The sequence below is a fragment of the Commensalibacter nepenthis genome, from assembly GCF_029953305.1.
GTDB lineage: Bacteria > Pseudomonadota > Alphaproteobacteria > Acetobacterales > Acetobacteraceae > Commensalibacter > Commensalibacter nepenthis.
On record NZ_JASBAN010000001.1, the window covers coordinates 1,835,505 to 2,296,877 of the forward strand.

Genomic DNA, 461,373 nt, shown 5'->3' on the forward strand with positions numbered 1-461,373 from the left:
GCTTGCGAATTGCATTAGTTTATCGCTGAAATGCAAAGGTAGAAAACTGAATTTTTTCGTCAAATAATCAAAGCGACTTTTAATCTTAAAGAATAGTGGGATATAATCTGTTCCAAAGTAATTAATGAACAAGAAAGTGTCTTTTCCATAAATAGCAGCAATATCATAGGCTTTTTTATGGATATACTCCCCTGAAACAGGAATAATATGTTGAGAAAGAAGGTCGTATCGTATTTGTGTTAAATCATCGGGATTGTTTGTGCCAATATAGAATACTTGCGTTTCTTTTTCTTGCGGAAAAGTATCTAACCTTACTGCAAATACAGCAAGTTTACCTGCACAGCCTGAGGCTTCATGTAAGTGAGAGGGATCAGCATTGTAACGCGCAGGTGTAGGGGAATCAACTTGGCAAACCTGCTCTTTATAGTGATGATCTGAACAATGTTTCTCTGTCTTTTTTACGTTATGGCTATCAAATTGATTATTGTCTAAATTGGTTAAGATTTCTTCGGGTGTATTTCCCAACTCAATCTCTAAATGATTGATCAGTTCTAAATGCCCATCATGCGTATATTGGGCGTAAAGTGCCATTTCTGTATAGGCTGGACCTCGTTGTACTAGGGCACCCCCTGAATTATTACAAATTCCCCCAAGCACAGAAGCTCCAATACAAGATGAACCAATGACAGAGTGTGGCTCACGATGATAAGGTTTCAGCTTCTTTTCCAGATCGTTTAATGTTGAACCAGGCAAACAAATGACTTGTTCGGCATTATTCAGAAGAAAAATTTTCTTCATTTTCATTGTGCTGATAATAACAATATCACGGTCATAATTATTGCCATCAGGCGTTGATCCACCTGTTAGGCCCGTATTGGCAGCTTGCATAATAATAATCACATTGGCTTTGACACATGCTTTTAAAATTTGCCATTGTTCAAGTAACGTATTTGGCTGTACAACGGCAATGGCTTTGCCTGATCCATACCGAAAACCATTACAAAATAAACCCATTTTATCAGGATTAATCGTAATATTACGATGACCAACAATTGTAGTTAATGTAGAGAGAATCTGTTGTTGAGTATTTGAAACTATATGTTGTGATTTTTTTTTGAAAAACATGGCGAAATGTGCCTTTTAGTCCATGAACTTAATTTATTATAATCATTAGTTAAATTATAAATTTATAGAAATATCAATAGATAAAAAAAAGAGGGTTTGACAACCCTCTTGTGATGAAATAGCGGTTTGTTTCGTTAAGCGGACTTCATGGCTTCAGTAAGCTCACTTAAAACAGTGTTTGAATCTTTGGATTCTAGCACTGCGACTTCGCTAACAAAACGCTCTTGTGCAGCTTCGAAAAGTTTTCTTTCGCTGAAGCTGCCATCAAGACTGTCAACATTACGGCGAAGGTCACGAAGTACTTCTGCGATTTGCATCAAATCACCAGAGTTAATTTTTTCTTGGTAAATAACAGCACGTCTGGCCCACATGCCTTTATTATTTTGTGGCTTTCCTTTGATTGTTGACATCGCTTTGCTAACGATCTCTCTGGAAGCAATTTTACGTAATCCAGCTTTTTTTGCTTTTGATAATGGAATACGCAGGGTCATTTGATTATCAGGAAATGAAATTTGTATCATTTCCAGTTTAGTACCAGCAATTTCTTCAACACCGATACGATCAACACGTCCAACACCGTGTGCCGCATATACAATGGCATCACCTTCTTGGAAAGGGAAAGTATCTTTATTGTCTACTTCTTGAGCAGCTGTTTTCGCAATAGCAGCGCGTGCCATTTCATCAGTGACACCGCCTTTTGGAGGGGAACGGAATATATTCATACGATGAAGCTATCATAAATTTAATAAATTGTCACCATAATTGTTTTTTGTTCGATTTACAAGTAAGAGAATTTTATATTACCATTGTATACCATTCACAGGCGCAATCGGAGCCCCGGTTGGATCGCCGATTTGTTCAAGTAAATCAATCTCTAAACTACGTGTCATGGTTAACATTGGCACAGCATGTGGGCTTTCGTCAAAGGGATTTTGTAAATCACTACCAATTTTGTATAATGCCATAAACAGGAAACCCACAAGTGCGGAACCTAGTGGTGTGAACCATCCCAAAGTTTGTACCATTGAAAAAGGTAAAATAACACAGGTTATTTCTGTCAAGAAATATGGTAAGGTAGAAAATTGAATGGATAAAGGTGTATTTTTGATTCTTTCCAATGCACCCTGCGCATTTGCGATATCAGACAAAATTCGATCGATCTGAGAATGAATGGCGCCATCAATTTGTTTCTTTTCAACCTCTTGAGTTACCATTAACCCTATTTGGAATAAAACGCCGTTAGGTTGATTTCTTAATCCTTTGATATAATCCTGAATATGAACGGGCAATACACGTTTGACATTGCTATTTAATAAGGCATCCTTGCCACGTAAGTGATATGCTAAAACATAAGCATATCCAGCAATAGCACGGGTAAGATCAGGATGACTTTTTAAAATTGTTGAACATTGTCTGGAAAAAGAACGACAATTATTGGTGATTAATCCCCAATGTGATCTTGCTTCCCACCACCGATTATAAGCTGTATTATTGCGAAAATTCATGAATAATACAAGAACAGATCCAATCAAAGCTGTTGGCAACGCTGATTGGTCAAACCAGTCAATGTGGAAATATTTATAACAAATAACAACCAGCATATCCCAAATAAAAAGGATAGAAAGAGGTTTAACACTATCTTGAAGAATAAATCGAAGACCACGTTTTGCATTAACAATCATTAAATAATGTCTTTATCACAAAAGGTTGTATTAACTAAAAAATAAATTCCCAAAAATATGACAATAAAATATGTCATTTTTAAGTTAATTGATTTTTATGTCGAAATTTAATAAAAGAAACTACATTATTACCTTACTGTCTTCTCTTTCTGTTGCTCTGATTCGTTGACTTTCAGTGCGTAACTGTCCACAAGCTGCCAGAATATCCCTGCCTCTTGGGGTTCGAATAGGGGATGAGTATCCTGCTTGCATAATAATATCAGCGAATTTTTGAACTTGTTCTGTTTTTGATGGTTTGTAATCGCTACCAGGCCAAGGATTAAACGGAATCAAATTTACCTTGGCATGAATGCCTTTTAATAACCGCACCAGTTCCCGAGCTTCCGCTTCGCTGTCATTGATACCACGTAACATAATATATTCAAACGTAATACGCCTTGAGTTACTTGCAGCTGGATAACGGCGACAAGCGGCTAATACATCTTTGATAGGATATTTACGATTCAACGGAACGATTTCATCACGCAAATCATCTCTGACTGCATGTAAAGAAATAGCAAGATTAATAGCTAAATCACTTCCACATTGATCCATCATCGGGACAACGCCAGAAGTAGATAATGTAATTCTGCGTCTGGAAATACCGATACCCTCGTCATCCATGGCAATACGCATGGCTTTGGCGATGTTTTCGTAATTATATAAAGGTTCACCCATACCCATTAAAACAATGGTTGATAAAAGGCGAGGTCTGTCTGCGGTTGGAGTTGGCCATTCACCATAGCTGTCACGGGCAGCCATAAATTGACCAATAATTTCAGCTGCTCCCAAATTACGCACTAAATTTTGTGTGCCTGTATGGCAAAAACGACAAGAGAGTGTACATCCAACTTGTGAAGAGATACAAACAGCACCACGATCTTCACGACGATCGGGAATATAGACGGTTTCAGCTTCTTGACCATCTCTGAATTGGAATAAGAATTTACGTGTTTCGTCTTTTGATGTTTGTTCTGTGACGACTTTTGGACGACTAACAACACATCGATCGATTAGTTTCGCACGTAAAGGCTTGCCGATAGAGGTCATTTCGTTAAAATCGGTAGCACCTTTATGATATATCCAATGCCATAATTGTTTTGTACGAAAGCGTTGTTCACCCATATCAACTAATAGTTGCTCTAATTCTGCGCGTGATAGTCCGACCAGCTCTGTTCTGCCGTCAGGTAATACAGAAGAGGGAGGAGAAAATTGTGCAGATTTTGCCAATATTCTCTTTTTTTCTTCCTCACTTAAGTCAGAAGGGGCAATTTTGGATAAAGTGTCAATAGCCGTCATAAAATTGGATAATCCCAGAGTAAGAGAAAAAATAGATGTCTTAAGAACGAAGATAAGAACCGTTAATATCAATATAGCCCTTGGTGAGGTTACAGCTCCATATCGTTGCTTTACCACTTCCAAGATTTAGGTCAATTTTAATTTTGATGGTTTCTTCTTTCATATGCTGCGCAACCGTATCGCGGTCATAATCCATAAGAACACCGCCTTCATGGGCAACCCATACATCACCAATAGCAACCGATAAGCTATCTCTGTTGGCAGGTTCACCAGCTTTTCCAACTGCCATTACCACACGCCCCCAATTGGCATCCTCGCCCGTAATCGCCGTTTTAACCAAAGGAGAATTGCCAATACACATGCCGATTTTATGGGCAGAGTCATTATTAATAGCACCCGTAACGGTAATTTCAATTAGTTTACTAACCCCTTCACCATCTTTAATTACCAATAAAGCAAGCTCTTTCAGAACTTTTTCTAATGTATTAGCAAAATCAGTTAAACGAGGGTCGGTAGGGTTTGTAATCTCGGGTGTATTTGCAACGCCTGTTGCAAAGAGTAATAATGTGTCCGAAGTTGATGTATCAGAATCAACCGTAATGGCATTAAAGGTTGTTTTAACTTTTTCAGAAAGGAGGGTTTGTAAAACAGAAGCAGGTAATTTGGCATCGGTTGTTACAAAAGACAACATCGTTGCCATATCAGGAGCAATCATTCCGCTACCTTTGGCGATTCCTTGAATCGTAACGTTTTCAGTGCCGATTTTTGTTTGTAGGGAATATCCTTTGGCAAAAGTATCGGTTGTTAAAATAGCTTGTGCTGTTTCTTTCCACTGATTTTTATCGAGATTTTGGTAAAGTTTTGGCATGTTATCAACAATTTTTTGATATGGCAGTTGTTCGCCAATCACCCCCGTCGAAGCAATAAAAATTTCCTCTGCAGAGCAGCCAATGGCATTGGCAGCAGCCTCGGCAGAGCGTTGAACTGCTTCAAATCCAGCCTTGCCAGTAAAGACATTGGCAATGCCCGCATTAACTAATAATCCTCTGGCGTGACCTTTGGGTAATATCGCACGGCACCAATCAATAGGAGCACCGGGACATTTATTTTGTGTAAAAACCCCAGCGATAGTGGTGGATGGTGCAAATTCCATTAAGGTTAAATCTAGGCGCCCAGAATATCTCAACCCTGCTTCAATAGAAGCCAAGCGTACCCCAGGAACAGCAGGAAGTGATGGAAGAGGAACTGCTAGGGGAGAGGTTGGATATGTAATCATTGTTGAAATTACCTTATATTAAATCAATCATCAGAAAATGGAGCATATAATTTTATATTAGAACAAAAATATATATATCTATAATGATAATTTTCTGAAGATAATCAATAGCGATCGTCATATAAAGGATTAATATTCGATAATATGAACGTTTCCTAAACTTTCTTCGTAAATATGAGTGACTGCCTCTTTTGTAATTTGTTCTTTGATAACTGACTTTACGGATTCTAAAGAGGGGGTAGGTCGATTGCGCTTAGCAATTTTTTGAAAAATAACCCAGCCATAATTTGTTGGTATTGCTTGTGGTGTATATTCATTATTCTTTAATTGAGAGACCGCTTGAAGAATGGATTTATCTAATGCGTTCTGATTTAACCAACCCATATCCCCTTTATTTTGCTCTCGATTTTGCAAGTCGATCGAATAAATACGCACAGCCGTTTGAAAATCTTGTCCATTATGAAGTTTTTTCAAAACAATTTCTGCAATCTCAGGGGATTGAACAATAATTTGACGTAGATTGATTTCTTTGATGGGGGAATGTTGTAAATAATGTTCGTTATAATATTGTTGAATTGCTTGTGGGGTTAGTAGAGGTTTAAGCTTTTCAAAGAAATACGCTTGTGTCAGCTTTTGCTGAGTAAACTCGGTAACCGCAGCATTAATTTGGTGTTGAATGGCTGGTTGTTGTGCGATGCCATCTTTTTGAATCGCAATTTGCAAGGCGCGATCAACAATGAGTTGTTTTGTTAATTGGGGATATAATAATTCTTTTGGAAGCGTTTTTAACTCTTTAGGCAAATTGGATGCTAATTTTTTTACGTCTTCAACGGTAATAACGTCATTATTAACACGTGCTAGTATTTGCGCTGAGTTATTGGTTATTTTGTTTGTAATAGGTGGTTTGACTGGGGATTGTATTTCAAAGAAAAGAGGATTGCTATTTTCTTTTGGAATTGTAATCGACGTCCCAGCCATTCCTGTTGTGGTAAAAAGGGCTGCTTGACCAATAGCTAGTGCAAATATGTATAATCCATATTTTGTTATTCTATGGGCAGCAACCATTTATTTTTATTCAACCTTATTTTGCAGGTGTTTGTGCAGACCCAGGAGCTGAAGGGGGCTGAATGGTGTATTTTTTGATGATTGCATCATTTTTCGTAATTTTGCTTTGTTTTACAGTGTCATCAATCACAGCTTTAACATTTTGTTGAATGAGTTTTTGACGAATCATTGGTGTTACTTTGTCCAATGGGGGGACTGGAACATCTTTATAAGCTAAGACTTGGATAACGTGATATCCAAATGGGCTTTTTACAGGGGTTGTGCTGGTTGTATTTGCTTTCATTGCAAAAGCTGCCTTTGAAAAATCAGGCACAAGTTCATCTGCTTTCACCCAACCCAAATCACCACCATTTTGCCCTGCGGTTGCTTTATCAATTGAGCTTGCTTTGGCAAGATCAGCAAATTTTTTGCCAGCTTTTAATTCTTTGATGATTTTTTCAGCTTCAGCCTGTGTTTTTACAAGGATATGACGAATATGTGCTTCTTTTACAGGAGGTTTATTCGCAAAATTTTCATCATAGAATTTTTTGATTGCTTCTGGAGTAATTTTGGGTTCAACCTGAGCTTTTAAATAAGCATCTTGAATGATGCTTGCTTTGGCAAGCTTTAATTGTTGTTGAACTTCTGGATTATTTTCTAGATTAGCTTTTTCAGCCATTTGTTGAATAGCTTTTTGATCAACCATTTGATCGACCATCATTGGTAATAAAACACCTGTTGGAATTTGGCTTAGTTGAGCGGGTAATAATTTACGTGCATCTAATACATCACCAATGGTAATATTTTGACCGTTCACAGTGGCCAATACAGTGCTTTTATCTGCTTTTTCAAGAGAAGATGTGTCATTTGTTGGTACAGCTTGGGTTGCTGCGGGTGTATCGGATTTGGATGCAGGTTCTGCAGCCATCGCAGCCGCGCTGAAAAGGCTTGATGTAATCAAAAGGCTTGCAGCAAAACGAAATGTTTTTTTAGAAATAGACATGTAAAATACCTTAGAAAATTGGTTGAAGTTTGTTTTATGAAATATAAACTTTAGTTGTAATTATACCATACAAAAAAAAGATTGTCTTTAAAGAAGTCGTTATTATTTAGAGCAATATGAAAAAATCAGAAATATTTAAAAATATAAATGCAGGATTTTTTATGCTATGGTATTAAAAATTTTTTATAATAATATTGTTTGCTTAAGTTCTGCCTGAATTTTGTTAAGTTTAAATAAGATTACTGACGGACCTTGTACTAACAGGCAGAGTTACGGGGACGTTGTTTGGAAAATATTGATGTTTGCAAAATTTGCTCGTGCTGTTTTAGGTACATCTAATGAGCGTTCATTAAAAGCCTATCAACGGCGAGTGCCCAAAATTAATAGTTTAGAGCCTGAAATGCAGGCTTTGGATGATGCTGCTCTTGCAAATAAGACGGTTGAATTTCGCCAGCGTCTTGCTAATGGCGAAGAATTGGATGCATTATTGCCCGAAGCTTTTGCCGTGGTCAGAGAAGCGTCGAAACGCGTTTTGGGAATGCGCCATTTTGATGTGCAATTAATTGGTGGGATGGTTCTTCATGACGGTAAAGTTGCAGAAATGCGTACTGGTGAAGGAAAAACACTGGTTGCAACACTAGCAGTTTATTTAAACGCACTTCCTGCCAAAGGGGTGCATGTCGTCACCGTTAATGATTACCTTGCGTCACGCGACGCCGAAGAAATGGGGCGTTTATATAATTTTCTTGGCTTAACGGTTGGTACTATCATTGCTGATCTTAATGATGATGAGCGCAAGCAATCTTATCAAGCTGATATCACATATGGCACCAATAACGAATTTGGTTTCGATTATCTGCGTGATAATATGAAATATAGCTTTGATGAAATGGTTCAACGTGACTTTTTCTATGCGATTGTTGACGAAGTTGACTCTATTTTAATTGATGAGGCACGAACACCGCTGATTATTTCAGGTGTCGCAGATGACAGTTCTGATTTATATCGCTCTGTTGACGAAGTAATTAAGGAAATTGTCAAAGCTCCAGAGAATTACGAAAAAGACGAAAAATTTAAAACCGTTATTCCTACTGAAATAGGAACAGAAAATATTGAAGCTGCCTTGCGTGAAAAAGGCGTTTTGAGTGATGGTGACCTTTACGATATTCACAATGTTGCTTTAGTCCATCATATGCAACAGGCGTTAAGAGCGCATACTTTGTTCGCCAAAGATGTCGATTATATTGTTCGTAATGATAAAATCATTTTAATTGATGAATTTACAGGACGTATGATGGATGGTCGCCGTTATTCTGACGGTTTGCATCAAGCTTTGGAAGCCAAAGAACATGTTACGATTCAGCAAGAGAACCAAACATTAGCCTCAATTACCTTCCAAAATTATTTCCGTTTATATCCTAAATTATCGGGGATGACGGGAACTGCAATGACCGAAGTGGATGAATTTGCAGAGATTTATAAATTAGATGTGGTATCCATCCCAACCAATTTAAAAGTTCAGCGTAAAGATGAACATGATGAAATTTATTTAACAGCGAATGAAAAATATGAGGCTGTTAGTAAATTAATTGAAGAAATTCACGCGAAGAAACAACCTATTTTGGTTGGTACAACATCGATTGAAAAAAGTGAAATTCTTTCTGATTTGCTGACCAAGAAGAAAATTCCTCATAATGTCCTGAATGCACGTTTTCATGAAAAAGAAGCTCAAATTGTAGCGCAAGCAGGTGGTTCAGGAGCAATTACGATTGCGACGAACATGGCGGGTCGTGGTACGGATATTAAATTGGGAGGGAATGTTGAGATGCTTATTCAACAACAACTCTCTGATATTGAGGACGAAGAAGAACGCAAACAAAAAGAGCAAGAATTACGTGAATGTGCGAAAATAGATCATGACCAAGTCAAAGCAAATGGTGGTTTGTTTGTAATCGGAACAGAACGTCATGAAAGTCGCCGTATCGACAATCAGTTGCGTGGTCGTTCTGGACGGCAAGGCGATCCTGGTAATTCACGGTTCTTTTTGTCTTTAGAAGATGATTTGATGCGAATTTTTGGTTCTGAACGTATGAGCGGAATGTTGCAAAAAATGGGGTTAAAAGAAGGGGAAGCCATTGTGCATCCTTGGATTAATAAAGCCCTTGAAAAAGCACAGAAAAAAGTTGAAGAACGCAATTTCGATATGCGTAAAAACACGTTAAAATATGATGATGTGATTAACGATCAACGTAAAGAGGTTTATTCTCAGCGTCGTGAATATATGTCATCAGAAGATGTGTCTGAGACCATTGCAACCATGCGTAATGATGTGATTGCAACGCTGGTTACCAGTTATTTACCTGAAAAATCTTTTGCTGAACAATGGCAAACTGAGGAATTGACTGTCGAACTCAAACGTTTGTTAAATCTCGATTTACCTATCAAAGAATGGTCAGAAGAAACAACCATCAGCATTGATGAAATCGAAAACCGTATCAAAGAAGCTGCTGAAAACGCACATGCTGTACAAGCTGCTAATTTTGGTGCTTCTATTATGCGCTATGTTGAAAAACAAATCTTATTGACAACGTTGGATGGTGTTTGGAAAGAACATCTTTTGCGTTTGGATCAAATGCGCCAGGGGATCGGTTTGCGTGCTTACGGGCAAAAAGATCCTCTTAATGAATATAAAAAAGAAGCCTATAACTTATTTCATTATATGTTGGATGAACTCAGTGAACGCGTGATATCTACTTTATGTCGTGTAGAGGTTAATGTCAGAACAGATGATGAAGAGCCTGTGGACGAGTTTGGCGAAGGTCAATTTTTAGAAAAAAGTGATGATGAAGAGATTGATATTCCAGAAGAGTGGGTAAATATTTCTCGTAATGCACTATGTCCTTGTGGATCAGGTAAGAAATATAAGCACTGTCACGGCAAGTTAGTTTAAGTGTTGTTGGTTTTAAGAGAAAGAATTAAGAGATAATTTATGGCAGGACATTCCAAGTTTAAAAATATTATGCATCGTAAAGGTGCTCAAGATGCCCGTAGAGCAAGAGATTTTGCAAAGATTATTCGTGAGATCACCGTTGCTGCAAAAACAGGGTTGCCTGACCCTGCTTCTAATCCACGACTAAGGGCTGCTGTAGCTTCTGCTCGGGCGGTGAATATGCCTAAGGATAATGTGGATCGTGCGATAAAAAAAGCCGCGGGCAGTGGAGATGGGGATAATTTCCAAGAGGTACGTTATGAAGGATATGGCACTGCAGGGGTAGCAATTATTGTTGAAGCACTAACAGATAATCGTAACCGTACGGCGTCTGATGTCCGTGCAGCTTTTAATAAATATGGTGGCTCTTTAGGGGAAATGAACTCTGTTTCCTTTATGTTTGAACGTTTAGGCGTAATTACTTATCCTGAATCTATTGCTGAATATGATGCAATGTTCGAAGCCGCAATTGAAGCAGAAGCCGAAAATGTGGAAGTAGCAGACGGATATTATGAAATTACATGTCCAATGGAAAATTTCTTTGCAGTTCGTGATGCTTTGGAAGCAAAGTTTAAAGACCCAGAAAGTGCAAAAATTGAATGGCGTCCAAGTAATACCGTGACATTGACCGAAGATAATGCGCAAACCTTGTTAAAACTTATTGATACCTTAGAAGATCATGATGATGTGCAAAATGTTTTTGCTAATTTTGACCTTCCTGATGATGTTGCTGAACGGTTATCGGTTTAAAATTCGTGGTTAGAATCCTAGGGATTGACCCTGGCCTGCGCTTTACAGGCTGGGGTATTATAGACGCTCAGGGGAACCGTCTTTCTTATGTAGGCAGTGGGATATTGGCTACGGATAGCAAGGCATCAGTCCCAGAGCGTCTTTGTGTTTTATCGGATGGGCTTGAAAAACTGATAGATCAACTTTCTCCTGACGAAGCTGCTGTTGAAGAAACCTATGTGAATCAAAATGGAACTGCAACATTAAAGCTGGGATATGCTAGGGGGGTTGCTTTGCTGATTCCTGCTAAACGAAGTTTACTTGTTATTGAATATGGTGCGAAAACGGTTAAAAGAGCCGTTGTTGGCACAGGGGCAGCAACCAAAGATCAAGTCACCATGATGGTACAGCGTATATTACCTAGTGCGATTATTCAAAAGGCAGATGCTGCGGACGCATTGGCAATTGCGATTTGTCATGCACATCATCGTACCAGTCAAAATTGCATCTCTTTGGGAAAGGTTATGGCATGATAGGGCAATTAACAGGATTACTAATTGAACAAACCGAAGCTGATCGTTGTCTGATTGATGTAAACGGGGTTGGATATGTTGTCTTTGTTTCTAATCGCACATTATCCCGTTTGCCCAAGTCTCCAGAAGTTGCCAGAGTATTAATTGAAACGATTGTCAGAGAAGACGCGATTTTACTCTATGGATTTGCAGATAGTTATGAACGAGATTGGTTTCGTTTATTAACGACGGTGCAAGGGGTGGGCGTTCGTATGGCTTTGTCTATCTTATCGACCTTATCGCCTGATGAAATTAGTACGGCGATTATGACTGCTGATAAAGCCACGTTAACTCGCGCACCAGGTGTAGGGGCAAGGCTGGCGGTGCGTATTATAACGGAGTTGAGTGGTAAAGTTGCTTCTTTGTCTGATCAAGTTGTATCAGCAGTTGTGTCGGATGTTAAAGGACAAAATCCGATCCCTCAAGCAGCCCATATTTTATCTGATGCATTATTAGCATTAGAAGGATTAGGGTTCCGCCGTATAGAATCTCAGCCTGTTGTTGCAAGAGTGATTAAACGTTTGAATGAAGAGGATAAAGGATCAGAACTTGATCTTGTCATTCGTGAATCATTGAAAGAGCTAGCGCGATGAACTCTGTTGAAGACCGCCCATTTGATGCGACCAAACGGCCAGAAGATAATTTTGAAGTGGCCTTACGTCCTCAATCTTTATCGGAATTTACAGGGCAAAAAACATCTCGTGAAAATTTGTCCATTTTTATTCAAGCAGCGCGTAAACGTGAAGAGGCTCTCGATCATGTGTTATTACACGGTCCACCAGGTTTAGGAAAAACGACATTGGCTCAAATTGTTTCAAAGGAGCTAGGGGTTGGGTTTCGTGCAACTTCTGGTCCAGTGATTCAAAGAGCAGGGGATTTGGCTGCAATTTTGACGAATTTACAGCCAAGAGATGTATTGTTTATCGATGAAATTCATCGTTTACATCCTTCTATTGAGGAAATTTTATATCCTGCGATGGAAGATTTTCAGCTTGATTTGATTATTGGTGAAGGACCTGCTGCGCGTTCTGTCAGGATTGATTTGCCACCGTTTACATTGGTTGCAGCAACGACCCGTTCAGGCTTACTGGCGACACCATTACGAGACCGGTTCGGTATCCCATTGCGGTTGATTTTTTATACGCCAGAAGAGTTAAAATTAATTGTGGCTCGTGGTGCCAGAAAGCTCGGGTTTGAATTAACAGATGACGGTGCGCAAGAGATTGCCAGACGCTCGCGTGGTACTCCCCGTATCGCAGGGCGGTTACTAAGACGTGTTCGGGATTTTGCCTTGGTTACTCATAAAGAAGGACAAGCTGTGGACAGTCAACTGGCGGATGCATCTTTGTCTCGATTAGAAGTGGATCAAATGGGGCTGGATGCGATGGATCGGCGCTATTTGATGCGAATTGCGGAATACCATCATGGTGGACCCGTTGGTGTTGAAACGTTGGCTGCGGCACTAGCAGAATCGAGAGATACGTTGGAAGATGTAATCGAACCTTATTTAATTCAAGAAGGTTTGGTTTTAAGAACGAGTCGAGGACGCGTTTTAGGGGAAAGAGGTTGGAAGCATTTAAATTTAGTGCCTCCAGTATTTATGACTACACAATTTGATTTATTAAATGATGTCAATGAGGAAGGTGAGTAAAATGGAACATTCTGATTATGAAGAGAACGAATACAAAACCAAAACAAGATTATTATCGAAAGAAGAAGTTCAGAATTACCAGTTTAGAATCTGTTACGAAGATACAGACGCAGGCGGTGTGGTTTATCATGCAAAATATCTAGGGATTGCAGAACGTGCCAGAACGGAATGTATCCGTCGTTTAGGGGGAACACTTGCCGAGCTATACAAAGAATATGGTCAAATTCTAGTCGTCCGTCAGATGGAAATCCAATATCGCAAACCGCTTTTTTTAGATGATATGGTGAATGTGAAAACCAGTCTGATTACTGCGTTGGGTGCCAGTTGTTGGTTGTCTCAAGTGTTTTCACGTGAAGGTGAAATTGTTACAGAAATAAAGTTGCAATTAGTATGTTTAAAGAAAGGCGATTATATGCCAACGCCGTTTCCTCGTCATTGGCAAAAGATGTTTGACGCCTTAACAGAAGTCAGCGCTTAAAAGAAAAATTTCATCAAGATGAAAACATGATTGTTTTTGTTCCAAAAAATAGATAACAGTTAAGTTTGTAGAGAAATAAAATCTTAGCCTCATTAGTATCATTTTATCCGTACTAATGAGATTCATAGTGCAGGAGGCATTTTTGGATCCAACGATTAATGCAGCAAATTTAGCTGCACCAGCAGCCGACTTATCCCCTTGGGCATTGTTTATTCATGCAGCCATCGTTGTAAAGTTGGTTATGATTGGTTTGGTTATTGCCAGTATTTGGGTATGGGCAGTTATCATTGATAAAATTGTTACTATTCGTAAAGCAAGACGGCAGGCTGATGAATTTGAAGATCTGTTTTGGTCTGGTGGCAGCCTTGATGATTTATACGATCAATATGGGGTAAAACCAAATCATCCAATGGCAGCCGTGTTTAGCGCAGGTATGGGTGAGTGGCGCAGATCGGCCAGAATTACTGGTGTTGATATGAGCAGCGAAGGCGTTAAGCAACGTATTGACCGTGCAATGTCTATTACCATTACAAGAGAAATGGAACGTTTGGAACGTTGGTTGACTTTGTTAGCTACAATCGGACCCGTTGCTCCTTTTGTTGGGTTGTTTGGGACTGTTTGGGGGATTATGCATGCGTTTGCATCGATTGCTCAATCAAATAATACCAGCCTTGCGGTGGTTGCTCCTGGGATTTCCGAAGCATTATTTGCAACGGCATTGGGGCTGTTGACAGCTATTCCAGCAGTGGTTGCGTATAACTTTTTTAGTAACAAATTAAACCTGTTTGCTGAACGTTTAGAAGGTTTTGCAACTGAATTTTCTGCGATTCTTTCTCGTCAATCAGAAGCATCAGTGTCTTCTCATCACTCTGGTAATGGTAACAATCAGGAATAAATTTAATGGGCTTTTCTGTTCAAGGTGGGTCTGGCAGAGGGAGACGAGGTCGTCGTCCTCAAGCAGATATTAACGTTACCCCGATGGTTGACGTGATGCTAGTGTTGTTAATTATCTTCATGGTTGCGGCTCCGATGATGACCAGTGGTATTAATGTGGATTTGCCAAAAACTGCTGCAAAGCCTGTTAATGCGGATACGAAACCAATTACAGTTACTGTTAAAGAGGATGGATCGGTTTATTTGGGGGACAATGCGGTTGATATGAATCAGCTGGTTGAGCAACTCCGTGCTGTCTCGCAAAATGATTCAGAGCATCGTATTTTTGTCAAAGGGGATCAGCATATTAATTATGGTCGTGTGATGGAAATTATGGGGCGCATTACCGCAGGGGGATTTACCCATGTTGCACTTCTTGCCCAGATGCCATCTGGATCAGACGTGCCTAGTCCTGTTGGGCAACAGCCCGCAGCATTGCCACCAGTTGCACCTTCTCATACTCCTTAATCAAAGGATTCTTATCGATGCTGGGTATGTATCGTTCCGAGCGAAAACTTTTTGGTTGTTCTATTGCTGCGTCTATTGGATCACATCTCAGTGTTGTGGTGCTGCTGGTTTTATTGTCTTTAACGTTTCAGAGTGAGCCTCCACCTAAACCACCCGAAGAGCAACCTGTACAGGTTGAATTTGAGAGCAAAGATACAGGAGAAGAAACACCTGCAAAAGCAGAAGTGGATTCTCCTAAACCAGATGCGCCAGCTCCTGAAAAATTGGATGCACCACCAGCACCGACAAAACCGATTGATGCACCAACAGAAGAACCGCCTCCTGTGCCTCCGCCACCTCAAGCATTACCCCCACCTCCGCAAGCTGTGGCTAAGATGGATACTGTGCAACCTGTCCAAGAACAGGCAATGGAAACACCTGCTGAATCTGCGGTGACCTTACCCCCAGTTGTGGCGCCTTTAACTTCGTCTTCTCAGTCTAAATCACCAGCACCACCATCGCCTTCACCGATGCCTGATGCGTTGCCTACAGAGCATCAGACATTTTCAAAAATAACCAAGCCAGAAAAAGCAAAACAAGAAGTGCCTGATACTTCTGCTTTGGAAGCTGCAATCAGCTCTAATCGTGCTGAGCAAAAACAAACGCATCCGCCTAGAGCAGCTGCGAATCCACGTCAAGGCGGTTCACCAAACGGTGGAGGCGCAAGAAATGGTGATATTACCAAGGGGCTTTCAAAAGCACAGCAAGGAAGGATCGCTGATTCGGTGCGGGGATGTTATACCCAAGATACAGCTGCTAAGAACTATGCAAATAACATAGCGCATATGGTGGTTACGGTTGATAATACGGGGACAGCTCGAATGGTGGATTTTGACGCTGCGACAAAAGCTAAGATGAGCAGTGACCCAGCCTATCGCGCATTTGCAGAGCGTTCGAAAGATGCGGTGCTTAGTCCAAAATGTTCTAAATTACCTATTCCAAGCAATATGTTAGGGCAAAGAAATACGATCAAGTTCGTGTTTAAGCCCTAGGTATTTTTATGATTTGAAAGTTTGAGAGATAGTAAGTTTCATACTATGATTTTATATTAGGGTATTATCACCTATAACTTATTATTTCTCTCTCTGGTATCTTTGATATATCAACAGAAACGTTAAAAGTAAATTTAGATACATTTAACTGTTATGTGCATAATGCTAATATACAAAAAATACGGGATATAAAGCGCGTGTAGTCATCATTCTTGATGGTGAAGGAAAGGGAAAAGCTATTAATTTGGATAAATCAACAAAATCCAAAATAATATAGTGATCCCAAATATCTTGTTTTTGCTGAGCATTTTAAAGATTCTGTGTTAAATCCAGCTTGTTCTAAACCATAGATACCCACTAAGATACAAGGGAAGAAAAATACGATTCGATTTGTATTTCGTCCTTAATTATGTCGTAATTAAATAATAGTTTTTGGTTAACTAAAGTTAAAAAAGGATAGTAACGTTATGCGTTCGATTATTTCTGATCAAGATGCTGATATTTTACGTGATGCATTAATGCCTCGTCGTACCGTGTTATATGGGTGTGCGGTCGTTGGTGGGATTATGGTGACCCCTTTATCCTCTACTTTTGCACAATCTGCGGACAATGCGCCAGGGGCAGCTGAGATTACTGTAGATCGCGCTCGTAACGAACCTATTCCTATTGTTATTCCAAACTTTGGATCAGGAAATGGCGCAACAATTACACAAGTGATTACCGATGATTTGAATAATACGGGTCTTTTTAAAGTTATCAGCTCGACGTCATCATCAGCAACTCCTGATTTTGCATCTTATAAAGCAATGGGTGCGCGTGCTGTTGTTACAGGGAATGCTTCTGGTGGGCGTGTGGAATTTCGTTTGTGGAACACGTTAACAGGGCAACAAATCCAAGGAACCGCATATTCTTTTTCAGGTAGTGGGGATGTGCGTCGTGTTGCCCATATGATTGGCGATGTGATTTATGAACGTATGTTGGGTGAAAAAGGATATTTTAACACTCGTATGGCTTATGTTGCACAAACTGGGCGTCGTTCGAATCCAACAAAACGCCTAGCGATCATGGATTATGATGGTGCGAATAGCCGTATGTTGACGAATGGAAAATGGTTGGTATTAACTCCTCGTTTCAGTCCAGTCAGCAATCAAGTGGCGTTTATGTCTTATGTAAATAATCGTCCACGTGTTTACTTGTTTAATTTGCAAACGGGTCAACAAAGAATATTAGGCGATTTTTCTGGGATTTCTTTTGCACCCCGTTTCTCCCCTGACGGGCGTTCAGTTGTGATGTCTGTGACTCGTGGTGCTGGATCAGATATTTACGTTGTTGATCTGGCTTCTGGTTCAAAAAGACAATTAACCAGTTCTGGCGCAATTGATACCAGTCCTTGTTATAGCCCAGATGGTTCTCAAATTGTGTTCTCTTCTGATCGTGGTGGAAAACAACAACTTTATATTATGAGTGCCAGTGGTGGTGGTGCGCATCGTATTTCTTATGGTAGTGGAAGTTATGCTGGACCCGTTTGGTCTCCTCGCAAAGATGTGATTGCATTTGTGCGTATTTCTGGTGGTTTCTCCTTAGGGGTGATGGCGCCTGATGGCAGTGGCGAACGTATTTTAACCCAAGGTTATACTGTTGAAAGCCCAACTTTTTGTCCAAATGGTCGTGTCCTAGCTTTCTGTAATCAGTCAGCTGCTGGTGCTGGTGGGGCAGGGTTCTCGTCTTCTATTAAAACCATTGATGTAACTGGATTTAATGAACGTTCAATTCGTACATCGACGATGGCATCAGGACCATCTTGGTCTTCTAGCAACACTTAAAAAATAAATATCAATTCTATTTAAAAATTATAAACAAAAAACAAACTTTTTGATAAAGTAGAATCAATCTTAACCTGATTGCAGGTTCGGGTGAAAAGAACAGAGATATTCTTTGTTCTTTTAATTTTTATATTTGTTTTGCGATCATTTATCATTGGGATAATTTGAAAGCGATTTTGTAGGAATACAGATAATGAAATTAAAGCTTCTTGGTGCTTTTGGTGCTGCATTGATGCTTGCTGCTTGCGGACACAGTGATGATAAAGGTGCGTCAACAGGAAATGGTGCTGGCCAACAAACTGTTAGTGGAGTAGTTCCTGGTAGTCAAGCTGATTTGGTTGCTAATGTTGGTGATCGTATTTTTTTCCCGTTCAATTCAAATAATTTGACTAGCGATGCACGTTCAACATTAAACCGTCAATCAGAATGGTTAAAACGTTATCCAAATGTACAAGTTATGGTTGCTGGTAACTGCGATGATCGCGGAACAGAAGAATATAACATTGCGTTGGGTTCACGTCGTGCAAATGCTGCTCGTGATTACTTGGTATCTTTGGGTGTATCTCCTGATCGTATTACAACGATCTCTTATGGTAAAGATCGCCCAGTTGCAGAAGGTGATAACGAAGAATCATACGCACAAAATCGTAATGCGACAACTTCTGTACGTTAAAATATATTGATCTATCAATATTGATAAAAAACCGATAAAACGTATGATATGTTTTATCGGTTTTTTGTTATTCATAAAATAAAATTTGTTTGATGAATAAGGTATAGAGTTATTGGTAACCAGATCATCCTATAAAGATATCTCAAAGGGTAATGTAAATGCTATTTTTTGAAACTCGTGTTGTAAAACAATCAGAATATTTATCGTATAAAAAACTATTTAGAGGCGCATTATTGGGGGTGTTTTTACTTTCAGGAGGGATGACTGGGCGTGCTTTTGCGCAAGATGTGTCCAGTCGCGATGTTATTTCATTGCAAAATCAAATCGAATCCTTAAAAGCACAGGTCACTCAATTACAACAAACAAATTCCTTTTCTGGTAATTCAGATCGCCGTTCTAAGAGTAGTAACAGCAATACAAGCGACGGTAATCCCAGTGGGTTATTGCCTGAGTTATTGACAAGAGTAAATAATTTAGAAGACCAGCAACGTGTGATGCGCGGTCAACTGGATGATTTAACCAACCAATTTCAAACAAAAATTGATTTATTAAATAAGAAAATTGATGATGCGAATTTTGCTGCGGGTGGAAATAGTAGTGGATCGGCTGCGCCTGTTGCTAAGGTGTCACAGGCTGAAACTGCTGCATCTGAAACATCAAAACCAGTAGCGAGAGCAGGGGATTCTTTAAAGGATGGTCAACAAGCGTTGTTGGGTAAAAATTATTCTCAGGCAGAATCGATTGCTCGAAATATCATTGCGACTCCACAAGGTAAAAAATCTGTTCCTGCGCATTTCTTATTGGCACAATCTTTGGCTGGACAACAACGTTACAAAGATGCTTCTGTTGGGTATTTTGATATTTATAAAAAATTCCCAGACTCAACCCGTGCCCCCGAAGCATTATTGGGCGTAGGGATTACATTATTGAAAAATGGTGATAGTGCAGCTTCTTGCCAAGCACTTAATTTATTGAATAGTAAATATCCAAATGCTTCTAGCCGTATTAAAAGCGCGGCATCAAGTTTACATAAAAGGGCAAAATGCCCTTAAAATCACAGCATGGATGAGTTAGACTTTGCTCCTTTGCTGCAAGAGGAGTTTAATCAATATATTGATCCTTTGGGACCATGGGGAGAGGATACAGAAAATACTCCTCCCGTAGCGATCGCTGTTTCAGGGGGGGCAGATAGTTTGTGCCTTGCGTTGCTGGCTTCTAGATGGCGTAGAAATATCTATGCGTTTATTGTCGATCATCAATTGCGGGCATCTTCTGGGCAAGAAGCAATGATTACTCAAAGATGCCTATCCAATTTATCTATTCCATCTAAAATTTTAACGCTAAATAATTTGAATGCAGGCGCTGCTTTAGAGGAGCGTGCAAGAATAGCCAGATATGATGCGTTATTTGAAGCTTGTTCCCAAAAAGGCTGTGTTGATTTATTGCTTGGGCACCATGCTGGGGATCAAGCCGAAACAGTCTTAATGCGTATTCGTGCGGGTAGTGCTGCAGATGGCTTGGCAGGTATGGCACTGATTATGGATTTACCTAATATAAGGTTAGTCAGACCATTATTATCTGTATCCCCACAACGATTACGTGCAACCCTTAAAAAAGAAAACATGTCTTGGGTAGAGGACCCATCAAACCAGGATATGCATATTCGACGGAATCAATTACGAAAAGAACTATCTACAAGCTCGAAAAAATCTGGTGTGATCTCTACTTTGTTACGGCGTTCTCGTGAAGAAGGACGCAATCGCATGAGCAAGGATAAAGAACAAGCAGATTTATTGGTTCGGCAAGTTGAGGTAAGACCAGAAGGATTCGCACTTTTATCAGTAAAAACAATGACTCCTAGAGCCTTGGGGGCGGTTATTCGAACAATTTCAGGTTCTGTTTATGCACCAGTATCGCAGTCATTGGAGCGGTTGCGTCATTTACGTTCTATGACTGTTGGTGGTGTTAAAATACAACCTGCAGGACGGTTAGGCGATGGATGGTTAATGTTGCGTGAGGAAGCTGTCATGCAACAAAGAATAAAAATTGTTCCAGATTGTATTTGGGATCAACGTTTTCGTGTTGTGATTCCTGAGGGACAAATGAAAGACGGAATAGAGGTTGGCGCTTTGGGGGATGGATATAAACAATTTGCCAATCGTAATACATTTCCTTCGGCGTTATTAAGGGTATTACCCGCTTTTTGGAATGGTGAAACTTTAATTGCAGTACCGTATTTAGACGTATTTTTACAAGATCATGTTAAAAATTGGCGAATTATTTTTCAGCCTAAACAACCAATGACACAAAGTTATCTTTTTTTAGGTATATAACCAAGGTAATAAGTTTTAATGTAATGAATTAAAATGAGGAAAAATAATTTTTGTGACTAGGAAAAAATCAGTTTAGTCCTTATGTTAAATAAGTAATAGTAATAATAAAACAAAATAATTTTCATTTTGTTTAAGGGATTTGTAAAACAAGACGTGTTTGTTTTGAACATGGAAATATAAAAGAGTATGAACAAAAAGAATTTTGGCCGTAATTTAAGTTTATGGGTTGTTGTGATCGTGATGGTCATGCTGGCTGCTGGATTTTTCCGTCCAGATACAGCGCAAACTACTGGGGAACAAGTTAATTATTCACAGTTCATCAGTAATATCGATCAAGGAAAAGTTAAATCTGTCGTTATTCAAGATCGTAATTTAAGCGGTAAATATAAGGACGACAAGACTTTTACCACCTATTTGCCGCCCTCTACGAATGATTTGCTTGCAAAACTATCAAGTAAAGATGTCTCTATCGAAGCAAAACCATTGGATAATCAACCCAATTTATTTTGGCGTTTGATTATTAATTTGCTTCCGACTTTGTTGATTATTGGGCTGTTTATTTTACTGATGCGCAATATGCAAGGTGCTGGTGGTAAAGCCATGGGATTTGGAAAATCCAAAGCCAAAATGTTGACCGAGAAGCAAGGTCGAGTCACATTTGCAGACGTTGCGGGTATTGATGAAGCCAAAGCTGAGTTAGAGGAAATTGTTGAGTATTTAAAAGATTCTCAAAAATTCCAACGTTTGGGTGGTAAAATCCCTAAAGGGGTTTTGTTGGTTGGACCTCCTGGAACAGGTAAAACATTATTGGCACGTGCTATTGCTGGTGAAGCAAATGTTCCATTCTTTACAATTTCAGGTTCAGACTTTGTTGAGATGTTTGTAGGGGTCGGGGCTTCTCGTGTTCGTGATATGTTTGAGCAAGGGAAAAAAGCTGCACCTTGTATTATTTTTATCGATGAAATTGATGCTGTCGGTCGTCATCGTGGTGTCGGCATGGGTGGTGGAAACGATGAGCGTGAACAAACATTGAACCAAATGTTGGTAGAGATGGATGGGTTTGATAGTAGCGAAAGCGTTATTTTGATTGCTGCAACAAACCGTCCAGATGTTCTTGATCCTGCATTGTTGCGTCCTGGGCGTTTTGACCGTCAAGTGGTTGTTCCAAATCCTGATGTTGCCGGGCGTGAAAAGATTTTGCGTGTGCATATGCGTAAAGTCCCCGTCACAAGTGATGTTGATCCAAAAGTAATTGCCAGAGGTACTCCAGGTTTTTCCGGTGCAGATCTTGCAAACCTAGTCAATGAAGCGGCTTTGTTGGCAGCACGTTTAAATCGTCGCACCGTTTCGATGCTCGAGTTTGAAAATGCCAAAGATAAAGTCATGATGGGTGCAGAGCGTCGCTCGTTGGTGATGAGTGATGAAGAGAAAAGAAATACGGCTTATCATGAAGCAGGACATGCGCTTTGTGCGCTATTAATTCCTGGCTGTGATCCTGTGCATAAAGCTACCATTATTCCTCGTGGTCGTGCGTTGGGAATGGTGATGAGTTTGCCTGAAGGGGATCGCTATTCTGAAACCAAGTTAAGGTGTAAGGCTCGTCTTGTCTTGGCGATGGGCGGACGTTGTGGTGAAGAGCTGGCTTTTGGTTCTGAAAATATTACCAGTGGCGCGTCAAGTGATATTCAAATGGCAACAAACCTTGCCCATAATATGGTGACTGAATGGGGAATGAGTGAAAAGCTCGGTATGGTCAATTATGGTGATGGTGAGCAAGGTTATTGGCAAAAACCAAGCAAATCAGGGTTGACTATTCGAGAAATTGAAATTGAAGTGAAACAATTGATCGATGAAGCCTATACCCGTGCCATGAATTTGTTGACTGAACATAGGGAAAAATGGGAGCGCCTAGCCGAAGGATTGTTAGAATATGAAACATTAAACGCCGATGAAATCCAACGTGTTTTACGTGGTGAAAAAATAGAGCGTAGTTTTGTAGACGATACAACAAAAAATCTTCGGTCATCTGTTCCTGAAATTGCACCTACGGAAGAAATAGAGACTTCATCTGAAAAAAAACAGACAGAAGATGATCATAAAGAAACATCTTTGAAGCTGGATAAATCAGAAGATAAAACAGATCCAACAGCGTAGTTTGTTGAATAATTAAACAAAGTGTTAAAGTGAAAGAAGAAATTCTTTCACTTTTTTATATATAGGCTTGGCGAAATAATGATTTCTTCATAGTAGATAAGGAATGCAAGATAATTTATTTTTAGAGCCAATGGCGTTTTTATATGATGATGTTGCTGAGCAAGCGATATATAAAAAGCATGCCTATCCTTTTTTGGGTCAGCAAAACCTAGCGTTTTCAATGGTAAGGCAAATCAGTGATTGTCAAAATCATCCTGCTTTGTCGACGGATTTATTTCCAACAATATGGCAACAACAAATAAATCGGTTATCATCTCCATTACCGATGGCGGGTTTGCCTGCTGGTCCGTTAGTTATGGGAATATTAAATATTACCCCAGATAGTTTCAGTGATGGTGGTAAGTATTATCAACTTAATGATGCTGTTTGTGCAGGTCATCAAATGGTAAAAGATGGCGCTGCGATTATTGATATTGGTGGTGAAAGCACCCGACCAGGATCTATTCCAATAACACCGCAAGAGGAGTGTGAGCGCATCTTGCCAGTCATTAAGCAATTGCAAGGATGCGGTGCTTTGATCTCGGTGGATACACGGCACGCCCAAACCATGTATTATGCGTTAGAGGCTGGTGCAAATATTATTAATGATATTTCAGCCTTAGATGATCCTGAGAGCGCAAAGATTATAGCACAAGCAAAATGCCCAGTGATTTTGATGCATATGCGTGGAACGCCCCAGACAATGGGAAATCATGCAACTTATGATAACGTTGTTTATGTTGTGTTGTCAGAGCTTAGTAATAAGATTCAGAAAGCAGAGCAAGCTGGGGTTTTACGGAATCAAATTATCATTGATCCAGGTATTGGGTTTGCAAAAAATCAACAGCATAATTTGTTATTAATAAAGCATTTTTCAGTTTTCGCAAATTTAGGGTGTCGTTTATTATTGGCGGTATCAAGAAAACGATTTATTAAAGAGATTATGAGTAATATCGATTCTGACCATTATGATTGGGGAACTATGGTGGCCTCATTACCTTTTATGATGGTTGGCAATGGGATTATTCGAGTGCATAATGTACCGGCAATGGTACAGACAATGAAAATATGGCAAGCTTTACATTAAAATAACAAAGCAAAGCGGCTGTAAAAACAAACAACCTTGGAAAGACAGATGAGTAATCAAAGAGTTTTTTTTGGAACTGATGGAATTCGTGGCACTGCAAATAGTAACCCAATGACTGTAGAGGTTGCACAAAAGCTGGGGCAAGCGGTTGGTTTGTTATTTAAAAATGAAGGCGATCAAAGGCGTCATCAGGTCTTGATCGGCAAAGATACACGTTTATCAGGCTATATGATTGAAAGTGCATTGATTGCAGGATTTTTATCCGCAGGAATCGATGTAATTGTGGTTGGACCAATGCCCACACCTGCGATTGCCATGTTGACACGGTCATTGCGTGCTGATTTAGGGGTTATGATTTCAGCGTCACATAATCCTTATTATGATAATGGTATCAAGATTTTTGATCGTGACGGGTTTAAGCTCTCTGATGCGCAGGAAATTGAAATTGAACGATTAATACAATCCGACCTTTCCCATCGTTTAGCTGGTCCTGAACAGATAGGGAGAGCCGTTCGTTTGGATGATGCCGCAGGACGTTATATTGAACATGCAAAGGCTTCTTTCCCAAGACAATATCGTCTTAATGGATTGAAAATTGTCATTGATTGTGCGAATGGCGCAGCATATAAAGTTGCCCCCGCAGCATTGTGGGAATTAGGAGCAGAAGTCATTTCTTTGGGATGTAAACCAAATGGATTTAACATTAATGACAAATGTGGTTCCACGCATCCAGAGGTTTTGTGCCAAGCCGTTATAGAGCATCAAGCGGATATTGGTATTGCGCTTGATGGTGACGCTGATCGAATGTTGTTGATTGATGAGACTGGAAAAGTTCTTGATGGCGATCAAATTCTTGCGGTGATTGCCTCCTCTTGGGCTGCCAAAGGTTATTTGCCAAACAAACATGTCGTTGCTACTATCATGTCAAATATGGGCTTGGAACGCTTTTTAAAATCTCAAAATCTTGAACTGTTAAGAACGCAGGTGGGTGATCGTTATGTTGTCGAAAAAATGCGTGAGCTGGGATGTATTATTGGTGGGGAACAATCTGGACATATGATTTTGTCTAATTTTTCCACAACAGGCGATGGGCTGATTGCTGCATTACAAGTATTGGCTGTTTTAGTTGAAAGAAAACAAAAAGCCAGCGTTGTTTGTAATATGTTTTCCCCATTTCCTCAGGAATTAAGAAACATACGGTTTCAAGGGAATGATCCATTAACACATGAAAATGTTCAAAAAGCGTTGAAAGAAGCAGAAAAGGAATTGGGCAAGGACGGTCGTATTATTTTAAGGAAAAGTGGCACTGAACCTTTGATACGAGTGATGGCAGAGGCAGAGGATTATGCGAGTGTTGACCGTATCCTAACACAACTATGTGGGGTTATTCACGACGTGAAGGATTGCTAGTACCGTTTTCTTTTGCATTTTAATAATAAATACGAAATTATATTATATATCAGCTGGTTACTTTGCACAAAGAAGCTGGCTGGTGCAGATAAAAGCTGTTGAGAGGGCTGAATATAAGGATCATTTGTAAGGTCCAAGGACGCGTTATTAATCATGCTTTGTAAGTGATATGGGGTTGTTTGTGCGTGAAATTGTAACCCGATAACATGATTTTTGATTTGAAACGCTTGGTTTTTGCAAATTGGACTGGATGCAAGTAATGTTGCCTCTTCTGGAAGTTCAAACTCATCTTTGTGCCAAAATAAACTTGTAAAATGATCTGGGAAGTGGAAACAATTTCTCTTTGAGGTTGATTCAGCTTTTATAGGATACCAACCGATCGCTTTATGGGGGGCAGAGTTTACTTTTGCTCCGAAAATATCAGCAATTAATTGCGCACCAAAACATATACCTAATGTCGGAATGTTATTTTCAATTGCTTTTTTAATAAGTTCTTTTTCTTTGGTGAGCCACGGGTATTGTTCTTCATCATAAATACTCATTGGTCCACCTAGAACAATTAACAGGTTGGCAGATTCAATATTTGGAAGCGGAGAATCCGGTTTGTACAGGAAACAAATATCTGAAGCAATTCCTTGCTCATGTAACCATGATAAGATATACCCAGGGCCTTCGAAAATCGCATGCTGTAAAATAATAGCTCTCATTTTAGACCATTTCAAATACAAAGTTTACTATTGTTTGTAGTATATAGTGCAAATATTAAACAAATAAGGCCCCTATTACATAATAAGGGCTTTATGATAAGGTTTATTTATAATTTTTTATGTAAAATTATAGAGTTGCTTCACCTTTTTTCCAGCTACATGGGCATAGACCACCATCTTGTAACGCATCAAGAATGCGGATGAATTCAGCTGGATTACGACCAACTGATAAATCATTTGCGCTGACGTGGCGGATTACGCCTGTTGGGTCAACAATAAATGTTGCACGTAGGTTAACACCTGCAGCATAATGTAACACACCAAGTGCGGAAGAAAGCTCGCGTTTATTGTCTGCAAGCATTGGGATTTGAAGGTTTTTCAATTGGTCGTTGTGCAAACGCCAATTTAAATGAACGAAAGCAGAATCAATTGAGAGACCATAAACAGCGGTGTTACGTTCTGTGAATTCTTTGTGTAGATCGCTAAATGCAACGATTTCTGTTGGGCAAATAAAAGTAAAATCCATTGGCCAGAAAAAGAATAGTTTCCATTTTCCACTGTCATCTTTGTTAGAGATGGTTTGGAATTTGCCTTCTGCACCTTGATCCAAGCCTGCTTGTCCAGCAGCAACTGCATCTAAACTAAATGAAGGGAATTGATCGCCAACTGTTAACATTATTATCTCCATATAAAAATAAAAAACGGGAATAGATTACTCTATACTCTATATCTATTTATGGGTATGTATGATTAAATATTCAAATGAATTCTTTTGTAATAAATGATTGAAAAAATCGATGGACATTCTTCCTTCACCACAACAGCTGCGTTATTTGATTGCTCTTTCTGAACAAAGACACTTTGGAAAAGCTGCAAATGTCTGTTCTGTCACACAATCGACATTGTCTGCGGGGATATTAAATCTTGAACGCCAATTTGATGTTGCCATTTTGGATCGAACTGCTGGGAAACGGGTCGTTTTTACACCAATAGGCGAAGAGGTAATTATTCAAGCAAAAGTTGCTTTACAAGGACTAGAATCGGTTCGGGATGTAATCCATTTTGTACAAGAACCTTTTTCATCATCATTAAGATTAGGAATTATTCCAACAGTAGCCCCTTATATATTACCTGATGTTATTCAAAATATACGGCAGAATTATCCTAAATTAACATTAAGTCTTCACGAAGATTTGACAGAAAATCTAATGGAGAAACTTGCCATTGGCCACTTAGATTTATTGGTTATTGCAATGCCTTGTGATTGCAGCGGTGCAGAAACTTTCTTTTTATTTAAAGATGAATTTTTTATCATTATGCCAAAGGGACATCCATTGGAAAAATTTGATCGGGTGCGTTTAGATCAAATAGAAGCCAAAGAAATCATTTCTTTACAAGATGGCCATTGTTTAAAAGATCAAACGTTGGATATGTGTCGACAAGGGCAAAATTTTAAAACAGTTTCAGATTCGCAAAATGACTTTACGGCATCCTCTCTTAAAACAATTATTAATATGGTTGGTATTGGGCTAGGGGTGGCGTTTATTCCAAAAATGGCAATAGAGAGTGAAATTGGCGATCGTTCTGATATTGTGATTCGGCCTTTGGAAGGGAATCCGACATGCAGAACGATTGGTTTGGCTTGGCGAAGGAATTCTTTAAGGGCAAGCGAATTCAAACAATTCGAAAAAGTATTCCAAAATTTAAAAATATAGCCTTAGCATTTGACTTTTTCTTATTTTTCTTTATATAAGAGCTAACTTTCGAATTTATTGCCTTGGGTGGAATTGAAATTATGAAAATTAGAAACAGCTTACGTTCGGCTAAATTGCGTGACAAAGATTGCCGTATCGTTCGTCGTCATGGAAGAGTATATGTTATTAATAAGAAAAACCCGCGTATGAAAGCACGTCAAGGTTAATCTTATTTCTTTACTTATCGGATCGTCCTTTTACAAGGACGTTCTTTTATGAATATGAGTTTAAAAGGCTTCTATTATATATAATAGAAGCCTTTTTTGCGTGGTTATGCTTATAATTAAAATATGAATATTCCAGTTTAGAAGGATTGATAGATGAATATTTATATTCTGTTATTTGATGATTTTCGCACGTTGGATGTTTTTGGCCCAGTTGATGTGTTTGGAGAAGTAGAGGAGTTTACCTTACATTATTGTTCAGTCGCAGAAGGCTTAATTTACAGTTCTCATCACGTTCCAATTATGACGACTGCTATGCCATCTATTTTACCTCCAGATTCTATTATATTTATCCCAGGAGGGATGGGAACACGGTCTTTAGTCCATGATCAATTGTTTATTACTTTCCTTACACAGATTATACCACAGGCATCTTATTGCTTGACGGTGTGCACAGGATCAGCATTGGTTGCAAAAACTGGATTATTAGAAGGCAAAGTGGTTACGTCGAATAAAAATGCGTGGTCTTGGGTGACTTCTATAAATAGTCGAGTTCATTGGCAACATCATGCGCGTTGGTGTGTTGACGGTCGTTTTTATACGTCATCAGGCGTATCTGCTGGGATAGATATGGCACTTGGATTTGTTTCAGATTTATATGGTCAAGAGCGTGCAGTAAAGATCGCAAATTTGATGGAGTATGTATGGAATAGCGAGCCCGATAACGATCCTTTCTGTAAGGCATTATAAAGCATTATTCCACTATACTTAATGTTTTGCTTCTGTGTTTTTTGTTTTATTTACTAAATCTGATCGAATCATTTCTACATGATCGGGGCTGAGGTCTTTGTCTTGAGTTTCTGGTATTCCTTTGGCGAGCAAATATATGCGCGTTGAAGGGATGCCTTGATTAATTAATACTGCACGAATAGCCAACCCACGGTTTAATGCAATACGACGTGGTGTTGATAAATCGTCAGAATTGCCATGGCTGTAGGCATTTAAATAGACTGTAGCTTCAGGATGTTGTTTTAACATATTGGCATAATCCATGATTGCTTTCATCATGGATTCATTTAAATCTACGCTATTTTCACCAAAAATAAGTATTGTATGTTTTGATGTAGCACGTATTTCCCCTTTGGCATCTTTAATAACTTTTGGCATCTCAGGTGGTACAGGGGGATGCAAAGGCACAACAATATTTGCATCTTTGAATACAGGTACAGGAGGCGGTGCAGGCGGGATTGTTGGTGATACAGCAGGTTTAGAATTCGCTTGTGGCTTTGCCTCAACTGGCGCTACTGTAACTTTTTTAGAATTTTTCTCTTTTTGATGTTTTTTCTTATCAGAATGTTTATTTGTTTTTTTTGTTTCTTTGCTTTTGGCTTTATGACTTTCCCCTAAATTGCTTAAAGCTGAGTGATTAACACTGACTTGAGCAATCGTATCTGACGCTGAAAACAGAAATAAAGCAGAAAAAGCAGCAGTTAAAAAAAGTTGATTTCTTTTTTTTAAAATAGAAAAAGGAGATAAAGGAAAAATCATGATATAGCCTAACAACCAACTTTCTTTAAAATAAACTTGCTTAAGAATAATATATCAATTCGTTATTTGTTTGGAGTATTATCCGAGATTATTTCTCTGATCGTAGAAAATAACGCTGCATTGGCGGCAACGGTATCCACAGACATCCCAATATCATTCAATGGGTTCCCTTGAATATCAGAGACATGACCGCCGGCTTCTCTGACTAATATTAATCCCGCAGCAACATCCCAAGGCTTTAATCCTAGCTCCCAAAAGCCTTCATATCGACCAGCAGCCACCCATGCTAAATCCAACGCTGCTGCACCAAAACGGCGTAATCCAGCGATTTGAGGCATTAATGAGCTTACGGTTTGTACGAAACCTTTTCTTTTTTCTTCTGTAGAAATAGCAAAAGGAATTCCTGTTGCAAATACGGCTTGATACATATCTCTTCTTGCAGAAACACGCAGACGGCGCTCATTTAAAAATGCGCCAATCCCTTTTTCAGCCCAGAACATTTCGTTTGCGACTGGATTGTAAACAAGACCCGATACAATTTCAATATCACCATTGTCATTACGTTTTTGTAAAGCAATAGAGATCGCCCAATGTGGAATGCCATGTAAAAAATTGGTGGTACCATCCAAAGGATCAACAATCCAACGCCAGCTCCAATTATCACTGCCAGAATATCCACTTTCTTCCATTAAAAAAGCATATCCAGGACGGGCTTTTTCAAGCTCTGTGCGAATAGTCGATTCGGCTCTCAGATCGGCTTGAGACACGAAATCTCCTGGTCCTTTAACGCTGACTTGAAGCATTTCTACTTCGTTAAAATCTCGCAATAAACAGCGTGCAGCTTTTTGTGCAGCGTTTTGCATTACCATCATATGAGGAGAGAGTCGCATAGCCATAAGCAAAGTTCCTGAATATTATAAGAAAGGGCTTTGTAGAAAATATCAATAAAACAGCAAAAAATGTCTGTTGTATATCTAGTAAACAGACACCTTTATATATGTCAAATAAAATCAAGACCTTAAAAAAACCTAAGATTTAGCTCTTTCAACATAGCTGCCATCTTCGGTTTTAACAACGATTTTTTCTCCAGCTTCAACGAATGGAGGAACCATTGTTTTAACGCCATTAGATAACATTGCTGGTTTATAAGAAGAACTTGCTGTTTGACCTTTGACAACAGGTTCAGCTTCTACAACTTCCAAAGTCACTTGTGCAGGAAGCTCAACAGAAACTGGATCACCTTCAATTAATCTTACGATGACTTTCATATTATCTTGTAAGAAAGGTAATTGTTCACTGAAAATATCTTTATGAAGCAAAAATTGATCGTAAGTTTCTGGATCCATTAACACGATATTATCGCCATCTTCATAAGAATATGTAAATTCTTTATCTTCGGCCATCAGACGCTCGACGGTATCAGCAGTACGCCAACGTTCGTTGGTTTTATTTCCTGTTTTCAAATCGCGCATTTCCACTTGGATAAACGCGCCACCTTTGCCTGGCGTGATAATTTGTTGTTTAAGGACAGACCAGCGACGACCTTCATGTTCAATAACTTGGCCTGCACGAATTTGGTTTGCCTGTTGTTTCATTAGTTCTCTCTAAAAAATAAACGAGTAAAAGCGAGTAAAAGCAAGATGTATAATCTGCAAATTGGAAAAAGGCAAGTTATTCACATCCTTGATTCTTTAAATTTGATGTATTTTCTTATTTGGGTCAAGCACATAATTAGGGGTTTGTGGATTAAAATAATCAGGGCCAAGAGGTACTTTGCCATATCCACCTGGAATATCCAGAATATAAGTCGGCCATGCCAGCCCCGTCACACGTCCACGTAAGGCACTTAATAAGTGTCTGCCTTTGTCAATGGGAACATAAAAACGTGCTGTGCCTGGGGCTTTGTCTAATTGATGCAAATAATAAGGTTTAATACGCCATTCAACGAAATGACGTAATAAAGACTCAAGTGTTTCAACATTATCATTTATATTTTTCAATAAAACAGATTGACTTAATAAAGGAATGCCATTTTTAATTAAGTTTTTTATAGCCTGTTGTGCTGCTGGTGTGAATTCTTTGGGATGATTGGCATGTACTACAACCCATAAGGCTTTATCGGTTTCTAAACTATTAATAAATTCATGGGTCAGTTGGCTGGGAGCAGAAAAAGGAACGCGTGTGTGAAGACGGATGGTTGTAACATGTGGGATTTGATCGAGTTTTTGTATAATAAAACGCATACGACGAGGAGATAAGATCAAAGGATCGCCACCTGATAAGATGACTTCTCGTATTTGCGGATGCTTTTCGATCCATTGTAATGCATTTTCAAGTTGAGTATCGGTTAATAATCCATTTTCAGGTCCTATTTGTTCTCTGCGGAAACAAAAACGACAATAAACAGGACAAATCAGCAACGGTTTTAATAAAACGCGATCTTCATAACGATGGACAATCCCAGGAATAGGCGAAAGCGCTTCATCTCCAATAGGATCATTGAGTTCATCTGGATGGGTAATTAGCTCATCAATATGTGGAATATATTGTAATCCAATCGGATCATCAGGGGATTCAATTAAACCAGCCACTTCCGAAGAGATGGCAATTGTATAAATTTTTGATAATTCATTTAACTGTGTCAAATCTTGTTCTGAAATAAGATCATTTTGTAAAAGGTCATCAACAGTGCGAAGGGTTTTAAGGGTCATAAAAAAACAAGACTTTTGTGTGAATCAAGATACAATTTTGTAAAATTGAAAAAATCGCATATTTAATAGAAAGATGTAAAGTAAATTAAGAGAAATACAAGGACTCTTTAGTGAATAAATTAGATCGTGCCTCTCTTTTTGATCGTTTGCCATTGTTAAAACGAAGACAATTAATGATAAAGGCAATCAGAAGTTTTTTTAATTCTCGGGATTATTTAGAAGTTGAAACGCCTTATTTAGTTCCTGCACCAGGTGAAGAGGTTCATTTGGAACCTTTTGGTTCAGTATATGAAACGCCCCAAGGTGAAAAGAGAAATGTATTTTTACATACCAGTCCTGAATTTGCCATGAAAAGGATTGTTGCCGAACTACATCAACCTGTTTATCAATTGGCAAGAGTATGGCGTAATAAAGAAGGTGGGTCGACGCATTCCCCTGAATTTACCATGTTGGAATGGTATCGTCCTCATTGTTCTATGGTTGAATTGATGAATGAAACAGAGAAATTATGTAAAATTTTGTTTCCTCAACGAATAGAATATTCCAATCACGCCATTCGTTTTGATGTGCCATTTGAACGGTTGACGATACAACAGGCTTTTCAAAAATATGTTGGGATTGATATTTTGTCTTTACCCGACGATCCTCAATTATTCGCACAGGCGGCGGGATGTCAACTACGTTTGGGTGAAACATGGGAGGATTTGTTCTTTCGATTGTTGCTAGAAAAAATTGAACCGAATATTGGAAGGGATCGCCCGACTTTTTTAACCCATTGGCCTGTGAAGCAAGCGGCTTTGGCAAAAATAGATTCGAAAAATCAAAAAGTTGCTTTGCGTTTTGAGCTTTATGCTGGTGGATTGGAGTTGGCTAATGCTTTTGAAGAATTAACCGACCCCATAGAGCAACGCCAACGGTTTCTTATGGATCGGCAACAACGTGCAAGATTATATCCTAAAGCTGCAACATGGGAGATAGACGAAGATTTTTTAAATGCATTGTCCAAGATGCCGTCTTGTTCAGGGATTGCGATGGGGGTTGATCGATTGGTGATGCTTGCAACAGGGGTTAAAAATATTCGTGATATTTTATGGATATAAAATAAAATATATTACCAAATTACTAAATATCTTTAGAAAAACAGAATAGAGAGCTTGTCGAAATGTTTAAGAAAAGATAAAACCTAGAGACAAGAATGATTTAATTCATTTCAACGGTTCTGTAAGGGAATAAAAAGATTATGTCGCCATTCAAAGCACAAAAACTTGCTGTTATTGTTCACAAAAGAAAATCCATCATTGGAACGCTTTTAGGAATGGCAGGCTTGCTTGCTGTGGCTGGATGTGGTGGTGTGCCAGAACATGAACGCGAATGTCAATGGCAAGGAACACCATCTTGGTATTGTCGCCATACTGCCAAAAAAGATACTTATTTTGTCAGAGGTAATACACAGTCTTATTTCATCCCTGTTTATACAGGTGCCAAAGAATTCCCTGTGCCAGATATGCCCGTTTATACAGATGAGACAATCGATCAAACATTGCGTGCTTCGATCGTGTTAACAGATTACAAAGAGGCTTTGAGAAAAACAGAACTATTAGCTTTGGTTGAACGTCAAGGACCTTATACTGTTTTTGCTGTTCCAAATCATCCTATGGAACATCCTTCTTTTGCTATTGAAGGTTCATTGATGGATGTTCAAAATGAAAATCTGTTAAAACAATTAATGGGTTACACCATTGTTTTGGGGGATTACCCACCTGAAAAACTTAGAAAATTAGCATTAAAAAATGGTGGGTCTGTTGAGTTAACAACATTTTATAATGAAAAATTGATTGTATCTATTAATCCTGAAACAGGTGAATTCGTCACTAAAAACAAAGCAGGTCAGATAAATAAAATTTGGGTCAATGGTATTCCCCAAGCAAATGGCACTTTATATGTCAGCCAAGGTCTGTTAAATTTTGTTAAATAATTAAAAATCAGTTTATTCTGTGAATAAAGAAATATTCACAGAATAAACTGATTATTTTTCTTCTTTAGCTTCCTCGATTGCTTTTAATAGACTTTGGACACCTTTTGCTGGCCCGTCAACATGCCTCCAAACTGCACCAATAACGGACAAGAAATCAGCCCCAGCTTTGACCAATGGTTTACAATTTTCTGCCGTAATTCCACCAATCGCAACAACAGGCAGCTCCATCATTTCTGACCACCAACTTAGTAATTCAATGGGAGCCCTGACATCTGTATCTTTGGATATTGTTGGAAAGAAAGCACCAAATGCAATATAGTCTGCTCCTTTTTCTCCTGCTTTCATTGCCATATCTCGGCTGTCATAGCAGGAAACGCCTAATTGCAAATCATTTCCTAGTTGTGATCTTGCCTGTTCGATTAGGGTATCTTCCATACCAACATGTGCACCGTCGCAGCCATATTCCTTTGCCAAATCAGGACGATCATTCAAAATAAAAGCGACATTTCGATCTTGGACAATGGGTTGTAAAATATCGATTGCTTTGCGAATTTCATCATCTGAAACATCTTTTAGTCTTAATTGAACGGCTGCAACAGGACCTGCATCCAGTGCTTCGATAAGCAAGGGTTTAAATTGTAAAGGATCAAGAGAGGAAGGGGTAATTAGATAAAGTTCACAAGAATTCATTGTTTGTCTCAAATATGTTGAATTTTGTGATTAGAATAACATTAAGAGGCATAGGTTACTATAGAAGAGTATATCTAGTTGGGTCTTGTCGCAAATTTAATTATGTATTTTAGTATAATATAGAAATGGAGTGAGTATTTATATTTTAGGAACGATTTATGTCTATTGGTATCTATAGCAAGCTTATATTAAGATCTAGGGATGATTTTAAAGGTCGTCATTTTAATGGATTGATGATTATCCAAGTGGTAAACTGGTATTTACGCTATTGTCTTAGCTATCGAGACATTGAGGAATTGTTTTTAGAGCGTGGAGTAAGCGTTGATCATAGCACGTTAAATCGTTGGATATTACGCTATGCACCACTATTAGAAAAACGTTTGAGAAGCTATAGAAAACCTCATTGTGGTGAGGGTGAGGATTGATGAAACCTATATCAAAGTAAAAGGTCAGTGGAAGTATCTATATAGAGCCATTGATAAGAATGGAACTGCTATTGATTTCTTATTAACAGCTAAAAGAAATATCAAAGCAGCACAACGTTTCTTTAGAAAGGCGTTTAAAGAAGATGGTCTATTCGCACCCACTCATATTGGAACAGATAAAGCATTACCGTTTCCAAAAACCATACAGACCATGAAGAATGAGCATATCCTTGCCAATCACTGCGTTCATGAAACAAGAAAGTCCTTACAACAGGGAATAGAAAATGATCATTTTAGAGTAAAGAGAATTATCCCAAAGAATGGTTGCTTTCAGTTTTTTCATACCGCAAGGAAAACACTCAAAGGATATGAGGCCATTCTCTGGATTAAAAAAGGACTGGGTTTTAAAGGAAAATGGACAATCAACGAACAAATAAAACTCATTCAAAGCATATTCGGTCTAAATAATAATATACCCGTCTAAATTAGCTAGCTTTATGGCTAATCACAGCACCATTCAATATTTGCGACAAGACCATTTCAAGCCTTTTAGCGCTTTACGTAAATCTTGCTTTCGCTCTTGAGACGTCCGAGGGTCAGCTTTATCATTCAAAGGACAACAAACAATTGCTTTTGCTTTGATATTGGTTGCTACTTGTGCCAATTTGATGACTTGTTGCTCTCTTTCAGTATTCCATATATCAAAAGGATAAAGAGCATTAATGGTTAAAATACTGATATTATGTTTTTGGCATTTGGAAACGATGAACGAATGCTCTGATTTATCGAAAATATCTATCCCTTGCAAATCATTACGCACTTCAATCGCGTCAATATTCAATGATATACATAATTTTAAATACTCATCCAATGATAGTTTAGGTGCAACAATACGATTCAAAGCAAATTTAGGAAATGTCATAAATTCACCCTTTCAAACAAGATTGTTTCGATAGAATAAAATTTTTTTATTGTTATAAAATTCACACCAGTGTGTTGTTGTATAATTAAAATATATGATTTTTTTATCAGTCAAACCTCTTTAATTAATTATATCGCTTTCACTCTAACCTTCCCCTTATCTTTTTCTCGATAAAAAGGTAGTATATCGTCCTAGCGATTTCGTCTTTCATAAAACCATTCACAATAATCATATTCTAACAAGATTTTTTCTTATACTATTTGTATCACGTTCAACATAAATGATTTCAATTACAATGATTTTTCATCGCTCTATTTACAAACCCACAACGCTTCTTGTTTTATGTAGTTTATTAATCGCATGCAGCCAGTCTCATAAAAACTTAACAACCATAGAAAAAGTGCAAAATAGCTATAATGATGCAGTCACGCTTAATCAAGATTATGTAAAAGGGAATTATGGACAACCTGATCCAGCATCCCTGACTCGTCTGAAACGATATCGCTATGAAGCCTATCAAGCGTTAATGCAATTCAGGCAAGAATTTGATAAAAACAAACCTCTCCCCAAAGCATCTTTACAAAATGCTCAATTAAAAATTGATCAATATGTTTCTTACCTTAATACTTTGGGGGCAACATCAGCGACCAAAAATACCCTTACTGGTTTTTAGACGCATCAAGGGCAGCTTGCAATGTGTAGCTTGCTGCCATTTTATCCACCACAGCATTGCGTTTTTTACGACTTAAATCTGCTTCTTCGATTAAAAAACGATTCACCGCACTGCTGGACAATCGTTCATCCCATAAACATGCTGGCAATTGGCTCGTATTGGATACCGCTATTATCCAATCCCTCGCCGCTTGAGCGGCAGGACCAAAATCGCCATCTAAGGAAAGTGGTAACCCACAAATTAATCCTCCCACTTGCTCTTTTTGCGCCAATTCTTGTAAATATCGAGCAAAAACAGATACTTTTCCACGCTTGACCGTTGCATAAGGAGAGGCCAGCATTAATGATACATCAGATAAAGCCAATCCAATTTGTTTTGATCCTGGATCAATACCCAATATTCGATATCCTTTGGGAAGCTGGTGTATTAATTCATAAGGGCTTGCATACAGCATTTTATTTACCTACGATAAAAATCTTATTCACTTCATTCACTATTTTAAAACGCCTAAGATTTATAATATTTTCTTCAAAAGGTAAAATGACATGAACACGCAACAGATGAAAGCTATTATTGTTCAAAATCCAGGTGGTCCAGAAGAACTTACTCTCAGCACCTTACCTATTCCAACTTGTAAAGAAGGAGAAATTTTAGTTCGTGTTTTAGCAGCGGGCGTTAATCGCCCAGACATTATGCAACGCAAAGGATTATATTTACCCCCAGAAGGAGCCAGCCCGTTACTGGGGCTAGAAATTGCGGGTGAAGTGGTGTCTGCGCCATCAGCTTCGATTTTTAGTCCAGGCGATCATGTTTGTGCATTAACAAATGGGGGTGGATATGCTGAATATTGCGCCGTTCCTGAACAACAATGTCTCCCATGGCCAAAAGATTTTACAGTATATGAAGCCGCTGCCTTATCTGAGACTTTTTTTACCGTTTGGACAAATCTATTTGAAATAGGAAAATTAACCGCTGGGGAAACAGTCCTGATTCATGGTGGAAGTGGTGGTGTTGGCACAGCAGCCATTCAACTGGCCAGTAATTTTGGAGCCACCGTTTACACCACTGTTGGCAGCCAAGAAAAAGGTGAACTATGCAAAAAATTAGGCGCTACGGATTATATTGATTATACCAAAGAGGACTTTGTCCAACGTATTCATGACTTCACCAATAAACAAGGGGTTCATATCATTCTTGATATTATGGCCGCAGCTTATTTAAACCAAAATATCAATGTTTTAAGAGAAGATGGGCGTTTGATTATCATTTCTTTTCAAGGCGGTATCAAAGCCAATGATGTTAATTTGGCAAAAATTGTAACCAAGAGGCTAACTCTAAGTGGCAGTACCTTACGCCCACGTTCAAATGATTTCAAAGGACATATTGCCAAAGAACTTTATCATCATGTATGGCCTTTACTTTCCGCACGTAAAATATCCCCTTTAATCCATAAAATTTTTCCATTAACTGAAGTACGACAAGCTCATAAAATTATGGAAGCAGGACAACATAGTGGTAAAATGATTCTTGATTTATCCAATTTATAAGGTCAGTGGATTTTGCTTATTTTGTGGTTTATTCTGTTCAACGGCTCGCCATAAAAACCAAGCCCCAATAGATCGATAAGGACTCCAAGAAGAAGTTTTTTCTTTGAGTTCTTTTGGTTTGGGTTGTTCGGATAATTTTTTACAAATCCTCCATCCTTCTCGAATACCAAAATCATGAACAGGCATTACATCCAAACGCCCCAATGTGAAAATCAATAACATTTCTACAGTCCATATCCCCACCCCTGGCAGTTGAGTTAATAACTCTATTAATGCTTGATCTGTCATTGCCTGAGCTTGATCGTAAGAAGGGACATGCCCCTCTATGGTTGCTCTAGCTAATTGTTGTAAAGTTGCGACTTTACGAAAAGAAAAGCCACAAGCTCGTAATTCTGTTTCTGTATAAGTTAATAATTGTTTTGCAGTTGGAAGCTGACCATTATTTAGCAATTTTAAGCGATTTAAAATGGCTGTAACTGCCTTTGCATGAAGTTGCTGCCCAGCAATAGCTTCCAGCAATCCAAAATAAGGTTCTTGCTTGCCTTTAATCTGTAATCTGCATGTTTTTTCTTTTTGAATAACCAAAGCAAGATCTTGATCTATTGAAGATAGAAAATATGTCGCTTGTTGTATATTTTTTTGCCAATTCTCCGTAAACATATTTTTTCCTATTGCGTTTTTTAAAAGAAAATACAAATATCAAAAAAACATATTACACAATATTATCAAAAACAAACACAGGCGAAGATCAACAAACGAATGACACAAAGCAACAGCCCTTTGAATCAAAAAGAACTCATGGCATCCTCCCATGATCGTTTTGTTGGGTCTGTTGTGCCTGCACCTGTGAATAATGAAAAAATTCTTAGGGGTTTTCCCTTATTACGCAAAGAGCCTTACACAGAGACAAATTCTTTTGATAAAACCATAAAACAATCAAACCAAACACAAAAGAACGGTTTCAATCAAAATACAAGACAGAATGTTACACTATCAACCAAATTACCCATTAACTATAATAAAAACTCCGCTTTGCTTTATACAAGTAAATCGGATCAGCATTCTTTTATTTTTTACATTGCTGGATCAATTATTATTCACGGATTGCTGGTAATCAGTCTCTATCTTGCCACCTTAAAATTTCCACATCAACCTATGGGAAATAGTAGCGAAGGGCAGCCCGTTGATGTTGTTTTCACACCCACCCCAACAGGATCAAGCGGATTAACAGGTGACGGAATAAGTGGTGAAGAAGGAGAAAGCGCCCCACCACCCACGGCATTGCCAGAAGTTTCACCACCACCTGCCCCCGAACAAACCGTAACTGCACCAGAACCTCAAACGGAAGAGCTGCCCCGAGATATTGGTGAAACACCAATGCCGATCCCACAACAGCAAAAACAAACGCCAACGAAACAACCTACTAAAAATCACCAATATACTTATCGATATACACCGCCACGCCAACAACAACGCAGGCGACAACCTGTTCCTGAGCAGCCCAATAATCCTTTTGCGAATATGCAAACCCTTGATTTCAGTGAAAACCCAAATAAATCAAAACGTAAAGCAGCAACGCGCCGATTACCCCAAGGCTCTCGTTCAGGCATGGATATGTCCACTGGTCCTTTGGTTAAAAATGGCAAAATTAATGTTCCTTATGCTGCTAAAATCAATATAAAGGGGGTCAGTGATGATTATGGAGATGCCATTAATGCATGGATAAGACAACATTTATATTATCCACCCGAAGCCGCCCAAAATGGTGAAGATGGCAGTGCCTCTGTTCATGTTGCTTTAAACAGAGATGGATATGTATTATCTGTCAGCTTAACCAACTCTTCAGGATCGGAGGCATTAGATTCCGCCATAACAGGAATGTTTAGGGGCGCAAAGCTTCCCAAAATCCCTCCTGATCTTCCCGATCATTTTGAGCTTGATTTAACCATTAATTACATCTTATTACGACATTAATTCGCACATCTAATAAGGTAAGCGGATTAGTCCCATTTTGGCATAATCGGATCTAAATCGCCTTTTAAACGAATAGGGGATATTCTTTTCGCAAGCCCTGTTCTGTCATCTGTTTCCACAATTAACCCACATAATGTGGCTACCCCTGCAGCAGGGCTTAACCGCATTCCTGGCATTTTCGTGACAAACCGATAAATTGCAGCTTCTTTTTGCATTCCAATCACACTATTATAATCGCCGCACATCCCCGCATCCGTTTGAAAAGCCGTTCCCGAAGGTAAAATACGATAATCAGCTGTAGGGATATGTGTATGTGTTCCAATCACCATTGAAACACGTCCATCAAAATAATGTGCCATCCCTGCTTTTTCACTGGTTGCCTCGGCATGAATATCAATCAAAATAGCATGCACATCAATCCCAAAGCGATATTTTGAAATAAGTTCGTCAATCATCCGAAATGGGTCGTCCAAGGGTTCCATAAATAAACGACCCATGGCATTAATCACTAAGAGCTTCTTACTATTCGGCAGCATATGGATATAATGTCCAGCCCCAGGCGTTTTGGGTGGATAATTCAAAGGGCGAATTACTTTAGGATTTTCACGAATATAAGGGATAATATCTTTGCGATCCCAGCTGTGATTACCCAGCGTAATGACATCAACACCTGCTTTAAATAACTCTTCTGCAATTGCGGGGGATAAACCAAAACCATGACTGGCATTCTCTGCATTCACAACCACTGCATCAATGGATAATTTACTTTTTAATGCTGGCAATTCTTGCATGACCACTTCTCTACCACTGCGACCAACAATATCCCCTAAAAAAACAATACGCACAATAAACCCTTATGTATAAATAATTTCTAATTCTGTAATGATCGCTGATAAACCAAAGTCGAATTGCTCTGTTGGCACCATTGGGACTTCTTGATATGAAAACGCAACCCCCGCAGATTTTGCATCAGGGAAATGCTGTAACGTACGATCATAATATCCCCCACCGTAACCCAAACGGTTCCCTTTACGATCAAATCCCATTAATGGAACCAAAATAAAATCAGGCTTGATGATTTCTGTATTAGGATAGATCGTTTTATATCGCCCTTCTTGCATCAACGCCGTTGGATACCAAGAGTAAAAAGTCAACGGATTGCCTTTAATAGGCGTTTTAGGAAGTGCTACTTGGAATCCTTGTTGATATAATTGATGCATTAATGGTCTTAAATCAGCTTCATCTTCCAAAGGCCAAAAACAAGCAATGACATCTTCTTGGTTACAAACTGTAGGAATGAAACGGAGTATATTTTCAATAAGAGGCAATATATATTGATTGTGAGATTGCTTAAATTGGTTTCTTAAGCTTTTGAGCTGATGCCTTAATTGCTGTTTTTGTTGTAAAATATCACTCATTTACTTAACTAAATTATATGAAGCCGCCTTAGCCGTCGGTCTATCAACTCTTCCAGACCTGTCAATACAGGTGGGTGCCAGTATAACGAGACCACGGTCACGACAGCGCCAGCTCCCTAGGAAGTGATTATCGGCCCGGGAGTATGTTTTACCTAACAAACTAGGCAGCCCCATAAATGGACTTTATGATAAATTTAATTTCTCTGCAATAGATTCGGCTCGTTCGGCAAAATCATCAAGTTTTTTTCTTAATTCTTGGTTTTCTTTTTGCAATTGCTTCAATTTTTGCTTGTCTAATTGCTTTTCTAAACTGGCAATATATTTTTCCATTTCATAGAGCTTGTCCGCCATTAATAAACTCGACAAGGCAAGAATTCTGCCCTCGCCGCTTTGACCGCCAATTTGGCGGATAAGATCAATATGTTGCTCTACGACTTTTGCCATTGCTTGCAAATGTGGCTCTTCACCATCGTTACATCCAACAGTATATCCATATCCATTAATTGTGATTGTTACTTGCGCCATTTATTATTCTCTGAGTCCGTCTATTTGTTCTGCTGCTTCTAGTTGTTCCAGTATCTCTTGCATATGGGTGATTAAATTATCTAAATTTGCAAGAACAACTTCTTTTCTCTCTAGATCTTCTTGTACCTGTAGATTGGCACGATTGCTCTGGTCTGCAAGAAAATTTTCAAGAGATGTAAGGGCATTGTCCAAACGTTGTTCAGAAGAGGAAGGCACAATTGGTTGAGGTGATATTTGTAAATTTTCATCTTGAACATTGATATCTATCGTGTCTGATTCTACCACTTCTTTTGCCCCCTGTTTATTATAGCAAACAAATAACTTTACTATTCATCAAAGGTTCTTTATCTAAAGTTTCATTACAATACAAGCTAATCTGTGATATACAGAAAAACCCTTAAAAACTGTTTGTAATAATGATAGAAAACCCTTATATTTTTTTGCACAAAAAAACATTCACAACAGCATTAAACCAATATTTAACACAAGTTAAAACGCCTTGCTTTGTTGTCAACCATCTTGCACATATCTACTTTATTGCAGAAATTGCCAAAAAAACAAGTATAAATGCACGAAATACTTTTGAAAATGATCCTGTTTTTAGTATCATATCCCCACCAAATGCAGTAACTTATCTGGGGGTACGTTGGTGGCTTGCATTTATCAGTCAAGCGTTAATGATCTTGCCTCAACAGAAATTTATTAATATTTTAGACTGTTACGATCACGCTGGATTGGCAATGGCTGCAATCAGAGAAGGACAACAATATATTTTGTTCGAATCGACCTCTCCATATTTTATAACTTTAAATAACCGTGCTCAAAATTCAAATACGCAAATCATCAGCACCAAACCAAATCCATTTGATTTACTGAATTTACGTTTTAAAAAGCATAACTGACGAGCTTACGTAATATCTATTGCTCACTATAATATGAATAGCATTATTTAGTGATCTATACTAGATTCCTAGCTATAAAATCAACATATATAGGTAAATTAAGCATGAAACTCACTTCTGAAGTGAAGCGTATTCTTGACAATTATGAAACAGATAGCGCCGCAACGAAAGCTAACCTTGCCCGTCTTTTGATGCACGGAAAACTAGGTGGTACAGGAAAATTATTGATCCTGCCAGTCGATCAAGGCATGGAACATGGACCTGCACGTTCGTTTGCTGCTAATCCTGCTGCTTATGACCCACATTATCATTATAAAATAGCAATTGATGCGGGCTTAAGTGCTTATGCCGCTCCGCTAGGCGCGTTGGAATGTGGTGCATTTACTTATGGGGATCAAATTCCTACCATCCTCAAATTAAATAATGCCAATAGCCTAAGCGATATTAAAAACCAAGCTATTACAGGATCCGTTCAAGAAGCTGTACGACTTGGCTGTATTGGTATTGGATATACAATTTATCCCGGCAGTGATTATTGCTATGAACAAATGGATTTCTTACAAGAATTAATCAGAGAAGCCAAAGCCGCTGGATTGATTGCTGTTGTATGGAGCTATCCTCGTGGTGGTCCATTCTTGGATAAAGCCGGCGAAACAGCAGTGGATATTTGTGCATATGCCGCGCATATTGCCGCACAAATGGGCGCACATATCATTAAAGTAAAACCCCCATCAGACCATTTATGTTTGCCCGCTGCTAAAAAAGTATATGAAGATCAAAAAATTGATATTTCCACATTGACGAAACGTGCAGAACATATCATGCAATCTGCCTTTGCTGGACGTCGCTTGGTCTTATTTTCTGGCGGAGAACAAACAAGCGAAAACAGCTTATTTGAAACTTTCCAAAGCTTAAAAGACGGTGGCGCAAGCGGTGGTATCATCGGCAGGAACACTTTCCAACGCAAACGCGAAGATGCATTGGTCATGCTAGATAAACTGATTAATATCTTTAAAAATTAATACCAGAAAAATCATAATGTAGAAAAACTACATTATGATTTTTTTATTGACGTACTATGTATCGTTTATTTGTAATTTTTTGCTTTTCTTAATAAATCTGCACAATGAATGATTATACAATTATTTTTACATTTATCAGCAGATTCTAAAACTAGACTGCTATTATCAATTTGGTAACTTAATCCTTTTAATTGTTTAATTGACCGAGCAATCCCTCTTAAAGCCCATGATGTTTGTATAGATGTGTGACCAATTTCATCAAATAGATTTATTTTGGTGAACGCACTTTCTACTGGATTTGAAATATCAAATCTAATTAATCCACTATATCTTGCTGGTAATATACTCATTATCTCTTGAGTTAATGCTTGATATTCTGCTTGTTGCTGCCTAATAAAACCACTATAAATATAATGTTGAGTATAAATACCAATCATAAACAACATACAACCTAAAATAATCTTTATATTAAATTTAGGTAGGTATTGATTATAAATATTTACTAAACCAAATAAAATTATAGTTATAATTATAAAATACAACCCAACAGAAGACCTTGTTGCAATCCAACTCTCTTTTGCCAACAAGGCAGGAACCATAATTCCAATTGTTAACAATAATGTAAGTAATATTTTTAAAAATCCTTGACGTTCTTTAAAAATATAAACAAGACCACAAAAAATAAATATTATACTTATAATGGTATAAATCAAACTAGGAGTAATATTATAATTATTAACTGCTATTTTTAATGGTCCATAGAAAAACCATTTCACCTTTGATATAAAATCAGTATTTAGATTGCTTCTATCAATAACATATCCATATAATAATTTTGGCACTACTTTTATAGAAAGAAAGGCAGCTATCATAGCAATCATAAGAGCAATAGCACTTAAAACTAAATTTAATAAATTTAGTTTTCGATTATCAATACAATTATGTAAAAAAACAAAGTATAAAAATAACATAGCAGTGGGTTGATATATAAAAAAAGAACATATCAAAAAAACATTACTAATTAAAAATCGAGAAATTGTTGTATTTTTATTTTCATCAAACATATTATAATATGCTAAACCAGCAAGCAAAACTGACAATACAAAAACAAAACACGTAGCCCATGAGTTATAAACAACAATCGAAGGTAAAAAAACGAGAAATAGAGGCAAAAATAAAACAAAGTTTTTATTGGTTACTTGTACTCTACGGCTAAGAAAAAAATAGGTAAAGCTACATAATATAATAGTTGTAATGACTGAAAATAATCTTAACCAAGATAATCTTGGTACATTAACCATATGAGATTGTACTAAATATTGAAATAGACCATAAATGGAGCGCCCATTTTCAACATCCCACTCTAACAAGCTTCCTGAATGCCCAATAGCAATATCAAGCATTGCATAATCATCTGTCATGGCGTAATGCTGTGATATTACAGGAAAATAAATAAATAAATAAAACAACAGCAGTATAAAATAAATATACTCTATATTGTTTTTTTTTTAAACAATCCAAAATAAATTTAATTCTTTTTTCATTCCCAATGTCCTAATTTTATATTTGTTTTTTCATCGATAAAAAATTTAGGACGTCGCTTCGTTTCCATATATATTTTACCAATATACTCCCCAATGACACCCAGGGATAGCAGCTGAACACCGCTTAAAAAGAAAATAGAAATAATCACTGAGGACCACCCCTCAATAACTTGTCCAGTAAATTTAGCAATTAAAATATAAATAATCGCTAGAAAAGAAAAGAAACATGTCAAAAACCCTAATGCACAAATTAAACGCAAAGGAGTTACTGTCAACGAAGTAACTCCTTCTATCGCCACCCCTAACATCTTTTTCAATGGATATTTTGATTCACCTGCAACACGTTCTTCACGTGTATAAAATACTTTATCACTATTAAAACCAAGTAACGGAATTAATCCTCTGATATAAAGATTCTGTTCTTTAAATTCTAATAAAGCAGCCAAAGCTCTTTTACTTAACAACCGATAGTCAGCATGATTTTCAATCTGATTAACGCCCATTGCTGACATAGATCCATAAAATATATTTGCTGTATTTCGTTTAAAAAAACTATCACTCGAACGATTGTTTCTCACGCCGTAAACAATTTCATTACCTAGCATATATTTATCAACCATTTGTTCAATACATTTGGTATCATCTTGTAAATCAGCATCAATACTTATACAAATATCTGTTTCAACAACAGATAACCCTGCGATCAAAGCTGTTTGATGCCCACGATTGCGCGATAATTTTAATCCTTGAACATAGTGTGATTGTTTGGCTGCTTCTGTAATTTGTAACCATGTATTATCTTTACTGCCATCATCGACGAATAAAATATGACTATTCTGTTGAATTTTTTGTCTTGAAACCAAATCGGTTATAATTGCCTTTAATGCCTGAACACAATAGATAAAGGCTTCTGCCTCGTTATAACAAGGCACCACAATGGTCAAAGAAGGAATAGTCTCCCTGATTTGCAAATTCTTATCGCTTAATATCTGATTATTCATTTCATAACCCACATTTTATTCAAAACAAAGCCAGTAATTGTATAAAATCCCATACCACATAGCTGTGCAAGATATAGTCTATAGTCTGCAAGATATGTTTGATTTCGAAAAAGTAAGAAAAAAACCTTTATTGCTATCAAATTAACAAGGTAAGCAATTAAACAAGCAATCAGAAATTTTAAAAGTTTCTTAAAACTTAATACCGCAGAAAACGTAAAAAGAGAGTTGAGAATAAAACTAAAGATAATACCCACAGCATAGCCAGTTGCATTTGCGACATAAAGACCTATACCATAATAAGTCAAAGCACAAATCACAATCATAGTCAATAAAGTATTCGCAAGACCAACGATGATGTATTTACTAAAAACAACCCACATTTTATCGATTTCAAAATTATATATAAAACATTAATCATTTAAATCATATTTTAATCTAAGACAAAACATCTAATATCAAAATACCGATTTATAAAGCGATAAATACAATCGGTCTTGTCGCAAATATTGAATGGTGCTGTGATTAGCCATAAAGCTAGCTAGCTAATTTAGACGGGTATATTATTATTTAAACCGAATATGCTTTGAATGAGCTTTATTTGTTCGTTGATTGTCCATTTTCCTTTAAAACCCAGTCCTTTTTTAATCCAGAGAATGGCCTCATATCCTTTGAGTGTTTTCCTTGCGGTATGAAAAGACTGAAAGCAACCATTCTTTGGGATAATTCTCTTTACTCTAAAATGATCATTTTCTATTCCCTGTTGTAAAGATTTCTTGGTTTCATGAACGCAGTGATTGGGAAGGATATACTCATTCTTCATGGTTTGTATGGTTTTTGGAAACGGTAATGCTTTATCTGTTCCAATATGGGTTGGAGCGAATAGACCCTCTTCTTTAAACGCCTTTCTAAAGAAACGTTGTGCTGCTTTGATATTTCTTTTAGCTGTTAATAAGAAATCAATAGCAGTTCCATTCTTATCAATGGCTCTATATAGATACTTCCACTGACCTTTTACTTTGATATAGGTTTCATCAATCCTCACCTCACCACAATGGGGTTTTCTATAGCTTCTCAAACGTTTTTCTAATAGAGGAGCATAGCGTAATACCCAACGGTTTAACGTGCTATGATCTATATTTATCCCACGTTCTAAAAACAATTCCTCAATGTCTCGATAGCTAAGACAATAGCGTAAATACCAGTTTACCGCTTGGATAATCATCAACCCACTAAAGTGGCGACCTTTAAAATCATCCTTAGATCTTAATATAAGCTTGCTATAGATACCAATAGACATAAATCGTTCCTAAAATATAAATACTCACTCCATTTCTACATCATACTAAAATACATAATTAAATTTGCGACAAGATCCATGATATGCAAGACATCGAAAGTGAACTCAAAGACAGTATGAATTTTATCCGTAATAATCTTTAAAGATCATTAAATGCTTTTCTGAATTCTTGTTCAGGCAAAGCAATGCCAATAAAAACCAGCTCTGAAAAAGGTGCCTCTGATCCTGTCCACGGGGATCCAAATTCGCTATTATGAATTTGCTGTATTCCTTGCAGTAAAAGGCGTTCTGGGATGTCTTTTATATAAAGAATAGCTTTATATCGTAACAGTTGATCTTTAAAATTAATTAGTATTTTGTCAAAAAGCAAAGATAGGGTCTGTAATTCAAAAGGTTCAGATCGTCTAATAACAAATGAATTGACCTGTGTATCTAATGGATTTGAAGGTAATTCTTGGCATTTAAAATTGGGCTGAGAAGATAAAGAAAAACCATTAAGTTGATCCAAGAGTGTTAAATCTAATCGTCCATTGATAATGGAATGAATCTTTGCTCTGCTATTCATATAAGCAAGTTGTTTGATAAAATCCTGATATCGGTTTTGTATCAGGTCTGTTTTACTTACTAAAATTAAATCAGCATACCCAATTTGCGCCTGTGTGACATGAAAATGTTGGAACTGATATGGTGCATTGACGGCATCAACAAGGGTAATGACGCCCTGTAGCTGAAAATAATTTGAGATAAGATCATGTGTTAAAAATTTTTTGATAATCGAACCAGGATCCGCCATACCAGTGCATTCAATCATCAGTCGAGAAAATTCAGTTTGATGAGTTGATAACTGATTAATGAGCTCTAATAAAGTCATTTCCAGTTCAGCATGGCTGCTGCAACAGATGCAGCCATTTTGTAAAGTCTTGATATGTAAAGATTGATTTTCTTGTGATAAGACGATGCTATCTAACGCAGTATTGCCCAATTCATTTTCAATAACTGCGATTTTATGTGTCGTTTGATGATATAAGATATGATTGAGTAAGGTTGTTTTTCCTGCTCCAAGAAAACCAGTAATTATAAACACAGGAATAGGGGAAATCATGAGTGAGCTCTTTATTACAAGTCAGAAAAATATTCGCAATGTTATAAATAAAACGCGAAACATAAAATTATATTTCGCGTTTGCTTAAACTATCCAGAGATAAAAAGATTAGATAAAACTATTTTACAAGTAGTCTGTGCTAAAAGCACCTTTCCACTTTTCTTCGAATTGTGTCACTGCAATTGCAACCGCAGGATCGGCAAGGAACAAATCAAATACTTCAGGAGATAAAGTGATCCCTTTACAACCAATTAACATACATTCTAAAGCCTGTCTTGGGCTTTTAAAGCTGGCTGCAATAAGTTCACTTTCTGGTGCATGCATTGATAACAGAGATTGAAGTTCAGAGACAACTTCTGGACCGTTTCCGCCTTGCGCGTCAATGCGGCTGACATACGGAGAAACATATTTAGCACCAGCAAGAATACCCAATAAACCTTGAGCTGAACCATATACGGCAGTTGCCAAGGTTGGTATATTTTGTGCACTTAATTCTTTGATAACTTGCAGACCCTTTGGGGTTACAGGCACTTTTACAACCAGATTATCAACACGTTCATATAGCTTTTGTGCATCAGTAATCATACCTTCTACTGAAGATGAAATAACTTGCGCGAAAAGTGTGCCTTTGCCACCTAGAGCATCTCTAATCGCAGGGAGTAGGTCAAATAATTGGACCCTGCCAGTCGCAACAATTGCTGGGTTTGTGGTTACCCCCCAAACAGGGAACGTGGCGGCGATTCTTTTGATTGCTTGAACGTCAGAGGTATCTAAAAGTATTTTCATAGTCTTATAAACCTTTTATTGGAATTAAAAGAAATCAAAATAGTTATTTATATATTGAAATTAATAAAAAGAATAAATTGAAAGAAAATATATATATCTAAATAATTTAAATTATAAAAACAACGGCATAGATATCTTCTGTTGGTTGTTTTTACTTTATTTCAAAAGAGCAAAAAGAATTAAATATTTTAATTACTTTAATGAGAACCAGTTTAATCCAAAAAGGCTTTTTTGTTAAGTCATAATCAAAAAAATTAATTTTTTGTGATGATCTAACAAAAAAGCACATATTCAGTTTTTAGACAGAGTAATACATTTCAAATTCTATAGGATGAGGCATATGTTCAAAGCGATATACTTCTTCCCATTTGATTTTTGCGTAGCTTTCAATTTGATCTTTGGTAAAGACATCGCCCGCTAACAAGAAATCATGATCCGCAGCCAAAGCGTCCAATGCTTCACGTAAAGAGCCACAAACGGTTGGGATTTCTTTAAGCTCTTCTGGAGGAAGATCATATAAATCTTTGTCCATTGCATCACCAGGATGGATTTTATTTTTAATACCATCAATACCAGCCATCAACATTGCTGCAAATGCAAGATATGGATTAGCTGTTGGATCTGGGAAACGAATTTCAACGCGTTTCGCTTTTGGACTGGTTACATATGGAATACGGCAAGAAGCAGAACGATTACGAGCAGAATAAGCCAATAGTACAGGGGCTTCAAATCCAGGAATCAAGCGTTTATAAGAGTTTGTTGATGGATTTGTAAACGCATTTAATGCTTTGGCATGTTTAATGATACCACCAATATAATAAAGTGCTTGATCTGAAAGATCAGCATAGCCATTACCAGCAAAATTAGGTTTGCCATCCTTCCAAATTGATTGGTGAACATGCATTCCTGTGCCGTTATCACCATAAATCGGTTTTGGCATAAAGGTTGCTGTTTTTCCATAAGAATGGGCGACGTTATGCACACAATATTTATAGATTTGCATGTAGTCAGCAGAACGAACTAAAGTAGAGAATTCAATCCCTAGTTCATGTTGAGACTGAGCAACTTCATGATGTTGCTTTTCAATAGGAAGTCCCATTTCCCCCATTGTTGTTAACATTTCTGCACGAAGATCATTTTCGCTGTCTACTGGAGGTACAGGGAAATAACCACCTTTAACGCCTGGGCGATGTCCCATATTTCCTTCTGGATAATCTTTTAGATTAGAGCCAGGTCCTTCAATGCTGTCGAGTTGGTGAATTGCAAAGTTAGGACCTGTTCCGAATTTAACATTATCAAAAATAAAGAATTCAGCTTCTGGACCAAAGAAAGCTGTATCCCCAATCCCTGTGGATTTTAAATATTGTTCTGCCAATTTTGCAGTAGAGCGTGGATCACGGTTATAAGCGACACCCGTTGCTGGATCAATAATATCACAAATCAAGATTAATTGTGGCTTTGCCGTAAATGGATCCATAACTGCGCTGGTTGGATCTGGCATTAAAATCATATCGCTTTCGTTGATTGCTTTCCAACCTTTGATAGAAGAGCCATCAAACATAATACCATCTTCAAAGATTTCTGCTTTGATGGTGGTCACATATTGCGTTGTATGGTGCCATTTTCCACATGGGTCAGTAAAACGAAAATCCACAAATTCAATTGAATTTTCTTGGATCATATCCATGACTTTGGAAATGGATTCTTCTTTGGAGATATTAGACATTTTTAATCTTTCCTGTGCCTTTTGACTTAAAAATATGAAAACTATAATGAGTCATTATTTAGAGTTGATTTTGAATGATATGTTATAGGGCTTCTGTACCACTTTCGCCGGTGCGAATACGAATAGCATTTTCAACAGGCATGACGAAAATTTTTCCGTCCCCGATACGTCCTGTGCGTGCAGTATTCATAATGATTTCTACGGCGCGCTCTACCAAATCTTCGCTACAGACAAGTTCAATTTTAACTTTGGGCAGAAAATCAACAACATACTCAGCCCCACGATACAGCTCGGTATGTCCTTTTTGTCGCCCAAACCCCTTGACTTCGGTAACGGTAATGCCTTGTAAACCAATTTCTTGCAAAGCTTCTTTTACTTCATCAAGTTTAAAAGGTTTAATGATAGCTTCAATTTTTTTAATCATTCAATTTCTCTTAAATAAAGTTAAGCAAATAGTGTTTGCCTCGTTATTCAGATAGAATTTCATAGTTTCTATGAAGGGTATTAAAGACCATTTTATAAGTAATTGTCCAGCAAAAATTATTGCGCGTTTTGTTGTTTCCGCCTAAAAATTAAGCAGAATTTGATTAAAACAAATCCTTGTGTATAGATTTTATGCAAATTTAGATGGATATAATTGCTGGATAAAGTTGATCTGAATAAAGTGCCTTTTTCTTAGTCAAATTTTTATTGATTGAAAGAATTACATCTTGCAAAAATCTTTTTTAGCGGTATGAAAATCAATAAAGATATTTCCTTGATAAAAATAAAGCGTATAAATTTTTGTTTTGATAGAGTGTATGTTTGTATTTCCTATTGACGCTAATTCAGTCGTAAATTGGCACATTTTTTTTGTATCGCCTGAAAACGTATAAGGTAATATAGTGGACATTTTTACTGCGATAAGCCAATCGAAATTTTGCTCGCCATATAATGGTAAGAACAAGGGAATTCTGGAGGCTAGTTTCTGATTGCTTTCTGACAATGGAAAAGGATTTAATACAAATATTTGTGCAGAGGATATGTTCGGTGTATGTCCGATATCATAGCTAATATTTGTCATGGTCATATCAAAAAATTGGTTTTGATCTTTTAAAAAATTCCCATAGCTATAGCTGAATGAAAAACAAAAACAACAAAATAAAAAGTAAAATATATAATAAAGTGTTCTAGAAGCAAGGGATATAATATAAAAGGAAAATACCCATAAAAAAGAGACCGCAATCAGCAATCGTACGTCGCTGATGTCTGTTTTAAAAAGAAGGCTGGCACCTTCAGCCGTTAATAAGAAGATACTATAGATTAAGCAGACGATTGCAAAATTAATAACAATATGAATTGGTTTGATTTGTTTTTTCTTGATTTGTTGATACTGAAAGACAACAAAAGAAAGGAAGGTCACCACCGCAGTGATATAGAAAAGATAGTTACTCTTAAAAAACAGTAATTTAATGTAAGAAATGGTTTGTAGGATATTGGTTTTTACATTGGCAAGGTTGATAATAATGCGATCTGCCGAGCCACCAAATAAATATGGATATGTCTGTTTGTATATGAAACAAAAAAGAAAATAAATACCTAGGCTAATGAGTGCTTTTATATAAATCTTTTGCTCATTATTCCAATTATTTTGCAGATAATAAATAAATAATACAAATACCAAAGTATTTACATATATTCCTATGGTAGTTTGATATGAAAATATAATGATAAAAGTCAGTAACGCTGTTAATGGAATATAATATTTTGTTCTTATAATGAGTAACGCAGAGATGACCGCACAACAGGTTGCAATTGTCATGGGAAGGCTGTCGTAACCAAAACTCATATTTTGCAGATAAAAAGGGTTTAAAAAAATCAAAGAAATTAAAGAGCAAGAATAAAAATCAATTTTTTTAAAGAGCGTTTGTGCTGAATAAAGAATGGTAAACGTGATACAGGCAAGGGATAAAATCTGCGTTAAGGGTGCTGTATAAACACCATCCGAAAAAGTAAAAAAATTAATAATCCACTTGCTGATAAAACGTCCTTCGCCAACCCACCCAAGATTTAGAAATAAAACTCGGATATAATCATCTCTATATTTCATATTCAACGAGATAATCGGGTAATAATAAAAGTCAAAGAAAATAAAAATGAATAAAAAGTTAATCTTATTCTTTATAATAAATTGCTTCATTTATATTCTCTATTTCTAACCCTTAGTATATAGAATATAATCTATACACCAAGTTCCTTGCTTTTAAAATATAATTGGTTAGTGAAGAGTAATTCCTCTCACATCTTACTTACTATAATAAGTGTGATGAATTGAGTTTAATCGTTGAAAGAGGGCTAAACTTAGTCCAATAACACCCAAGGTGATGATGAAAATATATTCAGTTGCGATCATTTATTTATGCTCTTCATTGATGTTTTGAAGAATTTCTTCGGTGGCTTTTTTAAGGATATTTTCAATTCGTTCTAACTCCTCTTCGGAAGCATTTTGTTTTCCTCGTAATGCTATTTTCAGAGCGTGACGGGCTTCATAGAGTTGATAGGATTGTTTGGTTTTCTTTGGATTGTCTGAAAAAATATCGCGTACTTCGTTCATATGTTGACCAATACTGGCCAATTTATCCCATAATAAAGTCGCTTGCGCTTTTGATTCTTCCAAGGAATCTTTGCCTTCTTGAGTAATATGATATTGTTTGCGATTACCTTGTTTTTCTACGGAAACTTTATCAGTTTCATGTAAAAAGGTGAGGGCAGGATAAATGATTCCCGGGCTTGGGGTATACATGCCGTTGGAATGTTCCTCGAAAAATTTGATCAGCTCATATCCATGAGCAGGCTGCGTATTAAGTTGTTTCAGAATCAATAGTTGCAATTCTTCCGAGGTGAGCTTGCGACCTCTGGTTAATAAATGATGGTCACCACCTGATAAAAAAGCATGTTTTTTTCTGTAATGATGGTGATGTCGTTCATTCATATCATCATGATGAAAACGGTGTTGATTGTGATGATGTAAGTTGTGATGTCTTGAATGGTATTTCATATTGTAAAAATATCTTTCATTATAGAGTTGTATGTTAAAGAATATTATAAGGATTCTTTATATTCACGTAAGCGCAGCTGTTGACCAGTATAGTTCCTGAAAACATTTATTTGGATACGCTGCTTACGGTGTGTGTTTAGTAGTCGAAAGGTAGGAGGGGAACGATCATGATTATTATCATAACAACGATGATCGTTTGGATGCCTATTGGCATGTATAATTATTTTATTCATGACTCGTTTATATCTTAAGATATATTTTATGTCAAATATATTTTTTTACAGCTTGTTATTATTTTAATAATCGATTGATATGATATATATATTTTGAAACCCGAAAAGATATTTTGTGAGTTGTCCTAAGCATAAAAATCAATTCAATATAAAAGGCATCAACCCTATATTTGTAATATTGTTTATCGTGACGATGATATATCATATTTTTGATAATTCGTGCCTTTGACTGATCTTATATCGTTTACACTGTATTTAAACCATCCAAATTTACCTCATTTCATCGCATAGTTTCATATAAAAACCCTTTAAAGAAATTAAAATATTATCTAGACTACGTAACGTATATCATTAAGAGCAATAATAAATATCATGAATTCAAAGCAAGTCTCCCCCCTCACAACTTTGGTTGTCAGAGGTGCTAAAGTCCATAATCTTAAAAATATTGATGTGAATATTCCTAAACACCAATTAACAGTGATTACAGGGTTATCAGGTTCAGGAAAATCCTCTTTGGCATTTGATACGATTTATGCTGAGGGACAACGTCGTTATGTCGAAAGTCTTTCTGCGTATGCGCGTCAATTTCTGGAGTTAATGGGAAAGCCTGATGTTGAATCGATTGAAGGTTTGTCGCCTGCAATTTCAATAGAACAGAAAACAACCTCTAAAAATCCACGGTCAACAGTGGGAACCATCACAGAAATTCATGATTATATGCGTTTGCTTTGGGCGAGGGCGGGAACCCCTTACTCTCCAGCAACGGGGTTACCGATTGAGGCACAAACGGTCAGTCAAATGGTTGATCGAGTGATGGAGTTACCTGCAAAAACACGATTAATGTTGTTGGCACCTGTGGTTCGGGCTCGTAAGGGGGAATATAAAAAAGAACTGGCAGAGCTGCAACGCAAAGGCTTTACTCGTGTTAAAGTAGACGGAGATTTGTACGATATTGGCGATGTTCCCAATCTAAATCGTAAAGTTAAACACACGATTGAAGTTATTATTGATCGTGTTGTTATCAAAGAGGGCATTGAAGGGCGTTTGGCGGATAGTTTTGAAATTGCTCTTTCTTTATCTGATGGTTTGGCAAGCGTTGAAGAAGTCTTGCGCGAAGGTGATGATAAGCAACCCATTACATTGAGTTTTTCTGCTCGTTATTCTTGTCCAGAAAGTGGTTTTACACTTGAGGAAATTGAACCGCGACTTTTTTCCTTTAACGCACCGCAAGGGGCTTGTCCTGCTTGTGACGGGATTGGTACAGAAAGTTTTTTTGATCCACAATTGATTATTCCTAATGAGTCTCTATCGCTTCAAAAAGGGGCTATTTTGCCATGGAGCAATAGCTCACTCCCTTACTACAAACAGGCATTAGAAAGTATTGCTCGTCATTTTAAATTTGATATGGATACGCCTTGGGAAAAAATTCCAAAAGCAGTACAAGAAATCATCTTACATGGTTCTACTAAAGGTATTCCTATTACTTATCATGATGAAAAACAATCTTATACGTTGAATCAGCCTTTTGAAGGGGTGATCCGTAACCTTCAAAAAAGATATCATGCAACGGACAGTCTGTCTGTCAAGGAAGAGCTGAATAAATATCGTGCTGATTATCCTTGTCATACTTGTCATGGTGCGAGATTAAAGCCAGAGGCTTTATGCGTTAAAATCGATCAAAAAAATATTGCCGAGATTTCAGAGTTTGCGATTCAACAAGCGTTAGACTGGTTTTCAACGGTTGAAGGAACCTTGACACCACAAAAAGCAGAAATTGCCCATCGTATTTTACGGGAAATCATTGAACGGTTACATTTCTTGAATGATGTTGGACTGGATTATTTAACCCTTTCTCGAGGCTCGGCAACCTTGTCTGGTGGAGAAAGCCAACGTATTCGGTTAGCCAGCCAAATTGGTTCTGGATTAACAGGTGTTCTTTATGTGCTTGATGAGCCCTCAATTGGATTGCATCAGCGCGATAATGAACGTTTACTCGGCACATTAGAACGTTTAAAAGGCTTGGGAAATACCTTGATTGTTGTTGAACATGATGAGGATACGATCAAAGCCTCTGACTACTTAATTGATATGGGACCTGGCGCAGGTATTCTGGGAGGGAATGTTGTTGCCGTTGGCACCCCAGATGAGGTCGCAGCTAATCCAAAGAGCCTTACAGGGGATTATTTAAGTGGTCGAAAATATATTCCGATTCCAAAAAAACGTCGTAAGCTTAACAAGAAACAACTTTTGACGCTTGCTGGTGCGACGGGGAATAATTTGCGGGATGTTACTGTTGATTTTCCGTTGGGAAGTTTTATTGCCGTTACAGGGGTTTCTGGGGGTGGGAAATCAACCTTGATTATCGATACGTTATATAAAGCCTTATCTCGGCAATTGATGAAATCCAATATGGTTCCGTTTCCTTATAAAAATATCAAGGGGCTAGAGCATCTTGATAAAATTATCGATATTGACCAATCCCCCATCGGGCGCACGCCAAGATCAAACCCAGCAACTTATACCGATTTATTCACGCCTATTCGTGAATGGTTTGCAGAATTACCGGAAAGTCGTGCTAGAGGATATAAACCTGGACGCTTTTCTTTTAATGTCAAAGGTGGGCGATGTGAAGCATGTCAGGGTGATGGTGTTATTAAAATTGAAATGCATTTCTTACCTGATATGTTTGTGACCTGTGATGCGTGTAAAGGTGCCAGATATAATCGTGAAACGTTAGAGATCAAATTTAAAGGACATTCTATTGCTGATATTTTAAACCTGTCTGTTGATGAGGCGGTTCCTTTGTTTGAAGCTGCACCTCGGATACATGATCGTTTGAATATTCTCCAGCAAGTTGGTTTGGGATATATCCACCTTGGGCAACAAGCAACGACCCTTTCTGGAGGAGAAGCACAACGCATAAAACTCTCCAAAGAACTTGCCCGACGTGCGACAGGACGGACTTTATATATTCTCGATGAACCCACAACAGGATTACATACCGAAGATGTGCGTAAATTATTAGAAGTCTTGCACACCTTAGTAGAGCAAGGCAACACCATCATTGTGATTGAACATAATTTAGAGGTCATTAAAACCGCAGACTGGGTCATTGATCTTGGGCCAGAAGGTGGTAATGGTGGTGGACAAATTGTTGCAATCGGCACGCCAGAGGATATTGCCAAGGTTAAAGCAAGTTATACGGGGCGCTTTTTGAAGCCCATTTTACAGAAAAAACATTATCTAGAGTGAAATAGCGTGCTTTAGTTCAAAGGTGACATAAAATGATATTAATTTTTACAGAGAACGATTTCTAATGGAAAAATATAGTGAAGTTTATGTTTGCATTGAGTTAAAAGCGGTGGTTGTAAGTAAGATTGATAATATTATATGTGCAATTTGAATAAAAACCTTGAGCTTAGATGTGAAAAAATAGTAAATATTAAGTCAACGATATACGAGATTAAATATTATTTGTGATTAAGGTAAAAGATAATGGCTGGCAGTGTTAATAAAGTAATTTTGGTTGGGAATTTGGGTAAGGATCCTGATGTCAGAACCACTCAGATGGGTACCAAAGTGGTTAATTTGACATTGGCAACCAGTGACACTTGGAATGATCGTCAAACGGGCGAACGCAAAGAAAATACAGAATGGCATCGCGTTGTTATTTTTAATGAACGTTTGGCAGATGTTGCAGAAAAATATCTACGGAAAGGTCGTAAAGTTTTCATCGAAGGACAATTAAAAACACGTAAATGGACAGATCAACAAGGAATGGAACGTTATACAACCGAAGTTGTTGTGGATCGTTTCCGTGGAGAGTTGGTATTGTTAGATAGCAATCGTAGTGGCGGTGATGACATGGGATATGAATATGGTTCCTCCACCACACCGATGGCACCAGCATCACGTCCAGCGATGTCTTCGCCTTCTCAAAATAAATCTGGTGGTGGTTGGGATTCCTCTATGCCAGGAAATAATGATTTAGATGATGAAATTCCATTCTAAATTCCTGTTTTTAAAAGATTTGGAATAGTCATAACATGTTTATGGTAATTCTTTTTTTGGTATTTATTTCTATTATTTTGCTGTTAGTCAAACATAAAAGAAGTCGGCATAAAAAATTGATTACCATTGCAATCATGATGTTAATGGTTGGTATGATATGTTGGGGATACACTGATCTTATTTTCGCGCTTGCGCCTTCGCCGAAAAGTGGGAACGGTTACTTCTTTGCACTGGTAAATAAATCTTGGGTTTGGACAATTGGGATGGGGTTTTTGATGCTATCGGTTCCAATTACTCTATTTTGTTTGTTCAGCAAACCCAAAATGCTGGATGAGACTGAAAAGCTCTTAGAAGACAATAATGATTTATACGGATAATTACACATGATTTTAGGTCATATTCATCACAAAACACCTTTCCTTTTTCCAACAATTATACAAAAAGGATTGGATTTTCTGAGTAATTTAGATCCACAACAAATCAAACTAGGAAAAGTTGAAATTGATGGCGACAAGCTCTTTGCTGAGATTGTAGATACGGTGACGCATTTAAAAGAGGAATCTAAGCCAGAAAGTCATCAGAAATATATCGATATTCACTATTTAATTTCTGGTACAGAATATATTGGTGTCAGTATTGATACCAAAAATAATCCAATCTATCGACCTTTTGCATCGGGAAAAGATATTCAGTTTTATGAATCTGTAGAACATGAAAATTTTATAAAATTATTCCCTGGTAGTTTTGTGATTTTGTTCCCTCTAGACATTCACAGACCTTGTTGCTGTTTACAAGAACCTGTTTCTATTCGTAAAGTCATTGTTAAAATCGCGATGAGCGAAATATAGTTCGTCAGAGAGATAAGTAAACCTTTACCAAAGGCTTGTTGGCATACCAGACTTAAATCATTATCATGAGTAATTCGATGTTTTGCCCCTTGTATAAGGGTGATTAAATCGTATTTAACAGGCGTATTATGGGTTTCAATTACTCCAAATGATATGTTTTGATACTGTTATCGTCAATATCACGAGAGAGTATTGATATGTTAATATTCTTTACAAAATCATTTATTAAAATATTTGTGTATAAACAAAATATATAGCATCAATTTCTACATTTTAATCTTTTTACCAAGGTTAAATGGACGGCTTTGAAGGTCAAAAGCAAGTCTTGTTGAATATGTCATTTGCATTTTTTGTGATAATTAACGAAACATCTCATAGATTACAGTGCTAATCACGATAACGATGAAGTCTTACTTGTTTTTTTCTTATAAAAAACTTATAGTTAATGGCTGTAAATGATCGTTTTTATATAAAGTATTTATATAGCTTGATAGCTCGTTGTGCATATGAATAACAATGTTACAAGCAGAGCAAAATGTGAATATATAACTGCTTTACGATAATGTTATGATCTATCTTTAAAATTTTTATTTTATAATAATTGTAATTAAATACTGGATCTACCTTGACCGATTTGCCAGAAAACACCCTTACTCCGTTGACTGATATTGTTCCTGTAACCGTAGAAGAGGAAATGCAGACCTCTTATTTGGCGTATGCTATGTCAGTTATTGTTAGTCGTGCTTTGCCAGATGTGCGTGATGGGTTAAAACCTGTCCATCGTCGTATTTTATATTCTATGTTTGAAAGCGGTTTGACCGCCGATAAACCTTATCGCAAATCAGCCCGTGCAGTTGGGGATGTGATGAGTAAATATCATCCTCATGGGGATTCATCCATTTATGATGCAATGGTGCGGATGGCGCAACATTGGTCGATGCGTGTTCGTTTGGTTGATGGGCAAGGGAATTTCGGTTCTGTTGATGGGGATTCTCCTGCTGCGATGCGTTATACCGAAGCACGTTTGGGAAAGCCTGCAACGTTTTTGTTGGAAGATATCAATCAAGATACGGTTGATTTTCAGGCAAATTATGATGAAACAGAGTCAGAGCCTGTTATTCTTCCTGCCATCTATCCCAATCTATTGATTAATGGTGCCTCTGGGATTGCGGTGGGGATGGCAACGAATATCCCTACGCATAATCCAACTGAAATTATTGATGCGACATTAGCATTGATTGAAAATCCAGAAATGGATTTGCCGGAACTTATGCAAATTGTGACGGGACCAGATTTCCCTACGGGTGGGGTCATCCTTGGGCGTTCAGGTATTCGTAGTGCTTATGCCACAGGTCGAGGCTCTGTCTTAATACGCGGTCGTGCAAATATTGAGGAAATCCGTAAAGATCGCCAAGCGATTATTATTACTGAAATCCCGTATCAAGTGAATAAAGCCACGTTACAAGAAAAAATTGCAGAGTTGGTTCGTGCTAAGCAAATTGAGGGCGTATCTGATATTCGTGATGAAAGTGATCGTTCAGGAATGCGGATTGTTATCGAAATTAAACGCGATGCAACGCCTGATGTGGTTTTAAATCAGCTATATCGCTTTACGCAATTGCAAACCTCGTTTGGTGTCAATATGTTGGCACTCAATAATGGTAAACCTCAATTATTGGGGCTAAAAGATGCATTAACGGCATTTATTACATTCCGTGAGGAAGTGATTTTACGTCGTGCAAGATTTGAACTGAATAAAGCAAGAGATCGTGCGCACTTATTACTTGGGTTAATGTTGGCAGTCGCCAATATTGACGAAGTAATTGCGTTAATTCGCTCTGCTCCTGATGCAGCGACGGCACGTGAACAATTAATGCAACGCTCTTGGGCAGCAGCAGATATTCAATCTTATTTAGACCTTATTCAAGATGACGGAAATATCTTGGAAGATGGACGAGTTTATCTTAGTGAAACCCAAGTTCGCGGGATTCTTGAGTTGCGTTTGCAACGTTTGACAGGGTTAGAACGTGAGAAAATCCAAAGTGAACTTATTGAAGTTTCTAAACGGATTGAAGAATTACTAGAAATTATTGCAAGCCATATTCGTCGTATGGAAATTATGCGTGATGAGTTATTGCGCGTGCGTGGGGAAATTGGATGTCCTCGTGCAACTGAGATTGTCGATTATGAAGGCGACCAAACTGATGAAAGTCTAATCGAGCCTGGTCAAATGGTGGTGACCATTACCAGAGATGGCTTTATTAAACGCACACCATTAGAAGCCTTTAGATCTCAAAATAGAGGTGGGCGCGGTCGAAGAGGTGCAGGTAGAAGAGGGGATGATATTATCACGCGTTCCTTTAATGCACATACCCATCAATGGGTAATCTTTTTTTCTTCAGGGGGGAAGGCATATCGTGCAAAGATTTGGCATTTACCAGAAGCCAGCCCAACTTCAAAAGGTCGGGCATTGGTCAATTTATTACCTGATCTTGGAGGGGATGAAATTACTGCTGTTCTACCATTGCCTCAAGATGAGGAGTTATGGGCAAATCTTTACCTTATCTTTGCGACTTCCAAAGGGGGTGTTAGAAGAAATAGACTGAGTGACTTTGGTAATATTCGTTCCTCTGGTTTGATTGCTATGAAACTGGACGAGGGTGAACGTTTAATTGGGGTTGCGACTTGTCATGAAGGGCAAGATATTTTCTTGGCTTCTAAAAAAGGGCGTGCTGTTCGATTCCAAATTACTGATGACACGGTTCGTGTGTTCTCTGGTCGTGCCAGCACGGGTGTACGTGGTATTCGCTTAGCAGATGATGATGAAGTGATGTCTTTATGTATCTTAAATCACGTCGATGCCTCTGTTGCAGAAAGAACAGCTTATATCCGTTACAGCAACGCCAAACGCCGTGCAGAAAATGTCGATATCGCGGAAGATGTTGAAGAAATATTTGAAGCTGAGGAAGATGATGGCAGTGCAGATACAGAATTAACGACTGAACGTTTAAGTGAACTGCAACAGGGTGAAGAAATCTTATTAACAGTGACGAATGCGGGTTTTGGTAAACGTTCAACGGCTTATGATTATCGTGTCAGTGGTCGTGGTGGTTTGGGTTTATCAAATATGAATCTAGCAGGTCGAAATGGTACGGAAATTGTTGCTACTTTTGCGGTGTTGGACAATACAGATGTGATGTTGATCACCGATAAGGGACGTTTGATCCGAGTCCCTGTCAATCAAGTTCGTATTACGTCTCGTACCAGTATGGGTGTGACGTTGTTCCGTATCGATGAGGGCGAAACTGTCAGCAGTGTTTTCCCAGTTATTGATGATTCTGTGGATGATGAAGATGGCGAAATTGCCGAAAGTCAAGAAAATGATGAGGTATAGATCATAGAATGATCGATAACAAAGAAACAACGCGGATCGGATTTTATCCAGGTACGTTTGATCCCATTACTAACGGTCATCTTGATATCATCAAGCGGGCAGTTGGTTTGGTTGACGAGCTGATTATTGGGGTTGCGCTGAATGAGAATAAGAGCCCTTTATGGTCTCTTCAGGATCGAGTTGAATGTATTCATGAGGCGTTAATCGAGGAGTTCGGTGAATCGTGTCGGATTCTTGGTCATAAAGACTGTGCAATCAGGGTTATCGGGTTTGATAATTTATTGGTTGATTGCGTCAAAGCACATAACGCCAGCGTGATTATTAGAGGACTACGACAGGCGACTGATTTTGATATGGAATTTCAAATGTGCCTGATGAATCAACGTTTGGCTCCGGATATAGAAACACTTTTTTTGGTTGCAACAGAACAGAATCGTAGTATTGCATCTAGTGTTGTGAAAGAGGTCGGTCGTTTAGGAGGGGATATTTCCTCTTTTGTACCCAGAGCGACTCTTCGTAAATTTACGAATCAATTTAAATAATAATGAAGGATATTTAAAAATGGATACAACAGATCAAAATAAGATGCTTCAAATGGAATTAAAGCACGGGAATGTAAAAATTAAATTATATCCAGATTTGGCACCATTGGCTGCAGAACGTTTATTAACGTTATCCCAACAAGGATTTTATGATAATACCCCTTTTCATCGTGTCATCGAAGGATTCATGGCACAAGGTGGTGATCCAAGTGGTACAGGAACTAAAGGCAGTGATTTGCCTGATTTAAAAGCTGAGTTTACAAAAGCCGAATCATTTCGTAGAGGTACGATTGGGATGGCACGGACAATGGATCCTAATAGTGCAAATAGTCAATTTTTTATCATGTTCGATGATGCGCCACATTTAAATGGGCAATACACAATCGTTGGACAAGTTATTGAAGGAATGGAGTTTGTTGATCAAATTAAGCGCGGTGGTGGTGCCAACGGTATGGTCAATGATCCAGATCGCATTATTAAAATGTCAGTAGTGAACGAATAATTTTTTAAAAAAGTTGAAATAGTGGTTGACTTCTTTCTAAATAACCACTATTTCAATGTTCATCGCTTGATACAAGCGGTTCAAAAAAGAAGAGCCGGTAGCTCAGTTGGTAGAGCATTCGACTTTTAATCGAATGGTCGAGGGTTCGAATCCCTCCCGGCTCACCAAGATCATTAATTGGTCTTGTAACAGTTTTGATAATTGAACTTATATATCATTATTGAATTGTAGTAAAGAAAAAATAATATATTATAAGTTGAATTTTAAAACAGAGAATACAACCTTCGGTATCTACATTTTACATCCCATATATTTTCTTGTTTCTTTCCCTATATTCTAAGCAATTCATCTATTTCAATAAAATCACTAGATTGAAAAATTTTGATTCATGCTTATATAAAAATCGAAATATATTTTGTTATCTGACTTTGTCTTGCAACGATAGAATTGTGTTTTCTTTGTTCCATCACAATATTGCGATATAAAAAATGCTATGTTAGGCTAAACAAGGTTATTTAAGTGGCTTCTTATTAATGTTTTGATAATGTATTTATTGGATATTTTTAAAACACAAAAAAGTCATTTTAAAACATTAGTATTTAAGAAACTTATAAAATTAAGACTATTATATGTATAGGAGATTTCTGGTGGAATATACTGTTGGACAATATCTTGCTACCCGTTTAGCACAGCTTGGTTTGAACCATGTCTTTGCTGTTGCTGGCGATTACAATCTGACTTTGCTTGATGAAATGGCAAAAGTTGAGGATTTAGAGCAAGTTTATTGTTGTAATGAATTAAACTGCGGTTTCGCAGGTGAAGGCTATGCGCGTTCTCGTGTGATGGGTGCTTCTGTTGTGACGTTCAGTGTGGGTGCATTTAGTGCTTTTAATGCTGTTGGTGGTGCTTTTGCCGAGAATTTGCCTTTATTATTGATCTCTGGTGCTCCAAACAATAATGATTATGGCAGTGGTCATATATTACATCACACGATGGGATATTCTGATTATCGCTATCAATTAGAAATGGCTAAACAAATTACTTGTGAAGCTGTCTCTATTGCTCATGCGAACGAAGCACCTTGTTTGATTGACCATGCTATTCGTTCAGCATTACGTAATCGTAAACCTGCTTATATTGAGATTTCTTGTAATATTGCGAACGAACCTTGCACAGAGCCAGGTCCCATCAGCAGTATTACAAATAGCTTGATAAGCGATGATGAAAGCCTCAAAGCTGCTGCACAAGCATGTCTTGAAGCACTTGAAAATGCAAAAAATCCAGTGATGATTATTGGCGGTAAAATACGCTCTGCTGGATGTGTGATTTCAAAAAAGATTACTCAGCTTGGTAAGCAACTTGGATGTCCTGTTGCCACCATGGCACAAGCAAAAGGTCTGTTCCCAGAAGAAGAGCCAGAATATGTTGGCACATACTGGGGAGAAATCAGCTCTACTGGTGTAGAAGAGCTTGTAAGGAACTCAGATTGTCGCATTTATATTGGTGCTGTATTTAACGATTACTCAACTGTTGGCTGGGAATGTCAATTGCTTGATGACCACGATATTTGGATTTCTACACATCATACACGTATTGGTAAAAAAGAATTTAGCGGTGTTTATTTAAAAGATTTTATTCCAGTTCTAACCCCGCTTGTGAAAAAGAATTCAGCCTATTTGGAACAATTCAGAGCTAAAAATCACGCCGCTAAAACGATTCCTGTAGCAGAAGGTCAGGCACCATTAACCACAGTCGAGCTATGTCGTCAGATCCAAGGGATGATTACGGGTGATACAACATTATATCTTGAAACTGGGGATTCATGGTTCCATGGTATGCATTTCAAACTTCCTAATGGTGCACGTGTGGAATCAGAAATGCAGTGGGGGCATATTGGTTGGTCTATTCCTTCTATGTTTGGGTACGCAGTTTCAGAGCCAAACCGTCGTAATATTATCATGGTTGGGGATGGATCATTCCAATTGACAGCACAAGAAGTATGTCAGATGATTCGTCGTAATTTGCCTGTGATTATTATTTTGATTAATAATGCTGGCTATACGATTGAAGTGAAGATCCATGATGGTCCATATAATCGTATTAAAAACTGGGATTATGCAGGTCTGATTGATGTCTTTAATGCCGAAGATGGTAAAGGTCTTGGGATTAAAGCTAAGAATGGTGCGGAACTTGAAAAAGCTGTACAAACAGCATTGGCACACAAAGATGGACCGACTTTAATTGAAGTAGAGATCGATGCCCAAGATTGTTCTCCTGACCTTGTCGTTTGGGGTAAAAAAGTTGCTAAGGCAAATGGTAGAGCGCCTCGCCGAGGATAAAACTTAACTAATATTGAATTTAAAAGCCCTCTTTACTTTGCATAAAGAGGGCTTTTTATTATAATGCAATATAAAGTGGCATATTAGTCTTTTTTTACAATTTCCTCATAAGGTTTGTTTAAATAAACAGGCAATACTTCTTCGGGGGTACCATCCATTTTCAAAAACCCTTGATCTAGCCATAATACACGATTACACCATTTGGCTATTGTTTCAGCCGAATGGGTAGAAATGACCAGAATTTGTGAATTATGAACCATATTTTCTATACGTTTGGTCGCTTTTAAAATAAAGCCAGCATCTCCAGTGAGAAACCATTCATCCATCATCAGGATTTGAGGGGGGATAGCCGTTGCAAGACCAAATCCTAGTCTTAATTGCATCCCAGAGCTATAAGTTCTGACTGGTAAATCAAGATAAGTCCCTAGTTCAGAGAATTCAGCAACACTTTCTGCTATTTCCAGCGTTTGTTGCTTTGAATATCCATTAAGAGAACATTTTAAATTAATATTTTCTCTGCCTGTCAGACCAAAATTCATTCCTGCATTTGGGTCGAGTAAAGTGCTTATGGTGCCTTCAACACGAATATGCCCTACGATAGGTTCATAGATGCCCGTCATAGTGCGTAGTAAAGTGGTTTTACCCGCACCATTTTGACCAATCAAACCAACCTTGTCGCCTTGGCGCAATGTAAAATTAATATCCCTTAAACTTTGAACAAGAATTTTTTTATGTTGATCTTGCCTCAAGCGACCAGAAATGAATAAATGTGTCATTTTACGCAAATTGCGTGTGTTCTCGTGGTATAAAGGAAATGAAATAGAAAGGTTTTTTACAGTAATACTGGGCATGGTTTTTTTACATCCAGTAAGGAATTCGAAAACGAGTTTTACTAAATATCAATAATGCTGCTATCCATAAAAGAATGCTATAACCAATAGCAGCAATCCATATTGAAGCAGACAAACTTTCACCTAGAATAGGAGATCTGACGATTTCAAATAATGGATAAAGGGGATTTAGCAAAATATAGTTACTATTAAAATGCAGTGAGCTGGCTTTCCAAATGATTGGCGTAATGAAGAAAAGGGATTGCATAACACCAGCAACAATAGGTGGGATATCTTTAAAACGTGTGCCCAATATTCCAAATATAATACCCAGAGCAAGGCTGTTTGCAAGCCACAAAAATGTTGCGGGCAACAGAAAATACAATGTATAGGGAACAATTTTGAAAATAGTAAAAACTACAATAATAACTAGTAAATTATGTAAAAGAATCAAAATGTTACAAAAAACATTGCGCCATACATAGATACTATAGGGAAGCCGTTGTGATAAGATAAGTTGGCTTGAATTGGTGAAAATGAGACAGCTATCGTTAACCATACCATTTACATATGTCCATAGAACAACAGATATAGCGACGTAAGTAAAATAATGCTGCAAGTCTAAATGTAACAAATAAGCATATAAAATACCAATTGTAGAAATCTTAGCACCCATAATAATGGTAATCCAAAAAGGTCCCAATATCGATCCGCGATAGCGTAACTTAATATCGAGTAACGCCAATTTCCATCCTAGTCGCCATTGTATCACTCCTTGAAGAAGGTCTGTTAACGCAAGTTTTATGTTTTGGCTGAGGCTGACGGACCTGAGGTCAATGACAGGTTCCTTGATTATTGTTGGATCATGATCCGACATTATAATATCCTTGGAAGAGATAGAGTATGGCAACAAATAATTGCTGCGATTTTACTGTATAAATATTAAATGAGAAAGAGGTAATTGTTTTTGATTTTTTAAAATTGAGTATGGTGTTTTGTGACAAGCGAATTATAATGAATTGACAATATGTATATTAATATTAAAAATTTTAATTTGTAATATAATATTTGAAATGTTACGAACATTATTTTGTTCAAATTTTATATACAATTTTTTTAAAGTAAATAATATTCTATATTTATAATTATTTTTATTTTTTCTGTTCTCGAAAATATTATCAGGCTTTATATAGGTCATTTTTCAATTTTGGAGTATATTGACCAAATGATTAGTAATTCTGCTTGGTAATATAAACGTGCGGTAAAATGAAAAATATATCTACAAATGAAGTTAAAGATGCGGTCTTAATAGGCGCTGGTATCGTCAGCGCAACATTAGGAGCATTATTAAAAGAGTTTAATCCAGACATTAAAATGGCAATTTTAGAAGTGCGCAATACAGGAGCAGAAGAAAGCTCAAGTGCATGGAACAATGCTGGAACAGGTCATGCTGGATTATGTGAATTAAATTATACGCCTTTTATTCCTGGGCAACAGGTGAATTTAAAAAAAGCAATTTTTACCAATGCGCAATTTGAAGTATCCAGATCGTTCTGGAGTCATCTTGTGGCAAATGGTGCTTTTAAAACGCCAACAGATTTTATTAATCCTGTTCCTCACATGAGCTTTGTGCAGGGTGAAGCCAACGTTGCCTTTTTGAAGGAACGTTTTGAAAAGTTGAAACAGCATCCTGGTTTCAGCAAAATGTCTTTTTCAGATGATAATCAACAAATCCAAGACTGGGCACCTTTGGTTGCCAAAGGCAGACCAGCAAGAGAAAAGATGGCTTTGACTCGTGTCGAAGGTGGAACTGATGTTAGTTTTGGTGCGTTGACACGCAAACTACTTTCTCATCTAGAGGAACAACAAAATATTGATGTTGGATATTGCGAAAGAGTAGAAGACATCAAACGCATCGGTGATGTTTGGGAAGTTAAAAGTAAAAACATTATCACAGGTGAAGAAAAATCAATTCGATCTCGCTTTGTGTTTATTGGTGCGGGTGGTGCAGCTTTGTTGTTGTTGCAAAAATCTGGTATTCCCGAAGGTCGTGGAATTGGTGGTTTTCCAGTCAGTGGGCAATGGTTGCGTTGTGATAGTCCTGATATTGTTGAGCAACATCATGCTAAAGTATATGGATTATCCACAGAGGGATTACCCACCGTTGTTGCGCCTCATTTGGACACGCGGATTATTGATGGTAAGAAATCGCTTTTATTTGGACCTTATGCAGGATTTACGACTAAGTTTTTAAAGAAGGGATCTTATTTTGATGTATTGTCTTCAATACGTTTAGACAATATCGAATCTTTGGTTTCTGTTGGTATTCACAATCTTGACTTTATTCGCTATTTGATCGATCAATCAACACAAACAATGGGAAAACGGATGGCTGCGTTACATCGTTTTTATCCTTTGGCAAAAGAAGGGGATTGGAAACGGCAAATTGCGGGGCAACGCGTTCAAATTATCAAAAGAGATCAATATGGTCGCTCTATTTTGCAAATGGGAACCGAGGTTATTACGTCTAGTGATAAATCTTTAGCTGCATTATTAGGGGCATCGCCTGGGGCTTCTGTTTCAGTTTCCGTCATGTTGAACTTAATTGAAAATTGTTTCCCTGAACAGGTCAAAGGTGCTTGGGCTGAGAAAATTAAAAAAATCTTCCCAGCACGTGAGGCTGAATTGCAAACAGATGCTGCGCTTTATAATAAAGTGCATGATTTTGCAAATAAAGTTTTACAATTAACTTAGGTTAATGATGGAACTACGATAAAAAAAACCTACCATTTGGTAGGTTTTTTATTCATTATTTCAGTCTAAGTCTTTTAAGAACGCATAATAATTATGTTGTCCTTGTCTTACACCAGCTTTCATTTTTTTGATGATGGTTCTTGTTGTATTCTTACGCCATAAATTAAATATAAACATTCCTAGCACCCCGATGAATACGCCGATTGCAACGGATAACATATTGGTGGCGGGAAGTTTACTCATCATCCAGCTGCTCATTGCTCCAAGAAGGAATTGAATTGTGCCTAATAAAGCCGATGCACTGCCAACGCGTCGACCATGGAGAATAAAGGCAAATATGGTACAATTAGGGAATACGAACCCTAGGCATCCCATAATGATAACAATGGGAGCACAGTGAAGCACAATACCCATTGTATTCAAAGGGATTGGTAATAAACAAATAATAATAAATAAAATACTGGTTACAAATGCGATGTTCGTTGCGACATTTAGCATAATATACGGACGGATTTTATTTAATAATAATCCGTTAACTTGGTTACATGCTGCGATAATAAAGGAGTTAATTCCAAACCATATTGCTAATTGCAATTTTGTAAATCCCATGGATTTGCTTAGCACATCAGGCGTGCCACTAAGGTACGCAAAAATCATGAAAAGGGCAAATCCAGTAATCATTGTATTGGTGAGAAATATTGGCTCACGGACAATACGAATATAACGCCAAAAAATAGAGCTGACAGAAGAATAAATACGGTATCTTAGCAGTAACGTATCGGGTAAGTAGAAGAATACGACAAAGCTGCCGATAATGCCGTAAATTCCCATAATCCAAAATAATATTTGCCAAGGAAATTTGATAACAATTAGCCCACCTAGGGTTGGTGCGACAATTGGAACGATACAACTGACCAAAGCTAATTGTGCCATAATTTTAATCCCAGCAGAGCCAGATGAAATATCGCGAACCATTGCTCTTGGGATTACCATTCCCGCTGATCCACCGAGGGAAGATAAAAAGCGAAAAAAACAAAAAACGTAAAAATCTGAAAAAATCGCACAGCCAATAGAGCCGATGGTAAAAATAATTATTCCAATTAAAAGAGGGGTTCTGCGTCCCAGACGATCTGATATGGGACCAATGGAAAGTTGACCCAGTGCCAGGCCGATAAACCATACAGTTAATGTCATTTTAGCAGCACCATCGCCGTAACCAGCTAAATCTTGATTGATTTGCGGAAAAGCGGGGAGGTACATGTCTGTTGCCAAAGGTCCAATCGCTGTAAGCAAGCCAAGTATAATAATGACCCACATGGACAGCTTTTCGTTAAAGCTATTCTCAGTTGAAGGGGGCGTTGTAGAGATATTACTCAAAATTTAGTTTCCACAAAATAATTGAAAATTATACAATAATTAACTGTTTTACGATGGGTGTTCGGTAATGATTGATTGAGTTAAACATCAGAATTTATAGAACTACATGTAAACAGACAAATGTGATTTTCTCTTTAAATCACAAAATCTTTACCCCTTCCTTATCCTAATTCTACAAAGGACGTAAAGTCTTATTTTAGATATTCAGGGATGTATTTCACATTATTTTTAAATGTTTATTATATATGCAACAAAAATTGCTTATTAATTTCAAAAAAGAATAATCAATTATATTATAATTGTTTTACAGCCAAGTTATTAATTTTAATTATCTAAAGCAATCTTGCTCTTGTTTGTTTTATTTGTTCTGCTATCCTACTCATTATTCATATAAGGAAGGATGTATATATATTATGCGGTTAAGTTTTCTCAATAAAACAACATTAGGCATGGCTGTTGCTGGAACTGTATTATTGCTATCAACATCTAACGTTATGGCAAAAGGTCAGATCTATAATAATGTCGGTAAAGAAGTTGGGCATATTGATAACCAAGGAAATATTTACGACAATATCAGCGGCTTTAAAGGACGTTTACAACAAGATGGCTCTGTATTTGGATCTGATAATCAATTAGTTGGACGTGTGGATAACAAAGGTTCAATTTTTGATAAGAATAATGTCCAAGTAGGACAATATGATGCATCCAATGGAAATATTTATGATGCACATCGTCAAATTATCGGGCATTTGCAAAAAGACGGTAATGTGTATGCACCAGATTCTTCCTTGATTGGAAAAGTTGATCCAGGAAATATCATTGGTGCAATTATGTTATTAAAACATTAATTTTTGCTTTAATTTTATATTTTTTAGCCTATCCCTTTACTATAAAAGTCGCTGTGGGTAGGCTGAAATTATGATTTTCTTTGAATTTTAATATTGATTTTACATGAGCTGGGGCTACTCGTTGCAGTTCAATAATAGCTTGAACACAATTCATAGAAGGTTTGGTTCTGTTGATCCAGCCATTAAACTCTAAATCCAACTCTCGTTGTGTAATAGAATGTAACGTAAATCCATGAATAGCAAATAGTTGGGTATATTCTGCGATATTATAATTTCTGACGTGTGAGTGGTCTCTTAATAATTCGATTGTTTGTAAAAAGCTGTCTGCGGTTTTATCCAAAGGGGCGATTGTATCGATGATAATTACCGTGCCATTTGGGTGAAGTACGCGTTTGATTTCTGCAATTCCTTGTGCCAAATTGTGCCAGTGATGGCTACTAAAACGGCTAATTACCCAGTCAAATTGGTGATCTTTAAAAGGTAACTGCTCTGCGGGTGCTTTTTGGGTTGTGATGTTGTTTAAGGCTTTTTCTTGAGCGGTTTGTAATACGGCATCCAACATGGTTTGACTGATATCACAAGCCACAACTTCTTTTACCAAAGGTGCAGCACAATAGCTGACATGTCCACCACCACATCCTAAATCTAATAAAGAGGCTTTATTTTCGTTTTTTAGTAACTCTTTAATTTGTTCGAGGTCTGGTCCAAACGCATGGACTTGGCTGGTAACATACTGTTTTGCACGAGGGTTATAGCTTTGTGCAACATAGTCTTGAGGGATGTTCATCATCAGTAAAATATCCAAAAGAAGTTATATTTTTAAACGGGTTAATAAGGTTTGGATCATATCAACATAATAATTGCCAAACAGAATATAATGGACAATCGCTGGAAAGAGTTGATAGACCGGTAAACGTTCTTGCCAGTTGGGTTCCAAGAGGGAATAGCTGTTATAAAAAGCGTCCGGTGGGCTACCAAAAATATTTAACATAGCAATATCAACTTCGTTATGACCAAAGTAACATGCTGGATCAATCAAATAGGGTCGATTGATATGGGTAATGATATTACCAGACCATAAATCCCCATGTAACAAAGATATAGGGGGATGCTCGGGAATATAATGATCTAAGTTTGTCGTTAATTTTTCAATTTGGACAGCAATATGGATAGGTAATTGATCAATATAGCATAATAAACGATTTTCTCGCCAAAACTCGACCCAATTATTGCTAAAGCTATTTTTAAGTGGCACTTTCCCGAACCCATAATCTTCTTGCCATCCATAAGAAGGGTTGTGGATTTGGTGTAATTGATTCAGAGTCAATCCAAGATTTTGCCAAGCCTCTTTGGATAAGCAATTGGTTTCTTGGATAGCTTCCATAATTAAAAGCGTATCATTTGCAAAAATTACTTTTGGAACATCAATATGATGCTGATCTAGAAATTTCAGCATATTGCCCTCAGTGTTGGGCGATGCACCATTTTTGATAACATAATTTTGCTCCGCGCTGGTGGTAATCATGAATGTTTCAGAAAGATCGCCCTGTGTCAAAGGTTGCGTATTCTCTATTTTATTTTCAAGATATTGTTCTGCGACTTGAATTAATGAAATTTTATTCATAGTTTTTTCTCAAAATAATCAGCCAAACCAACAACACCCAAATAAACTTGATTCCAAGTTGTTTCGAAATCGAGTTGATCTCCATAATAAGGATCAGCGATTTCTTGTCCTTTATGGGTCATAGAGTAATCCATTAACAAAGATATTTTGTGAAGACATTCTGGCGGGGCTATTTTTTTTAATTGATGAATATTTCTATGATCCATACCGATAATATGGGTAAAACTTACAAAATCCTCTAGTTGAATTTGTCGTCCACGATAGGTATTAATATCAATATTATGGCGTGCAGTTTCTTTGATTGCCCGATTATCAGGTGGATTATCGATGTGCCATGAACCAAGCCCAGCAGAATCAACTTTGATGTGTAGGTGTCGCTTTTGAATTTCACTTGTAAAGGCTGCTTGTGCCATCGGAGAGCGACAAATATTGCCAAGACAAACGAATAATACAGAAAAAGAAGAGTGCATTTTATGATCCATATATAGGCTGAGGGTAATCATTGAAAATGATAGGCGCTTATTTTTGAATAAGTAATAACTTAATCATATATAACAGAATGATAAAAAAATTATTGAAATTCAATGATAATTATAAGCTTGAATTATTGGGATGTTGAAATTTAATATAATTATAGATATAAATAATGGGTATATTTGTATACTATAATTAATTTGATCGGTTTAATTAGTTTTAAAATAATATTATTTAATGATTATTTTACGGATGAGAAAGCCTTTTATTTATTAGCTGTGGGGAATTTTAAGTGCCTGCTGGTGAAATTGTTGATCCAACCAAGGATTCAGTAAATCGTTTCTGGCGTTTATTTTTACGGATAGGCGTTCCTATTTTGGGCGTGATTTTGGTTGTTTTCGTTGTTGTAGGGGTAACGTTACATTCCTATCGTCAAACCAAATCTGGAATTTTAAAACTTACCCACATTATTTTAAAAACTGAACAGTCACGTGTATCTCAAGAGGTTATGAGTTACCTTTCCCCTGCGACGGTCAGCAGCAAATTGGTTGTTGATATGCTTTCTCATATTCCTTCTGAATATGAAACAGGGATGTTTTATACATATGTGATGAGCAGCTTGCGTCAAACAAAACAGTTACAATCATTTTACCTTGCTGACGAAAAAGGTAACTTTACGATGATTGAACGTATTGTTGATAATCCCAATAAGGTGAGGATAGTCACCTTAAAACCAGATCAGAATGGAGGACAATTTTTAGAGGAGTTCTCTACGTTCGATGGTAAAAAAATATCCAGAACATCACGCCCAGCCAATGCTTATGATCCTCGTTTACGGTCTTGGTATGAGCAAGCTATGAAAAATGGTAAATTAACATGGTCTCGACCTTCGTTAATGCCGTCTAAAAAAGGGTTAGTGATTACAGCCTCAATCCCATTTCAAGATCGAGACGGTAAAAAGGGCGTTTTCGCAGTTAGTATTTCCTTGCAGCAATTAACGACGTTTTTAAGTTCATTAAATATCAGCCAGCATGCCAGAGCCATTATTGTGGATCGTCAAAAGAATATTATTGCGTCACCAGGGTTGTTAATGCAATTTGGTGATAATGAGTGGAACTCGGAAGCAAGCAAGATTAATCCAAAATTTAGCCCCGTTATTGCACGTGCATATGATCAATTTTTGGTCGATGGAATTGGTGTTCGTTCATTTAAAATTAAAAAAGATGAACAAACGAGTCATGACAAGGATACGCCTTTATCCTCTTCACTCGAATCTATTGCTGGAAATTATATTAGTATCACGTCACAACTTCCTGAATCCGTTCAAAGTTGGGTAGTTTTGATCGTTATTCCAGAAAGTGACTTTTCCAATTTTGCGGTTACGAGTGGTAAGCAAAATTTACTGTTTTCATTATTGGTAGTTGCTCTTGCTGCGGCGATGGCAGGTGTGTTGATCTATCAAGGTCACAGAATGGATCGATTATGGAAACGGTTTAAATATGTTCAAAATATTGCCGAGCAAGAAAATAATGCGATTGAGATGATTGCGTCTAAGTCAGAGATATTTGATCCTAATAATGAAGCCTTAATTTTAACAGAAGGGCTGTGTAATCTGGTTTCTGCGAAAAGGGTCAGTGTTTGGCATATTTCAGAAAGTCAGAAGTCATTAATTTGTAATGATCTATATAATAGCGAGGATGGGAATCATGCTGAAGGTGTACAATATTCTATCCAAGAAGTCCCAGATTTCTATAAAGCGATTACGGAAGGTGAGACTCTTGAAATAGAAGATGCTGTTAATGATGGTCGTATTTCGAATTTTTATAGATCGTTCATGCGCTCTGCGGAGACAAAATCTGTATTGATTACACCAGTCCTTGGAAAAGATGGCGTTATCGGAGCCGTCATCATCGAGGACACGCCACATCTTCATAATATCCGTCATATTACCAAGATTTTTGCAGGTTTGGTTGCTATGCGTTTCGTTGCTGCAGAAATCCAGCTAAAAGAATTAAATCTTGTTGGTGGTGAGACTGAGAAAAGCCATGCGACTTCTATAGAGAAAATTACTCATGATGTTCAAGATAGTTTATCAACCTTGTCAAATGAAGCGAAAACAGAGTTTCTGGTTAAACCTGGTGCTGTAAAATATCATAATTTTGATTTTGGTGATTTGAGTGAAGATGAACAACAAGGTATTTATCCAGCCGTTGCTGTGATGAACATCACTTTTAGTGGTTACTTAACTTCTGATATTGAGGAATCTTCGAAATTGGTGACGCCAATACGTGAATTGGTCATTGTTTTACAAGATATTGCTAAGAAATATGGTCTTTTCTATGTAAAAATTATGGGTGGTCATTTAGTTGCTGTTGCGGGATGCATGAAAGAGCCTGATATTACCGCACCGATTCGATTGGCACATGCCGCATTGGATATGCGAGCAGCTTGTATCGAAATGATTCCTGGGATGGGAACCGAATCTAATTTTGGTATTGGAATAGATGTGGGACCTGTTTTGGGATCGTGGTTTGGTAAAGAGCCCAGAACATTTAATTTATGGGGACCAGCCGTCGGAATGTCGGGGTTAATGGCAAATATGGCAACTGATGGCAGCGCAGTACAAGTGACTCAAAGTGCTTATATGGCTCTTAAAAATGACTTTTTATTCAGACCAAGAGGAACTTTTTATATTCCAAAGGTTGGTATTTCACATACATTTATTCTTGCTGGTAGACGATGAAATATTCAGATGATTTTGAAAATAATCCTTTGGAAAAAAAGGAAAAACAAAATCGAATAGAAGCAATGCTATCTGATTTGGATAAAGATGGTATCAACGATCTCGATCAATATGTTGAAGATATTCGTAACCGCGAGATCGATCAGGCACAACGTCTGTCTGTTCAATTAAAAATGGTCAAGGACGGTCGTTTTGCGTGGTTGCAAAAAATTGGAATTATTCTTTTTTGGTATTCGTGCCCAATATTATATGCTATTGGTGCAAAAACTCGCAGTTATTTTAGATTTTTACTTGGGGTGCTAGCCGCATCATGGGGAGTGTTGGTCGAAAGTATTTCGCCGATCACTTGGCGTCGCACGGTAAAATATGAATTCAAAAGATCGTTGGGTCAAGTTGTTTGCGGAGGCTTTTTTAGCACCTTTTTTATAGCAACATTGGCTGGACTAGCTGTGGTATCTCAGGCAATTTTTTGGCTGGGTGCGGCTGGGTTGACCAAGATGACAGGACCGATCTTAATCACGATTTTAGTCAGAGAAGTAGCTCCTATCCTAGTTGGAATGATTTTATTGGGACGTAATGGTATTTTGACCGTTACAGAATGTAGTCTGTTGGCTATGGGCGGGCAGCTCAAATCATTGACAGTCATGGGGATTGATCCTTTTATTACGATTGTCTTACCTAGGGTATGGGCTTTTACAATCGGTAGTTTTACTTTGGGAATGATTTTTGGTACGACTTCATTATTTATGGGGTATGTTGTTACCTATGCTTTGGGAACGATGCAGGATTCTATCTGGACTTTTTATAGCAATATTTTGGCAGCAATGTCTGTGGCTGATTACGTTTTGGTTCCTTTGAAATTTATTATTATGGGATTTATGATTGGGGTTGGCTCTTGTATTACGGGTATGAACGTGAAGGTGAATGATGAACCATCAACGTTATTGCCCAAAGGGTTTACACGTGGAATCATGTTAATCATGGTGGTTAATATTTTGTTTACGTTGGATTTTTAAAAAATGGCAAATAAAATATTACTAGATATCCATGAGGCAAAACCTTCGTTTGATGAAAATTATTTGCCGCCTGTTACTTTTAATTTAAAGGTAAAATCAGGTGAATGCGTGATTATTGAATCACGAGATCCGGAAACTGCAACCGCTTTTGCTGATTTATGTAGCGGTATGATTGCTTTGAGAGAAGGTAAAGCTTTATTCAAAGGCTTAGATTGGTTTGAGTTAAAAGAACCACGATTATCCGCATTGCGGGGATCTATTGGTCGGGTTTTTCAAAAAAACGGATGGATGGAAATGTATTCCGTTGCCGTGAATATTTTATTGCCTTCATTGCATCATACCCGAATTCATGAAGATAAATTGGTTGATCAAGCGATGATACTTTGTCATAAATTTGGATTGCCAGGATTGCCTATGGATACATCGAGAGAAGTAACAATGATTGACCTAGCTCGTGCATCATGTGTGCGTGCTTTGTTAAATAATCCAGATTTGTTATTATTAGAATATCCAGCAGAGGGTTCTTCTGCTGAACTGATGCCTCCTTTGTTGGAGATGTTGAATGTTGCTCAAAATAGAGGGGCGAGTATCATTTGTTTTACACGTCAATTTAGTTTGTGGAATGATTATAAAGATCGTGTAACGCATTGGATGCGTTTACAAGAAAAAGGTTTAACCTCAATACGGCTGGGATGAAATGTTTAACAGTAAACAATATACGAAAACACGACAATTATTTCAGTTAAGATATGCCAATGAATGGACAGGTGGATTGGTGTTATTATGCCTGTTGGCTTTTGTCGGAGCCGTGATTGAGGCAGGTGTGTTAAGAGACTGGATGACACCCGCAGCAGAGTTAAATATTGTTTTGCCCCAAACTGGGGTGGATAATTTATCTGTTGGGGATAATGTCGAGGTTTTTGGGATTAGTGCGGGAACTATTAAGAAGATTAATGTTAATCCTGATGGTGGGCTATCCGCTGTTGCTGCGATTGATCCGAAATTAACCACTTTTATTCGACGCGATAGCCAAGCAACTATCAAAAGACAGTTTGCGGTTGCTGGGGCGGCATATGTATCAATTACACGGGGATATAGTACAAAACTTGATTGGAAATATGCAGTATTGGTGGCGAAAACAGAGCCTAATCCTGCGGATCAGATTTCTCAAATGGTCATGCAGATTCATGAACGCATCGTTCCAACAATGGATAGTGCGAAGAATATGATGGCTTCTTTGGAAATGATTGTTGAAAATATTCAACAGGGTAAAGGGTCTATTGGTCAGCTTGTGAATAATGATGAATTGATACGTCGTGCCGAAAATATGGTTCAGACATTGAATAATATCATTGAACAATTACAACCGATCGAAAATAATTTGAATAAAGTTGTAACCCACGCAGATACAATGGTCGTTAATTTTGGTAAAGTTTCCAAAAATATTGCGCAGGCTTCACCAAGCTTGGTTCCTATTGCTAAAAATTTAGTTCCAATTAGTAAGAATGTAAAAGATTCTACAGAGCAATTACCTGCAATGATGACGCAATTACAATCTACTGTTGCTGATTTACAGAAGTTAATTGTTCAAGTTAAAGGATTGTGGCTATTGGGGGGGAATGGAAAAGAGCCTCGCCGTTCAAAACGCTTGCCAGCACGTGAGGTCAGACCATGAGGTTTTTTTATAAAAATTGTGCATTATTCGTACCGGTCCTTATAGGATTGGCTGCTTGTGGTGGTGGACAAGAGCCTGATCCTGTGCGGGATGATCCTTTTGATCGCACGATGAATGTTGCGGATGAGGCGGTTTTTTATGATCGTTTGCAACAAGCTGAAACCAGTTATCAAAAATCTTTTGACTATGCGATTACCAGTGATGACGCAGCGAATATCAATGATGCGGGTTATAATTTAGCTATTATTCAACTTGGATTGAATAATGTACAAGATGCATTAAAAACTGTGGCAAAAACCAGTAACGAGCTGAAAATTCGAAGACAAGAAAACAGCCCTCAATTAGAGTTGATAAGTGCTGCTATATTTTATCGTATGAATCGGTTTTTAGACGCCGCTTTGGCAGCAAAGCAAGCGGAGAAAAGCAAAGATGAAGATATCCAAGAACGTGCGTATTTTTTATCAGCTTTGATTGCAAATGATGAAAATAATTTAAATGAGGTTGCTCAGTATTCTCAAAAATTAGATCAACTTTTATCGCAAAGCAAAGCTAAAATAGAAGAGAGTTGGAAAGCGGATCAAAAAGAATTACATGCTTTGCTAGCTTACAAACAAGGGGAATTTGATCAAGCTATGACCAACGCCAAAGAGGCGCAAGACATTCGTCGTAACCAAGTCGAATATCGTGCAATGGTCAGGACATTGGCGTTGCAAGGATTGATTAGTGAAGGTGAAAAAAACTTTATTTCAGCGGCACAATTTTATGTCAGAGCTGGAAAAAGTGCATTATTACTGAAAGATTATGCAGAGGCAAAAAAATATTTAGATCGTGCAGCTGGCCTTCATGCTGATCAATTAACATATCAATTAGCGTCTGATGCTTTGATTGATTTGGGGAAAAAAACAAAGAAAACATCAGAGTAATTGTTTATAAGATCGTCATTATTAATGATTATGGCGGTCTTTAATTAAAAATGCTGCAATGGTTAAATAGAGCCATGTGATAATCAGTGTGCTGCCCCCCATTGGAGCCAGAGGAACAGGCGGGTGAGATCCGGTTAATGCTGTATAAAAAACAGCTCCACAAAATAACCAAAGCCCGATATTGAACGCACATCCTATGATGTTCAGATGAATAGAAGGTTGCCAAATTTTCTGTAAAATAGAAACTGCAATTAATGCGACGCTATGAATAAATAAGATTGTATCAGCAATGCGAGCCATTTCTCTGCCATTATCTATAAAATATTGATCAGGAAGGTGGGAAGTAAATGAAGAGAGAATGACAGCGGTCATTCCATAAAATGCACCCGTTGCTAGCCAAAAGCGAGTAGAGAAAAAAGATGTTTTTGAAGACATGTCAGAACAATCAGATGATAAGAATTATAATTTTATTTCAAAAATCAAAATAACAGTTATTTTTAATTGAGAATAATTATTATTATGAGCAAAAACAAGGCTTATCTTATAATTTTAAACGAAATGATAATTGTAGGTTAGAATTTATCTAAAATAAGAACAAGATCTTTATAGAAATATTATATATACAAATTGTGAAAGATTGAGGAGTGTTACGCAATGTCAAAAATGGTTTTACAAAATACACACACTTTGTGGGATGGCCATTCACAGTTAGAAATGACAGAAATGATTCAACAATATGATGACGGATCTACAAAATCTTTGAAGAGAGAAGTGTTGAAGGCTCGCGATAGTGTCGTTGTTTTATTATATCGTCAAGATACAAAGAAATTGGTGTTGACTTCTCAATGGCGTGCACCGATTGTCTTTCGCGGTGATAATCAACCTGTGATTGAAGCATGTGCAGGAAATATCGATCAAAAAGATTTCGAAAACCATCAACAAGATGTTTTGGCAGCAGCAAAAGCGGCAGCAATCAGAGAAGTAGAAGAAGAAACAGGATGGCATATTGCTGAGCTTGATTATTTATATGCATTATATAGTTGTTCAGGAATATCTACTGAAAAATTATATTATTTTATTGCCAGTGTAGATGAAAAAATACAGCAAGGTGGTGGTGTTCGTGAAGAAGGTGAAGATATTGCAGTGCTAGAAGTGACTTTACAAGAAGCCATTAAAAAAATTGAAAAAGGTGAAATCGTAGATTTAAAGACAGTTGTTTTGATTCATTATATTCAATTACATCTTGTTGATTATTTTAATTAATTAATAATTAATGTGCTTTAAGGTGTAATTTGCAAATTATTGTTTTTCGTGTATGCTGATTGAATGCAAATACAATCATTAATACATAATGGTTATTATTTAAAAGCTGGGTAATAATAGAGAATTATATGATTTTATCTGTTACTTTGCTCTATAATTGTGGCTATTCAATCATAATATTATTTGATACTGATTATTATCTTACATTATTCAACTATAGTTATTTAAGGGGTTAAACGTGGTATTTCGTCGAGATCTTTTACGTTCAGCTGCGGGTATTTCATTAGCCAGTGTGGTAGGAGAAGCAACGGGTTCATTAGTACCCCATGCGGCAGCCGCTGACAGCAAAGCAAGTGATGATGATAAAGGCAAGCCTTTTGATCAAACAACTGTCCGGCAATTGGCTCGTGATATGGCCAAAACGTCTTACAAAGCTCCTAGTAATAAATTGCCAGATGCGATTGATAAACTCGATTTTGATGGTTTTCGCAGTATTGAATTTAAACCAGAGAGTGCTTTGTGGCATGGCAGTAATTTAAATTTCGAAGTGCAATTTTTCCCCAGAGGCTTTTTATACAGACCCCGCATTGATATTTATGAAGTGGTTGATGGGGTTTCTAAACCAGTACCTTATAATCCTGATATGTTTAATTATAAAAATCCAAAATTACGAGTTGAGGATAATTTAGGTTTTTCTGGATTGAAGCTGATGACAAGGCTGAATCAAAAAGATGTATTCGAAGAATTTGCTGTATTTTTAGGTGCTTCCTATTTCCGCGCAGTTTCTAAGGGACAACAATATGGGTTATCAGCACGTGGTTTTGCCAAAGGAACAGCCGATCCTCAAGGGGAAGAATTCCCGTTATTCAGAGCTTTTTGGATTGTCCAACCCAAATCTGGAATTGAATCCCTTGTGATTTATGCATTGCTCGATAGTCCGTCTTTGACGGGGGCATTTAAATTTACAATTCGTCCAGGGGATACAACGACATTCGATGTGGAAAGTTATTTTTATCCACGCAAGACCATTGCTAATGGTGGCGTAGCTCCGTTGACAGGTATGTTTTATTTTGATGCGAATAATCGTAACCATGTTGATGACTGGCGACCTGCTGCCCATGATAGTGAGGGATTGTTAATGTGGACAGGAACAGGCGAGCAAATATGGCGTCCTTTGAATAATCCTGTTGATTTACAATATTCTGTATTTATGGATACAGCTCCCAAAGGGTTTGGTTTAATTCAGCGCAAACGTGATTTCTCTCAATATGAAGATTTGGCTTTGCATTATGAATTACGTCCGTCATTATGGGTAGAGCCCGTTGGTGAATGGCAATCCGGAAGTATGAATTTGGTTGAAATTCCTACACCAAGTGAAGTGAATGATAATATTGTTGCATTTTGGCGTCCAAAACAGCCTTTTAAAGAGGGTGGGGAATATTCTTTTACCTATCGTTTATATTGGGGATGGGATAATCCGTGGACTTCAGACCTTGCAAGAGTGGCAGCAACGCGTGTTGGTGCAGTGGTTGATAAACCCGATGTTCGTTTTTTCTGTATTGATTTTTTTGATGGACCTTTGACTCATTTCCCAACTAATAAACAACTGACATTAAATGTTACAAGTTCGACAGGTAAAATCAGCAATATTGTGGTAGAGCCCAATCCAGTTACTCATGGATGGCGAACGACTTTTGAATTTGCACCTGAAAATGCAAAAACAGCAGAATTAAAATGTGTTTTAATGGATGGCGATCAACCTATTTCTGAAAAATGGATGTATCGTTGGACAGCATAGTATTTGTTACATAGTAATCTTAAAAGCTTAGATTAAATGACAATCTAGGCTTTTTTTAATCAAATATTATTTAACCATCTTGTGGCTATATTGCGTGCATGTTGAAAATTAGAGCAGTATGTCAGTCTGCCTTGTGTTTTTTGTAAGCCTGCACGCTTTAACGAAAGGATAATTTCAGTCGAAACACCAACAAAAATCAAAGATTGATCATTATTAAATATTTGTTTTTTGATTGATTGTAGCCCTGATATGGTGGTGCCATCCATACTGATAACATCTTTCATATCCAGAATAATAATTTTCTTATGTAGATTATCATAAGATCTAAAAGAGGCGATTGTTCTTTCTGTAACGCCAAAGAATAGAGGACCATTAATATCAAAAACAACAACATCTTTTGCTATTTCATCTAATTCTGGATGTTCCTCAATGAGGGATGTTTTAGAGGCATGGGTCATGCTGCGGATGAATAAAATAGCTGACAAAGCTACCCCAACCGCCACGGCGATGACCATATCGAAAATAATCGTTAAACCAAAGCAGATGAGTAAAACGCTGACATCGCTACGTGGTGCGGTCTTGATGGTTTGAATACAATGTTTTGCTTCGCTCATATTCCATGCAACAATGAATAATAAAGCACCCAAAGATGCCATTGGAACATAGCCAAGCAAGGATGCAAAAAGTACAACCGCTAATAACACAAAAATGGCATGAATGATTGCTGCAATAGGGGATTTGGCACCACTGCGGATACTGGTGGCTGTTCTGGCAATCGCTGCGGTTGCAGTGATCCCACCAAAAAGAGGTGCAATGATATTTCCAATACCTTGCCCAATTAACTCGGCATTGGGATTATGTTTTGTATTGGTTAATTCATCCGCAATAACCGCACATAATAAAGATTCGATGGCGCCTAATGTTGCAATGGCAAAGGCTGGACCAATCAATGAATGAATAAGATTAAACGTAATCATTAATGGCTGACCATCAGGACCTGGCAATGCCCAAGGCATAATTAAAGAAGGAGGAATAGGAGGGATGCCATTGCCACTGGTTCCATTTGCGTTCCAAGTAAAGTTAGAAGCGATGGTTTTAATATCGGCACCATTGATGCCTTTATTGATAAAATAGGCAACAATACCGCCAACAATTAACCCAACCAAAGGTGCAGGAAGAGGGATTTTAAATTTTGGCCATAAGATCAAAAGGATCAAAGTAAATAAACCAACCCCCATTTCATAAGGATTGATGGTTCCTAATGATGAAAAAATGATACTGATATTTTCAATAAAATTATCACCAAGTTTTGAGGTATGTAGCCCCAGAAAATCTGGGATTTGAAGGATTGCAATAATGATTGCAATTCCCGCGGTAAATCCTAATATAACAGGATATGGGACAAAACGAATGAGCTGTCCCATCTTACTCAGTCCCATCAAAAGCAGGATAATCCCTGCCATCATCGTTGCTAGAAGTAGCCCGCCAATGCCATAATCTTTAACAATTGGAAATAAAATAACAACAAAAGCGGCTGTTGGTCCAGAGATATTAAAACGTGATCCGCCAGTTAAAGCAATCAAAGCACCAGCAACGATTGCAGTATATAATCCATGTTCGGGTGGAACGCCAGTGGCAATCGCTAATGCCATAGAAAGGGGAACAGCAACCGTGCCGATCGTCAGACCAGCCAAGGCATCATTTTTAAAATCAGAAAACTTATAGCCACCGCGAAAAGTATCAATAATTCCCGTAGCAATTGGGGGTGGTTTCAGAATAGTTTTTTTACTTTGCATATACAATCCTCGTTATAATTGCGTCATAGATGAGTATTTTCAAGAAGAACTGCAGAAACGAGATCTCAATCTTGTATAAAATAGGTTACAAGAATTAATTTTTTTTAAAAGAGAATTGTTACTAATATCTTATAAAGATTGATTGAATGAGGAAAGAATAAATTTTCTTTATATTATAGTCTTCTTGATTTATAGTGACTGGCTGATTATTTGTATTGGTTAGGAGTAATGAATTACTTATGACTGAACTTTATAATGTTTCGTGTCATAATTTTGGAGGAAAATAAAGTGAACACTGACGATTTATCTCAAAGTCAAAATACGGATAAACCCGTTTTTGTTGTTTTGCCTCCTGAAACGCCTATTGATATGCCAATACAAAATTTGCAGGCAAACCCAAATGTGCATGGCAGACCGAAACAACCTGTAACGCAAGCATCAAATATTGTATTGAGACGTTTATTTGTTTTTATCGTGTCAATTGCTTTGACCGCCTATGCTTCTTATGAAATGAATTTGGTCTTTAACAGTTACGGTATGACCGCTTTGGGGCTAATTATTCTTGTTATCTTTACCATATTATTTTTCTGGATTGCTTTTTCATTTGCGTCATCCTTGGGTGGATTTGTTGAACAGCTCAGTAAAGGAGGGGGATTATCACTTGGTATTAATCCAAAAGATCCTTTGCCTTCTTTACAGAAAAAAACAGCTGTTTTAATGCCGACTTATAACGAAGACCCACATCGTGTATTAGCAGGGCTTAAGGCAATTTACGACAGTATCCAAGCGACGGGTCAAGGACAACATTTTGATTTCTTTATTTTATCAGACACAACCAATCCCGACGTTTGGGTAGAAGAAGAGGCTGCTTTTTTACGGTTTCGTCAACAAACAGGCGATGACAACCATATTTTTTATCGTCGTCGTTTTAAAAATACAGACCGTAAAGCAGGGAATTTAGCCGATTGGGTTCGTCGATTTGGCGGTGGTTACGATCATATGTTGAGCCTTGACGCTGATAGCTTAATGGAAGGGGATACGGTTGTTCGTATTTGTGCTGCCATGGAAGCTAACGAAGGTGTTGGATTAATTCAAACATTGCCAGTGATTGTGAACGGCACCACACTTTTTGCACGTCTGCAACAATTTGCTGGTCGTGTTTATGGACCAACAATTGCTTATGGAATTGCATGGTGGCATGGGTCTGAAAGTAATTATTGGGGACATAACGCCGTTATTCGTATTAAGGCATTTGCAGAACAAGCAGGGATGCCTCATTTACCATCTGCGCGCAAGCCTTTTGGTGGAATGATTATGAGTCATGACTTTGTTGAAGCTGCATTGATGCGTCGGGGACGTTGGGCCATTCACATGGTGCCAGCATTACAAGGATCATATGAAGAAAGCCCTCCATCTTTGACTGATATTGCCGTCAGAGATCGCCGCTGGTGTCAAGGTAATCTGCAACATATTATGGTTATTCCAACTAAAAAGCTTAGTTGGATTAGCCGAATTCATATGTTAACTGGCATTGGTGCTTATGTAATGTCACCATTATGGTTGTTATCATTATTAGTGGGTATTATGGTTTCGCTACAAGCTTTGTTTGTAAAACCAGAATATTTCACGGGAACAGATCGCGTTTTATTTCCGAATTGGCCTCAAGTTGATCCTGTCTTGGCTAAATACGTGTTTATTTTAACAATGTTGGTCTTGCTTGCGCCAAAATTTTTGGCTTGGATCGCAATGTTCTTTAATCCAGAGTTGCGTAAGGGATGTGGCGGTTCCATAAAAGCACTATCTTCCATTTTCTTGGAAACTTTAATTGGTGGGTTAATCGCCCCGATTGCTATGCTCATTCAAACAACTGCGGTGATGTCCATTTTGCTAGGATATGATTCTGGTTGGAATGCACAGCGCAGAGATGTGGGTTTTATTCCCATCAAAGACGTTGTTCGAGATTATTGGCGACATACTGCTTTTGGGATTTTAATGGGAGTTTGTGCTTGGGAAGTTTCTCCATCTTTATTCTTTTGGATGACGCCTGTGTTATTAGGGTTATTGTTGGCCATCCCACTTGTATGGATTACCTCTAGCCAGCGTTTTGGCGCCTTTTGTATGAAAATTGGATTGTTGATTATTCCAGAGGAAACCGCACGCCCTGATATTTTAAGACGCGATCGTATTGAAAAAAGAAGAGTGATGGATATGGAAGTGCAAGACGCATTTTCAACTTTGGTAAAGGATCCTCACCTTGTAGCATTACACATGTCATGCCTGCCTCCTGAGCGTCAGAAAGGTGAGCCAATTAATCCGCATTATTTGGTAGGTATGGTAAAATTGAACGAAGTTGATAATCAAGATCAAGCAATGCAGGTGATGACCCATGATGAAAAGTCAGCTTTATTATCTAGTCGTAAAGCTATCGAAAAGTTCTTGAACTTACCTGTTTAAGAAAAAGACTTAATGCTTTAATTTTTCAACTGGTATGTAAGATATTGGTCGAGCTCAAAAGAGACCAATATCTTTTGTATAAAAAAGAATAAGATGTTACAACGCAAAGATTTTAAAAAGCATGAATAATGTTGCTATTTCCTTTTGTAGTCGCAAGAGAATTATTTTCTAAAGCATAAATTTTCTCAACCAGCTCAATAGAAGACTGGCGTTTTCCTTTTCCAACTTGGGTTAATAAAACAAATTCGATATTACGTGGTTTTTCGGAATAACGTTGTGAACTGACACGATATCGTTTATAGGGTTTTGCAAAAACTTTGACCTCTCCAACGTCACAATTTTGTTGGATCATATCTTGTAAATCGATGAACCCGTCTGTGCTGTAACTGGTTGCGATCCACCGTGTGGGTAAGGTCTGTAATAGTTGTTGATATGCAAGGGTGGCTTGTTTACGAATTGTGTAAGCACTTTTACGCTCTGTTCGCCAATCTTTGCGAATGGCTGATTTTTCATAAGGGGTAATTTGAGGGGATAATGCTGGCTTGTCCCAAAGTGTAATACTATTGAGAACATGATAGTTTGCCCCATAAGGATGTTGGTTATAAGGGGGGTCTAAATAGGCAACACTATATTCAGGTATGTTCATATGGTGCAATTCTTCAGCCAATAGTTGGACATCCATGCGAAAGATGTGATTGTCTTGATGGTTGTTGAAGAATTGGATCGGTGCCAGCATTAAATCCGCAGCAATACGATAAAGCGCAGTTTTCGTTTGTCCACCCCAACCTTTGTGAAATCCTTTAAACACACCACTTGTATTGGCGTGATAACAAGCACAATAGAGTAAAGGTGCTAGTAAACAGGATTTCTGAATTGGATTTAATAAACCATCACGATCCCATTGTTCAATTTTTTCACGAATAGCATCAATACGCATTCCATTTTTATGCATATAGAACATGCGTTCTTTTGAAATATCATAATGAATATCATCCTGAGGGCATAAATGCTTTGTGACCCAGCCTTCAATTGGGGAAAGGTTATTTAATTGTTGTAATATTTCACGATAAGAATATCGGTCAAAATAAGTCGGAGGCTCTAATGTTTGTATAGAGGCGATATTTAAAGCTTGACTGTAATATTCCCAATCATTGCAAAAAACTTGATACCCCATCGTCTTTGCCAAACGACTGACAACGCCAGTGCCAGCAAAACAATCGATAAAAAGACCATTTTGTGTTTGAAAATTCTCTTGGCTGGCAATCAGCGTTTGTTTAATTAAATCAAGTAATTTACGCTTATTACCTATATATGGAATGAGCTGGTTAAACAAAAAATCGGTTGTTTGATAGGATCCATGCTCGGTTTTATTCCACTTCATTCATGTAAACTTTATGATTGGGGTATGTAAAATAGATAAGTATGTACAAACTAAAATGCTACCCTAATTCATTGATAAATTCTGTGGCTGTATATCCTTGAATAAATAAAGCGGAACGAAGTGAAGTATGTTGAATGATATTTAATAGTTGTTTAGCAACGATAGGTTTGGGATAATATCCAATTCCTAGTCCAGCATTGGTTAGCATGGGTAGATCATTGGCACCATCTCCGATGGTTATGCTGTCATTCTCAGTTAAATTTAACTCTTGGGTTAAACGGTTTAAGTGAAATAATTTTGCCTCTTTGCCAAGGATGGGTGGAATGACGGTGCCATTTAATTTATTATCTTGAATACCTAATTGATTGGCATGGTTTTCATGAAAGCCGCATTTATCAGCAACTTTTTGTGTAAAAAATGTAAAACCGCCTGAAATCAAAGCCGTATGCGCATGTTTTTTTTTCATGGTCGCAACGAGGGTTTGCGCACCATCGTTCAACTTTGTATGTTGCCACGTTTTTTCAAGTAAGTCTGCTGAAACATTTTTTAATAAAGCAATGCGTTCATTTAAAGCATCAGCAAAAACAAGCTCACCATTCATGGCGCGTTTGGTGATGGCTGCAATTTGTTCACCGATACCGACTTCGGTGGCTAAATCATCCAAAGTTTCACTTTGAACAATTGTGCTGTCCATATCTGCGATAAGGAGCTTTTTTTTGCGAGAGATCATAGAGGTTAAAAAAACATCTATTTTTTCTGATTTTAAAGCAGCTTTGATTTTTTCAAATATAGATTTTGATTCATCAAAGCTATTGGTTAATAATTCAATATCAATTGCTTCTTGTGGAGATAACCATTGTGCATTTTTTAATGAATAATATGGTTCAATTAGATCTAAAATATTTTGGTTTAATAAAGAAGGGGGTGCAACAATAGTAATCACATAAGGCAAAAAAGACATTCAATAATCCCATCACAACTGTTAAGTATAGATTTTAAGAAATAATAAAAAATTAATACGAAAACTCTGTATGTTATATCATATATTTATTATAAGTAAGCTGCTTATGAAGCAACAAAGAAAATCATTTGTTTACTATTAAATAAAAAAATAAAGGCTTGATATCATGCTGCGATCGTCTGATAAAACACAAAAACCATGGGCGATTATTGTAGCAGGACCGACATGTTCAGGAAAATCTTATTTAGCTATAAAAATCGCACAGGCCTTGCAGGGAATGATTATCAATGCGGATGCAATGCAGTGTTATCGTGATTTGCGTATTATTACTACACGCCCCTCTATAGAGGACGAAGCATTGGTTCCTCATCGGTTGTATGGTGTTTTACCTTGGGATCAAACTGGAAATGCCGGTTGGTGGAGAGAGCAGGCTATATCAGAATTACATCAGGTTTGGAATCAACAACGTTTACCCATATTATGTGGTGGAACGGGTATGTATTTTCATTCTTTGATTCATGGGATTGCAATGATTCCAGAACCGAGTGCAGAGGCAAGAGAAGAGGCTCGTCAGTTAATAGAGAGTCAAGGTGCGCCATTTTTACATGAATCTTTACTCAAAGTAGATCCTGAAACCGCAGGATCATTAAACCCCTCTGATTCTCAACGGATTGCTAGAGCATGGGAAGTATGGCGTTCAACAGGAAAAGGGTTAAAATTTTGGCAAAAAGAAGCCCATATTCCAGGAATTGATTGTCGTTTTATTGTTATTCGACTGGCCCCAGATCGTGCGTTACTAAAAGAAGCCGTTGCATATCGTTTTATGGCAATGGTAGAGGAAGGTGCCGTGAAAGAGGTTGAAGAATTTTTGAAAGCTGACCCTCCTGTCCAAGCCCCTTTACGAAGAGCTTTGGGTGTTCCGGAATTTGCTGCTTATTTATCAGGCGATCTATCATTATCAGAGGCAATAGAGCAAGCCGTTCGCAATACCCAACGATATATTAAGCGTCAAGAAACATGGTTTTCCAATCGTTTTTTGGCTCCAGCAGATCAAATTTGTATCTTTAATTCAAGAATAGATAAAAATTTGAAATTTTCAGAAAGTTTTATTGAAAAATCTATACTGTTTATTAAATCTTATATTGACCTATGATTAAAAATTAGTTAGGTTGCCAAGTAGTTTAAAAATGCTATGCTATTTTTAAGACCAATTTATTCTAAATGAAGTTAGTAAAGCTGAGGATTAACCGAAATGACAAATGTCGAGCATAAGAAATCAGGTTCTGATGAAGCAGGACAAACCATTCATACAATGACTGGTGCTGAAGTTCTTCTCCAAGTGCTCGCAGATCTTGGTGTTGAGGTTATTTTTGGATATCCAGGCGGTGCCGTATTGCCAATTTATGATGCTATTTTCCAACAAGGTAAAATTCGTCATATATTAACCCGTCATGAACAAGCAGCTGTCCATGCTGCCGAAGCCTATGCCCGTTCAACAGGTAAAATAGGCGTGGCGTTGGTAACCAGCGGTCCAGGAGCAACCAATACGGTTACAGGATTGGTTGATGCTTTGATGGATTCTATTCCCATTGTTTGTATTTCTGGACAAGTATTTAGCAACTTGATCGGAAATGATGCATTTCAAGAAGCGGACACGGTTGGTATAACGCGCGCGGCGACCAAGTTTAATTATTTAGTCAAAGAAAAAGAAAAGTTAGCAGATAAAATCAGAGAGGCTTTTTACATTGCAGGCTCTGGCAGACCAGGGCCTGTATTGGTTGATATTCCCAAAGATTTACAGCTTGCACAAATACCATATTCTAAAAAAGAAACTAAAATTCATCCTTCTTATAAGCCTGTAACGGAGCCTAGTCATCAAGCAATCAAAGATGCCGTTAAAGCAATGAAGAAAGCAAAACGCCCTATTTTTTACACAGGTGGGGGGATTATTAATTCTGGACCTCACGCTTCAGAAGGATTGAGAGAACTTGTAAAAATATCTGGTTTTCCGTGTACTTCAACATTAATGGGACTTGGGGCATATCCTGCATCTGATAAACAGTTTTTAGGGATGTTGGGGATGCATGGGACGTATGAGGCGAATTTAGCAACACATGGGTGTGATGTTCTTATTGCTTTGGGTGCAAGGTTTGATGATCGCGTTACAGGCAGCGTTAAAGATTTCTCGCCTAATGCATTGAAAATCCATGCAGATATCGATCCTTCTCAGATCAATAAAATTATTTTGGTCGATATTCCGATCATTGGCGATGTGGCACGTACAATCGAATTAATGATAGAAGAGTGGGATAAACAACCTATTTCTGTCGATCAAGATGCATTGAAAGAATGGTGGGATCAGATAGAGCAATGGCGTGGCGTTGATTGTTTGAAATATCAACAAGACATGCAAGCTGGCGAAGTCATTAAACCCCAACATGCTATTCGTCGGTTAAGTGAATTGGTTCGTGCTAAGGGTAAAGAAGCGTATATTTCAACTGAGGTCGGTCAACATCAAATGTGGACTGCGCAATATTTTCCTTTTGAGTCCCCAAATCATTTTATGACCTCTGGTGGGCTTGGAACGATGGGATATGGATTGCCTGCAGCAGTCGGAATTCAGATTGCACATCCAGATGCTTTGGTCATTGATATTGCGGGTGAAGCATCCACCATGATGAATATTCAAGAGCTTGCAACCATTAAACAATATCGTTTGCCCTTAAAAGTATTTATTTTAAATAATCGCTATATGGGTATGGTGCGTCAGTGGCAAGAATTGATCCATGGAGGACGTTATTCCGAAAGCTATAGTGAAAGTTTGCCGGATTTCGTTAAACTAGCAGAAAGTTTTGGTATCAAAGGAATGCGTGCGCGAACAATTGATGAGTTGGATATAATGGTTAATGCAATGTTGGATGAACCTGGTCCAGTTGTCATGGAAATCCAAGTGGAAAGAGAAGAAAACTGTTTCCCAATGATTCCAGCAGGCGCCCCTCATAATCAAATATTATTGGGACCTGTTAAAGAAAAAACCAAAATTGCATCATAGAATTTGTTGTGTAAACGTAGACATCAGGAATAGAGCAATGGATTATATTGATAAAAAAATATTACAAAATAGCGCACAACAAGAAAAAGATGAATTTATTAAAGCGGTTTTTTCATTAATTGTTGAAAACGAAAGTGGTGTTTTATCACGAGTTATTGGATTATTTGCAGGGCGTGGTTATAATATCGAAAGCCTAACCGTTGCCCCTGTGGATGATTGTGGGCGTAAATCCAGAATTAATATATTAACGTCTGGAACGCCAATGGTTATTAATCAAATCAAAGAACAATTAAATAAACAGATCCCTGTTTATCAGGTTGTGAATTTATGCCAGCAAGGTCCTTATGTAGCAAGAGAGCTGGCTTTGATTAAAGTGGTTTCTAAAGGCTCTGAACGAGCAGAGGCATTAAACTTGGCGGATGCTTTTAGAGCGCAAGTGGTTGATGCAAGTGTGGATTCTTTAGTTTTTGAATTGACTGGTAAAACAGAAAAGATTGATGCTTTTGTGGATTTATTACGGCCTCTGGGTCTGGTAGAGTTGTCTCGGACTGGGATTGCTGCTATTGGACGTGGTTGTCAGACAATTTAATTTTATTGATTTAATACAAGGAAAATAAAAATGCGTGTTTATTATGATCGCGACGCTGATGTAAATTTGATTAAAGGCAAAAAAGTTGCGGTTTTGGGATATGGCAGCCAAGGGCATGCTCATGCAAATAATATGAAAGACAGTGGCGTTAAAGAAGTTGCTATTGGTCTTCGTCCAGGTTCTTCAAGTGCAAAAAAAGCAGAAGCCGCTGGATTGAAAGTTATGAGCGTTGCAGAAGCTTCTGCTTGGGCAGATGTCATCATGATTTTAACACCTGATGAGGCACAAGCTGATTTATATAAAAATGAAGTGCTTCCTAATTTAAAACAAGGTGCAGCAATTGCTTTTGCTCATGGTTTAAATGTGCATTTTAAATTGATTGAACCTCGTGCTGATCTTGATGTGTTTATGATTGCACCAAAAGGTCCTGGTCACACAGTACGTTCTGAATATCAACGTGGTGGTGGGGTTCCTTGTTTGGTGGCCGTTCATCAAAATCCATCTGGGAATGCTTTGGAAATTGCATTATCTTATGCATCTGCAATTGGTGGTGGTCGTGCTGGTGTGATCGAAACCACATTCCGTGAAGAATGTGAAACAGATCTTTTTGGTGAACAAGCTGTTCTTTGTGGTGGTGTTGTTGATCTTATCCGTAATGGTTTTGAAACATTGGTTGAGGCTGGATATGCCCCAGAAATGGCATATTTTGAATGTTTGCATGAAATGAAATTAATCGTAGATTTGATCTATGAAGGTGGTTTTGAAAACATGAACTATTCAATTTCAAATACAGCTGAATATGGTGAATATGTTTCTGGTCCACGCGTTATTACCAGTGAATCTCGTCAAGCAATGCGTGATATTCTTAAAGATATTCAAGATGGTACATTCGTAAATAAATTCATGACTGATAATAAAGTTGGTCAAGTTAGCCTTAAAGCACGCCGTAACTTGTTAAACGAACATCAAATCGAAAAAACAGGTTCTAAATTACGTGATATGATGCCTTGGATTGCTAAAAATCGTTTGGTTGATAAAAGTAAAAACTAATGTTAAATTAGTATAATTCTAAAAAGCTCTATATCCTAGATATAGAGCTTTTTTTTATTTATAATTTGAATGTAATATAGGTGGTCGAATTTAAACTAAGAAGAATAGAGAAATAGAATGAACGAGCAATACTCGGATATTGATCTATGTGAAGCTTTATCGGAAATATTTGTTGATAATGAAGTAGAGTATTACGGTATCGCTTATGTTGCAAAGAATTTTCCCATTGAACATGTAGAAATGGTTTATTTTGAATGGGTAGCCCCCATATGTTATTCTAATCTTCAAACTCCCGTTCCTCCTATATGGACTGGATTTGATAGAGAGTGGTTATGGAAAAGCATACAAGAATATAGGGCTAAAAACAGTCAACTAGGACGTTTTAGATTGTTTTTTCATAAAATTTTTCTTAAAAATTTAAGAAATGAATATATAACACGATCTGGATGGAATGAGCTTAAACAGCATTTAGAATTGGTTAAAAAAGAAAGCGATAATTCTATTTAGATACAATTTGACATAACCATTTTTTTCATTGTCTTTTCTTACCACACAATTGTTGAACCAAGTTGTTTTTGTAACTCTTTTGTTTTTTCCAAAACGTCATGAATGACAGGGTTGCTTTTATCTTGGTCAAATAGTTCAAAGATTTTACGAATAATATTAACGGCTGTATATCCACGATTATGCTCAAACAAGCTTTTTGCACGATCATACATTCCTTGCGCCACAATTTCACGAACTTTCATATTTTCATCATTTTGATAAAAGGTCGTTAATAGATCATAGGTTTGTTTGATCTCGGCTCCTTTTTTAAGCTCTATCAAAATATGTGCTTTTTTAATGATTGCCAATGCGCCATTGTAACGAATGGATGGCAATGTTTTATGATGTGCCATTGAAATGAGGCTGGTATAGCTAGAAATTGCATCGTCAAGAAGGTGCATCTTTACTTGAAGATTAGCCATAGCCATGTAGGCAATGCTGACTTTGTAGTATAAATGTTCATTATGCGTATTTTGGAAAATTTGAACGGCTTGCGATAATAGCTTCAATGCTTCGGTATTATTATCTAATAGTTCTAATATTGCGCTGCTTTCGATATATGCAGAAAGCAGAACATCATTAATTGTGTAATGGCTGTCATCATAATGATAGGATTGTATAATTTGCTGATAAGCAATTAGTGCTTGTTTATATTGCTTTAAAGTATTTAAAATTTGCGCTTTAGTCAGTAAGGATTTTGCAACAACATCTTTGATTTTCGTAGCGGCACTATTAGCATTAGAGTTATAGATTTGATTACATAACTCTAATGCTTCTGTGTATTTTTTTTGTTGTTGAAATATTTGTGCTTTCCCAAGTAAAGCTGTGACTTTATAGCGTGGATATTCGCCTTCTTTATGGTCAGCAATAGCGGTTAATAATTCGTCATAAGTCGCCAATGCCGCTTCTTGTGGGTTATTCCCAAATAATTCTTTTTGATCTTTGGGGATTGTTTTTACTCTATGAAGAATTTCAGCACGATATAAAAGATTATGAGCCAGATATTCTTTGATCGTGGGGGAGGCGTCCTTGCTGAAAATTTTAATAAATAAATTACTATTAAAAAGTGCAGGTCCCCATTCTCTGTTATTTAATCGATTGGCTGTGCGTGCCATTAATGATTTTGCGGTGACCAGTCGGATTGCTGGATCTTGTTCGTTAATAAATTGCTCAATGATGGAAGATTGAATATTCAAAGCGGTATCATTTTTCTTCCAATGATTTAGTATCTCTGTTTCCAGATACATGGCTTGGACAACCATGCGCTTGGTTTCGATTTGATTACTTCTGCCATAAACGGATACAAGATGCGACAAAGTAAGCATCGCAGGTTCATATTCTTTTTGTTGTAATAAGAGGTTGCCTTGTCGAAAAAGAGCCAAGGCAACATCATCTTTTAGCTTTTGATTTTTACTATCAAGATATAAATTACTGAGTTGTTCAAGTGTCAGTATAGCATCGTCAGCATTGTTCACTTCAACTAAAATTTCAGCTTTTTTCAGCAAAGCTTCGGCAACAATTTCTTGAACGGTACTATTATGTTTGCGCCCATAAAATTCAGTTAAAAAACTAAAATCCCCCATGGCCTGCAGCTTTTTACCTTTTTTAAGATTAAGGTAACCTGATTGTAACGCTGCGTAAGCGCCATGCTCCATCCGTGATTGATGTCTGTAATACAAAATAACACCAACGATCAGAGCAAATAAAAGGGCAAAAAAAGTTATTTTTTTATACATTGTAAGGATATAACCTTAATTCTTATCTTTGACTATATTGATCTTTGAATAGATTATTCTTTTTAAAATATGAGGATTTTGGACATTTCAAACCTAAAATACGTATTTGATCCAACGAAAATATTTGATTGTTACCAGGCACCATAATTCGTATCCATCTTGCCTTTACCCCCAAAGGATGTAACCATTGGTAATAAGAACCGTCGACACCACCAAATAAATCATTGGTTACTTTTCGATGTCTTGTCGTCCATATGTCATGGTCTTCAGAGGTTTCGATAATAAAGTGCTTCATATTACTTGCATAAGGATCTATACCATTAAATAAATAAATATTTTTTATAATATGGTCATCTTGAAGATCGATCTCCCACCATGGATTTTTTTCTTGTTGAGTCATGCTTTGTGTAACGCCTTTTAGCTGCCCATTGGTGAGAACATAAGCGAATTCTTCGGTTGTTTTATTTTTAAAAGCAACAGAGCTTTGTTGGCAAGGTTTTTTGCTTGATAAAAGTAACATATCCGATGGAGGTAAAGGTAAAATAGTGTTTTTCGATATATTTTTCTTATTTTTTTGCCAATATTTATTTGGATTATAGAACTGTAGCATAAGTGAGTGTGTGTTTCGTTCCGAATATCCATCATCGTCATGTTTTGGCGCTGTAACAGGTTCTGAATTGTTTTGAATATGATTATTTGTGTGTAATAGGGAAAAATTCTTCACGTCTTTTTGATCATTATGGATGGTGCAAAAATGGGCTACATAAGCGGTTTTAGTAATTTCATCTTGAGTAGTGGAACTCATGAATTGTAATGCTTTTTCAGGAAAGTCTTCATAATATTCCTTCATTTCTTGGTGTAAAACATTACAAGACGAAATTACTAATTTATCATCTTCAATATGATGATTAAACTTTTTGTCCAGGTGACGGAAAATATATTGATATGGACATGATTGGCTTTTTACCATTAATTTAGTATAGATAGAAGGATAGTCAATCGGAGAATTTTGTTCAAATATTGTTGAGATATTTATAGCTGCATTAGGTTCCTTGTTGGTATAAAGAACCATATTAAAATGGATGGCGCTTATATTCTTAAAACTTTTGATAAAATCAGATAAAGATTGTTTTTCATTAATATATAAAAAATCAATATTTTCTAGATGAATATACCATGTTGTTTCATGTATATAATTATGAATAAAATGAAAATATATTTGATTCTTGGATTGTGAAAAACGGTAATGCTGAAAAGTGATAAATGGATGTTTGCCCAGAGTGAAAGCGATGATTTTCCTGTATAAATCTGTGGGATCATCGTCTGTGCAATATAGATAGATATGATCGACACCTAATATTTGATGATAAGTAAGCCACTCAATAATATTTAAATCTTCGATAGAGGCAAAAGATATAATGCTGACATTATATTTAGGACTGGGCCACTGTCCCTGATTATGCAATATTCCCAAAGGTGCATAAGGATAAAGCATTAATTCATGCTCATAGATCAAATTTGTATAAAAAGTATTGGACATTGTCATTTCTATATTAATTTTGTAGTGTTTTGCCAAAAATTTGGATTTGATCCAAACCAATTTGTTTATTATTGCCAGGAATAACCAGCTTTATAAAACGTCCAGAAACACCTTTTTCAGAAGTCCATACATATGGAGTTCCATCCATACCCCCAAATAGTTCTGGATTTGTTTTTCGTGCAATACATTGCCATATATGACCATTAGTAGAACTGAATATCTCAAATAAACAACTTGCTTGGATATTTTGATCCAGACGATTAAATAATTGGATTTCATGAATAAGAAAAATTTCTTTTAAATCAATTTGCCACCAAGGGTTATCTTCTATTTTAGTTAAATTTTGTGCGGTTCCCAACAACAAACCATTGACGAGTTTTTTTGCATCGTCTTCAACAGAACATTCATGCGCAGTAGAGCTTTGAATAGAGGGTTTGTTTGAGGATAATAAATGCCAGAAATTAACAGGAAAAACACTGTGATTCCATGCTGTGACTATCTGTTCAATCCATAGTTCGTAAAGAAAACTGTCTTCTACTTCATTGAATTGATCAAAATATTGTATCATGTCCTCTGCTTGATACGGAATAGAATAAGTTTGACCACCATAATAAGTAAATTGTTCATTATTATTTTGATTTTCTATAAACATGATAGAAGGCAGACCAAAATGCGCAATATAAGCAGTATCTATTATTTTTGAATGATGGTCTTTTTGATTAAGATAACTCTCTGCATTCAACGGATAATCAGTAAAATAGAGAGACAGATCGTCCCCTAAAACATTAATGGAATTTAATTCTGCATCAAGATATTCATAGCTGTACTGAAAATCAGTAGAAAAATGGTGAAATAATTTGCCATAAGGCAGGCTCTGGGTCTGTATCATAACTCGGGTCAGAGAAGCGAGCTTATTGGCACGAAAAGTGTAATTTAATAAGATATCTCCCTCAGGTGCTGATTCAAAATAGCTATGTCCATAGTGACAAAGATTAAAATAAACAACATCAATTTCTTGATGGTCTGAAGGTGAAAATTCCCGAATGGTATCAGCTGTTTTAAGACATAGAAATTCATCAATATTTAACCATAAAATCCATTTTGTTTCATTACCGTGATTTCGAAAAAAGTGGCAAAAAGCCTGATGTGCGTTGCCAGGGTCAGCATAATGGTAATAGGTAACCAAAGGCGATCCAGAGTTTAAAAAAGGTAATAATTGCTGATAAAAATAGGTCGGATCATCATGATAAGAGTAAATATAGAAATGCGAAAAACCTATGCGGTGGTGATAGGTAATCCATTCTATAATTCTTTCACTTGTATCATTTGTGTATAAAAAAAGGGAATGTTGATGTTCAGGCTCTGGCCATTCACCAGAATTGCGAAAGACCCCAACAGGAATGTGGGAATACAATAACAATTCTCTTTCTTTAATAATGTTGCGAATATCGACCATAATAAATCATCCTGGTAATATAATTCTGGTGAAATGATCTTTCATTTTACTCTTTTAATGGGATATTCTGCGATCGGCAAGGACATTTTATCTTTATTCAATAGCGGGAAAAATTTGCTTCATGGGTTGTTGTTATCATAATATGATTTCAAGGCAATTATATGCAAATTATGTCGAAAGGTAAGAGGCATGCAAAAAAGAAATTTGGGAAAAACTAATTTAGAAATTGTTCCTCTTGTTTTTGGAGGGAATGTTTTTGGTTGGACATTGGACGAAAAAAAGAGTTTTGATATTTTAGATGCCATTGTTGATTTAGGGTTAAATGCGATTGATACAGCCGATGTGTATTCTCGCTGGGCACCGGGTAATCAAGGGGGAGAGTCTGAAATTATCATGGGGAAATGGTTAAAAGCCAACCCACATAAACGCGATAAACTCTTAATCTTGACCAAAGTTGGCTCTGATATGGGGGGCGATCACAAAGGGTTGTCAAAACGTTGGATTATGCGTTCCGTAGAGGATTCTTTGAAACGGTTACAAATTGATGTGATTGATTTATACCAGTCTCATTGGCCAGATCCAGAGACACCATACGAAGAAACCTTATCCGCTTATGAGCAGCTTTTGAAAGAGGGAAAAATAAAAGCGATTGGTACTTCTAATTATAATGCCCAACAATTATCAGATTCTTTGAAAGTGGCTAAATCGCATAATTTACCCACATATCAAACATTGCAACCAGAATATAATTTGTATGATCGTGAGCAATTTGATCAGAATTTAAGAAAATTAGTCGTTGATGAGCAAATTGGTGTAATTACCTATTATAGCTTGGCATCAGGTTTTTTATCAGGAAAATACCGTCGGAAAGAGGATTTGCAACAAGGACCACGTGGTGAGAAAGTTGCTGGATATATGAATGATCGAGGAATGCAGATGTTGGATATTTTGGATCGAATTTCCACAAAACATCAAGCAACTTGCGCTGAAATCTCATTGGCATGGCTCATGGCTCAAAAAGAAGTAACTGCTCCTATTGCCAGTGCAACAACCATTCCACAATTACACAGCTTAGTGAAATCTTTAATGATTCAATTGGATCTAGAGGATTTAGAATTGTTAAATAAAGTTTAATTTATATAATGTTTATGATGATTTACCCGTTAATCATCATAATTTGAATAATATTGAACGGAATTGCTGGGATATTTAAACTTTATTTTTGGCCAGAATAATAATCATTGCAATGATACATGCTGCACCAAACCAATCAACCCAAGAGAATTTTACGTTCAAGAAAATAACAGAGGAAAAAGCGGCTGCCAAAGGTTCAATGGTTGCGAGGATACTCCCTTTAGAGCTGCCAACAATTTTGACGCCAATCAGATAAAGTAAAAAAGCCAACATTCCTGTGGCAAAAATAATAAAAATAATACTTAAAACCGCTGGAAAATCCGCAATCCCTGAGAAATGCCAAAAAGGATGAAAGAAATTTAAAATAACACCCCCAATGAACATTCCCCAACCTGCAATGGTGGTGGTATTATATTTTTTCAATAATGGAATGGGTAAAAGGGTATAGGTAACTGATCCAATCACGCAAATGGATCCATAGACAATCGCTTTGGCAGGTAACGTAATTTTATCAATAGATCCATCTGTGACAAGACAAAACGCCCCAGTAATTGCCAAGATAATAGAGATTATTACATAAATAGAGGGTCTTTTCCTTAAATAAATTGCCAAGATAATCGCTATAACTACTGGGTATAGATATTGCAAGATGGTTGCTGTTGCAGCATTTGAATATTTAATAGTTAAAAAATAAAAGAGCTGTGATGCCATCATTCCAACAACAGAAAAAACAATAAGCAACATTAACTCTTGAGGGTTTTTCAATGGCTTAAAAATTGCGCTTTTATGTTTGCGATAACACAAAGACAATAATAATATCCCTGGAAGCCATAAGCGAATACCAATAATCCATGCTGCATCAATATGTTTGTATTGTAAAACATATTGTCCCACGACACCACCCAACCCCCAAATACATCCTGCGGTAATAATATAAATCATTCCAGCACGTTCACTGGTTAGGTTAATGGTTTTGATAGAGGCAAGATTTTGTTTGATACTAGAAAGGGGCATTGAGATGAAACTTAAAATTTTATTTAAAGAATGATTTATTTTCTATATTCATTTTAGCGTAAAAAATAAAATTTTTTATTGGTGATTAATGTTTTTCCTTGAGCTTGGGATGAATAGTGGTTATATAAACACACTACGTTTACGGGTTGGGCTGAAATATAGGGCATGCCCTTCTGGTGACGTCTCCCATGATGGGATGTGAAACTTTGTATTCAAAGGAGATTGAAATGCCCAAGATGAAGACCAAATCATCGGTCAAAAAACGTTTTAAAATTACTGCTACAGGTAAAGTCCTTGCTGGTCCTGGTAATAAACGCCACGGTTTGATTAACCGTTCACAAAAAGCAAAACGCACCAATCGTGGTTCTCAAGTATTAGAACCTCAAGATGGTCGTACGGTTAAACAATGGGCTCCATACGGCCTATCACGTTAAGGAATTTTTGAACTATGGCAAGAGTAAAACGCGGCGTTACCTCACACGCACGTCATAAAAAAGTATTAGCACAATCCAAAGGTTTTCGCGGTCGTTCATCTACGAACTATCGTATTGCGTTGGAACGTTTAGAAAAATCTTTACAATATGCATATCGTGATCGTCGCGTTAAAAAACGTGATTTTCGTGCATTATGGATTCAACGTATCAATGCGGCTGTTCGTGAGCATGGCTTGACTTATAGCCGTTTTATCAACGGGTTGAACAAAGCTGGTATCGAATTAGATCGTAAAGTTTTGGCTGCAATCGCATATGATGATGCAGCAACATTTGCAGAAATTGTTAAAAAGGCACAAGCGGCTCTCGCTTAAGTCTTCATAATGAGATTTGTCTGTTCATGATAATGAATAGGAAAGAGGGCAGTCTGTAAAGGCGGCCCTTTTTTGTTTATTGAGGGTTTAAATGGATCAAGATCTAGAAAGTATCAAACAAGATACATTATCAGCATTAGATCAAGCACAAGATCTACGTGCATGGGATGCAGTTCGTGTTGCAACGCTTGGAAAATCAGCACCATTAACGCAAAAATTAAAAGAATTAGGAAAATGCCCACCTGAACTTCGTAAGGAGCGTGGAGGGATTTTAAATCGTTTACGTGATGAGCTGACCCAAGCAATTGAAACACGTAAAGTCATTTTAGAAGAAATTGCTTTAAATGAAAAATTAAATGCCGAAGCTATTGATGTGACGATGCCTGTGTCAGTGACGTCGGGTATTTTGCATCCTTTGCGTAAAACAGTCGAAGAAATTATCGCGATTTTTGGTGCAATGGGCTTTAAAGTTGCAGAAGGTCCCAGTGTTGATACAGATTGGTTTAATTTTTCTGCATTAAATATCGACAAAAACCATCCTGCACGTGCAGATCATGATACATTTTATCTTCCAACAAAGACATTAGATGGACAGCAAAATTTATTAAGAACGCAAACATCGACTGTTCAAATTCGTACTTTATTAGAACAAGAACCGCCTATCCGTATTATTGCTCCGGGTCGTACTTATCGTGCGGATCATGATGCAACACACTCTCCGATGTTTCATCAATGTGAGGGAATGGTTGTTGAAAAAAATATCACCTTGGGTCATTTAAAAGGATGCTTGATTGATTTCTTACGTGCATTCTTTGATATTCCACATTTACCCGTTCGCTTTCGTTCTTCTTATTTTCCATTTACAGAACCTTCTATGGAAATTGATATTGGCTGGAACCGCAAAACAGGGGAGTTAGGTGGCAGCTCTGATTGGTTAGAAATTTTAGGATCAGGAATGATGCATTCCCGAGTGTTAGCGAATTGTGGTATTAATCCCAGAGAGTGGCAAGCGTTTGCGTTTGGAATGGGGATTGAACGATTAACCATGTTGAAATATGGTATTTCTGATTTACGCTCTTTTTTTGAGGGTGATGTGCGTTGGTTACGTCATTATGGTTTTTCCGCCTTTCGTTCAGTTGCATTACATGAAGGGATATAAGCAATGAAATTTACTTTATCCTGGTTACGCGATCATTTAGAAACCACAAAATCTCTTGATGAGATTTGTGTCGCGCTAAATTCTATTGGTTTAGAAGTTGAATCTGTTGAAGATCCAGCCAAGACACTTGGTGCTTTTAGAATTGCTCGTATTCTAACAGCCTCTCAGCATCCAAATGCAGATCGCTTGCAAGTATGCCAAGTGAACGCAGGTGAAGGGTTTGAAAATGTTCAAGTAGTTTGTGGTGCACCTAATGCCAGAGCAGGGCTTGTAACTATTTTCGCCCCTGTTGGTACCTATGTTCCTGGCAGCGATATTACGCTAAAAACAGGTAAGATTCGTGGTGAACAAAGTAATGGAATGTTGTGTTCTTCTGAGGAATTAGGGATCGGAGAAAAGCAAGATGGCATTATGGAGTTACCAGAGGATGCCCCTGTTGGGACTGCGTATGTTGATTTTGCGCAGTTAAATGATCCTGTGATTGAAATTGCCATTACGCCTAATCGTGGAGATGCCTTATCCATTCGTAATATTGCCAGAGATTTAGCCGCAGCAGGAATGGGCATTCTTAAACCTTGGAATCCCAAAGTTGTAGAAGGAACATTTCCATCAGAAATTACGTGGGATAATCAATTCAAAGAAGCATGCCCATGGATTTTAGGTCGAACCATTACCAATGTTAAAAATGGTCCAAGTCCTGAATGGCTACAAGTACGCCTCAGAGCCATTGGGGTTCGTCCGATTTCTTTATTGGTTGATATTACCAATTTCTTTACTTTTGATTTGGGTCGACCTTTGCATGTGTTTGACGTTGATAAAATCACAGGAAACACTTTGACGATTTGTCCCGGTCAAGGCGAAAAATTGGTTGCCTTAGATGGAAAAGAATATCAGGTTATTGATAAAGATTGTGTGATTGTCGATCAATTAGGTGTGCAATCTTTGGCTGGATTAATGGGGGGTGAACATACAGGCGTTACCGAGGAAACCACAACCGTTTTCGTTGAATGTGCATTATTTAATCCTGTTACAATCGCGTTAAGTGGACGTCATCATTTTATTACAACGGATGCACGTCAACGTTTTGAACGGGGTATTGATCAAACATTGCTCCCTGATGCGATGGAAGCCGCAACCCAGATGATCCTTGATCTTTGTGGTGGTCAGCCTAGTGAAGTTGTCGTTGCAGGTAAAGAACAAAAATGGCAACGTGAGGCAACATTACGTTATAATAGTCTTGAAAATTTCGGTGGTTTAGCCGTTGCACCCGAGCGTATTGTTGAGATTTTAACCTCTTTAGGCTTTGAAGTTAAAGAACAAACGCAACAAGCGGTCACTGTGTCAGTACCATCATGGCGTAATGATATTGTGATGCCGATGAATATGGCACAACATTCCAGTATTGCTGCGGATAAAGCGGCTCAATTAACTATTATTGCCCAAGCAATGGAAGGTGAAATTGATCTGATTGAAGAGGTTTTGCGTATTGTGGGATTGGATAATGTTCCAGCTGTGTCTTTACCTGTAACACAGGCTGTTCCGCAAGCAGCTTTGACCCGTGATCAACAAAACTCTATCCTTTGTGCCCGTTTATTTGCAGCACGTGGCTTGGTTGAAACGGTGGGTTTTTCTTTTGTAGATCATGAAATTGCAGCAAGATTAGGGGATGTTACCGAAGATTTGCGTTTGTTAAACCCAATTTCAAGTGATATGGATCAAATGCGCCCAACACCGTTAGCTTCTTTATTACCTACATTAAAGCGCAATATTGTCAAAGGTTGGGGCAATATTGGCTTTTTTGAAGTCGGTCCAGCTTTTGCCCAAGATGGCGAAAAAACGGTTGCTGCTGGGGTGCGCTATGGTTATATGCCACGAAATATTCAGGGTAAGGCCGAAGAAGTAACATTATGGGACGTTAAGGCAGATGTTTATTTTGCACTGGATGGTCTTGGTGTTGCTGTTGATTCATTGCAAGTGACCAAAGAAACACCAAATTATTATCATCCTGGTCGTTCTGGTCGTTTAAGTTTGGGACCTAAAAATATTTTGGCTTATTTTGGTGAGTTACATCCTTCGTTTGTCAAAGAGTTCGGTTTCGATCAAGCGCCAATGATTTTTGAAATTATGATTGATAATTTAATCACTAGAAAAGCACAAAAGAAAAAAGCGCCTTTCTTATCTTCATTTCAACCGTTGAAACGTGATTTTGCTTTTGTGGTGAAATCAGATGTTGAAGTGGGTAAAATCTTGAGCGCAGCAAAACAGGCCGACCGTCAATTATTGACGAATGTCGAATTATTCGATGTTTATGTTGGTGAAAAAGTTGCTGAAGGTCATAAATCTGTTGCGATACAGGTGACATTACAACCTCAAGATCGAAGTCTTAAAGATGAAGAGATTGAAGTCATTTCACAAAAAATTATCAAAGAAGTAGGTCGATTAACAGGCGGAACTTTGCGATAAAAAGATAAAGAAAAAGCCCATGTTATTTTCTTGGGCTTTTTTATTTTAATGATTTTACAAATAAATACGAGCCTTACTAATTATGTCGAATATCCAACAAATTTCTAATGGGAAATCAAAAACACTTATTGCGACAGCCTCGGGGTTGTTAACCATTTTATTATGGTCGAGCTTGGCGGTGATGACGACATCATTACCCAATATCCCGCGTTTTCAGCTTTTATGGTTCGGTTTTGGTGAAGCCTTTATTATTGGTAGTATCATTTTGGCTTGCACAGGACGGCTGCGTGAAATGGCACAACCTTTTGCACCGTGGTTTACCGCATTCTGTGGGATTTTCTTTTTTCATTTGTTTTATTTCGTTGGATTAAACTTTGCACCACCAGCCAAAGTGACTTTGTTATCCTATTTATGGCCAACAATGTTGGTGGTGTGCATTGCTTTCCTAAGCGCCAAACAATTTCATATTGCTTATATACTCGGTGCGGTTATGGGGTTGGTTGGCACGATATTTTTATTGCCTCCCGATCATGGAGCATTACTGACTTCTGGGAATTTAATTGGTTATTTCTTGGGTATTTTATGTGCGATTGTTTGGACGATTTACTCACTTGTTAATCGCAGATATGCTTCCGTTCCGACAGGAATGATGATTGGTGTTTGTGGAGGGATTTCCTTGGTTGCTATGGGGATTCATTTTATGTTCGAACCAACAGTTTTTCCCAAGAATTTTAAAGAAATCTTAACCATTTTTTATTTAGGGTGTGGTCCAATGGGAATTGCTTTTTTAGCGTGGGATTATGCTACAAAGAGTGCCAATCTTTCTTTGATGGGGTCATTGTCTTATTTGGCACCATTACTTTCAACATTATGGTTGGTATTGGCTGGAAAAGCCCCTGCAACAATGGGTTTGTTTGTCGCGGTTTTATTGATAGTTGGTGGTGCAATTGTGGCAACATATCCATTACAAAAGAAAAAAAACAGTGAATGCTGAGGAAATACTTTACTCACTTTCTATATAATCAATAGGATATGGGAAAAAGAGGCATTAAGGGAAAACTTATGTACTCTGATTTGCATGGGTTTTTATAATATTATATTTAAATTGGTGTCATTATAATGCTTGCTTGTCAACAAAATTTTATTAAACAAAACAAACTATTACTTGCGACGGCTTCTGGTTTGTTGACTATTTTATTATGGTCCAGCTCATCTGTAACGATTACTTCTTTACCCAATATTCCGCGTTTTCAGTTATTGTGGTTTGGATTTGGTGAAGCCTTTATTGTGGGCAGTATTATTTTGGCGTTAACCGGTCGTTTGCGTGAGATGATGCAACCTTTTGCACCCTGGTTCACTGCATTTTGTGGATTGTTTTTCTTTTATATATTTGACTATGTTGGTCTTAGTTTAGCACCACCAGCCAAAGTAACAATCTTATCTTATTTATGGCCTATTATGTTGGTGATTTCTATTGCATTGATGAGTAACAAGCAATTTCATATTGCTTATTTGATTGGTGCGGTGATGGGACTGATTGGTACTATTTGCCTGATGCCTGCAGATCCTGGTTCAGTGCTGACTTTCAAGGTCATCTTAGGCTATTTATTTGGATTTCTGAGTGGGGTGGTTTGGGCAATATATTCGTTGGTTAATCGTAGATATGCCTCTGTTCCAACGAGCATGATGATTGGGGTTTGTGGTGGAATAGCGTTGGTTTCGATGGTTATTCATTTTGTTAGTGAACCCACAGTGGTGCCGACTTCTGCCAAAGATATCATGATTATTCTTTATCTTGGATGTGGTCCAATAGGTTTGGCATTTTTGGCATGGGATTATGCAACAAAGAATGCGAATTTATCATTAATTGGATCTTTTTCTTATTTAGCGCCATTGCTTTCTACGATTTGGTTAATATTAGCTGGACGGGCTACGGCAACCTATGCATTGTTCATTGCGGTTCTTTTAATTATGGGCGGATCGATTATTGCGGCTTATCCGTTGAAAAAAACAAAAGGGTCATAGTATTTTTTGTAAAAAAAGTATAGAACTATATCCTAATACAATTTTCTTTTTTTAAAATCATTTTGCCTTGTTGGTGCCTATATGACAGATACGCCTTTGGAATTTATTCGTAATTTTTCGATTATTGCTCATATCGATCATGGAAAGTCAACCCTTGCTGATCGTTTAATTCAGGCTTGTGGCGCATTGACGCAACGCGAAATGCAAGCTCAAGTTTTGGATAGTATGGATATTGAGCGTGAACGCGGAATCACCATCAAAGCACAAACAGTTCGTTTGCATTATAAAGCCAAAGACGGACAAACATATGTCTTGAATTTAATGGATACGCCAGGTCACGTGGATTTTGCTTATGAAGTCAGTCGCTCTTTGGCAGCTTGTGAAGGGTCTTTGTTGGTTGTTGATGCGTCCCAAGGGGTAGAGGCACAAACATTGGCAAATGTGTATCAAGCAATTGATGCACGTCATGAGATTGTCCCTGTATTGAACAAGGTTGATTTGCCTGCTGCGGATGTCGAAGGAACTAAAACTCAGATCGAAGAAATTATCGGTATTCCAGCTGATGATGCGATTGGCGTATCTGCAAAAACAGGATTGAATATTGAAGCCGTTCTTGATGCTTTGGTTACCCGTTTGCCAGCACCAAAAGGCGATGTAAATGCTCCACTACAGGCTTTGTTGGTTGATAGCTGGTATGATACTTATTTGGGTGTGATTATCTTGGTACGTGTCAAAGAGGGGCGTATTAAAAGGGGAATGCGTATTCGCATGATGTTCAATGGCAGCACGTATAATGTTGAGCAAGTGGGTGTATTCACCCCTCATATGCGTGAAGTTGAAAGCCTTGGTGCAGGGGAAATGGGATATATCAATGCAGCGATTAAAACGGTTGCAGACTGTCATGTTGGGGATACGATTACGGATGATAAAAAACCAGCCTCTAAAGCATTAGAAGGGTTTAAGCCATCTGTGCCTGTGGTTTGGTGTGGTTTATATCCGATGGATGCAGATGATTTTGAAAAACTTCGTGAAAGTTTGGGTAAGTTACAATTAAACGACGCATCTTTTCATTATGAACCAGAGACATCAGCAGCGTTAGGATTTGGGTTTAGATGTGGGTTCCTAGGGTTATTGCATCTTGAAATCATTCAAGAACGGTTAAGTCGTGAATTTGATTTGAACCTGATCGCAACGGCTCCTTCTGTAGTGTATCATTTGTTTAAAAATGATGGATCAGTTGAAGATTTGCATAATCCAGCCGATATGCCAGACCCAACATCGATTGATCATATCGAGGAACCTTGGATCAAAGCATCGATTATGGTTCCTGATGAATATTTGGGTGCTGTATTAGGATTATGTACGGAACGTCGTGGTCAGCAAATTGATCTGACATATGTTGGTACACGTGCGATGGCAATTTATCGTTTGCCTTTAAACGAGGTTGTTTTCGACTTCTATGATCGTTTAAAATCTGCGACCCGTGGGTATGCAAGTTTTGAATATCAAATGGATGGATATGAAGAAAGCGATTTGGTTCGTATCAGTATTCTGGTGAACCAAGAACCAGTGGATGCCTTGGCTTTTGTGGCGCATCGTTCTGTGGCAGAAAGCAGAGGGCGTGCAATTTGTGCAAAGCTAAAAGATCTTATTCCTCGTCAGCTCTTTAAAATCGCTGTTCAAGCAGCAATTGGTGGTCGTGTGATTGCGCGTGAAACCATTGGGGCGTTATCTAAGGACGTAACGGCAAAATGTTACGGTGGCGATATTTCTCGTAAACGTAAATTGCTGGACAAACAAAAAGAGGGTAAAAAACGGATGCGTCAATTTGGGAAAGTTGAAATCCCACAATCTGCGTTCCTGGCTGCATTGAAAATTGATCGCTAGTTATTGATGAATGATCCACGAGGCGATGATTGTGCCTTATGGATCTTTTATATCATAGTCATAAGGAAAGGAGATGAAGCGTTTATATGACTTCTTCACGGGGTTATTTTCTTATAACGCTTCTACTCGAGGTCATATTTATCCGTGTAAAAAGATCAGAGGAAATATTTGTACCACCTTGGATTAATTTTTCTGACATCAGTCTTTTGATTTTTTCTATCGAGAAGCTGGTGAGTTTTGGATGTATTCTGTGTGGAATCATTTTTGGGAAACAATGCGTAGATAAGAGCAAACCGCTTATTTAGACAAGTGAAAAGCTTCAGAAGTTTGGTGAGATTGGTATTCCGAAGAGTGGCAATCATTTTTATATGATGATGCGTATAATTGATTGATTCAATATCAATATGATGTATAGATATTCTATTTTAAAAATTGCTGCAATGTTAGAAAAATGAATGGAAACTATTGTTTTTAGTCTGGTAACAGGAATAATCCTTGGTGCTAGTTTTATATTTTTTAAATTAAAACAAAGATATCAACAAAAGATACATCAACTTTCAGAGAGAATCCTATATTTAGAAAATAAAGAAAAAAAACGGTTAAAAAATGCTGAGATTTATAAAAACAAACTTAAATCTCAAGAGATACAGTCGATAGAACCAGAGCTTACCAATCATCAACAACAAATAGAATATATCAAACAATGTGAATTATCATGCAAAAAGCCAATGAATTGGGAAGCTGTTAAATATTTTTATTATTTAAATGAGTGGATTCAAAGAAATCAATTAAACTGGTATGTGTCTTTTGAAGTGTCGATGGGTGCATTTATTCGCACCACAGGTAAAGAAGATGCCGAATTAAAGAAATCGGCATTCAGTTCTTATAATAGTAAAAGGGTGGATTTCTTATTGATTGACAATCAAGGACATCCCAGAGGGGTTATTGAATATCATGGCTCTGGGCATTATTTGTCCGATGATGCGAATGACAGAATGCAGGTCAAAAAGTTGGTATTGAAAAAGGTTAATGTTCCATTGATTGAAGTTCCAGAACAGTTGGATAAGCAGGCGTTTTTTAAGAGGTTGCAGGGCGTGTTGTAGTTGTTTCATAAGTATAATGATTGGTTTTTAAGTAGTTTTAGTAACTCTTGTAAGTTTTGATTTATTTGATCGAATAATTCTTTATTTTCTCTAATATAATTGAAAAAAGCTTCTTTTCCCTCAGGGGAAAAATAATAGCCATATTTAATCGATTCATTTAAATTGAGTATTAAAAGATCATAGGCACGAAGAAGTGTGTTGGTATTCTCAATCAAACTTTTAGCTTTTATATCAACTAATTTAAATATATCTTCAAATCTTTTTGTAAAATTGATACATATATCTCGAAGTGGCTGATTGTCATGAACTGTTTGAAGCTTTTCGGATAATTTTTCAAAGTTGTAAAATTCAATAGTGTTTTTATCAAGAGTATAACAGTAAAGCTCAATTGATGTAGATATAGAGAATAGTTGCTCGAAAACCCATATAATAGTATCAGATTTTTCTTTTGAAAACTCGCTTAATAATTCGGCTCTTTTTTGTTTTCTAAAATCTTGTGTAATAAGAACTGCAACGAGAGCAGCAAAAATAGTAGTAAGGCTAGAGAGTAAAGAAAAATAGCTATTTAAAGTTTCTAGAGAGAAATATCTACTTATAATAACAAAAGCAATTGTTCCAATACCGAAGATACTGAAAAAGGTAATTAGAATTCGTTTCATTAATTTAGAAGGGTGTAAGAAGCTCTTGGGTATAAAAAAAGATATAATTTTTTTCTTATATCCTATAAGAGTAGAAAGTAATTTTTGAATAAATTTTTTACCCTTTGCTATTATTGCCATTGATTACCCCTTAATCATCTCCAAAATCTCCTTTGCAGCAACATGAGAAGGTAGCTCATCATCTGGTCCAGATAGTTGGTGCATAATCTGGGTAAATGCATCTTGTTGAGCTTTGGCTTTTTCTGGATCGGTTAACAACGCCATTAACATGGCAGACAGCTTTTCTGGGTCGCAATCTTCTTGTAATAATTCTGGCACAATTTGTTTATTGGCAAGTAAATTTAACATACAAACATACGGTACTTTAATCATGCGTCGTGCAATTATTGCCGTTACAGGATTAACACGATAGGTTACTGCCATTGGCACTTTTGCCAACGCAAGCTCTAATGTCGAAGTGCCTGATTTAGTGAGTGCAGCACTGGCTGCCGCATAAGCATTATATTTATCTTGAGGATCATGAATAATAATGGGTTTGACTGGCCAATCATTCACCATATGCAGGACATGTTCTTTGGCTAGGGGTGAGGTTGGAATGACTGCGGTTACTTCAGGAAGTTGCCGTTTCAATAGGGTTAATGTTTGTTTGAATACAGGCATTAATTTTGGTAATTCAGAACGACGGCTGCCAGGCATAAATAAAACAACAGGGGTATTATCGTTGATTTGATGGTCTTGTCGGAATTGCTCTGCATTTCCGTGATGAACTTCGGTTTCTAAAATAGGATGTCCAACAAATGTGCTTTGTAATCCATGTTTAGAAAAGAATTCTTTTTCAAAAGGCAGCAAGCATAAAAGCTTTTCCCATAATCCAGGAAATTTCTTGACACGACTTTCGTGCCAAGCCCAAACTTGAGGTGCAACATAATGCACTCTAGGAATATGTAAATTCGCAATGCGTTTCAACAATCGTAAAGAAAAACCAGGGCTATCAATGGTGACAACTACGTCAGGGCGAACGCTTTTAATATGCTCCACCGCTTGAGTTAAACGATTGGATAACATGCGGATTTTTGGCAGAACTTCGATCAATCCCATTACAGCAAGATCTTGCATTGGGAACAAGATTTCTAGTCCTTGTTCTTGCATTTTTGGCCCACCAACACCACAAAATTTAAGGTTGGGATTGAAATGACGTAATGCTTTAATTAACTTTGCGCCCAATTCATCCCCACTGGTTTCACCGGCCAATAACCAAATTGTGTGTGTTGTGGTGCTCATGATCTTGCCCTGTTAATGATTATTGATGATAAAGTTGGTTTGGATCTATCAGTGGTTTGCTGACTTCGATTATTTCTCCTTCACGATAAGCGTAAAAGAAACAATTTCTTCTCCCTGTATGGCAAGCAACACCTTTTTGATCGACTAATAGTAAAAGTGTATCTCCGTCACAATCAAGGCGCATTTCGATCAACTGTTGCATTTGCCCCGAAGTTTCACCTTTGCGCCATAATTTTTGACGACTGCGAGAATAATAGCAAACATGATTTGTTTGAAGCGTTTCACGGATAGAGTCTTTGTTCATCCATGCCAGCATCAGCACTTCACCCGTATCATGTTGTTGAGCAATGGCGGCGATTAATCCATCCGCGTTAAATTTCATCATAGATAAAAAAGAATTAATGGATGAATCTGTCATTCTGTATAGACCTTTACAGCAAGATAAAATAATATTCTTTGTAGATTATTCTTTTGCCCAGTATAAGTATGATATGCAATCATCTACAATAAAAAATATTTTGTTTATTACTTCGACCCGATTGGGGGATGCTGTCATCTCTACAGGGATATTGAATCATTTAATACAAACTTATCCAAATGCAGAATTCACCATTGCTTGCGGTTCAGTTGCTGCAGGAATCTTTGATCGGATGCCACGGCGTAAAACAACGTTGATCATGGAAAAACAAAATTATGATTTACATTGGTTGATATTATGGAAACAATGTATTTTACATCCATGGGACTTGATTGTTGATCTGAGAGGTTCTGCAATTAGCTATGTTTTACGAGCGAAAAAACGTGTTGTTCTTCGTGGTGGTAGGATTAAAGAAAGACGCATAGAGTATCTAGCAAAAGCTTTTCAATTACAACCTACACCATTCCCTGTGGCATGGGTTTGGGAAGAAGATCAACAGATAGCCAAGCAATATCTACCAGATGATTTCTATATTGCTTTGGCACCAACAGCTAATTGGGTGGGTAAGGTTTGGGATATTAATCGTTTTATTGCTTTGGCTCAGAAAATACAGACATTGTTTCCACAATGTAAATTTGCTGTTTTTTATGGGGCTGGTCAGCAAGAATATGCAATGGCAAAACCATTGTTAGAGGCGGATTTACCGATTATCAATGTTGGTGGGGATTTTAAACTGTGTCAAGTCGCAGCAATGTTTCAGCGTTGTAAAGGATTTGTTGGGAATGATTCTGGATTGATGCATTTGGCTGCTGCTTGTCAAATTCCTGTATTAGGATTATTTGGTCCCAGTCAAGTCACTGAATATGCTCCAGCAGGTTTATATGCTCAAGCAGTCGTTGCAAATGGTGACGAGGGTAAAGCATCAATGGATAATTTATCGGTTGATAAAGTTCTTGAAGCATTCAAAAGATTATATCAAAAGAATGAAAAATAGCTAAAAGGTGGGTGCAATCAACATGGGTAGGAAAGAATAAATGAATGATTTACGTATTGCTCATGTGATGGCGGGTGCGGCTAACGGCGGGGCTGAATTATTTTATGAACGTCTTTGTGTAGCGCAACATGAGCAGGGTTTGAATATACTACCCATTATTCGTAAAAATCCAGATCGTACAAAATTATTACAACATGGTGGATTAATCCCTCGTGAACTATCTTTTGGGGGGAAAACAGATCTTTTGACAGGGCGTAAGTTAAAACAGTTATTAAGCGATTTTTCTCCTAGAGTATCTGTTGCATGGATGAATAGAGCAGCTTCTTTCATGCCTGTTGGTAATTGGGTGTCGGTTGGGCGTTTAGGTGGTTTTTACGATCTAAAATATTATAAAAATTGCGATCATTTGGTTGGAAACACCAAGGGTATTGTGAAATGGCTGATTGAACAAGGTTGGCCCCAAGAACGCACGCATTATGTGCCTAATTTTGCTAGAGATTTCCCTAATGTTATTCCTAAACGCCCTGATTTTATCCCTCAACAAGCTCCATTTCTATTGGCTTTGGGTCGGTTACATACCAACAAAGGCTTTGATATCTTAATTAAAGCGATGCCTTTCTTAAAAGATGCCCATCTTTTAATTGCAGGCGAAGGTGAGGAACGTGCGACTCTTCAACAATTAGCTGAGTCATTGAACGTGTCAGATCGTGTGCATTTGCCAGGATGGGTCACGGATATTTCTCAACTTTTGGCGGCTTGTGATGTGTTCGTTTGTTCTTCTCGTCATGAACCTTTGGGAAATATTGTGTTAGAGGCATTTGCAGCAACCAAACCTGTGGCTTCAATAGCGTCTCAAGGACCTGTGGAACTGATTACCGATGGTGAAAATGGCTTATTATCGCCATTAGAAGATGAAACATTGTTAGCGCAGTCTATACAAAAATTATTAGATTCTCCTGAATTTTCTAATAAAATTGCACGAGCAGGGCGGCAGAAATTTGAACAGGAATTCAGTAAAGAAACTGTATTAAATCAATGGTTTGAATTTTTAAGTAAAGTTGAGAAAGTTTAATGTGTGGTTTGGCAGGTATTGCTCTTAAAGCTGGGTATTCAATAACCGATCAACAAAAGGAATTATTAAGGGCTGCTCTTGCTCACCGTGGGCCAGATGGTTCTGGTGAATGGATAGGGCAGCATGCTGTATTCATTCATACACGCCTTTCAATTATTGATCTTGACGGAGGAAAGCAACCGTTAAGCTATCAAGACAAACAATATCTTGTTGCCAATGGTGAAATTTATAATGATCTAGAGTTACGTCAATCTTTTTCAAACTATCCTTTTCAAACTGGCAGTGATTGTGAATCTATATTGCCTTTATGGCAGGAATTTCAGGAGAAATTTCCAGAAAAATTGCGAGGGATGTATGGGGTGGCGTTGGTTGATGTGGATGAACATACAGTGATCCTAAGTCGTGATCCATTTGGAATTAAACCTTTATATTATGCTTGTGTAGAGCAAGGGATTGTGTTTGCTTCCGAAGCTCAAGCATTGATTCAAGCAGAGTTTGTTCAACCTCGTTTGCGTCAAGAAGGGATTAACTCTTTACTGCAACTTCAGTTTATTCCAGGAAAAGAAACGATTTTTCAAAATATTCATCGGCTATTGCCTGGTGAGACATTAATTATCAAAGATGGAAGTATTGTTGAAAAGAAGCGGATTGAAGTTTTCAAAGAACGAACCCAGACGTTATTTAATTCAGAAATTGCTTTGTCAAAACTTGATCGTATCTTAGAAGAAACTGTGCGTATTCACGAACGTTCTGATGTTCCTTTTGGATTGTTTTTATCAAGTGGGATTGATAGTTCTATTATCCTAAAAATGATGCAAATTTTGGGGCAAGAAAAACGTGTGAGAGCTTGGACTGCACGTTTTGAAACTGATGATCGTCATGATTATGTGGCTGATGAAACGGATCAAGCATCTTATTTAGCGAAACAGGTGGGTGCAGAACATCATATTTTCTCTATTACTCAACAACAAGTTTGGGAGCATTTGCCCCAAATTGTGGCTTGTATGGATGATCCCGTTGCAGATTATGCGATCATTCCAACTTGGTTCTTGGCGAGAGAAGCCAGTCAATCGGTGAAAGTGATTTTATCAGGTGAGGGTGGCGATGAATTATTTGCAGGATATGGACGTTATCGTAAAGCCAGCCAACCTTGGTGGCGCGGTGGGAAGAAAATATATCGCAAAGGTGTATTTCATCAAACGGATTATTTGCAGTCTTCACTATCTTCTTGGCGAGATGAAATAACAGCTTATGAAAACACGTATGATTTTTCGTCGATGACGCGTTTAACCAAAGCGCAGAAAATTGATATTGAAACTTGGTTACCGAATGATTTGCTGATTAAACTGGATCGATGTTTAATGACACATGGGATCGAAGGGCGCGTACCTTTTTTAGATAAAAAAGTAGCAGAGTTTGCATTCAGTCTTTCTGATTCTTTAAAAGTGCAAAATTGGCAAGGAAAATGGATTTTAAGAAAATGGCTAGAAAAATATTTTCCAGAATCCAAACCTTTTGCGCCTAAATTAGGGTTCAGCGTTCCGATCGGGTTATGGATTGAACAACAAGCACCAACTTTGGCACCTTTGGTATCTCAACAAGATGGAATAAAAGGCGTTGCTTTTTCTGATAAAATACTACCATTATTTGAAAAAGCCTCTGGTCGAAAAGAGCGCTATATGGCATGGAATTTATTATTTTATGCTTTATGGCATCAAATACATATAGTGGGACAATCTCCAACGGGTTCTGTAACCGATATTTTGGCAGTTTAGAAAAGAAGAAATAAGAAAATGCATTACGATTTAATATTAAAAAATGGAATTTGTATTTTTCCTTGGGGAGAGGAAAAAACGAATATTGGTATTAAAAACAGCCGTATTGTATCTTTAACTGTTGGAAATCATGACGCGTCAGAACAAATCTTTGATGCTCAAGGATTACATGTGTTACCAGGTTTAATGGATTGTCATGTGCATTTTCGCGAGCCAGGTAATGCATTGGTTGAAACGATTGAGACAGGAACCAAAGCAGCTGCTTTGGGGGGATTAACAACTGTTTTTGATATGCCAAATACCAACCCTGCAACGGCAGACTTAGAAACGGTGCAATGGAAACAAAAACGAGCATCAGAAACCAGTTGGATTAATTTTGGTTTTTATATTGGTGCAACCAGAGAAAATACCAAAGATTTAGCCAGTTTAGAATCTCAACAAGGCGTGTGTGGGATTAAAGTTTATGCAGGATCTTCCACAGGGTCACTAATGGTAGAGGATGATGCCAGTCTTGAGCAAGTGATGTTAAATGGGCATCGTCGCGTTTGTTATCATGCCGAAGATGAATATCGTTTACAAGATCGTAAAAAGCTTTTTTGTGAGGGAATGCCTTATGAAAATCACAGCAAATGGCGTGATGAAGAATGTGCATTTTTAGGGACACGTCGTATCATTGCTTTGGCACGTAAAACAAATCGTCCAGCCCATATTTTACATACAACCACTCAAGAGGAACTAGAATGGTTGGTGGATTATAAAGATATTGCTACGGTTGAGGTCTTGGTCAATCATTTGACGCAGATCGGTCCAGAATGTTATGAACGTTTAGGAGGGTTCGCAGTGATGAATCCACCTATTCGTGACCGACGTCATTATGATGCTTGTTGGGTCGCGATCAGAAATGGGATAGTTGACGTGGTTTCCTCCGATCACGCTCCTCATGATCCAACATTAAAAGCGAAACCTTGGTTATGTTGTCCTTCTGGTATGCTTGGGGTGCAAACGATTGTGCCGTTAATGCTTAATCATGTAAATGAAGGACGTTTATCCTTAAGTCGTTTAGCAGACGTGATGGCAGCTAATCCAGCTCGTATTTATGGAATGCCAACCAAAGGACGTATTCAAGTGGGATATGATGCAGATTTTACTTTGGTAGATATGGGTAAAAAACGCCGTATTACCAACGATTGGATTGCATCGCCAGCAGGGTGGACACCTTACGATCAAGTGGAAGTTAAAGGTTGGCCGATGGTTACCATTGTCAAAGGGCGTATCGTCATGCAAAATGATGAAATGCAAGGAAAGCCAGAAGGTCAGTTGGTTAATTTTTTACCATAGAAAAAATGTTTGATTTAAGTTATTTATAAACGCAATAAATTTATTTGGGATGATAAAAAATGAAAATTTTACTACAAGCAGGGATCGTTGGATTAGGAATGATTGTTGGCAGTGCTGCTTTTGCACAAGATTGGGCAGCCAGTTGTGGTCATGAACCCAAAGCTCCTTCTATTAATGTATCGAATGTATCTAATTATAATAGCAGCGTAGAACATTATACTGCTTATGACAAAGCAGCACGTGCATATTATAGTTGTGTTGCCAAAGCTGCACATGCAAAACAAGCGGCAATTAGTCAAAAAGCTGCTGCGGATATGGAACCTTATAAAAAGGTTACGACAGACGTACGTAATCGTATCACGGCGAATTTAACCAAGATACAAACAGAATTAAAAGCAGGTGGAAAAAAATTAGGGGCAAAATCTAAAAAATAGGCTATGTAAAGGATAATGTTATTTGCTTATTGATGATATAATGGCATGCATTATTGATTAGAAAAGGAGAATATATAGGTGTCTGAAGACCTATTAAAAGAAATTGATGCAGATATACGCGCAGAAAAAATAAAAAATACTGCACGTCGTTATGTGGCTTTTGTTGTTGTATTGATTATTGTTGCTGTCGCTGCATTAGGAATATGGCAATATAAAAGCTGGCAATATCGTAAAGCTGTTGAACAAGCCTCCTTTTCTTATTTTAATATAACACAGCCTATTATTGCAATGATTCCAGGGCAGACTATTTCGGATGCCACAAAGAATACGGCAATATCACAATTAAAAACATTGTCTGGGAATTCCCCTCAGGCGGTGCATGCTTTGGCCCAGTTAGAACAAGCAGGTTTATTGGCAGATCAAGGCAAAGTCAAAGAAGCCTCTATTGTGTGGGAAACATTACGAGGTGATAAAACAGCACCATCTGATTTTCGTTCTTTAGCAGGCTTACTATGGATACAACATCATTTAGATACAGCCCCGCCATCAGATTTGCGTAATCGTATCAATGAATTATTGGGACAGCAAACCCCTTGGTACGGACTACTTAAAGAATCAGAGGCTTTGTTAAATTTACGTACAGGTAAACTCATAGAAGCACGTCAGATTTTTGGACAATTATCAACAGATATAAACGCGTCTCCAGCATTGCGTCAACGTGCAAACATGATGTTACAAATTATCGCTCATGATAAAACAGTAAATAAAAAGGGTAACCCATGATAAAATCTTTTTCGATGGTTAATAAAGATTTATCCCGCCGTTCGGTATTATTAGCCACTGGGGGCAGTATTGCATTAGCCGCATGTGGGCATAAAAGCGAAAAGAAAGTTTTGGTTGGACAAAGAATAGATGTGTTCAGCTCTGGTGCAGGGTTGATGGTAGATCAAGACGATCATACACCAATTACGATCCCAGCGCCAATTATTGATTCAAAATGGATGCAAGAAGGACGTGTCCCCAGCCATACTTCAATACATAGTGCCATTGGCGGTGTTCGTAAATTATGGGATTGCAGTATTGGTGCAGGGAATTCAGAGCCAAGCCCATTGGCGTTTGTTGCGCTGGGTTCAAAGGGCAGAGGTATTGTCAATACAACTCCAGTGGTTGATGGGGATCGTTTTTATACTGTGGATGCTGTTGGAAAAATCGCTGCGTTTGATTGGAAAACAAGAAAAGTATTGTGGCGTTTAAACCCTAATAAAAAAGGCTCTAAGTCAAGTAATTTAGGTGGAGGCATTGGATTAACGGATGATGCTTTATATATTGTCGATGGCGTTGCCGAAACATTAAGAGTTGATCGTAATAACGGCAAAGTTGTATGGCGTGTAGATGTAGGAACTCCTGGACGTTCAGCCCCAACCATTGTTGATGATCGTCTATTTTTCGGTACTATTGATGGCAGTTTGTTTTGCTTAGATACAAAGACTGGTAATCAATTATGGTCATATCAAATAGGCAGCGTGCAAACAAAATTATTTGGACAACCTGCACCTGCTTATTTTGATGGTATTATTGTGGCTGGTTTTGGTACGGGTGATTTGGTTGCTTTGCGTGCTGAAACAGGCGAACAAATTTGGACGGAAACCTTGGGGCGTGGTGGTCGAGATTCCGATACGGATTTCTCAGCCATTAGTGCTTTACCTGTGATTGTTGATGGCACTGTCTATGCCATTAGTGTAGGGTCAGTTTTGGTTGCTATTGATGTGCGTTCAGGGCGCAGGTTGTGGGAACGTGAAGTTTCAGGTCAAAATGCAATGGTTGTGATTAGTGATTGGCTGTTTGCCTTATCATTAGATCAACAATTAGCATGTTTAGATCGTATTACAGGGCGTGTACGTTGGGTAACCCAATTGCGTCGCTTTAAAAATGCAGAAAAATCAAAAGATCCAATTGCTTGGTATGGTCCTGTACTTGGGGGTGGGCAATTGATTTGTATTAGTGATTTTGCTGAAAATGGTTTGGTAACAGTTGACCCAGTAACGGGGAAAGTGACCAAAGTTGTTAAAACAGATATTACTCCAGCGTTTGCCCCTGTTATTGTTAATGAAAATTTGCTGGTTGTTGGACAAGACGGCAAATTGACTGCTTTTGGATAGGAATAAAATTCGTGGCATTATCCACTAAATCTTTGCCTGTTGTTGTGATTGCTGGGCGCCCTAATGTTGGGAAGTCTACCTTATTTAATCGTTTGGCAGGCAGACGATATGCAATTGTAAACGATCAACCAGGTGTTACACGTGATCGTAAATCTGTTGATATTATGCTGAGGGGCAGAAATGTTTCTTTGGTGGATACTGCTGGATGGGAAGAAGATGATCCTCAAACCGTTTTTGGACGGATGCGCCAATCTTCTGAAAGTGCAGTTGCTTCTGCTGATGTGGTTATTTTTTGTGTGGATGCGCGTTCGGGTATTCATCCTGTCGATCAGCATTTTGCTCAATGGCTTCGAAAACAGGGTAAAATTATTATTTTAACTGTTAATAAAGCAGAGGGGCATGCCGGGAATGTTGCTGCTTTGGAAATGTATAGTCTTGGGCTAGGAGAACCTTATCCTGTTTCAGCGGAACATGGTGATGGGGTTGGAGATCTTATTGAGGCAGTTCTTGATGCTTTACCCAAAGAGAACGATGAGGACGATGACGTTTTTGAAGACGATGAGAATGAAAACGTAGATCGTCCTTTAAAATTAGCGATTATCGGTCGACCAAATGCTGGAAAATCAACTTTGGTTAATCAATTGCTAGGTGAGCAACGGGTTATTACAGGTCCAGAAGCTGGATTAACCCGAGATTCGATTACGGTCATGTTAAGGGATGAAGAAGGCGAGGTTGAGCTGGTGGATACCGCTGGGCTGCGTCGTAAAGCAAGAATTGATGAGACATTAGAAAAAATGTCTGTATCAGCGTCTCTTGTTGCATTAAAAATGGCCGAAGTTGTGGTTTTGGTCATTGATGCTGAATTAGGCGTGCATGAGCAAGATTTGCAAATTGCACGTCTGGTAGAAAGAGAAGGGCGTTGTTGTATTCTTGCTTTGAACAAATGGGATCTATTAGAAAATAAAGACGAAGTGCGTCAACAAATCAAAGATCGTATCGAAATCTCTTTGACGCAAATGAGTGGTATTTTTACGGTTTCTTTCTCAGCATTGACGGGACGAGGTGTGCATAAATTGCTTCCTACAGTGCGTAGAGCTTATGCAATATGGAACAAACGTATTCCTACAGGGGCTTTGAATCGTTGGTTTGAAGAGGCGATCACACGACATAATCCTCCTATGGTTGAAGGGAGACGTTTAAAAATTCGCTATATTACGCAAATTAAAGCGCGTCCTCCGACCTTTGTGTTGTTTGGAACAAGAACTTCAAAAATACCGATGGATTATCAACGCTATTTGGTGAATGGATTACGTGCCACATTTGATATGCCTGGCACACCGATACGGTTGCAGTTTAGGGATAGTAAAAATCCTTATGCAGCAGGCTCTTCTAAGGATTGATTATATTCGATAAAGGCGCTGAGTATATTAAATATTCAGTGCTTTTTTTATAATAGCAATAATATGATCAAAAAAAAGCAAATATCATGATGTATATGATTTTATAGGAAATGATATTGAAGTTGCTAGGAAAAATATAGTGATTGTCATGGTGGTGATTATTTTTCATTTCGGACAGATACATTATTTTAAAATTAAAATATAATATTGATCTTTATGATCGAGACGCAGCTGAATTAGCATATTCAGAGTATAAAATTCTTTTTTATTGTTCTTATTCAGATAATTTGTTGGTGTATTAGCGCATACTATCTGCACATCAGCTATTTATTTTGTTAGAAAGAAAAATAAGTATTTAATTTAAATGAGATTGTGGCGTTGTAAATAAATACTAAGAGCAATTGAAATCAGAAGTAATATTCCCAATATAGTTTCTCCTATAAATTGCATGAAATGGATGCAAATAACACCCGTTAAGGCACCTAATTATAAAAGCAAGAATGACATAAAATTGCATGATATATTGTTTTATTTTTGCGGTATAGTTTGGATCATCTTTGTGTAGCGTAAAGTAATTATTGATTAAATTGGTGCTCATTCCCGTAATATAGCTGGAGTGAATACCGATTTTGTATAAATTGTTAATAGTTCCATTTTGAAGACCCAAGGTAAAACTGAAACTACCAAAAAATATAATATGGCTGATATCATTATAGAATCGTAAATTAACCACAAAAACACAAATGATAACGACCAGTTGTAATAATAATGCAATGGATGTTTTATAAACGAATCTAATTTTTTGATTGGTTCGAAACCATACGCCTAACATGGTACCGCTTGTAAATCCTATAATGACCATAATAGAATGAAACAGTGATAAATAGTTATGGTTGACGGCATACACCGTGCTGAGCACAAGGTTCCCTGTCAAATGACCTGTAAATATCCCAGAAATAAGATAAGAGCTGGCATCGGAAAATCCACCTATAAACGTAAATAGTAGCATATATAAGGAGATTAGATATTTATGGTGCATGACTTGAAATAGTTTCAGTTTTTTGGAACGCTAAAAAGGCAAGGTTTTTAAAGCTATCATGAAAATATACAGAATTCGTCATATTTTCGCCTAAAAGATTATCGAAACTCTTAACAAGAGCACGATACAAGTTTGGCTATAATTTCAAATTGTGTAAATATAAATAAGGATGAACATAATGTTTAATAAAAAAATGCTCACTTCTATGGTAGTTGCTAGTGGATTAAGTTTAGGAGCAATCGGTGCTGCGTTTGCACATCCCGAAGCATCACCGCCACCTCCTCCAGGCGAATTGCCTCCACCACCACCTTCGCACCGTCTAGGTGGAATGTTTGGTTCAGCTGTTGGTCCGATGGGAATGATTTTCCAAGGTGTGAAGCTGACTAAGGAACAAAGAGAAAAAATCCATACAATTTTTGATGCAGCCCGTAAAGAAGAAAAAACTAATCGTGAAGCCATGAAATCTATCCATGATCAAATGGCGGCAGCTCTATTGTCCCCTGGAAAAGTAACAGCTGAAACGTTACAACCTGTTTTGGACAAGCAAACAGCTCTTGAAAAAACAATAAAAGAAAGTCATGTCAAAACTATTCTTGCATTGCGTGATGTGTTGACACCAGAACAATTGGCAAAAGCCAAAGTTCGTTATACAAAAATCAAATCAATTAGAGAACAAATGAAAGAGTTGCGTGAAATGGATGCATCTGCTCCAGAGGATGGATCAGTAACTTCACCGCCTTCAGAACCTTAATTTGAAATAACATTATATCTTATTGATTTGATGTAAAACCTGTTACAAGAATTTGTAACAGGCTTTTTTTTATATATGGTATGAGTGATTGGATGATAAAAGCGTATTTTATAAAAGTAATGAGTTCATGAAAAATCATTTAATTTTTAAGATGAATATTATATTCTTTTTATGTTTTATAATGGGTGGGATGAACGCTCTTGCAACAGAGCCAAACGCTATTGATGAAATGCCTAAATCCTGTCAAAGGATTGCACCTGAAAAACTCATTTTCGACCTTCCCTTATATACACAAGAATTAACGCAATCTCAACAAATTCAAATCCGAGCCATAATAGATGATGCACGCATGCAGGCCTGTATATTACAAATGCAATATGATGGATTGTTACAACAGATAATAGCCTTACTTTTTGAAAATTCAGAGGATATTTCGGAACAATTAAAGCCATTTTACGATCAATTATCCTCTGTCGTGCAAAGTAGAACAGAAAATAAATTAAAAGCTGTTGCTTCTATTCGTAAATTATTATCAGAAAAAGAATGGCAAAATGGTATTATCGCTTATGCGCGTTTTATAACTTCAAAGAATGAATATATAAAACAGCAAATAGCACTACAACAATTTTCAGAGAAACTAATGATGGGGAATAATTCCCCAAACGCTCAAATAATTTTTGCTGTTCCTCAATTTTACTGTGTAATAAACAACTCAAAGATACAGATATTAGTACAAATCATATTGACATTATCGTCGACATATATTCAAGAACGAGATTTTGCAAATAGTGTGAGGCGATATAATATAGAAAGTTGTCATATTCTTCGTGATAAATATCAATATGTTGAGCAGTTTTTAAAAATGATGACGACAAGTGGTGTTGAAGTCGATGAACAACAACGTCAAACCATTCTTAAACAGTTGGCAATTAAAGAGTATTTGTTAGAGATTAATCAAATACAGACAATATCGTCTTTGTTTCAGATGTTAACTCAGGCACAAAAAAACCAATTAAGAGAGAAATATATGTTGTTAAAAAATATTCTTTGAATAGTTTGATATAAGAATTTTGCGTAACTGTTTATAATAAATCACCTCACGACTAAACATAAACACATTTATAAATATTCCTTCTTGACATTGGACAAATAACTAAGGTAATTTAGTCTAAAGATAAGAAACGTCGCCTCGCGAAGACTCGTGCAGTGACGCGTTATTTATTTCTTAAAACTGTAGGATGATTTAACGTGTTTGATCGTTTATCTGGAAAGCTTTCTGGCGTATTTGATGGGTTATCAAAACGCGGTTCTCTGTCTGTAGAAGATGTCAATGAGGCCATGCGCGAAATTCGCTTGGCGATGTTGGATGCTGACGTTGCTTTGCCAGTGGTCAAAGACTTTGTTAATAGAGTTCAAGAAAAGTCTGTCGGTCAAGAAGTCTTACATAATATTTCCCCAGGGCAAGCCATTGCAAAGATCGTCAATGACGCTTTGATCGAAGCACTTGGTGGAGCAGGGGCGGTTCCATTAAACCTGAATGCTGTGCCTCCTATTCCATACTTGATGGTAGGGTTACAGGGGTCTGGTAAAACCACGACTTCTGCAAAAATTGCGTATTATTTAAATCGTCGTGAACGTAAAAAAGTTTTATTAGCCAGTTTGGATACATACCGCCCAGCTGCTCAGTTACAGTTAGAGCAGCTAGCTAACCAAGTTAAAGTAACATCTTTACCTGTAATTGAAGGGCAAATGCCTGTTCAAATCGCGAAACGTGCGATGGAAGTTGCACGTTTAGAAGGATATGACGTTGTTATCTTGGATACTGCGGGTCGTCTGTCTATCGATGAAGCGTTGATGGAAGAAGTCCAAAATATTCGCGACGTCGCAAAACCAGTTGAAACCTTGTTGGTTGTCGATGCAATGACAGGGCAAGATGCGGTTCATACAGCCAAAAGTTTTAATGAAAAAGTTGGTATTACTGGCGTTGTGATGACTCGTATGGACGGGGACGCACGTGGTGGTGCCGCTTTGTCAATGCGTGCGATTACTGGTGCACCGATTAAGCTGGTTGGTATGGGTGAAAAAGTGGATGCGTTACAGGAATTTTATCCTGAACGTGTTGCCAGCCGTATTCTTGGTCTTGGGGATATTGCTGGCTTGGTTGAAAAAGCCAGCGAAACCATTGACCAAGAAGAAAGTGAGCGTCTTGCAAAAAAGATGCTTAAAGGCAAATTTGATCTGAATGATTATGCAGCTCAAATTGGTCAAATTAATAAAATGGGTTCTATTTCAAATATCATGGATATGATGCCTGGTATGGGCAAAATGAAAGAGAAACTCGGAGATAAAGAGTTAGATACCTCTATCCTGAAACGTCATCAGGCGATTATTTCGTCAATGACCAAAGCAGAGCGTAAACAACCTGCGATTATCAAAGCATCTCGTAAAAAACGTATTGCAGCAGGATCAGGGGTAACAGTTCAAGAAGTTAATCGTCTATTAAAACAATATGATCAGATGGCTTCTATGATGAAGCGGTTTAATAAACTGGGTGTTAAAGGTTTAATGCGTCAGGGATTATCCGCTCTTTTACCAAAAGGAATGACGCCACCACCCGGTGGTGGGATGATGCGTTAATTCTTTTTTAATTGTGGCTAGATATCTGGAGAGAAACAGTCAATGAGCCTTAAAATTCGTTTATCCCGTGCAGGGTCAAAGAAACGTCCTTATTATCACATCGTTATTGCTGATAGCCGTTCACCACGGGATGGCCGTTTCATTGAAAAAGTTGGATCTTATAATCCAATGTTACCAGCAGATCATGCTGAAAGAATTCGTTTGTTTGACGAACGTATTAAACACTGGTTATCACAAGGTGCTCAAGCAACCGATCGTGTTGCACGCTTCCTAGGAAATGCTGGTTTGGCACCTAAATTTGAATATCGTGAACAACCAAATCAGTCAGCCCCCAAGAAAAAAGCACAAGAACGTGCTGCGGCTGCTGCTAAAAAGAGCGAAGAAGCTGCTGCTTAATCGTTATTAAGTTATCGCAAGAGAGTAACAATCTTTATGAAAACAGAGCTGGTTCATATAGGGACAATAGGAAAGCCCCACGGTGTTCGTGGTTTGGTTCACCTGCATCCTTATGTTGAAAATCCAAAAGATTTAGAGGATTTTGGTGAACTGGTTGATGATCGTGGAGAGCGTTGGACAATAGTTTGGCAAAATAGCAAGGTTGCAGCACTTTATGATGGTCAAAAAAAGCGGGTAGAGGATCGTACTGCCGTTGAAAAATTGACTAATCGTAAATTATTTGTTCCCAGAGAGTTGTTGCCTGAACCAGAAGAAGATGAATTTTACTTTAGTGATCTGATCGGATTGCAAGCAAAGATTAAGCGTGCAGATCAGTCAGAGGCAGTCTTTGGAACGGTTCATATTGTTCATGATTATGGTGCAGGCGTTAGTTTAGAAATTAAACGGGATCAAGGGGAAAATGCTCTAATTCCATTTACTAAACTTTGCGTTCCTGAGATTGATATTAAGTCTGGCTGGTTATTGGTTAATCCTCCAAACGAGGTGGAAGTTCGTCCATCGAATGTAAAGGATCAATCATGACTTGGCAGGTTGATGTCTTAACGTTATTTCCAGAAATGTTCCCTGGTTTTTTAGGGTATTCCCTTGCAGGTAGAGCATTGGAAGATCAGCGTTGGTCATTAAGAATACATGCACTTCGTGAATTTGGTTTAGGACGGCATAAAGCCGTTGATGATACACCTTTTGGTGGTGGGGCTGGTATGGTTATTCGTGCAGATATCTTGGATGCTGCACTAGAGGCAACAAAACCTCAAGATAACCGTCCAATACTCTATTTATCCCCCAAAGGTCGTTTATTACAACAGACAGACGTGATGCGTTATGCATCGGGTCAGGGTGCTTATTTTATTTGTGGTCGTTATGAAGGGGTCGATGAACGGATCTTTCAAAAACACATAATTGAAGAGGTTTCTATAGGCGATTATGTTCTTTCAGGTGGTGAGCCCGCAGCATTGATTTTGATGGATGCATGTGTGCGTTTATTGCCTGGTGTAATGGGTTCCGATCAAAGTGGAGTTGAAGAAAGTTTTTCTTCAGGTTTGCTGGAATATCCTCATTATACGAAACCTGCGCAATGGCATGAGTATGCTGTGCCAGAAATATTACTGTCTGGAAATCATGGTGCGATTGCATCTTGGCGCAAAGAACAAGCCGAGCTTGCAACAAAGCAACGTAGACCAGATTTATGGGAATCCTATCGAGGAAACCGTAAATAGTTATAGTGCTGATGATAAATAGTTTGTTACTTGAATTGCTTAAAAGATTGTAGACCTTATCTTATTGTAAAAGGAATAGGATTAAATGAATACCATTCAAAAATACGAGGCAGAAGAAATCGCTCGTTTAACAGCAGAACGCCCAGTTCCTGAATTCTTTTCTGGGGACTCTGTTCGTGTTGATGTTCGCGTTGTTGAAGGTGAACGTAAACGTATTCAGGCTTATGAAGGTGTGGTTATTGCACGTTCAAACAAAGGCTTGAATAGCAATTTTACTGTTCGTAAAATTTCTAATGGTGAAGGTGTGGAACGTGTATTCCCTCTATATTCACCAACCATTGCTGCGATTACTGTAGTACGTCATGGTGATGTTCGCCGTGCAAAATTATATTATCTACGTAGCCGTAGCGGTAAATCTGCACGTATTAAAGAACGTAGCCGTGATGTAAAAAAAGCTGCTGATACAGCTCAAAACTAATAGTTTATTTATTAGTTCATAATAAAAGACTATATATGGTTCTGGCAGCTTTTTAAGTAAGGTTGCCAGATATTTTATTTCAGAAACAAAAACCAGCAAATAATAAGGAAAAAAAATGAAGGCGCGTACTTTATTTGATAAGTTGTGGGATAGTCATGTGGTTGAACAACTTCCAGATGGTACCGCAATCCTGTATATTGATCGTCATTTGATTCATGAAGTGACTAGCCCGCAAGCATTTGAAGGATTGCGTATGGCTGGACGTAAAATTCATAATCCAGAAGCGATGATGGCAGTAATCGATCATAATGTGCCAACAACAGATCGTAACCAACCTATTGTTGAAGATGATAGCCGACAACAAATTGAAGCATTGGAACATAATGTTAAAGAGTTCGGTGTTCCTTTTATTCCGTTAAAATCTGATAAACAAGGGATTATCCATGTTGTAGGACCAGAGGAAGGCATTACGCTTCCTGGAATGACTATTGTCTGTGGGGATAGCCATACATCAACGCATGGTGCCTTTGGAGCATTGGCTTTTGGTATTGGGACTTCTGAAGTTGAGCATGTGATGGCAACTCAGACTTTGTTACAAAAGCCAGCGAAAAATCTAAAAATTGAAGTTAATGGTAAGTTAAAGCCAGGTATGAGTGCCAAAGACATTGTTTTGGCAATTATTGGTAAAATCGGTACTGCGGGTGGTACTGGTCATGTGATTGAATTCACAGGGGATGCTATTCGTGATCTGGATATGGCTGGTCGAATGACTATTTGTAATATGGCAATTGAAGGTGGTGCAAGATCAGGGTTAATTGCTCCAGACGAAGTTACATTTGAATATATTAAAGGTCGTCCAAACGCACCACAAGGGGCTGATTTTGATGCTGCGGTTGAATATTGGAAAAGTCTTGCCTCTGATGAAGGTGCGCATTATGATAAAATTGTTACCATTAATGTGGATGATTTAGAGCCAATGGTAACATGGGGAACCAGCCCAGAAGACGTATTGCCAATCACAGGAAACATTCCTGATCCAGCTTTACTTAAAGATGAATCTCAACGCTTACGTAAACAACGTATGTTGGATTATATGGATTTAAAAGTTGGGATGCCTATTGCTGGCACAAAAATTGATGCTGTTTTTATTGGTTCTTGTACCAATAGTCGACTTGAAGATTTGCGTGCTGCTGCGCATGTTTTAAAAGGTAAAAAAATTGCCAATCATGTTTGGGCTTTGGTTGTTCCTGGCTCTGGCGTTATTAAAAAAATAGCAGAATCAGAAGGGTTGGATAAAATTTTTATCGACGCTGGGTTTGAATGGCGTGAAGCTGGATGTTCAATGTGTCTTGCGATGAATCCTGATCGTTTAAAACCAGGTCAACGTTGTGCGTCAACTTCAAACCGTAACTTTGAAGATCGCCAAGGACCAGGGGGTAGAACGCATCTTCTCTCTCCAGCAATGGCTGCTGCTGCTGCGATTAAAGGTGAATTAACAGACGTAAGGGAAATGATTTAAAATGGATAAATTTGATGTTTTAACCGCAATTGCTGCACCTTTACCTGAAGAAAACATTGATACGGATAAAATTATCCCTGCACGCTTTTTAAAAACAACCAAAAGAAATGGATTAGGAAAATTTGCTTTTTATTCATGGCGTTATGATGAAAATGGTAAAGAGCGTGAAGAATTTGTTTTAAACCGTGAACCTTATCGTCAAGCTGAGATTTTAGTGACTTATGAGAATTTTGGTTGTGGTTCTTCCAGAGAACATGCGCCTTGGGCATTATTAGATTTTGGTATTCGCTGTGTGATTGCACCCTCTTTTGCAGATATTTTCTTTAATAACTCTTTCAAAAACGGTATTTTACCTATTCGTTTACCAAGAGAGGTTTGTGAACAGTTGGTTGAAGATACCAAAATGGGTGCAAATGCCAAATTAACGATTAATTTGGAAAAACAAGAAATTATTCGCCCAAATGGGGAAAAGATTTCTTTTGAGGTCGATCCTTTGCGTCGTCAGCTTTTGTTAGACGGGCTCGATGATATTGGTCAGACCCTGCAACATGTCAAATCAATCGATAATTTTGAAAAAAAACGCAAGCAAACACAACCTTGGTATCCCAAAGTATCTGCGGATAAGTTATCTTCTTAATTGATATAGTGTTTTGAAAAATAAGGAAAATAGCTCATTATACTAAATAATGGGCTATTTTTTATTGAATTTTATGTTTATTATGGAAATGTAATATTAAAATAATAGAAAAATAAAATGGGATTATCATAAACACAAATTATCCGCTCCTTAGGTGAAACACTTGAATGGTTTGAAAAAGAATTAGAGTGGGGTGTTAATCCAGCTGAATTACGTCATTTAACTGGGCGAATTGGTGAGTTATATGTTGCGGGGGCAGATGGCTCTTGAGGTGAATCAAAGAGGATATGATGTTGTTTCAGCTGAGGGAGAACACATATCTGTAAAAACGATTACTTCGACTAAACATATTAGATTTAATTTAAATAGTTTTGATCAAGTTCATCGCGTGGTTATCATTCGTATAGTTTTTGATGAAAATAATGAGATTTCTATCGAAGAAATATTAGATAAATCAGCAGATGACTTTGTAGCATGTTGTTGGGTAGATGAGCATAGAAAAAAATACATTTATTCTCCTTATAAACAAACACGATCTGTTCCTCTAGCACAGCAAAAAATAGCGAAACAAGTTTATTATGATGCATATCAGATTAGTGAATACGAAAATGGTAGAATTGTAATGACAAAGGATGGTCAAGAAATTACGAATATCAACCAAATATTACAAAAAATAGCTTTATCTTTGGGGATTGATATTTTTACACGTAGTAGAAATCAACGAACAAATAGACGGCTTGGAGCAAAGATTATTGCTGCGATAGAGTTAAATAATTCCTTATTATAAACGGAATTTTATGTGTAATATTTTATTTATTCTTTGGGTATCTATAGAAAAGTTGGATTATTTAATAATGCTGTTATAGTTTTATCATTGCGTATTATAAAATAAAAGGTAGATGACGTTGGTGATGAAATTAATCGGGATGTTAGATTCCCCTTACGTTAGACGAGTTGCAATTTCTTTGAAAGCAATGAATCTTTCATTTGAACATGAAAAACTTTCTGTTTTCAATGATGTTGAAAAGATGCAAGCCATAAATCCTTTAATGAAAGCACCGTCATTATTGACAGATGAAGGTATTTTATTAATTGATTCAACATTGATTTTGGAATATTTAGCCAGAAAATGTCCTGAGAGTTGCTCTTTGCTTCCAAAAGATTTAGATCAATTTACAAAGTCTCAGTATTTAATTGGGATTGCATTAACATTATGTGACAAAGCTGTGCAGCTTTTTATGGAATATAATCGTCGTCCTCCTGAAAAATTCTATCAAGAATGGGCAGATCGTATTACTGAACAATTACAAGTTGGTTTGCGATTACTTGATCAGCAGACAATTGTTAATGATGATGGGTATCTAGTCGGTAATCGTATCATGCAAGCTGATATTACAATTGCTGTTGCGATTAAATATATAGAAAAAAAATTGCCTGATATTTATAAAAATCATGTATCAAAGCAGTTAAAAGCATTTTCCTCTGGGATCGAAGCAATGCCTCTTTTTAAAGAATTCATGTTTTAAATGATTTTACTTCATAATGGATTAAAAGAATGACAAAAGAAAAAAAGATATTAACGTTGGCTGGTGATGGTATTGGCCCAGAAGTGATGGAACAAGCACTTCATGTACTTGATTGGGTACAAGAAAACTCTGATTTATCTTTTTCAGTAGAAAAAGATCTCGTTGGGGGTGCTTCTATTGATGCAAATGGTGTGCCTTTAACACAAGAAGTGATTGCTAAAGCAAAAGCAGCAGATGCGGTTTTATTTGGCTCTGTTGGTGGTCCTAAGTGGGATAAAGTTGGGTTTGATAAACGCCCTGAAGTAGGAATTATTGGTCTTCGCAAAGAATTAGGATTATTTGCGAATTTACGTTCTGCTATCGTGTTTGATTCGTTGATCGGTGCCAGCACGGTAAAGCCTGAAGTTATTCAAGGGCTTGATTTGATGATTGTGCGTGAAAGCACAGGTGGGGTTTATTTTGGTGAGCCTCGTGGGATTGAAACATTACCAGATGGAACGCGTAAGGGCGTAAATACCGAAGTCTATACATCTGTTGAAATTGAACGAATTGCACGGGTTGCTTTTGAGTTGGCTCGTCAACGTCAAAATCGCGTTTGTTCTGTTGAAAAATGTAACGTGATGGAAAGTGGTCTTTTATGGAAAGAGGTTGTGACCGAGCTCCATCAAAAAGAATATTCTGATGTAGAACTTTCCCATATGTTGGCTGATAATTGTGCGATGCAATTGGTTCGTAATCCAAAACAATTTGATACGATTCTCACAGGAAATTTATTTGGTGACATTTTATCTGATCTAGCTGCAATGTTAACAGGCAGTTTGGGAATGCTTCCTTCCGCAACGCTTGGATCGCGTCAAGCAAATGGGGTTATTCCTGCTTTATATGAACCAATTCATGGGAGTGCTCCTGATATTGCAGGGCAGGGAAAAGCAAACCCATTGGCTCAGATTTTGTCTTTGGCAATGATGTTACGTTATTCTTTCGATCAACAAGCAATTTCTGAAAAAGTTGTTCATGCTTGTGAAGCTGTTTTAAACCAAGGTCTTCGTACACCAGATATTATGAGTGATGGGATGAAACTGGTTGGTACGGAAGATATGGGTAAGGCTGTATTGGTAGAGTTGAACAAATAGCTCTAAGTTAATTGAAAGCTCATGTAATAAAATATATGGGCTTTTATAATGTCATAGATAAGTAAAACGCTTCATTATAAATAACGAAGCGTTTAATAACATCACCAACTTACAAAAAATTTTGATTAGAAGAATATGAAAATAGAGTTATTTTCGTATGTAGACTCTTAAAGAAAAAACTAGAAGCCTTCGCGTTCTACGCGTTTACGTTCCATTTTACGAGCACGTCTTACAGCTTCAGCAGATTCGCGCGCACGGCGTTCTGATGGTTTTTCGTAATGACGACGTAATTTCATTTCGCGGAAAATACCTTCGCGTTGCATTTTTTTCTTTAAAGCTTTTAAAGCTTGATCAACATTATTATCTCTAACAAGAACTTGCACTTGGCTGTCATCTCCTGTGTGTGTTAAGTGAATATAAACTACACATATTTTCGTAAATATATATAACTAGACAAAGTTATATACGCTATTTTGTTCAAAAAAGAAATAGATTATTGTAATTTCAATGTGTTTTTCATTTATTTATAAAGAGATTTCTATTTGTATCGCCTTTTTCCCAATGATCTTCCTATTTCAAAACCTGGAGAAGAACTTTTATTCTTGCGTGAGGAAAAGATTCGTTTCATGCAAGATATTTTATTTTTTATTGATTGTGAATTCCATAACGCGACAAAACCGATCTTGCAAGAATATGGTATTGGTCATGCCCATCATCGTTTAATGCAATTTGTTTGTCATTGTTCTGGTGCCAGTGTCAGTGAAATTTGCAAATTGTTAGGGATTACCAAGCAAAGTTTGAATCGAGTTTTACGAGAAGTGCTGGAACTTGGATATGTTGAATATCGTATGAATGCAGAGGATCGACGCAAAAAAAGTCTGTATTTGACGCGACAAGGGGAAATGATCGAAGAAAAACTGTTTCAATTGCAACGTAAACAGTTTTTGCGCGCTTTTCGGGAGGCACCCAATAATACACATATTGAAGGGTTTCAACGTATTCTTTATGGTATGTTAAGTGTAGAATCTAAACAGTTATTAGAGCTACATTCAAGTCAAAAAACAGATAAAGGAAAAGCATGATGGATGAGGGTGTGAATAAAAATGAAGATTCTGACTCTTTACATGTTTTAGTCATTGATGATGATCCTCGGCTGCGTCGGTTGTTGCAACGATATTTAAATGAAAATGGCTTTCGTATTAGTGGTGCAGAATCTGCCAAAGAAGCCAGAGAGTTACTGAAATTCTTACAACCCGATGCGATTGTTTTGGATGTCTCAATGCCAGGTGAGGACGGATTACAATTAACACATGCGTTGCGTGAAGAAGGAAAGGATTTGCCAATTATTCTCCTCACAGCTCGTGGGGAGCCAGAAGATCGTATTGCTGGTTTAGAAGCTGGTGCAGATGATTATTTAGGAAAACCATTTGAACCCAAAGAACTCTTACTACGCCTGCGCGCTCAATTACGCCGTTTGCAACAACCGATTATGACTGATAACGTAAGGGCTGTAAAATTAGGAAACATGGAGTTTGATCCTATTCGTAATTTGCTTATCCACAACAATGAAATCATTCATTTAACAGGTGGTGAAATTGCGCTTTTACGTGTGCTAGCCAGTCGCCCGAATGAGATTTTGTCACGAGAAGATATTGTGCAAGAAATCGGTATGGAAGAAATTGGCGAACGCGCTGTAGATGTGCAAGTGACACGTTTGCGTAGAAGGATTGAGGTCGACCCCAAACAACCCAGGTTTTTACATACGGTCAGGGGCAAGGGATATGTATTAAAACCGAGTTACTCTTTGTCGTAAGGGGATTATTGTGTTTGCTCATTTGCATCGCCAACGTCGAGTTTCTAAGGAACAAAAAATTGCTGTTGATCGTAAAGTGCGTCGATTTTTGCCACGCTCTTTATTGGCGCGTTCGTTGCTGATGATATCAATCCCTTTATTTATAACGCAGGCAATTTCCCTAGAATTATTTTACGGAACTTTTTTAAATACGGTTTCTCGTCGGTTAACTGATTCGGTTAGTAGTGAAATCAGTTATATCGTTCAACAATATTCAACAACGAAGTCTGAGCAATATCGTGCTGCTTTGTTGGATCAATCACAACAATATCTGCAATTAAATATTAAATGGTTGTCTAGTCAAAATTTGCGTAATCAATCAAGTAATGGGTTGGTTTTAGGACCTGTCGATGAATTATTAGACCGAGGCTTAGCTGATCGTCTCGATATTCCTTTTAAAACAGACTGGCACAGCTATACAGATCAAGTCATTGTTTCGGTACAACTTAAAAATGGTATATTACAGTTCCTCGTCCCCAAGAAAAAATTAACCGCAGGATCTGTATGGTTGTTTGTGGTTTGGATCGTAGGCAGCGCGTTAATTTTATTTATGATTACATCTGTATTTGCATGGGTTCAATTCAGGGCTATCCGTCGACTATCCAAAGCAGTTGAGAAATTTGGAAAAGGTAGAGATCCTGGAATATTAATACCTGTAGGTTCTAAAGAGTTACGAAATGCAGCTGAATCATTTAACGTGATGAGAGAACGTATTTTGCGGTTTATCAAACAACGTACGGTTATTCTCGCTAGTGTTTCTCATGATTTACGCACTCCTCTGACACGCTTAAGACTCAGTTTGGCCATGTTACCACAAAAAGGTGTGATTAATGCCGAAGATCAAGCCATGGATATCGCTGAAATGATTGGCGATACAGAAGAGATGGAGCAAATGATTTCGGGGTATTTGTCTTTTGCTAGAGGTGAAGGAACAGAGGAGCCTCAAATGACAGATATGGTGCAATTAACCGAAGATGTTGTGGCAGCGGCTTATCGATTGGGTACTAAATTTATATCAGCCATTATTCCTGCATCTTTGCCAGATATGATGGTTAGAACAGGCAGCCTTCGTCGAGTTCTTGGGAATATTCTTGAAAATGCCAGACGTCATGGTGGTCAAGTTGCTATTGAGGTGCAAGATAGAAGTAGAGGGATTTTATTTATAATCGATGACGATGGTCCTGGTATTCCCGAGGAAAAAAGAGAAACAGTGTTTATCCCTTTTCAAACTGGCAACAGTCAAAAAGGTACAGGCTTAGGATTAGCAATTGCATTGAATATCGTTCAAGGGCACGGTGGGGATATTGAATTGCAAAACAGCCCACTGGGTGGGCTGCGTGTTGTGATTTTTATTCCTAAATAGATAAATTATCGGATAGTATTGCCAGAGCTTCCGATACCACCAGCGGTGTTTGGATTGTTGGCAAAAGGTCCTGTGCTGTTATTGGGTCCAAAAGTGCTGCCTAGCCCCATTGCGCTGAGAGGGGAATATTGTCCGATATTACCCAAAAGTTGTTGGAAGAAATTAGTTTTCGTTCCTGGTGTTGGGGTTACTTCTGCGACCATTCCTACAGGTTTTGCATCTTTTTTGCCAAGATGTTGTATTTTTTGCAAAGTTCCATTTTGATCGAAATATAATGACAAGACTTCTTGTTTGGTAATTCCAGGATATGACAAAGGAACAAGCCGTGTCATCATAGAAATATAAATCCAGTTATTTGGATCAAAAGTTGCGTAAGCTGTTGGAGAACCAAGAATATCGACAACGTCTGCTTTACTTGTGCTGCCGACTTGTAATGATTTCAGATCTTCCTTACCAATAATATTCCCTCTGGGAAGTGGTGGAGGGGAAAAAATTGAACAAGCAGATAAAGTCATTCCAACTGAAAGAATAGAAGCCAAACAGGCACCTTTTCTTGCTTTGCGAAAAGATTGAAAGCGTGTTTTAAGAGACGGGGCAAGAGGTTTCTTATTGAAGCATGGACGCATGATTGATAAATATTCCTCGAGATTTGGATATAAAAAAAATACCTGTTATAAAAATGCGTATTGTAGTTTGAATAAAACTTCAACAAAAAAAAACATATAAAGGAATAAAAATGAAAGCATGTTGCGAGTTTTCAAGGAAAGTGCAAATTAATCAAATACAAAAAAAGCCACTGACTATTAAATTAGAAGCAAATGAGGATGAAAAACTGGCTTTGGCAGAACGTTTTTCTATTCCCCAAGTGCAGTCTTTATTATGTAATTATCAGCTAAAATATTTTCATGGTAGGCAAGTGCGTGCAGTCGGGGAAATGAACGCTATCGTCATGCAAAATTGTGTTGTGTCGCTAGATGATTTTTTAGTGACAATTAATGAATCATTTGAACTTCATTTTATTCCTAGTGATAAACTATCATTAGAATTAGAGGAAATTGATGATCCTGATGTTATACCTTATGAAAATGATGTGATTGATTTGGGTGAAGTGACTGCCGAGCAATTGGCGCTATTTTTGGATCCTTATCCCCACAAAGAGGGTCTTGACCAATCTAATTCATTGATATTAAGTGAAAATGAGGTCGAGATTGTCAGGAATAAAGAGCCCAAAGAAAACCCATTTAAGGTGCTTGAACAGCTGAAAATTTCGAATAAAGATAAAAAGAAATCATGATTTTGTACTAATCTGCTTGTTATTTTTGAAAATAAGAGATATTAACTCTTAGGAAACTAAAAATTACAGATAATCGACGTTTATTGCTTGCATATAAGGTTGTTATCTGTTAGAAAACTCGTTTTAATTTGAATAGTTTAACTATAGATGCCAAGCAATCTTGAATTGTTTGGTCGTTGGGAAAGGTAGGAGGGACTAATGGCTGTTCCTAAGAGAAAAACATCACCTTCACGTCGTGGCATGCGTCGTAGTCATCATGCTTTGCGTACAGAAGCACATGCAGAATGTGGTAATTGTGGCGAATTGAAACGTCCTCACCATGTTTGCAGTCACTGTGGTCATTATGATGGTCGCGAAGTTGTTGCTGCTGGAAAAGGGTTAAAAGTTGCTGTTCGTCAGTAATTTTTGAGGAAAACCTGTAAAACATCTATCTTGTGAAATAAAGCTTAATGATTATGTTAGATCAATTTTTAAGTAAATGCTTTACAGGGATACATTATAAATAATGAGCCAAGAAGTGGAAATTCAAAAAGAAGATCAATATGATCTCGCTATTGATGCAATGGGGGGTGATCAAGCACCTGATATAGTCATCAAAGGTTTGGATTTTACGGCACTCCGCCATCCAAATGTAAAAATATTGTTAATTGGTGACGAGGGAAAAATCAATCCTTTACTGCACCAATATCCTAATGTTTCTGCAATTTGCACAGTGCGGCATACTTCTGTGTCAGTTCCAATGGAGATGAAACCAACCGCAGCCTTAAAATTGCGGGATTCGTCTTTGCGTATGGCAATGGATAGTGTTGCCAAAAAGGAATCTAAAGGCATTGTTTCTGCTGGTAACAGTGGTGCGATGCTCGCTTTGGCACAAATTATTATCAAAACAATGCCTGGTATTGCACGCCCTGCGATGGCGGCTATTAATCCAACAGCCAAAGGCGATGCGGTTATGTTGGATTTAGGGGCGAATGTTGCCTGTGATAGCCGTAATCTTGTTGATTTTGCGATCATGGGTCATGCATTTGCCAAGGCAGTTTTGGGGCTTCCTCATCCTACAATAGGTTTGTTGAACGTTGGATCAGAAGAGCTTAAAGGTGATGAACGTTTGCGAGGCGCTGCAGAAATTTTACGTAACAGTCCTCTTTCTGACCAATTTTATGGTTTTATAGAAGGGCACGATATTACTGCTGGCACCACCGATGTTGTTGTCACTGATGGTTTTACAGGCAATATTGCATTAAAAACAGGTGAGGGCGCATTAAAACTTGTTTTCCATTTGTTAAAGCAAGTTTATACTTCTGGTGTGCGTGGAAAGCTGGGTTACTTGATGGTTCGTCCTGGTTTGGAACGAATGAAAGAATGGCTGGATCCTCGCCGTTATAATGGAGCGGTTTTCGTTGGGCTGAATGGGGTGGTTGTAAAATCCCATGGTGGTGCCGACGAGGTTGGGTTTGCATGTGCGGTTGATGTTGCAATGGATATGATAAGTCACGGTTTTTATGAAGAAATTTTGACTGGATTATCCAAAGTAAGCGCAGCAAAAGAGAATAATCAGCAATAGCAAATGATATATTAATAAGAATTTTTAGGATAACTGAATGGCAGATTGTTCACGTTTAGTCGGGTTTGGTGGGTATTTGCCAGAAAAAATTGTGACCAATCAAGAGTTGTCACAACGTGTAGACACCTCTGATGAGTGGATTCGCGAAAGAACAGGAATTAAGCAGCGTCATATTATTTCGGGTCATGAAACATGTAATTTCATGGCAGCAGCAGCAGCGCAACAAGCAATGGAGTATGCTGGATTAACATCAGATGATATTGATGCGATTGTTGTTGCAACTTGTACGCCCGATCAAATCTTTCCAACAACGGCTGCAAAAGTTCAACAAATTTTGGGAATAAAAAGAGGATTTGCTTTTGATGTTTCCTCTGCGTGTGCTGGATTTGTTTTTGGGTTATCAGTCGCGGATAATTTTATTCGCAATGGTCAAGCTAAAAATGTTCTTTTGATCGGCAGTGAAGTCTATTCTCGTATCTTGGATTGGTCGGATCGAAGAACTTGTGTGTTATTTGGTGATGGGGCTGGTGCTGTTGTTTTAAGTGCAGAAGAAATCACAGATACCAATAAACAAAATGGAATATTAGGGGTCTATTTACATACTGATGGTCATTATAGTGATCTATTATATGTAGACGGAGTTCCTGGTCAAACAGGGGATGCCTGTCTTTTGAAAATGCATGGGCAGGAAGTTTTTCGCCACGCAGTTACCAAGCTATCAGAAGTTGTCGAAGAAGCATTGATTGCGCATCATTTGACACATGATGATATTGATTGGTTGGTCCCGCATCAGGCAAATTTACGCATCATTACAGGTATGGGAAAAAAACTGAATCTGCCTCTTGATCGTGTTGTTGCGACGGTTGATCGTCATGCAAATACTTCGGCTGCGTCTGTGCCATTGGCTTTGAATGAAGCAGTGCGTGATGGGCGTATTCAAAAAGGGGATTTGGTTGTCATCGAAGCCTTGGGTGGCGGATTAAGTTGGGGATCCTCTATAATTCGTTTATAAAAAAAATTGATTTTAAAATATATTTCAGGCTACAAGGAAAAAAAAGCCTTCTTATTTTAATTTGGCTATATTGTGTTAACAACTTTTAGATTATTGATTATTTGACAGATTATGCAAACTTTGACAAGAGCAGGACTCATAGAAAAACTTTACAGCCATGTTGGCCTTTCACGCAGCGAATCTGCTGTTTTGTTGGAAGAAGTATTGGAAAAAATTGTTTCTACCCTAGAAGGTGGGGATGCCGTTAAAATTAGCGGTTTTGGTACGTTTTCAGTACGAAAAAAAGGCAGCCGTATCGGGCGCAATCCAAAAACAGGTGAAGAAGTTGTTATTGAACCCAGACTGGTTCTTTCATTTCGTCCTAGCCAAATGCTTAAAAATAGTGTTAATGAAGGTATGATGAAGAAAGTTGCCAAAAAGGATTAAAACATGACGAATAGCACCTCTGCGGGTTCTTCTAATGAATTAGAGGAACAATTCTTGGACAATTTCGAAGAAGATTCTGAGTTAGAGGAAAATGGGACGACCAAGAAACACCCAGGTGCTTTTCGTACTATTAGTGAGGTTGCTGAGGAAATTCAGGTTCCTCAACATGTTTTACGTTTTTGGGAAACACGTTTCAAACAAGTTCAACCTGTAAAGCGCAGTGATGGTTGTCGTTATTACCGTGCTGAAGATATTGCGTTATTGAAATATATATCGGAACTATTATACACCCAAGGTTATACGATCAAGGGTGTACAACGTTTGCTAGATGATGATTTTTCTCGGTTTAATTCTCAAAAAGAGCTAGAAACAGAAGCATTGGTTGAAACGCATGTTGATTTGCAAGAGACATCGGTTCAAACAGAATCTAACGTTTCAGATTCTATTGCAACTAATGAACAACCTATAATAAATTCAGAAGATAATTCTCAAGAAATTATGCGTTTAAAAGAGCAAAATATTCTGTTGACTCATTTTTTACGATCAGTTTTGGATGAGCTACAAGAGCTAAGAAAAATAATTGCTGCCGAGTGTTAGTTTTTTGTTGCCTATAGCCATATAGGTTTGCTATATGGCTTTTACACCTTTAAACGGGCAGTAGCGCAGCCTGGTAGCGCATCAGTCTGGGGGACTGGGGGTCGTGGGTTCGAATCCCGCCTGCCCGATATCGTTTAGGTGTTATAAGAGGATAATCCCTTCTTTTTTGCAGTCCAGTTGCACCATAACATCATTAGGGCCGCCATGATTGCAGGTCCAATAAATAGACCAATCATTCCCCAAGATTCTAATCCTCCTAGAATTCCAATTAAAACCCAAATAAAGGGCAGCTTTGTTGAGCCTCCAATCAAGGCGGGTCTGATAAAATGATCGGCAATAAAAACGACAACGCAGCCAATAACGACAACAGTGATTGCTGCAATAGATGAAACCTTCAATAAAGCGGTTAATGCAACAGCAGCAATAGCGATAAGCGGGCAAAAAGGAATCATCGCAGCAATGGCTGTCATAATGCCAAATAACGCAGCATGTGGAATACCAACCAGTGCATATATGATTCCAAGGATAATTCCTTGTCCAAGACCAACCAACACCAATCCTGAAACGGTTCCGTGAACAGAAGAAATCATTTGTTTAGCAATATCTTCGCCTTGTTTTCCAAATAAACGACGGGATCCTCGTAAACATTGTTGAATAACGGTTTCCCCATCTTTGAATAGGAAAAACAAGGTAATGATTGTAAATAGAAATAATAATCCGCGGTGAAAGAGTTGCGCACCGATTTTTTGTGTAACATAGACCCCACGGCTAAGATGTAGGCTGGAAAGCAGCTCCGAGGCAGATTGTGGGTCAGTAAGGTTATTATTCCACCAATTAATCACATTTTCTTTGGCAAAAGGAATATTTTGTAACCATAATGGTGGGGGGACACCTTCACGACTGGCGTGAATAACCCACGAAAATGCAGTTTGTATATCTTTTGTTGCTTCAACAGCGATGATGGTCAATGGAAACATAAAAAGAAACGTGATAATACAAGAGAAAATTAATGGTAAAAGAAAGTCAGGTTTACGGCATGACCAGTGCTTTTTGGCTTTCATATATAAAGGCCAACATGCGATTGCAAAGATCACTCCCCAGATAAGAGAGGGAAGAAAAGCGCGTATGGTATAAAGCCCAAATAAAAACAAAATAATCGTTAAGCATGTTTGTGCAATGGTCTGATTATGGATTTGCTCGGCAATACTGAGTTGTCTTGTAATATTCAGGTCGGATTCTTTTTTTGGAAGAGGCATATTGTACCTTATTTGTAATGACTTTTGTTTTATTTTTTTGAATTGATAATTAGCAAAGCGAATGTTTGGATAAACGCAGCCTCTTTCAATGAATCATAACGACCCGCAGTGCCTCCGTGTCCTGTATCCATGTTAATTTTTAATAATAATGGTGCGTCAGATGTATTATAGTCTCTTAACTTGGCAATCCATTTCGTAGGTTCCCAATAGGTTACTCTGGGATCGGTTAACCCACCAATGGCAAGGATCGCAGGATAGGATTGCTTTTTGATGTTATCATAAGGCGAGTAACTTGCAATATATTCATAGGCTTCTTTATCCTCGATGGGATTGCCCCATTCAGGCCATTCAGGGGGTGTCAGAGGTAAAGAAGCATCGGATATGGTATTTAATACATCAACAAAGGGAACGACGGCTATAATACCAGCAAATAGGTCAGGGCGTGCATTGGCAATATATCCCATGACCATCCCCCCCGCAGAACGTCCATCAGCCATAATCAATCCTGCTTTTGTATAGTTTTGTTGAATAAGATGTTCAGCGCAACAGATAAAGTCAGTAAAGCTGTTAATTTTATTAAATTTACGTCCTTGTAAAAACCAATTCCATCCTTTTTCAGATCCACCGCGAATATGGGCAATGGCATAAATCCACCCTTGGTCTAAATAGTTTAATGCTGAATTTGAAAATGTAGGGTCAATCGCATATCCATACGAACCATAACCATAAAGAAGGACAGGGGTTTTTCCATCTAATGGAGTGTCTTTGCGATATGAAATCGTGATCGGAATTTGTTCGCCATCTGTGGCAGTTGCCCATAAACGTTTTGTCAGGTAATTTTCAGGATGATGACCAGAGGGAATAGCTTGTATTTTAAGAGTTTTTCTTTCCCTTGTGTTCATATTATAATGATACCAGTGACGAGGGGTTGTTGGGGATTGATAACTATATCGAAGCCATTCGGTTTGATCGGTCAGCGTTTTATCCAAAGAGAGTACAAATGCTTCTTCTTCTCCTGATAAGATAGTATTTTGATTATTTGTATTTGTGATGATAATGCGTGTATTGACATTGTGGAGTTCTAAACGAACGAAATAATCTTGATAAGCAATGACTTCCATGATGTAGGTCTCTGGATCATGAGCAACCCATTCTTGCCAGTTTTTAGAAGATAAAGACTCTTCTGATATTTGTTGAGTATTAGGTAAACCCATGCGCATGAGTTTGAAATTATCCGCGCCATCGAGGTTGGTCTTGATGATGAAATGGTTTTGCCAATCTGTTAACTCATATTGAATGCCTACTTGACGCTTCATAACACAGACAGGAGAAGCCGTTGGATTTTGGTGTGAAAGAAGCCAAGTTTCATTGGTTTCATGGTCGTTTGCACTAATAAAAATCCATTTATTTGAAAGGCTGCGTTCGATGGAAAGAAAAAATCCAGGATCATTTTCTTGATAGATTAAAGTGTCTTTTCCAGAAGAAAGCTCATGTCTGAATATTTGAGTAGGGCGTCCGTGATTATCTCTGTAAATCCAAAACAAATAATGACCACAAGGTGAGAACGTAAATTGCTCAGCGCAATTTGAAATCGTTTGAGGTAATAGGGTATTATTTTGTAAATCTTTAATACGAATATCCCATATTTCAGATCCTTGAGTGTCCTCGGCATAGGCAAGATAATGATGGGTTGGGCTATGTTCGATATAACCAACTTGATAATAACTCGATTGTTTTGCCTTTTGATTAGGATCGAGAATAACGTGTTCTGTTGGTGATTGAATAAGTTTACGATAATAGGTTTTATATTCGTTCCCAGCTTCATATCGAGAAAGATAAACCCAATTGCCATCCTCAAGCTCTGGGCTGCTGTCTTTATCAACAAGACGATTTTTCATTGATTGAAATAAAGTTTCTTGTAAGTCTTTCGTGGGTTCAAGATACTTTTCTGTATAATTATTCTCAGCAATTAAATAAGCTTCTATATCTTTTCTTAAGGATTTAGGATTTTGTAATACTTCTTGCCATTGCTCGTCTTTGATCCACGCGTAAGCATCTGAGCGTTGATAGCCAAGTTGTTCGATATGTATAATTTGTTTTGGTGCAACTGGAGGCAAAAGGGGGCTCATAAAATGTTATATCCTTAATTGGTATAAATAAATTAAAACTATATTGAAAATGAGAAAAGAATAAATATAGTTTATTAACTATGTTGATGTCCTTTAATACCAAGATAATTACTAAATGAAAATGGCTCTATCATTAAAGGATCTAAAAACTGGTTAAGAAAATTATATTTTTTGTGATAGCTTGTATTACATTATGGTGGTTTTTCAGTCCTGTATCTTTACAAGATTAATTATATTCTTCAACTAAAGAAAAATGTAAAACGAGATAATGCCCCAATATGATCAATTGCGTGCAGATTGTAAAACAATTTTATCTGATGCAGCAGGAAGTTAAAGTGCTAGAAAGTCAATATAGGCTTAGCTTTATGAATTTAAATCAAGTTGTTCTATTTAATTCTAAAACACATAAAAATATGAGACAATAATATAAGTGGGGATTGATTAAACCCACTTTATGGGTAATGGATATACGAGAAGGGAAAAATTTGTTATAAAGCCCTCAAAGTATCTCTGGTTATTAATAATGAAGAAAAAACATGGAAAATAGGAAAATACTGATTGTTGGTGCTGGGTTTTCTGGTGCGGTTATTGGACGTTTGTTGGCAGAAGATGGTTTTGACGTTCATATTATTGATGAACGTTCACATACTGCGGGAAATTGTTACTCTGAGCGTGACAAAGAGACTGGGGTCATGGTGCATACCTATGGCCCTCATATTTTTCATACAGATAATGAAGAAGTATGGAATTTTCTGAACCAACATGCGGAAATGATGCCTTATGTGAACCGAGTAAAAACAACGGTTAATGGGCAAGTATTTTCTTTGCCAATTAATTTGCATACGATTAATCAGTTTTTCCATAAGACTTTTTCCCCTGATGAAGCCAAAGAATTTATTAAAACAAAAGGGGATAATTCTATTGCTGAACCTCGATCTTTTGAGGAACAAGCGCTTAAATTTGTGGGTAAAGAGCTGTATGAGGCATTTTTTAAAGGCTATACTTTAAAACAATGGGGACTTCATCCTTCCGAATTGCCAGCTTCTATCTTAAAACGTTTGCCTGTTCGTTTTAATTATGATGATAATTATTTTAGTCATAAATTCCAAGGTATGCCCAAAGATGGCTATACTGTGATTATTGACAGTATTATGGATCATAAAAATATTAAGGTTTCTTTAAATACAAAGTTTGATAAAACAGATCATGGAAAATATCGCCATATTTTCTATAGTGGACCATTAGATGCTTATTTTGATTATCAACATGGACGCTTGGCTTATCGTACGTTGGACTTTGAGAAATTCACCTATCAAGGCGATTATCAAGGCACGGCTGTGATGAATTATGGCGAAGAATCTGTTCCTTACACACGTATCACCGAGCATAAATATTTTGCACCTTGGGAAAGTCATGAGGGGTCTGTGATGTATAAAGAATTTAGTCGTTTATGCACAGAAAAAGATTTGCCATATTATCCAATTCGCTTGGTTGGTGAAATGACTCAGTTGGAACAATATGTTGAGTTAGCTGAACAAGAAAGCAATGTCACCTTTGTTGGTCGTTTGGGAACGTATCGTTATTTAGATATGGATGTCACGATTGCAGAGGCATTAAAGACAGCTAGAGTATTTTTAGAGAATACTCGTGATGACAAAAAAATGCCAGCTTTTACGGTGACGATGAAGTGATTTATTTGATAACAAAAGTAATTTTGTAAAACTATACAGTTTTATATATATATGATAGACAAATCATCTAATAATACTGAGATAATTATTATAAATATTTTCGAATTAAGAGGGGTATCCATATGAAAGTAGGAGCTGTTTTATTTGTTAAAAATGAGGTCGAAGACATAGCTTGGTGGATTTCTTGGCACTTATCAATTGGTATTGATACGATTATTATTTATGATGATTATTCATCTGATGGAACTTGGGAGGTAATCAATGCAGCATCAAAGGTTTTTGATGTGCGTCCTCAACGGGCAGCAAGTGCCTCTCACTTTAATTTACGGCAAGCTAAAACATACAAAAATGCTATTGTGGACTATCGGGATGAATTTGATTGGTTAATATGTATAGACGCTGATGAGTATATAGATATTATCAATGGGGATGATGTTCATAATTTTTTGAATAAGTATGATGATGATATAGATGGCATAGCGTTAAATTGGAAATGCTTTGGTAGTAATAAACATATTATAAAACCAGCATCGCCAAATGTATTTGAAAATTATCATATGCGTTCAAATAACGATTTTGAAATGAATCAATATGTTAAGTCTTTTTTTAAACCTAAGAAGGCTTCACTTGATTTTATAAACCCACATCGATTTATCGTTCCAGGACGATATATTACTCCCAATGGTGAAACGCCAGAATGGCAAGAACAGTATCCTGAAAAAACGGTTGCATTACCAGATTGGACTGCCGCTGTAATTCGTCATTATGTTATTCGTAGTGCAGAGCATTTTGTTGAAAAATCTAAAAGAAGAAGTGATTTACGTGCTGCCAATATGGGTATGGGTTTGTTTAATTTTTATGATAAAAATGACGAATATGAACCGATGCAATTAAAACGAATTAATGCAATGTATTCGTATATATACGAAATCCAGCATCAAACTTCGTTAGATATTATTGCACAAATTGAAATGAATAGTAAAATGTCAAAAGAAATTGTGAGCGAGTCAAGTGATATAATTGATAAGATAGTTGTTATTAACGCGGTAACATATTTTTCGACAGAATTGGTTATTGATAAAGATTACGGGCAACTGGCACATATCCACCCAGATCAAAAAAATCAAGATGTTCTACCAGTGACATTATTTTCGATACCAAGTAAGCCTGATTTCGTATTTTTAATTGTATTAGATAATTTTAGTCCTATGCATCAAATTGGTGAAGCACGTGTATCTAAAATTCTAACCTATAAAAAAATTGAATTATCAGAAAATAATTTTGCGCTGCAAAGTCCTTTGACAAAAAGAGTTATTACTTCTGCGCCAGTCGAAGGGAATAATGTATTAAGTTATTTAGAGTGTAACCGTGATGAAGTGCGTGAATGGGAAACCTTTACGGTAAAAGAAGTTACAGAACAAAAAGAAGGAATCTTAGTAGAAATTGCTAAGGCTATTACCGATCATAACTTATTGAACAAAGATAAAATTAATATAGATATGAATCTGTACGCAGATGCATTCTTTGCAGGATTGGTAACTTTTGATGATTTCGAGTTAAACTTTTTCAAAAATAAAAACAATATAACAAACTATCCTTGGTTTAAACAAATAGATAAATTAAGTATATGAATATAAAGGTGGATTTTTTTTATGTTATCTTCTACGCACTCAAAAACAGCTGTGGTTTTATTTGTTAAAGATGAAGCTTTTGATTTGCCATCTTGGATTGCTTGGCATATTAGTTATAATTTTGATTCTTTGATAATATATGATGATGGTTCATCAGATTTGACGGTTGATGTAATCAATGCAGCATCTAAATATTATGATGTTAGATTACAGGCTGTTCCATATAAGCTTCATTTTCAACACAGGCAAGAAGCTGTGTATATGGATGCTGCACAACGGTTACGTGATGAATTTGACTGGGTTTTATTTATCGATGCGGATGAGTATCTTTATTTGCCTAATCATTCAAATATTCATGATTTCTTGCAGTCGTTTCCAAAAGATGTGGGAGGGATAGCTTTTAATTGGCGCTGTTATGGTGATGGGAAAAACGTTCTTCGACCAGGAGTCATCGTTCCTGAACAATTCGAATATCATTCTATGCCAGATTTGTTTGAGAATAATACTGTAAAATCTCTTGTAAAAATCAAACAAATGCATCCAGTATATCATGATCCGCACCGTTTTACAGTAGACGGAAATATAGTCAATCCATTAGGGGAGGATGTAAAGTGGCATGCTGAACATCATCGTATTGCACATGCCCCGGATTGGAGTAATGGTGCTATATTACACTATGTTATTCGTAGCGCTGAGCATTATATGGATAAAGTTAAAAGGCGGTCTGATATAAGAAATGTGATAGGTATTGATTATTTTTCATGGTGGAATCATAATGAGAGGCATGCTCCTATTCCTAAAAAAAGATTAGGTCAATTAAATAAAATTATATATACTATACAACATCAAATTTCGTTAGATAGACTTTCTAAAGCTCAGCAATGTCCATTTATCTATAGAGAATCATCTGTCAAATATACACCATATTCATTGATTACCTTTTGGGATACAGAGCTGTGCACAGATAATCTATATGGTAACTTGGTTCATCGTAAGAATGAGGATGAAACTGCGAATAATAAAGATACAGAAAATGTATTACTATTCTTGCCTAATGATTTGAACTATCCAGCATATTTGGTAACGACAAAACAAGATAGCTTTATCTATCTATCTGGTGAAAGATATATCTCGTCATGCCTATCATTTAAGGCTTCTTTACATGGTAACCGTGTTACATTGCGATCTTATACACGCGCTATATTAGTTACTTGTATAAACGATGAAATCGGTGAGAATATTTATAAAATAAAATTGAGTGCAGATTGGGAAAATGATTGGGAAATGTTGACATTACAGCCCCTTTCAGAAGAAATGGCATCTGATAACAGAGTTAATCATATAAGAAAAATAATGCAAGAAGCTGCATATGTAGATAATATCAAATTATTTAGAAATGAAGATGATTTAGTAGCAGATATATTTTCAGCTAGATTAGCTGCATTGTCTGGAAAAGAAAGAAATATTTATTGTGTTAAAAATGATATCGATGGTTTTCCATGGTTATCAAACAGCGATAATTTGTCATTTTGATAATTGGTTATTTGAAAAAGAGTTATAAATCAATGACCAATAGTAATATCACTGAATATGTATTAACCCTTTCTTGTCCTGACCAGCCAGGAATAGTAGCGGCGATTTCAACGGGGTTGTTCGAGGCAAAAGCGAATATTTTAGAATCTCAACAGCATGACGATCCTTCTGGGCGTTTTTTTATGCGTGTTGTGTTTGCTTTGGAAAATCAAAGTGAACTCTATGAGTGGCTATATACACGTTTAGAAGCTCTGGCTGGTCAGTTTAAAATGACATGGTCTTTGCATAATCGATCAAAACGCAGACGCGTGATGTTGATGGTTTCCAAAATGGATCATTGCTTGGTGGACTTGCTTTATCGTTGGCGGATAGGGGAGTTGCCGATTGAGCCAGTGGCGATTGTTGCGAATTATCCTAAAGAAGACTATGCACATATTGAAATGAAGGATATTCCTTTTTACTATTTGCCAATTACCAAGGAGACTAAGCAAGAGCAAGAACAGAAATTATGGGATGTTATCAAAGAAACTCGGACAGAGTTGGTTGTTCTGGCTCGTTATATGCAAATTCTATCTGCGGATATGATTAAAAAGCTACCAGGTCAGTGCATTAACATTCATCATTCTTTTTTGCCAGGATTTAAAGGAGCGAAAGCCTATCATCAAGCCTTTGCTCGTGGAGTAAAATTGATTGGTGCAACTGCACATTATGTCACCGAAGATCTTGATGAAGGACCAATTATTGAACAAGATGTTGAACGTGTCAGCCATCGTGATGTGCCAGAGGATTTGGTGCGTAAAGGTCGTGATATTGAACGACGTGTATTAGCCAAAGCCGTTCGTTATCATATCGAAGATCGTGTTATTCTCAACGGCAGCAAAACGGTTATTTTTGCTGATTAAGGATGACTAGCTAATGATTGACTGATCTAGCTCAATCATTAGCTACAATGAGTATAATTTGTCGTTTAATATCCCAGCAATATTGTGACCAATAAATATTTCATACAAACAAATTTATGGAAACAATTTCCCTTTTAATCCTACTTTAAGCATTTGTGCATTAGCAGATTTATTTGAAATAATGCCTAAGCGTAAAAATAAATCAATTAAAACAAGATTTATATTGAATTTAAAATCATTCGTATCACAAACGCGTCGATAAACATCGGTGATTTTCATCAGCTCAAACCCGATTGCTTCACCATCATTGGGAGTGGGTTGGAATTTTTTGGGTAGCCATATATCATAACAATATAACACATCTCGACGTAATCCTTCGGGACGAACCATGCTATAGGTAACCATACTGGTATATTCGGCTTTAGAAATAAGATCAGCTGAAATATTCGCTTCCTCTTCAGCTTCTTTTATTAAAGCTGTTTTATGAGTATATCCAGCTGGGATACCACCAGCGACGATATGATCCAGTTTGTTTGGATCAAGGCGTTTATGAGGGGATCGTTTACCAACCCATAAATAGGTTTCATCCCCATCTTTGACCAAACCATTGAGATGAACACCAGTGCCAATTATACCCAGAGAAGGTAATACAGCCCTGTCAATTTGTCCGATCGGTTTTGCATGAGGTGAAGGATAAACGTCAAATAATTCATTCATCGTTTGAATGACATTATTTTTAATCAATTGTTCTCCTAATGCTTGAAGGGAAATTGTATCGGGTAGGGTATCAATTTGGTCGTCTGCTTTATATACGCCATAATGATATAAAATTTGCATAAAGTCAGGTTTAATCCATCCGATAATTTGATTGCAAGCACGAAAAGGTAAAAAATCTTGATGAAGTTGTGCTGTATTACATTGTTGTATATAGTTTAATAATGTTTTAAATTCAGTGGGTTGCATGCATAACCTTTGTAATCACTTTAATAGTGATGATGTAAAATATTTTACAAGAATAGTGTAATTGTCTGTATTTAATTTTTTTATTCTTCTACTATATAAATTTTTATAACATTTTAAAAATTGATTATGTCACGATACACCAAATTTCATTTTTCTGCCAAAGATAGTAACCGATCAGGTTGGTCAACTTTGCTTGAGTTATTGTCTTATTTATGGCCTAAACACCAGCCTATGATGCGATTGCAATTAGTTGGTGCAACATTGCTGATGATTATTGCCAAAGTCTCAGCCCTCGGTATCCCTTATTTATACAGTAAAGTTGTCGATATTTTGTCCAAAACGCATGGACAAGAGTTGGTCTATATTCCTGTATGGCTAATTTTAGGATATGGACTGATCCGTATTATTTCCAGTTTATGTTCAGAGTTAAAAGATACCGTTTTTGCACCTTTGCGTTTTAGGGTGATGCGTACAATTACGTTACGATGTTTTGAACATATGCATAATCTTTCTTTGAAATTTCACCTTAATCGTCATACAGGTGCCATTACACGTGCGATTGAACGCGGTAGTGAAGGGGTTGAAACGATCCTAAGAGTTGGAGTTTTTAGTATTGTTCCAACTTTGATCGAAGCACTGATGGTTATTATTGTCATCGCAAATCTATACGATTGGCGATATACTGTTTTGGTTTGTGTGGCTGTTTTGGCATATTTTTTGTTCACGATTTGGTTTACGTCGTGGCGTATACAAATTCGTCGCCAAATGAATGAGATCAATAATGAAGCGAATAATCGTGCATTAGATAGCTTATTAAATTACGAAACAGTAAAATATTTCGGTAATGAGGCCCACGAAATTAAACGCTATGATGAATCGTTGGCTCGTTATGAAAAAGCATCTATTACAACGCAAATGACGTTGAATGGGCTAAATTTTGGACAATCTTTTATTATTGCCGTGGCATTGACCTCTGTGATGGTGTTGGCGGCGCATGATATTGTGTTGGGGCATTTTTCCGTAGGTAAATTCGTGTTAATCAACACCTATTTGATGCAATTATATCAACCGTTAAATTTCCTCGGCAGCGTTTATTCGAATCTTAGAAAATCGATCGTCGATTTGGAAAATATGTTTTCGTTGCTTTCGCAAGCTCCTGAGGTTGATAATCATACAGAGACCAAACATTTGCCTGCTAATCTTTCAGAAGCAGGACCAGCTAAGATCGAATTTCAAGATGTATATTTTGGCTATGATATAGAAAGAGAAATCCTTCATGGGGTCAGCTTTGTAGCCGAACCAGGCAGTCAAGTTGCGATTGTTGGACCAACGGGGGCAGGGAAATCAACGATTAGTCGTTTGTTATTCCGTTTTTATGATGTCAATTCAGGTTCCGTCAAAATTGATGGACAGGATATTCGTGACTATATGCAATCGAATTTACGGGCTGCGATAGGGGTTGTTCCTCAAGACACGGTTCTTTTTAATGATACGATTGAATATAATATCGCTTATGGTCGTTTAGGGTGCAGTAAAGAAGAAATAGAACATGCGGCAAAATTAGCACAAATACACGATTTTATTCTAAGCTTACCCGATGGTTATCAAACATATGTAGGGGAGCGCGGATTAAAATTATCAGGCGGTGAAAAGCAACGTATTGCGATTGCTAGGGCAATTTTAAAGAATCCTCGAATTCTGATTTTAGACGAGGCTACGAGTGCGTTAGATAGCCGAACAGAACAAGAGATACAACAAGCTTTGGATAGGGTGGCGAAAGGGCGAACGGTTGTCACGATTGCTCATCGTTTATCAACGATTATTCATTCCGATTTAATTTTAGTGATGATTGATGGCAAGATTAAGGAACAAGGCACCCACGAATTTTTGCTTGCAAAAAATGGTTTTTATGCCAGTATGTGGGCAATTCAAGCAAAACAATCTGATGAATAAATTTTTATTTATGGAATTTTTCTGGATTTTAATGTAGAAACACTTAAAACCCTTGACTATTGCTATAAATTTAGTCATTTAGAACGTATTAAGTATTTGTTATTCTTGCCGAGCATTCGTGTGTCGGCTTTATTATCTGAGGATAAAAGCATGTCTCGCCGTTGCCAAATTACAGGCAAAGGTGTGTTGACAGGAAATAATGTCAGTCACGCCAACAATAAAAATCGCCGTCGTTTCTTGCCTAACTTGCAAGATTATTCTTTGTTGTCTGAAATTCTAGGACAATCAATTCGTTTGCGTGTTACCAATCATGGGTTACGCACCATTGAACATAATGGTGGTCTTGATAACTTTTTGTTAACAACACCGAATCGCAAGCTTACAGAAGAAGCAATGGTTATTAAACGCCGTATTCTTCAAGCACGTAATAAGAAATTAGCTGCAACAGCTTAATTTATTACCTGATTGTTAATAGATAAAACCCCTCTTAAATAATTATTTATTTAGAGGGTATTCTTGTTTTTTATCGATTTGATGCTGATATTTTTTATTAAAAATCGTATCTTTCATCGTTTGTGGAGGTTTTCCTTTGTCCGCCCAGTCTGAACTTTCAAAAATCCGTAATATAGGTATTACCGCACATATTGATGCTGGTAAAACAACAACAACTGAACGTATTTTATATTACACTGGTGTTTCTCATAAGATTGGTGAGGTTCACGATGGAAACACCACAACCGATTACATGGATCAGGAACGTGAAAGAGGAATTACCATTACCTCTGCTGCCGTGACTTGTGAATGGAAAAATCATCGTATTAACATCATCGACACCCCAGGTCACATCGATTTTAACATCGAAGTGAACCGTTCTTTGCGTGTTCTTGATGGTGCTGTGTTTGTTATTGAAGGTGTTGCTGGTGTTCAACCACAATCTGAAACAAACTGGCGTTTGGCTGATCGTTATAATGTTCCACGTGTGATTTATATCAATAAATTAGATCGTACGGGTGCTAATTTCGATTACGCATTCAGCACATTAAAAGAAAAATTAGACATTATTGCAATTCCTTTGCAATTCCCAATTGGAGCTGAAGAAAATCTTCAAGGTATTGTTGACCTTGTGGAAATGAAAGCATTGATTTGGGAAGGTGATGAACTCGGCGCGAAATTTAACGTTGTTGAAATCCCAGAAGAATTAAAAGAAAAAGCTGCTGAATGGCGTCAAAATTTATTAGATACCGCTTTGGCTGTTGATGATGCCGCAATGGAAGAATACTTTGAAAAAGGTGATGTTTCCGTTGAAGTTCTTAAGAAATGTATTAAAAAGGGTACGATTTCTGGTGAATTCCGTCCAGTAGTTTGCGGTTCATCTTTCAAAAATAAAGGCGTTCAACCTTTGTTAGATGCAATTATTGATTACTTGCCAGCACCTGATGATGTTGAAGGTATTCGTATTGCTCCTCCTGAAGATGAAGAAGTTGACGAAAACACATTGCCAATTATTCCAGTTGATCCAGATGGAAAATTTGCAGGCCTAGCATTTAAAATCATCAATGATAAATATGGTTCATTGACATTCGTTCGTGTTTATCGTGGCGTTTTACGTTCTGGTGATACAGTATTAAATACAACGCACGGTCATAAAGAACGTATTGGTCGTATTTTCCAAATGCATGCTGATAAACGTCTTGAATTAAAAGAAGTTCATGCTGGTGATATTGCTGCGTTCGTTGGATTAAAAGATACAAAAACAGGGGATACTCTGGCAGATTCTTCTGATCCAGTTGTGTTGGAACGTATGCAGTTCCCAGTACCTGTTATTGATATTTCTGTTGAGCCAAAAACTAAAGAAGCAGTGGAAAAAATGACCCTTGCTTTACAAAAATTGGCTGCTGAAGATCCTTCTTTGCAATTAAAAACAGATCAAGAAACTGGACAAACCATCCTTTCTGGTATGGGTGAGTTGCATCTTGACATTATTATTGATCGTTTACGCCGTGAATATGGTGTTGATGCGAATATTGGTGCGCCTCAGGTTGCTTATCGCGAAACAATTACTCAGTCTCATACTGAAACTTACACACACAAAAAACAATCTGGTGGTGCAGGTCAGTTCGCTGAAGTTAAGATTATTTTTGAACCTACCGAACGTAATGATGGTATTGTGTTTGAAAATAAAATTGTTGGTGGTTCTGTTCCAAAAGAATATATCCCAGCTGTTGATAAAGGGATCAGAAACCAAGCATCTTCTGGTGTTCTAGCTGGCTTCCCAACGGTTGACTTTAAGTTTACATTGGTTGACGGTAAATACCATGATGTTGACTCTTCTGCATTAGCGTTCGAAATCGCTGGTAAAGCTTGTTTCCGTGAAGGTATGAAAAAAGCTGGTCCAGTTATTCTTGAACCAATTATGGATGTTGAAATTACCACACCAAACGATCACGTTGGTGACGTGGTGGGTGATCTTAACCGTCGTCGTGGTATGATCCAAAACCAAGAAACAGCAGGTAGCACCGTTATGGTTCGTGCTTATGTTCCTTTGAAAGAAATGTTTGGATATATTTCTGACCTACGTTCAATGACAAAAGGTCGTGCATCATTTACAATGCAATTCCATCATTATGATCCAGTGCCACGTAATGTGGCTGATGAAATTATCAATCAATCTTCATAAGATTAAGTTGATAATGTGATTTAAAAAGCGAATGTCAATTTGGCATTCGCTTTTTTTATATATAAAGTTTATGAAACGTTATTTTATATTATTTAAGGTATGAGGTATGAGGTATGAGGTATGAGGTATGGATGTAAAAAGGTTTGATGCAGTTGATGGGCTTCGTGGTGGGTTAGCTGTTAGTGTTTTGCTGAGTCATCTAGTTGGATCAATAATCGGATGGTCTGAAAATAGACCGTTTGTTGGTGCTTATATTAGTGTTGTATATTTTTTTATTATGTCAGGTTTTGTATTATCGTATGCACATGCCAAAGGTAATTTTATCAAATACTGCTTAACAAGGTTGGCTCGTTTATGGCCATTAATGTTTATCTCTACAGTTTTGATGGTTATATTATACAAATATAATCAATATCATGGAGGCTATGTATCAAGTCTTGATGTGTTTTCTCCAATGGTATTCCTTAAAAATATTTTATTTTTACATGGTGTTTATTGGTATGATTTTAAATTAATCAATGAACCTTCATGGAGTATAAGTCTAGAATTTTGGATTTCACTATTAATACCACTTCTTTTTACAAGATTAAATTTTATAATTAAAGTTATTGCAGCGACTTCTGTATTTATAGCTTTATTGTATTTCTATCGCTCTGGTGTGCCGCCGAATTTGTTGACTGCATTTGTTTCCATGTTGATTGGCTCAATCTGTTATGATCTTACAAAGAAAATATGGTTTATAGAATTACTTAAGGACAAGTTCTTTTCGATATTTGTCTTATTTGCTCTTGCAGTATGTTGTATAGGTGTTTACGGACAAACGCATAATATCTTAGATTATTTTTATATAGTTGCTTTTATTCCGTTGATGTTTGTTGATTTTCTAGATCCTGAAACTATCATATATAAAATTTTGACATACCGTTTCTTCATTTTCTTAGGTTATATAAGCTTTCCACTTTATCTGTTGCATGAATCAGTTATAATTTCAGGATTCTTATATAGAAGAGACTCTGTTTTTCTTGCAATTGTTACTGGCTTAACTGTATCAATATTTGTTGCTTATATTTATGCAAGATACGTTGATTTTTATTTATATAAATATTTAAAAGGTCAAATTAAAAAATTACCATTTTGAATATATGGTTTTGCTACTATGTGTAGTCTCAATGTGAATAATATAGAAACTATAAAAAAAAGCAATTATTCTGTATACTTGTAATAAATTATATTATTCAAAGTATTAAGTTATGTATAAGATTCAAACTGCTGCAAGCAAAGCAGTTTGAAGATATTAGTTAATAATTTAATTTTGGTTATACATAACTTCGACAGCTTTTTTATAAATATATAAAAGGATCAAGGCACCAATAACTGAGAAAATAAAGCCTGCACTTTGTCCTTCGTGATATATTTTTAATGCTTTACCTAACCATGTTGCAAAGCTTGATCCAGCAATCCCTAGAATTACCGTAATGATGAAACCACCAGGTTGTTTCCCTGGCATTAAAAACTTAGCAATGGCACCTATAATAAAACCAATAATAATTGCCCAAATAATTGACATTGTATTTTCCTTTATTTTGATATCAGTATTAATTAATAAGGTGTACAGTTTTTAAATAAAAACAACCTTCATGATAAAATATTAACCAAAAGCGTGTAACCTGTGAATTAATGCAACACTTATTTCACGTATAAGGTCAAAATTTCTTCGGATAGGTTTAAAGATTTGACGATCATCCATTGCATAGGCACCTTCGTTACGCGGGGCTTTGGGTTCATAAAAATATAGATCAGAGACATGTTCTTTGGCTTGTGGAAATACATGTAACAACACATTTAACGCTGTTGGGATTTCTAATGAGAGAATTTTTGTTTCGAGTGCCTCTCTGCTGAAATCATGATACGGAGAGAAATATGGAATTTGCGTTGAAAGCATCCATATTTCTTCGATGATGGTTAATCGAATAGCATGAAGCAAGATTTCTTTGGCATCCATGCTGGGGGCTTCATCCCAAATAGATAACAAGGTAATATTATCCGCTTGCACCCGTTGGAACATGGCTTGAGTGCTGGCCCATAAATCCATTCTTCTTAGACCTTTTGCCAAAGAAAGATAGGATTCCCGTAAATGGGGGTTATCTTCTGAATTAGCTCTGTCCAGCCAAATCCCAGGATCTAACATATAGATAATGGCACGTAGAACGGTAGAGTTGGAATGTTTCAAAGCATGGCGCGCAAAGTCAAGAGACAGTCTAAATCGAGGACTATGTTTTAACATTTCTTGGAAGGTTTCAGGGTTTGCTGATGCCGCAGTACCTAAACCTTGTAATGTGTTGGCACACCATCCAAGCTGTTGCAAAATTGCGTTATTAGGAATAGCACGCAATTGTCTGGGATGCTTAATTGTGGTGACGCTAGAGGAGGTATCACTTGGTCTGACAGCAGGGCGAGATCCAGTGCGATCAATTAAAGCAGGACCAAAGGCACTTAATAAGGTTCCATATCCTTTGTCTTTGACCAAATCTTTCATTTCAGAGCTTATGGTAGAGAAGAAATCAGCACTAAAATCGCTTTCTTCGTAAATAGGATCTTCTTCATCAAGCTCGAAATTATAAATATGCTTGGCAATGATACTGATGGTTGCGTTTGCCATTGCTTGTGATCCAAACAGTAAATAGCCATCGCCACCTTGAAATGAAGTTTCTTGACGTGTGCATATTCCATTCTTTTCAAACACAAGTTCTGTTTTTTTAGGAGATAAATATTTTAGACGGTCTTCCATGCTGAATGGATGACCACCGCGCCCCATGCTTTCTCCGTGTGTATCAAAAAGAATAAGATTGACATCGGTTAAATCATATTTTTTCAATAAGGCAGCAATTTTTTGGCGTAATTTTTCAATTTGATATGTTGCTGCGATTTGACCAATGAAGCGACCTGAATCTGAGTACCCAAATTGCAAACATAATTTACCTGTATGACGTAGATAGTCTCTCCAATGAGGTGATCTTAATGCTTGTTCGATAATATTTGCGCCATGTTGTAAAGCATTATCTGTTTCAAATAAAGGTGAAATCTCGATTTGCTTTTCGATACCAAATAGGCGTGCTAACCAGAGAGCAACTAATAATGTATATCCGTTCTCAGTTTCTGCGATCAAAAAACGAATAGGGGTTTTGGTGTCAATATGCTTAATAATTTGTGTTAATAGCATCATTAATGTGCTGGCAGATGCTTTTTCAGTAAGCAACGATCCAAAATCAACAGGAATTTGAGTTACATTTTCCAAAGCTGTGTTGATTGTATTAAATAATGTTCTTGTGTGGGAACGATTATCAGGATTGCTGGTAATCCCTAAACGCTGGCGTGCCATATTATGAATTTGGACAGAATTTAACCGCATATGTGTATGACAAAGACTTAACCCATGGCTCATAAATCCAGCACGTGCAATCAATAAATCAACTTTATGATTGTCATTGACTTGAGTGAGTGCTTGATCAAAAAGTGGAAGTAAGTCATCGCTTGATAACAAGGCATCTTGACGATTTTCGATTAGTTCTCTGGCAAAATCTGAAAATTGATCTGGATCATCATTTGTGGGGCAATGTAGTTTTTGGTTTTTAACCGTTTTTAAGGCAAGGGAAACACGTTGTTTTAAGTCTTCACATCCATTTTGAATAGGTTCAAGTTGATTATATAAACGTTGTAGTTGCAATTCCTTCATTTTTAAACGAATATTAAGACTGTCCCACCAGCCAATATCTGTCCGCCCATCAGTATCATAGCCAACCCAGCTGCTTAATAAAATAGAGCAAGGCGTTAAATCAGTCCAATAATCAGACCAATATTTTTGTGCAGCATCAAAAATATGGTTATTAAACAAATCCAACGCGTTTCTAGCCCGTTCAATGGCGTAAATTGCCAGGTCTAATTCTTCTTTTAAAGTGGGCGCTTCGGCTCTGCGGTGGGTTGAAAAAAAAGGAACCTGAGTGTCTTTATCAATTGGATGGCTGGCGATATCTGCAAGCGCAGTATAAACCGCATTTGCTATTGAAAAGGTGGGGTGTGCTGTAAAGACAGCAGCAAACTGGGTTTTTTCCACGAGGGATTTGAAACACTCAAAACTTTCCTTTGTATTGGGTTCAGACGATATGGTGGCTTGTTGCACAATATTTTGAATAATTGTTTCAATACGGGTTTCAATAATTTCTTTATCAGGATTATTTACATATTTTCGTAAATGTATAGCATGTGATAAAAATGCAGAATCTCTTAAATGTTGAATGATTTCTTTTAAATGATCGAAAGAAATTTGACCAGTTTTTAACTGTTGTTTTATTTTTTGTGATAAGGTTAATACTGGGTTTTCTGTTGGTTCATGGTTATGTTTAGACATTAATTGAGTGGTTAATGTAACCAATTGATTCAAAATTTCGGAAGGAGACGCTGAATTGTTATTCATAGGTAAATAATCCGTGTGATAATAAAATAACTTCATACATGGTGTTTATGATTGAATATTATGGATAAAATGAAAAGACATTAATTTTATTTTTAGAATAAAAATGCAAGAAAAAATTGAAAACATAGAAAAAACGTCTGAAGCAGAGCATGTGGCATGGGTATCCTTTATTCGTTATCGTCGAATAGCAACAGGGTTATTGATGGTAATGGGTGTATTGACTTTTTTAGGGTATTTAATGCCATATTACGGGATTATTCACGATAGTTTTTTGCTAAATGTTTTTCGAACTGGAGCACAAGCAGGCTTTATCGGTGGATTCGCGGATTGGTTTGCTGTGACAGCATTATTTCGCCACCCAATGGGTTTGCCTATTCCACATACAGCGATTCTGCCTATGCAACAAAAACGCTTGGGTAAGGGATTGGGATATTTTATTGCGCGCTATGTTTTTACCAAGGATGAGGTAAAAGAGACCTTGGATAAAATTGATTTTCCGAGCTTAATGGCGAGGTACCTATCTAATCAAGCCAATATCGATATGTGTGCCAAAATTATATTGAATGCTGTTCCGAATATGTTGGATCGTTTTGAAGATGGACGAGCCAGTATGTTTGTAAGTCGTATTTTTTCGCGATTGTTGAGTGGGGAATCTCTTTCGCCATTAATGGTCAGGGCTTTGCGGACAATGGTGGATAATGAACATCATCAAGAGATTGTTTCGTTTTTATTAGAAGTCATCAAAAAGAATTTAAAGGAAAAAGAAGATAGCCTGAAAGAAATCATTCAAGATCGCGTAAAAGAACAGGGGGGACGTTTTGTTGGTTGGATGATTGGTGGCTCGGTGGCATCTAAGGTTTTGCTTGGAATCAATAAAGAAATGGATCGTATTGATCCACAAAATTCAGATTTGCGTCATGGTATCGCAGAATGGATCAAAAAAGAAATTGATAAATTTGAGACCAATCCAGAACGCAGCGAAAAGATATCAGAAGCTTTAAAGTTGTTTGTCGATCATGAAAGTGTTCAAGAATGGCGAGAAGATATTTGGCAAAAAATTCGAACGCTTGTCGAAGAAGATGTCGAAAATGATGATGGTTGGATGAAAAGTCTAATTCATGATGCGCTTCTTTATTTAGCAACACAATTGCGTGAAGATTCATCCGTTCGTGACAAGGTAGTTGCAACAATTCAAGGGGCGGCGTTACGTTCTTTGCCTCATACACAACAATGGTTGGTGAATTTTACTGAAAATGTTGTTGCTGGGTGGGACAGCCAAGCACTTATCTCACGTTTAGAAACACGAGTAGGCAAAGACTTGCAATTTATCCGAATTAACGGCTCGATTGTTGGTTTTTTAGTAGGTATTATTGTTTATTTATTCATTTATATGTGCTTTGGTCATGTCACATAGAAAAAGAATTTTAATCTATTTTACAAATAGATCTTTTAAAATCTCTTTAAATGGACTAAAGTAGTCCTATATATAGTAAATGCTTAACATTAAGCCAAATAAACGGCTTACTTTTTTATAATGAAACATGATCTATGCTTAAGATATCTAAATTAACAGATTATGCAACTATTCTTTTAATTCACCTTTCACACCATCAAAAGGCAACTTCTTCGTCAATATTGGCTGTTGAAACAGGTGTTCCAGAACCTACGGTGGCTAAGGTTCTAAAGATGTTGACACGAGCATCCCTTGTCCAATCATGTAGAGGCGCGGGCAGTGGGTATATGTTAAATTCTGCTTTAAATCAGATTACCCTTGCTTCAGTCATATTCGCCATAGAAGGTCCCATAGATTTAGTGAATTGTGATCGTGAGCATTGTCGTATTACTTTAGAAAATTGTAAATTATATGGAAAATGGGAAGGGATCAGTTTGCAAGTAAGGAACATATTTGAAAAGATCACTGTTGCAGATTTGCAAAATCAAACTAAACCCTTTCATTCGTGCTAAAACACAAAAAATATAAAAATATAAAACATTCAAGAAACAACATAACAGAGTATTATAATGACTAAACCAACTCAGGATGAAGCCCTGTTAAAACAGTTAGAACCTAATGCCTATAAGTGGGGGTTTGAAACTCAAATTGAAATGGATATGGCTCCGAAGGGATTAAATGAAGATATTATTCGTTTAATTTCTGCTCGTAAAGAAGAGCCTGAGTGGATGTTGGAATGGCGTTTAAAGGCCTATCATTTATGGTTGACAATGACCCCACCTCAATGGGCAAAAGTAAAACATCCAGAGATCGATTTTCAAGATTTGCACTATTATGCAGCTCCAAAAAAGAAAAAAGGACCTAAATCTTTAGATGAAGTCGATCCAGAGCTTTTAAGAACTTATGAAAAATTAGGCATTCCGTTGAAAGAACGAGCTATATTGGCTGGGGTTGAGGGCGCAGAGGAAATGTCTGATAACCAACCGCCCGTTGCGATTGATGCTGTGTTTGACAGTGTTTCCGTGGCGACCACATTTAAGGAAACATTATCCAAAGCAGGCGTTATTTTCTGTCCAATTTCAGAAGCTATCCGTGATTATCCAGAGTTGGTTAAAAAATATTTAGGCAGTGTGGTTCCTCAAGGGGATAATTTTTATTCTGCATTGAATTCTGCTGTATTTACTGATGGCTCTTTTGTTTATATTCCAAAAGGGGTGCGTTGCCCGATGGAATTATCAACTTATTTCCGTATTAATGCAAAAAATACAGGTCAGTTTGAACGAACATTGATTATTGCGGATGATAAATCAACCGTGTCTTATTTAGAAGGTTGTACCGCACCACAACGTGATGAAAATCAGCTTCATGCTGCTGTGGTTGAGCTTATTGCAATGGAAGGTGCGTTTATCAAATATTCCACCGTTCAAAATTGGTATCCAGGGGATAAAGATGGCAAGGGTGGTATTTATAACTTTGTAACGAAACGGGCTGCTTGTCGTGGTGCACGTGCTCGGGTTTCTTGGACACAAGTTGAAACAGGCTCTGCTATTACATGGAAATATCCTTCTTGTATTTTACAAGGTGAGGGATCGATTGGTGAGTTTTACTCTGTTGCAGTGACGAATGGTCATCAACAAGCTGATACGGGTACAAAGATGATTCATATTGGACGCAATACACGTTCAACGATCCTAGCCAAAACTATTAGTGCCGGAAAATCAGACAGCACCTATCGTGGTTTGGTAAGAATGTTGCCAAGAGCCAAAGACGCACGAAATTTTACTGAATGTGACAGTCTATTGATCGGCGATCAATGTGGGGCGCATACGGTGCCTTATATTGAAAGTCAAAATAGCTCTGTTAAAATTGAACATGAAGCAACAACCTCCAAGATTTCAGAAGAGCAACTTTTTTATTGTCAACAACGTGGTCTTTCCAAAGAAGAAGCGATTGGGTTGATTGTGAATGGTTTTTGTAAAGATGTATTAAAAGAACTCCCGATGGAATTTGCCGTAGAAGCACAACAGCTTTTGCAAATTAGTCTTGAAGGAAGTGTGGGATAAATAAAGAAAATGAATATGATTTTAGAAATTAAAAATTTACATGCTTCTGTTATTGATGAAACTGCAGAAAATAGTCGCAAAGAGATTTTAAAAGGCGTTGATTTGTCCATTCCAGCAGGCGAAACACATGTGATTATGGGACCTAACGGGTCTGGAAAATCAACTTTATCATATGTGTTATCTGGGCATCCGAGTTATGAGGTTACTGAAGGTTCTGTGACTTTTAAAGGACAAGATTTATTAGCAATGTCGCCTGATGAACGTGCTGCAACGGGCTTATTCCTTGCATTTCAAGCACCTGTTGAGCTTCCTGGTGTTAATAATGCGAATTTTTTAAGAACAGCGGTTAATTCTGTTCGTAAAACTCGTGGGCAAGAAGAGCTTGACCCTGTTAAATTTCTTAAATTAGTGCGTGAACTTGCAAAGAAACTATCTTTTTCAACCGATATGCTTAAACGTAATGTCAATGTTGGCTTTTCTGGTGGAGAAAAGAAGCGTAACGAAGTATTGCAAATGACGTTATTAGAGCCTTCTTTTGCAATTCTAGATGAAACCGATAGTGGGCTAGATATTGATGCGCTGCGTATTGTTGCAGAAGGGGTAAAGTCTTTACGCTCTCTTGATTTTTCATCATTGATTATCACGCATCATCAAAGATTATTAGATCATATTCAACCTGATTTTATCCATGTTTTGGCTAAAGGTCGTATTATTCACACGGGTGGTCCTGAACTCTCTCGTCAATTAGAAGCTGAAGGGTATGGTCGATTGGTTGGAGAAGCCGATGCATAAGGGGTCAGAGGAAAACAAAATTACAGGATTACCTTCTCTTTTAGCTCGCGTTAAAGGTCAGGATCATTCTTCTGAACAAGGAAAAGCAATTGCCTTGCTTTCTGAGTCAGGGCTTCCTACTCGCCGCGCTGAAAATTGGAAATACACGGATTTAAGATGGTTCAATCAGGTTGAATTTGTTCAATCAGAACCAGTAGATACGCAACAAATTCAACAATGGTTAGAAAAGAATGTTTTTTCTTTACCTGAGTTATCAGAGCTTCCACGCTTGATTGTGGCGAACGGTCGAATTGTAAAAGAATTTTCGACCCTATTTGATTGTGCAGGTTGTCATATTGAAATCAAAAAAGATGCGTATGGGGCATTGGGACAACCCCAAAGAGATATTATGACTGCTTTGAATTATGCCATGGGTCGACAAATGATTCAATTAACAGTGTCAAAAAATCATCAAGCAGGTACAATATTATTTGTCTATTTGGGATACGGACAAAATGCTGGATTAGTCTCTTTTCATCATCGATTAAACATTGAATTACAAGATCAGGCCCAGCTATCTGTTATTGAGATGAATGCAGGTTTTGGGGAATATTTTACCAATCCTGTTTGTGAAGTCAAAATCGCATCTAAAGCTGATTTTGAATACAATAAATTGCTTAATTCTTCTATGGAAAGCTATAATTGTGCCAATTTATATGTTTCCTTAGCTGATCATGCAAAATATCGTCAGTTTTTGATTTCTAAAGGGTCTAAATTCTCTCGACAAGAAGTTTATATTGATATGAATGGCGAGTGGAGTAATGCTTCTTTTCAAGCGGTGCAGAAGCTGAGTGATAAGCAACATGCAGATATTACAACAGTTTTTTCCCACTTGGTGCCGCACTGCCAATCAGATCAAAATGTTAAGAATATTTTAACCGATCAAAGTCATGGTGTTTTTCAAGGTAAAGTTTTCGTCCACCAAAAAGCTCAAAAGACAAATGCACAGCAACAAAATCAAACATTATTACTTTCAGATCAATCCGAAATTAATACCAAGCCTGAGCTAGAGATTTACGCAGATGATGTGAAATGCTCTCATGGTGCGACGGTTGGAGCTTTGGACGAGGATCAGTTATTCTTTTTAATGGCTAGAGGTATCCCATTTCATCAAGCAAGGGAAATCCTGATTAATGCTTTTGTTGCACAAGCAGTGGAAGACGTGAATGACCCCATTGCAAAGCAATTATTAAAAGAACAATTGGGTGTTGAAGTGGTAGAGGATATTACATAATGCAAAAATCAGCTGTTTTTGACATTGAAGCGATCAGAAAAGATTTCCCTATTTTGCAGCAAAAAATTAATGGTAAGCCGTTTGTTTTTTTAGATAGTGGGGCATCTGCTCAAAAGCCGATACAGGTTATTGAGGCAATACAGAAATCTGTCTATACGCAATATGCAAATGTTCATCGTGGTGTCTATACGATGAGCGAAGCAATGACAGACCAGTATGAAGCCGTACGTCAAAAAGTTGCTGATTTTATGGGTGCGGTTTCTGCTGATGAAGTGGTTTATACAAAAAACAGCACTGAAGCCATTAACCTTGTCGCACATTCTTTTGGTTCTTTGTTAACAAAAGGGCAAGGTATCGTCATTACCGAGATGGAGCATCATGCAAATCTTGTTCCTTGGCAAATGTTGCGTGATCGGATGGGACTTCATCTATACGTCGCACCCATTACAGATCAAGGCGATATCGATTTAATTGCGCTGGAACAAATTCTTGTTGAGAATGATATTGCGTTGGTTGCCATTACACACATGTCGAATGTGTTGGGAACAATTAATCCCATCAAAATGATTGCAGCAATGGCGCATCAAAATGGTGCAAAAATCTTAATCGATGGTAGCCAAGGAATTGTGCATCAACAAGTGAATGTGCAGGAACTGGATGTCGATTTTTATGTATTTACTGGGCATAAACTTTATGGTCCTACAGGTATTGGGATTTTATGGGGGAAAAAAGAAATTCTAGATCAAATGCCACCTTTTATGGGCGGTGGGGATATGATTGAACGCGTAACTTTTGAAAAATCCACGTGGGCTTTACCACCAGTCAGGTTTGAGGCCGGAACGCAACCAATATTAGAAGTGGTCGGGCTTGGGGCTGCGATTGATTATGTTTTATCGATTGGTTATGAGAATATCACCCAGCATGATGAAGCCTTGGTTGATTATGCCGTTCAGAAGATGCAAGAGATTGCGGGATTAACGATCATCGGAAATCCTGAGAAACGCGGTAGTGTGATCGCTTTTACAATGGAAAAAGCACATGCGCATGATATTGCAACTTTGTTAGATCAAAATGGAATTGCAGTGCGTGCAGGCTCTCATTGTGCGGAACCTTTGTTACATCGTTTGCATCAAACTAGCGTCGCGCGGGCAAGTTTTGGAATTTATACAACCTTTAAAGAAATAGATTATTTTGTTGAGACGTTGAAAGTCATTCAACAATTATTTATTTAATAAAGAGGTATTATTACTACTAGTTATATGATAGTCTGAATCATTCATTTTATTTGGTGTTTTAATGGAAAGTAGCGCTATATCATCTATCGAAAAACAAGAAGTTGAATCTGTGTCAAAAAATATGCAGTCTGATAGTCATGCAGAAAAAACAGACTATAGCTCTTCTGTTGAATCTTGGAAACCAGATGAGGATCAATCCGTTTCAGAAGAGATAGCTTCCGTCGGTGGTGAGATTAATGAAAATGCTGTCATAGATGCCATTTCAACAGTTTATGATCCTGAAATACCTGTAAATGTCTATGATTTGGGGCTGATTTATGCAGTTGATTTGCATGACGATGGGCGTGTTCATGTAGAAATGACACTGACAGCACCAAATTGCCCCAGTGCTCAAGAGTTGCCTATCATGATCGAACACGCTATTGAAAAAGTGGCGGGTGTTGTTGAGGTAAAAGTAGAAGTTGTTTGGGATCCGCCTTGGGATGTTTCCAGAATGAGTGACGAGGCTCGTTTAACGTTGAATATGTTTTAATTTTCTGTTCATTCTATGCTACACTCAGGGCAACTTTTTTACAAAAGTTGCCTTTTTTTTATCAATTTTTAGGCGTGAATTCTATAAATTATAAAAATTATTGCTTATTAAACTAGGATCAAGGGTATTTATTGATGACCAAAGTTGCGGTTGCTCTATTTGTTAAAAATGAATATAGCGATATTGCTGGTTGGATAGCTTGGTACCAAGCTCTGGGTGTCGATAAGTTATTTATTTTTGATGATTATTCAACGGATGGCACTTTTGAGATTATTCAAGCTGCTGCACAAATTTATAATATTCAATATTTTAGAACTGATCCTGTTCAACAGCCTAATTTTTACTGGCGGCAAAGAGACTCCTTTATGTCAGCCGTAGAAATCGCAAAAGAGGAATATGATTGGATCGGTTTTTTAGATGCAGATGAATATGTTTATTTAAATTCGTTTGATAATCTTGCTGATTTTTTAGACCAATTTCCTGATGCTGATGGGATTGCGATAAATTGGTGTATTTATGGTAACTCCAATAAAATTATACGTCCCAGAGGAGTCACTGTTGAAGTTTTTCTAGAGCATTCTGATATTTTCTTTGGAGATAATCAACAGGTAAAGAGTTTTATTCGCCCAGAAAAACTGGGTTCTCATTACCTCAACCCGCATCAATATGATATTGATCTCTCTCGATATGTAGATGTAAAAGGGAATGTGATTGAGTGGCGTGGTTGTAATAAAGACGTCGAATGGGAGGGTGCCAAAGTAATGCACTATATTTGCCGTAGTATGGAACAATATATAGGGCGTATAAAAAAAAGAACGGATGATTTAGGCGATAGTATTAAGCACTGGCAGCAGTTTGGTTTTCATTTTGATACTATATTTGTTGACAAAGAGCCTTTGAGGATGATGCCAAGGGTAAGGCAACATCTATCAAAGATAAATCAACAGATCATTGGGAATATTCGCAAGCAAATAAAAGAAAAATCCTTTTTAGAAGCATTATCTTTTTACCCTTCGACATATGAACATTCGTTAAAGCCTAAGCAAGATAATTTATATCAAACATTTAAAGAGATGAGTGATCTCCGAGAAAATGCCTCAGTCATTGTGCGGTTGATTGGTAAGGCTGAACAAAATCTTTATGTATCAGTATTGGAACAAAAACTGTTGCAAACAACAGAGCAAGAGGCACAAATAAAGTCTTTGATTCCTGTATATGGACTTGTTTTTCCGTATTTGCCTGATGTGATTATCTTAACAGCATTGCTTGAACAAAAATATTATCCAATATCGTTTATTATTGAGGGGCAGTATTTATTGTCTTCGGAACATTATTTGCACGCTTCTTTTAATGAAGAGCAGGAAGAATATTCTTTAACTTCAATTTATAATTCAAGTAAACTCGGATTTTCACAGCAAAATACAAAGAATATTCAATTGTACGATATGGCAGATATTCATTCGGCATGTTTTGCTTGGGAAGTGCAAGTCACCCAACAAAAATTAAAGGAAGAAGATATGAAGATTCCACTTCTTCACCCCTATACAAGTTTACAAGAATTATATTCTACTTTAAACGAACTGCCTAAAAAATCAGATAGAGAATTTTTGCGTATTATTGCCAATTTAAATTCCTCTGAAAAAGCTAAATTTAAATCTCTATTTCCTGGATTAATCGATCAATTTTTATAATAGTAAGGCTAGAATTATATTATAGCCCCTTAATTTTATTAAAGCGTTTATTTCCTAAAAGGAGATAACATAAATGCAGGAACAAACTGCCCAAACCCAATGACTGGATTATCATCATCAGGAACTGCTTGAGATAATGGAACGCGAGGCATGATTGTTTTTTCTTTTTTATAATGATGCTTTTTAGTCGTTTTCTTTTGCTGTTCTTCTTTGGGTTTATGTTGTTTCTTTGTGGTGTCTTCTTTTTCTAAATCAGTTGTTTCTGGCTTATCCAATGATAGTATCGGAATGGATTTTTGGATTAATGCTTCGATGGCTGCAATATTTTCTTTGTCATCTTCTGTTGCAATACTATAAGCGAATCCAGTCCGTCCAGCACGTCCCGTTCTGCCTATACGATGCACATAGTCCTCTGCATGTCGAGGCAGGTCAAAATTAAACACATGGGATAGATTATCAATATCAATCCCTCTGGCAGCAATATCAGAGCATACTAAATATTGAATTTCACCGTTTTTGAACTCTTCCATGGTTTTGGTGCGGTGTTGTTGTGTTAAATCGCCATGTAAGGCACTGCTTTGAAATCCATGACGATTTAAAGAACGTGTTAAAATATCAACATCTTTTTTGCGATTACAAAAGATGATAGCGTTCTTCACATTATCTTTTCGCAATAACTGACGCAAAGTCGCTCTTTTTCTTTTTTCAGGAACGATTACTAAACCCGATTCAATCGTTGTCGCCACGGAAGATGGCGGTGCAACGGTAATTTCGGTTGGATTAGATAAAAAAGAATCTGTTAGTTTTTTAATTTCTGGGGCCATTGTGGCAGATAAAAGCAATGTTTGTCTGCTTTTGGGTAAATAAGAAATAATTTTTTCAACATCTGGGATAAAGCCCATATCTAACATACGATCGGCTTCGTCAATAACCAGTATTTTAATCTGGTTAAGAAGTATAGCCCCTTTTTCGAACAGATCCATTAATCGCCCAGGAGTGGCGATGATAATATCCGCACCACGATTTAAATTACTTTTTTGCTCAACGATACTTTCGCCGCCAACCAACAAGGCATGGGTTAATTTAAGATATTGACCATATTGTTTTAGATTTTCCGCCACTTGTATCGCAAGTTCTCTGGTAGGTTCTAAGATTAACGCACGAGGCATCCTCGCACGACCTTTGCTGCTTGTTAGGATTTCAAGGATGGGTAATGTAAAAGAAGCTGTTTTCCCAGTACCCGTTTGTGCTATACCGACCAAGTCCTGTTTTTGTAAAATGACAGGAATGGCTTGTGCTTGGATCAAAGTCGGTGTTTTATACCCGATTTCATCAATCGCACGCATGATGGACGATGATAATCCAAGGTCGCTGAAAAGAACGAGGGACTCTGGTTCAAGATTTTGTGTATCTGAAATGATGTCTATTTCTTTTTGGTTAGTTTTTTTAGAGATCGCAGGCAAAGCAGTTTCTACCATTTATGTCAATAAAATGAAAGGATGTTTTAAAGAATTAAAACTTTAAACTTTTCTTATATTGACATAAATGCAAAGAATCAATCTTTATATGCTTATATATCAGATATATAATAGTTATTTTGATAAAACAAATTAAAAAGCAAGTAAAACTAAACTAATAACACCCAGAAATATGATTAATTTTAAAGGATTATTGATATTTCTAAAGATTTCTGGTTTAGGTCTTAACGCGCGTCGTGCTTTGCGATAAGCAGAAGTGAATACGGAAAATTGTAAAATAATCATCACGATAACCAAGCCCAATGCCGCCCAAGAAGACCAAGTAATGCTATGAATATCATACGAGTTACGAAATAAGAGTGCAGCTTGTGTGACTAGGGTAATAACGCCGAAAATCCAATTAAATTGGAATAGTTTCCTAAGACTTTGAAGTTGTAGAGATGTTTTTTGTGTTGGGTCTAATAGGCTTAAGCAAGATTGCAGTCCAAAGATATAGTAGAAAATACCGCCGATCCACAAGGTAAAACCTATATTATGAACGGCATTGATCGGCCCCCAATAAAAAGCAATTTGAGACATTGTTTTTCCATTTCCAAAATGTAGTAACATATAAACTGAATTATTAAATTTTAATTGGTAATATAAACAAAGAAAATAAAATTGCTCAGAATTTTATTTATTTTTTATAAATATAATGTTTTTAACTCTATGATAGAGATGAATCATGACAGAAATTCAATCATTTGAACGATTATTAACAACATTAAAACAACAGGATCGTACCCAGTTTATCGCAAAAAATAAAAAAGATGTAGACATCGCATATGTGCATAATAATGATTGTTAATAAGATTTTATCGTCAATTTGAGTTGGCTGATCTTGTTATTGAAATAGGTCTATCCTCTGTATTAATTTTTATAAGTCATCAACAACTTCAAAGGGGATTAAAACATCATGACAAAACCAAATTTAGAATTCGCTTTATTAACCCCTACTCAGATGAGTATTGTTGATCGACATGCTGCGCGCACAATATCTATAATAGAATTGATGGAAAATGCAGGGTGGGCGGTTACACAAGAAATTCTTAAACGATATAGACCTTGTTCTGTTTTGGTTTTATGTGGTCCAGGCAATAATGGTGGGGATGGATATGTTGTCGCACGTTTGTTAGCCCAGGCGGGTTGGGCTGTTTATGTTTCGTCAATTGCAAACCCTAAATCTGGTAGTGATGCTGATATAGCTGCAAAACAATGGACAGGCATGGTGGTAGATGATCCAGAGTCTTACATAAAAAAAGTAGGTTTAGTTATTGATGCTGTGTTTGGGGCTGGTTTGAATAAAGATCTCGATTTACATATTGCAAATCTGTTGCGTAAGGCAAAACATGTGGTTGCGATTGATATGCCTTCGGGAGTTAATGGCGAAACAGGTCAAATCATGGGATATGCCCCTCATGCTGAATTAACTGTAACTTTTTTCAAAGCAAAGCCTGGGCATTATTTGTTACCAGGTCGTGAATATAGGGGTGAATTGGTTGTAAAAGATATAGGAATTACTTTTGAAATTTTGTCTCAAATTGAACTCAAATGCTGGCTGAACGAACCTGGTTTGTGGCAGATTCCGACCTCTGAACTAACAGATTATAAATACCGTCGGGGAACAGTCAGTGTTATTGGTGGCTCTCAAATGATAGGGGCTGCAAGATTGTCTGCACATGCGGCATTAAATTCAGGGGCTGGACTAGTGTATATTTTTGCCTTGGGCAATAGGGATTGTTATAGTGCTTCATCACCTTGTTTCATTGTAGATCACGATTCGTTGGAAACAGCACTCAAAGACTTGCGACGTAAAATATGGGTTTGTGGTCCTGGATTATTAGCCAATGAAGTAAATGAAATATTGCCTCAGTTAATTGCAGCCAATGTGAAAATTATTGCCGATGCGGGGGCGTTCCAGTCCGATCAATATGATATGTTAAAAGGGGTATCCATCATCACCCCTCATATTGGTGAATTTGAACGTGTATTTGGTAAAATTAAAGGGGATAAAATTAGCGCAGCAAGGTTAGCCGCGAAACAAATAGGAAGTGTCGTGGTTTTGAAAGGCGCTGATACAATTATTGCTTCTCCAGATGGTCGTGTTGCAATTAATCAGCATGCATCTTCTCGATTAGCAACCGCTGGATCAGGAGATACTTTGACAGGGATTGTTGCGACATTACTGGCAACAGGAATGCCCGTATGGGAATCAGCTTGCGCAGGTGTTTGGGTGCATGGTGAGGCTGGATTATTATGCGATCATTCTTGGCCAAGTGCTGAAATCTTGACAGAAAACCTTGGTAAAGCACGAGATAATGCCTCAATATCAAAAAATATCGTTAATTTATAAAAAATATTTGAAAAAGAGGTTGCTCTGAATCAAATAGTGCGTTAATAGAACATGCATAAAGCACGGATGTGCGGATGTGGTGAAATTGGTAGACACGCTAGACTTAGAATCTAGTGGCGTGAGTCGTGGGGGTTCAAGTCCCTCCATCCGCACCAAAAACAAGTTTCTACTAACTTGTTTTTATTGAGTGAAACAAAAAATCCGTTTACAATTATATAAGAACCCGGTTTGGGTGAAATACATTTTGACCGAGAGGATGGCCTAGCTGATGCAGGTTACTGAAACGCTTTCTGAAAGCCTCAAGCGTGGCTTTACAATCGTAATTAAAGAAACTCAACTCGCTGAAAAAAGAAATGCACGTTTGGCAGAAATGGGGCATCAAATGAATATTCCAGGATTTCGTCCTGGTAAGATTCCTTTGGCCGTTGTCAAACAACGTTACGGTGAAACCGTACAGAATGAAGTTCTGAATGATGCTGTTGGGGATGCAATTCAAACAACTCTTGAAGAAAGAGGTTTGCGCCCAGCATCTCAGCCACAAATTACTCTGAAAGATGGGTATAAAGAAGGCGATGATTTAGAGTTTTCGTTCGAAGTAGAGTTGATTCCTGATTTTGAAGTTCCAGATTTCAAAGGAATTAATTTAACACGTTTAAAAGCTAAGCCTGATGATGAAGCTTTGAATAAAGCATTGGAATCAGTTGCTCAACGTCAACGTGATTACAAAGATATCGAAGAAAAACGCCCAGCAGTAAAAGGTGATGTTCTGGTTGTTGATTTTGTGGGTAAAGTTGATGGTGTTGCTTTTGAAGGTGGCACAGCAGATGACGTTAATGTTGAGATCGGTGGCAGCGGATTTATCCCTGGATTTGCTGAGCAAATTGAAGGCATGACCCCTGGTGAAGAAAAACAAATCATTGTAACTTTCCCTGAAAATTACCAAGCGTCAAATCTTGCTGGTAAAGAAGCAACATTCGATATCAAAGCCAAAGGGTTAAAAGAAGCCATAACCCCAGAAATCAATGACGAATTTGCAAAAAAAGTTGGTTTGGAAAGTCTTGAAAGCTTGAAAGATATCGTTAGCAAGCAAATTTCAACTGAATATGACCAAATGTCTCAAATGAGATTAAAGCGTGATATTTTGGATGTATTAGCTGAAAAAGTTTCTTTTGAAATTCCTCAAGGTTTGTTAGATGCTGAGTTTAACCAAATTTGGCAACGTATCGAGGCTGATCGCAAAGAGGGGCGTCTTGATGAAGAAGATAAAGCAAAAGACGAAGAAACACTTAAAGCAGATTATCGTAAAATTGCAGAACGTCGCGTTCGCTTAGGGTTGTTATTAGTTGAAATTGGACGTTTGAATTCAATTGCTGTAACTGATGAAGAATTAACCCAAGCAATGCGTAGTGAAGCAATGCGTTATCCTGGTAAAGAAAAAGAAGTTATTGAATTTTTCCAAAAAAATCCACAAGCAATAGATTCTTTGCGTGGACCCATCTATGAAAGCAAAGTCATTGATTATATTTTGGAACTTGCAACTATTGAAGATAAAGAAGTGAGCGCAGAAGAACTTGCAGAAATGCCAGATTCTAAAGTCTGATTTTTTATTAAATAAATAAAATGAATGTCTAGATTTGCGTCTAGACATTTTTTTTTTGCATTTTACCTTGTGTTGAATTAAATATCTATTTTGATTATCTATATGTATAAATTACACATAGATAAATAAAGTATCGTCTAACTTTAGGAAAAAATTGATGAGGGATTCCCACCCGTTGGAAATTTATGACAATGCACTCGTGCCTATGGTTGTTGAACAAACATCAAGAGGAGAGCGTGCATTTGATATTTATTCACGTTTATTAAAAGAAAGAATTATCTTTTTAACAGGTCCTGTTTACGATCAAGTTGCTTCTTTGATTTCGGCACAGTTATTATATTTAGAAAGCGTTAATCCAAAAAAAGAAGTCTCTTTTTATATTAACAGCCCTGGTGGTGTGGTTTCTGCGGGTTTGGCTATTTATGATACAATGCAATATATTCGTTGTCCTGTAAGTACTGTTTGTATAGGTCAAGCTGCTTCTATGGGATCATTATTGTTGTGTGGCGGCGAAAAAGGTCAGCGTTTTGCTTTGCCGAATGCGCGTGTAATGGTGCATCAGCCTTCTGGTGGGGCGCAAGGACAAGCGAGTGATATCGAAATTCAAGCCAAAGAGATCTTGGCTATTCGCAAAAGATTAAACGAGATTTATAATGAGCATACTGGCAGAACATTAGAGGAGATTGAACAACGTCTTGAAAGAGATAGCTATATGTCTGCCGAGGAAGCAAAGGATTTTGGAATTATAGATCAAGTCGTTACAAAACGTGATGTTGATTCGTCCTTAGATAAATAATGATTTTCCATATAGGTTGAATCTCTTTAATAATATCAGTTTAAAAATTATTAAAGGGTAGGAGTAGAAATGACTGATAAGAAGAATAATTCCAAAAATGCACTCTATTGCTCTTTTTGTGGTAAATCTCAACACGAAGTACGTAAATTAATTGCTGGTCCAACAGTTTTTATTTGTGATGAATGTGTTGAACTCTGTATGGATATTGTGCGTGAGGAAAATAAAACCCAGATTACAAAAGATCAGGGAAGTTTGCCTACACCTAAAGAGATTTGTAAAATTCTTGATGATTACGTCATCGGACAAGGCGATGCTAAAAAAGTATTATCCGTGGCGGTTCATAACCATTACAAGCGTTTGAATCAAGCTGATAAAGCGGGTGATGTTGAGATTGCCAAATCTAATATTTTATTGATCGGTCCAACAGGGACGGGGAAAACATTGTTGGCTCAGACATTGGCTAGAATCTTAGATGTTCCCTTTACAATGGCTGATGCGACGACATTAACCGAAGCGGGTTATGTTGGTGAAGATGTTGAAAATATTATTCTTAAATTGTTACAGTCAGCTGATTATAACGTAGAGCGTGCTCAACGTGGAATTATTTACATTGATGAAATCGATAAAATTACACGTAAATCAGAAAACCCTTCTATTACACGAGATGTAAGTGGTGAGGGCGTACAACAAGCCTTATTGAAAATTATGGAAGGGACGGTTGCTTCTGTTCCTCCTCAAGGTGGGCGTAAGCACCCTCAACAAGAATTCTTGCAAGTTGATACGACCAATATGCTCTTTATTTGCGGTGGTGCTTTTGCAGGTCTTGATAAAATTATCAGTGCTAGAAGTGTTGGGTATGGTATTGGTTTTGGTGCGGAAGTTCAATCTGGTGACGATCATAATATAGGTGCGTTATTCCGTCAGTTGGAATCAGAAGACTTAATGAAATTTGGTTTAATTCCAGAATTTATTGGTCGTCTGCCTGTTATTGCGACCCTTGATGATTTAGATCAAAAGGCTTTGGTTCAAATTTTAAAAGAGCCTAAAAATGCGTTGGTCAAGCAATACCAAAAACTCTTTGAAATGGAAAATGTTCAATTAACATTCTCAGATGAAGCCGTCCAAGAAATTGCCAATAAAGCGATCGAACGTCGTACTGGGGCTCGTGGATTACGTTCTATTTTAGAAACTATTTTGCTTTCTACAATGTTTGAATTACCAGACCTTAAAAATGTCTCCGAAGTCTTGGTCAGTAAAGAGGTCATCAATCGTGAGGCTGATCCTGTTTATGTATATAACAAAGAAAAGAAAACCGATAAAACTGCTTGATCTTTGTGTATAATTTGACAAAATGGAAAGGATCTATTTCGATAGGTCCTTTTTTATTGTCAATTTTAATAGTAACATATCGAAATAAGATTTGCAGGAGGTATTGTTGTATTTTTCTGTGATTATGCTTATATTTAAATAGGAGTTATCAATACCGTTCAAGGTTTTATTCGGTATTATATCATCGCTTTTAAGTTTTGTTACTTTTTAGTTAGTCATATTTTCAATAAAAGAAAGATATTAATAAAAGGTAATTATTATATAAAATAAAGCGTGCCAATTATGGGCGTTTTATTTTATGAGATCGTCCAATAAGGAGGTCATAGTTTATGACAGAAAAAAAAGAAGACACTTTGATTGGTGATGCCGAAGTGGAACAAAAAGACACCCAAGAACAAAACAATTTTGGGCTAATTGCTGTATTACCTTTGAGGGATATTGTTGTTTTCCCTCATATGATTGTTCCTTTGTTTGTGGGACGTGAAAAATCTGTAAAAGCACTGGAAAAAGTTGAAAGTCAACGTAATCAAATTTTGTTGGTTTCGCAAAAGGATGCAGCTTTGGAAGACCCAACTGAAAATGATATTTATCATTTTGGTACAGTTGCGTCGATTCTACAGATTTTGAAATTGCCAGATGGAACGATTAAGGTTCTTGTAGAGGGGTTTCAAAGAGCCAAAGTAAAAACGCTTTATGATCGTGAGGCTTATTTTGAAGCTGATATCGAAATCGTTGAAGAGGTCGTAAACGAAGCAAGTAAAGAGCTTGATGCTTTACAACGCACCGTCACGACTCAATTTGAGCAATATATAAAATTAAATAAATCTATTGCCCCCGAAGTTTTGGTAGCAGTTAATCAGATTGATAATCCTTATAAACTCGTTGATACGATTACCAGCCATTTAAATCTAAAAGTTGCCGATAAACAGATGATTTTGGAGATCATTCCCGTTGAAGAGCGTTTGGAAAGGCTGCTTGAGCATTTAGAAGCAGAGCTGGGCGTTTTGCAGGTTGAGAAACGCATCCGCAATCGTGTTAAAAAACAAATGGAAAAGACTCAACGCGAATATTATTTGAATGAGCAAATGAAGGCTATTCAAAAAGAGTTGGGTGAGGGGGAAGATGGTAAAGATGAGCTTTCCGAGCTTGAAGAGAAAATTAAAAAGATTCGTTTAAGCAAAGAAGCCAGAGACAAGGCTTTATCTGACCTCAAAAAACTACGTACGATGAGTCCAATGTCCGCAGAGGCGACCGTTGTAAGAAATTATTTAGACTGGATTGTTGGAATTCCTTGGAAGAAACGTTCTAAAATCTCGAGAGATTTGAAAAATGCTGAAAAAATTCTCGATCAAGATCATTATGGTCTAGAAAAAGTAAAAGAGCGAATCCTTGAATATTTAGCGGTTCAAGTTCGCTCAGCTAAACTTAAAGGACCGATTCTCTGTTTGGTTGGTCCTCCTGGTGTGGGCAAAACGTCTTTGGCACGTTCAATTGCCAAAGCGACTGGTCGTGAATATGTGCGTATGGCTTTGGGTGGTGTACGTGATGAAGCAGAGATTCGCGGGCATCGTCGTACCTATATTGGTGCAATGCCAGGTAAAATTGTCCAAGGAATGAAAAAGGCAGGCACTTCGAATCCATTATTTTTGTTGGATGAGATTGATAAGCTAGGTTCTGATTGGCGTGGTGATCCTACTTCAGCATTACTAGAAGTTTTAGATCCAGAGCAAAACTCTACGTTTGCAGATCATTATTTGGAGGTTGATTACGATCTTTCTGATGTCATGTTTATAACCACAGCGAATAGTTATAATATGCCCCAGCCATTATTGGATCGTATGGAAATTATTCGTCTTTCTGGGTATACAGAGGATGAAAAGGTTGAAATTGCACGTCGTCATTTGCTCAAAAAACAAGGTGAAGCGCATAACTTAAAAGCCAAAGAATGGTCAGTTTCGGATGATGTGCTTCGTGAGTTGGTAAGGACTTATACACGTGAGGCTGGTGTTCGTAATTTAGAACGCGAAATTGCAAAAATTGCTCGAAAAATTGTTCGCAAAATTGTAATGGGCGAATGCGATCATATTGCTGTAACGCTTGATAATTTAGAGGAATATGCAGGTGTTAAACGATTCCGTTATGGCGAAAGCGAAAGTGAAGACTTAATCGGAATTGTGACTGGTTTAGCTTGGACAGAGGTTGGCGGTGACATCTTGCACATCGAAAGTGTGACAGTTCCTGGTAAAGGTCATATTAAGCATACCGGTAAATTGGGCGATGTGATGCAAGAGAGCGTTGCTGCAGCACTTTCATATGTCAAAAGTCGTGCATTTCAGTTTGGAATCAAGCCAGAGTTATTTGATAAGAAAGATATCCACGTTCATGTGCCCGAAGGGGCAACCCCCAAGGATGGTCCCTCTGCAGGTGTGGCGATGGCAACCAGCATTGTAAGTGCAATGACAGGTATCCCTATCCGTCGTGATGTGGCGATGACTGGCGAAATTACATTGCGTGGGCGTGTTTTAGCAATTGGTGGTTTAAAAGAAAAGTTGTTGGCTGCTTTACGTGCAGGAATCAAAACGGTTTTCATTCCCAAAGAGAATGAAAAAGATTTGGTTGATGTTCCTGAAGTTGTGAAAAGCAATCTAACGATTATCCCTGTGTCCAATGCAGATGAAGTGATTATCAAAGCTTTGATTCGCCCTTACGAATCTATTGGGTCAGACGAAGTCGCAGAATCGATAAAAATTGCTGATACATCTGCTCAAGAAGTGCCTTTGACACATTAAAATGTGATGATCTTGCAACCTGACAGGGAATAAATGTAAGAAAAAGCCTATTGAAGCGCAGAGAATGGTTGACGTTCTGTTAAAGTGCTTCAATAGTCTGAATATGGATTAATGATACAGTCCAAAAGATATAGTTTTTTGTATCCTCACTATTAGTGGAAAGATAAAATAAAATGGAAAAGCCGCTTAATAAACAAGAACTCGTTGCTGCTGTTGCAGAAAAAATTGATTTATCAAAAGCAAAATCTGCAGAAGTTGTAGATGCAGTGTTAAGCACAATTGAAGAAACGCTTGCTAAAAAACAAGAAGTGCGCCTTGTTGGTTTTGGTAGCTTTGTCACTGCAACACGTAAAGCAGCAAAAGGTCGCAATCCTCGTACAGGCGAAGAGATTGATATTCCAGCATCAATCTCTGTTCGTTTTAAACCTGGAAAATTATTAAAAGAAGCTGTTAGCAAATAGTTTTTAAGTTATTTAAAAAAACGACTAGACAGACAACGGCTTCGATGCTATGAAGTCGTTGTTCTGTTAAAAACGACAAGTTTTAAAATAGAGCGAGGGCGATTAGCTCAGTTGGTAGAGCATCTCGTTTACACCGAGAGGGTCGGCAGTTCGAGCCTGTCATCGCCCACCATAAACACTAAAAGCGGTATAAATGCTTTTAATGTAGTGACCAGTCTGTAAAGACGATAATACCCTGCGCGGGTGTAGCTCAGTTTGGTTAGAGCGTCGGCCTGTCACGCCGAAGGTCGCGGGTTCGAGCCCCGTCACTCGCGCCATTATATAGTTTATTATTTTTCTTTAAAAATAAAGGGCGATTAGCTCAGTTGGTAGAGCATCTCGTTTACACCGAGAGGGTCGGCAGTTCGAGCCTGTCATCGCCCACCATAAACACTAAAAGCGGTATAAATGCTTTTAATGTAGTGACTAGTCTGTAAAGACGATAATACCCTGCGCGGGTGTAGCTCAGTTTGGTTAGAGCGTCGGCCTGTCACGCCGAAGGTCGCGGGTTCGAGCCCCGTCACTCGCGCCACATAAAAATATTATCATAAATATCCCTTATATTAAAAATATTTTTTATGCGGCTATCATTAATAAAAGAAATTTAACAAATTAACCTCTTTATGATGCTCTCTCTCAATGCCATTGTATATTTTGATTTTACTGGTTCTGTTTGCCAATACGAGCATTTTATTAATGGTGGTGATGCGCTATTTTTTATTCATAGATGAATTAAAAAATTCTATAAAAACCCTTAATAGGTTAAGATATCTTTAAATTAGCAGAAGATTCATTGATTGTTATTATTCCTGAGGAATTTAGGTGAATTCCCAATAAAAAAATGAAAATTTTTTTATTAGATTGAGTTAATTTTATTAGATTGAGTTAATTGTTAAATGAATGAGTAGTAAATATTTTTTTTAACTTCGTAACGTGTTTAAATGCACTGTTGATATAGTTATCATCAACATACATACATATTTAGACTTAAACAGGTTTGTTTAGTAAGTGGGTTTTTAATATGTATCCGCAAAAAATACAGATTAGCAGTATAATTTTATTTTATTGTCTGTTATAAGATTAACAATATTCAATATTTGTTGATAATTTTAATTATTATAGAAGCTAAAGAGTTATCTCATGCAAGCTATTTTAGGTAATTATTTACCAGTGCTGATTTTTGGAGTAATTTCATTAATTATAGCATGTGCTATGTTAGGGGCGGCATTATTTTGTGCTAAGCAAAAACCTTATGCTGAAAAAAATTCTCCTTATGAATGTGGGTTTCCAGCATTTGAGGACGCACGCCAATTATTTGATGTTCGCTATTATCTAGTGGGCATTTTATTCACTATTTTCGATCTTGAAATGGTATTTTTGTTCCCGTGGGCATTAACGCTTTCTAAAATCGGAATGTTTGGTTTCTTTTCAATGCTTGCTTTTTTAGTGGTTTTGACCGTTGGTTTTATATACGAATGGTGCAAAGGCGCATTAGAGTGGGATTAGGTTAACTAAAGAGTAAGTGCGTAACTATTAAACAGATTTATATCTGTAAATGAGATTGTGATGAATCAGAATACAACAGAAAACTCTGGTCTTGAAAAAGTCTATTGGAATCAGGATGCTTTGCCGCCAGGGTCAGAGCAAGATGCCGTTATAAAAGGTATTACTGGGGCAATTACAGACAAAGGGTTTGTGGTTGCAAAGTTGGATCAATTAATTAACTGGGGCAGAACAGGCAGTCTTTGGCCAATGACTTTTGGATTGGCTTGTTGTGCTGTTGAAATGATTCATGCCTATATGCCCAGATATGACTTGGATCGTATGGGGGTTGTTCCCATGGGATCGCCTCGTCAAGCAGATGTAATGTTGGTGGCGGGAACCGTTACCAATAAAATGGCTCCTGCTTTACGTCGTTTATACGATCAAATGTCCGAGCCTCGTTGGGTTTTGTCCATGGGGTCTTGTGCGAATGGTGGTGGATATTATCACTATTCTTACTCTGTCGTCAGAGGGTGTGATCGTATTATTCCAGTTGATGTTTATGTTCCAGGTTGCCCGCCAACGGCTGAAGCTTTGATTTACGGAATTATGTTGCTCAAGAAGAAAATTCAACGGACAGGGACAATTATTCGTGGTTGATCATATTGATACGTGCAAAAAAAGCTTTGTAAATATGCCTCGTTTGCAAGTAATTGGTTTTATGTTGTGTACTTCTGTTCAAGGAGTAGTTAAAGCTGATTTCGAGCAAGATGAGCTTGTTGTTTTGGTTGAATTAAACCATCTTATGGATTTGCTTATTTTATTAAAAGAGCATCCTTTATGTCGTTATGAACAATTAATGGATTTATGTGGAGCTGATTATCCGCAGCGTCCAGATCGTTTTGATATTGTTTATAATTTGCTATCTGTTTCATTAAATCAACGTATCCGTGTTATTGCTCATACTGATGAACAAACCCCAGTACCTTCCGTTCGTAATCTATGGAAATGTGCAGATTGGTGGGAACGCGAATGTTATGATATGTTTGGTGTTTTATTCTCAGGTCAACCTGATTTACGTCGAATTTTGACGGATTATGGTTTTGATGGGCATCCTTTGCGTAAAGATTTTCCTTTAACAGGGTATGTAGAAGTGCATTATGATGCCGATCAAAATAAAGTGGTTTATGAGCCTGTAAAATTGACTCAGGATATGAGAGATTTTGACTTTGATTCTCCTTGGGAGGGCTTGGTTACCCTGCCAGGTGATGAGAAAATCCATGAGAAACGTCAAAATATTAAGCCGTATTCTTTGTAATAACATGCAGTGTAGTCGGCAAAAGGATATTTGATGAGTAGCGAAGTGATAAAAAAAGAATTGGCAACCAAAACAGAAGAATTAAATGCTCAAGTAAAGCAGAATATTTCTCATGTTTTATCTGGTGATTCTCATACGTTAAATTTTGGTCCTCAACATCCATCTGCACATGGTGTGTTGCGTGTTGTGATGGAGTTAGAGGGCGAAATTATTAAGCGTGCAACACCGCATATTGGGCTGTTGCATCGTGGTACGGAAAAATTATTAGAGCATAAAGCATATCATAAAGGTCTTCCTTATTTTGATCGTTTGGACTATGCTTCTCCAATGAGTGAAGAGCATGCGTATGTTCTTGCAACTGAAAAATTGTTGCGTGTTGACGTGCCTGATAGAGCAAAATGGATACGTGTTTTATTTGCGGAAATTACCCGTATTTTAAATCATTTATTAAACGTAACAGCAATGGGCTTGGATTGCGGTGCGATGACACCTGCATTATGGGCTTATGAAGAACGTGAACGTTTGATGGAATTTTATGAAGGTGTGTCTGGTGCGCGTTTTCATGCGAATTATTTTCGTCATGGTGGTGTGGCAAAAGACTTGCCTGCTGGAATGGAAGAAAAAATCGGTAAATGGGTTCAACATTTCCCAAAGATTGTTGATGATATCGAAGGTCTTTTAACAAATAATCGTATCTGGAAACAAAGAACGGTTGGTATCGGTGTTTGTACGACTGAGGAAGCACTATCATGGGGGTTCTCTGGTCCTTGTTTACGAGCATCTGGAGTTCCATGGGATTTGCGTCGCTCTCAGCCATATGATAATTATGACAAGGTTGATTTCCAAGTGCCCGTTGCGCGTCAAGGAGATTCGTATGATCGTTATTTAATCAGAGTTATCGAGATGCGGGAAAGCGCCAAGATTATTGAGCAATGTTTGAATAAAATGCAGCCTGGGGCGATAAAGGTTGAAAATGAAAAGATTTCTCCTCCTAAGCGTAAAGATATGAAACATTCTATGGAATCTTTGATTAACCACTTTAAACTTTACAGTGGTGGTTTCCATGTTCCTGCTGGCACAACTTATACGGCTGTTGAAAGTCCCAAGGGAGAATTTGGAGTGTATTTGGTTGCTGATGGTGGAACAAAACCGTATCGTTGTAAAATACGTCCAACTGGTTTCTCTCATTTGCAAGCATTAGGTGAATTGTCACATCGTCATATGTTGGCTGATATGGTGGCGATTATTGGCTCTATGGATTTGGTTTTCGGTGAAGTGGATAGATAGGGTGTTATGTCAGAGGAATCTATGAATATACAACCTGCTGAATTTTCTTTCGATCGAGAAAGTGAACAGCAAATTGAAAAAATATTAGCAAAATATCCTGCTGCACGAAAAGCGAGTGCTGTTATTTCGTTATTATATGTGGTTCAAAATCAAATGAATCGTCAAACGAAGAGTGCATGGATCCCAAAGGTTGCAATGTCTGTCGTCGCTGAACGTCTAGAGATTTCACCTATGCGTGTTTTTGAAGTTGCAACATTTTATACAATGTTCAATTTGAAACCTATTGGTCAATATCATTTGCAAGTTTGTGCGACAACGCCTTGTTGGTTAAGAGGATCGGACGATATTGTGACTGCTTGTAAAGAAGCAACGGGTATCAAAGAGTTTGGACAAACTAGCAAAGATGGAATGTTTACACTTTCCGAGGTAGAATGTCTGGGCGCATGTGCTAATGCACCTATTTTACAAGTCGATCATGATTATTACGAAGATATGACCGCAGAGAGTACAATCAAATTAATTGATCTGTTGCGACAGGGAAAAAAACCTTCACATGGTTCAATGATTGATCGCTTTAACTCTGCACCCATAGGTAAGAAATTTTCACAAAATACAGAGGCCAAAGATGTTAAGTGATAAGGATCGTATTTATCTTAATTTACATGGCCAGGATGATTGGAAATTGGCTGGCGCACGCCGTCGTGGTGATTGGGATAATACCAAGGATATATTGGCTTTGGGTCGTGAAACAATCATTAAAACGGTCATAGATTCAGGTCTTCGTGGTCGTGGTGGTGCAGGATTCTCTACAGGTTTAAAATGGTCTTTTATGCCTAAGAATGACGGTCCTTTGCCTCATTATCTTGTGATTAATGGGGATGAATCAGAGCCAGGGACTTGTAAAGATCGTGAAGTAATGCGACATGAACCCCATAAAATTGTTGAAGGGGCATTACTGGCTTCTTTTGCGATTGGTGCTCATACGGCATATATTTATATTCGTGGTGAATATTATAATGAAGCAAATCGTTTGCAGGCTGCGATTGACGAGGCTTATGAAGCTGGTTTGATTGGCAAAAATGCTTGTGGCAGTGGTTGGGATTTTGATTTTTATATTCATCGTGGTGCAGGGGCTTATATCTGTGGTGAAGAAACGGCTCAGTTGGAAAGTTTAGAGGGTAAAAAAGGGCAGCCCCGTTTAAAACCACCTTTTCCTGCAGGTAAAGGACTATATGGTTGTCCAACAACGATTAACAACGTTGAAAGTATTTCTGTAACACCAACTATTTTGCGTCGTGGCTCTGCTTGGTTTGCTGGAATTGGTCGTCCAAATAATACGGGACCTAAATTAATGGCGATCTCTGGGCATGTGAATACGCCTTGTGTTTTCGAAGAGGCTTTGGGGCTGCCAATTAAAGAGGTTATTGAAACGCATGGCGGTGGTGTTCGTGGTGGATGGGATAATTTGTTAGCAGTTATTCCTGGTGGCACTTCAATGCCGATGTTAAACAAAGAGGCTTGTGAAGCTACGCTGTTTGATTTTGACGGATTACGGGATGCTGGTTCTGGTTTGGGAACTGCTTGTATGGTGGTGATGGATAAATCCACAGATATTATTCGTGCTGTAACTTTGCTTTCAAAATTTTATAAGCATGAAAGTTGTGGGCAATGTACACCATGTCGTGAGGGTTCAAACTGGGTGCTGAAAGTCATGCAACGCATGACCGAAGGGCGTGCAGAAATTGAAGAAATTGACATGTTGATGGATGTGACCAAAAGCATTGAAAATACAACAATTTGTGCAATGGGCATGTCTGTTGCTTGGCCTGTTCAAGCATTAATTCGTAATTTTCGACCTGTCATGGAACAACGAATTATGGATTATAAAAAATCACGTGGTGGAGCCTCACAGATTCAGGTTCCAAGTGATGCGGCAATAGGGGGCTTATAGGTAAGGGATATGGCAAAAGTAATCGTAGATGGTATTCCTGTAGAAGTACCAAATGGTTCTTCTGTATTGCAAGCTTGCGAAGCTGCAGGAAAAGAAATTCCTCGTTTTTGTTATCATGACAAATTATCTGTTGCTGGTAATTGCAGAATGTGTATGGTCGAAATTACAGGCGCTCGTAAGCCTTTGGTTTCTTCATGCTCTCAACCGGTAATGGAAGGGATGCAAGTTACAACAGATTCTGAAACGGTTCGTGCAGCACGTCGAAGTACAATGGAGCTTTTGTTAATTAATCATCCTCTGGATTGTCCAATTTGCGATCAAGGTGGTGAATGTGATTTGCAAGATCAAGCCGTTGGATATGGACGAGATTGTTCTCGTTATACCGATGAAAAACGCGCTGTGGTTGACAAATATATGGGTCCATTGATTCGTACTGTGATGACACGGTGTATTCAATGTACACGTTGTGTTCGTTTTACCAATGAAATTGCTGGAACTGCTGAGTTAGGAGGTATTTTTCGTGGCACGAACATGGAAATTACTCCTTTTATTGAGCAAAGTTTGGTATCTGAACTTTCAGGTAACTTAATTGATGTTTGTCCAGTTGGTGCGTTAACTTCTAAACCAACAGCGTTTTATTATCGTTCTTGGGAATTAAAAAATACAGATTCTATCGACGTTGTTGATGCAGTTGGTACTAATATCATGCTACAGATACGTGGTAACGAAGTGATGCGTGTTTTACCTCGCAGAAATGATGATGTTAATGAAGAATGGCTTTCTGACAAAGGACGTTTTTCTTTGGATGGGCTTAAACGTCGCCGTTTAGATCGTCCATGGATTAAAAAGAACGGTAAACTTGTTGAAGCCTCTTGGTCTGAAACTATTCAATATGTTGCTGATAAATTAAAAATGGTTGCTGCTGATCGTATTGGTGCAATCGCTGGTGATTTATGTGATGCAGAGAGTATGTCGGCATTAAAACATTTAATGAACACATTGGGATCATCAAATACCGATTGCCGTCAAGACAATGCGTATTACGATATTTCTGAACGTGGGAATTATGTATTCAACACGACGATCGCAGGGATTGAAGATGCTGATGCTTTATTGGTAATTGGTTCATTCCCAAGGCAAGAGGCTCCTGTATTAAATGCACGTATTCGTAAACGGTGGCTGTCTTTAACAGAGCAATTCCCAATTGCTTATATTGGTGAGCTTCCAGACGATCCAACGTATAAAGTTGACCATTTTGGGGATAGCCCAGAACTCATCAATGATCTTTTATCAGGTAATCATGCGTTTGCTGAAATTTTGAAAAATGCAAAAAAACCTATGATTATTTTAGGTCATGGTGCGTTAACACGTCCTGATTCAAAAATAATCTTTGAAAAAACGATGGCTTTGGCGAATGCTATTAATGCGGTTTCAGAGAGCTGGAATGGGTTCAACATATTGCATCATGCGGCATCTCGTGTTGCAGGTCTTGATTTAGGCTTTGTTCCACAAGGGCAAGGTAAAGACATTACCGCGATGGTAAATGGCGGTGTGGATGCTTTATGGTTGCTTGGTGCAGATGAAGTTGATCTTTCTGGATTACCCCCTGAATGTTTTGTGATTTATCAAGGGCATCATGGAGAACGCGCAGCCTCTCGTGCAGATGTGATTTTACCAGGTGCTGCCTATACAGAAAAATCTGGAACTTATATAAATACAGAAGGGCGTGTTCAACGGAGTTTCCGTGCGATATGTCCTCCTGGTGAAGCAAAAGAAGAATGGTCAGTGATTTATTCTATTGGTCAGGCATTATCTGTTGAGCATCCTTATCGAGATTTAGAAACATTGCGTCACTATATGGCAGAGGTAAATCCAGTTTTCGCACAATGTGGATTGGTTAAAAATTCTGTAAATGTTTCTGTTGGTGATGGTGTGCAAGGAAACTTTGAAAAGCAAGAGCTTAGAGCTGTTATCTCAGATTATTTCTTAACAAATTCAATTAGTCGGGCAAGTGTGACAATGAATGAATGTTCGAAGTTGCGGTATGCACCTTCGGCTGAGGCAGCGGAGTAATCGACGTGGAGCATTTCTTTTTACATACGATGGTTGGATCGATTGTTCTGATTGTTTTAAAGGTTCTTGCGGTTTTAGTCCCATTATTGATTGGGGTAGCATATCTGACGTGGATTGAACGTAAAGTATTGGCTGCAATTATGCTTCGTAAAGGACCAAACGTTGTTGGACCTTTTGGACTGTTGCAACCTTTTGCTGATGCTGTGAAAATGATTTTTAAAGAAACCATTATCCCAGCCAAAGCAAATCGCGCTCTTTTCTTTATTGCACCTATTCTTGGTTTTTCACTTTCGATGCTCGCTTGGGCAGTTATCCCCGCGAATGACGGCTGGGCGGTTGCGAATTTGAATATTGGTATTTTATATTTATTAGCCATTTCTTCAATCAGTATTTATGCAACATTGCTTGCTGGTTGGGGGTCTAATTCAAAATATGCATTACTGGGGGCGATGCGTGCTGCGGCACAGATGATTTCTTATGAGTTGGCAATGGGGTTGGTTATTGCGTCTATTTTATTATTAGTAGGCAGTGGTAATTTGAATGATATTGTGTTGGCACAACGACATGTTTGGTTCTTTTTACCCATGTTCCCCATGTTCATTATTTTCTTTATTTCTTGTTTAGCAGAAACAAATCGTCCACCATTTGATTTTGCTGTTGGTGAAAGTGAATTGGTTGCTGGGTTCTTTGCTGAATATTCATCCATGGCTTTTGGTTTATTTTTCTTGGCTGAATATGGAAATATGATTTTAATGTCAGCCATTATCAGTATTTTATTCCTTGGTGGATGGCTGCCTCCATTTGACTGCGTTCCATTTACGTGGATACCGGGACCTTTTTGGTTGATTATCAAGATTTTAATTTGCTTATTCTGCTTTATTTGGGTCAGAAGTGCTTTTCCAAGATATCGTTACGATCAATTAATGCGTTTGGGATGGAAAGTATTCTTGCCATTTACATTGGCTTGGGTTGTATTGACAGCAGGCTTTATGATGGCTACGGGCATTGGTATTTATGGAGGAGCAGGTTAAATGGGGTTTATCGATAGAACTGCGCGATCCTTTTTATTGTCAGAGTTACTGACAGGTTTAGGAATCACATTACGTTACTTTTTTAAACCAAAAGCAACGATCAATTATCCTTATGAAAAAAGCCCATTATCCCCTCGATTTCGTGGTGAGCATGCGTTACGTCGCTATGCAAATGGTGAAGAACGTTGTATTGCGTGTAAATTATGTGAAGCAACCTGTCCTGCTGAAGCAATTACGATTGAAGCAGAAGCAAGAAGTGATGGTTCAAGAAGAACAACACGCTACGACATTGATATGACCAAATGTATTTATTGTGGGTTATGTCAAGAAGCATGTCCTGTGGATGCTATTGTTCAAGGACCAAATTATGAGTTCGCAACTGAAACCAGAGAAGAGTTAATGTATAATAAACACAAACTATTATCGAATGGTGATCAATGGGAAAGTGCTTTGGCACTGCGGTTGGAACAGGATGCCCCTTATCGGTAGGTGGGAATTAATAACAATGATGGATAACATGTTTTTATTACAAATAGGCCTTGTGCCCCTACACAAAGGATCAGGGGCATGATGCCAATTATTCTTTTTTATATTTTCGCAGTGATCTTGCTGTTATCAGCTGTAATGGTTGTTAGTTCTCGCAATTCTGTTCATGCTGCTTTGTTTCTAGTTTTGGCATTTTGTAATGCGTCAGGATTATTTCTGATTGCTGGTGCAGAATTCTTGGCTATTTTATTGGTTGCAATTTATGCTGGCGCAGTAATGATTTTATTCCTTTTTATTGTCATGACAATGCAAACCAACTTGGTTCAGCTTAAAGAAGGAATGCAGCATTATTTACCTGTTGGTTTTTGTATTGCAGTTATATTGGTGGTTGAACTTATTCTTGTTGCCGTTAATTGGCATATTGATCCACAAGTTGCCGATGCTGCACGTCAACCATTGTTACAAAATATGTCCAATACTAAAGCGTTAGGGTCATTAATTTATACAGATTATGTATTTTTGTTCCAAATGGCAGGTTTGGTTTTATTGGTCGCAATGATTGGTGCAATTGTTTTGACCCTGCGTAAACGCCCAAATAATCGTAGACAAGTTGTTGCTCGTCAACATATGCGTGAGCCTAATCAAACTTTGGAAATGAGTTCCGTAGACTTGAATAAAGGGGTTGATGAATTGGGTGGATTCTTAAGACCAAAAGAAACTTATTACGGCATTGCTCAAGAGGACTCATTCGGACCAAAGCCTGGAGATAAGATGGATATTACAGAAAAAAGACAAGAGCGGGAGCAGTCAAAATGAATATTTTGAATACAGTAGGGATTGCACCGTATCTGATTGTAAGCGGGCTTTTATTTACAATTGGTTTGTTTGGGATTTTTGCAAGTAGAAAGAATTTGATCGTTATTTTAATGTCGATTGAATTGATGTTATTATCTGCTAATCTTAATTTAATTGCTTTTTCTTCAGCTTTGGAAAATTTGACAGGTCAAGTTATGGTAATGTTTACCTTGACAGTCGCAGCAGCAGAATCTGCGATTGGTTTGGCAATTGTGATGGTTTATTATAGAAACCGTCATTCCGTCGAAGTTCAAGACACAACGATGATGAAAGGGTAATAGGAAAATGGCACCAATAACATCATCGTTATTTGCAATATCTGTTTTTGCCCCATTGGGTGGATTTTTAATTGCTGGATTATTAGGTAGAGTTCTTGGCGACAAGTTTGCTAAATTAATTTCTATCTTTGGAATGTTTGTGGCTGTTGTATTCTCGTGGTGTGTGTTAGGGAGCATGCTTCATTCAGGTATTGGCAGCACAATCGTACCAATATTTGAGTGGATTCACGCTGGTAATTTTAATGTCAGCTGGTATCTTAGAATGGATATGCTATCTGTATCTATGTTGACAATGGTAACTAGTGTATCTTTGCTAGTGCATATTTACAGCGTTGGCTACATGTCTCATGAAACCATGCCGACCTATCGCTTCTTTGCATATTTATCATTATTTACGTTTAGTATGTTAATGTTGGTGACCTCTGATAATTTAATTGAATTATTCTTTGGTTGGGAAGCTGTTGGACTGTCCAGTTATCTGTTAATTGGATATTGGTATACACGTCCTTCTGCAATTGCTGCGGCGATTAAAGCGTTTGTAGTTAATCGTATTGCTGATTTATTTTTTCTTGTCGGGATTTGTGTGTTATTTCTTTTATCAGGTTCTGTATTTTATGATGACATTTTTCATAAAATCCCTGAATTGGCGAACACACAATATCATCTATTGGGATATAGCTTTCAAGCATATGAATTTATCGCATTGCTTTTATTTATTGGTGCAATGGGTAAATCAGCTCAGTTATTTTTGCATGTTTGGTTGCCTGACGCGATGGAGGGGCCAACACCTGTATCAGCATTAATTCATGCTGCGACAATGGTGACTGCGGGTGTCTTCTTAATGGCACGTATGTCGCCATTAGTTGAGTTTGCCCCACATGTGAAAATGTTTATCGTGATTATGGGGGCTACAACAGCGTTTTTTGCTGGAACTGTGGCACTGGCTCAACCTGATATTAAAAAGTCAATTGCATATTCAACTTGTTCTCAATTAGGATATATGTTCGTTGCAGTGGGTGTTGGTGCGTATCAAGTTGCGATGTTCCATTTGACAACACATGCGTTCTTCAAGGCTTTATTGTTCCTTGGTGCAGGTTCTGTTATTCATGCATTACATGATGAACAAGACATGTTCAAAATGGGTGGGTTGTCTAAGAAATTACCAGCCACTTGTTTGTTAATGTGGATCGGTTGTTTGGCATTGGGTGGGATTTTCCCATTCGCAGGATATTGGTCAAAAGATGCAATTATGGAAGCTGCATGGATGTCAGGTAGCACCGTGGGGCATTATGCTTGGATCATGACAGCGATTACCGCATTTTTAACAGCTTTCTATAGTTGGCGTTTATTATTTTTGGTTTTCCATGGCAAACCAAAAGATCAAAAATTATACGATCATGCGCATGAGTCATCTTTTGTAATGACATTACCCATGTGTGTGTTGGCAACGGGTGCAGTTATTGGTGGTTTCGTATTAGAACCTTATTATATTGGTCATCATCAATTGGCTTTTTGGAATGATTCAATTTTTAATGCACCCACAAATCATATTATGACGTTAATGCATCATACGCCTTACTTGATTGCGAAAGCACCTTTGGCTCTGGGTATATTAGGTATTGTTGTTGCCTTTGTTTGTTATATTGTGGCACCTAAGATTCCGGTTATGATGGCTTCTGGGTTAAAAGGAGTTTATCAATTCCTGTTAAATGCATGGTATTTCGACAAATTATATGATTTTATTTTCGTACGTCCTTATGTCGTATTTTCCAAGTTATTGTGGAAAGTAGGAGATCAAGAAATTGTTGAAGGAATGCCTGTTGCGCTTGCGCGAATAACTGATCGTACAGCAAAAGGAGTTTCTTGGATTCAAAATGGTTCTTTTGCTTTTTATGCTTTTACCATGGCAATTGGGTTGGTGGTGGTTCTTGCCACTTTCCTGATCTATCATTGATTTTAGAAAGTCAGGATTAATCCGATGAATTGGACACTTGCTATTCCAGAGATTGTTTTATCAATCAGTGGTCTTATTATTCTCTTATGGGGCGCAATTCAAAAGAAAGGAAATACTTTCTTTCCTTGCGCAATCCTTTCTGTTGCTGCATTTGTTGCAGTGGGTTTTTTAACGTTAACGGTTTCTAATGGCGTTGGATATGATGGGTTATTCATCAATGATGAATTTGCGCGTTATATGAAACTTTTGATTATTATTGCTGGTTTTTTAAGTATCATTTTATCCATTGATTTTAATGGTAAAAACGATACGAATTGTTTTGAATTTATTGCATTAATTGTGTTTTCTACGGTTGGTGCAATGGTCATGGTTTCATCAAATAATTTGATGACATTGTATATGGGGCTAGAGCTATCCTCTTTGGCTTTATATATCCTTTGTGCAATTGACCGGAAAAATGTATTTTCAGCAGAATCTGGTGTGAAATATTTTGTATTAGGTTCCGTTGCTTCTGGAATTTTGCTTTACGGTATTTCTATGATTTATGGATTTTCTGGCGGAATGGGCTATGCAAATATCCATCAAATTATTGCTTCTGATCATGCTTTATCAGCAGGTTTTGCGGTTGGTTTGGTGTTTGTTTTGGTTGGGTTATGCTTTAAGATCTCTGCGGTTCCTTTCCACATGTGGACACCTGATGTGTATCAAGGTGCGCCCACGCCAGTAACGACATATTTATCAACAGCACCTAAATTTGCAGCTTTTGCATTATTTTTACGTTTGATGGTTGGTCCTTTTGGTCACTTATCTCCGCAATGGCAGTTATTGATCGAAGTGATTGCTATTTTATCCATTATTGTTGGTAGTATTGGTGCAATTGGGCAAGTAAATATCAAACGTATGATGGCTTATTCTTCAATTGCTCATATGGGTTATGCTTTGGTTGGCTTGGCTGCTGCAACACCTGAAGGTGTTATGGGAACATTAGTTTATTTAACAACGTATCTGTTTATGAATATTGGAACATTTGCTGTGATTGCTGCGATGTCCAGAAAAGGACATATTGTTGAAAATATTAATGATCTTGCTGGACTTGGCAAAACCGATCCTGGAATTGCAACAGCAATGGCTATTTTTATGTTTAGCATGGCTGGTGTGCCCCCTTTGGCTGGGTTCTTTGGTAAGTTTTTAGTATTCAAAGCGGCTCTTGGTGTGGATTTATATGCTTTGACAATTATTGGTATCTTAGCCAGTGCAGTTGGTGCATTCTTTTATTTGCGTATTGTCAAAATCATGTTCTTTGATAAAGCAGCAGAGGCTTTGGATCAACGCTCTTTATCGTTGTCATTTGTTACATTTAGCATGGGGACATTAACGCTTGTGTTCATGCTCTTTTTATCCCCAGTGATACAAATGGGTCATATTGCAGCGCAATCTTTATTCCAATAATATGTAGGTTAAGGTGGATAATAAAATTACCTGGCAGGTAGAGCATTATCCAACCTTGCCATCAACGAATGATTATTGTATTGAACAAGCCAGATTAAAAAAGAAAACTAATCTGGCTGTTTTGACAGATTCCCAGACTGCTCCACGTGGAAGCCGCGGGCGGGAATGGATTGAGCCGACTGGGAATCTGGCATTATCTTTTTTATATTGGCCATCATTTTCTGTTGAGAAAGTGGGTTGGTTACCTTTTATATCTTCCTTGGCGTTATTTGATGCGGTAACGGAATTATGTGGTTCATATTCTGATTTACGTATAAAATGGCCGAATGATTTACTTTTCCAAAATAAAAAAATAGCTGGTATTCTTATTGAAAGTCATGTTGAATATCCAGATATATTGGAATGGTTGGTCATAGGAATAGGGCTAAATATTTGTTTTGCGCCTGTGGTTGTAGGAAGAGAAATAGGGTGCTTACGTGATTTTATTGGTGGGGATCTACCAAGTTCGTCGTTGGTTGCTCAGAAGATAAGTGAGTATTTAGCATTCTGGATAGATTGTTTGTGTCAAGGTAAAGAGGCATTAATTCGCAAATCTTGGCTCAAAAAAGGGTTGCCTTTGGGGTCATCTTTAACAGTAACAAGTGGTAATAAAAAATATATTGGTATATATAAAGGGATTGATGAAAAAGGCTTTTTACTATTACAAACGGAAACAGAGTTAAAGCATTTATCAGCAGGTGAATTATTTTGTTTGGATCAGAGTGGGAATAAATAGACGTGCTTTTGGTAATTGATGTAGGGAATACAAATATTGTATTTGCTGTTCACGATGGTCAGGATTGGTTGGGAACATGGCGTGTGGCAACGACGGCTAATCGGACCTCCGATGAATATGCAGCAACATTAATAGTGCTAATGGAAAGGCAAAATATTCCTGTTCATAAGATTTCACGTGCGATTATAGGAACCGTCGTTCCTCCTGTTTTGTATCAGCTTTTGACATTGTGTCGTGTTTGGTTTTCTGTTGATCCTATTGTTGCATCCTCATCATTGGATTGGGGGTTTGAGATTCAAACGGATAACCCACAAGAAGTAGGCGTTGACCGTTTGTTGAATGGGATGGCAGCGCATCAACTATATGGTGGTCCATTGGTTGTAGTAGATTTGGGAACGGCGACTACTTTTGATATTATAGATAAAGACGGAAACTATTGCGGAGGGGTTATTTCACCAGGACTGACCCTTTCTTTGGAAGCATTACATAGTGCGGCAGCAAGATTGCCAAGAATTGGTTTTGGAAGACCTCAATCGGTTATAGGAAAAGAGACGATTGGGGCGATGAAGTCGGGTATTTATTGGGGATATATCGGGCTTATTGAAGGTATTATTGAACGAATTAGAAAAGAACATTCTGTCTCGGAAATTACAGTTATTGGGACAGGGGGGTTGGCACGATTACTAGCTGAAGGAACCTCTATCTTTAAAGAAATTAATGCAGAGTTAACTCTGGAAGGACTTAGACTCCTTGCAAATCGAAATTCATCAGGAAACAAAAAGTAAATAAAATATAAAAGAAAAGGACTAATATGAATGAACAAGTAAACGATTTTGCCTTTCTCCCTCTTGGGGGAACGGGTGAGATCGGTATGAATTTTAATCTATATCGATTAAATGGGAAATGGTTGGCGATTGATTGTGGGATTGGCTTTAGTGGTAACGATATGCCAGAAGCGGATATTTTGGTTCCAGATCCAGAATTTATCGCTCGTCATAAAAAGGATTTATTAGCTTTAGTTATTACACATGCACATGAAGATCATATTGGTGCGGTGACTTATCTGTGGCAAGATTTGGAATGTCCTATTTATGCGACCAAATTTGCGGCTTCTATTTTAAGACGTAAATTATATGAAGCAGGTATGTTGGAAGATGTGACGATTCATCTTATTAATATGAGTGATCGTTTTAATATTGGTGAATTTGATTTGGAATTTATTCCAGTTACTCATTCTATTCCAGAGGCTCAAAGCGTTTTTATCCGTACACCTTATGGTAATGTGTTACACACAGGGGATTGGAAATTGGATCCAGAGCCTGTGATTGGGGATGTGACGAATTTAGAAAAGTTCGCTGAATTAGGGCGAGAAGGCGTGTTGGCAATGGTATGTGATAGTACCAATGTTATTGTAAAACGTAAGCCTGAATCTGAATCCCAAGTGCGTCGCAGTTTAGTTGATTTGATTGCCAGTATCAAGGGGCGTGTTGCAGTTACTTGTTTTGCAAGTAACGTGTCGCGTGTAGAAAGTATCGCTTTTGCTGCAAAGCAAGCTAATCGTCCTGTTGTCATTATTGGTCGTTCATTAAAAAATCTTGAAATAGCAGCCAGAGAAAATGGGTATTTAGCAGATATCCCTCCGTTTTATACTGAACAAAATATGAATGATGTTGATTTAGATCACGTTGTTTTTATTGTAACAGGCAGTCAAGGGGAGGAGCGTTCTGCATTGACACGCATCTCTTTTGATGTGCATCAGCATATTTCTTTTGGAACTGGGGATACCGTTATTTATAGCAGTCGCACCATTCCGGGAAATGAGTTGGCGATTATGCGTGTTCAAGATAATCTTGCGCGTCGCGGAGCCAGAGTGATTACATCAAGAGATCATTTTGTGCATGCTTCTGGACATGCAAGTTATGAAGAAGTGTGCGAATTATATAAGTTGGTAAAGCCTACTTATGGAATTCCTGTACATGGGGAGTGGATACATTTAAATGCACAAGCCAATGTTGCTAAGGAACATAACGCAGAACCTATTTTACTTGAAGATGGGGATATTTTGCGTCTTGGTCCAGGAAAGCCCCAAATTGTTGCTGGGGCACCATGTGGGCGTTTAGTTATTGATGGTAATCGTTTATTGTCTGTGGACGGGGATGTGTTATCTGCTCGACGTCGTATGTTATATAATGGTGTCGTTGTCGCTAGTTTTGCAGTGAATATGAATGGTGATCTTTTAAGCGATCCCAATATCAGCGCCCCTGGATTGTTCGATCAACATGATGAAGAATTTGACGATGTGATTGACGAATTTGGAGAAATGTTAGAGTGTTTGCCACATAAAGTGCGTGTAAATGATGAAGAATTGGTGGATAATGCCAAGATGATATTACGCCGTATTCTTGGGCGCAGGCTTAAAAAGAAACCAATGGTTGATATTCATTTATTACGTCTTTAATTTTTGTAAAGAATCTCATTATAATGATGAGATTTTTTATTTTCGGAATCATACTTCAAACCTATTTTTAGGATCGATTAGTTTATGCGTTTATCTTCAAGTTTTCTTCCAACGTTAAAAGAAGTTCCAGCAGAGGCACAAATTGTTTCTCATCGTTTAATGCTTCGAACCGGCATGGTTCGCCAAATGTCTTCTGGCATTTATGCTTGGTTGCCAGCTGGGTTGCGTGTGTTAAATAAGATCGCTGATATTGTTCGTGAAGAGCAAGAGGCAATTAATGCGCAAGAAGTGTTAATGCCAACATTGCAATCTGCTGATCTTTGGAAACGTTCTGGGCGTTATGATGCTTATGGACCAGAAATGTTGCGTATTGTTGATCGTCATAAACGTGATTTATTATATGGACCAACGAATGAGGAAATGATTACTGATATTTTTGATCAGTTTGTGACTTCTTACAAAGGCTTGCCAGCTTTATTATATCAAATTCAATGGAAATTCAGGGATGAAATTCGTCCACGCTTTGGTGTAATGCGTGGTCGTGAATTTTATATGAAAGATGGTTACAGCTTTGATGTTGATTATGATGGCGCCGTTGTGACTTATCATAAAATGATGTTGGCTTATCTTCGTACATTTCAACGGATTGGGGTCAAAGCAATTCCTATGTTGGCGGATACGGGACCAATTGGTGGTGATCTAAGCCATGAATTTATTATTTTAGCGCCTACTGGAGAGAGCGGTATTTTCTTTGATTCTGCATTTGCCGATCAAAATTGGTTAGAAATGCCAGTGGATATTGAAGATAAAAACTCTTTGGCTGCGTTTTTTAAACGGATGACTAGTTTTTATGCTGCAACAGATGAAAAACATGATGAAGCAGAGTGGGAAAAAGTCCCTCAAGAGAGAAAATGTGAGGGACGTGGGATCGAAGTCGGTCAAATTTTCTATTTTGGCACTAAATATTCAGAATCAATGGATGTAACTGTCGCTGGATCAGACAGCAAACCAATCTATCCTCATATGGGTTCTTATGGTATTGGGGTTTCTCGTTTGGTTGGTGCAATTATTGAATCATCTCATGATGAAAACGGGATTATTTGGCCAGATGCTGTGGCACCTTTCAAAGCGGTGATTATTAATCTTGGTATGAAAGATCAAGCCTGTAAAGATGTGTGTGAGTCTTTATATCAAACTGATTCAGAAAATTTTCTTTATGATGATCGTGATGAACGTGCAGGGGCGAAATTTGCGGATGCAGATTTGATGGGACATCCTTGGCAAATTATTGTGGGACCTCGTGGGGTTGCACAAAATATTGTCGAGATTAAACGCAGAAAAACAGGAATGCGCGCTGAAGTGCCTGTCGATCAGATTTTGGAATATATTTCCGCTCATCAGGATTAATGAATATGTTTGGCTCTTTTGAAAGAATGGTTGCAAAACGTTATTTACGCGCTCGCAAAGGGGAACGTTTTGTTTCTGTTATTGCTATTTTTTCCCTTATTGGAATAGCTCTTGGCGTAGGGACGTTAATTGTTGTTATGGCTGTGATGAATGGCTTTAAGGACGATTTATTAGGTCGTATTCTTGGGTTGAATGGAGATTTGAGTGTTTATGGACAAATGTCTTATAATGGTCCTCAACCCATTACCGATTATGATCGTCTTGCCTTACGTATGGAAAAAATTCCAGGGGTAAAAACAGCCATTCCTTTCACAGAGGGGCAAGTTTTATTAAGTGCAGGGAATTATAATTCTGGGGGTATGGTGCGTGGTATGAGCGCTGATGGTCTTAAAAAGCTATCAGTCGTCAGCAAGAGCCTTACCCAAGATGCTTTTGAACGATTCAAAGGGGATGATGCGATTGTTATTGGTAAGACTTTGGCAGATCGTGCAGGTCTTGGGATTGGTTCCAAAGTTACCTTAATTTCCCCCCAAGGTTCAGCGACTGTGATGGGAAATATTCCTCGGATCAAAGCTTATACGGTTGTTGGGATTTTTGATTCAGGAATGCATGAATATAATTCCAGCTATGTCTTTTTACCTATTTCAGCAGCACAAAAATTTTTTCAAATCAAAGATGGTGTAACTGGAATACAAATTTCCACTACAGATCCAGCCAAGGTTCAAAAAACGACGCAGGTCTTAATCTCTGAATTTCATGATCAAAATTTGCGTTTCCTTGATTGGACACAAAGCAATAATGCGTTTTTTGGAGCGGTTCAAGTTGAACAAAATGTGATGTTCTTGATTTTAACATTAATTATTTTGGTTGCTGCCTTTAATGTGATTTCATCATTGATTATGATGGTCAAAGATAAAACGCGAGATATTGCAATTTTACGAACGATGGGTGCATCACGTGGAGCAATCATGCGGATTTTCTTGATGTGTGGTGCTTCTGTAGGAGTAACTGGGACTGTGGCAGGGACAGTCATTGGTATATTATTTTGTCAGAATATAGAACATATTCGTCAAGGATTGCAAAAATTAACAGGGACGAATTTGTTTAATCCTGAAGTATATTATTTGGAACATTTGCCAGCGAAATTAGATTGGGCAGATGTCATTCAAATTGTTATAATGGCGTTGGCTTTATCCTTACTGGCAACTTTATATCCTTCTTGGAAAGCAGCTCGTACAGATCCAGTAGAAGGATTACGCAATGAATAATTCAATTCAAGTTGTATTAGAGCTCAAAAATGTTCATGTTTCTTATAAAAGTGGGGACGAGCAGTTACAAGTTTTAAAAGGCGCTGATTTTACACTCTATCCAGGTGAGATCGTGGCTTTGGTGGCACCTTCTGGAACGGGAAAATCCACATTATTGCATGTTGCTGGGTTGTTGGAAAAGCCTAGTAACGGTGAGATTTTTATTAATGGTCAAAATGCCGCCAAACTTAGTGAAAAAGAACGTACTATACTGCGGTTAAGATCAGTTGGGTTTGTGTATCAGTTTCATCATTTACTACCAGAATTTACAGCCATTGAAAATGTCATGATGCCACAGATGATTGATAAACAATCAAAATCAGTAGCATCACAAAAAGCAAAAGAATGGCTAGAGAAATTTGATTTGGGTCATCGCATTCATCATCAGCCCGGGAAGCTCTCAGGAGGGGAAAAACAACGTGTGGCAATTGCCAGAGCATTGGCGAACTCTCCTCATATTTTATTGGCTGATGAACCAACAGGTAATTTGGATGAAAAAACATCCGATCATGTTTTTGGTTTATTATTGCAAGCTGTGCGACAAGAAGGACTGGCAGCTTTGATTGTAACGCATAATAACGATCTTGCGTCTAAAATGGATCGTGTTATGACTTTGCAAGAAGGAAAGATTGTCCCTTTTACACTTTAGTTGAAATTAAGATATTATTATGAATTTGGCTCCTTTTATTCACTTACGCAATCATTCTGCATATTCACTTAGCCAAGGAGCTATTCGAGTGCCAAAAATGGTAGAGCTGGCAAAGAAAATGAATATGCCAGCGATTGCGATAACGGATACAGGGAACTTATTTGGAGCCTTGGAGTTCTCTAAAGCCTGTGTTGATGGTGGTATTCAACCGATTATTGGATCGCAAATTGGAATACCAGCGATTGGTGAAAATAGTGAATATGAACGCAGTTGGCCGATTGTATTATTGGCACAAAATGAAACAGGATTACTTAATTTACAATATTTGTCTTCTGAAGGGTTTTTAAAAGGCGATCCTTCTGATCCTGCGGTGGCGGTAGAGACAATTTGTGAGCATTCCGAAGGTCTAATTTTATTAAGCGGTGGTACTAGAGGACCTCTTTTTAAACTTCTTGCTGATGGGCAAGAAAAACATGCTGCTGACTTAATTGAACAATTGGCAAAATCTTTTCCTGACCGTTTGGTGGTAGAGTTAAACCGTCTTGGGCTTCCAGATGAAAAATCGATCGAACCAGGAATCATCGGACTTGCTGATCGTTTTGGTCTTCCTTTGGTTGCAACAAATGAATGTTTTTTTCCAACTCCAGATTTATATGAAGCCCATGATGCCCTAATTTGTATTGCTCAAGGCTGTACAGTGGATATGCAAGATCGGTGGAAAGTGACACCAGAAAACTGGTTTAAGCCGCCTGAAATGATGTGTGAACTTTTTGCTGATGTGCCCGAGGCTTGTTCCAATACGATAGAAATAGCTAAACGCTGTGCCGTTAAAATTGAAACGCGTAACCCCATGTTGCCTCAAAGTCGTAAGATCAAAGAAGGGACGACGGCAGATGAAACATTGAAAAACATGGCGCAAGAGGGGTTGGATGAGCGTTTAAAAGTCTATCCTGAGCTTTCTGAGGATGAGAAAAAAGAATATCAAGATCGTTTAGAATATGAAATCTCTGTGATTCAAAAAATGGGTTTTCCTGGATATTTTTTAATCGTTGCTGATTTTATTCAATGGGCGAAAGAAAATGATATCCCTGTGGGACCAGGTCGTGGTTCTGGGGCAGGGTCTTTGGTGGCTTGGGCATTAACCATCACCGATTTGGATCCTTTGCGTTTTAATTTATTGTTCGAACGGTTTTTGAATCCTGAACGTGTATCGATGCCTGACTTTGATATTGATTTTTGTCAGGATCGACGGGATGAGGTTATTGAATATGTTCGTCATGCGTATGGATTAAATCAGGTTGCTCAAATTATTACTTTTGGTAAATTGCAGGCCAGAGCTGCTGTGCGAGATGTGGGGCGGGTGCTTGGATTGCCATTTGGTATGGTGAATAAGGTTGCGGAATTAATTCCAAATAATCCAGCAAAGCCAACGACGCTTGGTCAAGCCATTGAGGGTGAACCTCGTTTACAAGAAATGCGTGACAGCGATGAGAATATTAGGCGTTTAATGGAAGTTGCTTTGCAGCTTGAAGGGTTATATCGCCATGCAGGAACCCATGCTGCTGGGGTAGTGATTGGTGATCGTCCTTTGGTCGAATTGGTACCACTTTACCGAGACCCACGCAGTGATATGTTGGTCACCCAATATAATATGAAATTCGTTGAACAAGTCGGCTTGGTAAAGTTTGACTTTTTAGGTTTAACGACACTGACGATTTTACAGCGTGCAGTCAATATGTTGGAAAAATTGGGGCAACATATTGATTTATCTTCTATTCCATTGGATGATAAACCGACCTACGAAATGTTAAGTCGTGGTGAATCTGGAGGCGTGTTCCAGTTCGAAGGCGCGGGCATGCGTGATGTATTGCGTCAGATGCAACCGACACGGATCGAAGACTTAATTGCAGCAGTGGCGCTATATCGTCCAGGACCTATGGCGAATATCCCCGATTATTGTCGCAGAAAACATGGCGAGGCATGGGAACCGCCGCACGAGCAAATACGTGATATTCTTGAAGAAACCTATGGCATCATGGTTTACCAAGAACAAGTGATGCAGATTGCTCAGAAAATGGCTAAATATAGCTTGGGTGCAGCGGATTTATTACGCCGCGCAATGGGTAAGAAAATCCGTGCAGAAATGGATCAGCAACGTGAGATTTTTACCAAAGGAGCCATCGAAAACGGCGTTGATGAGAAAAAAGCGATTGAAGTTTTTGATCTAATGGCACGTTTTGCCGATTATGGGTTTAATAAGTCTCATGCGGCGGCGTATGCGTTGGTATCCTATCAAACAGCATGGATGAAAGCCAATTATCCTGTCGCTTTTTTTGCAGCTTGTATGTCTTTAGCGATTGAAAAAACAGATAAATTGGCTGTGTTACGGCAAGAAGCGAAACGTATTAATATTTCAGTTTTGCCACCTGATATTAATAAATCAGGTGCTGATTTTGAGATTGAAAAGCAAGAAGATGGAACTTATGCTATTCGGTATGCTTTGGCTGCGATTAAACGGGCTGGTTTTTCCGCAATGCAAGCCGTTGCAGAGTCAAGAGGAGGGCAGCCTTTCAAAGATTTGGTTGATTTTGCTGAACGAATTGATTGTCAAAATCTGAACAAAGGTCAATTGGAAAATTTAGCCAAGGCAGGGGCGTTTGATTCGATTGAGCCTAATCGTCATAAGGTGTTTGCTGCAGCTGAAGTTATTTTGCGCAGAGCCCATGCTCGTAAAGATGAAAAGACTAGTGGACAGATTGGATTATTTCAAATGGGTAATTTCAAGACTGTTGAACCCTTGAAATTACCCACCGTTTTTGAGTGGCCTGAAATTGAGCGTTTAACGATGGAAGCCGAAGCCATTGGCTATCATATGACGGCGCATCCATTAGACTCATTCAGAGTTTTATTGCAAAAAATGGCTATTCAACCAATGACCAATTTGGAACATCTTGCGCGTTCTGGCAATACACGTATTCGATTGGCGGGTTGTATTTTAAATATAAAAGAGCGTCCTACTAAAAAGGGAACCAAGATGGCTTGGGTGGGGTTATCTGATAAAAGTGGCGCTTGTGAAGTAACTTTTTTCTCTGAGACGCTCAATCGCTCTAGAGATTTATTAGTGACAGGTCGTATGGTTATTGTAACCGTTGATTTGCGTATGGATGAAGAGAATTTACGAATTACTGCACAGCATGTTGAAGATTTAGAAGAAGCTATTACTGGGTTAGTTAAAGAGATCAAAATCTGGGTTAAGGATTTAAATGCTGTTGAGAAAATATCAAATATTTTACAGAATACCCAAAAAGGAAGAGGAAAAGTAGTGTTGGTACCTCAATGTACTAACCAACAAGAAGTAGAGATTATTTTACCTGATTTTTACAATGTCTCTCCAATTTTAGCTCAACATATCAAAGTTATTCAAGGTGTAGAGAAAGTGGAACAATATTAATTGAAAAAATGTGGCTAGCATAGAGTTTTAAATATGTAATGTGGTGTTTAAAACTGTCATATTATGTTTGTTATTGATTTTCTTTTTTAATTTTTATATTAGTGCCATGGCTTATATGGATCTCTATGCAAGGATATAACTTTATTATAATGATATAATAATTGCCGACTGTCTGCGAGTAAAAATATCTCTTAACCATTATGAATATATCAGAGAATAAAAGTAAACAGATGAATAAAAACATAATGATTATAATCTATATCTGTTTAACCCTCGTTGCTATTGGGTGTAGTTCACTCTTCTTTTATTCTTGGAATTCTGGTACATCTATTAAAAATCAATTGCAAGGAAACCTTTTGAAGAGCTTTAATATAGATGTATGCGAGATCAATAAGCATAAAATTTATGTTACAGGGTGGTCATATATTCCCAATCAAGATCACAGTGTTACAAAAATATATGCAGAAATGCAAAATGGCAGATTAATCCCTATTTCAAGCAATTTTGTTATTCGACAAGATGTCAGCAAAATATTTAGTGAAGGTAAGCTATATAAAAATTCTGGGTTTCAAGCTGCTAAACGATTTATTCATCAAGAAAATTTAACTAGAAAAATATTTATTGTTACTCAAAATGAAAATAATCAATCTTATGTTGCACAATTTATCTGTAAATAAATATTTCAAAGTTTTTTGCTTTAGTACAATTGTTTGTTTATTAGTTTTACTTTCCATGAGCTTGCATCTTGACCGAGCTACAGATGATGATTTTTTTTTATCAATAATACATAATTGGAATATTATTGATTATTTAGTGACACGATATAAAATATGGACAGGGCGTATTCCTTTGGAAGCGCTGATGGTGTGTACGATCAATTATCCCTTTTTTTGGAGAACAGCGATACCTTTATCTTTGCTGCTGTTATCGACTTCTATTAGTAAAATCGTCTGCGAAAAAGTAACTTTATATTATACTTTTATTACTTTGATATTGTTATTCGCCATACCATTATTTATTAACGCGAATGCAGCTTGGTGGATTACAGGTTTTTATATTTATTTATTACCGTTGTCACTAGCAACTTATGCGATTTCATTTATCGTAAATCAAACACAAACTAAGATACAATTTGTTTTAGTTTGTCTTACTACCTTTCTTTTTGCTTATGCAGAGCAAATAGGAGTGTTCTTTTTTTTGATTGTATTTACTATTTTTTGTAGCGAGAAAAGAACAAGAAAGTGTAAGAATTTTACAATTTATATCTTAGCAATTGTTAATTTCATTATATCCATAACAGCGCCAGGAAATTATATCAGATTACGTGCTGAAACATGGAGCTGGTTTCCAAATTATATTGAGTATTCTTTAATCCAAAAATTGTGTTTTGGTTTTGATAAACTTCATCAATTATTTGGATTTTATTGGAATGTTCCTTTAATTCTATTTATGTTTTTAATCATTTTATTATATATAGCATGCGGAACAAAATTCTTTATCGGCAATGTTTGTTTGGGAACACTGATTCTGTTTATCAGCATTTCTGTTGTGCGATGGAATGGTCTAAGTTTTGCGTTATTTGGAAAGAATTTTTTAAATGCTAATATGCTGCATGCTGAAAAATGGAGTTCAATATCAACCTATGTTTCGTATTTTTTTGTAATGATGGTTATGATTTCTCTTATTATTCTAATACTAGCCACATTAAAAAATAAACACACTATATTAATGGTACTAGGTATCTTTATCGTCGGTATTTTCGATACTGTCATTATTGGCTTTTCACCAACAATATATGCTTCTAGCCTGCGAATAGATTATGTGTTTGAGGTTTGTTGTGTGATGAATTGTATGTTTTTGATTCATAACATCAATCAATTAAATCCTAGGGTTCACAACAAACCTAATTAAATATTAAATGGTTTGTAACCATTCTGTATGCGTTAACACATGTGAAAAAAGGGTTAAATCTTTTTCCAAAGCAACGTTATGTTCTTGCATACTCAAAGTGGCACAACAGTCGCTGAGTGTTGTAACATCATAGCCTTTTTCATAAGCTGTGCGCACGGTTGATTCAACACAACAATTGGTTAAAAACCCGCAAATCGCAACAGCATGGATATCGAGTTGGCGTAAAATAAAATCAAGATTAGTGCTATAAAAAGCATCCAACCCACGTTTACCTTCAAGGATAATTTCATTAGGCAAAGGCTTTACATCCTCAACAATTTCTGCACCCCAGCTATTTTGACGAAATGCTTTGGTTGCAACAACATTTTGCAAAACACCATAAGTTGGTTTTCTAATTTCACGATAATTATTGGAAAAGCTAATAGGGGAATAAATAATGGTTATTCCTTTTTCTCTGGCTGCTTTTAATGCAGATTGGCTGTTTGCTAGCATATTGGTTTGTTGCATACAATCTTTAACACCTTCATGTAAAGCACCATTTTCAGAGATAAAATCATGTTGATATTCAATTAAAATCAGAGCTGTTTGTGAGGCTGTCATTGAAATAACCTTTAAAATTTTAAGTTAAATAATTTACATTCTACTTTTAAACGATGTACTATATCACAGTTAATAGTAAATAGAATTTACTGTTTTACAAAATTTTATTTATAAGTTTGTTAGAAGAAAAGTAATTATTGATGAGTAATACACCCATAAAACGTTTAACCGTGCCAAATATTGTAGCCAAAAAAGGTAAAGAACCCATCGTTTCTTTGACTGCTTATACAACCCCAGTGGCTCAATTAATGGACGAACATGTTGATCTGATTTTGGTTGGGGATTCACTGGGAATGGTTATTTACGGATTGGATACAACATTAGCTGTTACAACAGAAATGATGATTGCACATGGTCAAGCGGTTATGCGCGGATCAAAACATGCTTGTGTAATGGTGGATTTACCTTTTGGTTCTTATCAAGAAAGTCCAGAGCAAGCATTTCGCACGGCATCTCGTATTTTACAAGAAACAGGTGCCGCAGCAGTAAAGCTGGAAGGTGGAGAGGAAATGGCCGAAACGGTGGAGTTCCTAACCAAAAGAAATATTCCCGTTTGTGGCCATGTTGGTTTAATGCCTCAGGCTGTGCAAATGATGGGTGGGTTTAAAGTTGCGGGTAAGAATGATGCTGGAGTGCAAAAAGTCATTCGTGATAGCCATGCAATTGCCAATGCAGGGGCGTTTGCTGTGGTATTAGAAGGGGTAGTGGAACCCGTTGCAGAAACCATTACACAACAGCTTTCTATTCCTACGATTGGTATTGGTGCTTCGCCAGCTTGTGATGGTCAAGTCTTGGTTTGTGATGATATTTTTGGCGTGTTTCAAGGATTTAAACCCAAATTTGTAAAACGTTATGCCAATGTTGGGCACACCATGCAAGACGCTGTGAAGCAATATGCAGAGGAAGTTCGTTCTAGGGCTTTTCCAAGTATGGAATATTGTTTTCAGCCTAAGAAGGATTAAAGATTAATTGCCGTGATTAATAAAAAAATAGATCATGGCATTAATTTAAATCTTTAACTTCTTTATTGTTGAATATTATCTGTTTTTTACCAGTGATTTGGTTATAAATAATACCAAACACTTGATTTGTTAAATCTATATTTAAGTTTGTTTCTACTAGCTTTCTTGAATACTCATACGTAAGATCAAAACCTTTAATTTTAAATTTAAAATTATCACTTTTACATTCTACAAAGCAGTTTTTAAATTTTTTACTATAAGTTCCCATCTTTATATACTCAATATTAGGAGATATTTCTTTGAGTGAATTTTGTAAATCTAACAAAGAGTATTGTTTGTTAGTAATTTTATCATTGAAAAACATATCTTCATTGAAACTCGATTCCTTAATTCTATTATTGATTTTTTCTTGATTTAGATTAGGTTGTGATTTTAGCCAAGAACCATCAGTAAATAATGAAAAAGAGGTTATTCTTGGAGAGGGTATCATTATCATTATCATTTTTATTTCTAAATGTCGTATTAATAGAGTGCCATCTTCGGCTATAAAATCTTCATCATTACATTCTCTAACTTTTAACAAACTGATATTATATTGCACAGCACGTTCTATTGCGCCGCTTTGATACCCAGTTTTAGTAGCATAGATTAAACGAAGATCAGGAATATCTCTTGTTTTTCCTAAAAAAGCATCAATTTTTTCAACACTAATTTTTGATGTATAATCTTTACATTCTATGACATTTCTATATGTAATTCCGCCAAACTCAAATTCCCAATATAAATCAAACTCTCTGCCATTAATGATTTTATTAAGCTCAACAGTCATACGTTTAGTAGGCAGAAGATCTGAATTAGGTAAATTTAGGATCGTTTCTTGTATAGTTTTGACGAATTTTTCATATTCTTTACCTGTATTTTTTGTCATAATTTACCTTTTGATATTATAGGCATAATTTTTTAATTGATATCATAAGTTTAGTTACGATTAAACAACAAACACAATAAATCATTAGAGGGAATTTGGTTTTTGTATTATTGTGATTTTAAACTCCGTAAAGCTCTTTTGCAAATTCTTTGAGTGGCAATAGATGGGCTTTCACTGAGCCATTGTTGACAAATCATTTGCACCCATTCTGGTTGGGTTTTACAAGCATCATTTAACCAATTGGATACAGAATCTTGCACATATATTGAGGGATCACTCTTTAAAGGATTAAGGATAATTAAACCAGGGGAAGGGTCTTGTTTCAGGGCAGGAATATGGGGGCACCATACGCCTCTGGGTCTTAATATTTCACATGAAAAACGCCGTATCAATTCAGATGGAGATTGTGTAAGTGGGGCAAGAAGCGCAAAACTTTGCTCTAAATGATTAATTAAATGCGAACGTAATGCTAACCAAGCCCATTCTCTGACTCCAAAATGAGTATCATCTGCCAAAGGAAGAATATAAGACAATCTTTCTTCTACGGTAAGATTGGATGCTGCGCCAATGATGAAGCATGTCCATCCTCTAACAATGTCAGATGAATGGTTGTGGCAAAGGGATAATGCTGCTTGTAATTCATATTGTTGATATAAAATGCTCCCTATTGCTTGCATTTTTTTAAGAATGCCCAGTTTTGACGCATGGTGAATTTTATCAAATATTTCTGAAGGTAAATCAGGAAAAACATGACGAGCCAGAGCTTCTTGATCTATATTCAGGCATTCTGTTAGTGTTTTACATTCCTGAGTAATGGGATACATAATATATCAGTTAAAGCTTAGAATTTCAGAGCTATGAATATAGTTTACGTTAAGAAAGTGTAGCTTTTCTCTTTGTAAATCAGCTGTTGTTTTTCCGTTGGGTGTGGGCAAATTAACAGGCTTAGTTGCATCTTGAATAATATAAGTTTCAAATCCAGCTTTAACAGCATCTTGGGCAGAATAGGCAACACAGAAATCTTCCGCTAGTCCAGTAAAGAAAATTCGCTTAATTCCGATATGTTGTAACCAGCCCATTAATCCTGTTGAAGTTATTTGGTCATTTTCATAAAAGGCGGAATAGCTATCAATATGTTGATGCCATCCCTTGCGAAGGATCATGTGGAAATATTGTTGCTGTAAGTCAGAAGATAATTCTGCACCAAATGTGTTTTCAATAGCATGAGATGGCCATAAAGTTTGTCGACCATAAGGCAGTTCTATTTCGTCGTAAGGCTTAGCACCCAAATGGTTTTTAGCAAATGAAATATGATTTTTAAGATGCCAGTCTTGCGTGGCAAAAGAGCGTTGAAAGCGGTGGGTCAATAGGTGGTTAATGACAGGAATAATTAGCTCTCCATCTTTAACCCCTAATGCCCCACCAGGCAAAAAGTCATTTTGCACATCAATCACAGCCAAAATATCGGTTTGTTGATTAATGTGCATTGTCATTTTATTTACCTGTTAGTAATGTCGCAATACGACGTGCGAACAATGTTGGATCAACAGGCATTTCACCATCTTGAACGCGAGCCAAGTCAAGAAGGATATTCGCTTCTTCGCTAATATCTTTGCCATTCTTGGCTTTTAATACCAAAGATTTAATCCAAGGATGATTGGGATTTAATTCCAACACAGGTGCTGGAGAAGGCATTGTTTTATCATTACGACGCATTAGGCGTTGCATTTGTAAATCTGGCCCACCAGCAGAAGCGGCTAAAATCACAGGGCTGTCAACAAGACGTTGTGTTGTACGAACTTCAGTAACTTTATCAGCTAGGATTTCTTTTAAAGATTTTAACAGCCCTTCTTCTTCTTCGCTGTTTACATGTTCGACATCGCCCATCAGTTTTTCAAGATCTTCTTTGGCTTGAGTAATACTGCGTAAAGGTTTATCGGCATATTTACCGACGCGATCTGGCCAGAACGCATCAACGGCATCGGTAAAGAGTAATACTTCAATCTCTTGCGCTTTAAATCCTTCTAATTGAGGAGAAGATGCAAGAATATCTTTGGAATCCCCGGCAAGATAATAGATTGCTTCTTGATTTTCTTTCATCCGAGACACATAATCTGGCAGGGTTGTAAACCCTTCTTGGGTAGAAGAATAAAATCTAGAAAGTTTGAGAATGCTTTCTGAATGTTCTCCATTTTCCCAAAGACCTTCTTTGAAGATCGCACCGAATAAATTCCAGAATTTTTCATATTTTTCTGTATCTTCTGAAAGTTTATTCAACTCTGACATGACACGATTGGTTAATGCTTTACGAATACGTGCCAAGACAGGGGTGTTTTGTAACATTTCACGAGATACATTTAATGGTAAGTCTTCTGTATCCACGATCCCTTGGATAAAGCGTAGCCAAGCCGGTAGCATTTCTGCTTCGTCGGTAATAAACATACGACGAACATGCAGGCGAACTTTACTTTTTCTTTCTTGATCTACTGGTTCAAAAGGAGAAATCATCCCTGGGATAAAGAGTAAAGAGGTGAATTCAAATACACCTTCAGCATGCCATAATAATGTTGCCAAAGGTTTATCGAATAAATGGGTAATGTGGCGATAGAAATCTTCTAGCTGTTCGTCAGTGATTTCACTACGAGATTTACGCCATAAAGCAGTTCCTGCATTAGCATTTTTTTCTTCTTCACCTTGTTTAATGGTGATTGGCCAAGCTATATGATCTGCCCATTTACGGATAATATTTTCTAAGCGCATGCCTTCTAAATATTCATCAGCATCGCTTTTGATATGCAGAATAATGGTTGTTCCTGCGGTCTCACGGGTTGTTGCAGCTATGGTATATTGACCTTTACCTTCGGATGTCCAGCTCCAAGAATCCTCTGTTCCTGCACGGCGAGAGATGACTTCGACTTTATCGGCTACCATAAATGCCGAATAAAATCCAACCCCAAATTGACCAATTAAATTAGGACGATCTTCTGGTTTTGCATCTTTTAGTTCTTTTTCAAAAGCACGCGTCCCAGAACGCGCAATCGTTCCTAGATTTTGGATAATTTCTTCTTTGCTCATACCAACACCATCATCACTGATGGTTAAAAGACGGGCCTCTTTATTAATGGTGAGGCGAATTTGAGGGGTGGCAGGAAGCGCGCAAGATTCATTGGTTAATGCTTCAAAGCGTCTTCTGTCCATTGCGTCGGCAGAGTTTGCAATTAATTCTCTTAAAAATATTTCTCTTTCCGAATAAAGGGCGTGAACTACTAAATCCATTAGACGTTCGACTTCGGCACTAAAGTGATGTTGTTCTTCTTTTGGTGCAGATGTTTCTATACTCATAAAAATAGACTTCCTTATCATTGTTGAATAAAAATAGTTTTTTAAATTTTCGAGTAATATTATACAATAAATAGGGATAAAAAATAAAGAGGGTAAACGTAATGGCACAGATTTTAAGGATATGAAGCCATCCTCTGGATAAAAAAAGGACTTGGCTTTAAAAAAATGGACAATCAACGAACAAATAAAGCTTATCCAAAATATATTCGGTCTAAATAATAGAATACCTGTCTAAACTATCCGACATTGTGGATTAATTGTAGCATAACTAGCTATTTGCAACAAGACCGAATTAAATGATATTTTTCGATCAAATTATTCACTAAAACAGGTCTAAATTTTCTTGACAATGTTACAAGTAACACATAAATTATAAACGTATATATCAACCAACTTATTGATATATTTTGGAGTAACGCGGCAAAACGCGCGTAGTTAAAACCCATAATGCTGCTTTCATAGAAGGGCATTATATAGAAATATGGAGCGATCCAAATGACGAATTTTCGTCCTCTGCACGACCGTGTGGTCGTTCGCCGTTTAAATGGTGAAGAAAAAACTGCTGGTGGTATTATTATTCCCGAAACAGCAAAAGAGAAACCTCAAGAAGGTGAAGTCGTTGCCGTAGGACCTGGAGCTCGTAACGAGCAAGGTCAAATTGTTGCCCTAGATGTTAAAGCTGGCGACAAAGTATTATTCGGCAAATGGTCAGGCACAGAAGTAAAAATCAATGGTGAAGATCTTCTGATCATGAAAGAAAGCGATATTATGGGGATTGTTGGTTAATACTACAATTCTTTATTAACGATTCGTTACTATTTTAGACTTTAACTTTATTTTGGAGAAATGAATTATGGCAGCCAAAGATGTAAGATTTGGTGCTGATGCACGTCAACGTATGCTACGTGGTGTCGATATCCTTGCAGATGCAGTAAAAGTAACTTTAGGTCCAAAAGGACGTAACGTTGTATTAGATAAAAGCTTTGGTGCACCTCGTATTACCAAAGACGGTGTGTCTGTTGCAAAAGAAATCGAACTTGCAGATAAATTCGAAAATATGGGCGCACAAATGGTGCGTGAGGTTGCTTCTAAAACCAACGATATTGCTGGTGATGGTACAACCACAGCAACCGTATTGGCTCAAGCAATCGTTCGTGAAGGGTTAAAATCAGTTGCTGCTGGTATGAACCCGATGGATTTAAAACGTGGTATTGACAAAGCTGTTGGTGTTGTTGTTGAAGAACTACAATCAAAAACAAAGAAAATTTCTACTCAAGCTGAAATTGCTCAAGTTGGAACAATCTCTGCAAATGGTGAAGCTGAAATCGGTGAAATGATCAGCAAAGCTATGGAAAAAGTTGGTAAAGAAGGTGTTATCACTGTTGAAGAAGCAAAAGGTCTACAAACAGAATTAGATGTTGTAGAAGGTATGCAATTTGACCGTGGATATATCTCTCCATATTTCGTAACCAACTCAGAAAAAATGACAGCTGATTTGGATAATCCTTTAATCCTTATCCATGAAAAGAAATTATCTTCTTTACAACCAATGTTGCCATTATTGGAAAGTGTTGTTCAAAGTGGTCGTCCATTATTGATTATTGCTGAAGATATCGATGGTGAAGCATTAGCAACCCTAGTTGTTAATAAGCTTCGTGGTGGTTTAAAAATTGCTGCTGTTAAAGCTCCTGGTTTTGGTGATCGTCGTAAAGCAATGTTAGAAGATATTGCGATCCTTACTGGCGGACAAGTGGTTAGCGAAGATCTTGGTATTAAACTTGAAAGCGTTACATTGAAAATGCTTGGTAATGCTAAAAAAGTGCATATTGACAAAGAAAACACTACCATTGTTGAAGGTGCTGGTGACGTTGAACAAATTAAAGGTCGTTGTAACCAAATCCGTGCACAAGTTGAAGACACGACTTCTGACTATGACCGTGAAAAATTACAAGAACGTTTGGCTAAATTAGCTGGCGGTGTTGCTGTTATTCGCGTTGGTGGTTCTACTGAAGTTGAAGTGAAAGAACGTCGTGATCGTGTTGACGATGCTTTACATGCAACTCGTGCAGCTGTGGAAGAAGGTATTGTTCCTGGTGGTGGTACAGCATTAGCTCGTGCATCTGTGAAACTTGCTGAAATAGCATCTCATACCAATGACGATCAACGCGTTGGTGTTGAAATCGTTCGTCGTGCTTTACAAGCTCCTTTACGTCAAATCTCTGAAAATGCTGGTGAAGATGGTGCAGTGATTGCTGGTAAAGTTCTTGAAAATACCACATACAGTTTTGGTTTTGATGCTCAAGAAGGTGCATATAAAGATCTAGTGCAAGCTGGTATTATTGATCCGACTAAGGTTGTTCGTACGGCATTACAAGATGCAGCGTCTGTTGCTGGTCTATTAATCACAACCGAAGCTATGGTTGCTGAACGTCCAGAGAAAAAAGCTGATGCTGGTGCTGGTATGGATGGCATGGGCGGAATGGGTGGTATGGGCGGAATGGGCTTCTAGTCCAACGTTAATACGCTTATTTGCTTAAAAAATAAAAAGAGGGACGCCTCTTAGGTTTTGGAATCGCTATCTTGAAAGAGATAGCGATTTTTTATGAGTTTTAACAAATTAATAATTTTTGTTCAGCAATATATCTAGTATAGCGCCGCAAATTATGAATCTAAATGGGGTAGGGGTATATGAGAGGGATTATATTACAGTTTTCGATACAAGAAAATAAAGGCTATATTTCAGGGGACGATGGTAAACGTTATGTATTTATCGGGAAAGACTGGAAAGAAGCTTTTGCTCCTGAAAAAGGAAAAAAAGTCGATTTTGAAGTAAGTAAATCAGATGAAGCCATAAATATATATAGTATTGGTTCTCAGGAAAATGACTCAGGTAGTGTTAACTATAATGAGCAATCTTCAGAAATTTTAGAAGCTCATAAAATCAAATTAGAAGCTGAAAAAACTTGTGGAACGATGTTTTGGTTTAAAAATGTATGCGGAATTATGTAAATTTTTCTGGACGAGCAAGGCGCAGCGAATTTTGGAATTTTGTTTTAATGATATGTTTTATACAAATAATTCCATCGATTATTATAAGTATTGTTACTTATTTTATAGCGGCTAATCAATACAGGTATAATTCTTATTATGGAGGTATTTATGGAATAGAGATAAATGACTTTGCAAATGTGTTTGGTATGGCATTTGTTATGTCATTTCTAGTCGTTTGTATTTATTGTTTGGTGCTCTACGGATACAAAACCTCAAGCAAATCAGTGGGGATTACCTGCTAAATAAAAGAAGCAATAAGAATGTTAATTTTAACTTTTAACTTACTATGAGATGTAAGGGCTATTAAATATATTTACACTGAAATAACGAATAGGTATTATTGTTAATAAATATTAATTTTTTATTAATAACTAAGGGCTTAATATTAATAAATAAGAAAAAAATTAATTTTTTTACATATTTTTTTATATTTTATTTGACATTAGACCTCTTTTCTGTGTCAAATAGCAATCAGAAAGAGTTGTTCTAATTCTTTCTCCCAAAGTAAATAAAGTGTAATAGCTTTATTTAGATATTTTAACTCTGATATCAGGTCTGTTTTTCAAGGACTTGGTTCTCTAATAGATAAAGGATACGCGGTTAATGCAAACTGGAACCGTGAAATGGTTTAATCCTACAAAAGGATTTGGTTTTATTGTACCTGAAGATGGTGGTAAAGACGTTTTCGTTCATATCACAGCAGTTCAGGCGGCTGGTCTTCGTGATTTAAAAGAAAATCAACGTGTAAGTTACGAAATTGTGACAGAACGTGGCAAAGCTGCTGCAGCAAATTTAAAGCCTTTATAAGTTTTAAATCATTGGATTACTGGTATTAGAGTTAGCTCGTTACCGTAAGCGAACCGGTTCTTGTAAGAGAGCCGGTTTTGTATTTTATGGCTCTAAAACTGTATCCTTTAAAAAATCCTGTACAGAGGTGATGGCATTTTGCAAAGAGATTCTGGTAATCTCAACACCTGTTGGGAATGCTGACAATATCCGAGTCGGAGTTCGTCGGTCTAAAATAACAAAAACACCTTTATCATTTTGAGTTCGAATTAAACGACCGAATGCTTGTCTTAATCGTAAACGTACTAATTGTTCATCGTAAAGATTAGGGCTTTCTGGGTAAAAATATTTTCGTCTCTCACGATGAAGAATATCAGGTCTAGGCCAAGGCATTTTTTCAAAAACAACCAATCGTAGTGAATTGCCTGGGATATTAATTCCATCCCGCATGGCATCTGTGCCGAGTAAACAGGAATGTTGTTCTGATTTAAACAGTTCAATGAGACTATTATTATTGATGGGATCAACATGTTGTGCAAACAGAGAGATATTTTGTGCTTCGAGTGGTTGAATAATTTGTTGATGAACGGCTTTCAAGCGTTGAATCGCTGTAAATAATCCCAAAGCGCCACCTTTGGATGCCAGAAACAAATTTAAATAAGCATGGGATAAATTATTAATCGAAAGGCTATTTAAATCATTGATGATGAATACTCGAGCTTGTTGCGAATAATCAAAAGGGCAAGCTAAAGAAGCACGAATAGGGGCAAATGGCAAATGGGGCGTACCTACGCGTTTTTCGGCGGCATGCCAAGTGGCTTCGGTATCGTGTTGGCTGTCATCTCTGAGCGTAGCAGAGGTTAAGATCATACCATGTGCATAATTGGCGATTGTTTTCATAAAAGGTAGCGTTGGGTCTAACCAATGATGAAAGATACCAATATCTAAAATATGTGTGCCAGATTTTTTAATCTTTAAAAAGGTTACATGGGTTTGGGGTTCTTGTTGATTTTGCTCTGGTTGATCTAAGAGGTTTAACAAATCAACCCATACGCTTAACGGATTAACAGCGCGTCTTTGTAAAGAACTGATAGTGGTTTCAATGCGTTCTTTGGAATATTTATCCAGCGTATCAATATCTGCTTTTAGCTTATGTTCCAATGTCTGGATAAACTGAGATAAAGGCGTTAGAATTTGTAAAAAACATTCAGAAAGAATAGCAGCTTGCTGTTTTAACGCTGGTAAAATAGGGAATAAATCGCATTCATTTTGGTCATAATAGTTTGGGCTAGGAATAGAAGAGGTATTCTTTTGAGACCGTGCTAAGATTTGCATATATACGTGATAGAAAAAATACTCTGTCGGATTACTATTGGGAATATAATTTTCGTCTGGCTCGGTTGAAAAATGAAATGACCAGTTCAAAACGGGTAAACTATGTGTTGCTTGCAAAATATCTTCTAATAAGCGTTCTAGTTTGTTCTCTCCAATGATAACGTCATGAAGGCGCTTTTTAAGACCTTTAGAGCGTGTTTTATTGCCTTCGTTGCCTAATAACCAACGGCGAAGCTCGCTTGTTTCTAATAGAGAGAACGCAACAGAATAAGCACTGTCTGTAGCGTCTAATAAATGATGTGCCTCATCAAAAATAAAGCGTGTTGGAAAAATAGGTTGCTCTGGTGACTTATTCATGCTGTGCCAAGAGATATGTTTCATCACAAGGGCGTGGTTAGCGATCACAATATCTGCATTCTGGGCTTTGTGAATGGAGTTCTCAACAAAGCAACATTGATAATGGGGGCAAGTTCCGTGAATACATTCTCCTCTACGTTCAGCCAGTTGGTATAAAATTCTTTCATTAAATAAATCATTAAACCAATTGGGTAAATCGCCACCAAATAAATCGCCATCATTGGTTTCCTCTGCCCATCGACATAGAAGTATAAAACCAATTTTATTGTGGGATGAATGTTGTGAGAATGTGTTGATATGTTCTTCTAAATTCAGTAAACATAAATAATTCTCACGCCCTTTACGAACAATCACATGTTCTTTTCTGATATCGGGATCGGGATAGAGCCGAGTAAATTCCTCTTCGATTTGACGTTGTAAATGTTTGGTATAGGTATTAATCCAAACGGTTCCTTCATTCAGTTCCGACCATAAGGTGGCAGGTGCCATATATCCCAAAGTTTTGCCTGTTCCTGTGCCTGCTTCTGCAAGGACAACGTTGGGGCAATCTGGATGATTACGGGGTTCAAAAGCAGCTCGAGAAATATCGGCAAAGTCAATTTGTCCCATTCTTGTTTCAGCTTGTGGACCTAAAAGCTCGGATAAGCGTTGCAATGTTTCTTTGCGCTGCAAGGGCTGTTGTCTTGGTGGTGAACGAGGAGGGGTGTCTTGCCATTTTGGTAGCCCACGCCATATTTTTAAACTGTCAGTCGGTTGCAGTTGGTTTGATGGAATAGGCAATGTGATATTTAAAATATCGATAATTAAAGGTGCCCATTTCCATTGTGCATAAAATAATGCTGCCCCTTGAGCTTGCAAGGATTCAGACGGAAAAAGGCGTTGTTTATCTTGCAAATGCTGGACAAGATGATCGATGATTATGAAGAGGAAATCAGCTGTAACAGGTTCCGGGCAAGGAATGTCAAGCGCATGCGCCATGCTTTGGGGTGTTAAACCAAAAGATTTTGTTGGATAAATAAACGCTGCAAGCTCAAGAAGGTCGTACCATTCATGTGGATTAAGATTTTTAGGGGAGTGTAGTTTACGATAGGTGATGGGCGCATGAATAACAAAAATTGCAGTTTCTTTATCAATTTTTTCAACTGTTTGTTCAATAGACAAATCAAGCAATTCTCCTTCTGAAGTCATCAGAGAACATTGATGTTGATAGATGGTGAGTGCTGAATATTTGTCTAAAAACATTTTTTTACTAACAGTTTAAGAATATATAATGATATTCTAATTTCTTATGTGTTTTAATAGAACAACTATTTTTGTTTTTTTATAATTTAATTTGTATTTATAGAGGGCAGGTATTTATCAAAGTACCTGTAAAGCAATGTCTGAAAACGATTTTTCTTCTTTATCTTCGTTACCAAAATCTTGGCCTTTCGAGGAAGCTGCTAAGTTAGTTGAACGTATAAAAGGTAAGAAGGATAAGTTGAATAAACCTGCCCTGATGGAAACAGGCTATGGACCATCTGGTTTGCCTCATATTGGTACATTTGGCGAAGTTGCTCGAACATCTTGGGTTCGTCAAGCATATCAAACGCTTACGGGACAATCAATTAAAATCCTAGCATTCTCTGATGACATGGATGGGTTGCGCAAAGTGCCTGATAATGTGCCAAACAAAGATATGTTGGCTCAACATTTGGGGAAACCGCTTTCTCGTATTCCTGATCCATTTGGAACGCATGATTCGTTTGGTGCGCATAATAACGCACAATTATGCTCTTTCTTGGATCGTTTTGGATTTGAATATGAATTTGCATCTGCAACAGATTATTATACGTCTGGACGTTTCGATGCTGCTTTAAAACGTGTCTTAGAAGTTCACGATCAAATTACTGCTGAGGTAAAAAAAACATTACGAGAAGAAAGAAAAGCGACTTATTCTCCGATTTTACCCATTCATCCTGAAACAGGGATTGTGATGCAAGTCCCAATGGAAAAAATCGATTTAGATGCTGGCACGGTTGTATGGCGTGATGAAAATGGCAAAGCATTTGAAACGCTGGTCAAAGGCGGTCATGTAAAATTGCAATGGAAAGCAGACTGGGCAATGCGTTGGTATGCGTTGGGCGTTGATTATGAAATGTCTGGCAAAGATTTGATTGATAGCGTTAAATTATCCAGCAAAATTTGTAAAATTTTGGGTGGAGAGCCCCCCATTAATTTAACGTATGAATTATTCTTGGATGACCAAGGACAAAAAATTTCAAAATCCAAAGGAAACGGGCTTTCAATTGAAGAATGGTTGCAATATGCGCCAGAAGAAAGTTTGGCACTTTATATGTATAATGCGCCTAAACGTGCAAAAAGATTATTTTTTGATGTGATTCCAAAAGCAACGGATGAATATTTAAAGCATGTTTCGGATTGGGCAGAACTAGAAAAAAACAAAGATAGTTTAGAAGTAGCTGAGAAAGAAAAGATTTATAATAACCCTGCGTGGTTTATTCATCAGGGCAAACTACCAGAAAAAGTAGGCAGCCCAATCAGTTTTGCCATGTTGTTGAATTTGGCTTCTGTTGCGAACGCAGAGCGTGCGGAAATTTTATGGGGCTTTTTAAAACGTTATGATGAAAATGTTTCCCCTGAAACGCATCCGATGTTGTCACAACTCGTCGAATGTGCATTGGCATATTATGCAGATTTCATTAAACCACATAAAGAATATCGCAAGCCAGATGACAAAGAAAAACAAGCTTTGACGTCATTGGTTACGCAATTACGTGCCGTGCAAGAACAGCCTGTGACGGCAGATGAATTACAAAATATGGTGTTTGCGGTTGGTAAAGAATTCGAATTTGAACCCTTAAGAGCATGGTTTGGATGTTTATATGAAGTCTTGTTAGGGCAAAAAGAAGGACCACGTTTTGGGATGTTTATTGCTTTATATGGTATTTCAGAAACCATTCAGTTAATTGAAACCGCTTTGACCAGAGAATAATTTGCGTGTAAATATAAGAGCAATTTATTTCCATAATGTTATAGTATAAAGATGCAACCACAAGATTCTTGTTCTCAAGAGCAGACCAAATCGACCAAAGAAAATCAATTTAAAGATAAAAGTTGGAAGACTTATTTTAAATATGCTTCTCGGCTTTTTGGTGTTGCTATATTTTTGGTTGCTATTTACGTCGTTCAAAATGAATTTAAGCATCTCAGTTTAAAAAAAATACAAGAGTCGTTGCATCAGATCCCAGATGTGGCTTTGTATGCAGCGGCTGGTTGTACATTCTTGTCTTTTTTAATTTTATCTTTTTATGATAAATTGGCCATTATTCAGGTCGGTCATCGTTTATCGTTTTTAAAAGCAGCATTTGCGTCTTTTTGTTCTTATGTTTTATCCCATAATATAGGTTTTTCCGCTGTTTCAGGGGCAATTGTTCGCTTCCGCTTATATGGTAGTTGGGGATTGCAAGCGATTGAGATCGTACAAGTAATCGCTTTTTGCTCTATTACTTATTTTTTGGGTGCCGCTGTTTTAATTGGAACCTTGTTTATTTTTAAAGCAAGTGACCTTCCAATAATAGGGAATGAATTACCGGCTTATGTTTTTATGATTCTTGGTGGGATATGCTGGTTATTTGTCACTTTATATGTTGTAATTTCATTTTATTGTAATGAATTAAAATTGTGGAAATATCGTTTTTCTTTCCCTAAACCAATGATGGCTGTTGCACAAATTATTGTTGCAACAGCTGAAGTTATTGCGACAGCAGCCATTCCTTATTGCATTATTCCTGATTATTCACATATTGCAGGGCATCAATCTATCAATTTTGCAACTTTTTTAGGAATTTATATAGCATCTTATTCTGCGGGATTAATTTCCAGTGTTCCGGGTGGGGTCGGTGTTTTTGAAGGAAGTATGTTATATGCGTTAAAGCCCTATATGCCTGCCGAAGATATTGTTTCAGTTATTTTTATTTTTAGATTATTTTATTATCTGATCCCATTATTTTTTGCTGGTATTATGTTTGCGGGACACGAGGTGTTTTTACGTGGAGGGAATGCGCTTCATAAGAATGCAAAGAAGTTATTCGTATTTAAACTGCGCCCGAGGTCTTCTTCTGCTGAAAATATTAGAGAAAGCGATGCTGCTTTTTCAGTCAATGTTGCTGCGGCAACAACGTCTCTTTGTGGGTTAATTGCTTTGGCATTGCCATTACTGGATCCTACGAAAATGGCAGTCAGGAAGTCTCTGTTTCTTATCATAGAGATTGCTGGTGATTATTTACTGTCTTTTTTTGGAATGTTGTTGTTGATATTAACCGTTGCTTTGGCCAGAAGGATTACGATGGCTTGGTGTCTCAGTTTGGTTACTTTGATTTTGTTAGCTGTAATTACTTTGTTACGAGGTGCGCCGATATATGTGCCGATTATTTTTACATTATCAGCCTTTTTTATTGCACCGTTCAGAAATTGCTATTATCGCAAAGCAAATTTTAGCGCAACACCATTATCATTGAAAACAGCAATCGAAATTTTAATTTTAATAGTAACAATCTATGTCATTATTTGGCTAAGCCCACACCATTCAATTAATCACGGTATTGTTGAGATATTTCTTTCTCATCATGTTTCTTTTGAGATCAAATCGATTATTGCATTTATGGTATTGGTAGGGTGTACGGTTTTATTTAAAATGATGCTTCCGGCGCGTATTCGTTTTGACAGCTGGTCACAAGAAACGCAAGAGCTTTATGAGATATTGTCCAACTCCACTATTGGAAATGTGGTGGGTATAGATCCTGATGCGATTGTAATTTGTTCGACAGCAGGTACAGTTGCCCCATTTTTAAGAAGGGAAGGGCTGTTAATTGGTCTTGGCGATCCTGTTGGAAAGAAAAGTGAAATCATCAATACGATTTGGAGATTGCGAGATTTGGCAACTCAAGAACATCGTTCTCTTGCATTTTGGAATGTCAGCGAAAAATATTTATCAATTTATCAAGATTTAGGGTTGGCAAATATGCCTCTTAAAACAGATCGCTATGTTTGTTGCGAGTTATATTATATGAATTATTTGCACCAGCTTATTGAAAATAAAAAGTATGATAATTTATTATCGTAACCTATAATTTGATTTAATATCATAATGAGTATGGTTTTTGTTGTGATATGTACTAAAAATAGAAAATTGAAGAATTTCAAAGGACTCCGTTTTAAACAAATTATACTGATACAACCAATTTGCAATTTGTTCTTCGCTGGTGCCTATACCTTTTGCTAAAGTGATTTCAGGAATATAGCGTTTTTTACTGGGTTTTATTTCAAATTGCTGAACAATATGTTCTATTTTCTTTTTTAAATGTAGCAAAGCTGGCGTTGACGAGACGAGAACTGAAAATTTATCTTCTTCAGTTGCTAATCTGTCATGATGCACCCCTTGGACAATTAGTTCAAAGCGAGGCGCTTTGATTTGTTCCAAAGCAGTATCGATCTCGTTCATGAGTATATAGTTTTTAATCTCACCAATATGGCAAAGGGAAATGTGATAAGTATCTGGGTCATTCCAGTAAATAGATGGCAGGCTGCCACGCAATGTGCTGATATGAGATGAAATATGGTCAGGTAGTGATAAGCCTATAAAGTAACTCATTATTTTGACTGATAATGTATAAAAGATAACAAATCTATACTTATAAAAATCATAAAAACAACATATTTTTTTGTATACTTGATATTTAGCTAGTAATTGCAATATATTAATAGTTAATGAAAACTATTTTATGAGAAGAGTAATGGCATTTCGTCCTAATTCATATCACAATACATCACAAGTTGATGCACAGGTTGCATTTGATGCTGGTCTGCGCAGCTATATGCTTCGAGTATATAACTGGATGGCATCAGGCTTGTTATTAACCGCGTTGGTTTCTTATCTGGTGGCGAATTCATCTTTGGGCAATATTTTCTATCAAAGAGTGTTTGCAAATGGATCTACACATTTAACGCCGACAATGCTTGGGTTTATTGCTATATTATCCCCTCTAGCATTTGTCTTGGTAATGTCTTTTGGGATTAATCGTTTATCTACACAGACTGCACAGGCTTTATTCTGGGCTTTGTGTGCGGCAATGGGGATCAGTATGGCGAGTATTTTCTTTGTGTATACAGGGGAATCTATTGCCAGAACTTTTCTTGTTGCAGCCAGTATGTTCGCAGGGATGTCTTTATGGGGATATACGACACAACGTGATTTGACTGGAATCGGATCATTTTTGGGTATGGGACTTTTTGGTTTGGTTATTGCAATGGTGATTAATATGTTTTTTCATAGTTCTGGAATGTCTTTGTTAATCAGTATTGTTGGTGTTGTTGTGTTTACTGGTCTTGCAGCAACCGATACTCAAAGAATTAAATTATCTTATCAAACATTCTATCAATATGAAGGTGCTGATATGGCAGCCAAACATAGTGTGTATGATGCCTTAACCCTATATTTGAACTTTATTAACTTGTTTCAATTTTTGTTACAATTTATGGGTGTTCGATCAGGAAGTAATGACTAATTTATTTTAGTTATCTTGCAGTTGACTGACATAGCAAAAATGCACTGAATAATTTCAGTGCATTTTTTGTAACATGTATTTGTGTTGTAATTATCACTTGGTTTGTAAAGTTGAGATTTTTGCAATTTTTACATCGTTTCATCGAGTGTTTAGGCGTAGTATATACCCACCATAACTGTGTTAATTCAATGTTATTGCGATAGTTTTTTGAATGTTTTGAGAAAGCTAGTTGTAACATACAATTATTTATAGTAGGAATAGGGCACCAAATTAACATTATTGCTTTAAAAAGATTTATGTCTTTTTTATGTGCATATAATGGTGTTATTATGAGTATCAAGGGTTTTTAATAAAATTACCAAAAAACATTTTATTAAAAATTCTAAAAAAGAAAGATGTTCTATAAGATGAACAAGCTGATGAGTTGAGCAATGTCAGAATCAACGAGGCATAGAATGAAAAAAATATTACCGAAAATTACATTGTCGGTAGTGGGTTTAGCATCTACCTTAATGCTAGGTGGATGTAATTTGGCTATAATGGATCCTAAGGGAACTATTGGACAAGGCGAAAAAAGTTTAATTTTAATGTGTGCTGGGGCAATGTTATGTATTGTTATCCCAGTAATCATTGCGACTTTGTTCGTTGCATATCGTTATCGTAAGTCAAATACGAATGCGACATATGCACCAAAATGGGATTTTTCAACAACGATTGAAATTCTTGTTTGGGGTATTCCAATGTGTTTGATTGCATTCCTTGCATATCATACATATGTATCTTCTCATGAATTAGATCCATATAAACCAATTGCTGCTCCTGCTGATAATCCAAATGTAAAACCGATAAATGTACAAGTGGTTGCATTAAACTGGAAATGGTTATTCATTTACCCAGATTTAGGAATTGCAACGGTGAACGAAATGGCAATGCCAATCAATACACCTGTTGCATTCCGTTTAACATCTGATGCAACAATGAATTCTTTTTGGATTCCACAATTGGGTTCTCAAGTTTATGTGATGGCTGGAATGCAAACACAATTGCATTTAATGGCAACATCTACTGGTACATTTAGAGGCGTTTCAAGTAACTATAGTGGTTTTGGATATTCAGAAATGAAATTTAAAGCTATTGCAACTGATCAAAAAGGTTTTGATGAGTGGGTTGAAAAGGTTAAAGCTTCTTCTAAGCAATTAGATAGCAAAGATAGTGATGTCTATAAACACTTAAGAGAAGATCAAATGGAATATGCTAAGACTCATGAAGGAAATGTTCTCTATCAAGAGCCAATCTATTATGGCACTGTTGGGCACCATTTCTTTGATGATATTGTTGGGCAATATAATGATGGTCATTATCATGTCGAAAGTCATGGTCATAGTCCAGAAGCTCCTGCTCAATCTAATGATATGCACTCAGGGGAATAGGAAAGATGTTAGGAATTTTAACTCTTAAAGATATTCCATATAATGTACCCATTTTGGTGGGAACATTTATCGGGGTAGTTATAGTCGGATTAGCAGTTCTTTTTGCTATTACCTATTATGGCAAGTGGACGGTTTTATTCAAAAATTGGCTTTTCTCGGTTGATCATAAACGTATCGGTATTATGTATATCGTTCTTGCGTTGGTCATGCTGTTCCGTGGCTTCTGTGATGCATTGATGATGCGTTTACAGCAAGCAATTGCTTTTGATAGCCCAGGCTATTTGCCACCACATCACTATGATCAAATCTTTACAGCACACGGCACGATCATGATTTTCTTCATGGCGATGGCGTTTATGCAAGGTTTGTTCAATTTGATTGTTCCGTTGCAAATTGGTGCTCGTGACGTTGCGTTTCCATTTCTTAACTCATTAAGTTTTTGGTTAACAACATCTGGTGCGATTCTGGTTAATATCTCTCTCTTCATTGGTGAGTTCTCTACAGCAGGTTGGTTGGCATATCCTCCAGTATCTGAATTACAATTCAGCCCTGGCGTTGGTGTTGACTATTATATTTGGGCGGTTCAGATCTCTGGTATTGGGACGGTATTAACTGCGGTCAACTTTATGACTACATTGTGTAAAATGCGTGCCCCTGGCATGACATGGATGCGTATGCCAGTCTTTTGTTGGACTGTTTTTGCAGCATGTATTATGATTTACACAACTTTTCCAGCATTAACCGTTTCAATTGCTGAATTAACACTTGATCGTTATTTAGGAATGCATTTCTTTACCAATGAGCTCGGCGGTAACGTAATGTTATACTTGAACTTAATTTGGGCATGGGGACATCCAGAGGTTTACATTCTTGTTATTCCTGCGTTTGGCTGTTTCTCTGAATTGGTTCCAGTATTCTGTAAAAAACCATTATTTGGTTATGCTACAATGGTTTATGCAACCTTAACAATTACAATATTGTCATTGTTAGTTTGGGTTCACCATTTCTTTACCATGGGTGCAGGCGCAAACGTCAACTCATTCTTTGGTATTATGACGATGATTATCGCTATTCCAACAGGGGTTAAAATCTTTAACTGGTTGTTCACAATGTATAGAGGGCGTATTGAATTTACAGCACCTATGTATTGGACGATTGGTTTTATGATTGTCTTTGTTATTGGTGGTATGACCGGTGTTATGCTTGCTATTCCTGCAAGTGACTTTGTATTACATAACAGTGAATTCTTGATTGCTCACTTCCATAACACAATTATTGGTGGTGTGTATTTTGGTTATATTGCTGGTATGAACTTTTGGGCACCGAAAGTGACTGGCTTTAAAATGAGCCAATCTTTGGGTAAAGCAGCATTCTGGTTCTGGTTCTTCGGTTTCTTCCTTTCATTCATGCCTCTATATATTACAGGTTTTGATGGAATGATTCGTCGTTTGAATCATTATGACAATCCTGATTGGCATATTTGGTTAATCATTGCTTGTGTTGGTGTATTCTGTATCCTTTGTGGTGTTGTTTGTCAGTTAACACAAATCTTCCTTGGTATTCTAAATATGAATAAACCTGAAAACAGAGATGTTACAGGGGATCCATGGGATGGTCGTACATTAGAATGGTCAACTTCTTCACCAGCTCCTATTTACAACTTTGCTCATATTCCAGTTGTTCACGCACGTGATGCATTTGCTTATGATAAAGAACATGGTATTGACACACGTCGTACTTCTGAACCTTATCAAGACATCATTATGCCAAAAAATACCTCTGCAGGTTTCTTTATTGGTGCGCTTTCATTTGTCTTTGGGTTTGCCGCAGTATGGCATATTTGGTGGTTGGCTATTGCCGCTGGTATCCTTATGTTGATAATTGTCATAGGGTATAGCTTTAAGGAAGACAAAGAATTTGTTATCCCTGCTGCAGAAGTCGAACGTATTGAGAAAGAGCATTCTCGTAACATTATGACACAGGTGGCTGAATAATGAGTGAAAATAGTACAATGACAGCAAATAGTGGTCACCACGAACACGAACATGAAAATCATTCAGTCTTTGGCTTTTGGTTATATCTTATGTCTGACTGTGTTATTTTCGGGTGTTTGTTTGCCAGTTATGCTGTATTACATGGACAATTTTTTAATGATAACATAACTTTCAAAGCATTGATGAGTAAAGGCGTCATTGAATGGCAGACGGTAGCTTATGAAACAGCTTTACTGTTATTAAGTTCGTTGACATTTGGCTTTGCTATGCTATCTGCCCATAAAGGGAACAAATCTGGAACATTGCTTTGGATGGTTGTCTCAGCAGTATTAGGTGCAGGATTTCTTGGTTTAGAAATTAACGAATTCATGCATTTAATTGCACATGGTGCAACGCCAGAATCTTGTGCGCATTGGTCTGCATTTTTTACCCTTGTTGGAACACATGGATTGCATGTGACTCTTGGTCTGATTTGGATGATAGTTCTTATGGTGCAAGTTGCGACCAAAGGGGTTAATTCAAAGATGATGCCTCGTTTGACTTGTCTAAGTTTATTCTGGCATTTCCTTGATATTATCTGGATCTGTGTATTTAGTTTTGTTTATCTGTTGAGTATGGTGTAATGGTAGAAAATCATGCAGTTTCTTCTCATGGGGAAGACCATGGACACGGCTCTATAGTTTCTTATATTGTTGGGTTCATACTATCTGTTATATTGACAGTTGGATCTTTTTGGTCTGTCTTAGGACATGCCTTATCAAATAGTGCAGTAATAATTGCATTAGGAGTGTTGGCTGTATTACAAATATTTGTACAAGTCACCTTCTTCTTGCATGTCAGTGCTGCTCCTGAACAACGTTCAGAGGTTGTTTCTTTCTTATTCTCTGTATTTGTTGCTTTGGTAATTTGTTTTGGTACATTATTCGTTATGCATAATGTTGGTCATTTAATGATGGCTCGCTAATTTCATAATAATCTGTCTTTGTCGTTGATAAAGACAGATGAAATGAACCAATAAAAAAGCCCTTAACTTTTGAAATAAAGGTTAAGGGCTTTTCTTTATGAGTTCTGTAAAGAAATTAATCTTTGTGGGGTTCTCTTGAAAGCATATTTTTTTTATCTGTTTTGCCATTCCATTCATCTGCATCAGCAGGTGTATCGCCTTTTCGGCTCATATTAGGCCACGATTTCGAAAGCTCAGCATTGAGTTCTAACCAATCTGCAGCACGATTGTCACTGTCTGGGAAGATGGCTTCTGCGGGGCATTCTGGTTCACATACGCCGCAATCAATACATTCTTCTGGGCTAATCACAAGGAAGTTTTCACCAGCATAGAAACAATCTACGGGGCAAACTTCGACACAATCCATATATTTGCAACGAATGCAGTTTTCCGTGACCACATAGGTCATTGCTTTCTCCGATTCATATCTGTTAAAGGGGTATATACCCCTAGTCATTAAGAAATCTGTGGCATTCAATTTAATTTGAATACTTTGTCATAGTGATTTAGTAACTATTTAAGGCTATGACAAGAAAATAATTTATATTCTTTATAACTTTACATCTGAAGTTTCAAGAATTTCTTGATAAATCAGCGAGATATTTTTTGCTGCAACGCGTTGTTTGGTTAAATTAAGAATTTTAATGACTCTAATTGTATCGTACCAAACAAATGTTAAAATATCGTTCTTTTTAATGGTGTGGGATGCTTTTGTAACGGAATATGAATTCAGACGAAAATTTCCGAGTTTTGTGTGTTTAGTACTCATACTTCGTGTTTTATAGATCCTAGCATGCCATAACCAGAGATCTATACGTTGAGTTTGGCTTTCAGTATCAATCATGGCGATGTGTGTTATAAAATTGCTGTAAGTCGAGAATAGATGGAGGGGATAATTTTTGTAGCTTTCTTTTTTTATTTTTGCACTGTTTACTCTTTTGAAATGGGACATTGGAAAACAGTAAAGGGGCTGGAGGACCCATTGATGTTTTCGTTGGTTTTTGAGGCTTCTGAACAAAGAAATCAAGTGATTTTAATAGAGCAGGGATGGTTTCAATAACAAAAGGCACAGGCGTAATATCTTGTCGTTTAAGAGTGGAAGGATAATTTTTGGCTTTGTTTTTCAGATTTTTATAGATTGCTTCTGCAATATCTAGGCGCAAGAATTGATTGCCTATTTTAATCCATCCAAGATATTGATAAAATTTGATATCAATTTTTGGGTTTATTGTTGGAAGATACACCAAATGTGGCAAAGGAACGGTCTCGGCATCTATTTGATTATAAAATAAATGATATAGTAATGCCCTTAATTTTACTTTTTTTTCTTTGAAAATATCTTTTAAATAAAATGCGTATTGTCCTAGAACAATATTGTATTTTAAGAGGGTTTTTTTTGTATATTTCGGAAAATTATCAAGTTGTTCCTTCCATAAAATTCCACCATTTTCATAAATTTGATGAGCCAAGCCTCGTATTGATGCTGGCAATTGATTGTTGTTTTGTAATTTTATCAATGTAGGACATAAAAAATGGATTTGTTGAGCCAGATATGCTTGTAATCTTTTTAATAAAACATCTTTTATTTCATTATCTAGAAAATTGTTATCTAATAATATGATTTGAGGATGTAATAAATCATGTCCTTTTTTTAATTTACCAACAGGCATATTTTCCCACAAGATATTGCCTGTCTTTAATTCAATTTCAAACTCGTTATCTTTAGCCTGTGTAAATTTATGAATTTGTTGAGGGATTAATTGACGAATATTTTTTCGGATACTTCTAAGAGCCAGTTTATAGTCTTCTTGAGGAATCGATTCTTGTAGTTCGATCGTGAAGCCTTTAAAAGAGCCAATTGTTTGTCCTTCGATAAGAATATGTCCCGTTGAGGAGACTGAGGTAAACAAATTGTCTTTTTCTTGATTCTTTAAGTTTCTTAACAAAGATGTGGCTCTTTGATTGACAAAGCGGCTCATCAATGCGGTGTGTAAAGCATCTGACAAGCTGTCTTCAACCTCTCTGGCTTGTGCTTGCCAATAGAGTGCGTTTTCCAACCATTGATTTTTTGCAGCTATAAAAGAACAAATCCGAATTCCAGAAAGTCTTTGCATCAAGGTATCAATATCACCATGTGTATGGTTTAATTGTTCTATTTGTTGGTGAATCCAAGTTTCAGGAATATGCCCTTGTTTCAACAGGAATAGAAAGGTTTTTTTGCAGATACGTGCATGATTATCATTGCCTAGCTTTTTAAAGTCTGGGATTTGGCAATTTTCCCATAATAATTGTGTATTTTGCTCGGTGGTACATGCCGCCATAATTTCTGGATCTTGAATAAGATAAATCAAGGTCTGTAAGTCAGATGCATGTTGGCTGGTGATTAACGTTTTTAGAGGCGGGGCTTTGCTTAAAGAGGTCAGCAACCGTGATGGATTAGAGAAGTCAGGCGTGTGGTTACGCCAAAAGAGTTGCTTTAAAGAATCAAAATTATGATTTTCTACCGCATTGACTATTTTTTCAGACATGCCAGAACAATTCGCAGTTGTGCCAAAGGTGCCATCTTGCATCCCGCGACCAGCTCTTCCAGCAATTTGAGCAATTTCAGAAGCATATAAATTGCGTAATTGTCGTCCATCATATTTAGATAGGCTGGCAAAGGCAACATGATTGACATTCATGTTTAATCCCATACCAATCGCATCCGTGGCGACTAAGTAATCTACTTCTTTATTTTGATAGAGTTCCATTTGTGCATTGCGTGTACGTGGGGATAGCCGTCCCATGACGATGGCACATCCCCCGTGTCGTCTTTTGATAAATTCAGCAATGGCATAGACTTCGTTGGCAGAAAAGGCAACAATTGCAGAGCGTGGTGGCAGCCTAGTAAATTTATCAAATCCAGTATAGGTTAAGTTTGACAGGCGAGGGCGTGAGTCAATTTCGATATGGGGAATAAGTTGTTTTAAAATAGGGGTAATTGTGTCTGCCCCAAGAAACATGGTTTCTATGTTGCCTCTGCAATGTAGCAATCGGTCTGTAAAAATATGTCCTCTGTCTGGATCCGCACAAAGCTGTATTTCATCAATTGCAATAAAATCTACTGGGATATGGGTTGGCATGGCCTCTACGGTACAAGAAAACCATTTTGCCTTTGGGGGAATGATTTTTTCCTCTCCTGTAATCAAAGCGACATATTGTTCCCCCTTGATTGCAACCATACGATCATAATTCTCTTTGGCTAATAAACGCAAAGGAAAACCAATAATTCCTGATACATGCGCCATCATTCTTTCTAGCGCAAGATGGGTTTTCCCTGTGTTTGTCGGACCGAGAATTGCTTTTATTATATCAGACATAAAAAACACTTTATTTTAGTGAGGTTTTAACAATATTATTTGAGAATTAGGATTAAGGTGGCATAGGTTTCAATACTCACAATTGCTTTCACGAGCTAGGATATCATAAATAGTTTTTGTTATTCAGATATTTTTGTAATAGAGATAGTCAATGAAGTTCAAAATAGTTTATCTTGTCTTATGAGTAAATAATTTAAGGGTTGGTAAAGGTTTTTGTATGAAGCACGATCAAAGTAATAGCTTACAACGTAATTTAAATAATCGGCATATTCAATTAATCGCAATTGGAGGATGTATTGGTACAGGATTGTTCTTAGGCTCTGGTAGTACTATTCAACTTGCGGGACCTTCTATTATATTGATTTATCTGTTGATCGGTATTGTTGTTTTTTTGGTCATGCGAGCGTTAGGGGAAATTTTACTTTCCAATTTAAATTATAAATCCTTTGTGGATTTCGTAAGTGATCTACTGGGACCTTTTGCAGGATTTTTACTGGGGTGGTCTTATTGGCTTTGCTGGGTCGCCATTGGTATTGCGGATTTGGTTGCGATTTCGGGATATACACATATGTTCTATCCCAATTTGCCCCCTTGGATACCGGCTTTGGTATGTATCGTTTTGTTTTATACTTTAAATAGTTTAACGGTTAAATTATTTGGTGAAATGGAATTTTGGTTTGCGATTATTAAAATTATTGCGATTTGTGTTTTAATTATTGTGGGCGGCGTTTTCATCGCTGTTTCTTTTAAAGTGCCTTCGGGTGAAGTCACTTCGTTAAGTAATGTGTTGAATGATGGTAATATTTTACCGAATGGATTTCGTGGATTTTTAGCTGGGTTCCAAAGTGCGACTTTTGCATTTATTGGCGTGGAATTAATTGGAACCGTAGCAGCAGAGTCAAAAGATCCCTATAAAAACCTTCCGAAAGCAATTAATAATATTCCGTTACGTATTATTATGTTTTACGTATTGTCCGTCATTGTGATTATGGCGGTTATTCCTTGGCATCGCATTGACCCCAGCCAAAGCCCTTTTATTGTTTTATTTAAATTTGCGGGATTATCCGCAGCCGCAGCAATTGTTTATGTTGTGGTCATGACTTCGGCAGCATCTTCGACCAATAGTGGGATTTTTTCAAGTAGCAGAATGTTGTACGGGCTGGCTTCATTAAATAAAGCACCAAGTTTTTTTATGAAACTTTCCAAATCTTCTGTTCCAGTAAATGGATTGGTTTTTTCATGTGCTTGTTTGTTATCTGCGGTTATTTTGCTGGCGTTAGGGAATAAAAACATTATTGATACTTTTATTTCTGTGACTTCAGTTGCCACTATTATTACGTTGTTTACGTGGTTTTTAATTGTTTTTTCTTATATTCGATATCGTTACAAATATCCAGAACGTCATAGAGAATCTTTATTTAAAATGCCTGGTGGTATTTTTTCATGTTGGCTTTGTATAATTTTTATCGTTTTAATAATATTAACGCTAACGTTACAATCAACGACAAGAGTAGGGCTATATTTAGGAATAGCATGGTTTGTTTTGCTTTGGGTAAGTTATTTGCTGATTCCACAAGAGGTCAAAAAACGTTGGAAACTATTGCTTGATATGACAATCAATAAAAAGTAAATAAAAATTCATAATAATTATTTATTAGAAATATATTTTTATAAATAAAATTTATTTTTTTATTAAGATATATTACATATAGTAATAAAATGTTAAAATAATATTATCCGGAATAAAATTTCATCAAGATTTTTTTACCTACAATCTTGATATTCCGGTTTTGGATACTCATGTTGAATATATAGAAATAATCTTGAAACAGTTTTGATAAAATGAATGGTTTAAATAAAATGAATAATGAAAAAACAACTTCTGAACAACAAATTGTTATCTTAAAAGAAACAATTACAACATTGGTACGTCAGGATACTCCTGATTTATCAGCACGCCAATTGGCTGTATTTTTGATTTGCTACTTAGATGATACGGTTCAAACTGTAAGAGGTTTGGCTGCTAATTTAAATGTTTCAAAACCAGCGATTACCCGTGCGTTGGATCGTTTAGAAGAATTAGAATTTGTAACTAGAAAAACGGATCCTATGGATCGTCGTTCTGTGCTAATTCAACATACCGATGCTGGTAACGAGTATTTGGCAAATATTAAAAATATTATCAACAATGCTGCAAAAAAATAATTTTTAAATAAAAGATTTTTTTCGATTGAATGATAGCTATAAGAGAATTTTAATATTAAAATTTTCGAATAAAGTTTAGGCTATATTACAAGAACAATATTATCTTGGTGAATATCAGGATAATATTGTTTCGTAAAATACTTGAATTATTTGTAGGTTTATTGTTAAATAAACCGAGTATAATAGATTGCTTATAACTTATTTTGAGAGCTTTAATTATGAAAAAATTTTCTTTATTATTGGCAGCAACTTTTATCTGTGCGCCTTTGGCATTAAGCCACCAATCTTTTGCAGCAGAAAATCATGCTGTTGACCACCCCGCAGCAACATCTGAAAAACCTTCAGGTAGCATTTATATGACTTTCCACTCAGCTGATGTGGGTGTTGGATATACTTGGGGCAGTGGTGTTTTAAAATATCATGGCAAAACCTATAAATTTAAAATTAAAGGCGGCGATATCGTTGCTCTTGGTTTTTCAAAATCCCAAGCAAAAGGTCATGTCTATAATCTAAAAAATCTTTATGATTTTGCAGGAAACTATGCATCTGCTAGTGGTGAAGCAACTGCTGGTGTTGGTGTTGGTGCTGCAAACATGAAAAACACAAAAAATGTTGTGATTGCATTTGATACGAATACAATGGGTGGGCGTGTAGCAGGTGCACCAGGTGGTTTTACGATTAAATTTGAAGATTCAAAATTACAAAAAACTGCTAAAGCCAGAAAAAAGGCGGCTAAGGCAGAAACCACAACAGAAGATCTAAATCAACAACAATTAAATAAAGTTAGCAAATAATTTTATTTTAAAATTGATTTGATTGAAAATGGTAGGAAATTAAATCCTACCATTTTTTTATGTTATGTTGATTTGTTTTATATAAAATAAATAAAGTCCAGATAATTTGTGGGATCATTAATAAACTATAAGCACAAATTATATTGAATGTGGTGGTTAATGGGAACAGTAAAACAAGTAATCCCCCCCAGATACAAAACGACCATTGGATCAATGTTACTAGACTAGCAGGAATTTGGCATCTATGTGCCATTTGATATAAATGGCTGCGATGTGCTTGTAAAAGAGATGCTTTTTCTTTGGCTCTACGGATCAGCGTAAAGGTTACGTCGTAGATTATTCCAAATAACAAGAAAAAGATTAATATCGTTTCAGAAGGAACCGTTGTAATACTGATATGATCCAGGCGGTTAAAGGGGGCTATGGCAAAACTAGCCAAAAGTAATCCGCAAGATTGGCTGCCGACATCGCCCATAAAAATCTCGGCTTTGGGATAATTAAATGGCAAAAATCCCATTAATCCACAAAAAAGGGCGAGGGCAATTAATCCAAACTCGATTTGTTGTGTCTGATAATAAAAGAACAAGCAACAAATAGCAGCAACACCAGCGGCCAGACCATTTAAACCATCCATAAAATTGAATGCATTCGTGATATAGACGACCCATAGAATAATAATGGGGACGAGTAAATAATGGGTTTGTTGAAGTAGTGAAAGTGATGGGATAAAAAGAGTAATAATTATTGCACAGAATATTTGTGCAGCAAGCTTAATGAGTGCAGACCATTGCTTAACATCATCTAACCATGAAATAATTGATAGAAATGCAACGGTTCCTAGTAAAGCAATAATCGAAATAAGATAAGGTTGGTGTAAAAGTGGGAAAATTATTATACTGCCTATCAAGAATGCACAGATAATACCCACACCACCTCCTTTTGGGGTAGGCATAGTATGAGAACTGCGTTCAACAGGATTATCCATTACACCGATATGTGCCATTGTCTTTACGATAAATGCAGACAAGAGCGTCGTACCAACAAGCCAGACTAAAAATAATGGATGAAAAGAAAAAGAGGTCATTGTTTTTTTTAATAAAGAAATGATAAAAGTTGATATTATATTATAGGCTATAAGGGTGGAATAAGGACATTGCAACAGTCTAATTTATCAGCAACAACAAAGCAAACAAAGAGATATAATCGTATTGTAATTAATATTGTTATGGATGCAATATTGGCTGCAATTGCGGCGCCTTTGGCACGTTGGTTGTCTGATCCCCAAGGGGGCTTATTACATCCATTATGGTTCTTAGCCAGCGGTGTCTTGACATTATTGGTCAGCGGCTTGCCTTTTCATATTCCACAACAATATTGGCGTTTTTCTGGAATTGCGGATTTATTAAATATTGCGGCGGCTTCGGTTGCAAGTTCTGTTTTATTTACATGCCTTTTGCTTGTAACAGGGTTTTCAACACCTTCGATCACGTTCCCTATCATTTATGCGCTTGTTTTATTGGTGTTAATGGGGGGCGGACGTGTTGGATATCGATTACTTACGTCTGAGAATATTAAATTAAATCGTCAGAAAAAACAAAAAATATTGTTATTGGGCAGTGACGAAGATATTGATCTTTTTATCCGAGCCACCAAAAGGGACGTTCAGAATTCCTTGTATGTTGTTGGTTTGATTTCTTTTCGTCAAAGTCGTAAAGGGCATCGGATTCACAATGCACCGATCTTGGGTAATTTTGAAGAATTGCCAGAAGTCTTATCCAACTTAAATCAACAAAAGAAACTTCCTTCTATCTTAGTGATTACGGGCGGAGAGTTAAGAGGACCTCAGTTACGAAAGCTGTTATCAATTGCCGAGACTTGGAAAATTCAAGTGCAACGAACACCGAGCCTTACGAATTTATCACCAGCCAGTAATGTTGAATTACAACCCATCGCGTTAGAGGAATTACTTAATAGACCGCAAGTCCCTTTGGATCAAGAGGGGATGGGGGTTATGATTCGTGATCGAGTGATCGTTGTGACAGGAGCAGGAGGAAGTATTGGTTCGGAATTGGTGCGACAGATTTCTCGTTTATCTCCAAAGTTATTGATTTTATTGGATCATAGCGAATATGCATTATGGAAAATCAATGTAGAGCTTGCAGAGTGGAAGTTACAAGGAGAACGTAAACTTGTCTTGGCCAATATTCGTGATCAAGCAAGAATCCAAGCTGTATTTCAACATTACAAGCCAGAACTGGTGTTTCATGCAGCAGCTCTAAAACATGTTCCGATGATTGAAAATAATCCAATCGAAGGGTTTTTAACCAATATTATTGGTACTCGTGTTATTGCAAATGCAGCAGCAGAAGCTGGTGTTAAAGCATTGATTATGATCTCTACGGACAAGGCGGTTAATCCATCCAGTTTGATGGGAACGTCTAAACGTATCGCAGAGATGTATTGTCAAGCATTAGATATGGCGATACATCACGAACCTGAACAAATACAAAGTCTGTTGAATGTTCCTGCTGGTCATATGATGCGATGTGTTACCGTGCGTTTTGGGAATGTTCTGGGATCAACGGGATCTGTTGTACCATTATTTAGGCGACAATTGCGCAGTGGTGGACCGTTGACGGTTACCGACCCAGAAATGAAACGTTATTTCATGACCGTCCCCGAAGCTGTTGGGTTGGTGTTACAAGCGAGTGTCAGAGCAACGGTACAAAAAGATGGTGATATTGCGACAGATGAAATGCTGCGCAATGGTGGTATTTTTGTGTTAGATATGGGCGAGCCTGTTAAAATTCTTGATTTGGCACGCCAGTTAATTCGTCTTGCTGGATTAAAGCCAGATGAAGATATTCAAATTGAATTTACAGGGTTAAGACCGGGTGAAAAATTGTTTGAAGAACTTTTTCATGGGCGTGAAGCACCTATGCCGACAGATCATGCGGGATTGATGATGGCAACCCCCAGAACTGTGAATTTACAACAAGTTAATGATCTTATTGATCAAATTGCCGAGGCATGCCATCGTGAAGATGTTGATAAAGCAATTTCTATTGTGCAACAGCTTGTGCCAGAATTCCAGCATAAATTAAATGTGAGTTAAAAAATTAATATAATTTTATAAAGGAAAAATTGATGTTATTCAGCCATGTGGTTGTGGGTAGTGATGATTTAGAAAAATCAAAAAAATTCAATGATGTTCTTTTTAAAATTATAGGTGCTGAGGGCGTTATTGATCCGAAAGGGCGTTTTAAATATGTTAAAGATAATCAATTTTTCTTAATTACCAAGCCAGCAGACGGTCATCCAGCAACGATCGGTAATGGCGGTACGATTGGTTTTGATCTTCATTCTGTTGAACAAGTCAATCAATGGCATCATGCAGGGATTGAGAATGGAGGGCAATCAATTGAAAATCCTCCAGGAATAAGGCATGTTGGAAGCAGAAAGTTATATTTGGCTTATCTTCGTGATCTTGATGGGAATAAATTATGTAGATTTTATGCTATGGATGAATCAAACTAATTTATAAATAAAGTGTTTATAATACTAAAATATATTTTGTCTAAATTTTATTTATATACACGCTTTGTGAAACCTAAATTATTATGATAGCCTTTAGATTAAAGATTTATTCCAATATAATCAAAAGGAGAAAATGATGCTTTTTAGTCATGTATTTGTTGGCAGTAATGATATAGAAAAATCAAAAAAATTCTACGATGCGCTTTTTAAAGTTGTGGGTGTAGAAGCTATCGGGGATACTACAGGTCGTTTAATGTATATTAAAGACAACCAACTTTTTGGGATTACTAAACCAATTGATGGTCAGACTGCAATTCCTGGAAACGGCATGACCATTGGCTTTAGCCTTGACTCTGAAGAGCAAGTCAATGAGTGGCATCAAGCAGGGATCAATCATGGTGGGAAATCTGTAGAAGATCCTCCAGGTATCAGAGAGGCTGGGGGTAAAAAAATGTATCTGGCGTATCTGCGTGATCCTGATGGTAATAAACTTTGTGGGTTTTATTCAATCCGTTAATGTTAAACAATCTTCTTTTTTAAAGAAGGTTGTAAGAAATGTTATAAAGATCAATTTATTTTAGAAAAAAGAGAATGATGGTGAGTAATACGATCTCGTTTCTTGATTTAAAAAAACAACAACTACGTTTGGGAAATGCGGTTAAAAATCGTGTGGCTCAAGTATTATCTCATTGTCAGTTTATTTTAGGACCAGAAGTTCAGGAATTAGAAGAACGACTAGCACTTTATGTTGGGGCTAAATTTTGTATTGGAGTTTCCTCGGGAACGGATGCGATACAAATTGCTTTGATGGCGGAAAATATTGGTGCGGGCGATGCTGTTTTCCTTCCTGCTTTTACTTATACGGCCACGGCCGAGGTTCCTTTGGTCTTGGGGGCAACGCCAGTATTTGTTGATATTGACCCAGAGACTTTTCAAATTGATCCAACTCATCTAAGGTTATGTATTAAAAAAATTCGTGACGAAGGTAAATTAACTCCAAGAGCTATTATTGGTGTGGATTTATTCGGACAGCCTGCGCCTTGGGATATTTTGCGACAAATCGCCCAACAAGAACAATTATTTTTGTTAGATGATTGCGCACAGTCTTTCGGAGGGATGTATCAAGGTCATAAACTTGGTACTGAGGCAGATGCAACCGTTACGTCTTTCTTTCCATCCAAACCTTTTGGTGGGTATGGAGATGGTGGCGCAATTTTTACCAATGATCCAGAAAAAGCCGAAATTTATCGTTCGTTGAGAAGTCACGGAGAGGGTAAAACACGTTATCAAGTATTAAGGACGGGAATGAATGGTCGTTTAGATACCATCCAAGCGGCTGTGTTATTGGCTAAACTCGATTTCTTTGATGCAGAACTTACCAGACGAGAAGAAATTGCTTGTTTATATGACCAACATTTGGCCTCTGTTGTTCAAGTGCCAGTCAGAGTGCCTCACAGTCAAAGCGCATGGGCAATTTATTCAATTTTATTGCCAGATGAACATGCTAGAACAGAGTTACAAAATAAATTAAAAGAACACAATATTGCCACAGCCATTTATTACCCTTTGCCTCTGCATCAACAACCTGCTTATTGTAATTCCCATGATGGCAGTGTATTACCTGTTTCAGAAAGAATATCTAAACAAATATTGGCATTACCTATTCATCCAGAATTAACCGATGAAGAGGTTTTACAAATCATTCATGCCATCAAAGGATAAAGGCTTTGTGCAATGCGTAAACAGAATATTATTTTAACCTCAGGTTTAATTTTTTGTGTTGTGGTCGTATTCGCTATATGGCTGATGGTGCGTAAAGAACTAACGCCCGTTACATTTTCACCCGTCGTTAATGCGGAGCTGATTGTTGGACCGTTACATAAAAAACGTGTTTTGACACCAGATGAGCTGAAAATCGTTCAAGATTGGATTAAAAAGAACGAAAAAGGGTGGGGGCCTTTGCATCGTAATCCACCTTCTACGGGGGATGTAGAAATTCACTTTAATCAGAATATTGATTTAAAAGATTACGCTGATAAACCAAAAGATCAACAACCTCGTCCTTTCACATTGGTATTATGGTTGGGGATCAGCCAAGCGGATTGGAATAGTAAAGTCTTTTATGAAGTATCAAATCCAGATGGCAGCAAAGTGTTCTTAAAGACTTGTGAGGATAAAGATTTTGCCCCTTTAAGAAAGTTAGTCGATCAATATGATTACCAAAGGACTTTATTTCCATAATATGGATTAAAAAAAGGGCTGTAAAAGCCCTTTTTTATTGTTGTTTTAATTATCTGATTCAGCTTCTTCTAATTCACTGTGGAGTTCAAGCCATAACTCTTCAGCATCAGCTTGTTTCTTTTGAAAATCAGAGAGCTTTATTTGAATAGCTTTCATTTCTTCGGCGGTGGCAGAGCTATAAAAATTAACATCAGAAAGTTTTTCTTCTAGTTTGAGAATTTCAGTCGCACATTTGCTCATGATCTTTTCAGCATCTTTGATTTTGCTGCGTAAAGGTTGAAGTAATTTACGCTTTTCAGCTCTGTCTTTGCGGGCTTCTTTTTGAGAGCCTGATCCTGAATTATTATCTGTTTTAGATTGTTGATTGGCTTCTTTACGTTGAGTATCTAGCCATTGGCGATATTCTTGGATATCCCCATCAAATGGAGCAACGGTTCCATTATTGACTAACCATAAACGATCAGCAACCAATTCAATCAATCGTGCATCATGAGAGATTAAAATTACCGCGCCATTAAAAGCAGACAGGGCATGAACGAGGGATTCTTTGGCATCTAAATCCAAATGGTTGGTCGGTTCATCTAATAATAAAATATTGGGATTATGGCGTGTGGCTAATGCCAATACTAATCTTGCTTTTTCACCACCAGACAAGGATTTGACCTTTGTATCAACACGATCGGCATCCAATCCAAATCGTGCCAACTGTCCCCGTAGCTCTGTTTGAGTGGCTTTGGGTAATGCCGTTTGTATATGCTCTAATGGCGTATGTTCTGGCACAAGATCTTCAAGTTGATGTTGTGCAAAGTAACCTACAGATAATTTGGAATTATTTTGAATAGTTCCTTCAAAAGGTTTCAACCTTCCTGCAATCAGTTTGATAAAGGTTGATTTACCATTTCCATTTGCACCGAGCAAAGCGATACGATCATCAGGATCGATACGCAAAGAAATATTGGATAGAATTGTTCTGTCTCCATATCCTGCTTTGACTTGTTGCAATGTAATTAATGGTGGGGGCAGTTCTATGGGTTGTGGGAATTCAAAATGAATAGGAGTTTCTTCAACAATTGCTTGTAAAGGAGGAAGCTTTTCAAGTGCTTTTAATCGTGCTTGTGCTTGGCGTGCTTTGGTTGCTTTGGCTCTGAAACGATCAACAAAAGATTGCATATGCGCGCGTTTAGCTGCAGTTTTTTCGACCTCTCTATTTTGCTGTAAAGCTTTTTCATTTTTAATACGGATGAATTCTTCATATCCACCAACAGTCAAAGAAAGTTTTCTTTGATGAAGATGGGCAATGGCATTAACAGATTGATCGAGCAAATTACGGTCATGACTGACGATTAATGCACTGCCTGAAAAATTTTCTAACCAAGATTCTAACCACAAGGTAGCTTCTAAATCTAAATGGTTGGTCGGTTCATCCAATAATAATAGGTCAGGATTTAAAAATAATGTGCTGGCCAAAGCCACACGCATCCGCCATCCACCAGAAAAGTCAGAAACAGGACGTTGTTGGTTTTCTTCATTAAATCCTAATCCTGCTAAAATAACAGCGGCACGGGCAGGGGCACTGTCGGCATTAATGGCAATTAGACGTTCGTGAATTTCTGCTAGTCGATAGCCATCTTGGATGGTTTCTGCTTCATGCAAGAGACTCGCACGTTCTTGATCTGCGGCTAACACGGTATCAATCAATGATGATGGACCTGAGGGGGCTTCTTGTTTGACGCGTGCCATTCTGATTCGGCTGGGGATTAAGATTTCACCATCGTCAATTGGCATGTCCCCTGCGATGGCTGCCAGTAAAGTTGATTTTCCTGTGCCATTGCGACCTACTAAGCCCACTTTTTGACCATTTTCAATGGTTAAAGAGGCATTTTCCAAAAGAGGACGACCGAAAATTCGAAGCGTTAAATTATTGATAACCAGAGTGCTCACAGCGTTGCCCGTGTAAAATAGTAAAAAAATGATCGACAAAATAATAAAATTTCTTTTATTTACCAATAACGCTCTTCATTTACAAAGAATGATTTGCTTTATATCGAAACAAGGAAAATATATCATGGCTATTCAAAGAACATTATCAATTTTAAAACCAGATGCAACCCGTCGTAACTTAACAGGCAAAATTAATGCGGTTATCGAAGGTACAGGTCTTAAAATCGTTGCTCAAAAACGCTTACAATTAACTCAAGCTCAAGCAGAAGCATTTTATGCGGTTCATAAAGAACGTCCATTCTTTGGTGAGCTCGTCTCTTTCATGATTAGTGGTCCAGTTGTTGTGCAAGTTTTGGAAGGCGAAGACGCAGTTCAAAAAAACCGTGATATCATGGGCGCAACCAACCCAAAAGATGCAGCACCACACACCGTACGTGCTCAATTTGCTGAATCAATTGAAGCAAACTCTGTTCATGGTTCTGATTCTGCTGAAAATGCAGTAAATGAAATTAAATTCTTTTTTGCTGAAATCGAAATTAACGCTTAATTATTTCGTTAAATAATTTTGATATTTTAAAGAGCTGTAAGGAAACTTGCAGCTCTTTTTGTATTGAAAATAAAACTTTTGATCGAATAGAGAAAAAATTATAAGTTGTTTTTTAGTAGGATTTATATCGTTTATATTATTTTTTTGTTTAATTAACTTTATAAAATAATGTATAATTATTCGTAATAATAAATCAACAAAGGGTTATAAATCTAATGGATGAACAACACTCAACACAATCCATCATTCAATATGCAGAAGATGGTCAAATTATTATTAATAATGGTAGTACATACGATGTTATGTATAATAAGACGGTTAGTAATGTTCAGATTAATAGTGGAGGGACGCTAAACGTTAACGCAGGCAGTGCTGTTCATATTTTAATTAATGGTGGTACACAAAGTGTTACTGGTGCAGGTGGGTATACGTCTGATGTAACGATTAATAATGGTGGGTCTCAATATATTGCAGGTACAATCGCAGAGAATGTCGTTATTAATAGTGGAGGAAAACAAGATGTTAATGTTTATGGTAACGCTACTAATGTAATTATTAATAATGGTGGTAAACAAACTGTTAGTGGAGTGGGAAAAAAGACTGCTAGTGTTGATTCTGTTACCATTAATAGTGGTGGTGAACAATATATTGGCCTTGCAGGATCTGCTAGCGATACGATAATTGATGGCGGAATACAATATGTTTACGATGGAGGATATGCTTATAATACGACGATTAATAGTGGTGGAATACAATATGTTTCAGCTGGAGCTATGGTTACAAATACAACTATTAATAGTGGTGGTAGGCTTGAACCGGGTAGTGCTAGCTGGGGCGGGAATAATGAAAAGGTAACCTTTACAAATATTACGGTAAATAGTGGTGGCACCTTAGTTACTGGGGGTGCTATCTTAGAGGGTGTTATTACTTTAAATGAGGGGGCAACAGTTGATCTTGGTTTCCAGACATCAAGTGATGCTACACTTAATTTGGTTGGTAAAGGTAGTCATACAATTATCGTAACGTATGACGGATTAAACAAAGTATACGACCTACCCATCGAGGGATTCCAAGGAGGAAATGGAGTAGATAGCGATCGTATTGTATTCGAAGGTCTGGAAAATTATCCAATTGCTAGTATGGATTATACTGATGGTAATGGAAAGGCTAGTGATGATTATGTTACTATTCATTTTGCTTCTAACGGTTATATGACTCTCCATATTGTTGGTATCAAACAAATGGGTTTTAGTATTAGCCAGGCAAGTGATGGTTCTTTTATTGGCACTGCGGGTGATCATTCTGGCGAGCCGCCGTGTTTCCTTGCTGGTTCAATGATTAAAATTCCTGGAGGAGAAATTGCCGTTGAGGCGCTGTCAATTGGTGATAAAATTTGCACCTTTGATTGGAAAAAAAATAAAAAAGCAATACGCTCTATTTGTTGGATAGGAAGCAACATTGTGGTTGTTCAACCTCATCTTTCTGATGATAAAGCTGGGTATCCTGTGCGTATTCATAAAGATGCCATTGCTGATGGGGTTCCTTACAAAGATTTATTGATTACGGCAGAACATTGTTTATTTTTTGATGGCAAGTTTATTCCAGTGCGTATGTTGGTCAATGGAACCAGTATTTGCTATGATTACTCAATAACACAATATACGTATTATCATATCGAAACCAAGAGACATTCCGTAATTTGGGCAGATGGTATGCTAACCGAAAGTTATTTGGATACAGTAAATCATAAAGGATTCAGGCAACATGGTCAGTTTGCTATATTAGACGTAAATTCAAAAGTGAAAGACTGGGAGCATGACTCTGCGGCACCTCTGATGGTTGATCGTGCTTATGTAGAACCTCTTTATCATCAAATTGCACAACGTGCTTTTGATATGGGGTTTGTAAAGGAAAAAGGATTATCATTAACAACAGATTCTGACTTTCACCTTGTTACCGATTGTGGGGAGAGTATTTATCCACAATTTGATGGAAAAGATAAATATATCTTTGTGTTAACAGAAAATATTTGCAAGGTTTATTTGAAATCAAGAACCAGTCGTCCTTGTGATACGATTGGACCTTTTGTCGATGATCGTCGTCAATTGGGATTATTGGTTGGGAATATCACCCTTTTATCTTTTGATAAAGAAAACAAAATTCAACCTTATGAAATTACAAGTCATTTAACTGAACAAAATCTTGCTGGATGGGGTGTGATAGAGCCAACTTCTTGCCGTTGGACACATGGCAATGCAGAGTTGGATATTTCACTTCGCAACAATCAAAAAAGAGCTTTGATTATACAGGTTATTTCTTCTAATGCTTATGTTATCTCAGACCAAAATGATATGTTGGATATTAAAAAAATAGCTTAATTATGTTATATTTGTAATGTTTATACTCCTAAACGAGATTGTTGTTTTAGGAGTATCTTAATATAAATTTTTTAAGATTATTGTGATTAGTATCTCAGTATTAAACCCATTTTAAATTGTTGGACATTATTGAATGGGTTTACTATCTTTTTTATACCTATATTTAGCTTTTTGTAAATCTTTTGGCACACTTGTTTCTGTTTTATATAAAGTTACAAGGTAATAATGTATTGAATAATTGTTTTGGTCAGAGATAAAATCTTTATCTATTTCTCGACCTTCAATAATATAAGATTCAAATAAAGAAATTGTTTATACCATAATCTTGTGCAGAGGCTTTTTGAAAATAATAGCGTGCTTTCTTATAATTTTTTGTTTCATTATAATTATTTGTCGTTTCTCCACATCTTACTCTATACGTTGAACTAAGCTAAATGTGTGTGGTTGGATTGTTTTGATTAGCAGCTTGTTGAAATAGTGCTTTGGCTTTTAGATAGTTTTTTTAGGTTTCATTAAACCATCCATGTATATGTTGCCTAATTCTAGCGGTGCCTGTGCACATCTTAGGCTTGCTTGTTGTTCTATTTTTTTTAGATGGTCTTATATCATGTTGTGTGATTTTGATATTTTCAGCAACAGCCATTACTGTGAATGAAGCTAGACTGGTGTTAATAATAAATGCGAGGTGTTCAAATAATGATCTTTTTCATAACATTATTACATTCAGTAATATTTATAGAAAAAGCCCAAGAAAACTAATTTCTTGGGCTTATTTTACTAACCATTAATTAATGCATCAATATTCACATCAGGTTCTTCTTTTCGTAAAAAGTTTTTCAGAACTTGAGGATAAAGAAGATGTTCTTGCTTTAATAGACGTTTTGCAAGACTGTGTTCTGTATCATTAGGTAAAATTGGAACAACAGCTTGTCCCAAAATGGGACCTTGATCCATGTCTTCAGTTACAATATGAACGGTACATCCATGGACTTTCATGCCTGCTTTGATGGCTTTGGCATGGGTATCTAGACCAGGAAATAACGGTAAAATGCTGGGATGAATATTCAGAATTTTGCCCTCCCAATTATTAATTAGGAACGGTGTTAAAATCCGCATATATCCCGCCAAGCAAATCGTTGAGATATTATGGGCTTGTAAGGCAGCATCAATCTGGCGTTCATGCGCTTGACGATCTTTGCCGAATTGGTGGTGATCGATCACTAGGGTTCGGATGCCAGCATTCCGAGCCTTATCCAAACCAGCAGCATCATGATTATTACTGATAACAAGTTCAACAGAGGCAGGAAAAGAAGGTTTTGCGCATGCGGCAATAAGCGCATCCATATTGCTGCCACGACTACTGATAAGAATGGCGATACGCTCTTTAAAGGACATATGGTTTTCCTATTTGTATTAATCTGCGTTTGAATTAAAAGTAAAATCAGGAAGGTCACTAAATGCTACCGTAGGTTCACTCTCAGGGTTTTCGCTGGCGGCGATATGACCAATAACATAGGCCTCGGTATCTGTATTGCTTAATAATTCATTCACCGCAGCAACATCTGAAACAATTAAAATCATTCCTATACCACAATTAAATACTTTTAACATTTCTTCGGTGGTGACATTGCCTGCTTGTGCTAACCAAGAAAATACTGGTGGCATTGGCCAGCTGTCCCCGTCGATAATTGCAACGCTGCCTTTTGGCATGACACGAGGAAGGTTCCCTATGATTCCACCGCCTGTGATATGTGCCGCGCCATGCAATAGCCCTGCGTTGTGAAGGGCGATAATAGGTTCGACATAAAGTTTGGTCGGAGCCAACAAGGCTTCACCCAAAAGTTGTTCTGTGTCAAAAGGTGCAACATCTTCCCACGCTAGATTTTGAGATTTCACAATTGCACGCACTAAAGAGAACCCATTTGAATGAGGACCATTAGACGTTAACCCAATGATTTTAGCACCAGGAGCAATATTTTGAGGTAATAATGCATTTCTTTCAACAGCACCAACCGCAAAACCAGCTAAGTCATAGTGCCCCCGTTGATACATGCCAGGCATTTCAGCAGTTTCACCGCCAATTAATGCACAACCACATGCTTCACAAGCTTGACTGATGCCCGTAATAACGCGTTGTGCTTGTTCCAGCTCTAATTTGCCAGTTGCAAAATAGTCTAAGAAAAATAAAGGTTTGGCACCTTGAACGATTAAATCATTAACGCACATACCGACAAGGTCAAAACCAAGATTGTCACATAATCCCGTTTCAATGGCGAGAAGGAGTTTTGTACCCACGCCATCTGTTCCAGAAACGAGGATGGGATCTTTGAAGCCAGCTGCTTTGACATCAAATAAAGCACCGAACCCTCCTAGATTTCCCATAACACCAGCTTGTTTTGTTTTTGAAACTGCTGGTTTGATTGCTTCGATTAAAGCATCCCCAGCAGCAATATCAACGCCAGATTGGGCATAAGTTGCACCGTTTCCGGTAGAGGGATGTTTGATTTCTGAAGAATCTGAAGTCATTATAAGGCAGCCTTTTATCTTTAATGCTTGATAGGTTGATGTTGAATTTGATTATGAATGAATTTTACTTCATATTAAACCTATATTTACGGCAGATATGATTTTTGGCAAAGTTAAGAATGCAGAAAAAAAGTCAACCACAATATTTGATGAATGCCCCAAGGCAGTTAGCATTACCTTTTCCCTACAATCCTCGGTTTATTCATTCCGAATTTATCAGGGCATCTTCTAATGCTGGGGCAAGGGCTTGGTTGGGAATTCATCATAATAAGCGTTCGATACCAAGCTGGCCTGATCGACGTTTAGTATTGTGGGGCGATTCTGGTACGGGAAAAACCCATTTGCTTCAAATCTGGGCGGATAAAGAAGAGGCTTTATTTCTGCCAGGATCCATTTTATGTCAAAATTCGTCTGTTTATTGGTTGGAGAAAGTTAAAGAGGAGTGGATCAAAGCGCTTGTCATTGATGATGCTGACCTTATCACGAATCCTCATGCATTATTACATTTGCTGAATTTGACTAAAGAACTGGGTCTGGCTGTCGTGTTAAGTGGGCGCTTGCCGCCGTCACGATGGGATATTCAACTGCCTGATCTGGCCAGTCGATTACGAGCCATCACAACGGTTCAAATTGAACAGCCAGAAGATGCCTTGTTGCGTATTTTATTGTTGCGTTTATTGGCAGAACGACAATTAATTGTATCTTCTTCGATGATTGATTGGTTGTTGGTTCGTTTACCTCGCACAGCAAGTGCGATTCGTGAAGCTGTATATCGTTTGGATAAGGCAACCCTTGCAGATGGTGGTGGCGTAACAAGAAATTTAGCAATCTATGTTTTAGAAGATTTACTTTCTTGTGATTTTATAGAATCATTAGAGGAGACCGAGGAGCCATTATTCTTTTCTGATTTTTAACTTAAAGTTGTAATTCGATGATGCCTAAACCAAAAAATACTGTAAGCAAGCCCGCAACGACACGTACTCGCAGAGTTCCTGTTGCACCTAAAAAACCAGAGACTATTATTGTTCCGATAAAAAAAAGTCCTGAACGATTTATTAATCGTGAATTATCTTGGTTGGATTTTAATCAAAGGGTCGTTGAAGAGGCACAAAATGTCAGAAATCCTTTGTTGGAAAGGTTGAGATATCTATCAATTAGTGCCAGTAATCTGGATGAATTTTATTCCGTTCGTGTTGCAGGGTTGGCTGGACAAGTTCGTGAAAAATTAATTACTTCTTCGCCAGATGGATTAACGCCCTCGCAACAGCTTGCAGCCATCAGAGAGCGTGTCAAAGGATTATTTGCAAATCAGCAACAAACTTATCTCGCCCTAAAACGGTTATTGGCAGAAACTGGGATTGTTGTTTGTCCGGTTCAAGATTTAACTCATGATGATTTAGCATGGTTAAAAACATATTTTCTTGAACGTATTTTTCCAATATTAACCCCAATCGCCTTGGATCAAGCGCATCCTGTGCCTTTTATTCCCAATCTTAATATGGCGATTGCGTTAAGGTTGGTTGGGCAGCGCAATGATCGTAATCGTAAATATGTATTGATTTTGTTGCCCTCACAACTTCTCAGATTTGTGGCGTTACCGATTGCACCTAAACATTCAACAACACAGCGTTTTGTTCTGCTAGAAGATATTATTACGTTATTTATCTCCATCATCTTTCCTGGCTATAAAATCAGTAATTATGGTCTGTTACGTGTTATTCGCGATACAGATGTAGAATTCGAGGAAGAAGCCGAAGATTTGGTTCGTTCTTATGAAACGGCTTTGAAACGTAGGCGTAGAGGGGTTGTGATTCATCTGGATATTGATAATCAATTACCCACTAAATTAGCAGATATGGTCGCCCATGCTTTGGAAGTCCCACCAGAAGAAATTACCATTCATCAAGGTTTGTTGGGAATGGTGGATGTCAAACAGTTAATTGTTGAAAATCGTCCTGATTTATTATTCCCCTATTATAAATCTTTGGTTCCCGCACGTATTCGAGAGGCTGGCGGGGATTGTTTTACAGCATTACGTTCCAAAGATTTATTGGTATATCATCCTTTTGAGAGTTTCGATGTTGTTGTTCAATTTTTACGTCAAGCAGCGCAAGATCCTCAAGTTTTGGCAATTAAACAAACCCTTTATCGAACATCCAGTAACAGCCCAATAGTAAGGGCTTTGATCGAAGCTGCTGAAAGTGGAAAGTCAGTAACCGCAATTGTTGAGTTGCGTGCGCGTTTTGATGAAGAGGCTAATATTCGTTTATCCCGTGATTTAGAAGCGGCTGGCGTGCAAGTGGTTTTTGGTTTTGCCGATTGGAAAACACATGCTAAATTAAGCCTTGTCGTACGTAGAGAAGGGAATGTAACGCGTACTTATGCGCATTTTGGTACGGGAAATTACCATCCAATTACAGCAAAAATATATACTGATTTATCTTATTTTACTTGTAATCCCAAACTAACTCGGGATGCGGTGAAATTGTTCAATTATGTGACTGGATATGCACGTCCGTCTCAGATGGAGGCGATCGCATTTTCTCCATTAACTATTCGTAAAACGTTAAATGAGCTGATTGATCAAGAAATTGAATTTGTCAAAGCAGGTAAACCAGGATCTATATGGCTGAAAATTAACTCTTTAGTTGATCCAAGGCTGATTGATCGCCTTTATGAAGCCTCTTGCGCAGGGGTTAAGATTAATATTATCGTTCGTGGTATTTGTTGCCTAAGACCTCAAGTGGCTGGATTATCTGAAAATATAACGGTTAAATCAATTGTTGGTCGTTTCTTGGAACATGCCAGAGTGTTCGTTTTTGGGAATGGTCACGAATTGCCATCTAAACATGCCAAAGTCTATATGGCTTCGGCAGATTGGATGGAACGTAATATGGATCGTCGTATTGAAGAAATGATTCCAATTATTCCCGAAGAAATTCATGATAAAGTACTTAATCAGCTGATGGTTGCTAATTTAAAAGATAATTTACAATCATGGCAGCTAAACCAGGATAAAAAATGGTGCAGAGTAGAAGCAACGGACAAGCCATTTTCTGCACATGAATATTTTATGGATAATCCATCTTTGACTGTTAAAAAACTTTAATGCTTAATTTAAACAAAAATCTTAATAATATAAGGATTATATATATATGAGTTCTCATTCCTTGATACGTTCAGCCATTGTTGATTTAGGTTCCAATTCTGTTCGCTTGGTCGTTTTTGAGGGAAGGGAACGCAACCCAGTGATAATCTTTAACGAAAAAGCAACGTTACGATTGGGAAGTGGTTTAGATACAACCAAAAGATTAAACCCCAAAGGGGTTGCTTTGGCAGAAGGCGTGTTTAAACGTTTTTATGCCGTTGCAACAACAATGGGTGCAGATCCATTTATGGTCTTAGCCACCGCAGCCGTCAGGGATGCGACTGATGGTCAAGAATTTATCAATAAATTACAATCATGGATGCCTAATGTTCCCATTCATATTCTGACAGGTGAACAAGAGGCCGATTATGCTGCTGCAGGTGTGTTATGCAGTATATCGAATGCTGATGGTGTTGTTGCAGATATTGGCGGTGGGTCAATGGAGTTGGTACAACTTTGTGGACAGCAACGTTTTAATGCACAGACACTGCCGTTGGGTGTAATTCGCCTGATGGATCGTTCTGAAAAAAAGATTTCAAAAGCTAAATCTATCGTTACCAAAGATTTAAAAACAGTTGAATGGATTGAAGAGGTTAAAAAGAAAAATCTATATCTAGTCGGTGGTGCCTTTCGGGCGATGGCACAACTATATATGGAATATACGTCTTATCCTTTGTCGATTGTTCATTATTATACCTTGCCTTATGATGAAGCCAAACGCATGGTGGAGTGGACGATTGAAAAATCAAAAGGTGGCATAAATGATATTCCTATATTTATTCATAAACGCCTTAATGATTTGCCTTATGCTGCAACTGTGCTTGGACAATTATTAGCCAGAATGCGCCCAGAAAAAATCATTTTTTGCGCTGAAGGTGTGCGTGAAGGGTGGTATATGCGCAATGTTGTCTCGGAAGCAGCTTGCAATCAAGATCCTCAGGAAGCAGCAGCGTTGGATATCAGCGAACGTTTGGGAAGAGTAAAAGAATTTCCTTTGGCACTTATGCAGTGGACAAGTGATCTTTTCAAAAACGAAACCGTAGAGATGAAACGATTACGCTGGAATGCCTGTTTGATTTCAGATTCAGGATGTCACGACCATCCTGCCTATCGTAAAGAGCAATCTTATTTGCGGATTTTATGTATGGCAGGAATGGCTTTTGACCACCCAACACGTGCTTTTTTAGCATTAACCACCGCAATGCGATATGAGGCAGGAGTTGATGAGGGTTTCTTATCTTCAGCTAAGAAAATTTTGACACATAAACAATTTGAACAAGCCATTGTCCTTGGAATGGCTTTTCGTGTTGCTTATACTTTATCAGGGAACTTGCCCAGCCTGTTGTTAAGAACCCGTTTAAAGGTAGGGAAAAAGAAACTGTCTTTATATTTCTCTCAACATTTGGATGCGGTAATTAGCGATGCGGTAACCCGACGTCTGAGCCGTTTAGGACAATTAATGGGGCTGGAAACACAATTATTATCTGATGAAGAAGAGTTAAAAAACAAAATTTCATAATCTATTTGTCACATAATATCATGCTTTACGTGCAGAGTGGCTTAATGTGATCCATTTGGTATAAAATTGCGGATAGAATCCCAAACACAAAGCCATTATCAGCGCATTAATAGAGGTTAGATTAATCCAGATCAACCATCCTGGATTATTCCAATAACGTAAGCACAATCCTAAGCTTAAAATATTGAGTGCCGAAAAAAAGCTCATATAATATATTGTTTCCATGCTAGAGCTAGGGTTGAGTTTATAGCGGCTTCTGATCGTGTTCAGTGCGCAGATAAGGCAAAATATGCTAATAAAATTAATTAGAGCCACCAGAAAGACCATTAATTTATTCCTTTGCTTTTAATATAAAAGAATACTCGTAAAAAGATCATACCACAGATGAAAATGATACTATCCGTAATCAGATATAAGTAATTACTACGAGATAAAGCTGCGGTAAAATAGGGTGCTGTTTGTATATAATTCAAGAAAGGTAACAAAAGGCATAACCCCGAAAAAATACATGTCAGATTTAACCAAGTCCGTTTAATTTTTCCGAATATTGAGCCTAGAATACTTAAACCCAATACCAAGAAAAAGCTAATAAAGAAGCTGTTGATTTCCCAATTCATTCTTGTTGGTAATTCTGCTGGTAACAAACGGTTTGACCATAGGAAAGTAATCATTGCGATTAATGTTCCCATGATGATACCGATATTAATTCCTTCGGTTATTTTATAAAATAATCGTTGTGAGATGGAATGCGTTGATAATAAAATGTTTCTTTTTCGATTTGAATAAAATAACAAACCATAAGCAATTAAAACAGAGCTGCCTATTCCCATGATCGCAAAGATCATTCGAAAGAAGCGCCCGCTTGCGCGAACAGTGTGAATGCCAAGTAATGTTTTATTGAGTAAAGTAAGCGCCGTAGGCTTTGTCGAGATTGAGCTGATTTGTTGTGTTTTTTTATCAAAAGCAATGTAATTTTTAAGCCGAGCAATTTGTTTTTCATCGCCATCGATAAATTTGATCTCTTTTTTGTTAAAAAAAATTACGCTAGGCATAGCATTAAAATATAGCTGGGCTTTATTTAATAAAGGTAACAGATCAGGGCGTGTTTGTTGTTGAGACATTTCTTTATGCTGTTTTACTGGAAAACTATTCTGTGGCGGTTGGTTATTGGGTAAATAGCGAGGTGCTAAAAATAAAACACCACTGATAGCAATCACAAGTAAAAAAGGTAAAAAGAAAAAACCACTGATTGTGTGGAAATCGGATTTAAAACGCGCAGTTTTGGGTTTTGGATAAATGAGGAAAGCATTCTTAACTATTTTGGGAAGATAAATAATTACACCAGATATAATAACGAATATAAAAGTTACTCCAACAATTAATAAAATAGCCCCACCAAGAAAACGACCAATAAATAAATTGTTATGGAAACTGTCAATAAAATACCCCCCACCAGTTGCGCGAATAGGGACAAGATTTCCTTGTTGTGGATGGATAACATCTCCTTGCAACAAATTATCTTGTGCATGTAGAACCCTGATAAATGGATCTCGAGTTGAAGGAAGTGCAATCAGGTTTTTACGAATATTTTTATGTTGCTCCCAACGATCATAAGCGAGGTCTAATGCTTTGCCAGAGACGGATGATGCTGGGGCGTAGAGTCCTAGTTCGGGTTGCATCCATTGTGTAATTTCTTGGTCATAAATCGAAATGGTGCCTGACACAAACAAGACGAACAAAAACCATCCACCAATAAGCCCAAACCATTGATGGCACATTCTGAAAAAAGAAAGTAGATTTTTGTTCATTGTTATAATCTTGCTATTAATTAATAATGATTATTAGTATCAATATGAAAAGAAAATATCTACTGTTAAATTATCAATTCGCAGAGTATGCTGAATAATTATGAATATTGTTTAAAGTAGAAAAAGATGACTATAGAGGGCGTATTAGCCATTTCACCTTTTCTTGTTTATATATTATTAATGATTGGGATTGTTTGTTTAATCATTTTAAAAAAGATTTTTAATAAATAGCTTTAATAGATGTCTAATTTTTCTTTGATGGACAAAATGATATTTTCAAACATCTCTGTGGTCAAAACGCCAGTGCTGGTATTATATCGTGACACGTGATAACTATTAACGATCGTGATATTTTCATTAATTTGAAAAAATTGTCCATGTTTGAATTTGATACTGGTCACTGGTCGTCCAAAACAAGCCAAAATATTTTTATGTGCGATCACACCCAAAGTTAAAATGAATTTTAAGTGTGGCATATGCTGAATTTCTTTTAAAAGAAACGAGCGGCAATTTTTTTCTTCTTGAGAAGTGGGTTTGTTTTCGGGAGGAACGCATCGAACAGCATTAATGATACGACAGTTCGATAAGGTCAATCCATCATGTGAATCAGCGTTATATGTTCCATTTGCAAAGCCATATTTGACCAAGGTATTATAAAGTAACATACCTGCATAATCACCTGTAAAAGGGCGACCTGTAAGATTGGCCCCTTTGATACCAGGGGCGAGGCCAACAATCAAAAACTCGGCTTGTTGATCGCCCCAAGGGGGAACAGGGGCGTTCCACCCTGTAGGATATAACTGTTTATTGCTGTCTCTATATTCCATAAGTCGAGGACATAAAGGGCAGTTCTTGTCTGGCTGTAAAGATAAATCAATCATCATTAATAGAAATAGGTTAATCTGCAAAAGGAATGGTTGGGTTTGGAATATCATTTTGCTGGTTATTATCGCCAGTTCGTCGAGTAAATTCTGGTGCGATATCCACAATGTCCAAAAATTGATCTGCTTGTCGACGTAATTCATCCCCAACCATCGGAGGATTGGTTTTAACAGAGGAAATCACGGTTACGCGGACACCTTGTCTTTGAACAGATTCAACCAAACGGCGAAGGTCAGCATCCCCACTGAATAAAACGGCATGATCGATATGCGGGGCAATTTCCATCATATCGACAGCCAGTTCAATATCCATGCTCCCTTTGATTCTTCTACGACCATTTTGATCTGTAAATTCACGAGCACTTTTTGTGACAAGGAAAAATCCATTGTACGCCAGCCAATCGGTCAGAGGTTTGAGCGGGGAGTATTCCTCTGTATCCAAAACGGCTGAATAATAATAAGCACGGATTACATTACAATTTTTTCTAAAGAAAGCTAGCAAGTTTCTATAATCAACATCAAATCCTAAGTTACGAGAGGCAGAATATAAATTCGCTCCATCTATAAATAGACAAACTTTCTCATTTTCTCTAAAAAACATGTAAATAACCCTAAAATAAAATGATTGACTATAAAAGAATCACTATAATTGATATTAATCAATCCGCAGATAGTGTAGTGGTAATATTCTTAATGTGTTTCAATTAAGTGACGAATTCGAGTAAGAAAGAATTATGATTATTATAGCAGTAGGAAGCAATCTTTCAGGCGTTTGGTCTGATACCCCTTATGGTATGTGTCAAGAAGCGGTACATCGTTTGTCCACAGAATTGGAATGTCATATAAAGCAATCGTCTTGGTACCAAACTAGTCCAATTCCGCCATCATCTCAACCCCTTTATATAAATGGTGTTGTTACGTTAGAGAAAGAAATAGAGCCAATTGAGGTTTTAAAGATATTAAACAAGATTGAGGCAGAGGCAGGAAGGGTCCGTCAACAAGCCAATGAAGCCCGACCGTTGGATTTAGATATTTTGGATATTGATGGTAAGATTATTGAAGAATCTCCAAAATTGATTATCCCTCATCCAAGGTTGCATTTAAGGGGGTTTGTCCTATATCCTTTAAAAGATGTGTGTCCACAATGGCAGCATCCTATCACTCATAAGCATATAAATGAATTAATAGATGAACTTCCAAAAGATCAAGCGATCATGTCTTATTTAGATGAAAAATAAGAAGATATTTGATTTTCTGATAAAGATAGAATAAAAGTTAAAGATTAATTTCAAATCTGGAGATAATAGATTTATGGCACGCGTTACTGTTGAAGATTGTATTGAAAAAATTCCTAATCGTTTTGACCTTGTTTTGCATGCAGCGCAAAGAGCGCGTAGCCTTTCAAGAGGAGAGGCTTTGACAGTCGAACGCGATAATGACAAAAATCCTGTCGTTGCTTTACGTGAGATCGCCGAAGAAAAATTAGATTTAGACGCAATTAAGAGCGATATTATTCGTTCACTTGCCAGAGCACCAGAACCAGAGCCCGTGGACGAAGAAGTTGTTGATTTAATTCCAACAGAAAAAAATATTTTTGGTTTACAAGATGTGACAGCTGAAGAAGAAAAACGGAATATGTCACAGAATTCATTTGAAAATATTAACGAAATCATGAGTGAGTTAGATCGCAGACGTTCTTCTGGGTCTGAAAATTTTTAGCATTATCCTTGTTCTTTTATTGGTTTTTGTGCTTAATTATATAATAGAGCATCATTATCAGTATCAAGGTTAGAAGTGGAAAATATATATCTTCCCGTAACATTAAGCGAAAGCGATCATATTGATTGCGAAGGTTTGATTAGGCATATTCGTAAATATGATACTGAATCAGACCTTTCGCTTGTTGAAAAGGCATTCCAAGTAGCCTTCAAAGCTCACGAAAAGCAATTTCGTGATAATGGAGCGCCATATATTATTCATCCCTTGGCTGTTGCAAATATTTTGGCGCATTTAAGGGTTGATGTTACCTCTATTATCACAGGGCTGCTTCACGATACAATTGAAGATACTGAAGTTACAAGAGAATTTCTTGAAAAAGAATTTGGTGTTGTGGTTGCAGATCTTGTTGATGGTGTGACGAAGCTGACACGTCTGGAATTACAATCCGATCGAACAAAACAAGCAGAAAATTTTCGCAAGCTTGTTTTGGCGATGTCTAAAGATATCCGTGTGTTAATTGTAAAGCTTGCTGATCGTTTGCATAACATGCGTACGTTACAGTACGTGCAACGCCTAGACCGCAAACAACGAATTGCGCGTGAGACAATGGATATTTATGCGCCATTGGCTGAACGTATCGGTATGGATAATGTTAAAACCGAACTTCAGAATATTGCCTTTGCTGTTTTAGAACCAGAAGGGGACGCTTCTATTCGGGCTCGTTTAAACTATTTGCGAGGTCAAGGGGCGGATATTGTCGAAGAGGTTTGTGCTGAATTAAAAGAGCTTTGTGAAAATTCTGGCTTAAGAAATGTAGACATTACTGGTCGGGAAAAATCTTGTTATTCTATTTGGGAAAAAATGAATAGAAGACAAGTTGCTTTTGAGCAATTATCCGATATTATGGCATTTCGTATCATTGTTGATACCAAAGAGGAATGTTATGCTGCCCTCGGAGTTGTGCATAGCAGCTATCCTGTTGTTGCTGGACGATTTAAAGATTACATTTCCGCACCCAAAGCGAATGGATATCAAAGTATCCATACGGGGGTTACCTTACGTCAACCACGAAACCAGCGGATTGAAATTCAAATTCGTACTCGTGAAATGCATGATATTGCTGAAAATGGGGTTGCGTCTCATTGGGTATACAAACAATTACCTGTTGTTAATAAAGATCAAGAAAAACTAAATTCTAGTGTTGCCGAAGTTGCGCCTAAATTTAAAAAATTACGTTGGGTGCAGGATTTGTTGGATATTTTAGAAGATTCAGCAGCGCCAGATGAATTTCTTGAAAATACAAAACTAGAACTTTATCAAGATTTGGTTTTTTGCTTTACGCCAAGAGGGGAGCTCATACAGTTGCCTCGGGGTGCAACACCCGTTGATTTTGCTTATGCGGTGCATAGTCAGGTTGGGGATCGTTGTGTAGGAGCCAAAGTCAATGGTCGTTTGGTTCCATTAAGAGAACAACTCCATAATGGTGCTCAAGTCGAGATTATGACGGCCAGAGAAGGCAATCCTTCCCCTTCTTGGGAACGCTTTGTTGTTACAGGCAAAGCTAGGGCGCGTATTCGCCATTTTGTAAGTAGTCAGCAAAAAGCGATTAAGATCGAGGCTGGACGTGTTGCTTTGGCAAAAGCATTTCGTCAAGAGGGTGTGGATGGGTCACAAAAGATCCTTGAGGGGGTTTTAAAATCTTTAAAACAACCTTCTGTGACTGATTTATATGTTGCGGTTGGTAGTAACTCTTTATTAGCCAAAGACGTTGTTTATAGGGCATATCCAGAATTACGTCCAACGAAGAGGGCGCCTCGTTTTGTACCGGGGTTAAGTGAAAAGAAATCATCCTCTTCTTCTGCGTCTAATATGAGTGGACAACAGCAAAATATCATTCCTTTGAAAGGAATGACCAAAGGTATCAGTGTTCATTTCGCAGGATGTTGTTACCCATTGCCTGGGGATGCTGTGGTGGGGATCGTCGCAACGGGCAAAGGTATCACTGTGCATCGCAAATCTTGTTCGATGTTAAGCAATTATGCTTCTATGCCAGAACGGTTTATGAGTATGGATTGGGATTATGATATTCTGGGTAATGTTGATTCAAAGAAAAATTATGTTGGTCGTATCAAAGTTGTGGGAGAAAATATGCCTGAATTACTGGCAAGTATCACAAATCGTACTGCCCAATATAATGGCAGTATTCTAAACTTAAAGATTTTGAATCGACATATCGATTTTCTCGAAATTTTATTAGATCTTGAAGTAAAAGACGTAGAACATTTAAATTCTTTGATTTTAGGCTTGCAGATTGTCAAAGGAATTATTCATGTCGAGCGGTTTGTAACGTAAGAGGTATAAAAATGATTGTTGGTATAGGTTCTGACTTATGTGATATTCGACGTATTGAGGCTGTGTTAGAGCGTCATGGCGGGCGTTTTATGCAACGTATCTTTACCCCAAATGAGATCAAAAAAGCGGAAGGACGTTATGGACAAACCCGTATTGGAGCCTATGCCAAACGGTGGGCAGCCAAGGAGGCTTGTGCGAAAGCGTTAGGAACGGGGTTCAGCGATCAAGTTTTTTATCAAGATATAGAGGTTGTGAACCTGCCAAGTGGTCAACCGTCTTTGAAGCTAACGAATGGTGCGTTACAACGATTGGATGAATTGGTGCAAGATGGGTATACTCCAAATCTGTTATTGACTATGACAGATGAACATCCTTATGCATTTGCGCAAGTAATGATTGAATTATTGCCAAACAAGGAATAGATACAATAAGAGATCGGCTGACCAGCCTTTATATAGCATAATTAGGTATCGAAGTATTGGTGATTGATAAGAGAGTATGAATAATAATTTAAAGAATGATTCAAATCAAAATCCTGAAGGGGCAAAGCCACAATCAACAGGGTTAAAAGGATTGATGGAAGTGGTTTCGACAGTATTTTGGGCTGTCGTTATTATTGTCGTGGTTCGCTGTTTGTTATTTGCTCCGTTCAATATCCCATCTGGATCGATGATACCAACTTTATTGATTGGGGATTATATTTTTGTCAGCAAATATAGTTATGGTTATTCGAAACACTCTTTCTTCTTTTCACAACCAGATTTTAAAGGGCGTATTTGGTATACGCCTCCGCAAAGAGGGGACGTTGTTGTTTTCAGAAGCACAAAATCACCTTTTGATTATTATGTCAAAAGATTGATTGGTTTGCCTGGTGATACAATTGAGGTTAAGAATGGGGTTCTCTATATTGACGATCAGCCTGTTAAACGTAGCTTGGATCGTCCGTTAACCTATCAAGAATCTCCTAACAAACTAGAAATTACCGAAAATTTATACACTGAATATTTACCTCGTAAAGATGGTTCAATCGTAGAGCATAAAATTTTACAAGCGATGAGTAATCCGTGTGGTGAAGATCTGACCTGCAATGGTGATATTAATCCAAATTATACGATTCCTTATCATGTGCCTGCGGATCATTTTTTTGCAATGGGGGATAATCGGGATCATAGTGCAGATAGTCGGTTTAACGATCCCAATACTGAAAATTATCTAGGGTTTGTTCCAATTGAAAACCTTATCGGAAAAGTACAATTTATTTTTTATTCTTATGACAGTAAATATCCTGTATGGCAATTTTGGCATTGGCCACAAGAAATTCGCTGGAATCGATTATTTAAGACTGTAAAATGACATTAGATATGCAAAAGGATCTTGCTTTCTCTGGAAAAAATTTAGAAAGCAAGTTGGGATATTCATTTCAATCAAAGGCATTATTGCAAAAGGCTTTAACCCATCGTTCTGCCATTTATGAGAATCGTTCCACTCGAAAAAAAGTAAAACGGGTCAGTTCAAATGAACGATTGGAATTTATTGGTGATCGCGTGTTGGGATTAGTCATGGCAGAATGGCTGCTTAAACGCTATCCCAATGAACAAGAAGGGGATTTGGGACCAAGACATGCGCATCTTGTCTCTAAAACGGTGTTGGCTCAAATTGCAGCAATTTTAAAGGTATCAGAGGCTATTCATGTGGCTTCACATGAAGAAAAAGCAGGTGTAAATCATACTGATAGTGTTCTAGCCGATGCTGTTGAGGCGATTTTGGGGGCAATGTATTTGGATGGTGGATTAAAGCCTGTCCAGGATTTGGTTCATAAAGTGTGGGCTGAAATTATTAAATCCCAGTCTTTACCCCCTAAAGATTCAAAGACAGCTTTACAAGAATGGGTATTGGCTCGGGGGTTGCCTCTGCCTGTGTATGAATTGGTTTCTCAAGAAGGACCATCTCATACACCGATTTTTGTTATCAAAGTTGTTGTGCAAAATTATGAGGGTAGAGGCGAAGGTGGTAATAAACGTACCGCAGAAAGTGCTGCGGCCAAAGATTTGCTGCTTCAATTAAATTCAGTTAAAAAAACTAAAAAATAGGATGAAAAATATGCATTGTGGGTTTGTGGCTCTAATTGGGGCACCAAATGCGGGTAAGTCAACCTTATTAAATAAAATGGCGGGTGCTAAATTATCAATTGTCAGTCCAAAAGCACAAACCACGCGTATGCGTATTTTGGGAATTGTCATGCGTCAACAAACGCAGATTTTGTTGATGGACACGCCTGGTATCTTTAAACCCAAAAGAAAACTTGATGAAGCAATGGTAGCGGCTGCTTGGACAGGCGCTGTTGATGCGGATATTACGTTGTTGATGATTGATGCAAATCTTGGGTTAACAGATGAAAATCGGGATATTATCAATCATTTAAAAGAGAATGCACGTCGTATTTGGTTGGTATTTAACAAAATTGACAAGATCAACCCGCAAAAATTATTACCTTTAACTCAAGAAATAACTTCTTTGCTCTCTATCGAAAAAAGTTTTATGGTCAGCGCGAAAACAGGGAATGGCGTTGATGATTTGTTGGATTCATTAGCGGAATCTCTTCCAAAGGGACCTTGGTTATATCCAGAAGATGATTTAACCAATTTACCTGATCGTTTATTGGCTGCTGAATTGGTCAGAGAACAAATTTTTATGCAAACGCATGAAGAGGTTCCTTATTCAGTGACTGCGGAAACGGAAAGTTTCAAGGAAAGACCGGATGGTTCTGTTCGCATTGATGTGACAATTTATGTTTTGCGTGCCAATCACAAAGCGATTATTATCGGTGATAAAGGACAAAAAATAAAGATGATTGGCGAACGCGCTCGTAAAGAGTTAAGCCGTTTGTTAGATCGTCCTTGTCATTTATTTTTGATTGTCAAAGAGCGTAAAGGCTGGGATGGTGAAACGGCTCGTCTAAAAGCGATTGGTTTAGAAGATTAATTGATTTTAGAAGTGTGAAATAGTGATAAAAATGATTTCATACTTTTAAAAATGGTGATGCTGTTGTAGTATTCCTTACCGTCTATAAACATAAACCAGATGTGAAAAAATGATGAATTCTTCAAAAAACTATACTCCTAAACGTGTATTATTAAAAATCTCTGGCGAAGCTCTGTTAGGGCGAGGGATGTATGGTGTCGATCCTGAAATTGCAAATGCTATTGCAGAGGATATAGCAAGTGTTGCAAATTCAGGGATAGAGGTATGCTTGGTGATTGGTGGGGGGAATATTTTTCGCGGCATGACCGCAGCAGCCAAAGGAATGGATAGGGTTCAAGGTGACTATGCAGGAATGTTGGCAACAGTTATTAACGCGGTTGTCATGAATAGCGTGTTACAACAACATAATATTGACAGCTACATTATGTCTGCAATTTCAATGCCTCAGATTGCGGAGACTTATATTCGTGACAAGGCAATGCGTCATATGGATAAAGGTCATGTTGTTATCTTTGCTGCGGGTACAGGAAATCCTTATTTTACAACGGATACAGCTGCAGCATTACGCGCTATTGAAATGGATTGCGACCTTATGTTAAAAGGCACGCAAGTTGATGGTGTTTATGATTCAGACCCTAAAAAGAATCCTGATGCAAAACGATATGATATCTTAACCTATACAGAGGCTTTGGCAAAAGGATTGAATGTCATGGATGCGACTGCATTAAGTCTGGCTCGTGATAATAAATTGCCGATTATTGTTTTCGATGTGCATGAAAAAGGTAATTTTAGTCGCGTTGTCAATAATGAAGGCGTTTTTACAAAAGTCGTTGTTTCTGAAGCTGATGCTTAATTTATTTTATTATAATATTTGTTAAAAAGGATTTCTTTTGTGGTTGATGATATTGATAGTTTAAAAAAAGATTTAGAACGCCGTATGAACAGTGCGATTGACTCTTTTAAACATGATTTGGCAGGGTTACGTTCAGGTCGTGCGACTTCGGCTTTGCTAGAGCCAATTCGTGTCGATGCATATGGGAGTGTTACCCCAATTACTCAGGTGGCGTCTATTGCTGCACCAGAGCCCAGAATGTTAACCGTGCAAGTTTGGGATAAAGGGTTGGTCAGTTTGGTAGATAAAGCTATTCGTGAAAGTGGATTGGGATTAAATCCAATGCCAGATGGGCAACTTATTCGCGTGCCAATTCCTCAATTAACTGAAGAACGTCGTAATGAGATGGTAAAAGCCGCTGGACGTTATGCAGAAGCTGCAAAAGTGGCTGTGCGCAATGTGCGTCGTGATGGAATGGATAAGACCAAGGCTGCGGAAAAGAATGGTGATATCAGTCAGGATGATGTCAAGGTTTGGTCTGATGAAATTCAGAAAATTACCGATCAATATGTCAGCAAAATTGACGAGGTTCTTGTCGAAAAAGAGCGTGATATTAAACAAGTTTAGTCTGATAGACTGAAACGATATTTTGGGATGGTTTGTTCTTCTTTGGATAAAACTAGCGAATGTTTAAAATTGTCTGAACATAAATCTTTGCCTCGGCATGTTGCAATTATTATGGATGGTAATAGTCGATGGGCTGAGGCAAAATCTTTGCCAAGAGTTGCTGGACATAAAGAAGGGGCGCAAGCAGTCAAGAGGTGCATCAAAGCGGCAATCCAAAATAATATTCCGTGGTTGACTCTTTATGCCTTTTCCTCTGAGAATTGGCGTCGAACCCCAGAGGAAATTGCTGATTTAACGGCTTTACTAAGATATTACCTAAAGTTCGAAGCGCGCAAGCTACATAAAGAAGGGGTTTGCGTGCGTATTATTGGGGATAGTGCACGTTTTGATGAGAAGTTACAACGTGAATTCAAGGCAATTGAGCAACTTACAGAAAAAAATACGCGATTAATTTTAACGCTTGCGTTGTCTTATGGTGGGCGAGGGGAAATCATTCAAGCCGTTCAACGTATTGCAAAGGATGTACAGGTTCATAAAATAAAACCGACGCAAGTGACTGAAGAAGTTTTTGCTCAGTATCTATTTGCGCCCGATATCCCTGATCCAGATTTGATTGTCAGAACCAGCGGTGAATGTCGATTGTCTAATTTTCTATTATGGCAATCTGCTTATGCGGAATTGGTGTTTGTGGAAACTTTATGGCCAGATTTTAACGAAGAGCATTTTAATTATATTCTAAATATTTATGTTCGTCGGGATAGGCGTTTTGGTTCTAGACCAGGATTAAAAATTAGTGATAAATAATTCAAAATCTTCTTGGCAAGATTTGCCTCTTCGTGTTGTTTCTGCTTTGGTTATTATTCCAATTGCTCTATTTTGTATTATTTATGGGCAGTGGTTTTATATTGGTATGTTGGGTATTATCAGCATTGCCATGACTGTTGAATGGGCAAATTTATTTAAAAAGAAACTGTCTAATTATCGTGTTGCAGCCTTTCTCATATGGCCTTTGGTCGCTTATGCAGCTGTAATAAAAGGGATGTGGTGGCCAGCGATCTGGATTGTTGGATGTGCTCCTTTTATTTTTGGTCCTCAATTATGGTTGGGGTCTGTTGTCATTGGTGGCGCGGGCATATCTTTGTTATGGTTACGTTTTATGACAACCTCTGGAATGCATGCGGTTATCTTTATTGTTCTGGTTGTGATTGCAAGCGATAGTTTTGCCTATATAACGGGGAAAATTTTGGGTGGACCTAAATTAATTCCTTCTGTTTCTCCTGGAAAAACATGGTCGGGTGCTATTGGTGGACTGGTTGGGGCTTGTTGTGTTGGTAGTGTTATTGTAGGTTATCTTTGTGCTGGTTTATATACAGCCTATATTGGTGGTGCTATTTTTGGAATGGTTACTGGTGTTGTTGCCCAGATTGGTGATTTGCTAGAAAGTAAATTAAAACGAGAATTGGATGTAAAAGATTCAGGCAAGATTATTCCAGGTCACGGCGGGGTGTTGGATCGTTTTGATGCTTTGTTGCTGGTTTCGATTTTTGTAGCTTTTATCTCTTGTATTTTGCCTGCTGATAAAAGCTTTGATAAATGGGGTGGGTCATTGCTGTCTTCACAAGTTGTAGGCGATCAACAACCTGTATTCCTTCCTTTAACAATTTTCAGATAAAATATTGTTTCAATTATGTGCAAGGGTATTTAAAAGATGAAAACGGTTTCTATATTGGGTTGTACTGGCAGCATTGGATGTTCGACGGTTGATTTGTTATTGCAAGAGCCAGCATCATTTCAAACGGTTGCTTTGGTTGGCGGTAAGAATGTAAAAAAACTAGCCGAACAAGCCATTGCACTGAATGCACAATATGCAGTTATTGCTGATGAAAACCATTTGGCAGAGTTAAAATCCTTATTAGCAGGTCATTCCACAAAAGTAAGTGCTGGCAGGCAGGCTGTTTTAGAGGCAGCCTCTATTCCTGTTGATTGGACAATGGCAGCGATAACAGGTGCGATTGGGCTAGAGCCCACTATGGCTGCTGTGAAAAATGGTAAATATGTTGCTTTAGCCAATAAAGAAGCCTTGGTTTCAGCTGGTGATGTGATGTTAAAAGCTGTGAAAGAAGCGGGGGCAACATTATTGCCTGTTGATTCTGAACATAATGCTATTTTTCAATCAATGGCTGATAAGCAAATTCAATCTATTGAAAAAATCATATTAACAGCATCTGGCGGTCCTTTTCGGAATACTTCTTTAGAGGATATGAGGAATGTTACATTAAAGCAGGCTTTGAAACATCCAACTTGGACGATGGGTGCAAAGATTACTATTGATTCAGCCAGTATGTTTAACAAAGGGTTGGAAATTATCGAGGCTGCTCGTTTATTTGATATGCCGGAACATAAGATTGATGTATTAATTCATCCTCAGTCTATTATTCACAGTATGGTGCAATATGAAGATGGCAGTTTAATTGCACAATTGGGTGCTCCTGATATGCGTATTCCGATTGCGCATACATTGGCATGGCCTTACAGAATGCGTTCAAATGTGGAACGTCTCAATTTAACGCAAGTTGCAAAATTAGAATTTGAAGCGCCTGATGAAGTGCGTTTCCCTGCATTACGTTTATCTCGTGAAGCATTAAAGGCTGGTAAATGTGCTCCAACTATTCTTTCAGCTGCCAACGAGGTTGCGGTCGATGCGTTTCTTAAAGAGCAAATTGGGTTTTTGGATATTCCTGAATCAGTTGAAGCTGTGATGGATAAATTAGGGGCACCAGAAGCGAATAGTATCCAAGAAGTGATATACTGGGATCAAGAAGCAAGAAAACATGCAGACGCATGGATTAAAAATCGCAAGTGTGTCTAATTAACAAAGTAAGCGTGTAGGATTAAGTGGCTATGTATGATTTCATACGAATGATTTTGTCATTTGTTTTTGTTTTAGGCGTGCTCGTTTTTATCCATGAATTGGGGCATTATTTAGCAGCACGTTGGCGTGGTGTGCATGTAGATGTGTTCTCGATTGGGTTTGGTAAGCCTTTATATAGTTGGCATGACAAGGTCGGTACGGAATGGCGTATTTGTCCGATCCCTTTGGGAGGATATGTCAGACCGCATGGTTTTGCAGACCCTGAAGATGTTAGTGAAGAAGAAAGAGCAACTTATATAGAGGGCAAGACTTTTCACGGCAAAGATGTGGGGAGTCGAGCGATTGTTATTGCTGCTGGACCGATATTTAACTTTCTATTGGCAATTATTTTATATTTTGGTTTATTTGTTACTGTTGGAAAGCATAGTTTGGGTGAGCCAATTGCCCAATCTGTTGTTGCGGATAGTGCCGCTGCAAAAGCAGGAATACAACCCAAAGATACCATTGTAAAAATAGGCGATATAAACAATCCAGGTGTCGAGAATCTGGTTTTATATGCACAACAACATCCTGATTTATCGACAACGATTTCTGTTAAAAGAGACGGAAAAGAAGTTGTGTTACCCATTACGATAGGTAGCAAAGAAAATAATGGTAAAAAAGTTGGTCAATTAGGGGTTCAATTAGCGATTAATATTATTGCGGGCAAGCCGATGTCTGTTGGGGGTGCCGCTGTTGCAGCAGTTCAAGAAACATGGAATGTCAGTAAAAAAACAATTATTGGTCTTGGTCAAATGATAACTGGACAAAGATCAGCAAAAGATTTGGGCGGTCCCATTAAAATTGCACAATTATCAGGTCAAGTCTCCAAAGGTGGTTTTGCAGATTTAGTGAATTTTATGGCTCTTTTGTCCATTAGCTTGGGGTTGATTAACTTATTTCCGATTCCTGTGTTGGATGGTGGGCGTTTGGTTTTTTATGCGTTTGAAGCAATTTTCAGAAGACCTGTGCCTAAATCGATACAAGAGCGAGCTTTTCAAGTAGGTTTTGCATTAATTTTACTACTTTTTGCTTTTTCAATGTATAACGATGTGACTCAACTTTCGTGGTTTCGTTGGCTTACAGGTCACAGTAATTAAATTCTATGCTGTTTATTGCAAGTAACGACTTGTCAAAAGGTATAAAAAACGGTTACTCACGAAATAAGAATAAAATAAGACGATTTGTATTTTGTTATAAAAATTCTTGTGATATGCAATTTGGTGGGTTTCCATTAGTGAAAAAGGGTGGCTGATTTGTCAGGTAAACGTTCGGCTCTGTTTGCTTCTGTATGTATGTTTCCGTTTGTATGCAGTGCTTTGCACGCTCAAACAACAGGTAATGTCTCTCATTCTTCGCATGATAAGAAAGCTGTTAAAGGCTCTCATCATGCGAGAAAAGGGAATGTTGGTAAACACGTAACTAAACAAGGTGGTATTATTCAATCCATTCAAGTGATTGGCAATGATCGTGTTGAAACACCTACAGTGCTTTCTTATATGTTGGCACAGCCTGGAGATCCTTTTAACAAAGATTTGTTAGATCGTTCCTTAAAAACCCTTTACGCAACAGGGTTGTTCAAAGATATTACATTCCATCGTTCTGGCAATGATTTGCAAATTAAACTGGTAGAGAATCCAGTTGTGAATGTGGTTGCTTTTGAGGGTAATCATAAATTAAAAGATGATGATTTGATGAAATATACATCTTTGAAATCTCGTGCGGTTTATTCCCCTGCATTAATTTCAGAAGATCGTAAACGTATTTTGGCAATGTATGCAGCCAAAGGGCGTTATTCCGTTACCGTGACCCCTCAGATTATTCATCTGTCAAAAAATCGTATCGATGTTATTTATAAAATTAACGAAGGTCCTAAAACCGCTATTGAAAAGCTGACTTTTGTTGGAAATCATGCGTTTAGTGAAGCACGTCTAGCGCAAGTAACATCTTCTAAAGAAACAGCATGGTATCGCTTTTTGTCATCCTCTGATGAATATAACCCAGAGCGCGTAAAATATGATGCTGAATTGATTCGCCGTTTTTATATCCGTAACGGGTTTGTTGATTTTAAAATGATTAATGCAACGGGTGAATTATCACCCGATCACAAATCTTTTTATATCACTTATACGATGAGTGAAGGTCCTCAATATCGTTTAAATAAAGTCGATGTGCGTTCTAATTTAGAAGGGGTAAAACCTGAAAAAATTAGAGAAATGATCGCGATGCGCAAAGGTCAGTTTTATGATGGTAAAGAAATTGAAGATGTAGCCAAAAATATCGAGGAAACATTACAATCTCAAGGTCATCCTTTTGCTATGGTTCGTCCAGAAATTGCACGTAACCCAGAAAAGAAAAGAGTTGATCTTTTATTTGATGTGATGGAAGGACCTCGAGTTTACGTTGAACGTATTGATATTAATGGTAATACAGTTACCAAAGATAATGTGATTCGTCGTGAATTGCCTGCTGCTGAGAATGATCCCTATACCAATACAACTGAAAAATACATGAAAATGGCAGTTGATGATTTGGGGTATTTCAAAGAAGTTAAAGTTCAACAAGTCAAAGGCTCTGCACCTGATAAACGTGTTGTTGCGATTAATGTGCAAGAAAAACCTACAGGTGAATTCTCGCTTGGTGGTGGTTACTCGACCGATTCTGGTGTTTTGGGGAATGTTGGATTAAGGCAACGAAACTTCCTTGGTACTGGCGTTGATGCGGGTATTTCTGGAACAGCTGCATATTATGCAAAACAAGTTAACTTATCAGTGACTGATCCTTATTTCTTGAATAAGAACATGGTTGCAGGGATCGATTTATTCTATATTCAGAATAGTTATCAAACCTATCAGAATTATGGTGAAGATCGTTATGGGGCTTCTTTCCGTTTAGGGTATGCCTTTAACAACGTGTTGTCACAACAATGGACCTATTCGATTATTGATCGTCGTGTTCACGATATTTGGGATGATTCATCTTACTATATTTTGGATCAAAAAGGACATTCATTATTATCTCAATTAAGCACAACCATTGCGTATGACACCAGAGACGCTCGTTTTAATCCACATACAGGTACTTTGGTTAAACTAGGGGGTGATGTTGCGGGTCTTGGTGGTGATGCAAAATATGTGCGTGGTAAGATTGATGCATCTCATTATTTCCCCTTAGATGATCTTACAGGTAATCGTGATTGGACATTGAGTTTGACAGCTGGTACTGGTTATATTGCAGACTGGGGCAACCAAAAAGACACGATGATTATTGATAACTTCTACTTAGGTGGTAATAATCTAAGGGGTTTCTATGATGGTGGTGTCGGTCCACGAAGTCATGGTATTCCTGAGAGAGGTAAAAATCGTGCACATACACAAGAAGATTTCTTGGGTGGACGTTTTATGTATACAGCCTCTGCACAGGTGAACTTTCCGATGCCAGCAGCTAGAGATCTTGGTCTAAGTGGACGTGCTTTTGTTGATATGGGTGCATTAGATGGTTTACGGGTTAAGAATAGATATACCAATTCAGCACATGATGGCGATAAATATACAGGTGTTTACGGTGACAGCTTATCCCCTCGTGTAAGTACGGGTGCTGGTGTGTCTTGGAAAAGCCCATTTGGGTTGCTTAATGTTGATTTTGGTTATCCCGTTGTTAAACAAAAACATGACCGTACTCAATTAGTAAGATTTGGGTTTGGACAACAGTTTTAAGGATGAATAATGGTTAATAAGTTAGGATTATATTTTGCTGTTGCTGGGGCTTTCTTGGCTCCATCTTTTGTCAGTATTGTGACAACAGCACACGCAGAAGATACAAATAATGGTTGGTTTATTCCTAAAAATAGTCAGCCTAAGCCTGTTGCACCAGCACCCAAAGCAGCTGCTAGACATACAACAGCTCCAAAGGTTATAGCGCCTGCACCCGCACCAAGCGATGAAGGTGGCGAAGATGGCGACATGCAAAATCAGCCCCAAGCTGTGTTGCCATTGCCTCCTGTTCCTAAGCCTGCGGCTTTGCCGAAATCCACTACTCCTCCAACAGCGGTTATTGGGGTCATTAGTGTTCCAGACGTAATGCGTCAATCTGTTGCTGCACGTGAAGCGGAAAAGATTTTGGTTGAACGTCGCGATCAATTGCAAAAAGATGTTCAAAAAGAACAAAAAGCATGGAGAGCTGAACAACAACAAATCCAAGCCAAAGCCAAAACAATGACGGATGCTCAGCTTCAAGAACATGGACGCAAATTGCAAGCGCGTGTGATGAACGCGCAAAAAGACTTCCGTAATCGCAGCCGTATTATTCAAGAATCAGCACAAGTTGCGTTTGGTCAAGTTGAACGTGAATTGATTTTATTAATTCAAAATGTTGCTGAAAGCCACAATATGAATCTGGTTTTACATCGTGAACAGGTTGCTTTGAGTGTAAATGAGTTGGATATCACCAATGAAGTTGCAAAAGAATTGAATAAGAATTTATCCTCTGTATTTATTCCTGCAGCTGATGTAGATCCAGAAGAGTTGGCGAAAAATGGCTCGATGCCAACAACAGCTAATCCTGATGCAGCTCCAAAAGCTGAAGCAAGTAGCGTTGTAAAGAAAGCCCCTGAACAACAGGACAATACCAAGAAATAAAGGTGTATCGCGTGAGTATAGAGCAAGAAAATCATCATCCTGGGGACAGCCGTTTTTTTTCTAAATCTGGACCTTATACTATTGAATATCTAGTGAAGGAAACAGGTGCTCAGCTCACACCGCCTCGTAAAGATGTCGATACAGTTGAATTCTCTGGAATTGCCCCTTTACAAGTTGCAACTTCTACAGAAATTAGTTTTTTAGACAATAAGCGTTATTTGCCTTTACTAGCAGAAACCAAAGCAGGTCTGGTTATAGTTGCACCCGCTTTTGCAGATAAAGTGCCAGAAGCAAGCGCAGCGTTGGTTACATCAAATCCTTATTTGGTATGGGCTAAGATTGCCACTTTATTCTATCCTAAGGATAAAGCAAAGCCAGGGGTACATCCAACTGCTTATATTCACCCCGATGCTGTAATTGATCCTAGTGTAGAAGTTCAACCTTTTGCGGTGATTATGAATAATGTACATATTGGTAAAGAATGTATTATTGGGGCCCATACTGTGATTGAACAGGGAGTGCAAATCGGTGAATATTGCCGAATTGGGAATCATGTGTCGCTAAGCCACGCTGTGCTTGGTGATCGTGTGACTTTGTATTCTGGTGCCAGAATTGGTCAAGATGGCTTTGGTTTTGCAGTTGGGGACAAAGGTTTTGTCAGCATTCCTCAAATAGGCAAGGTCGTGCTTCAAAACGATGTGGAGGTTGGTGCAAATTCAACAATTGATCGTGGTTCAGTCAGAGATACGATTATTGGCGAAGGATCCAGATTAGATAATTTAGTTCAAATTGGGCATAATGTTCAAATGGGACGTTGTTGCATTGTTGTTTCTCAGGCTGGTATATCAGGTTCGACTCAGTTGGGTGATTTTGTAACAATTGCAGCTCAAGCAGGGTTAATCGGGCATATCCATATTGGTGATCATGCAAGAGTAGGGGCGCAATGTGGTGTTATGTCTGATGTCGAGGCAAAATCAGATGTTATTGGTAGCCCAGCGATGCCTTTTAAAGAATTTTTCAAAAATGTTGCTTTTCTAAGGCGTATGGCGAAATCATCAAAAGGTAAAGAAGATAATTAAAAGTGAATTGATGATTTTGATAAAATCAGTATAACTAAGATAGTTATTAGAAGATTGATATAATATAAGTGGTTGAATAAAGTGAACATAGACGCAAATAAAACAGGTGTTTCACCAGAAGCACAAGATCCTGCTATTGACCTTCCTGTCATTGATATCGAAGGCATTATGAGTGCTATTCCACATCGATATCCTTTTTTGTTAATTGATCGTATGGTCAATGTTAAAAAAGGATTATCTGCCACAGGAATTAAAAATGTATCTGTAAATGAAAATTTTTTTCAAGGGCATTTTCCTGGTCGCCCGGTTATGCCTGGCGTTTTAATCATTGAGGCAATGGCTCAAACCGCTGCAGTATTGGTGGTAAAAACACTTGGTGCAGAGTTTGAAGGCAAAATTGTTTATTTTATGACAATTGATAATGCTAAATTTAGACGTCCTGTGGTGCCTGGTGATCAGTTACATATTAATGTTGAAAAAGAACGCCAACGTGCGAATGTATGGAAATTCCGTGGAGTTGCGAAGGTAGATGGTGTCTCTGTTGCAGAAGCCACATTTAGTGCAATGATTATGGGATAATCCTTGTATATCTTATGATTAATTTTGACAGAATATTTATGGTATTTATACACAATAGACAAAGATGGAGGAAATTCTGGTAGATACTTCAAGCGCTACTATGAGCGAAAACGAGATTCATCCATCTGCAGTTATTGCTGTTGGGGCAAAAGTAGGACGTGGGGTTTATATCGGTCCGTGGTGTTCTGTAGGGCCTGATGTTGTTATCGAAGACGGCGTTAGATTAATTGCAAATGTTATTGTTGATGGTCATACCATTCTTGGAAAAGACTCAGTCTATTATCCTTTTAGCACTATTGGTCTGGCACCTCAGGATTTAAAATATAAGGGTGAGCCTACACGTTGCGTCATTGGCAGTAGAACAATTGTCCGAGAGCAAGTAACCATTCATCGTGGTACGGAATCTGGTGAAGGTGTGACTTCTGTTGGGTCTGATTGTTTGCTTATGGTGAATGCGCATATCGCCCATGATTGCCATCTTGGAGATCGTGTTATTATTGTGAATAATGTGGTTTTGGGCGGACATGTTCAGATTGATGATGATGCGCGTGTTATGGGATCAGCAGCAATTCATCAATTTGTTAGGATTGGCAAAGCGGCACTCGTTGGTGGTGTGACTGGGGTTGAATCCGATGTAATTCCTTATGGCAGTGTTCTGGGTAATCGTGCGCGTTTGGTTGGAATGCATTGGATATGGCTGAAACGTAATGGCGTGCAAAATGAAGAACTGCATGTTTTAAGAAATGTCTATCGTCATTTATTTCCAAGGGACGAAGATCAACATGCTGTTTTCGAAGATCGTTTACAAATCGTTAAAGAAAAATTCGGTCATATTGAAAAGGTTCAACAAATCATCAGTTTTATTGAGCAGCCAAGTCGTCGAGGTTTAGTGAAAGTGGGACGTTCAATTTCTTCTTCGGAAAAAGAAGGATAAATAAGCATTTCGATGCAAGATCAATATAAAAAAAAGAAAACAGCTGTTGGAATTTTAGCTGGTGGTGGACCTTTGCCAGGTAAGGTTGCAGAGGCTGTTTTTGCGATGGGGCATCCTGTTTTTATTATTGGGTTTCAGGATTTTGCAGAACCAGAAATTATTGAAAAATGGCCTCATGAATATATTCGTTTAGCAGCTGCAGGACGGATATTATCTGCATTACGTGAACATGATTGTAAGGATATTGTCTTAATTGGTCCTGTTAAACGTCCTTCTTGGCGTGATCTGCGTCCTGATACAGAGGGGGCGAAAATCCTAGCTCGGATAGGTAAAGCGTTATTTGCAGGGGATGATGGGCTGTTGGCTGCACTGGTACGTGTTTTTGGTGAAGAAGGATTTAGAGTTCGTGGGGCACATGAATTTTTAGACCCGGTAATAGAAGGTGTATTTGGAAAAATACAACCTGATGCCCAAGCATTGCAAGATATTGCTAAGGGGATTGAAGTCAATCAATCTTTGGGGCGTTTGGATATCGGGCAGGGCTGCATTGTTCAAAATGGTTTGGTTATTGCTGTTGAGGCAATGGAAGGCACGGATTCTATGCTTAAGAGAGCTAAGGATTGTCAGTTGCCTGGTTTGGGTGCTATTTTAATCAAGCAAGTAAAACCTGATCAAGAAAGACGAGCAGACATGCCAACGATTGGACCTCGCACTGTAATTGGGGCTTTTGATTCTGGGTTAAGAGGAATAGCGTTTGAAGCTGGTGGCACGTTGATTGTGCAGCAAGAGGAGGTTATTCGTTTGGCGAATGAAAAAGGAATATTCCTATTAAGTTATAATCCAGAGACTTTTAAACAAAAATATATAAAATGAGAGAGAAACAAAATGGCTACTTATCTTCACACAATGATTCGCGTTCATAATTTGGATAAAAGTTTAGCTTTTTATCAATCTCTTGGTATGCGAGAAATTCGTCGTAAAGAGGTTGCAGAGGGAAAATATACGCTTATTTATGTTGGTTTTGATGATAATGCAGCGGGTCAAGCTGAAATTGAATTAACGTATAATTGGGGACATGATGTGCCTTATGAAATGGGTACAGGTTTTGGACATTTGGCATTGGGTGTAGATGATATTAACACTGTTGTCGAAGCTGTTCGTAAATCTGGTGGAAAAGTTACCAGAGAGCCAGGACCTGTAAAATTTGGCACTATAGTAATTGCTTTTGTTGAAGATCCAGATGGATATAAAATTGAACTGATCCAAAACGATAGTTATTAACAAGCCTTGATTGGATAATCATGGATAGGCAAGACTTTTTGCGCATATCAGAGAAAATGGTCAGACTATCTTGGATTATCCATAGATTAACCATATTATCTTAAGGCGTTTAAAAAATCAGAAGATGGTAAAGCTACGTATTACGGTAGATCAGTAAAGTCAAAAAATAATCATTCTATCAATATTTTCAATATTAAATTTCATCCCGAACATTCTTGTTTTTGCACTAGAAAACTTGATCTCTATCCCCCTTATCAATTACATTGTGAATATCAGGACAGAGTTTTATGATGAAAAATATGTACGTTGTTACAACAAAGTTCTAAGTGAACTCAATAATTTTAATGTTTTGTTTCTTTGAGATATTCAGCAACTTTTTCAATAGATTGAGCGATAGATTCTGCGGATTGTAAGGTTTTTTCATCTGCTGATTTATTCAGCAAGATGCGATCTGCCATTAAAAGTGCTGGTGATAATATGCCTTTGACATCGTGCCTGAGAATAGAGAGTAGTTGCTTTTGATTTGTTTCTATTTTAACCAACTTTTTTTGATAATAAATAATTGTTAAAAGCGTTGCGAATGTACAATATGCACCCAAAAAAATAACTATAAACCAAGATGGTAGGCTTGCATTATATAAAGAGAAACCAAGGATACATAAAATGATCCCTGCTATTATACTGGTAAAATAAGGAAAAATATTTTTTTTTTGTAATGGTGGGGATTGTGTAATCGCCATCTTTGAAAATCCTATGATAAACGCATAATTTTCTTTTAAATAGCATAAAAAAGCATTTCTGCCTATGGACTTAGATTGACGATTTTCGATATTCGGATTATAACCACCTCTTTAGGACTATTATTATTTGTTTAGAACTGAAAATATAGTTAAAGATTAACTTGTTTTCAGAGGCTTTAAAGGAGAGAATTCGTGAAGCGTACATATCAACCTTCTAAAATTGTTCGCAAACATCGTCATGGTTTCCGTGCACGTATGGCCACTGTTGGCGGTCGCAAAGTGATTGCTAATCGCAGATCAAAAGGACGTAAACGTCTATCTGCTTAATCGGGTTTGGCGTTAAAGCGAGTATAGTTTGTGACTGATACAGGTAACAAGCTCCAGCCGGTCTTGCGTTTGAAAAAGCGGGTACAATTTTTAAATGTGGCTGCAAACGGTCAGAAAGTCCCTACGTCTAGTATTGTTTTGCAATTATTACATCGTAATGATGGTGAAGCAGGCAGAGTAGGGTTTACCGTTACTAAGAAAGTTGGCAATGCTGTCGTTCGTAATCGTGTCAAAAGAAGATTACGTAGTGTAATGCAAGAAATAGCTCAAACAAATGCTTTTCAAGGTATTGATATGGTCATGATTGGGCGCAAAAGCACCTTTGAAAAACCGTATAAGGCGATTGTAAAAGATTTTTGTTGGGCTTTACGCAAAGCTGGGGTCGTATTAAACAAGTAAATGAAACGAATATTTATTGGTTTAATTTACCTTTATCAGCTGACATTACGCCCATTACTTGGGCATCATTGCCGTTTTAACCCATCTTGTAGTCATTATACCCAAAAAGCTATTCAAACACATGGTGTAATCAAAGGAATCATGTTGGGCGTATGGCGTATTTTGCGGTGTAATCCTTGGAATTTGGGTGGAGAAGATCCTGTTCCTCCTAAAAAATAGAGCGATATTTTTTTAAATTCAATGAATGATTGGCTGGCTTTGAATGGATAACAAGCGCTTTTTTCTAGCGACTTTGCTTTCTGTTTTTCTTCTTTTTGCATTTGAGTATTTTACCCCTAAAAAAGAAGAAACACACACACCAACACAACAAGTTAAACAAGAGCAAACGAAGCTTTCAACACAAAAAGGTGAATCGTCATCAAATCAAGTGGTTGCAGAAGCTGGACCGGATATCAGAATCCCTATTAATGCAAATCAGGTCAAAGGCTCTTTGAACCTCAGAGGGGCGTTATTGGATGATTTGGTTTTAAAAAATTATCGTGAAACGATTCAAAAAGATTCTCCGTTGGTTCGTGTGTTATCTGGTGTGCATACGAAATATCCTAATTATGTACAAACAGGTTGGGTTAATGCAGAGCATGATACGACAAAGTTACCAGACGTTAATTCAGTTTGGAAAACAGATCAAAAAGAATTAACCCCAGAGCAACCCGTCACAATGACATGGGATAATGGGCAAGGGGTCAAGTTTGAAAAAACAATATCAATTGATAAAAACTATATGTTCAAATTTGAACAAAAAGTAGTGAACTCATCTGATAAACCTGTTTCTGTATTCTTTTATGGTCGTGTCAGCCGTGGATTTACACCAAAAGAGCTAAGTGGTTATTTGGTGCATGATGGTCCAATTGGTATCGTTGATAAACGTCTTGAACAATATTCCTATGAAACTATTCGTAAAGATTCAAAAGCACCATCTGATATTTCTTGGAGCAAGAATACGACGGGTGGATGGGCTGGTATTACGGATAAATATTGGCTAACCGCAATTGTTCCACAACAAGATAAAAATGTTAGTGTTGTGTATGGTTTTGCTCCAGATGCGGATCAATCTGCTAATATTAATACGGATAGCGTCGAAAGAGGGACGTATCAAGTTGGGTTCACATCACGTCAACCGATGGTTGCAGCCCCTGGTGAAACGGTTTCTACTTTTGGTCACGTATTTTCTGGTGCCAAAGTTGTTGAACTTTTGAATCAATATGAAAAACAATATCATATTCCTGATTTTTGGAAAGCAGTTGATTTTGGCTGGTTTGCATTTTTAACCTATCCTATTTTTATTGTTCTAGATTGGTTAAATAATTTTTGGGGTAATTTTGGGTTGGCTTTGTTAACCTTTACCTTGATTGTTAAAGGCGTATTTTATCCTTTGGCTTCAAAGCAATTTCATTCAATGGGTAAAATGAAGGCTCTACAGCCTAAAATGAAAGAAATTCGGGAAAAATATAAAGATGACCAACAGTTGATGAATCAGCAAATGATGGGTCTTTATAAAGAGCAAGGGGTAAATCCTGCCAGTGGATGTTTGCCAATCTTGATCCAAATTCCAATTTTCTGGTGTTTGTATAAAGATTTATATGTCACGATTGAAATGCGTCATGCGCCATTCTTTGGCTGGATTCGTGACTTGTCTGCACCTGATCCAACCAATATATTTAATTTATTTGGTTTATTGCCTTTTGATCCTGCTGCGATATCTCCGTTCTTGCACGTTGGTATTTGGCCGTTGATTTTTGGATTAACGATGTTCTTGCAACAAAAGTTAAATCCAGCGGTATTGGATCCTATTCAAAAAAGAATGTTCCAATTTATGCCAATCATTTTCACTTTGGTTTTGGCCACACAACCAGCAGGTTTAGTGATTTATTATAGTTGGAATAATACATTAACAGCATTACAGCAATTGGTTATTCAAAAACGTATGGATGCCAAGGCTAAAAAAGCGAAAACCAAAGCAGCCAAAGGATAGACCGTGGGTGAATTATTACCACCATCTGTTGATGATGCAGAATATCAAAGATTAATCGAAGCAGGACGAGTGCTATTTGCTCAAGAGGCAAAATTCTTTTTTGGTGCCCAGCGTCTCAATCAATTAGAACCAGCAACTTTACCAGAGGTTGCTTTTGCTGGGCGTTCCAATGTTGGAAAGTCCAGCCTGATTAACGCCCTTACTGGTCGGAAAATGTTGGCCAGAGCATCATCTGAACCAGGTCGTACTAAACAACTTAATTTTTTCAATATTGGTGAAAAATTAGTTTTTGTTGATATGCCTGGCTATGGGTTTGCCAAAGCATCTAAGGATGTAAAAAGCGATTGGCAGAAAATGATGTTTGCGTTTCTTCGTGGCAGACCAACATTGTTGCGAGTCATGTTGTTGCTGGATGCCCGTATTGAGCTTAAACAGAGCGATCATAATATTATGGATTTATTAGATCGTGCTGCGGTAACTTTTCAAATTGTGCTTACCAAAGCAGATCAACTATCTGCTGCACAATTAGAAAAGAAGAAAAATGAAATTTTCGAAGTGATGAAAACACATACGGCTGCTTATCCTTTTATTCGAGTCACCAGCAGCCAAAAAAATATTGGTATTGAAGATTTGAGAGCAGATCTAGTAAGGTTAATTCAAGATTAAATCAATCTTACGCGATAATTAGGATTTTAATATTATGACCAAACAAAAATCATTAGATTCTGTAAAAAAGGCTGCTCAAGAGGCGCATGAACAAGCCAGTGTGCTTGCACGTGCTTTACCTTATTTGCGACGTTATACAGGGGATACGATTGTTGTCAAATATGGTGGTCATGCAATGGTTGATAATGGTCTGTCCAATGCGTTTGGGAATGATATTGCTTTATTAAAACAAGTTGGGATTAATCCAATTGTTGTGCATGGGGGTGGACCACAAATTAACGCAGTATTAAAACGTATGGATGTTGAAACTACTTTTGTTGATGGGTTGCGTGTTACCAATGCGGCTATTATCGATGTGATTGAAATGGTTTTGGCTGGGACCGTTAATAAACAAGTCGCCACGTTGATTAATCAAGCGGGTGCTTTGGCTGTTGGTATTTCAGGCAAAGATGGTGGGTTAATCGAAGCACAAAAATTGATGAAGCATGTTTGGGATGATTCAATAAAAAGAGAGCGCACCATTGATCTAGGATTGGTTGGGTATCCTGTGCGGATTGACCCCAGGGTTTTATATGCACTGTCAGGATCTGGTTTAATTCCAGTGGTTGCACCGATTGGTATGGATAAACAAGGGCAAACTTATAACATCAATGCTGATATCTCTGCGGGTGCGATTGCGGGTGCTGTGCGTGCCTCCAGATTATTCATGTTGACCGACGTTCCTGGTGTTTTAGATGCAGATGGCAATTTAATTCCTGAGTTAACCGAGGAAGAAGCCAAAGAAGCAATTGCGACAGGTATGATTTCTGGTGGAATGATCCCAAAAATTGAAACATGTCTTGAAGCTGTTAAAGCAGGTGCACAAGCTGCGGTGATTATGGATGGTCGTGTTCCTCATGCATGTTTATTAGAGTTATTCACCGAAGGGGGATCAGGTACAATTATTCGTCCTAATCGCTCTTAAACATTATTTGAATATTATTATATTATAGGGAAAGAAAAAATGGCAGATCATTCAATATTACAAGCAGAAATTGAGAAATTATGGGAAGATCGCACGAATATTTCCCCTGCAACCTCAGGTTCAGCTCGTGATGCAGTGGAAAAAGCTTTATCCATGTTGGATTCAGGTGAGTTGCGTGTGGCAACGCCCGGTAACTCAGGTTGGACAATTAATGAATGGTTAAAAAAGGCTGTTTTATTGTCTTTTCGTTTATATGATAATGATGGCATGAAACCTGATGCTGGCGTTCCTGCTTATGATAAAGTGCCATTAAAATTTGCAAATTGGAGCAATGCTGAGTTTGCACAGGCAGGGTTCCGTGCAGTTCCTGGTTCTATTGTTCGCCGTTCTGCTTTTATTGCCTCTAATGTTATTTTAATGCCTAGCTTTGTAAATGTTGGTGCGTATGTTGACAGTGGCACGATGGTTGATACATGGGTAACGATTGGCAGTTGTGCGCAAATTGGTAAAAACTGTCATATCAGTGGTGGTGTTGGTATTGGTGGCGTGTTGGAACCTTTACAAGCAGCTCCTGTGATTATTGAAGATGATTGCTTTATCGGCGCACGTTGTGAAGTTGCTGAAGGTGTTGTGGTTGAAAAAGGCAGTGTATTATCTATGGGTGTATTTTTGGGTGCATCAACCAAGATTATTGATCGTACAACGGGTGAAGTATTTATGGGACGTGTGCCTGCATATTCTGTGGTTGTTCCTGGCACATTGCCTCCTAAACAAGCAACCAGTGAAACAGGAAATCCATTGCCAGGGTTGGCTTGTGCAGTGATTATTAAACGTGTTGACGAACGTACTCGTTCAAAAACATCCATTAATGATTTGCTAAGAAGCTAATTTTAAAAGAAAATAAAAGGGGTAATCATATTATGAGCGATCCAGTTTCCTTATTACAAGAACTGATCCGTTGTCCATCGGTTACCCCACAAGATGCTGGTGCACAAGATGTTTTAAAGGCACGATTAAAAAAATTAGGATTTGAGATTTTTGATCTGCCTTATGGGGAAGGTCAAGATCGTATTCTTAATTTCTTTGCACGATACGGCACAGGGCATCCTCACTTTTGTTTTGCAGGGCATACCGATGTTGTTCCTGCGGGAAAAAGTAATTGGGATAATGATCCTTTTTCTGCTGAAATTATTGACGATATCATCTACGGGCGTGGTGCTTGTGATATGAAAGGTGGCATTGCTGCCTTTATATCGGCTGTCGAAGATTTTTTATCTAAACAAAATAATTTTTCTGGTTCTTTGAGTTTTTTAATTACAGGGGATGAAGAGGGTCCTGGAATTAATGGCACGGTTAAAGTATTGGAATGGATGCAAACGCATCATCATATTCCTGATTTTTGTTTAGTAGGTGAACCAACATCTGCACAAATCTTGGGGGATGTGATTAAAATCGGTCGTCGAGGCAGTTTAAATGCGGTAATTGAAGTTGAAGGAACGCAAGGACATGTTGCGTATCCGCATCTAGCTGATAACCCTATTCATAAATTAATGATGATTTTGACATCGTTAACACAACCCGTGTTGGATAATGGTAATGAGTGGTTTCAACCATCTTCTGTGCAAGTGACTTCTATTGATGTTGGTAATGTCGTTACGAATTTAATTCCAGCCACTGCGACGGCGCGTATTAATATTCGTTTTAATAATTTACATACAGGCACGGCTTTAAAAGGTTGGATTGCTACACAATGTCATCGTGTTGCAGAACATTGTAAGATTGATGTGGCCATTTCTGGTGAGGCTTTTTTTACTGATCCTGGTAAAGAAGTCAGCGCTCTTTGTGAAGCCATTCATAAGGTTAATCAGGTAAAACCTCGTTTAGATACGGGTGGAGGCACTTCTGATGCTCGATTTATTTCACAATATTGTGCTGTTGCAGAATTTGGTCTCGTTGGACAGACCATGCATAAAGTCAATGAGGCTGTATCGATCCAGGATTTAAAGCAATTAAGTATGATTTATTTGAGTGTCATAGATATATTATTTAATAAATAATCAGAACTAGAACAAAGTATGAGGGTAAAAGTGAAAAGCACTATTCGTGGAATGTTTATGTTAGGGAGAGGGAAACGTGAAGGAATTCATGAATTTTCCAATAGCTCTGATTCTGTTTTAAGTGCTTTGGCTCCTTGGATTGCATTGGCAGTTGCTGTTAATCTTTTACCAATATTGATGATGCGCTTCAAAGATATACATGCAGTTTCAATCAGTATCTCTATGTTCTTGGTCAAGATTTGCTGCTTGCTTGTCACTGTTGGAGTTATTCATTTTTTTGCAAGTTTATGGAACAATGAAGTCAATTGGAAACAAACGGTTGTTGCCATTTTATGGTGCTTTTGGGTTCCGATTTTAGATTTCTTTTTGTTTTTTATCATTGCTGGACTCTTATTTTCTGGGTTGCCTAATATTTTTATGGCTTTATTTGGGTTGGCCAGCGTTTTATATATAGCTTACAGTGTTTGGCTCAGCTGGTTTGTGATTAAGGTTGGTCTACAAACAACCGCCTCAAGATCGATTGCAATTGTGGTCAGTCTGATTATATCTAGTACGGTTATTTATAGTATTTTTGTTGCGTGTAATTATTCATACATGGCGCAAATGGCTCAAGAATTACAGCAACAAATTGAGCAAGCTAAGTCTCATTAATAAATGGATCGGTTGGATAAATGACTTCGGTCAGAAATAATCCAGATGCAGGTGCTGTGATGCCAGCAGCTCTACGATCTTTTGCCTGAAGGATTGTATAAGCTTGATCTTCTGACCAATGACCGTCACCGATCATTTTGAGTGTTCCAACCATATTTCTGACTTGATGGTGTAAAAAAGAACGGGCTTCTGGTTCAAAATAAATCAAATCGTCTTTTTGATAAATCTCAAAACGATCAAGTTTACGAATGGGTGAGTTCGCTTGGCACGCGGTTGCTCTGTAAGATGTAAAATCATGCAGCCCAAGTAAGCGTTGAGCGGCTCTATACATCTTGCCGACATCTAATGGTTTACGCACATGCCAAACATAATTCACATTCAAAGCAGGTCTGCTGTGACGGTTGAGAATAATATACTGATATTTACGCTGTGTGGCAGTGAACCGTGCATTCCATTCCAAATTAACTTGAGCTGCTTGTAAAATGGCTATGGCATGGGGTTTCATATAATGATTTAACCCATCACATATTTTTTTTGCATTTAACGGCATAGAAGCTGGAAAATCTAAATGGGCAACTTGTCCCAGTGCATGAACGCCAGAATCAGTCCGTCCTGCGGTGATAGAGCTGACTTTAAATTGGTTGTTACATAATTTTTCAGCGGCTTCTTCAAGGATTTGTTGAACGGATAAGCCACTTTTTTGGCGTTGCCAGCCGACGAGTTCTGTGCCGTCATATTCGATTTTGACAGCCCATCGTTGAATATCGATTGTCATTATAGCCCTAGAATTGTACCAGAATTAAGCGTATTGCCCCTGAGGAAATCTTGCACAGACATGGCTTTTTTACCAGCGAGTTGCACTTCTAATAATTCTATTCTGTTATGATCGCCACAAGTGACCAACAAGCGATTTGACGTTTGAGTAACAGTTCCTGCCATAGCCGAGCTTTTATCTTGGCTGGGTGTTGCTTTGGTAACTTTAAGTAAGCTACCATCAAATTTGGTATAAGTCCCTGGCCAAGGAGTTAATGCACGTATTTGTTGATCTATTTCTTTGGCGCTTAAATTCCAATCAATTTTTCCATCTTCTTTGGTTAATTGACGGGCATATATCATGCCTTTTTCAGGTTGAGGCGTTGCAATCAAAGAAGGGTTCGTAGCAAGATTATTTAAAGTTTGTACGATCAATTTTCCCCCTAAAGCAGAAAGATCATCATGTAAAGATTGGGCTGTTGTTTGCGCAGTAATAGGAAGGGAATCTTCTAGGTAAACATCCCCAGTATCCAACCCAACATCCATTTTCATGATGCTGACCCCTGATTGTTCATCCCCAGCCCAGATTGCGCTTTGAATAGGGGATGCACCACGCCAACGAGGTAAAAGGCTAGCATGGATATTTAAGCATCCTAGTCTAGGTGTCGTTAGCATTTCAAAAGGAAGGATAAGACCATAAGCAGCAACCACTGCCACATCAAGATTCAATGCTTTGAATTTTTCAAATTCTTCAGGTTGTTTTTTTAACTTAAGAGGCGCATAGACAGGAATGTTTAACGCTTCGGCTGCTTGTTGCACGGCACAAGGGCGGATTTTACGTCCTCTGCCTGCGGGGCGTGCAGGTTGACAATAAACAGCAACAATTTCATGGTCTGCTTGATGTAAAGCATGCAAAGCAGGAACCGCAAAATCAGGTGTTCCCATAAAGGCTATACGCATTTTATATTCCTAAAGGCAGATAGTATAAATTAACGATGTTTTCTTTGTTCTTTAACGACTTTACGCATAATCATATTACGTTTCAGAGAAGAAATATGATCAATAAATAAAACGCCGTCTAAATGATCTGTTTCATGTTGAATACATCTGGCCAGTAAATCATCTGCTTCGATTTCTTGTTGCTTTCCATCCAAATCCATATAGCGTAGTTTAATTTTTTCTGGACGAATAACTTCAGAATATTGTTCAGGAACAGACAAACAGCCTTCTTTGGCTTCGGAACACTCTTCTGATTCTTCGATAATTTCTGGATTCAGAATGATATATTGTTCTTTTTCGTCTTCTTGTTTGGCGAGATCCATAATAAAGAACCGCAGTCCAATGCCGACTTGGGGTGCAGCAAGCCCAATGCCGTTGGCATCATACATGGTATCAAACATGATGGGGATAGTTTTTCGTACTTCTTCAAGGTCTTTTTGTTCAACCAATCTTGCTTTTTTACGTAAGAAAGGATCTGTTGCGACTAAAATAGGTAGAATTTTAGGCGTATTTGGTTCGGTGCTCATGTTTGGTTTTATGCCGTTATAATTAATGTTTGTTAAGTTTTTATATAGAACATAACTCTGATATTACAATATTTTGTCGTGATGATAAATCATAATTTTGCAGGATATGCTTGCATATCTCAGTATTTTTCTCATATTATATATAATAGTAAGTGCCATTGTGGGCTTATTTTAGTTTATGTCTCGCTCATAAAAAAGGAGGAGGCTTTCATGTCAGGAAGGCTTTTTACATCGCCTATGTTCCTGGGCTTTGACCATTTGGAACAAATTTTGGAACGTGCGGCTAAATCCACATCTGATGGATATCCGCCGTATAATATTGAACAACTTGATTCTTCAAGCCTGCGTATCACGTTGGCAGTTGCTGGTTTTATGATGGAAGATTTGCAAATCACCCAAGAGGATAACCAGCTGGTCATACGAGGAAGACAGTGCGAAGATACAACGCAGGAACGTGTTTTTTTATATAGAGGAATTGCTGCACGACAATTTCAACGCGCTTTTGTATTAGCAGAAGGGATCGAAGTCGAAAGTGCATGGCTTGATAACGGGTTATTGCATATTGATATTCGTCGCCCTCAACCTGAAATGAAAGTCAGACGTATTGAAATTATACAAAACTCAGCTGCTCGTAAAAAGACAGCGCCTAAAGTTCCTGCTTATAAAGGACATTTCACCGACGGGAATCGTTCCGAACGTTCTGGTTTAGAACGCAATATCCAAACGATTGAAAAAGATAGATAAAATTCTTTGATCGTATTAGGCTAAAAGTCTTGAATAATTTTTAATATCATTGATGAAAAGGATCATGAACATGAATGATCGAACTGTAAATGATAAAACCAAGCTAAGTGCAACCAGAGACGATGACAACACTGTTGACATTCGTGATTTGACCGAGGGACAACTTAAAGCATTGGGGGTCAGTCAAATGGCATATGTTAAAATAGTCATTATTAATGGTGAAGAAGTATTCGCCATTCATGCTGCCGATGGGACGCCCATGGCTGTGGCAGATAATGCGAAAACTGCGTTTGCTGCAATTGTTCAGCATGAAATGATGCCAAGCTTTGTGAATTAGCTATTATTTATTTACAAGAATATAAAAAAGGAGGATTTTAACATCCTCCTTTTTTCTTTAATTTTGATTTTTCCCTGAGTCAAGCCAGACAACTTGTCCATCGATATGTCGATATATCACATTGATGCGGCTGTTTTCAGAGTTTTTAAACATCAATACTGGGCGTTCGGATAAATCAAGATGCATGATTGCTTCATAAACAGTAAGTGTATCAATTTCAGTTGCTTTTTCTGTGATAATGCGTTCTTTGATGGCTTGTTCAAGTTGTTCTTGGTGTGTGTTTTCTTGTTCTTCTACTTCTTGATCTGGACGGATAATATATTGACGTCCTTCAACAAATTCATTATAAGCAGCTTTTTTCCCACGACGACTTAATAAACGACTTTTATATCGGCGCAACCGTTTGGTGATATGTTGAATAGCACTTTCAAAGGCAGCTTGGACTTCTGTTGCTGTACCTTCACTGCGAATAGATAAATCGCGGGACGCATGGACATGAATTTGACAGATATAAGAGGCGGGTAGCTTGCTAAAAGTCACAGAGACATCGATAATGTTATCAAAATATTTTTGAGTGGTTTTCTCTATCGTATCTTCAATTTTTTCATGGAACCATTCAGGGATTTCTATTTTTTTTCCAAAAATTGATATCTTCATTCGTAATCTCCATTTTATTTACTTATAAGGATGTCTCTTATGGAATAGATAAAACATCTTATAGATTTAGGTTAACGACCTCTTTCTTTTTGTGCAACATCGATTTTAAAATGATAGAAATATATTTTAAATATAACCATTTGTGATGGATTTTATATGATATTAATGATAAAATTCGCTTTGTTTTCTAAAGGCTATTGCGGCACGTAAACGGTTTTTTTGATATGTTTTAAAAAGATTGTAATGGTAAAAGTCATAATAACAAGCAATGCCCAAGAACCCCATTTTCCCGTATGCACCATGGACCATGAGGTAATTTGGTTGGGATATTTCCAAATGCCAAAGAATGTACTGATATTCTCTGCCAACCAAATGAAAAAACCGATTAAAATAAAGGCCAGTAACAAAGGCATTTTGCGTTCACGATCATAAGGGGTAAAGACAACGGTGCTTCTTGCGTATAATCCCAGAAGAGTTGCTGCAATATACCAACGATAGTCGCCTAAAAAATGATGTGTAAAAAAATTAATGTAAATTAACAAAGAAACTATCACAGCAAATATATATGGGGGATGGTGATAGATTTTGACATCCAGTAGCCTCCATGCTTGGATGATATAACTGCCAATCGCTGCATACATAAATCCAGAGAATAATGGCACATTCAGAATTTTAGTATATGCAAAATCTGGATAGCTCCATGAATGGATGTTCGCCGATGTTTTAAAGATTTCTAAAATAAAACCAACAATGTGAAATAGCATAACCGCTTTAAGCTCATCCCACGTTTCCAGTTTGCTATAGACCATCCATAATTGAATTGTAATGGCAGTAATAAATAAGACATCATAACGTGGAACAATCCAAATACCATTTTTGGGGACGATAAAGATAGAAAGAAAAAATAGCCCTACAAATAAACAAGAACGTGCCTCTTTAATACCAAAGAATAGGAACTCGACGCAAAAACGTTTCCATCCATGAAGATTGGGCAGATAAGGCGGATTAATAAGAAATTGATCTAGTTTTTGTAACATTTGTGTAAGGTCTGAGTAAGGTGCTTATAAACTATTTCAAATTTGCTGTATTAAATATCGTGCTAATGACCACGCTATTATTATGTTGTGATTTGAGTAGTAGCATGTTGATATATGTTGTAATATTACATAGAGAATTTTTCACCCAAATAAACACGACGAACATCTTCATGAGCAACGACCTCTGAAGGAACACCCTCCATAAGCAATTGTCCACTATTCATAATATAAGCACGATCGATAATTTCTAAAGTTTCTCTAACGTTATGATCTGTAATCAGCACGCCAATACCGCGATCTTTAAGATGGGAAACGAGATCACGAATTTCTCCCACTGCAATGGGATCAATTCCAGCTAATGGTTCATCTAATAAAATATAATTTGGATCACTGGCTAAGGCTCTGGCAATTTCCAAACGACGACGTTCACCACCCGATAAAGACAGAGAGGGGGAGCGACGTAAATGACTAATCCCAAATTCAGCCAGTAATCCATCCAATGTTTCTTGTCTTTTTGTATAGTTAGGTTCAACGACTTCTAAAACCGCCATAATATTTTGCTCAACATTTAACCCACGAAAAATACTGGCTTCTTGAGGAAGATATCCGATCCCAAGGCGGGCCCTACGATACATGGGTAATTTGGTAATGTCTGCGCCATCAAGTTTAATAGAACCCATATCAGGTTGCACAAGACCGACAATCATATAAAAGCTGGTGGTCTTACCCGCGCCATTTGGTCCTAGTAATCCAACAGCTTCCCCACGATGAACCCGTAATGATACATTTTGAACAACGGAACGCTTTTTATAGGTTTTTCCAATATTGGTAGCAACTAATCCTTCGTTGTCTGTTGGTTGAGTAACGTAGTGGGTTGGTTTACTAGAATCAGTATTCATAATGGTAAATTACCTTGTATAAAAGCAGTAACGTAAATCTTAATTATTTAGGTTGATTATTGGATTCATTAGGAACCACCAATCCCTGAACACGTCGTCCAGGAGATTCAGTCATATGGGCAATGCCTGTTTTCATATTAATGATCGCGGCATTCCCGTTTAACTGGTTCGCCCCCCTAGTAATATGAACATTCCCAACAACACGAGCAATGCCAGTATCCGGCACGTAAACGCCACGATCGCCTCGAACAGTTTCAGTTTGTGTTCTGACAACAACATTGCCAAAAGCATTCACTTTTTCAAGTTTGCTGGATCGGGTCATATCATCATTGTTATTCATAGGAGCATTTTTCTCTTTTGGATCTTTATCATCGGTGGGCTTGCTGTATCCTACTAATACATCAGCGGTGATACGACGACCATCTTTAAGGTTTGTCACCGATGCGTCACCACGCCCAACAGACATACGGGTTTGAGAGTGATATTCCATAGCATCTTTGGCAGTCATTAAGTTTTGAGGCGTTGTTAGCTTCATATTTTTACCTGTTAACACCAATGTTGCTTGGTCGATATCATAAACCGCTTTATCTCCCCACGCTTGATCTGTATTGGTATAAATATGCACGTGACCATACGCATTTAAACGATAGATTTCATTTGAACCAGAATCATTTTGCGTCATATCACCAGATTTTTGCCCAGCATCGCCTTCGGTTTTGGGTTGTTTATTATCATCCGTCCCTGCTTTTTTACGATATAACGCAACCAAACGATCCGCAGTCACGGTAACATTTCCCCTGACAGCTTTGGCTTGGTCGTAAGCGGTGACTGATTTATTATTTTGATTCCAATCAAATCCACCCAAAGCAGTGACCGTAATTTGTCCCCCATGGGATAAATCGATATTTTGAGCCAACACAGGTGAAAGGTTAAATACCCCCACACCCATCAATGATGTAAAAGTCAAAAATAAAGTTTGTTTCATATTCATGGGGATTGTTCCGACGTTTTAGAAGGTTGCGAAGGAGAAGGGGAAGAGTTTTTATCATCATTTAAAATAAGGCGTCCAGGTCCTTTGAATTGGGCAATATTGGTATGCATATCTAAAAAATATGCTTGTGCATCCAATTGACCAAAAGGACCTTCGGCGTGTACCCAATCATTTGCCGTTATGACAGATTCTTTTAAAGCTACATCAGCAATATTACTGTACATAAACAAACCATCGTCACGATATAACACAACATTATCGTATAAATTCAAATCTTGTTCATGTTGCATATAAATACCATTATTGGCTGTGACCATCAGCCAATCATTATTTTGTAATAAAATATCTGCTTTTGGATAACTAAGGCGAATCATATTGCTATTGTTGGAATTTTGAATAACTTTGCTCGACGTAATCGTATAAGGGCGATCAGAGGAATCAACACCGTGGAAAGTAGCCCCAACCATTGTTCCACTTTCGACCTTAATATGTGATAATTCGTTCACAACTGCTTTATTCGTATTGATGAAACGATCAATTTCTGGCCATATGGCAATCGATCCCAACAACAGCAAAGCAAGTGCTGGCAGCACCCATTTAGTCCACTTAATAAGCCTCTTTCTTCGCAGAATGTCCTTTTCATTTGGCACTTGTCGTCTTGTGATCGCCGTGTTCGCACGTTGTTTCAAGTATTTTTGCTTGTCTTGAAAGTCAGTTCTTTCAATATGTGCGGATGGATTAGGATTGGATTGATCTTGTTTCTTTTCGGTCATGCTATTCCTGCACGTAAAAGATCGTGAATATGTAAGACACCAGTAGGTTGTTGCTGATGATTGGTAACAAATAAACAAGTTATGGGATGGTTATTATTATTCATTAATCTCAAAGCTTCTGCGGCTAACATATCCTCATGAACCGTCATTGGATTGGTATTCATGACATCTTGGGCGGTTAAGCTGCGGATGTCTTTGTCTAGTGTTCTGCGTAAATCACCATCTGTAATTAAACCCACTAATAATCTTTCTTTAGAGATAATACCAATACACCCTAATGCTTTTTTTGTCATTTCCATAATAGCCTCCAAAATAGGCATATCAGGTGATCCCAAAGGAATTTCTTGGTTTGTGTGCATCAGGTCACGCACAGCTTTTAGCTTACTGCCTAAACGTCCTCCTGGATGATATACGCCAAAATCAGATGCTGTAAAATGACGTTTTTTTAAGAGTGTAATTGCCAACGCATCCCCAAGGGCTAATTGCATGATTGTGCTCGTTGTGGGTGCTAATCCATAAGGGCATGCTTCTTTGGACTTTGGCAAAGCCATGGAAATATTCGCTGCTTTAGCAAGGGTAGATTGCGCATTAGTAGAGATTGCAATTAAGAAAATATCAAATCGTTTAGTGTGTGAGATGATGCTGGCAAGCTCCGCCGTTTCACCAGAGGCAGAAATTGCAATGACTACATCCCCAGGTTGGATCATTCCTAAATCACCATGGGCAGCCTCAGCAGGGTGTACGAAAAAAGAAGCCGTTCCAGTAGAGGCAAGGGTTGCTTGTATTTTTTTTGCAATATGTCCTGATTTTCCAATTCCTGTTAAGACAACTCGCCCTTGGAGTGTAGAAATTTTTTTAACTGTTTGATGAAAGGCTGTTGATAGAATTGTATTTTTTTCTAATGAATCAATAAGCTCTTGAATGCCTTGTTTTTCAATTAGCAAGGTTTCGCAAGCACTAAGAATATCATCATTAGATGTAGGGATCATTTATTTCTGTACTTAAAAAAACGAAAGGGTCAAATAATATGGATACTATATAAAACAGTTGTGAACTACGATCAATTATATCTTTTAATAACTGCGATGCTGAAAGATATCAGGCTCTTCATACCCTAAAATATCTAAATCAGCACGGGTCGGTAGAAAAGAGAAGCAAGATTGCGCAAGTTCAAGACGATTTTCACGGATCAGAAGCTGTTCTAATGCATTCCATAGTTGGTGTAAATATAACACATCAGATGCAGCATAGACAAGTTGTTCTGGGGTCAGAGTCAACGCCCCCCAATCAGAGCTTTGTTGTTGTTTGCAAAGTTCAATTTTTAAAATATCACGACATAACGCAGCCAGACCATGTTTATCAGTAAATGTTCTGACCAGTTTTGCAGCTATTTTTGTACAAATGACGGAATGTAATTTAATATTTAAAGAATGTTGCAAAATACCCACATCAAATCTAGCAAAATGCATTATTTTAGTCACAGAAGGAGAGGTCAGAATTTTTACAAGGTTCGGACAAGCTGTAAATCCTGTGCCCCCTAAATATTCTGGAACAAATTGTACCAGGTGCACTTGACCGTCCCCGCTAGAGAGTTGTACTAGGCATAAACGATCACGGTAATGATTCAAACCCATAGCTTCTGTATCAATAGCGACAATTGATCCCAGATCCAGTGCATCTGGCAAATCATGCTGATAAAGATGAATATAGTCAGGGGTTGATGGTTCGCTTACAGCCATAAAAAATTCCAATGAAATGATTAAACGTGTCTATTATATAATACGTGTTGAATAAAATATAAATATTTTTTATACTTATTTTTTCCGCCAGACCTTAATTATGTGCGCAGATTGCACCGATTAGCAAAGAGAATGGGACACAGACTGCCATGACGGGGATGACCCATGGATTGTCGATTTTGATCTATTCGGCGTTACTTTCCCACCACCATTTCAGGATTTTAAAGAAGTTCATAGTGTTTCTCTAACCCCCTTGTAATTCTGTAAAGGGCGTAGAGATCAATTCCTACATCTATAAGTTATTAAGTTACATTTTACCTTTATTTCTATTTTAAATTTTTATAGGTTATATTTTTCTTTAACTCTTTTGTAAAAATTTATGATGGTGACACTTTCCTCTTCTGTTTCCTTTGATATACGTGCAGGCACGATTATCCATGCGGTTATAGTTTCCTTACCTGGACATTACATAGTAAAAATTAATTTTGGTTCAATCATTGGTATTCGTACATGTGTGTTACACACAGCACCACATATTTGTGCAGAATCCCTATTGGAACAACATGTATGTGCCATTATTAATTTTCCAGAATTTAAGAAGAATACCAAAACCCTAAAGACGATAATACTGTGCATGCCTGATACGCATGGGCATTATATCCCTATTCAACCCGATCATTGTATCCCTAACGGAGGTTCTTTATTTTCATGACAACACATTATATGACCATTTCATGGGATCAACTGCACCGAGATGCCCGCATTCTTTGTGAACGCCTCAGCCATAAACAATTCAAAGGTATTGTTGCGGTTACCAGAGGTGGAATGGTTCCTGCCGCGATTATTGCCAGGGAATTAGAATGTCGATTAATCGAAACCGTTTCTATTGTCAGCTATGACGAAGAAGAACAAGGTGAACTGAAAATCATCAAACAACCCACTGTTGCAGGTGATGGTGAAGGATTCTTGATCGTGGATGATTTAGTTGATTCGGGGATTACTGCAAAAGCCATTCGCAAATTGTTACCCAAAGCACATTTTGTTTGTTTATATGCAAAACCCGCAGGAAAACCATGCACTGATGATTTTATCATGGAAGTTCAACAGGATACTTGGATTTTATTTCCTTGGGATTCAGCCCCAGCCTTTGCCCCACCTTTGGTTAAAAATAAAAATTAATAAAAAATGAAAAATTTTTATAAAAAAGGACTTGCGTTCTTTATTAGAACCGTCTAATTAGATGTTCATTCGGGGTGTGGCGCAGCCTGGCTAGCGCGCTTGTTTTGGGTACAAGAGGCCCCCGGTTCGAATCCGGGCTCCCCGACCATCAATAAACTTTAACTTAAAAAAAGTTAAAGATTCCTATAAACAAAGAGGATTATATGGCAAAGGCTCGTATTTACAGACGCGCCAAAAAGGCAACACAATCAGGACATGCTCATCATTTATGGGTTCTTGATTATGGACAATCCTCTTCTCGTTCTCATGATCCTGTGACAGGTTGGGTTGGAAGTAATGATACTCAAGTTCAGGTGAGTATTTCTTTTCAAACTAAAGAGCAAGCAATTGCTTATGCTGAACGTAAATCTATCGACTATGATGTTGAAGAGCCTGGGTCAACACGTTATACTGTGAAAAATTATGAAGACAATTTTCACAATAATCGTAAAATGAACTGGACACATTAATTATAAGCGCCCTTAGCTCAGCAGGATAGAGCAACAGCCTTCTAAGCTGTGGGCCGCTGGTTCGAATCCAGCAGGGCGCACCATATATCTTGTTATTGGATTATCCTTAACTATTGAAATTCATCAATTCCTACCCAAGCAATATTATTTTAATTGAGATCACCAATCCTGTAGGAATATCACTACTTACAACATAATCATTTATTTGCAGCAGCGCCAAACATTTTATAAAAATTTAGATATTCGAGGCAAATCCCACTTTATTTTGTTTTGTTGGTAAACTTCTTTCGGAAACAGAACAAAAACTGGGTTATTATCTTTATTCAACCAGCCTAATATTTCCCTCATATTTTGCTCATCCATAGAAGTACACCCAGCAGTGGTTATGTTCTTCTGTGTGCGAAGATGCACGAAGATACAACTACCGGCTTTGGGAATGTTCTGCGGATTATAATTTAAAACAAACCCCAATTTATATAATTGATCCCCATCAAAATGAAGATCGCGCCGCATAGGTTCTGATGAATCCTTGACAGGATCAAAGGTTAGTTTTTGATGATTTACAATTTGATTATAGTAGACTGACTGGCTATTATCGATACAATAATCATCTTTTGTTAACGCTTTATATGGATAGGAAAAATTGGGTTTAAGGGCATATCCAAAACTTTCTCCGATTTGGTAAAATCCAACGGGGCTACGCATATCCCCTTCTGTTTTAATCAATTTATGATTAACTGATACGGGCATTCCTGCCCCCCATGCCACTCCATTTTTTCCTAACGACACGGTGAATGGATTTCCAACAGAAACCCAATGGTGATGTCGATATTGAAACCTAAACAACATACCATGATCGGCATCCCAATCCTCTGATAAAACCAAAATCATTTGTTGATTCTGTTTCCATATAATTTCCGAGTGATGATTATCTTGTGCGGTGCAAGACAATAAAAAAATCACACTAGAAATGAAAGTCGATATTCGAATGAAAGAATTCATATCAATACTATAATGCCAAAAGTTTCGTCAGATAAGCGTATACTATTTCATCTTTAAAAGAAGATGTTTCATTAATCTGGATTTAATTATATAGTTTCAAGTATTATTCAATTATCATTTCTTTTGTAAAAAGGTTTCTTATAATGAAAATCTTAGTGACTGGTGGATGTGGCTATATTGGCAGCCATACCTGTGTTCAATTAATTAACCAAGGCTATGACCCCATTATTATTGACAACCTTTGTAATAGCAAGGAAATGGTTTTAGATCGCATCCAAGAGATTACTGGAAAAAAACCAATATTTTATCAAGGGGACATCAGAGATAAATCTTTGCTTCAACAAATCTTCAGTGAGCATAAAATTGACAGCGTCATTCATTTTGCCGGATTAAAAGCGGTTGGTGAATCAGTTCATAAACCCTTAGAATATTATAATTGTAATGTATATGGCTCTCTGATTTTATTTGAAGCCATGCGTGAGGCGAATGTAAAAAAAATAATATTTAGCTCTTCTGCCACAGTTTATGGCACACAACCAATCGTTCCTTATGTTGAAACGATGGAGACTGGGGAGCCAACACAACCTTATGGTCGCAGCAAGCTGTTTATTGAAAAAATATTACAAGATTTAATCGTGGCAGAGCCTGATTGGTCAATTACATTGCTAAGATATTTTAATCCTGTTGGAGCGCATTCTTCTGGATTGATGGGCGAAGACCCCCAAGGTATCCCCAATAATTTGATGCCTTATATGACCCAAGTTGCCATTGGAAAAAGAGAATCTCTTGCAGTGTTTGGAGATGATTATGAAACCGCAGATGGAACCTGTGTTCGCGATTATATTCACGTCATGGATCTTGCCGATGGACATTTGGCAGCATTAAAATATAATCAAGACCATAAAGGTGTACATATATTTAACCTTGGTTCTGGTCATGGAAATAGTGTGTTAGAGGTCATTGCCGCCTTTGAAGATGTCTTTGGCAAAAAACTCGCTTGGCATTTCGCGCCACGTCGTGCTGGTGATTTACCAGCTTATTGGGCAAATGCTGACAGAGCAAAAAAACTATTAGACTGGGAAACTAAACTCAGCCTTCATGATATGGTTAAGGATTCATGGAATTGGCAAAGTAAAAACCCTAAAGGGTTTGTTTAATATCTTATAACTAAGGAGGATCCTCATGTCTGGTTTTAATCCCGTCGATCACCCCCATCAACGTTATAATCCTTTAACAGATGAATGGGTTTTGGTGTCTCCTCACCGTGCGAAACGACCTTGGCAAGGCCAAACGGAGCCTCCTGTTCAAAAAGATACGATTCAACATGACCCCAATTGTTATTTATGTGCAGGTAATAAACGGATAACAGGGGATATTAACCCTCATTATACATCAACATATGTATTTAATAATGATTTTGCAGCGTTGCTTCCTGAGACCCCTGCTTATCAACAAATTAATGACCCATTATTTAAAACAGAAGCTGTGCAAGGCACTTGTAAAGTCATTTGCTTTTCCCCAGATCACAGCAAAACCTTACCAGAACTGTCTATTTCCTCTATTCAAGACATTATTCAAACATGGATTGAACAGCTTAATGAACTCGGTCAACACTATAAATGGGTGCAACTCTTTGAGAATAAGGGAGCCATGATGGGATGTTCCAATTCCCACCCCCATGGTCAAATTTGGAGCAGTAATTTTATTCCCAATGAAATTCGCAAAGAAGATTGCTGCCAAAAAAATCATTTTCAAAAACATCGTTCTGTACTCCTGATGGATTATGTGCATAAAGAATTGGATCAAAGAGAGCGTGTTGTTGTTGAAACTGAACATTGGGTTGCTTTGGTGCCTTATTGGGCAATATGGCCTTTTGAAATTCTTTTATTACCTAAACAACTTATTCATCGATTGAATGAATTATCCTTAGAACAACAGGTCGATTTAGCCATTATTCTAAAATCCTTAACAATAAAATATGATAATTTATTTAATTGCTCTTTCCCATATTCAATGGGATGGCATGGCGCGCCATTTACAGAAAACTCAACTGAACATTGGCAACTTCATGCGCATTTCTATCCCCCGCTGCTTCGCTCGGCAACAACTAAAAAATTCTTGGTTGGTTATGAAATGCTTGCTCAGGCGCAACGTGATATTACCCCAGAACAAGCCGCTGAGCGTTTGCGCGTATTAAGCAATATTCACTATAAAGAAGAATAATATGATGCAACAAATGATTAAAGAAACACTCCTCCTCTTTGGTAAAAAATATGGCTATTCTGCGGAAATTTTAGTTCAAGCACCAGGTCGGGTTAATTTAATTGGTGAGCATACAGATTATAATGATGGTTTTGTTTTGCCTTGTGCAATCAATTATAATACGTTGGTTGCCAGCAGACCAAGAAGCGATTATCAAGTCAATGTGATTGCTGTTGATTTCGATGGCAAAGACAATTTTGAACTGAACAAACCCATCACGCAATCAGAAAATAGCTGGGCAAATTATGTCCGAGGTGTTTTTAAATATATCCAAGAAATACATCCTGATTTTACAGGAATGGATTTAGTAATTCATGGGAATGTTCCCTTGGGGGCTGGCTTAAGCTCTTCTGCTGCATTAGAAATCTCGATTGCAACAACAATTAAAACGCTCCATAACCTAGATATTGACCCAAAAGAACTTGCTAAGATTTGTCAAAAAGCAGAAAACCAGTTTGTTGGCATGAATTGTGGCATTATGGATCAATTTATTTCCACACTTGGTGAAAAAGATCATGCGTTATTAATTGATTGTCGCAATCTTGAAACTGTCTCTATTTCGATACCAACGGATATATCCGTTGTTATCATCAATAGTAACGTCAAACATGGTTTAGTTGACAGCGAATATAATTTACGTCGTCAACAATGTGAAGAAGCAGCTAGCATTTTAAACGTAACAAAATTACGTGATGCTACGATTGAGTTGCTTGAACAGCATAAAACACAAATGAGTGATGTTATTTACCGTCGTGCAAAGCATATTATTACTGAAAATGCGCGCACATTGGAAGCAGCCAGAGCATTAAGCGAAAATAACATTTCCAAAATGGGTGAACTTATGCAGGAAAGCCATCTTTCTATGAAAGATGATTTTGAAATTACTGCACCCGCTGTCGATTGTTTGGTTAATATTGTTAAATCTGTATTGGGTGATAAAGGCGGCGTTCGCATGACTGGTGGTGGCTTTGGCGGCTGTATCGTAGCCCTTGCCCCAAAAGAAATGGTTGATGAAATTCGTCAAACTGTTGAAAAGGAATATCAAAATCAAACAAACTTAAAAGAAAGTTTTTACCTTTGTCATGCTGTGAATGGTGCTGGCTCTGTTAATATATAATTAAATGTTATATTGGTTGTAGGATAAATTATTCATTCTCCTGCAATATCATTCAATAACTCATACATAAATATACTGTATCTAATCTTTGAATTATGATGGGATTCAATAATATTAATCATTATTAAATCCCATCATAATTCACTTTAGTAATACTATATTGTAATATCTAAAGGGCAATAATTACTCTTTAAGCTCCTCTTTTTCATCTGGTTTACTATTTGTGCTGTGATTAGTAAATAAAGGATCACGTTTTAATGCAGTAGCAAGACCATAAATATAAAGCAAAAGAATTGCCGAGAATGGTAAACCACATAAAACAACACCATTTTGCATTGCACCAAAGCTGCCTGCCAATAAAAGGCTGATACTGACAATTGTAATTACAATTGACCAGAATATTCTTAACCAAATAGGCGAATCCTCGTCATTTGTTTTTCCTTTGGTAGATAGATTTGCAACCATCATCGTGCCAGAACCCACAGGGCTTAGGAATAAAATAAAGCACATGACAATAACAATAAATGCAACATAAGGATTTAATGGTAAAAATTCCAAGAATTTAAACAAGGATAATGCTTGGTCTGTTAATGCTAGTTGCCCCAACCCTGATTGACCTTGTTGAAATACAAGTTCAATTGCAGAATTTCCGAAAATTGATAACCATGCCAATGTGAAGCCCAAAGGGATTAAGCAAACCCCCAAGGTCACTTCTCGGATTGTTCTTCCTTTTGAAATACGTGCAATAAATAACCCTACGAAAGGTGCCCAAGCAATCCACCAAGCCCAATAAAATATTGTCCAGTCGGCAAGCCATTCTGATGCTTTATTGTTGTAAGTATATAAATTAAAACTTTGTTTGACAAATTGACTTAAATAATCCCCAACATTCTGCACCAGTGCATTAATCAAATGCGTTGTCGGTCCAGTAAAAAACACAAATAGTAGTAATATACATAACATACGAATATTGATGTTCGATAAAATAGCTAGCCCTTTATCGATCCTGACAACCGCGGTAATTGTGGCAACCATCATCATCGCCATAACAACCACGACGAGGTTAAAATGATTATTTACAATTTGCGGGAACACGAAATGTATTCCTGACAATATAACCAATGCACCAATACCAAGATTTGTTACCAGTGAGGTCACTGTTGCTAATATCCCAAATCCATCAACCAAATCGCCAATTAATCCATATATTCTATTTCCAAAAATTGGATATAATGCAGATCTTAAAGCCAATGGAAAATCTAATCGGAACCCAAAATATCCTATGGTAATACCTACAAGCGCATATAAAGCCCAACCATGCACGCCCCAATGCAAAAACGTATAAACCATTGCCTGACGAGCTGCATCGCGTGTGCCTGCAGCCCCTTCGGGAGGACGTAAAAAATGGTCTAGGGGTTCAGCTGTGCCGTAATATAACAGCGCAATACCAATCCCTGCTGAAAATAACATCGAAGTCCAAGCCAAATATCCAAACTCGGGTCGATCATCATCTTTTCCCAAAGGAACACTGCCAAATTTAGAAAAACCTAGCCAAATTACAAAACCAAGGCAGGAAATCACAACCAAGATATAATACCATCCAAAAAAATGGTTTGCTTGTCTTTGTGACCATTGTAAAATATTGGCACACACATCTGGAAATAAAACAAAAGCTATTCCAAAAAGAGTAATCGAAACAGCCGATCCTAAAAATACAAGTAAATTAAGACCCGTTTTATCCCTGTTTACTAAGTCATGAGGCATTATTGTCTCCGAAATGATCCGAAAATACCAAAGCCCATACGGTTGATGGGCTTTGAATATATTTTACAGAAAAGATTTTAGCTATGGAAATACTATACATAATTTTATTTTTCATTCAAGCGATTGATTGATCGTTCAATCAATGTTACTTTAGTTCATAAAATATCGATACAAATTTTCGTCACAGGCATTAATGATAAGAATAAAAGATCATGAAAAAAAATAGATATGAACCCGAAAGCATCAGAACAAAACAGATTTTAGATGCCACGGTTAATGTTATTCATGAGGTTGGTGTTGCGAATACAACCCTTGCTAAAATAGCGCAAAAGGCTGATTTATCCACCGGTATTTTGAGCCACTACTTTGGAAATAAACAAGGACTTCTTAATGCTTGTATGCGGGATATGTTACGCAATCTACATTCTATTGGCAAAGCCAAAAGAAAAAACGTAACCCATCCTGTAGAGATTATAAAAACAATAATTGATTCGAATTTTGATATCAGCCAAGTCAATAATAAAGCGATTCGTGTGTGGTTGGAATTTTGGAATTCTAGTATGCATGAACCTGAATTGCATCGGCTGCAACGTGTTAACGAAAAACGCCTTTATTCAAATCTAAAATATCAATTTCAACAAATCATTCCACTTGAGCAAGCCGTTATTGCTGCCCGAGGGATGGCTTCGTTAATTGATGGATTATGGCTTAGAGGCAGTTTGATGAGTGTTCATGTTCAGTTCGATATTTTACAGGCTCGTGAAATTGCTTATCAATATTTAGACATGCAAATAAGACTATATAAAATTAAAAAAGAGGATCCTCATGAATAACATTAAAACATATCAACTTTATATACATGGTAAATATGTTAACGCAACCAGTGGCACGACATTTGAGACGATTAATCCTGCAAATGGTGAAACCATTGGTTGCATTCAATCTGCCTCACAAGAAGACATCAATCTGGCTGTAGAAAGTGCAGAAAAAGGTCAAGCTGTCTGGGGTGCAATGACGGCAATGGAAAGGTCTCGCATTCTCAGAAAAGCTGTCGACATCCTACGTGTTCGTAATGATGAATTGGCTGAATTAGAAACATTGGATACGGGTAAAGCCTATTCAGAAACATCAACGGTTGATATTGTCACTGGTGCGGATGTATTAGAATATTACGCAGGATTGGCAACCGCAATCCAAGGTGAACAAGTCCCGTTACGTGAAACCAGTTTCTTTTATACACGTCGTGAGCCTTTGGGTGTGGTTGCGGGCATTGGTGCATGGAATTATCCCATTCAAATCGCGCTTTGGAAATCAGCCCCAGCTTTGGCGGCTGGCAATGCAATGATATTCAAACCAAGTGAAGTCACCCCTCTAACAGCCCTCAAACTTGCTGAAATATATACCGAGGCTGGTGTTCCAGATGGTGTCTTTAACGTTGTGCAAGGTTTGGGTGATGTTGGTGCAATGTTGTCTGCACATCCAGTTATCGAGAAAATTTCATTCACAGGCTCTGTGCCAACAGGTAAGAAAGTGATGTCCTTGGCTGCCAGCTCTTCTTTAAAAGAAGTGACCATGGAATTAGGAGGTAAATCCCCTTTAATCATTTGTGATGATGCTGATGTAAATGATGCGGTTAATATTGCAATGATGGCGAACTTTTTCAGCACAGGTCAAGTTTGCACTAATGGTACTCGTGTTTTTGTTCCTGCCTCAATGAAACAAGCTTTTGACGCAAAATTATTAGAACGCGTAAAACATATTCACCTTGGCCATCCAATGGATGAAAAAACCAATATGGGACCGCTTGTCAGCTTCCAACATATGGAAAAAGTATTATCTTATATAGAAAAAGGCAAACAAGAAGGCGCAACCTTACTTTGTGGTGGTTCACGCGAAACATCGCAAGATTTTGGCAAAGGGGCATATGTCCAACCAACAATCTTTACCGACTGTCATGATGATATGAGTATCGTTAAAGATGAGATTTTTGGTCCAGTCATGAGCGTTCTTTATTATACTACTGAAGAAGAAGTGATTACTCGTGCAAATAATACGCCTTTTGGTTTAGCTGCTGGTGTAGTCAGCAAAGACATTAGCCGTGCACACCGTATCATTCATCAAATCAAAGCGGGCATTTGTTGGATCAATACATGGGGAGAATCTCCTGCTGAAATGCCCGTTGGTGGCTATAAACAATCTGGGGTTGGCAGAGAAAATGGTATCTCAACTTTGGAACATTATACCCGTATAAAATCTATCCAAGTAGAAATGGATAAATACAGCTCAATTTTCTAATACATTTATAATGTTACATATTTAAGATAAGGATAAAATTAATGACCATTAAAGAGTATGATTATATCATCATCGGCGCAGGCTCTGCGGGAAATACAATCGCAACACGTTTAACAGAAGATCGCGATACAACTGTTTTGCTTTTGGAAGCAGGTGGACCTGATTATCGTTTTGACTTCAGAACCCAAATGCCTGCTGCATTGGCGTATCCTTTGCAAGGACGTCGTTATAATTGGGCCTATCTAACCGATCCAGAACCTCATATGAATAATCGTCGTATGGAATGTGGTCGCGGTAAAGGATTGGGCGGATCATCCCTTATTAATGGTATGTGCTATATTCGTGGTAATGCCATGGATTTAGATAATTGGGCTGAACAAGATAAAAGCCTGTCTGATTGGACCTATGCAGATTGTTTGCCTTATTACCGTAAAACCGAAACAAGGGATATTGGCGCGAATAATTTTCATGGTGGAGACGGTCCTGTCAGTGTCACAACACCCAAAAACGGGAACAATGAGCTATTTCATGCGATGGTTGAAGCTGGTGTGCAAGCGGGTTACCCACGCACAGATGATTTAAATGGGTATCAACAAGAAGGGTTCGGTCCAATGGATCGTACAGTTACCCCAAAAGGTCGCCGTTCCAGCACAGCGCGCGGATATTTAGACACGGCAAAAAAACGTAAAAATATTAAAATTATCACTCATGCCATAACGGATAAAATTCTATTCTCTGGTAAGCGTGCTATCGGCGTTCAATATATTCATGGCAATAAATCAGAAATGAATGTTGTATACGCTAAAAAAGAAATTATCTTAAGTGCTGGTGCGATTGCATCCCCACAAATCTTGCAACGTTCCGGCGTTGGTCCACAAGACGTTCTAGATGAATTCGGTATTACCCCAGTCCATGTTTTGCCAGGGGTTGGCCAGAATCTACAGGACCATTTGGAAATGTATCTGCAATATGAATGTACAAAACCCGTTTCCTTGTATCCTGCATTAATTTGGTATAATCAACCACCCATTGGTGCCGAATGGTTATTATTTGGCAAAGGTGTTGGTGCCTCTAATCAATTTGAAGCAGGTGGATTTATTCGATCAAGTGAAAAATTTGAATGGCCAAATATTCAATATCATTTCTTACCTGTTGCGATTAATTATAATGGATCTAATGGGATTAAAAAGCATGGCTTTCAAGCCCATGTTGGTTCTATGCGTTCCCCTTCAAGAGGCAGGATACGTCTTACCTCTTTGAATCCTCATGACCATCCAAGTATCTTGTTCAACTATATGTCTGCTGAACAAGACTGGGAAGAATTCCGTGCTGGTATTCGCATTACTCGTGAAATAATGCATCAGCCAGCCCTTGATGAATATCGTGGTAAGGAAATCAGCCCAGGTAAATTGGCTAAGACTGATGCTGAACTTGATGAATTTGTCAAAAACCATGCTGAAACAGCTTATCATCCTTGCGGTAGTAATAAAATGGGATCTGATGATATGTCTGTTGTAGATCACGAAGGACGCGTTCATGGGATTGAAGGTCTGCGCGTTGCGGATGCATCTATTATGCCAATTATTATCACAGGAAATCTGAACGCAACCACGATTATGATTGGTGAAAAAATAGCTGATGCTATTCGTGGAAAAAAACTACCTCGTTCGACTGTTGAATATCACAAAGCAAACGGCTCACCCGTTCGTACAAAACCAATGAGAGACTTTACAGAAGATATGTTAGAATAATTTAAAATAGAATTCTAAATAAGACTAATCAGAAAGGCATAAAGTTATAACTTTATGCCTTTTTTCAGAGCTTATTTTTCAGTGCCAAAGACACAAGTTAATTGTGCAGAACCCAAAGAATGAAAATGGGTATTAAATCCAATATAGGCTGGGGATACATCCTTGGTAATCTCTAGTTTTTCAACATCCATCGCATGAATTGTGATGATGTAACGATGCATTACTCCTGGAGGAGGAGCTGCACCGCCATATTCATATAAACTAAAATCATTGCGGACTTGAATAGCACCCTCTGGCATTCCTTTGGAAGATGCGCCTTCTTCTAACTGCGTTACGGTTGCAGGAATATTTGCAACAACCCAATGCCACCACCCAGAACCCGTTGGAGCATCAGGATCAAACATGGTAATCACAAAACTTTTTGTGCCTGGGGGTGAGTTTTCCCAAAATAAGGAAGGCGATAAATTATTACCGTCTTGTCCCATACCGTTAAAGCGTTGAGCCTTAGGCATTATATCGCCTTCTTTATAAGAATTGCTCCATAATTTAAACATTTTATTCATCCTTTCATAAGCTATATAATAAGAAAGCTTAACATAAAGATGATAATAAAATCATTAATATAGTTAAAATTTATGTATCAATAGAAAAACGATAAATCGTCTTTTCATCATAAAGTTCACCAGGTTTTAATATTGTTGAGGGAAAATTAGGATGATTGGGGCTATCTGGATAATATTGAGGTTCAAAAGCAATCCCTTCACATTGACGATATGCTTTGCCTGAATATCCTTTGAGGTTCCCTCTCAACGCATTACCCGTATAGACTTGCATACCAGGCAACGTTGTGAATAAATCAAGTTTTCTGCCACTTGCTTCATGCACTAACTTTGCAGCAGGGCGTACCGCTTTGGTTGGATTACCATCAATCACCCAATTATGATCATATCCAATAGCTTTATAAAGTTGATCAAAATTATCACGAATATGCTTACCAATATAAGTTGCTGTTCTGAAATCCATGGGTGTATTGGCGACTGAAGCAATTTCACCGGTTGGGATCATATGTTGATCGACAGGCGTGTAATGACTGCAAGATAATGGTAATGTCGCAAATTTCAAAAAATGTCAAATTTTTAAAAAAATATTAAAAAACAAATTTTGTTAATTTTTTGAATTATAACGATATTTTTTATTATTAAATCAATTTAAAAGTTTAATTTTAAAGAAAAAAAATTTGCGACAAGACCGTTTAAAAAGCTATCCAAGTTTATATCGGATAGCTTTTTTTATGAATTAGTCGTTATGATGTTTGTGTTGATGGGAGGCATTATTATTTTGATCACGATGATCCCCATGATTGCGATCATTGTCGTCACGAGGGCTACGATGATCCCCACGATTGCGATCATTGTCGTCATGATAGTTACGGAGATCTATACAACTGCGGTTATTATCATCACGAGAGCTACTGTGATCTTCACGATTATGGTCATTATCGTCACGAGAGCTACGATGATCCCCACGGTTATGGTTATCATTATTAGTGCCTCCAATATCGTCACTTTGGCTGGCAGTCGATGTCTTGGTTTGTGAAGATTCTTGTTCTTGTGCAAAAGAAACAGATGGAATTAAAAGCATTGATAAAGCGAGTAAGGTGTATTTTTTCATTTGATCTCTCATTTCATAAGAATTTAACTGAATATCTAAAATAATTATGGATAAACTATGAAGAATAAATGATGAAATAAAGGTATTTTTACAAGTTTAGTTTTAAAAAAAATGCTTAATAATCTTTATTGGAATTAGAACCATGCAAATATTATGTATTCGGTAAAGTCAAGAGTAAATATAAACTGATGAAGTCATAATTCACTTGAAAATACTTGAAAGGCTGGGTTTCAAGAACGCATAATATCATTACGAACATGTCAATATATCCATGGCATCTTCTATTCTTCTCGTAAATCGAGCATCTTGTCGTAAGTTTTCAAAGATAGGGGTAATTAGATTTATATCGATTTTGTGATCAATCTTGGCAAGATGTCCAATGCAAGTAATCGCCAGACCAATAATATTTTTATCATCATGTGTCTTTAAATATAACTGAACATATTGTTTAAGCCTATTCTAAATCATCTATATTGAAGGTTAGATCAAGCAATGCGTTCAGCACTCGGTTTTTGTAAGGATATCTTAAATCAAATTTAATTTGCTGTTTGCTTGGCATTGATAGGTTACATGCTTTATACAAAAAGGGATGGTATTATGTAAATAATATCGTCCCTTAGGTTAAGGCTGTTGTTAAAGAAGAAATATTACTCTAAAGGAGTGGGAACTTTTGCAGCTTTCATTGCTTTTGCCTGATTTTTATCGAGTTCATCAGTATCAAAATTTGCTATCATTTCTTGGAATAAATGATGCCAGTTTAATTTTGCGTCAAGGCGAGTAAATAAGCTTCCTAAACCGATCGCAGAGCGGTCTACCAATACAAATTCACGTGGTGGGGTAATGCCACCAGTTTGTTGCAAGCCTTTATGGACTTTTGCAGCAATTTTACGTCCCAAGTCGGGATCGCTATCATCTTGAATGGATCGTTCTTTGTCTTGTGTTAGTGGTGCATAAAGAAAACGAGCCCATTCGTTGAGAATATCCATTGTATCTTTGGAAATATCTTTGAATCCCCATGCTGTATAGGCGTGATGTGCAAGCTCATCATCATGAGTTTCAATCGCCTTGCAAAGATCGATCACGCCTTTGACGAATTTCCCTTTGAATATACGGATTGAACCAAAATCCAGTAAGCATAAATGATTATCAGCGTTAATCAGGAAGTTCCCCATATGAGGGTCACCGTGAATAACCCCATATTGATAGAACGGAATATACCAAGAGCAGAATAAAGAGCGAGCAATGTCATTACGATGGGCTTGATCTAACCCACTTTCGATCATTTGACGCAGCCCTTTGCCTTCGATCCAATCCATGGTTAATAATCGACTGGTTGATAAGTCTTCAACCATATTTGGGACAATGGTGCGTTTGTTTTTTTCTAGCATCAAAGAGAATAAACGCATATTTGCGGCTTCTCTTTTATAATCTAGCTCTTCTTGCAGGCGAGTAACAAGCTCTTTATAGACTTCATCTTGTTTGATGGCATTATCCAAACGATGATATAATGCAATTAACAACCGCAGTTGCTTTAAATCAGACTCTACAGTACTGACCATATCTGGATATTGCAATTTACAAGCAACCTGGCGACCATCGGGAAGAGTGGCTTTATGAACTTGCCCTAGACTGGCTGCTGCCGATGCTTCTTGGGAAAAAGATGCAAAATGAGATTCCCAGTTAGCACCTAGCTCTGCTTTCATACGCCGACGCACAAAAGACCACCCCATCGGTGGAGCATTTGATTGCAAATGTGCCAATTCATCGGCATATTCATCAGGCAAAACATTGGGAATAGTGCTTAATAATTGAGCCACTTTCATCATCGGTCCTTTGAGTCCACCCAGAATATTTTTCAATTCTTCGGCATGTGCAGATTTATTGACCGATATGCCCATCTTTTGACCCGCCAAGCGCGCTGCAATACCGCCTACCGCTGTGGTGGATTTAATCATGCGGCGCATGCCACCTAAAAGGCTAGTTTTGTCTAGATTATCATCTTTTTCCATGACTTATGCCTGTTCCAGTTCATCGATAAATTGTGAAATAACGTCTAAACCTTTGCGCCAGAATCCAGGATCAGAAGCATCCAAGCCAAATGGGGCTAATAATTCTTTGTGTTTTTTAGTGCCGCCAGCTTGTAGCATTTCCATGTATTTTTCTTGGAAATTCTCATGCCCATCTTGATAGACTTTGTAAAGTGCATTAACCAAACAATCACCAAACGCATAAGCGTAAACATAAAATGGGGAATGAATAAAGTGAGGGATATAGGTCCAATAAGAGGCATATTCTGGTGTAAATTCGAATGCTGGCCCAAGGCTGGCTTGTTGTGTTTCCATCCAGAATTGACCAATTTGCTCGGGTAACAGCTCATTGCTTTGACGTGCTTCATGAACTTTACGTTCAAATTGATAAAAGGCAATTTGTCGAACGACGGTATTTAACATGTCCTCGACCTTGCGACTTAACATGATACGGCGTTGTTCTGGTGTTTTTTGATTTTGCAACAGACTTTGAAAGGTTAACATTTCCCCAAATACGCTGGCGGTTTCAGCCAAGGTCAAAGGCGTATTGGATTGAATATAGCCTTGTTTTGCAGCTAATAATTGATGAATACCATGTCCCAATTCGTGGGCAAGAGTCATCACATCACGATTACGTCCATGATAATTTAACAAAATATAAGGATGAACTTGCGGCACTGTTGGATGTGCAAATGCACCAGAGGATTTTCCTGGACGCAAGGTCGCATCAATCCAAGGTTTATTTAAAAACTCTTGGATCATAGTGCCCATTTCAGGGTTGAAATCATTATAAGCTGTATGAACGATTTCTTTGGCTTGTTCCCATGGGATCAACTGATCATTATCATCAGGTAAAGGCGCATTTCGATCCCAGTGTTGTAATTTATCCAGTCCCAACCATTTTGCTTTTAATTTGAAATAACGGTGTGAAAGACGTTGATAGTCTTGGGTGACGGCATTGACCAAAGCATCTACAACCTCGTCTTCGATCATATTGTCACAGTTACGTTCAGAATCAACGCGAGGGAATTTTCGCCATTCATCCGTGATGTGTTTATCTTTTGCCAACGTATTGGTAATCAGTGAAAATAGACGTAGGTTGCTGTTAAAGCTTTCGCCTAATCCTTTGGCGGCATGTTCTCTGACCTCACGATCACCAGCAGAAAGCTTGTTTAATGCTTCACCAAGCCCAATTTTTTCTTTTTGCACAGTGACTTGCATCGCAGCCAAGGTTTCATCATATAGTCTGTTCCAAGCAGCTCTGCCTGTGACTGACTTTTCATGGAGAACTTTTTCAATGTCATCGCTCAATTGATAAGGACGAAATACACGTATTGTATCTAAAAAAGGTTTCCACGATACTAAAGCTTCATTGGTCAGTTTATTTTGTAAATCTTCTTCGGAAATACGATTTAACTCTAGGGTAAAAAAGAGCGTTTTGGTGCTGATGCTGGTAATTTGCTCATTAATATATTGATAAAATTGTGCATTTTTGGCATCAGTGGAGTCTGTTGCAAAAATTAATTGGGCATAGGAACCGATACGCCCCAAGATTTCGCTAATTTCTTGATACAAATCAATTGCCATAGCAATTTCTTGACCAGAAGCATTCGCAAGGTTGCCTTGCCAATTGGTTGCAAAGATTTCAACTTTTTCGCGCACTTTTTCCAGATCATTTTTTAATTCTGGACTGTCAGGGGAGGGATAAAGGTCAGATAAATCCCAAGCGGGAAGATCTTCCTGAGTTGACATTCCTGAACCAGTTTGGTTTTGGGTATGATGGATAAAATGATCTATTGAAAACATGCTATTCCTATAATTAACAAAATTATTTTGGTTAAAGTATTTATCTTAATATAAATTATTCAAAAAAGAAAAGAGTAACTGGGGTTAAATTTCAATGAAAGCACAGTAGCGCATTCCTTTGAAATCTAAGTTAATAAAATTTTTATTTTCTTTAAAATTGTTTGTTAAAATAAATATTTGATATGGTTTACTAATATTTGATAGTTTTTCTAGTCTTTTTTGGATTGTATTTTTACTGGTTAATTGGAGTATAAAATTTTTCATAATAAAAAAAGAAGCTGTGTATTGTAAATTATGATATAAAACATTTTCTATAAATTTAATGTAATATTTATCTTCTTTTTTATTGATCCAACCTTTGCCATGATAAATATGCCATTGTTTATCACCTTGAAAATTTGGAATATGGGTTAATAATTCTTGAATATTAAATAATTTTTTTTCAACTTTAATTAAAATCTGTTGATTGGGATTATTGTGAAAAATATCGATAACTTCTTCAAGATAACCTTGGTGAGTAGATGTTTTCTTAATAGATGTTTCTTTAATTAAATGCGAGCTACCTAAATTATTATTAGAGTATTGTTCTGGTTTATTTTTTGTATCATCAGGTAAAATATGGAAAATAAACTCTTTATCTTCATTAGTATTATGGTGATTATTTGTATTTCTAGATATTTTTTTTGATTGTCCATCTATATCTTTTTGAACACAGCAATCCTTTGTATGTGGTCTTAATTCGCTAGATAATTTAAAGTGAAGTACTCTTTTACGTTTTTCTGCTGGATTAGCTAAATTGACACAAGTAATTGGTGCTCGACAAACCTCATCAATACATACAAAATTCTGAGGAGATTTTATTTTTTCAGGGAATAAACTATCTGCTTTGGTTGCTGTGATGTCTTGATTAAGATCTGTTGAAAAGGCATGAAGTATTTTCATAGAATATATCCTAGATATGTGAATAATATATAGTCTATTTTATAGTAAATGTTTCATAATAAAAATATTATTTGTTGCTATTTACTTAATAAAGCTTTTTTATGAAAATGCAGAATGCATTATTGTGGATTGATTATTCTGGTGTTTTTTTTAATTTTAATTACTATGTAATGATAATAGATATTGTTTCTGTAGTATAAAGTTATATATTGTTCCTGTAGTATATTTACGCATTGTGCTTCATCTTTTTTAGTTATTTTCATGAAAAAAACAAAAGCTGCGGACTATAAAGTTATCTTTCATCCAGAAAAAATTCCTGCAAAACCCAAAGTCAAACAGTTGCAGGTTGTTTCTGAATTTGAACCGTCTGGAGACCAGCCCACAGCAATCAAAGCCTTGTCTGATGGGGTGATGAGCAGAGAACGGGATCAGGTTTTATTAGGGGTTACAGGTTCAGGTAAAACCTTTACGATGGCGAAAGTGATTGAAGCTGTACAAAAACCGACCCTTATTTTAGCGCCTAATAAAACATTGGCAGCGCAGCTTTATGGGGAAATGAAAGAATTTTTTCCCAATAATGCTGTGGAATATTTTGTTAGCTATTATGATTATTACCAACCCGAAGCCTATATCCCACGTTCTGATACATTTATTGAAAAAGATAGCCAAATTAACGAACAAATTGATCGTATGCGTCACTCTGCCACACAGGCTTTATTAGAGCGCAATGATGTGATTATTGTAGGATCTGTTTCCTGTATTTACGGTATTGGGTCGCCAGAATCATATTCAAAAATGGTGGTCAAAATTGAAGTGGGTGCCGAGGTTAGTCGGGATTTATTAATAAAAGGATTGGTTGAGCAGCAATATCGCCGTAACGATTTGGCTTTTCAACGGGGAACGTTTCGTGTGCGTGGGGAAACCATTGATATTTTCCCTGTGCAAAATGCAGATCGTGCGTGGCGTGTCCATTTATTCGGTGATGAAGTGGAAGAAATCGATGAATTTGATCCTCTCACAGGTGTAAAAACAGGTTCATTACAATCGATAACGGTTTATGCTAACAGTCACTTTGTGACACCACGCCCGACACTTACGCAAGCCATGAAGACGATTAAATCAGAATTGAAACTTCGCCTTGATCAATTTGTGGCAGAAGGGAAGTTGCTAGAAGCAGAACGTTTACAACAACGTACGACATTCGATCTTGAGATGATTGAAACGACTGGGTTATGTAAAGGGATTGAAAATTACTCTCGTTATTTAACTGGTCGGAATCCTGGGGAACCTCCGCCAACATTGTTTGAGTATTTGCCTGAGGATGCCTTGTTAATTGTAGATGAAAGTCATGTCAGTGTTCCCCAGATCGGTGGGATGGAACGTGGGGATTATGCGCGTAAAAAGACTTTATCTGATTTTGGATTTCGATTGCCTTCATGTTTAGACAATAGACCATTAAATTTTGCCGAATGGGATTCCTATCGCCCGCAAACAATTTTTGTAAGCGCAACACCAGGTCCATGGGAAATGGAACGTGCTCAAGGTATATTTGTCGAGCAAGTTATTCGTCCTACAGGTTTGGTTGATCCCATCACAGAAGTTCGTCCTGTTGAACTGCAAGTGGATGATTTATTATCTGAATCCAGAAAAGTCATCGATCAAGGTGGGCGTGTATTGGTAACAACCTTGACCAAGAAGATGGCAGAGAAGTTAACTGATTATATGAATGAAATGGGGATTAAGGTTCGCTATTTGCATTCAGATATTGATACGTTAGAACGCATTGAAATCATTCGTGATTTAAGGTTGGGTGTTTTTGATGTGTTAATTGGAATTAACTTGTTACGAGAGGGTTTGGATATTCCTGAATGTCAATTGGTTGCGATTTTAGATGCAGATAAAGAAGGATTCCTTCGTTCTAAGACTTCGTTAATACAGACCATTGGTCGTGCAGCACGAAATATAGAGGGTCGCGTATTGCTTTATGGGGATAAAATGACCGATAGTTTAAATTATGCAATTAATGAAACCGCCAGAAGACGTGAAAAACAAACCAAATGGAATGAAGATCATGGAATTACGCCTTTTACAGTAAAAAAGAAAATCGGTGAGTTGATGGCTTCTGTTTATGAACAAGATTATGTCACGATTTCCAAAGATAAAGTCTTGGCAGACGTATCATTGACTGGTAAAAATTTACAGCAAACCGTTACAGAGTTGGAAAAAAGAATGCATGCTGCGGCTGCGAATTTAGAATTTGAAGAAGCAGCATATTTACGTGATGAAATAAAAAAGCTAGAAGAAACAGAATTAGGAATTGGGGCTGTGTCTAGTGGAGGAAAACAATCCTCTTTGAAAGCACTTAAACCTAAAAATCGTTAAGAAAGGCTGAGGAATAAAAATGTTAGAAATCAAAGCAGGGCATCATCGTGTTGGTATTTATCCTGCCTTGGGTGGGGCGGTCGGGTATTGGTTATGCCAAGATATACCTATATTTTATCCTCTGATTAATTCACATTTGGCTCAAAATGCCAATCAAATTATTGCAGCCTATCCGTTGATACCCTATTCAAATCGGATTGCTGATGGCAAGTTTGAATTTGAAGGACGTCATTACCAACTTGATGCAAATGCATTAAATGGGAATGATGCCATTCATGGGAATGCTTGGGAAAGAGAGTGGGAACTGGATAGTTTTTCAAAAAATAGCGTTCTATTATCTTTGGATCATGATCCAACAAAAAACTCTAAACAACAATGGCCTTTTGCCTATAAGGCACAGTTAAAATATACAATTTCTGTGGCGGGATTGTCTGTTCGTATTTCATTTCAAAATACAGATCGTTGTAATCAACCTGTTGGGCTTGGGTTTCATCCTTATTTCCCACGTAATGGTTTTGTAGAGCTTGGATTTACAGCAAAAACAGTATGGAATAATGGCAGTAATGGATTGCCAGAAGGACGTATGTCTATTGATGGTCGGTGGGCTTTTGATCACATGCGTGCTTTAAGTAAAGAGGAACAACTTGATAATTGTTATGCCGGTTGGGATAATTTTGCATTTATTCGTTGGAAACATTTGAATGCTTACCTCACCATGACCAGCAGTCCAATTTTCCAACATTTAGTTTTATTTAACCCTGAAAATCAACCTTATTTTACGCTTGAACCCGCAACTAATATGAATAATGCATTAAATATGCCTGAAATTTCTGATCGAGGATTGATGATTTTGAAACCAGGGCAAACGGTGCAAGGTGATATTTTATATTCTTTTTCAGGAAGTTGATTAAGAGCATCCAATGACAACCACAAATCAATTGCCACCTCATTTAACGCCTCAAGGTTTTGATCGGCTGAAAGAGGAGTTAACTGTTTTATTATATAAAGAACGTCCAAAGATTGTTGAAATTGTTTCTTGGGCGGCTGGTAATGGGGATCGCTCTGAAAATGGAGACTATATTTATGGAAAGCGTCGATTAAGAGAAATTGATCGGCGTGTTCGTTTTTTATCAAAGCGATTAGATAATGCAATCGTTGTTGATCCCAAAGAGCAACCTCAAAAGAATAAAGTATATTTTGGTGCAACGGTGACTTATGTTACTGAAGACGATCAAGAATATACTGTAACGATTGTTGGGGTCGATGAAGCTATTACAGAACAAGGGCAAATTAGTTTGATTTCACCCATCGCAAAAGCGTTAATGAATGCTAAGGTAGGCGACGAAGTAAAATTTCTAAGCCCTGTCGGAGAAAAATTTCTTGAAATTCTTGCGATTTTTTATCCATCATAAAATAATATTTTAAACGTAAACGAGTATAAAACCATGTTAAAAATTGCTGTGCAAATGGATCCGCTTGAAACAATTAATATTAATGGAGATTCTACGTTTGCGTTAATGTTAGAAGCTCAAGTCAAAGAATATGAGTTGTTCGTATATTCTGTTGATACGTTAAGTTTAGAAAGCAATTCAGTTTCAAGAAAAATTACAGCAAGAGGACGGAATGTTACTGTTCAGCGCGTGCAAGGTAATCATGTTCAATATGGTAAAGAAAAAACAGTAGAGTTAAAAGACTTTGACGTTTTATTAATGCGCCAAGATCCTCCTTTTGATATGGGATATATTACGGCAACGCATTTACTAGAGCAAATTCATGGTGTGGGCAAAGACAAAGTGTTTGTTGTCAATAATCCTGCATCTGTTCGAAATGCACCCGAGAAAATATTTGCAACATTGTGGCCTGAAATTATGCCACCAACATTAATTACTCGTGATGTCAAAGCAATCCGGGAATTCCGTGTGGAATATAAAGATATTATTATTAAACCTTTATATGGTAATGGTGGAATAGGGGTTTTTCGTATTCGTGAAGATGATGAGAATTTAAATTCTTTATTGGAAATGCAATTTGCTGCTTCTCGTGAACCGTTGATGATCCAACGTTATGAATCTGCTGTTCGTTTAGGGGATAAAAGAATCATATTGGTTGATGGACACCCTATTGGTGCGATCAATCGTGTGCCTCAAAAAGGAGATTTGCGTTCAAATATGCATGTTGGAGGCGTGGCGGAAAAGATTGATCTGACCCCAAGAGATGAAGAAATTTGCCAACTAATTGGTCCAACATTGAAACAACAAGGGCTATTATTTGTTGGAATCGATGTGCTTGGTGATTATTTAACAGAAATTAATGTAACATCACCGACGGGTCTACAAGAATTGGATCGATTTAATAAAATGAATTCCGCCAGCATTATTTGGAATGCTATTGAGACTTATATAAAATAAAACTTATTCTTGTTTTGGTTCAGAAGCAGATGTTTTGTTAAAGTTAATTTCAGTCTTTTCCCCTATCTTTAAAGGATTATTTTGCTGTTTGGGTGTAGGGGGCATTGGATCATCTTTGCCAAATTTGTTATCAAACCAAGACATAAATTTTTCGCGTTGCCATACAATATAAGTAACGACCCAAATGAAAATACTGAGAAAAGCTATGAACCAATTAAAGTAAGTTATCCACATAAAATCTTTTATCCTCCTTCGAGTTCTTGTAAGCACTATATTTATACTCTATATTTATTTTATAATAAATAGTAATTAATGTGTAATAAGGGATTACATAGGATATAAAATAAACGACAAAATGTTGTTTTAAAGCGCATGTATTTTATTAATAACTATAAAAAGAAAAAACTTACTAGATTTTTATTTCTTTTTGGTTAATAAGTCTTGTTAATAATATTGTCATTCACAGTTTTTGGGAGCAATAACGTGCCTCCTTCACCTCATACTGCGTTAAATGCAGATGCTGTTAAGTTAGCCTATCGTCGATGGGCGATGGTCTATGATACAGTTTTTGGAAGTATTTCTTCGTTCGGGCGGCGTTGTGCTGTTACAGAAGTTAATCGTTTACCGGGAACAAAAGTTTTAGAAGTAGGGGTTGGAACAGGTTTAGCACTTCCTTCTTATAATTTTGATAAGAGAATCACAGGGATTGACTTATCAACCGATATGCTAAAAAAAGCTCGACAAAGAGTCGCCCGTCACAATTTATCTAATGTTGAGAATTTATTTGAAATGGATGCCGAGGCAACTGATTTTGAAACAGGGTCTTTTGATATTGCGGTTGGGATGTTTGTCGCATCAGTTGTTCCAAATCCAGACCGTCTATTTGCTGAATTAAAGCGTGTTGTAAAGCCTGGTGGTCATATTTTATTCGTGAATCATTTTTTGGCTCAAAAAGGGATGCGTTATTACATTGAACGCGTTATGGCGCCTGCGTCAAAAGCATTAGGATGGCATCCTGATTTCTCAATCGAATCTTTGCTTCCACCAGAAGCATTACAACGTGCAGTTTTACAACCTGTTCGTCCTTTTGGATTATTTACTTTGGTTCATCTTGTTCGATAGAATAAGATGTTTCTTTATTTTTAAATAGCTCCATGATAGAAATATATAATGAATACACATTATAAAATTGGAATGAACACTTTAATTCTAGCAATATTTGCTGGAATAAGTGGTGGTATCGCGGCATTATTTGTCCAATTTAATGCTTTTTTTCTTGTTTTAGGTGAGCTCAGTAATCGCGATTTTATACAGAATTTGCCACAAACGCATGCCAGAATGATGGTATTTTTTGTTCTGCAACCCGCTTTGATGTTGGGATTGGGAAGTTGGTTTGTTCCAATTTTAATCAAAACCAAAGATATGGCATTTAAATGGTTAAGTTTTCTTGCCTTTATTTGTCTTTTAATTGGCTTTGCTTGTAATTTTTTGACATTCCTGTATCCGCAAATCGTCCTTTTGTCCTTTTATAGTTTGGTGTTTTGGTCTGTTGCGGCATTGATGTTTTCAGCAAATATGTTGATTACGATCATTAATACTAGGGCAAAAGAAGTCGGTTACGATTCTTTATCCATATTTGTGTGGGGTCAAGGGATTGCTTCTGCATTATTGTTGCCGATTGCATCTGTATTATTGGCAGCATTAACAAAAGATTATTTTAATGCAGAACAATTAGGCGCAGCTGTCCAGCAAACTGTTAATTCATTTGCCTATCCAATGGTAATAGTTTTAATTATCCCTGCGATTTCTTTGATTTTTCATATTGTCGGCACAATCTCAAATCAGACCATTAAACAAGTGCGATATGTCATTTTAACAATGACATTGGTGCCTTTGGTTGTATTGCTTGCTTGGAATAAAATGATCTTAAGCCATCAAGTAATTACTTTACATCAGGGTTTCATGCTGCAAATTTTTTACTCTTGTGCATTATATGGATTATCTTTGTATCTGTTTATTTATTGCCTTCGCCTATTTTTTACAGGTGAAAGACGTTTTCCCGCGCCGATCTTGTGGTCATTTGGCTTTATTGGATTATTAAGTATAGGGTGGCCATATCAAGGCATCATGAGCGAAATTGGGTTGATGCATTCTTGTATTTCATATGGTGTTCTGTTTGCTGTATTTGCTGGATTTTATTTTTGGATGGGTAAAATTCTTGGTAAACAATATTCAGAGTTTTTAGCGAAATTGCATTTTACTCTAACATGCGTTGGGGTTGTCTTTACTTTAGATATGTTTTCACTGGGAAGTAAATCTATATTAATCGGTGCGATTTTTATGGGATTATCTTTGTTAACATTCTTTATCGTTCTTATCCATGCATTAAGTAGTAAAGTTAGCATATCAAATAATTATTGGGGTGCAGGGGCAGTAAGCTATGAATGGCAACTTCCTTCTCCTGTCTTTTCTCGTGCAAAATAGGATGTAAATTCATGGGGCAATTGCTTGCTGATGAAACTATAGGCTCAAAACGGATTCGTTATGATGCGGCTGTGGTAGGCAGTAATGTCAAGGATTGGTTTGTGCTGTTAAAGCCAAGAGTTATTTCCTTGGTGGTTTTTACAGGTGTAGTGGGAATTATATTAGCACCTGGTCATATTCATCCTGTGCTTGCGTTGATTAGTATTCTTTGTATTTGTATGGCTTCTGGTGGGGCTGGTGCCATTAATATGTGGTACGATCGTGATATCGATCAGATCATGCAAAGAACCATAACACGACCTTTGCCGGCAGGCAGAGTGCATCCAAATGACGCATTAATTTATGGTGTAGGTGTTTCTGTCGTCTCAGTTATTTTGATGTTTTTAGCAACAAATTTTTTGACCGCAGCAATTTTAGCATTCTCAATCTTTTTTTATAGCGTTGTTTATACGATATGGCTAAAGCGCTCAACACCTCAAAATATCGTTATTGGTGGGGCTGCTGGTGCATTTCCTCCATTGATAGGGTGGACTTCTGTTACGGGTAGTATGGATTTATTTCCAATTATTTTATTTTCTATTACTTTTTTGTGGACACCACCCCATTTTTGGTCGCTTGCATTATATGCTTGTAAGGATTATGGACGTGCTGGTATTCCGATGCTTCCCGTCGTTAAAGGAGCAAGGCATACACGTTGGCAAATTTTAATTTATACAATTATTTTAGCAATTGTCACTTTATCTCCTGTGTATTTCGGGTATACTTCTTATATCTATATGGGTGCAGCAATTCTTTTAAACGCTGGATTTATTTATATGGCGATTAAGGTTTTGTTGGAAAAGCAAACTCCAGAAGGACTCAGTTTAAATAATGACAAAGCTGCCAGGCATTCTTTTCGTTTTTCGTTAATATATTTATTTTTATTATTTCTTGCTTTGATTATCGACCATTTTGTTTAAAGGAAACAAATCACTATGAGAAAGCAACAAAAAGCAAAAGCAATCGCAATTTCTTTAACTGTAGAACAACAAAAAGAATTTCTTCGCCGTCGAAATCAACGTAATATAGTATTACTCTCTGCGTTGTTTGGATTAAGTGGGATTTTATATATTCTTTCTTTGATTCAGTTATAGACAATATATATAGCATTTATATGCCTAATTAAACAAAACCCCATTCTGTGATGAAACAGAATGGGGTTTTGTTTATATATTATAATGATATGAACTGATTAATACATTGAATCAATTCATATATGAATTAGTTTGTTTGTTGAATGGCAGATAATAGCCACCATTTATTATTAGTTGCCCTTACGAAAGTCCATAGTTCAGTAATATTAACAGGTTGATTTGGATTACCGTCAACAACACGTCCCGTATTATCTGTTGTAATATCGATTAAAGAATAGCGCATTGCAACAGTTGCATATTCTCTGTTGCCTTCTGCCCACGCTTCGGACAGGTCGCCTTGCACGAATTGAACATTAGAAGTGCTGTTATGCAATCCTTGGCTAGATAGGTCTGTTAATTGTTCATTAAAATACGCAATCATCTCTGGCGTCGTAATTTTTTGTAAACTGTTTAAATCTTGTCTATTCCAAGCGTCTTGAACTTCTAATAAACGTTGTTGAAACGTTACATAATCCTCTTGCTGTAATTGAATATTGGTTTGTTGAACAGGTTGAGGATTAGCGTTCATAGAAGGGTTAACACGATTAGCAGATATGTTATTAGGTGCAGTATTATTGTTATTTGCACCAGCAGCACCACGTCTACGGATAAAGCGTATTACCAACCAAACGACTAATCCAATAATAATGAGGCGTATCAATAAGCTCATAAAACCACCACTTTGCTTTTGTTGTGGTGCTTGTTGTTGCTCGTTTTGTCCTTGCTGATTTTGGTTTGCAGGCTGTTGCGCGTTACTTTCTTTGCTGCCAGTCAGCATATGATAACCAGCGGCACCTACAGCACCCCCAATGAGTCCTTTGGTAAAATTGCTCATACCACCAGAGGCTGGAGCTTGTTGTTGAGCAGGTCGGTTCATAGCACCACCAGCCATTCCTGGAGATGCACCAGGCGTGCTGTTGCTAGGAGATGGAGCCGCTGCTGGTGGGCGTGTCATCGTCCGTTGCATTGGTTGCGCACCCATTGGGCTGCTTCTGGTATAAGAAGGGGCGCTATAGGTTCTGCTGCCACGGCTGCCCATCGAAGAGCCTCGACCCGCTCTGGCTTCTGCCTGAGGGATTAAATCCACAAGAACAGACGGCACAACTAAAGTAAAACTTAAAAGACAAAGCAGGGTACGGCTATTAAAGGTCGTACGATTCATTTCTTTCATCCATTTCGGTTAACATATGTTAATTGCCCGCAACACTCATTGCATCGATGCGTAGTGTAGGGCTGTTAGTATTATAACGGAATTTCAAATCATTAGCGATATGTAATTGTGAAAACATTTCCTTGAGCGTAGAGGCTAACGTGAATTCCATCACAGGTTCAGCAAGCTGTCCATTACGGATCATGAACCCACTGGCACCTCGGCTATAATCACCTGTCACCATATTGACCGAAGAACCAATCATTTCGGTAATATAAATACCTTCTTTGATGTCTGCCATTAATTCCGTAGGGGTTTGTGTGCCAGCCATGACATATAGATTGGTTGTCGTAGGTGAGGGAGGAGAGGACGGTCCACGTGTCGCATGACCATTACTGACTAACCCCAGTTGACTTGCGGTACGGCTATCGAGTAGCCAATTGGCAATCTTTCCTTGGTCAACCAGTTTTAATTCTTCGGGATATAGACCTTCGACATCAAATGGGCGAGAGGCTAATCCTTTGATAAGATAAGGTTGATCGATAATGGTAATATCTGCTGGAAAAATCAAATTACCCATATCGTTTTTCAAAAAAGAAGTTCCTCTGGCAATGGCATAACCATTCAATGCCCCTGCGAGATGACCAAGAATAGAATTGGCTACTCTGGGATCAAAAATAACCGGTAAAATCCCTGTATTGGGTTTTTTTGGATTTAATTTTGCAACGGCTTTTTCACCAGCACTGCGTCCAATTGCGTCAGCATCTTCTAAATCTTTTAAATGCACGGTCGAATGGTAATCATAATCGCGTTGCATATCAGTGCCTGTGCCAGCCAAGACACATGCCGATAAAGAGTGGGATGTTCTGGCATAGGTGCCAAAGAAATCATTACTATTCGCAAGGATCATCTCGTTTTTGCTATAACCACAGCTGCCACCCATACTATTGCTTACCCCTTGAACGGCTAAGGCTGCTGCTTCTGTTTGTTTGGCTTGCTCAAGCATTTCTTGTGTAGAGCGTTCAGAAGCATCGTACAGATCAAGTTCTTTGGGATCAATACACGCTTTTGAAGAAGGTTCAGGCAAACCAGAGAAGGGGTCTTCTGGTAAAATCTTTGCCATAGAAATGGCTTGTTCGACTAATTTTTCAATATTGTCTTTATGTAAATCTGTCGTAGAAATGGTTGCAGAACGTTTGTCTATAAAAACACGTAGCCCAACAGTTTTTGTTTCAGAGCGCTCCAATTCTTCAGATTGACCATTTCGAACCTGCACACCAACAGAGGTCGAAGCCAGCATAACAGCGTCAGCAGCAGTTGCGCCAGCTTTTTTTGCTTGATGAATTAAATCTTTAATAAAATTTTGATTTTGTGTCATGAATTTAAGCTTTCGGTAATCTCTGCTAATGACGGCACGTGGCGAATAGGTCCCAACGTGGTTAAAGTCGGTTTCCCGTGGAAAATATGCTCAGCAATTTGATAGATATCTTCGATCGTCACAGCATCAATTTTATCCACTATTTCTTGGGGGGGAATGATACGGTTATAAATTTGTAGATGTCGTGCAATTTGCTCACAACGGCTGGCTGTGCTTTCCATGGACATTAACAAAGAAGATTTTAATTGAGCTTTGGTGCGTTTTAATTCTTCTGGCTTAATGAGTGTCTGGATATTCTTGAGCTCTTGAATTAAAATGGGCATCAGTTTTTTGGTTTGCTCTTCACCTGTACCAGCATAAATACCAAATAATCCATCATCTTGATGCGCTGTATTATAAGCATAGACGGAATAAACCAGCCCATGTTTTTCACGCACTTCTTGGAAAAGGCGAGAGGACATCCCACCACCCAGAATAATGGACAGTAGAATGGCTGCGTAATATTGGGGATGATTGTAATTTACAGAAGGAAATCCCAATAAAATATGTGCTTGATCGAGTTCTTTTTCTTTACGGAATTCTCCCCCTTGATAATTGGCGGGCATTACTGATTGCGTTGGGGTTTGGGGTAAATCTTTAAAATAATGTTCGACAAGATGAACGATTTCATCGTGCTCTAAATTGCCAGCTGCTGCAAAGATCGTGTTATTGGTATTGTAATGACGCGCCATATAGGCTTGCAAAGTATCACGTTGCATGGTGTGAATTAATGCTTCGGTTCCCAAAGTAGGACGACCCATTGGTTGATTAGGATAAGCGGTTTCTTGGAAATAATCAAAAACGATGTCATCAGGTGTGTCGTTGGCTTGCCCAATCTCTTGCAAGATAACGCCACGTTCTCTTTCCAACTCTGTTGGGTCAAATGTGCTATGGGTGAGAATATCGCCAAGAATATCCACCCCAAGCTCATAATCGTCTTTTAATAATTTAATATAATAGGCTGTAATTTCACGTGCTGTATAGGCGTTAATATGACCACCAACATTTTCAACAGCTTCGGCAATATTCAGTGCAGAGCGTGTTGTGGTTCCTTTGAACGCCATATGCTCCAGAAAGTGAGAGATCCCATTTTCTTCGGCAGTTTCATAACGTGTTCCAACACTGACATACGCACCAAGGGAGATCGTTTCAACACGATCCATTTTTTCCGTTACAACTAGCATCCCAGAGGGGAGGCGTGTGATCTTTATAGCTTGGTTCATATTTATCCTAGAGTAATATTAAAAATTGTTTTTACGTATTGTGGCACGAACTGAATCTTCGATTTTCTTTAGATTAGCAGGTAAAACTTGATAGCTTTCTTTACGATCATATAAGTCTGACAATGTCAAAGGTAAAGCTGGCGTAATACCCGTTGCTTGCTTGATTGCATCAGGGAATTTCGCAGGATGCGCTGTGGCAACGGTTACCATTGGAATATCTTTGTTACGATATTTTTGAGCAGTAGCAATACCAATAGCAGTATGTGGGTCTGCTAGATAAGCAGATTCTTTGTAATATTGTTGAATGACTTTTTCGGTTTCTTGGTCACTCAGAGCCATTCCTTTGAAGTTTTCAGTTGCTTTATTCCAAATATTAGCAGGAATATCCATTTTTTTGTTTTGACGGAAATCTTGCATGGTTTGGCGACATTGATCGGCATCTCGGTCTAGCAATTCAAACAATAAACGTTCAAAATTAGAAGAAATTTGAATATCCATAGAAGGAGATAGACTAGGGCGAACGCCTTGGATGCTCATATCATTATTAAGTAAGAAACGGGTCAAAATGTCATTATGGTTAGACCCTACACACAGAAGATTAATTGGCACACCAATTTTGCGTGCTGTCCATGCAGCCAAGATATTTCCAAAGTTACCTGTTGGAACAGTAAAGGAAACTTCACGGTCAGGAGCCCCTAATAATAAAGCTGCATATATGTAATAAGGTACTTGTGCGGCAATACGTCCCCAGTTAATAGAGTTAACCGCAGAGAGTTGTACTGCATCACGGAAAGGCGCATCCGCAAACATGGCTTTGACCAAGTCTTGGCAATCATCAAAAGAGCCTTCAACAGCAATATTATTGATATTTGGCTCTAAAACAGTTGTCATTTGACGGCGCTGAACTTCCGAAGTTCTGCCATAAGGATGTAAAATTGTAACGGTTAGATTAGAGCTTCCTTTGAAAGCCTCGATTGCAGCAGACCCTGTATCCCCAGAAGTTGCCCCGACAATCGTGATTTTTTCACCTCTTTGGCTTAAGACATAGTCAAATAAATGACCAAGAAGTTGCATTGCCATATCTTTAAACGCCAGCGTTGGACCATGGAATAATTCTTGGACAAATAAATTATGGTCAAGCTGAATTAACGGCACAATGGCTTTATGGTTAAAACCAGCATAAGATTTCTGACAAAGATCCAATAAAACAGCTTCTGGGATTTCATTGCCTGTAAAAAGATGGACGATCTTTGCTGCTAGCTCAGGATAGCTCAATCCTCGCATTTTTCGTAAATCATCAGCAGAAATTTGAGGCCAAGTTTCGGGGATATATAACCCACCATCTTGGGCAAGACCAGCAAGAAGCGTATTAGAGAAATTTAAGATGGGGGCTTGCCCTCTGGTAGAAACGTAACGCATTGTAAACCTAATAAAAAATGATTATTAAATAATTATTTATTTTGTAGTGCAGGCGGGGTCAGGCTGTATATGTATAAAGGCCATTGTATGGTTGAATGATCTTGTTTGTTTAACAGCTGTGTTTGATCGAATTGTATCGTAGGAATATATAATACATTATTTTTAGATATAAATGGATGTGCAGGCCATTTCAATCTGGGGTCGGTGATTAATTTATTCAAAATACGACCGGTGGTAAAACGATAGACACTGTTGGTTGCGATATCATCAATATATAAAGTGCCATCAGGTCCGCAAACGATACCACCTGATGAAGGGGTTTTAAACCAAATCATCATGGCTTCGTTTAATTCAGCAGGGGAGTAGGTCGCATCGTTGAGATACATGGTATCAATACGATATAAAGGACCACTGACGGCTTGGTAATATAAGCGTTTTCCATCTGGAGAAATGGCCAATTGGTTCACATTGAAATGTGAGGATTGGTCAAGGTTTGGTTTAACGACTTGGTTATTCGCAACCACTGCAAGTCGAGAATAAAGGCTGGGAGAATTTTCCAACAAGCGTCTGGCTTGACCTGTCTTGGTATCAAACACGATGATGGCAGGTGCGCCTTCGTCTGCAATATAAATATGGTGATCGTAAACAGCAATTGCGTTCAAAGCGGTTTTTTCTTTGAATACAGAGTCAGGAATAGGATATGTTTGAAGAACTTGGTCTGTTTTTGTATCGATTGTTATAATTTTGGCAGCATTTTTAATCGGCGTAGCCCCAACTTTTGGAATACCACTATCTAAAACCCATAAAATTCCATCTGGCGTCAAAGTCATCCCTGTTAACCCAATGAAATGTTTACTTAAATTTTGTGTGTTGATGTTGTTCCATTCTTCGTTTGGGTATGGAGTTAAGGTGTTATCTGGCTTGACAATCGCAAGAGAAAGTCCTTTATCATCAGTCAATCTTGGGAATTGAGCAATCATGCGTTCTTTATCATCAACCACGATATAGTCGGGTAAATATCCCTTAACAGAAGCGACTTGCTTTAACGCATCTGATGATAAAAGTGCTGGTTGATCCAGCTTTTGTTTTGCATGTGCTAAAGAGGGAGCAATGAAGATCAGTGCCAAGGCAAAAGATACAGAACGGGTAAAAGGTTTTAATAAAATCATAACCGATATTCTATTCCTGATATAAAACATAGAGTTTATTTATAAGGCAATTTTTTAAAAGATGATAGGGAATATCTGAGATAAAAGCTGATATTTTAAACGAAGTCTATTTTTCAGAATTCAATATTTTGAGTTTATACAAAGCTTTTGTATAGTGTTTTCAATATTTCTAAGTAATTTAAAGATTGATTTAGGTTGTTTTGCATGTTTTACGATCAAAAAATAAACCATGGATTATCGTTGCTATCCAAAGGACAACTCCAAGAAGCTGATAATATCTTTTGTGATGTATTAACAAAAGAACCTAATTTTTCTGAGGCATTTTATGGCAGAGCCTGCGTAGCGAGGGCAGCAGGAAATCATGCTTTGGCTATTGGTTTTGCAGGACAGGCAATCGAAATTAAACCACAATCTCATTATTATATTCCCTTGGGATTGTCATTGTATGAACAAGGACATAGCGCAGAAGGAGAGGCTGCTTTAAAAAGTTCACTCTTATTAAATCCTTATGATCCAAGGGCTTATCATGCATTGGCTTTGGTTTATGAGGCAATGGGAAATCAACAAGGGGCGGAACATGCGTTTCGAAAAGCAATAGAGTTACAACCTTCATCTTTGACCTATTGGAAAGAGCTGATTCGATTTTATTATCAAGCAGAAGCATTCGAGCAAGCTTTAAATATTGCCAAGGATGCAGTTAAAAATAATGTGGGTAAAATAGAGTTTATGCATGAGCTTGGCGTTCTTTTGTATAAGATGGGCATATTAGGCGAAGCAGAGCGTGTATTTCGTAAAATCATACGCTTAAATCTTAATATTATTTCTGCTTACGCAAATTTGGGCGCTATTTTATTTCAGCTTAATCGATTGCAAGAAGCCAAAAAGAATTTGGTGTTTGCCCTCGAACATGAGCCTGAAGTCATTGAAACACAGGTTAATTTGGGATTGGTACAAATGGGGCTGGGGGCTTTGTCAGAAGCCAAAGAGTTGCTACAATCCGCTTATCAAAAAGCACCTCTTGACGCGCGTATTGGTTTAAATCTTGGCACAATTCTTTTTGAATTAAGAATGTTGGATGATGCCGAAACAATATATCGTCACTTATTGACTCCTTCAGAGTTTATTTCATTAACAGAACAAGAATATCATAAAATAGAATATAATTTATCAATGGTTTTATTGGCTAAAGGGAATGTGATTGAAGGGTATGAGCATATGGAAGCTCGCCATTCTTTATTAAATCATTTTGTGGATAGCGATCATATTCCAATATGGGATGGTAAAGAACCCGCTGAAACACTATTGGTTCGTGCAGAACAAGGGCTAGGGGATACACTGCAATTTATTCGTTATTTACCAGCCCTTTTACAACAATATTCTATTGTTATCGAAGTGCAAAAAGAATTGGTTCATTTATTAGAACTTATTGTAAGTTCTTGTCAATCGGATCATTCATGTGTTGTCGTTGAAAAAAACAGCGTCTTACCAGAGGGTATAACGCATCAAGTCATGCTAATGAGTTTACCTTACCTGCTGCAAGCACAAGAGATTCCTCAATATCAATTGCGTTTGGAAACGTGCCAGTCACAGCATATTTCTGATGGATTAAAAGTTGGACTTTGTTGGATGGGAAATCGTGATAATCATTTTGATTTATTGCGCTCAATCCCTTTATCTAATTTTAGCTCTTTACTTGATAGTCATAAGATAGCGTTCTATGCATTACAAATAGGGCTGAAAAAATCAGATATGCCGAAAGGATTTGTTGGTGCTTTACCTTGTGGGGATTTATTACGAACGGCTTTCTTTATTCAACAATTAGATTTGGTAATCACTGTTGATACAATGATTGCACATTTGGCTGGAATATTGGGTAAGCCTGTATGGTTATTAAATCGCTATGGTGGGGATTGGCGTTGGTATCCAACTTATCAAAATGAAAATAATAATAGTTTGTGGTATCCAACATTGCGTATTTTTCAACAAAAACAGCCATTACCTCCAGATCAAGCATGGAATAACTTGATGGAAGAGGTAAAGGCTGAGTTGGCTACAATATTATAAAATCTTTACTGTTTTAAGGTTCTTCTTTTGGTGGTGTGATTTCCATTTGAATAATAGAAGCTGCACTATTGGGTTGAATGCCCGTAATATTTTCTTCTACTTCTTCAAGAACTTTTAAGATTGCTTCGCGAATAACAGATAAGCGTTTTTTATCTTGTACTTTTAAACCAAAAACATCTTTGATATAGAAAACATCCACCGCCCTGATACCATAGGTAGTAATATGTGCAGAGCTGATTTGTAGCTTTTGTTCTCTAATCGTTTTGGTGACATCATACAGTAACCCAATGCGGTCACGTCCGTTTACTTCTATGACGGTAAATCCATTTGAGGCTTGATTATCAATGACAACCCTTGGGGGGACATGAATAGCCCGCATACGACGACCATATAACATATGACGATTACAATCTTGCAGCCGTTGTTCAATATCAATGGTGCCAGCCAAAGCAGATGTAATTAAATCAACTGTTCGTTGCAAACGAAGTGGATCATCAAACACATCTTGTGCAGCATCTTGTATCCAAAATGTATCAAGCACCATACCATTGGTTAATGTATGAATACGTGCATCAACAATTGAAGCACCAGCCACAGCCAATGCACCAGAGATTTTTGAAAATAAACCAGGATGATCAGGTGCGTAAACAGTAACTTCTGTAACACCGCGATCAGGCAAAGGATAGGTGCGTATGGTTAAAGGAGCTTGCTTTTGTTGTGCTTCTATAATCATATGCGCGTGGCGTATATGCGTATTTTCATCAAATGATAACCAATAGCTGGCATATCCTAAATTCATAAAAAATTCGACATCAGCATTGGGAAGGTTGATAATTGAAAATTGTTTGGTCAGATTATTTTTTACACGATATACACGGGTATCGCGTTCTTGTGTAGCAAGACTACCTTCTAAAACTTCTGCAACACGATTATAAAGCTCGGTCAATAACGTGGCTTTCCAAGCATTCCACACTTTTTTATTCACTGCACGCATGTCAGAAATGGTTAATAAGAAGAGTAGCCTTAATCGTTCAGGGGATTGAATGGTGTCAACCAAATCCAAAATTGTCTTTGGATCATCAATATCTCTTTGAAAGGCGGTATGGCTTAATAACAAATGATGCAAAATTAACCAAGAAACCGTATCGGTTTCCTCGGCTGACATATTAAGGCGGGAACAAATGGATAAAGCCATTTCAGAACCCACTTCGGAATGATCCCCACCTCTGCCTTTGCCCATATCATGTAACAAAGTTGCCATATATAAGGCTCTTTTGGATTGAATACCTTGCAATAATTTATGGGCAAATTGCAAATCATCTTGATAATAACCTGCTTCGAGCATTGCCAGCAATTTAGCAGCTTCGATACTATGTTGATCAACGGTAAAGATATGATAGGTATCAAATTGCATTTGCCCTACCATACGTCGCCATTCTGGCATTAATTGTCCCAATATTCCTGTTTCATTCAGGATATGAAGCCAGTTTGCATTATATTGATCCTCGGGTGGAGGATAAATAATAGTGTTTTTTTCTTCTTCGTTGTTATTTTTTTGTAGTAATTTATAACGTGCCTTAGGGGATAAAAATGTTGGTGTATCACATAACAGGTCAAGAAAAATGGCGGATGCTTCAGCATTGCCACGTAATTGAGCGGCTTTGCGTTCCCATCGAATTAACTGATGAACCGCCAATGGATGTATGGCGCGCTTTTGTGTTTGTGCTAGTTTCAACAGGCGCATCATTTCGATCGGATCTTTTTCAAAAGAAATATGCGCTGTTGGCAGGATTTTTCCTTCTAATAAAGAGCATCCGGTGTGGGGGATATATTTTCCACTTTCAAATTTGTTTAATCTTGCCTTTTGAGTATAAAGCGTCAGCGCTGATTCAATCACATAGGTCAAACGCATGACTTCTCTGGCGGTAAGGAAGTAATGACGCATAAATCGTTCAACACCTACTTGCTGTCCATGTTTGGTGTATCCGATACGCCCACCAACAACAGGCTGCATATCAAATGTTAAACGGTCCTCGGCTCTGCCTGAGATATAGTGCAGTTGAAATCTGACCGTCCACAGAAAATTATGAGCGCGTTGCAAGCGATGAATTTCTTGTTCTGTTAACAAGCCAAGTTCGTTAATTTTGGGTGTTAAAAAGTCAGAAAATTGATCAAAACCCAACGTAAAACGATATTCCCAATAAATGGTTTGCAGGTCTCGTAAACCCCCTTTGCCTTCTTTGATATTGGGTTCGACTAAATAAGGGGTTTCACCAAATTTTTTATGGCGATTTTCTCGCTCTTTACTTTTTTCAAGGATATATCGTGTTGCACCGATTCCTTCGCATAAATTGACAAAGCTGGGTATAAATTCATCAAATAGTTTTTGATGCCCGCCTAACAATCTGACATCAAGCAACGCCGTTAAAATAGTGATATCTTCTTTTGCTGCGGTCAAACACTCTGGAATTGAACGAATTGCATGACCGATTTTTATCCCTAAATCCCATAGGAAATATAAATGTTGTTCTATGGTATCCAAAAGCTCTTTTGAAGGGTTTTCAGGGGTGATAAATAATAAATCGAGGTCACTGAAAGGGGCTAAGCATTTTCTGCCATAGCCACCTGTTGCTACGAATGCAATTTTATTTTTTTCATCATCAGAGCTTAATAATTGATGGTAAATCAGGTCAAATAAAACAACCATTAATCCATCTGTAAATGCGGTCAATTGCTTGCTGGCCTGTAATCCTGACAATCTATTTTTTTCAAAATCAGTACGAACCTGTGTTTGAATACGACCCAAGTGACGACGAAAGATTTGTAATAATTCATCTCTTGACAAATTTGGATTATTACGAAATGCAACGCGAATCTTCTCTCGAAACATTTCAGTTGTTTGAGTAGGGTCAGATGATATATCAGTGACAGGGTGCTTCAATTTTTTAAACCTGTTAGCAAAATTAATAAAATATTAATAAATAGACATAAATAATATTTAAGCAGATATATTTATTTATCAATAAGCTTTTTCAGCTCATAGAGAATATTTAACGATTTTTTTGGTGTCAGTTCATCTGGATCGATTGTTTTTAGAAGTTTTTCGATTTCTTTATATTCTTTTGGCAATGAATTTACGTTTTTTTTCTCCTCTGTGGCTGGAGGAGGTAAGGGAAGTGTAATTTGAGGATTATGATATTGTTTTTCTAAATTTTCTAAAAGATATTGTGCACGTTGTAATGTTGGAAGGGGAACGCCTGCTAATTGTGCGACATGAATTCCCCAACTATGCTCTGCGGCACCAGGGATGACTTCATATTGAAAGATAATGCTGTTGTCCCATTCTTGTACTTTCATTGTAAAAGGTTTGCATGATTGAAGATGTCGAGTGGATTCTACCAACTCGTGAAAATGGGTTGCAAAGATAGTGCGGCACTGAATGGTATTATGTAATGTTTCCAACATTGCCCAGGCAATAGCCATTCCATCCAAGGTTGAGGTGCCGCGACCAATTTCATCAATGACAACCAAAGATTTGGGGCCTGCTTGGTTTAGAATAGAAGCCGCCTCGGTCATTTCAACCATAAATGTCGATCGACCATGCGCCAAATCATCAGATGCCCCAACACGTGAAAATAAATGATCGACAATACCAATTTTTGCTTCACTTGCCGCAACTGGCAACCCAGCCTGTGCAAGAATAACGCTTAACGCCACTTGTCGCAAAAAGGTTGATTTGCCAGCCATATTTGGACCTGTTAACAGCATAATCTTTTTATTTTGTGATAAATCACAAGAATTGGGTGTAAAAGTTGCCTTATGTTGCATGGCAGCTTCTACAATAGGATGTCGACAATGGGTTAATTTAAAAGTTGTATCGTCACTGAGTGTAGGAATACACCAATTATGTTTGGAATATAAAACTGCACAAGATTGTAAGACATCAATCATGGTAATCGATTTCGCCAATATAGGCAGTGTATTTTCTTGTAAAGCTTTATCAATTAATTCACAAAAAAGCTGTTTTTCTTTTTCAGCCGCAAGAATATTGGCTTCTAAGATTTTTTCACTGAGTTCATTCAGTTCAATCGTAGTAAAACGTGAAAGATTTGCAGTTCCTTGGCGTAGAATAAGATCAGGGTAATCGCGAAGTTTGGTGCCAGATGTTGCGCTGACTTCAATAATATGACCTAGCTGTGTGTGATGTTTGATCTTTAATGTGCTGATATTGAATTTACTTTTGTAATCTTCTTGCAAATTAACAATCACTTGGCGGCTATTATCTCTTAGGCGACGATAGGTATCTAGCTCGTCATTATATCCAGTTTTGATAATAAAGCCTTCTTCAAGTTTTAAAGGAGGATTTTCCTCTAAAGCCGCACGAAGGTCTTGTAACAACTCTTCGCCGTATAAAAAATACTCGGATATATTTTGAATAAGCGAACAAACACGCCCTGTCTCTTCTTTATAGGAATTTAGAATGCTGGCGATCTTACGTCCAATTTCTAATCCATTGCGAATAGAGGCTAAATCTCTGGGTTGACCTCTGCCTAATGATAATCGACTAAGCGCCCGCGCAATATCAGGCGCTCCTTTTAATATTTTACGTAATTCAGCAAGTAGAGCAGCGTTTTGATGTAAATAAATCCATCCTTCTTGCCTTTTTTGAATAAGTTCGATCTGTGTCAAGGGAGCAGAAAGCCAGTTCGCCAACATGCGCGCGCCAGCAGCCGTTACCGTATGAGAAACGCTGGAAAATAACGTAAATTTCTGATTACCATTACTATTTTGTAAAATGTCCAAGCTGTTACGTGTTGCAGGGTCAATGGCTAAGATTGATTCATATCGTTGGGATTGAGGGCGTGCAAGTTGAGGAATTTTTCCTGCTTGGGTTTTTTGGATATAATGTATCAGCTCATATCCTGCGATGATTTCTTCGTCATTAAAATGACCCAAAGCTTCAAAAGAATTCACATTAAAAAGTTCAGCAAGCTCTTTTGCTGCTGTATTTAATGTATGATGTTCACGAAGGACAGTGCGAAGCGTTTCATAGTCGTTTAATGGAATCTCTTTTGAACACAAGATTTCCGAAGGATTAATGCGCCCCAATAAATCATTTAATTTAGAGCCATCAACAAAACTTGTTTCAAAAACACCCGTTGAAATATCAATCCATGCTACGCCAAATTTTGGTGTCTTACTTTTTTGTTGAGGAATAATCGATGCAACGTAATTGGCTTGTTCAGCGTGTAGCAATTCATCTTCTGTCAAAGTTCCTGGTGTAATCAGACGAACAATAGCGCGAGATAATGGACCTTTTTGTCCTTTTGGTCGATCCGAAGGCGTTTCAGTTTGTTCTGCAATGGCAACTTTAAAGCCTTTTTTAATTAAACGGGATAAATAATTGGATGCTGTTCCAATGGGAACGCCACACATGGGAATGGGGCTGCCCCCGTGATTTCCTCTTGCTGTCAAAGCGATATCTAATGCATAGGCAGCGACTTCGGCATCTTTAAAAAACAATTCGAAAAAATCACCCATGCGGAAAAATAATAACGCATCTGGGTATTGTTCTTTTAAAGAAAACCATTGTGCCATTACTGGGGTGGCACCTTCGGGTGATGGGATTGTCATTCTCACTCGTTTAGTTTAGTCATAAATCATTAACATATTAAAATATTATTTTCTTAATATTCTCTTTTTAAGCCTAGTTGAAAATTGCCGTAAGTCAATGATTTTGAGAAGATGTAAAGCAATACCGTAAAGTAATCCCCCTATAGAAATTAATAATATTATAGAAAATAGGCGATATATAATATTTTGTTGTGGAAGATTAGCAAAAAATAGATGTGTTATGCTTATCAAAACAAGGCACATCACCAAGGACGCTCCTGTCATTGCTACGATTCGTTTTATTAAAGGAAGGGGTAAAGCTAATGCGTCTCTTTTATATAAGATCACAGCCAATATAATAACGTTGATTGTCGCAGCCAAGCTATTTGCAAGGGGTGGACCCATATAAGTAAGAGGCCTCATGAAAATCAGATTTAGAATAAGATTTAGAAAAATAGTGAATATACCGATTTTCACTGGGGTTGAGGTGTCGCCTCTGGCAAAAAAGCCTGGGGACAAGACTTTGATTAATACAAAGGCTGGCAATCCGAGCGTATACATCTGCAAAGCCAGAGCAGAAGCATACACATCTTTGACGGTAAAAGCACCATGACCAAATAAAGTCGAAATCACAGGAACAGCGATACTAAACAATCCAAACGCAGCAGGTAACGTTAATAGAAGGCTGTAATCAATGGCTTTATTTTGTGCATCAAATGCTGCATTTGGCTCTTTGTTTTGTAGTGCTTTTGTTAAAATAGGTAATAATGTCGTTCCTGCTGCTGCACCCAGAACACCAAGAGGAAGTTGGTTGATACGATCTGCAAAATACATGACCGAAACGCTGCCTGTTGGTAATAAGGTCGCAATAATGGTGCTGATGGTTAAATTAATTTGCGTAATACCGCTACCAACAATACCAGGAGCCATTTTCCTAAATAACAGCCGGATATCTTGGGTTAGCTTTGGAAAACATAATGTTATTCGCATTCCAGCTTTTCTGGCTGCAACCAGTAAAATACCCAGCTGCACAAAACCAGACAAGGTAACCCCCCACGCCGCAGCCCATGCTGCGTTTGGCATATAGGGGGTTAGCCATAATAAGGCAGCAATCCCAACAATGTTAAAGCTGACATAAGCTGCCGCAGCGATACCAAAATGGTGTAGGCTATTTAAAACTCCAGCTACTAAGGCTGCGGCGCAAATAAGGATCATATAGGGAAATGTAATACGGCTAAGCGCCACCGCTTCATCATAACGTACTTTATCAACGGTAAAGCCAGGGGCAATGATCCTTACAATTTGTGGCATAAATATTTCTGCTAAAATTGTAATGATGAATAATATTGTGATTAAGACGCTAAAGGATTCATTAGCAAAACGCTGTGCTTCTTTTTGGTTTTTGTTGGTCAAAGTCATGGTGAATAAAGGCACAAATGCTGCGTTAAAAGCACCTTCACCAAAAAGATTGCGGAACATATTGGGCAGGCGAAAAGCAACTTGATATGCATCTTGCAGAGAACCAGCCCCTAAAAAAGCAGCAAGTAATTGGTCTCTGACCAAACCAAGTAGGCGACTTATCATTGTCCAACTGCCTACGGTTAATATATTTTTTAACATTGTTACCCTAAAAATAAGACGCATATAAGTTTTAGAGTGATTTTATTTCATATCACTCTATTTTAAAAATCATAACAAGCTCTTTCCACAGCATTGATAAACCGTTTAGAAGAAGGGCTGGTTATACTGGAAAAGGATTTATATAATTTTCCTTGGCGATTTAAAATATATTTATAAAAATTCCATCTTGGGCGTCCTAAAAATCCGCCTTGTTTTGCTAGCCATTTAAATAAAGGGATGGCATTTTTTCCTTTTACATGGCTTTTTTCGGCCAAAAGAAAGCCAATATTGTAACGATTATTACAAAAATGCTGAATTTCTTCATTGCTATCAAACTCTTGTTTTCCAAAATCGGCTGAAGGAATACCAATGATTGTTAGCCCCCATTGGCGATATAACATCCATAAATCTTGCAGGCTTTCATATTGTGGGGTGAATTTACAATGTGAGGCAGTATTGACGATTAACAAAGGTTTGCCTCGATAATCATTCAAATTAATCGTTTCTCCTGATTGTATTGGAAGGGTAAAGTCATAAACAGTTTGTTCAGTCATTTTGATTCCTTGGTAAATCAACGATATTGAATAAATTTAGTATAAATAGATTTTATTCATTGCCTAGAGGTCTAGACATTAAAATATTTTGTGCTGTTTGGATGGTCATATTTCCGTTTAAAATATGGGTGACGGCTTCGATAATAGGCGTATTGACATGATGTTGCTTGGCTCTTTGAAAAAGAGCGGGTGCTGTGGCAACTCCTTCTGTTACGGTTGTACGCTGTGCCAGAATATCTTGGAGTTTTTTTCCTTGCCCCAGTTCAAAACCCAAAGAGTAGTTTCTTGATCCTTGTCCAGTGCAGGTTAGGATCATATCGCCCACGCCTGCCAGTCCTGACAGGGTCATAGGTTCTCCACCTAATCCTGTGCTGAGACGAGATAATTCGGCAATTCCACGGGTGATAATAGATGCTCTGGCATTTTCGCCAAGTCCTGCACCCATTGCCATTCCTGCTGCAATTGCAAAAACATTTTTAGCAGCACCACCAATTTCGACACCTATAGGATCTGTATTTGCATATAAACGAAAATTAGAGGTTGATAATTTATTTGCCAATTCTTGTGCGAGTTCGGCATTTTTTGAAGCAATGACACTGGCCGTAGGATAGCTTTTGGCGACTTCATGGGCAAAATTGGGACCTGATAAAGCTCCATGTTCTCGTTTGGGATAAATCTCTTCTAATATTTCAAGAGGGAATTTTAAGCTGGTTGTTTCCACACCTTTACAACATGCAATAAGAGGGGCTGTTGGTGGCACATAGGGCAAAATAGAACGCATATATTGTAACGGTACAGCCAAAAATATAATATCAGCTTGCGTGGGGAATTGATTGCTTACAGTAATGGTTTTAGGTATGGGAACACAGTCAAGGCGCGATAGGGTTTGGTTGGTTGGATTAGGTAATTCTTTGCGGCTCCATAAATAAACATTGGCTCCTGCTCTCGCTATTTGTAAGGAAAGTGCTATTCCCCAGGCGCCAGCACCAATTACAGCAATATTTATGGGCATTATTTATCCTTTAATTTTCAAACCGTTCAGACATTTCAGATAAAGGCCAACGTGGGCGCGGTAATAGTGAAATATCATCAATGATTTTATGGCTATTTGCTGCTTGATGCAATATTTCTATGGCTGCCCAACCAATCATAACTGCGTTATCTGTACAATAATTCATGGGTGGGGCAATAAAAGGGAGATTATATTTCTCCGCTAATGATAATAGATGTTTTCTAAGATATTGATTCGCAGCAACCCCACCAGCGGTGGCTAATAATGTGCTATCGGGAGCCATTTTGATCGCGTTTTCTAAACGATTGATAATAGCGGTCGTGATGGCTTTTTGAAAGCTGGCGGCGATATCGGCAGCAAGTTGCCTTGGTAAAGTATCTGTATTTTCATAATCAGTCAGTAAATTAGCAACGGCTGTTTTTAATCCTGAGAATGACAAATCACATCCAGCTCTGCCATATAAAGGGCGTGGCAAGGTAAATGCATTTTCGTCACCTTCTTTTGCCAAAGCTTCCAACGCAGGCCCCCCAGGCCAAGAAAGCCCTAACATTTTAGCAACTTTATCAAAAGCCTCGCCCGCAGCATCGTCAATTGTTCCGCCAAGCCGATGATATTCTCCAACATTGGTGACATGAATACATTGGCAATGTCCACCAGAGGTAAGGAACAACAGATAAGGAAAATTAACTTGCAATGGGGAAATATTTGGGATGCGAACGGTCAACGCGTGCGCTTCGATATGATTTATACCGATAAATTTTTTATTTTGAGCCAAAGCCAATCCTTTGGCAAAGCTGCTGCCGACGATGACTCCGCCAATCAGACCAGGGCCACAAGTTGCTGCGATGGCATCAATTTCCTCCCATTCTATTTGTGCTTGGGTCAGTGTCTTTTTAACCAATGTCGATAAATGAGAAAGATGTGCTCTGGCTGCAATTTCTGGCACAACACCACCGAATTGAACATGTTCTTTTTGAGAGTAAATTTGCTCAGCCAGCACCGTGCCATCAGACCGTACCACAGCACATGCCGTATCATCACATGATGATTCTATTGATAGAATTGTCAGGTTCTTATTTGTTTTTATCTTAGTTTGGTGTATGGATGGCATAATAATGCATTTCTTTAGTTAATTACAGTCACGATCAAAGAATAAAGTTTATCTTACAATGAGCACGGATACAGTATTACATATTTCTTCTAACTCTGCTTTGCAAGAAGTTGCAGCAAAAGCATCAAACAAAGGGTTGCAGGATCATCATGATGCTTATAAGAGAAGGGGACTGCCATTGAGAGTAGGCACAAGGGGATCTCCGCTCGCGCTCGTACAGACTCGTAATTTTCTGACTAGATTGACACAATTTTGTCCCTTATTACGTGAGTTGGGTGCTTTTCAAGAATTTCAAATCAAGACGTCTGGCGATAAAATCCAAGATCGTCGTTTGGCAGAGATTGGTGGTAAAGGTCTATTTTCAAAAGAAATCCACGAGCAATTAAGTGCTGGTAATATTGATTTTGCCGTTCATAGTTTAAAAGATTTAGAAACAACCTTGCCTGATGGATTGGTCTTGGCTTGCACATTAAAACGTCAAGATGCTCGGGATGCATTGATTGTGAATGCAAAATATCGCCCTGTTGACCATGATTATCCTTTTGATTGTTTACCTCAAGGTGCAAAAATAGGAACTTCATCAGTACGTAGGCAAGCTCAATTATTACATATGCGTCCAGATTTGGAAATTGCATTACTACGTGGCAATGTGCAATCTCGTTTGGATCAAGTGACAGCTAATAAATATGATGCAACCTTTTTAGCAGCAGCAGGATTACAACGGTTGGGCATGGAAGATCGTATTGATGTTATCCTTGATTCTTCTATCATGGTGCCAGCAGCTGGGCAAGGGATTGTGGGTGTTACCGTCCGTGAGGCTGATGTGGAGCTTAGGGAAATGTTATCAGCGATCGAAGATAAAGAAGCAAAGGCAGTCTCAACCGCAGAACGGGCTTTATTGGCGGAGTTAGATGGTTCTTGTCGTACTCCGATTGGGGGATATGCTCAATTATTACCTGTTGTGGCAGGTGGAGATCCTGAATTACATTTAGTCGGTTTGGTTGCCAGTGAAGATGGTTCATTCTTATTGAAAAAAGAAATTAGTGGTTCCCCTGACGATGCAGAATTATTAGGGCGAGAGCTCGGAAAAGAACTACGCAAAGATAGTCCAGCTGATATTTTTAATGAATAAAAAGCACGTTTTTTCGAAGCCATACCTTGTCATCACAAGACCTGAACCAGGATTAAGTGAAACAGCACAAAAAATCAGCCAATTGGGCTGGCATCCTTTGTTGATGCCTGTGATGAAAATACATACAGTGCCTTTTGAATGTCTTGATATGGACGATTTACAAGCGATTATTTTTACCAGCCGTCAAGCAATTATCCCGACTGTAGAACATTACATAAAACAGAATATCATTTATCAAAATATTCCAGTTTTTACAGTGGGGGATATTACTGCACAGGATGCTAAACAGGCAGGTTTTGTTCATGTTATCAGTGCAGGGAAAGATGCGGTTGCTTTGGCTGATTTAATTAAACAGCACTTATCTCCCGATAAAGGGAAATTATTTTTTCCTTCTGCTTTGGGACAAGGGCAAGTATTATTTGGGTTATTGCAAAAATCAGGGTTTGAGGTTGTTCAGCATGCTGTTTATAGAACCGAACCTATTCAACAATTATCAGAAGAATTCACGCAGCAATTAAAATTACAGACAATAAATAGTGTTTTATTTTTTTCGTCTGAAACAGCACGTTTTTTTATAGAATTGATTCCAACAGCGTTGCATTGTTATTTTAAGTCAATTCAAGCGATAGGGATTAGTGCTAAGACAAGAAAATATTTGGAACAAATATCTTGGCGCTCTATTGAAATTGCTGCCAATCCAAATACAGAAGAAATGCTCTGTTTGTTAAAAGAGCATTCCTAGTTTCATGAATTAAGCGTGACCAGCTTCGGTTTGTGTTTGTGCAGCTTGTTGCGCTTGTTTATTTTGCCATAAAGAAACAAAATCAATTGGCTGTAAAATAACTGGTGGGAAGCCACCGTCTCTTGTGACATCGCCAATAATGTTACGTGCATAAGGGAAAATAAGGCGAGGAACTTCTACTAATAAAATAGGCTCGATTAATTCTTCTGGAGGGTTGTTTAAAGAAACAACTGCACAATAGACCAGTTCAGTAACGAATACGGTACGTGGCTGTGCTTTATCTTCTCTTTCAGATTCTGTTGCTTCAACTTTTAATGTTAAGCTGACTTCATAAACATTTTCTTCGCTAAGGCGATTTGCATTGGCATCAATTGCAACAGAAATTTGAGGCGTGTCTTCTAATGTTGCAAAAATAGATGCCCCATGTGGCACTTCAAAAGATAAATCTTTTGTAAATTGTATATTTAGTGTTAATGGGAGAGGGGGTGGAGCTTCTTCTAAATGAGAATCAGAGAGATTATTCATTGTATCAGACATCATGAGCCTTTAAATTAAATATTTGTTTGTTTAAAAATAGTTTATTTTAGGTAATTATACCATGAATTTTTGAAATGATAAAATTAAAGTAAATATTTTTTGTAATGTGACAAAAGATAAATATATTGTTAGTATGGGTTACGGATTAACATTTCTTTTTTAAGAAAAATTTTATTAGGTTAACAGGTATAAAATGGGTTTTTCGATGGCTAATTTTCCAATAGATATCGTAATTTTTGCTTTGCTGGCAGGGTTTTTGATTCTGCGATTGCGTAGTGTCTTGGGGAAAAAGACAGGTTTGAACAAAGAAGATCGGGTTGTGCCACTTTCGAATGATGCTGTTAACCGGTCACAGATTATTAATAACAATCAAGATAAACCTGTGGAACCCAAGGTGGAGATTAATATTCCCGCCTCTGACACAGAAGCTGGGCAATTATTAAATAGAATATCACAATTGGATTCTACTTTCGTCACGCAAAAATTTATTGAAGGTTCTGAAGTTGTTTTTCGTAAAGTATTAACAGCTTTTGCCAATGAAGATTTAACTGTATTAAAATCTATGTTAGTACCCGATGCTTATAACGCATTTGAATCGGCTATCATTGCACGAAAAAATTTACAAGAAAAATTAACTATTGAGATTAGATCTATTCATTCTATTACAATCACAAAAGTGCAGTTGATTGAAGATCAATCCATTAATCGTGCGATGATAGAAGTGCAGTTTATTTCTAATCAAATTAACTGTACCTTTGATAAAGAAAATAATCCTGTTATAGGAACAGAATCAGTAACTGAATTTATTGATTATTGGACGTTCGAACGTTTATTAGGAACGGGTAACCAAGGAATTTCTTGGCGTTTAAAATCTGCACGCAGTGGCAAATAATCATTACATCATTATACAAATGTTGATAGGGATATTATGAAGTCTGTTCTTCGTTTTTGTACTATTTTATTGGCAGGTGGTCTTGCGGCTTGTGTTCAAACACAAGAAAACCTTTCTGATTTTTATCCTGTTTCTTATCAGAATTTATCGGGTTGGGATAAAGAGGATTATGGTCAATTATTAACGTTATTTCGCCAGAATTGTCAATATTTGGAAAAATTGCCTTCAAACAGACATTTAGGCGGTGTTCACGGATTATTCGGTGGTCAAGCACAAGACTGGTTGCAATCTTGTAATGCTGCCAATGCCGTAAATGTTGCTGATCCCGTTCAAGCCAAACAGTTCTTTGAAACATGGTTACAGCCCTATCAATATACGATGAATGGCACAACAGGCAAAGTGACGGGATATTATGAGCCTGATGTTGAAGGGTCAGCCGTGCGTACTGATGTCTATCAAGTGCCTGTTTATGGAAAGCCAAGTGATCTGATTGCCAGAAAAAAAACAGACGGACAGGTTGAATATGGCTTTATACAAAACGGTTTATTCGTTCCATATTATACCCGTGCACAAATTGACCAAGGTGCTTTAAGTGGTAAAGGATTGGAAATTGCTTGGGTAAAAGATCCTGTTGATTTATTTTTCATGCAAATTCAAGGGTCTGGGAGGATTTTATTACCTGACGGTCAAATTTTGCGTTTAGGCTATGCGGGTAAAAATGGTCAACCTTATACAGCTTTAGGTCGATTAATGATTGACCAAGGATTAATGGATGCTCAATTGATTAATATGCATTCTGTAAGGGCATGGTTGCATAGTCATCCTGAACAAGCTGTATCTTTGATGGAACAAAATAAAAATTATGTTTTCTTTCGTCGTTTAACTGACCAAAACCAAGATACAGGACCTATTGGGACATTGGGTGCGCCACTAACGGCGGGTCGGTCTGTTGCTGTAGATAAGCAATGGATCCCACTTGGAGTGCCTTTATGGTTGGAAACAACAATGCCAAGTCCTGCTAAGAATCAAAAAGATAGTTTGGTTAGATATCCTTGGAAGCATATGGTCTTTGCACAAGATGTTGGTGGGGGCATCACGGGAATGAATCGTGTTGATTTATTTACGGGTTGGGGTGCTCAAGCAGGGTGGTATGCAGGATTGATGAATGAACGTGGAAAAGTTTTTGTATTGCTACCGCGTCGTTTAGAACAACAATCTTCTGCCCAATGATAAGGATCTAGGGTGTCTTCTAAAAAAAGAAAAAAAATTGATATAATGGTCGAGGAGGAAACTTCTCGACCTTATAGTTTCAAGGTCGGCAGACATACATTAGTGCGTGGCGATTGTTTATCTGTTTTGCAAAAAATGGATGATGCGTCCGTTGATGTATTTATTACGTCACCCCCTTATAATCTGGGAATTGCCTATAGTGCTTATAAAGATCAAAAAGAAGAAATAGAGTATCTGGACTGGCTTGAAACAATATGTATTGAAATTAAAAGGATCATGAAAAAAGAGGGGTCATTTTTCTTAAATATTGCAGGATCATCTTCTTATCCTTGGTTGCCCTTTGAATTAATGACCCGATTAAGACAGCATTTCTTTTTACAAAATCATATTGAATGGATTAAATCAATTTCGATTGGCAATGATAGTCACGGGCATTTCAAACCAGTTGTCAGCAATCGTTTTCTTCATCGTAATCATGAATATTTGTTTCATTTAACCAAAACAGGCAAAGTTGCTTTGCAACGTTTAAATGTTGGGGTTCCTTATAAAGACAAGACAAATATTAAACGTAGAGCACATTCTCATGATCTGCGTTGCCGAGGTGATGTCTGGTTTATACCTTATAATACGGTAAGAAAGAAATCAGAAAAATTCAATCATCCTGGTACTTTTCCAGAGGCATTGCCTGAAATGTGCTTAAAATTGCACGGTGTCTCTGAACCTGTGGTTGTTGATCCTTTTATGGGAACGGGAACGACATTGTTGGCAGCCCATAAAGTCGGAGGACGAGGGATCGGAATTGATATTGATAAAAATTATGTCAAAATTGCCAAAGAAAGAGTAAAAATGTTACACTCAAAAGGTGAACAAGGTTCAAAAATATAAAATAATAGGCTTTTATCCTTACTTTTGATAATATCTGCACCAATTAAATAACTTATAAATAAGTTTTAGATATTAGTTAGAAAGCTGATTATGAAAAAACTGATCTTAGCCATTATTGTTCTTGGGGCAGTGGTGTATGGTGGAACCGTTTGGTATTTAAATGGGTTCGATCATAAAACCGCCCCTGTATTGGCAGAAAACTCGCCTTCACGTAAAGATGCTTTGGCAATGGTTGCTTTTGATGTTTTGAAAGAAGCACGTTGCGATTATTGTCACTCTGAAAAAGTAGATTTGCCATTTTATTTTAAACTGCCAATTGCAAGCAGTTTAATGGAAAAAGATCGTCTTAAAGGTCTTAAAAATTTCCGTATGGAACCTGTGATTGCAGCGATGGATGAGGGTAAACCCGTTGGTTTGGTTGCGTTATCTCGTATAGAATTTGTGATGCAACGTAATTTGATGCCTCCTTCATTGTATTTGTTAATGCATTGGCATTCTCGTCTTTCAGAACAACAACGTGATGATGTTGTTAAATGGGTTCAACAAGAACGTAAAAAATATTATGCCACTCAAGGTGTCGCAGAGCGTTTTGCTGGTGAGCCTGTACAACCTGTTCCAGAATCTTTGCCTGTTGATCCTAAAGTTGTTGCTTTGGGTAAAAAATTATTTTTTGAAAAAAGATTGTCTGGTGATAACACATTAAGTTGTGCCTCTTGCCATGACCTCCAAAAAGGTGGTGTAGACGGGTTGGTTACGGCTACGGGTATTTATGGGCAAAAAGGTCCGATTAACGTGCCAACAGTTTACAATGCTGTTTTTAACCATAGTCAGTTTTGGGATGGTCGTGCTGTTGATCTAGAAGATCAAGCCGGAGGTCCTGTGATGAATCCATTGGAAATGGGTTCTAAAACTTGGGAAGATGTCGTGACAAAATTACGCCAAGAACCTTCTTATGAAAAAGATTTCTCCGAAGCGTTTGGCAGCCCAACAATTGATAAAAAAACTATTACTGATGCCATTGGTGCTTATGAAAAAACATTAATTACGCCTGACAGTCCTTTTGATATGTATTTAAAAGGCGTAGACGGTGCGATTAATGCACAGGAAAAGCGTGGGTATCAATTGTTTAAAGAAAATGGTTGTGCAAGTTGTCATAATGGTGTTGCGCTTGGTGGTGCAGCTTATGAGGAACTTGGGTTGCAAGAGGACTATTTTACAGACCGTGGTGATAAATTAACGGATGCTGATATGGGGCGTTTTAATGTGACCCATCAAGAGTCAGATAAACATAGATTCAAAGTGCCTTTACTGCGCAATATTGCGTTGACAGGTCCTTATTTCCATGATGGCAGTGTCAAGACGCTTAAAGAAGCGGTTGAAAAAATGTTGAAATATCAAACACCTTATCATAAATTATCAGATCAAGAGGTTAATGATATTGTTGCTTTCTTAAAAACATTGACTGGAAAATATCAAGGTCAATCTATTGATAAGCTAGCACCGTAATATATAAAGATTATTGAGAATCTTTTAACCTTTCACTGGTTTTCTGGTGAAAGGTTTTTTATTGTATAAGTTCAGTTTGATAGTTAAGGGTAAAAAAATTGGCAAGAGGACGACAATTAAATAAAGAAGAGCAATCTTTATGGGATCAGTTTGCCAATCAGATCAAGGGAATTCATCAAAATAAGCCACGCGAGTTACCGATGGTTAAAATTGCTTTTGATGAACGACCTGATAATCATAAGAAGCTCTTAGGAAATATAACAAGATCACAAAGATTGGTGCAAACCGAAAATTTTATCCAATATTATAAGCTCTTTAAGAAAAAACAGGAACAACCACTTGAGCAGAAACCTTTTATAAAGATCGGGGAAAAGCAAGCTGGTTTAGATACAAATACATGGAAAAAACTGCATAAAGGACACATGCAGCCCGAAAAAATTCTCGATTTACATGGATATACCGCGCAGCGTGCTTTTTTTGTTTTAGAAGAGTTTCTAATTCGATCACAACGAAATAACATTCGTTGTGTAGAAATTATTACAGGCATTGGCACTGGATATAAAGAAGGCGGGATTTTAAAAAGAGAACTTCCTTATTGGTTAAACCGTCCCGCCATCCAAGCTCTGATTTTAGGAACGACTTATCCAGCTCAATGGAATGGGGGTGCCGTTAGAGTATTGTTAAGACGTAATCGTTAATTCCCTTAATTATGTGACCATTTTATACTTTTCGCATTAAGCCATCGTTGCAAGGCCATTGTTGTAATAATGGGTGGACACATTTTGCTGATTGTATCAATACAAACAGAGTTATCTTGTAACGTAACATTATTATTTTTGGCGAAAGTAATAATTTGCTCATCTTTTAAAATTTTACTGGTATTTAAACGCCATTTTGCCACGAGTGCAGAAGAGGTCAGCATAGGTAACATAATAGAGACGTTCATTCTTGAAGCGAGTGCCAGTGCGTTCCATGCATCGAATAATGTATTGTCTGTTTTATAATGGGGTAATTGATGATATAAATCGCTAAAACGAGGACCGTAAGTTGTCGTTTCATCAAGTGAGAAAAATGTATGTAACCCCTGTTTGAGCAAGCTGGGCAAGGCGGCGAATGCTTCTGGGGTGCTGAGCTGTAAAACATCAATATCCCCCTTTTTTAATGCTTGAATAGCAGTTTGGAAATCAGTTAACCCTTCAACTGGGATTGTATTGATCTTCAGAAGTTCAATACCAAGCAATGTTGGAAGTTCCTTGCCAATAATAGAGGATACAGCAACTTTCATAGATCTGTTTTTAAGAAGATCAGGAATAGAATTATGAAACGGTTGACGTGCAATTGTAATAGATGGGGATAGGCTGCTTAATATCGGAATCCATCTTTCGAAATCATAATGAACACGTTTATCCCCTGACATAGAAGCAATAAACGGATTTCCAGAGGTTAAAAATGCTGTATGACCGTCTGGCACTATTCGTGAGTCAAACAGATTTGCCCCAGTAATTCCATCATGTCCTGTTGTATATCGTATAGGTACAGGAACATCGTCTTGCAGGCTTGACGTAAATGCCGATGAAAGGTGTGATGCCCATTCTCCAATATTACTTGTCTCCGATCCTCCGACGATAAAAGAAAAATTGTTATTTCCTTTAGGGGTTTGTATGGGTGCCATGGGCATGACTTCATCTGCATTTACGGTTAATGCAGATACAGTTAAACTTGCTCCAGCGAGGGAGAGGATACGAAAAAATTGGCGTTTTGTTACCGGTAAAGGCATTTCGTTTATTGTTTCTTGTTTTATAAAAATGGAAAAAGAGAAAGAAGCTTATTATTATGAAAGATTTTAACTCACGTTTAAAGTTTTTTTTCAATTGATTTAATTTTTCATATAAATATAGCAATTTAAAGGCAAAACTATTTTAAAATTATGGTTTTATGAATAGAATGAGTCCTATGTAATCTATCTTTGATATAAAGCGGTTGTAATGACACAAGCCCCCAAACTTCATCCAGATCAAGTTTCTTCTAAGAAACAAACAATTTCTGAATGGATTGAGAAAAGATTTCCTATATTTTCAACATTTCAACGTGAATATACTCAGTTTCCCATGCCTTGCAATTTAAATATTTGGTGGGCATTTGGTGCGGTTTTATGTGTTGTTTTACTATTGATGTTGGCAACAGGCATATTTTTGGCACTATCTTATACACCCTCTGCCGATGGAGCATTTGCTTCGATTGAAATGATTGAAAGGCGCGTAGCAAGTGGGTGGTTATTACGATCGTTGCATATGGCAGGGTCGAATTTGTTCCTTGCATTTTTATATTTACATATTTTCAGAGGGCTTTATTACGGCTCCTATAAAAGTCCCAGAGAGCTTGTATGGTTGTCTGGCTTGGTTTTAATGTTAATGGTGATGATGACAGCATTTGCAGGATATATCTTGCCTTGGGGGCAGATGTCTTATTGGGCTGCAAATGTTGTTATCCAAGCGATTTCCTCTATACCTTTAATCGGTGAGGGGTTGGCTCATTGGTTAATGGGTGGCAGTTCTCCGAACGACTTAACGCTACATCGATATTTTGTATTACATTTTGCAATGGCCTTTTTGATTATTGGTGTCGTATTGATTCATGTCATTTGTTTGCATGTTGTGAAGTCTAATAATCCCAAAGGAATAGAACCTAAAACAAAAGAAGAAACGTTATCTTTTTTTCCTTACTATGTGGCAAAGGATGGTGTGGTGATTGTTGGTGCAATCATATTACTTGTGTTATTGGCTTTCTTTTTTCCTGATTTATTAACGAATAACGAAAATTATACGCCTGCCAATCCTTTGGAAACACCAGCAAGTATCGCACCTGAGTGGTATTTCTTGCCGTTTTATGGGATTTTACAGATTATTCCGTTTAAATTTCTTGGGTTGTTATTGTCAGTAGGTTCATTGCTCATTTTGTTTGTTGTGCCTTGGTTGGATAGATCCCCTATTAAATCGGCTAATTACCGTCCTTTATATCGAATAGCATTATTGGTTTTATTCATTGTATTCGTGATATTAGGGATTGTTGGAAAATATCATACACATACGGGATTAATATGGTTGGGGAGATTGGCATTATTATATTATTATGCTCATTTTTTAGTTATTTTACCTTTGTCAGCACGGTTTGAACTTAAAAGAATGCTTCCTACTTCTTTGTTGGAAGAGAAGGGGCATCAATAATGATGAAAATTGTAAAGAATATATGGTTGTTAGTTTGTATGATGCTGATGTTGTCATCGGTTTCTATGGCTTGTTATGCAAAAGACAAGCCTGCATATAAACAATATCCATGGAGCTTTACAGGATTATTTGGTACGTATGATTTACCCAGCGTGCAAAGAGGATATTTGGTATATCGTAAGGCTTGTGCGTCCTGTCACTCTGTGCAATATATGCGTTATGCTGATTTACAACAAATGGGGTTAACGCTCGATCAAATTGATAAAATTGCAAAAACAGATCAGGTATTGGACGGTAAAGACGCATCTGGTAAGGATCGATATCGTCCAGCCACAGTGGTAGATTATTTGCCTGCACCTTATTCAAACCAATTAATGGCTAAATCAGTGAATGCAGGGAAAGTACCTTTGGATTTTTCTCGCTATGGTCAGGGACTGAGGAAACAGGCTGATTATATTATGGCGATTTTAATGGGATATCAAAATCCTCCAGCTGGTTTTAAACCAGATCAAGAAGGGATGGTTTATAATCGATATTTCCCTAATCATCAAATCGCAATGCGTTCGCCATTAATCAAGGATGGTGTAAAATATCCTGGTGGCACACCCGCAACCATAGAGCAACAAGCCAAAGATGTAACAACATTTTTAAGTTGGACAGCCCATCCACATCTGATAGAACGTCATCGTATCGGCATCATGGTAATGATTTATCTTGCCTTTATTGCTATTTTAACACTGCTTGTGAAAAGAAAAGTTTGGTCAAATGTCAAATAAACATACATCTTCTACCCATGCGTATCCAGTTATTGGGATTATTGGGGGTTCTGGTCTTTATGATATCTCTGGATTAACCGATCAAAAATGGGTCAAAGTCGAAACCCCTTGGGGCGATCCATCAGATGAATTATTGACGGGGAATCTTGAAGGTGTTTCTTGTGTCTTTTTACCTCGTCATGGTCGTGGGCATGTGATTTCTCCAACCGAGGTAAATTATAAAGCAAATATTGCCGCAATGAAGACATTAGGTGTCACGGATATTATTTCTGTGTCTGCGGTGGGTTCGTTAAAAGAAGAATTGCCTCCTGGAACATTTGTGGTTGTGGATCAAGTTATTGATCGCACACGGTTAAGAGATAAAAGTTTTTTTGGCACAGGATGTGTTGCCCATGTGTCTTTGGCTGATCCTTTTTGTAATAGAATTGGGCAAATTTTATATGATAATGCCAAAGAGTTAGGGTTATCTGTTGTTAAAGGTGGCACTTATCTTGTGATGGAAGGTCCTCAATTCTCTACTCGTGCAGAAAGTAATCTTTATCGTTCATGGGGAGCTTCTGTTATTGGAATGACCAATATGCCAGAAGCTGCCTTAGCTCGTGAAGCTGAAATTTGTTATGCAACTGTAGCAATGGTGACAGATTATGATTGTTGGCACGAAGATCACGATGCCGTCAGTGTAGAGGCTGTAATTAAAACTTTAACTGCGAATGCCAGCAATGCCCGTGCTTTGGTGGAAAAAATTATTCCTAATTTGGGAAAGCAAAGACCAAGTTGTGCAGCTGGCTGTGACCATGCTTTGGAACATGCGTTAATTACCGCTCCTCAGAAGCGTGATCCTAAAATGATTGAAAAATTAAAATTGATTGCTGGGCGCGTTTTATAGTTTGTAGGAATTAATCGCGTTGTTTACAGTAATATTCCATACCACTGTAAACAACGCGATCAATTCGTACACCTAAAGATTATTTTTATCGAGATGACCCTCTGATAACAAGTCATTGTGTTAATTGTGAATTAGATGTTGATTTGCCAGAGGATAGTCAATGGCAAGTCAAAGATATGCTTTACATAATAGGTTTTATGTCTTGGAATGAAACCTCTTTTACGATACTGGCAGGGCGCAGGCACGATTCTATTTATCCGCAGGCTCCAAAGATGGTAAAAGTTGCAACAGATCAATTTGAATTTATCAAAGGCCACGAATATAGACGTATGACAGTCAGAGAATGTGCCAAAGTTCAAACTTTTTCAGATGATTTTATTTTTCTATGTCATGACTTGAAACCTGCCCCAATTGACAGAGTAATTGCCAATGCTCGGCTGTAATGGGCATGACGGATAGGCGAGATTGTTTAATAAGGCTGATTTCTTGTAGTTCGGGAATTGTTTTGATTTGTTTTAATGTGATCGGAACAGGAACCGAACATACCGTTTGTACATCAACGCAAGACCATTTGTGATCTGGATCGGTAGGGTCTGGATAATATTCTTTGACGATGCGGACAATACCTACAATTTCTTTACCCACATTAGAATGATAAAAGAAGGCTAAATCGCCAATTTTCATGGATTGTAAGTTCTTCTTAGCTTGATGATTACGTATGCCTGTCCACGGTTCGATATTATTCTTTAACTGTTCTTGCCAAGAATATGCATCAGGTTCTGATTTGATCAACCAATAATTCATTATTTTGTCCTTAATTCTTTAATGTATATGTGACGTCATTTGAATATATAACTTTATAGAAAAAAATAAGGAAAAAATAAGGTGATTGATATTGTGATAAAATAATCACACTCTGCATATTATACATTCAAGATGGTTGTGTTTTAAGAATGTTGTTGATAATAGTTCTTAATAACTTTTGGTAGTAATAATCATTCTTAATATTGTAAAGAGTAGCAACGTATGGAAAAAGCCTGTATAAAAAGGATAGTTCAGCCCATTTCATTGGCAACTGTGATGGTTGGTTTAATGAATGGTCCTGCAATGGCTCAGGAAACAGACATTAACCTCAAAGAGGGTAAAGAGGTTGAGCAAAAAGATAGTATTGCAGAAAAATCGGATAAATCTACAACACATGAACATATTCTTGTCCGTGGGAAAAAAACATCAAATATTCTAACACATGAAACAGGGGTGGATTTAATGCCTCAAGATGTTATGCATACCCCACAAAATATCAACGTTGTGCCTCAAAAGATTTTAGAAGAACAAAATGTTAAATCCTTAGAAGAAGCTCTTAAAAATGTGCCAGGTGTTACGTCATCCGTTGGTGAAGGCCGCGGAGGGATGTCAGGCAATCAGTTTTTAATCAGAGGGTTCCCCGCTCAGAATGATATTTACGAAGATGGATTGAGGGATTTTGGCGTTTATACGCGTGATAGCTTTAATTATGACAGTGTTGTTGTTATCAAGGGACCTTCATCCTCTGTTTTTGGAAATGGTACTACGGGTGGGGCGATTAACGTTGTTACCAAAAAGCCAATTTTAAAAGATCGATATGATGTTAATTTCACCGGCGGTAATGGCGATTATTATCGTGGCACAGTCGATATTAACAAAAAGATTACAGATTCCATTGCCGCACGGATCGTTGGGGTTGGAAACAGTAATAATGTAGTTGGAAGGGATTATATTTATTCCCACCACTGGGGATTAGCACCCTCGATTGCTTTTGGGCTGGGGGAAAAAGCAAGCTATACGATTCAATATGTGTATCAACAAGATGATCGTATTCCTGATTACGGAGTTCCTGTTGTCACTAAACCAGGCACAAAGATTGCCAGACCTATTACGGAATACGGGATCAGACGTGGCAATTGGTACGGTAATGCGATGGATAGTGATAAGACGCAAGATCATCAATTGACGGGTCGTTTTAAGTATGATATCACCCCTGACATTGTGATTCATAATGACACACGTTATGGCAATTACCGTCGTGAGTTTTCTGTCACACGCCCCCAATGTCAGGCAGCAAACTGTGTGAATCCATACTTCTCTGGTCGTCCTCAAGACGCAATTATTGGCACTGCGGGACCTTCACCATATCGTCAAAGAACATGGTCTTTCCAGAATGTTCTATCCACCATTGCAAACTTCCATACATGGGGTATCAAGCACCAATTGACGGGTGGGGTTGATTTTTCTTATGCCAGTGAAAATAGATTTTATGGTCAATATTCCTCTGCGTTGCCAACAAATAGTTTGGTTAATCCATCCCCAGTCATTAATTATCCGATTACAATCTTACCTGGTAATCCCAACGCCAAATCCGGAGATCCCGCCCTTCGAAAAGGACATACACGCGATGTGGGTGTGTTTTTATATGATCAATTTTGGATGACAGAACAATGGTCTATCAAAGGGGGTGTGCGTTATGATAATTGGAACGCAAAATACGGAACCGAGGGCGGTGCTGGTATGTGGGGTGCGAACAAGATGAGTACAACCAATAATATTGTGAACCCTACCGTCAGTTTGATGTTCAATCCAAATCAAAATCAGATGTATTATTTTACATGGGCGATGTCCACGACACCTTTAGGGATGTATCTGACGAATTCATATGCACCGATGCGTGATAATCAAGGAGGCATGAAACCAGAACGCAGCCGTTTGTATGAACTAGGCGGAAAATGGAGTTTATTAGACCAACGTGTTGGAATTACAGCAGCATTATTTAGGCTTGATAAAAGCAATCAGATTGTCAGTGATCCAATTTCTGGCGATGTGACCAGTTCAGGCGATACGGTTCGAAACGAAGGGATTGAGTTGGGTATTTCTGGGAACGTGATGAAAAACTGGGATGTTTATGGTGGATTTGCTGCCTATCATAGCGATGTAAAATCTTCACAGACCTCAGGTGCCAAAGGTAATCGTGTTCAATATGTTCCAACACAACAAGGAAATCTATGGACAACTTATACAATAATGCCAGAGACACCATATAATTTGACTGTTGGCGGTGGGGTAACTTGGAGGGGGAATGTATGGTTGAATAACACCAATACAGCAAAAGCCCCTGCGAATGTCAGTATTGATATGATGTTATCTCATAAATTTGACGAACATTGGAGAGTTGCGTTTAATATTTACAATATTACCAACCGTTTAAATTATGATTCCTTATTTGGTAATCGCGTTACGCCTTCAAGTGGACGTGCATTCTTATTTAGTTTGAATATGCTACAATAATTAAATAATTTTTAGTTAGGGGGTAAGGATTAAATTATGATTATTCATATTCCAGAGGTTTTGAACTCAGAAGAATTATCTTATGTGCGTTCTGTATTTGCCAAAGCGACGTTCGTTGATGGAAAAGTCACTGCGGGCGAGCAATCTATGCAGGTCAAGAAAAACGTGCAAATTGATCAATCCGCCCCTGAAAGCAAAGAATTAGGAGAAATCGTTTTAAAGGCATTGGGGCGCAATCCGATTTTTAATTCAGCGGTGATGCCGTATCGTGTGGTGCCTCCTTTGTTTAATCGATATGATACGGGGATGGAGTTCCCCGACCATGTGGATAATGCGTTGCGTCCTATTCTTGGAACGAATATGCGTATTCGCACAGATGTTTCATCAACGTTATTTTTAAATGACCCCACAGAATATGAAGGTGGAGAGTTGATTATTCACGATCACAGCGGGTCTCAGGCTATTAAACTTCCCGCAGGAGATATGATCGTCTATCCGACCTATAATCTTCACTCTGTTAGTAAGATTACCAAAGGCAGTCGTTGGGCATCCTTTTTTTGGACGCAATCGATGATTAAAGAGGCAGATAAGAGGAAGGTTCTATTTGATCTAGATATGACGATTATTAAGCTCCGCACTAGAATGAATGATAATGACCCACAAATATTAGAATTGACGAATGTGTATCATAACCTTATGCGTTTATGGTGTGACCTTTGATTAAATCTAATCTCACAAGATATTGGTGGGATTAATGGTGAATATTGAAGATTAAATTCTTAGTTTTCAACTTTTTTGATAATCTGATCCACATCTTTAATGTTTAAGTCATGTTTTAAATAGGTTTCTTTATCAGAAAGCTCAATATTAACAGAATGCTTGACCTCATAAGATAAACTTCCCTTAAAGATTGGAAAACCCACCATATGACTTCCCAAAGTTTTTTTCTGTATCAATAATATCGCCAGTACAAATAACGCGACCAATTCCTACAGTTAAACCCCATAAAGGCATTCAAGGAAAAACACCCTATGAGGTCTTAGATGGTTATTTTAAACAAAATCTGTAAACAACACGATCAATTCCTACATAACATGGCTTTATATTAATCCCAATAAAAAAGAGAATAAACATATCAAGTTCTTAAGGGAATTTGGTTTTAGAATATTGAGCAACAAACGCAGAAGGGAAACTCAATTGTTTGTTAGAGAGAAAGTGATATGTATTGACAGTTTATCCAGTTTTAAAAAGAGAAACGACCTTTTTTATAGGTCGTTTTTTTATTCTTTATTATCAGCATCAGAGTTTAGATAGTTTAAAACATATTCAATAATCGATAAATATAATCGAGATCTTTTTCTGAACGATTAGGATCATCGGCTCTTTTTCTTAGCTCATCTTCGATTTTTCTGGCACTCGATGTGTTTCCTGATAAATCAATCGGGTTATTATTTGGATCATTTGATCTGCCCAAAGGATCGTTTTTTTTATCACGGGATGCTTTATTAGCAGAAGAGGGGTCTTCTTGAGGAGTATTCGCCGTGAATACAGGGAAGAAATTAGAGAATTTTTGAGCTTGTTGTTGCATATTTTCCTTGGCTGATTGTTTGCCTTTTTGTAAATCGACGAGAGCTTTTTGTTGTGCTTCAGCAGCTTTTTGATCATTTTTATCTTGTAAAAATTGATGTGCTTCATCCATATCCTGTTGAGCCTCATCAAGGTTTTGAATAGGTTGCTTGGTAATTGCTTGTATTTGCTCTTGTATTTTCTTTAGTTCTTCCTTCAAAGTTTGCTGTGCTTGTGCTGTTTGCTCTGCAGAAGGCAAAGGTTGCTCATGTTTTTCAGCTGGTTTTTGAGGTGTGATTTGTTTCAATAATTCAGGAGTAGAAAGCTGATTTAAATCTTGATTAGGACGTAACAGAATAGGCACGGATTGATTAAGTCTGGCATAGCTTTGATTTAATAAATCTTGTTGTTTTTTGGTAAGAGCTTCTAAATCTTTCGTCAGCTTTTCCATTTCTTTTTGAGATTTAACATGGTCTTCCAGCTTTTTTAAGTCTTCGGCTGTTGCATTGCGCATTGTGCTTAAAACTTGATTGGTATATTCTAATTGCTGCATAGCTTTGTCCATGTCACCATTTTCCATAGTTTTGGACATTTCTTTGAACATATCTTGAAAAGAGCGTGTGCTGGTAAATTGGACTTCTTTCCCATCAGAATCTTGGGGATGATCTTTGGCATTTTGCCTTGCCATCGCGATCATTTTTTGTGCAACGGCATTTTGTAATCGTTCCAATCTTCTGTTTAGTTCTTGTCGATCTTGATTGGTTATATTTTCTTTGCCAAGCTTTTGCATTTTATCAAGCTGTTCTTGCACATTTGCTTGTGCCGCGCGGATTTCTATATTTGCTTTGGCAATTTCGGAATTACTGTTTTTTCTTTCCTCTGTATCAATCGTTAATTCCCATAGACGAGACAAGGCTTCGGTTTTTACTTGTGATGTATTGTTACGTGCATTTTCAAGGTAATAAATAATGCCTATATAGTTCAAAAACAGATCATAATCATTAAAAGTGTCTGGAATATTTTGTAATTGGATTAACGCATTGATGGTGTCTGTTCTGGACAGTTGATCTGTTCCATAAGATTGTCGAATTTGATCGAGTTTTTGAGCAATAGGAGAGGAAAAAACGCGTTTCGGCAATGTAAAATCAACTATTTCGCTTTTTGATATTTGCCCAGTGACATCTGTTGCGCTTAACATTGCTTGGGCATGACTGCCAGCCCAAATGCTATTTGATAAATCTTTATATATTGTTTGTGTGATGTTTTTAGGGTGATCGCCTAAAGGTAAAGTATAAGAAAGTATATTTTCTTTTGGATGCTTGCTGTCTTTGGGTAATGTAACGGTCAATGTTAAAGATTGAATACCATAATGTTGCGTTGCTTTGAACGGAAATGCCGTTTTCCAATCATACTGGCTCTTTTGAATTGGGGCAGTCCATGTAATCTGAGCAGGGAGGTTTTTGGGAAGGTTAAAAGTCCAAGTGGCTATAATACGCCCTCTGCTTTTAATCTCTAATTTGCCTGAGTTTTGAATGGTTCCTTCAACCTGCCATTGGTTATTTTCAAGTTGTTGAGTGGAAATATAATCCAGAACAATGTTTTTTTCTGGATTGATTAGATCAGGTGCTTGCTTAAGGTCAGATAAAGCGATATGCAAGCGCGCTTTGGGATCGGTCGCAATGGTTTCTGTTATCGATTTAATATAAATGGGCGCAGTTCCACTATAAGCAGGTGGAATAATCCATGCTTGGATTTTGGGCAAAGGCATTGTGATGTCATCATATCCTGGACGCATTGCAGACAGTAAACGTGAAGAGGAACTATGATGATGTGAGACAAAAATTGCTGTAAAAATACATAAGGTAACGATAGCTATACGATTTAAAAGTAGATATCTTTTAAATATTCTGGGAAAATTGACTTTTAATTTTGGAAAGTTTTTGTAAATTCTTTTTAAATGATGATTCCAAACCTCTTGGCTATTTTCTTGAACAGGCGTGTCATATAAGGTTTGTAAAGGTTGATGAGACAGTTTATTAATCTGTTCTAATCTTTGTAATCTTTCTTTGAAAGAAGGCAAAGGAATATGTTTGATTTGATAGATAATCATCCCAAGACTGCTGATACTTAATATTAAAAGTATCAATGCACGCAAAATATCAGGCAGACATTGAGGAATCCCCAGCAACCCAAAACAAAGATATATCCCCCATAAAGAGAGAAAAGATAAAAAAATTGGCCAATATTTTTCAATAACTGTATTAATTTTGGTTAAGAAAATGGCTTTTTTAATCTGTGCTTTATGGTCTGGGGATATATTCATTAATTTACAAAATATGTTAAGAGTTTTTAGGATACCAAGAAGGAATCAATTCATCCTTCCATAAATCTTCGATCGTTTGGCGTGGTTGAATAATGGCTGATTGATTGCCAGACACCATAATTTGTGCCGCCATAGGACGCGCATTATAAGTGGAGCTCATCACACTGCCATACGCACCAGCGTCCAAAATAGCAACAAAATCTCCTGGTTGCAAATTTGGTAATAAGCGATCCCTTGCAAAAATATCGCTGGATTCACAAACAGGACCATCAATGTTCAAAGTACGATAGGGACGTTGATATATTTCTGGATTGATTGGCAAAATTCCATGCCATGAATCATACATTGCGGGGCGTACCAAATCATTCATTGCAGCATCAATGATAATGAAAGGTGCTGCATCCGAACCGTTGCTTTTATGCATGACAACTTTGCCGATCAGAACCCCAGATGGACCAACAAGCCAACGACCTGGTTCTATGCCAAGTTTTAGGTTCAAAGGTGCCAGAACTTCTTTCATTAATCCAGCAATTGCATCAGGGCTGGCTTCTTGTTCATCATGATAAGAAATGCCAAACCCACCACCACAATCTAACGTAGAGACCTTTAGTCCTTGGCTGCGTGCTTCTTTAATCAGGTCAACCATTTTGACAAAGGCTTGACGGTAAGGGGCGGTTGAAGAAATCTGACTGCCGATATGGACATCAAACCCGAGTGGAGTGATATTTGGCAATTCATAGGCTTCTTTATAAACCTCAATCGCTTGTTTATAAGCAATGCCGAATTTATTTTCAGCCAGTCCTGTGGTGATTTTATGATGAGTTTTTGCGTCTACATCAGGGTTAATTCGCAAACAAATCGCTGCATTTTTCCCGATGGATACAGCGATTTTTGAGAGTAAATGTAATTCTTCGCGGCTTTCTACATTAATTTGTGCAATTTCTGTTTCAATGGCGAGGCGTAATTCATCTTCTGTTTTACCAACACCAGAAAAGCATATTTTTGATGGCGAAATACCAGCCTTTAAAGCACGTTGTAATTCTCCACCACTGACAATATCAGCCCCAGCACCTTCTTTAGCTAATAAATCCAATATGGCTAAATGACCGTTTGCTTTCATTGCATAATGAATAGAAACATCTAGTTGTTCATCTTTGAAAGCTTGGTCTAATTTTAGATATCTTGATTTCAAGATATCTGCATTGATAACCCATGTGGGGCTGCCATATTCAGTTGCAATCGCCTTTAAAGAAGTTTGTCCGAAATATAAACCTTCTTTTGCATCAATTGTAAAATCTGGATGATTTTGCAATAACATCTGTAGGTTAGGGGAAAGCGATTGAATGGGCGAATTCATGGAAGTAAAAAGCCTTTGCATTAAATATGATAATTTTAAAAATGTTACGCTGTTAGAGTAAGAGAAACGATAAATTTACTTTATCTATTCTTGCTAAAACGTGCAAATAAGAATCAACTAAATTATCAAGAAAGTATACTTGTAAATCCCTTGAAGAAAAGATGATCTTGTCATGATAGCAAGAAACAGAGAATAGAAATAAAATAATATACTCGTTATCATCTCCATTTAAAATTATATTTAGATATTAAAGTGAAATTATCGATGTTCTTATTCAGAGTATTTTTATTGATTAACATTACGATCGGAACGGTTGTTTTAAATAATATATGTGTCATGGCACAAACGATCCAAACGCCTCAACTGCCAGGGCTAAATGAGGATAACGAACATCGACAAATCGTCAATAATTCAGAAAACCCGTGGCAAGTGATTGGTAGAGTACAAACCAATGCAGGTCAAAAATGCACGGGATTTTTAATAGCACCTCGAATTGTTGTGACGGCTGCACATTGTTTGTGGATTCCAAAAACACAACATTTTTTTGCGCCTCAATCGATTTATTTTTTGCTGGGATATCAGCGACAAAAATATAAAATTGCCTCACGAGTACAGCGTATCCTTTCAACCCAGCAATATCGTCAATTGATGTTAGATAAAACCCCAAATGATGTAATTTCAGATCGTGTCTATTTATTATTACCAAAAGATATTATATCACCAACAAAATTGATACCTCTTGCCAAAGAATTGCCAAAAGCGAATACGCCCATTTGGTTAGGAGGATATGAACAAGATCGTATAGAAGTTTTATATGCAGATAAAAATTGCTTTGTTCAACGCATTATTCAAATTCCTAATGCACTTTCTAAATTATTCCACACTTGCCAAGCAACATATGGCAGTAGTGGGGCACCTCTATTTGCCAAAAATTCCGAAGGGAAATGGACAATCATCGGCATACAAATTGCTGCATATGAAAAAAAAGCAGGGGGTATCGCTGGTTCTTTAACAGAAAGCAGTCATGAATAAATGTACTTGATAGTACATACTATCAAGCACCAGACAATATCAATCTATAGGTGGATAACTACGAGGATAAGTGACTTTATCCGCAGGCCCTGGTGGTTTTGGTGACCCTTTGCGCCCACAACCAGAAAGCTGTATGGTTACAACTGTTAAGCAGCTGAGCACTAAGCATAAAGAAATATATCTTTTCATGATTAATCCTGTAATAATTGAATCCATTTTTGAGCCTGCGCGCTTACATTACTGGGAGCGGTGCCACCTTCGCTGGTGCGTGATGCTAACGACGATTCAACACTTAGCACTGAAAAAATATCTTGAGTAATGTTAGGCTCAATTTTTTGCATGTCTGCCAAAGGAACTTGATCCAAAGTCAGATTTTTTTGTTCCGCAAGACTTACAATTTGACCTGTTACATGATGTGCAGTACGGAAAGGCATTTGTAGTTTTTGGACTAACCAATCTGCCAAATCAGTTGCAGTTGAAAATCCAGATCCAGCCCAACGGCGCATATTTTCTTTGTTGGCTTTTAAATCGCCAATCATGCCAGAGCAAGCCGCTAAACAAAGCATCATGGTGTCTGTGGCTGCAAAAACCTGTTCTTTGTCCTCTTGCATATCTTTGGCATAAGCCAAAGGCAATCCTTTCATGACGGTAAGCAATCCAATCAAAGCCCCAGAAACACGACCAATTTTTGCACGAACTAGTTCCGCTGCATCAGGATTACGCTTTTGTGGCATAATAGATGAGCCAGTTGTATAAGCATCTGATAATTTAATGAATGAAAATGGAGAGGAACACCAAATAACAATTTCTTCTGCTATTCTGGACAAATGCATTGCCATAATCGAAAGAGCTGATAAATATTCCAAAGCAAAATCACGATCTGATACAGCATCCAAAGAATTTGCCATTGGACGATCAAAGTCTAATAATTTAGCCGTCATTTGTCGATCAATTGGGAAAGATGTGCCTGCTAATGCCGCAGCGCCCAAAGGGCTTTCATTCAATCGTTGACGTGCGTCGATTAAACGTCCCGTATCACGAGATAACATTTCAACATAAGCAAGTAAGTGATGACCAAAAGTGACAGGCTGTGCAGATTGTAAATGCGTAAAGCCAGGCATTGGGGTGTCTGCATATTCTTGTGCTCGAGTTGCTAAGGTAAGCATCAAGTGTTTTGCAGAAATAATCATTTCATCAATATTATCACGAACCCATAGGCGAAAATCGGTTGCCACTTGGTCATTTCTTGAACGTCCAGTATGTAATCTTTTACCAGCTTCACCGATATTATTCGCTAGGCGTGCCTCGATATTCATATGGATATCTTCAAGAGCGCGACTAAACTCAAATTGATTATCTTCAATTTCGTTTTTGATTTGCTGTAATCCGTTGTGAATCGATTGTTTATCTTGTTCAGAGATAATACCAACCTTAGCCAACATTTCTGAATGTGCTAATGATCCTTTGATATCTTGCTGCCATAACCTTTTATCAAAATCAATAGATGCATTAATTTGCTCCATAATTGCCGAAGGACCTTCGGCAAAACGTCCGCCCCATTGTTGATTGGCTAGTTTTTTGTTGTTATCTTGTGTCAAAAAAATAGTGCTCCTAGAATATTGATGTATATTGTAATGAGTTTTGATATATTTATAATAGCAAATTGTTCAAAAGTCATTTGGATATAACGTGTGACCAATAATAAAACTTCATTCTATATCAAAAGTGAGCATAGAATAAAATTAAAAGATAAACATGTTCTCTCTGACAAAAAAATGTTGGAAGATATGTCAAGATGGATCAATCTGAATAAAAATATACCTGAGTGGCAAAAAACTATTTTATCTCGTTTTGGGTCTTTGCCTGCGATGTTGTTGGCAAGCAAAGATGAGCTGCAAAACGGTTTAGATTTACCAGAAAAAGAATCTGCAAATATTAAATTGTTCCACGAGGTTTCTTTACGTTTGTTAAAAGAAAAGATTTATCACTGTAATATTTTACGTCACAAAAAGAAGTTAATAAATTACCTAATTGCCTCTCTTGCGCGCAAGCAAACAGAATATTTTTTAATTTATTTTTTAAGTGAAGACGGAACTGTTCTCCAAGAAAGTTTGCAAGGGAATGGAACCGTTAATACAACATTTTTATATATAAGAGAAGTTACAAAAAGTGCCATTCAGTGCAATGCATCACAGTTAATCATGGTGCATAATCATCCCACTGGTGTTGCAGAGCCATCGGATTCTGATAAAAAATTAACAGAGATGGTTGTGCATGCCTTGAAAGTCGTTAATATTCAAGTGGTCGATCATCTAATTATTGGAAATGGTTGTTATTTTTCTTTTGAAGAAAATAATTTAATTACTCCTTCGAATATAAATCTTGTAACATAGCTTGTATCCCAAATTCGCCAGGCAAGCTGTTATATGGGAAAAGAATATTAACATGTCCCATCTTACGTCCAGGTTTGGCGATTTCTTTGCCATATAAATGACCAATCAGCCCTGGGGTCGCCATAATCTTTGACCAGAGTGCCATATCTTCTGGACCTATAAGATTTTTCATTACTGCATCAGAGTGTCTGATTGCTGGAGGTAAAGGAAGTCCCGCCACGGCACGAATATGCATTTCAAATTGATCGATAGGACAGGCATTCATTGTCCAATGACCAGAATTATGCGGTCTGGGAGCGATTTCATTAACCAGAATTTTTCCATTACAATCTATAAATAATTCAACCCCAAGAATACCAACCAAATCTAATGAACTGGCAAGGTGAACCGCCAGCTCTTGCACTTGTTGTCTGACTTCTAGTTGAATGCGTGCAGGGACGAGGGTTAAATCCAAAATACTATTTTTATGCTGATTTTCAGCAACATCAAACGTTTGTATATTACCATCAATATTACGCACAACCATGACGCTGACTTCACAAGCAAAATCAACCTTTTTTTCAGCAATCAAGGGATGGGGCTTTAACGTATTGAACGCGGTTTCAAATTCTTCTTGATTATGTATAATTGCTTGACCTTTGCCATCATATCCAAGCCGTGTTGTTTTTAATATAAAAGGATAGCCAAGGTCTGACCCTGCTTTTGTCCCATCATTTACATGGTCAATTTGTAACCATTGCGTTGTTGGGATATCATGATTATTAAGAAAAGATTTTTCCAAAATACGATCTTGGCTGATTCGCAAAATATGTCCAGAAGGATGAACAGGGCGTATGGACGATAAAAGATCAATACCTTTTGCATCTATATTTTCAAATTCAAATGTAATGACGTCGACATTTTTGGCAAAAGATTCCAATATTTGTGGATCATCATAAGCACCAATTGTGGTATGAGAAGCTACTTGCCCTGCTGGAGGATTGGAAATGTCAGATAAAATATGGGTTTTAAATCCAAGTCGAGACGCAGCAACAGCTGACATACGTCCCAGCTGCCCTCCGCCAACTATACCAATGGTAGAATTAGGAGAAAGCATTGAAAACCTCTTTGTAAATAAAATTTATGATTATACAGGTGTTAACGCAACAGATTCTGTTTGTTGAGTGCGCCATTCAATTAAGCGTTTCTCAATTTGTGGATCAGACAAAGCAAGAATGGATGTCGCCATAATAGCCGCATTAATAGCCCCAGCTTTACCAATGGCCAATGTTCCAACAGGAATACCAGCAGGCATTTGTACAATGGAAAGCAAGCTATCTTGACCACTCAAAGTATGGGTCTGCATAGGAACCCCAAGTACGGGGAGATGTGTCCAAGCAGCGGTCATCCCTGGTAAATGCGCAGCCCCACCAGCACCCGCAATAATCACTTTAATCCCTTGTGATGCAGCACTGGTTGAATAGTCTCTTAGACGATCAGGTGTACGATGTGCTGAAACAATTTTGACTTCATGAGGAATTTTAAGCTCTTGAAGGAGCGTCACAGCATTGCTCATGATCTCCCAATCAGATTGGCTGCCCATAATAATGCCAACAAGAGGTATATTGTGTTCAGATATAGACATAATTTTACTCTTGGTCTGAAGATTCAGTTTTGTCTGAATATCCAGCAAATATCTGATTTACATCATATTCTGGTTCTTGTTTGCTAGAAGGCGTTGGTGAAGCAAATGCATCCTCTAAAGATTCAGTTGTTGGAACCACTGGGGTTTCAATCCCTTCCTTGGCAAACCGTTCATTACCTTCGGCAATAGCAGCATTTAAATCCATTTGACTGCATAACCCTAGGATAACAGGATCACGGGGTTTAATATTAGGAGAATTCCAGTGTTGTTTGTCTCTAACTTTAGCGATTGTATCTTTGGTTGTACCTAATAATTTTGCAATTTGTTGATCAAGTAATTGAGGGTAATTACGAAGCAAGAAAGCAATCGCATCAGGGCGATCATTTCTTTTGGAAATAGGGGTGTATCTGGCTCCTTTAGAGCGTCTAACAATTTGCATTCTTGAAGAAGATAAACGCAATTTGCGAGACGAATCTGCTTCGCAGCGTGAGATTTCTTCTTGGGTTAATTGTCCATTTGACACAGGGTCATAGCCAATTATGCTTTGTGCAACTTCACCATCAGCAATTGCTTGTACTTCCAAAGGGTGCATACCGCAAAAATCTGCAATTTGAGTAAAGGTTAATGCAGTTTTTTCAATTAACCATACTGCAGTTGCTTTTGGCATAAGAGGTAAAGTCATAATCGTCCTATGAAATAATATAGAGTCAGAACTAGATAATAATTATTATATAAAACAAGATACATACCCTAGCTTATATAATAATTATCATGGTAAAAGCAAATAAATTTAGAGTTAAGAAAAGATGGTCTCTTCTTAACTCTAATAAACATTTTGTTAGCGATCATCAAAAGAACCAATTAGCTCTTTTTTTGACCAATACCAGCAAAACGTTTGTTAAATTTAGCAACTTGACCACGAGAATCATTGATACGTTGCACACCAGTCCAGGCTGGATGAGACTTTGGATCAATATCAAGACGTAAGGTATCTCCACTTTTACCATAGCAAGAGCGGGTTTTGAATTCAGTACCATCTGTCATGACAACAGTAATTTCGTGATACTCTGGGTGAATATCGGCTTTCATGATTTTCTCTTAAACAGACTATAAAACTCCGCTCACTGACGGAGAAACAGGTTACCTTATAAACTTTTTATAAATTGAAATCAATCCATTCTCTATAATCTTTTTTAATTTTTACTTTTTTTTTCGTATTGGCAATACATATATATAAGAATATTGTTTGTATATAAGAATATTGTTTGAATAATATGGCTTTCATATAGAAATAAAGGAACAAAAAAATGAGTGACGATCAAATATCGATTAAATCCAAAACCCCCAAGTGGCTGTTGGATTTCCAAGCATTTATTATGCGTGGAAATGTGATTGATTTGGCTGTAGGTATCATTGTTGGTGCTGCTTTTACCGGCATAGTAAATAGTTTAGTCAAAGATATTTTAAATCCCGTTATTGGTTTAATTGTTGGGGGCATAGATTTCAGCAATATTTTCATAACATTAAAAGGACAGCATGTTCAAACTCTGGCAGAAGCACAAAAGATTGGTGCTGTGACATTAAATGTTGGTGTTTTTTTAAATGCTGTTATTCAATTTGTTATTGTTGGTTTTGCAGTCTTTTGGTTCGTTAGAATTTTGAATAAATTTTATATAAGCACCAAGAAAAAAGAAGCCGAAGCACCCAAAAAACCATCAAATGAAGAAGTTTTATTGGGTGAAATCAGAGATGCTTTGGTTGCACAAAGTAAAAATAATAGTTAAATAAAGCGATGTATTACCGATATGCAAAGTTTTGATGAATGAAAAGAACAAAGTGTTTGTTGATTGTTGCTCTTTTGTTATCCCCATTAGGGGGATGTCAAATGGATGGAGCAAACAACTCTTTGGACGTGCCAACACCGCGTTCTGTTGCAAAAAATTATTTATTCGTTCATGGGATGTGTATGGGATATCTACAAAGCCCGTTAGTGACCAAGGATCAATTTAATGTTTTGTTTCAATTGGATCAACAGGCGAAACTATCTATAATCAGAGCGCTTGATAATCCAAGTCAAGCGCATTTAGAGCAAGCTGAATATTTAATGAAACAAATTATTACTTTTCTTACAGTCAGCAAGACATAGCGTTATTAATAAAAAAGGTAGCTCATGATAAACTACCTTTTTTTGTGTATAATGATATCAGTCTACTACGAAATTTTCTTAGCGCGTCTTCTTAAGCTTCCTTCTTCCATAAATAGAAGTAATGGTGCAGCAATGAATATCGAAGAGGATGTTCCCACAACAATACCAAATAACATGACCCAAGCAAAACCAGATAACGATGCTCCACCAAAAAGAGCAAGGGGTAAGGCGGCTAAAAATACGGTTAAAGAAGTTGCAAGGGTTCGACTTAGCGTTTCATTGATGGACATATCGATTAACTCACGAATTGGCATCGAATGATATTTACGTAAATTTTCTCTGACACGATCATAGACAACCACTTTATCGTTGGTGGAGTATCCTAAGATCGTTAAAAGAGCAGCAACCATCACCAAGTCAAATTCAAAATGCGTGATGACTAAGAAACCAATGGCTTTGGTAAGATCTAAAATAAGGGTAATAATGGCACTGATCGCGAATTCCCATTCGAATCTGAACCAAATATACAGCATAATCATCAGCAAACTGAACCCTAAAGCCAGTAAACCATGTCGAAATAGTTCAGATGAAACAGAGGCTCCAACCGCATCAGCACGGACAATTTTTGTGCCATCTTGTGCAGAAGTTACTGCTTGTTTTACTTGGTTAATTAAGGTTTGTGTTGCTTCGGCATTATTTTCTTTGGGCGCATCCAAACGGATTAAAACACTGTTTTTAGCCCCGAATTGCTGCAAGCCAGCTGCAGAAATATGCGCCTGATTTAATTCCATCCGGATTTTTGCAAAATCAGCAGGACCTTGAGTTTGTGCTTCAACAACGATACCGCCACGAAAATCAAGCCCAAGGGTTAAACCTGGGTGAAAAAAGAGGATCAAAGACGCAATAGAGAGAACCGCAGAAGTAATTAACCCAATAAAGCGCCCACGCATAAAGTTAATTTTAGTGCCATGGGGGACTAAATGTAATAAAGGACGTCCTAGCATGTTCTTTCTTTCAAACTGGTAATTCTTTGGGACGAGTAACCGCATACCAGCGGATAATCAACATCCAAGACAAGCATAAAGTCGTAAAGATTGTGGTCACAATACCAATGGTAATGGTTAACGCAAATCCACGAACTGGTCCTGTGCCAAAAATAAAGAGCATTACGTGAGATAAAAATGCGGTTACATTACTATCAATAATGGTGCTTAACGCTCTGTCAAATCCTGCTTGTAAAGCATTCAAGGGGGTTCTTCCGTTACGAACTTCCTCTCTGATACGTTCATTAATTAAGATGTTCGCATCAACAGCCATACCAAGGGTCAATAACATCCCTGCCATACCTGGCAAGGTTAATGTTGCTTCGAACAATGATAAAATAGCGGTCATTAAAATAAGGTTAGCAAATAACGCAATATCTGCATAAAATCCAAAATGACCGTAGAAAACAAGCATAAAAACGATAACCAAAGCAAAACCAACAGCAAGGCTAATCGCGCCAGCACGGATTGCATCCTCACCCAAAGAAGCCCCGATTGTACGTTCTTCGATGATTTTTAATGGTGCTGGCAAAGCCCCAGAACGTAACATTAATGCAAGGTCAGTGGCTTTTTGTACTGTAAACCCACCGGTGATTTGACCACTGCCACCAGGAATAACACCTTTGATTACGGGGGCTGTAATGACTTGATTATCCAACACAATCGCAAAAGGTTTGCCAATATTAGCTCTGGTTACGTTGGCAAAAGCTTGGGCACCAGCTGTATCAAATTGAAAGTTAACCGCATATTCGCCATTTTGTTGATCCATCCCCGCACTGGCGTTGGTAAGCTCTGAGCCATCAACTTCAATATGGTCACGAATAGGCAATTTTTTGGATGGGTCTTCCATCATTGGCATAAAGGTTACACCAGGTGGAGGGAAGTCAGGGTTAGTTGCATTTTCATCCAACAGATGAAATGTCATTTTTGCTGTTGTACCCAATAATTTCTTAATGCGCTCAGGATCATCAACACCAGGAAGCTGAACAATAATGCGATCTTCGCCTTGACGCGTAATCGAAGGATCAACAGCTCCTGTTGCATCAATACGTTTTCTGACAATCTCAATCGATTGTGCAATGGCATCGCTGCCACGTTGTTTCATCGCATCTTCGGAAAGAGTCAGCGTAATTTGATCGTTTGGAGCATCGCTGATGCTAAACTCATTAATAACAGCTTTTGGCATTCCTTTGAGCGCTTTTAACACAGCATCTTTTTCAGAGGGGCTGCGTAAAGTAAAGCTGATCGTGTGATCTTTGTCAGAGCTATGAATATCTTTATAGCCTAAATCTTTGGAGATTAAGGTTTGACGGATGTTATCGCTAAGGGTTTGTAGTCGATTTTTAGTAAGTACATTCAAATCAATTTGCATTAATAAATAAGAGCCACCCCGTAAATCCAACCCTAAATGGATTTGACGCCATGGAATTTTTGGCGAGGGAGCAGACATAAAATTCGGTAAACATAATAATAGCCCAATAAAACAGGTAAGAATAACCAGGGCTAGCTTCTTGCGGCTGTAATACATCATCGCAGTAACGACTAAATCCTTATTTATAGACCATAATGGACTAAAAATGGTTGATGAAAACGCTTAACGACGATGTCGTTATGACGTATGGAGTGAAATATCTTCTTTTGGCTATAAAGCTAAAATTTGTTCAAGTTTAAAGTTATATAAAACAAAATCGCGCACGATAAAATAGCATAATATAAAATCGTTGCTTATTTTACACTGTTATAGGCAAAAAAACCATAAGGAAAGAATATATTTTAATTATAATTTTTTAGGCAAGATATTTTTATTGTTTGTTAATAAAAGGGTTCAATTGTAAATTATTAATAAAATATTCATTTTAATAATGATATGGATGAGACCATCAAAAAATATTTTTGTTATAAAAAATTTGAAATATAGTTTTCTTTCGTTATGGCATCGTAAAAACAAGTACACGTAACTAAAAATAAGAGGACATTTTTATGGTAAAGAAAAATATTTTTATTCTGCTTATGGTGTGTCATCATGATTTTAAATAGTTTTAAATTAAAAGAGTTCAGCATGAAAGAAAAAATATTATTAAAAGTAGGGATCGCAGGAGCAGGGTATTTTGGACGATTTCATGCGTTAAAAGCTGCAGCATCTTTGCGTGAGGAACTAATTGGGATTTATGACCCTGTCATAGAAAATGCTGAGCGTGTTGGGAAAGAGGCTGGCAAAGTTCCTTATATGCCGTTGGATCAGTTATTGGATCAATGTGATGCGTTGATTATTGCTGCCCCAGCCGAGGAACATTATAAGCTGGCGGTTCAAGCTATTCAAGCTGGCAAGCATGTTCTCATTGAAAAACCAATTGCTTCGACATTAGAGCAAGCAGATCATTTGATCGAGCTTTCCAAGGAAAAAAATGTCGTTTTGCAAGTTGGACATTTATTACGTTATTCTGCTGAACAAAAAGCCATTAGCGAACGTATTCAGCGTCCTCTTTATATTGAAACCACGCGTATAGCGCCTTTTAAACCTCGTGGGGTTGATGTGTCTGTTGTTTTGGATTTAATGATCCATGACTTAGATTTAGTAATGACCATTGTAAATTCTCCGATTGATAAAGTCGATGCATTGGGGGCAGCAGTGACTTCTGAATTCGAAGATATCGCCAATGCACGGGTGACGTTTCAAAATGGTTGTGTTGCAACGATCGCTGCCAGTCGGATTTCTTTAAAAACAGAACGTAAGATGAGGATTTTCTCTGAAGAAGGGTATTTATCCGCAGATTTTATGGAAAAACAATTGGTGATGATTGGTCGAGAAAAAGGCTTGCCTTTGCCTGGCACGAATGGGTTCAGACGTGAAGCTGTTAAATGGAAAGATCATGATAATTTAGAGCAAGAACATGCAGCCTTTGCAGCTTCTTGCCTTGATGGCGCGCCTGTGATTGTCGATGCTGTGGCAGGACGGAATGCGCTGGAAGCTGCTTTGGCGGTGATTAATAGTGTGAAAGAGTCAAGAGAACGGATGCAAGCATCTGGGTTGTTAAGTCCAAAGAGGATGAGTTTTTAGAGTTATTGCAAGCTATAATAATGATCGTAGGAGTATTGTTATGAATGATGATAAAAGCCTAATTAATGTTGATTTAGGAATTTCCATAGAAATAAAGGCAGATTTAGCTCCTATTATCAAAGCTACTCCTAAAGGATTTAAATATTTATCATTGTTACTTTTTGGAAAACGAGAAGTAAAAAATGAGAGGTATATAAGATTATTAAAAGCACAGACGGATGTTGATGAAAAAGAGATTTTAGAAGGAAAACTACTTTTTAATCCTAAAGAAAATACATTACTTGCCACATCTCAAAATTTTAAACAACAACTCGTTGGGGCAATACAAGATGAAGAAATACAAAATTTAATCGCTTGTAGTATCAAGACTGCCGAAAATGTCGGAGAAGGTGAAACAGAGAAAGAACCGTCCCAAGACTTTATTAATCGTTGGCGCAATGATGCGAAACAAATCCATAGTGAAGAATTACAAAATATATGGGGGCGATTAATGGCAGAGGAAATTAATAATCCCGATAGTATTAGTTTAAGGACGCTTGATGTAGTTAAGAATATTTCAAGAAGTGAAGCCGAACTTTTCGTTCAATATTTAAAATACATATGTAATTGGAGATGTTTGATTGCATATAAAGCGAATGAAAATGATCCTATTCATGAGGGGTATAGAGTATTTGTGCAACCAAAGCCTATAATTAATCGAAATGAATTGGTGACATTGCGAGATGCAGGGATAATTTTGGACGTTGATACAGTATCGGGCAATTGGTTGCCTTTAGTAAAAGATAATAAAAATATTTATTATAGTTTTACGATGAATTATTGTTTTTATGTTTTTGCTGATGAAGTAAAAATGACACCTAGGGTTCATTTTCTTGAGCTTACTAAAGCTGCACAAGATGTTTTCCTGATATTATGTCAAGATAAAGATATTAGGCAATGTAATAGACAAGATGCAATTGATTTTATTGAGGTAATAAGGCAAGATTTGCTAGATTGTGGAGCAAATCATATTTATTTTGGTTATATAGAAAACGATGGTCAAGTTGCTGAATATGAAAAATATTTTTTCTAAAATATTACAAAAAATATCGGAATAATTTATTCTTCAATAACCGTTTGAATATTGTTTTTTTGTTTTTGAATATAGTCAAATATTTCTTTTACGTCACTTTCTCTTAACATCCACCCCAATGTAATTTTAGATTTTGGCTTATTGTATGGGGTATATATAATTCCAATAACTCTTGTGAATTTAAGTGATACCGCAAAAGCGGCTAGCCCTTTTTTCTCAACGAGTTGAAAATCACCACTGTTGAAAAGATAGTTATATTTTTTAAAATTTTGTTTAAAATACACTCTATCGGGATAAAGATAAATCTGAGGAAATAGGATGAAATATAAAGGGATACTTCCACCAACCATGGCCATAAAATAATTGTGCTTTAGATGGAAAAGAATATAAATTGCAGTGGTTACGATAAAAGCAAAGCAATAATAACCCATCATAAATAGGAATTTAACAGCATTATCTGTTTTGTAAGTTTTAAAGTTTTCAGGCATATACAACTCTGTGATAATATTTCAAATAATACTGTTTTTGTAAGAATTAATTTTGCTTTAACTCTTCCTGCAACATCTCTAACTCTAACCAGCGTTCTTCCATCTGATGATGTTCTTGATGCGCTTTGGTCAGTTGTTCTGTGAATTTATGGAAAGATTTTGGATCTTTTTCATAAAGAACAGGATCGGCGAGCTTCTCATTTAGTAACGCAATTTGAGCATCTAGTTTTTCTATTTTCTCAGGTAAGTTATCCAACTCATATTGATCTTTATAAGACAGTTTTTGCGTCTTGCTTTTAGCAGGTTTAGCAGAGGTATCACTTTTAGAAGCCGCTTTTTTAATAATTTCAGCATCTTTTTGGCTTTGTTTGCGTAGTGCTATCATATCTGAATAGCCACCAGCATATTCAAGCCATTCTCCGTTGCCATTAGCAATCAGCGTAGAAGTTGCCACACGATCCAAGAAATCACGATCATGGCTGACGACTAAGACCGTGCCAGGATAAGAGGCGAGGAGTTCTTGTAATAAATCTAATGTTTCCAAATCTAAATCATTGGTCGGTTCATCAAGGATTAATACATTAGAAGGTCTCGCTAGCGCACAGGCTAACAATAACCGAGCTTTCTCTCCACCAGATAAGGCATGAACAGGGGTTTTGGCCTGCTCTGGATTGAACATGAATTCTTTCATATAGCCAACAACATGGCGTTTTTCATCGCCAATTTGCACATAATCGCCACTACCATCTGTCATGGTATCTGCCAGTGTTTTATTTGGGTCTAATAATTTACGTTGTTGATCTAATGTATTGACTTCTAAATTAGCTCCAATTTTAATTTCACCATTATCAGGCGTTTCTAATCCCGTTAAAAGACGTAAAAGGGTTGTTTTACCTGCGCCATTAGGCCCAACAATGCCTAAACGATCTCCACGTAAAACGCGTAGATCAAGATTCTTAACAATAACTTGATCGCCATAAGATTTGTTGATTTGCTCTGCGACAACGACTAATTTTCCAGAAATATCCGCTTGGCTGGCTTGTAATGAGGTCATGGATGGGTTTTTAATAATGTCTTGGCGTTTTTTGCGTAAATCAGCCAATTCAGCCATACGGCGTACATTGCGTTTCCGTCGTGCGGTTACTCCATAACGAACCCAATGCTCTTCTCTGACGATTTGGCGATTTAACTTATGTTGTTCAAGGGCTTCTTGTTCAAAAAACTCTTCTTTCCATTGTTCAAATTGAGAGAATTTTTGTTCTAATTGACGTGTTTGTCCACGATCCAACCAAATAATTCCATTCGCCATATTTTCTAAAAAACGACGATCATGGCTAATGATAATCATCGCAGAAGAAAGCGATTTTAATTCTGCTTCTAACCATTCAATCGCGGGGAGGTCTAAATGGTTTGTTGGTTCATCTAATAATAACAGATCAGGTTTTGGCGCCAATGCTTTTGCCAAAGCACAACGGCGTGCTTCACCGCCTGATAGATGTTTAGGGTCTTCAGTGCCATCTAATCCAAGTGCGTCTAGTAAAATCCGTGCACGATAATGATCTTCATGGTCAGGCAAAACAGAGCAAACATAATCTAATGTATTGGCATATCCAGAGAGGTCAGGTTCTTGCGATAAATATTGCACGGAGGTTCCTGGTTGTAAAAAGATACTGCCTGAATCTGCGTGCTGTTGTCCCGTGGTGATTTTTAATAAAGTTGATTTCCCAGATCCATTACGTCCAACCAAACAGACTCTTTCCCCAGCACTAAGGCTGAATGTTGCATTATCTATAAGGGGCTTGCCTCCGAGAGTAAAAGAGACATCTTGTAGCAATAAAATAGGTGTGGACATAATGAATAAAACCTAAGGTGTGATATTATCCTTTATATAGAAAGAGTTTTATATTTAAACAATTAATTTTTAGATTCATGGCTTGATAATATTTTGAGAGAAAATTTTTGTGAGAGGTTAATAGTTGGGCGTTCTATGGTTTCGTAACTAAAAATACTGATAAAAATAGTTAATATGACTTCGATAATAGAATGGAAAATAAGCAGTATTTGTTGATAGTAAGTTTGATGTTGATAAAAATACTTATCCATGCCATCAAAAAATAGAGCGTTTCATCATCTTCACCTTTAGAACTGATTAATAAAGCAGCAATGCCTCGGAGTGCTTGTATAGTATTAAAGGTTTGTTTTTTCATTGAATTGAGTTTTTCAATAACAATATCTATATTAAAAAAGTTAAGTGCCAGTCTGATGATGAACGGGTAGTTTTATAAACCATCCTTTGGGCCATATCTCAAGATTCATATTGGGATTGTGTTTCCATATCTTGATTTGCTCTCGCCAAGGGATAACTCCGTAAGAATGAGAGACAAGATGATAGAAGTTATGACAATTAACAATTAACAACAAAATGCTTAATAAAATGCATATATACTGACCTTTTTTTGGTAAGGCATACATAAAATATCCTAATAAGATACACATCAATGATTGATTGATAAAGGCATATCGTTGATTGAAATAAGGTTCAAAAAACCAAGCGGTTGGACCAATTGCACCAAAGGTGGCTAGAGCTAAATTCAATAAATTGTAACCTAGTAAATAACTTGCTTGTCTAGTTTTTGGATATTTATAAAAACAATAAATAATGATTAACAATACAGCAATACTTATGCAGCATGCAAAGATAGGAATTTGTTGTGTTGTAATGAGTGATTTTAAATAAAGTAAATAAGGGTTAGATAAAGAATTGTTTCCTAAAAAGGGAATATATAAGTTTTTTACAAAAAAAATACTCAGAAAATCAGTGACAGAAAAATGATACTGGCGATCGTGAAAAGATTGATAAAAAAAAACAAATTGGATTATATTTCCAATCAATAATATAGTAAATTGTTCGAACCTCAACGGATCTTTATCGACTAAGCAACGTAATAAATATAGTGGAACAAGAAATATACTCATGACTCCAGAAAGCGTTGTTAAAAGTAAAATGCTTATTCTAAAATATCGTTGATTTCCTGAACTCGTATCTAATAGTAAAATAATAGCCGCAGCCAAAGTCAGATGAAATTGAATATGAAGACTTTGTAAAGAAATTTCCAAAGATTCAGGCACAAAAAGCAATAACAAAGCAAGGAATAAACGGATTTTAAAAGATGAAAGCCATTTATCTTTCGCTGTCAGGAGGAGGTAAGTTGGTAAAAGTTGAAATAATAACCCAATACACATTGTAACGTAAGGGGCATAAATTAAAGGTACACACCATCGTGCTATTAATGTGGCGGCGTTAACAGGAAGGTTTAAATATCCACCATAGGAAAAAAATAATGCTTTTAACGGATTCATTATCCAAGCATTTTCAAAAAAGACTCTTTCTTCAGCCCAAAAACGGCTATCTATCAATATTTCTGGAGAGCGAGTCAAATGGATGATCGCTACGAATAATAATAAGGCAATTGTTTGCGTATTTCTGTGGTTTATATATTGTTTTATTCTTGTCATTATTAAACTATGCATTATTGTTCAGTAGAATGTATCGAGCTAGAAAATTGTTGTGGAACAATAATAAACCAACCACTACTCCAAATTTTGGGATGGTAATTGGGGTTTTGTTGCCATTTTTGTAGTTCTTGCTTCCACACATGTCCACCACCATCTTTCGCTTCTGGTAATAATTGAAAGAAATTAACGCTTCCCACAATAAGTAACCAGAAAATAACAATATTTGTAATAATTTTTCCTGTTTTTGGTAAGGTAACGGAAAAATAAAGTGCCATGATTGCAAATAATGCTTGGCTTAAAAATGTATATCTTTCTGTGAAATATGGATTAACAAGCTGAATAGTCCCCCCAATAACGCCATAAACAGCCAAAGATAAAGTAAGCAAAGCGGTAAGAAAGAGAATAAAAGATTTACGTGTTAATGGATATAAAATGAAAATACTTGCAATAAAAATCACGAATAGGCTGGCGATAACGCAGGCCTTGATTGGAATTTGTTTAAGTTCTAGATGATGAAAAATGTCAGCCATAATAATCATCGATGTTTCAAAGCTATTCAGGTAATATGGTTTAACAAAGAGAATAGTTTCACCTATTACACCATAAACGATTATGAAAACTATAAAGAATGTCGTTATAGATATAATGAATAATTTGCGTAATTTGGAATATTTAATCACACAAACCAAGGCAATAATTATAAATAAGCCAAAGAGAATAAATGCAGGGATAAAGAGATGATGTGCTTGTAATTCATAATAAGTTTTTGCAATAAATTTAATAATAACATCGTATCTGTGCCCCAAGAATGGAAAAACTAAATCTCTGACATAAATAGTACTACATAAATCAGTCAGTGAAAAATGCCCTTGGCGTGCAATGGTTGTGCTATTCAAATCAATATTATATTTTGCATTATAGAGATAAAAAGAAATTTGGATAAGACTACCTAATAATAGCGCAAGGAACTGTTCAAATCGTTGTTGATTTTTCTCATTGACAAATTGAATTAAATAAATCGGCAGTAAAATAATCGGCAGTAGACCACATAAAGGCGCAAAAAAAAGTAGTGTTAATTTAAACCAACGTTGTGATCGAGTGTCCGTTTTTAAAAAAGCAATAAATGCACATGCGAGTGTAAGATGAAACTGGATATGTAAACTTTGTAGCGAAATTTCAGAAGATTCAGGCACGAATAAGAGTAATGACGTTGCTATTAATCGAACATGAAAGGGGGCTAACCAGTTATCTTTTGCCGTTAATAACAGGTAAATGGGTAATATTTGAAAGAAAAACCCAATAAAAGTTGTTACATAAGGTGCATATTCAAGGGGAATATGTAAAAATCGTGTAATTAACGTTGCACCACTGGCACCAAGATTAATATACCCTCCATAGACAACAAAAAAAGCATGTAAAGGGTGCATATTATATGCGTTGGTATAAAATATATTTCCTTCTTCTGCCCAAAAGCGACCTTGGATTAAAATATCGGGGGCACGTAGAAATAAAAAAAGAACATATAAAAACAGCAATAAAAAAGTTTGATTGCTACGTTGTTTGAATATGTTTGTTGACAAAATAGTGAGCTTTCACTGTTTATAAAAGAGTAAGCATTTAATGTTGTTTTTGTTGAGGAGGAGTGGGAAGTTTTATAACTTTAGTCATGATTTTTCCTAGATACCAGACCAGTATTCCTGTGCCAATAAACGCAACTGCAAATAAAAGATGTTTAATAGAGGCAATATGCTGCGTTTGTAAAGCGTTGACTTCTGTGTTGGCAATATGACCCATTACCACATACCCCAGTAAGGCTGGGAGGGATGCTAGCGTGCCGATTAAATAAGAACGTACTGAAATTGAAGTTAATCCTAAAGCATAACTTGTTAATGCAAAAGGCATAATTGGTGAAATGCGTAATAAACAGATCAGCTTCCATCCATCTAAATACAATAAATGATCTAGTTTTTGCATTCTAGAAGATTTTTTTAGGATTTTTTCGATATGAGACCTAAAGATAGAACGACTAAGGTAAAAAGAGATTAAAGCACCGATTAAAGTTGCAATGGCTGATAAAAAAAATCCTTTCCAAATTCCATATATCAACCCCGAAACAAAAGCAGCACTGGATGCAGGTAACACACCACAAAGTGCAATAATAATTTGAATGATTTCACTGAGGATGAGACTTTTTATCGAAGATGTTTGTTGGGTATTTTGATAAAATATTGTTAAATGATTCAACATGTTGGTGTAATGGTTTAATAATATTCCCCCTCCAATTATCAAAATAATAATTAAGAAGAAGATGAACAGACCAAATGTTTTTATTGAACTATTTTTAGGCATGAACGTTTATTTTTTATATCGTTTATTGGACATGGATATTAATTTATTTAAACGGTATTCAACAGAGGTTTTTAATACACCTAAACCATAAATGATGCTACGTTTTAGATTAATAGAAGAGGCTTCTTTGAAATATTTAGTAGGGCAAGAAATTTCGCCGATACGAAAATTATGATAGATTGCTTGTGCCATCATTTGGTTATCAAAGATAAAATCATTAGAATAGGTTTCAAATGGCAGGGATTGTAATAGCTCTTTTGTCCATCCTCTGTACCCTGTATGATATTCTGACAATTTATAATTAAGTAGAATATTTTGAATAAAGGTTAATCCTCTGTTAGCAATATATTTATAAAGAGGCATACCCCCTGCCAAAGCACCTTTTCCTAAAATACGAGAGGCAATCACCCCGTCATAATGACCAGAAATTAACATACAGACCATAGCACTTAATAGTTTGGGGCTATATTGATAGTCAGGGTGTAACATGATGACAATATCAGCACCTCTGTCCAAAGCAGCTTTATAACAAGTCTTTTGATTGGCACCATATCCTTTGTTGCTCTGGTGGATAATGGTGTGGATATTTAACTTATGGGCTATTTCGACCGTTTTGTCTTTACTGGCATCATCGGTTAAAATAATATCATCGACAATATCATGAGGAATTTCATTAAAAGTTTTTTGTAATGTAAGTGCAGCATTATACGCAGGTAATATAACAGCAATTTTTTTATTATTAATCATGATACATCATTCTCATTTATGATCTGTGTTTTATCGTTTAACATAAGAACGTTATCGTTTAAAAGAACTTAAAATTAAGATTAAATAGAGTTGTTATATTTGAGTAACAGGTAAAAATAAATTTTACATATGATGTTATTAGATTATAGATAAATAAGTATTTCTAATAATGAATATTTGATCTTCTTGATTGGACAAAGCGAATCTCGATGCAAAAAAATAAAGCACAAATTAAAATCTGGACAAAACAACAAACAAAAGTTGGAAAAAGGGCTGTTTTTCCGATGGTTACGTTGGGGATCCTTTCTAGCTTTGTTGCGGTGGGATTGGCATGTTGTATTGCACAAATTTTGGGAATGTTATTGGTTCCTTCATTATCTCAATCGATTGGGTTCAGTCCATCAATGCTATTGATAAGCTTTGTTATTTTATTTCTTTTAAAAGGAATTATTATTTATAGCGAAGATTTGATTGCAACTAAAATAGGATTACAAGCTCGACATCGATTACGTTCAGAGTTTATTCAACATATTATGCAGATTGGACCTTCTATTTTATATCGTCAATCAGGTGGAGGATTGGCAAGTTTAGTGGTCGACCAAGTTGAATCATTAGATGGCTATTTTTCGCGTTGGTTGCCAGCATCCATTTTATGGTTTGTTTCTCCTTGTATAATTTTAATTTGTATTTTCTTTGTGCAACCTTGGGCAGCCTTAGTGATCGGTGTTTGTGGGTTAATGGTACCGATTGCTCAAGCAATTTTTGGGATCGGGGCTGCGGTTGCTGCAAGACAACAATTCCTTGCAATGACCCGTTTGCAGGCACGGTTTTTAGATCGTATCCAAGGAATTGCCACGATTGTGCTCGCAGGTAGGGCAGAGGATGAGGCAAAAAAGATTTCTGAATCAGCCAATGAATTACGATTAAGAACGATGAAAGTGCTTCGTGTAGCATTTCTATCTTCAGCCTCCATTGATTGTGCGATGATTATTGCAATTTTGTTGGTTGCGTTGATGGATGTGCAGCATTTTATATCCCCTATAGCTGAGCATACTATTCCAGTTATACATGCTTTATTTGCTTTGTTAATTATTCCAGATTTTTTTGCGCCGTTACGTAGCCTTGCATTGGCTTATCAAGACAGAGCAAAATTAGCAGGTGCAGCAGCCTCTGTGGTTGAGTTGCCAGATGTTTCAAAGGAAACTGATTCGAGCAATATTTTAAATAAAAATGAGCCTGTTCATATCGTTTTTGATCATGTTTCCTATATTTGGGATGGAAAAAGAGGAAATGCTGTCGATCAGATTAGTTTTGAAGTGGTTCCAAATAGCACAACTTTGCTGATTGGGGCTTCAGGAGCTGGAAAATCAACCATTATCAGCATGTTGCTTGGGTTTATTAAACCGACTTCGGGTCAGATTTTGTTTAATGGTCTTGATATTACAACAATTAAACGTGAATCCTTGTCTGCTTTAACAGCGTGGATTGGACAAAAACCAGTTATTTTCTCTGGAACGATCAGAGAAAATATTTTATTTGCAAAACCAAACGCGACAGAAGACGAACTTCAAAAAGCGGTGCAAGCTGCTGCAGTAGATCAATATCTATCTGCTTTACCCAATGGTTTGGATACGACGATTGGTGAGGGAGGATATGGTCTTTCAGGCGGGCAAGCACAAAGAGTAGCAATTGCCAGAGCCTATTTAAAAGATGCGCCATTGTTATTCCTTGATGAACCAACCGCACATTTAGATCCTGTTACTGAACAAGATATATTTACAAGTTTGATCCAACTTGCACAAAATAGAACTGTAATTCTTGCGACTCATTCTGCTTTGGGTCAGCGACTACAAGGAAAACATATTCAGCTCGATCATGGATGTATTATTGTTGAAACAGAGGTGATGTAAGATGTCAGATATTCAAGATACTTTGATACAAAAAGAAGCTCCAAAGGCTGCATTTCAACAAATCTTTACGGTATGGAAACCTCATCTTATTTCCTTAGTCATCGGAATTATTTTCTCTTTGATTGCACTGGCTTTAGGATTGACGTTAATGAGTTCCGCGGGTGGGAAGATAGCTTTTGCTGCGATGGGAATGCTGGTCATTAGTTCAGTATTTTTAAAGTTTCTAGGTGGTGGTCGTCTTTTAATGCGGTACGTTGAGCGCTTATATACACATAATGTAATGTTCAAAGCCATTGCAGATCTGAGAGTATGGTTTTTTGCAAGATTATCAAAAGGTGCAGCAGCAGGGTTAGGGTTTCGTCATAGCGGGGATGTTTTATCTCGTCTTGTTTCTGATATTGAAACATTGGACGGATTATATTTACGATTAATGCTGCCTTTTGCAAGTTCTGTATTAACATTTCTGGTGCTTATCGTTGTTATTGGTTCTGTTCATTTACCTTTGGCGATTTGTATTGCATTTTTATATATTTTAGCTGGGTTTATATGTCCTCTTGTGACAGCATCGATGACTAAGAAGCATGGGCAAACACTCTTAAATTCTGTTTCTCAGCTCAGAATTGGAGTTTTGGATTTTATTCATGGATTAAGAGAGATTCGCGCGTTCGGTGCTGAAAATCGTATGGCTGCTTTGCTTGATAAGCGTGAAAAAAAACTATTTGAGAAGCAATATCATCAAGCAAAAATAGTTGCTTTAATGAGTTTTTTGTCATTCATATCCAGCCAAATTGCGATATTACTTATTTTAGCAGCGGCGTTGAATATAGGGTTTCATGGAATAGGAGCTGCTCATATAGTCGTATGTTTGTTTTTAACGATTACAGCTTTTGAGGTGGTAGTTCCTTTGACCAAAGCGGGTGGATTGGCTGGTCAAATTATTAATGCAGCAACGCGTGTTGTTGGAGTGAATAAAGGGCATGGCTATGATGTTCCAACAGGTAGTGAAGATGCACCAGATCAAACAGATATTCAGTTAAATGATCTGGGGTTTCAATGGAGTGCAGAACGTCCTTTCGTGTATCGTCATCTAAATCTAAAGATTGCTCAGGGAGAAAGAGTTGCAATCATTGGTCCATCAGGTGCTGGAAAATCAACATTAGCAGCCTTGTTATTAAAAGTGATTGCTCCACAAGAAGGTACTATCACTTTGGGTGGGAAAGATATTGCTCTCTTGACCGAAGATTCTGTTCGTAAAAAGATTGCTTGGTTATCTCAAAATACCCATTTATTTGATGATACGATTCGAAATAATTTATTACTAAGCTATCCTCAAGCAACAGATACAGAATTGTGGCAAGCCTTATCGGAAGCTGCTGTGGCAGATGTTGTCAAAGCAATGCCAGATGGATTGGATACTTGGCTAGGTGAAGGAGGGATCAAGGTTTCTGGTGGGCAAGGTCGTCGTATTGCGTTAGCAAGGACTTTGTTATCTAAAGCACCGATTCTATTGTTGGATGAACCAACGACGGGATTGGATGCTGATACTGAAATGGAATTTTTTAAAATATTAAATCAAATTTCGTCTGATCGTACGATTATTTTAATTGCACATCGTCTGACAGGCACAGAAAAGCTAGATAAAGTATGGCGTTTATCTGACAGTTGTTTGATTTCTGAAAATTAAAAATATTTTTATATTTTTTATGTTAAAATATGAGTATGTTACAAACTAAGTTTTTAATATTGTGCTTTGAAGTTAAGGAAAATTCAATGCGTCGTTTTTTACCAATTGTATTTGGCTCTTTGATGTTAGCGGCTTGTTCACAAACAACAAATTTAACGCCGAATAATGACAGAACTTATGTTGTTTTCTTTCCCTTTGCATCCAGCGAATTGGATGATGCAGCTTTGACAACCATCGATCAAGCGGTCAGATATGCAAAAAACTTCCCAGAAAAACAAGTTTATGTCGAAGGATATGCAGCGGTTTATGGCGATTTGTCTTTGGATGAGATGATGGCAGCTCAACGTACGCAAGTGGTTGCACAAGAAATGATTACAGAGGGTGTGGATAAATCTCGTGTGCATGATGCCCCACAGCAACCTGAAAATAGACGTAGCCAAGTTGCAGCACGTCGCGTCGAAATCGAAGTTAAATAATAGTTCTGATTAATGAAATATCCATCTTTATTGACTGATTCGAATCAAACAAAGATGGATATGACTCCAAAAACAATATTACAACATGTTTTTGGATATGATGATTTTCGTGGGCTTCAGCAACAAGCCATTGACTGTGTGATGCAAGGTCAAGACGTATTGCTGTTAATGCCTACAGGTGGCGGCAAGAGCATTTGCTATCAAATTCCGTCTCTCTGCCGATCTGGTATGGGATTGGTAATTTCCCCTTTGATCGCTTTGATGGACGATCAAGTTGCTGCTTTAAGACAGCTAGGAATTAATGCCGGCGCACTCCATTCAGAGTTAGAGCCTCAAGAATCTGCGTCTATTCGTCAAGATATGCTCAGTGGATCGCTCGATTTATTATATATTTCACCAGAGAGATTACTTTCTGATGAAATGCTACGATTTTTAAATAAAATTCCATTATCATTAATTGCTATTGATGAAGCCCATTGCGTATCGGTTTGGGGACATGAGTTTCGTCCAGAATATCGATTAATGACCAATTTATCCTCTATGTTTCCAAGAGTTCCAAGGATTGCATTAACGGCGACCGCTGATCCTACGACAAAAGAAGATATTATTGTGTCTTTGGGTATGCCCAAAGCGACCATTTTACAAGCCAGCTTTCATAGAACCAATTTATTTATCAGAGCTGTTCCAAAAGACGGCGAAACCAAACAGCTTTTGGTATTTTTGCAAAAGCATAAAGATGCAGCCTGTATTATTTATTGTGGCAGTCGTAATAAAGCAGAGCGTGTGGCTGCGATGTTAACAGATCGTGGTTTAACAGCTTTAGCCTATCATGCTGGATTATCAGCAATTGAAAAAAGAGCTGTCTTATTGCGTTTTCGTTCTGGTGAACCTTTGATAATTGTGGCAACAATTGCGTTTGGCATGGGTATTGATCGACCAGATGTAAGGTTGGTGGTGCATTTAGATATGCCAAAAGGGCCAGAGCATTATTACCAACAGATTGGTCGCGCAGGTAGAGATGGTGATCCTGCCGAGACTGTGTTGTTGTATGGTGGTGAAGATATTGTCAAAGCACGATATTGGTTGGAACAATCCAATAGTGATGAAGCACAAAAGAAAATAGCCCGATCTCGATTAAATACCATGATTGCCTTTGCTGAAACCGCAGATTGCCGAACACAAATCTTGTTGCGTTGTTTTGGAGAGGAGTTAAATGAGCCTTGTGGGCATTGTGATAATTGTAAACACCCTGTTTCATTAATGAATGGAACGGTGGCTGCTCAAAAAGTATTATCAGCGGTTTACAGAACGGGTCAACGGTTTGGGGCAATACATATTATAAATGTCTTAAGAGGTCGGAAAAGCGATAATATAGAGAATTACCAACATGACCGGTTACCTTTATTTGGAATAGGTAAAGACAAGCCCAATCAATTTTGGCGGGCGGTTATTCGACAATTAATGGCAAAAGATGTGTTGAGGCAAGGAGCTGAGCATTCAAATTTATTCTTAAACCAAGATAAAGCACTTCCTTTGTTAAAAGGAAAAGAAGAGCTTTATTTGCGAGAAGATATTGTTCAATCTAGAATAGAAAAATCATCTTCTTATTCACAACAGATTGCGTTTTCAGAATCACAACAAAAGATTTTTGATAACCTTAAAATTTGGCGTTTATCCGAAGCAAGGGAACAAGAAGTACCACCATATATTATTTTTCATGATGCGGTTTTGCGTGAAATTGCGATTACTTGTCCCAAAACTTTAGAAGAGCTGAAGCGTATCAAAGGAATTGGGGACAGTAAAATTGAACGTTATGGTCAGACCCTATTAGAATATACTGTTTAAGAGTAGAATTGTTATTCTTAGTTAGGAATATAATATTAAAACTAATTATAAATTTAAAATAACCTCTAACATTTTTGCTATTAATGTTTATGAGGTTATTTTTAACGGTTGACTATTTTAATGTAGCAGAACTTTAGATATGGATCGCTCTTTGCATGGCTGATAAAATAGCTTCATGCATGCTCTCGGATAATGTTGGATGCGGGAAAATGACTTCAGCCAAACTTTCATCGGTTGCTTCGAGTGTTTTGGCAATAGAAAAACCTTGAATAAGTTCAGTGACTTCATGTCCAACCATATGCACCCCTAAAATTTCACCTGTATCTTGATGAATAATCGTTTTAACAAAACCGACAGGATTATTCATGGCGAGTGCTTTGCCACTGGCTTGAAAAGGGAAGTTGCCTATACGTATAGGATATCCTTTATCCATGGCTTGTTGTTGGGTTAATCCAATGCTGGCAACTTGAGGATTGGTAAAGATACATCCAGGAATACGCGTGCGATCCAAAGGATGTACCCCGTGCACTCCAGCAATTTTTTCTACACATAAGATCGCCTCATGGCTGGCTTTATGCGCCAAACAAGGTCCTCCGGCAACATCCCCAATGGCGTAAACACCAACAACGTTTGTTTTACACCAAAGATCAGTTTTGATAAATTTTTTATTGAATTCAATTCCTAATGCTTCTAATCCCAGCCCATTGGAATTTGGTGTTACCCCAATGGCAGAAAGAACATGATCGACTATGATTGTCTGCATTCCTTGTGGTGTATAGATTTCACATTGAACTTTACCATCAACAATAGAAGTTTTTTGTAGTGCTGATTGTGTTAAAACGGTGATGCTTTTTTGTTCGAATTGTTTTTGAACATACTCAGCAATCTCATGATCTTCGGTGGGCATAATTTGTGGGGCAATATCGATCAATGTGACTTGCGATCCTAAATCATGATAAAGACTTGCAAATTCACTACCAATGGCACCTGAGCCAACCACAAGTAAAGATTTTGGTAAATGCTCGGGAATTAATGCCTCTTTATAACTCCAAATATAGTGTCCATCGATAGGAAGTTGAGGTAGAGTCGTCGCCTTTGCTCCAGTAGCTACGATAATATGAGGTGCGGAAAGAATTTGTGTTGTTTCATTTTTATCTGTCACTTCTAATTTTTCTTTGGCAAGAAATTTGGCTGTTCCTTTAAAAAGAGTAACCTTATTTTTTTGTAATAAATGTCCAATGCCAGCGACCAGTTGTTTAGAGACATTACGACTATGTTGAACTAATTTTTGAATATCAAATTGCACATTTTCTATTTCAAAACCAAGTGTAGATGCATGTTGGATTTTTTGTGCGAACTCTGCGCCACTTATTAAGGCTTTGGTTGGGATACATCCCCAATTTAAACAAATCCCACCCAAATCCTTTGCTTCGATAATTGCTGTTTTTAACCCCAATTGAGCTGCACGAATGGCTCCAACATATCCTCCAGGACCAGCACCAATGACAATCAGATCAAATCGTGTTTCTTGCATGTTTTACTCCTATGCTAAGAAAGCCATGGGATTTTCAACAAATTCTTTTAAACTAGCCAAGAATTTTGCACCTGTTGCCCCATCAATAACCCGATGATCGCAAGACATACTTAGTGTTACCATAGGGCGAATTGTAATGGCGTCATCCTTGACAATAGCTCGTTTTTCTACAGCTCCTAAGGCCAATATTGCTCCTTGAAGGGGGTTAATAATGGCTTCAAATTGCTTAATACCAAACATTCCTAAGTTGGAAATGCAAAAACTGCCTCCTTGGAATTCATCAGGGGATAATTTGCCAGTTTTAGCACGCGTTGCCAAATCACGCATGGTGGTTGAAATGTCAGATAATGCTCTTTTATTAGCAGCCTTAATAATAGGAGTAATAAGCCCATTAGGAATGGCAACAGCGACAGAAATATCAGCTTGATCGAACTGTAATATTTGTTGATTTTCAACATCATATTGTACATTAACCTCGGGTACCGCAATTAATGCACTGGCAATTGCTTTTAAAAACATGTCGTTTATCGAAATCTTGACACTGGGCAGCTTACTATTAATCTCTGCACGTAATTCTTGTAATGTGCTGACATCAACTTCTATGGTTAAATAGAAATGTGGAATTTCCGACTTTGCAGCTTGTAAACGTTCTGCAATTGTTTTACGCATTCCATCCATTGGAATAGGGGTAAAATGAACAGGTGTGCTTTCGGATTGAGCATGCGTTGTTGTTGAAGGTGTGGAAGATGAAGTAGAAGCTGTTTGGCTGCGATAATAAACAGTCTCAACATCCTCTTTACAAACGCGCCCTCGGCTGCCTGATGCGCGACAATCATGAAGATTAATACCCCATTCTGTTGCCATACGTCTTGCTAAAGGTGTTGCTGGTATATGGCTATCATCAGCAGTTGACTTGACAGGTGTGTTTGAGGATTGGTTTTTAACATCTGGCCATTGTCCGCCTGCGTCAATGACTGCTTTTTGAATATCGCTTATGCTAATTCGTTGTTGTGGTCCTGATCCAGTAATTTTATCAAGATTAACATTATGCTGTTGCGCCATATTAATGGCATGTGGCGTTGCAAAAATATCTTTGGTTTCTTGATATCCTTGCAAGGCAGAAGGGATCGAAAAATTATTGTTTGTAATTGTTTTCGATGGTGTTGATGTGGCAAGCTTTGATGGTGTTACTGTTGATGAAGAAGGTGCAGCTGCAGCTGTTTGTTTATTTTCGGTTGTTTTCGGTTCAACTTTGGGCTTTTCAGCTTTGGTTTCTTTTTCTGAAGGCAAAGATTGAATATATTGTTCAATTTCCTGATCTGATACTGTCTTGTCAGCACAGACGCCAATAATTCCACCGACCTCTAAAGTTGTTCCATTTTTTGCTATAATTCGTCTTAACGTACCGTCAAAAGGAGCTTCTAAAGAATTTGCAATTTTTGTCGTTTCGATAATGCAAATTTCTTGCCCTTTTTTGAAGAAATCTCCCTCTTTAATCGTCCATTGGGTAATTTTACCTTCTTGCATCGATAGACCCCATTTGGGGACCTCTAAGGTTTGAATATCACTCATGTTAAACCTCCAAAACTTTGCGAACTGCAATTTCTATACGTTCAGCGCTGGGCAACCAAGCTTGTTCTAAAACGTTAGAAAAAGGAACTGGGGTATGAGGTGGCGTTACTAATTCGATAGGTGCTTTGAGCGCATAAAACCCTTTTTGTGCAATTAAAGCCGCCACATCATGTGCAAATCCACAGCGTGCTGCGGATTCATCAACGATAACAACTCGCCCTGTTGAAGCAACAGATTCCAAGATTCCTTCTTCGTCGAGTGGAGAAATTGTACGTGGATCCACAACTTCGACAGAAATTCCCTCAGTCGCAAGTTTATCAGCCACTTCATTTGCACGGTGAACCATCAGGCTGAGGGCAATAATCGTTACATCTGTACCTTGACGCGTATAATTGGCAACACCAAAAGGAATGGTATAATCCTCATCAGGGACTTCACCAGTAATATCATAGAGTAATTTATGTTCACAAAATACAACAGGATCATCATCTCTGATTGATTGGGTCAGTAATCCTTTGGCATCATAAGGGCTGGATGGAACAACAACTTTTAATCCGGGGGTAGAAGTAAAAATATGATAAGGAGATTGAGAATGTTGAGCTGCTGCGGAAAATCCTGCACCAATCATACCTCGAACAACCATGGGTGCCTTGGCTTTTCCACCAAACATATATCGGAATTTTGCGGCTTGGTTATATAACATATCATAACAAACCCCAAAAAAGTCCATAAACATTAAATCAGCAATAGGACGTAATCCTGTAGCTGCTGCGCCAGCAGTCATACCGATAATAGCGGATTCAGTAATAGGAGTATCAATAACCCGTTCAGAGCCAAATTCTGTCCATAATCCTTTTGTAACGCCTAATACTCCGCCAAAACCTTCAAGTTTATTTTCTTCGGTATTTTTAGCACCATGTCCGCCACGAACATCTTCACCAATAACAACAACAGTTGGATCACGACGCATTTCAAATTCAATGGCTTCTTTAATCGCATTTCTATAGCTTTTTTTTGACATAACGTCTTCTCCTTAGTAAGAAACATAAACATCAGTATATAATTGAGAAACTTCTGGGTTCTTTGCTGCCCGTGCTTTTTTCACAGCATCATCGATCAAAGATTGTGATTCTTTATCAATTTGATCTAGTTTTTCCTCACTGACTTGCCCTTTAACTTTTTGGCGAAAAATTTTTAAAGGGTCTTTATGTTCTCTAATATATTCAATTTCTTCTTTGGATCTGACTAGTCCTGGGTCTCCTTCAAAATGACTGTAAAAACGATTGGTAATAGCCTCTATAACGCTGGGACCTTTTCCTTCACGTGCACGTTCGATGGCTTTTTTTGCAGCTTCGTAAACAGCGAAAAAGTCTGTACCATCAACTTTTTCTGCGGGCATTCCAAATCCAGCAGCACGCCCAGCAATATCTTTGCTGCCAACGGCATAATCACATCCCGTTCCTTCGCCAAAGCCATTATTTTCAAAGATAAATACGACGGGTAGTTGTAAGACAACAGCCATATTCATAGCTTCAAAAGTAAGACCATGGTTTGATCCGCCATCTCCTGTGAATGATAACCCTATGCCCCCTGTTTTTAATGTTTTGGCAGTCAGCGCAGCACCAATGGCGAGGGGGGGGCCACCACCAACAATTCCATTAGCACCTAACATACCTTTGTTTAAATCAGCAATATGCATCGATCCACCTTTGCCACGACACAGACCTTCGTCTTTGCCAAAGATCTCCGCCATCATGGCATGTATATCGCAGCCTTTAGCAATACAATGACCGTGACCACGATGCGTAGAGGTAATATAATCTTTGTTGGTTAAATTTTCACACACGCCAACTGCAACAGCTTCTTCACCACTATATAAATGAATAAAGCCAGAAATATCACCCGTCGTGTTTTCAACATGCAGGCGCTCTTCAAATTCACGAATATCACGCATATGTTTATAAGCATCAAGCAATTGATTTTCTGTTAATTTCATGATGTTACCTTTCTGATATATTACCGATAATTTAATAATACATAATTATTTTTTTCCTTTTAGAACATTAAATTCAATTTATCGTTATGCTATCAGGTGTAGGTAATGATTTAGGTTGTTTTTAAAAAATAAGATAAATTAGCGTGGAAAATCGTAAAAGATAATATCGAAACCAAACAAGATTGGTTTCGATGGTAAAATTGGGTCTTGTTGCAAATTTAAAACTAAATTGTTTTTAGTATGGAATTGGTTAATTTAGCAAGCGAGAGGTTTATTTAAACCGAAGATATTTTGGATAAGCTTTATTTGTTCGTTGATTGTCCATTTTCCTTTAAAACCCAGTCCTTTTTTAATCCAGAGAATGGCCTCATATCCTTTGAGTGTTTTTCTTGCTGTATGAAAAGATTGAAAACAGCCATTTCTTGGTATACCCCTCTTTAACCTGAAATGATCATTTTCTATTCCCTGTTGTAAGGATTTTTTTGTTTCATGAACGCAGTGATTGGGAAGGATATACTCATTCTTCATGGTCTGTATGGTCTTTGGAAAAGGAGATGCTTTATCTGTTCCAATATGGGTTGGAGCGAATAGACCATCTTTTTTAAACGCCTTTCTAAAGAAACGTTGTGCTGCTTTGATATTTCTTTTAGCTGTTAATAAGAAATCAATAGCAGTTCCATTCTTATCAATGGCTCTATATAGATACTTCCACTGACCTTTTACTTTGATATAGGTTTCATCAATCCTCACCTCACCACAATGAGGCTTTCTATAGCTTCTCAAACGTTTTTCTAATAGTGGTGCATAGCGTAATACCCAATGGTTTAACGTGCTATGATCTGTATTTATCCCACGTTTTAGGAATAATTTCTCAATATCTCGATAGCTAAGACAATAGCGTAAATACCAGTTTACCGCTTGGATAATCATCAACCCACTAAAGTGGCGACCTTTAAAATCATCCTTAGATCTTAATATAAACTTGCTATAGATACCAATAAACATAAATCGTTCCTAAAATATAAATACTCACTCCATTTCTACATCATACTAAAATACATAATTAAATTTGCAACAAGACCATATTTATTGTTTCAGCAAAACTGTTTTGAATATAGAGAAAAAAGATGAGGCAAATAAGAGATGAAAATAATTTTTCATAATATATTTCCAAGTGAACGCAACGAAATTATTCCATATCTTATTTTCTTAAAAATACTAGTCAGATATTGATAGTTTATTATAAGTGTGATTAATATATCAGGTTTGTGCTGTAAAATTAAACTCTGATAAGTAATAAGCAAGAGTTGCTTGGCAAGGAATGGAGAATGAATTAGAGTAGCAATAATTTTGTACTATTCATATTGAGAATATAATGGCGCTATACTTTCTTGGAAAAACAGTTTTTAATTCGTCAGAAGAAATTATTATTAATGGTCGTTCTATTAACGAGTATTATGACCAAATTTCTAAACTTTTAAAAACAAACTGTCCGGAAATTTGTCTAGCAGAACCAACAGTTACTATCAATAAAGACCCTGAACAGTCTTTTATAAGTTGGTATGTTGATACGAAAATCGAGCCTCAACCTCCCTCTGATATCCAACAAGATTATATATATAAAAAAATAGCAGAGGCAGTCTCTAGGTTATCGCAAGCATACCCACTGAATAGTACAGAAAGTCAATTACTAAAAGCAGCGCTTCATGTCCAAGATAGACAAGATATTTTAATTGCAGATGATACAATTATTTTAAAAAATTGGGGTATAAAATCTTCAATCAATAGTGGTCAGTCCGGGTTGTCTCTTTTTCCTGCAACTTTACCACAAGATACAAATGTTAATGCCGAATCTTTGTCACTTTCAAATAATGCTCCTGATACTTCAATAATATCTAAAACGGCTTCTGTAGTTGTCAATCAAAAATCAAATATTCCGCAAAAACCTGTTGGATTTACGGGAGGAATGCCGTTGTTTTTTACAAGATTGGTTGCAGCAATTTTATTTTTTATGATTGGGTTATTGTTTGGATGGCGTATTTTATATGCAGAACGCCCCACCAAAATTGCCAAAATTCCTGTCATTCAAGCCCAAGAGCTTGTTCGCAAAAAGCCTGAGATTGAGCAGAAAAATAAAGCATTAGAGGATGAAATCAAAAAGTTAGAGGAGCAATTAAAAACACCTCCTTGTGATTTGGATAAAAGTAGAGCCGCACCTGAATTGAACAAAAGTCTTGACAATTCCGCTACACCAATGAAATCTAATGGACAAAATTTTCAAGGAAGTTTGCCTGAGTTATTAGAAAAAAGCACTGTCTTTATTTTGGTCAAAGGAAAAGATGAGGATGGGGATCAAAGTATTTCTTCAGGAAGCGGTTTTTTTGTTACGCCTGATTTAATTGTGACTAATCGACATGTTATTGAAAATGCAGAAAATAATACGGTCTTGGTAACTAATAAAGCCTTGGGACAATTAAAAATAGCCCATATTATTTCTACCAGTGATCATTCCGAAGATGTAAATTCATTTGATCTTGCAGTTTTAAAAATAGAAGACGCATCACCTCAACAGCCTCTGGTCTTCTCATTGGAAGCACAGCCATTACAAACGGTTGTTGCTGCTGGGTATCCTGGGATTATTATTCGTCAAGATGGTGCTTTGAAACGACTAGCTCAGGGGGATATTAATGCTATTCCTGGGGTCGTGTTGACCAAAGGTGAAATTAACGCCATTCAAGAAAACGCCAAGGGGGAAAAAGTCATTCCTCATAGTGCGATGGTTTCTCCTGGAAATTCAGGCGGTGAGTTGGTTGATTTATGTGGCCGCGTAGTTGGGGTGAATACGTTTGTAACAATGGATAGTCAAACGTCTTCACATAGTAATTATGCGCAAAAATCTGATTCAATTGTTAGGGCATTGCAAGGTGCCAATATCCCTGTTCAAGTACAATCAGGGGCTTGTAAAGAGGGGGTTGTTTCTGGAAATAATCATTCTGAAAAGCAGCCCCAGCCCTCAAATAAAGAGGACAAGCAGGAAAATACACCCCCCTCAGCCAATCCCAAAACAGAGGCTCCTAAACCGCAAGAAAATACCAAACCCTCTGTAACGCCAGAGAAAAAATCAGATCAGTCCTCTAGCTCTCATGGAGACAAGCCATGAAATTACAATTTATTTCAGGGAAACCCGTTACCACAACAAATTTTAATGCTGTTCAACCTTTAGGGGTTGGGGGACAGCTTGTTTTAGAGCAATGGGAAGGGGTATACCAAATTCTAAAGCATGAGCTTAGCCCTCAATGTGCAGGGTTATTGTTAGAACCCGTTATTGATCGGCAGAGAGGGGAAGTGGATTGGTATATTCCTGCTGATTTACGTTCTATGACTATTGCTTCTGTATCAAGAGATGTTTTACTGCAAAATGCACATCGTTTCATTGCACAAGCCAAGCAATTAGCACAAAGAATGGTACAGTCTTCTGATGTTGTACAACGACAAAAAGGGGCATTATTAGAACAAGCGTTAAGCTATCCTACGGATGATTATATTATTGAAACCCCTTATGGACCAGCGTTAGTTGCGTGGGGGCATCAATCTAATGATACTGAGAATAAAGCTGCTTTTGTATCGGCAAAAGGCAATCAGCAACATTATAAATCCATGTCGATTTTACCTGCTCCGACTTTGGTAAATAACAAACAAGGGATCATTTCTTATTGGCCTTGGTTGTTAGGGGGCTTGTTGCTTTTATTGCTAGTATTGTTGCCATGGTGGGAAGGGTTAATTCCTGTTCAATATTGTCGTTATTATTGGTTTGGACCGCTGATTATACTGTTGCTATTGATTCCTTTAATAGCAATTGCTGCCAGAAATATATCATTGTCTGTAAGAGGAAAGTAACGTCATGGTTGTCGTCTTAAGCAGGCAAAATATCGATCAATTTACTCCTTTATGTGATAGAGACGTTGGGCTATATGATTGTTTGGTTCAAGAAATTGCTGGAATTACCAGCCCTCAACATGCGGCTCTTTTTGCGCGTCCAGAATATAATCAAGATATTGTTCGTTGGAGTGCTGAAGGACAAGAATTTACGCCTTGGAGCAAGCTGAATTCAACTCAACAAGAAAAGCTCTTACAAGCGACGCAGTCTATTTTATTGGATATTCATGCTCAGATGCAAGATTATCCCAATTTGATGATTGCTCGGCATTTTGATCAATACCGACAAATTCCGTCCATAGATTATTTATATGCGGTGGATGGCAAGCCTGTCTTGACAGGTTGGGGGTATTCTGGCGATAAAGGAAGCTATGATCCTTTGGCATTAATGTTGGTTTCTGTCCAGCCTAATAAAAAAAATAGATGGCTGGTTTTTCCTTGGGTTACTGCTTTGGTTGCCTTATCTGCTGGGGTTCTAACATCATTATTATGGAATATATATCATCATTCCGATAAAGTTTGTTATGCGACATATCCTTTGGTCAAAGATGTTGAAGATGCTTTAAAAGGGCAGGATAAAAATAAAGACTTAAATAAAAAGCGCGAAGATTTATTGAAATCCTCAGAATTGTTAAAAAAGCAGTGTAAAATTCCTCCTGTACAGCCTTTAAAACCGCAAGAGGCTCCAGAGTTAATTCCTTTACCAGAAGAACTCAAAACCCCTGAAGTGCCATCAGTTCCAGATATGGAACCGTTGCCCAATCAAGATACGCCAAAAAAACAAGAAATACCAAAAATAGAAAAAAAGGCTGATCTCCCCAAAGATGCTTGGGAGAAAAAAGACAAATCGATGTTAAATGGATGTTGGCATTTGACAACACATTTAGAGTTGTATGAGCAACGTTTATTCAGGATGTCGCATCAACCTGTAACAAATTGGACATTATGTTTTAACTCTAATGGAGGGGCAGGTCGACAGGTTTTGACACGTAAAGATGGAGGTACCTGTACAGGACCACTTAATGCTCAATTCCAAGGAAATCAATTGGTATTAAATCAACCGACTGATTGTCAAGGGGCGTTCCATTTAATTCCAGGGCGAAATGTTTGCACACGAATAAATGATAAGGAAGCACGTTGTACTTATATTGATGCAGAAGGTCATCAATCTACAGGAACATTTAAACGTTAGTGGCTTTGAAATTTAAAAAGATCAATATTGTAAAACAAAGTGAAGATGTGAAAGAATTAACGATGAAATTAATGTTAGCACATCATCCGTTGAATCAATTATCGCCTTTAGATTCTGAAATAACGCAATCATATAAAGAATTAACGGCTGATATTTCTCAACTCGTTAGTCCTGAGCATGCGCTGCTTTTTGCTGAACCTAAAATGGTCAACGACATAGTTTATTGGTATGCGGATGGTCAAGAAGCTATTCCTTGGAAAGCATTGTCCAAAGCCAAACAAAAGGAAGTTTTACAAGTTATTCGGTCAATTCTGGCTGATATGACGAGCGTTGCTTATCTTTATCCTCGTTCACACTTATCCCGTTCTTTGCCAAATTGTGGGTGTTTTCCTTCGCAAGAGTATATATATCTCGTGGATGGTCGTCCTGTGATAACAGCATGGGGATATTCGGGGGATAATGGGCTGTATAATCCATTAGCCAATGAAAAAATAAAGATATCTCAAAAAATACGACAGTGCATTGGGTCTCGATTTCCTTGGGTGACGGCATTGATTGCATTATTTGTGGGTATTTTAACAGCTTTATTATGGAATATATATCACCATATCGACAAAGCCTGTTACGGGGCTTATCCACAAATTCAAGAAGTAGAAGATGCTTTAAAAGATCAAAATAAAAATCAAGAGTTGAAAAATAAACAGGATGGATTATCAAACACTTTGGTATTGTCAAAAAAGCAATGTCATATTCCGCCTGTTCATCCTTTAAAATCTGAAGAAACACCACAAATAGCACCTCTACGCAAGGATGCTTGGGAGAAAAAGGATAAGTCAATGTTAAACGGATGTTGGCACTTAACAACACCATTGAACTTAGTGGTCAGAGAAACGGGTGTTCAGGCACCCGTAAAGACTTGGCAAGTTTGTTTTGATAATTCAGGTAAAGGAAATCAAACTATCACAAAGATAGATAATATATCATGTCGTGGACCGATTTTAGCATCTTTCGAAGGTGATCAGCTGATTATTAAACAGCCAGAAAATTGTAGGGGTGGTTTTAATCTAGTTCAAGGAACACAGGTTTGCACAAGATTAAATGATAAAGAGGCAACATGTTTGTATAAAGATGATGATGTGCTGAACAGTAAAGGTGTCACTGGAACTTTTGAACGATAAATGAAATGGTGCATACATAATGAATAAAAAATTACTTTTGATTATAACTATTGTTATGGGTTCTATTACGGCGCATGCTGCGCAACCTATGTATTACCTAGATGGAAAAGATGGGAATTGGTCTGCGTTTCACTATTATGATGAGCAATCAAAAAAAATCACTTCATGTTTCGCGCTTTCTAATGATTTGACGTTGGGATTTAAAAGTAATGATGAAGGTGTCGGGTTGTTGCTTTGGAACAAGCAAGGAAATTTAGTGCCTAAAACAGAATCAAAAGCAGCAATTACGGTGGGCAAGCAACATTTTATTTTTGTCATGCAAGCTATGGATAAAAATATGTCAATGAATAGGTTAAGTGAAATTAATTTTAAACGCCTATTACAATCTTTGTCTTACGGGCAATTTGCATTCTTAGAATATCAAAAAAATCCTGTTTCTATGGTTGATTTAACAGGATTACCTAGTATGCTGGCACGCTTTCATCAATGTATCGAGAAAGCTAAATTTAAAGATTATAAATAGAGTTTTTGTATAAAAGAACGCTAAGACAAATTGATCCTTAATTTTGCGAATATTACAAATTTAATGAGTATTTTTCGCTTTGTGATGTTTTAGCTTTTTCTCAAGTAACTTGGGATATTGGCAATGATACCAGCTTTTTTTGGTGCGAGTGTTTCAAAAATATTCACTCTATTTACAATTTATTCACGATTAAGTTGCTGTGCATGTAAGTATGATGAAGACATACCAGCAGTTAATAAACCAGCATATACGCCCAGGATAACGTAATTTTTTTAGCAACTAATTTCATAATATCTTATGTCTCCAGAAATAAATTCGACACAGTTAAGAATATAAAATTCACATAATTATGCAAGTTTTTATAGTATATTAATGAAAAATAATTCTGTATTGTAATAATACACCTTCTGATTTGAACATATAGTCATCAGAAGGTGTCGACAGAACTGTTATTTAATTTCTTTTACCCAACCGTGGGTGTCTGGTGCATTACCATATTGAATATCAACGAGCATTTTTTGAATTTCTTGGGTCAAAGTGCCAGGATTTCCATTGTGGATTTGATATTCACCCTCTTTATTTTTAACAAATCCAATAGGTGTAACAACTGCGGCTGTACCACAAGCAAATACTTCACGGATTTTGCCGCTTTGAATATCTTTGATCCATTGTTCGGCTGAATACCGTTCTTCACGAACGGTTAATCCTTTTTCCTTAGCAAGCGTAATAATGGAATTACGAGTAACGCCTGGTAAAATGGTGCCTCCTAGAGGAGGGGTTAATAAAGAGCCATCATCGAAAACAAAGAAAATGTTCATCCCACCCATTTCTTCGATCCATTTATGTTCAGCAGCGTCGAGGAACACCAATTGATCACAATTATTTTTTGTTGCTTCTTGTTGTGCAACAAGACTTGCTGCATAGTTGCCACCACATTTGGCTTCTCCTGTTCCACCAGAGGCTGCACGAGTATAAAACTCAGAAACCCATACAGTTACGGGCTTTGCACCTTTGGAGAAATAAGAGCCAGCAGGAGAGGCAATTAACATAAATAAATAATCAGGGGATGGTTTAACCCCTAAATAAGGTGTGCTGGCAATCATAAATGGACGTAAGTACAAAGAGCCAACTGATTGATCTGGAATCCAATTTTTTTCTATTTTAACAAATTCATGAATGGCTTGTAAAAAAAGATCTTCTGGTAAAGGTGCCATCGCCATACGTTTGGCAGAGTTCATAAAGCGTTTTGCATTGGCTTCTGGACGAAACAACAAGATACGACCATCTTTTGCTTTATATGCTTTTAACCCCTCAAATATTTCTTGTGCATAATGAAATACACATACTGCGGGGTCTAGGCTAATATTTCCATAAGGTTTGATATGTGCATTATGCCAGCCTTTTTCTTCGTTATAATGAACAAGCAACATATGATCTGTAAAGACTTTTCCGAAACCAGGATCTTGTAAAATAGATTGTCTTTGTGCTTCTGATGCAGGGGATGGATTTTGTTCAACTATAATAGAAAGGCTTTTCTCAGAGCTCATTTTCTTATCTTTCTTTAATTAACTGGTTTGTGTAATTTTATTACAAAATATAGAATAACAAAATTCTTTTATATGCAATAGCTTTAAAAAATTATATTTGTTACAATGATTATAAATCAAACATATTTTATGATAAATTGCAATTCTATATATAAAACGATAACGCACTTGAATGTGATTTTATTATATATAGGATTAACAGCTAGAATAGGTTAATTTATATAGGGTGAGCAATTTTAAGGTTACAGTTCATTAAAAGAAAATATACAGCAATTATTCAATTATCTGAATTATAACCCTGATGAATCACGATAAATACTAGGTCAAATGCGAAAGAAATTATTATGAATTTAAAAAATCCATCCTTATTTCGTCAACAATGTTATATTAACGGACAATGGCTTGATGCAGATAGTGGTCAAACGATTAATGTAACAAATCCTGCGACAAATGATGTGATTGGTACTGTGCCTAAGATGGGTACAGATGAAACGCGCAGAGCAATCGAAGCAGCAGAAAAAGCACAAATTCAATGGCGTAAAAAAACAGCCAAAGAACGCTCTGTTATTTTGCGTCGTTGGTATGATCTGGTTATGAAAAATCAAGAAGACCTTGCATTATTATTGACATTGGAACAAGGTAAACCTTTGGCAGAAGCCAAAGGAGAAATTGCTTATGGTGCGTCTTATCTTGAATGGTTTGCTGAAGAAGCCAAACGTGTGTATGGCGATGTGCTTCCAGGTCATATGGGGGATAAACGTGTTGTTGTTTTAAAACAACCGATTGGTGTTACTGCGGCTATTACTCCTTGGAACTTCCCTAATGCGATGATTACTCGTAAAGCAGGGGCAGCGTTGGCTGTGGGTTGTACAATGGTTTTAAAACCAGCAACGGCTACACCATATTCTGCGTTTGCATTAGCAGTGTTGGCTGAAGAAGCAGGTATTCCAGCTGGTGTTTTAAACATTATCACAGGTGCAGCCAAAGCTATTGGTGATGAACTTTGTGAAAATCCAATCGTTCGTAAATTGACCTTTACAGGATCTACGGAAATTGGTGCTGAATTAATGAGAAACTGTGCTGCAACGGTTAAGAAAACATCAATGGAATTGGGCGGAAACGCACCTTTTATCGTGTTTGATGATGCTGATCTTGATGCCGCTGTCGAAGGGGCGATGGTTTCTAAATATAGAAATGCTGGACAAACATGTGTTTGTGCCAATCGTCTCTATGTTCAAAAGGGGGTTTATGATGCCTTTGTTGAAAAATTAAAAGTTGCTGTTGGTAAATTAAAAATTGGTAATGGAACCGAAGCAGGGGTTACCATTGGACCAATGATTGATGCCAAAGCGGTGGCAAAAATTCAAGAACATATCGAAGATGCAGTTTCTAAAGGGGCAACCATTGCTGCTGGTGGTAAAGCACTGGGGGGTAATTTCTTTGAACCTACTATTCTTGCGAATGTACCAGCCAATGCAGTAGTTTCCAAAGAAGAAACCTTTGGACCTTTGGCACCTGTGTTTTGTTTTGAAACAGATGAAGAAGTTGTCCGCCTAGCAAATGATACAGAATTTGGATTGGCTTCTTATCTATATGCGAATGATATGTCTCGGATTATCAAAGTTTCAGAAGAATTAGAATATGGAATGGTTGGTATTAATACTGGCTTGATTTCAAATGAAATGGCACCTTTTGGTGGCGTTAAAGCCTCAGGTTTAGGTCGTGAGGGCTCTAAATACGGTATCGAAGATTATCTTGAGATTAAATATCTTTGCTTAAGTATAAAGCAATAGAGTAAATAAAAAGGGCTATTTAGAGATATCTAAATAGCCCTTTTTATTTATTAATTAACCGCCTAATGTTTTTTCAGCCATGGCAATGGCGGCTTCTTTTGTTTCAGCAACGGCGATGAACAAGCCTTTGTGAACAAATTTAGATCCTGGTATTCCTGTTTCTGCGGCTAGTGCTTCGCCCTCAAGTCCTCCCCAACTAGCTGGGAATAGTTTACGACGATCATTTCCGTGCATACGAATAGGAACTGTTCCAATACGCCATTCATTTTCAGCAGGATAGATCACGAGCTGTGTGACCCATGCGTTGGAAAAAATTGGATAAATATGAGGCATCCAACGAGGCAGCATTAAAATACGCTTATCTGGACTTTCTTTATAAGATTCTTCGGTGCAACCAATCGCTCTGAGGCGTGCAAATTCAATATTTAATTGATAGATTAATACGGTGCGAACAATTTTAGACGCTTCAAAAAAGCGTTCCAATTGTGTTGAAGAATCATCGGTATCCCACGGTGGGTTGAATACGTTAATAATAGAAGAAAAATTCAATCCATTTTCTGGGTGCATTTTGCCGTTATCAATGGCATCAATGGGAATAACAAGGGCTTTTTCGATAACATTATGAGCGATTTTACGAGACTTATCATCAAGATCAGGAGCAAGCTTTTGCACAACATCCAATCCGAATGCACGCCATATTAATCCAGCAGAGCTATAGGGGATAGTGCCTTCGATCCCTTTGGGTGTTTGTTTAATATCCCGTTCAGGTGCGCCAATTTGGTGATGGTCGAAACGGCGTTTTCCGTCAAAAATACCGCCCACATCAAAAACAATGTCAGCTTTTTCAATGATTTCGGTATCACGAGTTCTTTCTACTTTAAAAGGGCGATTGTCGAGGTCTAACGCGATGGCTAGGGTCGTAAAGGCAAATACATCATCAATATGAAAACGCCCATTATGGGTAACAATTAAAAGTTCTTTGTTCCGATCCATCAGTCCTTCTGTTAAAGAATCAGAAGGGTGTATCATTGCGTCAGGCATAGTTGCTCCTGTAAGAAATTAAGAATGTGTATATTATACATAAGTATCATAAAGAAAAATGAAAAGGGATGCGAGTTTAAATTGATCCTATGGATGTTTCAGTTCTTCTTCTAAATCGTGCAAAGTATTTTGCAAATGCTCTTTAGCAAGTTTTCTTAATAATTTGGTATCTTTATCTAGCCAAGCTTCAAATAATTCTCTATGGGTTTGAATGGCATGTTTATCTCGCCCATAGGGTTCGATATGTAAACGAACATACCGTTCTGCCAAGATACTGATTTGATTAATAATGTGATAGGTAATCTGTCCCATGCTGGGGGACATCAAAGCAATATGAAATTTACGGTTAAATCGGACATGTTCTGGATTTCCGACTTGGCTTTGTACGGCTTCCAATTCAAGCAATGCTTGCCTTGCTTCTTCTTGATCTGCTTGCGTTGCAGCAAGCGCCCCTTCAACGGTTGCATCAGGTTCTAATTTTAGTCGTAATAAGAAAACTTCTCTTGCCTCAGCAGCACTAATCGGACGGACAAAAAAACCTTTATTAGGGCTTGATTGCACCAAGCCATCATGCTCCAACTTTGCCAGAGCTTCACGTAATGGGATTTTGCTGACCCCTAATTGAGCGGCGATAATATCTTGGCGAATAGGGGATAAAGGTGCAAATTCTCCGATAAGAATATTTCTTCTGACAAAGTTATAAACCTGATCGGCAATAGATTGTACTATGATGGTAGATTTGTGAGATGGAAGATCAGAGCGAGGGGCTTGCATTTAAATAACTAAATCCGTTTGAAATAATATATTGTATACAATATACAGCGAACCTATCTTTTAAGCAAATTAAACAAAGATAATCGGTAATATATTATAAAAATAAAGAGCAATATAATGCTCTTTATTTTATTTCTGTGATTTAAAAAACAGCCTTACACACTGGCATCAATAAGCTCTTTTTCTTGAAAATTGCTTAATTCTAGAGACTGATGTTCGACTTCATGCTCATGCGTCACAGGGCTTAGACCCGTATTCACACCAATAAAGTAAGAAATCAAAGCAACAACGGCGACTGCGCTTAATCCTTCAATATGAGAGAATACTTCCCATCCACCAAAATCACCCATAGCCGATACAATAATCATACCCGTATAGTAAATCATTAACCAAGCACCTGATTTTAGGTTGATAAAGATTGTTGTATCTTTGGCAATCATTTTGGAAATAACATAGATGCATCCTAATAAGAGTTGAGAACCCAATAACCAAGAAACTGTTTGCCAACCAGACCAATATACAATCAAGGATGCGATTACAAAAGCAATTGGTGATAAAATCCCCATTCCTTTCAGATAAAAAGGTCGTTCAATTTGTCCAGAAGTTTTGCGTAAAGATGCTGCAGAAATAGGAGCAAGCGCATAGCTAAGCATCAATGCAGAAGATACAACGCCAATCAAGGCTTTCCATGATGGGAATGGTAATGTCCAAAACAAAGATAAAGCAAAGGTTAGCCATAAAGCAGGTGTTGGAACCCCAGATTTTTCATCAACATGCGCAAATTTGTTAAAGAAAGAACCGTCTTTTGCCCATGCAAAAATGACTCTGGAGGTTGTGTTCATATAAATATTACCAGTGCCGCTGGGGGAGATAATAGCATCAATAACAACTAATTTTGCCAACCAGCCAATACCTAAAATTAATGCAATATCATGGAATGGTAATACGAAAGAGTCGCTGATCGAACCCCATCCTTTGCTGATATAACTGCTTGGAATACTGCCGATAAAAGAGGCTTGTAGTAAAACATAAATAATAGTTGATAAAACAATACACCCTACTAAAGCATAAGGAATGCTGCGTTGTGGGTTTTTAACTTCAGCAGCAGCTGCAACAATGGGTGTTAATCCTAAATAAGCAAAAATAACCCCACCCGTTGAAATTGCTTCTTCAATGCCTTTGCTGCCAAAAGGGGCAAAGCCAGCGCTGGTAAAATTAGCAGAGCTTGAGAAATATAATAAGCAAATAATAATTAAAGTGGGAACGATAAATTTAAAAATACTAAGAATATTATTTACTTTGGCAAAAGCCTTTACCCCCACTAAATTTAAATAAAACATGCCTGCTAGTAAAATAGCTTGAACAATCCAACCAATTACGGTGGCATCGCCAGCACTATTGGCACTTAAAAAGGGAAACCATGCAGAGGCATATTGTCTGGCTGCAATGGCTTCGATTGAAATCAAGCTGGAATATGCAATAATCGTTATTAATCCCGTTAAAAACCCGACAACAGATCCATGGGAATAAGCAGGATAGCTGACAACACCGCCAGCATGGGGTAATGCTGCACCAAGTTCACAAAAAATAAACCCAAGCAGCAAAACGGCGAAACCACCAATAACCCAAGACAATATGCCCGCAGGTCCTGCAATAGTGGAAACATGGGATGCGGCCAACAGCCAACCAGAGCCGAAAATAGAACCGAGCCCAATCATCATGAGGTCAAGTAGCGATAGTGATTTTTTAAAATTCTTAGAATGCTTATTCATATTGCATTTCCTTTTAGCTTATATCATAGATTTTCCTATATTTCCGAAATGTCCTTGGTTTTATGGGATTATTTCTTAACGTATTTTCCATCAACACGGTGATTAAAGTCAGATATCGATGTGTCTTTTAACGGTATAGGGAGTAATGAAGAAGGGAAGTTTTGGTAACAAATAGGGCGCAAAAAACGTTCTATTGCTGCAGTGCCAACAGAGGTCATACGGTTGTCGCTGGTTGAAGGAAAGGGTCCGCCATGAACCATGGTGGAGGAGACTTCAACACCTGTTGGCCATCCATTGACTAAAATTCGTCCTGCCTTACGTTCCATAATAGGCATGAAAGATTGCGCTGTTTGAATATCTTCTGGATCGATATGCAATGTGATTGTAAGTTGCCCTTGTAAATTCTCAGTAAGTTGATGCAGTTCATCAATATTATCATACGTTACAATTAAAGCAGCTGCTCCGAATATTTCCTCTGACAAACAAGGCGTATTCATGAAAGTTTGAACATCTGTTTGACAGATCAGAGTTTGACATTGATTAGGAGAGGAACTGTCTTTTCCAGTTCCAACCACTTCAACATTTTTGGTGGTTGTTAAACGTTGTATTCCTTTAAGGAATGCTTGATGAATAGAAGGGCTGAGCATTGTCGATGTTGGTGTTTGAGCGAGCTCTTCTTTGACATATTTCAAAAAATCATCCAAAGCAGTGCCTGATTTAACGATAATCAAACCAGGATTGGTGCAAAGCTGCCCAGCACTCATGCTTAAAGAAGCAACAAATCCTTTGGCAATGGCTTCAGCACGTCTTTGTAAGGCATGTTCAAATAAGTAAACTGGGTTAATACTTCCCATTTCAGCAAAGATAGGAATTGGAATAGGACGTTCAGACGCAAGACGCATTAATGCGGTGCCTCCACTCATTGAACCTGTGAAACCAATTGCACAGATATAAGGATTTTTAACAAGAAACTCACCCACGTCATTACCTGTTCCACCAATCAAAGAAAAAACACCACTCGGTAAACCACATTCTTTGACGGCTTTGGTAATTGCTTGTCCAATGAGTTCGCTGGTTCCTGGATGAGAAGGGTGTGCTTTCACAACAACAGGGCAGCCTGCTGCCAAGGCTGAAGCTGTATCTCCACCTGCGACTGAAAAGGCTAGGGGGAAATTACTGGCACCAAATACAGCAACAGGACCAATCGCAATACGGCGTTGACGCAAATCAGGGCGAGGCAGAGGTGCACGCTCTGGTAAGGCTGGATCAAAACGTAAATCCATCCAATCCCCTTGGCGTACCACACTGGAAAATAAGCGTAATTGATTGACCGTGCGACCCGTTTCGCCTTTGACCCGCGCTTCTGGAAGACCAGTTTCAAGACGCGTTTGTGTCGTTAAAATATCTCCTAAATCTTCGATATTCTCTGCAATTTTATCTAAAAATTCTGCACGTTTTTCCAAAGGTAAAGATCGATAACTATCAAAATCTTCAAAAGCTGCTTTACATGCTTGATCTATATGTTCCTGATTGGCACAATAAAATTCAGTATCAAGTTCTTGATTGGTTACAGGATTAATCGCTTTGTATGTTTTTGAAGTTTGAATAGCTTGTCCAGCAATCAAAAGATTTCCAGTAATATGCATTAAATTATTTCTCCTTAAAGATAATTAGAAAGATAAAAATTAAAATCGATCTGGTCGAAAAGCGGATATGGATAGTGCTGGTTGCTTGCCCATGACTAGATCAGTCATGATCTCGCCCGTAATAGCTGCCAGCGTTAATCCAAGATGTTGATGACCAAAGGCAAAAAATAAACCAGGATTTTTCTTACTTTTACCGATAACAGGTCGATAGTCTGGTAAAGTTGGGCGTGCACCAACCCACCGTTTAAATTCTGATTTTCTTGAAAAACCAAACTTATTGGCATAATCCTCTAATTGTTTCCATTTACGCTCATCTGGTTTTGAGTTGAATTTCGTGAATTCAACATAAGAAGCTAAGCGCAAACGATTTTCGAATTGTGTCACAATAAAAGAATAATCTTCGAAAACCAGTGGAGGTAAGTTATAAGAGCCGTCATGCTCCCACTCAATATGATAGCCACGCTCGGCGATGACGGGAAAATGTTCCCCCATATCTTTTAATAATTCGCCAGACCTTGCCCCCGCACAAATCAAAACATTTGGATAAGTGATAGAAATATTGTTACTGAAGGTAAGTTTAGTCTGCCCATTATCTGGTTGAATGGTCTTTACATGGTCATTGTTGAAAATTCCACCTTGCTCAATGAAATGATTTTGGAAAATTTTTAATAATGTTGAAACATTCTTTATTTGCCCCGTTTTTTTAAAACAAAGACCTCTAACAGGTTGGGTGCTGAGTTGTTGGCTGATATTATTTAAAATATGTTGATCCATAGAATGAATTGTTGCTGTGCCAATATCAGCATTTTTCCAATCATTGCAGCCCTGTTCTCCTTTGTTTTTATCATGATAAATCACATAATGTCCATCAAGCACCAAAAGGTCAGATTGATGAATAGAATCCAATACTCTTTTCCATGATGGTACAGAGTGATTCAGAAGAGATTTGATGGATTCTTTACCTTCTTTGACTTGTTTTTGCGAAAAGCTAGCTTTTAAATATTTTGCAAACCAAGGAAACCATACATTCAGATATTGCCAACCAATATCCAAAGCCCCTCCCATACAAGTAAGTTTTTTATATCCTGTGAGGGCATTTTTACGATTTGCCAGTGGCATAATTTGTTCAATAGCAATATGCCCAGCATTTCCATAAGACGCAGGAAATCGCTGATCTTGAATAATGGTGACTTTCATTCCAGCGCGTTGCAGGTTGATTGCACAAAGCAGACCGATAATACCACCACCAATAATGACTATTTGGTTATTTTGTATTTCTGGCATATTTTTTCGCTCTTCACAAAAATTTTATATACAAACATCTTTGTATTTCGTATACGATATACAATATGTATTAGAATACAACTTGTTTGTAAAAAAATACAAGTAACATTCTGAAGAGAATTTCATTTTAATTTAACAAGGAAATATACAATGAAATGGACCGGCGTTTTCCCAGCAGCAACCACACAATTTGCTCCTGATCTTTCTATTGATATCAAAGCAACTCAAGATGTATTAGATGCACTTATTAAAGACGGTGTTCATGGTCTGGTGGTCATGGGCACTTGTGGTGAAAATAACTCTTTGGAACCAGAAGAAAAGATTCGCGTTCTTGAGGCAGCATGCGAAGTTGTCAACAAACGCGTTCCTATTATTGTTGGAATTTCTGAATTAACAACGGGACGTGGCGTTAAATTTGCCAAAGAAGCAACACGAATCGGTGCTGATTGTTTAATGGTATTGCCAGCAATGGTATATGTGCCAAAAGAAAACGAACTGGTTGCACATTTCAAAGAAATCGCCGCAGCTACGGATTTACCATTAATGCTTTACAATAATCCTAATGCCTATCGTGTGAATATTGGTGCGAATGTTTTATCGCAATTAACAGATGTTAAAAATATCGTTGCTGTTAAAGAAAGCTCTGCGGATACGAAACGTTACACAGATTTATATAATGAATTTGGCGATCGGTATTTAATGATGGCTGGTTTAGATGACGTGGCTTATGAAGGATTATTACTAGGTGCAAGAGGTTGGATTTCAGGTCTGACCAGTGCATTCCCACAAGAATCTGTAGCTTTAGTAGCTGCTTTAGAAAAAGGTGATTTAAAAACGGCTTTGGCAATTTATCGTTGGTTTATGCCTTTGTTACATTTGGATGCAGTGCATGATTTGGTTCAATGTATTAAACTTGCTGAACAAATTATGGGTCGTGGTAATGAACGTGTTCGTAAGCCACGTCATATTCTAGAAGGGGATCGTCGTAAAGAAATTATAGAGATGGTTGAAAAAGCAGCTCAAACACGTCCAACTTTATTATCAACTGCGGCTTAGGTTTATGTGAATCTGGGGTGAAAATCCCAGATGATGCTTATATTCTTTCCCTTATTTGAATTGAAAATTAATAATATGCAGCATACTTTTTTTTGTGTAGATGGCCATACAGCAGGAAATCCAGTACGATTGGTTGCGGGTGGTGCGCCCTTATTAAAAGGGAAAAATATGAGCGAGCGTAGGCAGGATTTTTTAAACCGTTTTGACTGGATCAGAACGGGATTATGTTTTGAACCTCGTGGGCATGACATGATGTCAGGCGGTTTTTTATATCCTCCTACACAAGAGGATACAGATGCTGGTATTTTATTTATTGAAACCAGTGGTTGTTTACCAATGTGCGGGCATGGAACAATTGGATTGGTCACTTTTGGGCTGGAACATGGATTGATACAACCCAGAACGCCTGGAAAATTAAAGCTGGAGGTTCCTGCGGGGATTATTGAAATTGATTATCAATATGTAGGTAATAAAATTACTGCTGTAACCATTCATAATATTCCTGCTTTTGTTGAGACAACTGGGATTATGATTGACGTGCCCGAACTTGGCTCTTTACAAGTAGACGTGGCCTATGGTGGAAATTTTTATGCAATTATTGAACCTCAGGGAAATTACCATAGTATCGATCAACTCGGTGCTGCAGCAATTTTGAAATATAGTCCGATTGTACGTACATTGATGCGTGAAGCCATTCAACCTGTACATCCTTTGGATCCAACAATTAAGGGGGTAAGCCATGTGTTATGGGCAGACCCTCAAACAGATCGTTTGCGTGGTCGTAATGCTGTGTTTTATGGAGATAAAGCTATTGATCGCAGTCCATGTGGCACAGGGACTTCGGCAAGAATAGCGCATTTATGGCATAAAAAACAACTTTCTGTGGGTGAGGCATTTACTCATGAAAGTTATATTCACAGTCAATTTATTGCAACGATTGCAGCAGAAACGGATATCAATGGAAAACCTGCTATTCTTCCTTTAATTCAAGGAAGTGCGATTTCAACAGGATTTAATACGATTTGGATTAACCAAGAAGATCCTTTTCATAAAGGCTTTCAAATCGTTTAATCACTTGGAACAATAATTATAGCTTCTGATATAAATCATATACCAGAAGCTTTTTTAATAAATTAGTCTATAAACTTACTGACGGCGTTTAATAATGCTTTTAAAGAAGAGCTTAAAATATCATTATCAATTGCAACGCCCCAAAAGCTTTCCCCCGTTTTATTAGAACATTTAATATAGCTGATAGAGCGACTATCGCTATTTTTGCCTAATGTATGTTCATTATATTCGACAATACGAAAATCCAAATGGGTTTTTTCTTTTAAAATTGCTGTTCCTGCAGATAATACGCCGTTTCCTTCACCTTCCATGGTGGTTTTTTTACCATGAATATTTAATGTCAATTTTAACTTAGTGTTGTTGGGTGTATTTTGTTCGACATTGAATTCTTGCAAAGTCAGTTTATTTTGTCCTGTTAATCCATAATGTTCACGGAAAATAGACCAGATTTCAGCAGGGGTTAATTCATGCCCTGATTGATCTGTTTTTTGTTGAACAACCGTGCTGAATTCACGTTGTAAATGGGGAGGAAGCTCAATTCCGTGATTTTGTTGTAAGATCCATGCAGCACCACTTTTTCCAGATTGGCTGTTGACACGAATAACCGCTTCATAGCTGCAGCCTAAATCAGCAGGATCAATTGGCAAATAAGGCATTTCCCAATAAGCATGATTTTGTTTTTGACGATTTTGAAATCCTTTTTTAATTGCATCTTGATGGCTGCCAGAAAAAGCACTAAAAACTAAATCCCCGACATAAGGATGTCTTGGATGGATGGGAAGTTCATTACATTCTTTGACGACTTCACCAATATGCTTGATGTCATGAAAATCTAAATTTGGGTGAATGCCTTGTGAATATAGATTTAATGCTAAGATAACCAAATCAGCATTACCCGTACGCTCACCATTTCCGAATAAACACCCTTCGACACGATCAGCACCCGCTAATAATGCAAGTTCCGCAGCGGCAATGCCTGTGCCTCTGTCATTATGAGGATGCACGCTGATGCAAATTTTATCTCTTTGTGAAAAATGCGTGCAAAAATATTCAATTTGATCGGCAAAGACATTCGGAGTACTGGCTTCTACAGAACTGGGTAAATTGATAATCATTGGTCTTTGCTCGGATGGCTTCCAAACATTTGCTACTGTTTCGCAAATACGAATTGCATAATCCATTTCAGCCAAAGAGAAATTTTCAGGAGAATATTCAAATGTCCAATGTGTTTCTGGGTTCTTAGCACAATATTCAACAACCAATTGAGTGGCTGTGGTTGCCATATCAATAATTTCATCTTGAGATTTATTGAACACAATTCGTCTGAAGATTTCTGCGATGGCGTTATAAACGTGAATAACAACTTTTTTTGCGCCTTTTAAGGATTCAAATGTGCGTTCGATTAGCTCTGGTCTGGCAGCGGTTAATACTTGAATAGTAACGTCATCAGGGATCATGTTGTTATCGATTAAATAACGAACAAAATTAAATTCTGTATCCGATGCGGATGGGAAGCCGACTTCAATATGTTTAAACCCACAATCAACCAATAATTTAAAAAAACGGATTTTACGATCATGATCCATTGGGTTAATCAAAGATTGATTGCCATCGCGCATATCCACTGCACACCAAATCGGGGCTTTTGTGATGGTTTTATTGGGCCATGTGCGTTCAGGAAACGGAAAAGCATTAAATGGACGATATTTTGTTTCTGGATTAGTCAACATTGGTTTTACCTTTTAAAATGTTTTTATATTTATGATGATTGAAATCAGTATAACTAAGATTCGTTTGTTTTGCTTTTGAAGCCCAGACATATTTTTGCTTGAAATGGACAATTTATTCTGTAATCGCTATTAAAATTGTAGTAAATTAATGTTGGTTTGTTAATATATAGTATCAATGGTGCGTTTATTTTGTCTCTTTTATCCGTTAAAGAATATCATTTTTTAAGCGAACATTTCGAAGATGATTTACATCGGCATGAATGTGTTCAGTTATTGGTGATTAAAAAAGGGCTTATTCGTGTTGAAACGCAGGCCAGCTGTTCGGTGGTGACTGAAAAAGACGGTATTTGGATTATTGCTGGGGCAACCCATAAACTGACGATGTTGAAGGACACGTCTTTATATAGTATTTATGTCGATCCGTTTGCGCGTGCAGATTTTCCTTATAAAACCCAAGTGGTTAATGTCTCACCGTTAATGCACGCTTTGATGCCGAATCTGGTAGGGATCGATAGCAATTATTTACCACATTCTATTGAGGAATGGACGATTGAGCTGTTTTTAAATGAGTTACGATCTTTGTCGGATTTATATGCATTTGAATTGCCTTATCCAAAAGACCCAGAGTATCAAATGATCTGTCATTATATTTCTGAAAATTTAGATTATCCATGGTCTGTAGCTGATTTCTCTAAACGCTTAAAAGTTAGTGATCGTACGGTAACACGTCAATTTTATAAACAAACAGGATTAAGTTTTATCGAATGGCTACGCAGAAAACGCATGCAAGTTGCTTTGGAGTTGTTGACCTCTGGCGAACCGATTACTCAAGTTGCGTTACAAGTGGGTTATGATAGTCCCAGTGCATTTACGACCGTGTTTAAGCAAAGGCTAGGATTTACGCCGAGGGACTATGTGAATAAGGTGATGGGTAAGGTTTGAAACAAATTAATTTTGAAAAAATATTTATCATCATATTGTTCATGAAGCTTTTCGTTTTCTTCAATTCTTCTACCAAGATAAATAAAATCCATTATATCTTTAAAATCCTTTTCTTCTAAGGTAGTGTCGAGTTTATTACTTTCTTTTAAGTAAAGTTGTTTTGCATCTTCAAAATTTGTATAACGTTGACCTTCTTTTTCAATAATTCCTGAAATTTTTTCTATTTTTTCCAAACATAAAACGTACATATTTTTAGGTGCATTAGAAATAGTTTCTTCTGCTATGGTATTTCCACACTTTTTTTAAGTTGATTAATGCTTTCTTGTGTATAGCATGGGCACTTCTCTAAGTGATTTCTTTGTTCTTCAAGCCATTCTAAAGCTTTTTCTTTATTAAAATTTTTACATAAAATTAAGCATAGTTTATCAATAACTGCTATATTGTTTTTATCTTCTTCATATTCATATAAATAGTTTAAAACAATAAATCTTAACATTGGTGGTAGAATAGAAAATATACTTATTACTGTTAGATTAGAGCCAAATTTATGTTTTCGGAAATATAAAATAAAAATTACAGCATATAAATTTAATAGTGCCTTATTTATATTTTCAACATCTTTTTCTGAAACTTCTCCTGTAAATTGTGTATGAGTACAATCATTGTGTATGAGTACAATCATTCCCGAATTTTCGTATTTCTTCAATAGAGTTGGCTAATAAACCATTTTGTAAGTTAAGTTCTTTGATTTGATTTTTAATTGTTTTATATCCAAGGGAAACGTCTTCTTTTTGTGGTATATCAAGTATTTTTCTTATACAGATTTCAGCATATTTTCGAGTTATTACAATTTTACTTTCATTTGTTGCATTTGAATAAAAAATATCATGTATTGCACGTTCTATTAACCCCTTATAATCTTGCTGATTAAATTTCATTAGCCTTGCCTTTATAATTAAAAAATACATACTTTACATAAAATATGCTGTTAAATAATATTACAAAAACGAAATAGGATCAATATCAATATCAATTTTAACGCTTTTCTTGGCTTTTACGCTGGATAACCATTGGTGCAAAATAGGTTGAATAGCAATATGTTTTTGGGTTCTGAGCAATAACCGTTGTCGATAGCGATTTCTCAACAAAGCCAAAGGAGCAGGGGCAGGGCCCAGAACAATGACTCCTTCCATTTGAGGGGCATTTTGTCCAAGCTCATACGCGATTTGCATGGCTTCATCATTCGTATCGGCACTAACAATAATCGCAGCCAAGCGACCATAAGGAGGCCAAAAGCCCATTTGTCGTTCGGCGGCTTCTTGTAGCATAAATTCGTTAAAATCGCCTTTAACTAGAGTTTCCATAACAGGATGATCGGCTAAATAACTTTGCAACATGACGATCCCAGTAGATTGCGCGCGTCCAGCACGTCCGCCGACTTGATGTAATAATTGTAATGTTTTTTCCGAGGCTCTTAAATCTGCGCCACTTAACCCAAGGTCGGCATCAATAACACCTACCAATGTTAGAAACGGAAAATGCCATCCTTTGGCAACAATTTGGGTGCCGATAATAAGATTGACTTCTTTCTGGTCAATTTGACGAATAGCTTCAGCGGTGGCTTTGGGGCTGGTTAAATTATCACTCGACATAACCAAGATTTTGGCATCAGGGAACGTGGCACGAGCTTCTTCGGTAATACGTTCTATGCCTGGACCAATTGGAACCATACTATCTGGAGCGGCACAATGAGGACACTCTTTGGGAATGGGAATAAAATACTCACAATGATGGCATACTAATCGTTGAGTGCTGCGATGTTCCACCAACCAAGCGGAGCAGTGAGGGCATTCCAAACGGTGACCACAAGCCCGACAAAGTGTCAAAGGAGCATAACCACGACGATTAAGAAAAAATAAAACTTGCTCGCCTTTTCCCAATCGTTGTTGAGTGGCTGTAATGAGAGGAGGGGATAGGAACAATCCTCTATGCGGTGGGGTTGCGCGTAAATCGATGATTTGCACATCGGGCATTAATGCCCCTCCATGACGTGCAGTCAAGGTTAAATGATGGTATTTACCATGATAGGCGTTGGTTAGGGTTTCAAGAGAAGGTGTAGCAGAAACGAGAACTACTGGGCAATTGGATAATCTGGCACGGACAATCGCCATGTCTCTGGCATGATAAATGATGCCTTCCTCTTGTTTAAAGGAGGTTTCATGTTCTTCATCAATAATAATTAATCCCAAATGGGTAAAGGGGAGAAATAAAGCAGACCTTGCCCCAACAAGAACAGATACTTCATTGTTAATCACAGCTTGCCAGGTTAATTTGCGTTGCTTATTGGTTAAATCAGAATGCCACAGCGCGGGTTTAACTCCAAAACGTTTTTCAAAGCGTTCTACCCATTGTGAAGATAACGCGATTTCGGGAAGTAGAATTAAAACTTGATGATTTTGTTTAATACAGGTTGCAATGGCTTGCATATAGACTTCGGTTTTTCCTGATCCGGTTACCCCTTGTAACAAAGTGACAGAGAATTTTTTATCTTCTACTTTGTTACTTAGGAAATCAGCAGCTTCTTGTTGTTCATCGGATAATAAAGGGATATGAAATGAGGGATTAGGCTCTAAAAAAGGAGAATGGTGGGGTAATAATCTTTCTTCAAGAACACCCAATTTGGCAAGACCTTGAATAACGCTGGAACTGACTTGCAATGCATCTATTAAAAAGCCAGTGGTAAAGGGAGTTTCTTTGTCCTTTAGAAACTGAATAATTTTCTCACGGGCAGGGGTCATACGGAGTGTATTGGTTTGAATATCTGATAAAATCCAGCCAGTTTTGGGAGTGTTGGTGGAGGCATAGGTTTGAATGCCTCGTAATGCAATGGCTAAAACGAGTCCTGATGGAGAAAGTGTGTAAGCGGCAACCCAATCTATAAATTCCAATAGTATAGAAGGCAAAGGAGGAATGGGTAAAACAGATAAAATAGGCTTTATTTTCTTTATTTTTTTTGGTTCGCTTTCAGGTAAAGCAATTCCTTTTGGTAAAATATGTTTTTCCCAAATAACGCCAATTTCTTCCCGATTAGCCAAAGGAACCATGACAATAGTACCCGGTAGTAGCGTTTCATATTCGAGCTCTAAAGGTAATTGATAATAAAATGGTTCTTTGAAAGGATAAGTCAATAATACTGGAAGAATGGGAGAAGAGGACATAATATTTTACGTATTTCAATGGAAGATAAATTGAATATGATAAGTTATAACATTACAGTCAATTTAAATAGATAGAATTGGTATATGATAGGATCATAAGAGATAAAGAGAGTATATTTTGTTTATTTAGATAAATATGCCCATCAATGGCAAAGCGATGGTAAGGATAAGCTATATTTTTATTGTGACGAATATTGTCTTTTTTGGAATTCTATTGCCATTGCTGGGGATTTGGAAAAAATTGTGACTTCATTTAAAAAAATGCGCATTCTTTCCGCTACGCTTGAGGACATTGTGAATAATAATTTAATAACTTATATTGATATAGTAAAAGAATATCATGATGTGACAAAGAAAACGACTTACTATTTATCTCAAAACAAAATAATAATTATATTTTATTGAGATAAAATAGATATTTATTTAAAATTTATTGGTTATCTACTTTTTTCTCAGTCATTAAAATTGCTGGAACTGTTAATTTTTTACAATCATTGAGAGTAATGATGATATGTTTGCCATAATATTCTGCAATAAATATATCTTCTAATTTTAAATTATTCTGTTCTAATAAATGGTTAACATAATCATCATCCTTTTCCAGTAATACCAACGGTAATCGTTGGATTTCCCCCCTGAGGATCAATATTACTGAAGGTTCATTTTGATCTTTTTCGATAATAGTTAATTGCCCATTAGGTTCTAATTGAGCATAATGAATCTCTTGAATTGAGCCTATGCCTCGAGAATGTAAAATAGATAAAAGGTTGATAATATCAATTTTGTTTTGTTTATTATTAATTGTATCGACTTTTAATTGACCATCTTTGACAATAACAATCGGATCGCCCAAGGTGAAAGAACGAAACATCTCAAATTCCTTAGCAACTTTGTTAAGTAAGTGCATTAATAGCGTGCCAATAATTAATACAATAACATAGGTATGTAGTGGAATGGTATCGCTGTAAATAACACCACCGATAATGCCACCAAGAATAAAGTTACCAATTAAGTCAATTGGTGTCATTTGAGAGATTTGAGTTTTACCCGAAAGATTAAAATAACAAATGACAATAATAAATCCAAGTATAAATTTAAGGAAAACCAACGCAAAATATGTCATCAAAGCCTCTTTATTATCAAGACAATACTCAATTTAATTTATAAACTAACAGATAAGCAATTTATGAAAAGTTATTTCTAAGTTATACCAAATAGTTAGATAAGACGAATTATATATTTTAAAAGGAATAAGTTTTATGATTAAAAATATCTTAACAATTGCAGGTACAGACCCTAGTGGTGGTGCAGGTATTCAAGCAGATATTAAAACTTTTTCTGCACTTGGAACTTATGCAATGTCTGTGATTACAGCTGTGGTTGCTCAAAATACACAAGGGGTTAGGTCGTATCGAACCATAGATGCAAATTTCGTTGGTGATCAAATAGATGCTGTGTTTGACGATATTATCGTAGATGCTGTAAAAATCGGAATGTTGGCGAATGCTGAAATTGTTCAAGTTGTGGCTTCTAAATTAAAACAATATCATGTTAAAAACGTGGTATTAGACCCCGTTATGGTGGCAAAAAGTGGTGATCCCTTGATTGATGAAACGGCTGTTTTGGCTATCAAAGAGATTTTATTACCTCAAGTCACAATAGTGACCCCAAATATCCCAGAAGCTTGTGTTTTATTAAATAAAAAAGAGCCAATTCCCATAGAAGATATGGAACAAGAAGCAAAAACATTGTTACAATTAAAACCTCAATGGGTTTTGTTAAAGGGCGGACATTTAACAGGTACTATTTGTCGTGATGTATTATGTAATTCACAAGAAACACACGAATTTGTGGGTGATCGAATTATCACGAAAAATGACCATGGGACTGGATGCACGTTGTCCTCGGCTATTACCGCTTTGCTACCTTTGATGAATGTCCCTCAAGCGGTTGAAAAAGCAAAAGGATTTTTGGAATGTGCATTAAAATCAAGTAATCAATTATCTGTTGGACATGGACACGGTCCATTACATCATTTTTGTAATTTATGGAATCAATAATATATTTAATTATGGATCAAGGTAAGTTGAATGTTGGCTTTTGAGTTACTACAACAGTTCTTGGGATGGATGAAACATAGCCGCAGGGCTTCTGAACATAGTTTAATAGCGTATCAACAAGATTTAACACGATTTTTAGGGTTTTTAACACAGCATGTGGGTGAAGACCCCACCAAAAATACTTTATCAAAAATATCTCATAAAGACTTGCGTTCTTGGCTGGCTCATGAAAACGAAAAAGCACTAAATAATCCGCGTTTAGGGCATGGGAGACATACTCAAGATGCCGCTATTCGCACACGTCGCCGTCGTTTGTCTGCCCTCAAATCATTTTATCTCTATCTTGCATTGTATCATCAGGTTGAGAATAGTGCGGCGACGTTACTTAGTACGCCAAAGACAAAACAAACTTTGCCTCATCCTTTATCCCAAGAGGAGGCCATGACACTTGCCAAAGATATTGCGATTTTAGATCAATCTCCAACCGCTCAACACAGAGATATCGCATTATTTACGTTGCTATATGGTTGTGGGCTACGCTTATCAGAAGCGTTGGGACTGGATTGGGTTGATATACATCATGCGAGACTTGATGTAGAAGGGGGAGTATTGCGTGTTATCGGTAAAGGGAATAAAGAACGTCTAATTCCTATTTTACCGATGGTTGCAGAAGCCTTGCTGCAATGGAAAAAACATTACCCAGGAATTGCTGAGGGTAAAAATCCTGTATTTATTGGATTACGAGGTAAGCGGCTTAATCCTTCGATTGCACAAAAAACAATGCGAGACTATCGCCGTATGATGGGATTATCGGAATTGGCGACACCTCACGCATTACGCCATTCTTTTGCTACGCATATTATGCAAAATGGCGGAGACCTTAGAACAATTCAAACTTTACTGGGTCATGCAAGCCTTTCAACAACACAAAAATACACATTGATGGACGAAGCTCATTTGTTAAAAATATGGAAAAATGCACATCCCCGCGCACGTCAGGACAAATAATATGAAAAAATCTTTGATATTGTACCTGTTAAGCCTATTTATATTATTTCTCTGTGCCGTTCCATCCCATGTGCAAGCTCAAAGCTCCTGTGATTATGAAAAATTGGGACAGGTGCCTTTGCAAGATGTTGGTGGATTTTTATTAATAACCGTGAACATCAATGGTCATCCATTCAATATGGTGGTGGATACTGGTTCAGAAGGCAGTTTGATTTCTCCAGAAGGGGCAAAATTATTAAATCTTCCCATTGACCCCAATCGTCAAACGGTGGTTCAAGGTCCCAGAGGTGGGCAAGAGCTTGTTAAGAACGTGTTTATTCGACAAATGAAATTGGGGCAATTAACCGTTGGTCCTTTGTCAGTGCCTTTGGGAAATTTACCAACTTCCCCTAGGTTGGATATTCCAGTTATTGGTTTAATTGGTGGGGATATATTATCGCATTTTGATTTAGATTTTAATATCAAATCTGGAATATTGTCTTTTTGGAATATTCAATCTTATTCTATGTTATGCCATGTTCCTCCTTTTTGGGGGGATCAAATGCAGTCCGTGCCATTGAAAATGGTCGGTCATCGTCCTTTTGTGGTTGTTAAAGTGGATAATAACCCTTTGATAGCACTATTAGATAGTGGTGCGCGCTCTCGGATTGTCAAATTTGAAACTGCTATAAAAATTGGTGTTCCATATCATATTTTAACCCAAGATCCGGGCGGTATTGCAAGTGGCGTGGATATGCGCAGCACGCGATATTACTGGCATAAATTTAAAACATTTCAGTTGGGACAAGATATAGAGCATAATCCAATCTTAACCGTTTCTCCACTTCAAGATTCAACAAATATGCTGATTGGTTCAGACTGGTTCGCAAGTCGTCATGTTTGGGTATCTTATTCCCGTCATAGGCTGTTTTTTATGAATAATGGGATTAAGGGGAAATGAAATATTAGTCTTTCATTTGACGGTTATGAAGCCACAAAGCAACAATAAAAATAAGTGAAAAGAAAATAAGCTCAGCTATTCTTAACTCATGAAAAACAAATTTATTAATATTAAAAGCTGTATTGGTTTGAGCAAGATATAATGCAAAAGGTGCGCTAATTCCTAGAGAGAATATAGCTAGTTTACAGAGTTGATAAAGCTTTTTGATATTTTCTTTTTGTTCGGAAAATTTTAGGTTTCGTTGATAGTGTCTGTATTTCAAATAAAGATAGATTAACCCAAGAATAGAGCCGATATATTGTAAAAATTTATATATTCGTAACTCTTGTGTATCTGTTATGATACTCATTAAATTATATTGTAAGAAGTCGATACTCCTAACAAAGCTACCTGTTTCATGGGTAAAACCATCCCAAAGAATATGCGTGGCAGCACCAATAAATAGAGAACAAGCAATGACGATACAGTTTATAACATTCCATTGCTTATTGGGTTCAATAGGTATGGGTAGTATTTTGCTTAAACTCCTCGAAAGGATTGAAATAACAATAAAAAGCACGATACATAAAGGAAATGCAGTATAAAACCAGCTTATAAAATGATGCGCTCTTGTAGCTAGTTTAAATAAACCAACAGAATAAAACAGGTCAGGGGATATGCTGCCGATTACCAAAGCTGGCAAATCTAGGAATTTTCCCATTCTAGATTGTTTCAATGGAAACACAATGGCTGGATGAGAAAATGTCCAAGGCATTGTGAAGACCTATATTCTTTTATTAGGTAGTAATACAAAGATAAACGCACTAATAACCGTTATGATTCCAAGATATAACCATGTAAAGTGAAAATGTATGGCTGGTAAGGCATGAAGGTGAACAGTCTCATCCAACGTTAATAAAATAGCAGAAATTGCAACACCAGAAGCCATTGAAACTTGCATCACAGTTGATAATAAACAGCTGCCTGCGGGTTGTCTTTTGGGGGATAAGTCCAAAACTGTTACCGTATTCATGGCGGTAAATTGCATTGAATTTACAAAGCCTGTGATAAACATTAGTGTAGAGATCAAAATCCATCCAGAATGCTCATTAACCAAGCAGTAAGATACATAAGATGCACTCAGAACAAGGGTATTTATAAATAGAAAATTACGGTATCCCATCAATTTGATTGCTTTTGAAACAAAAGGTTTTGCAACCATCGCAGCAACAGCCAAAGGTAACATTGCCATACCACAGGCAACAGGGGATAACCCTAATAATCGTTGTAACATCAAAGGGATCATGAACGGCACCGCGCCACACCCCAGACGAGCAACTAAATTTCCCAGAATTCCAATTGAAAAACTTTTAATTTTAAAGAGTTTTGGGCTAAATAAAGGGTAATCATGGTATAAAGACCTAACCCAATAGGCAGCAAGTAATATGAGTCCAACACAAAAAATAAGCGAAGGGGTCGTATAAGCTGTTGTTTCACTATATAGACTGAGCGCATAGGTTAGCAATGCAATTCCAGATGCGAATATCAAATATCCCCATCTATCGATGCTTACGGCTTTATCACTCTGAGTGGGGAAATGTTTAAGTGCAAAATAAATACCAGCCAATCCAAATGGAATATTGATAAAGAAAATGACAGACCAATTTAAATATGAAGCAATAATCCCCCCCACAATGGGACCAATTAATGGTCCCATAAGCCCAGGGATCGTTACCATACTCAACGCTTTTATTAATTGGTCTTTGGGAAATGTTTGTATAACCGCCAATCGTCCGACGGGCAACATTAATGCCCCACCTATACCTTGAACAACTCTGGCGGCTAATAATTCATTCATGGTGCTTGAAATGCCACACAGCAACGAACCAAGTGTAAAAATGGATAAAGCAACACAAAATATTATTCGGCAGCTATATTTTTCACATAAAACGCCTGTCAACGGAATAAATAAAGAATTCGCAATCATGTAGAAAATAATAATATTCTTTGTGGTTGCTAATGGCGAGTGAAAAATAGTCGATAAATAAGGGATAATCGTGTTGACGGATGTTGTATCCAAGGATGCCATAAAAAAAGCAATCGCCGCAACAATCGGTAACAGAGTTTTTTGTTTATCTTGGTTAATAGCGTTCATGACGATGCGAATAAATTCATTTAGTGTGATTGATTTAGACGATTAAATTATTGTCGTAGTAATTATAATTTATGGCTTTTATATGCATTTTTAATACAGAAAAAACTTATTATAACCCAAAATAAATGTTTATGTTGTGAAAAGTAAATCATATTTTATGTTATAAATTGATATTATTTGCAGCTTGGATCATAGTCATTTAAAATAAATTGTTCATTAATCGAAGAAGAGTAAACAGCGTATGAACCGTACCATCACGTTAATACCCGAAAGTGGATTACAATTTTGGCCTGTATTATTTTCAACAGAACCAATTAAAAATATTCGATGCTGGTTTTGGGAAGAACGTAATGGTGAATATGAAGATGGCAGCCCACGTTATATCTTGCATGCTTTGGAAGAAGATGCAGAAACAGGGGTTATCAAAGATCCCGTAACAAAACGCGTTCCGCCCGAAGAGCAGATTTACGATGTTTCTTGGAAGTCTGTTGTTCAATTCTTACAAAAACAGTGGTTGCCTTTACCTTTTTTTGCATTACTTTCCATAGAACAAGGCGGAAATAATATATTTCGTAAAGGGCCTGGAAATTGGGTTCGTGGTCGTTTTTCAGAAATAGAAGAGGGGAAAATCCATCTTGATTTGGTTTTTGATACAAGTCTAGAAGAGCTGCAAGAGGATGGGGTTTATAATGCGCCAACTTTTGAAGATAGCCAACGACAAGATCATTTTAAATTTGCTTCGTCCTTACAAGATATAGCTTGGTTTTTGAACGAAGCTTGGGTGGGTGATTGGTTACTCAAAATTCAACAAGAGGTTCAAAGTAAAAACGAGCAAAAAATAGTTGCAGATCATCAATATTACTGTTGGCATTACGCTGTTTATCAAACTTTTCTGCATATTTTACAAGCTGTTCAGCAAATGCCGACTATTCATTTATTGGATGGGAATACAGAAAAAAACATTCAAAATGTCGTTGAAGTCGATTTGGTTTTAGATTTAGGAAATTCACGCAGTTGTGGAATTTTGATCGAAGATCATTTGGGACAAGATCTTAATTTTTCCAATAGTTATCCTTTGGTGCTCAGAGATTTATCACGACCTTATTTAGAATATAACCAACCATTTCCAAGTTGCATTGAATTTGCGAAAGCAAATTTCGGTAATGATTTGCTTTCTCGTCGCTCTGGACGAAGCAAAGCATTCTTTTGGCCTAGCCCTGTCAGAGTTGGGTTTGAGGCTGCTCATTTGGCGGGGATGCGTATTGGGAACGAGGGCTTAACAGGGCTTTCTTCACCTAAACGCTACATATGGGACAGTCGCTTATCCTTACAAAGTTGGCGATATAACAGCCGTTCTATTAGCGATGGGGGTCGAATTGTTGATCCGCCAGTTAATGGTGCGTTTATGGCGATGATTTCTCCTGAAGGACGTGTTTTGTCGGATGAAGAACGTTCATCAGGGGAGAATATTACCACACAACCGAATTTTTCTCGCAGTTCACTCTTTACGTTTATGTTTGTAGAAATTTTAATGCAAGCCCGTTTGCAAATGAATTCTCCTCAAAACAGAGAACAACGCCAAGATAAAACATTAATGCGCAGGTTGCGGTCTATTGTCTTAACAATGCCACCTGGAATGCCTGTAGCAGAACAGAAAATTTTACAAAATAGAACCAAAGCAGCGATTGATTTATGTTGGAAAATGCTTGGGCTATCATGGAATATACGCCCTCAATTACAATGCCGTTTGGATGAAGCTACAGCGACACAGATTGTCTGGCTCTATAATGAGATTACAGAACGTTTGGGCGGAAATGTGGATGAATTTATGCGGTTACATGGTCGCTTGCGTCCTAATCAAGATCGTAAAGAACAGCTTGAACCATCGATTAGAGTAGCTAGCTTGGATATTGGTGGTGGAACGACTGATTTGATGATTAGCTCTTATACGGTTCCTTCTGGAGAAACCATTTGCCCCAAACAAGAATTTCGTGAAAGTTTCAAAATCGCGGGTGATGATATTTTGGAACATTTAATTACCAATGTTGTGTTACCTCCTTTGGCAGAAGCGTTACAACAATCAGGTGTGCAAGATACTCAAGCATTATTCAGCCGCATGATCGGTCAAGATTGGGGTGGGCAGTCTGAACAAGAGCGTCATTTAAGAAAATTATTTGTTAGCACGATTTTAGAACCGATTGCGATTGCGGTTTTAAAAGAATATGAAGCAGTGACTGATCGTAGTCTCGAAGGGTTAATACCTTTTTATGTTAAAGATGTTTTGGGACAGGACAAAGAAAATATTTATCGTTCAGCCAGTTATATTCATCACCAAGCAGAACAAGTTGGGGCTAAAGATTTTAATATTGCTGATGTTAAGATTGCGATTAAAGTCAAAGATATTGAGGCTTCTATTTCCCATGTCATGGGTGAGGTGATTTCTAATTTATGTGAAGCCATTTGGACATATAATTGTGATGTTTTATTGGTTTCAGGACGACCTTCAAGATTTAGACGTATTGTGGATATGATTAAAGCAGCGATGCCAGTGCCTCCACATCGTATTGTTGGTATGTATCATTATCGTGTTGGGGCTTATTATGCGTTTCGTGATGCAAGAAACAGAATTAGCGATCCTAAAACAACCGTTGTGGTTGGTGCGTCACTTTGCTTGCAAGCCGAGGGAAAATTACAAAATTTCGTTTTAAGAACACGAGATTTAAAAATGTATTCGACAGCACGCTTTATTGGTCGCCTTGAAAAGAATGGTCAATTACGTCATAAAAATGTTTGGCTTGCTAATATTGATTTAGAGGGGCAGTCATCTGAAGATGTTGGTTTTACTATTCATGATTTTGAAAATACAACACGTATTGGGTTTAGGCAACTTGGTATAGAACGTTGGCCAGCTTCACCTTTATATACATTAGAATTTGGAAATTTTCCTGGATTTAATAAAGTATCTTTACCTTTAACGGTTAAAATCGTGCGACAAGATATTGATCTTGATAAAGAACAAGCACAGAATGATTATTCTGGTAGAGAGCAATTTAAAATTGCAGAAGTCACAGACAAAAAAAATGAGCAATATCCACCTCGAATTTTATCCTTAAGATTGCAAACGATGCAAAATGTTGAAGGATATTGGCGGGATACGGGTCGCTTTACGTTAGCTTAAAGAAAGAAATGATTAAAATGGTTGAAGATAATCAAATAATGATCAAAACACTGCAAGCGCGTACAGGGGATGTTTTAAAAGCATCTGGTCAAGCTTTATCTTGGTTTAATGATAATCCTATTGCGGTCAAAGGAGACGGTGAACGTCTTCAAACGACGTTGCGACGGTTTCGCAGGCAAGCACGCCAATTAAATCGTGCTGCTAATCAACCACCAGCTATTGCTGTGTTTGGGGCTTCACAATCTGGAAAGTCTTATTTGGTATCCAGTCTGGCAACCAAACCAGGGGAAACTTTAGAAGCTTATTATCAAGGGGAAAAACTCAACTTCCTGCAAGACATGAACCCTCAAGGGGGGAATGAATCAACAGGATTAGTTTCTCGCTTTACCACGCGAACCCCACAGGTTATTCAAGAAAATATGCCTGTGCCTTTACGTTTATTATCCGCAGCAGATATCATTAAAATTCTGACCAATACGTCTCTAGAAGACTTTAAGGTCAAAGAGTTATCGATGGAAGATAAACAGATTGATGCTTTATTTGAAGCAGCTGGAGCAAGCGCAAATACCGTTAATCCTATTATCGATTTGGATGATATTGAAGGGTTAATGGAATATTTACAGGCTTTATATCCTGATTATCAACGTTTGGAAAAATTAGGGGATGGCTATTGGGATAAGTTGAAAATGCTGGTTCCATATTTACCCGCCAGTGAATCTGTCAGTTTGTTCTCTCCTTTATGGAATGGTTTGCCTCAGTTTACAAATCTAGCACGCTCATTATTTGTAACGTTGGAGCAATTAGGGCAACCAGATTTTGTTTATTGTGCAACCGATGCGTTGCGCCCCAGAGAAAGAAGTATCCTAAATGTAGAAGCCTTATTTACATTAGGACAACCCGATCATGGCGACAGTGTTGCATTATTAACCCCAGATCAAAAAACAGTTACCATTAATCGTTCTATTGTTACCGCATTAACCGCAGAGATTACTATTCCAGTAGGTGAAGCTCCTTGGGCATTTTTAGAGGAAACGGATTTATTGGATTTTCCTGGAGCTAGGTCTCGTGAAATTATTTATGACCCACAGGATTTCCTACAGACACCAGAGGCGTTGGGACGGTTATTTTTAAGAGGAAAAGTTGCTTATTTATTCCAACGTTATGAAGCAGAGCGAGAAATTTCGGCAATGCTTTTATGTATTGGAGATTCGATACAAAGTGTGTCCACGTTGCCAGGGATGATTGATGGATGGATCAAAAGCAGTATTGGTGCCACATCCGCTGATAGAGCAAAACAACGAGATAATTTATTTATCGTTCTGACAAAATTTGACCGAGAATTTGAACAAAAAGATGGTGATGCGCCTTCATCTGGCTTTCGTTGGACAGCAAGAATTAATGCCAGTCTATTAGATTTTTTTAAAACAAGCAGTTGGGTCGAAGATTGGAAAAACCAACAACCTTTTAATAATGTATATTGGTTACGTAGTCCTGCAATTAAATTTCCTGCTGTTATGGATTATGAACAACAAAATGCTGTGCAAAAGGAAGCTGGAATTGCTTCTAGGTCTCAATCATTAGTTGATACAATGAGACAAGCTTATTTATCGAATAATTCTATTCAACGTTACGTTGCCAATCCTCAAGAAGCTTGGGAAGCAGTATTAAAACCAAATGATGGGGGGATTACTTATTTGGCTCAAGCTTTAAGTCAGGTTTGTGATGGTCGGTTAAAATACGAGCAAATCTCAGCACAATTAGAGCAATTTTGTGCCAATTTATCAAGGTTTATCGCGCCTTATTACCATAGTGATAATAAAGACGAAGCAATTAAAAAAGCATCTTTAGAAGCACAAAATATTGCACGTTCTTTGATGAAATGTGTGGCAGCACAAATGTTTGGTCCATTATTATCATGTTTGCAAGTTACACGCGATCAAATGATTGAAGCGTGGCGCAGTCTGGAAACGCAATCCAGCAATCAAAGATTCTTGATGGGCAGAGCCAGCGATGTCGATAGCTTATTTCAAGATATGTTCCCTGATGCCACAGAAGAAAACAACTCTCAACAATCTGTTGGTGAGGAACAAGAGATCGCGAGAGATCGGCATGAACAATATGCAGAGCTTGCGTTGTCAAAATGGAATAATGTGATGGAACATTTTGCTGGGCAAGAACATGTAGCAGAAACTTATTTTGTTCCATCAGAGCAATTGATCGCTTTAACAACAGAGTTTGCATTATTGTCCCAAAGATTAAATTTGCGTGATCGCTTGGCTGAAAAATTAAGGAAAAATGCTGCCCTGACAGGCAGTGCGTCTTTGAGAGGGGAAACACAAGCATTATTGGCAGAAATAGAAATTGGTAATTTTGTCAATTGGTTAGGCTATTTTGATGTTCCTGTTGAACAACGTCCGATGACCCGAGGCTTAAAAGGTGAGTATGTTTTTACTCCAAAAGAAGAGCTTACGGAAATATTGGTATTACCAGAACAACCGACACCTTATAATGAACGGTTTGTTCGGGATTGGATTTCTGCATTGGTGCAAATTTTTGAAGAAAATGCTGGGGCTTCTGAACTTAATGGTGTTGATCCAGCCGCAAATGCGTTACTAGGTCGAATTATTTCTGAATTGGAGCATAAAGAAAAATGAGTTCTCAATTAAAAATTCTTGCAGCAGCACCAGGGGAAGCAGTTATTGTTGTTGTTGGACAAGCAGCACAGTATGGCACTGTTTTAACTATCTCATTTCCTCAATTTTCATCTATTGCTTCACAAAAAGTCTTACAACAATTCGTTGAAGGCGATAATCTTTTATTAACGATCGATGCTGATAGTTTAGGGGATATTTTAGAACCAGATAGTCCTTATCAAATAAAAATTCCTGAATTAGATTGTTTGGCAACAGTAATTTGGCCAGAAATTATCGGTAAAAGAGGGAATAGTAAAGGCGTTATTAATACTGCTTCGAATCCTTTGAAAACAACGCAGATTATTAAAGAACAAGAAAAAATTGAAGAGCCAGACATTCTTCCACAGGAAGATCAACCTGAACCTTCAGAACCTATCGTTGAAGAAGAAGCGCCTTTAATTCATGAAGAGCCCAAGAAATCAACCTCTAAGCAGATCATTGCAGCAATCATAACAATCATTGTGATTACTGGTGCTGGTGGAGGGATTTGGTATATGAAACATCAACAATCTCAGCCTGAAGTTAAGAAAGAACAAGTTGTTAAGAAAGAAGAACCTAAAAAAGAACAACCTAAGGTACCAGAAGTTGCTAAAACACAACCTCCAGCCCCACCACCTAAACCAGAACCCTCATTGGCTGAAACATTACAAAAAATGCCTGTGCCTGATGTGATTAATAAAGCACCAAATACAGCAATGATTACCAAAGAAGGGGAACGTCGTCTGGCAGTAAAGCAATATGATGATGGGGTATTATTGTTGGAAAATGCTGCTTCTAAAGGTGATACTGTTGCGATGTTGAAACTAGGTTTACTTTACAGCCCTGTTGATTTCAAAGAAGGTGGTGCTATTCCAAGTCCAGATATGAGAGAAGCCGCAAGATATTTCCAAAAAGCTGTCGAAAATGGATCAAAAGAAGCAGCAGCCCCCAGAGCAGCCTTGAAAGAGTGGCTGATCAAAAAAGCAGAGAGTGGTGATGATATGGCGCGTTTAACCATCAAGGATTTTTGGAAATGAAATTAGGTCATTTTCGTTTATTATTACAAACTAGTGTTGCGGTGATGGGTGTCTTTGCAGGCAGTTTATATGCAGTTGCTGAACCATCTTCTTCTGCATCAATATCGCCAACATTAAATAACAATGCTGCGCCAACAGTGCCTTTGTTAATGGAGGGAAAACATAGCCTTTATCAACGTGTGATTACGCGTCCAGGCGGTGTAATTTGCCCTGAACCTTCATCTGAAAATTCTAAACCTTTGGAAGGATTCAAAGTCTTTTATGTGTATCAACGTCATAAAGATGCACAAGGAAAAGAAGATTGGATACAAGTCGGTCTTGATACTCAAGGACATATAGCGGGATGGATACCAGCCGATAGATCTGTGAATTGGGCGCATACATTGGTGGGGGCGTTTACTAATCCAGCAGGCAGAGAGCGTTCTTTGTTCCTTAAAACAGAACAAGATGAAAAAGAATTAATTACAGATCCTAATATTGCACAAAAATCTAAGGAGTTAACTCAAGCTGCTTTGGCTGGTAATTCAGATAAAGTTGTGGCAATAGAGCCTGCAAATTACGTTGATATTACCAAGAATTTCTATTTATTACCTATCTTGAATGCTCAACAAATTGAACGCCCCAGTGGACCGCCTTTACGATTGCTTCATGTGATTTCTGCACCTTCACATTCGGGAAATCAAGTTAATGCATCGCCTGCGAATTTAAGGAATTTTAAAGCCAGTCTTGTCTTCGTGATGGATACAACAATCAGTATGGAACCTTATATTGAAGAAACTCAAAAAGCAGTTAAGTCGATTGTGAGTCGTATTCAAAATACTGCAGTTAAAGATAATTTTCGTTTTGGATTGGTCGCTTATCGTGACAGTTTAAAAGACAATCCTGAGTTGGAATATGAAACCAAAGTTTATGCTAAACCTGATTTTAGCAAACCTATCGATGTGATTAATGATTCGATTTCTATCGTTCACGATGCCAAAGTCTCCTCTAAATCCTTTGATGAAGATGCGATTGCAGGAATTAAAACGGCTTTGGATGAAGTAGATTGGAATCAATCAGCCGGACGTTACCTTATTTTGGTAACAGATGCAGGAGCCAGAGGGGCAGATCATCCCAATAGCATTACAAAATTGGGGATCGAAGAAATTCGCCAGCTTGCTGAATCAAAAGGGGTTGCGGTCTTTGTTGTTCATTTATTAACGCCATCGGGGCAAAAGAATAATGATCATCAAAAAGCTGAAAAGCAATATCGTGCTTTAAGTAAATATGGCACAGTAGGTTCTTTGTATTTCCCTGTCAAAGGGGGAACACCAGAGGCATTTGCTGAAGTAATTGAAAATTTATCAACTTCTTTGCTACAACAAGTTTCTAACACAACAGGGCGCCCTGTAGCTGGGTTAAATCCAGAAGGCAAGGATGCTAAACAGCAAGCAATGCAAAAGCAGTTGCAAGTTGTCAGTGAAGCTATGAAGTTAGCTTATGTGGGTAAAGAAGAAAAAACATCTGTTCCAGATGTTGTGTCCAGTTATACAACCGATAGAGATTTATCAAACCCAATGAAGAAATCTGTGGAGGTTCGTGTTTTATTAACGCGTAATCAACTTTCAGATTTAGCCCAAGCATTACAAATTATCCTCAAGACAGGATTGGCAGGGCGTACAGAACCACAAACCTTCTTTACGCAACTACGTTCTGCGTTTGCTGCTGCTGCCAGAGATCCTTCAAAAATTGCACAATCTCAGCAAATTGGAGGGATGCTTGGCGAGTATCTTCAAGATTTGCCTTATAAGTCTGATATTATGAATATTTCTGAAAAAGATTGGTTGGCAATGGGTGCCATTGCACAAAGAACCATTTTAAATAATGTTGAAAGTCGTTTGCGTCTTTATCAAGAATATCAAGCGCATCCTGATTTATGGGTTAATCTGAGTGGAAATAATGACCCAGGGGAAGCAGTATTCCCTGTTCCGCTTGAGGCTTTGCCTTAAAAATGTCAGAACCACAGCCAAAGGAAATATTTGTTCTTGAAAAAATATCCCGTCAGTTCTCTGGTGGGATTACGATAGAGATTGTTACCGCTAACATTCATTTGGGAGACAAGATTTTAATTTCTGGCCCATCTGGCTGTGGGAAAAGCACGACGCTTGGAATGTTGTCTTTGGCATTAAAACCAGATCGCGGTAAAAAATTTATTTGTAATCAAATTGATGTTCTAGAAAAGTGGAAACGGAATAAAAATGATGATTTAGCGATGTTAAGAGCCTCGTTATTTGGTTTTATTCCTCAAACTGCTGGCCTTATTCCTTTTTTAGCCATTCAAGAAAATATACAAATGCCCCAGCGGTTGATCGGTAAAAAAGATCAAGATTGGTTTTTCTATTTGGTGAACAGATTGGAAATACAATCCATTTTATCTCATAAACCTCATGAAGTATCCGTAGGTCAAAGGCAAAGAGTGGCTGTTGCACGCGCATTGATCAATCATCCTTTGATCGTTTTGGCAGACGAGCCAACCGCATCAGTACATCCATCTTTGGCGGAAGGAATATTGGAATTATTGATTGAAACCATTCAAGAAACAGGGGCTGCATTGATTATGACGTCTCATGACACAAAGAGAGTGTTGCAATATGGATTAACAGAATTTCCTTGTCAAATGGATCCTCAAAATCAAATTACTAGGCTGAGTTTATGAAGTATAAGTGTTTCCATGGGGCTTTGTCTGCCAAATTGGCTTGGAAAGATTTAAAAAGCGAACCAATTTTATCGTTGTGTTTAGTGCTTGGGATCGTGGCTGTGCTGGCACCATTAATTGTGATTGCTGGATTGCGTAGTGGTGTATTAACCAGCGTGCGACAAACATTGTTGGAAGACCCTCATGCCAGAGAAATCGTCAATATCTCTAATCGCAGTTTTACAGATCAAACATTAAAAGAATTATCAAATCGAAAAGATGTTGAGTTTCTGGCACCCAGAACAAGAACCCTTGCGGCGAGTTTGTTTATGGAAAAACAAAGTGATCTAGGAAGTGGTCGGCATATTATGTTAACGCCCACAATTAAGGGCGATCCATTATTAAAAGATATTCGCCCTTTTATTGAAAATAATCAGGATATTATTTTATCCTCTTCTGCGGCAAATCATTTGCATGTTCAAAAAGGAGATGAGATTACAGCCTATCTGAACCGTGTTTTGAATGGGGAAAAACAACAAGTAAAATTTTCTTTAAAAATAGTTGGTATTGCTGCACCTTCTATTACAGATCAAGATAGTGCTTATGTCAGTTTGCCATTAGCAGTAGGGATTGAAAATTATCAAGACGGTATTAAAAATTGGCCGTCACAATTACAAGCTTTACCTTTGCCTGCCCAACCCATTTATTCAGGTTTTCGTTTATATACACATAACATCAACGAGTTGCCTGCTCTAGATACTTACCTGCGTCAATCAGGGATAGATATTTTGTCCAAAGCAGGCGAGGTTGAAGGATTATTATCTTTAGACCAACGTTTGTCTTTATTATTTATCTGTGTCGCATCTCTTGGCGGGATTGGATTATGTATTTCTTTGGGGGCGGGCTTATGGGCAAATACAGAACGGAAAAGAAAATCATTGGCTTTATTACGATTTAATGGATTTAGTGCTTTTGATCTGATTTTATTCCCTTTGGTTCAGTCTGTTATTTTGGCTTTATCAGGAGCCATTATTGCATTGGGGGCGGCTTATGGAGCTGGTCAATTAATTAATATGTTATTTAGCTCTGTTTTACCCCAAAATCATGCGTTATTTTTATTAAATGGCTGGATTATTTGGGGTGCGCTGGGATTAACTGTCTTTGGTGGCGTTATTGTAAGTTTATTATCAGGAAATCGTGCGGCAAAAATACAACCTTGGGAAGGGGTCACTGCATTATGAAATTAATTATTTACGGTTTGGCATTTATAGGGGGATTAACCTCTTTATCTTCATATGCAGCAGACCCTTCATGGGCAAAGAATTTGATTGATCCTCATCCTTTACCAGATGATTTTACATTGCCGATGCCGTGTGGTGGGGCAATGGTATTTCGAGCTGTTGAAGTACCCTCAGAAGGAGGGGTTTTGGATGATATTCCTGTACAAATGGGACAAACAGGTACTGAACAAGGATATAGTAATTACATTCATCAATCCCCTTTATCAGCTCCATTCTCTTCTGCTAAAGCAGGAGTTAAAGTGTATTATATTGGAAAATATGATGTAACACGCAATCAATATGATGCTGTTATGAATAATGGCACTTGCCCCAAAGCCGAGCAAGCTGGGCAAAAAGCGATGAATAATGCCTCTTGGTTTGATGCGCAGGATTTCTCTAAAAAATGGTCTATATGGTTGCTACAAAATGCTAAAAATATTTTGCCAAAACGTGATAGCAGTTATGGGTTTGTTCGTCTACCCACAGAGTCTGAATGGTATTATGCTGCTCAAGGTGGAAATAAAGTTAGTAATACTGAGTTTTTAGAACCCACTTGGCCTATGCCCGAAGGAATAGAGCAATATGTGATGGCGGGCTCAGAACTGGCGAATGGGCAAGTGCAAGCTGTTGGAGCTATGAAACCCAACCCATTGGGATTGTACGATATGTTGGGTGAGGTCGGACAAATGATGCAGGATTATTATCATTTGAATAGAGTAGGGCGCTTGCATGGTCAAACAGGAGGAATTATCGTTAAAGGAGGAAATTATACCTTTAACCCTTCAGACTTAAATACTGCTTTGCGTGAAGAAATCCCTTTATATGATGCAAATAGCAATGAACCAACCAAACTAGCGACGATGGGGTTTAGGGTTGTGATTGCAGCCCCCAGCCTAGGAAGCCTACAAGAAACTAATCAAGCACAAAGCCAATTCAACGATTTATTACAAAAAGCAGAGAATATTTCTTCTGATACGCATCAATTAATTAGTAATTTAAAAAATCAAACAACAGATGCCGCCACCAAAGCAGGTTTAGATCGTATTTCAGCCCAACTTGATTCCGATGCCAGAGCTAGAAATGATGCACAAACTGCGACAATGCGGGCTCAGATTGAGGCTGCTTCTGCCTTGGCGATGAATATCTGGGAACATCAACATACGATTCAAATGCTGGAACAATCTTTATCAACTTTAAAAATGCTTAATGATAAGCAAAAATCTGGGATTACAGCCAATATCGATAATCATAAAAAGATCATGAAAAACTCTGTCGAGGGATATTTAGACCTTCTTCGACAAATTGCGGATGCATCCTCTGCGATTGATAAAACCAAACAATTCTCAATGGTTACTACTGCTTTTAAAACTAGGCAACTTGATAATTTGGCATTTTTTGCCGATCAAACACAAAATCTGCTCTCTACGCCAAAAAAACAATGGAGTGTCGATTATGTAACCAAGCAAATCAGTGCCATTCCAGCGACACAAGCACGAGATAAAGAATAGAGGGTCTTGTCGCAAATTTAATTATGTATTTTAGTATGATGTAGAAATGGAGTGAGTATTTATATTTTAGGAACGATTTATGTCTATTGGTATCTATAGCAAGCTTATATTAAGATCTAGGAATGATTTTAAAGGTCGTCATTTTAATGGATTGATGATTATCCAAGCGGTAAACTGGTATTTACGCTATTGTCTTAGCTATCGAGACATTGAGGAATTGTTTTTAGAACGTGGGATAAATGTAGATCATAGCACGTTAAATCGTTGGGTATTACGCTATGCACCACTATTAGAAAAACGTTTGAGAAGCTATAGAAAGCCCCATTGTGGTGAGGTGAGGATTGATGAAACCTATATCAAAGTAAAAGGTCAGCGGAAGTATCTATATAGAGCCATTGATAAGAATGGAACTGCTATTGATTTCTTATTAACAGCTAAAAGAAATATCACAGCAGCACAACGTTTCTTTAGAAAGGCGTTTAAAAAAGATGGTCTATTCGCTCCAACCCATATTGGAACAGATCAAGCCGCAACTTTTCCAAAGACCATACAGACCATGAAGAATGAGTATATCCTTCCCAATCACTGCGTTCATGAAACAAAAAAATCCTTACAACAGGGAATAGAAAATGATCATTTCAGGTTAAAGAGGGGTATACCAAGAAATGGCTGTTTTCAATCTTTTCATACAGCAAGAAAAACACTCAAAGGATATGAGGCCATTCTCTGGATTAAAAAAGGACTGGGATTTAAAGGAAAATGGACAATCAACGAACAAATAAAACTCATTCAAAGCATATTCGGTCTAAATAATAATATACCCGTCTAAATTAGCTAGCTTTATGGCTAATCACAGCACCATTCAATATTTGCGACAAGACCGCTTGCACAAAATGACCCGAGTATATTTGACGGTTATGCAATATGGAAAAGTTATATATTTGATCTTACCAAAGAAGGTGAAGATTTTTTGTTAGAGTGTGGAGTTGATGAGGATACAGAAGAGTTTTCGCCGTTATTAAAAGAGAAACTATCTGCTTTATTTGACGAACATGGTGTTGGGTTTGATAAAAGCTGCTTCATTCCTGTAATAGACTAACCTAGCGTCTATACTCCTTCAGCAAAGGCAGCAGCTTTGGTGGTGCGATTGGGATTGAGGTCAATACCAAAGGGGATATTGGGGTTGCTGCGAATGGCAGTGGCTCTAAACAACATGCGAATGGTGACAGTTCGACTGGGGTGAATACGACGGTCTCTGCGACGGACAAAGTGACGATTACCGCCCCTGGCAAGACGACGATTAATGGCGGGATTGTTTCTGGGAACCAAGTTACGGTTGATACGGGGAATTTGGATATTACCAGCCCCCAAGACACCTCACATTATGACAGCAGCAGCAGTCAAGCGGGGTTGAGTGTCAAAGCGGGGAGCAACTGGAGTGCTGGTGGCAGCTATGGCAATCAGAATATCAAGGATCATTATCAAAGCACTGGCAAGGATCTTTCTGGCATTTACGGAGGGGATGGTGGTGTTGATATTCACGTGGGTGACACGACGCATTTAAAGGCTGGGGTGATTAGCAGCACCGCAGATGCGTCCAAGAACCATTTTGACACGGGGAAATTGATTGCGGAAACTCAAGAGAACCAATCGAAATGGGATGCGACGGCTACGGGGGGTGGACTGAGTGTTGGCACGGGGGCTTTGGGGAGCTCCTTGGGACCATTGGGCGTGATTGCTGGGAACTTGGCTGGGAATTCTGGTTTGATTGCTGGTGGCAATCGCAAGCATAACGAAACATCGACCAGCCAGTCTGCGATCTCTGGGAATATCCATGTTGATGCTGGCAGCACACAGGGCAGCTATACCACGGATGTCAACAACGCCAATGGTCACATGGATAACAAGTTTAACGCCGATAAACTTTCCAACCAACTGCAAAACAGCCAACTCGGTATGCAGCTGGTCGGCGAAGTCATGGGACAAATCTCTGATGCGTTACATAATAGTGGTATCAATGGTTTTGACGAAACGAATGTTAAGAATGATATTGGTCGTATCATCCTCGAAGCCGCTGGCTCCGCCGCCGTCGCAGGCGTTACTGGCGGAAATGTCGGTGCCGCAGCGGGGAGTGCTGTTGCTGGGAATGTAGCCACTGCCTCGACGGTTAGTGCGATTGCTAAATGGGCAGTTGCTCAAAGTAATGGCGATCCTGATACTGCGATTTTGATGACTAATGTTATTGAAAACATTATTGCCAGTGCGGGTGGTGCTGCAGTAGGAGGAGCGATTGGTGGTAGCTCTGGTGCTTTAAATGGTGCTGATATTTCTTCAACGATTGAACAATATAATTTTGTACAGGCTGTACCTGCGTTAATATATGGATTGACGGCGCTTTATGCTATAATTAAATTAGGTGAAGCTGCTGAAATGACTCATAATCTTAATGATGAGAACAAGGATAAACAGGGGAATTCTCAAGCAAATAACCCTGCAAATTCTTCAGCACAATCTACACCAGCAGACCCCAATCAACAACCTGATCCAGATGATAACGATGGTAAAAATGATGAACAAAACCAAACTAAAAACGATCAGCAACCTAGTAATGATGCAAAAAATAATGTAGATTCATCGGAATTAGATGCTAAATCGATAAGTGAAGAAATTGCAGGTGGGCATGCTTATGAAAAGCATGTTATAAATCAACGTGAATATACTGAATTAGGTATTAAAACAAAAGAACAGTTTGCAGATCTTATTGAAAATATTATTAAAAATCCTACAGCGGTGAAGCAGCTTAGTAATGGAAGAAGTGCGTTTTGGGATGCATCCACTGAGACTATTGTTATTAGAGATCCTAAAAATCCTGATGGAGGCACTGCTTTTAGACCTACAACTGGACGTAACTATTTTGATAATGCAAGGTAAATATAATGGAACTTATAAAGATTGTAGATAAACAAGCTGGTATCTCATTTTCATATGATGAGTTGTTAGTAGTAAATAATATTTTTAATGAAGTGTGTAATGGTATAGATGTTTTTGAATTTGAGACTAGAATAGGAAAAAGCAAAGAGGAAGTTTGTTGTTTATTAAAAAAATTAGGCAATATTCTTGATCAGATTGAAAATGATTAAGTAATAATAATGAAATTAGTAGAAATAAAAGAAAAACAATCAACTGTTATTTTATCAGAGGATGAGCTTTATATTATCCGATCAATTGTTGGAGAAATATACTCGGGTGTCTGTGTGGATGCTAGAGATTTTAAAGCAATTCATGGAGTTCAAAAGAATGAAGTATTAACATTAAAAAAAGATCTTTATGAGATATATGATCAATTAATAGAATCAAAATGAATCCTAAATTATTTTAATAATGCAAAGTAAATATAATGGAATTGATTGAACTAAAAGATGAGCAGACAATAATTGCTTTATCACAAGAAGAACTTCGTATTATTCTTGCAGCAGTTGGTGAGATCTATGAAGGTGTCTGTGTAGATGCTAGAGAGTTTGAAATAATTCACGGTACTGATAAAAGGGAAGTATTACAATTAACAGAAGATATTATTATGATATACAAACAATTAAGTAATAAAAATGATATTTGGAGATAAAAAGAATTTTGCCATTAGGTTTGAATTAGATCCAGAAGATAATTATGGAAAATTTATGCTTGGTAAATTTTGTTTTTATATCAAAAATCAAAAATTTGGAGATTGGAATGAGTGTTCTATATTATTAGATGTTATGAATTGTCTTGGAAGATCTCTTCGTAATAATAAAAAAAGATATTGTCCGAATTTATTTGATCTTAATGATAAGAAGATCTTCGATCTTATTTTTTATTCCGTTTATGATAATAACAGAGAAATATATAGATATTTACCAGAAAATTTTCATGCAGATCAATGGTCTTGTAAAACTATGAGTTAGTCAAGGATAAGGTATGAAGCGAATAAATCCTGTGATGTTACAATTAGTCCTTAACTTACGGCATTATTCTAAGGCTAGGCTTAGAAAAGAAATAAATTTTAGCATTCCTCCTAGAAGGTTTCTTAATATTTGTGATGGGGCTTTAATACCAACACAAGAAGAATTGCAAGAAATATCAAGAGTATTACATGTAAGACCCTCTTTTTTTCAAGGTAACCCTTTCGTGCCTTGTATAATAGTTTCCTTTCATGAAAGTTCTGGTTTTTAAAAAACAAGAAGTATGAAATTTATGACGTGATGAATATGGGATCTTATTTGATAGAAATATAATTGAAAGTTGTAGAGAGAATCAACTTGAAGTTGTTAATATTAAATACTCGTGTAACTCTAAAACAACGAAACAAAGTGAGGAGTTGATCGTGACGAATTATCGATTCTAATAGTAGTAATAATTAAAGAGATGCCTCATTTATAGAAAAAACATTTGGGGGTATTATATTGAAGATCAACTATTTTTTTGCTTATAAATCAATATGTTGATTGATATATATGGCGGAGAGAATGGGATTCGAACCCATGGTACGCTATTAACGCACACACGCTTTCCAAGCGTGCGCCTTAAGCCGCTCGGCCATCTCTCCTAAAGATTGCCTTTAATTGCAGAACAACATAACATTTTTTTTTCAAGAGGCAAGATTTTTTTACATAAATATATAATTTTAATTGAGGGCTGTGAAATGTATGGCTTATTATCAAAAACGTTATTTCTATATAATAATGACGTATTAAGGTTATATCAAAGAACGGGCAAAATCTTCTAATGTTTTATGATGTAGTAAAGCAACTTTGGTTGAGGCAGCCAGTTGACGTGCCGCAGTAGTATAGGCTGCATTTGAAACGACAGCAGCATAATCTGCGTGATAGAAGGTTTTGGCTGCATTGACCTCTTGAACTGCTTTATTGCCAACAGGTTTACTGTATAATTTACATTGAATGATAAAGGTAACTCCTTTCTTAACAGCAATAACATCTGCACCTTGATCGCCACTTGCTGTTGTGACCTCGGCATCCCATCCAGAGTGGTTTAATAATTCTGCACAATAGATTTCATAATCAAAAGGGTTCATTTTAGGAGAAAATTTGTATCTTGATTTTCTTGTTCTTTGAAATAATTTTGTTTGTTTTTTAGGGGGATATTTAGCCGTATATAAAATATTCCTGACGATTTCTTTTTTTATGTGAGGGAGTAGCCCAAGGAGTTGGTGATTGGAGAGGTTGGGCTTAATAATGGATTTGATAAAACGATTTACTTCTTGTAACCATTTATCTTCGATGAGACTGCCATACTCATCTTTATATAAAAGTTGATCGCGTTTGATATATAAAATATTTGCATGTTGTTTGATTTGATAATTTGCAATTTTCAGTGCTTTTGAGAATGAATGATTTTTCCTTTTTCGTTTGTAAAAAGAAATGAAGAAATTTAATAATGGGTGACCGAATAAAAGTATAAATGCGATGATGCTCATTCCATATAAAATTTGATTATGGAATATAGAAGGATCAAATAAAGAAGTTGTATTGGATGCATTTAACTTACCAAAAGGAGAGGGAAGTTCTGGCATAGGGTATTTATCTAAATATTGCAGTAATCTAGAGACAATCAAAGAGGTTCCTGTTAATGATATAGGTACGATATCATTATTAATTGTAATATAAGCGCTCTCTTTTGCGGTAAAATCGTGGATAAATAGTTTTAGTTGCTGCGTTGATAAGTTGGTTTTGAAATAGGTCTGGTTACTCTTTGTTACAAAAGCCTGTTTATTTAAGGTAAAATTTTGCGTTCCAATACTGAAATTTAACGAATATGTATCTCTGAGGTAATTACTGTTTTGTAGATAAGCAATTTGTAATAAAGACTGCCTGCCTGAATAAATAAAAAGTGTGATGATAAAATCATTATCTTGACCATTGATGGTTAATTGTTGTGATTTTGTATTGATAGAAGATCGCCACAAAGCATTATCTGCGATAATCTGAGAAGCAGAAAAACTGGGCAGGCTGAAAAAACATAAATAACAAAGTGTTAAAAAGATGTATAAAAACTTATTTTTCATAAATAGTCATCAGTAAATACGATATAATGTATTGTTAATATTCTTAATAGAATACCACGCAACTTATGTTAAAATGATGACGATTGTAAAGGTAATTCACGTTTAATAATTTATAGCTTCAAACGGATAAAGAATATCAAAAGTTTTTGGTTTTGAATATTACTCCAAACGGTCTTGTCGCAAATATTGAATGGGGCTGTAATTAGCCATAAAGCTAGCTAATTTAGACGGGTATATTATTATTTAAGCCGAAGATATTTTGAATGAGCTTTATTTGTTCGTTGATTGTCCATTTTCCTTTAAAGCCCAGTCCTTTTTTAATCCAGAGAATGGCCTCATATCCGTTGAGTGTTTTTCTTGCGGTATGAAAAGATTGAAAACAGCCATTTCTTGGTATACCCCTCTTTAACCTGAAATGATCATTTTCTATTCCCTGTTGTAAAGATTTCTTTGTTTCATGAACGCAGCGATTGGGAAGAATATACTCATTCTTCATGGTTTGTATGGTTTTTGGAAACGGTAATGCTTTATCTGTTCCAATATGGGTTGGAGCGAACAGACCCTCTTTTTTAAACGCCTTTCTAAAGAAACGTTGTGCTGCTTTGATATTTCTTTTAGCTGTTAACAAGAAATCAATAGCAGTTCCATTCTTATCAATGGCTCTATATAGATACTTCCACTGACCTTTTACTTTGATATAGGTTTCATCAATCCTCACCTCACCACAATGGGGTTTTCTATAGCTTCTCAAACGTTTTTCTAATAGTGGTGCATAGCGTAATACCCAACGGTTTAACGTGCTATGATCAACGCTTACTCCACGCTCTAAAAACAATTCCTCAATGTCTCGATAGCTAAGACAATAGCGTAAATACCAGTTTACCGCTTGGATAATCATCAATCCATTAAAATGACGACCTTTAAAATCATCCCTAGATCTTAATATAAGCTTGCTATAGATACCAATAGACATAAATCGTTCCTAAAATATAAATACTCACTCCATTTTTATATCATACTAAAATACATAATTAAATTTGCGACAAGACCAAAAAGATTGTTGAGAAACACATATAAAACAAAAAAGAATAAACAGACTATATTGAAAAATTTTCACAAAATTAACCTAAATTTAAAAAATAAACTACTTTAAACCAAGATGCTGATTAATCGCCTCAGATGTAAAATTAGATAACATTTTATTCACAAAAGACGTAAAATTATTGTACTTTGCCTGAGGATTACTATTATCACCATTAATCGTTGTAACAAATTTATTATTATTTACCGTTACTCCTCGACGAACAAGGGATTGAGGATATGAGACTTGTAAATTTCTATTGTTTTGTAATATTTCTAATTGTTTGTAATTAGAAGTTTGAACAGTTGTTGCAAATGATAGTGATTTTTGCTGATTATACATAGCTGCTGATAAAAAGAAGCCTTGTGGCGCACGTATTGCAGTATCTGGAGTAACTTTCTGATCATTTATTACAGGTTTTGTTTCTTGAGGTTCAGTCTGATTCCAAGCTTGTTCTAAAGCTTTAGCTCCACCATATCTAGCAGAAAAAACATTTGCTTTTTTTATTTCTCCTTTTCTGCTCTGAACTGCCTGTAATTAAAGAATCTTTCATAACAAAATCAATATCATTAGGGTTAGCATTAGCTCCTGTTGCAAAATAACGAGTAACCCAATTAGTGAAATTTAAAGCTGATTTCATTATTGCAGAAATTCCTTTTCCAGAATCTTTATCTTCAGCACGACCTTCAATAATATCTGCTGTTTGTTGTAATGCAGAACCTAAATCACTGTCTTGTATGACATTACCCCATGAATCTTTATATTTTTTTTGTAACCTATCTACTACTGTTGGTATTGATTTATTCATTAAATCGCTAGATTTTTCTTGGTTATCTTTATTTTGTTTGAGATAAAACATTACCATATTTTCTAAAACATTGAAAAGATGTTCTGATTGTCCTGCATCAGCCTCATTAATTAAAAATCCATGCTTATTCATATTTTGAAGAGCATTTTCTTCATATTGCCCACGATACTGAGATTTAACCCAGTAATTATCTTCAGGTTTTTCACCTTTTCGTAACCTATGAATTCTTGAATCAGTAGCAGTTGCAACCATATCGTTTGTTTTAAAAAACTTTTCTACTTCTTGCATAATCTGTTCTGGTCTTGTTGCAAATTTAATTATGTATTTTAGTATGATATAAAAATGGAGTGAGTATTTATATTTTAGGAACGATTTATGTCTATTGGTATCTATAGCAAGCTTATATTAAGATCTAGGGATGATTTTAAAGGTCGTCATTTTAATGGATTGATGATTATCCAAGCGGTAAACTGGTATTTACGCTATTGTCTTAGCTATCGAGATATTGAGGAATTGTTTTTAGAGCGTGGAGTAAGCGTTGATCATAGCACGTTAAATCGTTGGGTATTACGCTATGCACCACTATTAGAAAAACGTTTGAGAAGCTATAGAAAACCCCATTGTGGTGAGGTGAGGATTGATGAAACCTATATCAAGGTAAAAGGTCAGTGGAAGTATCTATATAGAGCCATTGATAAGAATGGAACTGCTATTGATTTCTTATTAACAGCTAAAAGAAATATCAAAGCAGCACAACGCTTTTTTATAAAAGCATTTAAAGAAGAGGGTCTATTCGCTCCAACCCATATTGGAACAGATAAAGCATTACCGTTTCCAAAAACCATACAAACCATGAAGAATGAGTATATCCTTCCCAATCACTGCGTTCATGAAACAAAGAAATCTTTACAACAGGGAATAGAAAATGATCATTTTAGAGTAAAGAGAATTATCCCAAAGAATGGTTGCTTTCAATCTTTTCATACCGCAAGAAAAACACTTAAAGGATATGAGGCCATTCTCTGGATTAAAAAAGGACTGGGTTTTAAAGGAAAATGGACAATCAACGAACAAATAAAGCTCATTCAAAGCATATTCGGTCTAAATAATAATATACCCGTCTAAATTAGCTAGCTTTATGGCTAATTACAGCCCCATTCAATATTTGCGAAAAGACCGATATTTATTTTATTTATAAAATCGTTTCTATTTGCGAGCAAAGCCATTCTATATATTCGTTAAGTTGTTGTTTAAGTAAATAAAAACCATCCTGTAGTTCAAAACTATTCTCGTTCATATATATACTTTTATTAATTTCAATTTGCATCACATGGATATTTTGTCTTGGATTGCCGTAATGTCGAGTAATATATCCACCAGCATACGGAATATTTTTGCTGACTTTAAAGCCTTTCTCAGTAAAAAATTTTTGGCTATTATTAATAAGGGCAGGGGAGCATGTCTCTGAAAAGCCGTCTCCTAAGACAATATCTGCATAATAAGGATTGCGTTTTAGCATAGAAGGCATGGAATGCATGTCTAAAATAATACATCCTCCGTTTTCTTTGGAACTTTTTTGAATAAAATTTTGTATTTGCTGATGATAAGAAAACCAATAGGTTTCTATGCGTTCTTTAATCTTTGGAAAGGATAAATAATATTTATAAATTTGTTTTCCGCTGCTGCTGATTTTATGCACGGTTCCCAAACCTCTTTTGACTTGGGGGCTGTTGGTATGACACCATTCTGGTAATGGGTCTTTGAATAAATCGGGATCCAGCTCCCATGCTTCTCTATTTAAATCACAGAATATTCTGGGAAGGCTTGCTTGTAAAAAAGTCACTCTATATTGTGTAACATCTTTCAATAAAAGATGAATATAACTATCTTCGCTTTTTCGTAACTCATTTAGAGGAACTCTGCATGAGGAAAGTAGATGAGAATCATATTCTATTCCAGAATGGGGTGAGCTGATTAAAATAGGATATGAATATTCATTTTGTGGGTATTGGATAAGAAAAGGCAAAGAAAAAGAGGGTTTTATAAAGTCAAATAAAGACATTGTACATTCGCAGAAAATAGATAAATAAAATTATCTGATAAAATATTTCATTTTTTTTACTTTGGCTACTTGCACTTTTAAAAGAACATCGTTATTAACAGTTATCAGCTAAGATGGGTGTATAGCTCAGCGGGAGAGCACTACCTTGACATGGTAGGGGTCACAGGTTCAATCCCTGTTACACCCACCATCTAAGCTTATAGAAATTCACTTAAAAATTTAATATATAATCAAAGCAATAAAAATATCTGCTTATTGATAACAAGATTTATTTTGATGTATCTGTAAAATGAATAAACCTAAATATATTGTACCCGCTTTGATTTGTTTGTTATTTTATAATAATATTGCTAAAGCAGTAACGAATAATCCGTTTTTAAACAATGATACTGTTTATTTACCACAATTCAAACAAAGAGGTGGTAATCCATATATTACAAATAATGTTAGTATAGATATTATTAAATCTAAAGCTAACCAAGGGGACGTTGTTGCCCAACTTGCATTGGGATTATTATATGGGTTGGGAGAAAGAATTCCTCTTGATCATAAAAAAGCAGCTTATTGGTTTCAAAAAGCAGCAAATCAAGGGGATGAGAAAGCTCAACTTTTATTGGGATTAGCGTATTATGATGGTGCGGGTATAGATAAAGACGATTCAAAAGCATTCTTTTGGTATCAAAAGGCTGCTAATCAAGGGCAGCCTATAGCACAACTTAAACTAGGATCAATGTATTATGAAGGTGAAGGCACATCTCAGAATTACATTAAAGCAAAAGAGTATTTTCAGAAAGCAGCAAATCAAGGTCATGTTGTGGCTTTGGTCAATCTAGGAGTGATGTATGATACAGGACGAGGTACTCCGAAAGATTTTATAAAAGCTAAAAAGTATTTTGAAAAAGCAATTTCAAAAGGTAGTTCTGAAGCTAAGATGAAATTAGGAATTATGTATTTTCTTGGTGAGATTACCCCAAAGGATAATGCTAAAGCACTAGAATTATTTGAGCAATTTTGTAAAGAATCACCCAAAGAGTGTAACAGAACCATTCAATCTATGATGCTACAATTGCGAAATTCTCGATAAAAGCCAATGTGTAGGAATTGTTCGGGTTGTTTACAGTGATATGGAATATTACTGTAATGAAAATGCATAGAAAAACGAAGCTTATGCTGTAGAAAGTCACGGTAACCGATCTGGCTAAGCGTTTTATGGTCAGCAGACCTACGATTTATGTTGTATTAAGGCGAGCTCGGTTGCAATTATTTGTGCCGATGTCCAGCACAAATGAGCGTTATAAAACGATCAAATATGGCATTAAACGCCTTGCTAAGATTGAAAAAACACTTGAGGACAAGCTCAGACGGCAAGCCAAAAATATAACAACTCTTATCCTGGGGAGATGGTGCATGTTGAGATTAAACGGCTTCCTTTGTTGAAAAATGAGACTAAACAGCAAACTCGGGAGTATCTTTTTGTAGGTATTGATGATTTTTCTCGAGAACTCTATGCAGGGATTTACAACGATAAATCTCAGTTTAGTGCAGCTCAGTTCCTACAAGACGATGTGCTGGTTCAATGCCCTTATACGATCGAATGTGTTTACTCTGACAATGGCAGAGAATACCAAGGAACGCTTGAACATCTGTTTGTTAAATCTTGTTATACCAATCGGATTAACCAGAAATTTACCAAGCCAGCTTGCCCTCAAACCAATGGCAAAGCAGAGCGCGTCATTCGCACACTCATGGAAATGTGGCATGAGCGTGAATTGTTCGTCAATGCTCAAGATCGAAAGTTAAAGTTGAAACGATTTATAAATTATTATAACATTGTTAAACCCCATAAAGGCATTCAAGGAAAAACACCCTATGAGGTTTTAGATGATTATTTTAAACAAAATCTGTAAACAACGCGATCAATTCCTACAATTCAATATTATTAAAAGAGGAATAATAATTTCAGTTTTAGACCAGCCGCATTTTTTTTTAAGATTCAAAAAATAATAAATAAAATCAAAGCTATAAATATAAAAGGGGATGCTATAAAAAAGAGCATTCCAATGATATCTAATGTTGTAAAATTTAGTGAACCTCCTAACATACGTTTCCTTTAATATATTTTACACACTCTTAATAATCTAAATCACTAAGAGTGTGTTATTTACTGAATTTTACTTATCAGTTGGACGATACAAAATACGCGCACGAACTGTACCATCTAAGGCACGTAAAGAACGAAGGATTTCAATATCGATGTCTTTTTCACCTTCAGTCGTTGCTTCGATAACCACATAACCAACTTCACCATCAGTTTGAAGATATTGAGCAGATATATTCGCATTGGCTTCGGTAAAAATATTATTGATTTTTTGCATAATACCAGGAACATTTTTATGCACATGCATATATCTGGTTCCTTTAAGGCGAATGGGTAGTTGAACTTCTGGAAAATTAACAGAACTTAAGGTTGAACCCACATCAGAATATTCAATAAATTTATTTGCGACTTCTCGACCAATACGTTCTTGAGCTTCGATCGTAGAGCCTCCGATATGAGGAGATAAAATTACATTTTCCAACCCACGTAAAGGAGAGCTAAATTCTTCGCCCTTTTCTTTTGGTTCTTTAGGGAATACGTCAATTGCAGCGCCCAATAAATGCTTGCTTTTTAAAGCTGCTGCGAGCGCATCAATATCGACCACTTGTCCACGTGCGTTATTGATTAAGAAAGAGCCAGGTTTCATCATGGCAATTTCTTTTTCACCAATAAGATTGATGGTACTTTCCAAATGAGGCACATGCAAGCTAACAATGTCACTTTCTTTGAGTAATGCAGCCAAAGAGTCAACAGAGCGAGCATTACCATGCATTAATTTATCAACTGGATCATAATAAATAACATGTAATCCAAAAGCTTCCGCTAGAATAGAAAGTTGAGATCCAATAGATCCGTAACCAACAATCCCAAGTGTTTTACCTCTGACTTCCCAACTATTGGTACTGCTTTTATCCCATAGACCTTTATGGCATTCTTCTGAACGGGTAAAAATACGACGTAACAACATCACAATTTCACCCATCACTAATTCAGCGACTGAGCGTGTATTGCTGAATGGTGCATTAAAAACAGGAATACCACGATTTCTGGCAGCGTCTAAATCAACTTGGTTGGTCCCAATACAAAAACAACCAATCGCGATTAATTTATCTGCTTCATCTAATACCGCTTCAGTTAAATGAGTACGAGAACGAATACCAATTAAATGAACACCTTTGATTGCTTCTTTTAAAGCATCTTCATCCAAAGCCGTTTTTAAATGCGTGATATTACTATATCCATTTTGTTTCAAAAGTTCGACTGCACTTTCATGCACACCCTCAAGTAACAAAATACGAATTTTATCTTTGGGTAAAGATAAGTTAGAAGCCATTTTATTTTCCTATATAATAATATTAAAAATTAATTGTTGTTCAGTAAATTAACCACTTGTTGTTTTAACCTTGGATCACCCAGAGCTAAAACGGTTTCTTTACTATGTAAATTTAAAGCATTTCCTTGCCAATCCGTAATGCAGCCGCCGGCACCTTCGATAATTGGAACCAAGGCCGCCCAATCCCATATTTTATTGCCGCACTCTATAATTAAATCTAGCTGACCCAATGCTAATAACCCATAGGCATAACAATCTCCGCCCCAACTAACGCGTTTCACTTTATTATATACTTGCTTCCAATTCGTATCAGCAGCACTTTCTAAGATTTCGGGAGCAGTGCAAGAGGCTTCTGCAAAACGAAGTTCAGAGCAAGACCTTGTGCCAATTTTCCCACCTAATTGTGAAATAAATTGCGACGGTTGTCCTTGCACTCCAATCCAGCGTTCATTGGTTATTGGTTGATCGATAATCCCTAAAACAGGTTGTCCTTCGTATAATAAGGCAATCAAGATACCAAAGAGAGGGCGTCCTGTAATAAAAGCACGTGTACCATCAATAGGATCAACAACCCATTGGAATTTAGAATCTGTCTTATTGATTCCATATTCTTCGCCAATAATCCCAAATTCAGGCGTTTCTTTTTGTAAGATAGAGCGAATGGCTTGTTCTGATTCGCGATCAGCTTGCGTTACTGGGGATTCATCTGATTTGACATCAGCATGTAACGAAGATTGCCTAAAGTAAGGTCTTACGACTTTACCTGCAGCTTGCACAGCTTCTTGAGCAATTTGTAAATAAGAATCTAATTGAAGTTTTGTCATAAAATTAATGTTTATCCTGTGGTGAAAGGGAATAAAGGTACAGAATAATGTTTTTTCTTATATCAGCGGAACTGACACCCTTATAATTCATTTTATTTCCAGGAGCCCATTGCTGAGGATTCTCTATCCATTGATCTAAATTGCTTTCAGTCCAATTCATTTTCTTAATTTTTAAGGCTCCAGAATAAGTATAATTTGATTGTGAAGCAATTGGTTTATTCACAATATTATATAAATTTGGTCCTAATTTTGTATTTCCTTCAATTGTATCGCTATGACAAACGGCACAATATTGCTGATACTCTTCTTTTCCTTGTGAAAGATTAGATTGTTTTTCAAAAACAGATCCCTGATGTTTTTCTAGTAAGGGAATATTTTTCTTTTCAGTCATCGGAGCCGATGCTGTAGGAGAAATTGATTTAAGATAAGCAATAATATCAATTCGATCTTGTTGAGACGGAACACCAGGATAAGCCATAATGGTATCGGACGCGAAATTCATTGGATGAGCCAACCATATATTTAAATTTTTAACGTCCCAAGTTTCTTTATTATGTTTTTTTAAACTACCAGAATAATTAAAATTAGGTTTGGAAGCAATTTGATGACCCATAATATTATACAAATTCGGTCCTATCTTATTGATCCCATCTTGATTAAATGTATGGCATAAACTACATTGTTGCGCTGCCAACTCTTTCCCTTTGGATATATCAGCAGAGGTTAGGTCAATCGATTTATTTTGATCATCATTGGTTGCAAAAATAGATTTTATTGGGGTTTGATTTTGAATAATAACCGATCCAATTCCCCAAGAAGCCGCAAGAACGCAGACTGAAAACAAGCCTGCTACTGCTAATCTATTCCAATCAAAACTATCCATTTTGAATATTTTTCTTCACAATTTAAAATGAACTAAACAATCCTTATTTGTTTATAGAATAAAGATACGTTATCAGCTATAAAAGAAAAGCAAAAAAAACGATCTAAATGATTTTAAATTGAGAACCACAGTCAAATGAATGCGTTAATTATCATTCCAGCACGCCTTGCCGCCACACGATTGCCCAATAAACCTTTGGCGGATATTCATGGAAAACCCATGATTGTGCGTGTTATGGAACAAGCACAAAAAGCCAAGATTGGTCCTGTTATTGTGGCTTCGGGTGATATGGAAATTACAGAAGCGGTCAAAAAAGCAGGGGGGACAGCAATTGATACTGACCCAAACCTACCTTCTGGTTCTGATCGCGTTCATCAAGCATTTTTGCAAGTTAAAAACCATCAAGATTTTGATGTTATTATTAATTTACAAGGGGACTTACCTCTGATTAATCCCAAAGATGTAAGGCGATCTTTGTTACCCCTAGCAGATCAATCTGTGGATATAGCAACGTTAATTGCACCCGTAAAAACAGAATTTGAACGCAATGCGCTTTCGGTTGTTAAAGTTGCTTGTAATTTTCAAGAAAAAACAGAAATAGCAAAGGCTTTATATTTCTCAAGATGTCCTATTCCATACGGAGATGGTCCTTTATGGCATCATGTTGGGATTTATGCCTATCGTAAAATAGCATTGGAACGATTTATTTCCCTACCCACATCTTATTTAGAAAATAGAGAGAAACTCGAACAATTAAGAGCATTAGAAGCTGGAATGACCATTGGCTGTGCAACCATTGAGGCTGCACCCTTTGGTGTCGATACGCCAGAAGACTTGGAAAATGTCAAAAGAATAGTAAAAGGTTAACAAATGACACAAACAAAAATTATTGCATTCCAAGGAAGACCTGGTGCGTATTCTGATCTTGCATGCCGTCAAGCACGCCCAGGTTGGACAACATTACCTTGCGAAGATTTCTATTCAACGATCAAAGCGGTGCAAACAGGTGAGGCCGATCAAGCCATGTTGCCTTGCGAAAATAATCTGGTAGGGCGTGTCCCTGATATTCATACGTTATTACCCTCATCGGGTTTATTCATTGTTGGCGAACATTTTCAACGTGTAGAACATTGTCTTATTGGTATCAAAGGGGCGAAAATATCAGATATCAAACGTTTGCACACGCACCCAGTAGCCATGGGGCAGGTTTCTAAATTAATCCAATCCCTGCATATTGAACCGATTATTGAATTTGATACAGCTGGTTCTACTGAAATTATTGCCAAATTAAATAATAAAGAGGATGCTGCCATTGCTTCTTCTTTAGCAGCAGAATTAAATAAATTGGAAATCTTACAACATAATGTTGAGGATAAATCCTATAATACGACCCGTTTTTATATTGTTGCGCAGGAAAAGGAAATTCCTGCAATCGAAGAACCCAATATCCTCACAACATTGTTATTTAAAACAAAGAATATTCCTGCCGCTTTATACAAAGCCTTGGGTGGGTTTGCGACCAATAACATCAATATGACACGATTAGAAAGCTGTATGGCTGATGGTAATTTTATAGCCACGAAATTTTTAGTTGATGTTGATGGACATATGGAGGAAGCTGGTTTAAAACGTGCAATCAATGAGTTGCGTTTTTATGCAGAAGAATGTGTTATTCTTGGCGTATATCCAGCGTCACCTTACCGTCAATCAAAACAATAATTTTTTTATGATATAAATTACAAAGTGAATATATAAAGGATTGCTTCCATGACAAATATTTGGTTAGAGGGCTCATTAACAGCATTGATTACTCCTATGAATCTTGACGGTTCATTGGATTTCAAAGCATTTGAAAAATTTGTTGATTGGCAAATTCAAGAGGGAACTTCTGCGTTAATACCTGTTGGCACAACAGGTGAAAGCCCGACGTTGTCTCATGAAGAACATAAAAAAATTGTTGAAATAACGGTCAAAGTTTCTGGAGGACGCGTTCCTGTTTTGGCTGGTGCTGGATCAAATTGTACTGATGAAGCGATTGAAATGGCTCAATTTGCCAAAGCAATCGGTGCAGATGCTGCATTGGTGGTAACACCTTATTATAATAAACCCACACAAGAAGGGTTATTTTTACATTATACAGCGATTGCAAACGCTGCTGAATTTCCGATTTATATCTATAATATTCCTGGACGTTCAGTTATTGATATGTCTGTTGAAACAATGGCGCGTTTGGCTGAAAATCCATATATCGTCGGCGTAAAAGATGCAACTGCGAATCTGGTTCGCCCTATCCAAGAACGCAGAGCGATTAAAAAACCTTTCAACTTGCTTTCTGGTGAAGATGGAACCGCAGTATCTTATTTAGCTGCTGGTGGCAATGGATGTATCAGTGTAACCGCAAACGTGGCTCCTAAATTTTGTGCAGAAATGCATAAAGCATGGAAAAATGGGAATGTTGCTGAAGCAATTGCATTGCAAGATCGTTTGTCAGTTTTACATGATGCAATGTTCTGTGAAAGTAATCCTGCACCTGTGAAATATGCAGCCTCACTTTTAGGGTTAGCAAATGAAACCTGTCGACTTCCTTTGGCACCAATCACAGAATCTTCACGTGAAAAAGTGAACAAAGCATTAAAGATCGTTGGATTAATAGGTTAGATTTATGGCAGAGAAAAAAAAGAATAATTTAATTTCTTTTGGAAATGTTGCGAAAAACCGCAAAGCCACTTTCAATTATTCAATTATTGAAAAAATTGAAGCTGGCATCATGCTCAAAGGACCAGAGGTTAAGAGTTTACGACATGGTCGGGCAACCATTAACGAATCCTTTGCGGGTGAGAGAGATGGGGAAATTTGGTTATTCAATAGCTATATCCCTGAATATCAAGGGGGTGTTTTTTCTAAATTTGATCCCAGAGCTCCTAGAAAATTATTATTACATCAAAAACAAATTAATAAATTGCTAGGAGCAATTACCAGAGAAGGGATGACATTGGTTCCATTAGATATTTTCTTTAACTCCAGAGGAATAGCAAAAGTTTCTTTGGGTTTAGGTCAAGGAAAAAAGAAAACAGATAAACGCCAAGCCATTGCCGATCGCGATTGGAAAAGAGACAAAGCAAGATTATTGAGAAATAAAATATAATTTCTCTAAGAAACTTTTGACAAAAATCAAATTAAGATCCATCATGAAATAGAGATCATAATAGAGAAAAAATGAGGAGTTTGACTATATTATATTGCAATATAAAATAAGTTCAGACTCTTAAAATAATCTTCTGTTATTGAGCATACTCTAGATATCATAGATTTTTCTAGTAAGGTTTTTGTGAATGGCAGACTCAGTCTTAATTATTAATGCAGGTTCATCTAGTCTTAAATTTTCTTTATATCGTGAAGATACAGATAAACAATTTGTAAATAGCGTTAATGGATTATTAGAGGGAATAGGAACCAAACCTCATCTTATAATAAAAAATAATAACAAAGAGGTTCTTTTTGAAAAAAATTGGACAGATCCTGAATTATTTAAGCCTTCCGCCAGAGACACACTTTTCGATGAAACAATTGAATGGTTATTTAATCACCTTGGGGATGATCGGATTATCGGTACAGGTCATCGTTTTGTACATGGTGGGGCAAAATATTCAGCACCCGCTTTGGCAGATGACAAAGTATATGAAGATTTGAAAGCATTGACCCCTTTTGTCCCTTTGCATCAACCAGGCAGTTTATCTCCATTAAAAATAATGTTGAATAAAAATCCTGAAATCCCACAAGTTGCATGTTTTGATACAGCGTTTCATTCTACAATGCCTGATTATGCCAAACGTTTTGCTTTACCAAGAAAATATTATGACGAAGGGGTAAGACGCTATGGTTTCCACGGTTTGTCTTATCAATATATCGTACATTATTTGCAAGAAACCAATTCACCACTAGCAACGGGAAAAGTTATTGTCGCCCATCTTGGAAATGGTGCCAGTGTTACAGCGATTAAGAATGGTAAATGTGCTGATACATCTATGAGTTTTACCCCATTAGATGGTTTGGTTATGGGAACACGCTGTGGGAAAATCGATGCTGCAATCATTTTATATATGTTGCAAGAAGAAAAACTTTCTCCCGATGAAATCCAAGATGTAATATGGAAAAAATCTGGGTTGTTAGGGGTTTCAGAACTTTCCAGCGATATGCGTGATATCATCCATGAAATAAAGACAAACGGTGCTAAAGCAGAATATGCTAAACAAGCACTGGATTTATTTACTTATCGACTAGTTGGCGAAATCGGTCGACTAATTGCCTCATTAAAAGGGGTCGATGGGATCATTTTTACAGCTGGTATTGGTGAACATTCTCCTTCATTACGACTTGAAGTCTGTAAAGCTTTGGAATGGTTAGGCGTTAGTATTGATAATCAAGCTAATGAATCTGGTGCTATAACCATCAGCAAACCAGAAAGTAAGATTTTGATACAAACTATTCCAACAAATGAAGAGTTTGTAATGTTGAAAGATGTTTTAAAATTTACTGATAAATAAAGAGACTTTAAACAAACAAAATAAGCTAATTATGAAATAAGGACATCAAATGACTAATAAATCTCCTCTATCTTCAAAAGAATTAGAACTATTCAATAAATGGTGGCACGCTGCTAATTATTTATCTGTTGGACAAATTTATTTAATGAAAAACCCTCTTTTGAGGGAACCGCTAAAATTAGAGCATACAAAGCCTCGTTTATTGGGGCATTGGGGAACCACCCCAGGTTTGAACTTTATTTATTTACATTTAAACCGCATCATCAGAGAACGCGATTTAAATATTTTATATGTAGCAGGCCCTGGCCACGGAGCCCCAGGCGTCGTTGCTGCAACATATATCGAAGGAACTTATTCAGAGCTTTTTCCTGATATTACTGAAGATGAAGCTGGCATGCAAAAGCTGTTTAAACAGTTTTCTTTTCCAGGTGGTATTCCAAGTCATGCTGCACCTACTACTCCGGGGTCTATTCATGAAGGTGGTGAGCTCGGATATTCTTTATCTCACTCTTATGGCGCGATCTTTCATGATCCTGATTTAATTGTTGCTTGTGTGGTGGGGGATGGTGAAGCTGAAACAGGGCCTTTGGCAGCTTCCTGGCACAGCAATAAATTCGTGAATCCAAAAACAGATGGTGCTGTTTTACCAATTTTGCATCTAAATGGTTATAAAATTGCTAATCCAACGGTATTGGCGCGTATTTCTTCCGAAGAATTAACAAACCTAATGCGAGGTTACGGTCACGAGCCAATTTTTGTTGAAGGGCACGACCCCGATGAAATGCATCAAAAATTGGCTGTTGCTTTTGATGAAGCGTTTGATAAAATCAAACAAATTCAAAAAGATGCCAGAGAAAGTAATAAAACCGACCGTCCTGTATGGCCTATGATTGTATTACGCAGTCCAAAAGGATGGACATGTCCTAAAACGATTGAAGGACAAAAAGTTGAAGATTATTGGCGTGCTCACCAAGTGCCTTTCGGTGATTTAACAAAACCTGGTCATTTGGAATTACTTGAAAAATGGATGAAAAGTTATCATCCCGAAGAATTATTTGATGAATCTGGTAAATTGCATCCTGAAATTGCTGCGTTAAATCCAGTTGGTAATAAACGAATGAGCGCGCTTCCTCAAAGTAACGGTGGTGCTATAAAACGTGCGTTGAAATTGCCAGATTTTACACAATATGGGTTTCCAGTCAGCTCACCTGGCAAAGATGAGGCGGAATCAACACGGTTATTAGGAAGCTATTTGCGTGATGTGGTAAAAGCCAATCGTGACAATTTCTTGGTCTTGTCTCCTGATGAAAATAACTCTAATCGTTTAAATAATGTTTTAGAAGTGACTGATCGCGCTTGGAATGCAAAGATTTATGATTTCGACGATCATTTAGCCCATTATGGTCAGGTTATGGAAATCTTGAGTGAGCATACAATCGAAGGGTGGTTAGAAGGCTTTTTGTTAACTGGTCGTCATGGCTTTTTCTCTTGTTATGAGGCATTCATTCACTTGGTTGATTCTATGGTTAATCAACATTCTAAATGGATCGCAGGCGCTAGAGAAGTGGACTGGCGCCGACCTATTGCTTCTTTGAATATTTTACTGACATCTCATGTATGGCGACAAGATCATAATGGATTTAGCCATCAGGATCCTGGTTTTATCGATCATGTTGTTAGAAAACAACCTGAAATTAGTCGTATTTATTTGCCACCTGATGCAAATACATTATTATATGTAACCGATCATTGTTTACGCACAGCCAACAAAATTAACGTTATTGTCGCGGGAAAACAACCTCAGCCACAATGGCTCAGTATGGATGCAGCAATTAAACATTGTACCGAGGGAGTTGGTATTTGGGAGTGGGCTAGCAATGACAAAGGATATGAACCTGATGTTATTCTTGCTTGTGCTGGTGATGTTCCAACAATGGAAGCACTTGCTGCTGTTAAAATATTACATGAACATATGCCAGAGTTAAAAATCCGATTTGTGAATGTCGTGGATTTAATGACCTTGGCAGCAGATAAACAGCATCCTCACGGATTGTCCGATCATATATTTGATTCTCTTTTTACCCAAGATAAACCTGTAATTTTTGCATATCATGGTTATCCTCAATTAATTCACTCTTTAGTGTATAAGAGAAAGAATGCTAAGAATTTCCATGTCCATGGTTTTAGGGAAGAGGGAACGACAACTACACCATTTGATATGGTTGTTCTTAATAATCTTGATCGTTATAATTTAGCCGCTAATGTTGTAAACAGAACCTCTAAAAACAGTTCCAAAATAGCCTATGTAAATCAAATGGTTAGAGATAAATTGGTTGAACATAAACGATATATTCGTGAATATGGACATGATATGCCTGAAATTCGCAATTGGACTTGGAAATAATAAAGTAATATGATTAAAGGAGAGGGAGCAATCCCTCTCTTTCTAATTTTTAAATGATAAGTTTTTACATTCGCGTCTAATAGCAGGTTCCGCTCTGTGACTACAGATATTTTGAACATCTGTTGTGCAAAATTCAATAGAATTTGCATATAAGTCTTTTAACATTGCAATATTAATATCTTGTTGAGTATCTGAATTATTTTGTTTCTTTCCAATTTGTTCTTTTAAACTGCGTAGCTTTTTTAAACTATCCATACATGTTTTGCTAATTGTATCTGGTTTAGAATTTAAAACTTTAAACATTAATTGCAAATGATTGTTCAAAAGAAACACTGCTTTTTTATCATTTGACTGAGCCAAAGCCGTATTTGTTAATATAAAAAAACACAAAAATACACCAAGCCAACTTCTTTTTTGCATCATTTAGATCCTTATCATTTTTATGTTGCAATATAAGAATAAAAATCGAAAATTGTAACGGATTTATTATTCAATTTTTATAGAGAAGAAATTATCCTTATTTATTAGAAGCTTAAAACATATTTTTAATCTTTATACAATTTATTCTATCACTATCCTTTTATCATACACAGGTTATTCCTCAAGTTTATCCCCGAATATGTGGATAAGTTTTATTGATAGTTCATGTTCATAAAAAAGACATAGAAGAATAAAAAATATTTTATCGATAAATTAATTATATGGTATCTTAATTTGTTATCAAAATTTGATTTGTAGTGGAGTGTAAAATGTCTTTAAATAATAAAAAAACTGTTCTTTTAGGAATTAAAACCTCATTACTTGGTTCATTATTTTTGCTTGCTGCATGTACGGGAACGGCGGGAACCCCTGTGCCTCCTGGCACAGAATCAAAAGCTGGATATGGAACAGCTTGTAAAGCTGGAGCTTATTCCTGTCATACGCCATATCCTGTTCCATTGGGATCACCTTGCAGCTGTCCTGGTTTGGGTGCTGCTTCTTATGGAAATGTTCACGCAAAATAATCTATTTTGTCTATGAATCATTTATTTAATTTTATAACGAGAGCACGATAAACTAGATATGGATTTATTTGGCTCTGAAAACGGCTTTGATAAAAAGCCTGCGTCCGTTACAACATCAACCAAGGGTCATGTACCTTTGGCTGATGATTTACGTCCAAAAACGCTGCAAGAAGTGATTGGACAAGATCATTTGTTAGGCACAGATGGTATTATAACGAATATGTTAAACCATCAATCCTTATCTAGTCTAATCTTATGGGGAAATCCTGGCACTGGTAAAACAACAATTGCACGTATTTTAGCCCAAGAAACCAATTTACATTTTATTCAAATTTCTGCCATTTTCTCTGGTGTTAGTGATCTGAAAAAAGCCTTTGATGAGGCAATCCGTTTTCGTAATCACTCAGGACGTAGCACTTTATTATTTGTTGATGAAATCCACCGTTTTAATAGGGCTCAGCAAGATGGTTTTTTACCTGTTGTAGAAGATGGCAGCATTATTCTGATCGGTGCGACCACTGAAAATCCATCATTCACACTCAATGGCGCGCTTTTATCCAGATGTCAGGTTTTGGTTTTGAAACGATTGGATGAGGCTGCATTAAACCTATTATTAACACGCGCAGAACAGCAATTAAACCATGAGCTTCCATTATCTGAAAATGCACGTACTGATTTAATCTCTATGGCAGATGGTGATGGGCGATATTTATTGAATATGGTCGAACAAATTACTTTACATGCTGGAAATTCCATTTTAGAAAGTAAAGATCTTACAAAAATTTTAAGTCGTAGAGCCAGTTTATATGATCGTAATCGTGATGGTCATTATAATTTAATTTCTGCATTACATAAATCTTTACGAGGGTCTGACCCTGATGCTGCCTTATATTGGTTTGCACGTATGCTTGAAGGGGGCGAAGACCCAAGATATATCGCACGTAGATTAACACGTTTTGCCGCAGAGGATGTCGGTCTTGCATCCCCTAATGCCCTGACACTTGCAATTGCAGCATGGGAGACTTATGAGCGTCTTGGATCACCAGAAGGAGAGGTTGCTTTGGCCGAGCTAGTTGTATACTTGGCGACAGCTCCTAAATCAAATGCCGTTTATAAAGCGTATAATGAAGCAAGGGCAGTCGCAAAAAAAACAGGTAGCTTTATGCCTCCTGCACATATTTTAAATGCTCCAACCCATATGATGAAAGAGTTAGGATATGGAAAAGGGTATGAATATGACCATAACACAGAAGAAGGATTCTCTGGTCAAAACTATTTTCCTGATGAAATGCAAATTCAGCAATTTTACTCACCTACCAATCGTGGCGTAGAAGAAACTATCTCGCAACGATTATCCCACTGGAATCAACTAAGAAAAAAGCGTTCTGTATGAAAATTTTACATATTTCAATTTTAAAAGAAGATGGCGATGTTAGGCTTGATCGTTGGATTAAACGACAACATCCTAATATAACCCAAGGCATGATTCAAAAATTATGCCGTACAGGACAAATTCGTGTTGATGGCAAACGTGTTCAAGCCGCCACACATTTAAAAGAAGGCGAAATTGTTCGTTTTCCAATGGTTGAGGTCGATCCCGTCAAAGCAAAACAACCCCAACAAATTGATCCTAAATTAGCAAAACAATTAAAAGAGTGGATCATTTATCAAGATGATGATTTGTTCGTTATTAATAAACCCTCTGGTATCGCAGTACAGGGTGGAAGTAATGTTACCAACCATATCGATGGAATATTAGAATCCTTACAATTTGATAGTAAATATCGCCCATCTTTAGTTCATCGTTTGGATAAAGATACCTCTGGATTACTATTAATTGCTCGCCATCCTGCTGCTGCTGCAAAACTTGCTGCCGCATTTAGAAGTCGAGATATGAAAAAAGTTTATTGGGCAATTACAACCCGTCGTCCTTCACCACTGAGTGGGCGGATTGATTTACCTTTATTAAAAGTTGAATATCAAAACGGTTCTCATATAGAAGCTGCTGATGCCAAAAATAAAGAAGCACAACGTGCTATTACAGAATATGAAGTCAAAGATTTTGCAGCCAGAAAACTTGCTTTGGTTGAACTCTATCCTTTAACGGGACGTATGCATCAACTTCGTGTTCATTGTGCAGAAATGAAAGCACCTATTCTAGGCGATAAGAAATATAATAAAGAAATGCCTGTGATGGATGGATTTTCTCAAAAGCTACATTTGCATGCACGGCAACTGGATATGCCTCATCCATCAGGGGGCAGGTTACTCGTAGAGGCACCATTACCTCCACATATGAAGGAAACTTTTGAACATTTAGGATTTGCAATTCCAAGTGAGAAAACAGCTGTTCGGACTAAGAAATGAATAAAAAAAAGGTTATTCTAGGAAGTGTTGGTGTTTTGGCTTGCCTTGTAGGAGGCAGCTTATTTGCTGTGAACCAATTTGTTGATCGTAAGATGATTTTAAATCAGCTATATAGCAATATCGAAAAACAAACAGGACGCAAGCTAGCATTACAAAACCTAGATATCCATTTTTTTCCTTGGCCTGAAATTAATGCTTCAAATATCACTTTATCCAATATGCCTGGTGGTAAAAACCCTCATTTTATAACCGCAGGAAATCTCAAAGCAAATTTAAATTTATGGTCATTATGGCAAAGAACGATCCATTTTAAATCAATTCAATTATCCAATGTTCAAATTCATTTAGAACGTAATGCACAAGGTCAAAAAAATTGGGATCTCCAACCTGTTGAAGCAATAAAAGATAATAACTTACCCACAGCGCAACATATTACTCATCGTAAATGGGGATGGCAATTCAACAATGTTCAGCTTAAAAATGTAGAATGTTGGTATGATGATGCTCTCAATCATAAAAATACACATTTATTTTTTGAACAAGCTGAATTAAATCAGCTAGAAACAGACAAAGTCAGATTTAATATTAATGGTTCTCATCATCATGCAAAATTTACAATTACAGGTCGGATCAGCCATTTAACTGAATTGCTAGAAGGTGACGATACGGTTGCTCCTCCTGCTAAATTTCAAGTTAATCTATCAGAATATGTTCGCAATCAAAATGTTGGTAATATACGCATTAGCGGAACTTTAAAAAGTCTTGTTAAAGCCAAAGGGTATGATATTATTGTTCGGGGAACAATATTAAATCTTGATGATTTAAATCACCTTTTCCCTCATGTGCATCTTCCTTCCATAGAAAATATTACGTTAAGCACAGCCTTTAAAGATATTTCAAAAGAAAGTGATCCTCAAGGTCTGCCGCAAATTGATCTCTTACAGCTTCACACGGGTAAGATTAACGCAGCAATCTTTCCTAATAATTTGCAGTTAATGAGTACAGAAATCGTTGCTAATGATTTGAATGCAGATGTGAATACTCAAATTGTCGGACAATTATATGGCAAGATGTTTCGCTGGTCTGGAAATCTAGGTCGATTAAAAACCTTACAAGACAATGTTTTATTCAAAACAGACGAAAATCTTCCTATTTCTGGAAAATTATCCTCAGCAGATTATAATCTCAAGTTAGATGGTACCATAGGTGGAAAAAATCCTTCTTTGGCTACTGAATTAAGTTTATTAAACTATAATAATTACGTCAAAGATTTTGGCAGCCTGAATGCACAAAATATTTTATACTCTGGGAAACTTATTGTGTCCTTTCCTTTGACTTTGGTATCACTTGAAA

General features: G+C 37.4%; 422 protein-coding genes, 11 tRNA genes, 1 other RNA gene and 2 pseudogenes (2 of these 436 running past the window's edge). 280 read left to right on the forward strand and 156 right to left on the reverse strand.

The window, feature by feature from the left end; all coding sequences use genetic code 11:
• From dld to QJV33_RS08655, 7 genes are all read right to left on the reverse strand, one after another.
• On the reverse strand, window positions 1-1,125 hold the 5' portion of the coding sequence (gene dld, locus QJV33_RS08625) for a D-lactate dehydrogenase (RefSeq protein ID WP_281462944.1). The gene continues 603 nt to the left of window position 1, outside the view; the window shows 1,125 of its 1,728 coding nt (coding positions 1-1,125); it begins with the start codon at window positions 1,123-1,125; its stop codon lies off the left edge, out of view.
• 134 nt (window positions 1,126-1,259) lie between these two features.
• On the reverse strand, window positions 1,260-1,847 hold the full coding sequence (locus QJV33_RS08630) for a CarD family transcriptional regulator (protein ID WP_281462945.1): 588 nt from the start codon (window positions 1,845-1,847) through the stop codon (window positions 1,260-1,262).
• Window positions 1,848-1,925: 78 nt separating this feature from the next.
• The gene (locus tag QJV33_RS08635; RefSeq protein WP_281462946.1) at window positions 1,926-2,807 is read right to left on the reverse strand and encodes a bestrophin family protein; all 882 of its coding nucleotides are present in this window, start codon (window positions 2,805-2,807) and stop codon (window positions 1,926-1,928) included.
• Window positions 2,808-2,927: 120 nt separating this feature from the next.
• A complete protein-coding gene (gene rlmN / locus QJV33_RS08640; RefSeq protein ID WP_281462947.1) occupies window positions 2,928-4,145 on the reverse strand; it encodes a 23S rRNA (adenine(2503)-C(2))-methyltransferase RlmN in 1,218 nt (405 codons plus the stop codon).
• Between the two features lie 40 nt (window positions 4,146-4,185).
• Window positions 4,186-5,421 carry a bifunctional glutamate N-acetyltransferase/amino-acid acetyltransferase ArgJ gene (gene argJ / locus QJV33_RS08645; protein ID WP_281462948.1) on the reverse strand — a complete coding sequence of 412 codons (1,236 nt, stop codon included), beginning with the start codon at window positions 5,419-5,421 and terminating at the stop codon, window positions 4,186-4,188.
• 129 nt (window positions 5,422-5,550) lie between these two features.
• Window positions 5,551-6,486 carry a peptidylprolyl isomerase gene (locus QJV33_RS08650; RefSeq protein WP_281462949.1) on the reverse strand — a complete coding sequence of 312 codons (936 nt, stop codon included), beginning with the start codon at window positions 6,484-6,486 and terminating at the stop codon, window positions 5,551-5,553.
• A 16-nt stretch (window positions 6,487-6,502) separates the two neighbouring features.
• Window positions 6,503-7,468 carry a peptidylprolyl isomerase gene (locus tag QJV33_RS08655; RefSeq protein ID WP_281462950.1) on the reverse strand — a complete coding sequence of 322 codons (966 nt, stop codon included), beginning with the start codon at window positions 7,466-7,468 and terminating at the stop codon, window positions 6,503-6,505.
• Window positions 7,469-7,766: 298 nt separating this feature from the next.
• Between QJV33_RS08655 and secA the strand changes: the two genes are divergently transcribed.
• From secA to glmM, 16 genes are all read left to right on the forward strand, one after another.
• Window positions 7,767-10,418, forward strand: a complete 2,652-nt coding sequence (secA, locus tag QJV33_RS08660) for a preprotein translocase subunit SecA (RefSeq protein ID WP_281462951.1) — start codon at window positions 7,767-7,769, stop codon at window positions 10,416-10,418.
• A 39-nt stretch (window positions 10,419-10,457) separates the two neighbouring features.
• A complete protein-coding gene (locus tag QJV33_RS08665) occupies window positions 10,458-11,207 on the forward strand; it encodes a YebC/PmpR family DNA-binding transcriptional regulator (protein WP_281462952.1) in 750 nt (249 codons plus the stop codon).
• A 5-nt stretch (window positions 11,208-11,212) separates the two neighbouring features.
• Window positions 11,213-11,719, forward strand: a complete 507-nt coding sequence (ruvC, locus tag QJV33_RS08670; RefSeq protein ID WP_281462953.1) for a crossover junction endodeoxyribonuclease RuvC — start codon at window positions 11,213-11,215, stop codon at window positions 11,717-11,719.
• Window positions 11,716-12,351: a Holliday junction branch migration protein RuvA gene (ruvA, locus tag QJV33_RS08675; RefSeq protein ID WP_281462954.1), complete on the forward strand. Its 636-nt coding sequence runs from the start codon at window positions 11,716-11,718 to the stop codon at window positions 12,349-12,351. Before ruvC ends, ruvA begins: the two co-directional genes overlap by 4 nt.
• Window positions 12,348-13,409: a Holliday junction branch migration DNA helicase RuvB gene (gene ruvB, locus QJV33_RS08680; RefSeq protein ID WP_281462955.1), complete on the forward strand. Its 1,062-nt coding sequence runs from the start codon at window positions 12,348-12,350 to the stop codon at window positions 13,407-13,409. The genes ruvA and ruvB overlap by 4 nt, the downstream gene beginning before the upstream one ends.
• Window position 13,410: 1 nt before the next feature.
• Window positions 13,411-13,887, forward strand: a complete 477-nt coding sequence (locus tag QJV33_RS08685) for a YbgC/FadM family acyl-CoA thioesterase (RefSeq protein WP_281462956.1) — start codon at window positions 13,411-13,413, stop codon at window positions 13,885-13,887.
• A 115-nt stretch (window positions 13,888-14,002) separates the two neighbouring features.
• On the forward strand, window positions 14,003-14,782 hold the full coding sequence (tolQ, locus tag QJV33_RS08690) for a protein TolQ (protein ID WP_281462957.1): 780 nt from the start codon (window positions 14,003-14,005) through the stop codon (window positions 14,780-14,782).
• A gap of 5 nt (window positions 14,783-14,787) precedes the next feature.
• Complete coding sequence (gene tolR, locus QJV33_RS08695; RefSeq protein ID WP_281462958.1) at window positions 14,788-15,288, forward strand: protein TolR; 501 nt, start codon at window positions 14,788-14,790, stop codon at window positions 15,286-15,288.
• A gap of 17 nt (window positions 15,289-15,305) precedes the next feature.
• Window positions 15,306-16,319 (forward strand): energy transducer TonB, encoded by a 1,014-nt coding sequence (locus QJV33_RS08700; protein ID WP_281462959.1) that lies wholly within the window; start codon window positions 15,306-15,308, stop codon window positions 16,317-16,319.
• A 467-nt stretch (window positions 16,320-16,786) separates the two neighbouring features.
• A complete protein-coding gene (gene tolB, locus QJV33_RS08705) occupies window positions 16,787-18,142 on the forward strand; it encodes a Tol-Pal system beta propeller repeat protein TolB (protein ID WP_281462960.1) in 1,356 nt (451 codons plus the stop codon).
• A 193-nt stretch (window positions 18,143-18,335) separates the two neighbouring features.
• Entirely contained in the window at window positions 18,336-18,815 is a 480-nt protein-coding gene (pal, locus tag QJV33_RS08710) for a peptidoglycan-associated lipoprotein Pal (RefSeq protein WP_281462961.1), read from the forward strand.
• Between the two features lie 158 nt (window positions 18,816-18,973).
• Window positions 18,974-19,867, forward strand: coding sequence for a tol-pal system YbgF family protein (locus QJV33_RS08715; RefSeq protein WP_281462962.1), 894 nt, complete (start codon window positions 18,974-18,976; stop codon window positions 19,865-19,867).
• Window positions 19,868-19,876: 9 nt separating this feature from the next.
• Complete coding sequence (tilS, locus tag QJV33_RS08720; protein WP_281462963.1) at window positions 19,877-21,148, forward strand: tRNA lysidine(34) synthetase TilS; 1,272 nt, start codon at window positions 19,877-19,879, stop codon at window positions 21,146-21,148.
• A 186-nt stretch (window positions 21,149-21,334) separates the two neighbouring features.
• Window positions 21,335-23,302, forward strand: a complete 1,968-nt coding sequence (ftsH, locus tag QJV33_RS08725) for an ATP-dependent zinc metalloprotease FtsH (RefSeq protein ID WP_281462964.1) — start codon at window positions 21,335-21,337, stop codon at window positions 23,300-23,302.
• Between the two features lie 103 nt (window positions 23,303-23,405).
• A complete protein-coding gene (gene folP / locus QJV33_RS08730; protein ID WP_281462965.1) occupies window positions 23,406-24,428 on the forward strand; it encodes a dihydropteroate synthase in 1,023 nt (340 codons plus the stop codon).
• A 48-nt stretch (window positions 24,429-24,476) separates the two neighbouring features.
• Window positions 24,477-25,838, forward strand: a complete 1,362-nt coding sequence (gene glmM, locus QJV33_RS08735; protein ID WP_281462966.1) for a phosphoglucosamine mutase — start codon at window positions 24,477-24,479, stop codon at window positions 25,836-25,838.
• On the opposite strand, the gene QJV33_RS08740 is transcribed toward glmM, so the two are convergent.
• Together QJV33_RS08740 and QJV33_RS08745 are read right to left on the reverse strand one after the other, a co-directional pair.
• On the reverse strand, window positions 25,835-26,545 hold the full coding sequence (locus QJV33_RS08740) for a type 1 glutamine amidotransferase (RefSeq protein ID WP_281462967.1): 711 nt from the start codon (window positions 26,543-26,545) through the stop codon (window positions 25,835-25,837). The two genes, glmM and QJV33_RS08740, sit on opposite strands and share 4 nt — an antisense overlap.
• Before the next feature lie 127 nt (window positions 26,546-26,672).
• Window positions 26,673-27,221, reverse strand: a complete 549-nt coding sequence (locus QJV33_RS08745; protein ID WP_281462968.1) for a peroxiredoxin — start codon at window positions 27,219-27,221, stop codon at window positions 26,673-26,675.
• Window positions 27,222-27,342: 121 nt separating this feature from the next.
• Here QJV33_RS08745 and QJV33_RS08750 point away from each other — a divergent pair, with 121 nt between their 5' ends.
• The 3 genes from QJV33_RS08750 to QJV33_RS08760 all read left to right on the forward strand — a co-directional run bounded on the left by QJV33_RS08750 (window position 27,343) and on the right by QJV33_RS08760 (window position 29,213).
• On the forward strand, window positions 27,343-28,260 hold the full coding sequence (locus tag QJV33_RS08750; RefSeq protein WP_281462969.1) for a hydrogen peroxide-inducible genes activator: 918 nt from the start codon (window positions 27,343-27,345) through the stop codon (window positions 28,258-28,260).
• Between the two features lie 80 nt (window positions 28,261-28,340).
• Window positions 28,341-28,466 carry a type B 50S ribosomal protein L36 gene (ykgO, locus tag QJV33_RS08755; RefSeq protein WP_034336436.1) on the forward strand — a complete coding sequence of 42 codons (126 nt, stop codon included), beginning with the start codon at window positions 28,341-28,343 and terminating at the stop codon, window positions 28,464-28,466.
• A 153-nt stretch (window positions 28,467-28,619) separates the two neighbouring features.
• Entirely contained in the window at window positions 28,620-29,213 is a 594-nt protein-coding gene (locus QJV33_RS08760) for a DJ-1/PfpI family protein (protein WP_281462970.1), read from the forward strand.
• A gap of 18 nt (window positions 29,214-29,231) precedes the next feature.
• On the opposite strand, the gene QJV33_RS08765 is transcribed toward QJV33_RS08760, so the two are convergent.
• The 4 genes from QJV33_RS08765 to QJV33_RS08780 all read right to left on the reverse strand — a co-directional run bounded on the left by QJV33_RS08765 (window position 29,232) and on the right by QJV33_RS08780 (window position 32,722).
• Window positions 29,232-30,011, reverse strand: a complete 780-nt coding sequence (locus QJV33_RS08765; protein WP_281462971.1) for an OmpA family protein — start codon at window positions 30,009-30,011, stop codon at window positions 29,232-29,234.
• 62 nt (window positions 30,012-30,073) lie between these two features.
• On the reverse strand, window positions 30,074-30,901 hold the full coding sequence (locus QJV33_RS08770; RefSeq protein WP_281463409.1) for an inositol monophosphatase family protein: 828 nt from the start codon (window positions 30,899-30,901) through the stop codon (window positions 30,074-30,076).
• A 138-nt stretch (window positions 30,902-31,039) separates the two neighbouring features.
• Window positions 31,040-31,606: an elongation factor P gene (gene efp / locus QJV33_RS08775; RefSeq protein ID WP_281462972.1), complete on the reverse strand. Its 567-nt coding sequence runs from the start codon at window positions 31,604-31,606 to the stop codon at window positions 31,040-31,042.
• A 96-nt stretch (window positions 31,607-31,702) separates the two neighbouring features.
• Window positions 31,703-32,722, reverse strand: a complete 1,020-nt coding sequence (locus QJV33_RS08780; RefSeq protein WP_281462973.1) for a lysine-2,3-aminomutase-like protein — start codon at window positions 32,720-32,722, stop codon at window positions 31,703-31,705.
• A gap of 110 nt (window positions 32,723-32,832) precedes the next feature.
• On the opposite strand from QJV33_RS08780, the gene epmA reads away from it, so the two are divergent.
• Together epmA and QJV33_RS08790 are read left to right on the forward strand one after the other, a co-directional pair.
• The gene (gene epmA / locus QJV33_RS08785) at window positions 32,833-33,822 is read left to right on the forward strand and encodes an EF-P lysine aminoacylase EpmA (RefSeq protein WP_281462974.1); all 990 of its coding nucleotides are present in this window, start codon (window positions 32,833-32,835) and stop codon (window positions 33,820-33,822) included.
• Between the two features lie 140 nt (window positions 33,823-33,962).
• On the forward strand, window positions 33,963-34,697 hold the full coding sequence (locus QJV33_RS08790) for a fasciclin domain-containing protein (RefSeq protein ID WP_281462975.1): 735 nt from the start codon (window positions 33,963-33,965) through the stop codon (window positions 34,695-34,697).
• A 51-nt stretch (window positions 34,698-34,748) separates the two neighbouring features.
• On the opposite strand, the gene thiE is transcribed toward QJV33_RS08790, so the two are convergent.
• The gene (gene thiE / locus QJV33_RS08795; RefSeq protein WP_281462976.1) at window positions 34,749-35,387 is read right to left on the reverse strand and encodes a thiamine phosphate synthase; all 639 of its coding nucleotides are present in this window, start codon (window positions 35,385-35,387) and stop codon (window positions 34,749-34,751) included.
• 158 nt (window positions 35,388-35,545) lie between these two features.
• On the opposite strand from thiE, the pseudogene QJV33_RS08800 reads away from it, so the two are divergent.
• A pseudogene (locus tag QJV33_RS08800) lies at window positions 35,546-36,296 on the forward strand (IS6 family transposase).
• Between the two features lie 33 nt (window positions 36,297-36,329).
• Here QJV33_RS08800 and QJV33_RS08805 read toward each other — a convergent pair.
• Window positions 36,330-36,734 (reverse strand): hypothetical protein, encoded by a 405-nt coding sequence (locus tag QJV33_RS08805; RefSeq protein ID WP_281462977.1) that lies wholly within the window; start codon window positions 36,732-36,734, stop codon window positions 36,330-36,332.
• Window positions 36,735-37,014: 280 nt separating this feature from the next.
• Between QJV33_RS08805 and QJV33_RS08810 the strand changes: the two genes are divergently transcribed.
• Window positions 37,015-37,407: a hypothetical protein gene (locus QJV33_RS08810; protein WP_281462978.1), complete on the forward strand. Its 393-nt coding sequence runs from the start codon at window positions 37,015-37,017 to the stop codon at window positions 37,405-37,407.
• Here QJV33_RS08810 and ruvX read toward each other — a convergent pair.
• Window positions 37,394-37,861 carry a Holliday junction resolvase RuvX gene (gene ruvX / locus QJV33_RS08815; RefSeq protein WP_281462979.1) on the reverse strand — a complete coding sequence of 156 codons (468 nt, stop codon included), beginning with the start codon at window positions 37,859-37,861 and terminating at the stop codon, window positions 37,394-37,396. The two genes, QJV33_RS08810 and ruvX, sit on opposite strands and share 14 nt — an antisense overlap.
• A 91-nt stretch (window positions 37,862-37,952) precedes the next feature.
• On the opposite strand from ruvX, the gene QJV33_RS08820 reads away from it, so the two are divergent.
• Window positions 37,953-38,954 (forward strand): NAD(P)H-quinone oxidoreductase, encoded by a 1,002-nt coding sequence (locus QJV33_RS08820; RefSeq protein ID WP_281462980.1) that lies wholly within the window; start codon window positions 37,953-37,955, stop codon window positions 38,952-38,954.
• Here the strand turns inward: QJV33_RS08820 and QJV33_RS08825 are convergent.
• On the reverse strand, window positions 38,949-39,614 hold the full coding sequence (locus QJV33_RS08825) for a DNA-3-methyladenine glycosylase family protein (RefSeq protein ID WP_281462981.1): 666 nt from the start codon (window positions 39,612-39,614) through the stop codon (window positions 38,949-38,951). The two genes, QJV33_RS08820 and QJV33_RS08825, sit on opposite strands and share 6 nt — an antisense overlap.
• 99 nt (window positions 39,615-39,713) lie before the next feature.
• Between QJV33_RS08825 and QJV33_RS08830 the strand changes: the two genes are divergently transcribed.
• Entirely contained in the window at window positions 39,714-40,928 is a 1,215-nt protein-coding gene (locus tag QJV33_RS08830) for an energy transducer TonB (protein ID WP_281462982.1), read from the forward strand.
• Between the two features lie 26 nt (window positions 40,929-40,954).
• Here the strand turns inward: QJV33_RS08830 and QJV33_RS08835 are convergent, their stop codons facing one another.
• The 5 genes from QJV33_RS08835 to QJV33_RS08855 all read right to left on the reverse strand — a co-directional run bounded on the left by QJV33_RS08835 (window position 40,955) and on the right by QJV33_RS08855 (window position 43,156).
• A complete protein-coding gene (locus tag QJV33_RS08835; protein WP_281462983.1) occupies window positions 40,955-41,773 on the reverse strand; it encodes a TIGR00282 family metallophosphoesterase in 819 nt (272 codons plus the stop codon).
• Between the two features lie 9 nt (window positions 41,774-41,782).
• Entirely contained in the window at window positions 41,783-42,346 is a 564-nt protein-coding gene (locus tag QJV33_RS08840) for a 5-formyltetrahydrofolate cyclo-ligase (protein ID WP_281462984.1), read from the reverse strand.
• A gap of 16 nt (window positions 42,347-42,362) precedes the next feature.
• Window positions 42,363-42,520: non-coding RNA, 6S RNA (gene ssrS / locus QJV33_RS08845), on the reverse strand.
• A gap of 9 nt (window positions 42,521-42,529) precedes the next feature.
• Entirely contained in the window at window positions 42,530-42,871 is a 342-nt protein-coding gene (locus QJV33_RS08850; RefSeq protein WP_281462985.1) for a cell division protein ZapA, read from the reverse strand.
• 3 nt (window positions 42,872-42,874) lie between these two features.
• Window positions 42,875-43,156, reverse strand: coding sequence for a hypothetical protein (locus QJV33_RS08855; RefSeq protein WP_281462986.1), 282 nt, complete (start codon window positions 43,154-43,156; stop codon window positions 42,875-42,877).
• A 155-nt stretch (window positions 43,157-43,311) separates the two neighbouring features.
• On the opposite strand from QJV33_RS08855, the gene QJV33_RS08860 reads away from it, so the two are divergent.
• Both QJV33_RS08860 and QJV33_RS08865 read left to right on the forward strand, forming a co-directional pair.
• The gene (locus QJV33_RS08860) at window positions 43,312-43,773 is read left to right on the forward strand and encodes a hypothetical protein (protein ID WP_281462987.1); all 462 of its coding nucleotides are present in this window, start codon (window positions 43,312-43,314) and stop codon (window positions 43,771-43,773) included.
• A gap of 104 nt (window positions 43,774-43,877) precedes the next feature.
• Window positions 43,878-44,795 carry a class I fructose-bisphosphate aldolase gene (locus QJV33_RS08865; RefSeq protein WP_281462988.1) on the forward strand — a complete coding sequence of 306 codons (918 nt, stop codon included), beginning with the start codon at window positions 43,878-43,880 and terminating at the stop codon, window positions 44,793-44,795.
• Window positions 44,796-44,860: 65 nt separating this feature from the next.
• Here QJV33_RS08865 and QJV33_RS08870 read toward each other — a convergent pair whose 3' ends face one another.
• The 11 genes from QJV33_RS08870 to QJV33_RS08920 form a co-directional block, all read right to left on the reverse strand.
• Window positions 44,861-46,216, reverse strand: a complete 1,356-nt coding sequence (locus tag QJV33_RS08870) for a glucosyltransferase domain-containing protein (RefSeq protein ID WP_281462989.1) — start codon at window positions 46,214-46,216, stop codon at window positions 44,861-44,863.
• 119 nt (window positions 46,217-46,335) lie between these two features.
• Window positions 46,336-47,340 carry a glycosyltransferase family 2 protein gene (locus tag QJV33_RS08875; RefSeq protein ID WP_281462990.1) on the reverse strand — a complete coding sequence of 335 codons (1,005 nt, stop codon included), beginning with the start codon at window positions 47,338-47,340 and terminating at the stop codon, window positions 46,336-46,338.
• Window positions 47,337-47,720 (reverse strand): GtrA family protein, encoded by a 384-nt coding sequence (locus QJV33_RS08880; RefSeq protein ID WP_281462991.1) that lies wholly within the window; start codon window positions 47,718-47,720, stop codon window positions 47,337-47,339. Before QJV33_RS08880 ends, QJV33_RS08875 begins: the two co-directional genes overlap by 4 nt.
• 167 nt (window positions 47,721-47,887) lie before the next feature.
• Window positions 47,888-48,637 (reverse strand): IS6 family transposase, encoded by a 750-nt coding sequence (locus tag QJV33_RS08885; protein WP_281462992.1) that lies wholly within the window; start codon window positions 48,635-48,637, stop codon window positions 47,888-47,890.
• Between the two features lie 139 nt (window positions 48,638-48,776).
• On the reverse strand, window positions 48,777-49,739 hold the full coding sequence (locus QJV33_RS08890) for a GTP-binding protein (RefSeq protein ID WP_281462993.1): 963 nt from the start codon (window positions 49,737-49,739) through the stop codon (window positions 48,777-48,779).
• A 123-nt stretch (window positions 49,740-49,862) separates the two neighbouring features.
• Window positions 49,863-50,525, reverse strand: coding sequence for a transaldolase family protein (locus QJV33_RS08895; RefSeq protein WP_281462994.1), 663 nt, complete (start codon window positions 50,523-50,525; stop codon window positions 49,863-49,865).
• 298 nt (window positions 50,526-50,823) lie between these two features.
• Window positions 50,824-52,251 carry a type I glutamate--ammonia ligase gene (gene glnA / locus QJV33_RS08900; RefSeq protein ID WP_281462995.1) on the reverse strand — a complete coding sequence of 476 codons (1,428 nt, stop codon included), beginning with the start codon at window positions 52,249-52,251 and terminating at the stop codon, window positions 50,824-50,826.
• Between the two features lie 82 nt (window positions 52,252-52,333).
• A complete protein-coding gene (locus QJV33_RS08905) occupies window positions 52,334-52,672 on the reverse strand; it encodes a P-II family nitrogen regulator (protein WP_281463410.1) in 339 nt (112 codons plus the stop codon).
• Between the two features lie 282 nt (window positions 52,673-52,954).
• Entirely contained in the window at window positions 52,955-54,340 is a 1,386-nt protein-coding gene (locus tag QJV33_RS08910) for a glucosyltransferase domain-containing protein (protein WP_281462996.1), read from the reverse strand.
• Window positions 54,341-54,643: 303 nt separating this feature from the next.
• The gene (locus QJV33_RS08915; RefSeq protein WP_281462997.1) at window positions 54,644-55,288 is read right to left on the reverse strand and encodes a PadR family transcriptional regulator; all 645 of its coding nucleotides are present in this window, start codon (window positions 55,286-55,288) and stop codon (window positions 54,644-54,646) included.
• A gap of 44 nt (window positions 55,289-55,332) precedes the next feature.
• The gene (locus QJV33_RS08920; protein WP_281462998.1) at window positions 55,333-55,521 is read right to left on the reverse strand and encodes a hypothetical protein; all 189 of its coding nucleotides are present in this window, start codon (window positions 55,519-55,521) and stop codon (window positions 55,333-55,335) included.
• Window positions 55,522-55,893: 372 nt separating this feature from the next.
• On the opposite strand from QJV33_RS08920, the gene uvrA reads away from it, so the two are divergent.
• From uvrA to QJV33_RS08965, 9 genes are all read left to right on the forward strand, one after another.
• Window positions 55,894-58,773 carry an excinuclease ABC subunit UvrA gene (gene uvrA / locus QJV33_RS08925; RefSeq protein WP_281462999.1) on the forward strand — a complete coding sequence of 960 codons (2,880 nt, stop codon included), beginning with the start codon at window positions 55,894-55,896 and terminating at the stop codon, window positions 58,771-58,773.
• A gap of 243 nt (window positions 58,774-59,016) precedes the next feature.
• Entirely contained in the window at window positions 59,017-59,532 is a 516-nt protein-coding gene (gene ssb / locus QJV33_RS08930) for a single-stranded DNA-binding protein (protein WP_281463000.1), read from the forward strand.
• 35 nt (window positions 59,533-59,567) lie between these two features.
• Window positions 59,568-59,909, forward strand: coding sequence for a hypothetical protein (locus QJV33_RS08935; protein ID WP_281463001.1), 342 nt, complete (start codon window positions 59,568-59,570; stop codon window positions 59,907-59,909).
• A 6-nt stretch (window positions 59,910-59,915) separates the two neighbouring features.
• On the forward strand, window positions 59,916-60,380 hold the full coding sequence (locus tag QJV33_RS08940) for a YhcH/YjgK/YiaL family protein (protein ID WP_281463002.1): 465 nt from the start codon (window positions 59,916-59,918) through the stop codon (window positions 60,378-60,380).
• A gap of 625 nt (window positions 60,381-61,005) precedes the next feature.
• Window positions 61,006-63,774, forward strand: a complete 2,769-nt coding sequence (gene gyrA, locus QJV33_RS08945) for a DNA gyrase subunit A (protein WP_281463003.1) — start codon at window positions 61,006-61,008, stop codon at window positions 63,772-63,774.
• An 8-nt stretch (window positions 63,775-63,782) separates the two neighbouring features.
• Window positions 63,783-64,316 (forward strand): pantetheine-phosphate adenylyltransferase, encoded by a 534-nt coding sequence (coaD, locus tag QJV33_RS08950; RefSeq protein WP_281463004.1) that lies wholly within the window; start codon window positions 63,783-63,785, stop codon window positions 64,314-64,316.
• Window positions 64,317-64,335: 19 nt separating this feature from the next.
• Window positions 64,336-64,818 (forward strand): peptidylprolyl isomerase, encoded by a 483-nt coding sequence (locus QJV33_RS08955; protein ID WP_281463005.1) that lies wholly within the window; start codon window positions 64,336-64,338, stop codon window positions 64,816-64,818.
• A gap of 91 nt (window positions 64,819-64,909) precedes the next feature.
• Window positions 64,910-64,985, forward strand: a tRNA-Lys gene (locus QJV33_RS08960).
• 480 nt (window positions 64,986-65,465) lie between these two features.
• Window positions 65,466-67,157, forward strand: a complete 1,692-nt coding sequence (locus QJV33_RS08965) for an alpha-keto acid decarboxylase family protein (RefSeq protein ID WP_281463006.1) — start codon at window positions 65,466-65,468, stop codon at window positions 67,155-67,157.
• 83 nt (window positions 67,158-67,240) lie between these two features.
• On the opposite strand, the gene QJV33_RS08970 is transcribed toward QJV33_RS08965, so the two are convergent.
• Both QJV33_RS08970 and QJV33_RS08975 read right to left on the reverse strand, forming a co-directional pair.
• Window positions 67,241-68,008 (reverse strand): ABC transporter ATP-binding protein, encoded by a 768-nt coding sequence (locus QJV33_RS08970; RefSeq protein WP_281463007.1) that lies wholly within the window; start codon window positions 68,006-68,008, stop codon window positions 67,241-67,243.
• 7 nt (window positions 68,009-68,015) lie between these two features.
• Window positions 68,016-68,864: an ABC transporter permease gene (locus QJV33_RS08975; protein ID WP_281463008.1), complete on the reverse strand. Its 849-nt coding sequence runs from the start codon at window positions 68,862-68,864 to the stop codon at window positions 68,016-68,018.
• A 389-nt stretch (window positions 68,865-69,253) separates the two neighbouring features.
• Here QJV33_RS08975 and mqo point away from each other — a divergent pair, with 389 nt between their 5' ends.
• The gene (gene mqo, locus QJV33_RS08980) at window positions 69,254-70,741 is read left to right on the forward strand and encodes a malate dehydrogenase (quinone) (RefSeq protein ID WP_281463009.1); all 1,488 of its coding nucleotides are present in this window, start codon (window positions 69,254-69,256) and stop codon (window positions 70,739-70,741) included.
• A gap of 60 nt (window positions 70,742-70,801) precedes the next feature.
• Here the strand turns inward: mqo and QJV33_RS08985 are convergent, their stop codons facing one another.
• Window positions 70,802-72,118, reverse strand: a complete 1,317-nt coding sequence (locus QJV33_RS08985; RefSeq protein ID WP_281463010.1) for a multidrug effflux MFS transporter — start codon at window positions 72,116-72,118, stop codon at window positions 70,802-70,804.
• 413 nt (window positions 72,119-72,531) lie between these two features.
• Between QJV33_RS08985 and QJV33_RS08990 the strand changes: the two genes are divergently transcribed.
• Window positions 72,532-72,966: a 5-fold beta-flower protein gene (locus QJV33_RS08990; protein WP_281463011.1), complete on the forward strand. Its 435-nt coding sequence runs from the start codon at window positions 72,532-72,534 to the stop codon at window positions 72,964-72,966.
• 28 nt (window positions 72,967-72,994) lie between these two features.
• Here QJV33_RS08990 and QJV33_RS08995 read toward each other — a convergent pair whose 3' ends face one another.
• Genes QJV33_RS08995 through QJV33_RS09005 form a run of 3 tightly spaced genes read right to left on the reverse strand, consistent with a single transcriptional unit; the run spans window position 72,995 to window position 75,060 of the window.
• Window positions 72,995-73,756 (reverse strand): class I SAM-dependent methyltransferase, encoded by a 762-nt coding sequence (locus QJV33_RS08995; RefSeq protein WP_281463012.1) that lies wholly within the window; start codon window positions 73,754-73,756, stop codon window positions 72,995-72,997.
• A gap of 21 nt (window positions 73,757-73,777) precedes the next feature.
• Window positions 73,778-74,590, reverse strand: a complete 813-nt coding sequence (locus QJV33_RS09000; RefSeq protein WP_281463013.1) for a fructosamine kinase family protein — start codon at window positions 74,588-74,590, stop codon at window positions 73,778-73,780.
• Window positions 74,587-75,060 carry a low molecular weight protein-tyrosine-phosphatase gene (locus tag QJV33_RS09005; protein ID WP_281463014.1) on the reverse strand — a complete coding sequence of 158 codons (474 nt, stop codon included), beginning with the start codon at window positions 75,058-75,060 and terminating at the stop codon, window positions 74,587-74,589. Before QJV33_RS09005 ends, QJV33_RS09000 begins: the two co-directional genes overlap by 4 nt.
• A 296-nt stretch (window positions 75,061-75,356) precedes the next feature.
• Between QJV33_RS09005 and QJV33_RS09010 the strand changes: the two genes are divergently transcribed.
• The 5 genes from QJV33_RS09010 to QJV33_RS09030 are packed head-to-tail and all read left to right on the forward strand — an operon-like array spanning window position 75,357 to window position 81,421.
• Entirely contained in the window at window positions 75,357-77,807 is a 2,451-nt protein-coding gene (locus QJV33_RS09010) for a cache domain-containing protein (protein ID WP_281463015.1), read from the forward strand.
• Complete coding sequence (locus tag QJV33_RS09015) at window positions 77,804-78,823, forward strand: MlaE family ABC transporter permease (protein ID WP_281463016.1); 1,020 nt, start codon at window positions 77,804-77,806, stop codon at window positions 78,821-78,823. Before QJV33_RS09010 ends, QJV33_RS09015 begins: the two co-directional genes overlap by 4 nt.
• Window positions 78,824-78,826: 3 nt before the next feature.
• Entirely contained in the window at window positions 78,827-79,519 is a 693-nt protein-coding gene (locus tag QJV33_RS09020) for a P-loop NTPase family protein (RefSeq protein WP_281463017.1), read from the forward strand.
• A gap of 1 nt (window position 79,520) precedes the next feature.
• Window positions 79,521-80,498, forward strand: a complete 978-nt coding sequence (locus tag QJV33_RS09025) for an MlaD family protein (RefSeq protein ID WP_281463018.1) — start codon at window positions 79,521-79,523, stop codon at window positions 80,496-80,498.
• Window positions 80,495-81,421, forward strand: coding sequence for a hypothetical protein (locus QJV33_RS09030; RefSeq protein WP_281463019.1), 927 nt, complete (start codon window positions 80,495-80,497; stop codon window positions 81,419-81,421). Before QJV33_RS09025 ends, QJV33_RS09030 begins: the two co-directional genes overlap by 4 nt.
• A 21-nt stretch (window positions 81,422-81,442) precedes the next feature.
• Here QJV33_RS09030 and QJV33_RS09035 read toward each other — a convergent pair whose 3' ends face one another.
• Entirely contained in the window at window positions 81,443-81,856 is a 414-nt protein-coding gene (locus QJV33_RS09035; protein ID WP_281463020.1) for a DUF423 domain-containing protein, read from the reverse strand.
• Window positions 81,857-82,075: 219 nt separating this feature from the next.
• Between QJV33_RS09035 and QJV33_RS09040 the strand changes: the two genes are divergently transcribed.
• Both QJV33_RS09040 and QJV33_RS09045 read left to right on the forward strand, forming a co-directional pair.
• Window positions 82,076-82,684, forward strand: coding sequence for an NUDIX domain-containing protein (locus tag QJV33_RS09040; RefSeq protein ID WP_281463021.1), 609 nt, complete (start codon window positions 82,076-82,078; stop codon window positions 82,682-82,684).
• 238 nt (window positions 82,685-82,922) lie between these two features.
• A complete protein-coding gene (locus QJV33_RS09045) occupies window positions 82,923-84,482 on the forward strand; it encodes a glucan biosynthesis protein (RefSeq protein WP_281463022.1) in 1,560 nt (519 codons plus the stop codon).
• A gap of 59 nt (window positions 84,483-84,541) precedes the next feature.
• Here QJV33_RS09045 and dauA read toward each other — a convergent pair whose 3' ends face one another.
• Window positions 84,542-86,278 carry a C4-dicarboxylic acid transporter DauA gene (dauA, locus tag QJV33_RS09050; RefSeq protein WP_281463023.1) on the reverse strand — a complete coding sequence of 579 codons (1,737 nt, stop codon included), beginning with the start codon at window positions 86,276-86,278 and terminating at the stop codon, window positions 84,542-84,544.
• A 288-nt stretch (window positions 86,279-86,566) separates the two neighbouring features.
• On the opposite strand from dauA, the gene mdoH reads away from it, so the two are divergent.
• Window positions 86,567-88,732 carry a glucans biosynthesis glucosyltransferase MdoH gene (mdoH, locus tag QJV33_RS09055; protein ID WP_281463024.1) on the forward strand — a complete coding sequence of 722 codons (2,166 nt, stop codon included), beginning with the start codon at window positions 86,567-86,569 and terminating at the stop codon, window positions 88,730-88,732.
• A gap of 112 nt (window positions 88,733-88,844) precedes the next feature.
• Here mdoH and QJV33_RS09060 read toward each other — a convergent pair whose 3' ends face one another.
• Window positions 88,845-90,113, reverse strand: coding sequence for a DNA adenine methylase (locus QJV33_RS09060; RefSeq protein WP_281463025.1), 1,269 nt, complete (start codon window positions 90,111-90,113; stop codon window positions 88,845-88,847).
• Between the two features lie 58 nt (window positions 90,114-90,171).
• Entirely contained in the window at window positions 90,172-91,074 is a 903-nt protein-coding gene (serB, locus tag QJV33_RS09065; RefSeq protein ID WP_281463026.1) for a phosphoserine phosphatase SerB, read from the reverse strand.
• 166 nt (window positions 91,075-91,240) lie between these two features.
• Here serB and miaA point away from each other — a divergent pair, with 166 nt between their 5' ends.
• The 5 genes from miaA to QJV33_RS09090 all read left to right on the forward strand — a co-directional run bounded on the left by miaA (window position 91,241) and on the right by QJV33_RS09090 (window position 96,272).
• The gene (gene miaA / locus QJV33_RS09070) at window positions 91,241-92,227 is read left to right on the forward strand and encodes a tRNA (adenosine(37)-N6)-dimethylallyltransferase MiaA (RefSeq protein ID WP_281463027.1); all 987 of its coding nucleotides are present in this window, start codon (window positions 91,241-91,243) and stop codon (window positions 92,225-92,227) included.
• Between the two features lie 159 nt (window positions 92,228-92,386).
• Window positions 92,387-94,126, forward strand: coding sequence for a biosynthetic-type acetolactate synthase large subunit (ilvB, locus tag QJV33_RS09075; protein ID WP_408869674.1), 1,740 nt, complete (start codon window positions 92,387-92,389; stop codon window positions 94,124-94,126).
• 37 nt (window positions 94,127-94,163) lie between these two features.
• The gene (gene ilvN, locus QJV33_RS09080) at window positions 94,164-94,715 is read left to right on the forward strand and encodes an acetolactate synthase small subunit (protein WP_281463029.1); all 552 of its coding nucleotides are present in this window, start codon (window positions 94,164-94,166) and stop codon (window positions 94,713-94,715) included.
• A 30-nt stretch (window positions 94,716-94,745) separates the two neighbouring features.
• Complete coding sequence (gene ilvC, locus QJV33_RS09085; RefSeq protein WP_281463030.1) at window positions 94,746-95,765, forward strand: ketol-acid reductoisomerase; 1,020 nt, start codon at window positions 94,746-94,748, stop codon at window positions 95,763-95,765.
• Window positions 95,766-95,882: 117 nt separating this feature from the next.
• Window positions 95,883-96,272 (forward strand): DUF7079 family protein, encoded by a 390-nt coding sequence (locus QJV33_RS09090; protein WP_281463031.1) that lies wholly within the window; start codon window positions 95,883-95,885, stop codon window positions 96,270-96,272.
• Window positions 96,273-96,310: 38 nt separating this feature from the next.
• Here the strand turns inward: QJV33_RS09090 and QJV33_RS09095 are convergent, their stop codons facing one another.
• Genes QJV33_RS09095 through QJV33_RS09105 form a run of 3 tightly spaced genes read right to left on the reverse strand, consistent with a single transcriptional unit; the run spans window position 96,311 to window position 101,043 of the window.
• Window positions 96,311-98,047 (reverse strand): hypothetical protein, encoded by a 1,737-nt coding sequence (locus tag QJV33_RS09095; RefSeq protein ID WP_281463032.1) that lies wholly within the window; start codon window positions 98,045-98,047, stop codon window positions 96,311-96,313.
• A 22-nt stretch (window positions 98,048-98,069) separates the two neighbouring features.
• Window positions 98,070-99,587, reverse strand: a complete 1,518-nt coding sequence (locus QJV33_RS09100; protein ID WP_281463033.1) for a discoidin domain-containing protein — start codon at window positions 99,585-99,587, stop codon at window positions 98,070-98,072.
• A 13-nt stretch (window positions 99,588-99,600) separates the two neighbouring features.
• Window positions 99,601-101,043 (reverse strand): glycosyltransferase family 2 protein, encoded by a 1,443-nt coding sequence (locus QJV33_RS09105; protein ID WP_281463034.1) that lies wholly within the window; start codon window positions 101,041-101,043, stop codon window positions 99,601-99,603.
• A gap of 189 nt (window positions 101,044-101,232) precedes the next feature.
• Here QJV33_RS09105 and QJV33_RS09110 point away from each other — a divergent pair, with 189 nt between their 5' ends.
• Window positions 101,233-102,177 carry an aldo/keto reductase gene (locus QJV33_RS09110; protein WP_281463035.1) on the forward strand — a complete coding sequence of 315 codons (945 nt, stop codon included), beginning with the start codon at window positions 101,233-101,235 and terminating at the stop codon, window positions 102,175-102,177.
• A 75-nt stretch (window positions 102,178-102,252) separates the two neighbouring features.
• On the opposite strand, the gene QJV33_RS09115 is transcribed toward QJV33_RS09110, so the two are convergent.
• Window positions 102,253-103,191, reverse strand: a complete 939-nt coding sequence (locus tag QJV33_RS09115) for a DMT family transporter (protein ID WP_281463036.1) — start codon at window positions 103,189-103,191, stop codon at window positions 102,253-102,255.
• Window positions 103,192-103,418: 227 nt separating this feature from the next.
• On the opposite strand from QJV33_RS09115, the gene rpmI reads away from it, so the two are divergent.
• The 8 genes from rpmI (at window position 103,419) to QJV33_RS09155 (ending at window position 112,633) form a co-directional block, all read left to right on the forward strand.
• Window positions 103,419-103,625 carry a 50S ribosomal protein L35 gene (gene rpmI / locus QJV33_RS09120; protein WP_271788948.1) on the forward strand — a complete coding sequence of 69 codons (207 nt, stop codon included), beginning with the start codon at window positions 103,419-103,421 and terminating at the stop codon, window positions 103,623-103,625.
• A 14-nt stretch (window positions 103,626-103,639) separates the two neighbouring features.
• Window positions 103,640-103,996: a 50S ribosomal protein L20 gene (gene rplT / locus QJV33_RS09125; protein ID WP_271788947.1), complete on the forward strand. Its 357-nt coding sequence runs from the start codon at window positions 103,640-103,642 to the stop codon at window positions 103,994-103,996.
• 91 nt (window positions 103,997-104,087) lie between these two features.
• Window positions 104,088-105,155, forward strand: coding sequence for a phenylalanine--tRNA ligase subunit alpha (gene pheS, locus QJV33_RS09130; RefSeq protein WP_281463037.1), 1,068 nt, complete (start codon window positions 104,088-104,090; stop codon window positions 105,153-105,155).
• A gap of 3 nt (window positions 105,156-105,158) precedes the next feature.
• Window positions 105,159-107,618: a phenylalanine--tRNA ligase subunit beta gene (gene pheT, locus QJV33_RS09135; protein ID WP_281463038.1), complete on the forward strand. Its 2,460-nt coding sequence runs from the start codon at window positions 105,159-105,161 to the stop codon at window positions 107,616-107,618.
• Window positions 107,619-107,700: 82 nt separating this feature from the next.
• Window positions 107,701-108,612 (forward strand): DMT family transporter, encoded by a 912-nt coding sequence (locus tag QJV33_RS09140; RefSeq protein ID WP_281463039.1) that lies wholly within the window; start codon window positions 107,701-107,703, stop codon window positions 108,610-108,612.
• 125 nt (window positions 108,613-108,737) lie between these two features.
• Window positions 108,738-109,643 (forward strand): DMT family transporter, encoded by a 906-nt coding sequence (locus QJV33_RS09145; protein WP_281463040.1) that lies wholly within the window; start codon window positions 108,738-108,740, stop codon window positions 109,641-109,643.
• Window positions 109,644-109,724: 81 nt separating this feature from the next.
• The gene (lepA, locus tag QJV33_RS09150) at window positions 109,725-111,530 is read left to right on the forward strand and encodes a translation elongation factor 4 (RefSeq protein ID WP_281463041.1); all 1,806 of its coding nucleotides are present in this window, start codon (window positions 109,725-109,727) and stop codon (window positions 111,528-111,530) included.
• A 455-nt stretch (window positions 111,531-111,985) separates the two neighbouring features.
• Complete coding sequence (locus QJV33_RS09155) at window positions 111,986-112,633, forward strand: DUF2726 domain-containing protein (protein WP_281463042.1); 648 nt, start codon at window positions 111,986-111,988, stop codon at window positions 112,631-112,633.
• 5 nt (window positions 112,634-112,638) lie between these two features.
• On the opposite strand, the gene QJV33_RS09160 is transcribed toward QJV33_RS09155, so the two are convergent.
• From QJV33_RS09160 to hisI, 3 genes are read right to left on the reverse strand one after another with little or no spacing between them, the layout of a single operon-like run.
• On the reverse strand, window positions 112,639-113,412 hold the full coding sequence (locus tag QJV33_RS09160) for a hypothetical protein (protein WP_281463043.1): 774 nt from the start codon (window positions 113,410-113,412) through the stop codon (window positions 112,639-112,641).
• Between the two features lie 3 nt (window positions 113,413-113,415).
• Entirely contained in the window at window positions 113,416-114,573 is a 1,158-nt protein-coding gene (lpxB, locus tag QJV33_RS09165) for a lipid-A-disaccharide synthase (protein WP_281463044.1), read from the reverse strand.
• A gap of 19 nt (window positions 114,574-114,592) precedes the next feature.
• Entirely contained in the window at window positions 114,593-114,991 is a 399-nt protein-coding gene (hisI, locus tag QJV33_RS09170) for a phosphoribosyl-AMP cyclohydrolase (protein WP_281463045.1), read from the reverse strand.
• 73 nt (window positions 114,992-115,064) lie between these two features.
• On the opposite strand from hisI, the gene QJV33_RS09175 reads away from it, so the two are divergent.
• From QJV33_RS09175 to der, 8 genes are all read left to right on the forward strand, one after another.
• Window positions 115,065-115,985: a glycosyltransferase family 9 protein gene (locus tag QJV33_RS09175; protein ID WP_408869675.1), complete on the forward strand. Its 921-nt coding sequence runs from the start codon at window positions 115,065-115,067 to the stop codon at window positions 115,983-115,985.
• 40 nt (window positions 115,986-116,025) lie between these two features.
• Window positions 116,026-117,057, forward strand: a complete 1,032-nt coding sequence (locus QJV33_RS09180; protein ID WP_281463047.1) for a glycosyltransferase — start codon at window positions 116,026-116,028, stop codon at window positions 117,055-117,057.
• Window positions 117,057-118,832 (forward strand): asparagine synthase (glutamine-hydrolyzing), encoded by a 1,776-nt coding sequence (asnB, locus tag QJV33_RS09185; protein ID WP_281463048.1) that lies wholly within the window; start codon window positions 117,057-117,059, stop codon window positions 118,830-118,832. The genes QJV33_RS09180 and asnB overlap by 1 nt, the downstream gene beginning before the upstream one ends.
• An 18-nt stretch (window positions 118,833-118,850) precedes the next feature.
• Window positions 118,851-120,170 (forward strand): dihydroorotase, encoded by a 1,320-nt coding sequence (locus tag QJV33_RS09190; protein WP_281463049.1) that lies wholly within the window; start codon window positions 118,851-118,853, stop codon window positions 120,168-120,170.
• Window positions 120,171-120,229: 59 nt separating this feature from the next.
• Entirely contained in the window at window positions 120,230-120,604 is a 375-nt protein-coding gene (locus tag QJV33_RS09195; RefSeq protein ID WP_281463050.1) for a hypothetical protein, read from the forward strand.
• Window positions 120,605-120,682: 78 nt separating this feature from the next.
• On the forward strand, window positions 120,683-121,387 hold the full coding sequence (locus tag QJV33_RS09200) for a hypothetical protein (RefSeq protein ID WP_281463051.1): 705 nt from the start codon (window positions 120,683-120,685) through the stop codon (window positions 121,385-121,387).
• On the forward strand, window positions 121,384-122,763 hold the full coding sequence (locus QJV33_RS09205) for an outer membrane protein assembly factor BamB family protein (protein WP_281463052.1): 1,380 nt from the start codon (window positions 121,384-121,386) through the stop codon (window positions 122,761-122,763). Before QJV33_RS09200 ends, QJV33_RS09205 begins: the two co-directional genes overlap by 4 nt.
• Window positions 122,764-122,774: 11 nt before the next feature.
• Entirely contained in the window at window positions 122,775-124,163 is a 1,389-nt protein-coding gene (gene der / locus QJV33_RS09210; protein ID WP_281463053.1) for a ribosome biogenesis GTPase Der, read from the forward strand.
• A 391-nt stretch (window positions 124,164-124,554) separates the two neighbouring features.
• Here der and QJV33_RS12035 read toward each other — a convergent pair whose 3' ends face one another.
• On the reverse strand, window positions 124,555-125,202 hold the full coding sequence (locus QJV33_RS12035) for a YoaK family protein (RefSeq protein ID WP_408869655.1): 648 nt from the start codon (window positions 125,200-125,202) through the stop codon (window positions 124,555-124,557).
• Window positions 125,203-125,380: 178 nt separating this feature from the next.
• Between QJV33_RS12035 and QJV33_RS09215 the strand changes: the two genes are divergently transcribed.
• The 12 genes from QJV33_RS09215 to leuB all read left to right on the forward strand — a co-directional run bounded on the left by QJV33_RS09215 (window position 125,381) and on the right by leuB (window position 135,556).
• Window positions 125,381-125,953: a Spy/CpxP family protein refolding chaperone gene (locus QJV33_RS09215; RefSeq protein WP_281463054.1), complete on the forward strand. Its 573-nt coding sequence runs from the start codon at window positions 125,381-125,383 to the stop codon at window positions 125,951-125,953.
• A gap of 127 nt (window positions 125,954-126,080) precedes the next feature.
• On the forward strand, window positions 126,081-127,004 hold the full coding sequence (locus QJV33_RS09220; RefSeq protein WP_281463055.1) for a hypothetical protein: 924 nt from the start codon (window positions 126,081-126,083) through the stop codon (window positions 127,002-127,004).
• 197 nt (window positions 127,005-127,201) lie between these two features.
• A complete protein-coding gene (ffh, locus tag QJV33_RS09225) occupies window positions 127,202-128,590 on the forward strand; it encodes a signal recognition particle protein (protein ID WP_281463056.1) in 1,389 nt (462 codons plus the stop codon).
• A gap of 42 nt (window positions 128,591-128,632) precedes the next feature.
• A complete protein-coding gene (gene rpsP / locus QJV33_RS09230; RefSeq protein ID WP_281463057.1) occupies window positions 128,633-128,986 on the forward strand; it encodes a 30S ribosomal protein S16 in 354 nt (117 codons plus the stop codon).
• A gap of 36 nt (window positions 128,987-129,022) precedes the next feature.
• Window positions 129,023-129,568 (forward strand): ribosome maturation factor RimM, encoded by a 546-nt coding sequence (gene rimM / locus QJV33_RS09235; protein WP_281463058.1) that lies wholly within the window; start codon window positions 129,023-129,025, stop codon window positions 129,566-129,568.
• Entirely contained in the window at window positions 129,565-130,263 is a 699-nt protein-coding gene (gene trmD / locus QJV33_RS09240) for a tRNA (guanosine(37)-N1)-methyltransferase TrmD (protein WP_281463059.1), read from the forward strand. Before rimM ends, trmD begins: the two co-directional genes overlap by 4 nt.
• Before the next feature lie 85 nt (window positions 130,264-130,348).
• The gene (gene rplS, locus QJV33_RS09245; protein WP_281463060.1) at window positions 130,349-130,741 is read left to right on the forward strand and encodes a 50S ribosomal protein L19; all 393 of its coding nucleotides are present in this window, start codon (window positions 130,349-130,351) and stop codon (window positions 130,739-130,741) included.
• A 115-nt stretch (window positions 130,742-130,856) separates the two neighbouring features.
• On the forward strand, window positions 130,857-132,260 hold the full coding sequence (leuC, locus tag QJV33_RS09250) for a 3-isopropylmalate dehydratase large subunit (protein ID WP_281463061.1): 1,404 nt from the start codon (window positions 130,857-130,859) through the stop codon (window positions 132,258-132,260).
• A gap of 1 nt (window position 132,261) precedes the next feature.
• Window positions 132,262-132,897 carry a 3-isopropylmalate dehydratase small subunit gene (leuD, locus tag QJV33_RS09255; protein WP_281463062.1) on the forward strand — a complete coding sequence of 212 codons (636 nt, stop codon included), beginning with the start codon at window positions 132,262-132,264 and terminating at the stop codon, window positions 132,895-132,897.
• Window positions 132,898-133,156: 259 nt separating this feature from the next.
• Window positions 133,157-133,684 (forward strand): hypothetical protein, encoded by a 528-nt coding sequence (locus tag QJV33_RS09260; protein ID WP_281463063.1) that lies wholly within the window; start codon window positions 133,157-133,159, stop codon window positions 133,682-133,684.
• Window positions 133,685-133,808: 124 nt separating this feature from the next.
• A complete protein-coding gene (locus tag QJV33_RS09265; RefSeq protein WP_281463411.1) occupies window positions 133,809-134,423 on the forward strand; it encodes a glutathione S-transferase family protein in 615 nt (204 codons plus the stop codon).
• A gap of 29 nt (window positions 134,424-134,452) precedes the next feature.
• Window positions 134,453-135,556: a 3-isopropylmalate dehydrogenase gene (leuB, locus tag QJV33_RS09270; RefSeq protein ID WP_281463064.1), complete on the forward strand. Its 1,104-nt coding sequence runs from the start codon at window positions 134,453-134,455 to the stop codon at window positions 135,554-135,556.
• A 179-nt stretch (window positions 135,557-135,735) separates the two neighbouring features.
• On the opposite strand, the gene rpsU is transcribed toward leuB, so the two are convergent.
• Window positions 135,736-135,939 carry a 30S ribosomal protein S21 gene (gene rpsU / locus QJV33_RS09275; protein ID WP_008853618.1) on the reverse strand — a complete coding sequence of 68 codons (204 nt, stop codon included), beginning with the start codon at window positions 135,937-135,939 and terminating at the stop codon, window positions 135,736-135,738.
• A 159-nt stretch (window positions 135,940-136,098) separates the two neighbouring features.
• Here rpsU and QJV33_RS09280 point away from each other — a divergent pair, with 159 nt between their 5' ends.
• From QJV33_RS09280 to QJV33_RS09290, 3 genes are read left to right on the forward strand one after another with little or no spacing between them, the layout of a single operon-like run.
• Window positions 136,099-136,638 carry a MarR family winged helix-turn-helix transcriptional regulator gene (locus tag QJV33_RS09280; protein WP_281463065.1) on the forward strand — a complete coding sequence of 180 codons (540 nt, stop codon included), beginning with the start codon at window positions 136,099-136,101 and terminating at the stop codon, window positions 136,636-136,638.
• Window positions 136,635-137,369, forward strand: coding sequence for a response regulator (locus QJV33_RS09285; RefSeq protein WP_281463066.1), 735 nt, complete (start codon window positions 136,635-136,637; stop codon window positions 137,367-137,369). Before QJV33_RS09280 ends, QJV33_RS09285 begins: the two co-directional genes overlap by 4 nt.
• A gap of 10 nt (window positions 137,370-137,379) precedes the next feature.
• Complete coding sequence (locus QJV33_RS09290) at window positions 137,380-138,771, forward strand: ATP-binding protein (RefSeq protein ID WP_281463067.1); 1,392 nt, start codon at window positions 137,380-137,382, stop codon at window positions 138,769-138,771.
• Between the two features lie 5 nt (window positions 138,772-138,776).
• Here QJV33_RS09290 and QJV33_RS09295 read toward each other — a convergent pair whose 3' ends face one another.
• Window positions 138,777-139,397, reverse strand: a complete 621-nt coding sequence (locus QJV33_RS09295) for an outer membrane protein assembly factor BamE (protein WP_281463068.1) — start codon at window positions 139,395-139,397, stop codon at window positions 138,777-138,779.
• A 110-nt stretch (window positions 139,398-139,507) separates the two neighbouring features.
• On the opposite strand from QJV33_RS09295, the gene QJV33_RS09300 reads away from it, so the two are divergent.
• The 7 genes from QJV33_RS09300 to QJV33_RS09330 all read left to right on the forward strand — a co-directional run bounded on the left by QJV33_RS09300 (window position 139,508) and on the right by QJV33_RS09330 (window position 143,792).
• Entirely contained in the window at window positions 139,508-140,065 is a 558-nt protein-coding gene (locus QJV33_RS09300) for a DUF177 domain-containing protein (RefSeq protein WP_281463069.1), read from the forward strand.
• Between the two features lie 198 nt (window positions 140,066-140,263).
• Window positions 140,264-140,467, forward strand: coding sequence for a 50S ribosomal protein L32 (gene rpmF, locus QJV33_RS09305; protein WP_281463070.1), 204 nt, complete (start codon window positions 140,264-140,266; stop codon window positions 140,465-140,467).
• A 103-nt stretch (window positions 140,468-140,570) separates the two neighbouring features.
• Window positions 140,571-141,629, forward strand: coding sequence for a phosphate acyltransferase PlsX (gene plsX / locus QJV33_RS09310; RefSeq protein ID WP_281463071.1), 1,059 nt, complete (start codon window positions 140,571-140,573; stop codon window positions 141,627-141,629).
• 37 nt (window positions 141,630-141,666) lie between these two features.
• On the forward strand, window positions 141,667-142,641 hold the full coding sequence (locus QJV33_RS09315; RefSeq protein WP_281463072.1) for a beta-ketoacyl-ACP synthase III: 975 nt from the start codon (window positions 141,667-141,669) through the stop codon (window positions 142,639-142,641).
• 111 nt (window positions 142,642-142,752) lie between these two features.
• The gene (locus QJV33_RS09320) at window positions 142,753-143,067 is read left to right on the forward strand and encodes an integration host factor subunit alpha (protein ID WP_281463073.1); all 315 of its coding nucleotides are present in this window, start codon (window positions 142,753-142,755) and stop codon (window positions 143,065-143,067) included.
• 3 nt (window positions 143,068-143,070) lie between these two features.
• Window positions 143,071-143,664 carry a MerR family transcriptional regulator gene (locus tag QJV33_RS09325; protein ID WP_281463074.1) on the forward strand — a complete coding sequence of 198 codons (594 nt, stop codon included), beginning with the start codon at window positions 143,071-143,073 and terminating at the stop codon, window positions 143,662-143,664.
• 54 nt (window positions 143,665-143,718) lie between these two features.
• Window positions 143,719-143,792: transfer RNA gene (locus tag QJV33_RS09330), tRNA-Pro, on the forward strand.
• A gap of 6 nt (window positions 143,793-143,798) precedes the next feature.
• On the opposite strand, the gene QJV33_RS09335 is transcribed toward QJV33_RS09330, so the two are convergent.
• The gene (locus QJV33_RS09335) at window positions 143,799-144,920 is read right to left on the reverse strand and encodes an AI-2E family transporter (RefSeq protein WP_281463075.1); all 1,122 of its coding nucleotides are present in this window, start codon (window positions 144,918-144,920) and stop codon (window positions 143,799-143,801) included.
• 29 nt (window positions 144,921-144,949) lie between these two features.
• Window positions 144,950-147,049, reverse strand: a complete 2,100-nt coding sequence (locus QJV33_RS09340) for a S9 family peptidase (RefSeq protein WP_281463076.1) — start codon at window positions 147,047-147,049, stop codon at window positions 144,950-144,952.
• 536 nt (window positions 147,050-147,585) lie between these two features.
• On the opposite strand from QJV33_RS09340, the gene glf reads away from it, so the two are divergent.
• From glf to purU, 4 genes are all read left to right on the forward strand, one after another.
• Window positions 147,586-148,740, forward strand: a complete 1,155-nt coding sequence (gene glf, locus QJV33_RS09345) for a UDP-galactopyranose mutase (protein ID WP_281463077.1) — start codon at window positions 147,586-147,588, stop codon at window positions 148,738-148,740.
• 122 nt (window positions 148,741-148,862) lie between these two features.
• Window positions 148,863-150,371 carry a glycosyltransferase family 2 protein gene (locus tag QJV33_RS09350; protein WP_281463078.1) on the forward strand — a complete coding sequence of 503 codons (1,509 nt, stop codon included), beginning with the start codon at window positions 148,863-148,865 and terminating at the stop codon, window positions 150,369-150,371.
• Window positions 150,372-150,392: 21 nt separating this feature from the next.
• Window positions 150,393-151,904, forward strand: coding sequence for a glycosyltransferase family 2 protein (locus QJV33_RS09355; RefSeq protein WP_281463079.1), 1,512 nt, complete (start codon window positions 150,393-150,395; stop codon window positions 151,902-151,904).
• 32 nt (window positions 151,905-151,936) lie between these two features.
• On the forward strand, window positions 151,937-152,806 hold the full coding sequence (purU, locus tag QJV33_RS09360) for a formyltetrahydrofolate deformylase (protein ID WP_281463080.1): 870 nt from the start codon (window positions 151,937-151,939) through the stop codon (window positions 152,804-152,806).
• A 114-nt stretch (window positions 152,807-152,920) separates the two neighbouring features.
• Here purU and QJV33_RS09365 read toward each other — a convergent pair whose 3' ends face one another.
• A complete protein-coding gene (locus QJV33_RS09365; RefSeq protein WP_281463081.1) occupies window positions 152,921-153,769 on the reverse strand; it encodes an NUDIX hydrolase in 849 nt (282 codons plus the stop codon).
• A 126-nt stretch (window positions 153,770-153,895) separates the two neighbouring features.
• Between QJV33_RS09365 and QJV33_RS09370 the strand changes: the two genes are divergently transcribed.
• From QJV33_RS09370 to QJV33_RS09385, 4 genes are all read left to right on the forward strand, one after another.
• Window positions 153,896-155,722, forward strand: a complete 1,827-nt coding sequence (locus QJV33_RS09370) for an ABCB family ABC transporter ATP-binding protein/permease (protein WP_281463082.1) — start codon at window positions 153,896-153,898, stop codon at window positions 155,720-155,722.
• 150 nt (window positions 155,723-155,872) lie between these two features.
• Complete coding sequence (gene rpmB / locus QJV33_RS09375; protein ID WP_281463083.1) at window positions 155,873-156,175, forward strand: 50S ribosomal protein L28; 303 nt, start codon at window positions 155,873-155,875, stop codon at window positions 156,173-156,175.
• A 136-nt stretch (window positions 156,176-156,311) separates the two neighbouring features.
• The gene (gene fusA / locus QJV33_RS09380) at window positions 156,312-158,399 is read left to right on the forward strand and encodes an elongation factor G (RefSeq protein WP_281463084.1); all 2,088 of its coding nucleotides are present in this window, start codon (window positions 156,312-156,314) and stop codon (window positions 158,397-158,399) included.
• A gap of 127 nt (window positions 158,400-158,526) precedes the next feature.
• Window positions 158,527-159,537, forward strand: coding sequence for an acyltransferase family protein (locus QJV33_RS09385; protein ID WP_281463085.1), 1,011 nt, complete (start codon window positions 158,527-158,529; stop codon window positions 159,535-159,537).
• A 168-nt stretch (window positions 159,538-159,705) separates the two neighbouring features.
• On the opposite strand, the gene QJV33_RS09390 is transcribed toward QJV33_RS09385, so the two are convergent.
• Together QJV33_RS09390 and QJV33_RS09395 are read right to left on the reverse strand one after the other, a co-directional pair.
• Window positions 159,706-159,966 carry a GlsB/YeaQ/YmgE family stress response membrane protein gene (locus tag QJV33_RS09390; protein WP_281463086.1) on the reverse strand — a complete coding sequence of 87 codons (261 nt, stop codon included), beginning with the start codon at window positions 159,964-159,966 and terminating at the stop codon, window positions 159,706-159,708.
• 81 nt (window positions 159,967-160,047) lie between these two features.
• Window positions 160,048-162,870, reverse strand: a complete 2,823-nt coding sequence (locus tag QJV33_RS09395) for a phosphoenolpyruvate carboxylase (protein ID WP_281463087.1) — start codon at window positions 162,868-162,870, stop codon at window positions 160,048-160,050.
• Between the two features lie 103 nt (window positions 162,871-162,973).
• On the opposite strand from QJV33_RS09395, the gene QJV33_RS09400 reads away from it, so the two are divergent.
• The 8 genes from QJV33_RS09400 to QJV33_RS09435 all read left to right on the forward strand — a co-directional run bounded on the left by QJV33_RS09400 (window position 162,974) and on the right by QJV33_RS09435 (window position 171,909).
• Complete coding sequence (locus QJV33_RS09400) at window positions 162,974-164,284, forward strand: DUF445 domain-containing protein (protein ID WP_281463088.1); 1,311 nt, start codon at window positions 162,974-162,976, stop codon at window positions 164,282-164,284.
• A 134-nt stretch (window positions 164,285-164,418) separates the two neighbouring features.
• Window positions 164,419-164,835, forward strand: a complete 417-nt coding sequence (locus QJV33_RS09405) for an RrF2 family transcriptional regulator (RefSeq protein WP_281463089.1) — start codon at window positions 164,419-164,421, stop codon at window positions 164,833-164,835.
• A gap of 57 nt (window positions 164,836-164,892) precedes the next feature.
• Entirely contained in the window at window positions 164,893-166,386 is a 1,494-nt protein-coding gene (gene sufB, locus QJV33_RS09410; protein ID WP_281463090.1) for a Fe-S cluster assembly protein SufB, read from the forward strand.
• Between the two features lie 9 nt (window positions 166,387-166,395).
• On the forward strand, window positions 166,396-167,178 hold the full coding sequence (sufC, locus tag QJV33_RS09415) for a Fe-S cluster assembly ATPase SufC (RefSeq protein WP_281463091.1): 783 nt from the start codon (window positions 166,396-166,398) through the stop codon (window positions 167,176-167,178).
• Window positions 167,171-168,451, forward strand: coding sequence for a Fe-S cluster assembly protein SufD (sufD, locus tag QJV33_RS09420; protein WP_281463092.1), 1,281 nt, complete (start codon window positions 167,171-167,173; stop codon window positions 168,449-168,451). Before sufC ends, sufD begins: the two co-directional genes overlap by 8 nt.
• Window positions 168,451-169,683, forward strand: a complete 1,233-nt coding sequence (locus QJV33_RS09425; protein ID WP_281463093.1) for an aminotransferase class V-fold PLP-dependent enzyme — start codon at window positions 168,451-168,453, stop codon at window positions 169,681-169,683. Before sufD ends, QJV33_RS09425 begins: the two co-directional genes overlap by 1 nt.
• Window positions 169,684-169,747: 64 nt before the next feature.
• Complete coding sequence (locus QJV33_RS09430; RefSeq protein ID WP_408869656.1) at window positions 169,748-170,218, forward strand: SUF system Fe-S cluster assembly protein; 471 nt, start codon at window positions 169,748-169,750, stop codon at window positions 170,216-170,218.
• 134 nt (window positions 170,219-170,352) lie between these two features.
• Window positions 170,353-171,909, forward strand: a complete 1,557-nt coding sequence (locus QJV33_RS09435) for a glycosyltransferase family 2 protein (RefSeq protein ID WP_281463094.1) — start codon at window positions 170,353-170,355, stop codon at window positions 171,907-171,909.
• A gap of 47 nt (window positions 171,910-171,956) precedes the next feature.
• Here the strand turns inward: QJV33_RS09435 and QJV33_RS09440 are convergent, their stop codons facing one another.
• Both QJV33_RS09440 and QJV33_RS09445 read right to left on the reverse strand, forming a co-directional pair.
• A complete protein-coding gene (locus QJV33_RS09440) occupies window positions 171,957-173,387 on the reverse strand; it encodes a DEAD/DEAH box helicase (RefSeq protein ID WP_281463095.1) in 1,431 nt (476 codons plus the stop codon).
• 132 nt (window positions 173,388-173,519) lie between these two features.
• Complete coding sequence (locus QJV33_RS09445; protein WP_281463096.1) at window positions 173,520-173,966, reverse strand: hypothetical protein; 447 nt, start codon at window positions 173,964-173,966, stop codon at window positions 173,520-173,522.
• A gap of 376 nt (window positions 173,967-174,342) precedes the next feature.
• Here QJV33_RS09445 and QJV33_RS09450 point away from each other — a divergent pair, with 376 nt between their 5' ends.
• From QJV33_RS09450 to QJV33_RS09610, 33 genes are all read left to right on the forward strand, one after another.
• Window positions 174,343-175,779, forward strand: coding sequence for an NAD(P)H-hydrate dehydratase (locus QJV33_RS09450; RefSeq protein ID WP_281463097.1), 1,437 nt, complete (start codon window positions 174,343-174,345; stop codon window positions 175,777-175,779).
• A 70-nt stretch (window positions 175,780-175,849) separates the two neighbouring features.
• Window positions 175,850-175,934 (forward strand) — tRNA-Leu (locus QJV33_RS09455).
• A gap of 113 nt (window positions 175,935-176,047) precedes the next feature.
• Window positions 176,048-177,379: a trigger factor gene (tig, locus tag QJV33_RS09460; RefSeq protein WP_281463098.1), complete on the forward strand. Its 1,332-nt coding sequence runs from the start codon at window positions 176,048-176,050 to the stop codon at window positions 177,377-177,379.
• Between the two features lie 157 nt (window positions 177,380-177,536).
• Window positions 177,537-178,175 (forward strand): ATP-dependent Clp endopeptidase proteolytic subunit ClpP, encoded by a 639-nt coding sequence (gene clpP / locus QJV33_RS09465; RefSeq protein ID WP_281463099.1) that lies wholly within the window; start codon window positions 177,537-177,539, stop codon window positions 178,173-178,175.
• Between the two features lie 69 nt (window positions 178,176-178,244).
• The gene (clpX, locus tag QJV33_RS09470) at window positions 178,245-179,504 is read left to right on the forward strand and encodes an ATP-dependent Clp protease ATP-binding subunit ClpX (RefSeq protein WP_281463100.1); all 1,260 of its coding nucleotides are present in this window, start codon (window positions 178,245-178,247) and stop codon (window positions 179,502-179,504) included.
• A 329-nt stretch (window positions 179,505-179,833) separates the two neighbouring features.
• On the forward strand, window positions 179,834-182,293 hold the full coding sequence (lon, locus tag QJV33_RS09475) for an endopeptidase La (RefSeq protein ID WP_281463101.1): 2,460 nt from the start codon (window positions 179,834-179,836) through the stop codon (window positions 182,291-182,293).
• 173 nt (window positions 182,294-182,466) lie between these two features.
• Window positions 182,467-182,754, forward strand: a complete 288-nt coding sequence (locus tag QJV33_RS09480) for an HU family DNA-binding protein (RefSeq protein ID WP_281463102.1) — start codon at window positions 182,467-182,469, stop codon at window positions 182,752-182,754.
• A gap of 96 nt (window positions 182,755-182,850) precedes the next feature.
• Window positions 182,851-182,926: transfer RNA gene (locus tag QJV33_RS09485), tRNA-Val, on the forward strand.
• A gap of 67 nt (window positions 182,927-182,993) precedes the next feature.
• Window positions 182,994-183,071 (forward strand) — tRNA-Asp (locus tag QJV33_RS09490).
• Between the two features lie 33 nt (window positions 183,072-183,104).
• Window positions 183,105-183,180 (forward strand) — tRNA-Val (locus QJV33_RS09495).
• Between the two features lie 67 nt (window positions 183,181-183,247).
• Window positions 183,248-183,325, forward strand: a tRNA-Asp gene (locus tag QJV33_RS09500).
• A gap of 608 nt (window positions 183,326-183,933) precedes the next feature.
• Window positions 183,934-184,299: an NADH-quinone oxidoreductase subunit A gene (gene ndhC / locus QJV33_RS09505; protein ID WP_271788877.1), complete on the forward strand. Its 366-nt coding sequence runs from the start codon at window positions 183,934-183,936 to the stop codon at window positions 184,297-184,299.
• A gap of 60 nt (window positions 184,300-184,359) precedes the next feature.
• Entirely contained in the window at window positions 184,360-184,935 is a 576-nt protein-coding gene (locus tag QJV33_RS09510) for a NuoB/complex I 20 kDa subunit family protein (RefSeq protein ID WP_271788876.1), read from the forward strand.
• Window positions 184,936-184,969: 34 nt separating this feature from the next.
• Complete coding sequence (locus QJV33_RS09515) at window positions 184,970-185,593, forward strand: NADH-quinone oxidoreductase subunit C (protein ID WP_408869676.1); 624 nt, start codon at window positions 184,970-184,972, stop codon at window positions 185,591-185,593.
• A gap of 33 nt (window positions 185,594-185,626) precedes the next feature.
• Window positions 185,627-186,880, forward strand: a complete 1,254-nt coding sequence (locus QJV33_RS09520) for an NADH-quinone oxidoreductase subunit D (RefSeq protein ID WP_281463103.1) — start codon at window positions 185,627-185,629, stop codon at window positions 186,878-186,880.
• A gap of 6 nt (window positions 186,881-186,886) precedes the next feature.
• Window positions 186,887-187,516, forward strand: a complete 630-nt coding sequence (locus tag QJV33_RS09525) for a complex I 24 kDa subunit family protein (protein WP_281463104.1) — start codon at window positions 186,887-186,889, stop codon at window positions 187,514-187,516.
• Window positions 187,506-188,831, forward strand: a complete 1,326-nt coding sequence (nuoF, locus tag QJV33_RS09530; RefSeq protein ID WP_281463105.1) for an NADH-quinone oxidoreductase subunit NuoF — start codon at window positions 187,506-187,508, stop codon at window positions 188,829-188,831. Before QJV33_RS09525 ends, nuoF begins: the two co-directional genes overlap by 11 nt.
• A gap of 9 nt (window positions 188,832-188,840) precedes the next feature.
• On the forward strand, window positions 188,841-190,904 hold the full coding sequence (nuoG, locus tag QJV33_RS09535; protein WP_281463106.1) for an NADH-quinone oxidoreductase subunit NuoG: 2,064 nt from the start codon (window positions 188,841-188,843) through the stop codon (window positions 190,902-190,904).
• A 5-nt stretch (window positions 190,905-190,909) separates the two neighbouring features.
• Window positions 190,910-191,935 carry an NADH-quinone oxidoreductase subunit NuoH gene (gene nuoH, locus QJV33_RS09540; RefSeq protein ID WP_281463107.1) on the forward strand — a complete coding sequence of 342 codons (1,026 nt, stop codon included), beginning with the start codon at window positions 190,910-190,912 and terminating at the stop codon, window positions 191,933-191,935.
• Window positions 191,936-192,424: an NADH-quinone oxidoreductase subunit NuoI gene (gene nuoI / locus QJV33_RS09545; RefSeq protein WP_281463108.1), complete on the forward strand. Its 489-nt coding sequence runs from the start codon at window positions 191,936-191,938 to the stop codon at window positions 192,422-192,424. It begins immediately after the preceding gene.
• A 78-nt stretch (window positions 192,425-192,502) separates the two neighbouring features.
• Window positions 192,503-193,237, forward strand: a complete 735-nt coding sequence (locus tag QJV33_RS09550; protein WP_281463109.1) for an NADH-quinone oxidoreductase subunit J — start codon at window positions 192,503-192,505, stop codon at window positions 193,235-193,237.
• Window positions 193,234-193,554 carry an NADH-quinone oxidoreductase subunit NuoK gene (gene nuoK, locus QJV33_RS09555; protein ID WP_281463110.1) on the forward strand — a complete coding sequence of 107 codons (321 nt, stop codon included), beginning with the start codon at window positions 193,234-193,236 and terminating at the stop codon, window positions 193,552-193,554. The genes QJV33_RS09550 and nuoK overlap by 4 nt, the downstream gene beginning before the upstream one ends.
• Window positions 193,555-193,561: 7 nt before the next feature.
• The gene (gene nuoL, locus QJV33_RS09560) at window positions 193,562-195,508 is read left to right on the forward strand and encodes an NADH-quinone oxidoreductase subunit L (protein ID WP_281463111.1); all 1,947 of its coding nucleotides are present in this window, start codon (window positions 193,562-193,564) and stop codon (window positions 195,506-195,508) included.
• 24 nt (window positions 195,509-195,532) lie between these two features.
• Window positions 195,533-196,957: an NADH-quinone oxidoreductase subunit NuoN gene (nuoN, locus tag QJV33_RS09565; protein ID WP_281463112.1), complete on the forward strand. Its 1,425-nt coding sequence runs from the start codon at window positions 195,533-195,535 to the stop codon at window positions 196,955-196,957.
• 13 nt (window positions 196,958-196,970) lie between these two features.
• Window positions 196,971-197,732, forward strand: a complete 762-nt coding sequence (locus QJV33_RS09570) for a biotin--[acetyl-CoA-carboxylase] ligase (RefSeq protein ID WP_281463113.1) — start codon at window positions 196,971-196,973, stop codon at window positions 197,730-197,732.
• A 2-nt stretch (window positions 197,733-197,734) separates the two neighbouring features.
• Entirely contained in the window at window positions 197,735-198,517 is a 783-nt protein-coding gene (locus QJV33_RS09575) for a type III pantothenate kinase (protein WP_281463114.1), read from the forward strand.
• A gap of 26 nt (window positions 198,518-198,543) precedes the next feature.
• Window positions 198,544-200,190 carry a ribonuclease J gene (locus tag QJV33_RS09580; RefSeq protein WP_281463115.1) on the forward strand — a complete coding sequence of 549 codons (1,647 nt, stop codon included), beginning with the start codon at window positions 198,544-198,546 and terminating at the stop codon, window positions 200,188-200,190.
• An 84-nt stretch (window positions 200,191-200,274) separates the two neighbouring features.
• Complete coding sequence (gene proS / locus QJV33_RS09585) at window positions 200,275-201,597, forward strand: proline--tRNA ligase (RefSeq protein WP_281463116.1); 1,323 nt, start codon at window positions 200,275-200,277, stop codon at window positions 201,595-201,597.
• A 5-nt stretch (window positions 201,598-201,602) separates the two neighbouring features.
• Window positions 201,603-202,865 carry a lipoprotein-releasing ABC transporter permease subunit gene (locus tag QJV33_RS09590; RefSeq protein ID WP_281463117.1) on the forward strand — a complete coding sequence of 421 codons (1,263 nt, stop codon included), beginning with the start codon at window positions 201,603-201,605 and terminating at the stop codon, window positions 202,863-202,865.
• The gene (locus tag QJV33_RS09595) at window positions 202,858-203,553 is read left to right on the forward strand and encodes an ABC transporter ATP-binding protein (protein ID WP_281463118.1); all 696 of its coding nucleotides are present in this window, start codon (window positions 202,858-202,860) and stop codon (window positions 203,551-203,553) included. Before QJV33_RS09590 ends, QJV33_RS09595 begins: the two co-directional genes overlap by 8 nt.
• A gap of 19 nt (window positions 203,554-203,572) precedes the next feature.
• Window positions 203,573-207,004: a DNA polymerase III subunit alpha gene (gene dnaE, locus QJV33_RS09600; protein ID WP_281463119.1), complete on the forward strand. Its 3,432-nt coding sequence runs from the start codon at window positions 203,573-203,575 to the stop codon at window positions 207,002-207,004.
• A gap of 230 nt (window positions 207,005-207,234) precedes the next feature.
• Window positions 207,235-207,681 (forward strand): hypothetical protein, encoded by a 447-nt coding sequence (locus tag QJV33_RS09605; RefSeq protein ID WP_281463120.1) that lies wholly within the window; start codon window positions 207,235-207,237, stop codon window positions 207,679-207,681.
• A 55-nt stretch (window positions 207,682-207,736) separates the two neighbouring features.
• On the forward strand, window positions 207,737-208,915 hold the full coding sequence (locus QJV33_RS09610; protein ID WP_281463121.1) for a hypothetical protein: 1,179 nt from the start codon (window positions 207,737-207,739) through the stop codon (window positions 208,913-208,915).
• A gap of 3 nt (window positions 208,916-208,918) precedes the next feature.
• Here the strand turns inward: QJV33_RS09610 and QJV33_RS09615 are convergent, their stop codons facing one another.
• On the reverse strand, window positions 208,919-209,515 hold the full coding sequence (locus QJV33_RS09615; RefSeq protein ID WP_281463122.1) for a cysteine hydrolase family protein: 597 nt from the start codon (window positions 209,513-209,515) through the stop codon (window positions 208,919-208,921).
• A gap of 137 nt (window positions 209,516-209,652) precedes the next feature.
• On the opposite strand from QJV33_RS09615, the gene panB reads away from it, so the two are divergent.
• Complete coding sequence (panB, locus tag QJV33_RS09620; RefSeq protein WP_456305225.1) at window positions 209,653-210,477, forward strand: 3-methyl-2-oxobutanoate hydroxymethyltransferase; 825 nt, start codon at window positions 209,653-209,655, stop codon at window positions 210,475-210,477.
• Window positions 210,478-210,517: 40 nt separating this feature from the next.
• Here the strand turns inward: panB and QJV33_RS09625 are convergent, their stop codons facing one another.
• From QJV33_RS09625 to htpG, 4 genes are all read right to left on the reverse strand, one after another.
• Window positions 210,518-211,405 carry a hypothetical protein gene (locus QJV33_RS09625; RefSeq protein WP_281463124.1) on the reverse strand — a complete coding sequence of 296 codons (888 nt, stop codon included), beginning with the start codon at window positions 211,403-211,405 and terminating at the stop codon, window positions 210,518-210,520.
• A 107-nt stretch (window positions 211,406-211,512) separates the two neighbouring features.
• Window positions 211,513-212,229, reverse strand: a complete 717-nt coding sequence (locus QJV33_RS09630; protein ID WP_281463125.1) for a DNA alkylation repair protein — start codon at window positions 212,227-212,229, stop codon at window positions 211,513-211,515.
• Window positions 212,230-212,235: 6 nt separating this feature from the next.
• On the reverse strand, window positions 212,236-212,898 hold the full coding sequence (locus QJV33_RS09635; protein WP_281463126.1) for a nicotinamidase: 663 nt from the start codon (window positions 212,896-212,898) through the stop codon (window positions 212,236-212,238).
• A 1-nt stretch (window position 212,899) separates the two neighbouring features.
• Complete coding sequence (gene htpG / locus QJV33_RS09640; protein WP_281463127.1) at window positions 212,900-214,747, reverse strand: molecular chaperone HtpG; 1,848 nt, start codon at window positions 214,745-214,747, stop codon at window positions 212,900-212,902.
• A gap of 495 nt (window positions 214,748-215,242) precedes the next feature.
• On the opposite strand from htpG, the gene groES reads away from it, so the two are divergent.
• The 5 genes from groES (at window position 215,243) to QJV33_RS09660 (ending at window position 218,605) form a co-directional block, all read left to right on the forward strand.
• Entirely contained in the window at window positions 215,243-215,533 is a 291-nt protein-coding gene (gene groES / locus QJV33_RS09645) for a co-chaperone GroES (protein ID WP_034337605.1), read from the forward strand.
• Between the two features lie 67 nt (window positions 215,534-215,600).
• Window positions 215,601-217,256, forward strand: coding sequence for a chaperonin GroEL (groL, locus tag QJV33_RS09650; protein WP_281463128.1), 1,656 nt, complete (start codon window positions 215,601-215,603; stop codon window positions 217,254-217,256).
• 179 nt (window positions 217,257-217,435) lie between these two features.
• Complete coding sequence (locus QJV33_RS09655; protein WP_281463129.1) at window positions 217,436-217,756, forward strand: hypothetical protein; 321 nt, start codon at window positions 217,436-217,438, stop codon at window positions 217,754-217,756.
• Window positions 217,757-217,803: 47 nt separating this feature from the next.
• Window positions 217,804-218,040, forward strand: a complete 237-nt coding sequence (locus QJV33_RS12040; protein ID WP_408869677.1) for a hypothetical protein — start codon at window positions 217,804-217,806, stop codon at window positions 218,038-218,040.
• Window positions 218,041-218,401: 361 nt separating this feature from the next.
• The gene (locus QJV33_RS09660) at window positions 218,402-218,605 is read left to right on the forward strand and encodes a cold-shock protein (protein ID WP_271788514.1); all 204 of its coding nucleotides are present in this window, start codon (window positions 218,402-218,404) and stop codon (window positions 218,603-218,605) included.
• An 84-nt stretch (window positions 218,606-218,689) separates the two neighbouring features.
• Here the strand turns inward: QJV33_RS09660 and QJV33_RS09665 are convergent, their stop codons facing one another.
• Window positions 218,690-221,518 (reverse strand): ATP-dependent DNA helicase, encoded by a 2,829-nt coding sequence (locus QJV33_RS09665; protein ID WP_281463130.1) that lies wholly within the window; start codon window positions 221,516-221,518, stop codon window positions 218,690-218,692.
• 136 nt (window positions 221,519-221,654) lie between these two features.
• Between QJV33_RS09665 and QJV33_RS09670 the strand changes: the two genes are divergently transcribed.
• Entirely contained in the window at window positions 221,655-223,271 is a 1,617-nt protein-coding gene (locus tag QJV33_RS09670; RefSeq protein WP_281463131.1) for a lysine--tRNA ligase, read from the forward strand.
• A gap of 51 nt (window positions 223,272-223,322) precedes the next feature.
• Window positions 223,323-225,401, forward strand: a complete 2,079-nt coding sequence (locus tag QJV33_RS09675) for a lysylphosphatidylglycerol synthase domain-containing protein (RefSeq protein ID WP_281463132.1) — start codon at window positions 223,323-223,325, stop codon at window positions 225,399-225,401.
• Here the strand turns inward: QJV33_RS09675 and thpR are convergent.
• Window positions 225,393-225,929, reverse strand: a complete 537-nt coding sequence (thpR, locus tag QJV33_RS09680; RefSeq protein WP_281463133.1) for an RNA 2',3'-cyclic phosphodiesterase — start codon at window positions 225,927-225,929, stop codon at window positions 225,393-225,395. The two genes, QJV33_RS09675 and thpR, sit on opposite strands and share 9 nt — an antisense overlap.
• 142 nt (window positions 225,930-226,071) lie before the next feature.
• Here thpR and QJV33_RS09685 point away from each other — a divergent pair, with 142 nt between their 5' ends.
• The 5 genes from QJV33_RS09685 to cyoD all read left to right on the forward strand — a co-directional run bounded on the left by QJV33_RS09685 (window position 226,072) and on the right by cyoD (window position 231,230).
• Window positions 226,072-226,842 carry a Bax inhibitor-1/YccA family protein gene (locus tag QJV33_RS09685; RefSeq protein ID WP_281463134.1) on the forward strand — a complete coding sequence of 257 codons (771 nt, stop codon included), beginning with the start codon at window positions 226,072-226,074 and terminating at the stop codon, window positions 226,840-226,842.
• Between the two features lie 455 nt (window positions 226,843-227,297).
• The gene (gene cyoA, locus QJV33_RS09690) at window positions 227,298-228,272 is read left to right on the forward strand and encodes a ubiquinol oxidase subunit II (protein WP_281463135.1); all 975 of its coding nucleotides are present in this window, start codon (window positions 227,298-227,300) and stop codon (window positions 228,270-228,272) included.
• Window positions 228,273-228,277: 5 nt separating this feature from the next.
• A complete protein-coding gene (gene cyoB / locus QJV33_RS09695; protein ID WP_281463136.1) occupies window positions 228,278-230,266 on the forward strand; it encodes a cytochrome o ubiquinol oxidase subunit I in 1,989 nt (662 codons plus the stop codon).
• Window positions 230,266-230,889, forward strand: coding sequence for a cytochrome o ubiquinol oxidase subunit III (gene cyoC, locus QJV33_RS09700; RefSeq protein ID WP_281463137.1), 624 nt, complete (start codon window positions 230,266-230,268; stop codon window positions 230,887-230,889). Before cyoB ends, cyoC begins: the two co-directional genes overlap by 1 nt.
• Entirely contained in the window at window positions 230,889-231,230 is a 342-nt protein-coding gene (gene cyoD, locus QJV33_RS09705) for a cytochrome o ubiquinol oxidase subunit IV (RefSeq protein WP_281463138.1), read from the forward strand. The genes cyoC and cyoD overlap by 1 nt, the downstream gene beginning before the upstream one ends.
• 115 nt (window positions 231,231-231,345) lie before the next feature.
• Here the strand turns inward: cyoD and fdxA are convergent, their stop codons facing one another.
• The 3 genes from fdxA to QJV33_RS09720 all read right to left on the reverse strand — a co-directional run bounded on the left by fdxA (window position 231,346) and on the right by QJV33_RS09720 (window position 234,628).
• Entirely contained in the window at window positions 231,346-231,678 is a 333-nt protein-coding gene (gene fdxA, locus QJV33_RS09710; RefSeq protein WP_281463139.1) for a ferredoxin FdxA, read from the reverse strand.
• A 141-nt stretch (window positions 231,679-231,819) separates the two neighbouring features.
• A complete protein-coding gene (locus QJV33_RS09715) occupies window positions 231,820-232,038 on the reverse strand; it encodes a hypothetical protein (RefSeq protein WP_281463140.1) in 219 nt (72 codons plus the stop codon).
• A 67-nt stretch (window positions 232,039-232,105) separates the two neighbouring features.
• A complete protein-coding gene (locus QJV33_RS09720; protein WP_281463141.1) occupies window positions 232,106-234,628 on the reverse strand; it encodes a helicase-related protein in 2,523 nt (840 codons plus the stop codon).
• A 217-nt stretch (window positions 234,629-234,845) separates the two neighbouring features.
• Here QJV33_RS09720 and QJV33_RS09725 point away from each other — a divergent pair, with 217 nt between their 5' ends.
• The 3 genes from QJV33_RS09725 (at window position 234,846) to QJV33_RS09735 (ending at window position 237,627) form a co-directional block, all read left to right on the forward strand.
• A complete protein-coding gene (locus QJV33_RS09725; protein ID WP_281463142.1) occupies window positions 234,846-236,258 on the forward strand; it encodes an amino acid permease in 1,413 nt (470 codons plus the stop codon).
• Window positions 236,259-236,488: 230 nt separating this feature from the next.
• Window positions 236,489-236,833: a MarR family winged helix-turn-helix transcriptional regulator gene (locus tag QJV33_RS09730; protein ID WP_408869657.1), complete on the forward strand. Its 345-nt coding sequence runs from the start codon at window positions 236,489-236,491 to the stop codon at window positions 236,831-236,833.
• A 218-nt stretch (window positions 236,834-237,051) separates the two neighbouring features.
• The gene (locus QJV33_RS09735; RefSeq protein WP_281463144.1) at window positions 237,052-237,627 is read left to right on the forward strand and encodes a hypothetical protein; all 576 of its coding nucleotides are present in this window, start codon (window positions 237,052-237,054) and stop codon (window positions 237,625-237,627) included.
• Between the two features lie 46 nt (window positions 237,628-237,673).
• Here QJV33_RS09735 and QJV33_RS09740 read toward each other — a convergent pair whose 3' ends face one another.
• Window positions 237,674-238,711 (reverse strand): glycosyltransferase family 4 protein, encoded by a 1,038-nt coding sequence (locus tag QJV33_RS09740; RefSeq protein ID WP_281463145.1) that lies wholly within the window; start codon window positions 238,709-238,711, stop codon window positions 237,674-237,676.
• Window positions 238,712-238,852: 141 nt separating this feature from the next.
• Here QJV33_RS09740 and QJV33_RS09745 point away from each other — a divergent pair, with 141 nt between their 5' ends.
• The 5 genes from QJV33_RS09745 (at window position 238,853) to QJV33_RS09765 (ending at window position 243,405) form a co-directional block, all read left to right on the forward strand.
• Window positions 238,853-240,742, forward strand: a complete 1,890-nt coding sequence (locus QJV33_RS09745; RefSeq protein ID WP_281463414.1) for a polysaccharide biosynthesis protein — start codon at window positions 238,853-238,855, stop codon at window positions 240,740-240,742.
• A 32-nt stretch (window positions 240,743-240,774) separates the two neighbouring features.
• Complete coding sequence (locus QJV33_RS09750; protein ID WP_281463146.1) at window positions 240,775-241,164, forward strand: VOC family protein; 390 nt, start codon at window positions 240,775-240,777, stop codon at window positions 241,162-241,164.
• 133 nt (window positions 241,165-241,297) lie between these two features.
• Window positions 241,298-241,681, forward strand: a complete 384-nt coding sequence (locus tag QJV33_RS09755; RefSeq protein WP_456305226.1) for a VOC family protein — start codon at window positions 241,298-241,300, stop codon at window positions 241,679-241,681.
• A gap of 77 nt (window positions 241,682-241,758) precedes the next feature.
• Window positions 241,759-242,886, forward strand: coding sequence for a DegT/DnrJ/EryC1/StrS family aminotransferase (locus tag QJV33_RS09760; RefSeq protein ID WP_281463416.1), 1,128 nt, complete (start codon window positions 241,759-241,761; stop codon window positions 242,884-242,886).
• Between the two features lie 12 nt (window positions 242,887-242,898).
• Window positions 242,899-243,405, forward strand: coding sequence for a hypothetical protein (locus tag QJV33_RS09765; RefSeq protein ID WP_281463147.1), 507 nt, complete (start codon window positions 242,899-242,901; stop codon window positions 243,403-243,405).
• Between the two features lie 45 nt (window positions 243,406-243,450).
• Here the strand turns inward: QJV33_RS09765 and QJV33_RS09770 are convergent, their stop codons facing one another.
• Window positions 243,451-245,346, reverse strand: a complete 1,896-nt coding sequence (locus QJV33_RS09770; RefSeq protein WP_281463148.1) for an ATP-binding cassette domain-containing protein — start codon at window positions 245,344-245,346, stop codon at window positions 243,451-243,453.
• A 124-nt stretch (window positions 245,347-245,470) separates the two neighbouring features.
• Here QJV33_RS09770 and ndk point away from each other — a divergent pair, with 124 nt between their 5' ends.
• Both ndk and QJV33_RS09780 read left to right on the forward strand, forming a co-directional pair.
• Window positions 245,471-245,893 carry a nucleoside-diphosphate kinase gene (ndk, locus tag QJV33_RS09775; protein ID WP_281463149.1) on the forward strand — a complete coding sequence of 141 codons (423 nt, stop codon included), beginning with the start codon at window positions 245,471-245,473 and terminating at the stop codon, window positions 245,891-245,893.
• 215 nt (window positions 245,894-246,108) lie between these two features.
• Window positions 246,109-248,271, forward strand: a complete 2,163-nt coding sequence (locus QJV33_RS09780) for a Hint domain-containing protein (protein ID WP_281463150.1) — start codon at window positions 246,109-246,111, stop codon at window positions 248,269-248,271.
• Window positions 248,272-249,048: 777 nt separating this feature from the next.
• Here QJV33_RS09780 and purN read toward each other — a convergent pair.
• Together purN and purM are read right to left on the reverse strand one after the other, a co-directional pair.
• Window positions 249,049-249,666, reverse strand: coding sequence for a phosphoribosylglycinamide formyltransferase (gene purN / locus QJV33_RS09785; RefSeq protein WP_281463151.1), 618 nt, complete (start codon window positions 249,664-249,666; stop codon window positions 249,049-249,051).
• A gap of 18 nt (window positions 249,667-249,684) precedes the next feature.
• On the reverse strand, window positions 249,685-250,797 hold the full coding sequence (gene purM, locus QJV33_RS09790; protein WP_281463152.1) for a phosphoribosylformylglycinamidine cyclo-ligase: 1,113 nt from the start codon (window positions 250,795-250,797) through the stop codon (window positions 249,685-249,687).
• Between the two features lie 119 nt (window positions 250,798-250,916).
• On the opposite strand from purM, the gene QJV33_RS09795 reads away from it, so the two are divergent.
• The 3 genes from QJV33_RS09795 to QJV33_RS09805 are packed head-to-tail and all read left to right on the forward strand — an operon-like array spanning window position 250,917 to window position 255,464.
• Window positions 250,917-251,711: a P-loop NTPase family protein gene (locus QJV33_RS09795; RefSeq protein ID WP_281463153.1), complete on the forward strand. Its 795-nt coding sequence runs from the start codon at window positions 250,917-250,919 to the stop codon at window positions 251,709-251,711.
• Between the two features lie 17 nt (window positions 251,712-251,728).
• The gene (locus tag QJV33_RS09800) at window positions 251,729-253,906 is read left to right on the forward strand and encodes an RNA degradosome polyphosphate kinase (RefSeq protein ID WP_281463154.1); all 2,178 of its coding nucleotides are present in this window, start codon (window positions 251,729-251,731) and stop codon (window positions 253,904-253,906) included.
• A 46-nt stretch (window positions 253,907-253,952) separates the two neighbouring features.
• A complete protein-coding gene (locus QJV33_RS09805; RefSeq protein ID WP_281463155.1) occupies window positions 253,953-255,464 on the forward strand; it encodes a Ppx/GppA phosphatase family protein in 1,512 nt (503 codons plus the stop codon).
• A gap of 18 nt (window positions 255,465-255,482) precedes the next feature.
• Here the strand turns inward: QJV33_RS09805 and QJV33_RS09810 are convergent, their stop codons facing one another.
• The 4 genes from QJV33_RS09810 to QJV33_RS09825 all read right to left on the reverse strand — a co-directional run bounded on the left by QJV33_RS09810 (window position 255,483) and on the right by QJV33_RS09825 (window position 258,754).
• Window positions 255,483-255,671 (reverse strand): hypothetical protein, encoded by a 189-nt coding sequence (locus QJV33_RS09810; protein ID WP_281463156.1) that lies wholly within the window; start codon window positions 255,669-255,671, stop codon window positions 255,483-255,485.
• Between the two features lie 119 nt (window positions 255,672-255,790).
• Entirely contained in the window at window positions 255,791-257,272 is a 1,482-nt protein-coding gene (locus QJV33_RS09815) for a PepSY domain-containing protein (RefSeq protein ID WP_281463157.1), read from the reverse strand.
• Between the two features lie 233 nt (window positions 257,273-257,505).
• Complete coding sequence (locus tag QJV33_RS09820) at window positions 257,506-258,156, reverse strand: uracil-DNA glycosylase (RefSeq protein ID WP_346771132.1); 651 nt, start codon at window positions 258,154-258,156, stop codon at window positions 257,506-257,508.
• A gap of 13 nt (window positions 258,157-258,169) precedes the next feature.
• Entirely contained in the window at window positions 258,170-258,754 is a 585-nt protein-coding gene (locus tag QJV33_RS09825; protein WP_281463158.1) for a LabA-like NYN domain-containing protein, read from the reverse strand.
• Window positions 258,755-258,887: 133 nt separating this feature from the next.
• Between QJV33_RS09825 and folK the strand changes: the two genes are divergently transcribed.
• The 20 genes from folK (at window position 258,888) to gloA (ending at window position 278,086) form a co-directional block, all read left to right on the forward strand.
• Window positions 258,888-259,391, forward strand: a complete 504-nt coding sequence (folK, locus tag QJV33_RS09830) for a 2-amino-4-hydroxy-6-hydroxymethyldihydropteridine diphosphokinase (protein WP_281463159.1) — start codon at window positions 258,888-258,890, stop codon at window positions 259,389-259,391.
• A 73-nt stretch (window positions 259,392-259,464) separates the two neighbouring features.
• Entirely contained in the window at window positions 259,465-259,872 is a 408-nt protein-coding gene (gene rpoZ, locus QJV33_RS09835; protein WP_271788547.1) for a DNA-directed RNA polymerase subunit omega, read from the forward strand.
• Window positions 259,873-259,947: 75 nt separating this feature from the next.
• Entirely contained in the window at window positions 259,948-262,224 is a 2,277-nt protein-coding gene (locus tag QJV33_RS09840) for a RelA/SpoT family protein (protein ID WP_281463160.1), read from the forward strand.
• An 11-nt stretch (window positions 262,225-262,235) separates the two neighbouring features.
• On the forward strand, window positions 262,236-262,646 hold the full coding sequence (acpS, locus tag QJV33_RS09845) for a holo-ACP synthase (RefSeq protein WP_281463161.1): 411 nt from the start codon (window positions 262,236-262,238) through the stop codon (window positions 262,644-262,646).
• A 76-nt stretch (window positions 262,647-262,722) separates the two neighbouring features.
• The gene (gene lepB, locus QJV33_RS09850) at window positions 262,723-263,577 is read left to right on the forward strand and encodes a signal peptidase I (protein WP_281463162.1); all 855 of its coding nucleotides are present in this window, start codon (window positions 262,723-262,725) and stop codon (window positions 263,575-263,577) included.
• A complete protein-coding gene (gene rnc / locus QJV33_RS09855; protein ID WP_281463163.1) occupies window positions 263,574-264,314 on the forward strand; it encodes a ribonuclease III in 741 nt (246 codons plus the stop codon). Before lepB ends, rnc begins: the two co-directional genes overlap by 4 nt.
• A gap of 10 nt (window positions 264,315-264,324) precedes the next feature.
• Window positions 264,325-265,206, forward strand: a complete 882-nt coding sequence (era, locus tag QJV33_RS09860) for a GTPase Era (protein ID WP_281463164.1) — start codon at window positions 264,325-264,327, stop codon at window positions 265,204-265,206.
• A 109-nt stretch (window positions 265,207-265,315) separates the two neighbouring features.
• Window positions 265,316-266,059 carry a UMP kinase gene (gene pyrH, locus QJV33_RS09865; protein WP_281463165.1) on the forward strand — a complete coding sequence of 248 codons (744 nt, stop codon included), beginning with the start codon at window positions 265,316-265,318 and terminating at the stop codon, window positions 266,057-266,059.
• Between the two features lie 84 nt (window positions 266,060-266,143).
• Window positions 266,144-266,665, forward strand: coding sequence for a ribosome recycling factor (gene frr, locus QJV33_RS09870; RefSeq protein ID WP_281463418.1), 522 nt, complete (start codon window positions 266,144-266,146; stop codon window positions 266,663-266,665).
• Between the two features lie 27 nt (window positions 266,666-266,692).
• Complete coding sequence (uppS, locus tag QJV33_RS09875) at window positions 266,693-267,469, forward strand: polyprenyl diphosphate synthase (RefSeq protein WP_281463166.1); 777 nt, start codon at window positions 266,693-266,695, stop codon at window positions 267,467-267,469.
• On the forward strand, window positions 267,459-268,337 hold the full coding sequence (locus QJV33_RS09880; protein ID WP_281463167.1) for a phosphatidate cytidylyltransferase: 879 nt from the start codon (window positions 267,459-267,461) through the stop codon (window positions 268,335-268,337). The genes uppS and QJV33_RS09880 overlap by 11 nt, the downstream gene beginning before the upstream one ends.
• A gap of 36 nt (window positions 268,338-268,373) precedes the next feature.
• Window positions 268,374-269,534 carry a 1-deoxy-D-xylulose-5-phosphate reductoisomerase gene (gene dxr, locus QJV33_RS09885; RefSeq protein ID WP_281463168.1) on the forward strand — a complete coding sequence of 387 codons (1,161 nt, stop codon included), beginning with the start codon at window positions 268,374-268,376 and terminating at the stop codon, window positions 269,532-269,534.
• A gap of 32 nt (window positions 269,535-269,566) precedes the next feature.
• Window positions 269,567-270,676, forward strand: coding sequence for an RIP metalloprotease RseP (gene rseP, locus QJV33_RS09890; protein WP_281463169.1), 1,110 nt, complete (start codon window positions 269,567-269,569; stop codon window positions 270,674-270,676).
• Between the two features lie 195 nt (window positions 270,677-270,871).
• The gene (gene bamA, locus QJV33_RS09895; protein ID WP_281463419.1) at window positions 270,872-273,292 is read left to right on the forward strand and encodes an outer membrane protein assembly factor BamA; all 2,421 of its coding nucleotides are present in this window, start codon (window positions 270,872-270,874) and stop codon (window positions 273,290-273,292) included.
• A gap of 9 nt (window positions 273,293-273,301) precedes the next feature.
• Window positions 273,302-274,213: an OmpH family outer membrane protein gene (locus QJV33_RS09900; RefSeq protein ID WP_281463170.1), complete on the forward strand. Its 912-nt coding sequence runs from the start codon at window positions 273,302-273,304 to the stop codon at window positions 274,211-274,213.
• Window positions 274,214-274,224: 11 nt separating this feature from the next.
• Window positions 274,225-275,292 (forward strand): UDP-3-O-(3-hydroxymyristoyl)glucosamine N-acyltransferase, encoded by a 1,068-nt coding sequence (gene lpxD / locus QJV33_RS09905; protein WP_281463171.1) that lies wholly within the window; start codon window positions 274,225-274,227, stop codon window positions 275,290-275,292.
• 135 nt (window positions 275,293-275,427) lie between these two features.
• Window positions 275,428-275,871, forward strand: coding sequence for a 3-hydroxyacyl-ACP dehydratase FabZ (fabZ, locus tag QJV33_RS09910; protein WP_281463420.1), 444 nt, complete (start codon window positions 275,428-275,430; stop codon window positions 275,869-275,871).
• A 100-nt stretch (window positions 275,872-275,971) separates the two neighbouring features.
• The gene (gene lpxA, locus QJV33_RS09915) at window positions 275,972-276,805 is read left to right on the forward strand and encodes an acyl-ACP--UDP-N-acetylglucosamine O-acyltransferase (RefSeq protein WP_281463172.1); all 834 of its coding nucleotides are present in this window, start codon (window positions 275,972-275,974) and stop codon (window positions 276,803-276,805) included.
• A gap of 12 nt (window positions 276,806-276,817) precedes the next feature.
• Entirely contained in the window at window positions 276,818-277,678 is an 861-nt protein-coding gene (locus QJV33_RS09920) for an LpxI family protein (protein ID WP_281463173.1), read from the forward strand.
• 12 nt (window positions 277,679-277,690) lie between these two features.
• Entirely contained in the window at window positions 277,691-278,086 is a 396-nt protein-coding gene (gene gloA / locus QJV33_RS09925) for a lactoylglutathione lyase (protein WP_281463174.1), read from the forward strand.
• A 341-nt stretch (window positions 278,087-278,427) separates the two neighbouring features.
• On the opposite strand, the gene QJV33_RS09930 is transcribed toward gloA, so the two are convergent.
• Window positions 278,428-278,826: a hypothetical protein gene (locus QJV33_RS09930; RefSeq protein ID WP_281463175.1), complete on the reverse strand. Its 399-nt coding sequence runs from the start codon at window positions 278,824-278,826 to the stop codon at window positions 278,428-278,430.
• 192 nt (window positions 278,827-279,018) lie between these two features.
• On the opposite strand from QJV33_RS09930, the gene rpmH reads away from it, so the two are divergent.
• The 9 genes from rpmH to QJV33_RS09975 are packed head-to-tail and all read left to right on the forward strand — an operon-like array spanning window position 279,019 to window position 285,922.
• Window positions 279,019-279,153: a 50S ribosomal protein L34 gene (gene rpmH, locus QJV33_RS09935; protein ID WP_008854041.1), complete on the forward strand. Its 135-nt coding sequence runs from the start codon at window positions 279,019-279,021 to the stop codon at window positions 279,151-279,153.
• A 30-nt stretch (window positions 279,154-279,183) separates the two neighbouring features.
• Window positions 279,184-279,552: a ribonuclease P protein component gene (gene rnpA / locus QJV33_RS09940; protein ID WP_281463176.1), complete on the forward strand. Its 369-nt coding sequence runs from the start codon at window positions 279,184-279,186 to the stop codon at window positions 279,550-279,552.
• Window positions 279,553-279,771, forward strand: a complete 219-nt coding sequence (yidD, locus tag QJV33_RS09945; protein WP_281463177.1) for a membrane protein insertion efficiency factor YidD — start codon at window positions 279,553-279,555, stop codon at window positions 279,769-279,771. It begins immediately after the preceding gene.
• 43 nt (window positions 279,772-279,814) lie between these two features.
• Entirely contained in the window at window positions 279,815-281,584 is a 1,770-nt protein-coding gene (gene yidC / locus QJV33_RS09950) for a membrane protein insertase YidC (protein WP_281463178.1), read from the forward strand.
• Between the two features lie 3 nt (window positions 281,585-281,587).
• Window positions 281,588-282,250 (forward strand): ribosome biogenesis GTP-binding protein YihA/YsxC, encoded by a 663-nt coding sequence (yihA, locus tag QJV33_RS09955; RefSeq protein ID WP_281463179.1) that lies wholly within the window; start codon window positions 281,588-281,590, stop codon window positions 282,248-282,250.
• 34 nt (window positions 282,251-282,284) lie between these two features.
• Window positions 282,285-283,214, forward strand: a complete 930-nt coding sequence (argB, locus tag QJV33_RS09960; protein WP_281463180.1) for an acetylglutamate kinase — start codon at window positions 282,285-282,287, stop codon at window positions 283,212-283,214.
• A 39-nt stretch (window positions 283,215-283,253) separates the two neighbouring features.
• The gene (gene dapD / locus QJV33_RS09965) at window positions 283,254-284,102 is read left to right on the forward strand and encodes a 2,3,4,5-tetrahydropyridine-2,6-dicarboxylate N-succinyltransferase (protein WP_281463181.1); all 849 of its coding nucleotides are present in this window, start codon (window positions 283,254-283,256) and stop codon (window positions 284,100-284,102) included.
• Window positions 284,103-284,134: 32 nt separating this feature from the next.
• Window positions 284,135-285,271 carry a succinyl-diaminopimelate desuccinylase gene (gene dapE, locus QJV33_RS09970; RefSeq protein WP_281463182.1) on the forward strand — a complete coding sequence of 379 codons (1,137 nt, stop codon included), beginning with the start codon at window positions 284,135-284,137 and terminating at the stop codon, window positions 285,269-285,271.
• Between the two features lie 30 nt (window positions 285,272-285,301).
• Window positions 285,302-285,922 carry a hypothetical protein gene (locus QJV33_RS09975; RefSeq protein ID WP_281463183.1) on the forward strand — a complete coding sequence of 207 codons (621 nt, stop codon included), beginning with the start codon at window positions 285,302-285,304 and terminating at the stop codon, window positions 285,920-285,922.
• Here the strand turns inward: QJV33_RS09975 and truA are convergent.
• The 3 genes from truA to def are packed head-to-tail and all read right to left on the reverse strand — an operon-like array spanning window position 285,909 to window position 288,201.
• Entirely contained in the window at window positions 285,909-286,697 is a 789-nt protein-coding gene (truA, locus tag QJV33_RS09980) for a tRNA pseudouridine(38-40) synthase TruA (protein ID WP_281463184.1), read from the reverse strand. The two genes, QJV33_RS09975 and truA, sit on opposite strands and share 14 nt — an antisense overlap.
• Window positions 286,697-287,635: a methionyl-tRNA formyltransferase gene (gene fmt, locus QJV33_RS09985; protein ID WP_281463185.1), complete on the reverse strand. Its 939-nt coding sequence runs from the start codon at window positions 287,633-287,635 to the stop codon at window positions 286,697-286,699. Before fmt ends, truA begins: the two co-directional genes overlap by 1 nt.
• Before the next feature lie 29 nt (window positions 287,636-287,664).
• Window positions 287,665-288,201, reverse strand: a complete 537-nt coding sequence (def, locus tag QJV33_RS09990) for a peptide deformylase (protein WP_281463186.1) — start codon at window positions 288,199-288,201, stop codon at window positions 287,665-287,667.
• 210 nt (window positions 288,202-288,411) lie between these two features.
• Between def and QJV33_RS09995 the strand changes: the two genes are divergently transcribed.
• Together QJV33_RS09995 and QJV33_RS10000 are read left to right on the forward strand one after the other, a co-directional pair.
• A complete protein-coding gene (locus QJV33_RS09995) occupies window positions 288,412-288,945 on the forward strand; it encodes an Hsp20 family protein (protein ID WP_281463187.1) in 534 nt (177 codons plus the stop codon).
• A 70-nt stretch (window positions 288,946-289,015) separates the two neighbouring features.
• Entirely contained in the window at window positions 289,016-289,282 is a 267-nt protein-coding gene (locus QJV33_RS10000; protein WP_281463188.1) for a DUF1150 family protein, read from the forward strand.
• 57 nt (window positions 289,283-289,339) lie between these two features.
• On the opposite strand, the gene hpf is transcribed toward QJV33_RS10000, so the two are convergent.
• From hpf to QJV33_RS10035, 7 genes are all read right to left on the reverse strand, one after another.
• Window positions 289,340-289,939, reverse strand: a complete 600-nt coding sequence (gene hpf / locus QJV33_RS10005; RefSeq protein WP_281463189.1) for a ribosome hibernation-promoting factor, HPF/YfiA family — start codon at window positions 289,937-289,939, stop codon at window positions 289,340-289,342.
• Window positions 289,940-290,133: 194 nt separating this feature from the next.
• On the reverse strand, window positions 290,134-290,976 hold the full coding sequence (locus QJV33_RS10010; protein WP_281463190.1) for a DUF817 domain-containing protein: 843 nt from the start codon (window positions 290,974-290,976) through the stop codon (window positions 290,134-290,136).
• A 125-nt stretch (window positions 290,977-291,101) separates the two neighbouring features.
• Window positions 291,102-291,875, reverse strand: a complete 774-nt coding sequence (gene lptB, locus QJV33_RS10015; protein WP_281463191.1) for an LPS export ABC transporter ATP-binding protein — start codon at window positions 291,873-291,875, stop codon at window positions 291,102-291,104.
• 43 nt (window positions 291,876-291,918) lie between these two features.
• Window positions 291,919-292,824, reverse strand: a complete 906-nt coding sequence (locus QJV33_RS10020; RefSeq protein ID WP_281463421.1) for an LptA/OstA family protein — start codon at window positions 292,822-292,824, stop codon at window positions 291,919-291,921.
• 38 nt (window positions 292,825-292,862) lie between these two features.
• Window positions 292,863-293,639, reverse strand: a complete 777-nt coding sequence (gene lptC / locus QJV33_RS10025) for an LPS export ABC transporter periplasmic protein LptC (RefSeq protein ID WP_281463192.1) — start codon at window positions 293,637-293,639, stop codon at window positions 292,863-292,865.
• Entirely contained in the window at window positions 293,636-294,628 is a 993-nt protein-coding gene (locus tag QJV33_RS10030; protein WP_281463193.1) for a KpsF/GutQ family sugar-phosphate isomerase, read from the reverse strand. The genes lptC and QJV33_RS10030 overlap by 4 nt, the downstream gene beginning before the upstream one ends.
• Window positions 294,629-294,712: 84 nt before the next feature.
• Window positions 294,713-295,378, reverse strand: a complete 666-nt coding sequence (locus QJV33_RS10035; protein WP_281463194.1) for a ribonuclease D — start codon at window positions 295,376-295,378, stop codon at window positions 294,713-294,715.
• 379 nt (window positions 295,379-295,757) lie between these two features.
• On the opposite strand from QJV33_RS10035, the gene QJV33_RS10040 reads away from it, so the two are divergent.
• The 5 genes from QJV33_RS10040 (at window position 295,758) to QJV33_RS10060 (ending at window position 297,149) form a co-directional block, all read left to right on the forward strand.
• Window positions 295,758-296,090, forward strand: coding sequence for a hypothetical protein (locus tag QJV33_RS10040; protein ID WP_281463195.1), 333 nt, complete (start codon window positions 295,758-295,760; stop codon window positions 296,088-296,090).
• Window positions 296,087-296,557: a xanthine phosphoribosyltransferase gene (gene gpt, locus QJV33_RS10045; protein ID WP_281463196.1), complete on the forward strand. Its 471-nt coding sequence runs from the start codon at window positions 296,087-296,089 to the stop codon at window positions 296,555-296,557. The genes QJV33_RS10040 and gpt overlap by 4 nt, the downstream gene beginning before the upstream one ends.
• A gap of 70 nt (window positions 296,558-296,627) precedes the next feature.
• Window positions 296,628-296,705, forward strand: a tRNA-Pro gene (locus tag QJV33_RS10050).
• Window positions 296,706-296,760: 55 nt separating this feature from the next.
• Window positions 296,761-297,066 carry an ETC complex I subunit gene (locus QJV33_RS10055; protein WP_281463197.1) on the forward strand — a complete coding sequence of 102 codons (306 nt, stop codon included), beginning with the start codon at window positions 296,761-296,763 and terminating at the stop codon, window positions 297,064-297,066.
• Window positions 297,067-297,072: 6 nt separating this feature from the next.
• A tRNA-Arg gene (locus QJV33_RS10060) sits at window positions 297,073-297,149 on the forward strand.
• Window positions 297,150-297,291: 142 nt separating this feature from the next.
• On the opposite strand, the gene QJV33_RS10065 is transcribed toward QJV33_RS10060, so the two are convergent.
• Window positions 297,292-297,957 carry a L,D-transpeptidase family protein gene (locus QJV33_RS10065; protein WP_281463198.1) on the reverse strand — a complete coding sequence of 222 codons (666 nt, stop codon included), beginning with the start codon at window positions 297,955-297,957 and terminating at the stop codon, window positions 297,292-297,294.
• A gap of 254 nt (window positions 297,958-298,211) precedes the next feature.
• Here QJV33_RS10065 and galE point away from each other — a divergent pair, with 254 nt between their 5' ends.
• The 3 genes from galE to galK are packed head-to-tail and all read left to right on the forward strand — an operon-like array spanning window position 298,212 to window position 301,447.
• Complete coding sequence (gene galE, locus QJV33_RS10070) at window positions 298,212-299,225, forward strand: UDP-glucose 4-epimerase GalE (RefSeq protein ID WP_281463199.1); 1,014 nt, start codon at window positions 298,212-298,214, stop codon at window positions 299,223-299,225.
• Between the two features lie 25 nt (window positions 299,226-299,250).
• Window positions 299,251-300,291, forward strand: a complete 1,041-nt coding sequence (gene galT / locus QJV33_RS10075) for a galactose-1-phosphate uridylyltransferase (RefSeq protein ID WP_281463200.1) — start codon at window positions 299,251-299,253, stop codon at window positions 300,289-300,291.
• Between the two features lies 1 nt (window position 300,292).
• Window positions 300,293-301,447, forward strand: a complete 1,155-nt coding sequence (galK, locus tag QJV33_RS10080) for a galactokinase (RefSeq protein ID WP_281463201.1) — start codon at window positions 300,293-300,295, stop codon at window positions 301,445-301,447.
• A gap of 183 nt (window positions 301,448-301,630) precedes the next feature.
• On the opposite strand, the gene QJV33_RS10085 is transcribed toward galK, so the two are convergent.
• Window positions 301,631-303,211: a BCCT family transporter gene (locus QJV33_RS10085; protein ID WP_281463202.1), complete on the reverse strand. Its 1,581-nt coding sequence runs from the start codon at window positions 303,209-303,211 to the stop codon at window positions 301,631-301,633.
• A gap of 212 nt (window positions 303,212-303,423) precedes the next feature.
• Between QJV33_RS10085 and betI the strand changes: the two genes are divergently transcribed.
• Genes betI through betA form a run of 3 tightly spaced genes read left to right on the forward strand, consistent with a single transcriptional unit; the run spans window position 303,424 to window position 307,257 of the window.
• Window positions 303,424-304,044 carry a transcriptional regulator BetI gene (betI, locus tag QJV33_RS10090; protein ID WP_281463203.1) on the forward strand — a complete coding sequence of 207 codons (621 nt, stop codon included), beginning with the start codon at window positions 303,424-303,426 and terminating at the stop codon, window positions 304,042-304,044.
• Entirely contained in the window at window positions 304,037-305,506 is a 1,470-nt protein-coding gene (gene betB / locus QJV33_RS10095) for a betaine-aldehyde dehydrogenase (protein WP_281463204.1), read from the forward strand. Before betI ends, betB begins: the two co-directional genes overlap by 8 nt.
• 41 nt (window positions 305,507-305,547) lie before the next feature.
• On the forward strand, window positions 305,548-307,257 hold the full coding sequence (gene betA, locus QJV33_RS10100; RefSeq protein ID WP_281463205.1) for a choline dehydrogenase: 1,710 nt from the start codon (window positions 305,548-305,550) through the stop codon (window positions 307,255-307,257).
• Window positions 307,258-307,328: 71 nt separating this feature from the next.
• Here betA and QJV33_RS10105 read toward each other — a convergent pair whose 3' ends face one another.
• The 6 genes from QJV33_RS10105 to QJV33_RS10130 all read right to left on the reverse strand — a co-directional run bounded on the left by QJV33_RS10105 (window position 307,329) and on the right by QJV33_RS10130 (window position 313,703).
• Window positions 307,329-307,811: a kinase inhibitor gene (locus QJV33_RS10105; protein ID WP_281463206.1), complete on the reverse strand. Its 483-nt coding sequence runs from the start codon at window positions 307,809-307,811 to the stop codon at window positions 307,329-307,331.
• A gap of 79 nt (window positions 307,812-307,890) precedes the next feature.
• Window positions 307,891-308,379: an aldose epimerase family protein gene (locus tag QJV33_RS10110; protein ID WP_281463207.1), complete on the reverse strand. Its 489-nt coding sequence runs from the start codon at window positions 308,377-308,379 to the stop codon at window positions 307,891-307,893.
• 174 nt (window positions 308,380-308,553) lie between these two features.
• A complete protein-coding gene (locus QJV33_RS10115; protein WP_281463208.1) occupies window positions 308,554-308,928 on the reverse strand; it encodes a hypothetical protein in 375 nt (124 codons plus the stop codon).
• Window positions 308,929-309,575: 647 nt separating this feature from the next.
• Complete coding sequence (locus QJV33_RS10120; RefSeq protein WP_281463209.1) at window positions 309,576-310,937, reverse strand: ABC1 kinase family protein; 1,362 nt, start codon at window positions 310,935-310,937, stop codon at window positions 309,576-309,578.
• A 3-nt stretch (window positions 310,938-310,940) separates the two neighbouring features.
• Window positions 310,941-312,761 carry a M3 family oligoendopeptidase gene (locus QJV33_RS10125; RefSeq protein ID WP_408869658.1) on the reverse strand — a complete coding sequence of 607 codons (1,821 nt, stop codon included), beginning with the start codon at window positions 312,759-312,761 and terminating at the stop codon, window positions 310,941-310,943.
• An 84-nt stretch (window positions 312,762-312,845) separates the two neighbouring features.
• On the reverse strand, window positions 312,846-313,703 hold the full coding sequence (locus QJV33_RS10130) for a hypothetical protein (protein ID WP_281463210.1): 858 nt from the start codon (window positions 313,701-313,703) through the stop codon (window positions 312,846-312,848).
• Between the two features lie 261 nt (window positions 313,704-313,964).
• On the opposite strand from QJV33_RS10130, the pseudogene uvrB reads away from it, so the two are divergent.
• From uvrB to gshB, 4 genes and pseudogenes are all read left to right on the forward strand, one after another.
• Window positions 313,965-316,076: pseudogene (gene uvrB, locus QJV33_RS10135) on the forward strand (excinuclease ABC subunit UvrB); the annotation flags it as partial.
• A 28-nt stretch (window positions 316,077-316,104) separates the two neighbouring features.
• A complete protein-coding gene (locus QJV33_RS10140) occupies window positions 316,105-316,992 on the forward strand; it encodes an aldose 1-epimerase (RefSeq protein WP_281463212.1) in 888 nt (295 codons plus the stop codon).
• A 13-nt stretch (window positions 316,993-317,005) separates the two neighbouring features.
• A complete protein-coding gene (greB, locus tag QJV33_RS10145) occupies window positions 317,006-317,497 on the forward strand; it encodes a transcription elongation factor GreB (protein ID WP_281463213.1) in 492 nt (163 codons plus the stop codon).
• Window positions 317,498-317,530: 33 nt separating this feature from the next.
• On the forward strand, window positions 317,531-318,493 hold the full coding sequence (gene gshB / locus QJV33_RS10150) for a glutathione synthase (RefSeq protein WP_281463214.1): 963 nt from the start codon (window positions 317,531-317,533) through the stop codon (window positions 318,491-318,493).
• Between the two features lie 3 nt (window positions 318,494-318,496).
• Here gshB and QJV33_RS10155 read toward each other — a convergent pair whose 3' ends face one another.
• On the reverse strand, window positions 318,497-318,637 hold the full coding sequence (locus QJV33_RS10155) for a hypothetical protein (protein WP_281463215.1): 141 nt from the start codon (window positions 318,635-318,637) through the stop codon (window positions 318,497-318,499).
• A gap of 303 nt (window positions 318,638-318,940) precedes the next feature.
• Between QJV33_RS10155 and QJV33_RS10160 the strand changes: the two genes are divergently transcribed.
• The 4 genes from QJV33_RS10160 to QJV33_RS10175 are packed head-to-tail and all read left to right on the forward strand — an operon-like array spanning window position 318,941 to window position 322,110.
• On the forward strand, window positions 318,941-319,615 hold the full coding sequence (locus QJV33_RS10160; RefSeq protein ID WP_408869678.1) for a class I SAM-dependent methyltransferase: 675 nt from the start codon (window positions 318,941-318,943) through the stop codon (window positions 319,613-319,615).
• Window positions 319,616-319,663: 48 nt separating this feature from the next.
• Window positions 319,664-320,977, forward strand: a complete 1,314-nt coding sequence (locus QJV33_RS10165; RefSeq protein WP_281463217.1) for a cbb3-type cytochrome c oxidase subunit I — start codon at window positions 319,664-319,666, stop codon at window positions 320,975-320,977.
• Between the two features lie 11 nt (window positions 320,978-320,988).
• On the forward strand, window positions 320,989-321,936 hold the full coding sequence (gene cyoE / locus QJV33_RS10170) for a heme o synthase (RefSeq protein WP_281463218.1): 948 nt from the start codon (window positions 320,989-320,991) through the stop codon (window positions 321,934-321,936).
• A gap of 15 nt (window positions 321,937-321,951) precedes the next feature.
• Complete coding sequence (locus tag QJV33_RS10175) at window positions 321,952-322,110, forward strand: hypothetical protein (protein WP_281463219.1); 159 nt, start codon at window positions 321,952-321,954, stop codon at window positions 322,108-322,110.
• A 127-nt stretch (window positions 322,111-322,237) separates the two neighbouring features.
• Here the strand turns inward: QJV33_RS10175 and QJV33_RS10180 are convergent, their stop codons facing one another.
• The 5 genes from QJV33_RS10180 to QJV33_RS10200 are packed head-to-tail and all read right to left on the reverse strand — an operon-like array spanning window position 322,238 to window position 328,527.
• Window positions 322,238-323,311 carry a Tim44 domain-containing protein gene (locus QJV33_RS10180; RefSeq protein ID WP_281463220.1) on the reverse strand — a complete coding sequence of 358 codons (1,074 nt, stop codon included), beginning with the start codon at window positions 323,309-323,311 and terminating at the stop codon, window positions 322,238-322,240.
• Window positions 323,312-323,339: 28 nt separating this feature from the next.
• Window positions 323,340-324,677 carry a TldD/PmbA family protein gene (locus QJV33_RS10185; RefSeq protein WP_281463221.1) on the reverse strand — a complete coding sequence of 446 codons (1,338 nt, stop codon included), beginning with the start codon at window positions 324,675-324,677 and terminating at the stop codon, window positions 323,340-323,342.
• Window positions 324,674-325,939, reverse strand: coding sequence for a M16 family metallopeptidase (locus tag QJV33_RS10190; RefSeq protein WP_281463222.1), 1,266 nt, complete (start codon window positions 325,937-325,939; stop codon window positions 324,674-324,676). Before QJV33_RS10190 ends, QJV33_RS10185 begins: the two co-directional genes overlap by 4 nt.
• An 18-nt stretch (window positions 325,940-325,957) precedes the next feature.
• Complete coding sequence (gene thrC, locus QJV33_RS10195; RefSeq protein WP_281463223.1) at window positions 325,958-327,358, reverse strand: threonine synthase; 1,401 nt, start codon at window positions 327,356-327,358, stop codon at window positions 325,958-325,960.
• Window positions 327,359-327,390: 32 nt separating this feature from the next.
• Window positions 327,391-328,527 carry an L-dopachrome tautomerase-related protein gene (locus tag QJV33_RS10200; RefSeq protein ID WP_281463224.1) on the reverse strand — a complete coding sequence of 379 codons (1,137 nt, stop codon included), beginning with the start codon at window positions 328,525-328,527 and terminating at the stop codon, window positions 327,391-327,393.
• A gap of 204 nt (window positions 328,528-328,731) precedes the next feature.
• Between QJV33_RS10200 and QJV33_RS10205 the strand changes: the two genes are divergently transcribed.
• The gene (locus QJV33_RS10205) at window positions 328,732-330,591 is read left to right on the forward strand and encodes a tetratricopeptide repeat protein (RefSeq protein WP_281463225.1); all 1,860 of its coding nucleotides are present in this window, start codon (window positions 328,732-328,734) and stop codon (window positions 330,589-330,591) included.
• A 13-nt stretch (window positions 330,592-330,604) separates the two neighbouring features.
• On the opposite strand, the gene QJV33_RS10210 is transcribed toward QJV33_RS10205, so the two are convergent.
• From QJV33_RS10210 to tsaD, 6 genes are all read right to left on the reverse strand, one after another.
• A complete protein-coding gene (locus QJV33_RS10210) occupies window positions 330,605-333,532 on the reverse strand; it encodes a [protein-PII] uridylyltransferase (protein ID WP_281463226.1) in 2,928 nt (975 codons plus the stop codon).
• Window positions 333,533-333,603: 71 nt separating this feature from the next.
• Complete coding sequence (mutS, locus tag QJV33_RS10215) at window positions 333,604-336,225, reverse strand: DNA mismatch repair protein MutS (RefSeq protein WP_281463227.1); 2,622 nt, start codon at window positions 336,223-336,225, stop codon at window positions 333,604-333,606.
• 45 nt (window positions 336,226-336,270) lie between these two features.
• On the reverse strand, window positions 336,271-337,824 hold the full coding sequence (gene murJ, locus QJV33_RS10220) for a murein biosynthesis integral membrane protein MurJ (protein ID WP_281463228.1): 1,554 nt from the start codon (window positions 337,822-337,824) through the stop codon (window positions 336,271-336,273).
• A 62-nt stretch (window positions 337,825-337,886) separates the two neighbouring features.
• Window positions 337,887-338,378, reverse strand: a complete 492-nt coding sequence (locus tag QJV33_RS10225; protein ID WP_281463229.1) for a glutathione peroxidase — start codon at window positions 338,376-338,378, stop codon at window positions 337,887-337,889.
• Between the two features lie 52 nt (window positions 338,379-338,430).
• Window positions 338,431-339,390 (reverse strand): NAD(P)H-dependent glycerol-3-phosphate dehydrogenase, encoded by a 960-nt coding sequence (locus QJV33_RS10230; protein ID WP_281463230.1) that lies wholly within the window; start codon window positions 339,388-339,390, stop codon window positions 338,431-338,433.
• Between the two features lie 10 nt (window positions 339,391-339,400).
• A complete protein-coding gene (gene tsaD / locus QJV33_RS10235) occupies window positions 339,401-340,492 on the reverse strand; it encodes a tRNA (adenosine(37)-N6)-threonylcarbamoyltransferase complex transferase subunit TsaD (RefSeq protein ID WP_408869679.1) in 1,092 nt (363 codons plus the stop codon).
• 67 nt (window positions 340,493-340,559) lie between these two features.
• On the opposite strand from tsaD, the gene hemC reads away from it, so the two are divergent.
• Together hemC and QJV33_RS10245 are read left to right on the forward strand one after the other, a co-directional pair.
• On the forward strand, window positions 340,560-341,633 hold the full coding sequence (gene hemC / locus QJV33_RS10240; protein ID WP_281463232.1) for a hydroxymethylbilane synthase: 1,074 nt from the start codon (window positions 340,560-340,562) through the stop codon (window positions 341,631-341,633).
• On the forward strand, window positions 341,626-342,375 hold the full coding sequence (locus tag QJV33_RS10245; protein ID WP_281463233.1) for a uroporphyrinogen-III synthase: 750 nt from the start codon (window positions 341,626-341,628) through the stop codon (window positions 342,373-342,375). The genes hemC and QJV33_RS10245 overlap by 8 nt, the downstream gene beginning before the upstream one ends.
• A gap of 9 nt (window positions 342,376-342,384) precedes the next feature.
• On the opposite strand, the gene secB is transcribed toward QJV33_RS10245, so the two are convergent.
• On the reverse strand, window positions 342,385-342,912 hold the full coding sequence (gene secB, locus QJV33_RS10250) for a protein-export chaperone SecB (RefSeq protein ID WP_281463423.1): 528 nt from the start codon (window positions 342,910-342,912) through the stop codon (window positions 342,385-342,387).
• 205 nt (window positions 342,913-343,117) lie between these two features.
• On the opposite strand from secB, the gene QJV33_RS10255 reads away from it, so the two are divergent.
• The 5 genes from QJV33_RS10255 (at window position 343,118) to QJV33_RS10275 (ending at window position 348,123) form a co-directional block, all read left to right on the forward strand.
• Window positions 343,118-343,804 (forward strand): Tim44/TimA family putative adaptor protein, encoded by a 687-nt coding sequence (locus QJV33_RS10255; protein WP_281463234.1) that lies wholly within the window; start codon window positions 343,118-343,120, stop codon window positions 343,802-343,804.
• Between the two features lie 36 nt (window positions 343,805-343,840).
• Complete coding sequence (gene mltA / locus QJV33_RS10260; RefSeq protein WP_281463235.1) at window positions 343,841-345,034, forward strand: murein transglycosylase A; 1,194 nt, start codon at window positions 343,841-343,843, stop codon at window positions 345,032-345,034.
• 45 nt (window positions 345,035-345,079) lie between these two features.
• Window positions 345,080-345,919, forward strand: coding sequence for a DNA-methyltransferase (locus QJV33_RS10265; protein ID WP_281463424.1), 840 nt, complete (start codon window positions 345,080-345,082; stop codon window positions 345,917-345,919).
• 90 nt (window positions 345,920-346,009) lie between these two features.
• A complete protein-coding gene (locus tag QJV33_RS10270; RefSeq protein WP_281463236.1) occupies window positions 346,010-347,425 on the forward strand; it encodes a cytochrome c peroxidase in 1,416 nt (471 codons plus the stop codon).
• 98 nt (window positions 347,426-347,523) lie between these two features.
• Entirely contained in the window at window positions 347,524-348,123 is a 600-nt protein-coding gene (locus QJV33_RS10275) for a Smr/MutS family protein (RefSeq protein WP_281463237.1), read from the forward strand.
• A 5-nt stretch (window positions 348,124-348,128) separates the two neighbouring features.
• On the opposite strand, the gene QJV33_RS10280 is transcribed toward QJV33_RS10275, so the two are convergent.
• Window positions 348,129-349,202, reverse strand: a complete 1,074-nt coding sequence (locus tag QJV33_RS10280; RefSeq protein ID WP_281463238.1) for a type 2 periplasmic-binding domain-containing protein — start codon at window positions 349,200-349,202, stop codon at window positions 348,129-348,131.
• A gap of 208 nt (window positions 349,203-349,410) precedes the next feature.
• On the opposite strand from QJV33_RS10280, the gene QJV33_RS10285 reads away from it, so the two are divergent.
• The 4 genes from QJV33_RS10285 to QJV33_RS10300 all read left to right on the forward strand — a co-directional run bounded on the left by QJV33_RS10285 (window position 349,411) and on the right by QJV33_RS10300 (window position 352,754).
• A complete protein-coding gene (locus QJV33_RS10285; protein ID WP_281463239.1) occupies window positions 349,411-350,649 on the forward strand; it encodes a cytochrome b in 1,239 nt (412 codons plus the stop codon).
• Window positions 350,649-351,425 (forward strand): cytochrome c1, encoded by a 777-nt coding sequence (locus QJV33_RS10290; protein WP_281463240.1) that lies wholly within the window; start codon window positions 350,649-350,651, stop codon window positions 351,423-351,425. The genes QJV33_RS10285 and QJV33_RS10290 overlap by 1 nt, the downstream gene beginning before the upstream one ends.
• Window positions 351,415-352,311, forward strand: coding sequence for an S-methyl-5'-thioadenosine phosphorylase (locus QJV33_RS10295; RefSeq protein WP_281463241.1), 897 nt, complete (start codon window positions 351,415-351,417; stop codon window positions 352,309-352,311). The genes QJV33_RS10290 and QJV33_RS10295 overlap by 11 nt, the downstream gene beginning before the upstream one ends.
• A 143-nt stretch (window positions 352,312-352,454) precedes the next feature.
• Window positions 352,455-352,754: a DNA cytosine methyltransferase gene (locus QJV33_RS10300; protein ID WP_281463242.1), complete on the forward strand. Its 300-nt coding sequence runs from the start codon at window positions 352,455-352,457 to the stop codon at window positions 352,752-352,754.
• Here QJV33_RS10300 and QJV33_RS10305 read toward each other — a convergent pair.
• Window positions 352,687-353,115, reverse strand: coding sequence for an EVE domain-containing protein (locus QJV33_RS10305; RefSeq protein WP_281463243.1), 429 nt, complete (start codon window positions 353,113-353,115; stop codon window positions 352,687-352,689). The genes QJV33_RS10300 and QJV33_RS10305 overlap by 68 nt on opposite strands.
• A 222-nt stretch (window positions 353,116-353,337) precedes the next feature.
• On the opposite strand from QJV33_RS10305, the gene QJV33_RS10310 reads away from it, so the two are divergent.
• Both QJV33_RS10310 and QJV33_RS10315 read left to right on the forward strand, forming a co-directional pair.
• Window positions 353,338-355,629, forward strand: coding sequence for a TonB-dependent receptor (locus QJV33_RS10310; RefSeq protein WP_281463244.1), 2,292 nt, complete (start codon window positions 353,338-353,340; stop codon window positions 355,627-355,629).
• A gap of 36 nt (window positions 355,630-355,665) precedes the next feature.
• Window positions 355,666-356,349 carry a Fe2+-dependent dioxygenase gene (locus QJV33_RS10315; protein WP_281463245.1) on the forward strand — a complete coding sequence of 228 codons (684 nt, stop codon included), beginning with the start codon at window positions 355,666-355,668 and terminating at the stop codon, window positions 356,347-356,349.
• A 595-nt stretch (window positions 356,350-356,944) separates the two neighbouring features.
• On the opposite strand, the gene QJV33_RS10320 is transcribed toward QJV33_RS10315, so the two are convergent.
• Both QJV33_RS10320 and lysA read right to left on the reverse strand, forming a co-directional pair.
• Complete coding sequence (locus tag QJV33_RS10320) at window positions 356,945-359,518, reverse strand: DUF4175 family protein (protein ID WP_281463246.1); 2,574 nt, start codon at window positions 359,516-359,518, stop codon at window positions 356,945-356,947.
• A gap of 16 nt (window positions 359,519-359,534) precedes the next feature.
• Window positions 359,535-360,875, reverse strand: a complete 1,341-nt coding sequence (gene lysA / locus QJV33_RS10325) for a diaminopimelate decarboxylase (RefSeq protein ID WP_281463247.1) — start codon at window positions 360,873-360,875, stop codon at window positions 359,535-359,537.
• 264 nt (window positions 360,876-361,139) lie between these two features.
• Between lysA and QJV33_RS10330 the strand changes: the two genes are divergently transcribed.
• Window positions 361,140-361,907: a trypsin-like serine peptidase gene (locus tag QJV33_RS10330; protein WP_281463248.1), complete on the forward strand. Its 768-nt coding sequence runs from the start codon at window positions 361,140-361,142 to the stop codon at window positions 361,905-361,907.
• 39 nt (window positions 361,908-361,946) lie between these two features.
• Here the strand turns inward: QJV33_RS10330 and QJV33_RS10335 are convergent, their stop codons facing one another.
• Together QJV33_RS10335 and argH are read right to left on the reverse strand one after the other, a co-directional pair.
• Entirely contained in the window at window positions 361,947-362,123 is a 177-nt protein-coding gene (locus tag QJV33_RS10335) for a hypothetical protein (protein ID WP_281463249.1), read from the reverse strand.
• Window positions 362,099-363,505, reverse strand: a complete 1,407-nt coding sequence (argH, locus tag QJV33_RS10340; RefSeq protein WP_281463250.1) for an argininosuccinate lyase — start codon at window positions 363,503-363,505, stop codon at window positions 362,099-362,101. The genes QJV33_RS10335 and argH overlap by 25 nt, the downstream gene beginning before the upstream one ends.
• A 93-nt stretch (window positions 363,506-363,598) precedes the next feature.
• On the opposite strand from argH, the gene QJV33_RS10345 reads away from it, so the two are divergent.
• Window positions 363,599-364,300 carry a JAB domain-containing protein gene (locus QJV33_RS10345; protein ID WP_281463251.1) on the forward strand — a complete coding sequence of 234 codons (702 nt, stop codon included), beginning with the start codon at window positions 363,599-363,601 and terminating at the stop codon, window positions 364,298-364,300.
• Here QJV33_RS10345 and QJV33_RS10350 read toward each other — a convergent pair.
• The 4 genes from QJV33_RS10350 to rpmE form a co-directional block, all read right to left on the reverse strand.
• Window positions 364,269-365,396: a 5-(carboxyamino)imidazole ribonucleotide synthase gene (locus QJV33_RS10350; RefSeq protein ID WP_281463252.1), complete on the reverse strand. Its 1,128-nt coding sequence runs from the start codon at window positions 365,394-365,396 to the stop codon at window positions 364,269-364,271. The two genes, QJV33_RS10345 and QJV33_RS10350, sit on opposite strands and share 32 nt — an antisense overlap.
• A gap of 30 nt (window positions 365,397-365,426) precedes the next feature.
• Window positions 365,427-365,924, reverse strand: a complete 498-nt coding sequence (purE, locus tag QJV33_RS10355; protein WP_281463253.1) for a 5-(carboxyamino)imidazole ribonucleotide mutase — start codon at window positions 365,922-365,924, stop codon at window positions 365,427-365,429.
• A 4-nt stretch (window positions 365,925-365,928) separates the two neighbouring features.
• Window positions 365,929-366,609 (reverse strand): DUF1013 domain-containing protein, encoded by a 681-nt coding sequence (locus QJV33_RS10360; RefSeq protein ID WP_456305231.1) that lies wholly within the window; start codon window positions 366,607-366,609, stop codon window positions 365,929-365,931.
• A gap of 176 nt (window positions 366,610-366,785) precedes the next feature.
• Window positions 366,786-367,013 (reverse strand): 50S ribosomal protein L31, encoded by a 228-nt coding sequence (rpmE, locus tag QJV33_RS10365; RefSeq protein WP_271788600.1) that lies wholly within the window; start codon window positions 367,011-367,013, stop codon window positions 366,786-366,788.
• A gap of 218 nt (window positions 367,014-367,231) precedes the next feature.
• Between rpmE and mscL the strand changes: the two genes are divergently transcribed.
• Together mscL and QJV33_RS10375 are read left to right on the forward strand one after the other, a co-directional pair.
• Window positions 367,232-367,708 (forward strand): large-conductance mechanosensitive channel protein MscL, encoded by a 477-nt coding sequence (mscL, locus tag QJV33_RS10370; RefSeq protein ID WP_281463255.1) that lies wholly within the window; start codon window positions 367,232-367,234, stop codon window positions 367,706-367,708.
• A 38-nt stretch (window positions 367,709-367,746) separates the two neighbouring features.
• On the forward strand, window positions 367,747-368,070 hold the full coding sequence (locus QJV33_RS10375; RefSeq protein WP_281463256.1) for a hypothetical protein: 324 nt from the start codon (window positions 367,747-367,749) through the stop codon (window positions 368,068-368,070).
• 65 nt (window positions 368,071-368,135) lie between these two features.
• Here QJV33_RS10375 and secF read toward each other — a convergent pair whose 3' ends face one another.
• Both secF and secD read right to left on the reverse strand, forming a co-directional pair.
• Window positions 368,136-369,074, reverse strand: coding sequence for a protein translocase subunit SecF (secF, locus tag QJV33_RS10380; protein WP_281463257.1), 939 nt, complete (start codon window positions 369,072-369,074; stop codon window positions 368,136-368,138).
• Between the two features lie 10 nt (window positions 369,075-369,084).
• Window positions 369,085-370,644 (reverse strand): protein translocase subunit SecD, encoded by a 1,560-nt coding sequence (secD, locus tag QJV33_RS10385; protein ID WP_456305227.1) that lies wholly within the window; start codon window positions 370,642-370,644, stop codon window positions 369,085-369,087.
• A 492-nt stretch (window positions 370,645-371,136) separates the two neighbouring features.
• Here secD and QJV33_RS10390 point away from each other — a divergent pair, with 492 nt between their 5' ends.
• Together QJV33_RS10390 and QJV33_RS10395 are read left to right on the forward strand one after the other, a co-directional pair.
• On the forward strand, window positions 371,137-372,171 hold the full coding sequence (locus tag QJV33_RS10390; RefSeq protein WP_281463258.1) for a Gfo/Idh/MocA family protein: 1,035 nt from the start codon (window positions 371,137-371,139) through the stop codon (window positions 372,169-372,171).
• A 40-nt stretch (window positions 372,172-372,211) separates the two neighbouring features.
• Complete coding sequence (locus tag QJV33_RS10395; RefSeq protein WP_281463259.1) at window positions 372,212-373,243, forward strand: DUF2806 domain-containing protein; 1,032 nt, start codon at window positions 372,212-372,214, stop codon at window positions 373,241-373,243.
• Between the two features lie 26 nt (window positions 373,244-373,269).
• On the opposite strand, the gene QJV33_RS10400 is transcribed toward QJV33_RS10395, so the two are convergent.
• The 6 genes from QJV33_RS10400 to QJV33_RS10425 form a co-directional block, all read right to left on the reverse strand.
• Window positions 373,270-373,731 (reverse strand): hypothetical protein, encoded by a 462-nt coding sequence (locus tag QJV33_RS10400; RefSeq protein WP_281463260.1) that lies wholly within the window; start codon window positions 373,729-373,731, stop codon window positions 373,270-373,272.
• 46 nt (window positions 373,732-373,777) lie between these two features.
• Complete coding sequence (locus QJV33_RS10405) at window positions 373,778-375,586, reverse strand: ABC-F family ATP-binding cassette domain-containing protein (protein WP_281463426.1); 1,809 nt, start codon at window positions 375,584-375,586, stop codon at window positions 373,778-373,780.
• 392 nt (window positions 375,587-375,978) lie between these two features.
• Complete coding sequence (locus tag QJV33_RS10410; RefSeq protein WP_281463261.1) at window positions 375,979-377,169, reverse strand: hypothetical protein; 1,191 nt, start codon at window positions 377,167-377,169, stop codon at window positions 375,979-375,981.
• 92 nt (window positions 377,170-377,261) lie between these two features.
• Window positions 377,262-378,827: a hypothetical protein gene (locus QJV33_RS10415; protein WP_281463262.1), complete on the reverse strand. Its 1,566-nt coding sequence runs from the start codon at window positions 378,825-378,827 to the stop codon at window positions 377,262-377,264.
• Between the two features lie 37 nt (window positions 378,828-378,864).
• A complete protein-coding gene (locus QJV33_RS10420) occupies window positions 378,865-379,494 on the reverse strand; it encodes a TVP38/TMEM64 family protein (RefSeq protein WP_281463263.1) in 630 nt (209 codons plus the stop codon).
• A gap of 108 nt (window positions 379,495-379,602) precedes the next feature.
• The gene (locus QJV33_RS10425; RefSeq protein ID WP_281463264.1) at window positions 379,603-380,343 is read right to left on the reverse strand and encodes a glycosyltransferase family 2 protein; all 741 of its coding nucleotides are present in this window, start codon (window positions 380,341-380,343) and stop codon (window positions 379,603-379,605) included.
• 209 nt (window positions 380,344-380,552) lie between these two features.
• Between QJV33_RS10425 and cydD the strand changes: the two genes are divergently transcribed.
• From cydD to recQ, 4 genes are all read left to right on the forward strand, one after another.
• Window positions 380,553-382,253 carry a thiol reductant ABC exporter subunit CydD gene (gene cydD, locus QJV33_RS10430; protein WP_281463265.1) on the forward strand — a complete coding sequence of 567 codons (1,701 nt, stop codon included), beginning with the start codon at window positions 380,553-380,555 and terminating at the stop codon, window positions 382,251-382,253.
• A 1-nt stretch (window position 382,254) separates the two neighbouring features.
• Window positions 382,255-383,937, forward strand: coding sequence for a thiol reductant ABC exporter subunit CydC (gene cydC / locus QJV33_RS10435; RefSeq protein ID WP_281463266.1), 1,683 nt, complete (start codon window positions 382,255-382,257; stop codon window positions 383,935-383,937).
• An 86-nt stretch (window positions 383,938-384,023) separates the two neighbouring features.
• On the forward strand, window positions 384,024-384,413 hold the full coding sequence (locus tag QJV33_RS10440; RefSeq protein ID WP_281463267.1) for an OmpA family protein: 390 nt from the start codon (window positions 384,024-384,026) through the stop codon (window positions 384,411-384,413).
• 12 nt (window positions 384,414-384,425) lie between these two features.
• A complete protein-coding gene (gene recQ / locus QJV33_RS10445; protein ID WP_281463268.1) occupies window positions 384,426-386,258 on the forward strand; it encodes a DNA helicase RecQ in 1,833 nt (610 codons plus the stop codon).
• A gap of 133 nt (window positions 386,259-386,391) precedes the next feature.
• On the opposite strand, the gene lpdA is transcribed toward recQ, so the two are convergent.
• The 5 genes from lpdA to QJV33_RS10470 all read right to left on the reverse strand — a co-directional run bounded on the left by lpdA (window position 386,392) and on the right by QJV33_RS10470 (window position 392,365).
• Window positions 386,392-387,792 (reverse strand): dihydrolipoyl dehydrogenase, encoded by a 1,401-nt coding sequence (lpdA, locus tag QJV33_RS10450; protein ID WP_281463269.1) that lies wholly within the window; start codon window positions 387,790-387,792, stop codon window positions 386,392-386,394.
• A gap of 9 nt (window positions 387,793-387,801) precedes the next feature.
• Window positions 387,802-389,364, reverse strand: coding sequence for a 2-oxo acid dehydrogenase subunit E2 (locus QJV33_RS10455; RefSeq protein WP_281463270.1), 1,563 nt, complete (start codon window positions 389,362-389,364; stop codon window positions 387,802-387,804).
• 1 nt (window position 389,365) lies between these two features.
• On the reverse strand, window positions 389,366-390,385 hold the full coding sequence (locus tag QJV33_RS10460) for an alpha-ketoacid dehydrogenase subunit beta (RefSeq protein ID WP_281463271.1): 1,020 nt from the start codon (window positions 390,383-390,385) through the stop codon (window positions 389,366-389,368).
• A 12-nt stretch (window positions 390,386-390,397) separates the two neighbouring features.
• Complete coding sequence (locus tag QJV33_RS10465; protein ID WP_281463272.1) at window positions 390,398-391,360, reverse strand: thiamine pyrophosphate-dependent dehydrogenase E1 component subunit alpha; 963 nt, start codon at window positions 391,358-391,360, stop codon at window positions 390,398-390,400.
• 255 nt (window positions 391,361-391,615) lie between these two features.
• Window positions 391,616-392,365: an IS6 family transposase gene (locus QJV33_RS10470; RefSeq protein ID WP_281463273.1), complete on the reverse strand. Its 750-nt coding sequence runs from the start codon at window positions 392,363-392,365 to the stop codon at window positions 391,616-391,618.
• 370 nt (window positions 392,366-392,735) lie between these two features.
• Between QJV33_RS10470 and QJV33_RS10475 the strand changes: the two genes are divergently transcribed.
• From QJV33_RS10475 to QJV33_RS10495, 5 genes are read left to right on the forward strand one after another with little or no spacing between them, the layout of a single operon-like run.
• The gene (locus tag QJV33_RS10475) at window positions 392,736-394,520 is read left to right on the forward strand and encodes a trypsin-like peptidase domain-containing protein (RefSeq protein WP_281463274.1); all 1,785 of its coding nucleotides are present in this window, start codon (window positions 392,736-392,738) and stop codon (window positions 394,518-394,520) included.
• Window positions 394,517-395,257, forward strand: coding sequence for a hypothetical protein (locus QJV33_RS10480; RefSeq protein ID WP_281463275.1), 741 nt, complete (start codon window positions 394,517-394,519; stop codon window positions 395,255-395,257). The genes QJV33_RS10475 and QJV33_RS10480 overlap by 4 nt, the downstream gene beginning before the upstream one ends.
• Window positions 395,258-395,261: 4 nt before the next feature.
• Window positions 395,262-396,488, forward strand: a complete 1,227-nt coding sequence (locus QJV33_RS10485; RefSeq protein WP_281463276.1) for a hypothetical protein — start codon at window positions 395,262-395,264, stop codon at window positions 396,486-396,488.
• The gene (locus QJV33_RS10490; protein WP_281463277.1) at window positions 396,488-397,666 is read left to right on the forward strand and encodes a hypothetical protein; all 1,179 of its coding nucleotides are present in this window, start codon (window positions 396,488-396,490) and stop codon (window positions 397,664-397,666) included. The genes QJV33_RS10485 and QJV33_RS10490 overlap by 1 nt, the downstream gene beginning before the upstream one ends.
• Before the next feature lie 19 nt (window positions 397,667-397,685).
• On the forward strand, window positions 397,686-398,189 hold the full coding sequence (locus QJV33_RS10495; RefSeq protein ID WP_281463278.1) for a hypothetical protein: 504 nt from the start codon (window positions 397,686-397,688) through the stop codon (window positions 398,187-398,189).
• Window positions 398,190-398,638: 449 nt separating this feature from the next.
• Here the strand turns inward: QJV33_RS10495 and QJV33_RS10500 are convergent, their stop codons facing one another.
• A complete protein-coding gene (locus QJV33_RS10500) occupies window positions 398,639-399,736 on the reverse strand; it encodes a branched-chain amino acid aminotransferase (protein WP_281463279.1) in 1,098 nt (365 codons plus the stop codon).
• A 344-nt stretch (window positions 399,737-400,080) separates the two neighbouring features.
• Here QJV33_RS10500 and gabD point away from each other — a divergent pair, with 344 nt between their 5' ends.
• Window positions 400,081-401,529 (forward strand): NADP-dependent succinate-semialdehyde dehydrogenase, encoded by a 1,449-nt coding sequence (gabD, locus tag QJV33_RS10505; protein ID WP_281463280.1) that lies wholly within the window; start codon window positions 400,081-400,083, stop codon window positions 401,527-401,529.
• Window positions 401,530-401,583: 54 nt separating this feature from the next.
• On the opposite strand, the gene QJV33_RS10510 is transcribed toward gabD, so the two are convergent.
• The 5 genes from QJV33_RS10510 to QJV33_RS10530 all read right to left on the reverse strand — a co-directional run bounded on the left by QJV33_RS10510 (window position 401,584) and on the right by QJV33_RS10530 (window position 408,046).
• Entirely contained in the window at window positions 401,584-402,570 is a 987-nt protein-coding gene (locus QJV33_RS10510) for an MYG1 family protein (RefSeq protein WP_281463281.1), read from the reverse strand.
• An 87-nt stretch (window positions 402,571-402,657) separates the two neighbouring features.
• Entirely contained in the window at window positions 402,658-403,344 is a 687-nt protein-coding gene (locus tag QJV33_RS10515) for a GntR family transcriptional regulator (RefSeq protein WP_281463282.1), read from the reverse strand.
• Window positions 403,345-403,499: 155 nt separating this feature from the next.
• On the reverse strand, window positions 403,500-405,116 hold the full coding sequence (locus QJV33_RS10520; protein WP_281463283.1) for an APC family permease: 1,617 nt from the start codon (window positions 405,114-405,116) through the stop codon (window positions 403,500-403,502).
• Between the two features lie 68 nt (window positions 405,117-405,184).
• On the reverse strand, window positions 405,185-406,762 hold the full coding sequence (locus QJV33_RS10525) for an aldehyde dehydrogenase (NADP(+)) (RefSeq protein WP_281463284.1): 1,578 nt from the start codon (window positions 406,760-406,762) through the stop codon (window positions 405,185-405,187).
• A 39-nt stretch (window positions 406,763-406,801) separates the two neighbouring features.
• Window positions 406,802-408,046 (reverse strand): NAD(P)/FAD-dependent oxidoreductase, encoded by a 1,245-nt coding sequence (locus QJV33_RS10530; protein ID WP_281463285.1) that lies wholly within the window; start codon window positions 408,044-408,046, stop codon window positions 406,802-406,804.
• Between the two features lie 150 nt (window positions 408,047-408,196).
• Here QJV33_RS10530 and QJV33_RS10535 point away from each other — a divergent pair, with 150 nt between their 5' ends.
• Both QJV33_RS10535 and QJV33_RS10540 read left to right on the forward strand, forming a co-directional pair.
• Window positions 408,197-409,102: a dihydrodipicolinate synthase family protein gene (locus QJV33_RS10535; protein WP_281463286.1), complete on the forward strand. Its 906-nt coding sequence runs from the start codon at window positions 408,197-408,199 to the stop codon at window positions 409,100-409,102.
• Window positions 409,103-409,177: 75 nt separating this feature from the next.
• On the forward strand, window positions 409,178-410,173 hold the full coding sequence (locus QJV33_RS10540; RefSeq protein WP_281463287.1) for a 4-hydroxyproline epimerase: 996 nt from the start codon (window positions 409,178-409,180) through the stop codon (window positions 410,171-410,173).
• A 62-nt stretch (window positions 410,174-410,235) separates the two neighbouring features.
• Here the strand turns inward: QJV33_RS10540 and leuA are convergent, their stop codons facing one another.
• Window positions 410,236-411,903 carry a 2-isopropylmalate synthase gene (leuA, locus tag QJV33_RS10545; protein WP_281463288.1) on the reverse strand — a complete coding sequence of 556 codons (1,668 nt, stop codon included), beginning with the start codon at window positions 411,901-411,903 and terminating at the stop codon, window positions 410,236-410,238.
• Window positions 411,904-412,092: 189 nt separating this feature from the next.
• Between leuA and QJV33_RS10550 the strand changes: the two genes are divergently transcribed.
• On the forward strand, window positions 412,093-412,845 hold the full coding sequence (locus QJV33_RS10550) for a helix-turn-helix domain-containing protein (protein WP_281463289.1): 753 nt from the start codon (window positions 412,093-412,095) through the stop codon (window positions 412,843-412,845).
• Here the strand turns inward: QJV33_RS10550 and QJV33_RS10555 are convergent.
• The 5 genes from QJV33_RS10555 to QJV33_RS10575 form a co-directional block, all read right to left on the reverse strand.
• Entirely contained in the window at window positions 412,815-413,078 is a 264-nt protein-coding gene (locus QJV33_RS10555; RefSeq protein WP_281463290.1) for a hypothetical protein, read from the reverse strand. The two genes, QJV33_RS10550 and QJV33_RS10555, sit on opposite strands and share 31 nt — an antisense overlap.
• Before the next feature lie 47 nt (window positions 413,079-413,125).
• Window positions 413,126-413,527: a hypothetical protein gene (locus QJV33_RS10560; protein WP_281463291.1), complete on the reverse strand. Its 402-nt coding sequence runs from the start codon at window positions 413,525-413,527 to the stop codon at window positions 413,126-413,128.
• Window positions 413,505-413,783, reverse strand: coding sequence for a hypothetical protein (locus tag QJV33_RS10565; RefSeq protein ID WP_281463292.1), 279 nt, complete (start codon window positions 413,781-413,783; stop codon window positions 413,505-413,507). Before QJV33_RS10565 ends, QJV33_RS10560 begins: the two co-directional genes overlap by 23 nt.
• Window positions 413,784-413,843: 60 nt before the next feature.
• Window positions 413,844-416,063, reverse strand: coding sequence for a primosomal protein N' (locus QJV33_RS10570; RefSeq protein WP_281463293.1), 2,220 nt, complete (start codon window positions 416,061-416,063; stop codon window positions 413,844-413,846).
• A 430-nt stretch (window positions 416,064-416,493) separates the two neighbouring features.
• The gene (locus tag QJV33_RS10575; protein WP_281463294.1) at window positions 416,494-417,186 is read right to left on the reverse strand and encodes a DUF421 domain-containing protein; all 693 of its coding nucleotides are present in this window, start codon (window positions 417,184-417,186) and stop codon (window positions 416,494-416,496) included.
• Window positions 417,187-417,322: 136 nt separating this feature from the next.
• On the opposite strand from QJV33_RS10575, the gene thiD reads away from it, so the two are divergent.
• From thiD to QJV33_RS10590, 3 genes are read left to right on the forward strand one after another with little or no spacing between them, the layout of a single operon-like run.
• The gene (gene thiD / locus QJV33_RS10580) at window positions 417,323-418,123 is read left to right on the forward strand and encodes a bifunctional hydroxymethylpyrimidine kinase/phosphomethylpyrimidine kinase (protein WP_281463295.1); all 801 of its coding nucleotides are present in this window, start codon (window positions 417,323-417,325) and stop codon (window positions 418,121-418,123) included.
• Window positions 418,124-418,153: 30 nt separating this feature from the next.
• The gene (locus QJV33_RS10585; protein ID WP_281463296.1) at window positions 418,154-419,131 is read left to right on the forward strand and encodes a tyrosine recombinase XerC; all 978 of its coding nucleotides are present in this window, start codon (window positions 418,154-418,156) and stop codon (window positions 419,129-419,131) included.
• A gap of 1 nt (window position 419,132) precedes the next feature.
• Window positions 419,133-420,071: a retroviral-like aspartic protease family protein gene (locus QJV33_RS10590; protein ID WP_281463297.1), complete on the forward strand. Its 939-nt coding sequence runs from the start codon at window positions 419,133-419,135 to the stop codon at window positions 420,069-420,071.
• A 4-nt stretch (window positions 420,072-420,075) separates the two neighbouring features.
• Here QJV33_RS10590 and QJV33_RS10595 read toward each other — a convergent pair whose 3' ends face one another.
• Both QJV33_RS10595 and QJV33_RS10600 read right to left on the reverse strand, forming a co-directional pair.
• Complete coding sequence (locus QJV33_RS10595; protein ID WP_281463298.1) at window positions 420,076-420,825, reverse strand: DUF4184 family protein; 750 nt, start codon at window positions 420,823-420,825, stop codon at window positions 420,076-420,078.
• A gap of 9 nt (window positions 420,826-420,834) precedes the next feature.
• Entirely contained in the window at window positions 420,835-422,205 is a 1,371-nt protein-coding gene (locus QJV33_RS10600; RefSeq protein ID WP_281463299.1) for a DHA2 family efflux MFS transporter permease subunit, read from the reverse strand.
• Between the two features lie 241 nt (window positions 422,206-422,446).
• Between QJV33_RS10600 and QJV33_RS10605 the strand changes: the two genes are divergently transcribed.
• From QJV33_RS10605 to QJV33_RS10670, 14 genes are all read left to right on the forward strand, one after another.
• Window positions 422,447-425,383 (forward strand): virulence factor SrfB, encoded by a 2,937-nt coding sequence (locus tag QJV33_RS10605; protein WP_281463300.1) that lies wholly within the window; start codon window positions 422,447-422,449, stop codon window positions 425,381-425,383.
• A gap of 17 nt (window positions 425,384-425,400) precedes the next feature.
• Complete coding sequence (locus QJV33_RS10610) at window positions 425,401-428,037, forward strand: virulence factor SrfC family protein (protein ID WP_281463301.1); 2,637 nt, start codon at window positions 425,401-425,403, stop codon at window positions 428,035-428,037.
• Complete coding sequence (locus QJV33_RS10615) at window positions 428,034-429,092, forward strand: SEL1-like repeat protein (protein ID WP_281463302.1); 1,059 nt, start codon at window positions 428,034-428,036, stop codon at window positions 429,090-429,092. Before QJV33_RS10610 ends, QJV33_RS10615 begins: the two co-directional genes overlap by 4 nt.
• Window positions 429,089-431,080, forward strand: coding sequence for a vWA domain-containing protein (locus QJV33_RS10620; protein ID WP_281463303.1), 1,992 nt, complete (start codon window positions 429,089-429,091; stop codon window positions 431,078-431,080). Before QJV33_RS10615 ends, QJV33_RS10620 begins: the two co-directional genes overlap by 4 nt.
• 2 nt (window positions 431,081-431,082) lie before the next feature.
• On the forward strand, window positions 431,083-431,787 hold the full coding sequence (locus QJV33_RS10625) for an ABC transporter ATP-binding protein (protein ID WP_281463304.1): 705 nt from the start codon (window positions 431,083-431,085) through the stop codon (window positions 431,785-431,787).
• Complete coding sequence (locus tag QJV33_RS10630; protein ID WP_281463305.1) at window positions 431,784-433,007, forward strand: ABC transporter permease; 1,224 nt, start codon at window positions 431,784-431,786, stop codon at window positions 433,005-433,007. The genes QJV33_RS10625 and QJV33_RS10630 overlap by 4 nt, the downstream gene beginning before the upstream one ends.
• Window positions 433,004-434,554: a formylglycine-generating enzyme family protein gene (locus tag QJV33_RS10635; protein ID WP_281463306.1), complete on the forward strand. Its 1,551-nt coding sequence runs from the start codon at window positions 433,004-433,006 to the stop codon at window positions 434,552-434,554. Before QJV33_RS10630 ends, QJV33_RS10635 begins: the two co-directional genes overlap by 4 nt.
• A 79-nt stretch (window positions 434,555-434,633) precedes the next feature.
• Window positions 434,634-435,383 (forward strand): IS6 family transposase, encoded by a 750-nt coding sequence (locus QJV33_RS10640; protein WP_281463307.1) that lies wholly within the window; start codon window positions 434,634-434,636, stop codon window positions 435,381-435,383.
• A 141-nt stretch (window positions 435,384-435,524) separates the two neighbouring features.
• On the forward strand, window positions 435,525-435,653 hold the full coding sequence (locus QJV33_RS10645; protein WP_281463308.1) for a hypothetical protein: 129 nt from the start codon (window positions 435,525-435,527) through the stop codon (window positions 435,651-435,653).
• A gap of 77 nt (window positions 435,654-435,730) precedes the next feature.
• Window positions 435,731-437,485, forward strand: coding sequence for a hemagglutinin repeat-containing protein (locus QJV33_RS10650; RefSeq protein ID WP_281463427.1), 1,755 nt, complete (start codon window positions 435,731-435,733; stop codon window positions 437,483-437,485).
• A gap of 5 nt (window positions 437,486-437,490) precedes the next feature.
• Window positions 437,491-437,694 carry a hypothetical protein gene (locus QJV33_RS10655; protein WP_281463309.1) on the forward strand — a complete coding sequence of 68 codons (204 nt, stop codon included), beginning with the start codon at window positions 437,491-437,493 and terminating at the stop codon, window positions 437,692-437,694.
• Window positions 437,695-437,703: 9 nt separating this feature from the next.
• On the forward strand, window positions 437,704-437,916 hold the full coding sequence (locus QJV33_RS10660; protein ID WP_281463310.1) for a hypothetical protein: 213 nt from the start codon (window positions 437,704-437,706) through the stop codon (window positions 437,914-437,916).
• 35 nt (window positions 437,917-437,951) lie between these two features.
• Window positions 437,952-438,176: a hypothetical protein gene (locus tag QJV33_RS10665; RefSeq protein WP_281463311.1), complete on the forward strand. Its 225-nt coding sequence runs from the start codon at window positions 437,952-437,954 to the stop codon at window positions 438,174-438,176.
• A complete protein-coding gene (locus tag QJV33_RS10670) occupies window positions 438,160-438,495 on the forward strand; it encodes an Imm42 family immunity protein (RefSeq protein WP_281463312.1) in 336 nt (111 codons plus the stop codon). Before QJV33_RS10665 ends, QJV33_RS10670 begins: the two co-directional genes overlap by 17 nt.
• Before the next feature lie 550 nt (window positions 438,496-439,045).
• Here the strand turns inward: QJV33_RS10670 and QJV33_RS10675 are convergent.
• The 4 genes from QJV33_RS10675 to QJV33_RS10690 all read right to left on the reverse strand — a co-directional run bounded on the left by QJV33_RS10675 (window position 439,046) and on the right by QJV33_RS10690 (window position 442,789).
• Window positions 439,046-439,136 (reverse strand) — tRNA-Ser (locus QJV33_RS10675).
• 150 nt (window positions 439,137-439,286) lie between these two features.
• A complete protein-coding gene (locus QJV33_RS10680; protein WP_281463313.1) occupies window positions 439,287-440,612 on the reverse strand; it encodes a restriction endonuclease in 1,326 nt (441 codons plus the stop codon).
• Between the two features lie 223 nt (window positions 440,613-440,835).
• Window positions 440,836-441,585 carry an IS6 family transposase gene (locus tag QJV33_RS10685; protein WP_281463314.1) on the reverse strand — a complete coding sequence of 250 codons (750 nt, stop codon included), beginning with the start codon at window positions 441,583-441,585 and terminating at the stop codon, window positions 440,836-440,838.
• Window positions 441,586-442,171: 586 nt separating this feature from the next.
• Window positions 442,172-442,789, reverse strand: coding sequence for a hypothetical protein (locus QJV33_RS10690; RefSeq protein ID WP_281463315.1), 618 nt, complete (start codon window positions 442,787-442,789; stop codon window positions 442,172-442,174).
• A gap of 87 nt (window positions 442,790-442,876) precedes the next feature.
• On the opposite strand from QJV33_RS10690, the gene QJV33_RS10695 reads away from it, so the two are divergent.
• Window positions 442,877-443,626 (forward strand): IS6 family transposase, encoded by a 750-nt coding sequence (locus QJV33_RS10695; protein WP_281463316.1) that lies wholly within the window; start codon window positions 442,877-442,879, stop codon window positions 443,624-443,626.
• A gap of 67 nt (window positions 443,627-443,693) precedes the next feature.
• Here the strand turns inward: QJV33_RS10695 and QJV33_RS10700 are convergent, their stop codons facing one another.
• A complete protein-coding gene (locus tag QJV33_RS10700; protein ID WP_281463317.1) occupies window positions 443,694-444,563 on the reverse strand; it encodes an N-formylglutamate amidohydrolase in 870 nt (289 codons plus the stop codon).
• 115 nt (window positions 444,564-444,678) lie between these two features.
• On the opposite strand from QJV33_RS10700, the gene QJV33_RS10705 reads away from it, so the two are divergent.
• From QJV33_RS10705 to QJV33_RS10720, 4 genes are all read left to right on the forward strand, one after another.
• Window positions 444,679-444,753 (forward strand) — tRNA-Val (locus QJV33_RS10705).
• 99 nt (window positions 444,754-444,852) lie between these two features.
• Window positions 444,853-445,647 (forward strand): tetratricopeptide repeat protein, encoded by a 795-nt coding sequence (locus tag QJV33_RS10710; protein WP_281463318.1) that lies wholly within the window; start codon window positions 444,853-444,855, stop codon window positions 445,645-445,647.
• A gap of 125 nt (window positions 445,648-445,772) precedes the next feature.
• Window positions 445,773-446,000, forward strand: coding sequence for a hypothetical protein (locus QJV33_RS10715; protein ID WP_281463319.1), 228 nt, complete (start codon window positions 445,773-445,775; stop codon window positions 445,998-446,000).
• A complete protein-coding gene (locus QJV33_RS10720; RefSeq protein ID WP_281463320.1) occupies window positions 445,964-446,470 on the forward strand; it encodes an integrase core domain-containing protein in 507 nt (168 codons plus the stop codon). The genes QJV33_RS10715 and QJV33_RS10720 overlap by 37 nt, the downstream gene beginning before the upstream one ends.
• A gap of 264 nt (window positions 446,471-446,734) precedes the next feature.
• Here QJV33_RS10720 and serA read toward each other — a convergent pair whose 3' ends face one another.
• Genes serA through QJV33_RS10735 form a run of 3 tightly spaced genes read right to left on the reverse strand, consistent with a single transcriptional unit; the run spans window position 446,735 to window position 449,701 of the window.
• The gene (serA, locus tag QJV33_RS10725) at window positions 446,735-447,994 is read right to left on the reverse strand and encodes a phosphoglycerate dehydrogenase (RefSeq protein ID WP_281463321.1); all 1,260 of its coding nucleotides are present in this window, start codon (window positions 447,992-447,994) and stop codon (window positions 446,735-446,737) included.
• Between the two features lie 29 nt (window positions 447,995-448,023).
• Window positions 448,024-448,818 carry a histidinol-phosphatase gene (hisN, locus tag QJV33_RS10730; protein ID WP_281463322.1) on the reverse strand — a complete coding sequence of 265 codons (795 nt, stop codon included), beginning with the start codon at window positions 448,816-448,818 and terminating at the stop codon, window positions 448,024-448,026.
• A gap of 4 nt (window positions 448,819-448,822) precedes the next feature.
• Complete coding sequence (locus QJV33_RS10735; protein ID WP_281463323.1) at window positions 448,823-449,701, reverse strand: c-type cytochrome; 879 nt, start codon at window positions 449,699-449,701, stop codon at window positions 448,823-448,825.
• 135 nt (window positions 449,702-449,836) lie between these two features.
• Between QJV33_RS10735 and QJV33_RS10740 the strand changes: the two genes are divergently transcribed.
• The 6 genes from QJV33_RS10740 (at window position 449,837) to QJV33_RS10765 (ending at window position 456,649) form a co-directional block, all read left to right on the forward strand.
• Window positions 449,837-450,568: a 3-deoxy-manno-octulosonate cytidylyltransferase gene (locus QJV33_RS10740; RefSeq protein ID WP_281463324.1), complete on the forward strand. Its 732-nt coding sequence runs from the start codon at window positions 449,837-449,839 to the stop codon at window positions 450,566-450,568.
• Between the two features lie 3 nt (window positions 450,569-450,571).
• Window positions 450,572-451,420 (forward strand): prephenate dehydratase, encoded by an 849-nt coding sequence (locus QJV33_RS10745; protein ID WP_281463325.1) that lies wholly within the window; start codon window positions 450,572-450,574, stop codon window positions 451,418-451,420.
• Window positions 451,421-451,468: 48 nt separating this feature from the next.
• Complete coding sequence (gene dapA, locus QJV33_RS10750) at window positions 451,469-452,359, forward strand: 4-hydroxy-tetrahydrodipicolinate synthase (protein WP_281463326.1); 891 nt, start codon at window positions 451,469-451,471, stop codon at window positions 452,357-452,359.
• Between the two features lie 4 nt (window positions 452,360-452,363).
• Window positions 452,364-452,846: an SsrA-binding protein SmpB gene (gene smpB / locus QJV33_RS10755; protein ID WP_281463327.1), complete on the forward strand. Its 483-nt coding sequence runs from the start codon at window positions 452,364-452,366 to the stop codon at window positions 452,844-452,846.
• 187 nt (window positions 452,847-453,033) lie between these two features.
• Entirely contained in the window at window positions 453,034-454,245 is a 1,212-nt protein-coding gene (locus QJV33_RS10760) for an acetate/propionate family kinase (RefSeq protein WP_281463328.1), read from the forward strand.
• 49 nt (window positions 454,246-454,294) lie between these two features.
• A complete protein-coding gene (locus tag QJV33_RS10765) occupies window positions 454,295-456,649 on the forward strand; it encodes a phosphoketolase family protein (protein WP_281463329.1) in 2,355 nt (784 codons plus the stop codon).
• Between the two features lie 42 nt (window positions 456,650-456,691).
• On the opposite strand, the gene QJV33_RS10770 is transcribed toward QJV33_RS10765, so the two are convergent.
• Window positions 456,692-457,072 (reverse strand): hypothetical protein, encoded by a 381-nt coding sequence (locus QJV33_RS10770; RefSeq protein WP_281463330.1) that lies wholly within the window; start codon window positions 457,070-457,072, stop codon window positions 456,692-456,694.
• Between the two features lie 326 nt (window positions 457,073-457,398).
• Between QJV33_RS10770 and QJV33_RS10775 the strand changes: the two genes are divergently transcribed.
• The 4 genes in view from QJV33_RS10775 to QJV33_RS10790 are tightly spaced (at most 58 nt apart) and all read left to right on the forward strand, a layout consistent with a single transcriptional unit that may run on beyond the window.
• Window positions 457,399-457,653: a hypothetical protein gene (locus QJV33_RS10775; RefSeq protein ID WP_281463331.1), complete on the forward strand. Its 255-nt coding sequence runs from the start codon at window positions 457,399-457,401 to the stop codon at window positions 457,651-457,653.
• A 58-nt stretch (window positions 457,654-457,711) separates the two neighbouring features.
• A complete protein-coding gene (locus tag QJV33_RS10780) occupies window positions 457,712-459,046 on the forward strand; it encodes a replication-associated recombination protein A (RefSeq protein WP_281463332.1) in 1,335 nt (444 codons plus the stop codon).
• Window positions 459,043-460,020 (forward strand): RluA family pseudouridine synthase, encoded by a 978-nt coding sequence (locus tag QJV33_RS10785; protein ID WP_281463333.1) that lies wholly within the window; start codon window positions 459,043-459,045, stop codon window positions 460,018-460,020. The genes QJV33_RS10780 and QJV33_RS10785 overlap by 4 nt, the downstream gene beginning before the upstream one ends.
• Window positions 460,017-461,373 carry the 5' portion of an AsmA family protein gene (locus QJV33_RS10790; RefSeq protein ID WP_281463334.1) on the forward strand. The gene runs 818 nt beyond the window's last position, so 1,357 of the gene's 2,175 nt are visible here — the first part of the coding sequence; its start codon is at window positions 460,017-460,019; its stop codon lies beyond the right edge, outside the window. The genes QJV33_RS10785 and QJV33_RS10790 overlap by 4 nt, the downstream gene beginning before the upstream one ends.

Bases quoted from the DNA above. Each gene is read 5' to 3' on its own strand.
- QJV33_RS08630 (WP_281462945.1), bottom strand. From the start codon at position 1,847: ATGAATATATTCCGTTCCCCTCCAAAAGGCGGTGTCACTGATGAAATG.
- QJV33_RS08635 (WP_281462946.1), bottom strand. From the start codon at position 2,807: ATGATTGTTAATGCAAAACGTGGTCTTCGATTTATTCTTCAAGATAGT.
- rlmN (WP_281462947.1), bottom strand. From the start codon at position 4,145: ATGACGGCTATTGACACTTTATCCAAAATTGCCCCTTCTGACTTAAGT.
- argJ (WP_281462948.1), bottom strand. From the start codon at position 5,421: ATGATTACATATCCAACCTCTCCCCTAGCAGTTCCTCTTCCATCACTT.
- QJV33_RS08650 (WP_281462949.1), bottom strand. From the start codon at position 6,486: ATGGTTGCTGCCCATAGAATAACAAAATATGGATTATACATATTTGCA.
- QJV33_RS08655 (WP_281462950.1), bottom strand. From the start codon at position 7,468: ATGTCTATTTCTAAAAAAACATTTCGTTTTGCTGCAAGCCTTTTGATT.
- secA (WP_281462951.1), top strand. From the start codon at position 7,767: ATGTTTGCAAAATTTGCTCGTGCTGTTTTAGGTACATCTAATGAGCGT.
- QJV33_RS08665 (WP_281462952.1), top strand. From the start codon at position 10,458: ATGGCAGGACATTCCAAGTTTAAAAATATTATGCATCGTAAAGGTGCT.
- ruvA (WP_281462954.1), top strand. From the start codon at position 11,716: ATGATAGGGCAATTAACAGGATTACTAATTGAACAAACCGAAGCTGAT.
- ruvB (WP_281462955.1), top strand. From the start codon at position 12,348: ATGAACTCTGTTGAAGACCGCCCATTTGATGCGACCAAACGGCCAGAA.
- QJV33_RS08685 (WP_281462956.1), top strand. From the start codon at position 13,411: ATGGAACATTCTGATTATGAAGAGAACGAATACAAAACCAAAACAAGA.
- tolQ (WP_281462957.1), top strand. From the start codon at position 14,003: ATGAGATTCATAGTGCAGGAGGCATTTTTGGATCCAACGATTAATGCA.
- tolR (WP_281462958.1), top strand. From the start codon at position 14,788: ATGGGCTTTTCTGTTCAAGGTGGGTCTGGCAGAGGGAGACGAGGTCGT.
- QJV33_RS08700 (WP_281462959.1), top strand. From the start codon at position 15,306: ATGCTGGGTATGTATCGTTCCGAGCGAAAACTTTTTGGTTGTTCTATT.
- tolB (WP_281462960.1), top strand. From the start codon at position 16,787: ATGCGTTCGATTATTTCTGATCAAGATGCTGATATTTTACGTGATGCA.
- pal (WP_281462961.1), top strand. From the start codon at position 18,336: ATGAAATTAAAGCTTCTTGGTGCTTTTGGTGCTGCATTGATGCTTGCT.
- QJV33_RS08715 (WP_281462962.1), top strand. From the start codon at position 18,974: ATGCTATTTTTTGAAACTCGTGTTGTAAAACAATCAGAATATTTATCG.
- tilS (WP_281462963.1), top strand. From the start codon at position 19,877: ATGGATGAGTTAGACTTTGCTCCTTTGCTGCAAGAGGAGTTTAATCAA.
- ftsH (WP_281462964.1), top strand. From the start codon at position 21,335: ATGAACAAAAAGAATTTTGGCCGTAATTTAAGTTTATGGGTTGTTGTG.
- folP (WP_281462965.1), top strand. From the start codon at position 23,406: ATGCAAGATAATTTATTTTTAGAGCCAATGGCGTTTTTATATGATGAT.
- glmM (WP_281462966.1), top strand. From the start codon at position 24,477: ATGAGTAATCAAAGAGTTTTTTTTGGAACTGATGGAATTCGTGGCACT.
- QJV33_RS08740 (WP_281462967.1), bottom strand. From the start codon at position 26,545: ATGAGAGCTATTATTTTACAGCATGCGATTTTCGAAGGCCCTGGGTAT.
- QJV33_RS08745 (WP_281462968.1), bottom strand. From the start codon at position 27,221: ATGTTAACAGTTGGCGATCAATTCCCTTCATTTAGTTTAGATGCAGTT.
- QJV33_RS08750 (WP_281462969.1), top strand. From the start codon at position 27,343: ATGGACATTCTTCCTTCACCACAACAGCTGCGTTATTTGATTGCTCTT.
- ykgO (WP_034336436.1), top strand. From the start codon at position 28,341: ATGAAAATTAGAAACAGCTTACGTTCGGCTAAATTGCGTGACAAAGAT.
- QJV33_RS08760 (WP_281462970.1), top strand. From the start codon at position 28,620: ATGAATATTTATATTCTGTTATTTGATGATTTTCGCACGTTGGATGTT.
- QJV33_RS08765 (WP_281462971.1), bottom strand. From the start codon at position 30,011: ATGATTTTTCCTTTATCTCCTTTTTCTATTTTAAAAAAAAGAAATCAA.
- QJV33_RS08770 (WP_281463409.1), bottom strand. From the start codon at position 30,901: ATGCGACTCTCTCCTCATATGATGGTAATGCAAAACGCTGCACAAAAA.
- efp (WP_281462972.1), bottom strand. From the start codon at position 31,606: ATGAAACAACAGGCAAACCAAATTCGTGCAGGCCAAGTTATTGAACAT.
- QJV33_RS08780 (WP_281462973.1), bottom strand. From the start codon at position 32,722: ATGACCCTTAAAACCCTTCGCACTGTTGATGACCTTTTACAAAATGAT.
- QJV33_RS08790 (WP_281462975.1), top strand. From the start codon at position 33,963: ATGTCGCCATTCAAAGCACAAAAACTTGCTGTTATTGTTCACAAAAGA.
- thiE (WP_281462976.1), bottom strand. From the start codon at position 35,387: ATGAATTCTTGTGAACTTTATCTAATTACCCCTTCCTCTCTTGATCCT.
- QJV33_RS08805 (WP_281462977.1), bottom strand. From the start codon at position 36,734: ATGACATTTCCTAAATTTGCTTTGAATCGTATTGTTGCACCTAAACTA.
- QJV33_RS08810 (WP_281462978.1), top strand. From the start codon at position 37,015: ATGATTTCAATTACAATGATTTTTCATCGCTCTATTTACAAACCCACA.
- ruvX (WP_281462979.1), bottom strand. From the start codon at position 37,861: ATGCTGTATGCAAGCCCTTATGAATTAATACACCAGCTTCCCAAAGGA.
- QJV33_RS08820 (WP_281462980.1), top strand. From the start codon at position 37,953: ATGAACACGCAACAGATGAAAGCTATTATTGTTCAAAATCCAGGTGGT.
- QJV33_RS08825 (WP_281462981.1), bottom strand. From the start codon at position 39,614: ATGTTTACGGAGAATTGGCAAAAAAATATACAACAAGCGACATATTTT.
- QJV33_RS08830 (WP_281462982.1), top strand. From the start codon at position 39,714: ATGACACAAAGCAACAGCCCTTTGAATCAAAAAGAACTCATGGCATCC.
- QJV33_RS08840 (WP_281462984.1), bottom strand. From the start codon at position 42,346: ATGAGTGATATTTTACAACAAAAACAGCAATTAAGGCATCAGCTCAAA.
- QJV33_RS08850 (WP_281462985.1), bottom strand. From the start codon at position 42,871: ATGGCGCAAGTAACAATCACAATTAATGGATATGGATATACTGTTGGA.
- QJV33_RS08865 (WP_281462988.1), top strand. From the start codon at position 43,878: ATGAAACTCACTTCTGAAGTGAAGCGTATTCTTGACAATTATGAAACA.
- QJV33_RS08870 (WP_281462989.1), bottom strand. From the start codon at position 46,216: ATGACAGATGATTATGCAATGCTTGATATTGCTATTGGGCATTCAGGA.
- QJV33_RS08875 (WP_281462990.1), bottom strand. From the start codon at position 47,340: ATGAATAATCAGATATTAAGCGATAAGAATTTGCAAATCAGGGAGACT.
- QJV33_RS08880 (WP_281462991.1), bottom strand. From the start codon at position 47,720: ATGTGGGTTGTTTTTAGTAAATACATCATCGTTGGTCTTGCGAATACT.
- QJV33_RS08885 (WP_281462992.1), bottom strand. From the start codon at position 48,637: ATGTCTATTGGTATCTATAGCAAGCTTATATTAAGATCTAAGGATGAT.
- QJV33_RS08890 (WP_281462993.1), bottom strand. From the start codon at position 49,739: ATGATTTCCCCTATTCCTGTGTTTATAATTACTGGTTTTCTTGGAGCA.
- QJV33_RS08895 (WP_281462994.1), bottom strand. From the start codon at position 50,525: ATGAAAATACTTTTAGATACCTCTGACGTTCAAGCAATCAAAAGAATC.
- glnA (WP_281462995.1), bottom strand. From the start codon at position 52,251: ATGTCTAATATCTCCAAAGAAGAATCCATTTCCAAAGTCATGGATATG.
- QJV33_RS08910 (WP_281462996.1), bottom strand. From the start codon at position 54,340: ATGAAATATAGAGATGATTATATCCGAGTTTTATTTCTAAATCTTGGG.
- QJV33_RS08915 (WP_281462997.1), bottom strand. From the start codon at position 55,288: ATGAAATACCATTCAAGACATCACAACTTACATCATCACAATCAACAC.
- QJV33_RS08920 (WP_281462998.1), bottom strand. From the start codon at position 55,521: ATGAATAAAATAATTATACATGCCAATAGGCATCCAAACGATCATCGT.
- uvrA (WP_281462999.1), top strand. From the start codon at position 55,894: ATGAATTCAAAGCAAGTCTCCCCCCTCACAACTTTGGTTGTCAGAGGT.
- ssb (WP_281463000.1), top strand. From the start codon at position 59,017: ATGGCTGGCAGTGTTAATAAAGTAATTTTGGTTGGGAATTTGGGTAAG.
- QJV33_RS08935 (WP_281463001.1), top strand. From the start codon at position 59,568: ATGTTTATGGTAATTCTTTTTTTGGTATTTATTTCTATTATTTTGCTG.
- QJV33_RS08940 (WP_281463002.1), top strand. From the start codon at position 59,916: ATGATTTTAGGTCATATTCATCACAAAACACCTTTCCTTTTTCCAACA.
- coaD (WP_281463004.1), top strand. From the start codon at position 63,783: ATGATCGATAACAAAGAAACAACGCGGATCGGATTTTATCCAGGTACG.
- QJV33_RS08955 (WP_281463005.1), top strand. From the start codon at position 64,336: ATGGATACAACAGATCAAAATAAGATGCTTCAAATGGAATTAAAGCAC.
- QJV33_RS08970 (WP_281463007.1), bottom strand. From the start codon at position 68,008: ATGCCCAGTATTACTGTAAAAAACCTTTCTATTTCATTTCCTTTATAC.
- QJV33_RS08975 (WP_281463008.1), bottom strand. From the start codon at position 68,864: ATGTCGGATCATGATCCAACAATAATCAAGGAACCTGTCATTGACCTC.
- mqo (WP_281463009.1), top strand. From the start codon at position 69,254: ATGAAAAATATATCTACAAATGAAGTTAAAGATGCGGTCTTAATAGGC.
- QJV33_RS08990 (WP_281463011.1), top strand. From the start codon at position 72,532: ATGCGGTTAAGTTTTCTCAATAAAACAACATTAGGCATGGCTGTTGCT.
- QJV33_RS08995 (WP_281463012.1), bottom strand. From the start codon at position 73,756: ATGATGAACATCCCTCAAGACTATGTTGCACAAAGCTATAACCCTCGT.
- QJV33_RS09000 (WP_281463013.1), bottom strand. From the start codon at position 74,590: ATGAATAAAATTTCATTAATTCAAGTCGCAGAACAATATCTTGAAAAT.
- QJV33_RS09005 (WP_281463014.1), bottom strand. From the start codon at position 75,060: ATGCACTCTTCTTTTTCTGTATTATTCGTTTGTCTTGGCAATATTTGT.
- QJV33_RS09015 (WP_281463016.1), top strand. From the start codon at position 77,804: ATGAAATATTCAGATGATTTTGAAAATAATCCTTTGGAAAAAAAGGAA.
- QJV33_RS09020 (WP_281463017.1), top strand. From the start codon at position 78,827: ATGGCAAATAAAATATTACTAGATATCCATGAGGCAAAACCTTCGTTT.
- QJV33_RS09025 (WP_281463018.1), top strand. From the start codon at position 79,521: ATGTTTAACAGTAAACAATATACGAAAACACGACAATTATTTCAGTTA.
- QJV33_RS09030 (WP_281463019.1), top strand. From the start codon at position 80,495: ATGAGGTTTTTTTATAAAAATTGTGCATTATTCGTACCGGTCCTTATA.
- QJV33_RS09035 (WP_281463020.1), bottom strand. From the start codon at position 81,856: ATGTCTTCAAAAACATCTTTTTTCTCTACTCGCTTTTGGCTAGCAACG.
- QJV33_RS09040 (WP_281463021.1), top strand. From the start codon at position 82,076: ATGTCAAAAATGGTTTTACAAAATACACACACTTTGTGGGATGGCCAT.
- dauA (WP_281463023.1), bottom strand. From the start codon at position 86,278: ATGCAAAGTAAAAAAACTATTCTGAAACCACCCCCAATTGCTACGGGA.
- QJV33_RS09060 (WP_281463025.1), bottom strand. From the start codon at position 90,113: ATGAAGTGGAATAAAACCGAGCATGGATCCTATCAAACAACCGATTTT.
- serB (WP_281463026.1), bottom strand. From the start codon at position 91,074: ATGTCTTTTTTGCCTTATGTGATTACTATTGTTGCACCCCCTTCTTTA.
- miaA (WP_281463027.1), top strand. From the start codon at position 91,241: ATGCTGCGATCGTCTGATAAAACACAAAAACCATGGGCGATTATTGTA.
- ilvB (WP_408869674.1), top strand. From the start codon at position 92,387: ATGACTGGTGCTGAAGTTCTTCTCCAAGTGCTCGCAGATCTTGGTGTT.
- ilvN (WP_281463029.1), top strand. From the start codon at position 94,164: ATGGATTATATTGATAAAAAAATATTACAAAATAGCGCACAACAAGAA.
- ilvC (WP_281463030.1), top strand. From the start codon at position 94,746: ATGCGTGTTTATTATGATCGCGACGCTGATGTAAATTTGATTAAAGGC.
- QJV33_RS09090 (WP_281463031.1), top strand. From the start codon at position 95,883: ATGAACGAGCAATACTCGGATATTGATCTATGTGAAGCTTTATCGGAA.
- QJV33_RS09095 (WP_281463032.1), bottom strand. From the start codon at position 98,047: ATGTATAAAAAAATAACTTTTTTTGCCCTTTTATTTGCTCTGATCGTT.
- QJV33_RS09100 (WP_281463033.1), bottom strand. From the start codon at position 99,587: ATGTCCAATACTTTTTATACAAATTTGATCTATGAGCATGAATTAATG.
- QJV33_RS09105 (WP_281463034.1), bottom strand. From the start codon at position 101,043: ATGGTCGATATTCGCAACATTATTAAAGAAAGAGAATTGTTATTGTAT.
- QJV33_RS09110 (WP_281463035.1), top strand. From the start codon at position 101,233: ATGCAAAAAAGAAATTTGGGAAAAACTAATTTAGAAATTGTTCCTCTT.
- QJV33_RS09115 (WP_281463036.1), bottom strand. From the start codon at position 103,191: ATGCCCCTTTCTAGTATCAAACAAAATCTTGCCTCTATCAAAACCATT.
- rpmI (WP_271788948.1), top strand. From the start codon at position 103,419: ATGCCCAAGATGAAGACCAAATCATCGGTCAAAAAACGTTTTAAAATT.
- rplT (WP_271788947.1), top strand. From the start codon at position 103,640: ATGGCAAGAGTAAAACGCGGCGTTACCTCACACGCACGTCATAAAAAA.
- pheS (WP_281463037.1), top strand. From the start codon at position 104,088: ATGGATCAAGATCTAGAAAGTATCAAACAAGATACATTATCAGCATTA.
- pheT (WP_281463038.1), top strand. From the start codon at position 105,159: ATGAAATTTACTTTATCCTGGTTACGCGATCATTTAGAAACCACAAAA.
- QJV33_RS09140 (WP_281463039.1), top strand. From the start codon at position 107,701: ATGTCGAATATCCAACAAATTTCTAATGGGAAATCAAAAACACTTATT.
- QJV33_RS09145 (WP_281463040.1), top strand. From the start codon at position 108,738: ATGCTTGCTTGTCAACAAAATTTTATTAAACAAAACAAACTATTACTT.
- lepA (WP_281463041.1), top strand. From the start codon at position 109,725: ATGACAGATACGCCTTTGGAATTTATTCGTAATTTTTCGATTATTGCT.
- QJV33_RS09155 (WP_281463042.1), top strand. From the start codon at position 111,986: ATGGAAACTATTGTTTTTAGTCTGGTAACAGGAATAATCCTTGGTGCT.
- QJV33_RS09160 (WP_281463043.1), bottom strand. From the start codon at position 113,412: ATGGCAATAATAGCAAAGGGTAAAAAATTTATTCAAAAATTACTTTCT.
- lpxB (WP_281463044.1), bottom strand. From the start codon at position 114,573: ATGAGCACCACAACACACACAATTTGGTTATTGGCCGGTGAAACCAGT.
- hisI (WP_281463045.1), bottom strand. From the start codon at position 114,991: ATGACAGATTCATCCATTAATTCTTTTTTATCTATGATGAAATTTAAC.
- QJV33_RS09175 (WP_408869675.1), top strand. From the start codon at position 115,065: ATGCAATCATCTACAATAAAAAATATTTTGTTTATTACTTCGACCCGA.
- QJV33_RS09180 (WP_281463047.1), top strand. From the start codon at position 116,026: ATGAATGATTTACGTATTGCTCATGTGATGGCGGGTGCGGCTAACGGC.
- asnB (WP_281463048.1), top strand. From the start codon at position 117,057: ATGTGTGGTTTGGCAGGTATTGCTCTTAAAGCTGGGTATTCAATAACC.
- QJV33_RS09190 (WP_281463049.1), top strand. From the start codon at position 118,851: ATGCATTACGATTTAATATTAAAAAATGGAATTTGTATTTTTCCTTGG.
- QJV33_RS09195 (WP_281463050.1), top strand. From the start codon at position 120,230: ATGAAAATTTTACTACAAGCAGGGATCGTTGGATTAGGAATGATTGTT.
- QJV33_RS09205 (WP_281463052.1), top strand. From the start codon at position 121,384: ATGATAAAATCTTTTTCGATGGTTAATAAAGATTTATCCCGCCGTTCG.
- QJV33_RS12035 (WP_408869655.1), bottom strand. From the start codon at position 125,202: ATGCACCATAAATATCTAATCTCCTTATATATGCTACTATTTACGTTT.
- QJV33_RS09215 (WP_281463054.1), top strand. From the start codon at position 125,381: ATGTTTAATAAAAAAATGCTCACTTCTATGGTAGTTGCTAGTGGATTA.
- QJV33_RS09220 (WP_281463055.1), top strand. From the start codon at position 126,081: ATGAAAAATCATTTAATTTTTAAGATGAATATTATATTCTTTTTATGT.
- rpsP (WP_281463057.1), top strand. From the start codon at position 128,633: ATGAGCCTTAAAATTCGTTTATCCCGTGCAGGGTCAAAGAAACGTCCT.
- rimM (WP_281463058.1), top strand. From the start codon at position 129,023: ATGAAAACAGAGCTGGTTCATATAGGGACAATAGGAAAGCCCCACGGT.
- trmD (WP_281463059.1), top strand. From the start codon at position 129,565: ATGACTTGGCAGGTTGATGTCTTAACGTTATTTCCAGAAATGTTCCCT.
- rplS (WP_281463060.1), top strand. From the start codon at position 130,349: ATGAATACCATTCAAAAATACGAGGCAGAAGAAATCGCTCGTTTAACA.
- leuC (WP_281463061.1), top strand. From the start codon at position 130,857: ATGAAGGCGCGTACTTTATTTGATAAGTTGTGGGATAGTCATGTGGTT.
- leuD (WP_281463062.1), top strand. From the start codon at position 132,262: ATGGATAAATTTGATGTTTTAACCGCAATTGCTGCACCTTTACCTGAA.
- QJV33_RS09260 (WP_281463063.1), top strand. From the start codon at position 133,157: ATGGCTCTTGAGGTGAATCAAAGAGGATATGATGTTGTTTCAGCTGAG.
- QJV33_RS09265 (WP_281463411.1), top strand. From the start codon at position 133,809: ATGAAATTAATCGGGATGTTAGATTCCCCTTACGTTAGACGAGTTGCA.
- leuB (WP_281463064.1), top strand. From the start codon at position 134,453: ATGACAAAAGAAAAAAAGATATTAACGTTGGCTGGTGATGGTATTGGC.
- QJV33_RS09285 (WP_281463066.1), top strand. From the start codon at position 136,635: ATGATGGATGAGGGTGTGAATAAAAATGAAGATTCTGACTCTTTACAT.
- QJV33_RS09295 (WP_281463068.1), bottom strand. From the start codon at position 139,397: ATGCGTCCATGCTTCAATAAGAAACCTCTTGCCCCGTCTCTTAAAACA.
- QJV33_RS09300 (WP_281463069.1), top strand. From the start codon at position 139,508: ATGAAAGCATGTTGCGAGTTTTCAAGGAAAGTGCAAATTAATCAAATA.
- rpmF (WP_281463070.1), top strand. From the start codon at position 140,264: ATGGCTGTTCCTAAGAGAAAAACATCACCTTCACGTCGTGGCATGCGT.
- plsX (WP_281463071.1), top strand. From the start codon at position 140,571: ATGAGCCAAGAAGTGGAAATTCAAAAAGAAGATCAATATGATCTCGCT.
- QJV33_RS09315 (WP_281463072.1), top strand. From the start codon at position 141,667: ATGGCAGATTGTTCACGTTTAGTCGGGTTTGGTGGGTATTTGCCAGAA.
- QJV33_RS09320 (WP_281463073.1), top strand. From the start codon at position 142,753: ATGCAAACTTTGACAAGAGCAGGACTCATAGAAAAACTTTACAGCCAT.
- QJV33_RS09325 (WP_281463074.1), top strand. From the start codon at position 143,071: ATGACGAATAGCACCTCTGCGGGTTCTTCTAATGAATTAGAGGAACAA.
- QJV33_RS09335 (WP_281463075.1), bottom strand. From the start codon at position 144,920: ATGCCTCTTCCAAAAAAAGAATCCGACCTGAATATTACAAGACAACTC.
- QJV33_RS09340 (WP_281463076.1), bottom strand. From the start codon at position 147,049: ATGAGCCCCCTTTTGCCTCCAGTTGCACCAAAACAAATTATACATATC.
- glf (WP_281463077.1), top strand. From the start codon at position 147,586: ATGGAAAATAGGAAAATACTGATTGTTGGTGCTGGGTTTTCTGGTGCG.
- QJV33_RS09350 (WP_281463078.1), top strand. From the start codon at position 148,863: ATGAAAGTAGGAGCTGTTTTATTTGTTAAAAATGAGGTCGAAGACATA.
- QJV33_RS09355 (WP_281463079.1), top strand. From the start codon at position 150,393: ATGTTATCTTCTACGCACTCAAAAACAGCTGTGGTTTTATTTGTTAAA.
- purU (WP_281463080.1), top strand. From the start codon at position 151,937: ATGACCAATAGTAATATCACTGAATATGTATTAACCCTTTCTTGTCCT.
- QJV33_RS09365 (WP_281463081.1), bottom strand. From the start codon at position 153,769: ATGCAACCCACTGAATTTAAAACATTATTAAACTATATACAACAATGT.
- QJV33_RS09370 (WP_281463082.1), top strand. From the start codon at position 153,896: ATGTCACGATACACCAAATTTCATTTTTCTGCCAAAGATAGTAACCGA.
- rpmB (WP_281463083.1), top strand. From the start codon at position 155,873: ATGTCTCGCCGTTGCCAAATTACAGGCAAAGGTGTGTTGACAGGAAAT.
- QJV33_RS09385 (WP_281463085.1), top strand. From the start codon at position 158,527: ATGGATGTAAAAAGGTTTGATGCAGTTGATGGGCTTCGTGGTGGGTTA.
- QJV33_RS09390 (WP_281463086.1), bottom strand. From the start codon at position 159,966: ATGTCAATTATTTGGGCAATTATTATTGGTTTTATTATAGGTGCCATT.
- QJV33_RS09395 (WP_281463087.1), bottom strand. From the start codon at position 162,870: ATGAATAACAATTCAGCGTCTCCTTCCGAAATTTTGAATCAATTGGTT.
- QJV33_RS09400 (WP_281463088.1), top strand. From the start codon at position 162,974: ATGCAAGAAAAAATTGAAAACATAGAAAAAACGTCTGAAGCAGAGCAT.
- QJV33_RS09405 (WP_281463089.1), top strand. From the start codon at position 164,419: ATGCTTAAGATATCTAAATTAACAGATTATGCAACTATTCTTTTAATT.
- sufB (WP_281463090.1), top strand. From the start codon at position 164,893: ATGACTAAACCAACTCAGGATGAAGCCCTGTTAAAACAGTTAGAACCT.
- sufC (WP_281463091.1), top strand. From the start codon at position 166,396: ATGAATATGATTTTAGAAATTAAAAATTTACATGCTTCTGTTATTGAT.
- sufD (WP_281463092.1), top strand. From the start codon at position 167,171: ATGCATAAGGGGTCAGAGGAAAACAAAATTACAGGATTACCTTCTCTT.
- QJV33_RS09425 (WP_281463093.1), top strand. From the start codon at position 168,451: ATGCAAAAATCAGCTGTTTTTGACATTGAAGCGATCAGAAAAGATTTC.
- QJV33_RS09430 (WP_408869656.1), top strand. From the start codon at position 169,748: ATGGAAAGTAGCGCTATATCATCTATCGAAAAACAAGAAGTTGAATCT.
- QJV33_RS09435 (WP_281463094.1), top strand. From the start codon at position 170,353: ATGACCAAAGTTGCGGTTGCTCTATTTGTTAAAAATGAATATAGCGAT.
- QJV33_RS09440 (WP_281463095.1), bottom strand. From the start codon at position 173,387: ATGGTAGAAACTGCTTTGCCTGCGATCTCTAAAAAAACTAACCAAAAA.
- QJV33_RS09445 (WP_281463096.1), bottom strand. From the start codon at position 173,966: ATGTCTCAAATTGCTTTTTATTGGGGGCCGATCAATGCCGTTCATAAT.
- QJV33_RS09450 (WP_281463097.1), top strand. From the start codon at position 174,343: ATGACAAAACCAAATTTAGAATTCGCTTTATTAACCCCTACTCAGATG.
- tig (WP_281463098.1), top strand. From the start codon at position 176,048: ATGCAGGTTACTGAAACGCTTTCTGAAAGCCTCAAGCGTGGCTTTACA.
- clpP (WP_281463099.1), top strand. From the start codon at position 177,537: ATGAGGGATTCCCACCCGTTGGAAATTTATGACAATGCACTCGTGCCT.
- clpX (WP_281463100.1), top strand. From the start codon at position 178,245: ATGACTGATAAGAAGAATAATTCCAAAAATGCACTCTATTGCTCTTTT.
- lon (WP_281463101.1), top strand. From the start codon at position 179,834: ATGACAGAAAAAAAAGAAGACACTTTGATTGGTGATGCCGAAGTGGAA.
- QJV33_RS09480 (WP_281463102.1), top strand. From the start codon at position 182,467: ATGGAAAAGCCGCTTAATAAACAAGAACTCGTTGCTGCTGTTGCAGAA.
- ndhC (WP_271788877.1), top strand. From the start codon at position 183,934: ATGCAAGCTATTTTAGGTAATTATTTACCAGTGCTGATTTTTGGAGTA.
- QJV33_RS09510 (WP_271788876.1), top strand. From the start codon at position 184,360: ATGAATCAGAATACAACAGAAAACTCTGGTCTTGAAAAAGTCTATTGG.
- QJV33_RS09515 (WP_408869676.1), top strand. From the start codon at position 184,970: ATGCCTCGTTTGCAAGTAATTGGTTTTATGTTGTGTACTTCTGTTCAA.
- QJV33_RS09520 (WP_281463103.1), top strand. From the start codon at position 185,627: ATGAGTAGCGAAGTGATAAAAAAAGAATTGGCAACCAAAACAGAAGAA.
- QJV33_RS09525 (WP_281463104.1), top strand. From the start codon at position 186,887: ATGTCAGAGGAATCTATGAATATACAACCTGCTGAATTTTCTTTCGAT.
- nuoF (WP_281463105.1), top strand. From the start codon at position 187,506: ATGTTAAGTGATAAGGATCGTATTTATCTTAATTTACATGGCCAGGAT.
- nuoG (WP_281463106.1), top strand. From the start codon at position 188,841: ATGGCAAAAGTAATCGTAGATGGTATTCCTGTAGAAGTACCAAATGGT.
- nuoI (WP_281463108.1), top strand. From the start codon at position 191,936: ATGGGGTTTATCGATAGAACTGCGCGATCCTTTTTATTGTCAGAGTTA.
- QJV33_RS09550 (WP_281463109.1), top strand. From the start codon at position 192,503: ATGATGCCAATTATTCTTTTTTATATTTTCGCAGTGATCTTGCTGTTA.
- nuoK (WP_281463110.1), top strand. From the start codon at position 193,234: ATGAATATTTTGAATACAGTAGGGATTGCACCGTATCTGATTGTAAGC.
- nuoL (WP_281463111.1), top strand. From the start codon at position 193,562: ATGGCACCAATAACATCATCGTTATTTGCAATATCTGTTTTTGCCCCA.
- nuoN (WP_281463112.1), top strand. From the start codon at position 195,533: ATGAATTGGACACTTGCTATTCCAGAGATTGTTTTATCAATCAGTGGT.
- QJV33_RS09580 (WP_281463115.1), top strand. From the start codon at position 198,544: ATGAATGAACAAGTAAACGATTTTGCCTTTCTCCCTCTTGGGGGAACG.
- proS (WP_281463116.1), top strand. From the start codon at position 200,275: ATGCGTTTATCTTCAAGTTTTCTTCCAACGTTAAAAGAAGTTCCAGCA.
- QJV33_RS09590 (WP_281463117.1), top strand. From the start codon at position 201,603: ATGTTTGGCTCTTTTGAAAGAATGGTTGCAAAACGTTATTTACGCGCT.
- QJV33_RS09595 (WP_281463118.1), top strand. From the start codon at position 202,858: ATGAATAATTCAATTCAAGTTGTATTAGAGCTCAAAAATGTTCATGTT.
- dnaE (WP_281463119.1), top strand. From the start codon at position 203,573: ATGAATTTGGCTCCTTTTATTCACTTACGCAATCATTCTGCATATTCA.
- QJV33_RS09605 (WP_281463120.1), top strand. From the start codon at position 207,235: ATGAATAAAAACATAATGATTATAATCTATATCTGTTTAACCCTCGTT.
- QJV33_RS09610 (WP_281463121.1), top strand. From the start codon at position 207,737: ATGAGCTTGCATCTTGACCGAGCTACAGATGATGATTTTTTTTTATCA.
- QJV33_RS09615 (WP_281463122.1), bottom strand. From the start codon at position 209,515: ATGACAGCCTCACAAACAGCTCTGATTTTAATTGAATATCAACATGAT.
- QJV33_RS09625 (WP_281463124.1), bottom strand. From the start codon at position 211,405: ATGACAAAAAATACAGGTAAAGAATATGAAAAATTCGTCAAAACTATA.
- QJV33_RS09630 (WP_281463125.1), bottom strand. From the start codon at position 212,229: ATGTATCCCATTACTCAGGAATGTAAAACACTAACAGAATGCCTGAAT.
- QJV33_RS09635 (WP_281463126.1), bottom strand. From the start codon at position 212,898: ATGACAATGCACATTAATCAACAAACCGATATTTTGGCTGTGATTGAT.
- htpG (WP_281463127.1), bottom strand. From the start codon at position 214,747: ATGAGTATAGAAACATCTGCACCAAAAGAAGAACAACATCACTTTAGT.
- groES (WP_034337605.1), top strand. From the start codon at position 215,243: ATGACGAATTTTCGTCCTCTGCACGACCGTGTGGTCGTTCGCCGTTTA.
- groL (WP_281463128.1), top strand. From the start codon at position 215,601: ATGGCAGCCAAAGATGTAAGATTTGGTGCTGATGCACGTCAACGTATG.
- QJV33_RS09655 (WP_281463129.1), top strand. From the start codon at position 217,436: ATGAGAGGGATTATATTACAGTTTTCGATACAAGAAAATAAAGGCTAT.
- QJV33_RS12040 (WP_408869677.1), top strand. From the start codon at position 217,804: ATGATATGTTTTATACAAATAATTCCATCGATTATTATAAGTATTGTT.
- QJV33_RS09660 (WP_271788514.1), top strand. From the start codon at position 218,402: ATGCAAACTGGAACCGTGAAATGGTTTAATCCTACAAAAGGATTTGGT.
- QJV33_RS09665 (WP_281463130.1), bottom strand. From the start codon at position 221,518: ATGTTTTTAGACAAATATTCAGCACTCACCATCTATCAACATCAATGT.
- QJV33_RS09670 (WP_281463131.1), top strand. From the start codon at position 221,655: ATGTCTGAAAACGATTTTTCTTCTTTATCTTCGTTACCAAAATCTTGG.
- QJV33_RS09675 (WP_281463132.1), top strand. From the start codon at position 223,323: ATGCAACCACAAGATTCTTGTTCTCAAGAGCAGACCAAATCGACCAAA.
- thpR (WP_281463133.1), bottom strand. From the start codon at position 225,929: ATGAGTTACTTTATAGGCTTATCACTACCTGACCATATTTCATCTCAT.
- QJV33_RS09685 (WP_281463134.1), top strand. From the start codon at position 226,072: ATGGCATTTCGTCCTAATTCATATCACAATACATCACAAGTTGATGCA.
- cyoA (WP_281463135.1), top strand. From the start codon at position 227,298: ATGAAAAAAATATTACCGAAAATTACATTGTCGGTAGTGGGTTTAGCA.
- cyoB (WP_281463136.1), top strand. From the start codon at position 228,278: ATGTTAGGAATTTTAACTCTTAAAGATATTCCATATAATGTACCCATT.
- cyoC (WP_281463137.1), top strand. From the start codon at position 230,266: ATGAGTGAAAATAGTACAATGACAGCAAATAGTGGTCACCACGAACAC.
- cyoD (WP_281463138.1), top strand. From the start codon at position 230,889: ATGGTAGAAAATCATGCAGTTTCTTCTCATGGGGAAGACCATGGACAC.
- fdxA (WP_281463139.1), bottom strand. From the start codon at position 231,678: ATGACCTATGTGGTCACGGAAAACTGCATTCGTTGCAAATATATGGAT.
- QJV33_RS09715 (WP_281463140.1), bottom strand. From the start codon at position 232,038: ATGAGTACTAAACACACAAAACTCGGAAATTTTCGTCTGAATTCATAT.
- QJV33_RS09720 (WP_281463141.1), bottom strand. From the start codon at position 234,628: ATGTCTGATATAATAAAAGCAATTCTCGGTCCGACAAACACAGGGAAA.
- QJV33_RS09725 (WP_281463142.1), top strand. From the start codon at position 234,846: ATGAAGCACGATCAAAGTAATAGCTTACAACGTAATTTAAATAATCGG.
- QJV33_RS09730 (WP_408869657.1), top strand. From the start codon at position 236,489: ATGAATAATGAAAAAACAACTTCTGAACAACAAATTGTTATCTTAAAA.
- QJV33_RS09735 (WP_281463144.1), top strand. From the start codon at position 237,052: ATGAAAAAATTTTCTTTATTATTGGCAGCAACTTTTATCTGTGCGCCT.
- QJV33_RS09740 (WP_281463145.1), bottom strand. From the start codon at position 238,711: ATGACCTCTTTTTCTTTTCATCCATTATTTTTAGTCTGGCTTGTTGGT.
- QJV33_RS09745 (WP_281463414.1), top strand. From the start codon at position 238,853: ATGGATGCAATATTGGCTGCAATTGCGGCGCCTTTGGCACGTTGGTTG.
- QJV33_RS09750 (WP_281463146.1), top strand. From the start codon at position 240,775: ATGTTATTCAGCCATGTGGTTGTGGGTAGTGATGATTTAGAAAAATCA.
- QJV33_RS09755 (WP_456305226.1), top strand. From the start codon at position 241,298: ATGATGCTTTTTAGTCATGTATTTGTTGGCAGTAATGATATAGAAAAA.
- QJV33_RS09760 (WP_281463416.1), top strand. From the start codon at position 241,759: ATGGTGAGTAATACGATCTCGTTTCTTGATTTAAAAAAACAACAACTA.
- QJV33_RS09765 (WP_281463147.1), top strand. From the start codon at position 242,899: ATGCGTAAACAGAATATTATTTTAACCTCAGGTTTAATTTTTTGTGTT.
- ndk (WP_281463149.1), top strand. From the start codon at position 245,471: ATGGCTATTCAAAGAACATTATCAATTTTAAAACCAGATGCAACCCGT.
- QJV33_RS09780 (WP_281463150.1), top strand. From the start codon at position 246,109: ATGGATGAACAACACTCAACACAATCCATCATTCAATATGCAGAAGAT.
- purN (WP_281463151.1), bottom strand. From the start codon at position 249,666: ATGTCCTTTAAAGAGCGTATCGCCATTCTTATCAGTAGTCGTGGCAGC.
- purM (WP_281463152.1), bottom strand. From the start codon at position 250,797: ATGACTTCAGATTCTTCAGAAATCAAACATCCCTCTACCGGAAACGGT.
- QJV33_RS09795 (WP_281463153.1), top strand. From the start codon at position 250,917: ATGCAGAAAAAAAGTCAACCACAATATTTGATGAATGCCCCAAGGCAG.
- QJV33_RS09800 (WP_281463154.1), top strand. From the start codon at position 251,729: ATGATGCCTAAACCAAAAAATACTGTAAGCAAGCCCGCAACGACACGT.
- QJV33_RS09805 (WP_281463155.1), top strand. From the start codon at position 253,953: ATGAGTTCTCATTCCTTGATACGTTCAGCCATTGTTGATTTAGGTTCC.
- QJV33_RS09810 (WP_281463156.1), bottom strand. From the start codon at position 255,671: ATGAGCTTTTTTTCGGCACTCAATATTTTAAGCTTAGGATTGTGCTTA.
- QJV33_RS09815 (WP_281463157.1), bottom strand. From the start codon at position 257,272: ATGAACAAAAATCTACTTTCTTTTTTCAGAATGTGCCATCAATGGTTT.
- QJV33_RS09820 (WP_346771132.1), bottom strand. From the start codon at position 258,156: ATGATGATTGATTTATCTTTACAGCCAGACAAGAACTGCCCTTTATGT.
- QJV33_RS09825 (WP_281463158.1), bottom strand. From the start codon at position 258,754: ATGTTTTTTAGAGAAAATGAGAAAGTTTGTCTATTTATAGATGGAGCG.
- folK (WP_281463159.1), top strand. From the start codon at position 258,888: ATGATTATTATAGCAGTAGGAAGCAATCTTTCAGGCGTTTGGTCTGAT.
- rpoZ (WP_271788547.1), top strand. From the start codon at position 259,465: ATGGCACGCGTTACTGTTGAAGATTGTATTGAAAAAATTCCTAATCGT.
- acpS (WP_281463161.1), top strand. From the start codon at position 262,236: ATGATTGTTGGTATAGGTTCTGACTTATGTGATATTCGACGTATTGAG.
- lepB (WP_281463162.1), top strand. From the start codon at position 262,723: ATGAATAATAATTTAAAGAATGATTCAAATCAAAATCCTGAAGGGGCA.
- rnc (WP_281463163.1), top strand. From the start codon at position 263,574: ATGACATTAGATATGCAAAAGGATCTTGCTTTCTCTGGAAAAAATTTA.
- era (WP_281463164.1), top strand. From the start codon at position 264,325: ATGCATTGTGGGTTTGTGGCTCTAATTGGGGCACCAAATGCGGGTAAG.
- pyrH (WP_281463165.1), top strand. From the start codon at position 265,316: ATGATGAATTCTTCAAAAAACTATACTCCTAAACGTGTATTATTAAAA.
- frr (WP_281463418.1), top strand. From the start codon at position 266,144: ATGAACAGTGCGATTGACTCTTTTAAACATGATTTGGCAGGGTTACGT.
- uppS (WP_281463166.1), top strand. From the start codon at position 266,693: ATGGTTTGTTCTTCTTTGGATAAAACTAGCGAATGTTTAAAATTGTCT.
- dxr (WP_281463168.1), top strand. From the start codon at position 268,374: ATGAAAACGGTTTCTATATTGGGTTGTACTGGCAGCATTGGATGTTCG.
- rseP (WP_281463169.1), top strand. From the start codon at position 269,567: ATGTATGATTTCATACGAATGATTTTGTCATTTGTTTTTGTTTTAGGC.
- bamA (WP_281463419.1), top strand. From the start codon at position 270,872: ATGTTTCCGTTTGTATGCAGTGCTTTGCACGCTCAAACAACAGGTAAT.
- QJV33_RS09900 (WP_281463170.1), top strand. From the start codon at position 273,302: ATGGTTAATAAGTTAGGATTATATTTTGCTGTTGCTGGGGCTTTCTTG.
- lpxA (WP_281463172.1), top strand. From the start codon at position 275,972: ATGAGCGAAAACGAGATTCATCCATCTGCAGTTATTGCTGTTGGGGCA.
- QJV33_RS09920 (WP_281463173.1), top strand. From the start codon at position 276,818: ATGCAAGATCAATATAAAAAAAAGAAAACAGCTGTTGGAATTTTAGCT.
- gloA (WP_281463174.1), top strand. From the start codon at position 277,691: ATGGCTACTTATCTTCACACAATGATTCGCGTTCATAATTTGGATAAA.
- QJV33_RS09930 (WP_281463175.1), bottom strand. From the start codon at position 278,826: ATGGCGATTACACAATCCCCACCATTACAAAAAAAAAATATTTTTCCT.
- yidD (WP_281463177.1), top strand. From the start codon at position 279,553: ATGAAACGAATATTTATTGGTTTAATTTACCTTTATCAGCTGACATTA.
- yidC (WP_281463178.1), top strand. From the start codon at position 279,815: ATGGATAACAAGCGCTTTTTTCTAGCGACTTTGCTTTCTGTTTTTCTT.
- argB (WP_281463180.1), top strand. From the start codon at position 282,285: ATGACCAAACAAAAATCATTAGATTCTGTAAAAAAGGCTGCTCAAGAG.
- dapD (WP_281463181.1), top strand. From the start codon at position 283,254: ATGGCAGATCATTCAATATTACAAGCAGAAATTGAGAAATTATGGGAA.
- dapE (WP_281463182.1), top strand. From the start codon at position 284,135: ATGAGCGATCCAGTTTCCTTATTACAAGAACTGATCCGTTGTCCATCG.
- truA (WP_281463184.1), bottom strand. From the start codon at position 286,697: ATGACAATCGATATTCAACGATGGGCTGTCAAAATCGAATATGACGGC.
- fmt (WP_281463185.1), bottom strand. From the start codon at position 287,635: ATGCGTATAGCCTTTATGGGAACACCTGATTTTGCGGTTCCTGCTTTG.
- def (WP_281463186.1), bottom strand. From the start codon at position 288,201: ATGAGCACCGAACCAAATACGCCTAAAATTCTACCTATTTTAGTCGCA.
- QJV33_RS09995 (WP_281463187.1), top strand. From the start codon at position 288,412: ATGTCAGGAAGGCTTTTTACATCGCCTATGTTCCTGGGCTTTGACCAT.
- QJV33_RS10000 (WP_281463188.1), top strand. From the start codon at position 289,016: ATGAATGATCGAACTGTAAATGATAAAACCAAGCTAAGTGCAACCAGA.
- hpf (WP_281463189.1), bottom strand. From the start codon at position 289,939: ATGAAGATATCAATTTTTGGAAAAAAAATAGAAATCCCTGAATGGTTC.
- QJV33_RS10010 (WP_281463190.1), bottom strand. From the start codon at position 290,976: ATGTTACAAAAACTAGATCAATTTCTTATTAATCCGCCTTATCTGCCC.
- lptB (WP_281463191.1), bottom strand. From the start codon at position 291,875: ATGAATACTGATTCTAGTAAACCAACCCACTACGTTACTCAACCAACA.
- QJV33_RS10020 (WP_281463421.1), bottom strand. From the start codon at position 292,824: ATGGGTGTGGGGGTATTTAACCTTTCACCTGTGTTGGCTCAAAATATC.
- lptC (WP_281463192.1), bottom strand. From the start codon at position 293,639: ATGACCGAAAAGAAACAAGATCAATCCAATCCTAATCCATCCGCACAT.
- QJV33_RS10030 (WP_281463193.1), bottom strand. From the start codon at position 294,628: ATGATCCCTACATCTAATGATGATATTCTTAGTGCTTGCGAAACCTTG.
- QJV33_RS10035 (WP_281463194.1), bottom strand. From the start codon at position 295,378: ATGGCTGTAAGCGAACCATCAACCCCTGACTATATTCATCTTTATCAG.
- QJV33_RS10040 (WP_281463195.1), top strand. From the start codon at position 295,758: ATGATGGTGACACTTTCCTCTTCTGTTTCCTTTGATATACGTGCAGGC.
- gpt (WP_281463196.1), top strand. From the start codon at position 296,087: ATGACAACACATTATATGACCATTTCATGGGATCAACTGCACCGAGAT.
- QJV33_RS10055 (WP_281463197.1), top strand. From the start codon at position 296,761: ATGGCAAAGGCTCGTATTTACAGACGCGCCAAAAAGGCAACACAATCA.
- QJV33_RS10065 (WP_281463198.1), bottom strand. From the start codon at position 297,957: ATGATTTTGGTTTTATCAGAGGATTGGGATGCCGATCATGGTATGTTG.
- galE (WP_281463199.1), top strand. From the start codon at position 298,212: ATGAAAATCTTAGTGACTGGTGGATGTGGCTATATTGGCAGCCATACC.
- galT (WP_281463200.1), top strand. From the start codon at position 299,251: ATGTCTGGTTTTAATCCCGTCGATCACCCCCATCAACGTTATAATCCT.
- galK (WP_281463201.1), top strand. From the start codon at position 300,293: ATGATGCAACAAATGATTAAAGAAACACTCCTCCTCTTTGGTAAAAAA.
- QJV33_RS10085 (WP_281463202.1), bottom strand. From the start codon at position 303,211: ATGCCTCATGACTTAGTAAACAGGGATAAAACGGGTCTTAATTTACTT.
- betI (WP_281463203.1), top strand. From the start codon at position 303,424: ATGAAAAAAAATAGATATGAACCCGAAAGCATCAGAACAAAACAGATT.
- betB (WP_281463204.1), top strand. From the start codon at position 304,037: ATGAATAACATTAAAACATATCAACTTTATATACATGGTAAATATGTT.
- betA (WP_281463205.1), top strand. From the start codon at position 305,548: ATGACCATTAAAGAGTATGATTATATCATCATCGGCGCAGGCTCTGCG.
- QJV33_RS10105 (WP_281463206.1), bottom strand. From the start codon at position 307,811: ATGTTTAAATTATGGAGCAATTCTTATAAAGAAGGCGATATAATGCCT.
- QJV33_RS10115 (WP_281463208.1), bottom strand. From the start codon at position 308,928: ATGAAAAAATACACCTTACTCGCTTTATCAATGCTTTTAATTCCATCT.
- QJV33_RS10120 (WP_281463209.1), bottom strand. From the start codon at position 310,937: ATGGAAAAAGATGATAATCTAGACAAAACTAGCCTTTTAGGTGGCATG.
- QJV33_RS10125 (WP_408869658.1), bottom strand. From the start codon at position 312,761: ATGTTTTCAATAGATCATTTTATCCATCATACCCAAAACCAAACTGGT.
- QJV33_RS10130 (WP_281463210.1), bottom strand. From the start codon at position 313,703: ATGAAAATACTTCATGCCTTTTCAACAGATCTTAATCAAGACATCACA.
- QJV33_RS10140 (WP_281463212.1), top strand. From the start codon at position 316,105: ATGTTAGAAATCAAAGCAGGGCATCATCGTGTTGGTATTTATCCTGCC.
- greB (WP_281463213.1), top strand. From the start codon at position 317,006: ATGACAACCACAAATCAATTGCCACCTCATTTAACGCCTCAAGGTTTT.
- gshB (WP_281463214.1), top strand. From the start codon at position 317,531: ATGTTAAAAATTGCTGTGCAAATGGATCCGCTTGAAACAATTAATATT.
- QJV33_RS10155 (WP_281463215.1), bottom strand. From the start codon at position 318,637: ATGTCTTGGTTTGATAACAAATTTGGCAAAGATGATCCAATGCCCCCT.
- QJV33_RS10165 (WP_281463217.1), top strand. From the start codon at position 319,664: ATGAATACACATTATAAAATTGGAATGAACACTTTAATTCTAGCAATA.
- cyoE (WP_281463218.1), top strand. From the start codon at position 320,989: ATGGGGCAATTGCTTGCTGATGAAACTATAGGCTCAAAACGGATTCGT.
- QJV33_RS10175 (WP_281463219.1), top strand. From the start codon at position 321,952: ATGAGAAAGCAACAAAAAGCAAAAGCAATCGCAATTTCTTTAACTGTA.
- QJV33_RS10180 (WP_281463220.1), bottom strand. From the start codon at position 323,311: ATGAATCGTACGACCTTTAATAGCCGTACCCTGCTTTGTCTTTTAAGT.
- QJV33_RS10185 (WP_281463221.1), bottom strand. From the start codon at position 324,677: ATGACACAAAATCAAAATTTTATTAAAGATTTAATTCATCAAGCAAAA.
- QJV33_RS10190 (WP_281463222.1), bottom strand. From the start codon at position 325,939: ATGAACCAAGCTATAAAGATCACACGCCTCCCCTCTGGGATGCTAGTT.
- thrC (WP_281463223.1), bottom strand. From the start codon at position 327,358: ATGCGTTACGTTTCTACCAGAGGGCAAGCCCCCATCTTAAATTTCTCT.
- QJV33_RS10200 (WP_281463224.1), bottom strand. From the start codon at position 328,527: ATGATTTTATTAAAACCTTTTACCCGTTCTGTATCTTTTGCCTTGGCA.
- QJV33_RS10205 (WP_281463225.1), top strand. From the start codon at position 328,732: ATGTTTTACGATCAAAAAATAAACCATGGATTATCGTTGCTATCCAAA.
- mutS (WP_281463227.1), bottom strand. From the start codon at position 336,225: ATGACAATCCCATCACCCGAAGGTGCCACCCCAGTAATGGCACAATGG.
- murJ (WP_281463228.1), bottom strand. From the start codon at position 337,824: ATGTTAAAAAATATATTAACCGTAGGCAGTTGGACAATGATAAGTCGC.
- QJV33_RS10225 (WP_281463229.1), bottom strand. From the start codon at position 338,378: ATGACTGAACAAACTGTTTATGACTTTACCCTTCCAATACAATCAGGA.
- QJV33_RS10230 (WP_281463230.1), bottom strand. From the start codon at position 339,390: ATGCCCATAAATATTGCTGTAATTGGTGCTGGCGCCTGGGGAATAGCA.
- hemC (WP_281463232.1), top strand. From the start codon at position 340,560: ATGAGCACGGATACAGTATTACATATTTCTTCTAACTCTGCTTTGCAA.
- QJV33_RS10245 (WP_281463233.1), top strand. From the start codon at position 341,626: ATGAATAAAAAGCACGTTTTTTCGAAGCCATACCTTGTCATCACAAGA.
- secB (WP_281463423.1), bottom strand. From the start codon at position 342,912: ATGTCTGATACAATGAATAATCTCTCTGATTCTCATTTAGAAGAAGCT.
- QJV33_RS10255 (WP_281463234.1), top strand. From the start codon at position 343,118: ATGGCTAATTTTCCAATAGATATCGTAATTTTTGCTTTGCTGGCAGGG.
- mltA (WP_281463235.1), top strand. From the start codon at position 343,841: ATGAAGTCTGTTCTTCGTTTTTGTACTATTTTATTGGCAGGTGGTCTT.
- QJV33_RS10265 (WP_281463424.1), top strand. From the start codon at position 345,080: ATGGTCGAGGAGGAAACTTCTCGACCTTATAGTTTCAAGGTCGGCAGA.
- QJV33_RS10270 (WP_281463236.1), top strand. From the start codon at position 346,010: ATGAAAAAACTGATCTTAGCCATTATTGTTCTTGGGGCAGTGGTGTAT.
- QJV33_RS10280 (WP_281463238.1), bottom strand. From the start codon at position 349,202: ATGCCTTTACCGGTAACAAAACGCCAATTTTTTCGTATCCTCTCCCTC.
- QJV33_RS10285 (WP_281463239.1), top strand. From the start codon at position 349,411: ATGACACAAGCCCCCAAACTTCATCCAGATCAAGTTTCTTCTAAGAAA.
- QJV33_RS10290 (WP_281463240.1), top strand. From the start codon at position 350,649: ATGATGAAAATTGTAAAGAATATATGGTTGTTAGTTTGTATGATGCTG.
- QJV33_RS10295 (WP_281463241.1), top strand. From the start codon at position 351,415: ATGTCAAATAAACATACATCTTCTACCCATGCGTATCCAGTTATTGGG.
- QJV33_RS10305 (WP_281463243.1), bottom strand. From the start codon at position 353,115: ATGAATTATTGGTTGATCAAATCAGAACCTGATGCATATTCTTGGCAA.
- QJV33_RS10310 (WP_281463244.1), top strand. From the start codon at position 353,338: ATGGAAAAAGCCTGTATAAAAAGGATAGTTCAGCCCATTTCATTGGCA.
- QJV33_RS10315 (WP_281463245.1), top strand. From the start codon at position 355,666: ATGATTATTCATATTCCAGAGGTTTTGAACTCAGAAGAATTATCTTAT.
- QJV33_RS10320 (WP_281463246.1), bottom strand. From the start codon at position 359,518: ATGAATATATCCCCAGACCATAAAGCACAGATTAAAAAAGCCATTTTC.
- lysA (WP_281463247.1), bottom strand. From the start codon at position 360,875: ATGAATTCGCCCATTCAATCGCTTTCCCCTAACCTACAGATGTTATTG.
- QJV33_RS10330 (WP_281463248.1), top strand. From the start codon at position 361,140: ATGTTCTTATTCAGAGTATTTTTATTGATTAACATTACGATCGGAACG.
- QJV33_RS10335 (WP_281463249.1), bottom strand. From the start codon at position 362,123: ATGGATTCAATTATTACAGGATTAATCATGAAAAGATATATTTCTTTA.
- QJV33_RS10350 (WP_281463252.1), bottom strand. From the start codon at position 365,396: ATGCTTTCTCCTAATTCTACCATTGGTATAGTTGGCGGAGGGCAGCTG.
- purE (WP_281463253.1), bottom strand. From the start codon at position 365,924: ATGTCTATATCTGAACACAATATACCTCTTGTTGGCATTATTATGGGC.
- rpmE (WP_271788600.1), bottom strand. From the start codon at position 367,013: ATGAAAGCCGATATTCACCCAGAGTATCACGAAATTACTGTTGTCATG.
- mscL (WP_281463255.1), top strand. From the start codon at position 367,232: ATGAGTGACGATCAAATATCGATTAAATCCAAAACCCCCAAGTGGCTG.
- QJV33_RS10375 (WP_281463256.1), top strand. From the start codon at position 367,747: ATGAAAAGAACAAAGTGTTTGTTGATTGTTGCTCTTTTGTTATCCCCA.
- secF (WP_281463257.1), bottom strand. From the start codon at position 369,074: ATGCTAGGACGTCCTTTATTACATTTAGTCCCCCATGGCACTAAAATT.
- secD (WP_456305227.1), bottom strand. From the start codon at position 370,644: ATGATGTATTACAGCCGCAAGAAGCTAGCCCTGGTTATTCTTACCTGT.
- QJV33_RS10390 (WP_281463258.1), top strand. From the start codon at position 371,137: ATGATTTTAAATAGTTTTAAATTAAAAGAGTTCAGCATGAAAGAAAAA.
- QJV33_RS10395 (WP_281463259.1), top strand. From the start codon at position 372,212: ATGAATGATGATAAAAGCCTAATTAATGTTGATTTAGGAATTTCCATA.
- QJV33_RS10400 (WP_281463260.1), bottom strand. From the start codon at position 373,731: ATGCCTGAAAACTTTAAAACTTACAAAACAGATAATGCTGTTAAATTC.
- QJV33_RS10420 (WP_281463263.1), bottom strand. From the start codon at position 379,494: ATGTTGAATCATTTAACAATATTTTATCAAAATACCCAACAAACATCT.
- QJV33_RS10425 (WP_281463264.1), bottom strand. From the start codon at position 380,343: ATGATTAATAATAAAAAAATTGCTGTTATATTACCTGCGTATAATGCT.
- cydD (WP_281463265.1), top strand. From the start codon at position 380,553: ATGCAAAAAAATAAAGCACAAATTAAAATCTGGACAAAACAACAAACA.
- cydC (WP_281463266.1), top strand. From the start codon at position 382,255: ATGTCAGATATTCAAGATACTTTGATACAAAAAGAAGCTCCAAAGGCT.
- QJV33_RS10440 (WP_281463267.1), top strand. From the start codon at position 384,024: ATGCGTCGTTTTTTACCAATTGTATTTGGCTCTTTGATGTTAGCGGCT.
- recQ (WP_281463268.1), top strand. From the start codon at position 384,426: ATGAAATATCCATCTTTATTGACTGATTCGAATCAAACAAAGATGGAT.
- lpdA (WP_281463269.1), bottom strand. From the start codon at position 387,792: ATGCAAGAAACACGATTTGATCTGATTGTCATTGGTGCTGGTCCTGGA.
- QJV33_RS10455 (WP_281463270.1), bottom strand. From the start codon at position 389,364: ATGAGTGATATTCAAACCTTAGAGGTCCCCAAATGGGGTCTATCGATG.
- QJV33_RS10460 (WP_281463271.1), bottom strand. From the start codon at position 390,385: ATGTCAAAAAAAAGCTATAGAAATGCGATTAAAGAAGCCATTGAATTT.
- QJV33_RS10465 (WP_281463272.1), bottom strand. From the start codon at position 391,360: ATGAAATTAACAGAAAATCAATTGCTTGATGCTTATAAACATATGCGT.
- QJV33_RS10470 (WP_281463273.1), bottom strand. From the start codon at position 392,365: ATGTTTATTGGTATCTATAGCAAGTTTATATTAAGATCTAAGGATGAT.
- QJV33_RS10475 (WP_281463274.1), top strand. From the start codon at position 392,736: ATGGCGCTATACTTTCTTGGAAAAACAGTTTTTAATTCGTCAGAAGAA.
- QJV33_RS10480 (WP_281463275.1), top strand. From the start codon at position 394,517: ATGAAATTACAATTTATTTCAGGGAAACCCGTTACCACAACAAATTTT.
- QJV33_RS10485 (WP_281463276.1), top strand. From the start codon at position 395,262: ATGGTTGTCGTCTTAAGCAGGCAAAATATCGATCAATTTACTCCTTTA.
- QJV33_RS10495 (WP_281463278.1), top strand. From the start codon at position 397,686: ATGAATAAAAAATTACTTTTGATTATAACTATTGTTATGGGTTCTATT.
- QJV33_RS10500 (WP_281463279.1), bottom strand. From the start codon at position 399,736: ATGAGCTCTGAGAAAAGCCTTTCTATTATAGTTGAACAAAATCCATCC.
- gabD (WP_281463280.1), top strand. From the start codon at position 400,081: ATGAATTTAAAAAATCCATCCTTATTTCGTCAACAATGTTATATTAAC.
- QJV33_RS10510 (WP_281463281.1), bottom strand. From the start codon at position 402,570: ATGCCTGACGCAATGATACACCCTTCTGATTCTTTAACAGAAGGACTG.
- QJV33_RS10515 (WP_281463282.1), bottom strand. From the start codon at position 403,344: ATGCAAGCCCCTCGCTCTGATCTTCCATCTCACAAATCTACCATCATA.
- QJV33_RS10520 (WP_281463283.1), bottom strand. From the start codon at position 405,116: ATGAATAAGCATTCTAAGAATTTTAAAAAATCACTATCGCTACTTGAC.
- QJV33_RS10525 (WP_281463284.1), bottom strand. From the start codon at position 406,762: ATGCATATTACTGGAAATCTTTTGATTGCTGGACAAGCTATTCAAACT.
- QJV33_RS10530 (WP_281463285.1), bottom strand. From the start codon at position 408,046: ATGCCAGAAATACAAAATAACCAAATAGTCATTATTGGTGGTGGTATT.
- QJV33_RS10535 (WP_281463286.1), top strand. From the start codon at position 408,197: ATGAAATGGACCGGCGTTTTCCCAGCAGCAACCACACAATTTGCTCCT.
- QJV33_RS10540 (WP_281463287.1), top strand. From the start codon at position 409,178: ATGCAGCATACTTTTTTTTGTGTAGATGGCCATACAGCAGGAAATCCA.
- leuA (WP_281463288.1), bottom strand. From the start codon at position 411,903: ATGTTGACTAATCCAGAAACAAAATATCGTCCATTTAATGCTTTTCCG.
- QJV33_RS10560 (WP_281463291.1), bottom strand. From the start codon at position 413,527: ATGATTGTACTCATACACAATGATTGTACTCATACACAATTTACAGGA.
- QJV33_RS10565 (WP_281463292.1), bottom strand. From the start codon at position 413,783: ATGAAATTTAATCAGCAAGATTATAAGGGGTTAATAGAACGTGCAATA.
- QJV33_RS10570 (WP_281463293.1), bottom strand. From the start codon at position 416,063: ATGTCCTCTTCTCCCATTCTTCCAGTATTATTGACTTATCCTTTCAAA.
- QJV33_RS10575 (WP_281463294.1), bottom strand. From the start codon at position 417,186: ATGACATATTTTGCGTTGGTTTTCCTTAAATTTATACTTGGATTTATT.
- thiD (WP_281463295.1), top strand. From the start codon at position 417,323: ATGATTAAAAATATCTTAACAATTGCAGGTACAGACCCTAGTGGTGGT.
- QJV33_RS10585 (WP_281463296.1), top strand. From the start codon at position 418,154: ATGTTGGCTTTTGAGTTACTACAACAGTTCTTGGGATGGATGAAACAT.
- QJV33_RS10590 (WP_281463297.1), top strand. From the start codon at position 419,133: ATGAAAAAATCTTTGATATTGTACCTGTTAAGCCTATTTATATTATTT.
- QJV33_RS10595 (WP_281463298.1), bottom strand. From the start codon at position 420,825: ATGCCTTGGACATTTTCTCATCCAGCCATTGTGTTTCCATTGAAACAA.
- QJV33_RS10600 (WP_281463299.1), bottom strand. From the start codon at position 422,205: ATGAACGCTATTAACCAAGATAAACAAAAAACTCTGTTACCGATTGTT.
- QJV33_RS10605 (WP_281463300.1), top strand. From the start codon at position 422,447: ATGAACCGTACCATCACGTTAATACCCGAAAGTGGATTACAATTTTGG.
- QJV33_RS10610 (WP_281463301.1), top strand. From the start codon at position 425,401: ATGGTTGAAGATAATCAAATAATGATCAAAACACTGCAAGCGCGTACA.
- QJV33_RS10615 (WP_281463302.1), top strand. From the start codon at position 428,034: ATGAGTTCTCAATTAAAAATTCTTGCAGCAGCACCAGGGGAAGCAGTT.
- QJV33_RS10620 (WP_281463303.1), top strand. From the start codon at position 429,089: ATGAAATTAGGTCATTTTCGTTTATTATTACAAACTAGTGTTGCGGTG.
- QJV33_RS10625 (WP_281463304.1), top strand. From the start codon at position 431,083: ATGTCAGAACCACAGCCAAAGGAAATATTTGTTCTTGAAAAAATATCC.
- QJV33_RS10630 (WP_281463305.1), top strand. From the start codon at position 431,784: ATGAAGTATAAGTGTTTCCATGGGGCTTTGTCTGCCAAATTGGCTTGG.
- QJV33_RS10635 (WP_281463306.1), top strand. From the start codon at position 433,004: ATGAAATTAATTATTTACGGTTTGGCATTTATAGGGGGATTAACCTCT.
- QJV33_RS10640 (WP_281463307.1), top strand. From the start codon at position 434,634: ATGTCTATTGGTATCTATAGCAAGCTTATATTAAGATCTAGGAATGAT.
- QJV33_RS10655 (WP_281463309.1), top strand. From the start codon at position 437,491: ATGGAACTTATAAAGATTGTAGATAAACAAGCTGGTATCTCATTTTCA.
- QJV33_RS10660 (WP_281463310.1), top strand. From the start codon at position 437,704: ATGAAATTAGTAGAAATAAAAGAAAAACAATCAACTGTTATTTTATCA.
- QJV33_RS10665 (WP_281463311.1), top strand. From the start codon at position 437,952: ATGGAATTGATTGAACTAAAAGATGAGCAGACAATAATTGCTTTATCA.
- QJV33_RS10670 (WP_281463312.1), top strand. From the start codon at position 438,160: ATGATATTTGGAGATAAAAAGAATTTTGCCATTAGGTTTGAATTAGAT.
- QJV33_RS10680 (WP_281463313.1), bottom strand. From the start codon at position 440,612: ATGAAAAATAAGTTTTTATACATCTTTTTAACACTTTGTTATTTATGT.
- QJV33_RS10685 (WP_281463314.1), bottom strand. From the start codon at position 441,585: ATGTCTATTGGTATCTATAGCAAGCTTATATTAAGATCTAGGGATGAT.
- QJV33_RS10690 (WP_281463315.1), bottom strand. From the start codon at position 442,789: ATGCAAGAAGTAGAAAAGTTTTTTAAAACAAACGATATGGTTGCAACT.
- QJV33_RS10695 (WP_281463316.1), top strand. From the start codon at position 442,877: ATGTCTATTGGTATCTATAGCAAGCTTATATTAAGATCTAGGGATGAT.
- QJV33_RS10700 (WP_281463317.1), bottom strand. From the start codon at position 444,563: ATGTCTTTATTTGACTTTATAAAACCCTCTTTTTCTTTGCCTTTTCTT.
- QJV33_RS10710 (WP_281463318.1), top strand. From the start codon at position 444,853: ATGAATAAACCTAAATATATTGTACCCGCTTTGATTTGTTTGTTATTT.
- QJV33_RS10715 (WP_281463319.1), top strand. From the start codon at position 445,773: ATGGTCAGCAGACCTACGATTTATGTTGTATTAAGGCGAGCTCGGTTG.
- QJV33_RS10720 (WP_281463320.1), top strand. From the start codon at position 445,964: ATGGTGCATGTTGAGATTAAACGGCTTCCTTTGTTGAAAAATGAGACT.
- serA (WP_281463321.1), bottom strand. From the start codon at position 447,994: ATGGCTTCTAACTTATCTTTACCCAAAGATAAAATTCGTATTTTGTTA.
- hisN (WP_281463322.1), bottom strand. From the start codon at position 448,818: ATGACAAAACTTCAATTAGATTCTTATTTACAAATTGCTCAAGAAGCT.
- QJV33_RS10735 (WP_281463323.1), bottom strand. From the start codon at position 449,701: ATGGATAGTTTTGATTGGAATAGATTAGCAGTAGCAGGCTTGTTTTCA.
- QJV33_RS10740 (WP_281463324.1), top strand. From the start codon at position 449,837: ATGAATGCGTTAATTATCATTCCAGCACGCCTTGCCGCCACACGATTG.
- QJV33_RS10745 (WP_281463325.1), top strand. From the start codon at position 450,572: ATGACACAAACAAAAATTATTGCATTCCAAGGAAGACCTGGTGCGTAT.
- dapA (WP_281463326.1), top strand. From the start codon at position 451,469: ATGACAAATATTTGGTTAGAGGGCTCATTAACAGCATTGATTACTCCT.
- smpB (WP_281463327.1), top strand. From the start codon at position 452,364: ATGGCAGAGAAAAAAAAGAATAATTTAATTTCTTTTGGAAATGTTGCG.
- QJV33_RS10760 (WP_281463328.1), top strand. From the start codon at position 453,034: ATGGCAGACTCAGTCTTAATTATTAATGCAGGTTCATCTAGTCTTAAA.
- QJV33_RS10765 (WP_281463329.1), top strand. From the start codon at position 454,295: ATGACTAATAAATCTCCTCTATCTTCAAAAGAATTAGAACTATTCAAT.
- QJV33_RS10770 (WP_281463330.1), bottom strand. From the start codon at position 457,072: ATGATGCAAAAAAGAAGTTGGCTTGGTGTATTTTTGTGTTTTTTTATA.
- QJV33_RS10775 (WP_281463331.1), top strand. From the start codon at position 457,399: ATGTCTTTAAATAATAAAAAAACTGTTCTTTTAGGAATTAAAACCTCA.
- QJV33_RS10780 (WP_281463332.1), top strand. From the start codon at position 457,712: ATGGATTTATTTGGCTCTGAAAACGGCTTTGATAAAAAGCCTGCGTCC.
- QJV33_RS10785 (WP_281463333.1), top strand. From the start codon at position 459,043: ATGAAAATTTTACATATTTCAATTTTAAAAGAAGATGGCGATGTTAGG.